The organism is Tepidanaerobacter acetatoxydans Re1 (genome assembly GCF_000328765.2).
GTDB lineage: Bacteria > Bacillota > Thermosediminibacteria > Thermosediminibacterales > Tepidanaerobacteraceae > Tepidanaerobacter > Tepidanaerobacter acetatoxydans.
The window spans coordinates 1288231-1749603 of the sequence record NC_019954.2 but is presented as its reverse complement, the minus strand read 5'-3'; the positions used below and the strand labels follow the sequence as shown (position 1 = coordinate 1749603).

Annotated in this window: 446 protein-coding genes, 9 tRNA genes, 1 other RNA gene, 3 pseudogenes, 2 riboswitches and 3 other annotated features (2 of these 464 cut by a window edge); of the genes and pseudogenes, 324 read left to right on the top strand and 135 right to left on the bottom strand. The window is 35.6% G+C overall.

What is annotated here, in order from left to right; genetic code table 11:
• Together TEPIRE1_RS08455 and TEPIRE1_RS08450 are read left to right on the top strand one after the other, a co-directional pair.
• Positions 1-1077, top strand: the 3' portion of a protein-coding gene (locus tag TEPIRE1_RS08455; RefSeq protein ID WP_013778750.1) for a DgaE family pyridoxal phosphate-dependent ammonia lyase. Its footprint begins 27 nt before the window's first position; the window shows 1077 of its 1104 coding nt (coding positions 28-1104); its start codon lies beyond the left edge, outside the window; it ends in the stop codon at positions 1075-1077.
• 399 nt (positions 1078-1476) lie between these two features.
• The gene (locus TEPIRE1_RS08450) at positions 1477-3180 is read left to right on the top strand and encodes a sensor domain-containing diguanylate cyclase (RefSeq protein WP_013778749.1); all 1704 of its coding nucleotides are present in this window, start codon (positions 1477-1479) and stop codon (positions 3178-3180) included.
• Here the strand turns inward: TEPIRE1_RS08450 and TEPIRE1_RS08445 are convergent.
• Positions 3177-4874 carry a glycosyl hydrolase family 18 protein gene (locus TEPIRE1_RS08445; RefSeq protein WP_013778748.1) on the bottom strand — a complete coding sequence of 566 codons (1698 nt, stop codon included), beginning with the start codon at positions 4872-4874 and terminating at the stop codon, positions 3177-3179. The genes TEPIRE1_RS08450 and TEPIRE1_RS08445 overlap by 4 nt on opposite strands.
• 236 nt (positions 4875-5110) lie before the next feature.
• On the opposite strand from TEPIRE1_RS08445, the gene recD2 reads away from it, so the two are divergent.
• The 6 genes from recD2 to TEPIRE1_RS08415 all read left to right on the top strand — a co-directional run bounded on the left by recD2 (position 5111) and on the right by TEPIRE1_RS08415 (position 12930).
• Complete coding sequence (gene recD2 / locus TEPIRE1_RS08440) at positions 5111-7312, top strand: SF1B family DNA helicase RecD2 (RefSeq protein WP_013778747.1); 2202 nt, start codon at positions 5111-5113, stop codon at positions 7310-7312.
• A gap of 60 nt (positions 7313-7372) precedes the next feature.
• On the top strand, positions 7373-8206 hold the full coding sequence (larE, locus tag TEPIRE1_RS08435) for an ATP-dependent sacrificial sulfur transferase LarE (protein WP_013778746.1): 834 nt from the start codon (positions 7373-7375) through the stop codon (positions 8204-8206).
• Positions 8194-8949 carry a nickel pincer cofactor biosynthesis protein LarB gene (larB, locus tag TEPIRE1_RS08430; protein WP_013778745.1) on the top strand — a complete coding sequence of 252 codons (756 nt, stop codon included), beginning with the start codon at positions 8194-8196 and terminating at the stop codon, positions 8947-8949. Before larE ends, larB begins: the two co-directional genes overlap by 13 nt.
• 54 nt (positions 8950-9003) lie before the next feature.
• Positions 9004-10206, top strand: a complete 1203-nt coding sequence (gene larC / locus TEPIRE1_RS08425; protein ID WP_013778744.1) for a nickel pincer cofactor biosynthesis protein LarC — start codon at positions 9004-9006, stop codon at positions 10204-10206.
• Between the two features lie 132 nt (positions 10207-10338).
• On the top strand, positions 10339-11814 hold the full coding sequence (gltX, locus tag TEPIRE1_RS08420; protein ID WP_013778743.1) for a glutamate--tRNA ligase: 1476 nt from the start codon (positions 10339-10341) through the stop codon (positions 11812-11814).
• A gap of 315 nt (positions 11815-12129) precedes the next feature.
• On the top strand, positions 12130-12930 hold the full coding sequence (locus tag TEPIRE1_RS08415) for a L,D-transpeptidase (protein WP_013778742.1): 801 nt from the start codon (positions 12130-12132) through the stop codon (positions 12928-12930).
• Here TEPIRE1_RS08415 and TEPIRE1_RS08410 read toward each other — a convergent pair.
• Both TEPIRE1_RS08410 and fba read right to left on the bottom strand, forming a co-directional pair.
• On the bottom strand, positions 12920-14437 hold the full coding sequence (locus TEPIRE1_RS08410; RefSeq protein ID WP_013778741.1) for a M1 family metallopeptidase: 1518 nt from the start codon (positions 14435-14437) through the stop codon (positions 12920-12922). The two genes, TEPIRE1_RS08415 and TEPIRE1_RS08410, sit on opposite strands and share 11 nt — an antisense overlap.
• Before the next feature lie 424 nt (positions 14438-14861).
• Complete coding sequence (gene fba / locus TEPIRE1_RS08405) at positions 14862-15791, bottom strand: class II fructose-1,6-bisphosphate aldolase (protein WP_013778740.1); 930 nt, start codon at positions 15789-15791, stop codon at positions 14862-14864.
• 468 nt (positions 15792-16259) lie between these two features.
• Here fba and TEPIRE1_RS08400 point away from each other — a divergent pair, with 468 nt between their 5' ends.
• The 13 genes from TEPIRE1_RS08400 to TEPIRE1_RS08335 all read left to right on the top strand — a co-directional run bounded on the left by TEPIRE1_RS08400 (position 16260) and on the right by TEPIRE1_RS08335 (position 29603).
• Positions 16260-17021 (top strand): glucosamine-6-phosphate deaminase, encoded by a 762-nt coding sequence (locus TEPIRE1_RS08400; protein WP_013778739.1) that lies wholly within the window; start codon positions 16260-16262, stop codon positions 17019-17021.
• An 84-nt stretch (positions 17022-17105) separates the two neighbouring features.
• A riboswitch (cobalamin riboswitch) is annotated at positions 17106-17311 on the top strand.
• 96 nt (positions 17312-17407) lie between these two features.
• Positions 17408-17938: a cob(I)yrinic acid a,c-diamide adenosyltransferase gene (gene cobO / locus TEPIRE1_RS08390; RefSeq protein ID WP_013778738.1), complete on the top strand. Its 531-nt coding sequence runs from the start codon at positions 17408-17410 to the stop codon at positions 17936-17938.
• Between the two features lie 125 nt (positions 17939-18063).
• Positions 18064-19734, top strand: a complete 1671-nt coding sequence (ubiB, locus tag TEPIRE1_RS08385) for a 2-polyprenylphenol 6-hydroxylase (RefSeq protein ID WP_013778737.1) — start codon at positions 18064-18066, stop codon at positions 19732-19734.
• A 47-nt stretch (positions 19735-19781) separates the two neighbouring features.
• Entirely contained in the window at positions 19782-20237 is a 456-nt protein-coding gene (locus tag TEPIRE1_RS08380) for a hypothetical protein (protein ID WP_013778736.1), read from the top strand.
• 68 nt (positions 20238-20305) lie between these two features.
• Positions 20306-21451 (top strand): glycosyltransferase family 4 protein, encoded by a 1146-nt coding sequence (locus TEPIRE1_RS08375; protein WP_013778735.1) that lies wholly within the window; start codon positions 20306-20308, stop codon positions 21449-21451.
• A complete protein-coding gene (locus TEPIRE1_RS08370; RefSeq protein WP_013778734.1) occupies positions 21435-21917 on the top strand; it encodes a DUF4330 domain-containing protein in 483 nt (160 codons plus the stop codon). Before TEPIRE1_RS08375 ends, TEPIRE1_RS08370 begins: the two co-directional genes overlap by 17 nt.
• A gap of 58 nt (positions 21918-21975) precedes the next feature.
• Positions 21976-23883, top strand: a complete 1908-nt coding sequence (locus TEPIRE1_RS08365) for an O-antigen ligase family protein (RefSeq protein ID WP_013778733.1) — start codon at positions 21976-21978, stop codon at positions 23881-23883.
• Positions 23880-24974, top strand: a complete 1095-nt coding sequence (locus tag TEPIRE1_RS08360) for a glycosyltransferase family 4 protein (RefSeq protein WP_013778732.1) — start codon at positions 23880-23882, stop codon at positions 24972-24974. The genes TEPIRE1_RS08365 and TEPIRE1_RS08360 overlap by 4 nt, the downstream gene beginning before the upstream one ends.
• A gap of 100 nt (positions 24975-25074) precedes the next feature.
• Entirely contained in the window at positions 25075-26196 is a 1122-nt protein-coding gene (gene csaB, locus TEPIRE1_RS08355) for a polysaccharide pyruvyl transferase CsaB (protein ID WP_013778731.1), read from the top strand.
• A complete protein-coding gene (locus TEPIRE1_RS08350) occupies positions 26193-26954 on the top strand; it encodes a WecB/TagA/CpsF family glycosyltransferase (RefSeq protein ID WP_013778730.1) in 762 nt (253 codons plus the stop codon). Before csaB ends, TEPIRE1_RS08350 begins: the two co-directional genes overlap by 4 nt.
• On the top strand, positions 26951-27796 hold the full coding sequence (locus tag TEPIRE1_RS08345) for a YitT family protein (protein WP_013778729.1): 846 nt from the start codon (positions 26951-26953) through the stop codon (positions 27794-27796). Before TEPIRE1_RS08350 ends, TEPIRE1_RS08345 begins: the two co-directional genes overlap by 4 nt.
• 32 nt (positions 27797-27828) lie before the next feature.
• Positions 27829-28650 (top strand): transketolase, encoded by an 822-nt coding sequence (locus TEPIRE1_RS08340; RefSeq protein WP_013778728.1) that lies wholly within the window; start codon positions 27829-27831, stop codon positions 28648-28650.
• Between the two features lie 26 nt (positions 28651-28676).
• Positions 28677-29603, top strand: coding sequence for a transketolase family protein (locus TEPIRE1_RS08335; RefSeq protein WP_013778727.1), 927 nt, complete (start codon positions 28677-28679; stop codon positions 29601-29603).
• Between the two features lie 226 nt (positions 29604-29829).
• Here the strand turns inward: TEPIRE1_RS08335 and TEPIRE1_RS08330 are convergent, their stop codons facing one another.
• From TEPIRE1_RS08330 to TEPIRE1_RS08315, 4 genes are all read right to left on the bottom strand, one after another.
• Positions 29830-30915: a hypothetical protein gene (locus TEPIRE1_RS08330; protein ID WP_013778726.1), complete on the bottom strand. Its 1086-nt coding sequence runs from the start codon at positions 30913-30915 to the stop codon at positions 29830-29832.
• Positions 30916-31053: 138 nt separating this feature from the next.
• A complete protein-coding gene (locus TEPIRE1_RS08325; protein WP_013778725.1) occupies positions 31054-32262 on the bottom strand; it encodes an amidohydrolase family protein in 1209 nt (402 codons plus the stop codon).
• Between the two features lie 15 nt (positions 32263-32277).
• Complete coding sequence (locus tag TEPIRE1_RS08320; protein ID WP_013778724.1) at positions 32278-33288, bottom strand: Nif3-like dinuclear metal center hexameric protein; 1011 nt, start codon at positions 33286-33288, stop codon at positions 32278-32280.
• 554 nt (positions 33289-33842) lie between these two features.
• A complete protein-coding gene (locus TEPIRE1_RS08315; RefSeq protein WP_013778723.1) occupies positions 33843-34220 on the bottom strand; it encodes a Na-translocating system protein MpsC family protein in 378 nt (125 codons plus the stop codon).
• Between the two features lie 199 nt (positions 34221-34419).
• Here TEPIRE1_RS08315 and TEPIRE1_RS08310 point away from each other — a divergent pair, with 199 nt between their 5' ends.
• The 4 genes from TEPIRE1_RS08310 (at position 34420) to TEPIRE1_RS08295 (ending at position 40820) form a co-directional block, all read left to right on the top strand.
• On the top strand, positions 34420-34896 hold the full coding sequence (locus tag TEPIRE1_RS08310; protein WP_013778722.1) for a hypothetical protein: 477 nt from the start codon (positions 34420-34422) through the stop codon (positions 34894-34896).
• Between the two features lie 200 nt (positions 34897-35096).
• Positions 35097-36248, top strand: coding sequence for a glycosyltransferase family 4 protein (locus TEPIRE1_RS08305; RefSeq protein ID WP_013778721.1), 1152 nt, complete (start codon positions 35097-35099; stop codon positions 36246-36248).
• A 1-nt stretch (position 36249) separates the two neighbouring features.
• Entirely contained in the window at positions 36250-37272 is a 1023-nt protein-coding gene (locus TEPIRE1_RS08300) for a hypothetical protein (protein WP_013778720.1), read from the top strand.
• A gap of 8 nt (positions 37273-37280) precedes the next feature.
• The gene (locus TEPIRE1_RS08295) at positions 37281-40820 is read left to right on the top strand and encodes a glycoside hydrolase family 130 protein (protein WP_015295561.1); all 3540 of its coding nucleotides are present in this window, start codon (positions 37281-37283) and stop codon (positions 40818-40820) included.
• Positions 40821-40985: 165 nt separating this feature from the next.
• Here the strand turns inward: TEPIRE1_RS08295 and TEPIRE1_RS08290 are convergent, their stop codons facing one another.
• The gene (locus TEPIRE1_RS08290) at positions 40986-42344 is read right to left on the bottom strand and encodes a sodium-dependent transporter (RefSeq protein WP_013778718.1); all 1359 of its coding nucleotides are present in this window, start codon (positions 42342-42344) and stop codon (positions 40986-40988) included.
• Between the two features lie 665 nt (positions 42345-43009).
• On the opposite strand from TEPIRE1_RS08290, the gene ftsE reads away from it, so the two are divergent.
• The 5 genes from ftsE to TEPIRE1_RS08265 are packed head-to-tail and all read left to right on the top strand — an operon-like array spanning position 43010 to position 48280.
• Positions 43010-43696, top strand: a complete 687-nt coding sequence (gene ftsE / locus TEPIRE1_RS08285; protein ID WP_013778717.1) for a cell division ATP-binding protein FtsE — start codon at positions 43010-43012, stop codon at positions 43694-43696.
• Entirely contained in the window at positions 43686-44558 is an 873-nt protein-coding gene (gene ftsX, locus TEPIRE1_RS08280) for a permease-like cell division protein FtsX (RefSeq protein WP_013778716.1), read from the top strand. The genes ftsE and ftsX overlap by 11 nt, the downstream gene beginning before the upstream one ends.
• A gap of 26 nt (positions 44559-44584) precedes the next feature.
• The gene (locus TEPIRE1_RS08275; protein ID WP_013778715.1) at positions 44585-45727 is read left to right on the top strand and encodes a murein hydrolase activator EnvC family protein; all 1143 of its coding nucleotides are present in this window, start codon (positions 44585-44587) and stop codon (positions 45725-45727) included.
• Between the two features lie 46 nt (positions 45728-45773).
• Complete coding sequence (locus TEPIRE1_RS08270; protein ID WP_013778714.1) at positions 45774-47027, top strand: S41 family peptidase; 1254 nt, start codon at positions 45774-45776, stop codon at positions 47025-47027.
• Between the two features lie 2 nt (positions 47028-47029).
• Positions 47030-48280, top strand: coding sequence for a PDZ domain-containing protein (locus tag TEPIRE1_RS08265; protein WP_013778713.1), 1251 nt, complete (start codon positions 47030-47032; stop codon positions 48278-48280).
• A gap of 47 nt (positions 48281-48327) precedes the next feature.
• On the opposite strand, the gene TEPIRE1_RS08260 is transcribed toward TEPIRE1_RS08265, so the two are convergent.
• Complete coding sequence (locus tag TEPIRE1_RS08260) at positions 48328-48999, bottom strand: aspartate/glutamate racemase family protein (RefSeq protein ID WP_013778712.1); 672 nt, start codon at positions 48997-48999, stop codon at positions 48328-48330.
• Between the two features lie 334 nt (positions 49000-49333).
• Here TEPIRE1_RS08260 and TEPIRE1_RS08255 point away from each other — a divergent pair, with 334 nt between their 5' ends.
• The 5 genes from TEPIRE1_RS08255 to TEPIRE1_RS08230 all read left to right on the top strand — a co-directional run bounded on the left by TEPIRE1_RS08255 (position 49334) and on the right by TEPIRE1_RS08230 (position 56565).
• Complete coding sequence (locus TEPIRE1_RS08255) at positions 49334-49531, top strand: hypothetical protein (protein WP_013778711.1); 198 nt, start codon at positions 49334-49336, stop codon at positions 49529-49531.
• A gap of 183 nt (positions 49532-49714) precedes the next feature.
• Complete coding sequence (uvrB, locus tag TEPIRE1_RS08250; protein ID WP_013778710.1) at positions 49715-51712, top strand: excinuclease ABC subunit UvrB; 1998 nt, start codon at positions 49715-49717, stop codon at positions 51710-51712.
• Between the two features lie 29 nt (positions 51713-51741).
• On the top strand, positions 51742-54597 hold the full coding sequence (gene uvrA / locus TEPIRE1_RS08245) for an excinuclease ABC subunit UvrA (RefSeq protein WP_013778709.1): 2856 nt from the start codon (positions 51742-51744) through the stop codon (positions 54595-54597).
• A gap of 264 nt (positions 54598-54861) precedes the next feature.
• Positions 54862-56196 carry a transposase gene (locus tag TEPIRE1_RS08240; protein WP_013778708.1) on the top strand — a complete coding sequence of 445 codons (1335 nt, stop codon included), beginning with the start codon at positions 54862-54864 and terminating at the stop codon, positions 56194-56196.
• 282 nt (positions 56197-56478) lie between these two features.
• Positions 56479-56565 (top strand) — tRNA-Leu (locus TEPIRE1_RS08230).
• A 171-nt stretch (positions 56566-56736) separates the two neighbouring features.
• Here the strand turns inward: TEPIRE1_RS08230 and TEPIRE1_RS08225 are convergent.
• Positions 56737-57636 carry a cation diffusion facilitator family transporter gene (locus tag TEPIRE1_RS08225; protein ID WP_013778707.1) on the bottom strand — a complete coding sequence of 300 codons (900 nt, stop codon included), beginning with the start codon at positions 57634-57636 and terminating at the stop codon, positions 56737-56739.
• 264 nt (positions 57637-57900) lie between these two features.
• Between TEPIRE1_RS08225 and TEPIRE1_RS08220 the strand changes: the two genes are divergently transcribed.
• Positions 57901-58554: an HAD family hydrolase gene (locus TEPIRE1_RS08220; RefSeq protein ID WP_013778706.1), complete on the top strand. Its 654-nt coding sequence runs from the start codon at positions 57901-57903 to the stop codon at positions 58552-58554.
• Positions 58555-58557: 3 nt separating this feature from the next.
• On the opposite strand, the gene TEPIRE1_RS08215 is transcribed toward TEPIRE1_RS08220, so the two are convergent.
• Entirely contained in the window at positions 58558-59481 is a 924-nt protein-coding gene (locus TEPIRE1_RS08215; RefSeq protein ID WP_013778705.1) for a L,D-transpeptidase family protein, read from the bottom strand.
• Positions 59482-59717: 236 nt separating this feature from the next.
• Between TEPIRE1_RS08215 and TEPIRE1_RS08210 the strand changes: the two genes are divergently transcribed.
• The 3 genes from TEPIRE1_RS08210 (at position 59718) to TEPIRE1_RS08200 (ending at position 65071) form a co-directional block, all read left to right on the top strand.
• Positions 59718-61715 (top strand): methyl-accepting chemotaxis protein, encoded by a 1998-nt coding sequence (locus TEPIRE1_RS08210; RefSeq protein WP_013778704.1) that lies wholly within the window; start codon positions 59718-59720, stop codon positions 61713-61715.
• Positions 61716-61926: 211 nt separating this feature from the next.
• Positions 61927-64626, top strand: coding sequence for a sigma 54-interacting transcriptional regulator (locus TEPIRE1_RS08205; protein ID WP_013778703.1), 2700 nt, complete (start codon positions 61927-61929; stop codon positions 64624-64626).
• Positions 64627-64741: 115 nt separating this feature from the next.
• Positions 64742-65071, top strand: a complete 330-nt coding sequence (locus tag TEPIRE1_RS08200) for a PTS lactose/cellobiose transporter subunit IIA (protein WP_013778702.1) — start codon at positions 64742-64744, stop codon at positions 65069-65071.
• Positions 65072-65541: 470 nt separating this feature from the next.
• Here TEPIRE1_RS08200 and TEPIRE1_RS14250 read toward each other — a convergent pair.
• A pseudogene (locus TEPIRE1_RS14250) lies at positions 65542-66560 on the bottom strand (IS6 family transposase).
• A 120-nt stretch (positions 66561-66680) separates the two neighbouring features.
• Here TEPIRE1_RS14250 and TEPIRE1_RS08190 point away from each other — a divergent pair.
• The 19 genes from TEPIRE1_RS08190 (at position 66681) to TEPIRE1_RS08110 (ending at position 87599) form a co-directional block, all read left to right on the top strand.
• A complete protein-coding gene (locus tag TEPIRE1_RS08190; RefSeq protein WP_013778701.1) occupies positions 66681-67997 on the top strand; it encodes a PTS sugar transporter subunit IIC in 1317 nt (438 codons plus the stop codon).
• Positions 67998-68630: 633 nt separating this feature from the next.
• Positions 68631-69590: a sulfatase gene (locus TEPIRE1_RS08185; RefSeq protein ID WP_015295545.1), complete on the top strand. Its 960-nt coding sequence runs from the start codon at positions 68631-68633 to the stop codon at positions 69588-69590.
• A gap of 66 nt (positions 69591-69656) precedes the next feature.
• Positions 69657-70103 carry a hypothetical protein gene (locus tag TEPIRE1_RS14115; RefSeq protein WP_222927362.1) on the top strand — a complete coding sequence of 149 codons (447 nt, stop codon included), beginning with the start codon at positions 69657-69659 and terminating at the stop codon, positions 70101-70103.
• Between the two features lie 740 nt (positions 70104-70843).
• Positions 70844-72703 carry an IS1634 family transposase gene (locus tag TEPIRE1_RS08180; protein WP_231848282.1) on the top strand — a complete coding sequence of 620 codons (1860 nt, stop codon included), beginning with the start codon at positions 70844-70846 and terminating at the stop codon, positions 72701-72703.
• A 332-nt stretch (positions 72704-73035) separates the two neighbouring features.
• Complete coding sequence (locus TEPIRE1_RS08175; protein ID WP_013778699.1) at positions 73036-73365, top strand: PTS lactose/cellobiose transporter subunit IIA; 330 nt, start codon at positions 73036-73038, stop codon at positions 73363-73365.
• 52 nt (positions 73366-73417) lie between these two features.
• Positions 73418-73717, top strand: a complete 300-nt coding sequence (locus TEPIRE1_RS08170; RefSeq protein ID WP_013778698.1) for a PTS sugar transporter subunit IIB — start codon at positions 73418-73420, stop codon at positions 73715-73717.
• A gap of 139 nt (positions 73718-73856) precedes the next feature.
• Complete coding sequence (locus tag TEPIRE1_RS08165; protein ID WP_013778697.1) at positions 73857-75212, top strand: PTS sugar transporter subunit IIC; 1356 nt, start codon at positions 73857-73859, stop codon at positions 75210-75212.
• A 92-nt stretch (positions 75213-75304) separates the two neighbouring features.
• The gene (locus tag TEPIRE1_RS08160; protein ID WP_013778696.1) at positions 75305-76765 is read left to right on the top strand and encodes a sulfatase-like hydrolase/transferase; all 1461 of its coding nucleotides are present in this window, start codon (positions 75305-75307) and stop codon (positions 76763-76765) included.
• Positions 76766-76867: 102 nt separating this feature from the next.
• Positions 76868-77998, top strand: coding sequence for an anaerobic sulfatase maturase (locus tag TEPIRE1_RS08155; RefSeq protein ID WP_013778695.1), 1131 nt, complete (start codon positions 76868-76870; stop codon positions 77996-77998).
• Between the two features lie 274 nt (positions 77999-78272).
• A complete protein-coding gene (locus TEPIRE1_RS08150) occupies positions 78273-79505 on the top strand; it encodes an ROK family transcriptional regulator (RefSeq protein WP_013778694.1) in 1233 nt (410 codons plus the stop codon).
• Positions 79506-80099 (top strand): chromate transporter, encoded by a 594-nt coding sequence (locus TEPIRE1_RS08145; protein ID WP_013778693.1) that lies wholly within the window; start codon positions 79506-79508, stop codon positions 80097-80099.
• Entirely contained in the window at positions 80096-80671 is a 576-nt protein-coding gene (locus tag TEPIRE1_RS08140) for a chromate transporter (protein WP_013778692.1), read from the top strand. Before TEPIRE1_RS08145 ends, TEPIRE1_RS08140 begins: the two co-directional genes overlap by 4 nt.
• Positions 80672-80801: 130 nt before the next feature.
• Positions 80802-82211, top strand: a complete 1410-nt coding sequence (locus TEPIRE1_RS08135) for a glycoside hydrolase family 1 protein (protein ID WP_013778691.1) — start codon at positions 80802-80804, stop codon at positions 82209-82211.
• A 107-nt stretch (positions 82212-82318) separates the two neighbouring features.
• A complete protein-coding gene (locus TEPIRE1_RS14510) occupies positions 82319-82588 on the top strand; it encodes a methyl-accepting chemotaxis protein (RefSeq protein WP_081460139.1) in 270 nt (89 codons plus the stop codon).
• 549 nt (positions 82589-83137) lie between these two features.
• On the top strand, positions 83138-84616 hold the full coding sequence (trpE, locus tag TEPIRE1_RS08130; RefSeq protein ID WP_013778689.1) for an anthranilate synthase component I: 1479 nt from the start codon (positions 83138-83140) through the stop codon (positions 84614-84616).
• The gene (locus TEPIRE1_RS08125; RefSeq protein ID WP_013778688.1) at positions 84613-85197 is read left to right on the top strand and encodes an anthranilate synthase component II; all 585 of its coding nucleotides are present in this window, start codon (positions 84613-84615) and stop codon (positions 85195-85197) included. Before trpE ends, TEPIRE1_RS08125 begins: the two co-directional genes overlap by 4 nt.
• The gene (trpD, locus tag TEPIRE1_RS08120) at positions 85194-86201 is read left to right on the top strand and encodes an anthranilate phosphoribosyltransferase (RefSeq protein ID WP_013778687.1); all 1008 of its coding nucleotides are present in this window, start codon (positions 85194-85196) and stop codon (positions 86199-86201) included. Before TEPIRE1_RS08125 ends, trpD begins: the two co-directional genes overlap by 4 nt.
• A 10-nt stretch (positions 86202-86211) precedes the next feature.
• Positions 86212-86994, top strand: a complete 783-nt coding sequence (gene trpC / locus TEPIRE1_RS08115; RefSeq protein WP_013778686.1) for an indole-3-glycerol phosphate synthase TrpC — start codon at positions 86212-86214, stop codon at positions 86992-86994.
• Positions 86991-87599, top strand: coding sequence for a phosphoribosylanthranilate isomerase (locus tag TEPIRE1_RS08110; RefSeq protein ID WP_013778685.1), 609 nt, complete (start codon positions 86991-86993; stop codon positions 87597-87599). Before trpC ends, TEPIRE1_RS08110 begins: the two co-directional genes overlap by 4 nt.
• Before the next feature lie 299 nt (positions 87600-87898).
• Here TEPIRE1_RS08110 and TEPIRE1_RS08105 read toward each other — a convergent pair whose 3' ends face one another.
• Positions 87899-89077: an IS110 family RNA-guided transposase gene (locus TEPIRE1_RS08105; protein WP_013777234.1), complete on the bottom strand. Its 1179-nt coding sequence runs from the start codon at positions 89075-89077 to the stop codon at positions 87899-87901.
• Positions 89078-89347: 270 nt separating this feature from the next.
• Here TEPIRE1_RS08105 and trpB point away from each other — a divergent pair, with 270 nt between their 5' ends.
• The 18 genes from trpB (at position 89348) to TEPIRE1_RS13840 (ending at position 106751) form a co-directional block, all read left to right on the top strand.
• Positions 89348-90532, top strand: a complete 1185-nt coding sequence (gene trpB, locus TEPIRE1_RS08100) for a tryptophan synthase subunit beta (protein ID WP_013778684.1) — start codon at positions 89348-89350, stop codon at positions 90530-90532.
• The gene (trpA, locus tag TEPIRE1_RS08095) at positions 90529-91299 is read left to right on the top strand and encodes a tryptophan synthase subunit alpha (protein WP_013778683.1); all 771 of its coding nucleotides are present in this window, start codon (positions 90529-90531) and stop codon (positions 91297-91299) included. Before trpB ends, trpA begins: the two co-directional genes overlap by 4 nt.
• A gap of 145 nt (positions 91300-91444) precedes the next feature.
• On the top strand, positions 91445-92224 hold the full coding sequence (gene zupT, locus TEPIRE1_RS08090) for a zinc transporter ZupT (RefSeq protein ID WP_013778682.1): 780 nt from the start codon (positions 91445-91447) through the stop codon (positions 92222-92224).
• 121 nt (positions 92225-92345) lie between these two features.
• A tRNA-Leu gene (locus tag TEPIRE1_RS08085) sits at positions 92346-92432 on the top strand.
• Between the two features lie 363 nt (positions 92433-92795).
• Positions 92796-93986 (top strand): ABC transporter substrate-binding protein, encoded by a 1191-nt coding sequence (locus tag TEPIRE1_RS08080; RefSeq protein WP_013778681.1) that lies wholly within the window; start codon positions 92796-92798, stop codon positions 93984-93986.
• A 105-nt stretch (positions 93987-94091) separates the two neighbouring features.
• The gene (locus TEPIRE1_RS08075; protein ID WP_013778680.1) at positions 94092-94985 is read left to right on the top strand and encodes a branched-chain amino acid ABC transporter permease; all 894 of its coding nucleotides are present in this window, start codon (positions 94092-94094) and stop codon (positions 94983-94985) included.
• A gap of 9 nt (positions 94986-94994) precedes the next feature.
• Complete coding sequence (locus TEPIRE1_RS08070) at positions 94995-96050, top strand: branched-chain amino acid ABC transporter permease (RefSeq protein WP_048894739.1); 1056 nt, start codon at positions 94995-94997, stop codon at positions 96048-96050.
• On the top strand, positions 96028-96798 hold the full coding sequence (locus TEPIRE1_RS08065; protein WP_013778678.1) for an ABC transporter ATP-binding protein: 771 nt from the start codon (positions 96028-96030) through the stop codon (positions 96796-96798). Before TEPIRE1_RS08070 ends, TEPIRE1_RS08065 begins: the two co-directional genes overlap by 23 nt.
• On the top strand, positions 96791-97495 hold the full coding sequence (locus TEPIRE1_RS08060; RefSeq protein ID WP_013778677.1) for an ABC transporter ATP-binding protein: 705 nt from the start codon (positions 96791-96793) through the stop codon (positions 97493-97495). Before TEPIRE1_RS08065 ends, TEPIRE1_RS08060 begins: the two co-directional genes overlap by 8 nt.
• A 155-nt stretch (positions 97496-97650) precedes the next feature.
• The gene (locus TEPIRE1_RS08055; protein WP_013778676.1) at positions 97651-98220 is read left to right on the top strand and encodes an RNA polymerase sigma factor; all 570 of its coding nucleotides are present in this window, start codon (positions 97651-97653) and stop codon (positions 98218-98220) included.
• Positions 98221-98252: 32 nt separating this feature from the next.
• Complete coding sequence (locus TEPIRE1_RS08050; RefSeq protein WP_013778675.1) at positions 98253-99518, top strand: DUF4349 domain-containing protein; 1266 nt, start codon at positions 98253-98255, stop codon at positions 99516-99518.
• Between the two features lie 96 nt (positions 99519-99614).
• Positions 99615-102209: a DNA polymerase I gene (polA, locus tag TEPIRE1_RS08045; protein WP_013778674.1), complete on the top strand. Its 2595-nt coding sequence runs from the start codon at positions 99615-99617 to the stop codon at positions 102207-102209.
• A gap of 14 nt (positions 102210-102223) precedes the next feature.
• Entirely contained in the window at positions 102224-102820 is a 597-nt protein-coding gene (gene coaE, locus TEPIRE1_RS08040) for a dephospho-CoA kinase (RefSeq protein WP_013778673.1), read from the top strand.
• A gap of 2 nt (positions 102821-102822) precedes the next feature.
• Positions 102823-103368 (top strand): lytic transglycosylase domain-containing protein, encoded by a 546-nt coding sequence (locus tag TEPIRE1_RS08035; RefSeq protein ID WP_013778672.1) that lies wholly within the window; start codon positions 102823-102825, stop codon positions 103366-103368.
• Positions 103369-103381: 13 nt separating this feature from the next.
• Positions 103382-103828 (top strand): DUF441 domain-containing protein, encoded by a 447-nt coding sequence (locus tag TEPIRE1_RS08030; protein ID WP_013778671.1) that lies wholly within the window; start codon positions 103382-103384, stop codon positions 103826-103828.
• 19 nt (positions 103829-103847) lie between these two features.
• Positions 103848-104882 (top strand): nicotinate phosphoribosyltransferase, encoded by a 1035-nt coding sequence (locus tag TEPIRE1_RS08025; protein ID WP_013778670.1) that lies wholly within the window; start codon positions 103848-103850, stop codon positions 104880-104882.
• Positions 104883-104979: 97 nt separating this feature from the next.
• On the top strand, positions 104980-106608 hold the full coding sequence (locus TEPIRE1_RS08020; RefSeq protein ID WP_041591437.1) for an ABC transporter substrate-binding protein: 1629 nt from the start codon (positions 104980-104982) through the stop codon (positions 106606-106608).
• Entirely contained in the window at positions 106605-106751 is a 147-nt protein-coding gene (locus tag TEPIRE1_RS13840) for a hypothetical protein (RefSeq protein ID WP_013778668.1), read from the top strand. Before TEPIRE1_RS08020 ends, TEPIRE1_RS13840 begins: the two co-directional genes overlap by 4 nt.
• Positions 106752-106904: 153 nt before the next feature.
• On the opposite strand, the gene TEPIRE1_RS08015 is transcribed toward TEPIRE1_RS13840, so the two are convergent.
• The 3 genes from TEPIRE1_RS08015 to TEPIRE1_RS08005 form a co-directional block, all read right to left on the bottom strand.
• Positions 106905-106989, bottom strand: a tRNA-Leu gene (locus TEPIRE1_RS08015).
• Positions 106990-107253: 264 nt separating this feature from the next.
• Entirely contained in the window at positions 107254-107580 is a 327-nt protein-coding gene (locus tag TEPIRE1_RS08010; protein WP_013778667.1) for an AzlD domain-containing protein, read from the bottom strand.
• Complete coding sequence (locus tag TEPIRE1_RS08005) at positions 107570-108256, bottom strand: AzlC family ABC transporter permease (protein WP_013778666.1); 687 nt, start codon at positions 108254-108256, stop codon at positions 107570-107572. Before TEPIRE1_RS08005 ends, TEPIRE1_RS08010 begins: the two co-directional genes overlap by 11 nt.
• 303 nt (positions 108257-108559) lie before the next feature.
• Between TEPIRE1_RS08005 and TEPIRE1_RS08000 the strand changes: the two genes are divergently transcribed.
• The gene (locus TEPIRE1_RS08000; RefSeq protein WP_013778665.1) at positions 108560-109075 is read left to right on the top strand and encodes a cysteine hydrolase family protein; all 516 of its coding nucleotides are present in this window, start codon (positions 108560-108562) and stop codon (positions 109073-109075) included.
• Here the strand turns inward: TEPIRE1_RS08000 and TEPIRE1_RS07995 are convergent.
• Entirely contained in the window at positions 109072-109326 is a 255-nt protein-coding gene (locus TEPIRE1_RS07995; RefSeq protein ID WP_013778664.1) for a DUF896 domain-containing protein, read from the bottom strand. The genes TEPIRE1_RS08000 and TEPIRE1_RS07995 overlap by 4 nt on opposite strands.
• 98 nt (positions 109327-109424) lie before the next feature.
• Between TEPIRE1_RS07995 and queG the strand changes: the two genes are divergently transcribed.
• A complete protein-coding gene (gene queG / locus TEPIRE1_RS07990; protein ID WP_013778663.1) occupies positions 109425-110459 on the top strand; it encodes a tRNA epoxyqueuosine(34) reductase QueG in 1035 nt (344 codons plus the stop codon).
• Positions 110460-110570: 111 nt separating this feature from the next.
• Here queG and TEPIRE1_RS13925 read toward each other — a convergent pair whose 3' ends face one another.
• Positions 110571-110801 (bottom strand): spore coat protein, encoded by a 231-nt coding sequence (locus TEPIRE1_RS13925; protein WP_015295521.1) that lies wholly within the window; start codon positions 110799-110801, stop codon positions 110571-110573.
• Between the two features lie 24 nt (positions 110802-110825).
• Positions 110826-111032 (bottom strand): ferritin family protein, encoded by a 207-nt coding sequence (locus TEPIRE1_RS13920; protein ID WP_414929838.1) that lies wholly within the window; start codon positions 111030-111032, stop codon positions 110826-110828.
• A gap of 480 nt (positions 111033-111512) precedes the next feature.
• Between TEPIRE1_RS13920 and TEPIRE1_RS07975 the strand changes: the two genes are divergently transcribed.
• From TEPIRE1_RS07975 to TEPIRE1_RS07885, 19 genes are all read left to right on the top strand, one after another.
• The gene (locus tag TEPIRE1_RS07975) at positions 111513-112673 is read left to right on the top strand and encodes a cysteine desulfurase family protein (RefSeq protein WP_013778662.1); all 1161 of its coding nucleotides are present in this window, start codon (positions 111513-111515) and stop codon (positions 112671-112673) included.
• A 2-nt stretch (positions 112674-112675) separates the two neighbouring features.
• Positions 112676-113839, top strand: coding sequence for a tRNA uracil 4-sulfurtransferase ThiI (gene thiI, locus TEPIRE1_RS07970; RefSeq protein WP_013778661.1), 1164 nt, complete (start codon positions 112676-112678; stop codon positions 113837-113839).
• 399 nt (positions 113840-114238) lie between these two features.
• Positions 114239-114556: a (2Fe-2S)-binding protein gene (locus TEPIRE1_RS07965; protein WP_013778659.1), complete on the top strand. Its 318-nt coding sequence runs from the start codon at positions 114239-114241 to the stop codon at positions 114554-114556.
• A complete protein-coding gene (locus TEPIRE1_RS07960) occupies positions 114553-115647 on the top strand; it encodes an NAD(P)/FAD-dependent oxidoreductase (protein ID WP_013778658.1) in 1095 nt (364 codons plus the stop codon). The genes TEPIRE1_RS07965 and TEPIRE1_RS07960 overlap by 4 nt, the downstream gene beginning before the upstream one ends.
• The gene (locus TEPIRE1_RS07955) at positions 115644-116156 is read left to right on the top strand and encodes a 4Fe-4S dicluster domain-containing protein (RefSeq protein ID WP_013778657.1); all 513 of its coding nucleotides are present in this window, start codon (positions 115644-115646) and stop codon (positions 116154-116156) included. Before TEPIRE1_RS07960 ends, TEPIRE1_RS07955 begins: the two co-directional genes overlap by 4 nt.
• Before the next feature lie 2 nt (positions 116157-116158).
• Entirely contained in the window at positions 116159-116422 is a 264-nt protein-coding gene (locus TEPIRE1_RS07950; RefSeq protein ID WP_013778656.1) for a (2Fe-2S)-binding protein, read from the top strand.
• Positions 116419-117612, top strand: coding sequence for an NAD(P)/FAD-dependent oxidoreductase (locus TEPIRE1_RS07945; protein WP_013778655.1), 1194 nt, complete (start codon positions 116419-116421; stop codon positions 117610-117612). The genes TEPIRE1_RS07950 and TEPIRE1_RS07945 overlap by 4 nt, the downstream gene beginning before the upstream one ends.
• Before the next feature lie 53 nt (positions 117613-117665).
• Positions 117666-118394, top strand: coding sequence for an aspartate/glutamate racemase family protein (locus TEPIRE1_RS07940; protein ID WP_013778654.1), 729 nt, complete (start codon positions 117666-117668; stop codon positions 118392-118394).
• 218 nt (positions 118395-118612) lie between these two features.
• Positions 118613-119680: a Gfo/Idh/MocA family protein gene (locus TEPIRE1_RS07935; RefSeq protein WP_013778653.1), complete on the top strand. Its 1068-nt coding sequence runs from the start codon at positions 118613-118615 to the stop codon at positions 119678-119680.
• A 188-nt stretch (positions 119681-119868) separates the two neighbouring features.
• A complete protein-coding gene (locus TEPIRE1_RS07930; protein ID WP_013778652.1) occupies positions 119869-121128 on the top strand; it encodes an ROK family transcriptional regulator in 1260 nt (419 codons plus the stop codon).
• A gap of 107 nt (positions 121129-121235) precedes the next feature.
• Positions 121236-122276, top strand: coding sequence for a TRAP transporter substrate-binding protein (locus TEPIRE1_RS07925; protein ID WP_013778651.1), 1041 nt, complete (start codon positions 121236-121238; stop codon positions 122274-122276).
• 72 nt (positions 122277-122348) lie between these two features.
• Positions 122349-122825: a TRAP transporter small permease gene (locus TEPIRE1_RS07920; RefSeq protein ID WP_048894711.1), complete on the top strand. Its 477-nt coding sequence runs from the start codon at positions 122349-122351 to the stop codon at positions 122823-122825.
• A 4-nt stretch (positions 122826-122829) separates the two neighbouring features.
• On the top strand, positions 122830-124119 hold the full coding sequence (locus tag TEPIRE1_RS07915) for a TRAP transporter large permease (protein WP_013778649.1): 1290 nt from the start codon (positions 122830-122832) through the stop codon (positions 124117-124119).
• Between the two features lie 175 nt (positions 124120-124294).
• A complete protein-coding gene (locus TEPIRE1_RS07910) occupies positions 124295-125380 on the top strand; it encodes a M24 family metallopeptidase (RefSeq protein ID WP_013778648.1) in 1086 nt (361 codons plus the stop codon).
• A 44-nt stretch (positions 125381-125424) separates the two neighbouring features.
• On the top strand, positions 125425-126243 hold the full coding sequence (iolB, locus tag TEPIRE1_RS07905) for a 5-deoxy-glucuronate isomerase (protein WP_013778647.1): 819 nt from the start codon (positions 125425-125427) through the stop codon (positions 126241-126243).
• Between the two features lie 28 nt (positions 126244-126271).
• Positions 126272-127792, top strand: coding sequence for a tagaturonate reductase (locus TEPIRE1_RS07900; RefSeq protein ID WP_013778646.1), 1521 nt, complete (start codon positions 126272-126274; stop codon positions 127790-127792).
• 136 nt (positions 127793-127928) lie between these two features.
• Positions 127929-129416 (top strand): UxaA family hydrolase, encoded by a 1488-nt coding sequence (locus TEPIRE1_RS07895; RefSeq protein ID WP_013778645.1) that lies wholly within the window; start codon positions 127929-127931, stop codon positions 129414-129416.
• Positions 129417-129442: 26 nt separating this feature from the next.
• Positions 129443-130984 carry a tagaturonate epimerase family protein gene (locus TEPIRE1_RS07890; RefSeq protein WP_013778644.1) on the top strand — a complete coding sequence of 514 codons (1542 nt, stop codon included), beginning with the start codon at positions 129443-129445 and terminating at the stop codon, positions 130982-130984.
• Positions 130985-131143: 159 nt separating this feature from the next.
• Positions 131144-132832 (top strand): B12-binding domain-containing radical SAM protein, encoded by a 1689-nt coding sequence (locus TEPIRE1_RS07885; protein WP_013778643.1) that lies wholly within the window; start codon positions 131144-131146, stop codon positions 132830-132832.
• Here TEPIRE1_RS07885 and TEPIRE1_RS07880 read toward each other — a convergent pair.
• From TEPIRE1_RS07880 to TEPIRE1_RS07840, 9 genes are all read right to left on the bottom strand, one after another.
• Complete coding sequence (locus TEPIRE1_RS07880) at positions 132829-133623, bottom strand: ABC transporter ATP-binding protein (RefSeq protein WP_013778642.1); 795 nt, start codon at positions 133621-133623, stop codon at positions 132829-132831. The genes TEPIRE1_RS07885 and TEPIRE1_RS07880 overlap by 4 nt on opposite strands.
• The gene (locus TEPIRE1_RS07875) at positions 133610-134533 is read right to left on the bottom strand and encodes an ABC transporter permease (protein ID WP_013778641.1); all 924 of its coding nucleotides are present in this window, start codon (positions 134531-134533) and stop codon (positions 133610-133612) included. The genes TEPIRE1_RS07880 and TEPIRE1_RS07875 overlap by 14 nt, the downstream gene beginning before the upstream one ends.
• Before the next feature lie 16 nt (positions 134534-134549).
• Positions 134550-135575, bottom strand: coding sequence for an ABC transporter substrate-binding protein (locus TEPIRE1_RS07870; protein ID WP_013778640.1), 1026 nt, complete (start codon positions 135573-135575; stop codon positions 134550-134552).
• Positions 135576-135784: 209 nt separating this feature from the next.
• Positions 135785-136204, bottom strand: a complete 420-nt coding sequence (locus tag TEPIRE1_RS07865) for a HutP family protein (protein WP_013778639.1) — start codon at positions 136202-136204, stop codon at positions 135785-135787.
• An 80-nt stretch (positions 136205-136284) separates the two neighbouring features.
• Positions 136285-136986 (bottom strand): ZIP family metal transporter, encoded by a 702-nt coding sequence (locus TEPIRE1_RS07860; RefSeq protein WP_013778638.1) that lies wholly within the window; start codon positions 136984-136986, stop codon positions 136285-136287.
• Positions 136987-137421: 435 nt separating this feature from the next.
• Complete coding sequence (locus tag TEPIRE1_RS07855; protein ID WP_013778637.1) at positions 137422-139047, bottom strand: Na/Pi cotransporter family protein; 1626 nt, start codon at positions 139045-139047, stop codon at positions 137422-137424.
• Between the two features lie 124 nt (positions 139048-139171).
• Positions 139172-140794 (bottom strand): Na/Pi cotransporter family protein, encoded by a 1623-nt coding sequence (locus tag TEPIRE1_RS07850; protein WP_013778636.1) that lies wholly within the window; start codon positions 140792-140794, stop codon positions 139172-139174.
• A gap of 265 nt (positions 140795-141059) precedes the next feature.
• Positions 141060-141335 (bottom strand): TMEM165/GDT1 family protein, encoded by a 276-nt coding sequence (locus tag TEPIRE1_RS07845; protein ID WP_013778635.1) that lies wholly within the window; start codon positions 141333-141335, stop codon positions 141060-141062.
• Positions 141336-141337: 2 nt separating this feature from the next.
• Complete coding sequence (locus TEPIRE1_RS07840; RefSeq protein ID WP_013778634.1) at positions 141338-141637, bottom strand: hypothetical protein; 300 nt, start codon at positions 141635-141637, stop codon at positions 141338-141340.
• A gap of 139 nt (positions 141638-141776) precedes the next feature.
• Here TEPIRE1_RS07840 and TEPIRE1_RS07835 point away from each other — a divergent pair, with 139 nt between their 5' ends.
• The 4 genes from TEPIRE1_RS07835 (at position 141777) to TEPIRE1_RS07820 (ending at position 146577) form a co-directional block, all read left to right on the top strand.
• Entirely contained in the window at positions 141777-142562 is a 786-nt protein-coding gene (locus TEPIRE1_RS07835; RefSeq protein ID WP_013778633.1) for a polysaccharide deacetylase family protein, read from the top strand.
• Between the two features lie 209 nt (positions 142563-142771).
• Positions 142772-143464: a response regulator transcription factor gene (locus TEPIRE1_RS07830; RefSeq protein ID WP_013778632.1), complete on the top strand. Its 693-nt coding sequence runs from the start codon at positions 142772-142774 to the stop codon at positions 143462-143464.
• A complete protein-coding gene (locus TEPIRE1_RS07825) occupies positions 143461-145179 on the top strand; it encodes an ATP-binding protein (RefSeq protein ID WP_013778631.1) in 1719 nt (572 codons plus the stop codon). The genes TEPIRE1_RS07830 and TEPIRE1_RS07825 overlap by 4 nt, the downstream gene beginning before the upstream one ends.
• A gap of 87 nt (positions 145180-145266) precedes the next feature.
• Positions 145267-146577, top strand: coding sequence for a hexokinase family protein (locus tag TEPIRE1_RS07820; RefSeq protein ID WP_013778630.1), 1311 nt, complete (start codon positions 145267-145269; stop codon positions 146575-146577).
• 85 nt (positions 146578-146662) lie between these two features.
• On the opposite strand, the gene ald is transcribed toward TEPIRE1_RS07820, so the two are convergent.
• Positions 146663-147787 (bottom strand): alanine dehydrogenase, encoded by a 1125-nt coding sequence (gene ald, locus TEPIRE1_RS07815; RefSeq protein ID WP_013778629.1) that lies wholly within the window; start codon positions 147785-147787, stop codon positions 146663-146665.
• 306 nt (positions 147788-148093) lie between these two features.
• Between ald and TEPIRE1_RS07810 the strand changes: the two genes are divergently transcribed.
• From TEPIRE1_RS07810 to TEPIRE1_RS07795, 4 genes are all read left to right on the top strand, one after another.
• Entirely contained in the window at positions 148094-148468 is a 375-nt protein-coding gene (locus TEPIRE1_RS07810) for an ArsR/SmtB family transcription factor (protein WP_013778628.1), read from the top strand.
• A 47-nt stretch (positions 148469-148515) separates the two neighbouring features.
• Positions 148516-150345: an excinuclease ABC subunit UvrC gene (gene uvrC / locus TEPIRE1_RS07805; protein WP_013778627.1), complete on the top strand. Its 1830-nt coding sequence runs from the start codon at positions 148516-148518 to the stop codon at positions 150343-150345.
• 154 nt (positions 150346-150499) lie between these two features.
• Positions 150500-151090 (top strand): nucleoside recognition domain-containing protein, encoded by a 591-nt coding sequence (locus TEPIRE1_RS07800; RefSeq protein WP_013778626.1) that lies wholly within the window; start codon positions 150500-150502, stop codon positions 151088-151090.
• A complete protein-coding gene (locus TEPIRE1_RS07795) occupies positions 151087-151623 on the top strand; it encodes a spore maturation protein (RefSeq protein ID WP_013778625.1) in 537 nt (178 codons plus the stop codon). The genes TEPIRE1_RS07800 and TEPIRE1_RS07795 overlap by 4 nt, the downstream gene beginning before the upstream one ends.
• A gap of 45 nt (positions 151624-151668) precedes the next feature.
• Here TEPIRE1_RS07795 and TEPIRE1_RS07790 read toward each other — a convergent pair whose 3' ends face one another.
• Entirely contained in the window at positions 151669-153216 is a 1548-nt protein-coding gene (locus TEPIRE1_RS07790) for a methyl-accepting chemotaxis protein (RefSeq protein WP_013778624.1), read from the bottom strand.
• A 31-nt stretch (positions 153217-153247) separates the two neighbouring features.
• Complete coding sequence (gene ltaE / locus TEPIRE1_RS07785) at positions 153248-154282, bottom strand: low-specificity L-threonine aldolase (protein WP_013778623.1); 1035 nt, start codon at positions 154280-154282, stop codon at positions 153248-153250.
• A gap of 198 nt (positions 154283-154480) precedes the next feature.
• Here ltaE and TEPIRE1_RS07780 point away from each other — a divergent pair, with 198 nt between their 5' ends.
• The 5 genes from TEPIRE1_RS07780 (at position 154481) to tdh (ending at position 160687) form a co-directional block, all read left to right on the top strand.
• Positions 154481-154876 carry an Asp23/Gls24 family envelope stress response protein gene (locus tag TEPIRE1_RS07780; RefSeq protein WP_013778622.1) on the top strand — a complete coding sequence of 132 codons (396 nt, stop codon included), beginning with the start codon at positions 154481-154483 and terminating at the stop codon, positions 154874-154876.
• A 62-nt stretch (positions 154877-154938) separates the two neighbouring features.
• Complete coding sequence (locus TEPIRE1_RS07775) at positions 154939-156846, top strand: sigma-54-dependent Fis family transcriptional regulator (protein WP_013778621.1); 1908 nt, start codon at positions 154939-154941, stop codon at positions 156844-156846.
• Between the two features lie 311 nt (positions 156847-157157).
• Positions 157158-158492 carry a four-carbon acid sugar kinase family protein gene (locus TEPIRE1_RS07770; protein ID WP_013778620.1) on the top strand — a complete coding sequence of 445 codons (1335 nt, stop codon included), beginning with the start codon at positions 157158-157160 and terminating at the stop codon, positions 158490-158492.
• 44 nt (positions 158493-158536) lie between these two features.
• Entirely contained in the window at positions 158537-159571 is a 1035-nt protein-coding gene (gene pdxA, locus TEPIRE1_RS07765) for a 4-hydroxythreonine-4-phosphate dehydrogenase PdxA (RefSeq protein WP_013778619.1), read from the top strand.
• Between the two features lie 72 nt (positions 159572-159643).
• Positions 159644-160687, top strand: a complete 1044-nt coding sequence (tdh, locus tag TEPIRE1_RS07760; protein ID WP_013778618.1) for an L-threonine 3-dehydrogenase — start codon at positions 159644-159646, stop codon at positions 160685-160687.
• Positions 160688-161015: 328 nt separating this feature from the next.
• Here tdh and TEPIRE1_RS07755 read toward each other — a convergent pair.
• Positions 161016-162297: pseudogene (locus TEPIRE1_RS07755) on the bottom strand (IS4 family transposase).
• A 166-nt stretch (positions 162298-162463) separates the two neighbouring features.
• Here TEPIRE1_RS07755 and TEPIRE1_RS07750 point away from each other — a divergent pair.
• The 5 genes from TEPIRE1_RS07750 (at position 162464) to TEPIRE1_RS07735 (ending at position 168470) form a co-directional block, all read left to right on the top strand.
• A complete protein-coding gene (locus TEPIRE1_RS07750; RefSeq protein ID WP_013778617.1) occupies positions 162464-163786 on the top strand; it encodes a GntP family permease in 1323 nt (440 codons plus the stop codon).
• Between the two features lie 473 nt (positions 163787-164259).
• Complete coding sequence (locus tag TEPIRE1_RS14505) at positions 164260-164559, top strand: transposase (protein ID WP_158505936.1); 300 nt, start codon at positions 164260-164262, stop codon at positions 164557-164559.
• A gap of 579 nt (positions 164560-165138) precedes the next feature.
• A complete protein-coding gene (locus TEPIRE1_RS07745) occupies positions 165139-165369 on the top strand; it encodes a hypothetical protein (protein WP_015295497.1) in 231 nt (76 codons plus the stop codon).
• A gap of 237 nt (positions 165370-165606) precedes the next feature.
• On the top strand, positions 165607-166596 hold the full coding sequence (locus TEPIRE1_RS07740; protein WP_013778616.1) for a zinc-dependent alcohol dehydrogenase: 990 nt from the start codon (positions 165607-165609) through the stop codon (positions 166594-166596).
• Positions 166597-167057: 461 nt separating this feature from the next.
• Positions 167058-168470, top strand: coding sequence for an NAD(P)H-dependent oxidoreductase (locus tag TEPIRE1_RS07735; RefSeq protein WP_013778615.1), 1413 nt, complete (start codon positions 167058-167060; stop codon positions 168468-168470).
• 833 nt (positions 168471-169303) lie between these two features.
• Here TEPIRE1_RS07735 and TEPIRE1_RS07730 read toward each other — a convergent pair.
• Together TEPIRE1_RS07730 and TEPIRE1_RS14245 are read right to left on the bottom strand one after the other, a co-directional pair.
• On the bottom strand, positions 169304-169762 hold the full coding sequence (locus tag TEPIRE1_RS07730; RefSeq protein ID WP_269450244.1) for an ISAs1 family transposase: 459 nt from the start codon (positions 169760-169762) through the stop codon (positions 169304-169306).
• A pseudogene (locus TEPIRE1_RS14245) lies at positions 169763-169903 on the bottom strand (transposase family protein); the annotation flags it as partial. It lies immediately after the preceding gene.
• 373 nt (positions 169904-170276) lie between these two features.
• Here TEPIRE1_RS14245 and TEPIRE1_RS14500 point away from each other — a divergent pair.
• Positions 170277-170510, top strand: coding sequence for an IS3 family transposase (locus TEPIRE1_RS14500; RefSeq protein WP_197537086.1), 234 nt, complete (start codon positions 170277-170279; stop codon positions 170508-170510).
• Positions 170511-171187: 677 nt separating this feature from the next.
• Here the strand turns inward: TEPIRE1_RS14500 and TEPIRE1_RS07720 are convergent.
• A complete protein-coding gene (locus TEPIRE1_RS07720; protein ID WP_013778614.1) occupies positions 171188-171961 on the bottom strand; it encodes a DUF4367 domain-containing protein in 774 nt (257 codons plus the stop codon).
• Positions 171958-172539 carry an RNA polymerase sigma factor gene (locus TEPIRE1_RS07715; RefSeq protein ID WP_013778613.1) on the bottom strand — a complete coding sequence of 194 codons (582 nt, stop codon included), beginning with the start codon at positions 172537-172539 and terminating at the stop codon, positions 171958-171960. The genes TEPIRE1_RS07720 and TEPIRE1_RS07715 overlap by 4 nt, the downstream gene beginning before the upstream one ends.
• Before the next feature lie 271 nt (positions 172540-172810).
• Between TEPIRE1_RS07715 and TEPIRE1_RS07710 the strand changes: the two genes are divergently transcribed.
• The 20 genes from TEPIRE1_RS07710 (at position 172811) to TEPIRE1_RS07620 (ending at position 191413) form a co-directional block, all read left to right on the top strand.
• Positions 172811-173197 (top strand): NusG domain II-containing protein, encoded by a 387-nt coding sequence (locus TEPIRE1_RS07710; RefSeq protein ID WP_013778612.1) that lies wholly within the window; start codon positions 172811-172813, stop codon positions 173195-173197.
• Positions 173198-173215: 18 nt separating this feature from the next.
• Positions 173216-173731, top strand: a complete 516-nt coding sequence (locus tag TEPIRE1_RS07705; protein WP_013778611.1) for a Gx transporter family protein — start codon at positions 173216-173218, stop codon at positions 173729-173731.
• 16 nt (positions 173732-173747) lie between these two features.
• The gene (locus TEPIRE1_RS07700) at positions 173748-173996 is read left to right on the top strand and encodes a DUF4321 domain-containing protein (protein ID WP_013778610.1); all 249 of its coding nucleotides are present in this window, start codon (positions 173748-173750) and stop codon (positions 173994-173996) included.
• Between the two features lie 16 nt (positions 173997-174012).
• A complete protein-coding gene (locus tag TEPIRE1_RS07695) occupies positions 174013-174591 on the top strand; it encodes a Maf family protein (protein WP_013778609.1) in 579 nt (192 codons plus the stop codon).
• Between the two features lie 18 nt (positions 174592-174609).
• Positions 174610-175305, top strand: coding sequence for a RadC family protein (gene radC, locus TEPIRE1_RS07690; RefSeq protein WP_013778608.1), 696 nt, complete (start codon positions 174610-174612; stop codon positions 175303-175305).
• 55 nt (positions 175306-175360) lie between these two features.
• A complete protein-coding gene (locus TEPIRE1_RS07685) occupies positions 175361-176392 on the top strand; it encodes a rod shape-determining protein (RefSeq protein WP_013778607.1) in 1032 nt (343 codons plus the stop codon).
• A gap of 5 nt (positions 176393-176397) precedes the next feature.
• The gene (gene mreC / locus TEPIRE1_RS07680; protein WP_013778606.1) at positions 176398-177249 is read left to right on the top strand and encodes a rod shape-determining protein MreC; all 852 of its coding nucleotides are present in this window, start codon (positions 176398-176400) and stop codon (positions 177247-177249) included.
• On the top strand, positions 177246-177749 hold the full coding sequence (mreD, locus tag TEPIRE1_RS07675) for a rod shape-determining protein MreD (protein WP_013778605.1): 504 nt from the start codon (positions 177246-177248) through the stop codon (positions 177747-177749). Before mreC ends, mreD begins: the two co-directional genes overlap by 4 nt.
• Positions 177750-177767: 18 nt before the next feature.
• On the top strand, positions 177768-179840 hold the full coding sequence (gene mrdA, locus TEPIRE1_RS07670; RefSeq protein ID WP_013778604.1) for a penicillin-binding protein 2: 2073 nt from the start codon (positions 177768-177770) through the stop codon (positions 179838-179840).
• Positions 179841-179944: 104 nt separating this feature from the next.
• The gene (minC, locus tag TEPIRE1_RS07665) at positions 179945-180544 is read left to right on the top strand and encodes a septum site-determining protein MinC (protein WP_013778603.1); all 600 of its coding nucleotides are present in this window, start codon (positions 179945-179947) and stop codon (positions 180542-180544) included.
• 39 nt (positions 180545-180583) lie between these two features.
• Entirely contained in the window at positions 180584-181396 is an 813-nt protein-coding gene (gene minD / locus TEPIRE1_RS07660) for a septum site-determining protein MinD (RefSeq protein WP_013778602.1), read from the top strand.
• Positions 181397-181414: 18 nt separating this feature from the next.
• A complete protein-coding gene (minE, locus tag TEPIRE1_RS07655) occupies positions 181415-181696 on the top strand; it encodes a cell division topological specificity factor MinE (protein WP_013778601.1) in 282 nt (93 codons plus the stop codon).
• 13 nt (positions 181697-181709) lie between these two features.
• Positions 181710-183479 carry a cell division protein FtsA gene (locus TEPIRE1_RS07650; RefSeq protein WP_013778600.1) on the top strand — a complete coding sequence of 590 codons (1770 nt, stop codon included), beginning with the start codon at positions 181710-181712 and terminating at the stop codon, positions 183477-183479.
• Positions 183480-183550: 71 nt separating this feature from the next.
• Positions 183551-184648, top strand: a complete 1098-nt coding sequence (gene rodA / locus TEPIRE1_RS07645) for a rod shape-determining protein RodA (protein ID WP_013778599.1) — start codon at positions 183551-183553, stop codon at positions 184646-184648.
• Between the two features lie 190 nt (positions 184649-184838).
• Complete coding sequence (locus TEPIRE1_RS14495) at positions 184839-185000, top strand: DUF5050 domain-containing protein (protein ID WP_081460138.1); 162 nt, start codon at positions 184839-184841, stop codon at positions 184998-185000.
• 558 nt (positions 185001-185558) lie between these two features.
• Positions 185559-186245, top strand: a complete 687-nt coding sequence (locus TEPIRE1_RS07640; RefSeq protein WP_013778598.1) for a M23 family metallopeptidase — start codon at positions 185559-185561, stop codon at positions 186243-186245.
• Positions 186226-187089, top strand: coding sequence for a site-2 protease family protein (locus TEPIRE1_RS07635; RefSeq protein WP_013778597.1), 864 nt, complete (start codon positions 186226-186228; stop codon positions 187087-187089). Before TEPIRE1_RS07640 ends, TEPIRE1_RS07635 begins: the two co-directional genes overlap by 20 nt.
• 104 nt (positions 187090-187193) lie before the next feature.
• Complete coding sequence (locus TEPIRE1_RS07630) at positions 187194-188990, top strand: TIGR03960 family B12-binding radical SAM protein (RefSeq protein WP_414929848.1); 1797 nt, start codon at positions 187194-187196, stop codon at positions 188988-188990.
• Entirely contained in the window at positions 188968-189642 is a 675-nt protein-coding gene (locus tag TEPIRE1_RS07625; RefSeq protein ID WP_013778595.1) for a TIGR03936 family radical SAM-associated protein, read from the top strand. Before TEPIRE1_RS07630 ends, TEPIRE1_RS07625 begins: the two co-directional genes overlap by 23 nt.
• Positions 189643-189721: 79 nt before the next feature.
• Positions 189722-191413: an Rne/Rng family ribonuclease gene (locus TEPIRE1_RS07620; protein WP_013778594.1), complete on the top strand. Its 1692-nt coding sequence runs from the start codon at positions 189722-189724 to the stop codon at positions 191411-191413.
• Positions 191414-191710: 297 nt separating this feature from the next.
• Here TEPIRE1_RS07620 and TEPIRE1_RS07615 read toward each other — a convergent pair whose 3' ends face one another.
• From TEPIRE1_RS07615 to TEPIRE1_RS07605, 3 genes are all read right to left on the bottom strand, one after another.
• Entirely contained in the window at positions 191711-192085 is a 375-nt protein-coding gene (locus TEPIRE1_RS07615; RefSeq protein ID WP_231848280.1) for a hypothetical protein, read from the bottom strand.
• 149 nt (positions 192086-192234) lie between these two features.
• On the bottom strand, positions 192235-192549 hold the full coding sequence (locus TEPIRE1_RS07610) for a hypothetical protein (protein WP_013778591.1): 315 nt from the start codon (positions 192547-192549) through the stop codon (positions 192235-192237).
• Positions 192550-192551: 2 nt separating this feature from the next.
• Positions 192552-192731 carry a hypothetical protein gene (locus TEPIRE1_RS07605; protein ID WP_013778590.1) on the bottom strand — a complete coding sequence of 60 codons (180 nt, stop codon included), beginning with the start codon at positions 192729-192731 and terminating at the stop codon, positions 192552-192554.
• A gap of 124 nt (positions 192732-192855) precedes the next feature.
• On the opposite strand from TEPIRE1_RS07605, the gene TEPIRE1_RS07600 reads away from it, so the two are divergent.
• The 22 genes from TEPIRE1_RS07600 to TEPIRE1_RS07495 all read left to right on the top strand — a co-directional run bounded on the left by TEPIRE1_RS07600 (position 192856) and on the right by TEPIRE1_RS07495 (position 215947).
• The gene (locus tag TEPIRE1_RS07600) at positions 192856-193332 is read left to right on the top strand and encodes a cell wall hydrolase (protein ID WP_013778589.1); all 477 of its coding nucleotides are present in this window, start codon (positions 192856-192858) and stop codon (positions 193330-193332) included.
• Positions 193333-193346: 14 nt separating this feature from the next.
• Complete coding sequence (ypeB, locus tag TEPIRE1_RS07595) at positions 193347-194696, top strand: germination protein YpeB (protein WP_013778588.1); 1350 nt, start codon at positions 193347-193349, stop codon at positions 194694-194696.
• Positions 194697-194932: 236 nt separating this feature from the next.
• Positions 194933-195409, top strand: coding sequence for a hypothetical protein (locus tag TEPIRE1_RS07590; RefSeq protein WP_013778587.1), 477 nt, complete (start codon positions 194933-194935; stop codon positions 195407-195409).
• A 144-nt stretch (positions 195410-195553) separates the two neighbouring features.
• A complete protein-coding gene (gene rplU, locus TEPIRE1_RS07585) occupies positions 195554-195865 on the top strand; it encodes a 50S ribosomal protein L21 (RefSeq protein WP_013778586.1) in 312 nt (103 codons plus the stop codon).
• Position 195866: 1 nt separating this feature from the next.
• Positions 195867-196202: a ribosomal-processing cysteine protease Prp gene (locus TEPIRE1_RS07580; RefSeq protein ID WP_013778585.1), complete on the top strand. Its 336-nt coding sequence runs from the start codon at positions 195867-195869 to the stop codon at positions 196200-196202.
• Between the two features lie 3 nt (positions 196203-196205).
• Complete coding sequence (rpmA, locus tag TEPIRE1_RS07575) at positions 196206-196478, top strand: 50S ribosomal protein L27 (RefSeq protein WP_013778584.1); 273 nt, start codon at positions 196206-196208, stop codon at positions 196476-196478.
• A 433-nt stretch (positions 196479-196911) separates the two neighbouring features.
• Entirely contained in the window at positions 196912-197571 is a 660-nt protein-coding gene (locus tag TEPIRE1_RS07570) for a Spo0B domain-containing protein (RefSeq protein WP_013778583.1), read from the top strand.
• Between the two features lie 48 nt (positions 197572-197619).
• Positions 197620-198888: a GTPase ObgE gene (obgE, locus tag TEPIRE1_RS07565; RefSeq protein WP_013778582.1), complete on the top strand. Its 1269-nt coding sequence runs from the start codon at positions 197620-197622 to the stop codon at positions 198886-198888.
• Between the two features lie 99 nt (positions 198889-198987).
• Positions 198988-199602, top strand: a complete 615-nt coding sequence (gene nadD, locus TEPIRE1_RS07560) for a nicotinate-nucleotide adenylyltransferase (protein WP_013778581.1) — start codon at positions 198988-198990, stop codon at positions 199600-199602.
• A gap of 2 nt (positions 199603-199604) precedes the next feature.
• Positions 199605-200186, top strand: a complete 582-nt coding sequence (gene yqeK / locus TEPIRE1_RS07555; RefSeq protein WP_013778580.1) for a bis(5'-nucleosyl)-tetraphosphatase (symmetrical) YqeK — start codon at positions 199605-199607, stop codon at positions 200184-200186.
• Complete coding sequence (locus TEPIRE1_RS07550) at positions 200183-201358, top strand: LCP family protein (protein ID WP_013778579.1); 1176 nt, start codon at positions 200183-200185, stop codon at positions 201356-201358. Before yqeK ends, TEPIRE1_RS07550 begins: the two co-directional genes overlap by 4 nt.
• Before the next feature lie 17 nt (positions 201359-201375).
• The gene (gene rsfS / locus TEPIRE1_RS07545; RefSeq protein ID WP_013778578.1) at positions 201376-201780 is read left to right on the top strand and encodes a ribosome silencing factor; all 405 of its coding nucleotides are present in this window, start codon (positions 201376-201378) and stop codon (positions 201778-201780) included.
• A 322-nt stretch (positions 201781-202102) separates the two neighbouring features.
• Positions 202103-204553 carry a leucine--tRNA ligase gene (leuS, locus tag TEPIRE1_RS07540; protein WP_013778577.1) on the top strand — a complete coding sequence of 817 codons (2451 nt, stop codon included), beginning with the start codon at positions 202103-202105 and terminating at the stop codon, positions 204551-204553.
• 371 nt (positions 204554-204924) lie between these two features.
• Positions 204925-205662 (top strand): ABC transporter ATP-binding protein, encoded by a 738-nt coding sequence (locus TEPIRE1_RS07535; protein WP_013778575.1) that lies wholly within the window; start codon positions 204925-204927, stop codon positions 205660-205662.
• Entirely contained in the window at positions 205643-206566 is a 924-nt protein-coding gene (locus tag TEPIRE1_RS07530) for a SufB/SufD family protein (RefSeq protein WP_013778574.1), read from the top strand. Before TEPIRE1_RS07535 ends, TEPIRE1_RS07530 begins: the two co-directional genes overlap by 20 nt.
• Positions 206563-208116, top strand: a complete 1554-nt coding sequence (locus TEPIRE1_RS07525) for a cobyric acid synthase (RefSeq protein WP_013778573.1) — start codon at positions 206563-206565, stop codon at positions 208114-208116. Before TEPIRE1_RS07530 ends, TEPIRE1_RS07525 begins: the two co-directional genes overlap by 4 nt.
• Before the next feature lie 19 nt (positions 208117-208135).
• Positions 208136-208765 (top strand): helix-hairpin-helix domain-containing protein, encoded by a 630-nt coding sequence (locus tag TEPIRE1_RS07520; RefSeq protein ID WP_015295468.1) that lies wholly within the window; start codon positions 208136-208138, stop codon positions 208763-208765.
• Positions 208766-208836: 71 nt separating this feature from the next.
• Positions 208837-210069, top strand: a complete 1233-nt coding sequence (locus TEPIRE1_RS07515; protein ID WP_013778571.1) for an MFS transporter — start codon at positions 208837-208839, stop codon at positions 210067-210069.
• A gap of 178 nt (positions 210070-210247) precedes the next feature.
• On the top strand, positions 210248-211054 hold the full coding sequence (locus TEPIRE1_RS07510; RefSeq protein ID WP_013778570.1) for an undecaprenyl-diphosphate phosphatase: 807 nt from the start codon (positions 210248-210250) through the stop codon (positions 211052-211054).
• 59 nt (positions 211055-211113) lie between these two features.
• Positions 211114-211324 (top strand) — a binding site (T-box leader).
• Positions 211325-211388: 64 nt separating this feature from the next.
• Positions 211389-214040: a valine--tRNA ligase gene (locus tag TEPIRE1_RS07505; RefSeq protein WP_013778569.1), complete on the top strand. Its 2652-nt coding sequence runs from the start codon at positions 211389-211391 to the stop codon at positions 214038-214040.
• Between the two features lie 40 nt (positions 214041-214080).
• Positions 214081-215463 carry a bifunctional folylpolyglutamate synthase/dihydrofolate synthase gene (locus TEPIRE1_RS07500; RefSeq protein ID WP_013778568.1) on the top strand — a complete coding sequence of 461 codons (1383 nt, stop codon included), beginning with the start codon at positions 214081-214083 and terminating at the stop codon, positions 215461-215463.
• Positions 215464-215698: 235 nt separating this feature from the next.
• Positions 215699-215947: a DUF2508 family protein gene (locus TEPIRE1_RS07495; RefSeq protein WP_013778567.1), complete on the top strand. Its 249-nt coding sequence runs from the start codon at positions 215699-215701 to the stop codon at positions 215945-215947.
• Between the two features lie 156 nt (positions 215948-216103).
• Here TEPIRE1_RS07495 and TEPIRE1_RS07490 read toward each other — a convergent pair whose 3' ends face one another.
• From TEPIRE1_RS07490 to TEPIRE1_RS07480, 3 genes are read right to left on the bottom strand one after another with little or no spacing between them, the layout of a single operon-like run.
• Positions 216104-217450, bottom strand: a complete 1347-nt coding sequence (locus TEPIRE1_RS07490; protein WP_013778566.1) for an ABC transporter permease — start codon at positions 217448-217450, stop codon at positions 216104-216106.
• Between the two features lie 12 nt (positions 217451-217462).
• A complete protein-coding gene (locus TEPIRE1_RS07485) occupies positions 217463-219187 on the bottom strand; it encodes an efflux RND transporter periplasmic adaptor subunit (protein WP_013778565.1) in 1725 nt (574 codons plus the stop codon).
• Positions 219188-219226: 39 nt separating this feature from the next.
• On the bottom strand, positions 219227-219922 hold the full coding sequence (locus TEPIRE1_RS07480) for an ABC transporter ATP-binding protein (protein ID WP_013778564.1): 696 nt from the start codon (positions 219920-219922) through the stop codon (positions 219227-219229).
• 323 nt (positions 219923-220245) lie between these two features.
• Between TEPIRE1_RS07480 and TEPIRE1_RS07475 the strand changes: the two genes are divergently transcribed.
• The 4 genes from TEPIRE1_RS07475 (at position 220246) to nth (ending at position 224710) form a co-directional block, all read left to right on the top strand.
• Positions 220246-221211 carry a polyprenyl synthetase family protein gene (locus TEPIRE1_RS07475; protein WP_158505935.1) on the top strand — a complete coding sequence of 322 codons (966 nt, stop codon included), beginning with the start codon at positions 220246-220248 and terminating at the stop codon, positions 221209-221211.
• Positions 221212-221326: 115 nt separating this feature from the next.
• The gene (locus TEPIRE1_RS07470) at positions 221327-222409 is read left to right on the top strand and encodes an NAD(P)H-dependent flavin oxidoreductase (protein WP_013778562.1); all 1083 of its coding nucleotides are present in this window, start codon (positions 221327-221329) and stop codon (positions 222407-222409) included.
• Positions 222410-222567: 158 nt separating this feature from the next.
• On the top strand, positions 222568-223989 hold the full coding sequence (locus tag TEPIRE1_RS07465) for a S41 family peptidase (RefSeq protein WP_013778561.1): 1422 nt from the start codon (positions 222568-222570) through the stop codon (positions 223987-223989).
• Positions 223990-224023: 34 nt separating this feature from the next.
• Positions 224024-224710, top strand: a complete 687-nt coding sequence (gene nth, locus TEPIRE1_RS07460; protein WP_013778560.1) for an endonuclease III — start codon at positions 224024-224026, stop codon at positions 224708-224710.
• Here the strand turns inward: nth and TEPIRE1_RS14490 are convergent.
• Positions 224648-225181, bottom strand: a complete 534-nt coding sequence (locus tag TEPIRE1_RS14490; protein WP_414929847.1) for a DUF1405 domain-containing protein — start codon at positions 225179-225181, stop codon at positions 224648-224650. The genes nth and TEPIRE1_RS14490 overlap by 63 nt on opposite strands.
• Before the next feature lie 245 nt (positions 225182-225426).
• Between TEPIRE1_RS14490 and TEPIRE1_RS07450 the strand changes: the two genes are divergently transcribed.
• The 15 genes from TEPIRE1_RS07450 to pyrR all read left to right on the top strand — a co-directional run bounded on the left by TEPIRE1_RS07450 (position 225427) and on the right by pyrR (position 236050).
• Positions 225427-225870: an ACT domain-containing protein gene (locus tag TEPIRE1_RS07450; RefSeq protein WP_013778558.1), complete on the top strand. Its 444-nt coding sequence runs from the start codon at positions 225427-225429 to the stop codon at positions 225868-225870.
• A 28-nt stretch (positions 225871-225898) separates the two neighbouring features.
• On the top strand, positions 225899-227167 hold the full coding sequence (locus TEPIRE1_RS07445; RefSeq protein ID WP_041591545.1) for a homoserine dehydrogenase: 1269 nt from the start codon (positions 225899-225901) through the stop codon (positions 227165-227167).
• Positions 227168-228229 carry a threonine synthase gene (thrC, locus tag TEPIRE1_RS07440; protein WP_013778556.1) on the top strand — a complete coding sequence of 354 codons (1062 nt, stop codon included), beginning with the start codon at positions 227168-227170 and terminating at the stop codon, positions 228227-228229.
• A 4-nt stretch (positions 228230-228233) separates the two neighbouring features.
• The gene (gene thrB, locus TEPIRE1_RS07435; protein WP_013778555.1) at positions 228234-229124 is read left to right on the top strand and encodes a homoserine kinase; all 891 of its coding nucleotides are present in this window, start codon (positions 228234-228236) and stop codon (positions 229122-229124) included.
• 149 nt (positions 229125-229273) lie between these two features.
• Positions 229274-229350: transfer RNA gene (locus TEPIRE1_RS07430), tRNA-Pro, on the top strand.
• Between the two features lie 299 nt (positions 229351-229649).
• Positions 229650-230837: an HlyD family efflux transporter periplasmic adaptor subunit gene (locus TEPIRE1_RS07425; RefSeq protein WP_013778554.1), complete on the top strand. Its 1188-nt coding sequence runs from the start codon at positions 229650-229652 to the stop codon at positions 230835-230837.
• Positions 230838-230848: 11 nt separating this feature from the next.
• The gene (locus tag TEPIRE1_RS07420; RefSeq protein WP_013778553.1) at positions 230849-231541 is read left to right on the top strand and encodes a YggS family pyridoxal phosphate-dependent enzyme; all 693 of its coding nucleotides are present in this window, start codon (positions 230849-230851) and stop codon (positions 231539-231541) included.
• An 18-nt stretch (positions 231542-231559) separates the two neighbouring features.
• Entirely contained in the window at positions 231560-231994 is a 435-nt protein-coding gene (locus tag TEPIRE1_RS07415) for a cell division protein SepF (RefSeq protein WP_013778552.1), read from the top strand.
• Between the two features lie 34 nt (positions 231995-232028).
• The gene (locus TEPIRE1_RS14485; RefSeq protein ID WP_041591544.1) at positions 232029-232286 is read left to right on the top strand and encodes a YggT family protein; all 258 of its coding nucleotides are present in this window, start codon (positions 232029-232031) and stop codon (positions 232284-232286) included.
• A 12-nt stretch (positions 232287-232298) separates the two neighbouring features.
• The gene (locus TEPIRE1_RS07405; RefSeq protein WP_013778550.1) at positions 232299-232922 is read left to right on the top strand and encodes a DivIVA domain-containing protein; all 624 of its coding nucleotides are present in this window, start codon (positions 232299-232301) and stop codon (positions 232920-232922) included.
• A 67-nt stretch (positions 232923-232989) separates the two neighbouring features.
• Positions 232990-233292: a DUF5665 domain-containing protein gene (locus tag TEPIRE1_RS07400; RefSeq protein ID WP_013778549.1), complete on the top strand. Its 303-nt coding sequence runs from the start codon at positions 232990-232992 to the stop codon at positions 233290-233292.
• Positions 233293-233316: 24 nt separating this feature from the next.
• On the top strand, positions 233317-233958 hold the full coding sequence (locus TEPIRE1_RS07395) for a TraR/DksA C4-type zinc finger protein (RefSeq protein ID WP_013778548.1): 642 nt from the start codon (positions 233317-233319) through the stop codon (positions 233956-233958).
• Positions 233959-234046: 88 nt separating this feature from the next.
• On the top strand, positions 234047-234508 hold the full coding sequence (lspA, locus tag TEPIRE1_RS07390; RefSeq protein WP_013778547.1) for a signal peptidase II: 462 nt from the start codon (positions 234047-234049) through the stop codon (positions 234506-234508).
• A gap of 3 nt (positions 234509-234511) precedes the next feature.
• Positions 234512-235438, top strand: a complete 927-nt coding sequence (locus tag TEPIRE1_RS07385) for an RluA family pseudouridine synthase (protein ID WP_013778546.1) — start codon at positions 234512-234514, stop codon at positions 235436-235438.
• 75 nt (positions 235439-235513) lie between these two features.
• Positions 235514-236050 carry a bifunctional pyr operon transcriptional regulator/uracil phosphoribosyltransferase PyrR gene (gene pyrR, locus TEPIRE1_RS07380; RefSeq protein WP_013778545.1) on the top strand — a complete coding sequence of 179 codons (537 nt, stop codon included), beginning with the start codon at positions 235514-235516 and terminating at the stop codon, positions 236048-236050.
• Here the strand turns inward: pyrR and TEPIRE1_RS07375 are convergent.
• Positions 236039-237805: an Rqc2 family fibronectin-binding protein gene (locus TEPIRE1_RS07375; RefSeq protein WP_013778544.1), complete on the bottom strand. Its 1767-nt coding sequence runs from the start codon at positions 237803-237805 to the stop codon at positions 236039-236041. The genes pyrR and TEPIRE1_RS07375 overlap by 12 nt on opposite strands.
• A 179-nt stretch (positions 237806-237984) precedes the next feature.
• Here TEPIRE1_RS07375 and TEPIRE1_RS07370 point away from each other — a divergent pair, with 179 nt between their 5' ends.
• From TEPIRE1_RS07370 to spoVM, 16 genes are all read left to right on the top strand, one after another.
• Entirely contained in the window at positions 237985-238857 is an 873-nt protein-coding gene (locus tag TEPIRE1_RS07370; protein WP_013778543.1) for a YicC/YloC family endoribonuclease, read from the top strand.
• A gap of 18 nt (positions 238858-238875) precedes the next feature.
• Positions 238876-239166, top strand: a complete 291-nt coding sequence (remA, locus tag TEPIRE1_RS07365) for an extracellular matrix/biofilm regulator RemA (protein WP_013778542.1) — start codon at positions 238876-238878, stop codon at positions 239164-239166.
• An 11-nt stretch (positions 239167-239177) separates the two neighbouring features.
• Positions 239178-239795 carry a guanylate kinase gene (gmk, locus tag TEPIRE1_RS07360; protein ID WP_013778541.1) on the top strand — a complete coding sequence of 206 codons (618 nt, stop codon included), beginning with the start codon at positions 239178-239180 and terminating at the stop codon, positions 239793-239795.
• On the top strand, positions 239792-240001 hold the full coding sequence (gene rpoZ / locus TEPIRE1_RS07355; protein ID WP_013778540.1) for a DNA-directed RNA polymerase subunit omega: 210 nt from the start codon (positions 239792-239794) through the stop codon (positions 239999-240001). The genes gmk and rpoZ overlap by 4 nt, the downstream gene beginning before the upstream one ends.
• Before the next feature lie 8 nt (positions 240002-240009).
• Positions 240010-241221, top strand: coding sequence for a bifunctional phosphopantothenoylcysteine decarboxylase/phosphopantothenate--cysteine ligase CoaBC (gene coaBC / locus TEPIRE1_RS07350; protein WP_013778539.1), 1212 nt, complete (start codon positions 240010-240012; stop codon positions 241219-241221).
• A gap of 23 nt (positions 241222-241244) precedes the next feature.
• Complete coding sequence (gene priA / locus TEPIRE1_RS07345; protein ID WP_013778538.1) at positions 241245-243440, top strand: replication restart helicase PriA; 2196 nt, start codon at positions 241245-241247, stop codon at positions 243438-243440.
• Between the two features lie 11 nt (positions 243441-243451).
• Positions 243452-243916: a peptide deformylase gene (gene def / locus TEPIRE1_RS07340; RefSeq protein WP_013778537.1), complete on the top strand. Its 465-nt coding sequence runs from the start codon at positions 243452-243454 to the stop codon at positions 243914-243916.
• Positions 243917-243918: 2 nt separating this feature from the next.
• A complete protein-coding gene (fmt, locus tag TEPIRE1_RS07335) occupies positions 243919-244857 on the top strand; it encodes a methionyl-tRNA formyltransferase (RefSeq protein ID WP_013778536.1) in 939 nt (312 codons plus the stop codon).
• On the top strand, positions 244850-245644 hold the full coding sequence (locus TEPIRE1_RS07330) for a DUF116 domain-containing protein (RefSeq protein WP_013778535.1): 795 nt from the start codon (positions 244850-244852) through the stop codon (positions 245642-245644). The genes fmt and TEPIRE1_RS07330 overlap by 8 nt, the downstream gene beginning before the upstream one ends.
• A complete protein-coding gene (gene rsmB / locus TEPIRE1_RS07325; RefSeq protein ID WP_013778534.1) occupies positions 245631-246977 on the top strand; it encodes a 16S rRNA (cytosine(967)-C(5))-methyltransferase RsmB in 1347 nt (448 codons plus the stop codon). Before TEPIRE1_RS07330 ends, rsmB begins: the two co-directional genes overlap by 14 nt.
• Positions 246978-246990: 13 nt before the next feature.
• Complete coding sequence (rlmN, locus tag TEPIRE1_RS07320; protein ID WP_013778533.1) at positions 246991-248022, top strand: dual-specificity RNA methyltransferase RlmN; 1032 nt, start codon at positions 246991-246993, stop codon at positions 248020-248022.
• A gap of 4 nt (positions 248023-248026) precedes the next feature.
• Positions 248027-248785 (top strand): Stp1/IreP family PP2C-type Ser/Thr phosphatase, encoded by a 759-nt coding sequence (locus TEPIRE1_RS07315; RefSeq protein ID WP_013778532.1) that lies wholly within the window; start codon positions 248027-248029, stop codon positions 248783-248785.
• Positions 248782-250644, top strand: a complete 1863-nt coding sequence (pknB, locus tag TEPIRE1_RS07310) for a Stk1 family PASTA domain-containing Ser/Thr kinase (RefSeq protein WP_013778531.1) — start codon at positions 248782-248784, stop codon at positions 250642-250644. Before TEPIRE1_RS07315 ends, pknB begins: the two co-directional genes overlap by 4 nt.
• A 94-nt stretch (positions 250645-250738) precedes the next feature.
• The gene (rpe, locus tag TEPIRE1_RS07305) at positions 250739-251389 is read left to right on the top strand and encodes a ribulose-phosphate 3-epimerase (RefSeq protein ID WP_013778530.1); all 651 of its coding nucleotides are present in this window, start codon (positions 250739-250741) and stop codon (positions 251387-251389) included.
• 79 nt (positions 251390-251468) lie between these two features.
• Entirely contained in the window at positions 251469-251624 is a 156-nt protein-coding gene (locus tag TEPIRE1_RS13835; RefSeq protein WP_013778529.1) for a hypothetical protein, read from the top strand.
• 21 nt (positions 251625-251645) lie between these two features.
• Entirely contained in the window at positions 251646-251729 is an 84-nt protein-coding gene (gene spoVM, locus TEPIRE1_RS14480; protein ID WP_144312827.1) for a stage V sporulation protein SpoVM, read from the top strand.
• A 28-nt stretch (positions 251730-251757) separates the two neighbouring features.
• Here the strand turns inward: spoVM and rpmB are convergent, their stop codons facing one another.
• Positions 251758-251946, bottom strand: coding sequence for a 50S ribosomal protein L28 (gene rpmB, locus TEPIRE1_RS07295; protein ID WP_013778528.1), 189 nt, complete (start codon positions 251944-251946; stop codon positions 251758-251760).
• Positions 251947-252153: 207 nt separating this feature from the next.
• Between rpmB and TEPIRE1_RS07290 the strand changes: the two genes are divergently transcribed.
• The 7 genes from TEPIRE1_RS07290 to TEPIRE1_RS07260 all read left to right on the top strand — a co-directional run bounded on the left by TEPIRE1_RS07290 (position 252154) and on the right by TEPIRE1_RS07260 (position 258484).
• Entirely contained in the window at positions 252154-252537 is a 384-nt protein-coding gene (locus TEPIRE1_RS07290) for an Asp23/Gls24 family envelope stress response protein (protein ID WP_013778527.1), read from the top strand.
• A gap of 27 nt (positions 252538-252564) precedes the next feature.
• Positions 252565-254226 carry a DAK2 domain-containing protein gene (locus TEPIRE1_RS07285; RefSeq protein ID WP_041591542.1) on the top strand — a complete coding sequence of 554 codons (1662 nt, stop codon included), beginning with the start codon at positions 252565-252567 and terminating at the stop codon, positions 254224-254226.
• A 13-nt stretch (positions 254227-254239) separates the two neighbouring features.
• Positions 254240-256261, top strand: coding sequence for an ATP-dependent DNA helicase RecG (gene recG, locus TEPIRE1_RS07280; protein WP_041591432.1), 2022 nt, complete (start codon positions 254240-254242; stop codon positions 256259-256261).
• A gap of 219 nt (positions 256262-256480) precedes the next feature.
• A complete protein-coding gene (locus tag TEPIRE1_RS07275; protein WP_013778524.1) occupies positions 256481-256705 on the top strand; it encodes an alpha/beta-type small acid-soluble spore protein in 225 nt (74 codons plus the stop codon).
• A gap of 275 nt (positions 256706-256980) precedes the next feature.
• Positions 256981-257520 carry a 16S rRNA (guanine(966)-N(2))-methyltransferase RsmD gene (gene rsmD / locus TEPIRE1_RS07270; protein WP_013778523.1) on the top strand — a complete coding sequence of 180 codons (540 nt, stop codon included), beginning with the start codon at positions 256981-256983 and terminating at the stop codon, positions 257518-257520.
• 6 nt (positions 257521-257526) lie between these two features.
• Positions 257527-258009 (top strand): pantetheine-phosphate adenylyltransferase, encoded by a 483-nt coding sequence (coaD, locus tag TEPIRE1_RS07265; RefSeq protein WP_013778522.1) that lies wholly within the window; start codon positions 257527-257529, stop codon positions 258007-258009.
• Between the two features lie 28 nt (positions 258010-258037).
• Positions 258038-258484, top strand: coding sequence for an ATPase (locus tag TEPIRE1_RS07260; protein WP_013778521.1), 447 nt, complete (start codon positions 258038-258040; stop codon positions 258482-258484).
• A 1-nt stretch (position 258485) separates the two neighbouring features.
• Here the strand turns inward: TEPIRE1_RS07260 and ylbJ are convergent, their stop codons facing one another.
• The gene (ylbJ, locus tag TEPIRE1_RS07255) at positions 258486-259748 is read right to left on the bottom strand and encodes a sporulation integral membrane protein YlbJ (RefSeq protein ID WP_013778520.1); all 1263 of its coding nucleotides are present in this window, start codon (positions 259746-259748) and stop codon (positions 258486-258488) included.
• A gap of 214 nt (positions 259749-259962) precedes the next feature.
• Here ylbJ and TEPIRE1_RS07250 point away from each other — a divergent pair, with 214 nt between their 5' ends.
• A complete protein-coding gene (locus TEPIRE1_RS07250) occupies positions 259963-260967 on the top strand; it encodes a YlbL family protein (protein ID WP_041591541.1) in 1005 nt (334 codons plus the stop codon).
• Here TEPIRE1_RS07250 and TEPIRE1_RS07245 read toward each other — a convergent pair.
• Positions 260946-262205: a nucleotidyltransferase gene (locus tag TEPIRE1_RS07245; protein ID WP_013778518.1), complete on the bottom strand. Its 1260-nt coding sequence runs from the start codon at positions 262203-262205 to the stop codon at positions 260946-260948. The two genes, TEPIRE1_RS07250 and TEPIRE1_RS07245, sit on opposite strands and share 22 nt — an antisense overlap.
• A gap of 281 nt (positions 262206-262486) precedes the next feature.
• Between TEPIRE1_RS07245 and pta the strand changes: the two genes are divergently transcribed.
• From pta to TEPIRE1_RS07185, 12 genes are all read left to right on the top strand, one after another.
• Entirely contained in the window at positions 262487-263473 is a 987-nt protein-coding gene (gene pta / locus TEPIRE1_RS07240; protein ID WP_013778517.1) for a phosphate acetyltransferase, read from the top strand.
• A 23-nt stretch (positions 263474-263496) separates the two neighbouring features.
• On the top strand, positions 263497-264696 hold the full coding sequence (locus tag TEPIRE1_RS07235; RefSeq protein ID WP_015295433.1) for an acetate/propionate family kinase: 1200 nt from the start codon (positions 263497-263499) through the stop codon (positions 264694-264696).
• Positions 264697-264744: 48 nt separating this feature from the next.
• On the top strand, positions 264745-265251 hold the full coding sequence (locus TEPIRE1_RS13255) for a YceD family protein (protein WP_013778515.1): 507 nt from the start codon (positions 264745-264747) through the stop codon (positions 265249-265251).
• 17 nt (positions 265252-265268) lie between these two features.
• Positions 265269-265457, top strand: coding sequence for a 50S ribosomal protein L32 (gene rpmF / locus TEPIRE1_RS07225; RefSeq protein WP_013778514.1), 189 nt, complete (start codon positions 265269-265271; stop codon positions 265455-265457).
• Positions 265458-265651: 194 nt separating this feature from the next.
• Positions 265652-266971, top strand: a complete 1320-nt coding sequence (locus TEPIRE1_RS07220) for a magnesium chelatase (RefSeq protein ID WP_013778513.1) — start codon at positions 265652-265654, stop codon at positions 266969-266971.
• Complete coding sequence (locus TEPIRE1_RS07215; RefSeq protein WP_013778512.1) at positions 266968-268611, top strand: vWA domain-containing protein; 1644 nt, start codon at positions 266968-266970, stop codon at positions 268609-268611. Before TEPIRE1_RS07220 ends, TEPIRE1_RS07215 begins: the two co-directional genes overlap by 4 nt.
• A 214-nt stretch (positions 268612-268825) precedes the next feature.
• Positions 268826-271411, top strand: coding sequence for a single-stranded-DNA-specific exonuclease RecJ (recJ, locus tag TEPIRE1_RS07210; protein ID WP_013778511.1), 2586 nt, complete (start codon positions 268826-268828; stop codon positions 271409-271411).
• Positions 271402-271914, top strand: a complete 513-nt coding sequence (locus TEPIRE1_RS07205) for an adenine phosphoribosyltransferase (protein WP_013778510.1) — start codon at positions 271402-271404, stop codon at positions 271912-271914. The genes recJ and TEPIRE1_RS07205 overlap by 10 nt, the downstream gene beginning before the upstream one ends.
• A gap of 22 nt (positions 271915-271936) precedes the next feature.
• Complete coding sequence (locus tag TEPIRE1_RS07200; RefSeq protein WP_013778509.1) at positions 271937-274102, top strand: RelA/SpoT family protein; 2166 nt, start codon at positions 271937-271939, stop codon at positions 274100-274102.
• Between the two features lie 10 nt (positions 274103-274112).
• On the top strand, positions 274113-274562 hold the full coding sequence (gene dtd / locus TEPIRE1_RS07195) for a D-aminoacyl-tRNA deacylase (RefSeq protein ID WP_013778508.1): 450 nt from the start codon (positions 274113-274115) through the stop codon (positions 274560-274562).
• A gap of 10 nt (positions 274563-274572) precedes the next feature.
• Positions 274573-275199, top strand: coding sequence for an MBL fold metallo-hydrolase (locus tag TEPIRE1_RS07190; RefSeq protein WP_013778507.1), 627 nt, complete (start codon positions 274573-274575; stop codon positions 275197-275199).
• 97 nt (positions 275200-275296) lie between these two features.
• On the top strand, positions 275297-275503 hold the full coding sequence (locus tag TEPIRE1_RS07185; RefSeq protein ID WP_013778506.1) for a hypothetical protein: 207 nt from the start codon (positions 275297-275299) through the stop codon (positions 275501-275503).
• Positions 275504-275549: 46 nt separating this feature from the next.
• Here the strand turns inward: TEPIRE1_RS07185 and TEPIRE1_RS07180 are convergent, their stop codons facing one another.
• Positions 275550-276722, bottom strand: a complete 1173-nt coding sequence (locus tag TEPIRE1_RS07180; RefSeq protein ID WP_013778505.1) for a S1C family serine protease — start codon at positions 276720-276722, stop codon at positions 275550-275552.
• A gap of 165 nt (positions 276723-276887) precedes the next feature.
• Positions 276888-277098: a binding site (T-box leader), on the top strand.
• A 173-nt stretch (positions 277099-277271) separates the two neighbouring features.
• Between TEPIRE1_RS07180 and aspS the strand changes: the two genes are divergently transcribed.
• The 11 genes from aspS (at position 277272) to TEPIRE1_RS07130 (ending at position 288238) form a co-directional block, all read left to right on the top strand.
• Positions 277272-279044: an aspartate--tRNA ligase gene (aspS, locus tag TEPIRE1_RS07175; RefSeq protein WP_013778504.1), complete on the top strand. Its 1773-nt coding sequence runs from the start codon at positions 277272-277274 to the stop codon at positions 279042-279044.
• A gap of 86 nt (positions 279045-279130) precedes the next feature.
• A non-coding RNA gene (gene ssrS, locus TEPIRE1_RS13465) (6S RNA) lies at positions 279131-279313 on the top strand.
• A 30-nt stretch (positions 279314-279343) separates the two neighbouring features.
• The gene (locus tag TEPIRE1_RS07170) at positions 279344-280030 is read left to right on the top strand and encodes a tRNA threonylcarbamoyladenosine dehydratase (RefSeq protein ID WP_013778503.1); all 687 of its coding nucleotides are present in this window, start codon (positions 279344-279346) and stop codon (positions 280028-280030) included.
• Between the two features lie 181 nt (positions 280031-280211).
• Positions 280212-280643: a SoxR reducing system RseC family protein gene (locus TEPIRE1_RS07165; protein WP_013778502.1), complete on the top strand. Its 432-nt coding sequence runs from the start codon at positions 280212-280214 to the stop codon at positions 280641-280643.
• Between the two features lie 91 nt (positions 280644-280734).
• The gene (alaS, locus tag TEPIRE1_RS07160) at positions 280735-283365 is read left to right on the top strand and encodes an alanine--tRNA ligase (RefSeq protein ID WP_013778501.1); all 2631 of its coding nucleotides are present in this window, start codon (positions 280735-280737) and stop codon (positions 283363-283365) included.
• A gap of 27 nt (positions 283366-283392) precedes the next feature.
• Positions 283393-283650 carry an IreB family regulatory phosphoprotein gene (locus TEPIRE1_RS07155; protein ID WP_013778500.1) on the top strand — a complete coding sequence of 86 codons (258 nt, stop codon included), beginning with the start codon at positions 283393-283395 and terminating at the stop codon, positions 283648-283650.
• 243 nt (positions 283651-283893) lie between these two features.
• Positions 283894-284841: an aldo/keto reductase gene (locus TEPIRE1_RS07150; RefSeq protein ID WP_013778499.1), complete on the top strand. Its 948-nt coding sequence runs from the start codon at positions 283894-283896 to the stop codon at positions 284839-284841.
• Positions 284842-284856: 15 nt separating this feature from the next.
• Entirely contained in the window at positions 284857-285288 is a 432-nt protein-coding gene (gene ruvX, locus TEPIRE1_RS07145; RefSeq protein ID WP_013778498.1) for a Holliday junction resolvase RuvX, read from the top strand.
• 51 nt (positions 285289-285339) lie between these two features.
• Entirely contained in the window at positions 285340-285648 is a 309-nt protein-coding gene (locus tag TEPIRE1_RS07140) for a DUF1292 domain-containing protein (RefSeq protein ID WP_013778497.1), read from the top strand.
• A 62-nt stretch (positions 285649-285710) separates the two neighbouring features.
• Positions 285711-285908 (top strand) — a binding site (T-box leader).
• A gap of 229 nt (positions 285909-286137) precedes the next feature.
• Positions 286138-287709, top strand: a complete 1572-nt coding sequence (serA, locus tag TEPIRE1_RS07135; protein ID WP_013778496.1) for a phosphoglycerate dehydrogenase — start codon at positions 286138-286140, stop codon at positions 287707-287709.
• Positions 287710-287809: 100 nt separating this feature from the next.
• The gene (locus TEPIRE1_RS07130) at positions 287810-288238 is read left to right on the top strand and encodes a Fur family transcriptional regulator (RefSeq protein ID WP_041591539.1); all 429 of its coding nucleotides are present in this window, start codon (positions 287810-287812) and stop codon (positions 288236-288238) included.
• 24 nt (positions 288239-288262) lie between these two features.
• On the opposite strand, the gene TEPIRE1_RS07125 is transcribed toward TEPIRE1_RS07130, so the two are convergent.
• Positions 288263-290959 carry a calcium-transporting P-type ATPase, PMR1-type gene (locus TEPIRE1_RS07125; RefSeq protein WP_013778494.1) on the bottom strand — a complete coding sequence of 899 codons (2697 nt, stop codon included), beginning with the start codon at positions 290957-290959 and terminating at the stop codon, positions 288263-288265.
• Between the two features lie 379 nt (positions 290960-291338).
• On the opposite strand from TEPIRE1_RS07125, the gene TEPIRE1_RS07120 reads away from it, so the two are divergent.
• The 99 genes from TEPIRE1_RS07120 (at position 291339) to lexA (ending at position 374603) form a co-directional block, all read left to right on the top strand.
• Positions 291339-291896 carry a QueT transporter family protein gene (locus TEPIRE1_RS07120; RefSeq protein WP_013778493.1) on the top strand — a complete coding sequence of 186 codons (558 nt, stop codon included), beginning with the start codon at positions 291339-291341 and terminating at the stop codon, positions 291894-291896.
• Positions 291897-291911: 15 nt separating this feature from the next.
• A complete protein-coding gene (mltG, locus tag TEPIRE1_RS07115) occupies positions 291912-292997 on the top strand; it encodes an endolytic transglycosylase MltG (RefSeq protein WP_013778492.1) in 1086 nt (361 codons plus the stop codon).
• 65 nt (positions 292998-293062) lie between these two features.
• Positions 293063-294646 (top strand): peptidoglycan D,D-transpeptidase FtsI family protein, encoded by a 1584-nt coding sequence (locus TEPIRE1_RS07110; protein ID WP_013778491.1) that lies wholly within the window; start codon positions 293063-293065, stop codon positions 294644-294646.
• A 72-nt stretch (positions 294647-294718) separates the two neighbouring features.
• Entirely contained in the window at positions 294719-295441 is a 723-nt protein-coding gene (gene sigK, locus TEPIRE1_RS07105) for an RNA polymerase sporulation sigma factor SigK (RefSeq protein ID WP_013778490.1), read from the top strand.
• 98 nt (positions 295442-295539) lie between these two features.
• On the top strand, positions 295540-296055 hold the full coding sequence (locus TEPIRE1_RS07100; protein WP_013778489.1) for a YqeG family HAD IIIA-type phosphatase: 516 nt from the start codon (positions 295540-295542) through the stop codon (positions 296053-296055).
• 183 nt (positions 296056-296238) lie between these two features.
• A complete protein-coding gene (locus tag TEPIRE1_RS07095; protein ID WP_013778488.1) occupies positions 296239-297894 on the top strand; it encodes a GspE/PulE family protein in 1656 nt (551 codons plus the stop codon).
• Positions 297895-297903: 9 nt separating this feature from the next.
• Positions 297904-299112, top strand: coding sequence for a type II secretion system F family protein (locus tag TEPIRE1_RS07090; RefSeq protein ID WP_013778487.1), 1209 nt, complete (start codon positions 297904-297906; stop codon positions 299110-299112).
• Positions 299113-299141: 29 nt separating this feature from the next.
• On the top strand, positions 299142-299633 hold the full coding sequence (locus tag TEPIRE1_RS07085; RefSeq protein ID WP_013778486.1) for a prepilin-type N-terminal cleavage/methylation domain-containing protein: 492 nt from the start codon (positions 299142-299144) through the stop codon (positions 299631-299633).
• 9 nt (positions 299634-299642) lie between these two features.
• Entirely contained in the window at positions 299643-299999 is a 357-nt protein-coding gene (locus TEPIRE1_RS07080) for a type IV pilus modification PilV family protein (RefSeq protein ID WP_013778485.1), read from the top strand.
• Positions 299974-300447 (top strand): PilW family protein, encoded by a 474-nt coding sequence (locus TEPIRE1_RS07075; RefSeq protein ID WP_013778484.1) that lies wholly within the window; start codon positions 299974-299976, stop codon positions 300445-300447. Before TEPIRE1_RS07080 ends, TEPIRE1_RS07075 begins: the two co-directional genes overlap by 26 nt.
• A 37-nt stretch (positions 300448-300484) precedes the next feature.
• Positions 300485-300775 carry a late competence development ComFB family protein gene (locus TEPIRE1_RS07070; protein ID WP_013778483.1) on the top strand — a complete coding sequence of 97 codons (291 nt, stop codon included), beginning with the start codon at positions 300485-300487 and terminating at the stop codon, positions 300773-300775.
• A gap of 1 nt (position 300776) precedes the next feature.
• Positions 300777-301751: a type IV pilus biogenesis protein PilM gene (gene pilM, locus TEPIRE1_RS07065; RefSeq protein ID WP_013778482.1), complete on the top strand. Its 975-nt coding sequence runs from the start codon at positions 300777-300779 to the stop codon at positions 301749-301751.
• A gap of 4 nt (positions 301752-301755) precedes the next feature.
• On the top strand, positions 301756-302304 hold the full coding sequence (locus TEPIRE1_RS07060; protein ID WP_013778481.1) for a PilN domain-containing protein: 549 nt from the start codon (positions 301756-301758) through the stop codon (positions 302302-302304).
• Between the two features lie 7 nt (positions 302305-302311).
• Entirely contained in the window at positions 302312-302902 is a 591-nt protein-coding gene (gene pilO, locus TEPIRE1_RS07055; RefSeq protein ID WP_013778480.1) for a type 4a pilus biogenesis protein PilO, read from the top strand.
• Positions 302903-303033: 131 nt separating this feature from the next.
• Positions 303034-304101: a M24 family metallopeptidase gene (locus TEPIRE1_RS07050; RefSeq protein ID WP_013778479.1), complete on the top strand. Its 1068-nt coding sequence runs from the start codon at positions 303034-303036 to the stop codon at positions 304099-304101.
• A gap of 22 nt (positions 304102-304123) precedes the next feature.
• Positions 304124-304681: an elongation factor P gene (efp, locus tag TEPIRE1_RS07045; RefSeq protein ID WP_013778478.1), complete on the top strand. Its 558-nt coding sequence runs from the start codon at positions 304124-304126 to the stop codon at positions 304679-304681.
• Between the two features lie 23 nt (positions 304682-304704).
• Positions 304705-305142 carry a CD1247 N-terminal domain-containing protein gene (locus TEPIRE1_RS07040; RefSeq protein ID WP_013778477.1) on the top strand — a complete coding sequence of 146 codons (438 nt, stop codon included), beginning with the start codon at positions 304705-304707 and terminating at the stop codon, positions 305140-305142.
• 108 nt (positions 305143-305250) lie between these two features.
• The gene (spoIIIAA, locus tag TEPIRE1_RS07035; RefSeq protein ID WP_013778476.1) at positions 305251-306273 is read left to right on the top strand and encodes a stage III sporulation protein AA; all 1023 of its coding nucleotides are present in this window, start codon (positions 305251-305253) and stop codon (positions 306271-306273) included.
• Positions 306274-306275: 2 nt separating this feature from the next.
• The gene (spoIIIAB, locus tag TEPIRE1_RS07030; protein ID WP_231848278.1) at positions 306276-306785 is read left to right on the top strand and encodes a stage III sporulation protein SpoIIIAB; all 510 of its coding nucleotides are present in this window, start codon (positions 306276-306278) and stop codon (positions 306783-306785) included.
• A 16-nt stretch (positions 306786-306801) separates the two neighbouring features.
• Positions 306802-306999, top strand: a complete 198-nt coding sequence (gene spoIIIAC, locus TEPIRE1_RS07025; protein ID WP_013778474.1) for a stage III sporulation protein AC — start codon at positions 306802-306804, stop codon at positions 306997-306999.
• 11 nt (positions 307000-307010) lie between these two features.
• Positions 307011-307397, top strand: a complete 387-nt coding sequence (spoIIIAD, locus tag TEPIRE1_RS07020; protein WP_013778473.1) for a stage III sporulation protein AD — start codon at positions 307011-307013, stop codon at positions 307395-307397.
• Positions 307394-308575 carry a stage III sporulation protein AE gene (spoIIIAE, locus tag TEPIRE1_RS07015; RefSeq protein WP_013778472.1) on the top strand — a complete coding sequence of 394 codons (1182 nt, stop codon included), beginning with the start codon at positions 307394-307396 and terminating at the stop codon, positions 308573-308575. The genes spoIIIAD and spoIIIAE overlap by 4 nt, the downstream gene beginning before the upstream one ends.
• 4 nt (positions 308576-308579) lie before the next feature.
• Positions 308580-309209 (top strand): stage III sporulation protein AF, encoded by a 630-nt coding sequence (spoIIIAF, locus tag TEPIRE1_RS07010; protein WP_013778471.1) that lies wholly within the window; start codon positions 308580-308582, stop codon positions 309207-309209.
• 4 nt (positions 309210-309213) lie between these two features.
• Positions 309214-309813 carry a stage III sporulation protein AG gene (locus TEPIRE1_RS07005; RefSeq protein ID WP_013778470.1) on the top strand — a complete coding sequence of 200 codons (600 nt, stop codon included), beginning with the start codon at positions 309214-309216 and terminating at the stop codon, positions 309811-309813.
• 116 nt (positions 309814-309929) lie between these two features.
• On the top strand, positions 309930-310478 hold the full coding sequence (locus TEPIRE1_RS07000; RefSeq protein WP_013778469.1) for a SpoIIIAH-like family protein: 549 nt from the start codon (positions 309930-309932) through the stop codon (positions 310476-310478).
• 96 nt (positions 310479-310574) lie between these two features.
• Positions 310575-310961, top strand: a complete 387-nt coding sequence (locus TEPIRE1_RS06995; RefSeq protein ID WP_013778468.1) for an Asp23/Gls24 family envelope stress response protein — start codon at positions 310575-310577, stop codon at positions 310959-310961.
• Positions 310962-311024: 63 nt separating this feature from the next.
• Complete coding sequence (amaP, locus tag TEPIRE1_RS06990; RefSeq protein WP_231848276.1) at positions 311025-311561, top strand: alkaline shock response membrane anchor protein AmaP; 537 nt, start codon at positions 311025-311027, stop codon at positions 311559-311561.
• A 13-nt stretch (positions 311562-311574) separates the two neighbouring features.
• Positions 311575-311793, top strand: coding sequence for a DUF2273 domain-containing protein (locus TEPIRE1_RS06985; protein ID WP_013778466.1), 219 nt, complete (start codon positions 311575-311577; stop codon positions 311791-311793).
• 3 nt (positions 311794-311796) lie between these two features.
• Positions 311797-312213, top strand: coding sequence for a transcription antitermination factor NusB (gene nusB / locus TEPIRE1_RS06980; protein ID WP_414929837.1), 417 nt, complete (start codon positions 311797-311799; stop codon positions 312211-312213).
• Positions 312214-312344: 131 nt separating this feature from the next.
• The gene (gene xseA, locus TEPIRE1_RS06975) at positions 312345-313562 is read left to right on the top strand and encodes an exodeoxyribonuclease VII large subunit (protein WP_013778464.1); all 1218 of its coding nucleotides are present in this window, start codon (positions 312345-312347) and stop codon (positions 313560-313562) included.
• Complete coding sequence (locus TEPIRE1_RS06970; protein WP_013778463.1) at positions 313559-313801, top strand: exodeoxyribonuclease VII small subunit; 243 nt, start codon at positions 313559-313561, stop codon at positions 313799-313801. The genes xseA and TEPIRE1_RS06970 overlap by 4 nt, the downstream gene beginning before the upstream one ends.
• Entirely contained in the window at positions 313794-314684 is an 891-nt protein-coding gene (locus TEPIRE1_RS06965) for a polyprenyl synthetase family protein (protein WP_013778462.1), read from the top strand. Before TEPIRE1_RS06970 ends, TEPIRE1_RS06965 begins: the two co-directional genes overlap by 8 nt.
• Before the next feature lie 686 nt (positions 314685-315370).
• Positions 315371-315985 (top strand): hypothetical protein, encoded by a 615-nt coding sequence (locus tag TEPIRE1_RS06960; RefSeq protein WP_013778461.1) that lies wholly within the window; start codon positions 315371-315373, stop codon positions 315983-315985.
• Positions 315986-315987: 2 nt separating this feature from the next.
• Entirely contained in the window at positions 315988-316791 is an 804-nt protein-coding gene (locus TEPIRE1_RS06955; protein WP_013778460.1) for a TlyA family RNA methyltransferase, read from the top strand.
• A gap of 95 nt (positions 316792-316886) precedes the next feature.
• The gene (locus TEPIRE1_RS06950) at positions 316887-317408 is read left to right on the top strand and encodes a hypothetical protein (RefSeq protein WP_013778459.1); all 522 of its coding nucleotides are present in this window, start codon (positions 316887-316889) and stop codon (positions 317406-317408) included.
• A 1-nt stretch (position 317409) separates the two neighbouring features.
• Positions 317410-318258: an NAD(+)/NADH kinase gene (locus tag TEPIRE1_RS06945; RefSeq protein ID WP_013778458.1), complete on the top strand. Its 849-nt coding sequence runs from the start codon at positions 317410-317412 to the stop codon at positions 318256-318258.
• 32 nt (positions 318259-318290) lie between these two features.
• Positions 318291-318737 (top strand): arginine repressor, encoded by a 447-nt coding sequence (locus TEPIRE1_RS06940; RefSeq protein ID WP_013778457.1) that lies wholly within the window; start codon positions 318291-318293, stop codon positions 318735-318737.
• Between the two features lie 12 nt (positions 318738-318749).
• Positions 318750-320474 carry a DNA repair protein RecN gene (gene recN / locus TEPIRE1_RS06935; protein ID WP_013778456.1) on the top strand — a complete coding sequence of 575 codons (1725 nt, stop codon included), beginning with the start codon at positions 318750-318752 and terminating at the stop codon, positions 320472-320474.
• Between the two features lie 245 nt (positions 320475-320719).
• On the top strand, positions 320720-322015 hold the full coding sequence (gene spoIVB / locus TEPIRE1_RS06930; RefSeq protein ID WP_414929836.1) for a SpoIVB peptidase: 1296 nt from the start codon (positions 320720-320722) through the stop codon (positions 322013-322015).
• Between the two features lie 92 nt (positions 322016-322107).
• Positions 322108-322899 carry a sporulation transcription factor Spo0A gene (gene spo0A, locus TEPIRE1_RS06925; RefSeq protein ID WP_013778454.1) on the top strand — a complete coding sequence of 264 codons (792 nt, stop codon included), beginning with the start codon at positions 322108-322110 and terminating at the stop codon, positions 322897-322899.
• A 434-nt stretch (positions 322900-323333) separates the two neighbouring features.
• Positions 323334-323876, top strand: coding sequence for an NUDIX domain-containing protein (locus tag TEPIRE1_RS06920; protein WP_013778453.1), 543 nt, complete (start codon positions 323334-323336; stop codon positions 323874-323876).
• Positions 323877-325055: an endonuclease Q family protein gene (locus tag TEPIRE1_RS06915; protein ID WP_013778452.1), complete on the top strand. Its 1179-nt coding sequence runs from the start codon at positions 323877-323879 to the stop codon at positions 325053-325055.
• 58 nt (positions 325056-325113) lie between these two features.
• A complete protein-coding gene (gene spoIIM, locus TEPIRE1_RS06910; protein ID WP_013778451.1) occupies positions 325114-325746 on the top strand; it encodes a stage II sporulation protein M in 633 nt (210 codons plus the stop codon).
• 112 nt (positions 325747-325858) lie between these two features.
• Positions 325859-326746, top strand: a complete 888-nt coding sequence (xerD, locus tag TEPIRE1_RS06905) for a site-specific tyrosine recombinase XerD (RefSeq protein ID WP_013778450.1) — start codon at positions 325859-325861, stop codon at positions 326744-326746.
• Positions 326747-326802: 56 nt separating this feature from the next.
• Positions 326803-327969 carry a D-alanyl-D-alanine carboxypeptidase family protein gene (locus TEPIRE1_RS06900; protein WP_013778449.1) on the top strand — a complete coding sequence of 389 codons (1167 nt, stop codon included), beginning with the start codon at positions 326803-326805 and terminating at the stop codon, positions 327967-327969.
• Positions 327970-328245: 276 nt separating this feature from the next.
• A complete protein-coding gene (spoIIAA, locus tag TEPIRE1_RS06895; RefSeq protein WP_013778448.1) occupies positions 328246-328581 on the top strand; it encodes an anti-sigma F factor antagonist in 336 nt (111 codons plus the stop codon).
• Positions 328578-329039 (top strand): anti-sigma F factor, encoded by a 462-nt coding sequence (gene spoIIAB, locus TEPIRE1_RS06890; protein WP_023211499.1) that lies wholly within the window; start codon positions 328578-328580, stop codon positions 329037-329039. Before spoIIAA ends, spoIIAB begins: the two co-directional genes overlap by 4 nt.
• Positions 329036-329758: an RNA polymerase sporulation sigma factor SigF gene (gene sigF / locus TEPIRE1_RS06885; protein WP_013778446.1), complete on the top strand. Its 723-nt coding sequence runs from the start codon at positions 329036-329038 to the stop codon at positions 329756-329758. The genes spoIIAB and sigF overlap by 4 nt, the downstream gene beginning before the upstream one ends.
• 278 nt (positions 329759-330036) lie before the next feature.
• The gene (locus TEPIRE1_RS06880) at positions 330037-330249 is read left to right on the top strand and encodes a dodecin family protein (RefSeq protein WP_013778444.1); all 213 of its coding nucleotides are present in this window, start codon (positions 330037-330039) and stop codon (positions 330247-330249) included.
• 69 nt (positions 330250-330318) lie between these two features.
• On the top strand, positions 330319-330768 hold the full coding sequence (spoVAC, locus tag TEPIRE1_RS06875) for a stage V sporulation protein AC (RefSeq protein WP_013778443.1): 450 nt from the start codon (positions 330319-330321) through the stop codon (positions 330766-330768).
• A 13-nt stretch (positions 330769-330781) separates the two neighbouring features.
• Positions 330782-331792, top strand: coding sequence for a stage V sporulation protein AD (gene spoVAD, locus TEPIRE1_RS06870; protein WP_013778442.1), 1011 nt, complete (start codon positions 330782-330784; stop codon positions 331790-331792).
• An 18-nt stretch (positions 331793-331810) separates the two neighbouring features.
• A complete protein-coding gene (spoVAE, locus tag TEPIRE1_RS06865; RefSeq protein WP_013778441.1) occupies positions 331811-332164 on the top strand; it encodes a stage V sporulation protein AE in 354 nt (117 codons plus the stop codon).
• Positions 332165-332173: 9 nt separating this feature from the next.
• Complete coding sequence (locus tag TEPIRE1_RS06860) at positions 332174-332542, top strand: hypothetical protein (RefSeq protein WP_013778440.1); 369 nt, start codon at positions 332174-332176, stop codon at positions 332540-332542.
• A 117-nt stretch (positions 332543-332659) separates the two neighbouring features.
• Positions 332660-333661 (top strand): acyl-CoA dehydratase activase-related protein, encoded by a 1002-nt coding sequence (locus tag TEPIRE1_RS06855; RefSeq protein WP_041591431.1) that lies wholly within the window; start codon positions 332660-332662, stop codon positions 333659-333661.
• Positions 333633-334748 carry an acyl-CoA dehydratase activase-related protein gene (locus tag TEPIRE1_RS06850; protein ID WP_013778438.1) on the top strand — a complete coding sequence of 372 codons (1116 nt, stop codon included), beginning with the start codon at positions 333633-333635 and terminating at the stop codon, positions 334746-334748. The genes TEPIRE1_RS06855 and TEPIRE1_RS06850 overlap by 29 nt, the downstream gene beginning before the upstream one ends.
• Positions 334723-335688, top strand: coding sequence for an acyl-CoA dehydratase activase (locus TEPIRE1_RS06845; protein WP_013778437.1), 966 nt, complete (start codon positions 334723-334725; stop codon positions 335686-335688). Before TEPIRE1_RS06850 ends, TEPIRE1_RS06845 begins: the two co-directional genes overlap by 26 nt.
• 112 nt (positions 335689-335800) lie before the next feature.
• Positions 335801-335980, top strand: a riboswitch (Lysine riboswitch).
• A gap of 85 nt (positions 335981-336065) precedes the next feature.
• Complete coding sequence (lysA, locus tag TEPIRE1_RS06840; RefSeq protein WP_013778436.1) at positions 336066-337400, top strand: diaminopimelate decarboxylase; 1335 nt, start codon at positions 336066-336068, stop codon at positions 337398-337400.
• A 155-nt stretch (positions 337401-337555) separates the two neighbouring features.
• Positions 337556-338179 (top strand): site-2 protease family protein, encoded by a 624-nt coding sequence (locus TEPIRE1_RS06835; protein ID WP_013778435.1) that lies wholly within the window; start codon positions 337556-337558, stop codon positions 338177-338179.
• A 32-nt stretch (positions 338180-338211) separates the two neighbouring features.
• Complete coding sequence (gene trpS / locus TEPIRE1_RS06830) at positions 338212-339195, top strand: tryptophan--tRNA ligase (RefSeq protein WP_013778434.1); 984 nt, start codon at positions 338212-338214, stop codon at positions 339193-339195.
• A 16-nt stretch (positions 339196-339211) separates the two neighbouring features.
• Complete coding sequence (locus TEPIRE1_RS06825) at positions 339212-339949, top strand: segregation and condensation protein A (RefSeq protein ID WP_013778433.1); 738 nt, start codon at positions 339212-339214, stop codon at positions 339947-339949.
• Between the two features lie 7 nt (positions 339950-339956).
• Positions 339957-340463: an SMC-Scp complex subunit ScpB gene (gene scpB, locus TEPIRE1_RS06820; RefSeq protein ID WP_013778432.1), complete on the top strand. Its 507-nt coding sequence runs from the start codon at positions 339957-339959 to the stop codon at positions 340461-340463.
• Between the two features lie 59 nt (positions 340464-340522).
• Positions 340523-341143 (top strand): DUF2953 domain-containing protein, encoded by a 621-nt coding sequence (locus tag TEPIRE1_RS06815; protein WP_013778431.1) that lies wholly within the window; start codon positions 340523-340525, stop codon positions 341141-341143.
• A gap of 67 nt (positions 341144-341210) precedes the next feature.
• Entirely contained in the window at positions 341211-341624 is a 414-nt protein-coding gene (gene ytfJ / locus TEPIRE1_RS06810) for a GerW family sporulation protein (RefSeq protein ID WP_013778430.1), read from the top strand.
• A gap of 495 nt (positions 341625-342119) precedes the next feature.
• Entirely contained in the window at positions 342120-342542 is a 423-nt protein-coding gene (locus TEPIRE1_RS06805; RefSeq protein WP_013778429.1) for a DUF6917 domain-containing protein, read from the top strand.
• 44 nt (positions 342543-342586) lie between these two features.
• A complete protein-coding gene (locus TEPIRE1_RS06800) occupies positions 342587-343045 on the top strand; it encodes a RidA family protein (RefSeq protein WP_013778428.1) in 459 nt (152 codons plus the stop codon).
• A 15-nt stretch (positions 343046-343060) separates the two neighbouring features.
• Positions 343061-344527, top strand: coding sequence for a hypothetical protein (locus TEPIRE1_RS06795; protein ID WP_013778427.1), 1467 nt, complete (start codon positions 343061-343063; stop codon positions 344525-344527).
• Positions 344528-344640: 113 nt separating this feature from the next.
• On the top strand, positions 344641-345924 hold the full coding sequence (locus TEPIRE1_RS06790) for an FAD-dependent oxidoreductase (RefSeq protein WP_013778426.1): 1284 nt from the start codon (positions 344641-344643) through the stop codon (positions 345922-345924).
• Between the two features lie 341 nt (positions 345925-346265).
• Entirely contained in the window at positions 346266-347024 is a 759-nt protein-coding gene (locus tag TEPIRE1_RS06785; protein WP_013778425.1) for an FCD domain-containing protein, read from the top strand.
• Positions 347025-347086: 62 nt separating this feature from the next.
• Complete coding sequence (locus TEPIRE1_RS06780) at positions 347087-347311, top strand: hypothetical protein (protein WP_013778424.1); 225 nt, start codon at positions 347087-347089, stop codon at positions 347309-347311.
• 23 nt (positions 347312-347334) lie between these two features.
• On the top strand, positions 347335-349155 hold the full coding sequence (locus tag TEPIRE1_RS06775) for a cobalamin B12-binding domain-containing protein (protein ID WP_013778423.1): 1821 nt from the start codon (positions 347335-347337) through the stop codon (positions 349153-349155).
• Between the two features lie 37 nt (positions 349156-349192).
• On the top strand, positions 349193-350278 hold the full coding sequence (kamB, locus tag TEPIRE1_RS06770) for a lysine 5,6-aminomutase reactivase subunit KamB (protein WP_013778422.1): 1086 nt from the start codon (positions 349193-349195) through the stop codon (positions 350276-350278).
• Between the two features lie 30 nt (positions 350279-350308).
• A complete protein-coding gene (locus TEPIRE1_RS06765; protein ID WP_013778421.1) occupies positions 350309-350980 on the top strand; it encodes an NAD(P)-binding domain-containing protein in 672 nt (223 codons plus the stop codon).
• 139 nt (positions 350981-351119) lie between these two features.
• Entirely contained in the window at positions 351120-351827 is a 708-nt protein-coding gene (locus tag TEPIRE1_RS06760) for a pseudouridine synthase (RefSeq protein WP_041591536.1), read from the top strand.
• Between the two features lie 19 nt (positions 351828-351846).
• On the top strand, positions 351847-352311 hold the full coding sequence (locus TEPIRE1_RS06755; RefSeq protein ID WP_013778419.1) for a GNAT family N-acetyltransferase: 465 nt from the start codon (positions 351847-351849) through the stop codon (positions 352309-352311).
• Positions 352312-352453: 142 nt separating this feature from the next.
• A complete protein-coding gene (speE, locus tag TEPIRE1_RS06750; RefSeq protein ID WP_013778418.1) occupies positions 352454-353278 on the top strand; it encodes a polyamine aminopropyltransferase in 825 nt (274 codons plus the stop codon).
• A gap of 12 nt (positions 353279-353290) precedes the next feature.
• Positions 353291-354154, top strand: coding sequence for an agmatinase (gene speB / locus TEPIRE1_RS06745; protein ID WP_013778417.1), 864 nt, complete (start codon positions 353291-353293; stop codon positions 354152-354154).
• A gap of 17 nt (positions 354155-354171) precedes the next feature.
• Positions 354172-355419, top strand: coding sequence for an ABC transporter ATP-binding protein (locus tag TEPIRE1_RS06740; protein WP_013778416.1), 1248 nt, complete (start codon positions 354172-354174; stop codon positions 355417-355419).
• 16 nt (positions 355420-355435) lie between these two features.
• Positions 355436-355897 (top strand): hypothetical protein, encoded by a 462-nt coding sequence (locus TEPIRE1_RS06735; protein ID WP_013778415.1) that lies wholly within the window; start codon positions 355436-355438, stop codon positions 355895-355897.
• Between the two features lie 12 nt (positions 355898-355909).
• Entirely contained in the window at positions 355910-357148 is a 1239-nt protein-coding gene (locus TEPIRE1_RS06730; RefSeq protein ID WP_013778414.1) for a BaiN/RdsA family NAD(P)/FAD-dependent oxidoreductase, read from the top strand.
• A 12-nt stretch (positions 357149-357160) separates the two neighbouring features.
• Positions 357161-357820, top strand: coding sequence for a (d)CMP kinase (gene cmk / locus TEPIRE1_RS06725; RefSeq protein WP_013778413.1), 660 nt, complete (start codon positions 357161-357163; stop codon positions 357818-357820).
• Positions 357810-358406: a lysophospholipid acyltransferase family protein gene (locus TEPIRE1_RS06720; RefSeq protein ID WP_013778412.1), complete on the top strand. Its 597-nt coding sequence runs from the start codon at positions 357810-357812 to the stop codon at positions 358404-358406. Before cmk ends, TEPIRE1_RS06720 begins: the two co-directional genes overlap by 11 nt.
• 133 nt (positions 358407-358539) lie before the next feature.
• Positions 358540-360537: a bifunctional 4-hydroxy-3-methylbut-2-enyl diphosphate reductase/30S ribosomal protein S1 gene (locus TEPIRE1_RS06715; RefSeq protein ID WP_231848379.1), complete on the top strand. Its 1998-nt coding sequence runs from the start codon at positions 358540-358542 to the stop codon at positions 360535-360537.
• Between the two features lie 60 nt (positions 360538-360597).
• Positions 360598-361644 carry a type 2 isopentenyl-diphosphate Delta-isomerase gene (fni, locus tag TEPIRE1_RS06710; protein WP_013778410.1) on the top strand — a complete coding sequence of 349 codons (1047 nt, stop codon included), beginning with the start codon at positions 360598-360600 and terminating at the stop codon, positions 361642-361644.
• Between the two features lie 127 nt (positions 361645-361771).
• Positions 361772-362146 carry an adenosylmethionine decarboxylase gene (speD, locus tag TEPIRE1_RS06705; protein ID WP_013778409.1) on the top strand — a complete coding sequence of 125 codons (375 nt, stop codon included), beginning with the start codon at positions 361772-361774 and terminating at the stop codon, positions 362144-362146.
• 246 nt (positions 362147-362392) lie between these two features.
• Positions 362393-363175, top strand: coding sequence for a CheR family methyltransferase (locus TEPIRE1_RS06700; RefSeq protein WP_013778408.1), 783 nt, complete (start codon positions 362393-362395; stop codon positions 363173-363175).
• A gap of 290 nt (positions 363176-363465) precedes the next feature.
• Positions 363466-363542, top strand: a tRNA-Ile gene (locus TEPIRE1_RS06695).
• Positions 363543-363547: 5 nt separating this feature from the next.
• A tRNA-Thr gene (locus TEPIRE1_RS06690) sits at positions 363548-363623 on the top strand.
• An 11-nt stretch (positions 363624-363634) separates the two neighbouring features.
• Positions 363635-363720 (top strand) — tRNA-Tyr (locus TEPIRE1_RS06685).
• Between the two features lie 28 nt (positions 363721-363748).
• Positions 363749-363824, top strand: a tRNA-Lys gene (locus tag TEPIRE1_RS06680).
• A 365-nt stretch (positions 363825-364189) separates the two neighbouring features.
• Positions 364190-365239, top strand: coding sequence for a M42 family metallopeptidase (locus TEPIRE1_RS06675; protein ID WP_013778407.1), 1050 nt, complete (start codon positions 364190-364192; stop codon positions 365237-365239).
• On the top strand, positions 365230-366243 hold the full coding sequence (locus tag TEPIRE1_RS06670; RefSeq protein ID WP_013778406.1) for a M42 family metallopeptidase: 1014 nt from the start codon (positions 365230-365232) through the stop codon (positions 366241-366243). Before TEPIRE1_RS06675 ends, TEPIRE1_RS06670 begins: the two co-directional genes overlap by 10 nt.
• A 1-nt stretch (position 366244) precedes the next feature.
• Positions 366245-367225, top strand: a complete 981-nt coding sequence (locus tag TEPIRE1_RS06665; protein ID WP_013778405.1) for a M42 family metallopeptidase — start codon at positions 366245-366247, stop codon at positions 367223-367225.
• 680 nt (positions 367226-367905) lie between these two features.
• Complete coding sequence (locus TEPIRE1_RS06655; RefSeq protein ID WP_013778403.1) at positions 367906-369120, top strand: tetratricopeptide repeat protein; 1215 nt, start codon at positions 367906-367908, stop codon at positions 369118-369120.
• Between the two features lie 11 nt (positions 369121-369131).
• Positions 369132-369902 (top strand): 5'/3'-nucleotidase SurE, encoded by a 771-nt coding sequence (surE, locus tag TEPIRE1_RS06650; RefSeq protein ID WP_013778402.1) that lies wholly within the window; start codon positions 369132-369134, stop codon positions 369900-369902.
• A 23-nt stretch (positions 369903-369925) separates the two neighbouring features.
• Entirely contained in the window at positions 369926-370093 is a 168-nt protein-coding gene (locus TEPIRE1_RS13460) for a YpmA family protein (protein ID WP_013778401.1), read from the top strand.
• 69 nt (positions 370094-370162) lie between these two features.
• A complete protein-coding gene (locus TEPIRE1_RS06645) occupies positions 370163-371269 on the top strand; it encodes an ATPase AAA (RefSeq protein WP_013778400.1) in 1107 nt (368 codons plus the stop codon).
• 117 nt (positions 371270-371386) lie between these two features.
• Positions 371387-372589 (top strand): pyridoxal phosphate-dependent aminotransferase, encoded by a 1203-nt coding sequence (locus TEPIRE1_RS06640; protein ID WP_013778399.1) that lies wholly within the window; start codon positions 371387-371389, stop codon positions 372587-372589.
• 141 nt (positions 372590-372730) lie between these two features.
• A tRNA-Trp gene (locus tag TEPIRE1_RS06635) sits at positions 372731-372806 on the top strand.
• Between the two features lie 1188 nt (positions 372807-373994).
• Positions 373995-374603 (top strand): transcriptional repressor LexA, encoded by a 609-nt coding sequence (gene lexA / locus TEPIRE1_RS06630; protein WP_013778398.1) that lies wholly within the window; start codon positions 373995-373997, stop codon positions 374601-374603.
• A gap of 8 nt (positions 374604-374611) precedes the next feature.
• Here lexA and TEPIRE1_RS06625 read toward each other — a convergent pair whose 3' ends face one another.
• The 12 genes from TEPIRE1_RS06625 to TEPIRE1_RS06570 all read right to left on the bottom strand — a co-directional run bounded on the left by TEPIRE1_RS06625 (position 374612) and on the right by TEPIRE1_RS06570 (position 386795).
• Positions 374612-375922 (bottom strand): methionine gamma-lyase family protein, encoded by a 1311-nt coding sequence (locus TEPIRE1_RS06625; RefSeq protein WP_013778397.1) that lies wholly within the window; start codon positions 375920-375922, stop codon positions 374612-374614.
• Between the two features lie 18 nt (positions 375923-375940).
• Positions 375941-376168, bottom strand: a complete 228-nt coding sequence (locus TEPIRE1_RS06620) for a hypothetical protein (RefSeq protein WP_013778396.1) — start codon at positions 376166-376168, stop codon at positions 375941-375943.
• Positions 376169-376197: 29 nt separating this feature from the next.
• Positions 376198-376728 carry a hypothetical protein gene (locus TEPIRE1_RS06615; RefSeq protein WP_231848337.1) on the bottom strand — a complete coding sequence of 177 codons (531 nt, stop codon included), beginning with the start codon at positions 376726-376728 and terminating at the stop codon, positions 376198-376200.
• Between the two features lie 58 nt (positions 376729-376786).
• The gene (locus tag TEPIRE1_RS06610) at positions 376787-377395 is read right to left on the bottom strand and encodes a GTPase (RefSeq protein ID WP_013778394.1); all 609 of its coding nucleotides are present in this window, start codon (positions 377393-377395) and stop codon (positions 376787-376789) included.
• Entirely contained in the window at positions 377396-378403 is a 1008-nt protein-coding gene (locus TEPIRE1_RS06605; RefSeq protein ID WP_013778393.1) for an AAA family ATPase, read from the bottom strand. It lies immediately after the preceding gene.
• A 205-nt stretch (positions 378404-378608) separates the two neighbouring features.
• The gene (gene hfq, locus TEPIRE1_RS06600) at positions 378609-378866 is read right to left on the bottom strand and encodes an RNA chaperone Hfq (RefSeq protein WP_013778392.1); all 258 of its coding nucleotides are present in this window, start codon (positions 378864-378866) and stop codon (positions 378609-378611) included.
• A gap of 37 nt (positions 378867-378903) precedes the next feature.
• Complete coding sequence (gene miaA / locus TEPIRE1_RS06595; protein WP_013778391.1) at positions 378904-379848, bottom strand: tRNA (adenosine(37)-N6)-dimethylallyltransferase MiaA; 945 nt, start codon at positions 379846-379848, stop codon at positions 378904-378906.
• A gap of 4 nt (positions 379849-379852) precedes the next feature.
• On the bottom strand, positions 379853-381694 hold the full coding sequence (gene mutL / locus TEPIRE1_RS06590) for a DNA mismatch repair endonuclease MutL (RefSeq protein WP_013778390.1): 1842 nt from the start codon (positions 381692-381694) through the stop codon (positions 379853-379855).
• Between the two features lie 12 nt (positions 381695-381706).
• Positions 381707-384316 carry a DNA mismatch repair protein MutS gene (gene mutS / locus TEPIRE1_RS06585; protein WP_013778389.1) on the bottom strand — a complete coding sequence of 870 codons (2610 nt, stop codon included), beginning with the start codon at positions 384314-384316 and terminating at the stop codon, positions 381707-381709.
• A 23-nt stretch (positions 384317-384339) separates the two neighbouring features.
• Positions 384340-385653, bottom strand: coding sequence for a tRNA (N6-isopentenyl adenosine(37)-C2)-methylthiotransferase MiaB (miaB, locus tag TEPIRE1_RS06580; protein WP_013778388.1), 1314 nt, complete (start codon positions 385651-385653; stop codon positions 384340-384342).
• Positions 385654-385676: 23 nt separating this feature from the next.
• Positions 385677-386438, bottom strand: coding sequence for a uracil-DNA glycosylase (locus tag TEPIRE1_RS06575; RefSeq protein WP_013778387.1), 762 nt, complete (start codon positions 386436-386438; stop codon positions 385677-385679).
• A gap of 141 nt (positions 386439-386579) precedes the next feature.
• Positions 386580-386795: a hypothetical protein gene (locus TEPIRE1_RS06570; protein WP_013778386.1), complete on the bottom strand. Its 216-nt coding sequence runs from the start codon at positions 386793-386795 to the stop codon at positions 386580-386582.
• 94 nt (positions 386796-386889) lie between these two features.
• Here TEPIRE1_RS06570 and TEPIRE1_RS06565 point away from each other — a divergent pair, with 94 nt between their 5' ends.
• A complete protein-coding gene (locus TEPIRE1_RS06565; RefSeq protein ID WP_013778385.1) occupies positions 386890-388638 on the top strand; it encodes an IS1634 family transposase in 1749 nt (582 codons plus the stop codon).
• A 184-nt stretch (positions 388639-388822) separates the two neighbouring features.
• Here TEPIRE1_RS06565 and TEPIRE1_RS06560 read toward each other — a convergent pair whose 3' ends face one another.
• The 74 genes from TEPIRE1_RS06560 to flhF form a co-directional block, all read right to left on the bottom strand.
• Complete coding sequence (locus TEPIRE1_RS06560; RefSeq protein WP_414929842.1) at positions 388823-390199, bottom strand: VanW family protein; 1377 nt, start codon at positions 390197-390199, stop codon at positions 388823-388825.
• A gap of 112 nt (positions 390200-390311) precedes the next feature.
• Positions 390312-390500, bottom strand: coding sequence for a hypothetical protein (locus TEPIRE1_RS06555; protein ID WP_013778383.1), 189 nt, complete (start codon positions 390498-390500; stop codon positions 390312-390314).
• 131 nt (positions 390501-390631) lie between these two features.
• A complete protein-coding gene (locus tag TEPIRE1_RS06550; RefSeq protein WP_048894707.1) occupies positions 390632-392059 on the bottom strand; it encodes an oxaloacetate decarboxylase subunit alpha in 1428 nt (475 codons plus the stop codon).
• Positions 392060-392119: 60 nt separating this feature from the next.
• The gene (locus TEPIRE1_RS06545; RefSeq protein WP_013778381.1) at positions 392120-393235 is read right to left on the bottom strand and encodes a sodium ion-translocating decarboxylase subunit beta; all 1116 of its coding nucleotides are present in this window, start codon (positions 393233-393235) and stop codon (positions 392120-392122) included.
• Between the two features lie 35 nt (positions 393236-393270).
• On the bottom strand, positions 393271-393657 hold the full coding sequence (locus TEPIRE1_RS06540) for a biotin/lipoyl-containing protein (protein ID WP_013778380.1): 387 nt from the start codon (positions 393655-393657) through the stop codon (positions 393271-393273).
• A gap of 38 nt (positions 393658-393695) precedes the next feature.
• A complete protein-coding gene (locus tag TEPIRE1_RS06535; protein ID WP_013778379.1) occupies positions 393696-394052 on the bottom strand; it encodes an OadG family protein in 357 nt (118 codons plus the stop codon).
• Between the two features lie 17 nt (positions 394053-394069).
• Positions 394070-395566 carry an acyl-CoA carboxylase subunit beta gene (locus tag TEPIRE1_RS06530; RefSeq protein WP_048894737.1) on the bottom strand — a complete coding sequence of 499 codons (1497 nt, stop codon included), beginning with the start codon at positions 395564-395566 and terminating at the stop codon, positions 394070-394072.
• A 69-nt stretch (positions 395567-395635) separates the two neighbouring features.
• The gene (gene mce / locus TEPIRE1_RS06525; protein ID WP_013778377.1) at positions 395636-396034 is read right to left on the bottom strand and encodes a methylmalonyl-CoA epimerase; all 399 of its coding nucleotides are present in this window, start codon (positions 396032-396034) and stop codon (positions 395636-395638) included.
• Positions 396018-396971 (bottom strand): methylmalonyl Co-A mutase-associated GTPase MeaB, encoded by a 954-nt coding sequence (gene meaB, locus TEPIRE1_RS06520; protein ID WP_013778376.1) that lies wholly within the window; start codon positions 396969-396971, stop codon positions 396018-396020. The genes mce and meaB overlap by 17 nt, the downstream gene beginning before the upstream one ends.
• Before the next feature lie 24 nt (positions 396972-396995).
• On the bottom strand, positions 396996-397415 hold the full coding sequence (locus tag TEPIRE1_RS06515) for a cobalamin B12-binding domain-containing protein (RefSeq protein ID WP_013778375.1): 420 nt from the start codon (positions 397413-397415) through the stop codon (positions 396996-396998).
• Positions 397416-397426: 11 nt separating this feature from the next.
• Complete coding sequence (locus TEPIRE1_RS06510) at positions 397427-399106, bottom strand: acyl-CoA mutase large subunit family protein (protein ID WP_013778374.1); 1680 nt, start codon at positions 399104-399106, stop codon at positions 397427-397429.
• 160 nt (positions 399107-399266) lie between these two features.
• Positions 399267-400532, bottom strand: coding sequence for a Glu/Leu/Phe/Val family dehydrogenase (locus TEPIRE1_RS06505; RefSeq protein ID WP_013778373.1), 1266 nt, complete (start codon positions 400530-400532; stop codon positions 399267-399269).
• Positions 400533-400562: 30 nt separating this feature from the next.
• Positions 400563-401096: a 2-oxoacid:acceptor oxidoreductase family protein gene (locus tag TEPIRE1_RS06500; protein WP_013778372.1), complete on the bottom strand. Its 534-nt coding sequence runs from the start codon at positions 401094-401096 to the stop codon at positions 400563-400565.
• Positions 401089-401916 (bottom strand): 2-oxoacid:ferredoxin oxidoreductase subunit beta, encoded by an 828-nt coding sequence (locus TEPIRE1_RS06495; protein WP_013778371.1) that lies wholly within the window; start codon positions 401914-401916, stop codon positions 401089-401091. Before TEPIRE1_RS06495 ends, TEPIRE1_RS06500 begins: the two co-directional genes overlap by 8 nt.
• Entirely contained in the window at positions 401909-403060 is a 1152-nt protein-coding gene (locus tag TEPIRE1_RS06490) for a 2-oxoacid:acceptor oxidoreductase subunit alpha (RefSeq protein ID WP_013778370.1), read from the bottom strand. Before TEPIRE1_RS06490 ends, TEPIRE1_RS06495 begins: the two co-directional genes overlap by 8 nt.
• Positions 403050-403256, bottom strand: a complete 207-nt coding sequence (locus tag TEPIRE1_RS06485) for a 4Fe-4S dicluster domain-containing protein (RefSeq protein WP_013778369.1) — start codon at positions 403254-403256, stop codon at positions 403050-403052. Before TEPIRE1_RS06485 ends, TEPIRE1_RS06490 begins: the two co-directional genes overlap by 11 nt.
• Positions 403257-403388: 132 nt before the next feature.
• The gene (locus tag TEPIRE1_RS06480; protein WP_013778368.1) at positions 403389-404213 is read right to left on the bottom strand and encodes a PHP domain-containing protein; all 825 of its coding nucleotides are present in this window, start codon (positions 404211-404213) and stop codon (positions 403389-403391) included.
• 232 nt (positions 404214-404445) lie between these two features.
• Positions 404446-404706 (bottom strand): stage V sporulation protein S, encoded by a 261-nt coding sequence (locus TEPIRE1_RS06475; RefSeq protein WP_013778367.1) that lies wholly within the window; start codon positions 404704-404706, stop codon positions 404446-404448.
• Between the two features lie 100 nt (positions 404707-404806).
• Complete coding sequence (locus TEPIRE1_RS06470; protein ID WP_173391432.1) at positions 404807-405571, bottom strand: TIGR00282 family metallophosphoesterase; 765 nt, start codon at positions 405569-405571, stop codon at positions 404807-404809.
• Positions 405572-405662: 91 nt separating this feature from the next.
• Positions 405663-407177: a ribonuclease Y gene (rny, locus tag TEPIRE1_RS06465; RefSeq protein ID WP_041591429.1), complete on the bottom strand. Its 1515-nt coding sequence runs from the start codon at positions 407175-407177 to the stop codon at positions 405663-405665.
• Positions 407178-407427: 250 nt separating this feature from the next.
• The gene (locus TEPIRE1_RS06460; RefSeq protein ID WP_013778364.1) at positions 407428-408102 is read right to left on the bottom strand and encodes an AAA family ATPase; all 675 of its coding nucleotides are present in this window, start codon (positions 408100-408102) and stop codon (positions 407428-407430) included.
• A 2-nt stretch (positions 408103-408104) separates the two neighbouring features.
• A complete protein-coding gene (locus TEPIRE1_RS06455) occupies positions 408105-408347 on the bottom strand; it encodes a hypothetical protein (RefSeq protein ID WP_013778363.1) in 243 nt (80 codons plus the stop codon).
• Positions 408348-408375: 28 nt separating this feature from the next.
• Entirely contained in the window at positions 408376-409818 is a 1443-nt protein-coding gene (locus TEPIRE1_RS06450) for an AAA family ATPase (RefSeq protein ID WP_013778362.1), read from the bottom strand.
• Between the two features lies 1 nt (position 409819).
• Positions 409820-410815, bottom strand: a complete 996-nt coding sequence (locus tag TEPIRE1_RS06445) for a metallophosphoesterase family protein (protein ID WP_013778361.1) — start codon at positions 410813-410815, stop codon at positions 409820-409822.
• A gap of 1 nt (position 410816) precedes the next feature.
• Complete coding sequence (gene recA, locus TEPIRE1_RS06440) at positions 410817-411854, bottom strand: recombinase RecA (RefSeq protein ID WP_013778360.1); 1038 nt, start codon at positions 411852-411854, stop codon at positions 410817-410819.
• 71 nt (positions 411855-411925) lie between these two features.
• Entirely contained in the window at positions 411926-412480 is a 555-nt protein-coding gene (gene thpR / locus TEPIRE1_RS06435; protein WP_231848335.1) for an RNA 2',3'-cyclic phosphodiesterase, read from the bottom strand.
• Positions 412481-412528: 48 nt separating this feature from the next.
• Positions 412529-413773 (bottom strand): competence/damage-inducible protein A, encoded by a 1245-nt coding sequence (locus TEPIRE1_RS06430; protein ID WP_013778358.1) that lies wholly within the window; start codon positions 413771-413773, stop codon positions 412529-412531.
• Positions 413774-414032: 259 nt separating this feature from the next.
• Positions 414033-415508: an AAA family ATPase gene (locus TEPIRE1_RS06425; RefSeq protein WP_013778357.1), complete on the bottom strand. Its 1476-nt coding sequence runs from the start codon at positions 415506-415508 to the stop codon at positions 414033-414035.
• 22 nt (positions 415509-415530) lie between these two features.
• Positions 415531-416067 (bottom strand): hypothetical protein, encoded by a 537-nt coding sequence (locus TEPIRE1_RS06420; protein ID WP_013778356.1) that lies wholly within the window; start codon positions 416065-416067, stop codon positions 415531-415533.
• Between the two features lie 171 nt (positions 416068-416238).
• Entirely contained in the window at positions 416239-417564 is a 1326-nt protein-coding gene (gene rimO, locus TEPIRE1_RS06415) for a 30S ribosomal protein S12 methylthiotransferase RimO (RefSeq protein WP_013778355.1), read from the bottom strand.
• Positions 417565-417721: 157 nt separating this feature from the next.
• Positions 417722-418585: a helix-turn-helix domain-containing protein gene (locus tag TEPIRE1_RS06410; RefSeq protein ID WP_269450243.1), complete on the bottom strand. Its 864-nt coding sequence runs from the start codon at positions 418583-418585 to the stop codon at positions 417722-417724.
• Positions 418586-418699: 114 nt separating this feature from the next.
• Positions 418700-420880 (bottom strand): FtsK/SpoIIIE family DNA translocase, encoded by a 2181-nt coding sequence (locus tag TEPIRE1_RS06405; protein WP_013778353.1) that lies wholly within the window; start codon positions 420878-420880, stop codon positions 418700-418702.
• Positions 420881-420960: 80 nt separating this feature from the next.
• Positions 420961-421185, bottom strand: coding sequence for a YlzJ-like family protein (locus TEPIRE1_RS06400; protein ID WP_231848333.1), 225 nt, complete (start codon positions 421183-421185; stop codon positions 420961-420963).
• A gap of 11 nt (positions 421186-421196) precedes the next feature.
• Positions 421197-421919 (bottom strand): ClpP family protease, encoded by a 723-nt coding sequence (locus TEPIRE1_RS06395; RefSeq protein WP_013778351.1) that lies wholly within the window; start codon positions 421917-421919, stop codon positions 421197-421199.
• Between the two features lie 81 nt (positions 421920-422000).
• Positions 422001-423674 (bottom strand): ribonuclease J, encoded by a 1674-nt coding sequence (locus TEPIRE1_RS06390; RefSeq protein WP_013778350.1) that lies wholly within the window; start codon positions 423672-423674, stop codon positions 422001-422003.
• Between the two features lie 21 nt (positions 423675-423695).
• Positions 423696-423989 carry a YlmC/YmxH family sporulation protein gene (locus tag TEPIRE1_RS06385; protein WP_013778349.1) on the bottom strand — a complete coding sequence of 98 codons (294 nt, stop codon included), beginning with the start codon at positions 423987-423989 and terminating at the stop codon, positions 423696-423698.
• A gap of 66 nt (positions 423990-424055) precedes the next feature.
• A complete protein-coding gene (gene dut, locus TEPIRE1_RS06380; RefSeq protein ID WP_013778348.1) occupies positions 424056-424508 on the bottom strand; it encodes a dUTP diphosphatase in 453 nt (150 codons plus the stop codon).
• Complete coding sequence (gene alr / locus TEPIRE1_RS06375) at positions 424501-425706, bottom strand: alanine racemase (protein WP_013778347.1); 1206 nt, start codon at positions 425704-425706, stop codon at positions 424501-424503. Before alr ends, dut begins: the two co-directional genes overlap by 8 nt.
• An 84-nt stretch (positions 425707-425790) precedes the next feature.
• A complete protein-coding gene (locus TEPIRE1_RS06370) occupies positions 425791-426504 on the bottom strand; it encodes a polysaccharide deacetylase family protein (RefSeq protein WP_013778346.1) in 714 nt (237 codons plus the stop codon).
• Between the two features lie 97 nt (positions 426505-426601).
• The gene (locus TEPIRE1_RS06365; protein WP_013778345.1) at positions 426602-428704 is read right to left on the bottom strand and encodes a polyribonucleotide nucleotidyltransferase; all 2103 of its coding nucleotides are present in this window, start codon (positions 428702-428704) and stop codon (positions 426602-426604) included.
• A gap of 156 nt (positions 428705-428860) precedes the next feature.
• Positions 428861-429130, bottom strand: coding sequence for a 30S ribosomal protein S15 (gene rpsO / locus TEPIRE1_RS06360; protein ID WP_013778344.1), 270 nt, complete (start codon positions 429128-429130; stop codon positions 428861-428863).
• Positions 429131-429256: 126 nt separating this feature from the next.
• The gene (locus TEPIRE1_RS06355) at positions 429257-430183 is read right to left on the bottom strand and encodes a bifunctional riboflavin kinase/FAD synthetase (RefSeq protein ID WP_013778343.1); all 927 of its coding nucleotides are present in this window, start codon (positions 430181-430183) and stop codon (positions 429257-429259) included.
• Positions 430184-430192: 9 nt separating this feature from the next.
• Positions 430193-431095 carry a tRNA pseudouridine(55) synthase TruB gene (gene truB, locus TEPIRE1_RS06350; RefSeq protein WP_013778342.1) on the bottom strand — a complete coding sequence of 301 codons (903 nt, stop codon included), beginning with the start codon at positions 431093-431095 and terminating at the stop codon, positions 430193-430195.
• A complete protein-coding gene (locus tag TEPIRE1_RS06345; RefSeq protein ID WP_013778341.1) occupies positions 431079-432062 on the bottom strand; it encodes a DHH family phosphoesterase in 984 nt (327 codons plus the stop codon). The genes truB and TEPIRE1_RS06345 overlap by 17 nt, the downstream gene beginning before the upstream one ends.
• Before the next feature lies 1 nt (position 432063).
• Complete coding sequence (gene rbfA / locus TEPIRE1_RS06340) at positions 432064-432435, bottom strand: 30S ribosome-binding factor RbfA (RefSeq protein WP_013778340.1); 372 nt, start codon at positions 432433-432435, stop codon at positions 432064-432066.
• Positions 432436-432459: 24 nt separating this feature from the next.
• Positions 432460-434457: a translation initiation factor IF-2 gene (infB, locus tag TEPIRE1_RS06335; protein ID WP_013778339.1), complete on the bottom strand. Its 1998-nt coding sequence runs from the start codon at positions 434455-434457 to the stop codon at positions 432460-432462.
• On the bottom strand, positions 434450-434779 hold the full coding sequence (locus TEPIRE1_RS06330) for a L7Ae/L30e/S12e/Gadd45 family ribosomal protein (RefSeq protein ID WP_013778338.1): 330 nt from the start codon (positions 434777-434779) through the stop codon (positions 434450-434452). Before TEPIRE1_RS06330 ends, infB begins: the two co-directional genes overlap by 8 nt.
• Positions 434776-435042: an RNase P modulator RnpM gene (rnpM, locus tag TEPIRE1_RS06325; protein WP_013778337.1), complete on the bottom strand. Its 267-nt coding sequence runs from the start codon at positions 435040-435042 to the stop codon at positions 434776-434778. Before rnpM ends, TEPIRE1_RS06330 begins: the two co-directional genes overlap by 4 nt.
• Positions 435032-436105 (bottom strand): transcription termination factor NusA, encoded by a 1074-nt coding sequence (gene nusA, locus TEPIRE1_RS06320; RefSeq protein WP_013778336.1) that lies wholly within the window; start codon positions 436103-436105, stop codon positions 435032-435034. The genes rnpM and nusA overlap by 11 nt, the downstream gene beginning before the upstream one ends.
• On the bottom strand, positions 436102-436575 hold the full coding sequence (locus tag TEPIRE1_RS06315) for a ribosome maturation factor RimP (protein ID WP_013778335.1): 474 nt from the start codon (positions 436573-436575) through the stop codon (positions 436102-436104). Before TEPIRE1_RS06315 ends, nusA begins: the two co-directional genes overlap by 4 nt.
• Positions 436576-436782: 207 nt before the next feature.
• On the bottom strand, positions 436783-441051 hold the full coding sequence (locus TEPIRE1_RS06310; RefSeq protein WP_013778334.1) for a PolC-type DNA polymerase III: 4269 nt from the start codon (positions 441049-441051) through the stop codon (positions 436783-436785).
• Positions 441052-441088: 37 nt separating this feature from the next.
• Positions 441089-441727 (bottom strand): glycosyltransferase family 2 protein, encoded by a 639-nt coding sequence (locus TEPIRE1_RS06305; RefSeq protein ID WP_013778333.1) that lies wholly within the window; start codon positions 441725-441727, stop codon positions 441089-441091.
• Positions 441728-441874: 147 nt separating this feature from the next.
• Positions 441875-443311: a proline--tRNA ligase gene (gene proS / locus TEPIRE1_RS06300; protein WP_013778332.1), complete on the bottom strand. Its 1437-nt coding sequence runs from the start codon at positions 443309-443311 to the stop codon at positions 441875-441877.
• 50 nt (positions 443312-443361) lie between these two features.
• Positions 443362-444438, bottom strand: coding sequence for a flavodoxin-dependent (E)-4-hydroxy-3-methylbut-2-enyl-diphosphate synthase (ispG, locus tag TEPIRE1_RS06295; protein WP_013778331.1), 1077 nt, complete (start codon positions 444436-444438; stop codon positions 443362-443364).
• A 64-nt stretch (positions 444439-444502) separates the two neighbouring features.
• On the bottom strand, positions 444503-445549 hold the full coding sequence (gene rseP, locus TEPIRE1_RS06290) for an RIP metalloprotease RseP (protein ID WP_231848332.1): 1047 nt from the start codon (positions 445547-445549) through the stop codon (positions 444503-444505).
• Between the two features lie 11 nt (positions 445550-445560).
• Positions 445561-446640 carry a sporulation integral membrane protein YtvI gene (gene ytvI, locus TEPIRE1_RS06285; RefSeq protein WP_013778329.1) on the bottom strand — a complete coding sequence of 360 codons (1080 nt, stop codon included), beginning with the start codon at positions 446638-446640 and terminating at the stop codon, positions 445561-445563.
• Entirely contained in the window at positions 446637-447449 is an 813-nt protein-coding gene (locus TEPIRE1_RS06280; RefSeq protein ID WP_013778328.1) for a phosphatidate cytidylyltransferase, read from the bottom strand. Before TEPIRE1_RS06280 ends, ytvI begins: the two co-directional genes overlap by 4 nt.
• Positions 447450-447453: 4 nt before the next feature.
• On the bottom strand, positions 447454-448212 hold the full coding sequence (locus TEPIRE1_RS06275) for an isoprenyl transferase (RefSeq protein WP_013778327.1): 759 nt from the start codon (positions 448210-448212) through the stop codon (positions 447454-447456).
• A 157-nt stretch (positions 448213-448369) separates the two neighbouring features.
• Entirely contained in the window at positions 448370-448903 is a 534-nt protein-coding gene (gene frr, locus TEPIRE1_RS06270; protein WP_041591531.1) for a ribosome recycling factor, read from the bottom strand.
• Between the two features lie 30 nt (positions 448904-448933).
• Positions 448934-449647, bottom strand: a complete 714-nt coding sequence (pyrH, locus tag TEPIRE1_RS06265; protein ID WP_013778325.1) for a UMP kinase — start codon at positions 449645-449647, stop codon at positions 448934-448936.
• A gap of 97 nt (positions 449648-449744) precedes the next feature.
• Positions 449745-450362 carry a translation elongation factor Ts gene (tsf, locus tag TEPIRE1_RS06260; protein WP_013778324.1) on the bottom strand — a complete coding sequence of 206 codons (618 nt, stop codon included), beginning with the start codon at positions 450360-450362 and terminating at the stop codon, positions 449745-449747.
• Positions 450363-450430: 68 nt separating this feature from the next.
• Positions 450431-451132: a 30S ribosomal protein S2 gene (gene rpsB / locus TEPIRE1_RS06255; protein ID WP_013778323.1), complete on the bottom strand. Its 702-nt coding sequence runs from the start codon at positions 451130-451132 to the stop codon at positions 450431-450433.
• A 215-nt stretch (positions 451133-451347) separates the two neighbouring features.
• Entirely contained in the window at positions 451348-452340 is a 993-nt protein-coding gene (locus TEPIRE1_RS06250) for an AI-2E family transporter (RefSeq protein WP_013778322.1), read from the bottom strand.
• Positions 452341-452374: 34 nt separating this feature from the next.
• Entirely contained in the window at positions 452375-452584 is a 210-nt protein-coding gene (locus tag TEPIRE1_RS06245) for a hypothetical protein (RefSeq protein WP_231848376.1), read from the bottom strand.
• 291 nt (positions 452585-452875) lie between these two features.
• Positions 452876-453181 (bottom strand): hypothetical protein, encoded by a 306-nt coding sequence (locus tag TEPIRE1_RS06240; RefSeq protein ID WP_013778320.1) that lies wholly within the window; start codon positions 453179-453181, stop codon positions 452876-452878.
• A 9-nt stretch (positions 453182-453190) separates the two neighbouring features.
• On the bottom strand, positions 453191-454714 hold the full coding sequence (locus tag TEPIRE1_RS06235) for a DUF342 domain-containing protein (protein WP_013778319.1): 1524 nt from the start codon (positions 454712-454714) through the stop codon (positions 453191-453193).
• Positions 454715-454732: 18 nt separating this feature from the next.
• A complete protein-coding gene (locus TEPIRE1_RS06230; RefSeq protein ID WP_013778318.1) occupies positions 454733-455473 on the bottom strand; it encodes a FliA/WhiG family RNA polymerase sigma factor in 741 nt (246 codons plus the stop codon).
• A 14-nt stretch (positions 455474-455487) separates the two neighbouring features.
• The gene (locus TEPIRE1_RS06225; protein ID WP_041591428.1) at positions 455488-455952 is read right to left on the bottom strand and encodes a chemotaxis protein CheD; all 465 of its coding nucleotides are present in this window, start codon (positions 455950-455952) and stop codon (positions 455488-455490) included.
• Positions 455939-456577: a chemotaxis protein CheC gene (locus TEPIRE1_RS06220; protein ID WP_013778316.1), complete on the bottom strand. Its 639-nt coding sequence runs from the start codon at positions 456575-456577 to the stop codon at positions 455939-455941. The genes TEPIRE1_RS06225 and TEPIRE1_RS06220 overlap by 14 nt, the downstream gene beginning before the upstream one ends.
• Positions 456578-456588: 11 nt before the next feature.
• Positions 456589-457044 (bottom strand): chemotaxis protein CheW, encoded by a 456-nt coding sequence (locus tag TEPIRE1_RS06215; RefSeq protein WP_013778315.1) that lies wholly within the window; start codon positions 457042-457044, stop codon positions 456589-456591.
• A gap of 85 nt (positions 457045-457129) precedes the next feature.
• Positions 457130-459136: a chemotaxis protein CheA gene (locus TEPIRE1_RS06210; RefSeq protein WP_013778314.1), complete on the bottom strand. Its 2007-nt coding sequence runs from the start codon at positions 459134-459136 to the stop codon at positions 457130-457132.
• Positions 459137-459174: 38 nt separating this feature from the next.
• The gene (locus tag TEPIRE1_RS06205; protein ID WP_013778313.1) at positions 459175-459819 is read right to left on the bottom strand and encodes a flagellar brake protein; all 645 of its coding nucleotides are present in this window, start codon (positions 459817-459819) and stop codon (positions 459175-459177) included.
• Positions 459820-460707: a MinD/ParA family protein gene (locus TEPIRE1_RS06200; protein ID WP_013778312.1), complete on the bottom strand. Its 888-nt coding sequence runs from the start codon at positions 460705-460707 to the stop codon at positions 459820-459822. It abuts the gene before it with no gap.
• Positions 460700-461373, bottom strand: the 3' portion of a protein-coding gene (gene flhF, locus TEPIRE1_RS06195) for a flagellar biosynthesis protein FlhF (protein ID WP_013778311.1). Its footprint extends 478 nt past the window's final position; the window shows 674 of its 1152 coding nt (coding positions 479-1152); its start codon lies off the right edge, out of view; its stop codon occupies positions 460700-460702. The genes TEPIRE1_RS06200 and flhF overlap by 8 nt, the downstream gene beginning before the upstream one ends.

The following is a 461373-nucleotide window of genomic DNA, read 5'->3' as shown; positions in this document are numbered from 1 at the left end:
AAACAGATAATAAATGCAAGCGGGAAAATGACAGCTTTAGGCGGCAGTGCTCTTAACTCGATGGTAGCACGTGCTATGTTTGAAGCTGCTCAAGATTATGTTGATATGCAAGAATTAACAATAAAAGCAGGTAAAATTATTGCAGAAATGACGACGGCTGAAGATGGATGTCCAACAGTAGGGGCGGCTGCTGGTATTGCGATTTCGACAGCGGCTTTAATAGCTGGAAAGAATTTAACTTTGATTGAACGATTACCATATAGTGAAGGACTGAGCAACGAGATAATTATTCAAAAGGGGCATTTAATTAATTTTGGAGCATCAATAGCTCAGATGATCAGATTGGGAGGTGGTAGAGTAGTTGAGGTAGGACAAGTAAACCATGTTAAAAAAGATCACATTTTAGAGTCAATTTCAGAAAAAACTGCCGCGATTTTTTACGTTAAGTCTCACCATGCTGCTAAAAAAGGGATGCTATCAACCTCTGAGATAATTGAAATTGGTAGAGAAAAAAATATACCAGTTATCATAGATGCAGCCGCAGAAGAGGATATAAAAAAATATATTCAAAATGGGGCGAATCTTGTAATATACAGCGGAGGAAAAGCCATAGGTGGGCCAACTTCAGGCTTTATTTGCGGTGAAAAAGAATTAGTTGAAGCTTGCCGACTACAATACTTGGGTGTTGGTCGAGCAATGAAAGTAGGTAAGGAACAGATTATGGGCTTAATTGCAGCATTGGAAATTTACTATGACAGAGTTGAAACCAAGCAAGAAGAATTGCAAAAAGCTAAATGGATAGTTGAACAGTTTAAAAATATTCAAGGAATAACTGCTTCTATTATACAGGATGAAGCAGGAAGAGAAATTTATCGTGCACAGTTAAAGTTTGATGAAAAGAAACTAAAAATTTCAACCGATGAAATTATTAATAAATTAGAAAGGGGCGAACCTTCAATCTTTATTAGAAATTATTACGCAAATTTAGGTATAATAAGCATTGATCCGCGCACTTTGCTTTCTGGTCAAGAAAAAATAATTGTTAACAGAATAAAAGAAATTTTAAACATACAATAATATTATATCTGCAAGTAGCTGCTGGATGTTTAAACGATTTTTATTAGCCTTTGTTTTTATGGATAAGATTTGCGTTATTAATAAGATAGGAAAGCTAATTTTCACTCAAAGTGCAAAAAAAATGTCATAATAGGTCTAAAATACTAGTAAAATAGGACAAGTGGGATATACCAAATTTTACTAGTTTGTCATATAATTAACTTTGTAAAAGCCCTATTTCTTCTTAAATGATTTACCCCTTAGTTCTTTTTTAAGCCCCCCTTTCTTTCGTGGTTAGACCCTGAAAGCAAGGGTCTTTTTTTATTTTTAGATATAAAAGGAAATACAGCTTTAATGTAGAATAATATACAGAATATATAAATATTATATAAAAGTTAATATTATATGGGGGCTTAACTGATGTTGCCACATAAAAAGTACGCATATCTCATAGGGGCTTTGGGCTTTGCGCTTTTAGGGGTGTTAGTTGCCGTATTTGGTTTTAAGGAAAATCTAAACATAAATTACATAATATTTTTACTATTTATGACTATGTCAGAGCTGCAAACTTTGAAAGTAAATAATAGTTATTTAAGCGTTGGATTTGGCTTTTTATATTCTGCGGCGTTTATTTTTGGTCCTGCATCAGCGGCTATAATGAAGATTTTAAGCACATTAATCTGTCAGATATATTATAAAGTGAAAAATGGCTTAGACGATAGCATTGAGAAAACCGTATTCAATGCGGGTCAGTATATGATAAGTTTTTTCTGTGCTACACAGTTATATTTGTTAAATAAAAAGAGTTTTATAAATAACAATCTTACATATGAGGTAGTTATGCAGAGCACGCCTATACTTATTTATTTTTTACTGAACAATCTATTGGTAGAATACTACATAGTTTTAAAGCACCAGAAACCAATGCCTAAGCTGATTCCAAAATCTTTGCTGATGGATTTGTCAACATATCTGATAGCAGTACCTGCAGGGATGGCAATAGTAAGTGTACATAATAAGCACGGCTTTTTCGAAACTGTGTTAGTCTTGGTTATTTATCTGGCTGTAGTTTATGTATATATTTTGTATCATAATCTAATCAAGACAAACAACGAATTGACAGCTCTTTATGATATGGTTACGAGTATTGCATCGACTCTTGATATTGAAACAGTAATGGATATAGTGCTGAGTTATGCACAGAGTATAGCACCTTGGGATACGGTATGCTTATATGTATATCAGAACGGATATTTAGTACCGGCAATTTATGAAGGCTTTGAAAATGAAGAATTTAAATATCACAAATTAAAACCCGATGAACAAATATTGGGGCGTAATATTTTTACGAGTAAAGGAGAAATAATTAATAATTGTCATAAGAAAAGCAAGGAGTTAAAAGACATATCGATCGGTCAAGATGGCACAAAATCCATATTAGCAGTACAGCTAACAACGAATAAAAAGCTTATAGGAGGTATTGTCCTTACCAGCAAAAAAAATAATATATACACAAAAAAACATTTAACACTGATGAATATCCTGGCAAGTCAAGCTGCTGTTGCATTGACAAATGCACAACTTTTCGATGAAACTTCCCAAATGGCAATTACTGACGGACTTACCGGTTTGTATAATCATACCTACATATACTCGGAGATGGAACGGCAAATGAGAGGTATAAACAATGCCGGCGGTATTTTTAGTCTTATTATCATCGATGTTGATCATTTTAAAGTATATAATGACATGTATGGTCATATTGTAGGAGATATCATATTAAAGAATTTAGCCGAGGTTTTAAAGAAAAATGTAAGGGATAAGGATATTATAGGCAGATATGGAGGCGAAGAATTTGCTATAATATTGCCTGGCATTCCATCGCTTGAAGCAATGATTATTGCAGAGCGCATACGGAAAATTGTTGAAAAAACTGCACTTGCTACAGTAGAAAATGAAAATATATATATTACTATAAGCGCCGGCATTGCGGCATATCCGACTAATGCAGCTTCGGTAGAAGACTTGGTTGACAAGGCCGACCAAGCCATGCTTTTTGGAGCTAAAAAAGAAGGCCGGAACAGGGTTGTAATATTTCGGCAGAATATAAGTATGGAAACTTAAATTTTTGATGGTAATTTTAAGCTGCTATAAAGCACATCCCAAATCTCTGGTTCTTCAAACCCCTTTCTCCACGCTGCGGCTCCTGCAAGGCCGTATTTTTCTATAAGAGCAGCTTTTAGCTTAATGGATTTTTCATCTTCCAGCCATATTTTAAAAACCGAATCTCCTTTTTTGTAGTAGGCAAAATTCTGTCCGGCTTTTTCATCCCAACTCATCTTAGCCTCATTTTTTTCTAGTATTTCTTTTGCTTGAGCCATGGAAAGAGCTGTAGATTTTACTGTTGTGTTGCCTCCGTCATCGGATGCTTCTTCCCACTGGCGCGTATAAAAAGGTAAACCAAGTATAACCTTTTCCGGAGATACATCTTCTAAAAGAGTTGTGATACCATTTTCAACCCAGCCTATGGAAGCGACGGAACCGCTGGTAGGGCTTGTTGCCCAATGCTCATCATACGCCATTAAAATTACATAATCCACGACTTTACCTAATTCCTTCCTGTCATAGCACATGGACCAATTGGGACTTGTAGATTTGGCAGTAACGTCCATAGATACGACAATGCCCGCTTCATGAAGGATAGGGACAAGTTCTCGAACAAATTGAACTAAAAGTCCTTTGTCTTCAAGATATACATTCTCAAAATCAAGGTTAATGCCATCTAGACGGAAAAGTTCTGCATACATCAGAATTTGCCGGATAACCTTATCACGAGTTTCGGAACTTGATAAAAACTCATGTGTGATATCCGGGTCGAAGTTATTATTTATTAGTGGCCAAACTGCCAGATTATTTTTATGTGCCCATTCTATATAAGAAATGTCAGCTTTGCTATCAGTGGTTCCTTGACCATCGATAATTGAAAACCAGGTGGGAGATATTATATCAAGGCCTAATGGAACAGATTCCATACTCTTATCAGGTGTAACTTTGTAAATATAGTCCCATACCATGTTGAGCCTACCTCTACCGGGACTATATCGCCGATAATCAGGTTTATGCTCGGTCATTTCCGGCATTTCAGATACCTCCAGATTATTTTTTAGGATGTAACCAATTAAGCCGTTTTCAGTTCTGACTTGAAACCACCCGCCTTCGAGAGAATATACAGTAAGATTATCGAATTTTTTAATTTTGGCTACACTTGCGGAAAGCCATGTAGGCGAAAGTTTCATAATAGTTTCATCAGATATTATTTTACCTGTCTTACGGGTATTAAGGTTTTTATCAATAATTACGCGGTTTTTATCTTGAATTACTTTAACTTTTATGCCATACAAATCCTCCAAAAGCCGAATGGGTATGTATGGCTGCTGTTGATCTGCTAGGATTTTTGCAGGGAAGGATATTTCTGTGGGCTTTGTATTTATCATTGCGGTTAGACTTTCTGTTGCAAGGCGAACGGTTTTATCAAATGTTGTAATAGTAATCTTATTTTCCGCTGAGTCCCAGAAAATATAAGGGTCTAGATATTCTTTTATAATATTATATGATAAAAGCACATGATTGTTCTCGATTATGAAGGGAGTTTCTTCTGACAATACCATGTTTTCAATAACCAATATCGGCTTATTATCAGGCAGTGGCGAAACTGTGTAAATATCTGTAAAACAGAAAATACTGAAAAACAGTAACATCATTAAAAAAAGAGCGGCAAAAGCAATTGAGTTTGATTGGGTAGCAGGTTTTACGCTCATTATTTCCTCCGTAATAAAAATAATTTATTTGACAATTAAAGAATAATTAATTGATATAATTCGACAAAAAACTTTTAGTTCCTCTATTTTTGACGGAATTAAAATATGCCAGTAACTTCATAGATACTAGAAAGTTAGGCAGTTGCACGTATATTCAAAAAATGTTAGAATAAACCGAACAGGTCTATTATTACAAGGCTAAAACTGTGTTTTAGCACATCTATGGAGTGCTTTATATGATTGAGCTGGAAGGTGTTGTAGAGAGAATTACATATTATAATGAGGAAAATGGTTTTACTGTTGCAAAAATTACAGTAAAAGATAACGATGATTTGATTACGGCTATAGGGTATTTTCACTGTCTTGAAGTCGGGGAAGTATTAAAACTCAGGGGAAATTGGACTATACATAAAGATTACGGGCATCAGTTCAAGGTCGAGTTTTATGAGACGATTATGCCGGCGACTGTCAGGGGCATAGAAAACTATTTGGCATCAGGGGTAATTCGCGGCATAGGTCCTACAATGGCAAAGAAAATCGTGAAAGAATTTGGAGAAAAAACTTTGGAGGTCTTAAGTAACTCACCTGAAAAGCTTTTAAGTGTTCCCGGTATTGGAGAGAAAAAACTTAAAATGATAACTGAATCCTATAGCCAGCAACAGGAAACTCGCGATATCATGTTGTTTCTTCAAGAATATGGAATTGGTCCTAATGTGGCGGTAAAAATATATAAAAACTATAAAGAAAAATCAATTCAAATACTGAAGCAAAACCCTTATCGCTTAGCAGACGAAGTGTATGGAATCGGATTTAAAACGGCCGACTACATTGCTCAAAAAATGGGTATGGAACGCGACTCTATGGAACGCCTATGTGCCGGCTTGAAATATGCTGTAGTAAAGGCTGCGGATGAAGGCCATGTTTTTATGCCGCTTGAGGAATTGCTGTATAAAGCTTCGGAACTTTTATCCGTAGAAAAAGAGCCTTTAAATCAAGCTTTTTTAGCGCTTGAGGAAAAGAAAGATATTGTTGTAGAGAGGGCATGGGGCAGGGAAGATGTGTATTTGGCCGCTTTTTACTATTCGGAAAAGGCCGTTGCTCGCAGGCTTTTTTTATTGGCTGCTATGATAGATGAGCCGTTGGAAATTACCGATGAAACTATAAATGAGATAGAAAAGTGCTGCAATATAAGGCTGGCTAAGCGTCAAAGGGAAGCTATTGAAAAAGCGGCACAGCATGGTGTGTTGGTAATTACGGGGGGTCCGGGCACCGGTAAAACCACAACAATTCAGAGCTTATTGGAATTTTTCAAAAAACAAGAATTAAAGGTGGCACTTGCAGCGCCAACGGGTCGAGCTGCAAAACGGATGGTAGAAACCACAGGAGTTGAAGCAAAAACAATACACAGATTGTTAGAATATAATGCATATGAGCAAGGAGGCATGGCTTTTGGCAAGAATCAGGACGATCCTTTAGATGAAGATGTTATTATTGTCGATGAAATGTCCATGGTTGATATAATTCTCATGCATCATCTGCTGTCTGCGGTAAGACCGGGTGCTCGACTTATTTTAGTAGGAGATAAAGACCAGCTTCCGTCGGTAGGACCGGGCAGTGTCTTGAGAGAAATCATTGAAAGCGATAAAATTCCAGTAGTGGTTCTTGATGAGATATTTCGGCAAGCACAGGAAAGCATGATTATTGTCAATGCACATAGGATAAATAAAGGTTATTTTCCATATATAAATGTGAAAGATAAGGACTTTTTTTTCGAGCAGGTTCTTCTGCCTGAGGATATATTGGAAACTATCTTGGAAATGACTAAAAACCGTTTGCCTAATTATGGAGATTTTGATCCGCTAGAGGATATCCAGGTAATTACACCGATGAAAAAAGGGTTAGTAGGTGTTGCTAATCTAAACGACAAATTGCAGTTTCTTTTAAATCCGCCAAGCAGGCGCAAGAAGGAATATCATTATCGTGCATGTGTGTTTCGTGAAGGTGACAAAGTCATGCAGATTAAAAACAATTACGATAAAGAAGTATTTAATGGCGACTTAGGCCGAATCGTTAGAATTGATGATGAAGATGTAGTCATCGTGAGTTTTGCAGATGCATGGCAAGAAAGGGAAGTGGCTTATCAAGGTCAAGAAATAGAAGAATTGAGTCTTGCTTATGCTCTCTCCGTTCATAAGAGCCAAGGCAGCGAATTTCCGGTAGTTATTATGCCTATCACAACCTCGCACTACGTGATGCTGCAGAGGAACCTTTTATATACTGCCGTTACGAGGGCTAAGAAACTAATAGTGCTTGTGGGTACAAAACAGGCACTAACAATAGCCATACAAAACAACAGGTCATTGAGACGCTATGGCCATCTAAGTGACAGGATAATCGACGAATTTTCCCAAGCAATTTTTAGGGACGGTTCCATTTAATTCACCTTTGATTCAGTGATTCAGTGTAGATATTTTACTTAGTTGAGAGGTGGAAATGATATGTTAGAACAGAAACTCTCCAATCTAAAGCAAAGAATTCAGGCACTCAAACAGGTGGTGGTAGCTTTTTCAGGGGGTGTTGACAGCACTTTCCTATTAAAGGTATGTATGGATGCTTTGGGTAGGGACCATGTCTTGGCAGTAACCGCCAGGTCTGGGGCCTTCTCTGAAAAAGAGTTTATAGAATCTCAAGGCTTGGCAAACCTCTTAAATGCCAGGCAAATAATAATAGAATTAGATGAGTTGAATATCCCTGGTATCCTAGACAACCCTCCCGAAAGGTGTTACTTTTGCAAGCGGTATTTATTTAATAAGTTTATCGACATTGCCAGAGAACAAGGCTATGATTTTGTAGTGGAGGGTTCGAACTTTAGCGATACTGAAGATTTCAGGCCAGGAATGGTTGCCATACAGGAACTGGGTATTATAAGCCCATTGAAAGAAGTAGGCTTGACCAAGGATGAAATACGAAAAGCCTCAAAAGAAATGGGACTTCCTACATGGAATAAACCTTCATATGCATGTTTTTTTTCTAGATTTCCATATGGAGAAAAAATTACTCGGGAAAAACTTAAAAGGGTGTCCGAGGCCGAGGATTTATTGAGAGGCCTCGGGTTTTATCAATTTCGCGTCCGCAGCCATGAGGACCTTGCACGAATTGAAGTTTTGCCGGAGGAAATAAACAGGTTTTTTGAGCAAAGCTTTCGTGATAAAATAACAAATGAGTTTAAAAAACTAGGTTTCACATATATTACCTTGGATTTGACAGGATATAGGACAGGCAGCATGAATGAGGAGCTAAAAGAGGGGGACAGAGCAGCTTGGAAAAATTAAGAGGATTACTTGAAAAATTGCAGGCAGGAGATGTAACAGTTGATGATGTTTTAAAAGAACTAAAAAATTTGCCTTATGAAAATCTTGAATTTGCTCGGATTGACAATCATCGAAGCCTTAGGCGAGGAGTGCCGGAAGTAATCTACTGCCAAGGCAAGACAACGACTCAGGTGGTGGAAATAACCCGGCACATGCTGAAAAGCGGCAACAATGTTATGGGAACTCGAGCGGATTTAAAGACATTTCACGAAGTGCAGCTTATTGCCCCGGATGCAAAATACTATGAACCTGCAAGGATTTTTGCAGTTCAGCAAGAAGAAGTCTTGAAAAACGAGGGTATTATTGCGGTTGTAACTGCTGGGACATCAGATATACCTGTGGCCGAGGAAGCTGCTGTAACTGCAGAGCTGTTCGGCAATCCGGTAGAGAGGCTGTATGATGTGGGAGTGGCAGGTATCCATCGGCTGTTGATGAATATGAAAGTAATTCAATCAGCCAGAGTAATAATAGTTGTGGCCGGTATGGAAGGAGCGTTGGCCAGTGTAGTCGGGGGATTAGTGGACAAACCCGTGGTGGCGGTTCCCACAAGCATAGGATACGGAGCCAACTTTCACGGCCTTTCTGCCTTGCTTGCAATGCTAAACAGCTGTGCCGGCGGTGTATCGGTAGTCAACATCGATAACGGCTTTGGTGCGGCATATGTTGCCCATCAAATTAATCGGCTGGGAGAGAAAGGTGAATAGGATAAATAAATTATGTAAATCAACTACGAATTAAGATATGAGGGAGTGAGCGCTGTGAAAAACGGTAACAGCAAAACCATCTTATACCTGGATTGCTTTTCCGGCATAAGTGGAGATATGTTCCTTGGTGCCATGCTGGATTTGGGGTTAGACAAGGAAGAATTTTTAAGTGAACTTACAAAACTTCCTTTACATGATTATGAAGTGGAAATAAAAAAGGCGTTGAAGGGCGGCATTACAGGCACAGATGTTATGGTGAAAACTCATGAACATCATCCGCATCGGGGTTTAAAGCAAATATATGAGATAATTGACAACAGCAAACTAAAATCAGATGTAAAACAAAAAAGCAAAGAAGCTTTCTATAAGTTAGCTGAAGCGGAAGGTAAGGTTCACGGCAAGCCTCCGGAAGAAATCCATTTTCATGAGGTTGGGGCGGTGGATTCCATTGTGGATATCGTAGGTTCATGTATTCTTATGGACATGCTAAATCCTGCTGCTGTTTATGCCTCGCCGGTCAACGTCGGCTCCGGAACGGTAAACTGCGCCCACGGAATCCTGCCGGTACCGGCTCCTGCTACCATAGAACTTCTAAAAGGAGTTCCCGTATATGCGGCAGAGGAATCAGGAGAGTTTACAACGCCAACGGGAGCACTTCTTTTAACCATATTTGTTGACGAATTCGGGTCTATGCCCTTGGGAATTCCTGAAAAATCCGGTTATGGATTGGGTAAGGCCGAGAGAAAGTCTCCAAATGTTTTAAGGGCGGTCCTGCTTAAAGAATACTGCAATACCGGCGACATACATACAAACGATTTGGAAAAGGATAAAATAGCAATCCTTGAAGCAAATATAGATGATATGAATCCCGAGCTATATGAGGAAGCCATTGAAAGCCTTTTTCAAAAAGGAGCATTAGATGTGTTTCTTACACCAATAATCATGAAAAAGACCCGACCCGGGATAAAGATTACCTGTCTTTGTCCGCCGGATAAAAAGCAGCATTTGGCGGAAGCTATGCTTAGGGAAACCGCTACTTTGGGTGTAAGGGAATTGGTGTCGGATCGTATAAAGCTTTTTAGAGAGATAGAAGAAATAAATACACCTTTAGGGAATCTAAGGGTCAAGATAGCTAAAATAGGCGACGAAATCATCAGAACAACCCCTGAATATGAAGATATGAAATGCTTGGCTAAAAACAACAAGATGCCTTTACTAAAGGCTTATGAAATTGTAAATCAGTTTTTAGCAAGATGATCGGTTGATTCTTGTAAAGCAAAGTTCATAGTGCTATACTAAATTTATGTAAGCAAGCATTATCTTGCAATAATACTGTAATACTGTTTTTTAAGAATAATATTTGAATAGCTTTGATAGGAGTGTTTTTTTATGTCAGAAAATGTAAGAGTCAGATTTGCACCCAGCCCTACCGGCAGTCTGCATATAGGTGGAGCGAGGACGGCACTTTTTAACCTGCTTTTTGCAAGACACAATAACGGAACATTTGTGTTAAGGATAGAAGATACTGATACCGAAAGGTCCACCGAAGAATCTACGCAGCAGATTCTTCGATCCCTAAAATGGCTTGGCCTTGACTGGGATGAAGGGCCGGAAAAGGGCGGAAATTTTGGCCCGTATTTTCAATCACAACGATTGGAACTTTATAAAAAAGAAGTAGACAGGCTTTTAGCCGAAGGGAAAGCCTATTATTGTTACTGCAGTCCTGAAGAGCTTTCTGAGCGGCGTGAAGCAGCTCTTAAAGCCGGTAAACCGCCTAAATATGATGGCCGCTGCCGCAACCTTACGCCAGAACAAAGAAAAAAGTTTGAAGATGAGGGAAGACCATATACCATAAGGTTAAAAATGCCTGAAGAGGGTCAAACTGTAGTAGAAGACCTTATTCGTGGGACGGTAGTATTTGATAACTCTGTCTTAGATGATTTAATTATAGTAAAATCTAACGGTATTCCCACCTATAATTTTGCGTGTGTTGTTGATGACAATGCTATGAAAATGACTCATATTATAAGAGCTGAAGAACATCTTTCCAATACTCCTAAACAGATTCAGACATACTTGGCTTTAGGCTATGAAATACCGAAGTTTGCTCATGTGCCGATGATATTAGCACCGGATCGCAGTAAACTTAGTAAACGGCATGGAGCAACCTCTGTGGAAGAATTTAGAGATCAAGGTTATCTTGCGGAATCTATAATAAACTATCTAACACTACTTGGGTGGTCGCCTGAGGGAACTGAAGAAATCTTTGACATGGATAAGGCTATAAGAGAATTCACTTTGGAAAGAGTTAACAAAACAGCAGCCATCTATGACGTAAAGAAACTAACATGGATAAATGGTCACTATATGCGTGAGTTAGATTTGGAGTATATAACAGAGCAGACTATACCATTTATGATTAAGAAGGGTATTGTTACTGAAGAAGAGGCCCGGGATAATTTTGATTATATCAAAAAGGTAGTTGAAATTTCCAGAGACAGAGCAAAAACCCTGGATGAGCTGGCGGATACCATAGCCTTTTTCTTTAAAGATGTGACGGAATATGAAGAAAAAGGTGTTAAAAAACATTTTTCCAAGGAAAATGCCGCAAAGCTTTTGACACTGGGTGCCGAAGCCTTAGAAAAATTGGAAGATTTTACCCATGACAAAACCGAAGAAACATTTAGAAATATTACGGCCGATATGGGGCTAAAAGCGGCTGAAATTATTCATCCCACCCGGCTTGCTATCACCGGCAGGACTGTTGGCCCCGGCCTTTTTGACATTATCGTGCTTTTAGGCAGGGAAAAGACCGTGGAACGCATGAGAAAAGCTGCACAATGGATTAGTAATAAGAGCAATTAGCTTAGTTTTTCATTTGAATTAAATGATTAAAAAGAGGCTCTTGCATAATGCATAAAAGCCCCGAATAAAATCCAAAGCCATGCATTAATGTAGCGACAAAACTATCTTATATGCATGGCCTTTTTTATTTATGAGAAGCCATAACCGCAAGTTTTGCAAGCAGCCGCTTTTAAATACTAAGTTGTGCTGCTTTTTGTCTGCAGCGGCATCATAAATAGATTAAAATATGATGATATTTGTGGACAAGTGTGATATTATGTAATGTAGTGTAATAATAGAAATTTATTAAGGCTTGGGAACAAGGAGGATATAGACTTGAAACCTATCAAAGTAATTACTTTTTTGATTGTGCTGACCTCAGCTGTAATGATACCATGGGTAACCGGAGAAAAAACTGAGTTTGCTCCACTTTCGACAGAAGGTGCAGAATCAGAGAGTATCATATTGGAAAAACCGGAGATTGATGTCTTGCAAGAGATTAAACCAAAACCATTAAGCAAGTTTCCAAGCAAGATAACCGTCTTAAAAGCCAATGAAATAACAGCCGTGAATATCAGGGAGCTGCCGTCTTCAGATTCCAAAAGCTTAGGTGTGGTTTATGGAGATTTGGTAAATGTAGAAGTTATAAAGAATTTAGATAATGGCTATACAGAAGTGAGCTGCAAGGACTATAGAACGATGAAACCAATTTGCGGTTTTGTTCCCACAGAATACATACAAGAAGTTGATTTGAATGAAAAATTTGGGGTAATAGTTGACTTAAGTGAACAGAAGGTAGATATTTACGAAAATGGTAACATTATTAAAACTTTTTTATGTTCCACAGGCCTAGATGAAAATGGCTGTGGTACCCCCGACGGTCTGTACCGCATAGGTGAAAGAGGGGACTCTTTTTACAGTCCTAAGTATAAACAAGGTGGCTACTATTGGGTAAGATTTAATAACAACTATCTTTTCCATAGCGTGCCCTTTGACGAAAATAAAAAGATTATTGAAGAAGAAGCGGAAAAACTGGGTCAAAAGTCATCTCACGGGTGCATACGTCTTTCCTTAGATGATGCCCTATGGTTTTATAAAAACATACCACAGGGCACTCCGGTCGTAATCAAGGATTAAGCCATTTGTCGTAGAAGCTCTCATCAAGAGCTTCATATTTTTTGCCTCTCAAGAATTCTTCAAACTCTTTTAGGCTGACATTTTTATACTTGAACGTTTCCAGATATGACCGCAAAAAGTCTAATAAGTTTTCTTCACCGATTTGATTTCGCAGGTCTTCATAAAATAATACACCGGATGTATAAACAGTTGGAAAATATTCTTGTTGATTTTTAAAAAGCGGAAGAGGGTCCAGCATATGTATATGATTTTTCATGACAAAATCTACACAGGTATTCACATATCTTTCGAAATATGAATCTCTGCCGGGCTGCCCATAGCGCTTTTCAAAGTAATAGGCAGTGGAAAACTCAGTTATTCCTTCATCCAGCCATGGCTCGTTTATTTGGTCGCTTCCAACTAAACCATACCACCATTGATGTGCGACTTCATGGGCGGTAGACCTTTCCAGAGAAGTGCTTGATATATGTGGTTCTGTATATTTGGTGGTATCCATCATTATAAAAGTAGGAAATTCCATGCCTCCCGGATAATAATTAGCCTCGGCAATCCTGAGCTCCGGGTATGGGTATTTTCCAAACGCATCATTAAAAATACCAAGGGCATATTTTGCAATATTTAGTGCCATAAAACCACCCCTCTTATCCTCCGGGTGAAAATAAGACACTATTTTTATACCATCAACTATGTCTGTTGAAGTTTGATAATTATTGCTTATAGCTGCGGCGAATTCTCGTATACTGTCAATGGAATAAATAAAAATCGCCTTATTATCTTTTGTGTAGCCTTCCTCTAAAATCCCTGATGCAGCAACTGTAAAGTCTTCCGGCACTGTAAAACTTACAGTGTAATCTGATATATCGCTGTAAGTGCAGTCGCCTATAGCATAATGCTTATCAATACTCCACTTATCATCCTTGCATACTGCTAGGATAGGATACCAATTACCCAGCGACAAGGTTATTTTACCATCTCCAAATGTCTGGTATCCCAGACGAAATTTGGCCTGTGGAATGGTGAGCTCAAATTGTATATTTAGAATTGATACATTACCGGGTTCTACCGGATGGTTTAATATTAATTTAAGTATCTCGCCGTCTTCGATTAAAGACCAGGCAACATCTTTACCATCTTGCTCAACTTGCTGTATGTTTATTCCCCCGGGGCTAAAGCCTTTAGGAAATGCACGATAAAAGTCTTCCTTAAAAAAAGGCACACTGGCAGAGCTTGAAAACATATTGGGATAAAGATGAAAATAGAGTTCTTTAAAAATGTCCTCAGTATTATTTACATATGTTAAATTCATTACGGCTTTTATCTTATTTATTCCGTCATATTCGACCTTAATGTCGTAAACATTCCTCTCAGGTGGCAGATAAACAATATGATTTTCTTCGGGCTGTTGTGCCTCAGTCTTTACTATAGGATGTAAAAATACGGTTTTTAAAATAAAAAACATCAAAAATATAAGTAATACAGCAGCAACAAGTGTAACAACTTTTTTCAAAACAAATCCTCCTAAATAAATGAAAAACAAGCTAATATTTTCCCATATATTGTATATTATATTTATTTCTATGTAAAAGCATTAAATCCTTCTAAACTCTAAAAAAGAAAAATAAAGTTTAATTTTGCAGTAAAAAGTCGATTTTAAGCTAAAAATGTCAATATATTCTTGCCGATTTAAAATGAACAGACAATGAATAAAAAATGTTTTTACAGTACAAGCAAATTTAGATTAACAGTCTTGCTATTTTTTGATTTCAAATTTATCTTTAAACAGGCCTTTTCAAACCATCTGGCGTTAGGATTATATCAATTATATTTAAAAGATATGTTTACCGGAGAAAATTTATATAAAAAAGCTCTGCTAGTTAGATTTAGCAGAGCTTTTTTATATTCGTAAACGCTATTAAATTGTTTAATCGTTTTTAAGCTTTTCCGCTGCATCCCAAAACATTTCTCATTTTATGTATGACCATTTGCTTGATGGCATCCCGGCCTGGTCCAAGATACTGACGCGGGTCAAAATGCGACGGGTTTTCTGCAAGATATTTTCTAACAGATGCGGTCATTGCAAGGCGTAAGTCGGTATCTATATTAATTTTGCAAACACCCATTTCTGCAGCTTTTCTAAGCATACTCTCTGGAACACCTTGCGCCCCTGGAATCTGGCCACCATACTTATTACAAAGTTCTACGAATTCGCTAGGTACAGAAGATGCACCGTGCAGCACTATAGGAAAGCCCGGCAGCATATTTGAAATCTTTTCCAGACGTTCAAAATCAAGCTTAGGTTCGCCTTTGAATTTGTAGGCACCATGACTAGTTCCAATTGCGATAGCAAGTGAGTCCACTCCTGTTCGCTCTACAAACTCAACTGCTTCATCCGGGTCAGTGAAAAGGGCATCCTGCTCAGATACTTTTACCGCATCCTCAATTCCTGCAAGCCGGCCAAGTTCTGCTTCCACTACAACGCCTCTCTCGTGTGCATAATCCACTACCCTTTTTGTTAATTCTATATTTTCTTCAAAAGGATATTTTGAACCATCAATCATAACCGATGTAAAGCCGTCATCAATACATGATTTACATATTTCAAAGCTTTCGCCGTGGTCTAAGTGAAGAACTATTGGAAGACCGCTATCGTGAACTGCTGCTTCAACTAATTTTTTCAAATATAACGGTTTTGCATATTTTCTAGCGCCGGCAGATACCTGCAGTATGAGAGGAGCCTTTTCCTCCTGAGCTGCTTCTACAATGCCCTGAATTATTTCCATATTATTAACATTAAAAGCACCTATGGCATACTTACCCTCATACGCCTTCTTAAACATTTCCTTTGAAGTTACTAACGGCATAAGTAAACCTCCCATATTATTTATTAACATAAGTATATTACAAAAATTGATAAATTGGAAGGTTTAAGTAAAGGCAGTAATTTTATATATCTTTCTAGACAGCAAGATGTTTATGCAATTGTTAGAAAAAGATATAAATATTGTTGCGTTTGACCTCGAAAATTAAACTAACTTACTTTATATTTTTTATTAATCGATTGCTATAGAAAGTACATAGAAAAATACTATAAAAACTGCTATATTAATAATAAGAGTTATTAACTTAAATAGTTTCTGGAATGAAAGAGTCGTTTGTCAAAAATTCAGGTATTACATTGTTATAATTACATACAAATATTTTTATAAATTCTATAATATCTAATGTCTATTAGAAAAGGTGGCACGTATAAGATATTACGTAGACAGGATAAGGCAGATTTAATACTTTAGTTACCAATAAAACTTTTATTTACAGAAAGGATGATTTTTATGAAAATCGTAGTATGCAAAAATCCTGTAGAGTTGGGAGAAAAGTCAGCTGATGCGGCAGCACTTGTATTAGAAAAAGCAATTTCTGAACAAGGTTCAGCGAGAATATTGTTATCGACAGGAGCATCACAATTTGAAACAATAAAGGCTCTGCGAAAAAAAGATATTGATTGGAGCAAGGTTGAGATGTTCCACTTGGATGAGTACATTAATTTGCCTGAAACACATCCTGCAAGCTTCCGAAGATATCTAAAAGAGAGGTTTGTGAATCATGTAAATTTGAAAAAAGCCTATTTTGTAAATGGAGAAGGCAACATCAAGAAAAACATTCAAGCATTAACAGATGCTTTAAGAAAGCAGCCGATTGATCTCGGCATAATAGGAATTGGAGAGAATGCCCATATTGCTTTTAACGATCCACCGGCAGATTTTGATACTAAAGAAGCATATATTGTTGTAAACTTAGACGACAAATGTAAAAGACAACAAGTTCGTGAAGGCTGGTTTGATAGCATAGAAGATGTACCTAGCCAAGCCATTACAATGACTCCGCACCAAATTATGCAGTGCAAGACTATTATTTCTCCTGTTCCCTTTAAAGTAAAAGCTGAAGCAATAAAACTTACTTTGGAAAATGAATTAACCAACGAGATACCCGCAACACTGCTAAAGCAACATAATGATTGGACTCTTTATCTTGATGAAGATTCATCATCAATGGTTGATAATAGGACGATAGAAAAGTATTTATGTGTTATGTAAAGGCTATTCTTGAAGCCATAAGAGCACATAATTTAAGGAGTATTGACTTAAATAGTGCATAAAGGTAAAATAAGATTGTGTAATTAAATACAAGAATTTTGTGGTCCGAAAGGTTAAAAGGGAAGGCGGTGAAAATCCGCTGCAGCCCCCGCTACTGTAAGCGAGGATAGAGCCCTGATATACCACTGTTTGATACCTGGTTTAATTAAAAACCTGCTAGGTATTGAACGGGAAGGTAGGGCAGTTGATGAATCGCAAGCCAGGAGACCTGCCATAAGATTTACAGAGTTTACCTTCGGAGGGAAGGGAAAACAGAAAAGCGTATCAAATACAACCCCTTTTATTTCGAAGAAGGGGTTATTATTTTTTTAAAGGAGAGATTATTATTGGAAAAAGGATATGTGCAGGTGTATACGGGAAATGGAAAAGGAAAAACAACAGCAGCACTGGGACTTGCTTTTAGAGCTGCCGGCAGAGGTATGAAGGTAATAATGTTTCAGTTTTTAAAGGGAATGGATACCGGTGAGCTTAAAGCAGCGGAATTGCTTAAACCTAATTTTGAAATACGCCGATTTGCCGAATCAAAAAAGTTTACATGGAATCTTACGAAAGAAGAATTCGACAATTTAAAACAAAATGTAAAAGATGAGTACAATCAGCTTGCTGCCGTAATAAAAAGCAAAAATTACGATATTGTTATTTTAGATGAGGTTATGGCAGCCATGCACGGAGGTCTTCTTACGGTGCAAGAGGTAGAAAGACTTATTGAAGAAAAACCCGAAACCGTTGAATTAATTTTAACAGGAAGAGATGTACCACAGGAGATTATTGAGAAAGCCGATTTAGTTACTGAAATGAGGGAAGTAAAACATTACTTTAAAATAGGAGTGCCTGCAAGAGTCGGGATTGAAATGTAGATTGCAGTAATCACGAAAGGAAAAGCAAATAATTGGCGATTAACCATTTCAATAAACCTTCCCAAGATTAGATAATTAGTCCACAGTGTGGTAAAATATAATTATCATTGCAGGGAGGGTTTTTCTTGTTTATAATTCAATTAAGTTCCACTTATCATCACGCCAAAAGATATAGGCAAATAATGAATGTGTTAATTAAATACGGATTCGGATACATTGTTGAGAAAGCCGGTATAATCCTGCCTAAAGGAATTACGCGAGAAAATGTGGACCCAACCGGTAAAATGACAACAGCGCAAAAGGTTGTTATGATGCTCCAAGAATTAGGGCCTACCTTTGTAAAGTTGGGGCAGGTTTTAAGTACCAGGCCGGATTTGATTCCAAAGGATTACATAGAGGAACTTAAAAAGCTTCAAGATAATGTAGCCCCTTTCAGCTTTAAAGAAGCGAAAGACCAGATGGAAGAGGATTTGGGGGATAAGACCGACCATATTTTTTTATCCATCGAAGAAAAACCTTTAGCTGCCGCATCTATAGGACAAGTACATCGTGCGGTCTTAAAGAATGGTCAGGATGTTGTGGTTAAAGTCCGCAGGCCGGGTATAGATAAAATAATAACTGCCGATTTGGAAATCATGCTTAACCTTGCACGACTGATTGAAAAACACATACCGGAAGTGCGAATATATGACCCAATTGGTAAAATTGAGGAATTTGCCGATGCAATGCATAAGGAATTAGATTTTACCAGAGAAGGTTTTAATATAGATAAATTCAGGCAAAATTTTGAGGGGGACGAAACCATATATGTTCCCAAGGTATTCTGGGAAGCTACTGCTCAGAAGGTATTAACCATAGAATATATCAAGGGATACAAGGTTACAGAGTTAGATGAAATAATCAATAATGACTTAGATAGGAAACAAATTGCAGTAAACGGTGCCAAAGCCATGATGAAACAGATATTTATACATGGTTTTTTTCATGCAGACCCGCATCCAGGCAATATTATAATAAGGCCTGACGGGAAGATCGTATTTATAGATTTTGGCATAGTTGGTCGTATTGATAAATATACCAAAAATAAACTTGCAGACCTTATCGTAAGCATTATAAACAAGGATACCAAGAAAATTATAGGTGTGTTGTTAGAGTTGAGCCAAGCTGAGCAAGAATTGAACATATCTGAAATTGAACTGGATGTAGAAGATTTATTGGATCGATATTATGGTAAAGACCTTAAAAACATTGACATGTCTAAACTCCTAAGCGAAGTCTTTACTATTGTAGCTAAGTATAAGATTATTTTACCTTCGAATTTTACCCTTTTATTAAAAAGCCTTATAACTATAGAAGGTGTCGGGCTTGAACTTGATCCGGATTTTAATATTTTTGAAACAGCCAAACCCTTTGTTAATAAGATGCTTCGCGAACGCTATAATCCTCAACATCTTTTGAAAACTGCGGTATCAACATTGCAAGAATTTAACAAATCAGTAATGCTTATTCCAAAGCTTTTAAATGGTTTATATCAACGCACAAAAATCGATAGTATGAAAATAGATTTTGATACAAGGGGCACATCAAAAGTAATTTCGGAATTAAATAAAATGGTTAATCGCCTGGTTTTTAGCCTTATTGTGGCATCTTTAATAATCGGTTCTTCCTTAATAATACAGGCTGATGTCGAGCCGTTTCTTTTACACTATCCGCTGCTTGGTGTTGCAGGTTTTGTGACCGCCGGTTTACTGGGTGTTTGGCTGATAGCATCTATAATTCGAACCGGAAGAATGTAAAATACAGATATATGTTTAATTATATGATTTTGGGAGTGTGAAAAAACATGAATAAATTATTGAGATTTTTTATGGTTATAGTGGCAGTTGTAGTTTTTTCCATATTTGCTCTAAGTGTTCAAGCCGATGTGACGGAACCGGGCTCTGAAAGTGATCCGCTTGTTACTAAAAGTTATGTTGATAAGGTTTTATCGAATTTAAAACAATATGTTGATTCAAAACCCGGTAGTTCGTCTGGTTGGGAGATAGTATATATGGAACAAGGTCAGAGCCTGATTGGAGATAAGGGAACAGAAATAATTTTAAGAAGCGGAATTGCTACTGTTGTGGATGAAGGTAATGGAGGCCTTGCCGATATAACCGAAGGAAAAGACATAATCAACGGAGAAAATGTGATGCAAAACCATTTACTAATTGTACCTCGGGATGATGGAAGGGGCGTAAAGGCCGAGAACAATAACGTGATATTACTTATTAAAGGGAGCTATACAATAATCAAATAAACTTTACTTTATTTTCGTATGATGATATACTTTTTTTAGCAAATTCCTCGGAGAGAGAGGCTTTTTTAATGGAAAGACTTACGGTGTTATTGGCTTTGATGGCTCTTGATGCCGGCGGAGCTGAAACTCATGTTGTTTCTCTTGCCAAACAACTGAAAAAACGAGGGGTCGAAGTTATTGTGGCATCACATGGCGGAAAATTAACTAAAGCCCTGGAAACCAGTGGCATTAAGCATTATACTTTACCGCTTGACAGAAAATCGCCATTGAATTTAATATATTCTGTAAATGGTCTTGCGAATATTGTTAAAGAGCATGAAGTAAATGTAATTCATGCACATGCTCGCATTCCGGCATGGGTGTCGCAATGGGTTAGTTTCATGACCGGTTGTCCTTACATAACTACGTCCCACGGAATTTATTCTACAGGCTGGGGAATGGGGCTTATTACCACATGGGGCCGAAAGGTTATTGCCGTTAGTGAGGATGTAAAGAAACATCTGATAAATGGTTTTAAGGTAAACCCAGATAAAATTTTCGTAATTCCCAACGGAATAGACCTTGAACGATTTAATCCCAATATTGATTCTTCTCAGGTGGAAAGACAATTAGGACTAATGCATGAAGATTTAAAAATTGTATATGTCAGCCGCCTTATGGGTGCACGAGGAGAAATCGCTTTGAGGTTAATAGAAGCCCTGCCTCAGATAGAAAAAACTTTTCCAAATGTTAAATTAATAGTTGTCGGCGAGGGAGATAAATACGAATCTATAGCTCGAATGGCAGCCGAATACAATTCAAAAACCTCTGAGAATAATGTGGTTGTTACAGGTGCTCGCTTAGATACACCTCTAATTATGAATATGGCAGATGTTGCAGTTGGCGTGGGGCGGGTAGCTTTAGAAGCGATGGCCATGGAAAAACCTGTGATTATAGCGGGTGAAGCAGGATTTATGGGGATTTTAAATCCGGATAACTTTGAAATAGCAAAGAAACATAATTTTAGCGGCCGAGGCTCAGATATGAGAACTGATGCAGACAATATAGCTAAATCCATAAAAGAGCTATTAAGTGATATTGAATTGCGGAAGAAATTAGGGGCTTTTGGCAGGCAAAAAGTTGCAAGATATTTTTCTATTGAAACTATGACCGATGAAGTATTAAATGTATATCATCAGGTAATCGAGGAGGGCAAAAATGAGCTTAATAGATAACAAAGGCAGGATTTTCGGTTTAATAAATATTATAGACCTGTTGGTTATATTGTTGATTATTGCAGTTGTAGGAAGGTTTGGTACTAAGGCTCATCAAAAGTCGGCAGGAGCAGTAACAAAGAATATCGAAGTGGTATTGCATGTAAAAGAGGTAAGAGATGCCACCGCAAATGTGGTTAAAGTTGGAGATGTTGTAAAAGAAACAAAGACAAACGCAGTTTTAGGTAAAGTGACAAATGTTGAAGTGGAGCCATCAGAAACATTAGTAGAAACTGCAGACGGTCGTGTGGTGGTATATCCTAATCCGGTATATAAGGATATGCTTATTACGCTGATGGGGTCAGGTTCCGCAGGAGATAATGCTATAGTTCTCGGCAGCAATGAGATTCGTGTTGGCACATCACTGCAGCTGAAAACCAATCTTTACTCGGTAACATCAACTGTAATGAGTATAAATGTACAATAGTCAAAACTACTTCAGCATCAATCGGTGAGTTGTTCCGGTGAGCATAAGGAGATTTGTAATGGAAAATGTAACCATATGGATGCAAAACAGTTTATTTATTAATATAATTAAATTTTTTTCAAGACCTGCAATCTACCAAAGCAGTGTTTTGTATAGAGGTATTTGCGTTTTAAGTGACTTTATTTCAAAAGCTTTTAGAGGTAGTTTATTTAGAGCTTTTTTTACCAATAAAAGCTGGGAAAATAACGCAATTAAAGAAAGTAGATTTATGTCCGTGGTTTTGAAGCTTAATAAGCCAATAAAAAAAGTTTTGGACATCTTGACTAATATTGTAGAAGACAGTTTTCCCATTAATTTTGTGTCAAAAGCGGTCAAACTTTTTATTCAAGTTCCGCTTGCAACAGCAGCTCATATTTTATTGCCGTCGGCAGCTTCAGTTTTAATTTTAAAGGCTGTTTTTGAAAGCTATACGCCTAAAGCACTTATATATCATATAATTTTATTAATCATGTTATTTTTTGCATTATCGATAAAAGTATCTTTAAATTCGCTTTTATCTTCCAGCATAGCATACAAATCATGTAAATGGTTTTTAGATGGACAAGATTCGAACAGTTTTACGCTTAAGCATAGCCAAACAGGTGATTTATCGCGTCAAGATAAGTCGCATTTAGCGGTAATTGGAGTTTTAGCAGGTATTTTGTATTATTATCTCCATAAACTTACGTTTATTAAATTATGCGGCCTTATTTTGATGCCTGCACTCATATATTTATGGCCATGGTTGGGCCTGGCCTTGACTGCGCTAATATTACCACTGGCTCCTACCACATATAGTGTTGGTATTATAGGGTTAACTTTTTTATCTGTTTTACTAAAGAATGACAAGTTTAAAAAAAGTTTACCTGCAGCTATTATACCATCAATACTGTTTATGATATCTGCAGGCATTGCGGCAGCGTTTTCCGTTGCACGAGCTGAAAGTTTGAAAGCTCTTCCTCTTTACGTGGCATATTTTATGATATTTTATTGTGCTTCAGTTTTATTTTGCGACTCTAAGACAATAAAGGCAGTGCTTGCTTTTTTGGTTATATCGGTTATGATGATTTCACTGCTAGGTATTTACCAGTATTTTTTTGTCAAGGTACCTACGGCTGAAGCTTGGGTGGATGTAAAACAGTTTCCGGAACTTGCAACTCGTGTATATGCAACTTTGGAAAATCCAAATGTACTGGGAGAGTATTTAGGCCTTGCAATACCGCTGCTTTTAGGACTATTTTGGGCATCCGGCAAATTCAGACAAAAATGTCTTTTAACTATAGTTTTGGGAATATCAACACTTTGTCTTGTTTTAACATTTTCCAGAGGTGCTTGGCTTGGCTTAGCTGTAGCTGTTTTGGCTTTTGCATTGATTAAAGAACCTAAACTTTTGATTTTATTGTTAATACTGGCTATTTTGGCCCCGATGTTTTTACCATCTGTTGTTACTAATCGTATTGCAAGCATCGGCAGCCTTGAGGACAGTTCTAATGCATACAGGATAACAATATGGATTGCAGCTTTGAGGATGATGAAGAACTACTGGTTAAATGGCGTAGGCTTGGGTTCAACAGCATTTGCCAGGGCCTACAGAGATTATATGATAGCAGGAGCTTCAGCCATTCATGCACACAACTTATATCTTGAAGTAGGACTTGAGATGGGAATTTTGGGGCTTTTTGCACTACTTTGGATGGCTTTTAGAGGGTTTTCGGAGGCGTTAATTTACGTGGAGAGTAATTCCAAGATGTCATTTGTGCTTGCAGGAATTGTCGCAGGTCTCGTTGGGCATTTGTTTCATGGGCTATTTGATTATGTATGGTACAGTCCGCGCATTGTCATGGCATTTTGGATGTATTTTGGAATGATGTCAGCCATAGCTTCCGGCAATCTTACCGATGATATGACAGGAGAGAAAGCAGCATGATAAAGATCCTTCATGTACTTTCCGATACTAATATAGGAGGCGCCGGCAGATACCTTTTTAATCTTTTGTCAAGTCAAGATAGTAATCGCTTTGAGGCAGTTGTTGCTTGCCCGGGTGGTGGTGAACTCGAAAGGCAGTTAAAGGCGAAAGATATAAAGGTATATACTTTAGAAGGCGGAGAAAGTTCTGCGAACTTGAGTCAGATAAAAAGCCTCAGGCAAATTATTTCCTGGGAAAAGGTAGATATTGTGCATACACATGCAAGCTTTGCCGGCCGCATAGCCGGAAAAATTTCAGGATGTAAAGTAGTGATGACTCGTCACGGCTTGGGCGGCAGTGGAGGCGGTTTTCTTAAAAGGACAACCACCAGACTGGTTTCGCGAATATTTACCGATCGCATTATTGCTATATCCCGTGCTGTGAAAATCAGTCTTATAGAGAGCGGAGTCCCCGCTGATATGATAACGATTATATATAATGGGATTGATTTATCACAATTTGATAGAATTGAAGGGAGCCTGCGTAAAGAGCTGGGCATTGCTCCTAATACGCCTATAATCGGTATGGTTGCTCGATTGGTACCTGAAAAGGGTTATGAATATGCAATCAATGCCTTTTATCATGTATTAAAGGTATATCCGTCAGCCCAACTTGTCATTGTGGGCGACGGACCGCTGGAAAAATCCTTGAAAAACCTGTGCACCCAATTAGGCATAGATGATCATGTGGTTTTTATGGGTTATAGGCAGAATGTCGAAAGCATAATAGCTGATTTTGATGTTTTCGTGCTTTCTTCCGTAAGCGAAGGATTAGGTTTAGCCTTACTTGAAGCCATGGCCCTGGGGAAACCTGCGGTAGCTACGGCGACAGGAGGAATACCTGAAGTTATAAAGCATAATGTAAATGGTTTTTTGGTACCTTCAGGAAGTGATAATTATTTAGCTGAGAGTATAATCAAGGCTATATCCGATAAGGAGTTAGCAAAAGCGCTCGGCACAGAGGCCCGAAAGACGGTTAATGAAAAATTTTCTTCAAAAACTATGATTGAAAAAACTAATAAGGTTTACATGGAGATTCTCCAAAGAGTCTAATGTGCAAACTGAGAATCTTATAAGATTACATCTGCTGTCCGAAAGCTTAAGTGCATTTAGTAGATGCTGGGAGTTCTCACAATTAGGGGGATTTATCTCTATGAAAAAAGGAGAAATATCGATGCGAAGAGTATTGGTTTCTGGTTATTACGGTTTTGGTAATGCCGGAGATGAAGCTATACTCATGGCTATTGTAAACTCACTAAAAAAACTGAAAAGCGATATTGAAATCACGGCTCTTTCCGCAGACCCTTTAAAGACCAGGGAATATTATGGCATAAATGCAGTACAAAGAACCAGTCCATTTGCCATAATAAGAGAAATATCCAGGGCTGATTTGGTGATTAGCGGAGGAGGAGGCCTTCTTCAAGATGTTACCAGTAATCGGTCGATTCCCTACTACCTTTTTATTTTGTATTTAGCTAAAAAGCTTAATAAAAAGGTCATGTTTTATGCCAATGGAGTAGGCCCGGTCTTTAGGGAAATAAATAAGAGCATGATTAAACTTGTGGGAAACATGGTGGATCTCATAACAGTAAGAGATGAACAATCCCGGAAAGAGCTGGAAAATCTCGGCGTCTCCAAGCCCCCTATTATAGTTACAGCAGATCCAGCATTTGTACTAGAGCCTATTGATGATAAAGCAGGATATGAACTGCTCGGAAAGCTGGATATCAGTTTTAATGAACAGCACCCTAAAATCGGTGTATCTGTAAGACCATGGAATCTAAATAAAAGTCGCGATATAATAGCTAAAGCCTGTGATTACTTAGTAAAAAGTCATGACGCAGATATCATATTTTTACCGATGCAATATCCCAAGGACTATAATGAGTCTTTGGAGATAATTAAACTGATGAAGGAAAATGCCACAGTTGTTCCTGAATCTATTGGTCCTCGCGAAATACTGTGGCTGTGCGGGAAAATGGATCTCATATTTGGCATGCGGCTTCACGCCTTAATTTTCGGGGCGATGATGCAAGTGCCGTTGGTAGGGTTGGTATATGATCCGAAAGTGGAGCATTTTCTAAGCAGGATAGACCAACCATCGGCAGGGAAGCCAGGGGATTTAGATTTAGTTGCACTCTGCAATTTATTAGAGGAAGCTTTGGTTAATATGCCGCAAAGTCAAAAACAACTCCAGGAGAAGAAAGAAGAGCTGACAGTTTTGGCCAATAAAAATGCGAAGTTGGCGATAAATCTGCTGGAGGAAGATAAATGAATGTAAAAGATAGAGAGCGTATAAATGTGCTCGATGTTTTACTTGATTGTGTCGATTACGAAGATGCTTGTCAGAGAGTAGCAGCATTTTTAAACTCTTATAGTAATAAAGTAATTGTTACCCCAAATGCAGAAATTATCATGGCCGCCCAAAAAGACCATGAATTAAAAGCTGTGCTTAATGCAGCTGATATTTGCCTTCCTGATGGCATAGGTGTTGTAATAGCTTCAAAAATTTTAGGTAAGCCTCTTGTCGAAAGGACTACAGGCTTTGACTTTATGATGAAAGTATTGGGTATGGCAGATAAGGAATCGCTGAGGTTATTTTTGCTTGGCGGCAAACCCGGAATAGCAGAAAAAGCTGGAGAAAAAATAACATCAATGTTTCCAAATATACAAATTGTTGGGTCATACCACGGATATTTCAATGAGGATGATACTCAAAAAGTAGTTAGTATAATTAATAATTCAAAACCTGATATTTTATTGGTGGCTATGGGATGCCCCAAGCAGGAAATGTTCATGCTGCACAACAAAGATAAGCTGAAGTTTAAAGTAGCTATGGGTGTTGGTGGCAGTTTTGATGTACTGTCCGGTAATGTGAACAGGGCCCCGATATTTATGCAAAAGGTCGGTTTGGAGTGGCTGTACAGGCTTTTAACTCAACCGACAAGATTTAAGAGAATGAGTGCATTACCGTTATTTTTGTTAAAAGTTACGGCATGCAGGCTGACAAAAAATAAAGAAGTGAGTGTATGAAATATAAGGAACTGTTTTTGGAATACTTACAAATAGTTTTAGGGTCTTTTATTGGTGCTTTAAGCCTTACAATGTTTCTTATTCCGAACAAAGTAGCCGCAGGCGGAGTCAGCGGTCTTGCGACAGTCTTATATTATCTCTTTAAGCTGCCGGTAGGCTGGATGATGCTGCTGTTTAATATCCCACTTTTCTTATCAGGGATAATTTTCCTGGGCAAAAGTGTTGGTATAAAAACCCTGGTAGGCAGTCTCCTGTTTTCTGTTTTTACAGAGCTAACTGTTAATTTTCCTGTAGTAACCAGAGATTTAATGCTTTCTGCCGTATATGGAGGCATAATCTTGGGAATAGGCTTGGGCATTGTTTTTAGGGTAAGGGGCTCAACCGGCGGAACTGATTTGGCAGCTATGATTTTAAATCACTTTGTGCCGTCAATAAGTGTGGGACAGGGCATACTAATAATAGATTTTTTTGTTATAATCTTAAGCGGAGTAGCCTTCAATTGGGAACTTGCTATGTATGCATGGATTGCTTTGTTTGTGAGCAGTAAGGTGATTGATTTAATTCAAGAAGGTTTTAACTATGCAAAAGCCGTATACATAATATCAAACGAAACAGAAGAAATATCACAAAAAATACTTACAGAGATGGAGCGAGGTCTCACTTTTATTAAAGCAGAAGGCGGATTTACCAGACAGGACAAAAATGTGTTACTTTGCGTGATAACCCGCTTAGAAGTATCTAGGCTGAAAAATATAGTTCATCAAACAGATCCCCGGGCTTTTGTAATTATCCATGATGTGCATGAAGTTTTAGGTGAAGGTTTTAGCTACAAAAATGACTAAAAAAGATTATTTTCTAAGGAGTGATTTTCAAGATGAGTATATCTTGTGAAACTATCAATGAACTTAACTCTAAAGCACGTATTATTCGCCGCCATATTGTCGAAATGATTGCTGAAGCGGGTTCGGGTCATCCCGGTGGGTCATTATCAAGTGCAGATATTGTTACTGCACTGTACTTTCATGTAATGAATGTAGACCCTCAAAATCCTCATTGGCCGGAAAGAGATAGGTTTGTCTTATCTAAAGGCCATGCGGCTCCGCTTCTATATGCAGTCTTGGCAGAAAAGGGATTTTTCCCAAAAGAAGAACTACTAACCCTCAGAAAGACAGGTTCCATGCTTCAAGGGCATCCTGACATGAAATCAACTCCGGGCCTAGACATGACTACAGGCTCTTTAGGTCAAGGCTTATCAGCTGCAAACGGTATGGCACTTGCGGCAAAATTGGATAAAAAATCCTATAGGGTATATGTAGTTATGGGCGATGGTGAGCTTGAAGAAGGTCAGATTTGGGAAGCAGCCATGACTTCAGCACATTACAAATTAGATAATTTGACGGCTTTTGTGGACCATAACGGTTTACAAATAGATGGTCCTATTCAAAAAGTAATGTCGCCGGAAAACATACATGAGAAGTTTAAAGCTTTTGGTTGGAATGTAATCGATATAGACGGGCATGATATGAAGCAGATTCTTGAGGCTGTTGAGGAAGCTAAGACCGTAAAAAGCAGACCGACTGTCGTAGTTGCGAAAACAGTAAAAGGTAAGGGCGTGCCTTTTATGGAAAATCAGGTAGGTTGGCACGGGAAAGCTCCCTCTCCTGAACAGGTAAAAGAGGCTTTGAATTCTATATAAATATATTTATGGAGGAGAGATATCAAATGACCAAGATTGCAACTCGAGAAGCCTATGGAGAGGCCTTGGCCGAGATAGGCGAAGAGATAAAAGATATTGTAGTCTTAGATGCTGACCTTTCGGGTTCTACTAAGACAGCCGTTTTTGCAAAAAAATATCCGGAGCGATTTTTTAATATAGGTATAGCAGAACAAGATTTAATGGGTACTGCAGCAGGGCTTGCAACTTGCGGCAAAATACCGTTTGCCAGCACTTTTGCAATATTTGCTACCGGAAGAGCATTTGAGCAGGTTAGAAATTCAATATGTTATCCAAAGCTAAATGTAAAAATTGCAGCGACACATGCCGGTCTAACTGTGGGCGAAGATGGAGCTACACATCAGTCTATCGAAGATTTAGCTCTTATGCGGACATTGCCGAATATGACAGTAATAAATCCGGCCGATGCTGTTGAAGCAAAAAAAGCAGTGAGAGCTGCGGCTGTTCATGAAGGTCCGGTTTATCTCCGCTTTGGCAGATTGGCAGTAGAAACTATATTTGAAGAGGATTCTGAGTTTGAAATAGGTAAGGGCAAAATCCTCAGAGAAGGAAATGATGTAGCCATAATAGCTACGGGGATAATGGTGGGAGAAGCTTTAAAGGCTGCAGAAATTCTTGAAAACAGCGGCTTAAAAGCAATGGTAATAAATATTCATACATTAAAACCAATTGATGAAGAAATAATTTTAAAGGCTGCAGAATGCGGTGCGATTATCACTGCTGAGGAACATACCATTATCGGTGGGCTAGGCAGTGCGGTAGCCGAAGTCCTAGCCGAGAAAAAGCCAACACCCATAAAAAGAATAGGAATAAAAGATAAATTCGGCCAGTCAGGCAAGCCTGAAGAATTGTTAAAACTGTATAACCTGACGGCAGAAGATATAGTAAAAGCCGCAAAAGAAATAAAAAGATAAAAGCAAAAATACCCTGGCCCACAAAACAGCATCTGACATTGCGGGTAAAGGTATAGCCAGCGAAAAAAGTCTTGTCAAAGCTATCAAGCTTGCTGCAATCATTTCACAAAACAGGTAAAATAAAAAGGTATAGATCTTAAAACGAAAAAAACGGCACTGCATAGGATATTTGCAGTGCCGTTTTGTAATCACACCCCAGAGTTTGAGAATTTACTCCAATTATGAATCATACCATCGGTGTCAATATCCAAGCTAAAGCAAATGCACTTAATACACGGATTACCAATCCTACAAGGGCTGCTTGCATGGCTTCACTACCGGAAAGGTCGGAGCTTTGTGACCATACAGCAGGAATCTGAGCAAAAGGTATCTGCAAAGGCAGGCCTGATGCAGCAAGGATAAATGAACCTATGGCAAAACGTGTTGGCATAGTTCCAATTGTTTCTACCAGTGTATTCATTGCAAGTGTTGGTGCAACCAAGATTGATTGCATACCGGTTACAGGATCAATGGATAACGCACTAAGGAACGCAGACATTGCTGATTCGATAGGTGCCCATATTCCCATATATTCAAGTAATCCTATTATGGCAAAAACAACAACGACAGCAGGAATTAGCAATAAGAACATTAATTCGGCACCTTCTCGAGCCCCGTTAATTAGAGTAGTAAACAAGGGCGTGCCAGGTGTAAAGCTTGGCATTTCACTGATATCTTTATATTGAACATCTCTGTATAAGGTTTTGCTGAGAATAAAGGGTACTATGACAACAGGAAGCAGTATTCCGATTATTACAATAGGGAATGCCCAAATCCCCTTGGATGCAAAAGCTACCAAGCCCAGCATAAAAGTTGAGAAAGATTGCTGTGATTGAAACATGGTGGCAACGGCTATTTTCTGTTCATCTTTTGTAGCTCCTGCTTTCTTTAGTGCAGGTCCGGTTATTCTTCCGGATGCGTTAATATCTCCGAGTATATTATAAATAGCCGGAACGATAATTAACGGAGTGATTTTCATAACTTTTGCAAGTGGAGTAAAAATACGCACCAAGGCATCGGTAAAACCGAGACGTTCCAAGATACGACCGGTCATAACGCTCAATATGATGGCAGTACCCAGGGTGCCTGTAAGATATACATCAACCACCGGTCCAACAGCTTTTTTCAACATTGCATCAAAACTGCCGCCGATAATTTCGGGTTTAACAAAGAGAATAATAAGGGTAAGGGCAATAAGAGACATACCCACATACTCAATATTCGATATTGGACGAGTCTTACCTTTAGTTGCCTCATTTTCCTTAACAGCCATTGAAGAGACCTCCTTGTATAAATTTTTAGTAATTAATAAAAGTAATGATAGAAAGTAATATGATAATTAATTATAGTACGTTCAATATTTTGAAAATAATCACCTCCGGAAGTTAATAATTATGTTTATAAGCCTTAATCAACATCTATTAAACTCTATTAAACCATCCTTAATAACTGTGGTGATAGATTCCGTGTCTGTGAAGTCAAAAACTGGCAATCCTTTACAAAGGATGATATCAGCTCTTTTGAGTTTCGTAATTGAACCTATTTCCGCTTCCAAACCCATAATTTGAGCAGCATTCATAGTTATCATTTTTAGGCAGTCAGCCTTTGCAACACCGTGCTTATTTAAATATTCAAAAGTAGGTTTGCAAATGTTTAAAAAGTCTTTAGGCCCGACCATTTTTATATCATCTAAGCCAACAGCTTTGGCATGTACCGGCAAATATGAGTCTGTGGCTATAGCTGTTGTTACCCCGGCGTTTAAGGCATTGTAGATATCCTCCGGTGTATTTGGAGAACTACTTGTCCCGCCATGCGGCGTAGCAACAAGGAAAATATTCTTTCGTGCCATTTCATCAAATTGCCCGTTATTGGCACCATGACCGTGGTGAACCACATCACCGCCTGCATCTATAAACAACTGGATATTCTCAGCACCTTCGATATGTGCTCCTATTTTTTTACCCAGCAAGTGAAATATATTAACAATTTTGAAAATATCTTCACTATCAAAAATACGTTTTCCGCCATTAGGTACAAGATGGCATGGCAGATTAGCCACTGTAGCGGTTATAAATATATTTTCTCCTGGGAATTCACTTTCAACTGCCAGTCTGGCAAAGTGTGAGTTATCTAAATCATCAAGGGTCAAATTACCTCCCGGCCGAAGTGACGAAGTATAAGCCAAGGGTTCAGTGCCTAAGCAGCACATACCGGCAGCAAATTTAATATTTAAAACCGTATTTTGAGCTGTATCTTTTAGCAACTCTAAAGGAGCCGCTAGGACAGGGTGACCCAGGTGATGATCACCTATTGTGGTAATACCGCTTTTCAAGCAATCGAGGTAATTTGATATAGCGGCTATTGTTTGGGATTTACCCCTGATGTGATGAACTCCTTCGGTGGCGTATTCGCATAAATGTGTATGGCAATCTATCAGTGCCGGCATTACAACTAAGCCGGTAGCGTCTATTACTTCACGGGCATCAAGGGTTTCAGCCGTTTCATTATCAACAATATCTGAAATAATTCCATTTTTAATCAATACAGATTTATACTGCTCCCGAGGGGAATCCATAGTTAGTATATGACCATTCTTAATAACTAAGTCCCACAACAGCATCACCCCAAATAAATTTTATTTTTTGTCGTGTATAAGGTAGTTTTCAGTAATAAACTTGGCATAATCTTTAATCGTCGCAGAGCCAAAATCTTTAAGCGGAGTGGAACATATCCTCTCCCGGAAAATCACAATCTCAACATCTTCCGGCAGATAATGTCTTAAAGCATATGCAAGAGGTAGTCCATTTTCAAAGATTTCCAAAGCATGGGAATTACCGCAAATAAAGTTCAAGCCTAGTTCTTTAGCTTTATTGACTAAGTCACTGTCCATTTTGACACGGCTTATTGTAGCTAAGACAGTATCGATTTCAGGATGTTCACTCTTTGCTTTTTCCAGATGTTCGGCAGTAAATCCGGTGTGTGGGAAAATATGCAAAATTGTATTTACCGGAGTGTCTTTTGTGCCCAACAATATTTCTCCCTGAACAGCAGTAGCGGAGTCCTTAATTTCACTGCAGTTAAAGTGGATTCGCTCTGTCCCCATTACTTGATGTTCTTTATCCATGTCCATCATTTTATTTAGGCGATTTAGTATATCGCCCAAGGTTTTTATTTCATCCAATGCTTTACCGACATACATAATATTTCCGGGTATACCCGCATATCTTATATCAGTATAAAAAGGCTTATGACCATGAATATAAGATATGCCGGGATGTAAACCGTGAAAAGCTTCATGAAGTTCAAACACTGAAATATTGTAAAGGTCTAAATAGCAGCTTAGAGTTACTCCGCCTGAATTTGCCGCATCAGCAATTGGGTGATGAGCTACAATGACATCTACTCCTGTTGCACCGGCAAGCTCAATATTTCCTTCGGTGAGTGTCATCGTTACGGCAACTTTTTTAATTTCTGCTTCAGGGTTCCCATAAACAAGACCCGGAGTTTCCATTACTGCCTTTCCGGGGATATTCGACGATTTCATAACAACGAACGGGTTCTTACCTGTAAATACGTCGTTTAAATCCTTGACTACCCTCCCTCCTGTTATATTGTCCAGTACTTTGATTAGCTCCTTTACTTTCATCTAATGTTCCTCCTTTTTTAAATACAGCATTTAAAGTTCTGGCAAAGCCCAAAATCTATCGAAGAATTAAAAGGTTTGATCTTGTTTTATAGATAGGATGTGTTACAACATGTTTATTTATTCCCTCATCACTGATGAGCTCCACATATTATAATACGACATTTAAATCAAAAGTCCTCCCTATAATTTTATTTTATTGCAAAAATATAAAACATTTTTACAGAATATATCTTGTAAAAACTCTAAATATTCTATTTATAAATAAATATCGCACTACAACAGATAACCGATTACATAATTTTTTCTGCAAGGCTAAATAAACTCTGGAATTTGTTTTCCGATACTTAACTTGGACATAAATAGAGGCCGCCAAATAAATACCTCTTTAAAGGAAAATTACACTACCAGTCTCTTAATGAAAATAGCATAACAGTTCCATTAAAGGTATTTATTTGACGGCCTCGAACCATCTTTTTTAAGATCTTTCTTATCCAGTCAATTATTAAATTTTTCACAAAAACCTACATTCAAGCTATCAAATAAATTTAAGTTTGTCAAGTGGTTTTTGAAAAAATTTTTTCAAAAAATTCTTCTACGGGCTCAACGGTAATTATTATCATACCGGCTAATTGATTTACAGGGTCGTAATCTTTTAAGATTGTGCGTACCTTTAATTGAAATTTATCTTCAAAATATGTTTTAATTCTGATTTTAAATTCATTTAATAATGCCAAATCCATCAATCTTGCGGTAAATGCGTCTTTTTCATCTATATGCCTTAGCACTGAAATTCTTCGATTTAGAGCTAAGATAATAATTTTATCTCCAATTATATCTATTTTCTGCCAATCTAAACCTCGGCCATACATTTCCTCATTTACTTGATTATTTATTTTAATAAGTTCCTGTTTAAAATCGCCAATATTCTTCAAAATTTCATCTCCTTTGCGTTATATTATAATAAGGTCTAATATAAGTATACACTTTGGTACCAAAACTATATTCTACGAAATAATAATTTTTTCCTGCCATGTAAAGAAATAAATATTTACATAAAAATGTAGCAACTAATAAGCCTTATGAATATCATGGAATGAAGCGGTAAATTTTTTAGGAAGGGGGCATGCTAAAATGCAGGTAGCAATTGAACTGTATCTTCAAAGAGGTTTGAGCGTTACGGATAACAGTTTTGTAAATTTAAAGGTTATGTACAATGGTAAAATAATTGAAGAAAGCTGTTCTGAGGATGTTTATGAATTTTTTGGAATGATTCTCGGAGGGAAAAGACTAGCTGCTTTAGGAAGAAAAAGACATTATGACAGTAATTATTTAATGGGAAGAATTTTTGAGGCAGATCCGGCTTTGCCTATGAATTTTTTGTTTATAGATCCGGAGGATGATATTAAACTCATTATAGAAACTAATATTTGGCTTGATCCGGGAATCATGGTTCAAGATGTTTTGCTAAAAATATTTTCTGACAAAAAAGAACTAAATATCCCATTAAACAGACCCGATGTTAAAACAGATTGGTCAGGCAGAGGAACTTTTACTATTGATATAGGCGAGTTTATAAAAGAATTGAATGCTGAAAGAGTAAAACTGTAAAAAGTATGCCCTGTAGTAAAACAGGGCATACTTTATGCAAAAAAAATAACTATGGATAATATAATGGCAAATTTACAATAATATTAGTGTATAACAGGCGTATGATGGATATACTATTTTACCGAAGCGTTTTTAATAAAATCGAAACAAAGTCATGATATAAATTTACGATTATATAAATATATTAAGGAGAAATGTACATGAATATTGCTATATTATCCACCTACTTTCCGAGAGAGTGCGGAATAGCCTCTTTTGCAAAGGACCTTAGAAACAATCTCATGCTATGTGGTGAGCAAGTGTCAATTCTTGCCATTAGTGACAAAAATGGTTATTATAATTATCCGCCGGAAGTAGTTTTTGACTTAGAAGAGGATAATAGGGATCAGTATGTGATTGCAGCCGAATTTGTCAATACTGCAAAGATAGACTTGGTCTTTGTAGAACATGAATATGGAATTTTTGGCGGCAATAACGGTGCTTTTGTATTGGATTTTATCGAAAACCTGGAAAAACCATTTATCCTAAATACTCATACAGTTCTGCCGTCACCGGACTTTCATAAGCGAAGAATACTATCAACATTGGGACAAAAATCAATGGCCGTTATATGCATGACCCACCGTTCTTCAGAACTGCTAAACAAAGTATATAATATACCTCTTAATAAACTTTATATGGTCCATCATGGAGTACCGATATTTGAAGAAAAACCAAGAGATGAAACTAAAAGAATATATGGGGTCGAGGATCGTCCTTTAGTAGTTACTTTCGGTTTTTTAGGTCCCGGTAAAGGTATTGAATTGGGAATTAAAGCTATTTCTTTCTTAAAAGAAAAATATCCCGATATTATTTATTTGGTAGCGGGAGAAACACATCCAAATCTAAGAAAAAAGATGGGAGAAGCTTATAGAGATTCTCTTGTTGAGTTAATACAAGCCTTGGAAGTTGATAATAACATAAGATTTATCAATAAATACCTCAGCATTAAAGAACTGGGAGAAGTACTCTATATGGCTGATGTTTATCTCACCCCTTATCCGCATCGTAATCAGGCTGTAAGCGGAACCCTTTCCTATGCTGTAGGCTGTGGTAGGGCTATAGTTTCCACTCCATATGATTATGCTCTGGAAGTTCTTGCGGACGGTAGAGGCCTTATAGCTAATGATGCCAATCCGGAAGAATTGGCATCATTGATAGATAAAATCTTATCCGACCATCAATTAAAAGAAAATCTGGAAGAAAAGGCTGGTAAATTGGGTAAAACCATGACATGGCCTCAAGTAGGCAAAAGATATGTAAGTATAATAGAAAATATCATGCAGACAGAGGTTGAAAGGAAGGTGTTTTAAAATGTATAAGCATTTTAAACACATGACCGACTCAACAGGGATTATTCAGTTTTCCGATATATCAAATCCATTAGCCGAAAGCGGTTATACAGTAGATGATAATGCTCGGGCACTGGTAGTGGCAATAGGGATGGAGGAACTGGAGCGCAAAAGACTCATAAAAACTTTTATAAGTTTTTTACAAGAAGCTCAAATGCCGGACGGCACATGGCAAAATTTAAAAGTTCACGGAAAATATTATACATCGATTAATTCAGAAGATAGTATAGGTCGAGGTATACTTGCGGCAAGTTTTGCAGCGGACTGCGATATACCCGAAACAAAGGACACTGCCTGTAAGATGTTAAAAAAGGTGCTGCCAAAAGCCATAGACACCAATTCTCCAAGAGCCATGTCTTATACATTGTTAGGCATGGCGAAACTTATAGATTCATTAGAAAGGATAAGCCTCTTGCCATATGCAAAGTATATTGCATATAAACTCATAAAACTTTACGATGCAAATCGCTGTAAAGATTGGCATTGGTTTGAGGACAGACTTACGTACTGCAATGCACTGCTGCCCCATGCATTATTTGGCTTTTATGTAGTGAGCAAAGATGTAAAGGCTTTAAAAGTAGCTAAGATTACACTGAATTTCCTTACAGATTCTTTATTTAAGAAAGGATATCTGAATATTGTTGGTAATCAGGGGTGGTGGATTAGAAAAAGTCAAATACCGCCTTATGACCAACAACCGGTAGATGCGGCGTCTATAGCTCTTGCTTGTCTACAGGCGTTTGTGGTTACGGGTGAAAGAGAATATATAGAAATGGCTCAACTAGCATATGATTGGTACTGGGGAAAAAATCTCAATAACCTTCCCTTATACAATGAGAAAACCCAAGGCTGTCATGATGCTCTTGTTCCACATGGAGTTAACTTGAATCAAGGTGCAGAGGCTGTCATCTCATTTTTAATGGCACACCAAGTTTTACAGAACATCAAAGAAAAAAAACAAAGGATATTAATTCCAGCAGTATAGGAGGGGCTTTGTTGGGGCACATTGAAATACTTTTTAAAGAAACTGTTGACCGGGCAAAAGCAGAACTTAAATCAGTAAAAAATATTGACATTATAATAGGTATCCCTTTTAATGATGAAAAAGATGCCTTGGGAAATATTATAACAGTTGCCAAGAACAGTTTAAAAACAAAAGGTCAAAAGCTGATTGTTTGTGTCGGTGGTCCAACAGACGTCGAAACGATAAAAAATATCAGGGAAAGATTCGGAAACGAAATAGCAGGTTTTTCACTGCCGTCGGGTGTCAATGGCCGAGGTTTTGGTATAAGGCTCATTTTGGAGATTGCTCGTCTTTTTAAGTCAGATGTGATACTTCTGGAAACAGACTTAAAAAGTCAAAGCGAGCAAGAGCTAAAGCACGATTGGGTGGATTGTGCGGCAGATCCTATCTTTGGAGATTATGATATATCGGTTGCCTGCTTTAGACGATATACGCTTGAAAATATTATTGACAAGATATTAGTTTTACCGCTTATGACAGCTCTTTATAAAACTAAATTTAGCGATCCTTTCAGCGGAGTTGCCGCTATTACGCACGATCTCGTTGAAGAGTTCTGCTCTGAATTCGATCAAAACAGAGAATATCTAGGCGGATATGGTATTAACCCATGGCTTATTACAACAGCATTAAAATGGAGTAAAAGGATATGTGAGGTAAATCTTTGGACAAAAATTTCCTTAATTTCCTCTGACAAAAAATATATCGCTGCAAAAGAAATGCTTAAATCACTGTTTGAATGTATAATACGGGATGAGGATATTTGGTTGGAAGATTTTCAAATTATAAAAACTCCTGATATGTACGGCAGTGAATTTAAGGATGTACCACTAAAAATTGTTTATAACCATGAGGAGCTTTTAGACTCTTTTATTAAAGGAACTTGTTGTTATGGTAATCTATTGCAAAAAATACTAAGTAAAAAGGTGCTTAGTTATATTGAATTCATGACGATATCGAAAGACAATGTAATTTACTCACCAGAAATCTGGTCACAAGCAGTTTATGAGTTTATAGTTGCTTATAATTTTAATTCGGAAATACCGCAGGAAGACCTTTTGGAAGCTCTGATAGCTATATATAAAGGAATGCTGGCAGCGCTGATACTAGAAATCATGAACGCAAACGAAGGTTTAAGTGATTTGAATGTGGATATCGATACTGTTGTTTTAGCTCAGACTGAAGCAATTTATAAAAATACCGTAAATGCTTTCATGAATAACAAATCTCAATTTTCGGATAATTGGCGTCAAAAGTTAGAGGAAACAAGTCCAGTGCTTACTCCACTGGATTACCTCGAGTTTATTCCAGGGGTTCCAATTGTGTTGCCTAAAAAACTTATAGGAAAGAATCGTTGCGAAGCTATTACCAGTAAAGTTTTTAAAAGACTTCAGAAAAAATATAATAATGCCTTTACATCCTTTCTAGAGACTTTAAGTATCCATAATAATGCGTCTTCTGAAGATATTTGCCGGTGCTTAACCGATTTCATGGCAGATTTGGAAAACACTATCGATAGCTTGTGCCCGGGAAATTTATACAGCTTGGAAGGTACCAATGACGTAGTAAAAAGCATATTTAATATTATTCCACATAGCAAAGTCATAGCGGTAAAATGGGAAATACTGAGGAAATTATTATATGAATATCCTCCAGGGAATTTAATTTTAAGAATGGGCTTTAGAAACTTGAGAGAACTCCTTGACAATATGAATGAACGAAAGATTCTCACATTGGCTTCGTTTACTGAGGACAAGGATTATTTTGATCGAATATTTTACTGGCTTAAGGACAATTTAAGACCCGATAGTTTTGAAGAAGTAGAAATACTTCCAATGGTGGTAAATCGTAATGATTTTCATGGTTCCAGTGAACTGCGTGAAATATCTGATTTAAATCGTTTGACAGCATATATACCTGTTATGAACTTAGGCAAGGGAATGGGTGGCAACTATCCTAAGTTGTGGTATTTTACACGCATAGCAAAGAGTATAGTTGAAGCCGAGCATTTTTCAGACCTATGGAAGACCTATACAAGGGAACGGAAGGAAGTGGGTAGAAAATTTGTTAATTCTATTCTAGGCCATTATGGAAAGGCTGTATTTTCTGCACATCATATTTTTGAAAACTGGCATCATAGGGTGTTGGTTTCAAAATTACAAGTAATTGCGGATAATCTTCGCAAGGAGAATAATGAAACAGATGCAAAAAATATTGATATTATGGTCAAAGGGTATGGCCTCAGCATGGTATTAAACGATGGGACGTTTATACCATGTTCCGCATGGACTTGGGCCAGTTTCAGCTTTAAAGGTGGAGATGGCATACCTACACCGCTTTTCCTACATGTGGAAAGGGATTGGTTCAATCACGATTTGCTTGAAGAAATATATAAGGAAATGGGATATGATTCTGAAGAAATCTTACAGCAAGTATTTCAATATATAAGTCAAGGCCGTGAAAGCATAGATTTAGCAAAGGCGTTATTAGGAGTAAAACAACATCGGGAACAAGTAATAATTCAAGAATTGGATTATTGGCCTAAGGCAGAGGTTTTAAAGCGTTATAGCGAAGTGCCGATACTTAAGCCTATAAATGAGCACTGGTGGGAAAATCGTTTTGTGCTCAATACGGCGTCACTAAGGATAAAAGATAAGGTATACCTGCTATATAGAGCATTTGGTGAAGATGAGATTTCGCGAATTGGTCTTGCTATTTCTGATGGTTATAGAATAATTGAAAGACTAAAAGAACCTATATTTTCTCCGGAGATGGAAGAAGAGAAAAAAGGTTGCGAAGATCCAAGAACCGTCATAATTGATGATGAAATTTTCATGCTTTATACCGCATATGACGGTGTGGTAGCTCAGATAGCAGCGGCATCAATTACCATAGATGATTTTCTCAACAGAAAATATAACTGCTGGAAAAGAAGAGGGCTGGCTTTTCCCGGACTATGGGATAAAGATGCCATATTGTTTCCTGAAAAAATCAATGGCAAGTATGTCATATATCATCGTATTGAACCAAGCATATGGATTGCATATTCCCCGAAACTGTCCTTTCCGTGGCCTCGTGACGGTCACAAGATAATAATGGGACCGCGGTCCGGCATGATGTGGGACTCTCTGAAAATAGGAGCCGGTGCACAACCTATAAAAACACGTTATGGTTGGCTGCTTATATACCACGGTGTGGATAAGGACATGGTGTATAGGTTGGGAGTGATGTTGGCTGACCTAAAAGACCCCGGCCGACTTCTATACAGGTCGCCCAACCCCACACTATCGCCTGAAACCAAGTGTGAGGTAGGGGAAAAAGATAAGTGTTGGGTGCCGAATGTGGTGTTTACTTGCGGTGCCGTTGCAGCCGAAGATAAAGAAATTCTTGACATAGATGATGAAATTTTAGTATATTACGGTGCTGCAGATACTTATATTTGCCTTGCCACAGGTACTGTCGGCGACATGATTCCAGCACAAGTAAGAGAAAGAATAGATAATCGCAGATGAATATTAACCCCCACCTCTTTTATTGATGCTATATAGTGGAGGTGGGGGTTGTTGTTAAAATATATTATGGAATTAAGTCATCTTCACTTGATGGAGGTTCAAGCTGATAATCATTTTACCATATTTAGGGTATTTTATCTAGAGGTATTGCTGCCGTTTATGCCATCAATTAAGCAGAGCAATTATAAAATCCTTATAGGAATTAAATAATATAATAAATACGCCTACCGGAACCACATACTTTACTAAGAAGCTCCAGACGGGGGCTAACTTAAAGCGGATTCCTGAAAGCTCTATTTCTTTCACGGCTTCTTTGGTGGTAAGTATCCAAGCCACGAAAATGGAAAGCAAAAATGCACCGGTGGTTAGGAGTATATTGGAAGACAGTTTGTCATATATATCAAAAAAGCTCAAACTTCCTATATAGAAACTGCTGCCTTGAACCAGGGAAAGGGAAGCGGGTATTCCCATTAGAAATATTACAATCCCTACTGCCAATGTAGATTTTTTCCTGTCCTTTTTCAGTTCATCCACAAAATAAGAAACGCTGATTTCCAACATAGACATTGAAGAAGTCAATGCTGCAAAAGTAACCATCAGAAAAAAGGCAATGCAAAAGATTTGCCCTAAAGGCATCGATGCAAAAACTGCAGGCAGTGTGATAAACATAAGTCCGGGCCCTTCTCCAACTTCAAAGCCTAAGGCAAAAACCGCCGGGATAGTGGCAAATCCGGCTATCAACGCAGCCAATGTGTCCAAAGCGGGGATCGACACCGCTGTGCTTAGCAAATTAACTTCCTTATCCAAATAACTTCCGTAGGTTATCATGACCCCCATGCCTATGCTGAGAGAGAAGAACACTTGCGCCATGGCGTTTTTAGCTACTTCAAGGGTAATCTTAGAGAAATCAGGAACCAGCAAGAATTTAATTCCCTCCATACTTCCCTCCAATGTTACACTCCTAATAGCTATAATTATAAGAAGTATAAAGAGACCGGGCATCATTACTTTAGAAGTGACTTCAATTCCTTTTTTAATGCCGTTTATTACTATAAGCATAGTAAGTGCCATAAAGATTAACTGGTAAACTATTAAGGTTGCAGGAGAGTTCATCATATTGGAAAAAATACCGGCAAGAACTTGGGGATCTTTTGTATTAAGATTTCCCGTAACAGCGTTTTTAAAGTAATACAAAACCCAACCGCCAACGGAAGAATAAAAGGCCAGTATGACAAAACCGCAAATTACAGCGAGAAAGCCCACAAATGACCAACGCTTATCTATGCTTTTATATGCACCGAAAACCGAAAGCTGGGTCTTCCTGCCAAGAGTGATGGCAGCCAGCATAAGGGGAGTTCCGATGAGCACTAAAAACAAAAGGTATACTGCAACATATGCTCCGCCACCGTTAGTACCCACACTATAAGGGAATTTCCATATATTACCCAAACCTATGGCCGAACCTGCAGCAGCTAGAATGAAACCGGCTTTTGAGGACCAATTTTCTCTTGTCTTAGTTTCCATAAGATATACAACCTCCAAAATAATTTTAAATTAGGCAAATATCAATTGCTCACATAAAAAAAGCTCCGCCTCATTTTAGAGGTGGAGCTTTGCTCACGGTACCACTCTTATCCCGAATATAAAAAATATCCGGGATAACTCATTTCTAGTCTGCGATATGCTAAACTATAGTCCTTTGTAAGGGAGGACAACCCTTTGCCCCTACTCGTTTCCTTTTAGGGCAAAGACTCTAGAGTGAATATGCACTTCGTCTTGTAACACCGGCTCTCATCAAACCCAGCTTTCTGTATTTACAGTGTCGAAGCTTATCTTCTCTGTCATTGTCTGTAAAGCTGTAATTCTTTTTAATACTATATGCATAAATTTGTAAAATGTCAACCCCTTAATTCTTAATTTTATAACACAATTCATTTTTTCCGTTATGTGGGAAGTATATCGTTTTTTATGAAAAAGGAGAAAAATTGATTGCTTAAACCTCTTATGCCGCCCTAACTTGTCTGAAAATGATATATAAATGTTGAGAATGATAATATTTAATGATATATTTGATAATGTCGACGAAGTTTAGGAAATTACATATTTTTAAATGTATTTAATGAAGGATTTTCGGTATTGATGTCGAAGTTAAAAATATATGTAACTAAATGGAATTTGGAGTGAGCAGTTTGATTGAAATGTATGGGGTTACTAAGATTTATCCGGGCGGTCAAGTCGCCCTTAAAGATATTAGTCTAAAGATATTAAAGGGAGAGTTTGTATTTATTGTCGGACCCAGCGGGGCAGGAAAATCGACATTGATTAAGCTTTTATTCAGAGAAGAACTTCCGACAAGGGGACAGATATTTTTCGCCGGAAAAAACATTACCAGATTAAGGCCGAAAGAAATACCTTACCTAAGGCGGCGTATTGGTATTGTTTTTCAAGATTTTAGACTGCTGCCGGAAAAAACCGTTTATGAGAATATAGCTTTTGCAATGGAAGTGGTGGAAGCCCCCGGCAGAGATATAAGGAAAAGAGTGCCATATGTTCTTGAAAGAGTAGGCTTAGCTCACAAAGCCAAGGCAAAACCTTCAGAACTTTCCGGAGGTGAACAACAACGAGTCGCACTTGCTCGTGCTCTGGTAAATAATCCCGATGTCCTCGTAGCCGATGAACCTACCGGTAACCTTGACCCGGATACATCTAGGGATATCATGAATTTGCTAGATGATATCAATAAGCGGGGGACTACATTGGTTGTTGCCTCGCATGCCCGAGAATTGGTAGATTCTATGAAAAAAAGAGTAATTCAGCTCGAAAAAGGCAGTCTAGTAAGAGACGAGGAGAGAGGGGTATACAGTAATGAGACTTAGGACCATCAAATATTTTTTCAAAGAATCCTTCACCAGTCTTGTAAGAAACAGATGGATGAGTCTCGCATCCATTGGAGCGGTAGCATCTGCACTCATCATTCTAGGCTCTTTTTTATTACTTTCGGTAAATTTTGATCATGTTTTAAAAGATGTGGAATCACAAGTAGAGATTACGGCTTACCTTGAAGACTCCTTGGGACAAGAAAGGATATCTCAACTAAAAAAGGATTTTGCTGCTATTTCCGGGATAAAAGAAGTAGAATTTATTTCAAAGGAAATGGCTCTGGAAGAATTCAAAGAGCAAGTAGGAGAAGATTTATTGGAGGGTATTGAAAACCCACTTCCCAATTCCTTCCGGATTAAGGTAAACGACCCTCATGAAGTGGCTTTGGTTGCTGAAAAAATTGAAAAATTTTCCGGTGTTGATGAAGTCAAATACGGCAAAGGCATTGTTGAAAAACTGTTCAACATAATTTATTGGGTTCGGATTATTGGCTTGGCGATAATGGTAGTTTTTGCCGCAGTTTCAATTTTTATTATCTCTAATACCATCAGACTTACGGTTTTTGCACGGCGGCGGGAGATAAATATTATGAAATATATTGGTGCCACTGACTGGTTTGTACGCTGGCCGTTTTTGATAGAAGGTATGGTATTGGGATTAATCGGTTCTTCGCTGGCTGTAGCAATTTTGGGAATAGCTTACAAATATCTTTATGTAACGGTGAAGCTAAATATTCCTATGATTTCTTTGCTGCCGATAGAACAGTTTTATAACTATGCCTTTGGATTTTTAGGTATTGGTATGTTCATCGGGGCATTTGGCAGTAGCTTTTCCATAAAGAGATTTTTAAATGTTTAGCATTATATAAGGAGTGAAAAAAGGTGATGAGTTGGAAAAAACACAAAGTAATTACAAGCATCTTGCTGTTGGCTATTATTTTAACGGCAACTGCTCCGGCGGCATTAGGCGGTATCGATGATTTAAAAAAGCAGCAGCAAGATTTAAGCAATCAAATAAAAAATTTAAGAAACAATATAAATAAAGTTGAAGCGAATAAGAAGGATATAAGTGAAGAATTGGCAGAGCTTGAAGAAAAATTGAACTTGGCGCAAAAAGAACTGGCTGAAACAGAAGCCAAGCTCAGAGAAAATCAGACGAAATTAGTAAATACTATAGAAGAGCTTAAACAAGCCGAACAACAGGTAGAAGAACAAAAAGATGATCTAAATGTCCGCATGCGAACTCTTTACAAAACTGGGCCGGTAGATTACATAGAGGTAATTTTGGCGTCTTCCAGTTTTTCAGATTTCTTGACAAGACTTGATTTAGTTAAACGTATCATTGAGTCTGATAAAAATCTCCTTATGGAATTTAAAGCAAGACAGGAAGAAGTAGCAAAGAAAAAAGCAGAATTGGAAGAACAACAAAGGATCATAGCTCAGCAGCGCGATGATATAGATGCTCGTCGAGCCAGCATAGTTTCATATCGCGGAGATCGCCAAAGACTCATGGCAGAGCTGGAAAAACAGAAAAAAGAGTATGAGCGTCAAGAGGATAAGCTGCAAAAAGATTCGGAGAATCTACGCCGGCAAATTCTTGAATGGGAAATGAAGAACCAAAAAGGCTTTTTTGGAACAGGGGAATTCCTTTGGCCGACGCCAAGTTCAACATATATTACTTCAGAGTTTGGATGGAGGACGCATCCTATCTTTAAAACACGGCGGTTTCATGAAGGCATAGATATAGGTGCTTCTATGGGAGCTGATGTGCTGGCAGCAGATGATGGTGAGGTAATTTTTTCAGGCTCTTATGGAGGTTATGGCAATACAATCATTGTTAGCCATGGTGGAGGTATTTCTACGCAGTATTCTCATCTTTCGAAACTGCTTGTAGCAGAAGGCAAAAAAGTACTCAAGGGTGATAAAATTGGCTTGGTTGGCAGTACCGGATGGTCTACGGGACCACACCTTCATTTTGGAGTAATCAAAGATGGAGAAGTAGTCAACCCTTGGAATTGGCTAAAATAAATGATATAATGGTAAAGACTAAAAACTTTACCGGGTGGGGATACATATGCAAAACAAGAATGTAAAACATATGTTTAAAGTAGCGGTATTGTGTATAGCAATATCGCTGCTTTCGTTTTTTGCGGGAGCTGCGGCGGTAAGCAAACCATTCTATGCAATAAGTAAGGGCGATGATAAAAATGCTGCTGCTGTAGTTGATGGACAGACAGATTTACAGCACTTAAAGCCGGTTGTCGATGTGATAAAACTCATAGAAGACAAATACGTAAAGGATGTGGAAACTGAAAAATTAATTGAGGGAGCTATTAAGGGAGTGGTGGAATCTCTTGGCGATCCATATTCAGTTTATATGAATGAAACGGAATTTCAAGATTTTATTGCGTCTATTAATGGTTCCTTCAGCGGTGTAGGAATGGTACTCAGTGCTGATGAGAGTACCGGCGATATTATAGTGGTATCCCCTATCGAAGGAACTCCTGCCCAGAAAGCCGGAATTCTTCCAAAAGACATAATAGTTAAAGTCGATGATATCGAGCTTGCCGGAAAAAGCCTTGATGAAGCGGTAAAACTTCTAAGAGGTGAAAAGGGCACAAAGGTTGTTGTATATATAAAAAGACAGGATAACGAAGATTTGTTGGAATTTGAATTGATGCGGGATGATATTCGAGTTACAACAATAAAACATGAAATTATTGACGATGATGTAGGCTATATAAAAATTACCTCTTTTGATTCACAGACTTATGATGAATTTAAAGCTGCGGTAGACAGCTTGCAAAAGCAAGGCATAAAAGGTTTAATACTGGATTTGCGAAATAATCCAGGTGGTTCTCTTTATGAATCAGTGAGGATAGCCGATGAAATACTTGGAAAAGGAATGATAGTTTATACCGAAGACAGGAATAAAAATAAACTGGAAGAATATTATTCTGATAATAACAGAATTTCATTACCGCTTGTAGTGCTTATAAATGAAAACAGTGCCAGTGCTTCGGAAATAGTAGCTGGAGCTATTCAAGACCACAAAGCAGGTGTGCTTGTAGGCACAAAAACTTTTGGCAAAGGTTCCGTTCAGGAAATTGAACCTTTTCAAGACGGAACAGGAATAAAATTGACTATTGCCCGATATTATTTGCCGAGCGGACGAAGCATTGACGGCATAGGTGTAGAGCCTGATATTAAGGTTGAACTTAGCAAGGATATAAGTCCTTTTGACATTCCCAGAGAAAAAGATTCTCAATTATTAAAGGCTCTTGATATAGTTAAATCTCCGACTTACATGCAAAGACAGGAGAGATGAACGTGTTTCCTCTTGGGAAAATTATAATCCTAATATTGCAAGGTATCCCATCGGCCGTTTTAAATCCATTTTTCTGGCTGGTAATTTTCATTGTGTGGAAACAATATAAGAAAACTGCGACTTTAGAAAAAACCCTGTTCGGAACTGCAAAAATTAATCCGCACAATAAATTACTCTATGCAATATTTTATGGATTCCTTGGTGGAATCATTGGCAGCTTTATAGTTATGCTGCTTGGCATAAGTATTACCGAAGCCGGTTTAGTATATGTATGGCCGTTAGCTTTAATTCTTGCCCTTGTCCATCCGCACCTAATGTGTTTTTCATATGCAGGTGGCTTAGTAGCATTATTTTCATTGGTAACAGGACTTTTACAAATAGATGTGGCCGGCCTTATGGGTCTTGTAGCAGTGCTGCATTTTGTAGAAAGTCTCTTAATATATTTTGCAGGGCATATAAATGCAACACCGGTGTTTGTTAAAGATGACAGATATGGTATCGTAGGAGGATTTTCACTGCAGGAATTTTGGCCTGTCCCCATTATGCTATTAACGATTCTTATAGGGGATTTCCCGTCAATGGATGTAATTCAAATGCCTGATTGGTGGCCGCTGATAAGACCACCTGTACATGTATTGGAAAATCCTCAGGCTATATACTTGATGCTGCCGGTAGTAGCAGCATTGGGTTATGGGGATATAGCTCTTACAAAGACACCAAAGGACAGATGTAAATCATCAGCGGTAAATTTATTTGCCTTTAGTTTTATACTTCTGCTATTATCGGTTTTGGCATCAAGGTATTTGCCTTTTGCCTATATGGCGGCAATCTTTGCACCTGCCGGACATGAATTTCTAATAATTACCGGAAAGAAAAGCGAACAGGCGAACAAGCCTCTGTTTGTTCCACCAAAACAAGGTGAGATGATTCTTGACGTAATAAAAAACTCACCTGCGGAAAAGTCGGGTCTAAATTCCGGTGATATAATCATGTCAATAAACGGCCAAGACCTGGATGAACCTGGAAAACTGCAAGAAGTGCTATCGGAATATCCTACATTTATATGGATGACAGTAAAGACCTCTGAAGGAAAGATAAAAAATGTTGAAATAAGTGCATTTCCGAACGGTTTAAATAACATAGGAGCTATCTTTGTTCCAAAGGTTTTTTCAGGGACATATGTAGTTATGGATGATGATAATATAATGAAAAGGATAAAAAGGTTTTTTAAAAAGAGGGATGAGAACGCATAAGTAAAAAATGAGAGTCTTAGAGCTAAATGATTAAAAAAGCAATAAAACTAAGAATCCAAAACCAATATTTTTAACATTTCTTCCGTAGGGTCAATAATAGGAATACTGATTTTTTTAGAAAGTTCCGATTGCAAATAAGGCAGATGAGTGCAGCCCAGAATCAAGCTGTTGGGGGCGAATCTTTCAACACATAGAGAAACAAGATCGTATTGGTCAATAATCGATGCTGCTGATTGATCTTCTTCAATAGCTTTGACTATAGGCAGCATGGAAATTCCAATAATATCAATTGAAGGATTTTGCTCATAAAATATATGTTCGATTGCTGAAAGACATTGACCATTAGCAGCCCATAGGGCTATTTTTTTGTACCTTGCAGCAAGATTTCTGTAAATATCCAATGGCGTTATTACCAAGGATCGGGTCTGCGTATTTCGTATATATCCAATATCTATTGCGGCTGATAAAGAATTGCAGTAAATCATAGTTCGAAATATATCATGGTTTTCGAAATCTTGAATAATCCTTAATACTTTTTTTGTTAAAGTATCAGGGTTTAAAAACTGAAGAAGATTTTGTTCTTCGGGGTTTGCAGCAGTAGGACATCCTATGGCTTCGAACCCCTTTTTTAATATAAAATCAACTCCCATTTGAGTGTCTACCGGGGTGCCAGCGATAACACCGATTTTTATAATATTATTTGCAACATTTGCAGTCAATGTTTATCACCTCAATTTTATTATATGTCTATCATATAAGAGTATCAAGTAATTTAAGATAAAAATAATTTGTGGTTAATTGTTTAGTTTCATTCTAATTCTTTTTACTACTTATTGAATAATTCAACAGAAATGGGAGAAAATATACTATAGCATAGGAAAATGAATAAAACAAAAGAGTTTTTAGAAAATAGATGACATTTCAAACTATATATACTTGATAGAAATTTTCATATATGATATAATGCTTGTGAAAGAAATAACGCTCTCAATTATAATTGCACTCATATATTTACTAGTTTCTATGCAAAATACATAAAAAGGAGGAATTTCGATGACTAGAGAAGAATATCTTAATCGCGAGAGAGATATGCTGCTTAAAGCCTATACTACTGCATCAGAAGAAGAAAAGCGGGATATCATGTTGAAAATAGTAAACATAGATACCCAATCTCAAGATGGAGATACTTATGGCACTAAATCAAGCGGCTTTTTCACTCGCCGAAGAAACAAGATTATATATATGAACTGAGCCGGGAAATAAAAAACCCGGTTTTTTTTATTTAAAATAGCGAACAAAGTTTCGTTTTTATCTTTCATCACTTTTTATTATATGATATAATACATCTTGCACATGAAATTATATTACAGGGTAAGTCAAATAAAATCCTTGTAAGAAATAAATTTTTTCAATTTCATTTGGAAGGTGTAAAAAATGGGGAAATTTGAGGTTGTTTCAGAGTATATTCCGCGCGGTGATCAGCCACAAGCAATACAAAGATTAGCTGAAGGAATAAATAAGGGCTACAAATTTCAAACGCTGCTAGGTGCAACAGGTACCGGCAAGACTTTTACTATAGCCCATCTTATACAGCAGGTGCAAAGGCCGACGCTGGTCATAGCTCATAACAAGACTTTAGCCGGGCAGCTCTACAGTGAACTCAAAGAGTTTTTCCCAAACAATGCGGTAGAATATTTTGTAAGTTACTATGATTATTACCAACCAGAGGCATATATTGCTCAAACGGATACTTATATAGAAAAAGATGCTTCAATAAATGATGAGATTGATAAATTGCGGCACTCTGCAACGGCTGCACTTTTTGAACGCCGTGATGTAGTCATAGTTGCCAGCGTGTCATGCATTTATAGTTTAGGTTCACCAATAGATTATGAAAACCAGGTTGTATCACTTCGCTCGGGCATGGAAATAGATAGGGACGAAGTGGTTCGAAAGCTTGTGGAAATACAATTTAATCGCAATGAAATAGACTTTCACAGAGGGACTTTTCGGCTCCGCGGAGATATATTGGAGATATTCCCGGCTTCTTTTACTGAAAAGGCTGTTCGAGTAGAATTTTTTGGAGATATTATTGATCGCATCCTTGAATTCGATACTTTAACCGGTGAAATAATAGGTGAACGAAATCACGTATCGATATTTCCGGCTTCACACTATGCCACACCAAAAGATAAAATAGAAGTTGCTATAAAATCAATTGAAATGGAGCTTGAGCAGCGATTAGCGGAACTGAAAGACCAAGGTAAAGTGTTGGAGGCAGCTAGGCTCGAGCAAAGGACCAAATATGATATAGAAATGCTTCGAGAAATGGGCTATTGTAAGGGTATTGAAAATTACTCAAGGCATCTTTCCGGCAGGAAGGCCGGTGAGGCACCGTTTACACTGCTTGATTATTTTCCGAAAGATTATTTAATAATAATCGACGAGTCCCACGTGACTTTGCCTCAGATTCATGCTATGTGGGCTGGAGACCGTTCTAGGAAGGAATCGCTCATAGAGCACGGCTTTAGGCTTCCTTCGGCTTTTGATAATCGCCCTCTGGTCTTTGAAGAATTCGAAGAACGTGTAAATCAGTTAATTTTTTTATCAGCTACACCGGCATCTTATGAACTTAAAAAAAGTGCTCAAGTCGTAGAACAAATCATCCGGCCCACTGGCTTGGTAGATCCGGAAGTAGAAGTTCGTCCGGTCAAAGGGCAAATCGATGATTTGATATGGGAAATCAAGCTCCGAGCGAAAAAGAACCAAAGAGTTTTAGTCACTACCCTTACCAAGAGAATGGCGGAGGATCTTACCGACTACCTAAAGGAAGCAGGTATTCGCGTCAGATACCTACATTCGGAGATTCATACATTGGAACGGCTTCAGATAATTCGAGATTTAAGACTCGGTAAATTTGACTGTCTTGTAGGCATTAATCTGCTAAGAGAAGGTTTAGACTTGCCGGAGGTATCCCTTGTGGCTATTCTGGATGCAGATAAAGAGGGATTCTTACGTTCTGAAACCTCACTCATTCAGACTATAGGCCGTGCTGCACGTAATGTAGACGGAAGGGTTATTATGTATGCGGATACCATAACTCAATCTATGGCTAGGGCGATTAGTGAAACCAATCGCAGGCGCAAAATTCAATTAGATTATAATAAAAAGCATGGTATAGTACCTACAACGGTTAAAAAGTCGGTAAGGGATTTAATAGAGGCTACTAAAGTTGCCGAGGAAAAAACTGATTACCTACCTGAAAAAGATATAACAAAAATGAGTAAAAAAGAACTTAAAACCTTTGTTGAAAATCTTGAAAGACAGATGAATGACGCAGCAAAGAAACTTGAATTTGAAAAAGCTGCCGAACTTAGGGATCTTATTTTTGAGATAAAGGCTGAAGCGTTTAGCGTAATTAAGACTAAATAAACACAGTACAGTGAGTGTGATGTGAATAAATGGATAAGATTATAGTTAAAGGTGCTCGAGAACATAACTTAAAAAACATAGATATTACAATCCCGAGAGATAAATTAGTAGTAATTACAGGCCTTTCAGGGTCAGGGAAATCTACTTTGGCCTTTGACACCATATATGCCGAAGGGCAAAGGCGCTATGTTGAATCACTTTCTGCCTATGCCCGACAGTTTTTGGGGCAAATGGATAAACCTGATGTCGATTATATCGAGGGGCTGTCACCTGCCATATCCATAGACCAGAAGACTACAAGTAAAAATCCTCGTTCAACAGTTGGAACCGTTACTGAAATTTATGATTACTTAAGACTGCTTTATGCCCGTATAGGCAAACCGCATTGCCCCAAGTGCGGAAAGGAGATATCTCAACAAACAGTTGACCAAATGGTTGATGCAATAATGGAGTCACCTGAAGGAACAAGGATTCAAATTTTGGCTCCGGTAGTGCGCGGAAGGAAAGGTGAATTCCAGAAACTGCTGGAAAAAATCAAAAAGAATGGTTTTGTGCGGATAAGAGTCGATGGTCAAATGCGAGAAACCAGCGAGGAAATTAAGCTGGAAAAAAACAAGAAGCATAATATCGAAATTATTATAGATAGACTTATTATAAAACCTGGAATTGAATCTCGGCTGGCAGATTCTATTGAAATAGCACTGGCTCAATCCGAAGGTTTGGTGATTGCGGATGTTATCGGCGGGCAAGAAATACTATTTTCTCAGAATTTTGCATGTGCAGAGTGTAATATAAGTTTGGAGGAACTTACACCTCGAATGTTTTCTTTCAACAGTCCTTATGGAGCTTGCCCGGTTTGCAGCGGCTTAGGGATAAATATGGAAATAGACCCGGAGTTAATTATACCGGATAAAGAAAAATCCATAGCGGATGGAGCCGTGGAACCTTGGAGCAGCACACCTGACGGATACTACTATCAAATGCTTCAAGCTGTGCTGAAGCATTATGGTGTAAGTGCAGAAACCCCTGTTAGAGAATTACCTGAAAGTGTTGTAGATACGATTCTGTTTGGTTCTGATGATACTATCGAGTTTTATTATAAGAGCAGGTTTAGCAAGAATACTAGACGCTACAGGGGGCAATTTGAAGGTGTTGTAAATAATCTGAAACGACGTTATCGAGAAACAGGCTCCGGATATTCTCGAGAAGAAATAGAGGAATACATGAGTACAAAACCCTGCCCAGCATGTAACGGTGCAAGACTTAAACCCGAAAGCCTGGCAGTGACTATTGGAGATAAGTCTATAGCTGAAGTGACATCATTGTCGATTCGAGAGGCTATTGCTTTTTTTGAAAGCCTTTCACTTACAAAAAGGGAAGCAATGATTGCACATCAAATTCTCAAAGAAATACGAAACCGTTTACAATTTTTAGTTGATGTAGGCCTTGACTATCTTACATTGGACCGTGCATCAGGAACTTTATCGGGTGGTGAATCCCAGAGAATACGTTTAGCCACCCAGATTGGTTCGAGGCTGGTAGGTGTATTATATATACTCGATGAACCAAGTATTGGGCTGCATCAGAGAGATAATGAAAAGCTACTTAAAACCTTGAAGGATTTACGAGATTTAGGTAATACAGTGCTTGTTGTAGAACATGACGAGGACACTATGAGAGCTGCCGACTATATAATAGATATTGGTCCGGGCGCAGGGGAACACGGCGGGAGAGTAGTTGCCTGCGGTCCTTTAGAAGATATACAAAAAAGTGAGGAATCTATTACCGGACAGTACTTAAGCGGGAAAAAACAAATTCCTGTTCCCGTTATTAGGCGAAAGCCAAAGAAGTCATGGCTAGAGCTTAAAGGCTGCAGAGAACACAATTTAAAAAATATCAATGTCAAATTTCCATTAGGGCTATTTACCTGTGTGACCGGTGTATCCGGCTCAGGCAAGAGTACCTTAGTCAATGAGATTTTATATAAATCACTAAAAGAGAAACTTTATAAATCCAGAAGCTTACCGGGAGATTTTGACGAGATGCTTGGCATCGAACAAATAGAAAAGGTTATAAATATTGACCAGTCGCCCATAGGAAGGACACCACGCTCTAATCCGGCTACTTATACTAATGTATTCAATGATATCCGTGAAGTTTTTTCCATGACGCCAGAATCGCGAATGCGCGGATATAAACCGGGAAGATTCAGCTTTAATGTCCGCGGAGGCCGATGCGAAGCCTGTAAAGGTGATGGTATAATAAAAATCGAAATGCATTTTTTAGCGGACATCTACGTACCCTGTGAAGTATGTAAAGGGAAACGCTATAATCGAGAAACTCTAGAAGTAAAATATAAAGGGAAAAATATAGCTGATGTGTTAGATATGACGGTAGATGAAGCTTTAGAGTTTTTTGACAGTATACCTAAAATAAAACGCAAGCTTGAAACATTAAGAGATGTAGGTCTAGGATATATAAAATTGGGACAGCCTTCAACCACATTGTCAGGTGGCGAAGCTCAAAGAGTTAAACTTTCTACCGAACTTTCTAAAAAAAGTAATGGTAATACCATATATATTTTGGATGAGCCTACTACAGGCCTTCATTCGGACGATATACAAAAACTATTGAATGTACTCCAGAGATTGGTAGATGGCGGCAGCACTGTCATAGTCATAGAGCACAACTTAGATGTAATAAAAACAGCAGATTATATAATTGATTTAGGTCCCGAAGGCGGTGACCGCGGCGGTGAAGTAGTTGCCACAGGGACTCCCGAACAAGTGTCAAAAAATCCGCATTCATATACGGGAAAATTTCTCAAAAAAGTACTGCAGCCTAAAAGCAGCCATTATGAAAAAAAGATGATAGCAATGGAATAAAAAGTAAAATAAAAAACAATTAATAATTAGAGTTAATTGCTTTGTTCCAAGGCCCAGACTATATAATGGTTTGATGGCATGCAAAAAATAATTTTACCCCATAAAAAAACAATAAAATGGGCAATTCACAAAACAAAACATATGAGATATCAAAAATCACACCCATACAAAAAAATACCAAAAAACAGGTGAAACCCCAGTCTTTATGGTGTATAATGGAATTGGACAAAAAAACCAAATACATCATAGAGAGGAGTTTCACCAATGTCCATTATACCACAACAAACATTATTTGTATGGGATGATGAAATAGAAAATTTAGGAGATCTTGAAAGACTACGTCTTGTCATAGAATATATACCCGACGAAGAACTAATGCAGATGCTAGAAAAACAAAGAGGGAAAGGAAGAGACGACTATCCCGTAAGAGCAATGTGGAACTCAATACTTGCAGGCGTAGTATACCAGCATCCATCCATAGAAAGCTTAAGAAGAGAACTAGCAAGAAATGGTCAATTAAGACTAATGTGTGGATTTTACCAAAAACTAGTTCCACCCGCATGGGTATACACGAGATTTTTAAAAAAACTTTTTGAGCATGAAGAAGAAATAGAAAAGATATTTAAAAAGCTAGTAGAAGAGCTATATAAATTACTACCGGACTTCGGAAAAGACCTGGCCATTGATAGTAAAGCCATAAGCTCTCTGGCTACAGGCATAAATAAAAACCAAAAAACAGACGGCCGCAGAGATAAAGATGCCGCTTGGGGCAAAAAGGAATATCGAGGCATCAGAGAAGACAAAAGCGTCTGGGAAAAGATTATTAAATGGTTTGGATATAAGCTTCACCTGATCGTAGATGCGAATTATGAACTTCCTGTAGCTTACAGTGTAACTAAAGCTTCAGAGTCGGATATCAGCCAAGCTCACCAAATGATTGACAAACTTGAGAAAGAACGGCCACAGATTCTTAAACACTGTAACACAATAGAAGCAGACCGGGGCTATGATGATACCAAACTAATCCAAAAACTTTATGACCAGCATAAAATCAAACCTGTGATAGACATCAGGAACATGTGGAAAGATCCGGACAAGACCCGGTCATTACCGGGGTATGAAAATGTGATATACAACTACAAAGGTAATGTATACTGCTGCTGTCAGGAAACCGGTAAACAGAAAGAAATGGCTGCAGGAGGATTTGAAGAAGACAGAAAAACACTTAAAAAACTATGCCCTGCAAAGCAGTATGGATTAGACTGCAAATGCATAGATACATGTCCTATAAAACATGGAATAAGAATAAAAATAGATATAGACAGAAGAATATTTACCCCTATAGACCGGGCTAGCTACAAATGGAAAAGATATTACAACAAAAGGACAGCAGTAGAAAGAGTAAACAGCAGACTGGATGAATCCTTTGGATTTGAGAAGCATTACATAAGAGGGCAAAAGAAAATGAGCATAAAATGCGGTGTAGCATTATGCGTAATGCTGGCAATGGCGCTAGGAAGAATAAAAGAAAAACAGGCAGAACAAATGCGAAGTCTTGTAAAACCTGTTCAAAAAGAAAAGGTCCAAACCGCCGCATAATGAAAACATTAATTGATATTAAATTATAAAAAGCCACAAAAACAGTGGTGTGTTAAGTATTGCCTTTTTTAATTAGAAACCCATTTAAAACAAAAATAAAACTAAATTTTGACCTAATAAAAACCTTTTTTGAGCGTATTAAATGGAGAAAATATAGCTGTAAAATTATGGTTGAGAATAAAAAAGGTCACAAAGCAAAAAGCTCAATTAATCGTGCTATTGAATTATTGTATATGATATGGTAATATTAATAATGCATTTGGCTAATCACAAATGCATTATGCCGAAGTGGTGGAATTGGCAGACGCGCTAGATTCAGGGTCTAGTGTCCGCAAGGATGTGCGGGTTCGAATCCCGCCTTCGGCACCAGTATGAAAGTAAGACGTAGAGCGAGATGCATCATTCTACGTCTTTTTGTTTTGTTAGCAGTTCTGGTTTTTTTGCTAACAAATATGGATATACGGCAATTTTTCGCAAAAAAATATCGGATTTATCAGCATTTTTTAAGTGCAGAATCAATATACCCACGGATTAGAGCTTTTAATGACTTGTTGAAATTTCTTTAATTTTAAGTGGTTCTATATGGATATTAATATAATGGACTCCTGAAAAGTGTTTTCTGATTTCTTTTTCAATTACATGATGCAGCTTATGGGACTCTTCGACTGACATCGAGGGGTCCACAAGAATATGTAAATCCAAAGAAAAATCATCTTCTCTGCCGCGAGAGCGAACTTGGTGACAATTTAAAACTCCGTTGATGCCGGATACTACTTCCACAACTTTTTTCGAATCAACTACTGCTGCATCACATAATACTTTGCTGGAATTTGCCAGTATGTTGATACCTGCTTTTATAATCATAATTGATATAATAAAAGAAATAATAGGGTCAAGAATAAGGTATCCCAGTTTAACAGCAATTAAACTCAGTATGACTGACAATGAAACATAAACATCACTTTTGGTATGGATAGCATCAGAAACAAGAATATCGCTATTGAGTTTTTTGCCCTCTCGTGTTTCATAAATTATGACAAAAATATTTATTGCCATAGTGATAATCATCACCACAAAACTATAAACGTCAACTTGAGGTATAATCGGGCTGGTTAATTTAGCTATTCCACTTTTTATAATATTAATACTGACTATGAACAGCAGAAAACTTATTCCTATTGCAGTAAAGGTTTCGAATTTTTTATGTCCGTAAGGATGGGATTCGTCAGCAGGTCTTGAAGCCAAAGCGGTTCCGACCAAGCCAACTATATTTGAACTGCCATCTGAGAAAGAATGAAAACCGTCAGCTACCATGCTGGATGATGATATAGTATAACCAACGATAAGTTTCATTATAGAAACTGCGAAATTAAGAGCAAGAATAATCCAAAGCACCTTGTTGATTTCCCTAATCCTATTGGAGTTTTCTTTGATACCCATAACTATTGCCTCCGTTACTATGCTATGCTACTATGCTATGACTAAAAAAACAATTTTGATACAAAAGTAATTTGGATATAAAAAAACTGTGGGATTGGTCCCACGAGCCCCAGAAACTTTTTACAATAAAAGTTTTTATCATATTGAAGTATCCATTCTCACTAAAATGATAACACACTTTAATTATTTTAGTCAAGCAAAAAATAAATATAAATTAAATCAGTTATAAAAAAATAATTACAATTAAAACAAGGAGTGTTTTATATGAAATATAAGGCGATTATTTTTGACCTTGACGGGACTTTGCTGGATACGCTGGAGGATTTGGCAAATTCAATGAACCAAGTGCTTAAAAGTCAGGGGTTACCTATTCATGAAATAGAAAAATATAAGCAGTTTGTCGGAAGCGGGATGTACAACCTTGCATTGAGAGCTCTCCCTTTAGATAAGAGGGACGAATCTTTTATAAAACACTGCCAAAATTTAATGCAAGAGGAATATAAAAAAAGATGGGCTGATACTACAAAACCGTATGAAGGTATTCCCGAGCTGCTTGACAGGCTTACAACCTTAGGCTGCAAAAAAGCAGTACTTTCAAACAAACCCCATGAATTTACACAATTAATTGTAAAAAAACTACTTGAACGTTGGAGTTTTGATGCGGTATTTGGAGAACGGCCGGGTGTTCCAAGAAAGCCCAACCCGGCGGGAGCTCTGGAAATAGCAAAACTTTTAGATATTCCTCCTAAAGAGTTCATATACTTGGGTGACAGTGGTATTGACATGAATACCGCTAAATCTGCAGGCATGTATGCAGTTGGAGTGCTTTGGGGTTTTAGAGATGCAGATGAACTAATGGAAAATGGTGCTGATTTAATAATAAAAACACCGATTGAACTTTTTAGCGTTATAGAATAATTTTTATTCAAATAGTAATATTCCCAGCTCTTTATAGGTGGCTGCGTCCACCTTTCCGGACGGGTAAAGCCCTTTAGCTTTTTGAAAGGCCAGAACGGCTTTTTGGGTTTCATGTTCATAGATTCCGTCATAATCACCGTTATAAAAGCCATAACCGGCAAGACGCTTTTGCACTTCCAGCACATCAGAACCCCTAGAGCCCTGCGATAAAGTATTTAAACCGAAGGTAAAGGGTCCATCTACACCCCCGACCATAAATACTTTTGTACCGATTTTGACCCATTCGTAGACCTGTTCAACATGCGTATTATACATTCGGATACAACCGCTGGATTCAAAAGTGCCTATGCTCCAAGGCTTATTAGTACCATGTATTCCGTATATTCCCCAAGGAACGCTTAACCTCATCCAACGCGAACCAAACTCTCCGCTCCAAATATCTTTTTGAGTTATGGTAAAGATGCCTATAGGTGTCGGTGTGTTAAATTTTCCTACTGCTACTGGGAATTGTTTAAAAGGTTTGCCGTCATCTAAAACAATGAGCTGCCGTTCTAAAGTAAATATAACCAGACTAACTTCACCTTTAGGTTTTTCCGGTTCCAGATGTGCGACAGGTTGTTCAAATAGCTCGGCAATTTTATCAAGTGTCCTTGAACCTAAAATGCCATCGACTTCTAAGCCCATATCTTGCTGAAAGGCTTTAACGGCTTTTGAAGTAATATTATCGTACACGCCGCTTATGGGGTCATTATAGTACCCCATATTTTTTAATTGAGTTTGTATTTCCCTTACATCGTGGCCATACATAGGTGGATTCTGTAACTTTAAGTATCGGCTGTTGCCACATGAGCAAAAAGGAGCTGCATTTATACAGATTGGAAAAATAAGTATGGCTATGACAAAAGGTATAAACTTTGCTGTTTTCATATCATCGCCTCATGATAGTATTTTTTGCCGGTTTATTTATTTTAATTCATAGTAAAATAAATTCTGACAGCATAAAAGCAAAAAAACCGAAAGAGATTGGCTTGACTATATATTTAATAAAATATAAGATTTCAATAATATATTAAATAATTTGTCGAATTTAATATATATCATCCTTCGACAAATATCACATAATGAAACTATTACTTAATAAAAATTTAAAAGGAGGGTCAAGATTGAAAATAAGAGATAAAATTGCTACAGCAATGGTTGCTATTTGTGTTTGTGCAATATTGTCAGTGACATTGGTAAACTATAATCTGTCAATAAAGGGATTAAAGCAAGAAACAAACGACAAAATTCAAGGCATTGCAGCTATTACAGCTAAAGGACTTGACGAATGGATGGCTATTCAAAAAACATCTCTAAAAGAGATAGCCAGCAGTTTGATTTATAATAGTAATTATGATTATGACTATGTACACGATTATTTAGAGAGACGGATGCAAGAAAATGACGGAAACACATATTACATATGCTTAAATGATGGAACATTTATAGATGGCTCAGGTTGGATCCCGGGAGATGATTTTGTACCCACTGAAAGAGGATGGTATAAAGCGGCAGTTAGTGAAGATGAGCTTTGTATATCTGATGCATATGTAGATGCCAGAACAGGAGATATTGTTATTACTATGTCAATGCCCTTAAAAAAAGACGGTGCTTTTCTGGGGGTATTAGCTTCAGATATATATATCGATTATTTAATTGATGTAATTTCCAAAGTTAAAGTAGGAGAAGACTCTTATGCATTTTTAGCGGATAATAATGGTAATATTTTAACCCACGCTAATAAAGAATATAATCCGTCTGCCGAGGGTTTTAATAATATAGGTAATATTATAGACGGGAAATTAGCCAACATACTGGCACAAGATAAACCAGTATTAGAAAGCAGGGAAGTTACTGATTTTGATGGTATTAATCGACTTTTTTATTTTGATGATATGGAAGAATCGGGTTGGAAGGTCGGATTGGCAATATCTGCTAAAGAAACTTTAAAAACAGTAAACAATGTGGCCAAATTAACCCTTATAATTTCTATAGTGATAATTACGTTAGCATTATTTATATCCATATATATAGCCAATTCAACTTCAAAACCGATAAAGGAACTTGCAATGATTGCCGAGGATATAGGAAACTTGAATTTAACTAAGGATATTGATGTGAAGAATATTAAAAGAAAAGATGAAATAGGCGATATAATGAGAGTCTATCAAACGATGATTGAAAGACTCAGGTCCTTTATGAACAATATAAAAGATGTTATATTAAACTCGGAGAATATATCCCAGATGATAGCTTCTTCGGCCCAACAAGTGGCTGCGGCAAGTGAAGAAATATCTGCTACTATACAGCAAGTAGCCGGTGGTGCCGCTGAACAGGCAGAGGAAGCAGCAGAAGTTGTAAACATAGCACATACTTTAGAAGAAAAATTGCAGGACATGGTAGAAGTATATAAAAAAACACATGAGAGTACCAAAGATATGAAACGCAAAAATGAAACAGGAATTAACACAGTTTTACAAATAAAAGAGAAGTTCAAGGAAAATGTTAAAGCTTCGACGGCTGTGGAAGAAAGTATAGAAGCAATATCAGAGAAATCAGAGTCAATTAGTAAAATAGTAGAAACAATAAATTCTATTGCAGACCAAACCAATCTACTTGCACTAAATGCGGCTATCGAGGCTGCGAGAGCCGGAGATGCGGGCAGGGGTTTTGCTGTTGTAGCCGAAGAAATAAGAAAGCTGGCAGAAGAATCAGGAGATGCCACCAAAGATATAGGAGAAACCATTAAAGATATCTTAACAGTCATATCAAAAGCTCATGAAACCATTGCGAGTGCCGGCGAATTAGTGGAAGAAATCAATTTATCCGTAGAGGAAACAGTCGGTGTATTCGACACTATTAAAGCATCATCTGATGAAACAATAGTACAGATTGAGGCTCTAAATAAAGATATTTTAGAACTTGAGGATGCAGAGAGAAATGTCTTAAGTGCCGCTGAAAATATTTCGGCCATAACACAGGAATCCGCAGCAGGATTGCAAGAAGTAAGTGCTTCCACTGAAGAGCAGACATCATCAATAGAGGAAGTAACTGCATCTATTCAAGAACTGGACGATACTATTAAAAGACTTGCTGAATCAATTAAGGTATTTAAAGTTTAAACAAGCCTAAAGTAAAATAATACTAATTAGATAAAATACAAAGCATGAAATATATCGCCGTAAAGTCAGTATAATAACCAAATTACGGAGAATATTCACCAAAACACATTTTATATTAGAGTCTAGTTAATGTATAATAGAAGAGAATAGCTGCAAATAGTTTGATTTTAAGTTAGGTTATTGTTATATTGAAGTTATTGGGGTGGTAATTTTGAAACGAATTGATGCTGTCTATCAGAAGTTAAAAGAACTGGATAAAAGGACAGGCGTAAGTGCTTCAGAGATAGCCGACTCGCTTGGACTGAGCAGAGCTAATGCTAGCAATGATTTAAATAAACTTTGCAAGGAAGGAAAAGCGGTAAAAGTCGGTAAAAAACCGGTTCTTTTTAAACTTGTTGAGGATATTTCAGAGGACGACAAGAAGCCATCTCTTGATAAATTTTTAGAGAAAAATCCAAGTCTATTTTCCGCAGTAGAGCAAGCCAAAGCAGCTATATTGTATCCTCCCCACGGAATGCACATGTTAATCTTAGGGGAAACCGGCGTCGGAAAGTCTATGTTTGCAGAGTTAATACATGGGTATGCGATCGAAATAGGAAGAATGAGTGAAGATTCTCCTTTTATAGTCTTTAACTGCGCAGATTATGCCAATAATCCTCAGCTTCTTGTGAGTCAGTTATTCGGCTGTCAAAAAGGTGCTTACACAGGAGCGGATTGTGATAAAGCTGGACTTATAGAAAAGGCTGACGGAGGAATATTTTTTCTTGACGAGATTCACAGACTTCCGCCAGAAGGCCAGGAAATGTTGTTTACACTTATGGATAAAGGAACATTTAGGAGACTTGGTGAGTCAGACATTGATAGAAAATCAAATGCATTGATAATTTCCGCTACTACTGAGAATCCAAATTCTATTCTTCTTAACACGTTTATGAGAAGAATCCCAATGATCATACGCCTGCCAAATCTTAAAGAGAGAAGTATGGAGGAGAGATTCAACCTTATTTGTCATTTTATAAGAGAAGAATCAAGTAAACTTAGCAGGCAGATTATTGTTTCTGTAAATTCAATGAAGGCTTTTCTAAGCTATAATTGCCCGAACAATATCGGCCAATTAAAAACAGATATTCAGCTTGCATGTGCAAAAGCCTATGCAGATTTTATTTTAAATAAAAAAGAAGAAATCAAGATAAGCAGTATCGATTTGCCACAGCACATAAGAAACGGACTTTATATGGAAACAGAACACCGACAGCTTTGGAATAAGTTTTTAGAGATAAACAAAAGATATTATGTGTTTGATAAAAATGAAGAAAGTATCTTGCTAGAGGGAGACGAAAGCAAAGATAATATCTACGAAATAATAGATTTGAAAATGCGTGAGCTTAAAAGCAAAGGTCTTACGGGTAAAGAACTCGATAGGGAAATGGAGAAAGACATAAGAGATTACTTTAAGAAGTATTTCTATAAAGTCAATAAGATGATCGATGTTTCTGATATCGAAAATATAGTTGGCGTTGAAATTATCAAAACAGTAGAAGAGATTATAAAATTTGCTGAAAAGCAGATGAAAAAAGAATCAAGCAAAGAACTTTATTGCGGTATGGCACTCCATATATATAATGCAGTAGAGCGAATTAAACGAAATAGAAAAATCATAAATCCACAGCTAAATAAGATAAGGACTGAACACAGCAAAGAGTTTAATATAGCGCTTGATTGTCTGAAAATCATTGAACGAACATTGGATATATCTATGCCTATCGATGAAGCGGGCTTCCTTACAATGCTTTTTGTTTATGATGGCAAAGAAGTAAAAGATCAGGAAAATGAAAATGTAAAAGTAATCGTTATTGCGCATGGTAATGCAACAGCTACTTCCATGGCAGAAACTGCCAATAGCCTTTTAGGAACAAAATATGCAATAGGCATTAATGCTCCGTTAGATGAGAAACCACAGCAAGTAATTTCACGGCTGAAAACATATCTCAAAAATACTAATCTAAAATCAGATATTTTATTTTTAGTGGACATGGGTTCTCTTGCAACTTTTGGGGAAGAAATTGAAAAAGAATTTGGAATACGGACTAAAACGATTCCTCTTGTGAGTACATTGCATGTCATAGAGGCTACAAGAAAAGCAATGATGGGTAATTCTCTAGATGAAGTATATGACGAAACGTTAAAAGTCAATGCATTCATAGAATCTGATCGGCAGTCCGAAGATATGAGCAGCCAGGTTAGAGGTAAAATGTTGATTGCAACCATATGTACAACGGGAGAAGGCAGTGCGGTTGCAATAAAAAATATCCTGGAGCAGCATCTTGATTATGATGATAATATCTTCGAAATAGTTCCTATAAATCTTGTAGGAGCAGAAAATGTTTATTCAAAGCTAAGGAATATTGAGAAAGAAAACAAAGTTTTATGCATAGTAAGCTCATTTAAAATAGATACAAGCATACCTCAGTATGGACTGCATGAAGTGTTAAGCCTGGAGGCCATAAAATCCATACAGAAACTTATAGATGTTGAAAATACCTACTTAAAGATGGGAGACACTTTAAGCAATCAACTAAAAAATATTAACAGTAAAGAGGCTTTAAAAGATATAAGAAAGTTTATCAGTTCTATTGAAAATGAATTGAATATGAAAGTTGATTCAAATGCTTTGATTGGGATAGCCTTGCATATAGCTTGCATGATAGACAAATTAAGAGGCGGTGATTCTGTTGATGAATTTTTTAACAGAGAAGAATATATTTTGCAAAATTATGAACTTTATTATATAGTTAAAAAATCTTGTGAGAGTTTAAATACGAAATATGACATAAGTATTTTGGATGATGAAATATGTTATATCATGACATTTTTCAACTACAAAACAATATTAAGTAATACCTTAAATTGATACGGCCGATAGCCGTTTTTTTTATGCAATGTGTTTTGGCACGATATTTGCGTTATATATTCAGTATATTAATTTAAAACACATTGCATACTCAATACAAGAAAGGACGTTGCAAATGGAATATGAAGAAATTGTAATGAAAATTATAGTAAATGGAGGCAATGCCAGGTCACATGCCATGACCGCTATTCAGCTTGCAAAATCTGGCAATATTGAGGAAGCAAGAAGAGAAATTGATATGGCAGCGGAAGAACTAGACAAAGCTCATGATGTTCAAACAAGACTCATTCAGGATGAAGCAGGCGGAAATGCAAGAGAGGTTACACTTCTCATGGTACACGCTCAAGACCACCTTATGAATGCACTGACCGTAAAAGATTTAGCACAGGAGTTTATTGATATGTATGAAAGGCAGTTAAAACTTGAACGTGTTTTGGCACAATAGTTGCATTATATAACAAGTAAAACACATTATTTTAAAATGAGGAAGGTGAAAAAAACACAATATTAAATGTAAGACGGAGGAAGGAGGTAGTCTTATATACATCGAATCGATAAAATTCAATAGTTTTAAATTAAGTTTATTATAATAGTTGGTTAGACAATGATATTTTACAGCACTATTAGAATTAATACTATGTCAAATATTTCTTTTACCAGATAAAAATGCTAAGTATGTTTATTCCAAAAGTTCAAATATGAAGGAATGTGCAGAAGTAGTAAGACAAATGGTGGCGTCATGGCTAGTAAATGAGTTTTACCATTAACATTGTAGAATTGCTTTAAATTTCACCCTGAATAATTGTAAAAGTTCGCTGCAAGATTGCAAAGGGTAAAATGAACGCACTAAAGTGCGCCCTTGACAATCTCAAAAACGTACATTTGAAAAATATTTAGGCAAAGCAAAAGCAAAACTTATGCTACAAGAAGATACTTTTTCTTTTCTGTCTTACTTGGATTAAACCCAGCAACTTGAGCTGGAGTTAAGCCGCGAAGATGAATGAGGCCTTACCAAGTTGTAGAAAAATACAAACATGCTGATTGGATTATTTGCTGACTCAAAAGAGTTAAAACCTTGCTTAGTCTTGTACCAAGCTTTAAATTGATGATGAAAAGATTCTATTAGATTATTGGAAATCTCATCCTTAAATCTTTCAACTCGAATATGTTTAACAGAACTGCCCAGTACAGATTTAACCGGTATCTTGTGAGCGCTATACGACGCTCTATGGCATCGGTGCTACCCAGATCTTTAACGGAATTGAGAAAGTAAAAGCTTGGCAAGAATCCCTATAAGGCGATAAATGAAAACCTAAGACAAAGCGAGTTTGAATCTACGATAAACCAGACATAATATTTTTGGCCATTGATTTTTACAACCGTTTCGTCAGCATGCCACTTGCCTGAATTAAAATCTAACATAGGCATAAGCTCTAAAGACAGGTTATGAAAAAGCGGTGCAAATTTCTTACACCAATTGCTGATGGTAGTATGAGAAACCTTGACATTATAGGCTACCTTAAGTATTAAAGCAATATTTCTAAAAGAATCCTTGCCAAGGTAGAACATAGATAAAGCGCTAATAATATGTACCGGGTAACGCATGCCTTTAAAATCACTCTTGCCTGTAAGCTTAGACATAGATGAAGGCGGTATATTGCCCACCTTAGGAACAAACATAGAATGGTTGCATTTCTTATCACAGCACCTGTAATTAGAGTAGTATTCGTAATCATGATGAAGAAAGGTTGCTTTACCGCAAACAGGACAGCGAGGATATCCTGACGCACTTTTAGATGCCGGTCTATCAGGGACAAATTGGTGATTGCACCTTCGGCAAAGATACTTTTGATAGCCATCCTTATCTTTGCCGTAGCGGTAAAAAGAATCTTTATTGTCGCATTTGGACATTTTATTGGTACAATTTTTTGCATGAGGACTTCATCCTTTCCGGAGGTATTGTTTTCTTGCAAAAAACATTGCACCACAGAGGATTGAAGTCCTCAATTTTCATTTAAGTTTACAGAGCGGGATAAAGAATATGGAGGTATTGAATGATGAAAACAAAAAACTTTTTTGACAAATTTCAAGCAGTACTTGCTCGACTTGCTGAAAAATTGGATAAAAACAGATATATCAGTGCCATGAAAAATGGACTAACATTAGTTGTTCCTGCTACTATCGTCGGTGGTCTGTTTCTTATTCTGGCCCAGCCACCCGTTGATCCTGAAATCATAGCCCCTTCCAATTTCTTCTTCCAATTATTATTAGCATGGAAAACATGGTCGGTAAAGAATGCAGCCATCTTAATCTTGCCATATAACTTGACTATGGGTCTTTTAGGCGTATATGCCGCCTTAGGAATTGCGTATGTCTTGGCGAAAGAGTATGAAATGGATCCTATAAATTCAGCGTTGTCCAGTGTAATCATTTTTTTGGTTGCATCTGCTTCTTTTGATAAAAGTGGAAATCTTATCATTGAAAATCTTAGCGCAGCGGGATTATTTACCGCGATTATTATTGGTTTAGTATCAGTAGAAGTTGCACGCCTTATGGAAGAAAAAAACATGACAATTAAGCTTCCGGAACAGGTTCCTCCCATGGTAGCTGCCCCATTTAAAAGTTTGATTCCATTAATCGTTAATATTCTGTTGTTTATGGGAATTAACGGATTGTTGGGGCTAGTCGGAACCAGTCTTCCCAATTTAGTTTCCTCAATTTTAAAACCTATTTTAAGGGCTTCGGATTCACTTGGAATCGTTTTGTTTTTTTGCTTTTTGTCACGGCTTATGTGGTTCTTTGGAATTCATGGAGACAATGTTTTGAATGCTGTTTTAATTCCAATCACAACACTTAATCTTACACAGAATGCTGCATTGGTTGCAGCCGGCAAGCAGCCCACGGCAATTTTGTCTGGCAATTTTATTACCCTGTTTGGCGCCTGGTGCATGCTGCCCGCCTTGACACTGGTTCTGTTAACAATTCCCAAATCTGCACACCTGAAAGCTATAGGTAAAGTAGCAGTTATTCCTGATATTTTTAATATTAATGAGCCAATTACGTTTGGACTACCGGTTGTTGCTAATGTTTCTATCGTGATTCCTTACATTGGCATTCCTATGATAAATGTTCTAATTGCCTATATTGCATCTACAGCTGGCTTGATAGGGAGAGTATACTTAAGCCTTCCGTTTACAACTCCTGCAATTCTGCAAGCGTTTCTGTCGACAATGGACTGGAGAGCTTCTGTACTCTATGTAATTCTGTTAGCTTTAGATATTATTATTTGGATTCCTTTTATTAAGGGGTATGATAAGATGCTTCTAAAAGAAGAGCAGAAGAAATTGACTGAGAATAGCACAGAAAAATGAAACTAGTCTATATCTGCCGGAAGCCAGAATCTACTCAATAGTTTGATATTACAAACAATGCGAGAAATTTTTGTCCAGCATTATAGCAAGTAATTTTAAAAACAGTTAATAATTCTATATAAAATAAAAATTAACAAAGCCAACGATAACACCATGATTTCTTGTCAAAAGATGGCAAATTATGAAATATCTTCGGCTAATAAGATTTATGAATTTTAAACTTTTAGTTGCAAAGCTTTTACCAAAACCTCAGCTCAGATATTAAATGAATTACTTAGAGCAGATTTAATTTAAAATATTAAGAAGATAATTTGTAACAACAATAGAATAAAACAAATAATAACTCTTGCAGTTTTTTACATGGTTCAACTTTGCAGTCATTCTCAACATATTTAGTAAAAAGCATTAAGTCATTGCAAATCTAAGTATGTGACCAAAGAAAAAAGAATTTAGATAACAGCAAATAGAAGCATTACGAAACAATTTAAAGGCCACAGTCTTTTAGGATAATCGAAAGTCGTGAGATCTATTTAAAAGTTTAGAAAAACTACTTCAGGAAAAGAGTGAAGTGATAAATGATTAAATGGTTGCAACAACAAATTTCACAAAAGAAAGCGAGGCAACAAAATAAATATGCGTGCTGTTATAGTAATATTTGATACACTTAATAGATGTTATCTCCCCAACTATGGAAACACTTGGGTATATGCACCAAATTTTAAACGTTTAGCTAATCAATGTGCCACTTTTGAAAACTTCTATGCTGGAAGCATGCCATGCATGCCAGCAAGAAGAGAACTGCACACGGGGAGATACAATTTTCCTTTTCGTGGCTGGGGACCACTAGAACCATTCGATTTTTCCGTATTTGAAGAGCTAAAAACAAATGGTGTTTATACACACCTTATCACGGATCATGATCACTATTTCGAGGACGGAGGGGCTACGTACCACAATAGGTACACGACTTGGGAAGCTTTCCGCGGGCAAGAAGGGGATCGATGGGTTCCCCAAGATCTTGCAATACCAAATTTATACCTACATCCTTTGAATAAAAAAGGCATTTCAGTAAAACAGCATTTTGCAAATCGGACACGAATGCAGACGGAAGACATGATGTCGACCGTCAGAACGATTAATGCTGGTGTAGATTACCTGAAAGCACATAAGGATACTGACCAGTTTTGCCTTCAAATCGAATGTTTCGATCCACATGAACCATTTTATGCCCCTCAAAAATATCGTAACATCTACCGTTGTTTAGATGAAGATGGAATCTTTAACTGGCCTGCCTATCAGAGGATTAACGTCAAAGAGAATTGTGATGAAATTGTAAAAGTACAGAAAGAATATGCTGCACTACTTTCCATGTGCGACATGCAACTTGGCAAAATCTTAGACGTTATAGATGAACAGGACATGTGGAAGGATACTTTGCTGATTGTTACTACCGACCATGGTTTTTTGTTAGGTGAACATGGTTTTATCGGAAAGAACATTTTTCCTCCGTACGAAGAGCTTGTACACATTCCTTTTTTTATCCACGATCCACGGCATTCTTGGGATGGAAAGCGGTATAATGCATTGGCTTAAACAATTGATATTGCACCAACGTTGCTTGAATTTTTTGGTATCGTACCGCCGGCGAGTATGGACGGAATGCCGATTTCTAGCATTTTGCTAGGAAATAAGGAAAATCAGAGAGTTTTACTTTTCGGAGTTTTTGGTGGTCAAATCGGTCTTTACGATGGTAGATATACTTATATAAGAGGATGCGCAAAACCGGATAATAATCCTCTCTTTTCTTATACACTGATGCCTACCAATATGCGGGGGTTTTTTCCTCAGGAAAGTTTAGAACAGATGCAGATTGCACCTGGGATGAGGTTCACTAATGGCATTCCTTGTCTAAAAATCCCAACCGAGATATGTATAAATCCATTTTATTGTGGCAGCTTGCTATTTGATATTGCAAACGATCCGCACCAAGAAAATAATATTATTAGATTGCCAATTGAAGCAGAGATGGTCGAAAAATTAAAGTCTGTGCTACGTCGTATTGATGCACCTTCTGACGTATTTGAGCGGCTAGGGTTAGAGGGGTAGAGATTAAAATATAGCAGGATTTAAAAGATTTTCTGGGGGTATGTGCACTTTGGTGTGTAAGTTAAGGTATCTGTAATGAAGAACATTTCCGTAAAGCAGATTACTGTTGCATTCATCCAATCATTTATCGCTTCACTCTTTCCCTGAAGTAGTTTTTTTAAACTTTTAAATATCAAAACAGCTTTTCCTTGAGATCATTTACAATTTTATTTTATAGCGGCTTAGATCCTTTACCGTTTTTAATCCTTAACTAGGCAAATATCATAATCTGCAAAAGCAAGTTCTTATCTTCGCAATTGCCAGTTGGTAAACCGTAAATTTGCAAATTAATATTGAGGCGGTATTTTCCTATGCACATGCAGGACCGTCATAGTCACCCCTTTGCCCTAATAATCAGTCTCCATGTCACAGTAAAATGTTTGTGTAAATAGCAAGTATTTCTGAGACTTACTCTGGGGAACAATTTTGTCATGATAGTAATTAATTAAAGGACATTGAAAAAAGAAAATTTCAAAAGTTATAAGAAAATTGATTAATCTTACATCTTGCTAATCTACTAGATTTTATATTGTAGCAATATGAGAAGGATCCGGGAGTTTGACAGTTGCGCATGAATAAAAACCTTACAAAGGCCGATATCACAACATTTTTGTTGTCAAATTTTTAATATATTTTGTTGTATGGTGTTGTATATTAATCTTATCCATGATATAGTAAGCTTAGCAGAGGATGGTGAATATATGAAACTATATTATGATAAGAAGTCTAAGGATCCTACATATTTTATCCAGATGGGGTTTCGCAACGGTAAAAAGACAACAACTAAAAATGTAAAGAGAATCGGCAAACATTCCGAGCTTCTTAAAATATCTTCTGATCCCCTTGCTTATGCTAAGGAACAGGTGCGTAAGTATAATGAGGAATACAAAAAAGGTAAAGCTGATATGGACATAAAACTTGATTTTAGTGAGAAGCTGACGGCTGCTAATTACATTGCATCAAAGTCAACTCTCGTAAATATCGGCTACTTTATTCTACAGAAAATCTATCATGATCTTAAGATCGCTGATTTTTTTAAACAGATTCAGACAGATAGTAAGGTTACATTTAGCTGTAATGACATAAACAGATTTTTTACCTTTGCAAGGATACTTGACCCTAAATCCAAATGGGGGACATTTGATAAGCTGGATACATATTTTGAGCAACCATCCTTTGAGTATCAGCACATATTGCGTTTTATGGACATATTAGAAGAGAATTATGATAATTATCTGGAACATCTTTTCTTAAACAGTGAAAATATCATGCCCAGGAACACCTCTGTATGTTATTTTGATTGTACAAATTATTATTTTGAAATTGAGCAAGAAGATGATGATTTTGTAGATGAGGTAACAAGTGAGGTATTGAGGGGATTTCGTAAGTATGGCCCTTCAAAGCAGCACCAGCCCAGCCCTCTTGTGCAAATGGGGCTTTTCATGGACGGTAACGGCATCCCTATATCAATGTGCATCAATCCCGGCTCTGACAATGAGCAAAAATCCGCCATCCCTTTAGAAAAGAAAATCACAAAGATGTTTAAGGGAAAGCCGTTCATCTACTGTGCAGATTCAGGCCTTGGCTCTCTTGATATAAGGCAGTACAATTCATTCGGGAGAAGGGCTTTCATTGTAACGCAATCAGTAAAGAAACTGTCCAAACCTCTAAAGGATGCAATGTTTAACGATTTCGGCTACAGGCTTCTTTCAGATGACTCTCCTGTTACGATTTTCCATATGAAGGAGTTTGACAGATTCAATAAAGAAAACCTTTCTTTGTACAACGATGTCGCCTATAAGGTAATAGATGTGTCAAAGGCGGTAGATGTCGGCCTGTATGAGGAAAAGACGTTTAAGAATGGCACTAGCAAGAATGTAAAGTCCAAGGCTGCTTTAAAGCAGCGCATCATCGTCACATTTTCAAGGAAAATGATGGAATACCAGCGAAGTATAAGGAATAGGCAGATTGAAAGAGCAAAGGACATCATAAAGCATAATGCCGTAGAGGATGTAAAAAAAGGGCCGCATGATGTGACCCGTTTCATAAGGAAGATATCCGTCGGAAAAAGTGGGGAAAAAGCCTCTGATTGTTATGAACTCGATAAAGCCGCAATTGAAAGAGAGGAAAAATATGACGGCTACTATGCAGTTGCGACAAATCTGGAAGATAGCGCAAAATCAATACTTGAGATAAATTCAAGGCGCTATAAGATTGAAGACTGTTTTCGGGTACTAAAGACCAACTTTCGCGCAAGGCCAATCTACCACAGAAACAAGGAAAGGATAATAGCGCACTTTATGATTTGCTACACCGCACTCCTGATTTACAGGTTATTGGAGTATAAACTGGATCAATACGGCAAACACTTTACAACGGAAAATATTCTAGAGACGTTAAAGAACATGAATGTTGCAAACATGAATGATATGTGCTATATGGCAACATACACGGCAAGTAAGGTGTGTACCGCTTTAAACGGCATATATGTCTTGGGGCTTGATAAGAAATACTACAAGCCGAAGGAGCTAAATAAAATCATTAAAAAAATCTCTAAGTAAAATTCCCATACAACATTTTAAAAAACCTAAGAATTAATGGAATCCACTATTATAGCGGATTCCATTAATTATGCATTTTTGCAAGTGTCGAAAACGGGAATATGAGAAGGATAGTTAGCTGATAAAATTTTACTAGGGAAGAATAGATTTTACAGAATCACGTAATTTATGTGTATGGCTATATGATGACATGTATATTTTGTGACATTTTTCAATTGCAGAATAATGTGATGTTTTGTGTAATGTGTTTTGGCATGATATTTGCACTATAAATTTAAAGATATTTCATATAAAATACATTGCGCACTTAAATACAAGAAAGGACGTTGCAAATGGAATATGAAGAAATTGTAATGAAAATTATAGTAAATGGAGGCAATGCCAGGTCACATGCCATGACTGCTATTCAGCTTGCAAAGTCCGGCAATATTGAGGAAGCAAGAAGAGAAATTGACATGGCAGCAGAAGAATTAGACAAAGCTCATGATGTTCAAACAAGACTAATTCAGGATGAAGCAAGCGGAAAGGCAAGAGAGGTTACACTTCTCATGATACACGCTCAAGACCATCTTATGAATGCAATGACTGTAAAAGATTTGGCGCAGGAGTTTATCGATGTGTATGAAAGGCAGCTAAAACTTGAACGTGTTTTGGCACGATAGTTGCATTATATAATAAGTAAAACACATTATTTTGAAAGTGGGGAGTGGTGAGATGAAAAAAATAACATTGATTTGTGCCGCCGGAATGTCAACAAGCTTAATGGTGACTAAAATGAAAGAGGAGGCAAAAAAACTAGGAGTTGATGTGGAAATAAGAGCAACATCAGAAAGCAAATTTAAACAATATGCTGATGATACTGATATTTTGCTTCTGGGACCCCAGGTGGGCTTTTTACTGAATAAGTACAAACAAACCTATGAACCAAAGGGAATGAAAGTAGAGGTGATAGATAGTATAGACTATGGAATGATGAATGGAGAAAAGGTATTAAAGAAGGTATTGGGATTATAAGTTTTAAAAAATAAAAAGTAAATAATTAAAAACAAGATCTTATCTAATCATATTATACTTGAGAGACTCCGCTCAATAGTAAAACAATACTCCAGCTACTAATAAAAAATATTTAGGATAAAAGGAGGAGTTTACTGTTATGCCAGACTCTAAAAAGCATCTTCAAAAAATTCAAGATATTCTTCAAGCTAAGGTAGCTCCTATCGCAGGTGCTATCAGCAGCCAAAGACATATATCGGCTGTAAAAGATGGCCTTATGTTTACAGTGCCGTTAACTATTCTTGGAGGCTTTGCTTTGATTTTAGCTCAACCCCCAGTTGATCCTAACATAATCAAGCCCGTCAACTTTTTTTATAAATTTTTATTAGGATGGAAAGAATGGGCCACGGTAAATGCTCAAACATTGATGATACCTTATAATATGACAATAGGCTTATTAGGATTATTTGCAGTTGTTGCGATAGCTTATAATTTAGCCTCAAGTTACGAAATGAATCCATTATCAGAAAGCATCTCTGCTTTGTTAACATTTCTTGCTGTCGTCGCGCCAGCGACAATTGTAGATACAAATAGACCATCTGCATTGTTTATAAGCACTGATTATTTAGGTGCAAAAGGTATTTTTACAGCTATTATTATAGCACTTTTAACAGTAGAAATATCAAGATTTTTAATAAATAAAAATATTAAAATAAAAATGCCTTCGAATGTACCACCTATGGTATCAGCTCCATTTGAATCTTTAATTCCCGTAGTAACGAATATCATTTTATTTTTAACAATTAATCAAGCTATAATTAATACAACAGGCATGAATATACCTCAAGCTATTATGACGTTGCTTTCACCTGCAATAAAGGCAATCGATAGTTTAGGAGCTATAATTTTAACATCTGTCTTAACAAATTTTTTATGGTTTTTTGGTATACATGGAGGAGCAGTTGTTCAAAGCGTTATTCAACCATTTACTGCCTTGAACTTTGCTGAAAATGCTCAAGCTTTGGCCGTTGGTGAATCTATGCCTCACATATTTGCTGGTGGTTTTTTTAATACTTTTATTAATATAGGAGGTTCAGGAGCGGCATTAGGACTAGCATTAGCTATTCTGATAGTGGCAAAATCTGCACAATTAAAATCTGTATTTAAAGTCGCCATAATTCCTGTAATCTTTGGTATAAGCGAACCTTTGGTTTTTGGAGTACCCATTATCATGAATCCTTATCTCTTTATCCCGATTGTATGTGCACCTATTGTAAATTCTGTTATAACTTATTTTGTTATGAGCCTAAATTTAGTTGGAAAGATATATATAAGTTTTCCATTTACAACTCCAGGACCAATTGCGGCTTTCCTTGGCACGATGGATTGGAAGGCAGTTATTTTGTGGTGCATTTTAGTAATAATAGACACTATTATATATATCCCATTTGTAAAGCTCTATGATATTGACTTACAAAAGAGAGAGGCAAGAATAGAGACAGAAATGCATATTTAACCTAAAATGTTTAAAAAAACAGAATTTAAAGATTTACAAGAAGGAGTTTTACATAAATCTAAAAAAAAGAAACAAAAGCGAGGAGCTATAATATGAATAAAAAGCCGAATTTAGTTATTTTTGTTGCAGACGAGATGCGTGCAGATTCTTTGAGACATCTGGGCAATAAAGCTTCTATAACTCCTAATTTAGACAATATGGTAGAGGATGGGGTGTCTTTCAGGAATGCATATTGTCAGAATCCAGTATGTGTACCTAGTAGATGTAGTTTTCTAACAGGATGGTATCCACATACAAAAGGACATAGGACTATGCATTACTTATTAGAAGAAGACGATCCAATGCTATTAAAAACATTAAAGGAAAATGGATATCATGTAATGTGGATTGGCAGAAATGATGTTATTCCAGCTGATAAAGATTTAAGTAAATATTGTCATGAATATTACCCAGGAGAATCAGAGTTAACCAACGAAAGTATGTTAAGATATGCAGAATGGGAAAAATCGTGGAGAGGCAAACCCGGAAGTGACAATTATTACTCTTTTTATGCGGGCAAGACTAAACGAGAGAATGTAATTACTGATTGGAATTGCATAGATGAAGCCATTGAATATATTCATAATTTACCACAGAATAATATACAACCATTTTGTTTGTATATATCGCTCGTTTTTCCGCATCCGCCATATGCTTGTGAAGATCCTTGGTATAGCATGATTGATCGCAGTAAAATAGATGATATACGTCCAGTTCCTAAAGATTGGTCAAATAAAGCAAGTATGCTGGAAAAAATATATGAAAAACAAAACTTAATAAATTGGAAACTTGATAAATTCAAGGAATTAAGAGCTACTTATCTTGCTATGGTTTCACGTGTGGACTATCAGTTTGGCTTAATTATAAACGCTCTAAAAGAAAGAAATTTATATGATGATACTTCCATTATTATGTTTAGCGATCATGGAGATTATGCGGGAGACTATGGTATTGTCGAAAAAACTCAAAATACGTTTGAAGATCCCAGTTGCCGCGTTCCTTTAATTATTAAGCCTCACAAAGACATTAAAGTAAAGCCGAGAATTAGCAATGCATTAGCAGAATTAGTAGATTTACCAGCCACTATAGCTGATATGGCAAATATAAAGTTAGCATACACTCAATTCGGGAAATCCTTGCTCCACGTGCTCGAAGGTGGTGAAGAGCATAAGGATGCAGTTTTCTGTGAAGGAGGACGACTACGCGGTGAAACCCAAGCAATGGAGCAAGGCCATGGTCCTGAGTCTCTTTATTGGCCGAGACTTAGCACCCAATGTGAAGAAGGACCGGCTCATACGAAAGCAGTTATGATTAGAGTAGGTAATTTTAAATACATTGAGAGGCTTTATGAACGAAACGAATTATACGATATTAAAAATGATCCTCAAGAGTTAAATAATCTAATTGATCAAGAAAGATACAAGAATTTAGTAAATAAAATGAAAGATAGGTTATTAAGATTTTATATAGAAACTGCTGATTTTGTACCCATTAGAAAAGACAGACGGTATTAAGTATATAATTACTAAGGAAGAAGAAAAAATTAAGAGATTTATAAATTAGACTCGGTAAACACTTTACCTTAAGTAATTGTTCAGCTAAAGAAGGTGAATGTTGTGACTGAAAATATTAGTATTATGATTAAACCGGCATCTAGTAAATGTAATCTCAAATGTAGTTATTGCTTCTATCATTCAGTTGCTGAAAAAAGAAGAGTTAGTGACTATGGTTTCATGAAATATGAAACCTTGGAAGAAATAGTAAAAAAGGCTATTAATTTTTCAAATGGAGGAAGGTGCAGCATTAATTTTCAGGGTGGAGAACCTACGTTGATAGGACTAGATTTCTATAAAAAGTTAATAGATTACGCAAATAACTATAATGTAAATGGAACTAAAATATCTTATGCCATCCAGACCAACGGCACAATTATTAACGATGAGTGGGCACAGTTCTTCAAAAAAAATAATTTTTTAGTAGGAGTATCTTTAGACGGTACAAAGGAAGTCCATAACTCGTATAGAATTAGTAATGATGGAAGAAGTACATTCAACAAGGTAATGAAATCGATTTCTATTTTAAAAAAATATGAAGTACCTTTTAATATATTGACTGTTGTTACTCCTTCACTATGCAGGAGAATAACAAGTGTTTACAATTTTTTTAAAAAAAATCAATTATCATACTTACAATTCATTCCTTGTATAGAACCTTTAAATGAAACATGGGGAAAACGTCAATATTCATTAAAACCTGAAGAATTTGGAGAGTTTCTGAAACGTTTGTTTGATTTATGGTATGAGGATATAATGTCAAATGAGTTTATTAGCATTAGATACTTTGATAATATTTTGGGATTATTTTTAAAATATGAATATGAAGCTTGCGACATGAAAGGAGTATGTTCATGCCAAAATATTATAGAAGCAGATGGAAGTGTATATCCATGCGATTTTTACACATATGATGAGTATAAGATCGGCAATATATACAAAAATACTTTCGATGAAATATATAACAGCTCTAAAACAGAAGCATTTGTGAGGAGCTCTCTTAATATTGATACTGAGTGTTTAAATTGTAAGTATAGAAATATATGCCGTGGAGGATGTAAGAGATACAGAGCAGAAAATAATCTTAATTATTTTTGTAGTGCATATAAAGAATTTTTTGATGATAAACTAGAAAAATTTCAGGATATTATATTTTATTTAAACAAGAAAGAGAATCGAAAGTTTGGTAAATAGCTATAGCGAATCATTACTAAACAAAAAAATAATTTTTTAAAAACTTATTGCCAAAATGGTAAAAAGATATTATTATATATATATAAATAAAGCTCCTACTGTAAAAACTTCGTTTATTAAATTCGTTGCAAAACAATAATGTCATATTCATCATAGGAATTAACTTAGTGCTAACATCTGAGTAGAGAAATTAACTTTTTGCCGCAAAGAAAAACGATATTTGTTATTGTTATTTGCATTTATTCTTTATACCTTGTTTTGGGGGTATCTTTTTATGGTAAATGTCTATGATAAACTAATGAATATGAAAGACCAAAGTAAGCTGCTTCTTGGTCTCATTCAAAAAAATGGACCGGTTACCAGAAATCAGATTATGGATGCTACCGGCATGAAGTTAACTACTTTAAAACGGTTCATGCAGCCGCTTTTGGATGAAGGATTTATCATTGAGGTAGGTATTGATAAATCTACTGGTGGCAGACCTCCCACCTTATATGATGTAAACCCAAAAGGCTCTTATGTAATCGGTATCGATATTTCGCGAACTTATACCGAGACTGTCATAACAAATCTAAAGATGGGTATTATCGATTTGCATCGTTTTGAACCGCCGCATGATCCGACAGATACTGTCAATCAAATATCTTTATATGTCAAAGATGCATTGAGCAGATTGGGTATAGCAAAATCCTTGGTGCTAGGAGCAGGAATAGGCACGGTAGGACCTCTTGATCGTAAGAAAGGTGTTATACTTAACCCGGCAAATTTTCCATCAAATTCTTGGATTAATGTGCCTATCAGAGATATGTTCAAGGAAAAATTGAGCCTTCCAATCGTAATCGATAATGGTGCAAATGCTGCGGTTTTAGCCGAGCATTTATTCGGGATAGGCAAGGGTATAGATAACATATCATATTTTCACTGTGGTGTCGGCATTCGGACAGGTGCTATTTCTTCAGGGAATATCGTAAGGGCTATCAATGAATATGAAGATGCTTTTGGGCATATGGTTGTAGATATTAAAGGTGAACCATGTTACTGCAAAAATCGCGGCTGTATTGAAACAATGTGCTCAATACCTTCTATTACTAAGAAATTTAAAAAGCTGCTAGAGCAAAGATATTCTTCATCTGATGATGAAAGCAAGTCTTTGGATAGAATTGATTATTTGTATATCTGCAATGCTGCAGAGCAGGGCGATAAGCTCGCCGAGGAAGTAATTTTAAATGCTGCCACAATTTTCGGCATAGGTCTTGCCAATTATATTAATTTAATAAACCCCCAGTTAGTCATTCTAAGCGGTCCTTTGGTAAAAAATTCATCGTTATTTTATGATACATGTGTTGCAATTGCATTACAACGAAAATATATCAAAAACCATAAGATTTCCTTTAGTAGAGAAGGGTATTTTAAGGAACATGCTATATCAATAGGTGCAGCTGCACTGTTAGTTGAGGAAATTTTAAGTATGCCAAAATACATAAGCGGAATAAATATGGAGGTTTAAATGAAAAACAAGAATAGAATTAAACTACTTATAGAACTTTTTGCGACATTTTTTAAAATAGGGAGCTTTACCTTTGGGGGCGGCTATGCCATGATACCGCTCATAGAACGTGAAGTGGTTGAAAATAAGAAATGGGTTACGTCCGACGAGGTCATCGATGTATTTGCCGTAGCGCAATCAATGCCGGGCGCCATTGCCATCAATTCATCAACATTTATAGGATACAAGATAGCCGGTAAACGAGGAGCAATAATTGCTACTGCCGGTGTTATACTGCCTTCACTTTTAATTATAACTGTAATTGCGATGTTTTTTTCAAAGGTTCAAGACAGTCCTATAGTAAAGGCAGTATTTTCCGGAATCAGGCCGGCTATAGTTGCATTAATATTAACAGCAGCGATAAAGGTTTCAAAGACATCAATTGTTGATAAAATTGGTTTAGTTCTTTCGGTTTTAGCGGTTATTTTGGTTGTCGTATTTGACGTGCAGGCAATAGTTGTGATATTAGGCGGGGCTGCAGTAGGGCTAGGCATCTATTATCTGTTTCCATTAAAAGCGGCAAGAATTCTAAACAGCGGAGGCCATAAAGATTGATTTATTTACAGTTGTTTTTATCATTTATGAAAATCGGATTATTTAGTTTCGGCGGCGGCTATGCCATGATACCGCTTATACAAAGGGAAATTGAAAACCATGGGTGGCTTTCTGCCTCAGAATTTATCGATATTATAGCGATAGCCGAAATGACTCCCGGACCGATTGCAGTAAATTCTGCTACTTTTGTGGGATATAAGGCAGCGGGTATATTAGGCGGAATTGTTGCAACTTTTGGCGTTGCGCTGCCGTCTTTAGTGTTGATTTTAATAGTTTCGAGGTATTTTTTTAAATTTCAAGATCACCCTTTAAATAAGATGCTCTTTTACGGTATAAGACCGGTTATTGTCGGGCTCATCTTTTCCGCTGCGGTGTTTGTTGCTCAAACTGCATTTTTTAAAGAAGATATTGTATTTAATTTAAGTTATATATTGAAAAATTTCCTGTGTGTAATTAATTTCAAAAGTATGCTTATATTCGCTGTCTCATTGATATGTCTTGTTAAATTTAAAATAAATCCGATTTTGATGATCGTAATTTCCGGGATTTTAGGGGTTGTCTTTGCTTTTTAGCTTTACTAGCAAACGCATCTCATTTGCCGGCAATCTGCTTATCTATTTTGGCGATTGCACTTTTCACATAATGAGTTTTGGCACAATAATTGCAATAATATTAAAATAAAACACACTGGAGGAACTTTATATGAATTACAAAAACTTAAAGCCATTTCCAAAGGACTTCTTATGGGGAGCATCAACTTCGGCATATCAAGTGGAAGGTGCATGGAATGAGGATGGAAAAGGACCGTCTGTCATTGATATGGGAAGATACCCCGAAGGCACATCTGATTTTAAGGTAGCTAGTGATCACTATCATCGATATAAAGAGGATGTAGCTCTATTTGCAGAAATGGGGCTTAAAGCTTATCGGTTTTCTATAGCATGGACACGCATTTATCCAAACGGAGTAGGAGAACTCAATCAAAAAGGCATAGAATTTTACAATAATCTAATCAATGAACTTTTATCATATAATATTGAACCCATTGTAACAATGTATCACTTTGATCTACCTTATGCCATACAGCAAAAAGGCGGCTGGACCAATAAAGAGACAATTGATGCATTTGAGAATTACGCGAAGACTTTATTTGAGCATTTTGGCGATCGTGTAAAATATTGGCTTACAATCAATGAACAGAATATGATGATTTTACATGGAGAGGCAATCGGCGTTGTAAGTTCAGATATAAAGAATGCACAAAAAGAGCTGTATCAGCAAAACCATCATATGCTGCTTGCTCAAGCAAAAGCAATGAAACTGTGCCACAAGATGTGTCCAGACGCTATGATTGGACCGGCGCCAAACATAGCATCTGTTTATCCTGCTAGCTGCAACCCTGAAGATGTATTGGCTGCATCGAATCTTTCATCAATCCGCAACTGGCTGTATTTGGATGCGGCTGTTTTCGGACGCTATAATAGCGTAGCGTGGAGCTATATGGAAGAAAAAGGTTACACACCTATTGTTTATGAAAATGATATGGATATTTTAAAAGCAGGAAAACCTGATTTTATCGCATTTAACTACTATTCTACACTAACTGCAGCTAAGTACAAAGACGAATCGCAAAGTGACAATTCAGCTTCAGATCAGCAGATGGAAATGTCCGAACCCGGAGTATATCAAGGAGTGCCAAATCCTTATTTGCAAAAGACAGAGTTCGGGTGGGAAATGGATCCGGTAGGTTTTAGGAATACACTTCGAGAAATATATGAAAGGTACAACTTACCCCTTCTTGTAACTGAAAATGGTCTTGGAGCTTATGACAAACTGGAAGAAGGAGAAGTAATAAACGATGATTACCGCATCGATTTTTTAAGGAAACATATCGAGCAAGCAAGACTTGCAATTACCGACGGAGTAAATCTTATCGGCTATTGTCCCTGGTCTGCTATTGACCTTGTAAGCACACACCAAGGCATTAGCAAACGTTATGGTTTTATCTATGTAAATAGAGATGAATTTGATTTAAAGGATTTAAGAAGAATAAGGAAGAAGAGTTTTTACTGGTACAAAGATGTTATAAAATCAAACGGAGAGAAGTTATAAGTTTATTTAGCAGATTTTATTGATTAGGGAAGCCGATTTTTTGGCTTAAAAATGTTAGTACTTAGATAATTTCCGGTACTAACATTTTTATTTTGATATTATGAAAAATCAAAAATCGGACCGAAATTAAAATATTATACCAAAAACAAAATACGAACCTAAATATAATTAATATAAATATAAATCATCGAGGATTTGCAGTAATAGCTACGGAGGTTAGAAAATTAGCTGAGCAATCAAAAGAAACCGCAGCAGAAACTAATAAAATTAATAGAGCAATTTATAAAAAGATAGGTTCGGTTAATACCTTTATAAATGAAGTCAGAAACTCTTTCGAAGAAATAGCTTCAAGAATAGAAAATGTGCTAGGAAAGTAGTCGAAGAAGAATTAAAAAAGTGCGTATAGTTAATGAAAGCAAAAAAACTTCTCCCCTAGGGGAGAAGAACATAGACTGATGTAGAAGAGTTTATAAAGTATGAAAACAACACATATTAACAGAGATAAAAAGTGTTTCATTTTAACTTGCATTTAGCCAACAGTTATTTGTGTAAAAAAAAAGATTGACAAAAACTTATATTTGAGATATTCTATATAAAATTTATATTCTAAACCGTTGAGGCGGAGATAACGATGATCATGCTCTTACAGAGAGCTCGCGGCGCTGGAAAGCGAGTAGAAAACAAGTCATCAAATGGACCGTTGAGGGTGCAGTCAAAGGCGAAAGCTGAGTATTCTGCAACGTGTGGGCATACGTAAGTTGCCGGGGATATGTTAGTATCCTGCTGAGTGCACGGTTGTAATATGCCGTGAATCAAGGTGGCACCACGAGTGTAAAGCCCGTCCTTGACTTAAATGTCAGGGATGGGCTTTTTTGCTTGTCCCTGATTCCAAGCTCAAACTATTTAAAGAAAGGTGTGTTCATAATATGTTACAACCGAGCCTCTTGGAAGCGCAAAAAATTGCTGAAACAGGAGCCTATAAAGTAATCCCTGTCAGCTGTGAATTCTGCTTTGATGGCAGCAGTCCGGTTGAGGTATTGCGCAGGCTAAAAAATGTCAGTAAACGCTGCTATATACTGGAGTCTGCTGAGGGTAGTCAGAAATTAGGTAGATATACGTTTCTTGGATTTGACCCTGTGCTGGAATTAACCTGCACTGATAAAAAAGTGACAATTCATACAGGTTCTTTTGTTATGTCAGAGTCAACAGTACATCCAGCGCAGGTTATTCGCAAGATACTGGAAGATAATCACAGCCCGCGTTTCGATTATCTTCCTCCTTTTACCGGTGGGTTTGTAGGCTACTTTTCTTATGATTACATCAGATATATCGAACCATCTCTTGTTTTAGATGCTAAAGACGAGGAGCACTTCAGAGACGTGGACCTGATGCTTTTTGATAAGGTGATTGTTTTTGATAATTTCCGTCAAAAAATAATTCTAATCGTAAATGTAGGGTGTGATGATATTGAAACAGAATATGAGCGGGGTAAGATGGAATTAGAAAATCTTCGCGAACTTATTTTGCGCGGTTCGCCTCTATATGAATTGCCAGGCAGGATGATGTCGCCAATCTGTGGGCTGTTTAATAAAGCGAAGTACTGCAAGATGGTGGCAAGGGCAAAAGAATATATATATAACGGGGATGTGTTTCAAGTAGTAATATCAAATCGATTTGATGCAGATTTTGATGGAAGTCTCCTGGATACTTACGGCGTTCTTCGCAAGACGAATCCATCACCATATATGTTTTATATTTCCGGCGATGATGTTGAGATTGTCGGTGCTTCGCCGGAGACACTTGTAACATTAGAAAACGGTGCTTTACACACTTTTCCACTGGCCGGAACCCGACCACGCGGTAAAACGGATAGAGCGGATAAACAACTTGAAGCCGAGCTTTTGGCAGATGAAAAAGAACGCGCCGAACACAATATGCTGGTCGACCTTGGGCGAAATGACATAGGAAAGATAAGTGAGTTTGGCAGCGTAAAGGTTAAAAAATATATGAGCATAGAACGTTTTTCTCATGTTATGCATATAGGTTCCGATATTTGCGGAATTATTAGAAAAGATCGAGATGCAATAGATGCGATTGAAGCGGTGCTTCCTGCCGGAACACTTTGCGGTACTCCAAAAATCAATGCATGCAAAATTATTAATGAATTGGAAAATATTAAACGCGGTATATATGGTGGTGCCATTGGGTATATAGATTTTACAGGTAACATGGATGTCTGCATTGCGATTCGTATTGCCGTTAAAAAAAATGATAAAGTATTCATTCAATCAGGTGCGGGTATTGTAGCAGACAGCATACCGGAAAACGAATACCAAGAATGTATCAATAAGGCCAAAGCGGTTGTAGAGGCACTTGAAACCGCACAGGAGGGAATCAGTTTATGATATTAATAATTGATAACCACGACAGTTTTTCTTATAACCTTTATCAACTGGTCGGAACGATAAACAAAGGGACTAGAGTCGCCTGCAAGGATGAGTTAACCATTGATGAGATTAAAAGCTTGCGACCTTCACATATTATTATCTCGTCAGGTCCGGGCTATCCAAAAGATGCAGGTATATGTAATGATGTTGTGGCAGAGCTCGGAAGAGAAATCCCGCTGTTAGGAGTAGGTCTCGGGCATCAGATTATCTGCAGGGTATTTGGTGCAACGATTTCTCATGCGAAACGGCTGATGCATGGCAAACAGTCTGAAGTAGTCATAGATAATACTTGCTTGCTCTTTCAAAATGTGCCGTATCGAATTAAAGTAGCTCTATATAATTCTCTAACAGCGGTGCAAGATAACTTTCCAGAAAGCCTAAAAGTTATATCCGAAACCGATGATGGCGAAATCATGGCTGTTAAGCACGATAAATATCCCATTTATGGCGTCCAATTTCATCCGGAATCTATTTTGACACCGGACGGGAAACACATCATTCAAAATTTTCTCAGTATGACGAAAGGAGCCTTGCTATGATTAAGGAAGCAACAGTAAAATTAATTGATAATGAAAACCTGACTTATGAAGAAGCTATGGCTGTCATGGGAGAAATCATGAACGGCGAGACTTCTCAGGTCCAGATGGCAGCATTTCTTGCTGCCCTGTCCGCTAAGGGGGAGACAATTGAAGAAATTACTGCATGTGCTGCAGGAATGCGTGCATATGCCATGCCGGTTTCATGTGATTTTGATTTACTTGATATTGTTGGAACAGGAGGTGATGATGCAAAATCCTTCAATATTTCGACAACGGCAGCCATTGTCATAGCATCCGGTGATGTGAAGGTGGCTAAACATGGCAATCGTGCGGCATCTTCAAAAAGTGGAGCGGCAGACTGCCTTGAAGCACTGGGCGTAAAAATATGCCTTTCACCTGAAAAATGTGTGGAACTGTTGGAAACTATTGGTATTTGTTTCTTTTTTGCACAGAGTTACCATACTTCTATGAAATATGTGGGACCGGTACGAAAAGAGCTGGGTATACGCACTATATTCAATATTCTTGGACCGCTTACAAACCCTGCTTCAGCTAATATGCAGGTACTTGGTGTGTATAATGAATCACTGGTTGAACCACTTGCTCATGTGCTGTCAAACCTTGGTGTAAAGCGAGGTATGGTAGTTTATGGTCAAGATAAGCTAGATGAAATTTCTATATCGGCACCGACAACTGTCTGTGAATTTACCGAAAAAAATTTTAACAAATATGTTATCGAACCAGAGGATTTTGGTTTTAAACGTAGCAATAAGAATGAGTTGACAGGCGGAATGCCGAGAGAAAACGCTAAAATCACACTTGAAATTTTAAGTGGTGCCAAAGGACCCAAACGGGAAGCAGTGCTTTTAAATGCCGGCGCGGGCCTATATATTGCAGGGAAAACGGATTCACATGCAAAAGGCGTAATTCTTGCTGAAGAACTTATCGAAAGCGGAAAGGCAAAGGCAAAGCTTGATCAATTTATTGAACAATCAAATAGATAGGAGTGTCGACGTGATTTTAGATGAGCTTGCAGCGTATGCCAAAAAACGAGTGAAGCGAGCAAAAGAAACAGTCTGTTTAGAGGAAATGCGCGAAAAAGCGATGAGCTTACCAAGAGGGGACTTTTACTTTCGGCATGTTTTGGAAAGTCCAGGTATGTCTTTTATTTGTGAAATAAAAAAAGCATCTCCTAGTAAAGGAATCATTTCGGAGGATTTTCCTTACCGCAAGATTGTCAAGGAATACGAGGCGGCAGGTGCGGATTGTATTTCATGTCTTACAGAACCTAAATGGTTTATGGGCTCGGACGAAATATTTTGCCAGATACGTTCTGATACTTACCTCCCTATGCTTCGCAAAGACTTTACCATAGATGAGTATCAACTATATGAGGCAAAGTGCATGGGTGCAGATGCGATTCTTCTAATTTGTGCACTGCTGAATACGTCAGCAATGGCGAATTTTCTTGATATATGCGAGGAAATGGGAATTTGCGCCCTGGTGGAAGCACATGATGAGAAGGAAATTGAGTCAGCGGTTTCGGCAGGCGCCCGTTTAATTGGTGTTAATAATAGAAATCTGAAAGATTTTACTGTGGATTTGAATAATGCTGCAAGACTGCGAGATAAAGTACCGCCTGAAGCTATATTTGTTGCAGAATCCGGTGTACATTCATCTGCAGATATAGTATTCCTTAAAGCAATAGGTGCTGATGCGGTACTGATTGGCGAGTCTTTGATGAAAGCCAGCGATAAGAAGTCAGTGCTTGAGTCTTTTAGGAGAGCGGCACAATGAGTGACACAAAGATTAAGATATGCGGTCTTTTTCGGTTGTGTGATGCAGAGTATGTCAACTGTGCTATGCCTGATTATGCAGGGTTTGTGTTTTACCCTCAAAGCCGCAGAAATATATCGTTAAAACTGGCATTGGAGCTGCGCAAGGCATTGCACCCGGCAATAGCTACTGTTGGGGTATTTGTAAATGCATCTTACACAGAGATTGTTGAATTATGCTGCCAAAATATTATAAATGTAGTTCAACTGCATGGCAGCGAAAGTAATGAATTTATATCCGGCCTCCGATGCATTCTTCCGGAAAATAAGATTTGGAAGGCATACAGAATTCGCTCGGCAAAGGATTTAGAGGTTGCTAAAACAAGTGCGGCAGACATGGTGCTTTTGGACAACGGGCATGGTTCTGGAAAACGTTTTGACTGGTCACTGATAATGGATTTTTGTCGCCCGTTTATTCTTGCCGGAGGTCTGACACCGGAAAATATTCCGGATGCAATTAAACAATTTAATCCCTACGCACTGGATATTAGTTCAGGAGTAGAATCAGACGGCGTAAAAGATAAAACAAAAATTTATGCGGCAGTTGCTGCAGCTAGGAGAGGTTAAGAGTATGACATTAAATAGTATATGATTGTATCGGTTATCAGCAGATTATCTATCATATATCATAAACTGTAATTTATTAACAAAACATTTATTAAAACAAGACCAGCTATTAAAAGTCAAGAGATAATTTAATTTATTTTGCCTTTGTGATTATAAAATTTCTGTCAGAACCCGTCAAGGGAAAAAGCATCCCTTGACAGAACCTGCCATAAATACTTATGTAAAATTAGGCAAAACAAATAAACCTAAATATAGAATAAAAAATTTAGGTTGTAAAAGCAGGTTAGTTTTTACCAATCCTATTTAATATCAGGCACATAGGGTTTGTTATCACGAAGGACTGCAAAGATAATATTACACATCTTTCTAGCGACAGCCCCAATGGCAGTTAAATGATGTTTCCCTCTTGCCCTAAGTGATTGATAATAGACTGACAGAGCTGGGTCTTTGAAGGCTGCAACAGTAGCAGCTAACCAAATTGCCCTACGAAGATATGGAGAACCACGTTTAGAAATTTTAGTCTGTGTCCCCACAAAATCACCAGATTGTTTTACGGCTACATCAAGACCTGCATAGGCAACAAGTTGGGGTGCAGCTTCAAAACGGGAAATATCACCAATTTCTCCGATAATAATAGCACCAAGAACATCACCAATACCTGTAATAGTAGTAATAACTGAATTGGTTTGGTGAAGGAGTGTAGAAATTTCAGTTTCAAGTTCTTTTAGCTGTTCTTCGATAAAATTAATTTGGGCAATAATTTGCTTAATTTGAAATGCAAATGCATCTTTTGCAAAGTTAATACCAAAAGTATTAGTAGCAGACTCTTGAATTTCAGAAGCTTTTGAAATACCAAAACGTCCTCTACTAGCTTCGGATAGAAGTTTGGAAAGAGTCCCTGTATCTATGGATAACATATCCTCTGGAGTAGGATATTTAGAGAGCAGCTCCCTAGAAGTTACTCCAAAGGTATCAGAAAAAAGCTTAGAGTATTCAGGGAAAACTTGATCCAAAAGAGCAATACACTTGCGTTTCCAATCAGAGCATTCATCTACTAAAGCGAGACGGTATCTGGATAATTGGCGTAAGGCCATAACATCTTCATCAGCTAAAGAAGTAGTGGAAAATTCACCGAAACGCATAATTTGAGCAATGATAAAGGAATCCTTAGAGTCGTTCTTAGTTTGCCTAATATACATCTTTCTAAATGCATCTGATTGAATAGGGTTAATAACATTTACAGTAAACCCTAGATCAATTAGATATGAATAAAGGCTAACCCAATAATGACCAGTAGCTTCCATACCAATAACAGTGTTGGAAGTATCAGCTTCAAATCTTTCAAGCAAGGCAATTAATTTATTGCAACCTACTTGAGAATTTGAAAAGGATATACTTTTATCAAGAAGCTTACCATTAGAATCAATAATAGAAGCTTCGTGGTTTTGTTTAGCAATATCAATACCAACATAAAACATAAAATCACCAGCTTTTAATATATTTACAGATAAAGTCTAGGACCTCTCTACTTTACATGATGCAACCTCGTTAGATATTCAGTAACTTTTGTACTATCCAGCTCATTCGCATATGGATGTAAAGAAGAGGCGTAACCCTTGAAAAGGAAGACTAGGCTTCAAGGAGGAAAACTACGACCTCTATCTGTACAATTATTATCTCACAAGAATAGTGAGATAGAAAAGAAATATAGTTTTTAAACTATGACTTTATTATACGAGGAGGAAACTATGTCAAAAGGGAGATTTGGAAGTCATGGCGGGCAGTATATACCGGAAACATTAATGAATGCCGTAATTGAACTGGAAGAAGCATACAATTACTATAAAGATGATTCGCAATTTAATGCTGAACTTGCGGATTTATTTAAAGACTATGCCGGAAGGCCATCCCTGCTTTATTTTGCTGGGAAGATGACGGAGGACTTAGGTGGTGCAAAAGTCTATCTTAAGCGTGAAGACTTGAATCATACCGGTGCGCATAAAATAAATAATGTGTTGGGCCAGGCGCTTTTAGCAAAAAAAATGGGAAAGACTCGTGTGATTGCTGAAACCGGAGCCGGCCAACATGGAGTTGCAACTGCTACAGCAGCAGCGCTTATGGGTATGGAATGTGAAATTTTTATGGGAAAAGAAGATACTAGGCGCCAAGCTCTAAACGTCTACAAGATGAGACTTCTCGGCGCGAAGGTACATCCGGTTACCTCAGGTACCGCTACGTTAAAGGACGCAGTGTCGGAAACAATGCGTGAATGGACGAACCGCATTGCCGATACACATTATATCTTAGGTTCAGTTATGGGTCCTCATCCATTTCCAACTATTGTTAGGGATTTCCAATCAGTAATATCAAAAGAGATTAAAGGACAGTTGTTGGAAAAAGAAGGCCGTCTTCCGGATGCGGTTCTTGCATGTGTAGGCGGCGGTTCTAATGCAATTGGTGCATTCTATCATTTTATTAATGACAAATCGGTAGAGCTGATCGGCTGTGAGGCAGCCGGCAGAGGTGTTGATACTTTTGAAACGGCGGCAACCATTGCCACTGGAAAACCGGGAATCTTTCATGGCATGAAATCATACTTTTGTCAAGACCAATATGGGCAAATTGCACCGGTTTACTCTATTTCCGCCGGTCTTGATTATCCTGGAATCGGGCCGGAGCATGCTTATCTATATGATTCCGGCAGGGCACATTATGTAGCAATAACTGATGAGGAGGCGGTTGATGCCTTTGAATATCTTTCACGCACAGAAGGCATTATTCCGGCGATTGAGAGTGCTCATGCCGTGGCATATGGTATGAAGCTGGCACCTAAGATGGGTAAAGACAAAATTATAGTAATTAACATCTCCGGGCGGGGCGACAAAGACTGTGCTGCTATTGCCCGCTACAGAGGGGAGAATTTATCAGAATGAGTAATATAAAAAGTGCATTTGACCACGGGAAGGCGTTTGTTGCATTTTTAACCTGTGGTGATCCGGATTTAGATACCACAGAAAAGCTAGTAAGAGCCATTGCCGATGCCGGCGCGGATCTTATTGAACTTGGGATTCCATTTTCCGATCCAACGGCCGAAGGACCAATCATTCAAGCTGCAAACCTGCGAGCGCTTACCGGTGGCGTAACGACAGATGATATATTTGAGATGGTTTATAAAGTCAGAAAAACTGTTAAAATCCCTATGGTGTTTATGACATATGCCAATGTGGTATTTTCATATGGAACGGAGCGCTTTATGAGAACGGCTGCCGAGGCTGGTATGGACGGATTGATACTTCCCGATGTGCCCTTCGAGGAGAAAGAGGATTTTGCACCTGCCTGTAGAATGTATGGATTAGAGCTTATTTCCCTTATCGCACCTACGTCAAACCAACGCATTTTGATGATTGCAAAAGAAGCGGAAGGCTTTGTTTACTGTATATCCTCTTTGGGAGTTACAGGAATAAGAAATGAGATTAATTCTGATGTAGATAATATGGTAAAACTTGTCCGAGAGTCCACTAATATCCCTACAGCAATTGGGTTCGGAATCTCAACTCCTGCTCAAGCAACGAAAATGGCTCAAATAGCTGATGGTATAATTGTAGGTTCAGCTATTGTCAAGATTATAGGAGAGTATGGGAGGGATGCCGTAATCCCGGTCTCGGATTATGTAAAGGCAATGAAAGAAGCGATAAGCTGATTCGATTATTAATTGATCAGAATTTGCAGGTATGACATTTGTATTTATGAACACAACATACTTGATTAGTATGTTAGGGTAAAATGTAAGAAATGAGGTTTGCCTAAAAAGCCCTTTACAAATTTAAAGATTAGAGGTGAACTGTTTGGACCAACGTACTTTTACAGCATTAATAATTTCTATTGCAGCTGGTATGTCAACATTATTAGGGGCGATTTTAATATTTTTTACAAAATCTAAAAGTGAAAAGATAGTATCGTGTTCATTAGGATTTGCGGCGGGAGTGATGATATCAGTATCATTTTCCGATTTACTGCCGCAAGCTCAGCAGGCTATCGGGATTTATACCGGAGAAAACCGAGCAATAATCTTTTCAGTTATATTTATGGCATTAGGCCTATCAGCGGCTTTGGTAATTGATTATTTTGTGCCACATGAAGAATTTGATACTGAAAAAAATGATAAGCCACATCAAAATCTTTATCGAGTTGGTTTTGTATCAATGCTGGCAATGATGCTGCATAATTTCCCCGAGGGAATAGCAACTTTTATGGCTGGCTATAATGATCCTACTTTGGGAGCATCAATAGGTTTTGCAATTGCCTTTCACAATATACCTGAGGGTATCTCGGTAGCTATGCCGATATATTTTGCAACACAGAGCAAAATAACTGCTTTAAAATACACCTTTTTATCAGGTGTTGCAGAGCCTATTGGTGCAATTTTAGCCTTTCTTGTGTTAAGACCGTTTATTAATGAGTTTTTGCTAGGAGCAATATTTGCGGCAGTAGCAGGTATCATGATTTATATAAGTTTCGAGGAGCTTATTCCAACATCTCGGCAGTATGGTTACAGCAGACTGGCTCTTTTATCATCTTTTGCAGGTATTTGCATAATGCCCTTAAGTGGTGCTATTTTTATATAAATTTAACTTTGATTTCAGCGCAGAAACCTTCATTTTAACTTGCATTTAGCGGCGCTTGCCATTTTGCAACAATCCTCTTGAAATCTTTTAAAAGATATGCTAAGATAATAAGCACATGCAAGCCGAAGTGGTGGAACTGGCAGACGCGCTGGACTCAAAATCCAGTGGTAGCAATACCATGCGGGTTCGATTCCCGCCTTCGGCACCAGATATGACAATGATTACAGAGTTTTGGAATGAAAATCCAAAGCTCTGTTTTTTTAGTTTTGACCATCAAAAACATATTATATATAAAAACCCAGATATCATTTTTCGATATATTATCCAATATTTTTGCTGCTATAGTATCTGTATATTTAGTTATTTATTAATAAATGTTATGCTCTCGATGAAGGCTGTTTTTCATAAAAAACTTCTTGATTTTTGTATTAAACGATGGTACTCTATATATCATAGACATGCATTCGCAAGACGCGTACAAGAGGGGAGGTTAGATTAGCTGTAAAAACAGTATTCTTTGCTTGAATATGAATGCTATTATAAAGGGGGAAGGTAATTGAGGTTAAAACGAATGGGGAAACTATTTGTTGTGTCTGTAATTCTTTTGTTAACGATGTCACTTGTGTTGTCGGGCTGTGGCAGTAAACCTGCTGAAACGGAAAAGAAAGCTGAGGATGCTGAACAAAAAGCCGCAGACGAAGATGTTATCAGAATTGGCGTTTATGAACCCATGACAGGGGCTAGTGCTGCTGGTGGCCAGATGACAGTAGAAGGTATTGAGTTGGCAAAGGAAATGTATCCAGAAGTGCTTGGTAAAGAAATCAAGCTGTTTATTGTAGATAACAAGACAGATAAAACTGAATCTGCTAATGCCGTTGCGCGCTTGATTGAAAAAGATAAAGTCTGTGTAATAATCGGTTCCTACGGCAGTTCAAATTCAATGGCTGGAGGACAAGTTGCTAAAGAGAAAAAAGTCCCGGCAATTGGATGTTCACCAACAAATCCTCTTGTTACCCTTGACAATGACTATTATTTTAGGGTGTGTTTCATAGATCCATTTCAGGGTAAAGTAATGGCAAAATACGCATTCAATACACTAAAAGCCAAAAAGGCCGCCATAATAATGGACATGGCAAATGATTACTCGGTAGGTCTTTCTAATTTCTTCAGAGAGGCTTTTATAGAGCTAACCGGAGATAAAGATGCCATTGTTGCTGAAACGAAATATAAGACAAATGACCAGGATTTCTCGGCACAGCTGACTGCAATAAAAGATTTAAAACCTGATGTAATTTTTGCTCCTGGTAATTATGGTGAATCCGCTTTGCTTATAAAACAGGCAAGAGACTTGGGAATTACTGCACCATTTCTTGGCGGAGATACCTATGAAGCACCGGAATTTATAGATATAGGCGGCAAAGAAGTTGAGGGAGTATCGTTTAGTACCCACTATACAGCTGAAGCTCCAGTTACCGAGGTTTCAAAAGAATTTTTAGATGCCTTTGAGAAAAAATATGGTCAACCTCCCAGTGCTTTTGCAGCTTTAGGTTTTGATGCCTATCTCGTAGCCAGAGAAGCAATTGAAAAGGCCGGTTCTGCAGATCCGCAGGCTATAAGGGATGAAATTGCTAAAATTCAAAACTTTGAAGGTGCAACCGGTATAATTTCCCTTGATGAAAATGGAGATGCCAATAAAAGCGCAGTGATAAAACAGGTAAAAGATGGTAAGTTTGTTTACATTGAAACAGTTCAGCCCGATTAAACGTAAGATTTTTTAAAATCAAACTCGGCAAACCTTTATACAATAAAATAAAATAGCTCTGCCCGGGATATCCCGGGCAGATTCATGAAACTGGAGGTTTTTCATATGACAGCGGGACTTTTTTTCCAGCATCTTGTCAATGGTATTTCTCTTGGAAGCCTCTACGCCCTTATCGCCATAGGATATACTATGGTATATGGAATTGTAAGACTTATAAACTTCGCTCATGGTGATATAATCATGCTGGCGGCATATTTTGTATTTTTTGGCGTAGGGATGTTTTCACTTCCGTGGTGGCTTGCAGTCATAGTTTCTATTGCACTTACAGTATTGGTCGGCATAGTCATAGAAAAGGCCGCGTATAAGCCATTAAGAGAGGCACCGAGAATTTCTGTATTAATTTCAGCTATCGGGGTTTCGTTTTTTTTAGAAAACATGGGTTTGGTAGTGTTTGGAGGCCGCGCAAAAGCATTTTACGTACCACCTATTTTTAAAGGTGTTATCAACATATCAGGTGTTTCAATCACAAGTCTTGGCATAATTATACCTATAATTTCTGCAATCTTATTGTTCGGTATGGTGTATATTGTCAACCATACCGTAACCGGAATGGCAATGAGAGCATGTTCCAAAGACATGGATACTGCCAAGCTCATGGGCATAGATGTGGATGCAATAATATCATTCACGTTTGGAATCGGTTCTGCCTTGGCAGCGGTAGGCGGCATCATGTGGGCGTTAAAATATCCTCAGATTCATCCGCTCATAGGTATTATGCCCGGACTCAAGTGCTTCATTGCTGCAGTTGTAGGCGGTATCGGAAATATTCCGGGAGCTATGCTTGGGGGATTCCTTTTGGGTCTTGGAGAAATCTTGCTTGTAGCTTTTTTGCCTGGTCTTTCGGGATATAGGGATGCATTTGCATTCATTATTTTGATAGTAATTCTGCTGTTTAAGCCCACCGGTATCTTGGGTGAGAAAGTGGCAGAGAAGGTGTAGGTGAAAAATATGGCTAAAAAATATCGAAATGCTATTTTAACCACTGTTCTGATAGCAGCTTTTTTTATTTTTTTATCTTGGACTAAAACCCATTTGGATGCCTATGTGATGAGAATATTTAATCTTTGTGCGATAAATAGCATTCTTGCACTGAGTTTAAATCTAACTAATGGATTTACAGGCCTTTTCTCTTTAGGTACAGCCGGATTTATGGCTATCGGGGCATATACCAGTGCTCTTTTGACAATGCCTCCGGGTATAAAAACCATGAATTTTTTCATGCAGCCTATAAACCCAATGCTGTTAAATATCAATGTCCACTTTTTCTTTGCGCTGCTCATAGCCGGTATTTTGTCGGCCTTAGTTGGGTTTCTGATTGGTGCACCGGTATTAAAGCTGAAGGGTGATTATCTGGCTATTGCGACATTGGGTTTTGGAGAAATAATCTCAGTTGTATTTACAAATACCCAGACGATTACTAATGGTGCCCTGGGTTTAAAAGGAATACCTCAATATACCGACCAATATTGGAGTTGGGGTGTAGCTATTGTAATTATTTTAGGATTAAAATCATTAGTAAATTCCAGCTATGGTAGAGCCTTTAAAGCCATACGTGAAGATGAAATAGCTGCACAGGCTATGGGTATTAATCTTTTTAATCATAAGACACTATCATTTACTATAAGCGCATTTATAGCAGGTATTGGCGGCGCTCTCCTTGCAAATCTGAATTCCACAATAGATCCTACCATGTTTAGATTTTTCTTCACATATCAGATTTTATTGATGGTTGTTCTTGGCGGTATGGGGAGTATTACGGGATCAGTTATTTCGGCATGCATAATAACGGTTCTGATGGAATTGCTTCGAGTAGTAGAATCACCCATGGATTTAGGATTTATAAGCTTACCCGGAATTTCCGGAATGAGGATGGTGGTTTTTGCTATTCTTTTGATTCTGGTAGTATTGTTTCTGAGGCATGGGATCATGGGTGAGAATGAAATATCATGGGATATGCTGCTGGGAAAGGAGAGCGGTCATCGTGGCAATTTTGGAAGTCAATAAAATAACCATTAAATTCGGAGGTTTAACCGCAGTTTCTAATTTTTCATTAAATCTAAAAGAGGGTGAAATAGTAGGCTTAATTGGTCCAAACGGTGCAGGCAAGACTACCGCCTTCAACGCCATAACCGGAATATATGTTCCTACATCCGGAAGTATAATGTTTCAAGGAAACGATATTACTAGACTTTTACCGGATAAAATAACAAAACTCGGAGTGGCAAGGACGTTTCAAAATATACGACTTTTTGAAAACATGTCTGTTTTTGAAAATGTTCTGGTAGGCCATCATCTTAGAATAAAATCGAGTTTTATTGATGCAACCTTTCGAACACCTAAATATAATAGAGAAGAAAAAATGATGAGAGATCAGACACTTGAACTGCTGGAAAAAGTAAATCTCACGGAATACCTTAATGAAAAGGCAAGTTCGTTGCCATATGGTCAACAAAGACATTTGGAAATAGCACGGGCTCTTGCAACCCGCCCCAAACTTCTTTTGCTGGATGAACCGGCTGCCGGAATGAATCCCAAGGAATCGGAAGAGTTAATGGAGTTTTTGAAACAAATCCGGGATAAATTTAACTTGACAATTTTGCTTATTGAACATCATATGCAAGTAGTTATGGGGATTTGTGAAAGAATTCTAGTACTTGATCATGGAATAACCATAGCTGAAGGCACGCCTGATGAAGTTCAAAACAATCAGAAGGTTATAGAAGCATATCTGGGGGTGGAGTTGGATGCTTGAAGTAAAAAATCTGAATGTAAGATACGGTGGTATTCATGCGGTAAGAGGCATCGATTTTAATGTTCCTGAAGGAAGTATCGTAACACTTATAGGTGCAAATGGTGCCGGTAAGAGCTCCTCTCTTAGAGCAATATGCAATCTAGTTAAGAAAACCGGCAATGTAGCATTTATGGGTCAAGACATTTCCAAAATACCTACAAAAGATATTGTAAAGATGGGAATAACCATGGTTCCCGAAGGCAGAAGGGTATTTAGTGATTTGACAATATATGAAAATCTGATTTTGGGTGCTTATACAAGAAAAGATAAAGAAAACGTAAAAAAAGACATGGAATGGGTCTATTCAATTTTCCCGCGGCTCAAAGAAAGGGAAACTCAGATGGCAGGTACACTTTCAGGTGGTGAGCAGCAGATGCTGGCCTTGGGCAGGGCTTTAATGTCAAGGCCAAAGCTTTTAATGTTGGATGAACCGTCATTGGGGCTTGCACCAATACTTGTAAAGGATGTTTTTTCAGTAATAAAAAAGATTCATGATGATGGGGTAACCATTCTTTTAATCGAACAAAATGCCCGTATGGCTTTAAAAATAGCAGATTATGCTTATGTCCTTGAAACCGGAACAATAACACTTACCGGAACCGGAGAAGAACTTCTTCAAAATGACAAGGTATTGAAGGCTTATTTAGGTGGGGTTTAATTACCGAAAAATTCAAGATTTACCTGAATCGAGAGATTAGGAAGAATTCTAAATAATTTTCTCGTAAGCTGTGACAATATAAATTCTTTGAAGGAATTTTAAATACTAGAGTCGAATATCTAGAAGAATAAAGTGAGGGGAGGGCATATTACAAATTGAGTGCAGAAAAAGACCTCGTACGCCGGGCTAAGAGAGGCGATATTTCAGCTTTTGAAGACCTAATTTCCGGGTATGAGAAGAAGGTATACAATACTGCTTATCGATTTTTTAATAACGCAGAAGATGCTATGGATGTAAGTCAGGAGATTTTCATAAAAATATTTACCTCCCTTCGTAGATTCAGGGAAGATTCAAGTTTCTCAACATGGCTGTATCGTATTGCGGTAAATACGTGCATAGATTTTTTAAGGAAAAAGAGAGAGGATGTTTTTCCTATAAAAGAGGAAATAGCCATGGATGATAAAATAAAGTTAGGATTTCAAACTGAATTGCCGGAAGAATTTGTGGAAAAGCAAGAGACTAAGCAAGCCATTATGAAAGCAATAAGCACCTTACCGGAAGAACAGCGAATATGTATTATATTAAGGGATGTCCAAGGCTTCAGCTATACTGAAATCAGCGATATACTATCATGCTCCCTCGGTACAGTAAAATCAAGATTATTCAGGGGCCGCCGGGCTTTAAAAGAAAACCTTAAAGATCCGGAACTTTTTTTTAGCAAATGACGTCTAAATTTTATAAAAAGGGGGGAAGCAACGTGGCATGCAAAATTTACGAAGATTTGATTGATAAATATGTAGAAGGCCTGGTAACTGCTGAAGAAAAGAATATTTTAGAAGAACATATAAAAGTCTGCTCTGATTGCCGGCAAGAAGTAAAAGAACTTCAACAAATAATAAAAGCAGCCGGTTCTTTGGAACAAGTTGAGTTGCCACCAAATTTTGCACCCAACCTAATGGAAAAAATTAACAGCATTGCTTCCGAGCAAAGACCGGTTGATAAATCATCGCGTTTTATACGATTTTTAAGAAGTATTCCCGCATTTATATCAAATTCATATTATTATAACAAGAAGGCATTTACTGCGGTGATGAGCGTACTTATCATCGGTGTATTTGTGGTTACTTTATCCAAAATGGGAATTCTTAGTATGAATTATACTAAAAACAGTATAAAGGATGAAGCACCGCAGATTTCAGCACCTGCTGCCGAACCTTATGAGATGAGGAGCGGTGAGGCTCAGGTCGAAAATGAAAGTTTTGATGGAGCCCAAGATGTGAACACATCAGGGCGGAGTTTGAAGACATTTGCCGCTAAGGAAAGAGAACAAAAAATCATTAAAAATGCCGACATATCTATATATGTAGAGAATTTTGATGAAAAAGTCGATAAAATTATAAATTTTGTCGATGAATTAGGAGGCTATATAGAAAGCAGCCAAATAGACGGTTCAGTATCCGCCGACTCATCCCGGAGAGCTTATATTACTATAAGAATACCTCAAGCGGAACTAACAAAAGCTTTAGATATGTTCAAAGCTATGGGAAAAGTCAGCAGCCAGCACATAGGCGGAGAGAACATTACCGAGGCATATTATGATACAGCCGCAAGAGTTCGTAATCTTGAGCAGCAAGAACAAAGGCTTCTTGAAATATTGCAAATGGCAAAAAGTGTCGACGAAGTATTAAAAATAGAAAATGAACTCAATCGTGTAAGAACAGATATTGATACACTGACGGGTCAACTTGTTGCGTGGGATAAGATGGTGGAAATGTCTCTTGTAAATTTAAATTTAATTGAACAGGAACCTTCGAAAGAAAAACTTGGCACATTAAATTTACAGGAATTGTTTCGAAGAGCGAAGCAAGGTTTTATCATAGCGATAAACTTTTTATTAAATATATTGGTATCTTTAGCGGAAGTTGTTGGGGCCTTGCTGCCCATAGCAATTGCAGCAGGTGTTTTGTTTAAATGCATTTACTCGATTATTAAAAGATTTACTAGTCGAAAAAAGAAAGGCTAGCCTTAAATCCCTAAAGATATAGGGATTTTTTTGTTTCCTTGCAGGTTTTTAATAATTTTTGGTGAAATAATAGTAGTAAAATAGGAGTTGAGTAGTATGAAGAAAATGCTATTGATTGACGGAAATAGTTTACTTCACAGAGCTTTTCATGCACTACCGCCCCTGAGAACGTCCAAGGGTGTGCATACTAATGCGGTATATGGTTTTCTTAATATGTTATTTAGAATCTTACAAGAAGAAAATCCGGATTATGTAACGGTAGCTTTTGATAAAAAAGGTCCAACATTCAGACATGACGAATATGCGGCTTATAAAGCTACAAGGCCTAAGACTCCTGATGAGTTAATAGGGCAGTTTGACATTTTGAAAGAAATACTAAAAGCACTTAACATTAATTTTATTGAAGCAGATGGTTTCGAGGCAGATGATATATTGGGGACAATTTCAAAAAAAGGAGAGCAGGAAGGTATTTTTTCCATAATTGTAACTGGCGATAAGGATGCTTTGCAGTTAGTTTCTTCAAATACCAATGTTCTACTTACGAAAAAAGGCATTTCCGAAATGGAAACCTATGACACGGAAAAGGTAAAATCAAGGTATGGCATACGCCCGGAAGCTGTAGCCGATATGAAGGGTTTGATGGGAGATAAATCCGACAATATACCTGGAGTGCCGGGAGTAGGTGAAAAAACTGCTGCAAAGTTGATTCAGGAATTTAAAACATTAGATAATGTTTTAAAGAATACTGATAAGCTAAAAGGTAAGGTCAGAGAAAATTTAGAAAAATATGCCGAACAAGCTGAAGCGAGTAAATACCTAGCTACAATTGTTAGAGATGTCCCTTTGGAATTCAACCCTGACGATATTGTTTACTGTGAACCGGATTATGATAAATTGATAAACTTATTTAGGGATCTGGAGTTTTACAGTTTAATTGACAGGGTCAAAATACCTGCAAATTCTATAGATACGAAAGAGTTTGATACTGAGACGACGCAAAATATTGAAGACAATAATGCACTGCAGAAATTAGTGAAAAAAATTAACTCCTCAAAAAATATTGCGGTTCTTGTCGATGCTGAAAAAAAAGACTTGGTATCATATGCAACAGATGGTATATATATTTCAGTGGAAAATAAGTGTTATTTCATTAGTCATAAATTATTGAAAGAAAATAGCAGTATTTCATTTTTAAAGCAAATTTTAGAAGATACTGCTATATATAAAATCACTCATGACGGTAAATTTACAAGAAATGTTTTGAGACAGTTAGGCATAGATTTCAGGTGCCAGTTTGACACTATGTTAGCTGCCTACCTTTTGGAATCATCAAAACCTCGTTATGATATACCGATACTTGTTATGGAATATTTAGGAAAGACGATGTCGGATATTCCCAGTTTTGATGAAAAGACATCATATCTTTTTGAACTCAAGAAAATCATGGATGAGAAAATAAAGGATTGTTTAATGGATAAACTCTTTTATGAGGTTGAAATGCCATTTAGCGTTGTTTTAGCAGATATGGAACATGCAGGAATAAAGGTGGATTTTGCCAAGCTGCAAGAGCTGTCTGAAAGATTTGGCAAAAAACTTGCTGCTTTGACCGAAGAGATATATGATTTAGCTGGTACAGAATTTAATATAAATTCACCTAAACAGCTTGGTGAAATATTATTCGAAAAACTTTCATTGCCTGTTATCAAAAGAACTAAGACAGGCTACTCTACCGATGCTGAAGTTTTAGAAAAATTAAGACCGTCCCATCCTATAATAGAAAAGATTTTAGAATACCGTTTTTTAATGAAGATGAAATCTACTTATGCTGATGGGCTTTCTGCTTTGGTGGATAAAAAGACAGGCAGGATTTATACAAGCTTTAATCAAACGGTGACATCTACAGGGCGTATCAGCAGCACAGAACCAAATCTTCAAAACATACCTGTAAAAACCGAAGAAGGCAAGCATATTCGCGGAGTTTTTACGTCTGACGGGCCCGGTCATGTGCTTTTATCCGGAGATTACTCCCAGATTGAGCTTAGAGTTTTGGCACATATGTCACAAGACCCCGGTTTGATTGAAGCTTTTGTTAGCGGTGAGGACATCCATAGGCGTACAGCCAGTGAGGTTTTTGGCGTGCCACCGGAAGAAGTAACTCCATTGCTAAGAGATAAGGCAAAGGCAGTAAACTTTGGAATAATTTATGGAATAAGTGATTATGGTCTGGCTCAAAACTTAGGAATATCGAACCAAGAAGCAAAGGAATATATAGATGCGTATTTTGCAAGATATCCGGGAGTGAGAGACTATATAAGGGAAACCATAAGGTCGGCCAAAGCCTTAGGATATGTTACCACACTGCTTAATCGCCGCCGCTATATTCCTGACATCAATAGTCGAAATTATCACCTGCGATCCTTTGCAGAACGGACGGCTGTAAATACACCCATTCAAGGCAGTGCTGCCGATATAATCAAAATAGCCATGGTCAAAGTACATGATAATTTAAGACAGAACAATTTAAAGGCCAAGATTCTTTTACAGGTGCATGATGAACTTATTTTAGATGTGCCCGAAGAAGAGCTTACTGCTGTTAAAGAGATACTAAAGCAGCATATGGAAAATGCTATTCCTTTAAGGGTACCACTTGTAGTGGATTTTAAACAGGGTTATAATTGGGAAGAACTGTAGAAGGAGGGATGGCTTTGACCGTGGTAGGTCTTACCGGTGGCATAGCCAGTGGGAAAAGTACAGTATCGTCATTGCTTAAGGACAAAGGTGCTGCTATAATAGATGCAGATGAAATAGCAAAAGAAATAATGTCAAAGGGTAAGCCTGTATGGATTAATGTAGTAAATCATTTTGGAGAACAGATATTAAATGATGATAAAAGCGATATAGATAGAAAAAAACTTGCCGATATTGTATTTTCAGATAGAATCCAGCTAGAGGCTCTGAACAGTCTTACACATCCGGAAATTTTAAAAGAAATAAAAAAACAACTGGAAAACTATAAAAAAGCTGGAAGAAAAGTAATAGTTATTGATGCGGCGCTGCTTTTGGAGTCGGGTTTAGATGCCTTGGTAGATGAAGTGTGGCTGGTGGCTGTTGATGAAAAAACCCAGATAAAAAGATTAATAATGCGAGAAAAGGATATGGCTCATGCTCAAGCTTTAAATAGGATAAAGTCTCAGATGCCATTAAAAGAAAAATTAAAATATGCAAATAGGGTGATAGACAATAATGCCGGCATAGAAGAAACGAGGGAACAGATAGATGAAATTTGGAGGGAAATTTCATAGTTGTGTCTAAAAAAGCTGCAGCAATATTGATAATAATTATTGGTATTTTTACCTTATACAATAATATATATTGGTTCATGAAGTACATTTATCCACTTAAATATGAAGAATCCATTGTTCGGTATGCGACAGAATACAACGTTGATCCATATCTTGTGGCATCAGTAATAAAAGTCGAAAGCAATTTTTCGCCTAAAGCCGTATCAACACAGGGTGCCATAGGTCTTATGCAGTTAATGCCCGAAACTGCTCTTTGGGCTGCAGAAAAAATGGGAATACAAAATATTGATATATCAGATATTGACAACCCGGATCTTAATATAAGAATTGGAACATGGTATCTTGCCTCGCTGCTTAATGAATTTGATGATGATATTATTTTAACTTTGGCTGCATATAACGGTGGTCGAGGTAATGTAGCCGATTGGCAAGCACAAGGTAGTTTTGAAGAAAAAACAATAGACGAGATTCCGTTTTCGGAAACCAGAAATTTTGTTGCAAAGGTAATAAAGTCCTATAAGTGGTACAAGCGACTTTATAAGCTGTGAGGTGAACATTTTTATGGATCAAGGAGTATTAATAATTTTAGTAATACTTATTTTAGGGGTACTTTCAAAAAACAATTCGCTTGCTTTAGCTGCTACTGTAATTCTTGGCTTAAAACTTATTAATTTAAAGCAAGTATTAATTTTTATTGACAAAAATGCATTAAAATGGGGTATAATCATTTTAACCATGGGAATTATTGCTCCTTTTGCAACAGGTAAAATCACCATAAAAGATGTGAATGGAGCTTTAAAAAACCCTTCAGCTCTTGCAGCACTATTAGCAGGAGCTCTTACGGTAATTCTTTCCGGTAAAGGGACCAATTTAATAGCGGAAAGTCCTCAGGTGGTTGTGGGTATTATACTTGGTTCTCTCATAGGTATAGCATTTTTCAAAGGTGTTCCCGTTGGCCCGCTTACAGCTGCGGGCATAGTTGCAGTAATTATGAAATACATAAAATAATAAGAGAGAGGTTTGCTTTATGGAAGAAATCAAATCATTAAATGATGTCAAAAACATTAAAATTGATTCAAAAAGGCGATTGTTCTCAGCCAATCACGACGAGATACTTGCCGGAATGACAACAGATATATATTTTATTAAAACCATGGAAATTTTGCGGCATATGAATATTTCAACAAAAGAAGTGGTGGCTGAAGTGTTCCCCAGAAAATCTGGCGTTATGTGCGGCGTTGAAGAGGTTTTAAGTCTTTTACAGAACAAAAACATTGAAATATATGCCCTTCCGGAAGGTGAGACCTTCGAGCCAAAAGACACGGTTATGAGAATAAGAGGTTCTTATGAAGAGTTTGGCATATATGAAACGGTTCTTCTTGGGATGATGGCACATCCTAGTGGATGGGCGACAGCAGCACGCAGTTGCCGTGAAGCTGCAGGAGATAAGACTTGCATATGTTTTGGTGCAAGACATGTCCATCCGGCTGTTGCACCGGTTATGGAGAGAGCGGCAGTAGTAGGTGGTGCTGATAATGCCAGCTGCATTTTAGCAGCGAAACTTCTGGGCAGAGAACCCTCCGGGACTATTCCCCATGCGGCTATAATAATGGCAGGAGATACTGTTAAAGTAGCAAAAGCCTATGATGAGATTATGCCGCCAGATTCTCCGAGAATAATTCTTGTAGATACCTTTAAAGATGAAGCTGAGGAAGCATTAAATGTAGCTATGGCTTTAGGAAAGGACTTGGAAGGTGTAAGGCTGGATACTCCAAGTGAACGCGGGGGTGTCACACCGGAGCTTATATATGAAATTAGAAAGCGATTAGACCAAAAGGGCTATGATTATGTAAAAATATTTGTATCAGGAGGTCTTAGCCCTGAAAGAATAAAGATTCTTATTGAAGCCGGAGCAGATGCTTTTGGCGTTGGCAGCTATATATCCGGTGCTACACCTATAGATATGACATTGGATCTAAAAATGGTAGATGGCACACCTGTTGCCAAACGAGGTCGAATTCCCGGATTAAAGGATAATCCTAAACTTAAAAGAATGAAGTGATCCAATATATATATAATATAATAAACATGAAAACCGAAGCATTATTGAGGCATTATTTAAATTGCAATTTAGAAATGATTTTATTGGGGTGCCGTCCATGAAAAGAAAACTGATAGCAATATTAATATTTATAACGGTATTTTTTAGCACAGCTTGTTCCGATACAGAGCATTTAAGCCCTATTGAGCCAAAGGAACCGGAGAAACAAGAAGTGGCTGAATCCCCTCAAAGCGGCGGAACGGTTAGTCTTGCCACAACTTCGAATTTAAACATGGACCCTTTAATGGCAAATGATGAGGAAACAAAGGCAATTTTAAGCCTTATTTACGAAGGCCTTGTGAGAATCGATGGTCAAGGTATGCTACAACCTGCTCTTGCTGAAAGTTGGCAAATTGATGAGGATGGTAAAATATACACTATCAATCTAAGAACTGATGTAAAATGGCATAATGGGGAAACATTTTCATCAGCAGATGTCAAAGCTACCTTTGATAGAATAAAAGAATTAAAAAAATCTGTAAAAAAAGTTGAAAGACCGGATTTTGCTGAATTTGACAATATTCAAAGCTACGAAGCGTTGGATAAAAATACTTTTATTATTTCTTTATATAAACCTGATGCTGATTTTTTATACGGCATGACTAGAGGCATCCTTTCAGCATCATTTATTGAAACATTAAAAACAAGTAAAGGTACAGAAAAAACAGCGTCTGAATATATCGGTACAGGGCCTTTTAAAGTAGTTAGTAGGTCAAGCGACTCAGTAAGCTTAAGGAGAAATGATGACTATTTTGGTGAAAAACCATATATAGAAGGAATGAATATCAAAATTTTCCCGGATAATACTGCTATCAAGGAAGCATTTAACAAGCGGGCAGTTGATATGATTAATATTGAACCGGAGGATTGGAATGTATTCCATGAAATGGAAGATGTTTATCTGCTTCAATATCCCTCAAGATATTTTGAATTTATCGCAGTAAACTTAACCAATCCCATATTAAGTGATGTTAATGTGCGCCAAGCTATGCTTATGGGAATTGATCGAAACAGAATTCTCCAGGATACAACTTTAGGACGGGGTTTAGTGATTGACGGTCCAATTTTACCTTATTCGTGGGCTTTTAATTCTAATATGCAACAGATAATGTATAACAAGAGAACGGCAGCACAAAAACTTAAAGAAGCAGGTTGGGAAGACAAAGATGATGATGGAATTTTAGAGAAAACCATTGGTAAAAAGAAATATAAACTCGAATTCGAGTTATTGGTTAATACTTCAAACGGAGCTCGATATCAAACGGCATCCCATATAGAAAAGGATTTAAAAGACTTAGGTATTTCTGTTAAACTTACAAATGTCACATGGGATGAATTAAAAAGCAAGGTTATGAGCAAAAAATACGATACTGCTGTTATGGGGTGGAAACTTGCGCCTAATCCGGATTTGCAGTTTATGTTCGCCAGCAGTGAAATAAAGAACGGGTATAACTTTGTATCATATTCAAATCCCGAACTTGATGATATTTTGATTCAAGCTAAGACAGATTATGAAAGCAAAAAGGAACTTTTGTATGAGGCTCAAGAAATTATAAACCGTGATTTACCATATCTGTTTCTTTACAGTCCTAATGAAATTTTAGCTTTAAACAAAAGGTTAAAAGGAGTCGAGCCTGACCCCATAAACCTGTTCAATAATATAAATGAGTGGTGGATTAAACAATGAATTCACCTAAAAAACCCAATTTAGATGCAAAAGATATCTTAGCAATGATAATAGCAGCATTTGAGTTGCTGCTGCCCCCAGTGCTTATTATATTTGGTGCCGTTATAGCGATATATTATGTGCTCAAGTTTTTGACAACTTAAAATTCCGGGCCATTTTATTTTAGCATATAAAAGTATTTTGCTGGCAACAGACTATAAGCATTTTGAAATTACGGGCATAGCTAGCAGGCTTTAAAATAAGTACACTTAAAAAGCGAGCAATATAGCTCGCTTGAAATTTACTTAGTATGATTATGGTGCGGAGAGCGGGAATTGAACCCGCACGGGATAACCCATACGCCCCTCAAACGTACGCGTCTGCCAGTTCCGCCATCCCCGCATATGACAATAAACATTATACCTTCTTATCGTTTTTATGTCAATACATCCCAAAGCGATTTTTTCAAACCGCATCGTCTCATTATATAGGCTGAAAATATTGCCAATCCTGCCATGAACATGCCATATCCTATATGCATGAATCAGGGTATTTCAAATTATTCTCAGGGAACCATCAGAAGCTTATGTTTTCATAAGTGTTCATCCGGCGCTTGACGGAAAAAATCCTCATATCCGTAGAAACAACTTCGTAAACAAAATATTTTTATATAATGTAATTGAATAATATAACAAAACCCATTCCTGACAGCACAGTTGCAAACATGTTTCTTGTTTTGTAAGCGATGGGAAAGGTCAGCAAAGAAGCTAATAACAGGGGGTTAGAGAAAGTAATATTCAATTTATTTTCTGCCATAATTACACCGGGGAAAAACAGCGCAGAAAGCACTGCCGCAGGAACAAATCTCAAGAACTTTATAAAAAATTCTGGGATTTTTCTGTTTGACAGCAAAGTCGCAGGCAACATTCTCGGAAGATAAGTTACGATTCCCATTGCAATGACAAGATATATGTAACCCAAGTCAATCTTCATTGTCTATAAACACCCCTACTATTGCAGCAATTACGGTAGCCAAAATAACGTTCCAGTTTCCCGGTATTAGATATATGAATAATATAGAAAGCAAGCCTGATATCAATGAAACCAAGACATATCTAGTGTTTTTAAGCTGCATACATAATAAAACGAGAAACATTCCTGGCAGAGCAAAATCAAAACCAAGGGCTTTTGTATCCGGTATAAAACTGCCCAATTTTGTACCTAAAACAGTGCTGAAAATCCAGCTTAAGTAAGCGGTGATATAAAGACCTAAATAATAAGTGTGAGAAAGTGGACCTTGTTCTGCGTCGGTAATGCTTACAGCAAAACTTTCATCAGTGATAAAGAAAGAAATAAAGGTAATGAGTTTTTGCTTTATTCCCTGAAAATGCGGTGCCAGTGAAGCACTGAACAATAGATGCCTCGAATTTACTAAACATGTAGTTATTATTATAGCGATGGTATTTGCAGCTGCACCCAGCATATTTACAGCTATAAATTGAGCCGAACCAGCGTAAACAAATGCAGACATTAAACCCATTTCCAGAGGGTTTAGGCCTATATCGGCAGCCATTACTCCGAGAGCAAAGCCAACAGGGATATATCCAAATACAATCGGTGCAGCTCGCTTTATTCCAAAAATGAAGTCACTTTCTTTGCTTGAGTGCATGATTATCCCTCATAACGTATAATAATTAAATTTTATGATAGCAGATAAATTCGATTCATGTCAATATAGAAAATGAAATGCTTATCATCAAAGCACCGAGCTTTGTAATCTGTGGCCACGGATTTTAGTCCGTTAAACTTGCTGTACATTATCAACCTGCTTAATATCGCTGCGGATTTTTTGATACAGTGAATTCAAGTATTTTTATAATATTTACAAAAACATGCTATAATGTAATTAATGCAACTGAGAATAAACAAAATGTATTTTTTTTAGGTTTAAAAAAGAAGGGAGAGTTTAAAAGTGAAAGCCTTACTTGTTATCGATATGCTGAAAGATTTTATCTATGAAGGCGGTGCTTTGAGTGTGGGGCCGCAAGGTAAAGCCATTATAGGGTTTATAAAGGAAAAAATAAACAATTTCAGGGAGCATGACTATCCGGTTATATTTATTTGTGATAACCATGAAAAAAACGATAAAGAGTTTGAGATGTTTGCTCCTCACTGTATTGCCGGAACTTGCGGTGCGAAAATAATCGAAGATTTGGATGTAAAAGATGATGATAAAATAATAGTAAAAAGACGTTACAGTGCCTTTTTTGGAACTGATTTAGATCTATATTTAAGGGAAAATAAAGTTGATGAAATATTTCTAGCGGGTGTTTGTACAAATATTTGTGTGCTTTATACCGCTGCTGATGCTAGAAATTTGGCGTATAAAGTGAATATTTACAAAGATGGAGTAGCTTCTTTTGATGAAGAGGCACATGATTTTGCATTAAAAGAGGCAAAAAATACATTAGGCTGTTTGATTATTTAATGGTTTTTGCAGCTGCATCCCTTGCGATGTCCCGAATGACCGCAGTTTTTATCCTCGTGTTGATGATTACAGTAGTTTGAAGGCTCTACAATTTTTATGCTGTCTAACTGTGATTTGAGATTTGACTTCATAGAATCAATATAAAGCCGGCGTAGGTATGCCTGCTCTTTTTTTTCTTCTTCGGAAAGACCGCCATTTTTTTGTTTTTTATAAAGTTCGTTGATGCGAGCGATTTGTTCCTTCGATATCATAGAAAATCATCCTTTTCAAGTTGTTTGAAGTAAATTCTCATTATAAGGTATAATATAATTATAAATATTTTCGTGAAAAATTCAAATCGGAGAGAAATATGGATATAAAGCAAGATATAATTTATTTTTCAAAGGAAATAGGCTTGGATAAAGTCGGTTTTACAACAGCTAAGCCATTTTTGCAGGAAAAGGAAGTTTTATTAGAAAGGAAGGCAAAAAATTTAATATCCCCTTTCGAAGAACAGGATATTGAAATCAGATGTGATCCGGAAAAATCCTTACCGGGTGCTAAAACCATTATATGTTTTGCCATGGGTTATCTTATATATTCGCAAAGCTCATTAGAGGCTGTTTCATCTCACATAGAAAGTAGGTCTGAGGGAAAAATTTCCAGGTATGCCCAAGTTAAGGATTACCACGTCATACTAAGTGAAAAATTAAGACATGTTGTTGATTTTATTTCAAAAAAACGTCCCGGCAGATTTAAGATTATAGTTGATACAGGTAGCCTCATTGAAAAAGCTGCTGCCAGACGAGCAGGTTTAGGATGGATTGGCGAAAATACATGCTTTTTTACACCAGAATTAGGCTCGTGGATATTTTTAGGGGAGATTCTAACAGATATTGAAATCGAACCGGACAGCCATATTGAAAGTAACTGCAACGGATGCGGCAGCTGCGTAAGTGCGTGCCCTACGGGGGCACTGATGGCACCTTTTCAAATAAATCCGTACAGATGTCTTTCTTATATTACCCAGATCAGGGGGCATATTCCGGAAGAATTCAGAAAAGCTCTTGGTGATAGGGTTTTTGGATGTGATACATGTCAGGAGGTTTGTCCTTGTAATCAGAAAGTAAAAATTCCCAATCATAAAGAGTTTATACCCGATATTCCGGCAGAAAGAGATTTGGAAAAGCTTGCAATATTGAGCAAGCAAGATTTTAATATGATGTTTAATAATATAGCTGCCGGCTGGCGTGGAAGAAACGTCATTCGCCGAAATGCCGTATGTGCATTGGGAAACCTGAGAAGTGAAAATACTAGAAATTTACTTAAGGTACTAACTAAGGATCCATCGGAAATTGTAAGAGAACAAGCTCGTTGGTCATTACAGAATTATTTGTGCCGTTAAGAGGGGTCATGCTTGGTTAAAATTGGAACAGTTATTGTTTACAAAATACTCAGACATGGAATTTATAAAGAGAGGCGGCAAGAGAAATACCTCTTGCCGCCTGTTGATTGATTACTGTGGCGTGTACCAGCCGCGCTGATTCATAGCGTCAAAGATCATCTTTGCATGCTGCTGTTCTTCATCTTGAATCTGTCGAAGTGTATCCCTTACAGTTTCGTTAGCTGCCTCCATTACGGCTGTTTCGTAAGTTCCGGAAACATATTTTTCTGTCATAAGCATATCGTTTAGGATATCCTTATCAATATTAGTTCCGGCTATGTTTTTGTTTTGTGTCTGATTCATCAAAATACCTCCCTATACAATAAATTATTGACTTTGATTCTGTTGTAAAAGCCGGTTAATAGTGTCAATGTGCTGCTGTTCACGATTTGCAAGGGTTTTAAACATAGAGGAAAGCTCTGTGTCCTGCATTTGATTTGCATAATTATTATACTTTAGCACACAAATCTGTTCATGACTTAAGGCATCCTGCAGCAGCATGGTTTCTTTTTGAGTTAATGGCAACTGATTCACCTCCAATAACTTTCATTCAACAGTCTTATTTTATCCCGTAATTTAAGTTACTATGCCTTAATTATATTTTTTAAAACGAGTATATGCTTTACAAATTATGGTAATAGAATTTTTCGCGAAATATAATTAAAAAAAATTTAAAGATGAATACTAATATCAGCAATAACGGGAAGGATGTTTTTAAAAATGCCAAAAAACATTAAGGAATTTGCTTTGCATTAGGTTACTGTTAGAGTTTGTTGGAGTAAGGAAGAATTAAAGTTTTTTCTGTTAATAAGTAGGGCAAAAGTTGATGACACAGTATAAACTTGTGATATAATAAAAATGTTAAACCTTTGGATCTGTGTATAAATGGTAAAACCTGTGGGACGGTAATGCTTATCCATTCGAAAAAAAACTTATGCGGCATTACAGAAGATTTAAAACAGGTAAAGCTTTATTTTAAATAAATATCCGAGGATAATACAAGTATAGCGGGTGATGAATTTGAGGCAGGTATATCTTGATAACAGTTCGACAACTAAGGTTTTGGATGAAGCAGCACAAACTGTTTTTGATGTAATGACAGTGTATTTTGGTAATCCTTCTTCTCTGCACGGAAAGGGAATTGAAGCCGAGAAAATAATGAAGCAGGCACGCGAGAAAGTAGCGCAAGTATTAGGTGTAGACCCTGGCGAAATATATTTTACCTCAGGTGGAACAGAATCTAATAATTGGGCTATTAAGGGAGCTGCTCACAACCTTCGACGGCAGGGCAATCATATTATAACCACATATATTGAACACCCATCGGTTTTAGAGGTATTTAAGGCTCTTGAAAACGAGGGCTTTAAAACTACGTATCTTAAAGTGAATAAGGAAGGTTTTATAGACATAAGTGAATTAAAAAATGCATTAACACCGGAAACCATTCTTGCAAGTGTTATGTATGTAAACAATGAAGTAGGGTCGATTCAGCCCATAGAGGATATAGCCGAAATTATTAAAACACATAACAAAAATATACTTTTTCACGTTGATGCGGTACAGGCTTTTGGGAAAATGCCTCTTGTTCCTAATTTGAAAGGTATTGATTTATTGTCTTTGAGTGGTCATAAAATATATGGTCCTAAAGGGATTGGTGCTCTTTTTGTAAGAGATAAAGTGCGCATAGAACCCCTTTTACATGGCGGTGGTCAGGAATCAGGCCTTCGTTCGGGAACGGAAAATATGCCAGGAATTGCTGGATTGGGTGTGGCAGCCGAAGCTTGCTTTAATAATATGATAAATTGGCAAAGTAAAATGGAGGAGCTTAAAAAACACTTAAAAGATGGTATACTAAAAGGAATACCGGACACAGTTTTAAATGGTCCTGATATAGGAGCTCCACATATTCTAAATATTTCTTTCCTTGGTACAAAGGGAGAAATACTTTTACATGCGCTTGAGGCAAAAGGTATATATGTATCTACAGGTTCGGCTTGTTCCTCACACAAGAGTGGAACAAGTCATGTGTTAAGAGCCTTAGGTAAGAGTCCTGAAGAACAGGATAGTGCTTTAAGGTTTAGCCTATCACCTTTTCTTTCATCAGATGATATGGATTATACCATACGAGTCCTTACCGAAGAAGTAAATGAAATAAGAAAGTTTGTAAGGAGGTAAAAATGGAGAGTCTTTACTTGATAAGTTTTGGCGAAATTGCCTTAAAAGGTGGAAACAGACCTTTTTTTGAGAGAATTCTGATGCAGCGAATTAAACAAGCATTGAGACCTTATGATGAAAACGTCCGTCTTCAAAAAACTCATGGACGAATTTATTGTTTTACAAAAGCACCGCGGGAAAAAGTTATAAATGCCTTAAAAAAAGTTTTCGGTATAGTTTACATAAGCCCTGTGCTAAGCTGTGAAAATGATTTAGAGCAAATAAAAAGAGCTGCTCTTGAAGTAGTCAAGGGCCAAAAATTTGAAGGTAAAACTTTTAAAGTAGAAACCAGACGACCTAATAAATCTTTTCCGCTTAAATCTCCTGAAGTAAGTAGAGAAGTAGGGGCATATATTTTAAGTAATCTTGGGAATTTAAAAGTCGATGTTCATAATCCTCAAATAAGAGTTGATATCGAAATTCGGGAAAAGGCTTTCGTTTATTGTGAAAGAGTTCCCGGACCGGGAGGGCTGCCACTGGGGTGTAATGGAAAGGCTGTATTATTGCTTTCCGGAGGTATTGACAGTCCGGTAGCTGCTTATATGCTGATGAAGCGAGGAGTTGAAATAGAACCTGTATACTTTCACAGCTTTCCTTTTACAAGTGATAGGGCAAAAGAAAAGGTGATAGAGCTTTGTAGAGTTTTAGCAGGGTATTCGGGTCAAATGCGATTGCACGTGGTAAATTTCACGGAAGTTTTAAAGCAAATTAGTAAAAATACTCCTGATGAATTTTTAACTATAATTATGCGGCGAATGATGATACGAATAGCTCAAGAAATTGCTGAGAATGTAGGTGCAAAAGCGCTGGTAACGGGAGAGAGCTTGGGGCAAGTAGCAAGTCAAACAATGGAAGCCCTAGTTGCAACCAATGAAGTTGCTACAATGCCGATATTTCGCCCGCTTATCGGTTGTGATAAAATAGAGATTATGGATATCGCAAAGAAAATAGGAACATATGACATTTCCATAGAGCCGTATGCGGATTGTTGTACGGTTTTCGTACCTCAGCATCCTAAAACGCGTCCAAATCTTTTAAGTGTTCAAAAAGCCGAGAGTGGGGTTGATATAAAAAAATTGACAGAAATAGGTCTTACGGATATTGAAATCATAGATGTGCAACCATAGCTTTAACTGTAAGATATTCTAATTATTATAAAATAATTTCTAGGAATTATAAATGTATCAAATGACGGTCAAAAAACCGTCTTTGCTTTTATGGGAAATAATTTTGGAGGAAAAATTATTGACTGGTAATAAGGCAATTTTTTATAATATTTCTAAAAGCTATAAACATGTATTAAAATGATAATTTTTTCAGCACAGAACTTTTTGTCAAAAATGCTTCCTAAAGTATATTTGACAAAGGTTTTCCCTAAATAGTAAGCGTAAAACACTTAAGAGAATATAAAAAAATATTAAAGGCATATTTCTTGCATTATTTTAACACGTAAGACAGATAGAATGGTCAGATATTCTAAACTAGCAGCTAAATGCTATTTGAAACAAGAATTGGAGGGAGATTAATTGCGCGTAATGCACCATCCCATTCTAGGGGATGAAACAAGACAATTTAATGCTACGATTACCGTGGATGGGAAAAAAATACAAGCTATTGAAGGAGAGCCGATCGCCGCTGCCCTTCTTGCCGCGGGCATAAAAAAATTTAGAGAAACTCAAAAATATCATAAACCCAGAGGAATATTTTGTGCAATTGGCCGTTGTACTGATTGCGTAATGACAGTTGACGGTATTCCCAATGTCAGAACATGTGTTACACCGGTTAGAGACGGAATGATTATAAACACTCAGAAAGGTCTTGGGGAGTGGGGTGACAGATTATGAAAACAACGGATATCGCCGTAATAGGTGCCGGTCCTGCTGGTCTTTCGTGTGCCGTGGAAGCTGCAAAAGCCGGAGCAAAGGTAACGGTGCTGGATGAAAATTTAAAGCCCGGAGGACAACTCTTTAAGCAAATCCACAAGTTTTTCGGCTCAAGGGAACATAGAGCTGGAACCAGAGGATTTCGTATAGGTCGGCAGCTTTTGGAAGAAACCGAGAGACTTGGTGTAGAAGTGTTGCTCGATGCTGCTGTTTATGGAATTTATGAGGACCGCCTTATAGCTTTTATTACCAATGGTAAAGACCACACTTTAAAAGCCGAAAAGATAGTGATGGCAACCGGTGCCTCAGAAAATGCATTGGCTTTTCCGGGATGCACACTGCCCGGAGTTATGGGTGCAGGTGCGGCACAGACCATGATTAATGTAAATCGGGTTTTGCCGGGACAAAAAATTGTAATGGTAGGGTCTGGCAATGTTGGTCTCATAGTTTCATATCAATTGATGCAGGCAGGAGCCGGTGTAGTTGCATTGATAGAGGCAGCTCCCAAAATAGGCGGATATGGAGTTCATGCCTCAAAGATTCGAAGGGCTGGTGTTCCGATATACATCTCTACCACAATTAAAGAAGTAGTAGGAAAAGAAAAGGTAGAGGAAGTTATCACTGTAGAACTTGATGAGAAGTGGCAACAGGTTAAAGGAACTGAAAAGCAATTTAATGCTGATACTGTTTGCCTTGCTGTTGGACTTTCGCCTTTAACAGAACTTGCTTGGATGGCAGGTTGTGAGTTTACCTTTATACCTGCATTAGGAGGTCATGTCCCTATTCATGACAGAAATATGGAAACAACATTAAAGGGTATATATGTAGCCGGTGATATCACAGGCGTTGAAGAAGCATCTTCTGCTATGGAAGAAGGGAGACTGGCCGGTGTAGCTTGTGCCGAAAGTTTAGGATACTATGATGAAAAACAGGCTCTAGAACTGAAAAATCAAATTTGGGGCCGATTGGATGCATTGCGTACAGGGCCGTTTGGTGAAGGAAGATTTACAGCTAAGCTTAAGCAGATAAATGCGAGGAGGCAACTGGCATGACACAAAAATCAGGAGTAATTTATCAAGGGTTTCCTTCGGAAGAGGAGCTTTCTAAAATTCCGGGAGTTCCATCCAAGGACCGCATTCAAAAGGGGCCAGTAGCTTGCATAGAATGTGTCCAAGAGATACCGTGCAATCCATGTGAGGAGGCATGCCCCTATGGTGCCATTACTGTAGGTAAACCAATTACTAATTTGCCAACACTTGATGAAGATAAGTGTATTGGCTGCGGGACATGTATAGCCGCATGTCCGGGACTTGCAATATTTCTATTAAACGTTTCGGGGAAAAAAGCTGAAGTCAGTTTTCCGTTTGAATATTATCCACTACCTAATAAGGGCGATGAAGTTGATTGTGTTGACCGAGAAGGCAGTGCAGTGGTTAAGGGCAAAGTATTAAGAATAATCAAATCTCCAAAATACGATGCTACTGCCGTTATAACGGTTGAAGTACCTGCTGAATATATAAATATCGTTCGGAGTATAAAACGCCTAGGGAGGTCTGAATAATAATGAATGAAGAATATATTTGTCGTTGTGAAGAAGTCACGAGGAAAGAAATTCAAGAGGCTATTGATGATGGAGCTACAACTTTAGCCGGAGTTAAGCGCAGAACTCGTGCCGGTATGGGTCTGTGTCAGGGTAGAACTTGCCAGCGCTTGGTTACTCAAATGCTGGCAAAGGTTGAGGATCCGGCTGAAATAAAACCCCCCACCTCCAGACCTCCGGTACGTGCTATAAAAATCGGAGAAATCGCGGAGGAGGAAGATGAGTGAAGAAAAACGCTGATGCAGTAGTTGCAGGCGGTGGTGTAATAGGCACTTCTATAGCATACTACCTATCAAAGAAGGGTATGGAAATAATTCTTCTTGAAAAAGACGACTTGGCATCAGGTTCTTCAGGAGCTTGTGATATAGATATAATTTTGCAATCTAAAAACCCGGGTATCCACTTACAGCTTGCTATGGAAAGCGCAAAAATGTATAAAACTTTAGCAGATGAACTGGACTTTGATATAGAATACAAAGCTACCGGTGGTATGATTTTAATCGAAAATGAAGACCAACTAAAAGTTATGAAGGATTTTGTAAGACGGCAAAAAGAGATCGGTCTTGAAGTTAAACTTCTAAGCCTTAAGGAAGCATCGAAGATTCAACCCGGGCTTTCACCGCATTTAGTGGGAGCTACATATAGCTTGCTGGATGCTCATGTAAACCCAATGCGGCTCTGTTTCGCATTTTCTCGAGCTGCAAAGAGATTAGGTGCAAAAGTATATCTTGGCACTTCGGTTTTAGACATAAGAGCAGAAAATAGTAAAGTAAAGTCAGTTATTACTAATAGAGGAGAAATAAAAACAAATATAATTATAAATGCAGCTGGGGTTTATGCTCCATTCATCGGCGAAATGGTGGGCCTTTCACTTCCCATAAAACCCAGAAGGGGTCAGATAATTGTGACGGAGTCTGTACCGAAACTGGTTATGGCGGATGTGCTTTGCGCAAAATACATAGCAGCAAAATATAATCCAAATATACTAAAAGAATCGGATAATCCAGAAACCCGGCTTGGAGTAGGTCTTTCACTGAGTCAGACACGTGATGGACAGATATTAATAGGTTCTACCCGTGAGTTTGTAGGTTATAATAAAAATACTACTCATGAAGCACTTCATGCCATTGTGAACAATGCTGTGCGTTTAGTACCTGCCTTAAGAAATATTCATGCTATCAGGTCTTTTGCAGGTCTTAGACCTTATACTCCTGACGGACTGCCGCTATTAGGACCTGTTGAAAATGTACAAGGCTTTATAATGGCTGCTGGGCATGAGGGCGACGGGATAGCACTTTCTCCGGTTACAGGAAAGATTATTTCTGACTTGATTACAGAAGGCAAAACATTTATGGATGTAAGCGAATTAAGCCCTTCAAGGTTTGGGCCTTTGCTAGGTAATGAAAATGCAGTGTAAATAAAGACTATCAGGTATAATAAATAGATACAAATCGATAAAGGAGAAATGACATGTTTGACATGATTGTCAATGGCGGCAGAACCAACTACGGTGAAATCATTGGCATACTCATGCTTGATACGAAATTTCCTCGGATTTGCGGAGATATAGGCAATGCAGGTACTTTTTGTTTTCCGGTCAGATATAAAAAGGTAGTTGGTGCTACTTCTCAAAAAGTAGTAAAAGATGCCGACTTATCGCTAGTTCAACCATTTATTGAAGCTGCAAAAGAACTAGAACGAGAGGGCGTATCCGCTATTACTACAAGCTGCGGTTTTTTGGCTATTTTCCAAGAATATCTAGCCGATGCAGTAAATATTCCGGTATTTAGTTCCAGTCTTCTTCAAGTTTCCATGGTTTACCGGATGCTGAGAAAGGGTCAGAGTGTTGGGATAATGACTGCCAGTAAGCCTCATCTTACGAAACTGCATTTTAAAGGAGCAGGAGCTGCCGATGTTCCTACAGTGGTTTACGGTATGGAAAAAGAGGAGGAATTCCCTGCTGTTTTTCTAAACCAGAAAACAACTCTTAACATTTCAAAAGCTGAACAAGAAATGATTAAGGTTGCACAAACCATGGTAAGTGAGAATCCCGATATAGGTGCAATAGTTTTTGAATGTACGAACATGCCGCCGTTTAGAAATGCCGTACAAGAAGCGGTGCAGTTACCGGTCTTTGATATCATCACCCTGACAAATTATGTTTATAACTCACTTAGATTAACAGCTAATTTTTTTTAAAAATAATGTTGATTATACTGTAGGCGGCTAATAAAAGTAAAACTGTTTATATAAGGAGAGCATGCCAAAAAAAGTTTTGGTGCTCTTTTTTTATGATTAAACGGTTTCATTTCTCCAAATTAAGTAACTGATGACATTAATAAAGGAATTTTCGATATTTTATAGAATATATACTTATTAAAGTCATTTAATTATCCAAGCACAAGGAGGTCTATCGAATGGAGAAAATACGATTTGCAATAGCAGGTTGCGGTGCTATAGCAGATACGCATGCACTTGCCATATCCCACATAGAAGATGCAAAATTAGTTGCTGTTTCATCGAGGAGTGTTGGCAGAGCCAAGGAGTTTGCCGCTAAATATGGATGTGATTTCTATACGGATTTTAGCAAGATGTTAAAAAGGCCAGATATTGATGTAATAAATATTTGCACTCCCAGCGGTCTTCACGCAGATATGGCAGTTGAAGCGGCTAGAAGCGGTAAGCATGTTATTGTTGAAAAACCAATGGATGTCACTCTGGAAAAAGCTGATGAAATGATAAAAACTTTTGAAAAGAATAAATTAAAATTATGTGTAGTTTTTCAGCGAAGATATGAAAAAGACATGCTAACAGCTAAAAGAATAGTTAATGAAGGAAAATTAGGCAATATTTGTTTCGGGGGCTGTTATATAAAATGGTACAGAAGTCAACAATATTATGACAGTGCCGATTGGCGAGGAACATGGAAATTGGATGGAGGGGGTGTCCTGATGAATCAAGCCATCCATTATATCGATCTTTTACAACATTTTCTAGGTCCAGTACAGGAAGTTTTTGCAAATTGCGGCACATTTAATCACAAAATTGAAGTAGAAGATTTAGCAGTAGCAAACTTAAAATTTGCCAATGGTGTTTTTGGAATTATTGAAGCTACTACTAATGCATATCCAGGTTTAATGTCCAGAATAGATATATACGGCTCTAATGGGACTATGGTTATAGAAAACGATGCTATAACAGGTCTTCACATAATAGGCGGTGAAGATATAGCCGGTAAAACAGAAAAACAGGGAACTGGTGCGAACAGTCCCGCTGTTTTATTTGAAAACCATAAGAGGCAATTTGAAGAAATGGTTGAGGCAATCCGAACCGGGTCGGATATAGGAGTAGACGGCAAAGAGGGCAGAAAATCCTTAGAGATAATCTTGGCAATATACAAATCATCTCTTTCCGGTAAGCCTGTCAAACTGCCTTTACCGGACAGTTTGTTTTTAAACGAAGGTATCAGGAATGGATTTAATTAGAATTTCTAAATAGAAAAACCGCAAAAACCTTTAAAAGCAAAGAAAATGCCAGTGGTGAAATACTTATCATAAAATAAATACTAAAAAAGTTTTTCAGAAAAGAGGATTTTATAATTTTACGGCGAATATATTATAAAAAGATAGTTAATTAATTTAAATAAGTATGATTTTAAGATGCAGAGATAAGGGTGATATATTTGGCAAAAGAACCAGGTAATAGTAAATATGTAAAAAAACTGAATAGAATGTCAGTTATAAATACAATAAAAAAACATGAACCTATATCACGCCAGCAGCTTGCAAAAGTTACAGGCCTGACCCCTCCGACTATAACAGGTATAGTTCGTGAATTACTGGATATGGGAATTGTAAAGGAGGTGGGTCTTGACAAATCCAGAGGAGGTCGGCGACCGGTTAAGCTGCGTTTTAATCCTGATGCAGGATACGTTATGGGCGTTGAAGTTACAAGGTTTGAGTCTTTTACAGGTACAGCGGATTTAAAAAACCCTCCCACAGATTTTAGAACGTTAAACATCGATATGACTGAGCCTGAAATAGGCATAAAGCAGTTGTCAGCTGAAATAAAAAAGATTATGGATGAAGAAAGATATATTAAGAAAACTTTTCTCGGAGTTGGGGTGGCTTTTCCTGGTCTGCTGAATATTTGCGAAGGCAGTGTTAAACGTTCAATCAACTTAGGTTCAAGCTGGAATAATTTCCCGGTAAAGGAGATTTTAGAAAACGAGCTTGAACTACCGGTTTTTATAGAAAACAATTCCAATGCATCGGCTCTGGCCGAACGATGGTTTGGAGGAGGAGCTGATTGTAAGGATTTAGTGTATATTAATTTAGGTGAAGGCATAAGCGCAGGGATTGTGATTAATGATCGAGTACTGCAAGGGGCTCAAGGTCATGCGGGCGAAATCGGTCATATGTCAATACAGGAAGATGGTCCTCTGTGCAATTGCGGAAACCGAGGATGCCTGGAAAGCATATGCGGCATCCCGGCATTGGTAAGGCAAGCCAAGTCGGAGTTGCCTGTAATACCTGATGATGATGCATTAAAAAAGGCTTGGTTGGCTAATAATGAAATATCTATAGAAGATATAATAAAGTCTGCATGTATTAAAGATTCATATTCTTGGGAACTTTTAAGGCAAATGTCTGTATATGTAGGTAAAGCGATAGCCAATGTTATAAACTTTTATAATCCCAAAATAGTTTTTATCGGTGGGAAAATGTCAGTAGTAGCAGACTATTTCATGGATGTTATAAAGCAAAACATTGATACTCATGCATTTCCTGAAATAGTGCTTTCTACAGATATAGAAATTTCAACGCTTAAAGATAAATCCGGAGTAATGGGAGCGTGCGCCTTAGTGTTAAAGCATTTATTTAAATCGAATTCAGATATGCTTGAAGATGTACAACAAGCTTCATATGAATAGAAATAAATTAAGTAAATTATTTAAGTAAAGGGGTGAGCCTATAGCTTAGTCACAGGAATCTGTTATAGAGTAGCTTGTCTTAAAATTAAAAAAATGGAGGGTGTATTATGTCGTTGTTTCGCTCGAAAAAGTTTGTTTTACTGACTGTGTGTTTGATAGTATTAGTTTTATCGCTTAGCGGCTGCGGCCAAAATGGGTCCGAGACCGACCAAAATAGCGATAAACAGGGAGAAGTTGCCCAAGAACCTATAGTGCTAAAACTTGCAGAGAATCAGCCGGAGGATTATCCTACAACTATCGGCGATAAGGAAATGGCAAGAATTGTTGAAGAGAAGACAAATGGCAGAATCAAGATTGAAGTTTATGCAGGAGGCCAGCTTGGAGATGAAAAAAGTGTAATCGAAGCTATCCAAATGGGTGGCTTAGATTTTGCAAGAGTCAATGCCCAGCCGTTATCCGACTTTGCAAAGACACTTAGGGTGCTATCACTTCCGTATCTATTTGAAAATGAAGACCATCTATGGAAAGTGCTTAACGGACCTATTGGTGAAGAAATACTTGATACCTTGGAAGAGTCTGATATGATCGGCTTAACATATTATGACTCTGGAACCAGAAATTTTTACAACAGTAAGAGAGAGGTAAAAACCCCTGAAGATATGAAAGGCTTAAAAATTCGTGTTCAGCAATCAGAGTTAATGGTAGGTTTGGTTGAAGCTGTCGGAGCCTCAGCAACTCCTATGCCATACGGCGAAGTATACAGTGCCATTCAGACCGGTGTTATACATGGTGCCGAAAACAATTGGCCCAGCTATGATTCCAGTTCACACTATGAAGTTGCCAAATATTTTACTATGGACCAACATACAATGACTCCGGAAGTTGTTGTTGCTTCTAAAGCTACATGGGATAAACTGAGCGATGAAGATAAGGCCATTATTAAAGAAGCAGCTAGGGCATCTCAAGATGTTCAAAGAAAAGCATGGAAAGAATATGAAGAAAAATCCATAGCAAAAGTTAAAGCAAACGGCAACATCATAACTGAAGTTGAAGATTTTAAACCTTGGCAAGATGCTGTTGCACCGCTTTATGAGAAGTTTGGTGCCGACTACAAAGATCTGATAGAAGAGATTAAGGCAGCAAAATAAATAGGCTCCGATAACATGCATAAGTTGCCGCCGATCTTAAATCGGCGGCAAAATAATAGGAGAGTGGAGGACTTGTTTAAAAAAATTGATGAGTATTTTAATAAATTCGTAGAATATTTCGGCATGGTCTTATTGGTATTAATGACAATCATTGTTTCCTGGGTTGTTTTTACCCGCTACTTTTTAGGTAAGACTCCGGCTTGGGGTGAAGAAAGTGCTTTACTTTGTATGGTATGGTTTGGTTTTTTAAGCATAGCTCTAGGTGTAAGAGATGATACGCATATTGCTATCCAGGTCATTGATAAGTTCCTAACCCCTGCTCAAGAGCGTTTTCTAGTCATATTAAAAAGAATTCTGATTTTTGCATTTTCAGTTTTCATGATTGTAGAAGGCTTTAACATGAGCAAGGTAGCAACAAAAAATTATATGCCAGGATTAAAGTTAAATTCTTCTTTTCTATATATCCCAGTTACGCTGGGTGGGATAGCAATGGTTTATTATACTATAACTTCTTTTATTAAAGATAAAACGAGGGAGGAGACCATATAAAATCATGGATATTCCAGCAATTACTTTACTTTTAGGTAGTTTCATCACATTAATGTTACTCAAAATACCTATAGCTTTTGCTTTGGGGATTTCTTCGGTTGCCACTGCCTATTATGTAGGTGTACCTGTGGCTATGATGGCACAAGCTCTAGTAAGGGGGATAAATTCCTTCTCACTACTGAGTATCCCTTTTTTCATTTTAGCAGGAGAAATCATGGGTCAAGGCGGCATATCAAAACAACTTATTAAGTTTGCAGATGTTCTTGTTGGACGTGTAAGGGGAGGATTAGCTATGGTAAATGTGTTAGATAGCACATTTTTTGGCGGGATATCTGGTTCTGCCGTAGCTGACATTTCTTCTCTTGGCTCCATTATGATTCCGATGATGCGTGAAAAAGGTTACGACAACGATTACTCAGTTGCGATAACTGTTGCTACTTCGGCTCAAGCAGTCTTAATTCCTCCAAGCCATAATATGATTATTTATTCGTTGGCAGCCGGAGGCGTATCGGTAGGCAAACTTTTTTTAGGAGGTATAGTGCCAGGTCTAACATTGAGCGTTGCCTTACTGATATATACTTATATAGTTGCGGTAAAAAGAGGCTACCCTGCAGAAAGACCGGTTCCGTTCAGAGAAGCTCTTATAATAACAAGAGATGCATTTTTAGGTCTTGTTACTGCTCTAATAATAGTTGTAGGTGTAGTAACAGGTCTGTACACCGCTACAGAATCTGCAGCTATAGCAGCAGTTTATGCTTTTATAGTAACTTTTCTCGTATATAAAGTACCCATAAAAGTTTTCAAAAACGTTTTAATTGATAGCTTACAGACTTTAGCTATTGTAATAGCGCTTATAGCTTCTTCCAGCGCTTTCGGCTGGATGCTTGCATATTTGAAGGTTCCTGCTCTTGCTACTGAGGTTTTATTATCTCTGTCTTCTAATAAATATGTGATTTTACTAATAATTAACCTATTACTTCTCTTTTTAGGTATGATTATGGATATGGCACCGCTGATTTTAATTGCTACACCTATATTACTGCCTGTAGTAACAAATGTAGGTATAGATCCGATTCATTTTGGAATTTTAATGATGCTAAACCTTGCCATTGGTTTAATGACACCTCCTGTAGGGAGCGCTCTTTTTGTTGGGTGTGCTGTCGGCGATATTAGCGTCGAAGAACTTACTAAAGCCTTAATTCCATTCTATGTAGTTATGATTGCTGTTTTACTCCTGGTAACTTATGTTCCGGCTATAACTATGTTTCTTCCGAATTTAATGATGGGGAATTAATTGAACAAGTTTATATAAATTAAAAAGGATGTGGTTGCATTAAAGCTACCCCTTTTACAAAATCTCAACCATATCGGTCCGATGTTATATATAAGGCCTGCTTTTGGTATGTAAAAATCTAACAATTAGGTAGATAGTTAAAGAAAACTTAAAGATTATAGAGGGAGGCAAATTATTGAGTTGGTCAATGGCAGAATTTGAGATAAAAGTTCAGAGGGTCCGTGCTCTCATGAACGAAGTTGGAACATCAAATCTATTAATCAGTGAACCGATAAATTTTTTATGGTTAACAGGCGGCAGGCCTTACGTAAATATTACATCACCTAAATCCTGTGCCGATTTATTGGTAACTTATGATAAAATATATCTACTTTCAAGTAATATCGAGGCTCAGAGATTAAAAAACGAGGAGCTGGATGGCCTTCCAATAGAAGTTGCAGAATATCCTTGGTGGGAACCCGGATCATATGATGATACCTTGAAGGAAATAATTGGGAGTAGCAGCATTTATACCGATTCTCAAATAGGCGATAAATTTTCCGAATTGAGATGGGAACTACTTCCAGAGGAACAAGAAAGGTATCTGGAGACCGGAAAATGTGCTTCGAAAATTTTGGAGCAGGTAGCCTTTAGTATAAAACCGGGCGATACTGAATTAGAAGTAGCAAGCATGATAAAGAAGGTCTCGGCAGGGAATGATTTTTATCCTTTCGTAAATCTTGTGGGTGCGGATGAACGGGCTTATAATTGCCGACATCCCCTGCCTACAAAAAAGCCTATTGAAAAGTACGTATTGCTTGCGATCTCCGGTCATAAATATGGCCTCATGGCATCTATTACTCGTCTAGTGCATTTTGGAAAAGTATCCGAAGATTTAAGAAAGCGACATCAAGCAGTGCTGTGTGTTGATACGGCATTTATAACAGCGACAAAGCCGGGTGTCAAAGTTAGGGACATATTCGAAATAGGAAAAACTGCCTACGAGCAGGTAGGATTTGCAAATGAATGGCATTATCATCATCAAGGTGGCATGGCAGGGTACAATTCAAGAGAGTTTAGGGCAACTTCCTATTGCGAGGTAACAGTCGCCTTAAATCAAGCGTATGCATGGAATCCCAGCATAGCGGGAACAAAATCGGAGGATACAATCTTAGTTACTGAAGATGGCCCCATAGTATTAACTGAAGTTATAGACTATCCCGTTACAGAAGTCGAATATAAAGGAGAGTCGATGTATAGGCCGGATATTTTAATTAGGTAGTTAGGTGTTTAGATAATAATAAAACTTAAATGGAGGTTTTTGATATGGAATATCTTTATCCTAGCAAGGAAGTAGCAGGCTACAGCCAAGTTGTAAAAGCAGGCAAAGACCTTGAATTTTGCGGATTGGGCTTGCTGAAATTGGGCGCAAATGAGGTATGCAACCTAAAGACAGATGATGAAGAAGCAGTATTGGTTATTTTATCAGGCAAGTGCAATGTAGTCGTAAATGGGAAGGAATTTAACGATCTTGGTGAAAGGAAAGATGTATTCTCCGGTAACCCCGCATCAGTTTATATACCGATTCAAAGTTCATTTAAAGTGGAAGAAGCACAAGGGTTTGCCCTGGAAGCTGCAGTGGTTTCTGCCAAAGCTGAAAAAAAATTCGAGCCTTTTGTGGTAAGGCCGGAGGAAGTGGTCTGCAATCATCGTGGTATTTTAAACTATCAGCGGGATGTCAGAGATATTATCGTGGCAAATGGCGAAGGCAAGGTTCATCGCATAGTAGTTGGTGAGACTATATCCTGCCCCGGACAGTGGTCCAGCTATCCATCTCATAAACATGACGATTATAATCCTCCCTATGAGGCTAAAATGGAAGAAGTGTACTATTTTAAGATAAAGCCTGAAGATGGATTTGGAATTCAAGTAATGTATAATGATGATTTGTCACTAAGAAAGGCATATATGCTAAAAGATGGAGATACAGTTATCATTCCGGAAGGTTATCATCCTGTAGCAGCAGCTCCTGGATTTCAGGTGTATTATCTGTGGGTAATGGCAGGAGATTACGGAAGGGAGCTTGTCCCAAAAGATGATCCTAAATTAGCTTGGCTTAACAATGTAGCTCCATTACTGAAATAAAATTAATCCTTAAGGGAGGTCAGGTTTTATGGTAAAACTAAATAAAGAATTATTAAAAAGTGATTTTAAATTTCCAAAAGACCTTATGGTGCAGCCTTTTCCTGATGATTTACCTGAACGGGTTATCCAGTTTGGTGAAGGCAATTTTCTAAGAGCTTTTGTTGACTGGATGTTTCATCAGATGAACAAGCAGAACTTATTTAACGGCCGTGTGGTAGTTGTTCAGCCGATTGCCCAGGGTTTGGTCGACAGGTTAAATGAGCAAGACGGCTTGTATACTCTAATTTTAAGAGGTCTAAAAGATGGAAAGCCTACTGAGCTAAAGGAAATTATAAGTTCGATAAGTCGCGGGATAAATCCTTATACTCAATGGGATGAATATCTTAAATGCGCGGAAAATCCTGATATTGAATTCGTGATTTCCAACACTACTGAAGCCGGTATTTCATATGATAAAAATGATAGTCTTGATAAAAAACCGCCCATTTCCTATCCGGGAAAACTTACAGCATACCTATACCACAGATTTAACCACTTTAAGGGCGATCCAACAAAAGGCATGGTTATTATACCCTGTGAACTTATTGATAGAAATGGCGATAATTTGAAAAAAATTATTTTGCAGCTATCCGATGATTGGAGCTTGCCTGAAGAATTTAAAAAATGGATAAAGGATAATAATATTTTCCTTAACACACTCGTAGATAGAGTAGTAACCGGCTATCCGAAAGATGAGATAGAGGATATCTTAAATTACCTAGGATATGAAGATGGCTTGGTAGACACTGGAGAACTTTTCCATTTATGGGTTATTGAAGGTCCTAAAGAGCTTTCTGAAAGACTTCCCTTTACCAAGGCAGGGCTTAATGTATTGTGGACTGATGACATGGCACCATATAGAACAAGGAAAGTCAGAATATTAAACGGTGCTCATACATCCTCGGTGCCTGCAGCATTCCTATATGGTCTAGAAACTGTTGGTGAGATGATGGATCATGAAGTTCTAGGTAAATTTGCACGGCAGGTTATATATGATGAGATAATTCCTTCTATAAATTTAGACAAAAACATGCTGACTGAATTTGCAGATTCTGTTGTTGAGCGATTCCAAAATCCATATATTAAACATTATCTAATAAGCATACTGCTTAACTCATCATCGAAATTTAAAACAAGGGTATTGCCGTCAATTATCGAATATCAGCAATTGTACAGCAAGCTTCCGGAAAAACTTACATTTTCTTTGGCAGCCTTGATTTCGGTATACAAAGATGGCAAGGTCGAAGGCAGTGAAATGAAAGCACGCCGGAATAAAGGCGAATTTATCATGAAAGATGATTTGTGGGCTCTGGAATTCTTTGAGAAAACATGGAGTGAATTTGATGGTAGTAAAGAAGCTGCTAAAAAAGTAGCCGAAACGGTAATTGCTAACAGCAAGATGTGGGATCAAGACCTTAATAATATTGATGGTCTAACAGACAAAGTGGCCGATTATCTGTATCAAATTACCAATGATGGTATAAAAGCTACTGTTGAACGATTGGTTTAAACATGTGAACATAGATATAGACAGATAAAAGAAGCGCATCAATAAAGGAAAGCAGTTCCTATGCTTGCCGAAAAAGCTTAAGGCAACGGCAAGCTTGCTTTTATCTTTGCACTCATGCGAAAGGATTGAAAGTTTTATGACGGTACTTAGAATACATGAAAAGGACAATGTGGCAGTAGCCATCGACAAGATAGACAAGGGCGAAGTTGTAAGAGTAGATTCATTTTCGATTACAGCCCTAGATAATATAGACCAAGGTCATAAAATCGCTCTTTGTGATATAGAGCAAGGCGAAAATGTTATAAAGTATGGATTCCCAATAGGCCATGCTACGACCCATATAAAGGCGGGTGAGTGGATTCATAGCCATAACTTGAAAACGAATTTAGGTGAAATATCAAACTATGAATATAACCCTCATCTTTCTAATATGGATATCATCGAAACTAGTCGCACTTTCCGCGGTTTTGTTCGTGAAGGCGGCAAGGTAGGTATAAGAAATGAGATATGGATTATTCCCACAGTAAGTTGTGTAAACCGGAATGCTACTCTTATAGCCCAAATAGCTGCCAGAAAATTTGCAGACGTTAAAAACATAGAGGGTATTTACGAATTTACTCATCCTTACGGCTGCTCGCAGCTGGGTCAAGACCATTTAAGCACTCAAACAATTCTGGCAAATCTGGTCAAACATCCTAATGCAGGCGGAGTTTTAGTGTTAGGTCTTGGCTGTGAAAACAATAATATCGATGAATTTAAAAAAGTACTGGGACCATACAACCCTGATAGAGTAAAGTTCTTAGTAGCTCAAGAAGTAGAGGATGAAATCCAGGCAGGAGTAGAGCTTATAGGAGAATTAGTCGAATATGCATCACATTTCGAGAGACAGGCTTGTCCAATATCAGAGCTGGTAGTGGGACTTAAATGTGGTGGTTCTGACGGATTTTCAGGTATAACTGCAAATCCGTTAGTGGGTTCTTTTTCAGATAAGTTGATTTCTTATGGTGGGAGTACGATTTTAACTGAAGTACCGGAAATGTTTGGCGCTGAAACCATCCTTATGAACCGAGCTATAAATCAGGATGTATTTGAAGATATAGTAAAAATGATAAATAATTTTAAAGAGTATTTCATGAGTTATAACCAGCCAATTTATGAGAATCCATCACCAGGCAACAAAAAGGGTGGTATTACAACTTTAGAGGAGAAATCTTTAGGCTGTATACAAAAGGGCGGAACAAGTGATGTAGTAGATGTGTTGGATTATGGCGATGTGGTAAAAAAGAAGGGTCTTAGTTTGCTCAATGGTCCCGGTAATGATATGGTAGCATCAACGGTGCTTGCTGCTGCAGGATGCCATTTAATTCTGTTTACAACAGGAAGAGGAACACCTTTGGGAACTGCAGTGCCTACCATAAAAATATCTACTAATAGTGACCTTTATAATCGGAAATCAAATTGGATGGATTTTGATGCAGGCAGGCTTCTATCCGGTGAAACTATGGAAAAACTAACTTCAGAACTTATAGACTACGTTACAGATATTGCTTCAGGACAAAAAAATAAAGCTGAGGAGATGGGATTTAGGGAGATTGCCATTTTTAAAAATGGAGTTACATTGTAACTTGTACGCTTACAGGAGGAGATAAATTGACAACAGTTGTTGAGAAATTTTGTAGCAAGGTTATATCGAATGGGTTGAATATAGAAGAGGCAAAAGCCGAGGCAGTTGATAATTTTGACGATATTTATCCCGATTCCATTCATGAAATTGATGCAAACATGATTTTTTTAGCTAGAATTGAAGGATGTAAGAAATTAGTTCTCATTGAGAATAAATCGCCAGCTTTGACTGATGAGTTTCAAACTGAGAGTAAAATAAACCTTAAGGATAAAAAGATAAAATTTGCATCTTTAAGTCATAAGAATGCTGACGCTTTGCGCAAACTCCTGCCTTTTACTTCACCGGTAACTTTTGGTAAAAACGGAATGAGTATGGGATTGGGCGACAGACTGGGATTAGCCTCACCGGGTCATCTGAGACTTATTAAAAATACTGCTGTAAAGCCTGTTCTTGCCCAACAATCCATAAGAGAGCTTGATTTGACAGAACGGACTTATGAAGAAGTAATGGATGCTGCCTCTTGGGCGGTTTTGCAGGAGGGATACCATAGCGGCTTTGGCGCAGATGGTGACCACTTAAAAACTGAAGATGAAGTTAAAATGGCACTTAATCTTGGCTTTACCATGATAACGCTTGATTGCTCAGAAAAAATAAACAATGATGTACCTTTAATGAACGATGATGAAGTAGTAAAAGCATATGACGAACTTAAGTCAGATTATAGGAAAAGAATTGAAAAAGATTATCTTGATAACGAGTTTGTTATTGACCAGTATAAGATAAAGTTTGATGATAAAAACCTTCAAAGATTAGCTTTAATATATGGAAAAGCCTTGGATTTTATTGCACATATTTTCTTTGATATAGTTAAGCCTATAGGAAAAACGATTGATTTTGAGGTTTCTATAGATGAAACCCAAACTCCTACCACTCCGGAGGCACACTTTTTTGTTGCATCAGAGCTTGAAAAGATGAAAGTTGAGGTTACTAGTATTGCCCCTCGATTTTGTGGTGAATTTCAGAAGGGAATTGACTATATAGGAGATTTAGACCAGTTCGAGAAAGAGTTTAAAGTTCATGCAAAGATTGCAGAGCACTTTGATTATAAATTAAGCATCCATTCCGGCAGCGATAAATTCAAAGTTTTTCCTATAATTGGTTATTACACTAAAGGAAGGGTTCATGTTAAAACTGCCGGCACCAATTGGCTTGAAGCCTTAAAGGTTATAGCTGTAAATAGCCCCAGCCTTTTTAGAAGAATATATGCATTTGCATTGGAACATTTTAAGGAAGCCACAAAATACTACCATGTAACTACAGATTTAAGTAAAGTTCCGGACATAACAAAGTTATGTGACGAGGAATTAGATAAGGTATTGAACCAGAATGATGCACGGCAGATGCTTCACATAACTTATGGCTTGATTCTAACTGCAAGAGATGCGAACGGCAAATTTCTTTTTAGGGATGAACTTTACGAAACCTTAAATCTCCATGAGGATGATTACTATAAAGCTTTAGAAAAACACATAGGCAAACATATTGAACTGTTGAATTCTAACAGATAAAAAGCCATGGATATATGCTAAGTTCCGGTATGTATACTTATACTGCCGGAGCTTTTTTAACTTTTACATCAAAACCATGATATAATGATGTTGATTATAGTGGGTTTTTACTGGAACACTTTTATATGCCAATTTTAAAATATAAACCGAGGGGTAGAAATGAAAACATTACTGGTAGGAATAAATGCAAAATACATTCATACAAATCTTGCTATACGGGACATTGCTGCCTATTGCAGAGATGAAGATATTAGTGTCTACGAGGCAACAATAAATGACAATTTTGATGATATTCTAGAAGATATCATGTCTTACAATGCTGACCTAATTGGGTTTTCCTGCTATTTATGGAATATTGAAGACGTGTTGTACATCGCTGAAAATATAAAAAAAATAAAGAGTGAGACTGTGATTGTTCTTGGCGGGCCGGAAGTTTCGTATGAAACAGAAGAATTATTAAAAAGAGTTCCGCATGTAGACTATGTAATATTAAGTGAGGGAGAGAAGCGCTTTTGCGAATTACTTCAAGCTTTTAATGGGAAGATGCCTGTAGAAAGCATTGATGGTTTAGCATATCGAATCAATGATAATATATTGGTAAACATTCCAAAGGAGTATGTGGATTTAAATGACATTCCCTTTCCCTACATCGATGAAGACCTGGAACATAAATTAGTGTATTATGAAACGTCTCGAGGATGCCCTTTTAAATGCGCATTTTGTATTTCTTCACTGGAAACCCACGTCAGAACAGCGGATCTGGAAAAAGTTAAAAATGACTTATTAAAATTTACCCAGATGGGAGTAAAGGTAGTAAAATTAGTAGACCGTTCGTTTAACTGCAATTTAGACAGAGCACTGGATTTGTTGGATATCATTCGTCAGTTTCCTGGTAATACAGTATTTCATTGTGAAATAAATCCAGAACTGGTAAATGACCGTTTTATAAAAGCTTTGTCAGGCATTGAAAAGCAGTTGCAGTTTGAAGTGGGAATCCAAAGTACCAATCCAGAAACTCTAAAAGAAATATCAAGGACACCAAATGTAAAAAGGACAATTGAAGGAATTAAGCTGCTTAAGACAACCGGTATAAAGCTTCATGTGGATTTGATAGCAGGTCTGCCCCATGAGAGCTTTGAAAGGTTTGGTTATTCCTTTGATGAGGTATACAATCTTCATCCTGCTGAGATTCAGTTGGGATTTTTAAAGCTGTTAAAAGGTACCGGGCTGAGAAAATATGCCCATAAATACGGCATTGTCTATCGCACAAGACCTCCTTACGAAATTCTTTATAACAATGATATAAGCTATCAAGAGCTCTGCATACTTAAGGGAATAGCTCTTTTAGTGGATAAGTATTATAACACTGGTCGATTCAGATACTCGATGACTTATCTTAATACAAAATTTGAACGGCCATTTGCACTTTTTATGTCTCTTTACAATTATTGTAAAGAAAGAAACCTTTTTAGAACCAGACATTCTTTAAAAAGTCAATATGATATACTATATTCCTTTGCAGAAAATGTTGGCATTGATACGGATGTTTTCAAGGATATAATTAAATTTGATTTTATGCTAACTAGCGGTAAAGCAGCTTTGCCAGAGTGTATTGAACCTATTGAAACTCGAGAATTTTTAAATAAGGCCAAAGAATACGCGTACAATAAAAAATGGCTTGAAACAAATTTGTTTCAAGCTGTGGGTTTATCAAATCATAAATTATCACAAAAACTGAGTTACGGCCTTTTCAGGCATGATGTTCCAAACAATACCAATAAAAAAACGAAGGGTATAGTTTTTTTACAGAAAGATGGAGAAAACTACTATGCTGAGTTTGACATCTAAGCCAGCATAACTCTATCCTCAGCAAATTTTTCGCCTTGCAGCTGTTCGAACTTGTTGAGCAAGCGGGGGATGGTCATAGTAGATTTTTCTTCACCACTTAAATCCATGACAATTTGCCCTTTATGCATCATAATGAGCCGATTGCCCATTTTTATAGCGTGTTCTAAATTGTGAGTTACCATGATTGTAGTGATATTATTCTTTTGAACGATTTCCTCTGTAAGACTATTTACCATTTGTGCTGTTTTGGGATCTAAAGCAGCTGTATGCTCATCCAGGAGCAGAAGTTTTGGTTTTTTCATAGTAGCCATGATTAGAGTTAAAGCCTGTCGCTGACCGCCTGAAAGTAATTTCACTTTAGTTGAAAGTCGATTTTCAAGCCCGAGAGGAATGTTCTTCAGATAATCTTTAAATATTTTCCTACGCTGAAAATCTAAACCCCAGCGAAGTGTCATATTATTTGGTCGTGCGTAAGCCATGGACAGGTTTTCTTCAATTGTCATTGAAGGGGAAGTACCGAGCATGGGGTCCTGAAAAACTCGTCCAATAAAAGCTGCTCGCCTAAATTCCGGAAGATGGGTAATATCTATGCCGTCTAGAACAATGCTGCCACTGTCAACAGGGTGTACCCCAGCGACAACATTTAGCATGGTAGATTTACCTGCACCGTTACTGCCGATTACGGTAATAAAATCCCCATCTTCAACTTTAAGCGATAAATTGTTTAAAACTTGATTTTCGTTAGGAGTATTCCGATAAAAAATTTTTTGTATATGGTCAAGAATTACCATAAGAATCACATCCTTTTATACGAAGTTTCAAGGCCTGTTTAATCTGGGGTGCTGTTAAAGCAATAACTACAACGATAGCAGTAAAAAGTTTTAAATCCGAGGCTTGAGCCAAACGGAAAGAAAGAACTAACGAAATACTAAAGCGGTACAGGAAAGAGCCAAACAGCACTCCCAATGTGCTAATAAATACAGTTCTTCCACCTAAAAGGGTATCACCGATTATTACTGAAGCAAGGCCTGCTACTATAGTGCCAACTCCCATTCCGGCATCTGCGAATCCAAGATACTGTGCCACTAAGGCGCCGGACAAAGCTACCAAGCTATTAGAAATAACTAAGCCGATTATCTTTGCAAGATCGGTATTTACACCTTGACTTCGTATCATTTGAGGATTATCACCCGTAGCTCTAAGTGCAAATCCTATTTGAGTTTTTAAAAAAGCATCAACTATAAACTTAATTAATAAGGCAAATATTATAAAAAATATCAAATAAACATGCTTTGACGGAAATGCCGGCCAAATCCCTTTTACAAAAGTATCTATTACTGAATAAATTGTCGGCTGATTTAACAGTGGTGTATTTGGCCGACCCATTATACGAAGATTTATTGAATATAGTGATGTCATGGTTAGAATCCCGGATAAGAGGTCGCTGATACCGGCCTTAGTATTTAAGATTCCGGTTATACATCCTGCCAATGCTCCAGCAAGAAGTGCCGCCAGGGTAGCGAAAAAAGGATGATAACCTCCTACTATAAGGGCAGCAGCTATTGCGGCTCCTAAAGGGAAACTTCCATCTACGGTAAGGTCGGAAAACTTCAGTATCTTAAAAGTTATATATACTCCCATAGCCATTATACCGTATACCATACCCTGCTCCAAAGAATTCAAGAGTAAGTTTTGCAACATGTGGGAAACACTCCTATTATTTTTCTATAATTTCATCTGCCCTGGATAGTACCTGTTCAGGAACGCTTAAACCTAATATATCGGCGGATTTTTTGTTTATTATAAGTTTTAAATCCTTTGAGCCCTCAACGGGTATATCTGCAGGAGCTTCACCATTTAAAACTCTGGCAGCTACCATACCTGTCTGCTTTCCTAAGAGATAATAATCTATTCCTAATGTGGCTAAGGCTCCACCATCTACATGGCCCCGCTCAGCGCCTATAACAGGGATTTTTGCGTCGTTTGCAACTTTTACAATATTACTTATGGCTGAAGCCACAGTATTATCAGTCGGAGTATATATAACATCGACTTTTCTGATTAAAGATTGAATCGCCTGGTTTACTTCACTGGTATTAGCTACGGTAGCTTCAAGTATTTCAAGTCCCAATTGTTTAGCCGATTCTTTAGCAATATTGACTTGAATAACTGAATTAGGCTCAGCAGCATTATAGACTATACCTACTTTTTTTGCTTCGGGAAGGATTTCTTTTAACAATTCTAACTGTTCATAAACAGGATTTAAGTCAGTGGTACCGGTAACATTTGTTTCCGGTTTTTCCAAACTCTTGACAAGACCTGCATCCACTGGATCGGTAACAGCAGTTACTAAAATCGGTATATCTTTGGTCGCATTTGCTGCTGCTTGAGCCGATGAAGTGGCAATGGCCAAAATAAGATCTACTTTTTCTGCTATAAGCTTACTGGCTATGGCTTGAGTAGTCGGAAAATCCGCCTGAGCATTTTCTATTAAAATATTTAGATTTTTACCTTCTTCAAAGCCGGCTTCTTTTAATCCGTCAATAAAGCCTTTGCAAGCTGCATCCAATGCCGGATGTTCGACAAATTGAGATATGCCTATTTTGAATACCTTGTCGGCAGTGGAAGGTTCAGGAGAAGATTTATCAGAATTTAAACTGCTGCTATCTTGACTGCCGCACCCAACTAATATAAATGATAAAGCAATGATGAGGATTAATGTTGTTACGAAAATTTTCTTCAATTAAAAAAGCCCCCTTATCTTAGTTAGCAGTATGGGGGGGATATGGACAAATAAAGAGTACACAAAAAAACACCCAGTAAGAGTGTTTTCGTACAAACAAAACCCATCTCCTACCATACTACCGTTCTACAAGTTATTTTGCATAAATCATATAACTATAATCAGAATTTGTCAATAGCAATTTTAATCTTGAAACTATTTGGGTTTGATTAGTAGTCATTGCCAGGTAAGGACCTGTGTCCTAAACCGATAACCACTTCATTAAAACTCAAAAAGCCTACGCCAAAAAACATAGCTACACTTATATGTTCTCCCCAGCGGGCAATTCCGATTTTGCCACCCACATTAAAGCCAACAGCTTTTTGCAAGACTTGTGAAAGAGCTTCTCTGGTGGCACCGATGAGAGCACCTTCCAATACGTGAACATTCTCCTTTATAACCCCTTCCCGCTTTGCGGCAACCAATGCCCTTTCAATAATTTTTTCAATGGAATTTACTAAATTACCTCCAAAATCTACGGCACAAACCTTTACATCCATATTTCGAAAAACCTGTTTTAGCTCAGCTTCTTCAGACCGTGTAGAAAGAGCCATTTTTATAGCCGCTTTTGCTACATCAGTACTCTCCAAAAAGAAAACCTCCCTACCCAAAGTATATTGTCCTTTAACTGCATATTTTTTATTATTATATCATAGAATAAACCACCTTACTACATTAATCTGCTTATTAGAAAAGCAGCTAAAAATCCGAATAGTAACCCTGCATTTTCTAAATGCGTTCCTAAACTGTGAGCTTTAGGTATAAGAGATGTACCTGTCATAAACAGTATGGAGCCGCCCGAGAAAGCCATTATCATGCCTAACCAAATATCGCTTAAATTTTTTAGCAAATAATACCCGGTTAAAGCGGCTAACGGATCCAAAAGTGCTATAGTTATGGCCAATACCATGGCTGATTTTGCTGTAAGCCCAACTTTATCCATAAGATCACCTGTAGAAGATATGCCTTCGGGAATATTATGCAGTAGAACTGACAGAGCTATTACGACTCCCAACTTACCTTCATCAGTAGCAAATCCGATTCCCATGCTCAGAGCTTCGGGTAAATCATCCAGAGCTGTACCGAGTATTGCACCGGTACCTGGCGCCACAAATTTAGCCAGTAGGCTTTCTACAATATAAAAAAAGGCACCTCCGATTAGAAAAGCCAAGGAAGTAAAAAATGGCCCTGACAGTTGGTAAGCTTCATGCATCAGAGAATATGAAAGCACCGATAATAAAACTCCTGATCCAAAGGCCAAAATAAAAGCAAGGATCTTGTCCGGAATATTTTTTGTTCCGAGATAACCGCCTAAAACTACAGCCAAACCCGAAATAGAACTAAAAAATAATATTTTAAAAAATGTGTGCATTTACTTATACCACCTAAAAATTTTTAATATCAAAGCAGGATTTATAAAAAAATTAGTGAATTATACAAATAAGCGGAGCGGATATTTCAGGGTAATCATTTAAGTGGGGGGGTTATATTGCCGTATATCATATGCCCACATTGCAACAAACGCTCATATTCTGCAGCGAATTTGGACGTTTGGACTTGCCCGTATTGCAATAAAGATATAAAAAAAGAAGAAGAAAAGGGGAACACAAAGAAAGAACAGGGAAAATAGCCCTGTTCTTTCTTTGCATATGCTAGGGGCTATTGCAATCTATTATAATAATGCCCAAAACTTAAAAAAAAATTTCCGACACCATATAATAAATAATGCCGGAAAGACCTTTAATCGTAATAGTTTTTCAAAATTATAGCAATAAAATATCATTAATTGAATATAATCACCAAGAATTTAAGATAGTTTTTTATAGTTTTTATCGATGTCTAAAACATATGTAGCTATGTTAAATGAGTGATCTCCCACACGTTCAAAATTGCTTAACATATCAAGGAAAATAACACCTGAGCTTGGATTGCATGTTCCCTCGTTAAGCCTTTTTATATGATTGTTGCGCAGTATTTTTTCCATGCTGTCGATTTCTTCTTCATTTGCAAGAATTTTTTTAGCAGATTCTTCATCCCAATGCAAAAAAGAATAAATAGCCAAATCAAATGTTTCTTGAACCTTTACGGCTATTTCAAGTAACTCATTAATAGCATCTTGACTGAATGGCAACCTGTGTTCATTTCGGAACTCCGCTAATTCTAAGATGTTCATAGCATGATCTCCTACACGTTCCATATCATTTACCGCGCTTATTAAATATGTTATAGAGTTATATTCATCAAGTGGTAAAGAGGTTCGTGAAAGCAAGGCTAAATAACGGGTAGTCGCTCGAGCAAGCTCATTAACAACTGTTTCTTTTTCCCTGGCAAGTTTATCTTTTTTCTCATCATATTTGAGAAATGTATCTATTGAATCTTTAAGAGTTTCTAAAGCTAAACTGCCCATTCTGGCAATTTCTTTTTTTACTTGGACTAAAGCAAGAGAAGGTGTTTCAAGTAGCCTGTCGTCAATGTATTTTAAACCTCGCTCAATGACTTCAGGTTCTCCCGGAATAATATAAGTGATTAGCTTTACAAGCAAAAATGCAAAAGGAAATTGAATGACAGTATTTACTACATTGAAAAAAGTATGAGCATTGGCGATTTGCCTCACGGGGTCAGAAGAAGTTAAGACAACAGTCATCTGAACTAGCGGAAGTATTAGCAAAAAAATTATCGTTCCGATAATATTGAATAAAAGATGGAATAAGGCGGCTCGCCTAGCATTTATATTGGTTCCGATGCTTGACAGCAGTGCAGTGACACATGAACCAATATTATCTCCGAATAAAATTGGCAGTGCTATTGATAAATTTACCAGACCTTGACTGGCCAGTGCTTGGAGTACGCCAATGGTTGCACTGCTGCTTTGGATAAGACCGGTGAGCATAAAACCTGCCAATACACCCAGAATCGGTGTTTTACTAAAATTTGTCATAAAGCCAATGAACTGTGGTAGTTCAGCAAGAGGTTTGAAGGCTGTTTCCATGGTCTGCATGCCGAAAAATAAAAGGCCAAATCCTAATATAACTTGTCCTATAAATTTGCGAGTCTTATTTTTACTAAATAAAAATACCCCGGTTCCGATACCAATTGCCGGTAAAGCAATACTGGAAAGTTTAAAGGCGATGAGTTGAGCTGTCATAGTAGTTCCGATATTTGCACCCATGATAACACCGACTGCTTGGGAAAGATCCATAATTCCTGCATTGAGCAGACCTACTACGATGACAGTAGTAGCACCACTGCTTTGAATTATAGCGGTAACCAAGGCACCTACAAAAACGCCCATTAGTCGATTTGTCGTTAAAATTTCTACCAAGTTTTTAAGTTGGTCGCCGGCAGCTCTTTCTAAACCCTCACCCATCAATCTCATGCCATATATAAAAAGTCCCAAACCGCCAAACATTGTAAAAAATGAATTCCAAGACAACAGATAACCCCCCCTTCTAAACTAAAAAGATGAATCGATTTAATAGCATTAAAAACTTTATGGTTTTACTGTGCCTGTTATTTACACCCAAAAAAAGCTACTAATATGATTTTATTTATTGTTTTTACAGTCTTTTGTAGTTCTTATCTATTTTCAAAACGTATGATGCAATATTAAAAGAGTGATCCCCTACACGCTCAAGGTTGGTTAAAAGATCAAGGAATATAACGCCTGAACTAGGATCGCATAATCCGCCACTAAGTCGTTTTATATGGTTAAGACGCAATTTGTTTTCCATATTATCAATTTCTTCTTCGTTTTTCACAATTTTTTGAGCCGAGGGCTTATCCCAATGCAAAAATGTATAAACTGCCAGATCGAAGGTTTCCGTGACCTTGGAAGACATTTCAACTAATTCCTGAATGGCTTCATTGCTAAAAGGCAATCGATGTTCATTGCGAAACTCAGCAAGTTCCAGTATATTCATGGCATGGTCTCCAACACGCTCCATGTCATTTACTGTGCTTACTAAGTCGGTTATAGAAACATGTTCATCATCAGGTAATGATGTGCGTGAAAGTAAGGCGAGATAACGCGTGATTTCTCTGGCTAAATCATTGATAACAGTTTCTTTTTCTTTTGCAATTTTATTTTTTTGTTCGTCGTAATAAAGAAATGTATTTATAGAATCTCTTAAAGTTTCTAAGGCTAGGTTACCCATTCTTGCAATTTCTTTCTTAACTTGAGCTAAAGCAATAGAAGGTGTTTCAAGCAGTCTGTCATCAATGTATTTCAAACCTCGTTCTATTATTTCCGGTTCCCCCGGAACAAGATGAATGACAAGCTTCATAATCAAAAAGGCAAAAGGAAGTTGAATAATGGTGTTTGCCACATTAAAAATAGTATGGGCATTTGCAATTTGCCTTACCGGATCAGGGGAAGTTAAAGCTACAGCCGTTTGAACCAGAGGCAAAAGCAGCATGAAGATTATGGTTCCGACTATATTAAAGATAAGATGAAATAGGGCAGTCCGCCGAGCCGTAATATTGGTGCCGATGCTGGAAAGCAAGGCTGTAACACATGTCCCAATATTATCTCCAAATAAAATAGGCAATGCTGAAGATATATTAACAATACCCTGACCGGCTAATGCTTGCAGAATACCTATAGTAGCACTACTGCTTTGGACTATGCCTGTGGTTAAAAACCCTGCTAAAACTCCTAGAAACGGGTTTTTACTAAAGCTTGCTATGAATTTAGTAAACTCCGGTATTTGAGCAAGAGGTTTTAAGGCTATTTCCATGGTCTGCATGCCAAAAAATAAAAGTCCAAATCCTAATATAACTTGTCCAAGATATTTTTGACTCTTATTCCTGCCGAAAAGGAATATTCCAGTTCCAATGCCTATGGCAGGTAGAGCAAGATTAGTCAGTTTAAATGCGATGAGTTGAGCCGTCATTGTAGTACCTATATTAGCACCCATTATAATGCCTATGGCTTGAGAAAAATCCATAATCCCTGCATTTACCAAACCAACTACCATAACAGTAGTGGCACTGCTGCTTTGAATTATTGCAGTAACCAGAGTACCTACCAAAACTCCTAATAAGCGGTTTCGAGTAAGAAGCTCCAGTAAACCTTTCAATCGTTCGCCGGCAGCCATTTCAAGCCCATCACCCATAAGTCGCATGCCATATATGAAAAGGCCCAAACCCCCTAATAATGTAAAGAATGAATTTAGTGACAAAGTATCCTCCCCTTGTAAAAAATGATGCGTCGATTTAATTATATCAAAATCTTAACAACTTAAATATGTATTATTAATGAAGATTTTGATGCGACTTGGTCTAATCAAAATCTTATAATTTAAATATGTATTAATGCCTACTAATTCTACCATGATTCTAAGATAAAACGCAATTGATGCTAAAATATTTTTTATTAAGTTATAGTCTTTGATATCGGTATTCCTGAAAACAAGTATGATTAATGTGACATTTTGAAATGGATCTTTAGAACTTCTGAGTAATGAGTAGTATACCTATAATTATAAAAGCCATACCTGCCCCTAAATGGATATAATGCATAGGCAGTGATTTTGATATGACTGAGCCTAAATACACGCCTATAATAGTATTTAAGATAAGAGCCAAAGCTGCTCCGAGAAAGACACTTAGATATGATTCGTTGTGAGCGGCTAAAAGCATTGTGGACAGCTGAGTTTTATCACCCAGTTCTGCTAAAAAAACCAAGGTAAAAGTTGTCACAAATGTTTTCCATATAAGCAAAATCACAGCCCCCTTCGAGAAAGTTTTTTCCCCTTTGCTTGGAATAGCCCAATAATTTTAACACTGTTAGTAAAAAAGTCCAATAGGCTTGCTGTAAAAAAACCAATACCAGCTCCCAATAGAATACTGAAAACGAAAGCATCGCCGCGATTTAAAGCCAGCTCAAGGTTAAGCCCCAGCGCTGCCGGTATTCCAACATAACCTCTGATTGTACTGAGGTATTCGGTATAAAAAGGTATCCATGAAATAAAGCTCCAGATTATTCCTAGGACAACTCCTTTTCGCTGTCTCGTGGTAATCATTCAAATCCACCTCCCGATTTATTAGTAAATAGTATTCGAAACTTTTAACTTATATTCGATGCAATGATATTTTTGCTTAATATTCATATCAGGCTTTTATTATGAATAAAATAAAGAAGTTTGAAGTATTAAGAGGGAGGTGGGAAAAATCAAACGGTTATATTTTAGCAGGATTAGTATAACTAGGCTTATATGTTTTTTAACCTTGGCAGTTGTGATATTCGCTAACTATTATACATTTTTCCCCAAAGCTATTGCTGTTTTTGCCGGAACTGATCGGCTTGTGCCTATATACCGGGTAGAAACACAGGAAAAAAAGGTGGCTATATCTTTTGATGCTGCTTGGGGTTCGGATATTACGCCGAAATTATTGGAGATATTAAAGAAAAATAACATAAAAACCACTTTTTTTCTCGTTAAATTTTGGATGGACAAATATCCGGATATGACCCGGCGTATAGCCGCAGAAGGTCATGAGATAGGAAATCACTCAGCAACCCATCCTAATATGGGGAGCCTTTCGAAAGATGAAATCGTGAAAGAAATAACTGAAACACATAATAAAATCAAAGAACTTACAGGTCAAAATGCCACTTTATTTCGACCGCCTTTTGGAGATTATAGCAACACGCTTATAGCTACTTGTAACGAGTTAGGATATTACGCTATACAGTGGGATGTAGATTCTCTGGATTGGAAGGATTTGAGCGCTAATGCAATTTATGAAAGAGTAATAAATCAAGTAAAACCAGGTTCCATAGTGCTTTTTCATAATAACGGAAAACATACGAAAGATGCCTTAGAGTCAATTATAAAGGAGCTGAACAATCAGGGATATAAAATTGTACCTATATCAGAGCTTTTGATAAAAGGAGATTACTACATAGATAAGTCCAGTGGAGAGATGAAAAGGGGGCATATGTAATTACCCTTATACATTGATGACTAAAGCAATCTTTTTAAATTTTTGAAATAACTTTAAACATTCATATATTGACTGGCGTACCGGTTAAATCTATAATATTGTTAGGGAATGGAATATAAAGATTTGGCTTTAAAAAGACCTGCTAGACTCAAAATAAGAATTTGAGCAGTAGATTTAAAGGCCTTGTTCTAACTAGGGAGGGGCTAGATGTGCAAGGAAACGCAAGAATACTTGTAGTTGATGATGAAAAACGTATTGTAGATTTGGTGAGATTGTATTTGGAAAGGGAAGGATTTATTGTCGATGAGGCTTTTGAAGGCCAACAGGCTCTAGACATGATATCAAGTGTATCCTATGATTTGATTATTTTGGATCTGATGCTTCCGGTTATTGACGGTTGGACTGTTTGTAAAAAAATCAGAGAAAAATATGATACGCCTGTGATAATGCTGACAGCTCGAGGCGAAGAATTTGACAAGGTTTTGGGGTTTGAATTAGGAGCAGATGATTATGTAGTAAAACCTTTCAGTCCCAGAGAACTTACGGCTAGAGTTAAAGCATTATTGAGGCGTATGGCATCTAAGCAAGATTATGAAGCTGAAGCCTTGATTTTTCCGGAATTGTTAATTGATCCTGCAGCTAGAGTTGTTAAAGTTGATGGAAAAGAAGTTGCACTTACACCTAAGGAATTTGACCTATTATATTTTTTAGCTAAAAATAAAGGGAAAGCATTTAATAGAGAAAAGCTGCTAAAAGAAGTTTGGGGTTATGATTTTTACGGTAGTTTGCGAACTGTGGACACGCACATAAAACAACTTAGGGAAAAACTTGGCCGCAGCAAAGCTGCCTCATATATAAATACTGTTTGGGGTATTGGCTATAAATTTGAGGTGGAAAAGTGAATCCGAAGAAAAGTATCGTAACAAAGTTATGGCTTTATATGACGGTTTTAGCTATTGTTGCTCTTCTGTTCTCAGGTCTGGTGCTTTCCAGTGTGTTTGAGGACTTTTATTTTAACCTGCGAAAAAATGAGATGATAAACGAAGGTCAGCAGCTTATATCCTTAATTTTAGGGGGAGCAAATCCGTCGGAACTGCTTGATGTAAGTAAGTTTATCAATGCTTATGCCGTGTTGATAGACCGGCAAGGTTTGATTCAAGCCAGCTCAAATGTGATAAAATTCAACGGCATTGCTATTGGGCCAAAAGAGTTGTCAGAGGTCTTAAAAGGTAATATTGTTGTGCATAAAGGTCATACGCCTCAGTTTAATGCTTCTATGCTTACTGTGGCTTTACCTATAAGAACTGAGGCAGGGGTAGCCGGTGGCCTTATTTTGTTTTCTCCTATGTCGTCAATTGAAGACACAGTATGGCAGATACGACGTTTGATTTTGTCTGCGGCGGTTATAGCAGTATTGATTTCTACAGGCTTGAGCTTTGTATTATCAAAGACTGTATCTAAACCACTGGTTCAAATGAAGAAAGCGGCAGAGGAAATGGCAAGGGGTGAATTCAAAAGCAAAGTTGATGTGGATTCTGAGGACGAAATTGGGACTTTGGCCAAAACTATAAATTATTTATCAGATGTACTAAATGAAAATATTAATGCACTAGACCAAGAAAAAAAACAGCTTCAAAATGTACTTCTGAGCATGACTGACGGTGTTGTAACATTTGATACTGCAAATCAGATTATAATGGCTAATCCTCAAGCTCTTGAGATTATGCCAACTATAAAAGAACATGATAACAGTTACCTTAATATCCTAGAGCCTCTGTTAAAACACGTTAAAGACAGCGGAGAATATATTAGTGAAGAATTGAGAATTAATGGAAGAATTATCAGTACAAGGTTGACGCCGCTTTTTAACGAAAACCAGCAGCTGTGGGGAATCCTTGTAGTGCTAAAGGATGTTACTAGAGAAAGAAAACTGGAAGACTTAAGGAAAGAATTTTTAGGTGATATTTCTCATGAATTAAGGACACCTCTAACATATTTACAAGGTTATACCGAGGCTCTGCTGGATGGTTTAGTCGAAAATCGCGAAGAACATGACAGATACCTTAATGTTATTCTTGAAGAAACACTGCGACTTCGCAGGCTAGTGGACGAACTATTACAACTTTCGCATATTGAGGCAGGGCATTTAAATATAAAAAAAGACCGTGTATCAATTAAAGACTTAATTGAAAGGGTTTCTAAAAAGGTTTTACCTATTTGTGATGATAAAAACATAGAGCTTAAAATAGAAATAGAGGACATTCCATCAATTACAGCTGATGAAGACCGTATTGAGCAGGTAATGATAAATCTTATAGATAATGCTGTAAGATATTCTTCCAATGACAGCAAAATAATAATAAAAGCACAGTCTTGCAAAGAAGGTATCATTATCTCCGTAAAAGACAGCGGAAGCGGTATACCGGAGGATGAACTTCCTTTTATTTGGGAAAGGTTTTACAAGGTAGACAAATCCAGAACACGGCAAAAAAGTGGTACAGGTTTGGGACTGGCTATTGTAAAAAAAATTGTTGAACTGCATGGCGGTAGAGTTTGGGCAAAAAATTGTCCGGAAGGAGGGGCAGAATTTTCCTTTCTTATGCCTTGGGGTGCATGAGTTTGCTTATTAATATATAAATAAGGGTGTGTTCTCTTTTTCTAATCAATTATTTATAGAAAACTAAATTTAAAAAGGGTGGTATAAATGCCAAAACAAAAACAACTTGTTAAAGATTTCTTAAAAAGGTATCATATGGATTATGAAAATATAGATATAGAAGAAAATTGCAAAATATTTATTGATGAGATGAAAAATGGTCTTGAAGGTAAGCCTAGCTCTCTTCAAATGATACCTACATACATAACTGTAGATAGGGAAATACCTCTTGAAGAACCTATTATAGTGCTGGATGCCGGCGGTACAAACTTTCGAGTGGCCACCTGCTATTTTGACCGAGAGGAAAAACCAATTATTGAAAATTATAAATCATATCGCATGCCTGGAACCTACGGAGAGATATCAAAAAAAGAGTTTTTTGAAACAATGGCCAACTACATTAAGCCGGTTTTGCAGTATAGCAAGAAAATAGGGTTTTGTTTTTCATATCCGACAGAAGTTCTTCCGAATAAAGACGGACGACTGCTTCAATTTAGCAAAGAGGTAAGAGTTAAAGATTTGATAGGCGAGGTCATTGGTGAGAATTTGTTAAAAACTTTAAGGGATATGGGATTAGATGGTAATAAGGATATAGTAATCTTGAATGATACTGTTGCAACACTACTTGGAGGTAAGGTCAAATATCCGGATAGAATATTTTCCAGCTATGTAGGTTTTATCCTGGGAACGGGAACAAATACATGTTATATTGAGCAAAACTGTAATATAAAAAAAGCTAAAGCTCTTGTGGAAAAATCGGGTTTCACAATTATTAACGTAGAATCAGGGGGGTATTCCAAGGCACCAAGGGGTTTAATCGATGAGGAATATGACCTTCAAACAGTTAATCCGGGTGAATATGCTTTTGAAAAAATGCTTTCAGGCAAATATCAAGGCGGTTTAATAGCCACTGCCATAAAAAAAGCTGCAGCAGAAGGCTTGCTTTCTGAAGCATTTTCTAAGAAATTTGATAAAATAAGTGAACTCACTGCTAAGGATATAAATGATTTTCTCTATTACCCTTATTCAAAGAGTATTCTTTCAACTTGCTGTTCGGAGGAAGGTGATGATGCTATAATCTTATATCACATTATTGACTGCATAATAGAAAGAGCTGCAAAACTTGTAGCAATAAATCTTTCGGCTATATTACTCAAAATTGGTGAAGGTATAAATCCTTGTAAACCTGTATGTATAACCGCCGAAGGTTCAACTTTTTATAAATCCAAACTGTTTAAAGATAAACTTGATTATTATATAAAGGATTATCTTAATGATAAAAAGGATTTTTACTGTGAATTTGTTCAGGCAGAAAATGCAACATTAATAGGAGCAGCTATTGCGGGATTGCTAAACTAAAATATGGCTTTTTATGATTATATGGTGTAATAAAAAACTCTACTCTGTAAAGTCAGAATTTCTTCACAGAGTAGAGTTTTTAAAGTTAAATTTCATTTATTACTTCTTCCACAGGATAATATGGAAGATTATGAGCTTCAGCTACCGCTTGATTTGTAATTTTATTGTTCATGATGTTTATACCTTTTGCTAATGCTTGATCATCTAAAGCAGCTTGTTTCCATCCCTTTTTGGCTAGTTCGACTAAATATGGTAAAGTAGCATTTGTCAAGGCAAGAGTAGATGTGCGGGGTACCGCTCCGGGGATGTTAGAAACGGCATAATGTATAACACCATGCTTTACAAATACAGGATCAGCATGCGTTGTGGGCTGTTTAATAGTTTCAACACAACCGCCTTGATCGATAGCTACATCAACAATAACGCTGCCGGGCTGCATTTTTTTAACCATTTCTTCGGTAATTACCTTGGGCGTTTTTGCACCGGGGATTAGGACTGCACCTACTACTAAATCTGCATATTTTGTAGCTTTGGAAAGGTTAAAACGGTTAGAATACAGTGTTTCAATTCTGCCCATGAAAATATCTTCCAGATACCTGAGCCTGTCAACATTTATATCTATAACGGTTACACGAGCGCCTAATCCCATCGCCCTCCTTATAGCTCCTCTCCCGACAGTGCCGGCTCCAACAACTACTACAGATGCAGGAGTTACGCCAGGCACACCTTCTAATAATATACCTTTACCTCCGCGGGTTTTTTCAAGGTATATTGCACCTTCTTGAATAGCCATACGCCCTGCTACTTCACTCATAGGGGTTAAGAGCGGAAGGCTCCTATCATGGCGTTGAACTGTTTCATAGGCTATTGCGGTAATACCTGAATCCATAAGAGTTTTAGTTAAGCTCGGATCGGCTGCCAAGTGCAGATAGCCAAAAAAGACTAAACCTGGTCTTAAATACTTATATTCTGATTCATGGGGCTCCTTGACCTTTACTATCAGTTCACTGTTTTTCCACACGTCAGAGGCACTGTTTATTATATCTGCTCCTGCGGCTGCGTAACTTTCGTCAGAAAAGCCAGATCCTATACCGGCACCTTTTTCAATCAAAACCTTATTGCCGCAAGCTGTTAGGGTATCTACACCGGCAGGTGTAATTGCCACGCGATTTTCCTGTTCTTTTAATTCTTTAACAATACCAATAATCATTTTTTTGCCTCCTCAAAAAGATTGCGAGCGTTAATAAAAAATAATATATTTTAAAGTATATCAAAAAAGCAATAATTAAACCAGTAAAATTAAAAAAAAAAGCAGGATGAACCTGCCAAAGAGGGGCTTTAAACAAATTATAAAGGGGGATTTAAATAAATTCTTATACAATCTTAATTTTAACAATGAATTTTGGTAAAAATTTGTGTGAAATGTGATGTTTTTGTGATACTATATTATTAGTGGAAAAATTTTGGCCATTTTGGTATAATTTTATTAAATACATTATAAGGGAAGAAAAATAAAGTGGATGATAATGTAAGTGAAGAAAAAGATGTTTGTGAAGTATTCTGCATTGAAGAAGATAAAGTAAGGCGATTGGCAAATACTATTCCGGATATGTTGGGTTTGGCAGATCTATTCAAAGTTCTTGCTGATGAAACACGGGTGAAGATTGTTTACATATTGTCCAAGGAAGAATTATGTGTATGCGATATTGCGGCTCTCTTAAATTCTACGGTTTCCAACATATCGCATCATCTTAGGGTACTTCGAACTGCCCACCTTGTTAAATTTCGCAGAGAGGGCAAGCAAGTATACTATACTTTGGATGATGAGCATGTAGTCCATATCATAAAAGAAGGATTTGAACATGTAAATCATATTCATCAGGAAAAGTGACAATCTTTCCTTCTGCTGATATAATAATATTGGTGGGAGGAATTTTTATGTTTAACCCGGATAAAATAGCTGATTTCCCAGAAAAACCCGGTGTTTATATAATGAAAGACAAGCGAAATAGAATAATATACGTAGGTAAGGCCGTATCTCTAAAAAACAGAGTAAGGTCTTATTTTCAGTCCCCGAAAAACCTTCCGATAAAAGTTGCTTCAATGATTTCAAAAGTCGAAAATATTGAATATATAGTTACGGATTCAGAAGTTGAAGCACTTATACTAGAGTGTAATTTAATAAAGTTTAATAGACCTAAATACAATATTTTACTCCGCGATGATAAGCAGTATCCTTATATCAGAATTACACTGAACCAACCCTTTCCACGTCTAGAGGTTGTCAGAAGGGTAAAACAAGATAAAGCTCGCTACTTCGGACCTTATGCTGATGTAGGGGCTATGAGGGAAGCTATTGATGTAATAAATAAGATTTTTCCAATTCGTAGCTGTAGAAAGGATTTAAGCCAAATTCCGCTAAAAGAAAGACCATGTCTTAATTACCACATAAAGCGCTGTCTTGCTCCATGCCAAGGTTTTATTGAAGCAGAGGAGTATGATGAAATTATTAAAAACATTATAATGTTTTTAGAAGGAAAACAGGAAACCCTAGTTAAACAACTAAAGGAGAAAATGCAAGAGGCTGCTGATAATTTGAATTTCGAAAAAGCTGCTGCGCTAAGGGATCAGATTGCGGCATTGGAGAAGGTATTAGAAGAACAAAAGATAGTATCTACAGATATGATAGATCAAGATATTATTGCTATGGCAAGAGGCATTGACATGGTGTGTATACAGGTATTTTTTGTAAGAGAAGGGAAAGTTGTTGGGCGGGAACCCTTTATTTTGAGCAATACAAATGGTGCAGAACGGAGAGAAATCCTTACGGCTTTTGTAAAACAGTTTTATAACAATGCTAATTTTATACCTGATGAAATTATCATCGATGAAGACATCGATGATAAATCTACAATAGAAGAATGGCTTAAACACAAAAAAGGGTCTAAAGTTTATGTAATAATACCAAAGCGCGGAGAAAAGAAGAAACTTGCGGAAATGGTTGCTGAAAATGCACGAATCTATTTGGATCAAGTTGATAGTAAGGACGAGCGTGAAAAACTAAGAAACCTTCAAGCACTTGAAGAGTTGAAGCAATATCTAAATCTAGAGGATATACCCAGGCGCATCGAAGCATTCGATATTTCAAATACGCAAGGTGCTGAATCGGTGGCGTCCATGGTAGTTTTTGAGGAGGCTCAGCCTAAAAAGGAAGATTATCGGAAATTTAAAATAAGGACTGTTAAAGGGCCAAATGACTTTGAAAGTATGAAAGAAGTTGTTTTTAGACGGTTTAAGCGGGCACTTTCAGGTGATAAGAAATTTAACAATTTACCTGACCTTCTTCTAATCGATGGAGGTAAAGGCCAACTCAAGTATGCGCGCCAGGCTTTAAAGGAATTAGGGTTATCTTTTATACCCACGATTGCTTTAGCAGAGGAGTTTGAGCATATTTTTACGGAAGGAAATGACGAACCTATCATACTGCCGGAAAACTCTGAGGCACTTTATTTGGTTCAAAGGATAAGAGATGAAGCACACCGCTTTGCACTGAGCTTTCATCGAAGCCTTCGAACCAAGAGAAATCTAAAATCTGTATTGGAAGACATTCCCGGTATAGGAAAAGCTCGCCGGCTGGCACTTCTTAAGACATTCGGCGGTCTTGAAGGTATTAAGCAGGCTTCCTTAGAAGAACTTGCGAGCGCACCGGGCATGAATAAGAAAGCAGCACAGGCAGTATATGAATATTTTCACTGCATCTTAAAATAAAAAGATATGCAGATAATCTTATTATACTACTATCTTTAAACCGCAATATCAAAGGGCATTTCAACACAACAAAAGCAAGTTCAATACTAATGTTTATAAAAAACAGGAAAGTTCCTGTTTTTTTTTCATAGATATTTAAGGGAGGGAATAGATAATGAATCATATTTTTTCTTTTTTTATTTTAGGAGGTATTGCTGCGGCGGCTGTTAGCGGGAAAATTGATATTGTTACAACTGCTGCTATGACAGCAGCAGGCAGTGCGGTTCAAAGAGCCATAGCTCTTATTGGTATTGTCGGTTTATGGATGGGTATAGCAAGAGTAGCAGAAAAATCCGGTCTTATAGATAGACTCAGTCATGTAATAGCACCGCTTTTTAGCTGGCTTTTTCCGTCTATACCTAAAAACCATCCGGCATTAGGCTGTATTTTAATGAATTTAAGTGCCAATATACTGGGATTTGGAAATGCGGCAACCCCCTTCGGTCTAAAAGCTATGCAAGAACTACAAAAACTCAATAATGACCCTGATACCGCATCTGAGGCTATGTGCACATTTTTGGCAATCAATACTTCAAGCGTTACTTTAATTCCTACAACATTAATAGCATTAAGGGCATCGGCCGGGTCTAAAAATCCATCGGAAATAGTAGGGACTGTTCTGTTTGCCACTACTTGTTCTACTATTACGGCTATTATAAGTGATATGATAATTCGAAATCTATACCGGAGGAGGAAATATAATTGACCTCTGAAATGTTGGGAGAAAGTTTTTCATGGTTTATACCGGGCTTGATTTTTATAGTGGTTTTATATGGGCACATAAAAGGAGTCAGAATATTTGAAGTTTTTATCGAAGGAGCTCAAGAAGGATTTATAATGGCTGTAAAACTTATACCTTACCTTATTGGGATATATGTTTCCGTAGGAATCTTTAGAGAGTCGGGGGCTGTTGATATCCTTGTAAAACTCTTATCGCCCATTTTAAAAGTAATAAAGGCCCCGACAGATGCTCTGCTTTTATCTATAATTCGCAGTCTTTCGGGGCCTGCAGCACTAAGCATGACGATGGAAATCTTTGATACACACGGTCCTGATTCGTTTATTGGAAGATTAGCATCAACAATGCTTGGTTCGAGTGATACCACATTTTATATAATAGCAGTATACTTTGGTTCAGTAGGTATACGAAAAACAAGATATTCGGTTTTATTAGGTTTGCTTGCTGATTTTGCAAGTTTTGTGGCTTCGGTTTACATAGTTAGAAAAGTTTTTTTGTAAAGAATTTATTTTGCTGAAAAATCAATATTAATAGCCATTCTACTCTTACTTTAGGCATATACCGGCACTAACAGCTCCGATAAAGCGGCCTTCTTTGAAAATTGGAGTCGCTACGGTAACCGTAGGTTTTCCGGTAAGAGCCGAAATATACATTTGTGATGTAAAATCATCTCCTTCTTTTGCAGCCTTAAACCAATCTCGAAAAGAAAAATCGGTTACTTCCGAAGGATTAGAATTTGCTACGCTCTTTCCGTAAGCATCAACAGTAATTATACCTGTAAGGTTTGGGAATTCTCTTTTTAATTCATTAAAGATTTTAAGATGGTTTTCTTTTTGCATAGAGAGTATTTCGTTTGACTTGACATGATTTTTAAGCGCATCTAGTACTTTTGATTTGATTTCTGCAGATACGTCGTAATTCCGATTTTGTAGAACTTTCTCCACGTAACCCGATATTTCTGAAGATACTTTTACAAGACTTTCTGTAGTGTTGTTTATATTACTCATTACAGCGGCCTGCTCTTCAGAAACGGCAGCGGTTTCCTGAAAAGCAGCAGATATATTCTCGGTCAGTGATGAAAAATCAACAATTAAATTTTTGATGTTTTCGGTAGCCGAAGCCTCATCTTTTGTAAGTTCATTTATGTGGTCCATAGACTTGAGCGTGTTTTCAATTATTTCAGAAGTAGCCTGCAGTGATTCTTTTGTAGTATTTGCATGTTCTGCCTCTTTTTTTATTTTATTAAAACTTGATACAATTTCTTCTGATAATTTCAATATCCTGTCACTAATATTTTTTATGTTATTTTTAATTTCTCCTGCAGCAGACTGAGCATTTATTGAAAGCTTTCGTATTTCATCGGCGACAACAGCAAATTGCTTTCCGGCATTGCCGGCTCTAGCAGCTTCAATTGCTGCATTTAATGAGAGAAGATTTGTCTGTTGGGCGATGCTTTCGACAGAAGTTATTATCCCGCCGATTTTATCGGTTTCCTGTTTTAAACCCTGAACCCTTTCGGCGGTAACGCTGTTTTCCCGTGAGGTCATTTCAACTGAATGGACAAGATTTTCAATCATTTTAAAGGTTTCGCTTAACGATTTTTGCACCTCAATATTTCCCGAAACAACACTTGCAGTTTCTGAAGCTATGCGGTTGGAAAGGTTGCTGAGATTTTCAACTTCATTGACGGCATTGCTGCATGCTTTTACCTGCTCTTCGGCTCTATGAGCTATATGACTTATGGTTTCGGCAACCTCTTGAGAGGCCTTAGCCGATGTGTCGGTTTCTGAAGAGAATTTCTTGCATAGTTCTTGCAACTGCTCAGACGCTATAGAAAGTTCGCCTACGAGATGCCTCGTGTTTTGGGTCATAGCACTAATTTCTTGGCAAAGTTCGCCTAATTTACCGCCTTTAATGTCATCGAAATTTTGCCATAAAAGCCCGTCGTTAAATTGCTGGAGTCGTTCTATTACTTTGCCAATCTTATCTTTTTCTTTTTTGCTTTTTATAAAGTGTATTATGGCGAAAAGAATAACGACTGCCAAAAGAGTAGCCGTAATATAATTTTCATTTACCATGTTAAAAAACTTCAACAGTAAATCCTCCCTTCAAAAATATCGCACTTTATTTAATAGCAATAGCTTTTACGGCTTCCAAAACTGTATTTATATCTTCTTTTGTAATCCAATAATGGGTTACAAACCTTACAGTTGCTGTACTTCCGCCATTTACCCTTATACCCTTTTCATAAAGTTTAGCTGAAAATTCATTAGCGGACATTTTAAGACCGCTGATATCACATAAGATTATGTTGGTTTGAACAGTTTCCATATCTATATTAACACCCGGGATATTATTAAGTCCTTCGGCTAAAATCCTAGCGTTATTATGGTCTTCGCTTAATCGAGAAGTCATTTTTTCCAACGCAACAATACCTGCAGCTGCTAAAAAACCAGCCTGCCGCATTCCGCCGCCTAACATTTTTCTAAATTTACGAGCCTTTAAAATAAAATCTTTACTTCCGACAACTATAGATCCTACAGGGGCACACAGTCCTTTTGAAAGACAAAACATTACTGAGTCAGCGTAGCTTGCGATTTCCTTTACCGAAACCTTTAAATATGAGGCTGCATTAAAAATTCTGGCTCCATCCATATGTATAGGAATATTATGCTTTTTTGCCACTTCATAAGTGCCTTTAAGCACATCTATAGGAATTACAGTACCACCAGCCCGATTATGAGTATTCTCAAGACATATAAGGCTGGTTTTCGGTTGATGAATATCGTCTTCACGTATAGCTGCCTCGATATCCGAAGGGTCCATAATACCCTTTTTGCCTCGAAGAAGTCTGCCTTGAACTCCTGCAAGTCGAGCTATGCCGCCAACCTCATAGGTTATTATGTGACATTTTTTTTCAAGAATAATTTCATCACCTGGTCGTGTATGTGACATTACACATATCTGATTACCCTGGGTCCCGCTGGTTACAAACATAGCTGCTTCTTTACCGAAAATATCGGCTGCCATTTCTTCCAACCGATTGATGGTGGGGTCTTCACCGTATACATCATCTCCTACTGAAGCATGACAAATTGAATCCCGCATTTCTTGTGTTGGCAAGGTTACTGTATCGCTTCTCAAATCAATATATTTCATAGTGCATCTCCTCATAATTCTAATAAAATCTGTTTTTTAGTTTAGCATATTAATTCTACATTAAAATGGGAAATCCTTTCTGAAAAAAATACACAATGTCATAAAATAAAAAATAAAAAATAAAGAGGTTATTTGCGGTTTATAACGAATATATAATTTAGATGATAATAAATTATATAACAAAGGAGGGCTAATTTTATGAGTGGCAAAACCTTTATAAGTGATTCGGTTTTTATTGAGATAGCAAAAGAGGCTATGCGTAAAGTTGAGGAAGTTTATAAGCAGGATAAAAAGGGAGGCCTTGCAGGTTTCACCAGAATGTTTGTAGATAGGTTTACACCACAGATTTCAGTAAAGAAAACCGATCCGACGGAGTTTGAGGAATCGGAAGGCACTGTGTCTTTTGAGGTAAAAGTTACCGTTTTATATGGTGTTAAGATTCCTGAAGTAGCCGAAAAGGCAAGAGAAAAGATTATCAGTGAAGTAGAAACCCTTACAGGATATACAGTAGAAAAAGTTGATCTTGTTGTTGAAAGAATTATAAAGCCTGAAGATATTCAGGAAGAAAAGCCTGAAGAAAAAGTTGAAGAATAATGGGAACCGCAAGGTTCCCATCTGTGTTTTATTAAACGTTTTTTAAAGAGGTGAAAAGAATCATGCCATATAAAATAGCCATTGTAGCACCATATGTGGAGTTATCGGATGTGGCTCGACACACATGTGATGAACTTGAAGTTGCAGCAAAAATTGTAGTAGGTGATTTAGAAGAAGGTGTTAAAGCTGCAAAAAAGCTTATCGATGAGGGTGCGGAAGTAATAATTAGTCGGGGAGGTACTGCAACGGCTATAACCCGGCAACTAGATGAGCCGGTAGTGGAAATTATAGTAAGCCCTTATGATATTATAAGAGCCGTAGCCAGTGCTAAAAGATGCGGCGATCATATAGGTGTGGTAGGGTTTAGAAATATAATATACGGCAGTAAGAGTCTAGAGGAAGTATTGGATGTAAAAATTGAGGAACTGGAGATAAAAACTGAAGCTGATGCACTGAGTGTTATTAAAAAGGCTAAGCAAGACGGCATACAGGTAATAGTGGGAGATGCGGTATCTGTTCGATACAGCAAAAAAATGGGCTTAGAGTCTGTGCTTGTAACTTCCGGTAAAGAGTCGATAAGTATGGCATTAAGAGAAGCTCAAGAGTTAGTTGCCGTGCGCCGAAGGGAAAAAGCTAAAGCTGAGCAGTTTAAAGCAATACTGGATTTTACATATGAAGGAATTATCGCTACAGATGCAGAAGGCAAAATTTCCTTGGTGAACCCTGCAGCAGAGAAGATATTAGGTAAATCAAAAGTTTCACTTTTAAACCAGCCTGCGGGAAACGTGCTGCCGAGCCTGGCACTAAAAAGAGTTCAAGAACAGGGCAAACCTCTCTTGGGAGAACTTCATCGTATCGGAAGCTCTATGATAGTTCATAATTTAGTCCCGGTAATAACAAACAACGAAACAAACGGAATCGTAATAACATTTCAAGATGCCGGCCATCTGCAGGCTGTTGAAAATAAAGTACGACGGGAACTTTATTTAAAAGGGCATGTTGCACAACATACTTTTGAAGATATTATAACTTGCTCACCGATGATGAAAAAGGTTATCAATCAGGCAAAACAATTTGCACAAGCTGAGGCAGCAGTGGTAGTTACTGGGGAAACTGGTACAGGCAAGGAAATGCTTGTGCAGAGCATACATAATGCGAGCCTCCGAAAAGACGGCCCTTTTGTTGCCGTTAACTGTGCGGCGGTCCCCGAGAATCTGTTGGAAAGCGAGCTGTTCGGCTATGAAGAAGGAGCCTTCACCGGTGCTCGCCGCGGAGGCAAAAAAGGATTATTTGAATTAGCTCACAATGGTACTATATTCTTGGATGAGATTGGAGAACTTCCGCTAAAATTACAAGCCCGCCTTCTTCGAGTTCTTCAGGAAAAAGCCATTATACGAGTAGGCGGTGACAGAGTTATCCCGGTTAATGTTCGCATTATCGCGGCAACTCACAGAAATTTAGAAGAAGATGTTGAAAAAGGCACCTTTCGTCAAGATTTATATTATAGGTTAAATGTGCTTAGATTATTGCTGCCCCCTTTACGAGAACGAAAAGATGACATTCCCTTGCTAATAGACCGCTTACTTGAAAAGATTTGCAGTAAAACTAACAAGGCACGGCCTATAATTACTGATGAAGTATTGCAGATATTTAATGCCTATCATTGGCCGGGAAATGTGAGAGAGTTGGAAAATATGCTTGAACGATTAGTAGTGCTTAAGGGAGGACTACAAATTACTCTGGAAGATATAGATGGAATAAAAGGGATATCTGAAGATAAAATGAATAATAAAGAAACATGCGGCAGTGTTCACATAGAACTAAAAGGTAGCATGGAAGATATGGAAAAGGAAATAGTACGTAAAACCTTAGAGCTTACGGGCTACAATAAAGAGAAAACCTGTAAAAAACTCGGAATAAGCCAGACTACATTGTGGCGGAAATTAAAAAAATGGGATATTGCAAAATGAGATATTTATTTCAAATTGAAAAAAATACATTGTTCTGTTACTACTCAAGTGGAATAGGCTGTTTATCAAGACAGCCTATTTTTCATTTTGAAAAAATCGAATTAAAATAAAGAGAATATTTTAGCTATAAAATTAAAACAGCAAGTTCTTTAAACTCTTGCTATTACTAAGATATAGCTGCTTTTAAAATTATTTATCAACTTTTATTTTAACACTGGCACAGATATTGCAAGCTATTAAATAATGAAAATAGAAATACATTTGACATTCGCTGCACTTTAAAAAGCAAAGCTATCGGAAGGAGTAAATCTATGGGGTACATATCAATAATAGCAGATGATCTTACCGGTGCCAGTGATACAGGCATTCAATTTCGAAAATATGGATTAAAGACCAAAGTTGTAGTAAATTATGATACATTAGGTGAGTTTTTAGATTGTGATGAGATTTTAGCAATTAATTCAAATACCCGACCATTAAATGACGAAAAAGCCTACAAAAGAGTTTTTGATATATGCAATATGCTAAAAAATGCTGGTTTTAGCCGTATATACAAAAAGGTAGATTCAACATTTAGAGGAAATCCGGGAGCTGAACTTGAGGCTGTGATGGATGCGCTTGGTTCAGACTTAGCAATATTAGTCCCGTCTTATCCGGATAATGGACGCTATATGGTAAATGGATATTTAAAAGTTACATCAGTGCCTATTTATAATGATAATAGTGTTGAAAACCTATGCTCATCCAATAAAATGGAACAAGAATTATGCCATGTTCCAACGATTATTCAAAAACAAGTAGGAAGAAAAGTGGGCAACATAGACTTGAAAACTGTTCGTCAAGGTAGTTTTGCAATATTAGGTGCAGTAGATGATTTCCAGAAAAATGGATACCAAATAATAGCAATTGATGCTGTCACGAAAGATGATTTTAACAATATTGCACTTGCTTGCAAGTCCCTGCCGGAAGAAACAGTAATGGCAGGTGCAGCAGGATTTGCCGCATATTTACCTAAGGTGATAGGTCTATCATCTGATAAACTTGCAAGGCTGCCGTCAAAGGAAGGAATTATACTAGTGGTAGCCGGAACATGCAATCAGACAACTCGCCGGCAGATAGAAGAAGTATTAAAAAACATAAATGCTGATTTTACAAAAATCAATACAGAAAAAATAATTAAAGGTATGGCAGCTGAAGAAATACAAGATGTTGTGCAAAAGATTCAAATAAATATTGAAACTCAAAAAACAGCATCTAAGCCATTCATAATAGCGGTGGATACGCTTTTTAAGCCAATAAACGAAAAAGACTCCTCAATAAATAAACAGGGAAAGATTATAGCATCTGCTATCGGTGAAATTGTAGTTAAGCTGGTTGATGAAAAAGTAGTTCAAAGCCTTGTAATAACCGGTGGCGATACGGCTCTTCATGTATTAAGCGCATTAAAAGCGAAGGGTATAGAGTTGAAAGATGAAATCCTAGCCGGTATTCCATTGGGACGATTAATCGGAGGTAAAGCCCATGATATTCCCATTGTGACTAAAGCCGGAGGTTTTGGAACACCGACGGCAATTTTGGAGGTAATTAAACATCTGCAAAATAATATCGAAGCAGAAAAAACATTAAATTTTTTAGAAGAAGTGTAATAATCTATAATACTTAAATTTGTTGCCAAGGAGGTCAATAAATAATGTCTAGTAAAAAGCCCATAGTAGCTATCACAGTAGGTGATCCCTGCGGTATCGGCCCTGAGATAACGGCTAAAGCCTTAAGTAATGCTGAAATATATGATAAATGCAACCCTGTTGTAATAAGTGATGCCGAGGTCATGAAACAAGCGATAAAAATTGCAAAAGTAAATATGCAAATAAACCCTGTGACTAATGTCGAAGACTGTAAATACGAGTATGGGACAATCGATGTATTTGATTTAAAAAATGTAGATGTCGAGAGAATTGAATTTGGTAAAGTAACAAAACTAGGAGGTGAGTCAAGCTTTCAGTATATAGTAAAAGGTATCGAGCTGGCATTGGAAGGCAAGGTGGATGCGGTTACAACAGGTCCGATACACAAACAGGCCATAAATCTTGCAGGACATAAGTATTCGGGCCACACGGAGATATTTGCCGATTATACTAATACCAAAGACTACTGCATGATGCTTGTGGACAAAGATTTTCGAGTTTCACATGTTACAACACATGTGGCCTTTAGGCAAGTGCCGGATTTAGTTACGAAGGACAGAGTTCTTAAGGTAATCCAGCTTACGAATGAAGCAGTAACAAAAATGGGCATAGAAAATCCTCGCACAGCTGTAGCGGGTCTTAATCCACATTCCGGTGAAGACGGCCTTTTCGGACGAGAGGAAATAGAAGAAATTGAGCCTGCGATAAAAGAAGCATCTTCAATGGGAATACAGGTAGAAGGTCCCATACCGCCTGATACCGTATTTGTCAAACTTAGAGGAGGCCAATATGATGCGGTAGTAGCTATGTACCACGACCAAGGCCATATCCCCATAAAACTTGTTGGCTTTAAATACGATGACAAGTTAGGAAAATGGGGCTCCCTCTCCGGCGTCAATACAACTTTAGGATTGCCAATAATTCGGACATCGGTAGACCATGGTGTGGCTTTCGGCAAAGCCGGTAAAGGCACAGCAAACCCCGAAAGCATGATTGACGCCATAAATCTTGCAGCTGTGATGGCTGGTGGGAAGGAATAGGTAAAAAAATTTAAGAATAACACATGTATTTTATATATAATTTTGAAATATTAAAATTGGAGGTTATTAGCCTTGATTGGAGTTATGAAAGGGATTATCAAAGAAAAACCAGAAGTAGGTGCTGCTTATCGTGATAATTTACCAGTACCCGAAGTTAGGGATAATGAGATGCTTGTAAGAGTTAAAGCTACAGCTATATGTGGTACAGATATGCATATATACAATTGGGAAAAATATGCGCAAGAGCGGCTTAAGTTACCCATGGTTTTTGGTCATGAATTTGCTGGTGATGTCGTGAAAGTCGGCTCAATGGTTAAGAATTTTAAGATAGGCGATAGAGTAGCAGGAGAGACGCATATTCCTTGTAATATTTGCTATCAATGTCAAACCGGTAATAAACATATATGTGAGGATATGAAGATAATTGGAGTACACACTCCAGGATCTTTTGCAGAATATATATCTATACCTGAAGATTGTGCATGGAGATTAGACGATAGTCTAAGTTATGAAACTGGGTCTATTCTTGAACCAATGGGGGTTGCTGTACATGGTGTGTTATCTGGCGAAATTGGTGGGAAAACCATAGCTATATATGGTTGCGGCCCGATTGGATTAATGGCAGTCGGTACAGCAGCAGCCTGTGGAGCATCTCAAATTTTTGCGATGGATGTTTTCGAGAAGAAACTGGAAGTAGCAAAGAAAATGAGAGCAGATGTTGTGCTAAAATCTGGTCAAGATGATGTTGTGAAAACTGTGCTCGATGCTACTTATGGACGAGGAGTAGATGTTGTGTTAGATTACTCAGGAAATGCCAAGGCAATCCAAGAGGGATTTAAAATTCTTCAAAAGGGTGGACGTTTTACCATGGTAGGTTTACCTAATAGTCCAGTAGAATTAGACTTAAGCGAAAGCATTATTTATAAAGAAGCTCATGTTAATGGTTCTACTGGGCGTTTGATGTATGAAACTTGGTGGCAGTGCAGTGAATTATTAAAATCAGGCAAACTTGATATTAAACCTGTTATCGGAGGAATTTATCCAATTAAAGATTATGAAAAAGCATTTGAAGCCTTAAAAAACGGAGCTCCAGGCAAAATGATTTTTATTCCTTAGTAAAAAACGTATGTTTATTAGTATTCCTGACTTAACTATGGAATCAGATCAAGATAGTAGACACAAAAAGTTTAACTATTCACAGAGTTGATGCTATGCCTTCATAACATCTTTGCTCTTTAAATTCTTCTGAAATCTTGACCAGTTTTAGACGTCGTTTAACACTACCTTTCATCCTATTTATTTTATCGTGTTAAACTTTCAGTGTCCACAACTATATACTAATATCAATATAAAAAGTTAAATACTTAAACTTCGCACATAAATATTGTCTATGTACCTTGAGAATTCAATATTTGGGATTAAAACAGTATCCCGATTTTTGGCCTTATGCGCATAATTGTAGCCTTTTCTTTAGTTCTTTTGGGAGCGCAGCCATAAATGTTTCCATCAGTTGATCTAACTGTTCAGAAGTTAAGAATAACTTATCCGTAACTGTATCCACGAACACCTGCATCAGTAAGTGAAAAGCCTGAATCCATGTAATATCGGACATCTCATCCGATATATAGTAAAATAGTTCTACAATGTTCGCAGGTCAGATTGTTGACGATTCTCTACAGCCAGTAGCATATACCTAGTAAATACGATAGCCACATGCGCTGTCATTGCATCGTAAGATAAGGAGTTACACCCCTTGCCTAGCTTTAAATACGATTTGCATACTTTAAAAAATACCTCGATATCCCAGCGCTTCCTACATATACGGATAACTTCATCCTCACTGATGTTCATATCGGTTGTGATAATCGCTAGATAATCCTTACGCTTATTTCTATTGCGGACATATACAATCCGAGCAGGGATTGAGTAGTCATCCTTTTTAATAGTGACTTCAACGGAAAGAAGATACCTAGATCTACCTCTACGCTTTTTGTTTTTCTTGTATATCTCTGTTAGTGGTTGCATTTTTCCATCATAGAGATAATGGATTTTTGGTGTTTTCTTTGCCATTGCAATGATATCATAACCCATTTCCTTGATGGAAATCAAAGAAGATGGTGAACAGAACCAAGTATCAAACAGTACATGGGATGCAGGAATCATAGCCATTTTAGCAGCTTTTATCAATTCAAGGGCGACAGTAGTTGCCTTTGTCTGGGCTAAGTTACGCCGAGTATAGCCAGCAGTCCGCTTATCAACGATAGCAGCCTCGTTAATACGATTTTTCTTGTTTTCGGTAGACAACAGGCAACCATTAACCGGGAGAAAAGTATTTTCATCCGACCACCCTAATGTAAGAAGTCTAAAGCCATACTTGTATGTTCTCTTTACATGATCGAATGCTTTGGCTAATAATTCTACTTTCTTAGCACCTGCTCGTTCAAATAGTGTATCGTCCAGTATTAGAACATTCACTCGCTTTTCATCTGTGAGCTTGGTAAGGGTTTCGGATGCAATTTGCGTACTAAGCAAAGTGGTAAACCTAATCCAGTTTATATTGATAGAATTTATAAATCTGTAAACCGTATCTTTTCCAAAATCAGCATAAACAGGTATCGGAAAATGGCTATTACAGAAATGCCTTTGCTTTTGTAGGCATTAGATTCTTTCAATGCGTTCGAAATCCTATATTCTTTGAAAAAACTTTTTATAGATGACGAAACCATCTTATCATTTTGGTTTGTTGGTTTGTCAACTTAATTATACCAAAAATGGTAGGTTCATGCTATATTTATGCCGAATAATGTTGATTTTTCAAGGTTTATAGGCACTTTTACAAGTGCGAAGTTTTAGTTAAATAAATAATCATTAAATTAGCAAAGGAGAGATTTTATGTCCACAGCTTATGTTCTGTCAATTTTTACTATTGTTATCATTGGTATGATCTTATTGATAACAAAACTCAAATTGCATGCAGCAATAAGTATCTTGATTGCCTCTATCGGCTTAGGTATCGGACTTGGAACACCATGGGAGGAATTAGAGGGAACTATTAATAGTGGCTTTGCAGGAACGATAAAGAGCATTGCCATTGTCATTGTACTTGGATGTATATTAGGAAAAGTTCTAGAAGAAACAGGAGCTGCATATCAAATAACAAATTATGCTTTAAAACTCTTTGGAGAGAAAAGAGTTATTTGGGCAATTGGATTTAGTTCACTGATATTAGGTATCCCAATTTGGGCAGACACAGTAGTTATTTTATTAATCCCAATTGTATCATTGCTAGCTGCCAAGACAGGCAAATCAATGATGGCATATGGAACTGCCTTATATTTAGGAGCTCTTGTAACAGCCTCTTTAGTTCCACCAACTCCAGGTCCTATTGCTGCAGCTGGATTACTAGGCGTATCATTGGCTGATGCAATTATTTGGGGTCTAATAGTTGCTATACCAAGTGTATTTATGGCGGTATTGTATTGCAACACTCTTGATGAAAAAGTTTTGCCTAAGGAAGAATATCTCACACAGACATATTTTTTAAATAAAAAATTACCAAGTTTAGCCTCTTCTATATCCCCCATAATTTTACCATTAGTTCTTATTATACTAAATAATATTGTTAATGCTCTCCTTCCTGGAACTAAAGTAGCAAATTTATTTGCGTTTATAGGGTCACCTCTTGCAGCACTACTAACGGGTTGCATCTTTTCCTTAGCACTAACTGGAGAAGAGTGGAAATCTAAAAAAGTACTAAATGATTGGGTTGAAGATAGCTTAAGATCAGCTGCAATGCCAATTGTTGTTACGGGTATGGGCGGAGTTTTGGCAACTTTCATTAAAAACTCCGGAGTTGCTGAAGAAATAGCTGAATTAGTAGTGAGTTTTAATATTCCAGGTATTATTATACCTATTTTAATAGCAGCCCTTATTCATGTAATAACCGGTTCAAATGCCTTAGGGGTTATGACAGCAGCAGCTCTTGTCCAGCCCATGCTAGATTCTTTAAACATCTCTCCGCTTGCTGCATTTCTTTGTTGCGCTACTGGGGCTTTAATGTTCAAACATACTAATTCAAGCGGATTTTGGGTTACAGTAACTATGTCAAATATGGATGCTAGGCAGGGACTGAAAAGTGTTGGAATTGCGTCTACTATTGCTGGATTTACAGGAGCGATTATAACAATAATACTTTATGCAGCTGGCATTATTTAAACAACTATTCGAGTCTTTAATTATACAAGAAATAATAAATACGAATGATGAAAATTCATCAAATATAAAATATTTCGTAAGATAACCTTTAGTTTTTGCTAACGTGGTTAATTGCCAAAACTTTTATTTTAAACTTAATATAAATACTCAACTTTCCCACCCATAAAATGGGCTTGAACCTTGAAAAATTCATATAGAAACGCACTTTAAAACAACAAGAAACCTCCAAAGAATGGTATAATTGAAGTAGACCAAACCCAATAATACCAGTCGCTAAGGAGGTTTCCCATGACCAGATGCTTGATTCTAGAATTGATTATTTCTTTAAGAAGCTTAACATTTCAAAAATGTTGCTTAAATCTAATTTCTACAAGGAATCAGGGGTTTGCTGCGTTGTCATCTTAAAAACATTGTTCTCTCTAGCTTTTCAAGGCAAAAATCTTTATCGAACCTTAGTCCTATAAAGTAAAGATTTGCCTTTTAGGAAAAATACCGCTTATCGCTTCCTTAATGATGGGTGCTTTAACTGGGAAAAGCTACTTCAATTGATAATGACACGTCTGGTTTTATTCATTGACGGTCTAACCGGGGAAAACCGGCAGTCAGTACTGATTTTTGACGACTTGCTTTTTAGCCGTAACCGCAGTAAGAAAGTAGAACTTTTAGCCAAGGTGTTTGATCATACTAGCCATAAATTTTGCAAAGGTTTCCAAATGCTAACTATGGGATGGTCTCGCAAAACACCTTTATGCCTATTTCCTTCTGCTTGTTAAGTTCCCATAATGATAAAAATGTGCTCTGCAAAGCCAAGACGACGGATAAAAGGACCCTTGCTTACAAGCACCGACAATTGGCCAAACAGGAAACTCCCGATGTCGTGTTAACCATGCTTCGCAGTGCAAAGGATATCCCCGCTAAATTTGTGTTGTTTGATAGTTGGTTTACAATGCCTAAGACCGTAATTCGGGTAAAAAGAGAAAATCGTGAAGTTATAGGTATGATCCCGTATTACAGAAAAGATCCATTATCAATACCAAGGTAAATGGCAAAATGTCAAAAGTATCTACCAAAGGATTAAAAAGTCCTCCGATACTAAGGGTATCCTCGGGTCAGCATGTGTCAAACTTAGAGAGGATAATGCCACCACTACTGATAAATTTATTGATGCTAAAATTGTTTTTGTAAAAGACCGTAGTTCGAATAATTGGCCTCTCCTTCTTTGCACTGATATTTCCGTAAGTGATGAAGAAGTCGCTCGGGTCTACGGGAAACGCTGGGATATAGAGGTTTTCTTCAAGGTTTGCAAGTCATATCTAGCCTTGGCTAAAGAGTATCAGGGACGTAGCTATGACATGCAAGTTGCGGCAACAACGATCGTTTTCCTTAGATATGCTATGTTATCTATGGAAGCTAGAAATGCTACCGATGATAGAACTATAGGTGATCTATTTTTCTACCTCAAAGAAGAACTGCAAGACAAAAAGCTTTCTCAGTCGCTGATGCTTTTGATCGATACCCTTCGTCAGACTCTAAGCAAATTGCCTTTGCTCAGTCAGGAAATGGCTAAGATGATACATTTTTGAATACTATACCGCATCCTTTGAGGCAAAAATTATTGTTGTGTGCGTGACTATATAGATTTTTTAAGGTTCAAGCTGCAATTAGCAGGTGGGAAAGTTGAGTATATTAAAACTAAAAACATGAAGGCAGGCTTAGGGGGTAAAGGCTTAAATACTTGCGTAAGCGAGTTATATAAAGCATTGAAGGTCAAGAGTACATCAGTAATTTTACACTACTAAATAATATCAGGGGGAGAACTTATGAAAAAATTTAAAACACTAGCTGCACGCCTAAATGGTCCACGGGATATCGAACTTATCGAAAAAGAGCTAATATGTGACGAAGATGACATAATAGTTAAAAATCATCTTATAGGTATGTGTGGATCGGATAAAAATTTTTATCTAGGGCATTTACCTAAAAAAACGTCTGAATTCCGTCAAGAGCCCAAATTTCCATTTTATTTAGGCCACGAAAGCGGAGGGACTGTAGTTGCAGTTGGCCCAAGAGTTAATGATTATAAAATAGGAGATAAAGTAATTTCTTTCGGATGGAATAATAATTATGCAGAATATTTTAAGGCTAAAGCATTTCAGTTGCAACCAGCTCCCCAAAATTTAGACATAGACCTTGTTTCGTTAGGTGAACCTATTGCATGTGCAATGCATTCTGGCATGAATAGTCAAATTCAGCTTGGAGATATTGTGGTAATTATGGGAGCAGGATTTGCCGGCCAAATTATTGCTCAATGTGCCAAAATAAAAGGTGCTTATAAGGTGATAATAGTTGACGTAATGGATGGCAAACTAGAAATAGCCAACAAACTGGGTTGTGATTATACTATAAATTCAAAAAAAGTTAATGTAAAAGAATTTATTAATGATCTCACCGACGGAACAGGAGCTGATGTCGTAGTAGAAGCTGCAGGCACAGCTGATTCCTATAATACTGCTACAGAAATATTAAAGCACAATGGTAAATTTGTATTTTATAGCTGGGTTACAGAACCTGTAACTTTAAATATTAGCAGATGGCACGATGATGGATTTAGATTTATTAATACTTGTCTTGTACATCATACATGGCAGGAAAGATTTGTTTGGACTTTTGAAGCATTAAAACCTGTAACTCAAGGGTTAATACAAATCAAACAATTAATAACTCATAAATTACCTTTAACAAAATTAAAAGAGGGATTTGACATAGCCGAGAAAGATGAATCAGCTATAAAGATTGTTTTTAGACCATGAGATCAATTATAATTATCAAATCTTAAAAATCTAAAAATCTATATGAGTCTAAAAATATTTCGATAATATAAATCTAAATATGTGATTATTGCATTTTGAAATATTTAAGCTGTAGATGAACAAGAATAAGATATTTAATACTATTTTCGCATTCAAAGGTTGTTATTAACAGGGAAGCTATATTCAAAACTATAATCAAGTCGTAGATAAACGAATATATTTTATAATCATGAATGATGTAGTTGTTTAAATAATTAAATGATGGAAAAGGAGTCACCGGCTACAAAATTTACTTAGATTAAATAAGTCATTACATAAAATTATAAAAATTCATTATACTAATTAATTTTTACTTAATTCGCTATGTAGTGGTAATAAAACTAATAATAAATATCAATTATAAAAATTTAGTAAAAAATTTCAAACGAACTTCAATTTCAATTAAAAAGGAGAGACTTATTTTGACAATTTTTCGATGCATTGACAAATTTAAGAGTAAGGATAATGTTTGTGCCGCTGTTATAGGAGCAGGACATTTTGGAACAGCTATAGTGACTCAACAAAAATATGTTAAAGATTTAATTGTTCCAATTGTAGCAGACCTAAATTTAGATAATGCTAAAAATGCCCTTGTAAAAGCGGGTATACCAGAAAATAAAATAAAATATGTGTGTAACACAAAACAGGCGGAGACAGAAATATCTATAGGAAACTACCTATATACTGATAAAGTAGATATAATATTTAATCTAAAAGCTATAGATATTATTTGTGAAGCCACTGGTGTCCCAGAGGTTGGTTCAAAGCATTGCAAAACTGCAATTGAACAGGGCAAGCATATTGCTCTTATCAGCAAAGAATTAGATTCTGTGATTGGTCCAATACTAAATAAAATGGCAAATGAAAAGGGATTGGTTTTTACCCCAGTTGATGGAGATCAGCATGGGTTATTAATAAATATGTATGAATGGGCTAAAGGTATTGGCTTACATGTTATTTCTGGTGGAAAGGCACGGGATGCAGAATTTGTCTTTGATGAAAAATCTAAGATTGTTTCCGTCAAAGCAGATGGCATTACAGTACATGAAAATGCTGAAGTAAAAGTTCCAGATACCTATATGAAATACTTTGAAATGATACCGAAAGGAAGAACCGAAGAATATCTTAAAAAACGGAAAGAAATTTTAAAATCCCTACCAAATGCTGGAGCTTTCGACTTATGCGAGCTTACTATTGCTGCCAACGCTACTGGCTTAAAACCTTATACTCCCGATTTGACTCAAGGAACTTTAAGAATTACAGAATTGCCTATCGCTTATTGTTCTAAGCAAAATAATGGCATATATGAAGATCAAGAGGGAATTATTGATGTTGCAACTATACTCAGACGCAATGATGAAGCTGGAATGGGTGGCGGGGTATTTTTAATTGTTAAATGTGATAACTCTTATTCAAATTACATATTAACAACGAAAGGCCAAATTTCAAATTATGATTTAAATGCTGCAATTATTTATCGCCCTTATCATTTATGTGGAGTTGAAGTTACAACCTCAATAAAACAAGCCGTTCAATTAGGTATAAGCACAGTCTCCGATGATTACATTCCAAGATACGACTTAGTCAAGAAGGCCAAACGAGATATTAAGGCAGGTGAAGTATTTGGAAATGATCATGATCCAAAATTAGAAGCCATTATAGTTCCAACAACTAAGAGAGCAAGCAATAGTTCCGTGCCTGGCCATATGCTTGATGGGAATAAAGCTAAAAGAGATATCCCCAAAGATACAGTTATAACCTATTCTATGGTAGAGCAGCCAAATAATTCATTATTATGGAATTTAAGGCTCCAGCAAGAAGAAATATTTGATTGATTATAGTTACACTTTTTACAAATACATGTTTGCAGCTCAGTGTTAGTGAGTCAAGTCCAAATTAGCGTGTAATTTCCTCGGTCATCGGTTAACCCCTTAACTCACCCCTAAATATTAGAGTTACAATTATTATTAAGATTCCAAACGTCTAAAGCGTTTTTTAGGGTCACAAAAGAAGCAGATACTAAAGTCATCTGTAAGCGTTTATGCCGCGAAAGGTTGTTTACAGTGAGTGACCCAGTATGGTAGACTAGTGTGCCATGCATCATACTTTTTTTAAATGGTGATGCCGTTGATGCTCTAATCCATGCCAAGCAGAGGCTTGCTGTAAACAACATCGTGGAATAAATGCGATGGTTACAACCTTGAAAATGCAATTTACGCTGCTGTATTACTTCTTGAAGCCTTGTTATTAGTAGCTTGGTAGCATATGTCCATATCAAAGTATTTACGCTGATTGCTTCCTATAGCCCCCACGGCAAACGCATGAAAAATTATTCTCACACAACAATCCTAAAAGGATTTTTAAAAAAATGCCATTGCGGCAAAAAATATGAGAGATGCAGTATATTTGTGGTGCTCCAAACTCAATTGATGTGTCTAAAACCATGTTCGGAGCTTTTATATATTGGAATTATTTGATCTAAAAACCAAGCAGTCCTTAAATAAGGATATGCCCAGTAATTTAATCAGCACTTATACAAGATAATACTTTTTCAAGGTAACTTAAACTCCCTGATGCTTTAAAACGTTTAGCCTTCAAGCTTCTTCTCTTTTTTGACTTTTCCAGTTTGAGAATGTTTACTGCAAATTTATGTAACACTGAAAGGTTTTCAGGTGCATTGTCTTTTCTTACTCTTGTTGAATCTTCGTTGAATGTAACATCTAAGGACCAGTGCATACTTTCTATGCCCCAATGTTTTTTCTGCATTTGCAAATTTTGTGGCATCAGGTTCTATGTTACATAGGTAATATCTTGTTTCACATGTTTTTTTACCGTTTTGTTCGCTGTAATATTTGACCATACCTATGGAGGTGAGTTTCTTCCATTCTTTTCTTGCATCCAGCCAGCAAATATTGGATGCGATGTAGTAAGTTCTTCGTTCTATACGGCCATGACCTTTATCATAATTTTGATATGTATTTATACCATATTTCTTTTGATATTTTTTGTCTTCAGCTTCCTTGGAAAATTCTTCGATTTCTTTATGAAGTAATGGGTGGTTACCTTTTAAGGCTAGCACATAATCGCCTTTGTTTATTATGTTTGCTATTAGCTGTGTCCATTCCATGAAGCACTTCATGAATATTTTGGAGTTTATTTGTTTGAATACCCGCTCAATTGTATCATGGGAAGGTACGCCATTGGTTAATGGTATATATTTTTTAAACCACTCTATATGGTCTTCGGCAAATATTTGCATGCATTCCCAATCGTCTGCACCTTAAGCGGTTGCTACTATGGCTATAAATATGATGTCAATCAGTGAATGTAGTAATTTACTTTGCTGGCGTATATCGGGTATGCGATTTAGTATTTTTATTAGTTTTGTTGAGTTGTTTTCCATCTTCTTTACCTTGTTTCCCTTATTGTATGAAGTGAATTTTCTAATACTATAATACACTAGTTTAAGGAAAAGTACAAGGTATTTTTTACTAATTTGAAGGTTTTTTTTGTAAATTTTTTATTGATATTTTTTCTTGGTTAATATTTTACCATTTTATGTCTTCATGCGTTTGCCGTGTTCCTTTCCCTTAGTCGAGTAAGCAAGCCATACATTCGAGAATTATTTATCTTCCAAGGGTATTGTTCATTCCTTTAGTAGAAAAAGCAACACTTATGACAATGCCTGCATTGTATTCTTCCATTCAGTATTAAAAAAGGAAAAAATTAACAATTATAAATACTATGATTTCAATGCTACCCAGAAAGCAATCTTCGAATATATCGAATCTTGGTACAATAGAAAAAGGATTTACAGTGCCATCAATTACATGACTCCACAGGCAGTATATAAGGCTGTGCTTGCGACGGTATAAATAATTAAACTATTTTGTATCTATCCTATTGACACGGGTCTAATTGTAAGACCTTACTTGTATCCTTTTTAAAAAGACAGATTCTTATAAAATAGAAGCAGATTTCCATGAAGAAGTTTATAAATTAGTATTGTTTTCGAATATTTTATTTAAACGGAAAACCCATCAAATTCAACAGTGATTTACAAATAATGTATTGCCTTTTTTGGCATGCAAACGAAATAGATGTAAACTGTGAAATAAATAATAGTCATGGACCAGTTGATTTTAAAACACCCGGAGGTCCCGTGAATATTACTCTTGTTGAATTCAAGCTGGAATGTAATAGCAAGTTTAAAAATAACCTTGCAAAACAGTGCAAAACAGATTGATATCTATGAGAAAGCAAGCTGCACTGAGCGTACTATCAAGGTAATTCTGTTCTTTATAGATTCTGAATATATCAAGGTATTGGCTATACTTAACGAATTGGGTTTACGAGGGTTTGACGATATTGTTTTAAGTAGATGCAAAAGGTAACAAGCCATCTGTATTGAAAGTAACCAAAGAGAAAAAGGCCGGTCGTATACAAGCTTTATGCCTATATGCGACTGGTCTTCTCTTTTGCCACACTTGAACCGATTGCTTTAGTTATTTCCTCAAATTCCTAATTGAAAACTGCTTACGGTTCCCTTTTTTTATTTTATAGATCGAGCTACTTTTAGGGCGTCTTTTTCGCTCAAATCGGTTTTGAGGTTGAATTCAATATCATCTATGCACCATAATATGTGGATTTGATTTTGGCCCGTATAAGGGTTATTTTGTGTTATTAGCGTTGCTTCGGTACCATTTATATTCACTTTTTTTACTTTAGAAGATGAAAAATAATAACTTGATGCAAACCCTCCTGAAAAATAATGCTGTTCTATTACAAGTCTGTTTTTATCTGAGCGGTAGTATTGATTAACTCTAAATTCATTTAAAACCGTAATAATATCGAGGCTTACACCTTTTGGCAGGTAAGAAGGCATTATAAAATTGAATGCGGCCTCAGAGCGAGCCTGTTCTAATGTCACTACTTTTTCTCCGGTATCTAGCGGCCAATCCGGAGGTGGCAAAGGTGCATCAGAGTCAGGTAAAGTATTTTTGCTTATTGAAACATTGACCGAACCGGTTGTTTCCGGTGACGAAAAAAAGTCAACCACAGTTTTTAAGATGTTGCTGTTTATAGCGATTGCTGGTTGGTTAGATATAAAAAGCCCAATAAACAATACAGAAATTACAAAGCAAGCAATCGCTTTTGAAGTAGAAAATCTTTGATGTAAACTGCTTCTTCTAATAGTTTTTGCCGTTTGTCGGTCTGAAGATATTTTTTCCCATATGTGTTGCGGAGGAGGAACAATGACATTTTCTGCATCCTCCTGAAATATTTCTTGTATTAAACTTTCAAGATTCAGTTCGTTAGGTTTCATTGTAAGCTTTCCTCCTTGCCAAGACTATTATTTTCATCTTGCAGGGAAATCTTCAATTGATTTAATGCCCTAAACAGCCTGGATTTAACGGTGCCCACAGGCAAGTCGAGTGCATCTGCAATTTCTTGACTGGTAAGATTTAAAAAGTATTTCATTACTATTACCTGCCGGTAGATGGGGTTTAAATCATAAATAGCTCTCTTTATACAGGATTTAAGCTCATTCTTTTCTAATTCATTTTCCGGTAATAATTGAGGTAGGGAGTTTACATAATTATCCTGGGAGAATTGAGCAAAATCTTCTACTACGGTGAAATGCTGTCTTTTACGCATAATATCGATGGCACAGCGAGCTGCGATGGTTTTTATCCAAGAGCCGAACTTATTGAATTCCCTCAAAGTGTCAAGTTTTTGAAAGGCTTTGCAAAAAGCTTCTTGAGTTGCATCTTCAGCAAGAGAAAAATCTTGTGTGATAAAATATGAGGTTTTATATACATCCGAATAAAACAATTCAAATAATACTTGAAAAGCATTGCTGTCTTTATTTTTTGACCGTTTAATCGCAGTAAGAAGCTTCATTTGTCATAAAGTCCTTTCAAAAGAAATGACGTAATTAATAATGAAAAGGTTTCATCTCATACATATTAGTATACTATAAAAAACTAGATTATGGCAGAAAAAATATTTAATTGGTTTGTTACTTGAATTTTGGCTGAGCCAAGCAGAATTCTATTTTTTAACATAATTTAGCTCGCCTCTCAATTGCTTTTATAGCCAATTTTTCCACTTGTTTTGGATGGAATAAAATGTTACACTAAACATATATGAATTCAAGCAAGCAGGGATTAGTTTGATTACAAAAGGTGATAAATTACTAATTATTTTTGTATTGATGCTGGCATTTATAATCTTTACAGGTTTTCAGATATATGGTTTTACTGATGATAAAACTTATGTTTTAATCGAAATTGACGGGAAACTATATCAAAAGATTTCTTTAGGAGAAAATGGTCCAAACCTTAGATTAACTATCCCGGTAGCTCATGGTAAAAGCATAGTGGAAATTAACCGGAATAAAGTCCGGATGCAGTATTCAGATTGCCCCGACAGAGATTGCGTGAGGCAGGGCTGGATAAGTCGCCCGGGGCAGATGATTGTATGTCTTCCTAATAAGTTAGTCTTAAAAATAGAAGGCAGTAAACCGGCTAAAGATGAAGTCGATGCAGTAAGCTTTTAGGCTAAAGGATGAATCAACATGCAAAAACACAGTAAGATGTCATTTCTCTCACTTCTTGTAGCTTTTGGTATTATAATACACATTATTGAAGATATGCTACCAGTACCTTTCCCGATACCAGGGGCAAAGTTAGGTCTTGCTAATATAATATCACTTTTAACCATCATATTTTATGGGTTAAAGGAAGGGCTTATTGTTTGTGTACTGCGGTGCATTATTGCAGCATTGTTGGCAGGATCTCTTTCAAGCTTGCTTTATAGTCTGTCCGGAGCAATTTTAAGCACCATGGTTATGGCGTTTACCTACCATCATTTTAAGGATACATTTAGTCTGGTAGGAATAAGCATTTTAGGGGCAGTTACCCACAATTTTGTCCAAGTGACCATGGCGAGCATTGTTCTTTCTACTTTTGGACTTTATGTTTACTTGCCATACTTGATGGTAATAGGCCTTTGCACCGGTCTGTTCACAGGCTTGACTTCTCATTTCGCAAAGCAAAATCTTTTTACATTCTTTACCAAAACTAATTTTTAGGAGAGGACAAATAAAAATGAGACGAAATTACCATAGTCCTGCAATATTGGTTATAATACTAATAGTGGGTTTGTTAGTTGGAGGTGCTTTAGGCCAAGCCTTAGGCGGTTTTGCTCCAATTTTAAGCAAGGGTATGAATATAGGTTTAGCTACGACTAAGCTGAACTTAGGCATTATAAGTGTTACATTTGGTATTGATATAAGTTTTAATTTGGCTGCTGCCTTAGGACTTATTATAGCTATTCTTTTGTATCAGCGTATGTAGTGGAGGAATGTAGACTATGCATGAAAGCATAATTTTAGCTTCAGCCTCTCCGCGAAGACAACAACTTTTAACACAGATAGGTTTGGATTTTTTTGTTGAGCCGAGCTGCATAGACGAAAATCTTAATTGTAAAATTGATTTTGGTCATTCAGTAGCTGAGATGGCTTTTCAGAAAGCCGCAGCTGTTGCAGAAAAACATGAAAAAGGTCTGGTGCTTGGCGCTGATACTATAGTAGTTTTGGGCAGGGAAGTCCTTGGTAAACCAGCTACTTTACAGGAAGCAGAGGAGATGCTGGGACGTTTAAGCGGCTGCTGGCATCGAGTTTTTACTGGCCTTGCATTGATAGATGCAGCTACAAACCATTGCTTAAAAGAATTTGAAGAAAGTCAAGTTAAATTTAAAAACCTAAGCAGCTCAGAGATACAAAACTATGTAGAAACCGGTGAACCGTTGGATAAGGCAGGAGCTTATGCAATACAAGGAAAAGGTGCATTGCTTGTTGAAAAAATTGATGGTGATTATTATAATATCGTAGGATTGCCGCTATTTAAATTAAACGCAATGCTTATCCGTTTTGGCATAAAAATACTCTGATTTAGGGGGTTGCGACTGTTGGGTAGCGACATCTTGATAAAGGATTTGCCGATTGAAGAACGCCCACGAGAACGCCTGCAAAAATATGGAGCTCAAGCTTTAAGTGATGCGGAGCTTCTAGCGGTATTGATAAGGACCGGAACCAGGTCAGAATCTGCACTGGTTCTTGCTCAGCGCATACTAAAAGGTGATATAGGCAAGAGCGGGCTTGCTTACGTGGTGGATTCAAGTGTAGAAGAACTTTCAAAGATAAAAGGCATAGGCACAGCTAAGGCTGTACAAATAAAAGCAGCTGTGGAGCTTGGTAGGAGGATAGCTTCGTATAACCAGCGTAAGCAAGTTATCATAAAAAGCCCTCTGGATGTAAAGGATCTTCTTATGGAAGAAATGAGATTTCTAGAGAAGGAATATTTTAAAACAATTTTACTAAATGTAAAAAATCATGTTATTTCCATCGAAGATATTTCGATAGGAAGTTTAAATTCTTCCATAGTTCACCCGCGAGAGGTTTTTAAACCGGCTATTAGGAGAAGTAGTGCTTCTATACTGTTGGTTCATAACCATCCAAGCGGGGATACGACACCAAGCAGAGAGGATATTGAAGTTACCGAAAGGTTGGTTGAAGCAGGTAAAATTTTAGGCATAAATGTTTTGGACCATATTATAATTGGTAGTGACTCAATTATAAGTCTTAAAGAAAAAAATCTTATGTAAAAATCTATGACTATAATTCGGCAAAAAAGCTGATGCACTAGAAAGGGGAAAATTAATGAGATTTTTTAATATATTTTCAAATGACTTAGGAATTGATTTAGGTTCGGCTAATACTTTGGTGCATGTTAAAGGAAAGGGTATTGTTCTTAAAGAACCTTCTGTTGTTGCGGTTCAGCGAGATAATGGATCTATTTTAGCTGTTGGCGAAGAAGCCAAGCTGATGATAGGGCGTACTCCGGGCAACATAGTGGCAATAAGACCTATGAGAGATGGTGTCATAGCTGATTTTGACGTGACTGAAAACATGCTAAAGTACTTTATATCAAGGGCGTTAAAGAGCAAACATTTTATTAAACCCAGAGTTGTTGTGGGAGTTCCTTCGGGAGTGACTGAAGTTGAAAAAAGAGCGGTAATCGATGCTACTCTTCAGGCAGGAGCAAGAGAGGCCTATTTAATTGAAGAACCAATGGCAGCAGCTATAGGAGCAGGTCTTGAAGTTTATGAACCGGCTGGAAATATGGTGGTGGATATAGGAGGCGGTACTACCGAAGTTGCGATTATTTCACTGGGGGGTATTGTTACCAGCAAATCAATTCGTGTTGGCGGCGATGAGATGGATGAAGCCATTGTCTATTATATCAAGAAAGAATATAACCTTATGATCGGCGAGCGTACTGCAGAACAAATAAAGATTACGATTGGTTCTGCAGCACTAGATATAGATATCGAATCTATGGATATACGGGGTCGTGATTTGGTTACCGGTTTACCGAAGACTATTTCTGTAACCGCCGAAGAGATTAACAGTGCTCTGGCAGAACCGGTAAATAATATTGTAGATGCGATTAAGGTAACACTCGAGAAGACGCCGCCGGAGTTAGCGGCCGATATTATGGACAGAGGTATCGTTATGACCGGTGGAGGTTCGCTGCTAACGGGTTTAGATAGTAGAGTAAACAGTGAAACAGGAATGCCGGTGCATATTGCTGAAGAGCCAATGAATTGTGTAGCAATGGGAACAGGTAAGGTTTTAGAGGAATTAGATATTTTAAAGCGTGTATTAATTTCACCTAAAAAAGTAGGCTGAAGGTTGTGGTGTTATTGCAGCGCCTTTTAAAAAACCGAAAATGGTTAATTCTGGTTTTGCTTTTAATTATCTCAATAATGATTGTGGATATAACATCGAATAGAGAAACTGTCTTTAAAAATTTTGAAATTCCGGTGATAACTGCCTTAAGTCCTGCACAAAAAATCTTGTCAAAAATAGGTTTCGATATAAAAGACAAGTTGAATACCATACCACAGATTTTTTATCTTAAAGAAGAGAATGAGGCTCTAAAACAACAGGTGGCAGAACTTTTACAGTATAAGCAAAATCTTTTGGAATATCAGCGAGAAAACACAGATTTGCGCAATCTTTTAGGATTGAAAGATAAAAATCTGCAATATGATCTTGAGGCAGCGGAAGTTATAGCAAGAGATACGGGTAATTGGTTTAATGTTATTTTAATTGATAAGGGTGAGAAACAAGGCTTAAAAAAAGATATGGCTGTTATTACCAATGAAGGTCTGGTTGGCAGTATAATAAGCACTACTGCCAATACATCCAAGGTAATGTTAATTACCGATGAGCGTAGTTCTGTTAGTGCAATGCTACAAAGGACCAGAGATAACGGAATCATTAAAGGAAGCATTGATACAGCACCTAGGGGTTACCTAAAAATGGACTTTTTATCTCAGGATGCCAACTTAGTAAAGGGAGATATAGTTATTTCTTCGGGCTTGGGAGGTTTGGTGCCTAAGGGTATTGTTATAGGGGAAGTTGTGGAAACCGAAAAAGAATCTTATGAATTAATGCAATATGCTATAGTTAAACCCGCTGTAGATTTTCTCAAACTTGAGCGAGTTTTTGTGATTAAGGGTGAAAAGGAGGCCGATCAATGAGGACTATTGTATATGTTTTAGTATTAGGTGTTCTCGTATTGGTTCAGACAACCCTTTCAAATTTTATTGGAATTTTCGGAGTGAAACCAGACCTGCCGCTGGTTTTTGCTTTGTGTATGGCGATGGTCAAGAATGAAAAAGCGGGAGCACTGACGGGATTAATGAACGGTTTTTTAGATGATATTCTCTTTGGAAGATTTTTAGGTCTTAATACTATAGCAAAGTCTATTGCAGGATATGTTGTTGGGCTTGGTTCGCGAAATCTTTACAAGGGTAGAGTCGTTATTACTATGGTACTTGTATTCACCGGCTCTGTGATATTTAATTTTGTTTTTATGACAATTGCTTTTTTGACAGGCGAGCTCATTCATCCGTGGCGAAATTTTTTGCCTATCACGGTAGCATCGTCATTAATAAACATGTTTGTATCACCTTTGATTTATATTGGAACTTATAGGATGGAACGATTCTTTGATTATTATTTCGATATAAAATATTAATAGCCTTGAGGGATTTGTATGGATGTAAAAAAACTCCAAAAACGATTGAATGTCCTATTAGGGATTGTAGTTTTAATTTTTGTTGTATTAACAATAAGCTTATTAACTCTGCAAATAGTCAAAGGAAATGAATATGAAAAACTTGCGGAGGAGAACAGGATAAGGCTTATTCCTATAACAGCACCAAGGGGAGTTTTTAAGGATCGATATGGTAGAGAATTAGTTAATAACCGACCTAGTTTTACAGTGTCATATATGAGCGTAAAAACGGAAGAGTCTGAACAGGAAGAAGTGTTCGAAATTCTCAGAAACATCCTAGAAATTCCTCATTATACAGAAATCTCAAATCAAACCTATACTGTAGACAAGGATAAAAAAATTATTTTGAGTAAATTGCCGATAGCCGATAGGAATGGGAACGGCGAAGTCGATATTGCTGATATATCTATTACAGATAGCAGTACAGGCAAGCAGGTTTTGCCAAGTAAAGTAGATTTTGCTACAGGCACTGTTACGATTAACCAGCCGCCGAATACACAGGTAATGGTTTCATATAATTATGATACGTTAAAGAATAAGCTGCAAAGTCAAGATTATAAACCGGTTAGACTTAAGACTGATGTGGATTTTCAGACAGTAGCAGAAATTGAAGAACGTCGTCTTCCCGGCGTTGTTATAGAGGTAGAACCTTTGCGAAATTATATTTATGGGAGCATGGGCTCGCATGTTTTTGGTTATGTGGGAGAAATAAGTCAAGAAGAGCTAGATACTGCAAAGGATAACGGGTATCGTCCGGGAGACCTTATAGGTAAAATGGGATTGGAAAAGGTATTAGAATCTTATTTAAAAGGTACTGACGGCGGCCAGCAGGTGGAGGTTACTGCTTCCGGAAAGCTTATAAAAGTATTAGGTCAAAAGGAGCCGATTCCCGGCAATTCGATAAATCTAACACTAGATATAAAACTTCAGCAAATTGCTGAAAATAAGTTAAGAGAGCAATTAATAAAATTACAGACTGATAAGTACAAGCCTTTTCCCAATGCAAAAAGAGGTGCTGTAGTTGCTATTAACATAAAAACCGGTGAAGTCTTGGCGATGGCAAGTGTCCCGGATTTCGATCCGAATATGTTTGCCCGTGGGATAACTCAAAAAGAATGGGAGGAAATATCAAAAAATCCGCTCAATCCGATGGTCAATCTTGCCATTAGCGGGACGTTTCCGCCGGGGTCAATTTTTAAGATGGTTACAGCAACTGCTGCACTAGAAGAAAAAGTAACTAACGAGCGTGAGCTTATTAGAGATACCGGGGTTTATTGGACTATTTTGCCGAAAAAGTGTTGGAAAGCAGGAGGCCATGGCTTAGTAAACATTGAAAAGGCCATTGCTGAATCGTGCAATATTTATTTTTATGAAATGGGGCGTCGATTGGGCATAGATAATATTGAAAAATATGCAAAAATGTATGGGCTTGGAGACATTACAGGAATCGAGTTGCCCAATGAGAAAGCTGGAACTGTAGCAAGCCGTGAATATAAGAAGAATACTTTTAGCAGTTCCCAAGATAAAATATGGTATCCTGCCGAAACACTAGATGCAGCCATAGGGCAAGGTTATCATAGTTTTACACCGATACAAATTGCAGATTATATTGCAGCTATTGCAAATGAAGGAATATGGATGAAGCCTCATTTAATAAAGTCAATAGTTGATGCTGATGGTAATGTTGTTCTTGAAAAAAACCCGGAAATTGGTGGCAGACTAGATATTTCCGACAAGACATATGAAATAATAAAAAATGGTATGAAAGGTGCTACATTGTCTGGTGGTACAGCCTACGGAGTTTTTGCGGATTTTCCAATTTCTGTAGCGGGGAAAACCGGAACCGCCGAGTGGGATGTGAGTAAAGACCCGCATGGATGGTTTGTGGCATTTGCTCCTTATGAGGATCCGGAAATTGCAGTAGCAGTGTTTATAGAGCAAGCCGGTTCAGGTGGAACTACGGGAGGACCTGTTGCAAGAGCTATTTTTGAAGAATATTTTCATCTAACCAATGAAAACGATAACAGCGAAGATTATCTTGTTCAACCTTAACCGGAATCTTTACAGATTCTGGTTTTTTTATCATCAAAAGAAGGATTTACTTGATTTATGAAGAATAAAATACTTTGTAGTGGTGCTGCTTGGAGGGAGTTAGTATGACGAACGAGTCTGTAATAATTAAAGGTACAAAGGAAGGTATAACTATCATACTCGATGAAATTTCGAGCTTTGAAGATGTGAAAAAAGCTATTTACGAGAAACTTCAACGTAGTCGGAACTTTTTTTCAGGAGGCAAGGTTAGTATAAAAATTAAAAACGGCTTTTTAAGTAAAGATGAATATGATAAGTTACAGCATATCTTTACAGATTTTGGGATGAGCTTGCAGGAGGCAAGTTCTCCGAAAACCCTGATATTTCCAAAACCAAACAGGAATAGAGTATTACTGCTTAAAAAAACTGTGCGATCGGGGCAAAAAATTACTTATAAGGGAACTATAGTCATCTTGGGCGATGCCAATCCAGGCAGTGAGATAGTTGCCGCCGGCGATATTCTGGTTATGGGGACTCTTCGCGGGATGGCTCATGCTGGGGCACAGGGAGATACTACTGCTATAGTAGCTGCATTTGCCTTAAAACCGACTCAATTAAGAATTGCTGAAGTTATTTCAAGACCTCCGGAAGAGAAGGAAAATCTACCATCGTTTCCGGAAATAGCACGCTTAAAAGATAATGTAATAGTAATAGAACCCTTATAATGCCCCAAGATAATTACAAAAGCAAACAGGAGGGATAATATGGGCGAAGTAATAGTAATCACATCCGGCAAAGGCGGAGTGGGAAAAACCACAACAACTGCAAATATTGGAACCGGTCTTGCTTTATACAAGCAAAAAAAGGTAGTAATGTTAGATGCCGATATAGGTTTAAGAAATCTTGACGTGGTAATGGGCCTGGAAAACCGTATAGTTTACGACCTTGTAGATGTAGCAAACGGTATGTGCCGTTTGAAGCAAGCACTTATAAAGGATAAGCGCTTTGAAAACCTATATCTTATGCCGGCAGCTCAAACCAAAGATAAGACAGCTATAACGCCGACTCAGATGAAAAAATTATGTGAAGAGTTAAAACGCGATTACGACTATATATTAATCGACTGCCCCGCAGGTATAGAACAGGGATTTAAGAATGCCATCGCCGGAGCCGATAGAGCACTCATTGTCACTACGCCTGAAGTTTCTGCCGTAAGAGATGCTGATAGAATAGTAGGCCTTTTAGAGGCTGCCGGCTTTGAAGAGCCTAAACTAATCATTAATAGACTAAGGCCGGATATGGTAAAACGCGGAGATATGATGGATATTGATGATATGATAGATGTTTTGGCTATTGAGCTACTTGGAGTTATACCGGAAGATGAGAAAATTGTAATATCTACCAACAGAGGTGAACCGGCAGTTGTTGATGAATCATCAAAAGCAGGCCAAGCCTACAGAAATATGATTCGACGTTTAGAGGGTGAGGAAATCCCTTTGATGAAAATAGAAAACGTAGAGCCCAACTTTATGGATAAATTACGTGTGTTTTTCGGGTTAAAAGCTCGGGCAAAATAAAAAAGGGAGGAGAATTTAGTGGATTTTTTAAAAATTTTCGGCAGAGAGGATGTTTCGAGTAAGGATATAGCCAAAGAACGATTAAGGTTAATCCTTGTGCACGATCGTGCTAATGTATCACCGAAATTTCTTGAGATGATAAAGAGCCAACTTATAGATATGATTTCAGATTATATGGAAATTGATGAAAGTGGTCTCGAGGTAAAATTAACTCGTATGGAAAAAGATGAAGATGTAACAGTTCCGGCATTAGTAGCAAATATTCCTATAAAGAAAGTGAAGCACTTGGCCAAGATTTAAAGGAGGAAGTTGTTTGAATAAAGTCGGACAGGAAGTTTTCGCTTTGGACATCGGCACCAGAACTGTAGCAGGTTTGGTTGTAAGCAAGCAAGGCAAAACTTATAAAATCCTTGCACATAAAGTTCTTGAACATGAAAGCCGTGTTATGTATGATGGCCAAATCCATGACATTGAAGCTGTAGCCAAAAGCGTAAGGTCGATTAAGGAAGATATTGAAAAAAAACTTAATAAAAAATTAGAGAAAGCCGCAGTTGCTGCAGCGGGCAGAGCGCTTTATACGGTTGAAGCCGAAACTGAAAGAAAGATTTCTCCTTTTATGGAAGTAACCGAAGAAGATATTCGAAGTTTAGAAACAGAAGCTCTGTCAAAAGCGATTAAATCTTTAGCCGAAAAAAATAAACAAGGAGATTTTGACAATTATTACTGTGTGGGTTTTAGTCCTATCAAATGGTTTTTAGAGGATGAATCTTTAGAAAATTTACTGGGCCAAAAGGGCAGTAGCATATCGGTTAAGATTGTAGCTACTTTTCTTCCTCGTACTGTTGTTGAAAGCTTACTTACGGTTCTTAACAGATGCGATTTAGGTCTTGAAAGCTTAACTTTAGAGCCTATTGCTGCAGGTGATATTGTGGTTCTTCCCGGTATGCGTAAACTTAATATTGCACTGGTAGATATAGGTGCAGGAACGTCAGATATTGCTATATCTCGTGATGGCAGTATATTTGCTTATGGAATGGTTCCTATGGCCGGTGATGAAATTACGGAAAAAATCTGTGAAGAGTTTTTATTAAACTTTGATGAGGGCGAAAGAGTAAAACGTGAGTTGTCTTTACATGAAACTGTGAAATTTATGGATATTCTTGGGAATACAGAGGAATTTCGCACTAAAAAAATAACAGAAACCATAGGTCCAATCATAAACGAACTTTCGACCAAGATAGCACGGAAAATATTAGAACTCAATGGTAAAACACCTGCTGCTGTTTTAATGATCGGCGGTGGCAGCCTTATGCCGGGTTTACCGGAGTCTTTAGCTGCGCACCTAGAAATACCTAAAGAACGGGTTGGAGTCAAAGGTCGTGAAGGGTTAACTGATATACAGGGCTGCGAAGATTTTACAGGCCCTTTTTCAGTAACTCCTATAGGTATAGCCATAAACTCACTCAAAGGCGCTCACTTGTCCTCCTACAAGGTGTATATAAATGAAAAGCCAATAAATATTTTAGCACAAGACAATCCTACGGTTTTGAATGCATTACTTTATGCAGGGAAATCATCTGCAGAAATTTTTGGGCGACCGGGGCTTGCCAAGACTTTTAAACTAAATGGAAAGCTTAAAATAGTAAAAGGTGAGATGGCAAAGCCTGCTATTGTTACAATGAATGGCAAAAATGTTGATTTAAACGAACCGATTAAAGATGGTGCGGTTATAAGCTTTCTAGCTGCGAAGGACGGAAAGGCAGGGTCTTCTAAGATAAAGGAGTATATATCTGAAGAAGACAAAATTTCTCTAAAAATAAACGGACGCAATTTTATCATAGATCCTGTTATAAAAGTTTCCGGGCGTACAATGTCGCCTGAAGAGGAAATACCCGATGACGCCTTAATAACCATAGAACCGAGAGATATGATTTTAAGTGATGTTTTTAGTATTATATCATTTAAGCCCGAAGGTATGGCAGGTAAGCTGGTTATGAAAATAAACGGCATTGATGCCGGCTTTGCCGATCCAATAAAACATAATGATGAAATAGAAATTTATTGGGAAAACTTAACAAGATGATTTTATAAAAGAGTTTTTATGGATGTGAGGTTTTATGATATAATGGTTAACGGGTGTAGGGGGCCATCAACATGGATCGAAAATTGTTAAAAAATATAGAGTATCCTATTTTAATTGCCATTATTTTACTAACCATAATAAGTGTTTTAATGATAAGCAGTGCAACGCATGCCATGAGCTCCGGAGGTAGTTTCAGTACAGCTCGTAAGCAGCTTATTTGGTTTGGCATCGGATTAGCAGCTATGGTATTTGTCATTTCAATAGATTATCATTCTTTCGCTAATTGGGCTAATATTATATATATTATTAATTTTCTACTATTAATTTTTGTATTATTTATTGGGGAAGAAGGCGGAGGAGCTCAGCGATGGCTTGATATTGGCTCTTTTAGATTGCAACCTTCGGAATTTGCCAAATTAGCCGTTATAATTACTCTGGCGAAGCATCTTGAAAAAAAGAAGTCTTTAAGCAGCTTGCAAGATTTATTGTCAGTAGGACTGCATATGATACCCGTAATGCTGCTTATAGCGAAACAGCCGGATTTAGGGACATCATTGGTTCTATTGGCAATGGTTCTAGGCATGCTGTTTATCGCGGGCCTTAGCTATAAACTTTTGGCCGGTATTATGACAGCAGGCATTTTTTCCTTACCTATAGTTTGGTTGTTTTTAAAACCTTACCAAAAAGACCGAATTTTAGTTTTTATAAATCCATATCTAGATCCCTTGGGAAAAGGATACCATGTTATACAATCTAAAATTGCAATTGGTTCAGGCAAGTTATTTGGGAAGGGCCTTTATCAGGGAACCCAGAATCAACTGAATTTTCTTCCGGTAAAACATACGGATTTTATTTTTGCCGTTTTAGGTGAAGAGTTAGGTTTTATAGGTGGTATAACGCTTTTCATATTATATTTTATACTGCTTTACTATTCGTTAAGGGTAGCATTTAAGGCTCGAGATCTTTTAGGAACTTATATAGTTGTAGGCGTAGTTTCAATGTGGGCATTTCAGATCTTAATCAACATTGGCATGAACATGGGTATAATGCCGGTAACCGGTATACCGCTGCCATTTATGAGCTATGGAGGAAGTTCTTTTTTAATGAATATGATTGCCGCCGGACTTGTAATCAATGTTGGAATGCGCCGGCAGAAAATCCTATTTTAAAGTTGCAGTAGAGGTGATAAGAGAAGGTTTCCTGTCACCTCATTTTGCAATAAAAAACTAATTAATCTCAGGAACAAATCTTAAAATATCAGGTGAAGTGTTCAGATAACAATAAGTCATATCAATACAATATAAGAAAGAAAGAAAATACGCAAACTTGAAACCGATTTAAATCTCAACAGATTAAACAATTTACAAAATACGCACGGATGGCAGTAGTATAACAAAGATATGTGATGATTATCCGTGGTTTATTAATGTTGTTGACAATTGGATATATTATTTAAATATGAATGAATATAAATCTTATAGAATTCACACTGACGGTAGTAAGAGACAACTTGTGGACTAGTTGAGAAAGAAAATTTAATAGTATAAGGAGTTCTTTAATAACAGTATTGCAGAAGAAGTAAGCGTTAAAGCTACTATCGACTTTTGCACTGTCAAAATGGTAATAAAGCCTTCTAAGTCATTGATACAAATGACTTAGAAGGCTTTATGTGTTTATGGATGTATAACTACGCTATAATTCGTCTCATTTTTCAACCATATGAGTGCTTCTTGTGCTTTTTTAATAATTGCGTAGTCATTGTTGAATTCTCTTTAGGCTGTATTCATCCGATCTTCTTCATCTAAGCCTTAAATGTAGATTTTGACTAAATCAAGGTCTGTAACTTCTCTATTGATTTCTTGCGGTTATGTTTATCCTTTTCGTCTTATCCACAGACCGAATGAAAAGCATGTTGTCATCTAAGACGATTTTTTTGTAATAAATGAGCTTTACGGAAAATAGATATATATAACAAGACCTCTATAAAGAACATTAAAATCACAAAACCGTTTGCTATTCATATTTAAGAGAAAATGCAAACTTTACCATAAAAAATGGGAGAATAAGGGGGTGCCTTTTATGTACTACTATGAACAGCCTTCCGAAAAAAAATGGCTGGGGCCTGAAAATCTAAAAAAAATTGCAATCTGCATTTTAATTGTAATATTAGTGTTATGTATGAAGAAAATAAATATTCCAGTAACCAAAACGGCTCTTGCAAAAATAGGGTATTTTATTTCGGATTATTCATATGAGTTTAAGGATTTAGCGGAAGTCGCAAATAATATTTCCCAGGTATCAAAAAGTATTCCGGTAATAGGGCAAAAGAAACAAGAACTGTTACCGATGCCGGTGGATGGAGAAGTATCTTCGGAATATGGCATGCGACTTCACCCGATATTAAAAGAGCAGCGCATGCATAATGGCATAGACATAGTTCAAAAAGAGGGAATCCCTGTAAAATCAGTGCTCGATGGTGTGGTTTTTTCGGTAGGTCAAGACAAAGAGATGGGAAATATGGTTAGAATACGTCACGACAATAATTTGGTAACGGTTTATGCTCATTTAAAGGATGTCTATGTAAAGGAACAGGAAGAAGTAAAACAGGGATTTATTATAGGAACTGTTGGCAAGACGGGCCTTGCAGAGACTCCTCACCTGCATTTTGAAATCTGGCATAATGACAAAGCTGAAGATCCAAAAAAATGGCTAAATATGTTAGATGAAGATGCTCAGGAGGAGTTAAATGAATTTAAGAGTCTCTAATTTAAGAATAAGTATAAGCTTTTTTTTTATTATAATTGTTGTCCTTGCCGTGTTAGCAGGCTTGTATACTGAAGTATTGGCTGCGTTACTGGCTTTGGGAATACATGAATATGCACATATATTTGTAGGATGCAGGCTTGGTATTGTAATTCATGAAATTGAAATATTGCCATTTGGCGGTCGCATAAGGTCAAGCTTAGACGAGGCTACCTTGGAGAAGGAAATGCTTATGGTTATGGCTGGCCCGCTTGCAAACTTTACAATGGCAGGTTTAATTCTTTTTTTATTAACTCAAGCTTTTATAACGCCAAACACAGCTCGACAATTTATACATTATCAATTAATGCTGGGAATGTTTAATATGCTTCCCGCTCTTCCCCTCGACGGTGGAAGAATTTTTGCATTATGGCTTAGACAGCGCTTTGCCTTTACATTATCAATACGTATTGCTTCAAGAGCGGGAAAAATACTTGCGTATTCGATGTTGATCTTAGCTTTAATAGGTCTTGCTTTTAAAAGGTTATTTTTAAGCTTTTTTGTTGCAGGGATTTTTTTATTACAACAGACTTCAAAAGAAGAAAAAAATGCACACTTTATTTTTATGAAGCACTTAGCAGGAAAAAAGGAGAAGATTAGTAAGAACAAATATATGCCCGGAGAAATTATGGTGGTTAATGAAGATACTCCGGCAAAAAAGATACTATATTCATTTGCGCCACAAAAGTACTTTGTTGTATATGTACTGGATGAGAATATGAAGATTAAAAAAAGTTTAACAGAAACAGAAATATTTGATAAAGTAGTCGAAAAAGGATTAGACTTAATGATGAAAGACCTGATATAATAAATAAGTGGAGTTTTACACCATCAAGCATAGGAGGCACTTCATTGACCATAGAGAAACTATTGGAAAAACTTTTACCACAGGTTTCAAAACCAACTCGCTATATGGGAAACGAATATAATAGTATAAAAAAAGATAAAGATAATATAAAAGTTCATGTGGCATTGGCATTTCCCGATGTCTACGAAGTGGGTATGTCGCACTTAGGTATAAAAATTTTATATCATCTTCTTAATCAATATCCTGACATTTATGCTGAAAGGGTTTTTGCTCCTTGGGTTGATTTTGAGGGTTTAATGCGAAAAGAAGGTATTTTGCTGTTCAGTCTGGAAAGCAAAACTGCAGTTGCTGAATTTGATTTTTTAGGCTTTACCCTGCAGTATGAAATGAGTTACACAAATATATTAAATATGCTGGAACTGTCAGGAATACCTATTTTTTCAAATGAAAGAAGGGAAGGTCATCCTTTTGTAATAGCTGGCGGACCTTGCACTTATAATCCAGAACCATTATCGGATATCGTGGATTTTTTTGTTATAGGAGAAGCTGAGGAAGTTATTGTAGAGATTATGGATTTATATAAAAGCTTTAAAGAAAGAGGTGAAAGCAGACAGCGGTTTTTAGAAGAGGTTGCCAGAATTTCCGGAGTGTATGTGCCATCTTTATATCATGTATCATATAATGATGATGGAACCATGAAAAGCATCTTACCAAAGCAAGCAGATATTCCTAGAAGGATACAAAAGCGGCTGATAAAAGATCTGGACAATGTTTATTACCCCACAAATTTTGTGGTGCCTTATATGGATATCGTGCACGACCGAGCTGTACTGGAGATTTTCCGTGGTTGTACCAGAGGATGCCGTTTCTGTCAAGCCGGAATGATTTATAGGCCGGTAAGGGAAAAGTCAGTAGTTCGCCTAGAGAAACTAGCAAAAGACATCATTGCATCAACGGGCTATGGAGAATTATCCTTAGCATCACTGAGCACCAGTGACTATTCTAAATTAAAACAGCTTACTGAAATATTGACTGATGAATTTCGCCAAAGTCGAGTAAGCTTATCCCTGCCTTCGCTTAGAATTGATGCTTTTTCACTTGAACTTGCTAAGAAGGTCCAAGAAATCAAAAAATCCGGTCTTACATTTGCACCGGAAGCCGGAACGCAAAGGCTTAGGGATGTAATAAATAAAGGTGTTACAGCACAAGACCTTCTGACATCAGTTAAAGATGCTTTTTCTTCAGGTTGGAAAACGGTTAAGCTATATTTTATGATTGGCCTTCCTACTGAAACTTATGAAGATATAGAAGGAATAGCAAATCTTGCTTTTGCTGTTGTGGATGTATACAAAAAAGTCTATGGCAATACAAGAGGTTTGAAAGTTAATGTCAGTACATCTACTTTTGTTCCTAAACCATTTACGCCATTTCAGTGGGAATCACAGATAACACTTTCGGAAATCGAGGAAAGGCAAAGGCTACTAAGGAGTATGCTCAGGAAAAACAAAAATATATCCTATAGTTGGCATGATGGCAAGTTGAGTTTCCTTGAGGCTGTTTTTTCAAGGGGAGATCGTAGATTGGGCCAAGTTTTAAAAATCGCCCATGATAAAGGATGTAAATTCGATGGATGGAATGATATGTTTTCGTTTGAAAAATGGATGTCTGCCTTTAATGAATCAGGGATATGTCCGGAATTTTATGCTTATCGCAAAAGGTCTAAGGATGAACTTTGCCCGTGGGATATTATAGACCCCGGTATTGATAAGAAGTTTTTATTGAGAGAATTAGAAAAATCCCAAAAAGCAGAAATTACACCTGACTGTAGGATAAGATGTCATGCTTGCGGGGTAAGTAAGCTGAAAGCCGGTGGTTTTTGTGAAACTAAGAATGAAATTTAATAAGGGTCGTCCTGTAATGTTCATATCTCATTTGGATATGATAAGGACTTTCGAACGAAGCTTCAGACGTGCTGATTTGCCTTTGGCATTTACGCAAGGGTTCAATCCAAGGCCTAGAATATCTTTTACTCCGGCTTTGTCTGTGGGTATTACCAGCAGCAGTGAATATATGGATGTGGAGTTTGAGGAAACCGTTTCACCTGAAGATGCGGTTACCCGACTAAATGCGGTCTTGCCAGAAGGCATTCAAATAATAAAAGCTGAAACCGCCGATAATAAAATACCTCTTTCCGTAGTAAATGCTGCCACATACATGGTCAAGACGGCTTTAGATGAGGAAAATCCGGATGAACTAGAAAAAGCTATCAACAACCTTTTAAACAGAGAAGAGATTATTATTGAAAAATCCACTAAATCTGGTGCCAAATCGGTGAATATTGCTCCATTTATCTATAATATGAAATTATTAAGCAATACTAATGGCACTGCAGATATTTGCATGGAAGTTTCGATTGGTCAGCAAGGCAGTGCGTCACCAAAACTGATAATCTTTGAATTAGAAAAACTTCTTGCAAAAAAACTTGAAATAGTAAGCACTCACAGGGAGGAAATTTTTTACTTAAATGAGAATAATAAGATTCTTCCACTTTGATTTAGCGGAATATCTGAGCCTCCAGATCTTTGATAAGTCCGCTTTAATTTTGGAGGAGATTTGAGGAGCTGAAGATTTTATGTCAAAAGAGATTTTGGCAGATGTTGCTCGGGACCAAATTCGAATTGGGGTTTTAGAAGACCGACAACTAGTAGAATATTATGTAGAAAAGACTTATGATGAAAGGATAACAGGAAATATCTATAAAGGTAAGGTAGCAAATGTACTCCCGGGTATGCAAGCTGCCTTTGTGGATATAGGTTTAGGCAAAAATGCATTTTTATATGTAGGTGATTTGAATTCTTATAATCTTGGCTTTGAAGATGCGGATGCAATTGGTGATTTAAAAAAAGCACCGATAAAAGATATATTACATGTTGGCCAAGAGGTTTTAGTTCAGGTTGTAAAAGAGCCTATCGGCACTAAAGGAGCCAGGGTATCTACCAATATAACACTGCCTGGCAGATACCTGGTCCTTATGCCGACCGTTGATTATATAGGGATTTCTCGAAGAATTGAGAATGAAGAAGAACGCCAACGCTTAAAATCCCTAGCAGAGGAAATACAGCCACATAATATGGGAATAATTGTAAGAACGGCGGCGGAAGGTGAAGATATAGAGAATCTAAAATCCGATATGGAGTATTTAAAACGCCTTTGGAATAATATACAAATGAAACAGAAGAATGGGAAGGTTCCTCGGCTGATATATAAAGATATGGATCTGCTTACTCGCATGGTAAGGGATGTATTTACACCGGAAGTAAATAAGTTTTATGTAAATACATCATATGGATATGAGAAAGTATTAGAAGCTGCTTCATTGATATCACATTCCCTGAAAGATCGTGTAAGTCTGTATATGGGTCAGGAAGATATTTTTGAGTATTTTAACATAGAATCAGAGGTCGAAAGGGCCTTGGAAAGAAAGGTTTGGCTGAAATCCGGCGGTTATATCGTTATAGATCATACAGAGGCTCTAACTGCTATAGACGTAAATACGGGCAAATTTGTCGGCAGTATAAACTTGGAAGATACAGTAGTTAAAACCAATTTAGAAGCAGCAAAAGAGATTGCAAAACAGCTAAGATTGCGGGATATAGGTGGAATAATAATTATAGATTTTATCGATATGGACTCACAAGAACATCAAAAGATGGTTATAGATGCTTTGGAAATTGAGTTAAAAAAGGATAGAACTAAAGCACATGTATTAGGGATTACAAATTTAGGTTTGGTAGAAATGACGCGGAAAAAAGTTCGTCAAAGTTTGCACGAAGTCCTAGAAAAAGTGTGCCCTTATTGTGACGGTAGAGGCAGGATATTATCTGAGGAAACAATGGCTAAAAAAGTCGAACAAGAAATATCTAGAATATTCAGAACTCGAAAAGGTGAGGCGATTCTTATAGAAGTACACCCATCAGTGGCAGCGGTAGTTATAGGTGCTGGCGGAACAAGACTAAGTCAATTAGAGCAGCGTTACGGGAAATATATTTTCATTAAAGGCAAGGATGATCTACATCCTGAAGAAATCCGAATTAAGGCAGTTGGAAGCAGGGTTAAACTGGAGAATTTTGCTATGCCTGTAAGAGAAGGTCAGATAATAGATGTGATTATAGAAGATAGGCATATAACCAATCACAATGATGGCATAGCCAGAGTAGACGGCTATGTAATCAATGTGGAGGAAGGTGCTGCTCTTTTAGGTGCAAAAGCAAAAGTTCAAATAAATAAGACTTACAGAACTTATGCAAAGGCGAGGCTGATATAAAAAACCTTAGCAAAACAGGTGACAGGAGAAACATTTCCTCTCACCTGTTTTTTGTAACCTTAAAACCGTATTTTGCATATATTATAGCAGGTAATGAGAAGCAGATTTAAAAACAAAATACCGGATGTAAGAGAAAGATATGTTTTGTGTAGCTTATAAAAAGGAGGGAATTGTAATGACAGATTCTCTAGGTACTGGTTATCACAAAGACAGATGGGCATTTGCCTTGTTTCTGATATTACTCCTTCTGCTTTTTGCAGATAACTAAAAGATTAGGTCGTGCTCTTTGAGCACGACCTAATCTTTTTTGATCTCATCAGATTTAGCTAAGTTTTTTGAATTATTTGCGCTGCCGTCTGATGTTGAAAAGGTTTTCATTAAATTAATGAGCGCGGCTGGATTAATTTTTTTATCACCGGTTCCTCCCATTGAGTCTAGCAGGTCAGCAGCCATTTCCTTTAATTCAGATACCTCGGATTTCGATGAGAAACCTCTTGTATCAGATTTGGAGTCTTGCGCATTCAAAAAACTAATGATTCCCAATAAATTACTTAGAGCTAGCAGACTTATTAATTCGTTGGCACTTTGGTCGTTCGGACCGTTGATTACTTTTAAGACTGTTTCAAGCAAGTCATTTCCAAAACCTCGGTCATCATTTTCTTCCAAACTCACCACTCCCTTATGTTTTAAAACAACCAGGTATCAAATGTGCTATATAAAATATATTCTTTTATTTATCTAAAAATGATCATTTTTAGATAAATAAAAGATGGCATAATAAGCCATCATATTTGGAAGTTTTTTTAAACCACTAATGAATATTACACATTATTTTCTGGTTCGGCTAAAGTATTTAATAAATTTTCTATATTCTCAGCTTGCTTAGCTAAAACATCTTTTTTGCATTCATCTATCTCTATTATTTGAGTATTTTTTTTTGACTGCCTAGATTCATGAATCATTGTTAAAAGAGTATTCAAGGCTTCAAAATTCATTTTATGATTTGGCTGTTCCGGCCTAAACACATTAATAGTTGTAATTAGAAAATCAAGCAGTTCCTGGCTTTTTGAACTCATAAAAGGTCGTATAGCTTTTAAAAGCTGCACATCGTTATCACTTATTGAAAAGGTCTTCATCTTTATTCCTCCGCTTCCTTTAGTAAAAAACTTCTTATAATTTTTATCATGCGATCAAGTGCCCCAAATGAAATAATAAGCAATAAGAGTATGAGAAAAAGCGTGTATGGATTTGAAATGGGTACAAAATTATTGTCGGAATTCTCAAGACCGGTGTTTTGATTTGTATTCATAGGATTCATTAATTTTCACTCCTTACTATGAACTTCTTTAAGTTATTATATGAATAAAGTGTATAAAAAGGTACCGGAATAAGTGCTAAAAAAATAAGCAAACTAAAGATAGCAATTAAAATGGGGTGATAAAATGTTCAAAACTAAGAAGTTAATTATTTCGGTGATTGTTTTATCTGTTGCGGTTTTGATAGGCTTTTTAAGCATAAATTGCAAGGCTCAGACAAAATCAGAAAATTATGCCGTTTCATCATGGGAAGGCGATTACACTCTTTTAGCTCGGCTTGTAGCCGGTGAAGCAGAAGGAGAACCGTATCTTGGTCAAGTAGGTGTTGCAGCCGTTATCATTAACCGAACGAAGCATCCTAAATTTCCGACGACGATAGCCGATGTAATCTACCAACCGGGGGCATTTGAATCGGTCAGCAATGGTTTGATATGGTCAAGATACCCATCTAGAAATAATTTTGACGCTGCTCGTCAAGCTATGAGCGGATGGGATCCGACCTATGGCAGTGTATTCTTCTGGAATCCTTATAAATCAGTTAGCCCGTGGATATGGTCGCGTTCAATAGTAACCAGAATAGGGCGACATGTGTTTGCCAAATAGAAACGGAGGGTCTGATGTTGAAAAAAAAATATATTTGGATAATTAATCTGCTAGTATTAGGAGGCCTTGTATTTGGCTACTGGTCGGTGTCCACCAGAGCATTTTCGGCGGAAAACGCTTTAGAGGCTTCTTATCAGCGAGGATTTTATAATCTACTGGAGCAAGTAAACAATCTAAATATCTTAATTTCAAAGAGTGAAGTTACGTCATCAAACGAACAGAGGATTATGATGCTGACTACGATTTGGCACCAGGCTGAAGGAGCAAGAACCAGCCTGGCAACTATGCCGTTGGGTGACAGAGATATGACAAATATGCAAAAATTTTTTGCACAGTTAGGTGATTTTTCTTATAATATTGCCGACAAATTAGTAAAAAAGGAAGAAATATCCGATGCTGAATGGGAGAAGATGAGGCAATTCAGAAAAAACGTTCAAAACTTAAATAAAGATCTTCGGCGTTTACAAGATGATGTAACTGCTGGCAAAATAAGATGGGAAGATAAACCAGATAGCTTGATAGCTATAAAGAAAGTTCAAGGTATGGCAGATAATTTTGAAGCCATTGATGAAAAGCTTAAAAAGGAAGTACCTACCATTACTTATGATGGGCCTTTTTCCGATCATGTCGAACAAGTGACTGCAAAAGCCTTAACAGGTAAGCCCATAAGTGAGAGCGAAGCTGCTGCAATTGCTCAACAAGCTGTAAATAAAGTAGCAAAAGGGGATTTTAGAGCTGATGTAGTTGGGAGAACAAAGGGGAATATTCCTGCATACACTATCGAATTTACAAAAAAGGGAAATACGACCCCTAATATTATTATGGATGTAAGTGAAATTGGAGGTCATGTGATATGGTTTTTAAATACCAGGGAAATAGATGGCTCTAAAATACCTATAAAGCGAGCACTAGATAAAGCAAAAACCTATATAGAATCTATAAATTACAAAAATATGGAGCCTACCGGTTCTATCAGGGAAAACAATACTGTAACAATATCATTCGTTCCAAAAGAAAATGATGTGCTATTATATCCTGATTTTATAAAAGTTGAGGTGGCTTTAGACACTGGCGAAGTTGTAGGGTTTAATACCCTGGCTTATTTAACCTCGCATAATAAGCGTAAGTTGCCTGAACCTGAAATTACCGAACAAGAGGTAAAAGATAAATTAAGTCCAAATTTAAGTATCAGAAGAATCCGACTGGCTTTGATTCCTGATGAAGCGTTAAGAGAAAAGCTTTGCTATGAGGTGGATGCAGAGCTAAATTCTGACCGCTATTTTATTTATATAAATGCTGAAAATGGTAATGAAGAACAAATTTTAAAAGTTGTAGAAACGGACAAGGGTACAATGACTATGTAAAAAACAGAAGTTGAATAATGGTATAAAAGCCCCCTATAAAACCAAAAGCCATGCATTAATATAAGCTGGACAACCATCTTATACGCATGGTTTTTATTTATAGGAATAGTAAATATAAATTCTTCAATAGCTCTAATCTTTCAAAGATAAATTTTTGTGGCGAATAAAATTTTGACAACATAATATAGATATAAGGTAATAAATAAGAGAATTGATGTAAGGGGAGAGGATATAATATGGGTGACGTGAAGAATTTTTCTCCTGGTTATGAAGATGAAATTACTACGCCGGTAATTTACCTATTGCTTATGGCCAATGTTTTAGGACTGGTGGTTTTTCTTGATGACAAGATGAGCAAACATACTTCTATTAAAAAAAACGGATATAAGAATTACCCCAGAAATCACCCAATGAAGCAAATTGTAAAACCGGTACCAACTATAAGTGATAAAAGTGTCATGTCAGAGCTGAACATCGAGAATAAATCAACTTCAGATGATAACATAAAGGAGATTTCAGATAAAAAAGATAAAGATAAAAATAAAAATAAATATATGGCGTTAGAGCAAATTGAACAAACAGTTAAGCAAACCGACAAAGAAATACCTAAGCACAGAGATAACATCATTAGATTTAAAGAAACTACAGATCATAATAAACAAATGGTTAAGCGGCCACTGGAACCATTAATTTGGCATTTTCCAACTAAATAATATAATAAGATATTAAATTGCATTGACATGTAAGGTTTTCATGTGCTAAAATATCGTAGGTGGTTGTATTATGCCTTCCACCGCACGGAACGGGTTTTAAAACAAGTTACCTGGATTCCGGCGAGAATAAGGAGGAGATTAATTATGTACGCAGTTATTGAAACTGGTGGAAAACAGTATCGTGTATCGGAAGGTGATATAATTCAAGTTGAAAAACTTCCGGCAGATGTAGGAGAATCAATTGAAATCGACAAAGTTATGGCATTATCTGAGGATAATGGTCTTAAGGTAGGGAAACCATGGCTTGAGAATGCGAAAGTGACAGCTAAAGTGCTGCGTCACGGCAAAAGCGATAAGATTATCGTCTTTAAGTACAAGCCTAAGAAGAATTATCGTAAGAGGCAAGGCCACCGCCAGCCATTTACGGAAATTCAAATTGAAAAAATAGAAGGATAGTATGATAAGGGTAAGAATAAAGTCCCATCCTTTTGGCGGTTATAAATCAATAGAAATATCAGGCCATGCAGAGTATGCCGATTATGGCAAAGATATAGTTTGTGCTGGAGTTTCAGCCTTGGCAGAAACCGCAGTTTTGGGGCTAAAGAATGTCGCTGGCATAAAACCTGTGGTTGATAAAAAACCAGGTTGTTTCATGCTAAAACTTCCTGATGATATGACAGCAGAAGAGTTTAAAAAAGCGACAATTATTCTTGAGACCATATTTTTAGGAATTCGAGATATTGCAGAATCATATCCGTCGAATATTCAGACTGAACTTATAGAGGAGGTGTAGCTGATGAATTTACAGCTTTTTGCTCAGAAAAAAGGCGGAGGAAGTTCGAAAAACGGTCGAGACAGTCAGGCTAAGCGCTTAGGGGTCAAGAGGTATGACGGGCAGTTTGTAAGTGCCGGGAGCATACTGGTTCGCCAAAGAGGCACGAGGATATATCCAGGACAAAATGTAGGTATGGGTGTAGATCATACACTTTTTGCTAAAGCTGATGGTTATGTTAAGTTTGAACAAAAGGGAAAAGATAAGAAACTCGTAAGCATATATGCAGCAAACTAAGCTCCTATAAATAGGAGCTGCTTTTTTAAGGTAACTATGGAAAAAGTTACCTTTGTTTTTTATTACCAAGCAAAGATTGATGCTGCTTTATAAAGTTAATTTAGACATAGAATGTCAGCAAATTGTTCTTAATTATAATAAGACATGCTGCATATTGACAATAAGTTTACGAAGATAGGATTTTTACATTAGAATCAAGACTGCTAATGTGTCAACAACATCAGATAGAATGGAAATACGGTTTTTGAGTATAAATTTAAATATCTGAAAGACCAGTGTTCTATTTTCGATAGAAGGATTTTGAGATAACAAAATAGAATACAAATAAAATACATAAAAAGTAAAAATACTAATATCAAATTTTATACCGTTAAACTTAATTATAGAAGTATATGAAACTGTTAGCGAAATTAAGTGTGAAAGGGGAATGGGTTTGTTAGACAAGAAGAGTTTTCCGTTTATAATTACAGTAAGTCAAATGCTTTCTACTATGGCAGCAATTGCCTTACTTAATCTAGAATTTGACGAGAAAATACAGATTATTTTGATATGTCTTTTTTTCCATGTAGCAGGTTTTGCGATGATTGACTTTTTTCATGGTCAAAGACAAATTTCAGGTGCCGCAAAAAGCCTTTTTCGAGTTTTTCGATTAACAAGACATGATTTTCAAAATCACTTACAAGTTTTATATAGTATGATTCAGTTGAAAAAATATGAAGATGCTTTAAAATATATAGATAGTATAAAAAACAAAGATAAAGAAGTTAGTTATATTTGCAACAATTTAACCAATGTTTCAATGATAACTTGCTTATTGGAAATGCTATATACCATGAAACAAAAAAATATAAACATGAGTGTAGAGGTAATTGATAAAGAACCTTATGTTCCACAATTATCAAAGCTAAAAGAAGAATTACAGAGATATAGTTTACAACTTGATAAGTTTCAGGGTGAAAAAGATATAAAGGTTATTTTAGGAAAGTCAAAGCTAGAGATATTCTCTAAGACTACAGGAGAACGGGTAATATTTAACACTAAACACATCCATTTAAGCGATAGCAAAACACCCGTGTTTAGTCGGTTTAATTAGAAGGTTTCCAATTATTACAGTAAAAACTGATTGATAGGTGTGATATAAATGTTTGTAGATCATGCAAAAATCTATGTAAAAGCTGGAGACGGAGGCAATGGAGTTGTGGCCTTCAGAAGAGAAAAATATGTGCCGCGCGGAGGGCCCAGCGGAGGCGACGGAGGTCGAGGCGGAGATGTAATTCTAATGGTAGATCCCGGCTTGTCAACTCTTATGGATTTTAAGTACAAAATTCATTATAAAGCAAAAAGAGGTGAACATGGTCAAGGGTCTAACAAATTTGGCCGAAGTGCCGAAGACCTTGTTATCAATGTGCCACCGGGAACTCTTGTAAAGGATGCCGAGACCGGCGAAATACTTGCAGATTTGGTAGAAAACGGAGAAAGTTTTGTTGTAGCTAAAGGAGGTCGGGGAGGTCGCGGTAACGCACGATTTACTTCCTCGGTTCACAGGGCACCGGATTTTGCCGAGAAAGGTGAGCCGGGTGAAGAACGTTGGATTGTGTTAGAATTAAAACTAATAGCCGATGTGGGTCTTATAGGTTTTCCCAATGCCGGAAAATCCACACTGCTTTCCCGAATGACATCGGCAAAACCTAAAATTGCCGACTATCCCTTTACTACACTATCTCCTAACTTAGGAGTTGTAGACCCGGGGCTGGGCAAAGGAAGCAGCTTTGTGCTGGCTGATATTCCAGGCCTCATCGAAGGAGCTCATGAAGGGCAGGGCTTGGGTTATGAGTTTTTACGACATGTGGAAAGAACCCGTCTGCTTGTTCATGTGTTGGACATGTCAGGCATAGAAAGAGATCCTCTTAAGGGTTTCTATGCGATTAATCAAGAACTTGTAAAGTACAGCAAAGAGCTTTCAGAAAAGCCTCAGGTGGTTGTGGCCAACAAAATGGATTTGCCAAAAGCACAGGAAAATTACAAAATAATCAAACCGATAATTGAAAAGTCCGGTTATACCATAATGCCTGTATCAGGAGCAACAGGCCATGGGATAAAGCAACTTTTGCAGTATATTGGAGAGATGCTTTCAAAAATACCAAAGCAAGAACCGGTAGAACATATTAAGCAATATAGAATAATAGAGGAAGAACCTTTTAAAATCAGTAAGGGCGGTCAGGTGTTTTATATTTCAGGTAAGGCGGTCGAACGATTGGTAGCAATGACCGACCTTGAGAATGAGTCGGCAGTCAAACGACTTCAGCGCACTTTCAAGAGAATGGGTATTGATGATGAATTAAAAGCCCAAGGGATTAAGAAAGGTGATACGGTAAAAATCGGTAATATAGAATTCTATTACATGGAATAAGGATAACTATATACTAAACCAAAAAACTTTTATATTGAAAGATTGGAGTTAAGCATGGTATAATCTTGATGATTTAAAGCTGTAAAGGGAGGATTTGTATTGTCAAACAACGAAAAGGTGGGTATAATGGGAGGAACATTTGACCCCATTCATTATGGCCATCTTGTCACAGCAGAAACGGCTAGAACCAACTTTAAATTAGACAGGGTTATTTTTACACCTGCCGGAAGGCCACCTCACAAAAAAGGTTATGCGGTTACATCTTCTGAAGACAGATATCTTATGACAATGCTTGCTATCAACAACAATCCTTTTTTTGAAATTTCAAGAATGGAGATTGAAAGACCGGGCTTAACTTATACCGTTGATACTTTAGAGCAGTTTTACAATGATTTGGGCAAGAATGTAAAACTTTATTTTATCAGTGGAGCAGATGCAGTTTTTGATATACTGACCTGGAAAGATGTGGACAAAGTTTTAAGTTACTGCACTTTTATTGCTGCAACTAGACCCGGCTATCCAATGGAACAGCTAAATCAGAAACTGATGCAAATTAGGCAAATATATGGCCATCAAGTTGTTCCCATGAAAGTTACAAGCCTTGACATTTCCTCGACTGAAATACGCAGGAGGGTTAAAGAAGGCCTTTCCATCAAATATCTCCTTCCTGAGAGTGTAGAAACATATATACGGAAAAGTGGTCTTTACAGGTGAAAATGACGCTGGAGGAAATGAAACGAAAATTAAGAAAAAGCATGAATGATAAGAGATTCTTACATTCATTGGGTGTTATGCAAACTGCAGAAAAATTGGCAGGTCGTTACGGAGAAGATATTGAGAAAGCCAAAGTAGCGGGCCTGCTTCATGATTGTGCCAAAGGGCTGGATATGGAGTGCCAGTTGAAACTGGTAAAATATTTTGGTATACTTTTAGATGATATTGAAAGACGAGAAAAAGTTCTGATACACGGACCTTTAGGGGCCGCGATAGCCAAAGTTGAATATGGTATTAATGACGAACTGATACTTACAGCTATAAAAGTTCATACTACTGGTGATGCAGATATGAGCCTGCTTGATAGGATAATATTTCTTTCGGATTTCATTGAACCGAACAGGTGTTTTCCTGGCGTTGAAGAGTTAAGAGTAAAGGCCTTTCAAGACCTTGACGATGCAATTATTGGTGCTTTTGATTCTACAATAAGGTATGTTTTAAGCAAAAAAAGCTTATTACATCCAAGGACAATTTTAGGCAGGAATTTTATTCTTATGCAAAGGGAGAGCGAGGGGAGAGTATGAAAAGGCCTTTAAAAATAGCTTTATCAATTCTTTTATTTATAGTACTTTCGCTGGGAAGCGGATTCTATTATACGCTTAGGAGTTTGAATGCACCATTGGAAGCCGGCAGCGATCCTAATACTTCAAATACCGATGAACTAGTGGAAGGCGGCAGACAAAATATATTACTTTTGGGCATGGATGCAGGTACCTTAGGAGCTAAAGAAGAACATAACCGGCATCGTTCAGATACTATTTTAGTAGTAAGTTTGGACAAAAAAAATAAAGATGTCAAAATTTTATCAATCCCGAGAGATACGAGAATAAGGCTTGGAGAATACGGAATTCAAAAGATAAATGCTGCAACAGCGTTTGGCGGAGCAGATTTAGCGGTAAAAACCGTAAAGAATTTTTTAGGTGTGCCTATTCACAATTATGTGGTAGTTAAGCTTTCAAGCTTTAAAAATATAGTAGAGGCCTTGGGCGGTGTAGACATAGATATTAAAGAACGAATGAAATACAGTGACCCTGCAGGTGGTATATATATAGATTTATACCCCGGGCAGCAAACTCTTGATGGAGATAAGGCGGAACAATTTGTAAGATATAGGGGTTATGCAGATGCCGATATTGGCCGCGTTAAAGCTCAGCAGCAATTCGTGGAGGCTCTGATAAAAAAAGCCCTTAAACCTGCTACTCTTTTAAAGCTTCCTAAAATCATAGATATAATTCAAGAAAATGTAGAAACCGATATACAACCTTTAGAGATGGCAAGTCTGGCTAATTTTGCAAGGCAGGTAAAGCAAGAAGATATAAAAATGTATATAGTACCGGGTGAGGGCAAATACATTTCGGGGACAAGCTATTTTATACCTTTTCAGAATCAGCTTGACGAGATGATAGATGAGATATTTTTTGATGATGGTAACATTAAAGTTGCCGTGCTAAACGGTAATGGCGCTAAAGGTGTTGCTTCTAAAGTGGCAAGTAAGCTCGAATCCCAAGGCTTTAAGGTAGTTACTGTGGCAAATGCCGATAATTTCGATTACGAAACTACCACTATAATATATCCGAAGGATAAAAAGAGTGAAGCGGAGGAAATTGCTAAAGTGCTTACGCAGGCACGGCTTGAAGAAGAAGCAGATGACAGTATTGTTCTTCCTACGATAATAGTTGGGAAGGATGCAAATTAATATATGGAGGGAAATGGATGATAATAGACCCTAAAACCTGTGCCATTGAAGCGGCCGGTATTTTAAAGGATAAAAAGGGTCAGGATATTTTAGTGCTGGATATAAGTTCTATAGCGGTATTTTCTGATTACTTTGTAATAGCTACCGGCATATCACCGATTCATGTTCAAGCACTGGCCGACGAAGTTGAACAAAGGCTTGTTGCAAAAGGATATAGATTTAAAAGCAAAGAAGGCTATAAAGACGGCAGATGGGTGCTTATAGATTTTTATGATGTAATTGTTCATATTTTTACTCGTTCTGAAAGAGAATACTACATGTTGGAGCGACTCTGGGCAGATGCAAAAACGATTGATTTACCGTCGGATAGCATTGACACTAAAAAAGACTTGCAATATAATAATAAGGAAAATCTAATATAATTATTTATTCTATCGAATCATTACTTAATTTAAAAGATACTAGAAGGAGTAGTAAGAGGTAGTTACTCTAAGCAGAGACTCGGAATACTGGTGAAATCCGGGAGAGTAAACCTCCGAACTCACCTTCGGCTAAGCCGACAGGCGTTAAAATGTTTAAGTTGGGCATTAAGGCCAATTAGGGTGGTACCGCGAGGAAGAGTTTCTCGTCCCTAACAAGGGATAAGAAACTTTTTTTAATTTAATGCATTAAAATATAAGCTTTTGTTAATATAATATAAACCTAGCTGCTTTTTGAATATTATTTACGAAGGAGGCAATTAAGTTGAAATACGATTTTAAACTTATCGAGAGTAAGTGGCAGAAAAAATGGGAAGAAAATAAGATATACAAAACCTCAGAAGATTATAATAAACCTAAATATTACTGTCTTGAAATGTTTCCATATCCTTCAGGGAATCTGCATATGGGCCATGTTCGCAATTATTCAATAGGTGACGTAGTTGCACGATTTAAAAGAATGAACGGTTTTAATGTACTCTATCCCATGGGGTGGGATGCATTTGGTCTTCCGGCTGAAAATGCTGCCATAAAGCATGGCATACATCCGTCTAAATGGACATGGAGTAATATCGATAATATGAGAACACAGTTAAAGCAATTAGGATTAAGCTATGACTGGGATAGAGAAGTTGCTACATGTCACCCTAATTACTATAAATGGACTCAGTGGTTTTTTTTATTGTTATATAAAAGAGGTCTTGCGTATCGCAAAAAGGCTTTTGTGAATTGGTGCCCATCATGTTCAACAGTTTTGGCAAACGAACAGGTGGTAGATGGAATATGTGACCGCTGCAAAACTGAGGTTGTTAAAAAAGAACTTGAACAATGGTTTTTTAAGATAACTGATTATGCGGACGAACTGTTAAATGATTTGGAAAAACTTCATGGATGGCCGGATAAAGTCAAAACCATGCAGCAAAATTGGATTGGACGAAGTGAAGGTGTGGAGTTCTCATTTAATGCTGAGAAAACGGGTGATAAAATTTCAGTATTTACCACACGACCTGATACGGTCTATGGGGTTTCATATGTAGTCTTAGCACCTGAACATCCGTTGGTAGAAACCCTTTCTTCTGGAACAGAGTATGAAGTTTCTGTTAAAGAATTTAAAAAGAAAATGGAAAAATACAACGAAATAGTCAGGACTTCTACTGAAACTGAAAAAGAGGGTGTGTTTACAGGAGCATATGCTATAAATCCCATGAACGGCGAAAAAGTGCCTATTTGGATAGCAAATTATGTGCTATTGGGTTATGGCACTGGGGCTGTTATGGGGGTTCCGGCCCATGACCAGCGTGACTTTGAATTTGCGAAAAAGTATAACTTGCCTATAAAGGTAGTTATTTCTCCGCAAGATAAAACCTTACATCCTGATGAAATGAATGAGGCTTTTGTAGATGACGGCATCCTGGTGAACTCCGATAGATTTAACGGTATGAGTAATATTGAGGCCATCAAAGCCATAGGTCGATATATGGAAGATATAGGAATTGGAAAGTTTGAAGTAAACTTTAAACTTAGAGACTGGCTGATTTCACGTCAGAGATACTGGGGTGCACCTATACCCATAATTTACTGTGATAAATGCGGTGTAGTCCCTGTGCGCGAAGAGGACTTACCGGTATTGCTGCCGGAAGATATACAATTTAATGGTCGAAGCACTTCCCCACTGCAAGAATGTGATAAGTTTTTAAATACAACTTGTCCAAAATGCCATGGACTGGCTCGCAGAGAAACCGATACGATGGATACCTTTGTATGTTCTTCTTGGTATTTTTACAGATATACCGATGCCAGAAACGAAGAAGAACCATTTGCTCGAGAAAAGGTTAATTATTGGATGCCAGTGGATCAATATATAGGCGGTGTAGAACATGCCATACTGCATTTGATGTATTCAAGGTTTTTTAATAAGGTAATTCGTGATGCCGGCCTGGTAACCGTTGATGAGCCTTTTGAGAATTTGCTCACACAGGGTATGGTGTTAAGAGACGGTGTCAAGATGTCAAAATCTATTGGGAACACTGTAAGTCCTGAAGAAATTATAGAAAAATATGGAGCCGATACTGCAAGGCTGTTCATACTTTTTGCTGCTCCACCGGAAAGGGATTTGGAGTGGAGTGACCAAGGTGTGGAAGGATGTTTTAGATTTCTTCAGAGGGTCTTTCGACTGGTAGAAGAATTATCCAATAAATTAAGTAATGCAGGGAACTTTGGAGAATATGATAAGGATGTACGCCGTATTACTCACAAAACTATCAAGAAAGTAACTGAAGATGTCAGTGAAAGGTTTAACTTTAATACTGCTATAAGTGCTATAATGGAAATGGTAAACGGATTAAATGCCCACAAAGATACTAACATTTCAAAAACCGTATTAAAAGAAGCTTTAGATAATCTCCTTTTGCTGCTAGCTCCTTTTGCCCCTCATATAACGGAGGAGTTGTGGCATACTTTAGGCCATAAAGAGAGTGTTCATCTAATGCCTTGGCCTAAATATGATGCTAATGCCATAGTGGAAGATGAAATAGAAATTGTTATACAGATTAATGGAAAAGTGCGAGATAAAATGAAAATTTCTGTTGAAGCCTCAGAAGATGAAATGAGAGAAGCAGCATTAAAACAAGAAAAACTTTTACCTTTATTAGAAGATAAAAAAATAGTAAAGGTTATTACTGTACCTAAAAAGCTTGTAAATATAGTGGTAAAGTAATTTATTTTAAGAATTTTATATAATTAGCTGTCCACGAGTAAAATAGACGGTGAAATAATATAACATTTTGTGTGGAGCACCAACGGAAATGATTGGTGCTCTTTTTGTGTTGCAAAACTTGAAAGATAAATTAAGATATTTTGATATGCATGCCGTAATTATTTTGATTTTACCCTATATCACCTTAATATTCCATATAATGGTTTTGAGTTATTTAAGAACGGCTATTTATCAAAGGGCAACTATTGTATGAAAGAGTAAAGTGAGGTAAAATATTAACAGGTTAACAATTACCCGTAAATAGCTGTTGAATAAATTTTTGTTTAGCTTTATGCAATATATATAATACGGAAGGAAAGAGGTTGAGAATTATGTTAAAACTCGAATCTGTTTACCTGCACTTGAAAAACGGTCATGAGGACTTTTCTATATTAGAAGATATAAATTTAGAGTTGGAGAATAATAAGTTTTATGCCTTGACCGGTCCAAATGGCGGCGGGAAAACGTCACTAGCCAAAGTCATTATGGGTATTTATAAAAATGATAAAGGCCGACTGATTTTTGATGGCGAGGATATAACAAATCTAAGCATAACCGAACGTGCCAAGGTCGGCATCAGTTATGCGTTTCAAAATCCTCCCAGATTTAAGGGTATGAAGATCAAAGACCTGCTTAAAATATCTGCAGACGAAAGCTCGTTAAGGGCTATGCTTCGAGCAGTAGGTTTATGCCCTCAGGATTATCTTGACAGAGAATGCGATGCAAGCCTTTCAGGCGGCGAGATGAAGAGGATTGAGTTAGCCACTGTTCTTGCAAGACCATCAAAATTAGTAATCTACGATGAACCGGAAGCAGGTGTTGACCTTTGGAGCTTTGAAAACCTACTGCAACTAATTAGAAACTACCATAAAAAAGGCAATGTAACAAGTGTGGTTATTACGCACCATGAAAGAGTCTTATCACTGGCGGATGAAATAATTCTTTTGGCCGACGGCAAGATAGCCGAAAGAGGTTCGAAGGATAAAATATTGCCACTGATACAAAAGGATTCAAGATGCTGCTGGCAGGCAAATTGTGGAGGTAATGATAATGAAATTGAATGCTATTGAAAATGAGCTTTTGAAAAATATTGCAGATTTGCATAAAATACCATCAGGAGCTGTTAATATCAGAAAGAATGGAGAGGGAATCATACGTCATTCTTCTGCCAATATTGAGGTTCGCCCAAAAACTGACAAGCCCGGCATCGATGTCATAATTGCGCCAGGCACTAAAAATGAGGCGGTACACATTCCTGTTTTGATAACCATGTCCGGAGTGGTGGATGTCGTATATAATACAATCATCATAGGTGAAGGTGCTGATGTAACTGTAGTCGCCGGCTGTGGAATTCATAATCCTGGCTCTAAAAAATCCCAGCATGACGGTATTCATGAAATAATTGTTAAAAAGGGTGCAAAAATGCGGTATTTAGAAAAACACTACGGTGAAGGCGAAGGAAGCGGTGAAAGGGTTTTAAACCCACAAACACTTGTCATGATGGAGCAAGACTCTATGGCGGAAATGGAACTTGTGCAAATAAAAGGTGTTGATAGCACTGTCCGCGATACAAAAGCTAAATTAGCCGAAGGGGCAAGCCTGATTATAACCGAACGTCTTTTGACCCACCAAAATCAGGAAGCGGTATCTGATATGACAATAGAGCTTAATGGTCGGGGTTCCAATGCAAAAGTTGTATCTCGCTCGGTTGCAAAAGATAATTCCAAGCAGGTATTTCGGCCAATAGTTATCGCCAGGGCCAGCAGTAAGGGACATGTTGAATGTGATTCTATCATAATGGATCAAGGCAAAATAAGCTCAACGCCTGCTATTACCGCAGAGCATCCAGATGCTCAATTGACTCACGAGGCTGCTATTGGTAGAATAGCCGAAGAACAGCTTCTAAAATTAATGACTCTGGGTCTTTCTGAAGAAGAAGCTGAGGATGTCATACTACGAGGTTTTCTGCAATGACAGCTAAATGCATAATGATTCAAGGAACTGGCTCTTCCGTAGGAAAAAGTCGATTAGTTACCGGACTTTGCAGGTTATTTAAGCAAGATGGATTTAAAGTTGCGCCATTCAAATCCCAAAATATGGCATTAAATTCATATATAACCCGGGATGGCTTAGAGATGGGCAGAGCTCAAGCTACCCAAGCTGAAGCATGCGGTATAGAACCTTCAGTCATAATGAATCCAATACTGTTAAAACCGCGTTCGGACAAAAATAGTCAGGTAATAGTCAAAGGCAAACCTTTTGGCAACTTTTCAGCGATGGACTACCATGAATACAAACCAAAACTGATGCAACTGATAAAAGAAAGCTATGATGAGTTGGCTCGGGATAATGACATAATTGTTATAGAGGGGGCTGGAAGTCCTGCGGAAATAAATCTTCGCGAAAGAGATATCGTCAATATGGGTATGGCCGAATTAGTTAATGCCCCAGTAGTTATTGTAGGAGATATTGACAGAGGTGGGGTTTTTGCATCATTGGCAGGAACAATGCTTTTATTGAATGATAATGAAAAAGCCATGGTAAAAGCCGTTATAATAAACAAATTTCGGGGAGATTTAAAGCTGCTTGAACCAGGTCTTGAAATGCTGGAGGATATAATAAAACGGCCGGTTTTAGGAGTTGTACCTTATGCCGATATCTATATAGATGAGGAGGATTCTCCTCAATCGGAAAAAGAACGGTTGATGCAAAAGTATGATAGAAGCGACAATGCCGATATGGATAAAGAAAGCCAATTAAAGGTAAAAGTCTTAAGTCTGCCTCGAATTACAAATTTTACTGACTTTGCGCCATTAGGTGAATTTCCGGGAATCCAGCTATCATATGTATACAATGGTCCCATTGACGATGCGGATATGGTTTTAATTCCGGGATCAGAAAATCCCAAAGAGAGCATGGAATTTATTCAATCAAGAGGTTGGGATAAAGAAATTCAGGAGCTTTCTAAAACGGGTGTGGTAATTTTGGGTATGGGCAGCAGTTATCCTTTGTTGGGAAAAACCCTGAGTTTTTCTTCGGACTTTGGAATAAAGGAAAACATAAAAGGATTAGGCTTGCTTGATGTGCACATAGAACTACAGCAACAGGATTCTATACGTGTGTTAGGGAAAATTTCAGATAATCTTCCGGCTCCAGCAGATGTTTTAAGCGGATCAGAAATAGAAGGTTATCGCATATATTCTGGAAATATTATACAACAAGGCAAAGAAATTAATTTTATAAAAACCTATAACTGCTCTGATAATTCATTAGACGGCCTTATATCAGCAACGGGTCGTACCCTTGGAACCTTTATTCACGGAATATTTGACAATCATGATTTTACCATGAGATTCGTAAACTTTTTAAAAAATATTAAACATGATGAAAGTGTTATCACAAACAATGCCAAATCTTTTGATTTTAATAAATTTAAAGAGGCTGAATATGATCGCTGGGCGGATATAATCAGGGCTAATATCGATATTAAAAAGTTATATGAGATAATAGGTATAGAAATATAGGGAAATTGATGGGGGTAAGGTGATAAAAGTGTTTGATTTTAGCAGGAGAGAAAAAATGCTTTTAGGTATACTGCTGATATTAATTGTTTCCCTAGGTTCTGTTACATATTATGTATTTTTCAGGAAGCCTCCGGAGATAGCATTTAAACTTCAGGAGGAACCTGCAATCCCTGTTACAGCCCCGGCTGCAGGAAAGGAGAAAATAGTGGTTTATGTTACCGGAGCGGTAAAAAACCCCGGCGTATATACTTTGGAAGAAGGGAATAGAGTAAAAGATGCTATAGAAATAGCAGGAGGTCACCTCCACGATGCTGATCTTTTACGGTTAAATCTGGCTCAAAAGGTGCATGATGAAGATAAATTATATGTTCCCCAAATTGGGGAAACACCGGAACAATCAGAATTCGAAGATACTACTTATGAGGCTACGGTAGGTGTAAGTTCTAAAAATGACGGCAAAATTAATATCAATACCGCAGGCGAAGCAGAACTTATTCAATTACCCGGCATTGGCCCTGTGACCGCTCAGAAAATTATGGATTACAGAAAAACTAACGGCTTGTTTAAGACTATAGACGATATAAAGAATGTTTCGGGAATAGGAGATAAGAAGTTTGAACAAATAAAGGACAAAATCAAAGTTAAATAAGGGTAGATATAATGTCTAAATTAATTTAATAGCAAACTACGTATAAATTTGCGAAAAATGAGGTGCGTAGGGTGGTGAACAGCGAATCCAAGGAACAGCTTAACTCAGTCATTGCTGTTATAACTATATTTGGCGTTATTAGTTTACTAGGCGATATGGTCTATGAAAGTGCCCGTAGCGCAAATAGTCAGTACTTCAATTTACTTGGCATTAATGCTGCACAAGTTGGATTGATTTTTGGTATAGGAGAATTTTTAGGATATTTTTTACGGCTAATAGCTGGTATTCTGTCAGATAAGAGCGGAAAACACTGGCTTTTTATTTTTACAGGCTATGGCATGTTAATAGCTGTGCCTTTAATGGGCCTCACAATGAATTGGAATATTCTTATTATACTTATTCTTGCAGAGCGCATAGGAAAATCTCTGCGCAATCCTGCAAAAGATACAATATTGTCTGCAGTTGCTGAAAATCAGGTTGGAACTGGATTTGCTTTTGGCCTTCAGGAAGCACTGGATCAAATCGGCGCATTTACCGGCCCTCTAATTTTTACTTTAGTTTTTTATTTTACCGCTGAAAATAGGGTTGTCCAGTACCAATTAGGTTATAAATTACTCTTGATACCGTTTATTGCTCTAATGTTTTTTGTAACCTTTGCATATTTTAAGACTGAAAGAGAAAAATTAATCCGCTCTATTAAGCAAAGAGAATTTTATACTGAAAATCTAAGACCGACATTCTGGATATATACTGCTTTTACATTCTTTTGCACTTTGGGATTTGTTAATTTCAGTGTCATCGGCTATCATTTAAAAGCAAATAATTTGCTATCCGATGGAAATATAACTCTCTTATATTCATGTGCTATGATTGTAGATGCAATAACAGCACTTGTTATCGGCAGAGCATATGACCAAATGAAAAAGAAAGCAAAAACAAAAACAGGAGGTCTATTAGTACTTATTGCCGTACCATTTATCACACTCTTAATTCCATTTTTGACATTTAGCACATCTTCGACAATGATTATTATTGGTATGATAATTTTCGGGATTGTCATAGGAACCCATGAGACGATTATGCGTTCGGCTATTGCGGATATTACACCATTTAACAAGCGAGGCACAAGCTACGGAGTGTTTAATGCATGCTATGGTTTGGCACTCCTAGGTGGATCGGCTTTGGTGGGGTTTTTATATGACCTTAATAAACTGGGGATTATTAAGATGTTTACTTGTATCACGGAAATGATTGCAATTTTACTGTATTTCAAAATGAGCCAAATGATTAAGTCTGGCCAATAAAAAGTAAATAAAATATTTAATCTAATTATTTTTATTGTAATTTCTGCTAAGAGCTAAATTTGACCAAAAAGCCATTCATTGACCTTGCAGAGCAAGAAAGATATAATAAAGAAGATATAATAAAAGCAAAATACTAAGTAGCAACTTCGCAAGTGACTTGCAAAAAGGGAGGAGAAATATGAGCTTATTGTTTAAAGCTGCAGTAATGGGAATAGTTGAAGGCATTACGGAATTTTTACCGATATCTTCTACAGGTCACATGATTATTGTGGGAGATTTTATAGATTTTAAGGGCAACAGCTTTCATACGATGTTTGAAATTGTTATTCAGCTAGGTGCTATCCTTGCGGTAGTTTATTATTATCGATATAAAATCATTGATTCTATCAAGCATATCAGACCTGGTGAGAAGGGTTTTGAATTATGGTTTAAAATTTTCATCGCTTTTTTACCGGCAGCAGTTATAGGCCTTTTAATAAATGATGTCATAGAAAAGTATCTGTTTTCATCATTTACTGTCGCTATAGCTCTTGTAGTCGGGGGCTTTTTAATGATATTGGCGGAAAATTATTTTGGCCGCAGCGGTTTAAATGATATGGATAAAACCGATTTAGGACAGGCTTTTATCATTGGCATAGGCCAATGCCTTGCATTAATACCAGGTATGTCAAGATCGGCTTCAACTATTATGGGTGGCATGGCTGCGGGACTTTCAGTAAAGGCAGCTGCGGAGTTTTCTTTTTTTCTTGCTATTCCGACTATGGTAGCTGCAACCGGGTTTTCTTTGTTTAAAGGATATTCCGGTACAAGTCCTCTGGAACTGCAAGCATTAGTCGTAGGTTTTGTAGTATCTTTTATCGTTGCACTGCTGGCAGTTGATAGGTTCCTTTCATATTTAAAACAGCATTCTCTCAAGCCTTTTGCTTATTATCGGATTGTTGTAGGTATTATTATGATTTTATTGATTACTACTGGTATATTGTAATTGATTGATGATGTGTGCAAGTATTGACAAAGGCTTGTAACATAAGTAGAATAAAGGAAAAGAATGTTTTGATAGGGAGGAGTAGAAGTAATCTTCCAGAAAGAGAGGAAGGTCAAGGCTGAAAGCCTTCCGGGAGTAGCTTTGAAGGTCGCCCTGGAGCAGCTTCGGTGAATAAAATTAAGTAGCCGAAGACGGTTATGCCCGTTAAAGCTTAAAGTGCCGGTATAGGAATTAAGGTGGTACCGCGAAAGCGAGTCTTTCGTCCTTTAGAGGGTGAAAGGCTTTTTGATTTTACGATAGTAATTTAAAGTAGCAAAGTATAGGAGTGTGTGATATGCAAAAAAATTTACCTTCTGTTTACGATCCCAAAGAGGTAGAGGATAAATGGTATGAGTTTTGGGAAAAAGAAAATCTTTTTCATGCTGAAATAGATTCAAAAAAGCGACCTTTTACAATTGTTATTCCACCACCTAATGTGACCGGCCAACTCCATATGGGTCATGCATTAAATAATACACTGCAGGATATCTTGATCAGGACTAAGCGGATGCAAGGCTATTCGGCACTGTGGCTGCCTGGCACTGATCATGCAGGGATAGCTACTGAAGCGAAAGTAAAAGAGCAGTTAGCTGATGAAGGTTTATCCAAATATGATTTAGGAAGAGAAAAATTTCTGGAAAGAGTGTGGGAATGGAAGGAAAAATATGGTGACACGATTATTAATCAATTGAAAAAGCTTGGTTCTTCGTGTGATTGGTCAAGACTCAGGTTTACTATGGATGAAGGTTTAAGTAAGGCTGTTAGGGAAGTCTTTGTTCGTTTATATGAAAAGGGCCTTATATATCGCGGCCACTATATTGTCAACTGGTGTCCAACTTGTAAGACAACACTTTCAGATATTGAAGTAGAGCATGAAGATCGCAATGATAAGCTGTATTATGTAAAGTATCCATATAAAGATGGTTCGGGTTATCTAACGGTTGCTACCACCCGACCTGAAACAATTTTGGGAGATACGGCAGTGGCTGTAAATCCTAATGATGAACGTTACAAGGGCATAATTGGCAAAACTGTAATTCTACCAATAGTAGAAAAAGAAATCCCCGTTATTGGTGACTCTTACGTAGATACGGAATTTGGTACAGGAGCTGTGAAGGTGACACCCGGCCATGATCCAAATGATTTTGAAATGGGTCTTCGCCACAGCCTTCCGATAATTATTGTTATAGATGATAATGGCATAATGAATGATAATGCAGGGAAATTCAAAGGCATGGATAGATTTGATTGCAGGAAAGCCATAGTGGAAGAATTGCAGCAAGAAGGTTTTTTTGAAAAAATGGAAGATTTAAATCATAGTGTAGGCCATTGTTATCGCTGTCATACCATTGTAGAACCGGTAGTTTCTAAGCAATGGTTTGTAAAAATGGAACCTCTTGCAAAACCAGCAATTGATGTTGTAAAACAAGGGGAAGTAAAGTTTGTTCCGGAAAGATTTGCAAAAATATACCTGAATTGGCTTGAGAATATCAGAGATTGGTGTATATCACGACAGCTTTGGTGGGGGCACAGGATTCCGGCGTGGTACTGCCAAGAATGTGGTGAAACAATGGTATCTAGGGATGATGTAAAAGTATGCACAAAATGTGGCAGCAGCAATATTGAGCAGGACCCTGATGTACTTGACACATGGTTTAGTTCAGCACTATGGCCATTTTCAACCTTGGGCTGGCCGGAAGATACGCCTGATTTAAAGTATTTTTATCCTACTTCGGTGTTAGTTACGGCATATGATATCATATTTTTTTGGGTTGCCAGGATGATTTTTTCAGCTATGGAATTTATGAAAAAACCTCCCTTTGAGTATGTGGTAATAACAGGGCTTGTGAGAGATGCCCAAGGCAGGAAGATGAGTAAATCCTTAGGAAACGGCATCGATCCTCTGGAGGTTATTGATAAGTACGGAGCAGATACTTTAAGATTTACCTTATGCACTGGCAATGCACCCGGCAATGATATGCGGTTCTACTGGGAAAAAGTCGAATCAAGTCGTAATTTTGCAAATAAAATTTGGAATGCCTCTCGATTTATAATGATGAATCTTGAGGATTTTACGCCGGGCGAAATTGATTTGAGTAAATTAGCTTTAAAGGATCGTTGGATATTAAAGCGAATTAATGACGTGACACGTGATGTCACAGATTCCCTGGAAAAATTTGAAATAGGTATGGCTGCTCAGAAGATTTATGACTTTTTCTGGAATGAATTTTGTGATTGGTATATAGAAATGGCTAAAATAGATTTATATGGCAAAAATAGTGGGGCTAGGAGAATTACCCAGTTAGTTTTGGTTAATGTGGTAGAACAGGCCTTAAAATTGCTGCATCCCTTTATGCCGTTTATTACTGAAGAAATTTGGCAGCATATTTCCCGTGAAGGGCTTAGCATAATGGTATCTTCATGGCCTGAATATAAACCTGAGTGGGAGTTCGAGGATGTCGACCAGATGGAACTGGTAATGGATGCAGTAAGGGGTATAAGGAACATCCGAGCAGAAATGAATGTCCCGCCGAGCAAACAAGCATCGGCTTTAGTCAGGGTGAGCAGTTCTTCGGTTAAGGATATACTAAGAGGCAATCTTGACATAATTTATAGTCTTGCCAAGGTATCTAAAATGGAATTTGGAGAAGAAGACTTACAAATTCCGCATAAAGCTGTATCTTGTGTGATTAAGGGCGCGGAAATATTCATTCCGATGGAGGGTCTGGTAGATTTAGATACTGAAATTGCAAGACTTGAAAAGGAAAAGTCAAATCTGAAGAACGAAATTGAAAGGGTAAATAAAAAGTTAAGCAATCAAGGATTTTTGGAAAAGGCTCCTCAAGATATAGTTGAAAAAGAGCAACAAAAGCAAAAAGATTATCAAGAAATGCTGCAGAAAGTAGAACAAAGGTTAAAAATGATGGCAGATCTGTCTTCAAAATAAGGCTTAAATTATTTTATTTTTTATGGAAGGGAAAGAATATATGCTAAGCTATAACCAGGCGCTAGACTTTATTCATGGTCTCAATAGATTCGGTACAAAACTCGGTCTTCAAAATATCACAAAACTTTTAGAGATTCTAGGCAATCCGCATAAAGGAATTAAAATAATACATGTTGCCGGTACTAACGGAAAGGGTTCTACATGTGCGATGATTGATTCAATTTTAAGGTCTGCAGGCTTTAAGGTAGGTCTGTATACATCGCCATACCTTGAGGTTTTTAATGAGCGGATGCGGGTAAATGGTGAAAATATTTCTGATGATGATTTAGCAAGGCTTGCGGACAAGGTATATGCAGCGGTAATGTATATGCGTGAAAATAATCTTGGCTCTCCAACAGAATTTGAGGTTGTTACAGCTATAGGATTCCTATACTTCAAAGAACAGGCAGTAGATTTTCTTGTGCTGGAGGTGGGCATGGGAGGAAGGCTTGATGCAACAAATGTTGTTACACCAATGGTAAGCGTAATCACTCCAATTAGCCTCGATCATCAACAATATCTCGGTAATACGCTGGAGGATATTGCCCGGGAAAAATGCGGTATAATAAAGCCCGGCATTCCGGTTGTAACAAGTCCGCAAGAATATGAAGCTATGAGAGCAATTAAAGAAGTCAGTAATTCACTGAATTGCAAGCTAATAAAGGTGAGCAATGAACAAGCTCGAGAATCATGTGAAACAGTATACTATCATCTGATAAGTGATGACGAAAAAGGATTAGTTTTTGATTTAAAAACTCCAGAAAATACTTTTACAGGCCTTAAAATTCAGCTAATCGGCAGACACCAGTTAGATAATGCTGCTACAGCTGTTGCCGCAATTGAAGTATTAAATATGCAGGGAATTAAGATAAAAAGTGATGCGATATATTCCGGCCTTAGAAATGCAAGGTGGCCGGGAAGGCTTGAGTTAATATCTGAAAATCCGACTATTCTAATTGATGGTGCTCATAATATAGCTGGAATAAAAACACTAAAAGAAGCGTTAAATCAATATTACAGCAACAGAAAAAAAATCTTGGTAACAGGTATTTTGGCGGATAAAGACTATAAAGAGATGCTGCGTGATATAGTTCCTGTGGCAGACATTATTATTACCACGGCACCGAATAACCCGCGAGCCTTAACTGCATGCGAATTGGCTGATATTATAGCCGAATTATTTGGTGATAGTGTTGTTCAGATGAATGTTAAAGATTTGGATATTGAAAAAAAGATAAGTAACAATACTGCGATTCAAGTGTATGCTGAAGAAAAGATAGAAGATGCTGTAAAGCTTGCTAAAACTTTAGCTAATTCGGAAGATATGATTGTTTTTGCAGGCTCATTGTACATGATAGGTTATGTCAGGACTTTACTAAGATAAAAATGACAAAAGAGATATTAAATTTAAATCAAAAGCAGATACTTGCCCGAACAAAAAGTTACAAAAGAATAGAATAAGGACGACAATATTTATGAATTAAGGATTGCTTTAATTATCATCGAAAATATAAGTTAAGCAGCTGTTATTTTTTAATCTAAAAATACAGCTGCTTTTTTGCAAATATATCCTCTTTCTCGCATATATATATTATAAACTTATCAGAGGAGAGGGTATTATGACTCAAACTTCTGACACTAATCATGAAAATTTGGAGGCTCTAATAGCTGAAATTGAAAAAGCCTGTCTGGAAATGTATCTATCAGAAAGAGCCTTTCAATGGGCTCAAAATGATCCTGAGGCGGTAGATCTAGCTATTATAAGAAAGCAAGCAGCAGTTGAGCATTTTGACTTTCTAATAAAGCAGGCAAAAAAAACAGGCCTGAAATTAGATAAGAACCAGCTAATTAATAAAATATTAAAATGAGCTTTAGGTTATATGGCAGGATGATGTTTTACTTATGCTGAATATAAATTAAAGCATCATCCCGTTTCTGTTTTCTTGCTGTAACTATAAAATGTATGAATGTAAAAGCCTATTTTTTGCAAAAGAAACTTTTAACTACAAATCCGCAACATAACCCTACTGCCGTCTTAAGGCTTCAATAGGCGGAACTGAAGATGCCGAAACAGCAGGATAAATTCCAAATAAAAGCCCTGATACCAATGCCACAACAACAGCTATTTTTATGGCTTCAAAACTGATAGCTGTTTCAAACCCATGTCGGGCAAAAACATTTAGCCCCCATATACCAGCCACTGTGCCGGCTATTGCACCTATGCCGCTCACGTAAAGTGCTTCTAATAAAAATTGTACTAATAAATCAGTCTGCTTTGCTCCAAGCGCCCGGCGAACTCCTATCTCCTGTGTGCGCTCTGTAACTGCCACGAGCATAATATTCATTATTCCCAAACCGCCTACTAAAAGTGAAACTGCTGCAATACCGCCAAGTAAAAGAGTCATTACACGATTGGCTTGGTCAGCTTCTTGCACTAACTGATTTAAGTTAGTGATGGTAATTAAATCTTCACCGCCTGGAATTATGGGATTGCTGTCTGCTGAATCTGAAGATGATTCCATAGCAATTTCCATATCGGCCGAGCTGCTTTGTGCAACTGTTTCATCGGTTGCTTCACCTTTGCTGTCATTGCCGGATAAAGTAGTTGGAGCACTTTGATCTAGGCCCAATTTTCTTTTAAAAATTCTGCCGAGCTGAACAACAGCAAGGTCTGCTTTTAGTGGGGTTTCAGCTTTGCCCCATATTTCAGCAACCGTTTTTTTATCCGCAATTTTTAAAGCAGTTGTATAAGGTATGACTATTTTGTCATCAATGTCATCTGCCTTGCCGGGACCTTTTGGAGCTAATACGCCGACGATCCTAAAAGTCCTGCCGTTTAAACTAATAACTTGACCGACAGGATTGCGGCCTCCCATTAAACCGAAACCCATATTGTAGCCTAAAACAACAACCGGAGATCGCTGAGATACATGTAATTTAGTAAAAAAGTGACCCGATAGCAGCTCATTATCTCTAATACTTGGGAATTCGCTGTTTACTCCGATTATGTCGACTGTGCCGCGAGCACGTCGCCAACGCATTACTGCTTTTGTATAAACCACAGGTGTGGCCATGTCCATTCCATCGACTCGTTCTACTAAGTCTTGCACATCATCGGGATCAAATTCTACCGAAGGATCGTTTGCCTTAATAGCAATTACATTAGAACCAAGACTTTCAAATTGAGCTACAACAGCTTGCCTTGCACCCTCACCTATTCCCATAAGGCTTACAACAGAAGTTACACCAATAGTTACACCTAATATTGTAAGTGCCGAGCGCATAGGATGTGCCAATATACCATGAGCTGCCATTCGAGCGGCAAACCAAAATCGAGTAAGTGCAGGTAATATCCGTAGCGATTTAAACATTTTATTCACTCCTTAATTGGATGCCGGTGTTTTTTCCCCGCCATTGCCTTCCTTGTCTTTATCTTTATCTTTATTTTTGTCATTGTCATCATTTGAAGGAACTATAGAATCTTTGTTTCCAATATGTTGACTTGGCAGCAGGTCAGCACTGCTTCCGGTTATTACCAATTGACCTTCTTTTAGACCGCTTTTAACTTCGGCCAAACGGTCATTCATTAAACCGAGCTTTACTGGTACAGCTTTTGTAGTTCCGTCCGGATTTAGGATTTCAACTTTTTGAACGCCATCTTCTTCGAATACTCCCTCCAACGGTACCAACAGTACATCTTTGGCACTGCCTGCATCAATATAAGCTCTGGCCTGCATACCAGGTCGTAGATTAGGTCCTCCTTTTACTTCAATGTCCACGGCAAATTTTGTAATTCCCTTCATGTCTTGACCCATAGTATCTACATGCATTACTTCACCTTCAAAGGTTTCGCCTGGAAGTGCATCTACGGTGACTTTTACCGGAGAACCTTGTTTTATAAGTAAAACATCAATATCGTCAACTTCGACCCACATTCCCATATCACTGGTATTAAAAACATAACCCATCCATTCTCCCGAGCGAACCTGAGCTCCAAGTTGTGTATCCCAACTGGCTATAATGCCATCCATAGGTGCCCTGACTTCCATTTGCCCAACTTTTGAATAGAGCTGAGACAACTCAAATTCCTTTTCGCGAATTTTATCGAGCTTTTCCTGAATTGTTTTCTGAACATCTGAGCCGGATAGAGAGACAATAGGGTCACCCTTTTTAACAGTTTCCATTTCTTTGACATGGACTTGCGTCGCAACTGCTTCTACTGTTGATAAAACTCTTTCTTCATCAACGAAACCTGTAACGGTGGAAGGACTTGAAAACCATGACACTTTTGTGGAGTTATTTTTATCTAATGGTATACCCACATGAACTTCAAGGCCGGATTTTACTAGTCCGGGATTGCTGCCTTCGATGGTTATCCAGTGTACAAAGCCCTTTGCGGGTTCATCTTCATCGCCATCGGGAACCGGATTTGGGTTTATATCTGTTATCGTTCCATAATATATACCATCAAATATAGAAAATCTCAAAGCAAGTTCATCACCTAATTTTATATTACTAAACTCATCTGGGTATAATTTAGCATCAATCTTAAAACGAGAGTCATCAACAATTCTAGCAACAATATGTCCTTGCTTGATTTCTTGACTTTCAGCGACTGAAAGGCCGGAAACCCTTCCGTCAATAGGTGCCCTCAAGATAACGCCCTGAGATGGATTTACCTCATATAGTCTCTCTGAAGGCAGACCTGTTAAATCTGATAGAAATTTTTTTTCACTTTCCAATTCATCCTGAGCATTTTTAATTTGAGTTTGAAGTTCCGGTGCTGCCAGCCTTGCAATAACTTGTCCCATTTTAACTTCGGTGCCCTCTTCGGCTAAAATTTCGACTAAAGTATATTGAATATCCTCGGCAGACATTTCGTAATAATTTCTTCCGCCGGGAGCTTGTATACTGCCGCTTCGTGAGGGGTTTAAAGGCCCCGTAACGTCTATCCCAACGGTGATATCTCCACGAACTACGGGTTTTGTTGAATATACCGGACCTTGAGCCTCTTGCTCTGGCGGTGGTAAAAGTTCCTTATAAGCATAAAATCCTCCGCCGATTACGACTACTATAATTAAGGCGATCATTAAAATACGCTGCATCATTTTCTATTACCTCCAAAAATTAAATAAGATAATTAAACGTTATTTTTGTTTGATTACATTTTCAACATGCTCTATTTTACCGTCTCGCAAATGAAATATTGTATGACCATATTCAGCTACACTTTTCTCATGGGTCACCTGAACAATGGTTATACCTCTTTGATTATTTAGCTCTTGGAAAATTTCCATTATGCTTTCACTGGTTTTTGAATCTAAAGCACCTGTTGGTTCATCCGCAAGTAATACTTTAGGATCTCCTACAATAGCTCTTGCGATTGCTACTCGCTGTTGCTCACCACCCGAAAGCTGTGATGGTCGATGATGAATACGCTGCTCTAGACCTACGGACTTAAGTGCTTTAACAGACCGCTTATAACGTTCGCTACCGCTTAAACCGCGATAAATTAACGGTAATTCAACATTCTCTAAAGCATTTAAATCAGGCAGCAGGTGAAAGCTTTGAAATACAAAGCCTAGAAGCTGATTGCGTATATCTGCCAGTTCACTGTCGCCCATCTTCTCAACTCGCCTGCCTGCGATTTCATATGTACCCGAGGTAGGCCTATCTAAACAGCCTAAAATGTTAAGCATGGTAGATTTGCCTGAACCCGAAGGCCCCATAATTGAAATAAAGTCACCCTCATTAATACTTAAATTAATATTTTCAAGAGCATTTATAAAGACTTGACCATTTCTGTAACTGCGTGATATATTCTTCAATTCTATTACGGGCAAACTATTACCTCCTCCTTGCTGTTATATAGTTAGATATAGGGTATAAATCTATCTATCATGTTAGACGGTTTTGACATACAAAAGGTTTCATGCTTTAGCAAGAAAATAAATAGTAATGTAATTATTTATCACGACTGTTATTACCTGCTTTATATCAGTTCTCAATAACATAATTCTTTACAAATATAAAAACTCCTTTTTATTAAGAAATAAAATAATGCTTAAAATTGGTGTATAGACATTTACAAATAAAATACTTATACTAAACATGCAGTATAAGATTTTATTTCATTTCAATGAGATTTTTCATGTGTGGTGATATGATGTTCAAACAAATTGTGGGTGAAATAGAAGAAGAGTTGCTGATTTTGGAAGATGATTTAATACGAGCTGTAAGCACTAAAAGAAAATTAATAGAAAAACCGTTAATGAATATGATAAGTTCCGGTGGGAAGCGACTTAGACCGGCAATGCTTTTAGCAGCCGCAAGGTTTGGCGAATATGATTTTGAAATAGTAAGACCTTTAGCACTTTCAGTAGAACTTATACATACAGCTACAATAATTCACGATGACATTGTAGATGATTCACCTATAAGACGAGGAGTTTTGAGTATTCAATCTCAGTTGGGTAAGGATGTGGCTGTTTATGCCGGCGATTACATCTTCTGCAAGGTTTTTGAAATCTTGGCTGCTTCAACTTATTCCAATATATTGGAACAAGTTTCTAAGGCTATGTCTCAGATTTGTGAAGGTGAGTTAAAACAAAGAGAAGATCTTTTTGATACTGATTTAACATTTAAAGACTACCTTTACCGAATACAGAAGAAGACAGCGATTTTATTTGCTTTAAGTGCACAGATGGGAGCAGATGTTTCAAAAGCTCCGGATAAAATTATAAAAGCCTTATATAGTTATGGTATAAACATAGGCATGGCTTTTCAAATAATTGACGATTTGTTGGATTTTACGGGTGATTATAAGAAGCTTGGTAAACCTACTGGTTCAGATATAAGAGAAGGCATAATAACACTGCCGGTTATTTATGCATTAAAACACTCCGATGACAGGGAACGCTTACAAGAAATTTTAAAAAACAAGAATACAAACGAAGATGAAATGAGTATAGCTGTTGAAATAATACAAAAATCCGGTGGGTTAAAATATACTGAACATATGGCTGAAAGATATGTACAAAAAGCGAAGCGCTCTATTGTAATACTTCCGAATACCCCAATGAAAAAACTTTTAGAGGATGCTCCGGAGGTTATTGCAAGAAAATGTAAATAGAAAGCAAATGTCTATGTATTTTTTACTTCTTCCCTTTTTCAAAAATAAGTTATATACTATAAGAAAGTATTAATAGTAAGTATTAGTAGTTGCTAACATATTAAGGAGGTTGCATATGAATTTACCTGAGCTTAGAATAGATAATCTTGTTGCTAGAGTCCCTATTGTGCAAGGCGGTATGGGAGTAGGAATTTCCCTTTCTTCTTTAGCCGGTAATGTGGCATTAAACGGTGGCATTGGTGTTATCTCCGGGGTTGAGCCTGGGTTTAATGAACCGGATTATCTCAAAAATAAGAAAGAAGCAAATCTTAGGGCTTTGCGAATGCACATACAAAAAGCCAGAGATATATGCAAGGATGGAATCTTAGGTGTAAATATTATGGTTGTACTAAATAACTTTGAAGAAATGGTTGCAGAAGCTGTAAAGCAAAAGATTGATATCATATTTTCCGGTGCCGGCCTTCCTTTAAAATTACCGCAATTTACAATGGGTTCTGATACAAAAAATGTCCCAATAGTTTCTTCCGGGCGGGCTGCAGCTGTGATTTGCAAAAGCTGGCATAAGCACTATGGTGTTGTGCCAGATGCCATAGTGGTTGAAGGACCTTTGGCCGGAGGTCATCTTGGATTTTCTGAAGAGGAAATCAAGCACCCGTCATTTCAGCTTATCGACCTTTTAAAAAGTGTCTTGGATACAATAAAACCTTATGAGGAGCTTTATAGAAAAAAAATCCCGGTTATTGCCGCAGGCGGAGTCTTTAATGGCCAAGATATTGCTAACCTTATACAGGCAGGAGCTTCCGGAGTCCAAATGGGCACTCGCTTTGTAGCAACACATGAATGTGATGCGTCTGATGAATTTAAAAAAGTATATCTGGAGGCAACTCCTGATGATGTACAACTAATCCACAGTCCGGTAGGTATGATAGGAAGGGCTATTAGAAACAAATTTTTAATTGAGGTTGAAGCAGGCAAGAAAAAACCTATTCGCTGCCTGTGCAACTGCTTAAAACCGTGTAATCCCGCCAAAGCACCGTACTGTATAGCAGATGCATTGATTAATGCTCAAAGAGGAAATTTTGATAACGGATTTGCGTTTGCAGGCACAAATGTTTATAGAATCAAAGAAATTGTTTCGGTAAAACAGCTTATGGATGAATTGGTATCCGAAACCAAATACCATTTACAGTTTATTTAAAAATAAACCGAAAAGAAATTAATAATTGTTTAATGCCAATTTAATAAAAGCCTTATTTAGGCTTTTATTTTTTAGAAAGGTTTTTAAAATTATTATACAATCCGTACAATTTTATGTTAAAATATAGACACTATGATTATCCGGAGGAAGGTATAAATATGAAAAAACGCTCTAGGTGGTTCAAATGCATCATAATAATAGCTATGATATCTTTTCTTTCTATAACTCCTGTTACATATGATAAAGTTATAGCGGCAGAAGAAAAGATTCCGGATGAAATATACTTTTTGATGCAGATGGAGAATTTTTTAAAAACGAATTATGTTGAAGATGTAGCGGATTTGGATTTATTAAGAGGAGCTATTAAAGGGATGATTGAGTCATTAGACGATCCATATTCCGAGTATTTTACTCCTGAGGAATTTAAAGAATTTAATGAAGAAACAAGCGGGAATTTTGAAGGCATAGGTGTTGTAATTACTTTAAAGGATAAATATATAACCGTTGTTTCGGTTTTAGAGGGTAGCCCTGCCGAAAAAGCGGGAATAAAACCGGGTGACAGATTTATAGAAATTGACGGCAGTAATGTAACCGGCCTACCTCTTTCGGATATATTAAACCGGTTAAAAGGTGATAAAGGCTCAAAGGTAAATATAGGCGTTATCAGGGGAGATGACAGGCAGGTACTAAGATTTGAAGTAGAACGAGGTGTTATCAAAACAAATCCCATTAGCTCCAAGATATTAGGGCAGGGTATCGGCTATATAAAAATAAGTGAGTTTAATGAAAATACGGTGGAAAATTTAGATAAAGCCCTTAATGATTTTAAAAAAGGCGGAGTTCTTGGTATAGTTTTAGACCTTCGCAATAACCCGGGAGGTTATCTTGATCAAGCTGTAGAAGTGGCTACTCGATTTGTACCCAAAGGTCCTATAGTAAACATAGTTTCAAAAGATGGTAATATCCAATCATATACATCAAAATCTGAGATGTCATCCAATAAATTGGTTGTACTTGTAAATGGAGGTTCTGCAAGTGCATCGGAAATATTGGCCGGAGCCATTAAAGATAGGAAAGTCGGTATTTTGGTTGGCGAAAAGACTTTTGGGAAAGGTATGGTGCAAAGGACTCTTAGTTTAGGAACATTAGGCGGAATTAAATTAACTATTGCACACTATACGACACCAAACGGTACAAATATTAATAAAACAGGAATAATCCCTGATATAGTCGTCGAAACAGATAAAACAAATCCATTTAAAGATTTTAGTCCGTTAAACAGCCAAAAAACATTAAAATATGGAAATATCGGCTTAGAAGTGCTAGGCATTCAACAAAGATTGCGGTTCTTGAACTTGTTTAACACCACTCCGGATGGAGTTTTCGGGCCAAGGACACAACAGGCGGTAAAAGCTTTGCAGCAGAAAGCTGGCTTGCCTTCGACCGGCGTTGTCGATGCAAATTTCTATAAAGCTTTAGATGATGCTATATATAAAAAGCTTTCTTTGGCGGAGGATATTCAATTAAGGAAGGCCATTGATGTTCTAAAGGAAATGATAAAAAAAAGTAAAGCAGCTTGAAACCAGATAATATTTGGAATTGCAAGGAAAGATTATGATGAAAAAGGACAAGATTACATCTGAAGAAAAAGAGCGGGAACGTATAACTGCTATAATTTCAAAATTAAGCAAGTTATATCCTGAGGCAACGACTGCCTTGAATCACAGCAGCCCATTTGAGCTGTTAATTGCTACGATCCTATCGGCTCAGTGTACTGATAAGCGAGTAAACAAAGTGACGGAAAGACTTTTTAAAAAATATAAAGGTCCTAAAGATTTTGCTGAAGCAAACAAGTCTGAACTGGAACAGGATATTAAAGAATGTGGCATATTTAAAAATAAAAGCAAGAATATAATAGAAACTTCAAAGATACTCTTTGAAAAATATAATGGGCAAGTGCCGTCTAACTTTGATGAATTGATAGAGCTTCCGGGAGTTGGACGTAAGACTGCCAATGTTGTTTTGGCAAATGCCTTTGGCAAGCCCGCATTTGCTGTGGATACTCATGTATATAGGCTTGCTCATCGCTTGGGTTTTTCCGATAAAAAGAATTTAATTGAAGTTGAAAGGGATTTAAGGGAGAAAATCCCCGAAAATTTATGGATAAAGGCTCATCATTGGCTAATTTACCATGGTCGCAATATTTGCCGCGCACGAAAACCCCTATGCGATGAGTGCTTACTTAGTGATTTGTGTCTTAAGTTTCAAAAAGCAATAAATGCTGATAAAAATTGTCAGTAAGACAGCTGAAAAAACAGCTGTTTTTAACTGACCTTGTGCGAAAAGCCAAGGATATATTCCTAAACTGTAGTCTATGGCATCGCTTGCTATCATAAGGAAGGTTAAAACAATCATATCTTTTTTGCTGAAATGACATTTGTTTATAAATAAAAAACCTTCAATAGCCATACCCAGGTGTGACAAAGTAAGGTGAAAATTCGTGAAGGTATAATTACCGCCTATTAAAAAAAAGTGGGTATTAATTATTACTGCCCAGAGTCCATATTTAATGAGCCATGCGCAGGCGATTAATGTTACAAACGGTCTGGGTTTTTTTATTATTATGAGCAAAAGTGCAATAGAAAAAAGTAGGGAAGCTGTTGGACTATCAGGCACGAAAACTTTTAAAAGTGTCGGGGTTGTTGATAGTTGTTGTCGATACCAATAAAAACCGTAAACAGAGCCAATGAAATTTATGCAAAATAGTATCAATAATAATGAAAGCTTTATATCTTTTTTATGCAATTATATTCCCCCTGAAAACCTTGTGAACTTTATTATAACACAAATTATTTTACTAAATAAAAGCAGAATGCGGCTACCAAACAAATATCTTATAAAATTGTAAAATTACATGAATATATGGCATTGTTTTTTATTTAAGGTTGTGCTATAATGTCTTTCATCTATGTATATATGTTTACTACATACGCACAATTGATTAAGGAGGAACGGAGTTGGTCGAAAAAGGCGGTTTTTATATCATAAAGGAAGAAATAATGCCGGAGATTTTGAAGAAAACTGTTAAAGCAAAAGAACTTTTAAAGAGCGGAAAAGCCAAAACTATTAATGAAGCAACTGAAACTGTCGGAATGAGCAGAAGTGCTTTTTATAAGTATAAAGATTATATTTTCCCTTTTTATGAGGCTAGCATGGGTAAGATAATAACGGTTTCTTTGTTGTTAGAGCACATACCTGGTGTTTTATCTGCAATTTTGGATGAGATTGCAAGAGCACATGGTAATGTATTAACTATTAATCAAAATATACCTATCCAGAATATGGCAAGTGTTACTATTTCTTTTGAAACAGGTAATATGACTAAAAATGTTGAAGATTTATTGGCAATCATACAAAATACGGATGGCGTTCAAAAAGTCGACATAGTAGCCCAGGGATGAAAAAACGACAGGAGATGGTTAAACAATGATACAAGTTGGCATTTTAGGTTTAGGCACTGTTGGTACAGGAGTCGTAGAATTAATAGAAAAAAATAATGATATAATAGAAAAAAGAATTGGAGATCGAATAAATATAAAAAAAGTTCTTGTAAAAAATATAAATAAACGAAGGTCAAGCCTAGTAGAGGGGAAAATAACAGATAAATTTGAAGATATTTTAGAAGATGAGGATATTTCGGTGGTTGCTGAAGTTATGGGTGGTGAAGAGCCCGCTCTCACTTATATCAGAGAATTATTAAGCAGAGGAAAGCATGTAGTAACCGCCAATAAAGAGGTGATTTCAGAACACGGAAATGAACTCTTAAAAATTTCGGCAGAAAAAGATGTGAATTTGTTGTTTGAAGCCAGCGTGGGTGGCGGGATACCAATAATTATGCCAATGAAACAATGCTTATCTGCTAATGATATTGTTAAGGTAATGGGAATATTAAATGGTACTACTAACTACATTTTAAGTCAGATGACTGAGAAAAGCGAAAGCTTTAGTGAAGCCCTAGAAAAGGCTCAACTCGAAGGGTGTGCAGAGAGCGATCCTACAAATGATGTAAAAGGCTTTGATGCCGCAAGAAAGCTGGCCATACTATCTTCTATCGCATTCAACACTCGCATTACTCCAGAGCAGGTTTATACAGAAGGTATAGACAACATAAGTCATTTGGATATTGAGTATGCACGTGAATTAGGAGCGGTTATAAAACTCATCGCTCTTGGCAAAAAAAATGAAAATAATATAGAAGTTTCGGTAACACCGGTGCTGTTAAAAAAAGATCATCCTTTAGCCAGTGTATCCGGAACATTTAACGCAATAATGGTTGAAGGTGATGCTGTGGGACCTGTTATGTTTTATGGGTTAGGAGCAGGTAAAATGCCTACTGCAAGTGCTGTAGTTGCAGATATTATGGAAGCCGTTAGAAATAAAAACGGGAGTAAACTCCACTGCACATGCTACAATCGCCTAAATGTAATGGATTCGGGAGAAAGTGTAACGAGTTTTTATTTGCGATTGAGAGTTTTCGATAGGCCGGGGGTGCTTTCAAAAATTGCGGGAGCTTTTGGAGAAAATCAAATTAGTTTATCAAAAGTATTTCAAAAGAACACGATAAATGGCACCGCTGAAATCGTCATGGTTACGTATGATGTTCCGTTTAAAAATCTTCAAGAAGCCTTAGATGAAATCAGGGCGTATAAACAGGTAGTTGAAATATCTACAGTTATTAGAGTTGAGGGGGAATGTTAAATGAGGCAAAAAACAGGAATAATTAATAATTATTTTTCATATCTTCCTGTTAAAGACAAAAAGAATATAGTTACACTTTGTGAAGGTAGTACACCCTTACTTCGAGCAAAGAATCTGGAAGAGTACTTGGATACAGAAGTGCATATTTATTTAAAATACGAGGGTTTGAATCCAACAGGATCTTTTAAAGACAGGGGAATGACTGTTGCCGTTTCTAAGGCTGTTGAAGATGATGCAAGTGCTGTCATATGTGCTTCTACAGGCAATACGTCTGCTTCTGCGGCTGCTTATGCGGCAAAAGCTCGCTTGAAATGCATTGTCTTGATTCCAAATGGTGCTATTGCTATGGGAAAATTGGCTCAGGCAATTGCTTATGGAGCAAAAGTAATTGCTGTAAACGGCAATTTTGATGATGCCTTAAAGATGGTAAGAGAAATATCTTCCAAGAAGCCAATAACTCTTGTTAATTCAATAAATCCATACAGGATCGAAGGCCAAAAGACTGCTGCTTTTGAAATTTGTGATGAGCTTGAAGAGGCACCGGATTATCTTGCTATTCCGGTGGGAAATGCAGGAAATATAACGGCTTATTGGAAGGGGTTTAAGGAATACTACTCACTTAAAAAAAGTAAGAAGTTGCCTAAAATGATGGGTTTCCAAGCTGCTGGTGCAGCACCAATTGTTGAAAATAGAGTTATCGAGAACCCTGAAACCATCGCTACGGCTATTCGAATAGGCAATCCTGCAAGCTGGAAGTACGCCGTAGAAGCTGCTGAAAATTCTGGAGGCAGGATACAAAAAGTAACAGATGATGAAATTTTGCAAGCATATAAAATTCTGGCAAAAAAAGAAGGTGTTTTTGTTGAGCCGGCTTCGGCTGCTTCGGTAGCAGGCATTATAAAAATGTGTAAGGATAAGGTCTTGAAAAAAGGAGAGAAGATCGTGGCAGTATTAACTGGTCATGGTTTAAAAGATCCCGACACAGCTATTCAGAACGGAGTGAAGCCGACTGTTATTGAGGCAAGAATGGAGTTGCTAGAAAAAGAAATATATGGGGAGTGAAAGCATGGTAAGAGTTAAGATTCCGGCTACGACAGCAAATTTTGGTCCGGGTTTTGACTGCCTCGGCGCATCACTTGGACTATATAACTATATTGATATGGAATTTTCAGATGCTCCCAAAGTCTATGTAAAAGGAGAAGGAGTTGAAGAAATCCCATTAGATAAAACCAACTTAGTTTATCAGGCGGCAGCTAAAGTTCTAAAACGTGCAAATGTAAACAAGGATTTAAAAATAGTTTTAGAAAACCATATTCCTCTAGCAAGAGGTCTGGGAAGCAGTGCTGCTTGCATAGTTGGGGGGTTAATGGCGGCTAATCACCTGATAGGAGATATTTTTGAGAACAGTGAACTACTAAAAATTGCAACCGAAATGGAAGGACACCCTGATAACGTAGTGCCTGCAGCATTCGGGGGTTTTTGTCTATCCATGATATATGAAAATAAGATTATTTATAAAACCTTTCCTATGCCATTTTGGTTGAAATTTGTGGTTTGTATACCGGATTTTGAGCTAAAAACAGAGGATGCGAGGAAGATCCTTCCTGAAGAGATAAACTTTAAAGATGCCGTATTTAACATTAGTCGCACGGCAATGCTTGTGGCTGCAATGGCCCAAGGCGACTTATCCAATATGGATATTTTTTGTCAGGACAGGTTGCACCAACCATTTAGGAGCCAATTAATTCCCGGCATGGAAAAGATACTTGCGACAGTAAGGGAAAAGGGTGCTTTTGCCGGTTTTTTAAGCGGATCCGGCCCTACAGTTGTATGCCTAACTTTAAGGGAGAGGGCTGACGCATTAGGTGAACATATGGTAGACATCTTTTCAAGAGCAGGTATAAAATCTTGCTATAAAGTACTATCATCAGATTCGGAAGGGGTAAAATTTTTATAAATAGTTGGGTATAGCTTCTTTATTATTCATACGAAGCAATCATTTAGTGACCCGGCAAAGTAAATCATCTTGAAAAACCATAAAATTATTTAAAGGACTTGAAATTACCAAGTCTATGCTTTATAATAATATATGCTATTTGAAAGAATCTGGGTGTGGCGCAGTTTGGTAGCGCGCTAGAATGGGGTTCTAGAGGCCGGGGGTTCAAGTCCCCCCACTCAGACCAGTTTCTTTAATTATTAAGGATTATAGAAGTTATCTATAGACTAAGATCTTATGATTGAGAAAGTGCTATTTTTAAGTGCAAGGATAGTTTTAATAGAAATTTAGTGTAAGCCGTTTACCTCGTTTCCGGTAAGCGGCTTTTTAACGTTAAATTTTTGCTTTATTTTTTTAACTGCAGTAATCTTAAAAAGAGGATTATGCCTATTTTTGGAGAACATATAAAATAATAGCTTAGTTTACTGTAAAGCGCATACTTAATAAAGTCTGCTTGGTATTTTGCCCAAAAAGGTGATTTGAAAGATGCATCAGAATTCTAATAAAAAGGTGATATATTTAAAGCCTAAAAAATCGTTTTTTTTAAGAGTGCGTTCTATCCTGATTTTATTTTTTATTGGAATCATAATTTTTGCTGCCTATCATTTTTTACATATAAAAACATATGTAGTGTCAAAAGGAACGATTGATAAAGGTTTTTTTTCTGATGCTGTTATTATAAAAAATGAAAAAGTGCTTTTATCGCCGACAAATGGCAAATTGGAATTGCTAGTAGATTCGGGCGAAAGAGTTAGGGTAGGTGCGCCGGTTTTTAGAGTTACTACAGATGCCAGAAAAAAAGAGATTTATCTGCAAGAAATAACTGAAATTGAAGATAAAATAAAATCCTTAAAAGATAGTGAGGATACTTCATCGATATCTTTAAATCTAATTAACAAATCCATCGAAGATATTACCCAAAAACTAAAAGATGCCACAGATATTAGTGATTCCGGCAAGGCGAAATTACTGGAAGATGAGCTGACCAGACTAAGAGAAGAAAAACAGGAAAAAATTGATTCCAATAAAGCTAATATAGATGTCTTACAAGAACAATTGGAGAAGTTAAAAAATGTATTAAATGAATCTGACACGGTAGTTTATGCTCCCATTGCAGGGATAGTAAGCCTAAATATAGATGGTTTTGAAGACTTGCTGGTTGCTGATACGCTTGGAGAACTTACCTATTCTCAATTGCAAGCTGTAAGCGATGATTCAAGTGATAGGGATTTATCAGCAATCATCAAAACAAACCAAGCCGTAGTCAAAATAATAGATAATTTCACTTGGTATTTAGCACTTAAGCTAGAACATCAAATGGAGGAAGGAAGAAGTTACTATATAAAATTGCTCGATGGTAATGATGGCAATGAAAAAATAAAAGCAAAGCTGATAAATATTAGCGAAGACGGGTCTATAGGCTTTTTTTTAGTTAATACAGGCTTAGATAGTCTTCTAGACTCGAGGAAAATAAAAGTATTTGTTGTTACCGGAACTTATACGGGTAACATAATACCTTCAACTGGTTTGTTTTTTAATGAAGGAAAGGAAGGGGTATATATAATAGAACAAGGTAAAAAACAATTTAAACCTATAGAAATCACAGCTCGCAATGAAAATAATATAATTATAAATGGATTAAAACCAGGAGATAAAATTTTACTAAAAAAATAAGAGGGGATAGCATGTCTTTATTAGAAGAAAATATTGCAAACATCAAATCAAGAATAAAATTTGCTGCAGAGCGAGCGGGTAGAAACCCTGAAAATATTGATATAGTAGCAGTTACAAAAACAATTCCACCTGAAATTATTCAAAAAGCGGTTGACAGCGGTCTTGTTTTATTAGGTGAAAACAGAGTTCAGGAAGCCCGCGATAAAAAGGAATTGGTAAATGGAAATGTTCAATGGCATTTAATAGGTCATTTACAAAGAAATAAAGTGAAGATGGCGCTTGGCTTATTTTCTATGATTCAGTCAATCGATAGTTTGCCACTGGCTGAAGAAATACAAAAAAGAGCCGAGCAGATACAACAAACAGTCGATGTCCTGGTTCAAGTAAATATTGGCAGAGAAAAAACAAAGTATGGAGTAGATCCGGATAATACTAAAAGCTTTATAGAAAAGATTGCCTTATTTCCAAATTTAAGGGTTAGAGGTTTAATGGCAATAGCTCCTTTTAAGCAAAATCCAGAAGATGTAAGGCCGTATTTTCGGCAATTAAGAGAAATTTTTAAAAATATAAAGCAAACACATATTGATAATGTAAATATGGAATATTTATCTATGGGAATGAGCAATGATTTTGAAGTGGCTGTTGAAGAAGGGGCAAATATGGTTAGGATTGGGACCGGTATTTTTGGGGTTAGGGAAAAATAACTTTAAGAGGTGATAAAAATGAACACAAAAACGTTTTTTGAAAAAGTGTTGTATTTTTTGGGCATCCAAGATGAAATGCCTGAAGAACCGGAAAAAGAAAATTATGAGCCTTATATTGTAAGGCCTGAGCAAAAACCTGCAAGTCGAGTCATTAATATTCATCAAACAAGTAAGAATAAAATGGTAATATTTAAACCCAGTTCATTTGAAGAAGTTCGTGAAATAACTGACGAAGTAAAGAATCGAAGAGCAGCTATAGTGAATTTAGAAAAACTAGATAAGGAAAACGCAAAGCGAATATTGGATTTTATGGCGGGTAGTATTTACGCACTAAACGGAACTGCGAGGAAAATAGGCTCAGGAATATTTGTTTTTGCACCAGACAATATAGATGTTTCCGGAGTTGATATGGAAGAATACAACTTGGAAAAATCATCTCTAATTTCAAAATGAGAGGTGTGAGATTTTGCTATTAAAGATAGTTAATATGTTCTTTCAGTTTCTCTATTTTATGATTACGATACGGATTGTTTTATCATTTTTCCCAAATCCGATTAATTCAAATATTTATAGAGTTATTTATCAAATTACGGAGCCTATTCTGTTTCCGTTCAGATCTTTTTTAGAAAAATTTATACCTAGGGGTCCTGGCTACTATCTAGATTTTTCGCCTATATTAGCCTTGCTTTTTCTGGATGTTTTACGAGGAATTATCATCAGATTATTGTTAGCGATTCTTTGGTAAGGAGATGACATAGTGGATATTTCACCGTTGGAAATTCAAAAAAAAGAATTCAGTAAATCTATGAGAGGCTATAACAAGGAAGAAGTGGACGAGTTTCTAGAAAGGTTAACAGAGAATTACGAGAAAATATATAAGGAAAATAAAGATTTAAAAGAACAAATTGAATTTTTAGAGGGAAAAATACAAAGCTATAAAGAAATTGAAGCTACATTAAAAAACACCCTTGTTTTAGCCGAAAAAACTGCTGAAGAGGTTAAGATAAATGCACAGAAAGAAAGGGAAATAATATTAAAGCAGGCATCTATGCAAGCGGATAAAATATTACGGCGTGCTGAGGAAAAAACTAATCAAATAAATAATCAAAACGAAGAATTAATAAGGCAGTTTTATTTATACAAAACGAGATTTAAGAATTTTCTCCAATCTCAATTGGATTACCTAGACTGCCTGAAGCTGGATATATTTAGTAATAATGTTTCGGATTTGAGGGTATCTATCTCGGACGCTGCGGCTGCTGATGACAAGGGCGATGAGCAAGCATTTACTGCAGAAGTATCAGCTGAAGAAACATTAAGCGAAGAAACACCTGATGAGAGAAGTAATATAGGTGAGATAAGCCTTTTAAAAGAAGAATAGTCTATAAAAACTAAAATTCTGGAATAAAAAAACCTTGTTTGGATAAATTATTTTAGAGGGAACCCTTATGAGTGATAAGAATGAAAAGATTTTTGAGGATTTAAGTCAAAAAATCGATGAGCTTTCAATAAGAATAGAAAAACTCAACTTGGCGGAATATTTGGAAATTTTAAGAGATCCAAAAAAAGTGCTCTACGTTAATTTCTTAGGTGGTATTGCTAGGGGTTTCGGCATGGCCGTAGGATTCACCCTTTTGGGTGCTTTTGTTATCTATATACTTCAACGCATGGTAATTTTGAAATTACCAATTATAGGAACATTTATTGCAGATATAGTAGAGATTGTCCAGAAACAAATTTCTATACGATAACATTAAAAATAAGGAGGTCAATGCTTGCGCCTAAACTATTTTAAGAGCGAACTCGAAAAGCTTAAAAACGAACTAGAGAAACAAATAGACAACTTGACAAAGTACAGCAATGAGTCATTAAAAGAGTCTGTAGGTGAACTTTCAGGGTATGATAATCATCCTGCAGATTTAGGTGCCGAAACATTTGAACGGGAAAAAGATCAAGGTTTAAAAGGAAATGCAAAGCTCTTATTAATGAAGGTCAATCATGCATTGGATAGAATTAGTAACGGAACTTATGGGAGATGCGAAAGATGCGGAAAAATAATTGAAGAAGAGAGGTTAAAAGCCTTACCTTATACGACCTTTTGCGTAGACTGTAAAAAGTCGGAAGAAAAGCCTGGTGACCATAGTAAACGACCTATTGAAGAAGAAGTACTCAATTTTCCTTTCGTCAGAAGTTTTCTTGATGGCACCGGTGAAATAGAGTATGATGGTGAAGATGCATGGCAAGATGTAGCAAGATATGGTACATCTGATGGCCCTCAAGATGTACCTAACGAGGCGGCTTACTATAATGAAACATATGTTGATAGCGATGAAAAGAGAGGTATAGTAGAGAGGATCGATAGTATTATAGATGAAGAAGACCCTGATGAAGATGATAAAAATGAATTTGGGAAATAGATGCCCTTATATGGGCATTTTTTGCATTGAAGTTTAAAACAGTGTATTATATAATTGAAAAAAACGCAAGCTGTGGAGGGTAGCAGTTTTGTATATTATTTTGAGTATAGTTATTTTGGCAGCTGATATGGTAACGAAATATTTTGTACAACGAAAAATGGAACCATATGATTCAATTCCTGTTATAAAAAATATTTTCCACATAACTTATGTACAAAATACAGGTGCAGCTTTTAGTATTTTAAAAGGCAAGATATTTTTCTTTGCTGCGGTTTCAGTTATTATTACATTAATAATTATATTTATAATGATTAAATATCCAATCAAAGAAAAAATTCTCGGAATAGCTATGGCTATGGTTCTTGGCGGAGCTGTAGGGAATCTCATCGACAGGTTAAGATATGGTTACGTAGTTGATTTTTTAGATTTTAGGATTTGGCCGGTTTTTAATATAGCAGATTGTGCTATAGTTGTAGGTACTTTAATTTTGGCATATCTTATAACTTTTCGTGCAGAGCCGGGAAGCTTGCAGAGCAAAAATAGGAGGTAAGTCTTGGATAATAAATATGCATTTACAGTAACGAGAGATGACGAAAAAAAACGACTAGACATTTTTTTAGCTGATAAACTGCAAGATTCCCGAAGCTTTTTAAAAAAGGGTATAGTTGAAGGTTGGATAAAGGTAAATGGCTCTATTGTAAAACCTAATTATAGGTTAAGGCAAGAAGACCAAATAATTGTTACTGTTCCTCAAGCTTTGCAGCCTTTGATAGACCCAGAGGATATACCATTGGACATTATTTTTGAGGATAGGGATATTGTTGTTATAAATAAACCCAGAGGTATGGTAGTTTACCCGGCTCCGGGAAACTATTCAGGCACACTCATTAATGCTCTTCTTAATCATACCAAGGATTTGTCTGCCCGTGGAGGCACAATGCGGCCGGGAATAGTACACAGGTTGGATAAAGATACTTCCGGAGTAATCGTTGTGGCAAAAAATGATACTGCGCATATAAATCTTTCGAAACAACTCAAGAGTCGAGAAGTTAAAAAGGTTTATCAAACTTTAGTGTGGGGCAAGGTTCAGGAAGATAAAGCTACAATAAATGCTCCGATCGGAAGACACCCTATAAAACGAAAAGAAATGGCAGTTACTACAAAAAATTCAAAAGAAGCTATTACGCATTTTAAAGTGTTAGAGAGATTTGATGAATTTACTTTTCTTGAAGTAGCTATTGAAACCGGTCGGACGCACCAAATAAGGGTTCATATGAAATTTATCGGTCATCCGATTGTCGGTGACCCTATTTATTCAAGGAAAAAAGTCCCCTTTGAAATAAAGGGGCAAGCACTTCATGCGTATAAACTTGGCTTTTGCCATCCCAGCAATAATCAGTATATGGAATTTGAAGCACCACTGCCAGATGATATGAGTCTTATATTGAATATATTAAGAAACAGGAAAGTAAATAAATAGATCTTAAGGAAATTTATTATAATTTTTGCCATAGCTTTTTGCTATATGAACATTTAGAAGGGAATGATATTAAAAATGGAAGAAAAGGCACGCATAATGGATGAACAAGCTGTAAATCGTGCTTTAGTTAGAATTAGCCATGAGATTATAGAAAAAAATAAGGGTGTAGAAAATTTGGCAATAGTAGGTATCAGGCGAAGAGGAGTTCCGCTGGCCAAGAGACTGGCAGACTATATTTCTTCCATTGAGGGAGTAAATGTTCCCGTAGGTATTTTGGATATAACTCTTTATCGTGATGATTTATCAAGTTTGACTTCTCAGCCCGTAGTACATAAAACTGAAATACCTTTCAATATAACCAACAAAGATATAGTTTTAGTAGATGATGTAGTTTACACCGGCAGAACTGTAAGAGCTGCTCTTGATGCCTTAGCAGATTTAGGCCGTGCAAAAACAATACAATTAGCTGTACTCATAGACAGAGGTCACCGAGAATTACCGATAAGGCCTGACTTTGTCGGAAAAAATGTTCCCACATCAAGGGAAGAGATAGTAGAAGTTAGATTAGAAGAAGTAGATGGAGAAAACAATGTTGTAATATTAAAACGATAATTTTGAGATAATATTCGCATCAGGTGTTACATAGATAGTTTTTTGATGATAGTATATGACAAAACCAGGTTTTGCTCCCGAAGGTTTCTTTACATGTCGAACTAGTGTATAATCTACTGGAACATTGCTGCTGTTTCGAGCTTTGCTAAAATAAGCAGCTAAAATAGCAGCTTCCACTAAAGTAGTTTCGCTTAGTTCATTTCCATGGCTTTCAATAACTACATGAGAGCCCGGAGTATCTTTAGCATGAAACCATAAATCATCAGGTCTTGCTTTCTTAAAAGTCAGATTATCATTTTGCCTATTGTTTTTTCCTACATAAATTATAAGACCATCTGAAGATTTAAATCGCAACGGCTCTGATGCCGCATTTTTTTGTTGTTTTTTCTTAAGTATCTTAATATAATTTTGAGATTCTAGTTCTTGCCGGATTTCTGACAAGTCTGCCATATTCTGGCTGTAATCTAGATTTACGAGGATACTGTCCAAATACTCAATTTCCTTTAACGTACCAGTTATTCTTTCTTCAAGAATTTTTTTCGTTGATTGCAATTTTTTGTACTTATTAAAATATATTTGAGCATTATGAGCAGGCGATAGTTTCTCATTTAGAGGAATTATAACATCTTCATCCTGGTTATAAAAGTTAGGCAGTTTAACTTGATTTTGGCCGGGTTTTATATGGTATAAATTAGCAGATAAAATCTCACCCCATAATTTATACTTTTGAAAGTCAAAAGTCTTATTTTTTCTTTCTTTTAAATAAGCCAAGTTTTGTTTTAATTTTTTCATGCGCTTTAATACTACTGATTTAATCTGATTTTTTGCAGCATTTAAGACTGTAAGCTCTTTTTTTCGTAAAAAGAAAGAGTCAATGGCATTATTTACCGTAAGATTAGAAAGTGCATGCTCTTCTTGATACACAGTCATAGGAAATATCCAAAAATCTATAGGCTGACCACTACTCCGATCTAAATACAAATGAGGATTAAAGCGGTGCAATATCAAATCTTTCTGTAGATTTACCAGAACTTTTACAATGCCTTTTATTTCATCATCACGAAGCTTAAAAACAGGGGTTTTATGATTTATATTTGCCCTTAAAGCAATCTCTTGAGATGAAATTCCTGAAAAACCTGCAAAATTATCAAGAAGCCATCTGCTCAAAGTTTTTTGACTTTTCAACATAGATGCTTTTTTGATGAAAGAAATAATATAGTTATCATCGACTGATAACAAGTCTGTTTTTTGTTCTAACGGGGGTTGCGTGTACTCTTTTCCGGGAAGAATTTCCCTATATCGATTAACTTCAAAACTTATCCGCTTTATCGAATCTATAATTGTATCAGTATTTAAATCCAATAATATAATATTGCTATGTTTCCCCATAATTTCAATAATGAGCTTATATTCTGCAGGCTGCATGAATTCATCTGTATTTTGTATTATTATTTCAATAATACGCTCTAAACCTTTTTGGGATATTTTTTCTATTTTACCTCCTAAAAGATATTTCCTCATTAACATACAAAACATGGGAGGAGAAGGTGGATTTTTAGCCGATTCATCGGTTAAATGTATTCTGCAGTTTATAGAATCAGCTGACAAAAGTAGTTTATATTCTTGTCTATTGCTTCGAATGGTAAAAATAAGTTCATTTTTATCCGGCTGTGAGATTTTAGCTATTCTGCTTCCGGTTACTGCTTCTTTTAACTCATATATTGTTCCGAATAATGCTATTCCATCAAATGGCATAGAAAAACCTCCTTATCGTGTTTAAGTATAACACTAAAATAAGGCTTTTTGAAGGCGGGTATATTATTGTTTAAAACAAAATTAAATGATATAATAATTTGGACGATTACTGAGTAAACCAGGGTTAACCCTGGTTTAATAGGTTTATTATCTATCACAAATAATAAAAGGGGTTTAAAATGATTAAAAGCATGACTGGCTATGGTCGAGGTGAAAATATTGGCAAATATCACTGGATTGTAGAAATTCGTTCAGTGAATCATAGATTTTTAGATATATTTGTCAGACTACCAAAACCTTGGCTTTTTCTGGAGGAGAAGATAAAAAATTATATTAAGGGGAAAATAGTTCGAGGCAGGGTCGATGTATTTATTAACTTGTATAACGAGAACGTTCCGGTGAATATAAAAATTGACAAAATACTTGTTAACAATTACTATAAAAAATTGATAGAGTTAAAAGATGAAATTGGTTTTGAAGGTCCGATTTCATTGTCACTACTTTCTCTGATGCCAAATATTTTTAATGTGGAAGAAGAACTTCCTACAGAACAAGAGCTTTGGGGTACTTTAGTGCCGTCCATAGATGATGCACTGGAAAACTTATTTAAAATGCGGGAAAAGGAAGGTGAAAACCTCTGGAAGGATTTATATAAGAGACTTGAAATTATTAAGAATAGGACAAAATCAATAGAAGAACTGGCAAAAGTCGCTCCTGCCGAATACAGAAAAAAACTTATGTTCAATCTGGAGCAGCTTTGTAGTGACATTTCACTTGATCAGCAAAGGATTGAGATGGAAGTAGCATTATTTGCTGAAAAAGCTTGCATAACCGAGGAAATAGTTCGATTAAATAGTCATCTAGATCAAATGAAAGAGTTGGTAAATTCTAAGGAAGCAGTAGGTAGAAAAATGGATTTTATTGCCCAGGAGATGTTTCGAGAAGTAAATACAATAGCTGCCAAGTCATTGGATTGCAGCATTTCCAAAGAAGTTATTGACATAAAGAGCGAACTTGAGAAAATACGAGAACAAATTCAAAATATCGAGTAAAAATCAGGAGGTATTAGTGTGGACATTAAACTTGTTAACATCGGATTTGGGAATATAGTATCGGCTAATAGAATAATAGCCATAGTGAGCCCAGAATCAGCTCCTATAAAACGAATAATACAAGAGGCTCGTGACCGCGGTATGCTTATAGATGCCACGTACGGCCGGAGAACCCGTGCGGTTATAATAACAGACAGTGATCATGTAGTTTTATCTGCTATCCAACCCGAAACCGTAGCTCATAGATTGGGTAGCAATAAAAACTTGATAGAAGATGAAGTTGAAGAAGAAGAAACTAATTTCGAATAGAGGGGTTTTCGATGAGGGAACAGGGTATGTTAATTGTGGTATCAGGTCCTTCAGGAGTTGGCAAAGGAACATTGTGTAATATACTTGTAAGTAAAGTTGAAGATGTATTTCTTTCTACATCTGCTACTACAAGGTTACCCAGGCCTGGTGAGTTAGACGGTGTTAATTATATTTTTATGAGTCATGAAAACTTTGAAGATAAAATAAAAAAAGGACAGTTTTTAGAATGGGCTAAGGTATATACTAACTATTATGGCACACCAAAAGATGTTGTTATTAAAAAGCTTAGCGAAGGCAAGGACGTTATTCTCGAAATTGATATACAGGGTGCGGCTCAAGTTAAAAAAAACTATCCTGAAGGGATTTTCATATTTATAGCGCCTCCAAGTATTGAAGAATTAGAAAAACGCATCATAAAAAGAGGCAGTGATACTAAAGATTCTGTTGATTTAAGGCTCAAGTGCGCAAAAGAGGAAATTCAGGCAGCCTTTGACTATGATTATGTTATAATAAACGAAGATTTGGATACAGCAGCTTTAATGCTTCAATCTATAGTCCTGGCCGAAAGATGTAGGGTGTCAAGAAATAAAAAGAAACTTTTGGAGATCAAGGGAGGAAGCCAATTATGATGTATCCATCTATAGATTCTCTTACAACTAAATATGACAGTAAGTATATTATTGCTGTAGCAGCGGCTAAAAGAGCTCGCCAACTGGTAGAAGGTGCAAAAGAACTTGTAGAGGTAAACACGAAAAAACCTGTTTCAATAGCATTATTTGAACTTGATGCAGGAAAAATCCTTATAGAACGGGTTAAACCCGGGGCAAAACAATGAGGTGAACCATGCTTAAAGATAAGTTTGTGGTAATAGGAGTTACCGGCAGTATAGCAATTTATAAAGCGGTAGAACTTGTGAGATTATTTAAAAAAGCCGGTGCTAATGTCCAAGTTGTAATGACAAAATCCGCATGCGAATTTGTCAAACCATTAACTTTTCAAGTTGTGTCACAGAATCCGGTTATTACTGACATGTTTGCAGAACCTTCTTCATGGGAAGTTGAACATGTAGCATTGGCCGATAAAGCCGATATTTTCTTGGTAGCGCCGGCAACTGCAAATATTATTGCTAAGTTGGCCGCAGGAATAGCCGATGATATGCTGACTTCAACGGCACTTGCCACTAATGCAAAAAAGATAATTGTACCTGCTATGAACGTAAATATGTATGAAAATCCTGTAACACAGAAAAATATTGAATTTTTAAGAGCAACCGGTGCTATTATCATGGAACCGGAAGAAGGTGAATTAGCATGCGGATATACTGGGAAGGGTAGGTTTCCCAAACCACAAAATATCATAACTCAAGTTAAGATTATTTTGGGAAAAGATGGTGATTTAAAAGATAAGAAGTTTTTAATAACCGCTGGTCCAACCAGAGAACCTATTGACCCAGTAAGATTTATCACGAACCATTCTTCCGGGAAAATGGGTTATGCTTTGGCCGAAAGAGCAATTCATCGCGGCGGAGAAGTTATATTGATTTCAGGGCCAACGAATCTTGATCCGCCACTGGGACTTTATAAATACATACAGGTCGAAACAGCCCAGGAAATGTTTAAAGCAGTAATGCAACATTATCCGGAGGTTGATGTTGTTATTAAAGCGGCGGCTGTTGCGGATTTTTCACCCAAACATTTTGAAGCGGAGAAGATAAAAAAACATGGCTTTAATATGATTATAGAACTTAAGAAAAATCCTGACATTTTACAAGAATTGGGAAACAAAAAACAGCATCAGATATTGGTCGGATTTGCCGCTGAAACAACTAATGCAGCAGCTAATGCTCAAGATAAATTAATAAGAAAAAATCTTGATTTTATTATCTTAAATGACCTTACACAAGAGGGAGCCGGATTTGCCAAAGATACAAATATAGTAAAAATATTATACAGAGATGGTCGAATTGAAGAACTGCCTAAGATGCTAAAAAAAGATTTAGCTGATGAGATTTTAGATAGAGTATTTTTATATATGGAGCAATATCAAAAACTTTAAGGGTTTTTCGGAGGGGAGGTTTTTTGATTAAAACTTGTTTGGTGGCTGTAGATGTAAGACACCCAAAAGCCAAAAGGGAATATACTTACCTAGTTCCCGAGGATATAGCCTCCTCAATCAATATAGGTGATTTAGTATGTGTTCCTTTCAACAATATAAAAGTAACAGGTGTAGTTACAGAGCTTTTTGATTTTATAGAAAAAACGACGGATTACGAACTTAAAGCAGTCATAAGTAAAGAAGCCATCTCGCTTCCTATGGAATTAGTAGATTTATCCAAGTTATTAGCTGAATATTATGGAACTCCAATTGTCGATTTTTTGAAGCTTATGCTGCCCCCGAAAGTCAGTTCAAAAACAGAATCGGTTTATTCAGTATGTTCTACTGACAAGGTTATATCAAGCAGAGCTTTTAATCAAAAGAGAGTACTAGAATATTTAAAAAATGTAGAAACAGCTACAGTTCATGACATATCAGAAAATCTAAAAATGCCTATTGCATCAGTAAGGTCAGCCCTGACAGCTTTAACTGAAAAAGGAGTAATTAAGAGAGATTATAGAGTAGTCAGAAGGCGGCCTATGGTTATTACGACCAATAATATCTGTGAGCATATTAACTTAACTATTGAACAGCAAAATGCATTAACAACAATAATTAAAAATTTCAATGATTCAAAAAGAACTACCCTTATTTACGGGGTGACCGGTAGTGGTAAAACCGAAGTTTATATTAGAGCAATAGAAAATGTATTAAAAGCTGGGAAAAAGGTTATTATGCTTGTTCCTGAAATTTCTTTAACTCCGCAGATGCTTTCGATATTTCGTAGCCGCTTTCCCGGGAAAACTGCTGTTTTGCATAGCAAACTTTCACAAGGAGAAAGATTTGATGAATGGCAGAGGATATATTCTGGTGAAGCGTTAGTAGTTTTAGGTGCAAGATCGGCCATATTTGCACCTATAAAAGATTTGGGCATGATTATTATAGATGAAGAACATGAATCCTCTTATAAAAATGGGGAACATCCCTATTATGATGCTAGGACGGTTGCCGAATTCAGGGCGAAAAAACAAAATGCCAGCTTAGTTTTAGGCAGTGCCACACCTTCAGTTGAGTCTTTCTATAAAGCTGCTAAGCAAGAATATTCCCTGGCTAAGCTGACGAAAAGAGTTTCAGGAAGATCTTTGCCAAAACTGGAAATAATAGATATGAGGGAAGAACTAAAATCAGGCAATCGACATATTTTTAGTCGGAAATTATTATCCGGCATGAAAGAAACCCTAGAAAAGCACAAACAGATAATACTTTTTTTAAATCGCAGAGGGCATTCGACTTTTGTGATTTGTCGTGATTGTGGGTTTGTATTAAAGTGCAAATACTGTGATATTGCATTGACATATCACTTTGAAGATAAAAGCGGGAAATGCCATTATTGTGGGTACAGCATAAAAGCTCCGGACATTTGTCCAAAGTGTAAAAGTAGGAATATACGATACTTTGGGGCAGGAACGGAAAAGGTGGAACAAGAAGTAAAGAGGTTTTTCCCAAAATGCAGAACTATTAGAATTGATTCAGATTCTACTTCTCGAAAAGGTTCTTTGGAAAAGATGTTATTGAACTTTAAAAGAGGCGGAGCCCAAATACTAATAGGAACTCAAACTGTAGCCAAGGGTCTTAATTTCCCAGATGTGGCACTGGTCGGAATTATCAGCGCGGATACTGCGCTTAACATGCCGGATTTTAGGTCTGGTGAGCGAACTTTTCAGTTGATAACTCAAGTAGCAGGAAGATCCGGCAGAGGAGATACTCCGGGCATGGTATATGTTCAAACATACACACCTGAATCGTTTGCTATAAGGGCTGCCTGTAATTTTGATATAAGCGGTTTTTATCAAGAGGAACTCAAGATTCGCCGTGAAGCTCTTTATCCCCCGTTTTGTCATATGTTAAATATCGTATTTAAAAGTCGTTATGAAGACTTAATAAAAAAAGAAGCTGAAGAAGTAAGACAAATATTATATCAGAAATATAATAACGATATAGAAATCTATGGTCCTGTGCCGGCACCCAGATCAAAGATTAAAGACAATTATAGATACAATATTTTACTAAAAAGTAAGCAAATTCAAACCTTAGTAAATATATGCAACCATATGCAGATCTTAAATAATAATAGAAAAGTCGATATGTCATGGGATATGGAACCACTGGATTTATTATAGGAGGAATGACGATGGCTTTAAGGAATATTAGAGAATATGGCGATGAGGTGCTGAGAAAAAAATCCAGAAATGTAACGGTATTTGATAAGCGCCTGCATACCCTTATATTAGATATGCTGGAAACCATGATGAATGCTAATGGCGTAGGGCTTGCAGCACCACAGGTTGGCATACTAAAAAGAGTAGTAGTTATTGATGTGGGTGAAGGACCGATCGTGCTGGTAAATCCTGAAATAGTTGAAAGCAAAGGAGAAGTAATCGAACCAGAAGGATGCTTGAGTATACCCGGTATATTAGGCGAAGTACCTCGGCCGAGTAGAGTTAAAGTGAAGGCGCAGGACAAGTGGGGAAAATATATTGAAATAGAGGGAGAAGATTTATTAGCAAGGGCTTTATGCCATGAGATAGACCATCTGGAAGGTAAGCTTTTTGTAGATAAAGCCATAAAATTTATTGAACCTGATAGTGAGGAATGAAAATGAAAGTTATATTTATGGGAACCCCTGAGTTTGCCGTTGTACCATTAGAAATGTTAATTAAAGAGAATATAAATGTAGTGGCAGTAGTTACTCAGCCTGACCGCCCGGTGGGTAGGAAAAGGGTAATTACTCCACCGCCGATTAAAAAATTGGCAGTTCAATATGACATTCCGGTCTATCAGCCTGAAAAAGTCAAAGAAGAACATTTTATTGACACACTTATTGCTTTGGAACCTGATATAATAACTGTTGTTGCCTTCGGGCAAATTTTGCCCCAAAGGGTGCTTAAGATACCTAAGATAGGCTGCATCAATGTTCATGCTTCACTGCTGCCCAAATACAGAGGTGCAGCTCCAATACAATGGTCTATTATAAATGGCGAATCAATAACAGGTGTAACGACTATGTGGATGGATGAAGGCTTGGATACTGGAGATATTTTTTTACAGGAGCAAATAGCCATCAAAAATGATTGGACATCAGAGGATCTTTCCAGAGAATTATCATATTTGGGCGGAAATCTTTTATTAAAAACACTTTCATGCATAAAATCAGGTAATTTAATTCGAAAGTCCCAGAATCACGAAGAATCAACATATGCTCCCCTGCTAAAAAAAGAAGATGGCAAAATAAATTGGTTAAAAAACACTAATGAGATTTATAATTTAATAAGAGGAACATATCCTTGGCCAGGATCGTATACCATAAGGAACGGCCGCGAAATTAAGATATGGAAGGCAAAACCATATTCAGCCGGAATAAAATCTCATCCGGGTAGGTTTATGGGTCTGGTAAAAAATGAGGGCTTTCTTGTAGGAACAGGTGACGGTAGTATTCTCATACTTGAGCTGCAAGAAGCTGGCAAAAAGCGGCTAAAGGCAACTGAATACCTAGTCGGCCATGATATAAAAGAGGGAGAATTTTTTGCTGATGTATAAACAAAATGGAGAAACTGTAAAAAAGAGAGTCTTTATTGGCTTGCTTTCTTTCAGCGTACTGCTTATTATTGGAATGATTTTTTCGGGAGTTCTTATTTACTACAATAGATTTGGCAATTGGTATCGCTATATATTGCTTGCAGTAATAATTCTTTTAAGTTTATTCATTTTAATAGTCAGCATAGGCTTGGCTGGAGTTGTTATGACACTCTGGCATGTCAAAACTTTTTTTGGTCTTGAAAAGTTAATGAATACTTCATTAAACATCTTATTTCCTTTAGCCTTGGCCTTAGGGAAAGCCTTTCACATACCTAAGGATATTATTAAAAGTTCGTATATAGAAGTAAACAATAAGTTGCTTCAAAGTCGTAACTACGACCTAACTCCGAATGATATTCTTATTCTTGCACCTCACTGTTTGCAAAAATGGGACTGCCCTTATAAGGTCACAACTGATGTATCTAATTGCAGACATTGTGGACGATGTGATATAGATAAACTTTTAAAGATAAGCAGCGACTATGGTGTGAACCTGACAGTAGTAACAGGTGGTACTTTGGCAAGAAAGAAGGTAATGGATATTAAACCTAAGGCAGTTGTGGCCATTGCATGTGAGAGGGATTTAACCGAAGGAATTCTGGATACAAATCCCTTGCCGGTAATGGGAGTTTTAAATATAAGACCTGAAGGGCCGTGTAAGAATACAAAGGTCGATTTAGAAAAGGTAGCCAAAGCAATTGAATTTTTTTTAAATGGGAAGGAGCAATACAAAAATGTCCAATCCTAGAGAATTGGCCATTTGCATGCTAATAAAAATACAAGAAGGGTCTTATGGGAATTTACTTTTAAATCAACACCTAACTTCGGATATGTCGCTAAAAGACAGAGCATTAGTTACTGAATTAGTTAATGGAGTTGTACAAAACCTTCTGCGAATAGATTATATAATATCACAATTTTCCAAAATAGACTTGTCTAAAATATCGCCATTTGTTAAAAATGCTATTAGGGTGGGAATATACCAAACATTTTTCTTAGACAGGGTGCCGGATTTTGCGGCAGTCAATGAATCAGTAAGTCTTGTTAAAAAATATGAAGGGAAAAGGGCGGCTAATTTTACTAATGCTATTTTAAGGAATGTGCTTAGGAAAAGAGATAAGATAGTATATCCAAACAAGAATATAAATATAGAAAAATACTTATCTATCTATTATTCTTTTCCCTCTTGGCTTATTCAAAGATGGATAGAATTATTTGATAAAAATTTTACCGAAGAATTATGTATGGCCTTGAATGAAAGACCTAAGCCGTGCATTCGGGTAAACACCTTGGTTGCCGATAGAGAAGAATTAGAAAAACAATTATCAGCCGAAGGAGCACGTGTAGCACCTGGTTTGTTTACTGAAGAAACTTTATATATCTTAGATTCACCTCCTATTGCCCAACTGGAAAGTTTTAATAAAGGACTTTTTGCTCCTCAAGATGAAAGTTCTATTATAGCATCATTGGCGGCCGGAGTAAAAAGTAATGACAAAGTGTTGGATGTAGCCGCCGCACCAGGCGGTAAAACTGCTCATATGGCTGCTATTATGCAAAATAAGGGTGAAATAATTGCATGGGATATTCATCCTCATAGAGTCAGACTAATAGAACAAAACTGCCGCCGATTAAAAGCAACTATTGTTGTGCCGGAGGTAAGAAATGCCAAAATACCTGATAAAAATATGTTCAGAAAGTTTGATAAGGTTATAATTGATGCTCCATGTTCTGGGCTTGGTGTTATTCGCAGGAAACCTGATATCAAGTGGTCAAAAAAACCTGAAGATATAACAGCTTTAAAATCTGAACAGAAGGAGATTCTTGAAGTATGTTCAAAATATGTAAAACCGGGAGGTTTTTTAATTTATAGCACATGCAGCATAGAACCTGAAGAAAATGAAAAAAATGTAGATGAATTTCTTGCAAAAAATGATTCTTTTATTTATGATGACTTAAGGCCGTATCTTCCGGAAAAGCTGCATAACAGCCTTAAACAATCCTACGGTTATATCACATTATACCCAAACATACATGGGACTGACGGTTTTTTTATAGCACGTTTAAAAAGGATAAAGGCTTGAAGGAGATATTTTAATGGAGAAAACCAACTTGAAAAGTTTAACACTAACTCAGATGGAAGAATTTATAAAGCAGCTTGGTGAGCCGGTATATAGGGCAAAGCAGATTTTTAAATGGATATATAAAGGGCAAACTGAATTTGAAAAAATGACGGATCTGTCAAAGGACTTAATAGCTAGATTGAAGGATTGTGCTTATGTAGGCAAGATAGATATATACAAAAAATATGAATCAGAAATTGATGAAACGACTAAGTATGTTTTTGCTTTGGAAGATGGACAAATGGTCGAAAGTGTAAAAATGAAGTACTCTTTTGGGACTACTGCTTGCATCTCTAGCCAGGTGGGTTGTTCCATGGGGTGTGCTTTTTGTGCCTCAACAGAAGGTGGAATGGTGAGAAATTTAGCTTGGTGGGAAATGGCGGACGAGGTAATAGCAATAGAAAAAGATTCCAACGTAAAGATAAGCCGAGTGGTTGTAATGGGAAGTGGCGAACCGCTTTTAAACTATGATGAATTAATACAATTTCTAAGGATTTTGAATTCACCCCTAGCTTTTAATATAAGCTATAGAAGACTGACCGTTTCTACATGCGGGATAGTTCCAAAGATTATCCGTCTAGCGGAAGAGGGTTTACCGATTACCCTTGCAGTGTCTTTACATGCACCCAATGATGATATACGAAGCAGTTTAATGCCAATAAACGAGCGTTATCCAATTTTACAATTGTTAGATGCATGTAAATATTATATAATGAAAACAAAAAGGCGCATTACTTTTGAATATATATTGATTTCTGATATAAATGATACTGAACAATGTGCTTGCGAACTTTCAAACTTGTTAAAGGACTTGTTATGCCATGTAAATTTAATACCCCTTAACCCTGTGGAAGGTAAAAAATTTAAAAAGAGTGATGACTCCCGAATAAGAAAGTTTGAACAAATACTTTTAAATAATGGCATTTCAGCAACTGTTCGAAGGGAAATGGGGAGCGATATAAACGCAGCCTGCGGACAGCTTCGGCGAAGTTTACTAGTGAGGTGAAATTATGATTGGTATAATAAAAAGTGATGTTGGGAAGGCAAGATTAAATAATGAAGATATGTTTTATTTTCCCCAAAAGGGGAGCAAGCTTCCGCAGCTTTTTATAGTAGCTGATGGAATGGGAGGCCATCAGGGAGGTGAGATTGCCAGCAAAATTGCTGTTGAAGAAGTATCTACATATGTAAATAGTCATTTGTTAGAGGATTGCAGTGCTCAGGAAGTTAAAGAAATTCTCAAATCTTCTATATCTAAAGCAAATAACAAAGTATTTTCACTATCTTTAAAAAATGATGAGTTGTTAGGAATGGGAACCACAATAACAATAGCACTTTTTCATGGAAGGCATCTGTATATAGGTCATGTAGGTGATAGCCGAGCATACCTAATCAGAGAAAATCATATAAAACAGTTAACCAGGGATCATTCTCTTGTATGGGAATTGGCTGAAGATGGGCGCATAACTATGGAAGAAACTAAAACTCATCCGATGAAAAACATAATTACAAAGGCACTAGGCACAGATGAGTTGTTAGAGCCGGATATTCTCGAATTTGATTTAAAAGATAATGATATAATAGTTCTGTGCAGTGATGGCCTGACAAATATGTTGGAAAATGACAGTATTAAAAATATTGTATTAAGTTCAGGAGGACCTGAACAAGCCGCTCAAAAGCTTATTGATGAAGCGAATTTAAGAGGTGGAGAAGACAATATTACTGTAGGTATAATTAAAGCGGATAAAGTGGGATGTGAAAAAACATGATAGGAAAAACTTTGGGAAATCGATATATAATTTTAGAGGAAATCAGCGGTGGTGGAATGGCCGTAGTTTATAAAGCAAGATGCAATCTACTTAATAGAGTTGTAGCCATAAAGGTATTAAAGCAGGATTTTGCCGAAGATGAAGATTTTGTAAGACGATTTAGAAGAGAGGCTCAAGCTGCTGCCAGCTTATCTCATCCAAATATAGTAGGAATTTATGATGTTGGTGAAGAGGATGGGCTATATTATATAGTCATGGAATATGTAGAAGGCATCACATTAAAACAATTTATAAAACAAAATGCCCCTATACCTCCTGCAGAGGTAGTAGAAATGGGCATACAAATATGTGATGCTTTAGAATGTGCACACAGAAATAAAATAATTCACAGGGATATTAAATCTCAAAATATCATGATAACATCTGATGGCAGGATAAAGGTTACAGATTTTGGCATTGCCCGTGCTGCAGATGGAGCAACCATAACCAATAGCGATAATGTTTTTGGGTCGGTTCAGTACTTTTCGCCGGAGCAAGCCAAAAGTGATATAGTGGATGAAAGATCAGATTTATATTCATTAGGGATAGTATTGTATGAAGCATTTACCGGTCAATTACCTTTTAATGGTCAGACACCGGTAGCCATAGCTTTAAAGCAAATTCAGGAAAGACCGGCATTAATTTCTGATACGATTCCCGGCTTTCCCGAAGAACTTGAAATGATTGTCCAAAAGTGTTTAGCTAAGTCGCCGGGGGACCGATATCAAAATGCCAAAATATTAAAGAATGATTTAATGAGGGCTTTAACAGACGAAGAAGTAATTAATTTCAAGCATAGTGATAATATAGAGCATACAATGGTGATGAATAATTTCAAAAATAACTTATCGACTTCTAACTCCAAGCCTATAAGAAAAAAACCAAAGAATATTGCAAAAGGTTTAGCCATTGCTGTTTCACTTGTAGTATTATTCGGGGTTTTTTCATATCTCGGAGCGGCTTTAGCGAGAAAATATATTGATGTGCCTGAAGTTATAGTCCCAAATGTAATAGGCTGGCAGGAGGAGGACGCTGTAAAAGAGCTTGAAAAATTAAACTTAAAACCTAATATTGCCGAGAGGGTTTTTGATAAGGCTCCCGCAGGGCAAGTTATAGATCAAGACCCCAAGGGTGATCAAAAAGTAAAAACAACCCATCCTTCTATAGACTTGGTAGTAAGCAAAGGCCCTAAAGCTGCTACAGTTCCAAACATAGTCGGTAAAACTGAGGCCGAAGGCATTGCTTTGTTAAACAGCTATGGATTAGAACCTGGCCGAATAATTCCCGAAAACTCTCCTGATGTACCTGAGGGCATTATCATAGACCAAAATCCCAGAGAAGGCTTTACCCTTTCAGAAGGTGAGTCGGTTAATTTTACTGTCAGCATAGGACCTGAAACAATAAATGCACCAAATTTGGTGGGTAAAACATTGGATGAGGCACAAGCATTATTAAAAGAGAAAAATATCATGGTCAGCAGTGTTTCGAAAAAACCCGATCAAGCACCGGAAAATACGGTAATTGAGCAAAACCCAAAACCAAATGAGGCTATGGAGCTAAATGGTTCTATCAGTATTGTAATAAGCAGCGGACCTGTTCAATTAAAAGAAATATCAGTTGGGCCAATCCTACTTTCTTCCGAATCCGCAGAGACTACCGTAAAGATAGTAGTGTCAGATGATTTGGGTAAGAATCGTACTGTTTATCTTAAAAACCATACTCCCGAAGATAGCCCCTTGAATGTGTCAATAGAAGGAGCCGGAGAGATGGAAATAGAAGTCTGGTTAGATGATGTGCTTTATTTTAAAGGGGAACGATAAATCTAAGGCGGGTATAAACCCGCCGGTATCTTTTTTAAACAATGTGGTTATATTTTAATTTTCTATAAATAATATTTAGAAAGAGGTTTGATTCATGGTTAAAGTTGCACCTTCTATTTTATCAGCGGATTTTTGTTGCTTATCAGAAGAAATTAAAAAAGTTGAAAATGGCGGAGCTGATCTCTTACATATAGATGTCATGGACGGGCATTTTGTGCCGAATATTACCCTTGGTCCCCCGGTTATATCAAGCTTAAAAGGAAAAACATATCTTCCGTTTGATGTCCATCTGATGATTGAAAATCCTGAAAAACATATTGATGATTTTATTAAAGCCGGAGCGGATATTATTACTGTTCACGTGGAATCTACGGTACATTTGAACAGACTAGTAAACTATATTAAAAACAAAGGTATAAAACCAGGTGTCGCATTAAACCCTTCGACACCTTTGTCCAGTCTTCAATACATACTTGATGATATATACATGATTCTTATAATGAGTGTGAATCCTGGATTTGGTGGGCAGAAATTTATTCCTAAGATGCTAGAAAAAATCAGGGATTTAAAGAGGGTTATTCTACAAGAGAATCCCGAAATTTTAATTGAGGTAGATGGAGGTATTAATGAGGAGAATGCACCAGATATAATTAAAGCCGGAGCTGATATACTGGTTGCAGGTTCTGCGATTTATCTATCTTCTAATCCGGGGGATGTAATTGAAAAATTAAAGACAGCTCATTAATGGAATTTAGTATCACTGATATGGTATGCGGAATATAATAAAATAACGGAGAATTATTTGTGAGTAGGGGGTCGGTTAAATGTGGGGATATTGTGATATAAAGAAAATCCTGGGTTTAGCGGCAGCAATAGCTGGAATAGTTATACTAATTGTAAGCCTGCCTCCTTGGTTGTGGATGCTGGCTATGGGAGGTTTTTTAATTTGGTTTGGGTGGATTTTGTATAACACTAAATGAAATGGTGAAAGGGGTGGGTTAATGCGGATATATGTATTAAAACTCCCAAGAACCCTCAGCAAGTTTGTTAAAGCTGTTCTAGGTTTGTTTGGCCAGGAAAAATAAAAAAGCGTGCTAACCGGCACGCTGATTTTTATTTGGCTCTTTTTACTTTTCCGGAACGCAAGCAGCTGGTGCATACATTGATTCTTTTTGTACGACCATTTAAATCAGCTTTTACCCGGCGAATATTTGGAGCCCATGTACGTTTTGATTTTCTATGGGAATGGCTAAGTTGTATGCCTTTCCTGGGAAGCTTACCACAAACCTCACACTTTGCCATTATTGCACCTCCTTGTACAATACAATATAGTTAGTTTTCCGATGTACTGAAAAAATCAACTTTAAGCTCTTTGACAACCACATAGGAATTCTCTTTAATATGCCAAAAGTATTTTATCATATAAACGGGAGCACTGCAATAAGGAAAGCCTACCTTAAACAACTTTTAATTATGAAAAAAACAAAAAATATATTATAATGGATGTAAATGAATGGTGAATTGAAGGGAGGCAGCCAGTTGAAGAATATAATTAAAAATTCCTTAGGAGAAATAGAGATATCCAGGGAAGTGATAGCTGTACTTGCCGGTAATGCAGCTATGGAGTGCTATGGATTGGTTGGAATGGTATCGAGAAAAATGAGTGATGGTTTAACCGAGCTTCTCGGAAAGGAAAACCTTCACAAAGGTGTAGAAGTAAAAATTGATGAAGATATGCTTACTGTAGATTTGCATATTATAGTTCAGTATGGTACAAAAATTCATGAGGTTGCTAATAATGTGATTGAAAAAGTAAATTTTATCTTAGAGAATATATTGGGATTTAGACCTGACCGAACCAATGTAATAATTCATGGAGTCAGAACAAAGTAAGAGATGAGGAGGTTTTCGGGATTGGTTATGGAGAAAATTGATGGTAGCGTGTTAAAAAAAGCCATAATTAATGCTGCTTTTATTTTAAGGCAAAATAAAAAAATTGTAGATGCTTTAAATGTATTTCCAGTTCCAGATGGAGATACCGGAACAAATATGTCATTAACTATGGATCAAGCTGTAAAGGAACTAGAAAAAATATCATCGAATAACTTAAAAAAAATTGCTGATGCTGCAGCTTGGGGTTCTTTAATGGGTGCGAGAGGAAACTCCGGGGTTATATTATCTCAACTTTTTAGAGGCTTTGCCCAAGGCATACCGATACATAAATACAGTATTACACCAATGGAGCTTGCAGCTGCCTATAAAAGTGGGGTCGATGCAGCTTATCGAGCCGTAATGAGACCGGTAGAAGGAACGATATTGACGGTAGCCAGGGAAACTGCCGATAGAATGATTTTTGAAGCAAAGCGTAATAATAATTTCGAAACAATACTTCAAAACACGTTGATATATGGGGAAAAAGTGTTAGAAAAGACTCCGGAGATGCTTAAAGCACTAAAAGAGGCAAAAGTTGTAGATGCAGGAGGAAAAGGACTTTTGTTTTTATTAAAAGGTTTTTATGAAGCAATAAAAAATCCAAACATTGATCTTGATTTTTCCTCATCAGAACAAAATTTGCAGACCATTAATGAAGAGATGCACCATAATAAAGAACTAGGTCAAGAAATAAAATATATGTATTGTACTGAACTTTTTATTACCGGAAAAGAAATTGATATAGAATCGATAAAAAGTGAATTGTCTAATTTAGGAGATTCAATGATAGTGATAGGTATGGATGAATTGGTTAAAATTCATATTCATACAAATAACCCCGATAAAGTTTTGAGTTGCTCTTTGAAGTGGGGAGAACTTTCAAAAATAAAAATCGATAACATGAAAATACAGCATCGGGAAATTATAAACGGTTCAAATGAAGATGATAGGGAAAATTATATTGAACATCTGGAAGATTTCAAGATAAGTAAGAAAAATATAGGTGTAATTGCAGTATCTCAAGGTAAAGGCTTAAATGAAATTTTTAAAAGCATGGGTGCGGATATCATCGAAGGTGGTCAATCGATGAATCCCAGTACTGAAGATATCCTATCAACAGTAGAAAAAAACTCCTCTGATAATATTATTATACTGCCGAATAACAAAAATATAATACTAACTGCCGAACAAACAAAGAGTTTATCTAATAAGAATATTTATGTAATCCCGACAAAATCGATTCCACAAGGTATTTCAGCTTTACTTGCCTTTAATCCGGAGCTTTCAGTAGAAGAAAATATTTTAAACATGAAGCGAAATATTAAAAATGTAGTTTCCGGAGAGGTGACTTATGCGGTTAGGGATACTGAGTGGAACGGTAATAAAATTAAAAAAGGAGATATTCTAGGAATAAAGGATGGCGATTTGTTAATAACCGGAAAAGAAAAAGAGGAAGTAATTTTCAAATTGGTAGCTCTTATGACCGAAGGTAGACAGGATGGGATAATTACAATCTACTATGGAGCCGATATAGATGATTATTCAATACAAAAGACGGTAGAAATCTTAGCAAAAAAATATAAGGATTTCGATATAGAATATTATTTTGGAGGGCAAAACTTATATTATTACATTGTTTCAGTAGAGTAAGGGTGTGATGTTTATGGATGTATCATCTGATGTAAAAAATATTAAAGGCATTGGCCCGGCAAGAGCCAAACAGCTCTCCAAATTAGGGATATACACTATTAGAGATGTTTTGTTTTATTTTCCAAGAGATTACCAGGATATGTCACCTTTGACATTTAAGCAAGGAACAGAGGACGAAACTGGAGTTTTTCCATGTATTGTTACAGGTTCTGCTGTGAGCAGGAAAACGCGAACAGGTATCTATATAACAAAGCTTCCGATTACTGACGGTCAAAATAAAGGTTATGCCGTATTTTTTAATCAACCATTTGTAGAAAAAAGTTTTTATCCCAATCAAAGGCTTTTATTAATAGGGAAAATTAAAAAGAACTTTGGTGTTTACGAAATTTCTAGCCCTGAATGGATAAAATTTGAAAAGGTCAGTAATATTAAGATTGAAAGAATTCGGCCAATTTATCCGCTATCTAAAGGTATTTCTCAAAATTTCATCAGAAATACAGTTAAAAATGCCATAGAAAAATTTTCCGGTTTAGAAGAAACACTACCGAATGATATATTAAGCAGGTATAATTTACTATCGCTGGAAGAAGCAATAAAAAATATTCATTTTCCGCAAAACTTTAGAATGTTGGAAAAAGCAAGAGAAAGGTTTATATTTGAAGAATTATTATTATTTCAATTAGGTGTAAATTTATCTAGATATTATTCAAAATCTGAAAAACGTAAAAACGTATATAATACTATTGATCTAGAACCTTTTTTATCAGGAATCCCTTTTACTCTTACTTCCGGCCAGGAAAAGGTTTTAAAAGATATTATAAAAGACCTTAAAAGTGAGTATATTATGAGTAGACTTATCCAAGGTGATGTTGGTTCAGGTAAAACTGTAATAGCGTGTGCTGCATTATATCTGTCGGTAAAAAATGGTTTTCAAGGTGTTATGATGGCTCCTACGGAAATTTTAGCAGAACAACACTATAATACACTGAAACGATTTCTCAGTCCATTTGATATAAATGTAGACATGCTAAAAGGAGGGCTTGCCGAAAAAGAACGAAAAAAACTTCTCTTAAAACTGAAAAATGGGACTGTAGATGTTTTAGTGGGGACACATGCAATTATACAAGAAGATGTAGAGTTTAAAAAACTGGGAATGGTTATTACTGATGAACAGCATCGATTTGGAGTAAAACAACGAGAAAATCTGGTAAAAAAAGGTCATTGTCCAGATGTTATAGTAATGAGTGCTACTCCTATACCCAGAACGATTGCTATGGCACTATACAGCGATTTAGATATTTCTGTTATTGATACATTGCCGGCAGGCAGGCAGAAGGTGGATACTTATGTAGTAAACGATTCTATGAGAAAAAGAATATATGATTTTATGGCTTCAGAAGTCAAAAAGGGTCATTTGGTTTATGTGGTATGTCCGGCAGTTGAGGAAAATGAATTAGAAATAATTAATGTTGAACAACACACAGCATACTTAAGACAAGAGTATCCATACTTACAAATCGGAATGTTGCATGGTAAAATGAAGCAGGATGAAAAGGATAAGATGCTAAATCGATTTTTATTAAAAAAAATCCAAGTTCTTGTAGCAACTACAGTTGTGGAAGTTGGTGTTGATGTTCCACTTGCTACTTTGATGATAGTTGAAAATGCCGAAAGATTTGGGCTTGCTCAACTTCATCAATTACGAGGCAGGGTTGGCAGAAGTTCTTTAAAGTCTTACTGTATTTTAATATCAGGTTCTAATCAAGGAACTGCAAGGGAAAGATTGAATTATCTAATGAACTGCTATGATGGCTTTAAAATATCGCAAAAGGATTTGGAGCTTAGAGGCCCCGGAGAATTTTTAGGGGTTAAGCAGCATGGATTTTTTGAATTTAAATTTGCCAGTTTTATTGATAACATAGAAATTCTTAAAACCACACAAAAGTTAGCAAATCAAATTTTAGAAAAAAAATATCTTCTGTTGCCTGAGTATAAAAATCTAAAAAAGTCATTGGAAACAAAAATCTGCATATAGTTTTTATCCATTAAACTTAATTATTGTTAAGAAATAAAAAATAATTTATTACATAAAATAAACGACTTAAGTATATTGAGTTTTGAAAGATGCTGTAGTCGTTTATTTTTTTATAAAAATTTTATGAATCGATTGGATTTCAAGGCAGATTATTCTAGTATATAGACTTTTTCTTAGGTTATATTAACAGTACGATGATGAAGGAGGTGAAATCAGATTATGGCATTGGGACAAAAAAGAAATAAGCTTGTAGTTCCTGAAGCGTATAAGGCTATGGAACAGTTTAAAAATGAAGTTGCTAAAGAAGTTGGAATTCAAGCCCCTGCAGATGGATATTGGGGAAATTATTCTTCGAGAGATTGTGGTGCTGTCGGTGGCCATATGGTAAGAAAAATGATTGAGGATTATCAAAGACGTGCAAGTGGCGGAACGACAACTCAATAAATAAATCAAAAAAAGGCAGGCTCGTTTTGAGCCTGCCTTTTTTTATACAAAGTAAATTAAACAAATAGTAATGCCGGCATAAATGCCGGCATTGGGAGAGGAGAAACCGGAGGAAGAGCTTATGGGGAAAGTTTATTACAGTTATAGTATAAGCCGACCTAAAGAAAAGTATTCAATACCTTTAAATAAAATATCGTTAAAATACAATTATTTGTTTTAAACTTGTCGCTAATATGTTAGAATATTGCTTGAAAGGAGTTTAATGTGTTTGGCTTATGAGAATTATTGGCGGTTTTCACAGAGGTAGAAAAATTAAATCGATAAACGGTATGAACACCCGCCCAACATCAGATTTTGTAAGAGAAGCATTATTTAATATAATTGGCAGTGATGTTGTGGGAAGTTGTTTTTTGGATTTGTTTGCAGGAACGGGAGCAGTAGGTATTGAAGCACTGAGCCGAGGTGCCCAAAATGCTATTTTTATAGAAAAGAATCCAATAGCGTGTTCAATAATCAAACAAAATCTTTTAGATTTGAAATTAATCGGTAAAGGAAGAGTTATTCAAAGTGATGTTATATCTGCTTTGAAAAAATTAATTTTAGAGGGCAATAATTTTGATATAATCTTTATGGATCCTCCTTATTTCAAAAATAATATAGGAGCAACATTAGATGTTTTAAAAGATTTTAATGTAGCAGAATCAATTATTATAATTCAACATCCAAAAGATGAGCTGCTCAAGTTTGATGGTTTTGCATGCTGTAAACACAAACAATATGGCAGAACCGCATTAACATTTTTAACAAAGGAGTGACCAATTTTGAATATAGGGATATATCCGGGGAGTTTTGATCCTATTACTTATGGGCACCTGGATATTATACAAAGGAGTTCGAAACTGTTCGACAGGTTAATTGTAGCCGTTTTATCCAATCCTCGAAAAAAACCGCTCTTTACTGTGGAAGAAAGAATCGAAATGATACGTGATTCCGTACATGATATTCCAAACGTTGAAATTGATAGTTTTTCGGGCTTGTTAGTGGATTTTGCCAAATTAAAAAAGGCCCGTGTTATTGTAAAAGGCTTAAGAGCTGTATCAGACTTTGAGTACGAGCTTCAAATGGCTCTTATGAACAAAAAATTGGATGAGCGTATTGAAACTATTTTCATAATGACAAATAGCAAGTACTCATATCTAAGTTCCAGCGTAGTAAAAGAAGTATCAAGCCTTGGGGGGTGTGTTGCAACTGTCGTTCCACCTTTGGTGGAAAAACGCTTAAAACAGAAATTTAAAATCAATTAAAAATAAAAACCTTGAAGGAGGTTTTTGAATGAATTGTTTTCAAATTATAGAACAACTTCAAACATTAATAATCAATAGCCCTAAAATACCGCTTTCGAACAAAGTGGTAATCAATCAAGACCAAATTTTAAACCTTATCGATGAACTTTTAAGAGAGATTCCTGAAGATATGAAAGATGCTAAAAAGATTATTGAAGACAGACAGCGCATTTTAATTGAAGCGCAACAGCAAGGAGAATTAATAGTTAAAGAGGCACAGGATACAATTGAGAAGATGATAAACCAGGATGAAATTACTAAAATGGCTAAAGAAAAATCGGATCAAATATTGACTTTTGCTAAGCAAACAGCCCGCGATTTACGTACGGGAGCAAATGCCTATGCCGATGAGGTCTTAGAAGATGCACAAAAGCATCTTGAAAGGCTGCTGGAAACCTTAAAAAAGAGCAGAGAAGAGCTTAATAAAACAAGGTGATTTATTTTTTCTTTACAACCTTAAAACCGATAATGTTTAAATTTTTCATCAAGTGAGTAATAATTGATGTAAGGAGTATTAAAATAAATAATAATACAAAAACCTCCGTAGAAGTTTTAAATATGTTGAACCAACTTTCGGATGTGGTTTGTGGTGACATGGCAAATGCGGGTATTACTAATGATTCAAAACCATAGATAGGTGTTATCATTAATACATATGCTACAAATCCTGCAAGAAAAGCATGCAATAGTCTTGCAAAAATGTAAGGGGCAATCTTTATTTTTGTATCACTTACCATGCTAATAACTTGAAAATGCACAGAAAGACCACTCCATGCGATTATACTGCTTACAATAATTACTCGCTGCATTAAAGGAGCACTAGCAGTACTTGCTAATTGTGTTCCCAGAGTTATTTCAAAAAATCCGCTTAAAATAGCTGGAGCTAAGCTGATATCAAAACCAAATGCTTTCAAAATCGTTTCTATTACTGGAATCAGAATATCTATAAAACCGGCGACTGTTATGGTCCTGATTATGACTGAAAATAGTACGATAAATCCAAGTACCATAAGCAATGAGTTTACAGAGTCTTTTATGCAATCTCCCAATAACTGACCAAATGGCCTTCCATCTTCTTTACGAGCTCTTAAAAGTTCATGCGTAGCCCTTAAAAAAACACCACCTTGTTTTTTAAAAGTTGATGCTAATGGCGTAATTTCTTTATTTTTGGCATAAAAACGCATAATAAGCCCCAAAATAATTGCTGATATGTAGTGTGACAGAGCAATTATTATGCCCAATCTTGCATCTTTGAACATTCCTACTGCAACAGCTCCAATCATAAATAAGGGATCAGCTGTATTTGTAAAAGACATAAGCCGTTCTGCTTCCCAGGTATTGCATAATTCATTTTTGACCAATTTACCTGTAAGCATAGAACCAACAGGATATCCACTGGCAAGACCCATTGCCATGACAAAAGATCCTGCACCGGGTACATTAAATAAAGGACGCATAAAAGGTTCCAATAATACGCCCATAAAGTGAACGACTCCTAACCCCATTAGAAGTTGTGAACCTATAAAAAAGGGAAGCAGTGCCGGCAGAACTATTGCAAACCATGTATTAAGTCCTTCTAAAGCTGCATTGAAGGCCTCATCAGGGAAACAGACAATAGATACCGTAATAATTACTGCTAATATAGGCAAAAATAGCTGATAAGCTTTGAACATATAAGAATGTAAATTTTTAATTTTCATTTTTGAGCCTCCCAAGTGTGTAATTTCGTTCATTTTAATATATATATATTTCTTTGGCAGTTTTAATATGCTTAGATAGGTTGTTGGAATATATAGTTGTTATTGAGAATAACTTCTATATAAATGCTTCAAAAACAAGGACTATTTTATGCACATTATCAAAAATGGCAGGCAAATGATTTTACCCGAAAAAAGTATAGAAAAGAGGATAATAATGGTAAGCAAGCAAAGAAAAAGGTCTTTACAAGTTATAACAATAATAATACTATTATTAGGTTTAAATTACTATTTGGGTCAAACGTATACTATAGTAGCTCCGGGCATAACTGTTGATCTTAAGGAAATTGTAACAGTTGAAAACGGGTCTAAGCATAAAGAAGGCTCTTTTTTTTTAACGACAGTATCAAGCCGAACACTTAATATCCCCTTACTGTTTTATGCTGCTGTAGACCCTTATGTAAATATTGAGAGAAAAGAGCAAATGATACCTACCGGCTGGGATATGCAGCAGTATATGGATTACATGAGAAGATGGATGGAGGAGAGTCAGAAAATAGCAGAGGTAGTAGCATTGAGAAAAGCAGGATATAACACCCAGATTTTAGGTGATGGTGCACAAGTGGTAGAGATTATGCCGGAAAGTACTGCAAAAGGAAAGCTCCTTCCTGGTGACATAATAAAAAAGGTTGATAAGGAAAAAGTAAATCTTGCAGAAGAAGTAGTAAAAAAGGTTTCAAATCACAATATAGGTGAGATGGTAGAACTAGAAGTAGAAAGGCAAAATAAAACTATAACAGTCTTTATACCTACTATGGAAAGCAAGACTGAAAAGGGAAAGTCTGTAATAGGTATATATATAACAACATTAAATTGGAAACCTATCCTGCCTCTGAAGATAGATATTGACACAGGAGATATTGGCGGCCCTTCAGCAGGGAGCATGTTAACTATGGAAATTTTAAATCAACTTTCTTCTGAAAATTTAACCAAAGGGCATAAGATTGCAGGAACTGGGACTATAAGCCTAGATGAGCAGATAGGTGAAATCGGTGGTGTCCAACAAAAAGTTAAAGCTGCTTATAGAGATGGAGCTGAAATATTTTTTGTTCCTGAGAGAAATGCAAATGATGCAGTAAAAGCTGCAGAAGGTTTAAATATAGAAATAATTTCAGTAACTAAACTTGATGATATATTAGATTACTTAGAAGAATTAAAGTAGATAACACTTCTTCTAAAATCTACTCCGCCATTTCTAAGTGCTGCATTTTTATATACAAGTGAGTAAACATCCGATGAAAGTAAATCCTTTTCGAACATTATTTTTGCACTTTGATTTAGGTTTTTGTATTCCGAAGCTCGGGTTATTACAGGAACAGTGGCTTTACTATTCATTTTTTTTAGAATAAGAGCACCTTTTTGTGTAAATCCCAAAACTCTTAAATACTGTGGTGACCTTATTTCAACTATCTCCTTAGGTACATTGAGCAATATATGCATTAATATCCTCTGAATTCTGGTTACCGGATATCTTTTTGATTTTATTTGTGAAATGAGCTGCTCAAGAGTTCCAGAAGCTTGTGCAGCTTTTTTAATTCGATTTTCAAGTCCTTCTGCCACATCAAAGTAAGTTTTAAGTTCATATACCGGCATACGACGCAAAGCATATAAAAGGATAGTTTCAAAATCTTGTAAAAAAACGGGAGTACGGCCATCTTCTATCTCTTTTTTAATAATTCGAAGAGTTGAATCAGGTAGATTATTAATAAGTTCATTGCTAAAATCTTGTTGGTGATAAAACAATTCTTGTCTTATAGCAGATGCACTTGCATATTGCTGCGTAAGTTCTTTATCATGGTAATCATGACCTTGCCTGAGAACGGGAAAAATCGAAAAGCCTGCTTCCAGTTTATTTATAGCTTTTATATATTCAACAGCTAAAATATAATTTGGTTTTTTTAGCAAATCAGATATCAATTGTCTGTCTAAATTAATGTTTTTTACCATCATATATTTAATCACAGCTTTTTCCCTGGCAGCGGGAAATGATAACCCTTTTTTCAGATAGCTATTCATGAAATGTTTAAATAAATCTGGTTCTTCGGATAATAGTTTGCCTAAATAAAATAATTCTTTTTGGCAATATCTTTCTATGCCAAAACTTATGGTATTGACAACCTGAGATTGCAATAGCAATTTTACGGCACTTTCTGCAAATATTTCAGCTGTAGCCGTAGAAAAACAAACAGGCAGTTCTATAACCAAATCAGCCCCTTCACAAAGTGCCATTTCAGCTCTAGCCCACTTGCTAAAAACTGCCGGTTCACCACGCTGGACAAAGTTTCCGCTCATAATGACTATTATTCCGTCAGGCTTTAAATTTTTTCTAACAGTGCATAATTGATACAGATGGCCATTGTGAAAAGGATTATATTCAGCAATAATGCCAACGATATTCAAAACACCACCACCTAAAGGCTTTTGACTATTATATAACAAAAATAAAAAAATATTAAGAAGGATTTTTTTAATTTAGCATAGAACATCTATTACGATTATATAACAATAAACGACAGAATTAGCTTTGATTTACTGACTACAGTCATATAATTATAGTTTATTAAACTTTTTATAAATATTGTGGTATAATTAACAATGTCTTGTATGCAAAATAATTAGTGTGTATTAATGAAAAATGAAATTAAAATATTTTATGTAGCATAAAGGAAGGAGTAATAAAAATGGATTTTATCAAAAAAATAAGAGAGCGTGCAACGACATCACCCAAAACGATAGTTCTTCCCGAGGGAAGTGATGAAAGAGTCGTTAAAGCCGCAGAAATCATTACAAAGGAAAAAATTGCAAGAGTAGTGTTATTGGGAAATGTAGATAACCTTAAAAACGCATCGAAAGAATTTGAACTTTCAGGTGTGGAAATTATCGATCCGGAGTTATCACCAAAAGCTGAAGAGTATGCAACTTTGTTATACGAAGTTCGTAAAAACAAGGGTATGACTATGGAGAAAGCCAGAGAATTGGTAAAAAATCCAATATGGTATGGTACTTTGATGGTAAAAAATAACGATGTCGATGGAATGGTGGCTGGTGCAGTTACAGCGACCGGAGATGTATTCCGGCCAGCGTTCCAAATAGTTAAAACGGCACCGGGTATAGGCGTTGTATCCAGTGCTTTTATGATGATTGTACCTAATTGTGAATTTGGGTCTAATGGGCATATACTCTTTGCAGATTGCGCCATAAATCCGAATCCGGATGCTAAGCAGCTTGCTGAGATTGCAGTTTCTACTGCAAAAACATGGGAGTCTTTAATGGACGATGAGCCGAGGGTGGCAATGCTATCCTTTTCCACTAAGGGCAGTGCTCAAAATGAAATGGTAGATAAAGTGGTTGAAGCCACTAAAATACTTAAGCAGCAGGCACCCAATCTCTTGTCGGATGGTGAATTGCAGGCTGATGCCGCTTTGGTTCCTAAGGTGGCTAGTTCTAAGGCACCAGGCAGCCCAGTTGCGGGACGAGCCAATATACTGGTATTTCCAGATCTTAATGCAGGCAATATTGGTTATAAACTAGTGCAAAGGCTTGCAAAAGCAGAGGCAGTTGGTCCCATAAGTCAAGGCTTGGCTGCACCTATAAATGATCTTTCAAGAGGATGTAGCGTAGAAGACATCGTAAATGTGGTTGCAATTACATCTCTGCAAGCAAATTAATAAAAATTTAGGAGGTTTTTTTGTTGAAGGTTCTTGTTATCAATTGCGGCAGTTCGTCTTTGAAATATCAGCTCTTCAATATGAAAGATCAATCAGTTTTGGCTAAGGGTTTAGTGGAAAGAATAGGTCTTGAAGTTGGAATGCTCAAGCATATGCCTTACTGTAAAGATAAGATAGAAGTATCGGACAATATTCCAAACCATAAGGTAGCCGTAAAAATGATGCTTGATGCTCTTTTAGATAAAAATCACGGTGTTCTAAAAGATATTTCGGAAATATCAGCAGTAGGTCATCGCGTAGTACATGGTGCAGAAAAATTTTCCGGCTCTGTAAAAATAACGGATGAAGTCATGGATGTGTTAAAAGAATGTGTAGCCATTGCTCCATTACATAATCCGCCTAACATTGTAGGTATTGAAGCAGCTCGGGAGATGTTACCGGACGTTCCGATGGTTGGAGTGTTCGATACGGCATTTCATCAAACTATGCCTCAATATGCTTATATGTATGGGTTACCTTATGAATTATATGAAAAATATGCCGTAAGAAGATACGGCTTTCATGGTACTTCTCATTGCTTTGTATCAGCTGAGGCTGCAAAAATGTTAAACAGGCCTATTGAAGAATTAAAAATGATTACATTGCACTTGGGCAATGGTTCAAGTATAACAGCGATCAAAAACGGTAAATCTATTGAAAACAGCATGGGATTTACGCCGCTGGAAGGTATTATAATGGGAACACGCTGTGGCAATATAGATCCGGCAATAGTGCCATTTATAATGGAAAAAGAAGGAATATCACCGGATAAAATGAACGAGTACCTGAATAAAAAATGCGGAGTCTATGGAATTTCCGGAGTTAGCAGTGATTTCAGAGACTTAGAAGAAGCGGCAAAAAACGGTAATAAACGTGCCGACTTAGCCTTAAAGATGTTTTCTTATCAAGCTAAAAAATTCATCGGTTCCTATGCTGCGATCATGAATGGGCTTGATGCTATTGTGTTTACCGGCGGTATTGGAGAAAATTCTGCTACAATGAGGCAGATGATTTGTAAGGATATGGAATATTTAGGAATAAAGATTGATGAAGCTAAAAACCAAGTCAGAGGAAAGCAGGCAGATATTTCTTTTGAAGAGGCTAAAGCAAAAGCGCTTGTTATTCCAACAAATGAAGAACTAATGATAGCCTTAGATACGATGTCTCTTGTTAAAACTGCTTGACACTGGTTTTATGTAAATATATAATAAAGTGTAATTTCTTCGGGGTGAATGATTGTGAAACTGAGTCTGGCAGGAATGAAACATGTAGTAGGAAGCACGGCTGAATTTGACTTTACACAACCAACCATGAATTTAGATTTAAAACGTGAGGGCATCAGTAGCGTAGGACCGGTAAGGGTAAAAGGCAAAATAGAAAATCTGGGAGACAGAATATTTCAAGCAGATGGGCAGATTGAAGTTACTGCTACCGGGTTATGTTCAAGATGTCTTACACAAACTAAGGTCCGGTTTGCTATGGATTTTTCGCTGAAATTTAGTGATATTTTGGCACAATCTGAAGAACTAATAAAATTCGATGGTGAGGAAATTGAACTGTATCCTCAAGTCGTAAACGAAATTATTTTAAACTGTCCTAGTCAAATTTTATGTAAAACTGATTGCAAGGGATTATGTCCTAAGTGCGGAGCCAACTTAAACACAAGTATTTGTAAGTGCGAAACAGAAAATTTGGATCCCCGATTTGCAGTATTGAAAAAATTATTAAAGAGCGAATAGTTAGAGGAGGTGTTGTAATGGCCAATCCTAAACATAGAACATCTAAATCCAAAAAAGGTTCTCGTAGAAGCCACTGGAAATTAACATTGCCTTCGATTTCAGAATGTCCCCAGTGCCGTGAACCAAAACTGTCCCACAGGGCATGTCCCAACTGTGGATACTACAAAAATCGCGAAGTTATAAAAGTGGAAGCTAAAAAAAGCTAAAAATTTTTACAAAAATACCTTCTTAATGAGGGTATTTTTTCGTTTATCCGATATATTTGCCGGTAATGGGTTATAAAAAAAGTCTTTTCGGAAAAAATATTTAATAGATAAAACTGGGCTATGGTGATGCTGAATAAACAATGAAAAAAATAGTGGTATCACACAAATAATGAAAAAATCGTGAGGGATATATTATGAAGAACTATTCCCAGATAATAAGACATTCCGGTAATGCTTCACTTTTTGATATATTAGATGTGTCGGTAACCGGATCTTTGACAGGTACGCCTATTCATATTCACGCCGAAGGGTTAAGGGGTACAGGAAAAACAACCATCATAAGAGCATATAAAGAAGTTTTACCTAAAATTAACAGAATAAAGGGGTGTTTGTATAATTGTGATCCATCCAATCCCCATTGTCCTGAGCATTATAATCTGACTAGTGAGGAAATCGAAAAAATCGGTGTAGAAAGAATTAATATGCCGTTTTTAGAAATTTCGCCTTCTGCAAAAAAAGGATCTGTTGTAGGTAGTATCGATTTAAAAAAAATATCTTCGAAAGAAAGTCCGGAAGCTGCACTTTTATTAGGAACTATTCCAAAGGCACATCGGGGAATAGTTTTTATAGACGAAATAAATCGTATCGCTGATACTTCGCCTGAAATTGTTGATCTGCTGCTCGATGCAATGGGAACAAAACCTGGGAGAATACAAATCGAGGAAGCGGGGCTGCCTGTTACAGAAATACCGGTTCAAGTCAGTATTTGGGCTGCCTCAAATCCGGATGAAGATCCTGGCCCGTTAGAGAATATTCGGCGCCAACTCTCAGATCGATTTGATTTTACTGTAAACGTTGAAAGGCCTCTTGATACTTGCGTAATTAACAGAATTTTTAGTGATGAAGTATTAAACGTTGTTAATACAGCAACAATACAAAAAACAAAAGAATTTTTAGAAGCAAAAAAAAATATAAATAGATTCAAACCTACCCAAGAAATAAGAGATCTTTTGGCATCATTATATGTCAATTATGGCATAGAAAGCCTTCGATATGTAGAGGCCGCTTTACTTGGAACAAAAATAAGAGGTGCCCTATTAAAGCGAAATCCAAATATAGAAGATGTTATTTTTATTACACGCTATGCTTTACGACATAGAGTAGAAATGAAAGACTTAAATAATATATTGCAGAACTTAGAAGAAAAAAAGAGCCTAATAAAAAAAGACTCGATTAGTGTTGAAACTTCTATTCAGAATGAAAATAAATTACCTGATTCTACTAAAGTCTCGGAAATTAATGAGAATAAAAACAAAAACTCTAAAACTTTTAGCTTCGATTTTTTAAAAAAACTTTTACAACGATTTGTCCCAAATGCTGAATCAGCAAAAAGTTCAAACACAAGCAGCACAGCACCTAATCCTAGTATAAAAGCGCCGCCGCAAAAAGCATTACCAATGGATAAATTAAAGATAACAGAATATGTAAAGACCGAAGAGGATTTGATAAAATGAGTTCTATAGAGAAACTGCAGATGGAGTTAAATAATGGTAAGGGTGTTAGAGTAGGTCAAGCAGCTGTTGTTAGTCGAAAAGTCCATACAATCAATTACGATACTCCGCAAAATGTGAACATAATCATTAATGCTGATGCCGGTCAAGCCTTTTATTATCGTTTTGTTGAAAACGAGATAATTCATGTAGATTTGTTTCATGAAATAAAGATATTTAATTTGATGCAAATGGCTGACTTTCTTAAAAAAAGTCTCGTAGAAAATTCATTGGATTATTTAATTGACAATATTGATATTCAGACAGGATCGGGAGGAGGCCGGCTGACAGGGAGTCTAAGTTATGGGATAACCGAAAATCTTAAGAAAAACCACTTAAATCATGTCCATATAACAGCATTTATGACTAATGAAGAATTAGAAAACATATTTTTAATAGTTGCCGAGACGGAAAAGGCTCTTCAAGAGCAGGGTGTTGAACTTAGAAAAATTGAGAGAATAAAACATGAAACTGGCAATACTCCCATAGATATGTCACCATATACCACCGACTCTGATTCATATTTAAAGCAAAATGGCGGTTGTTCTAAAAAGGATAGCCTTTTTAGTGAAACCACAGCGATGATTGAGTATTTTGGGAGCTTAAAAGAGGTAGAAGATGCAATTAAAAATTTTGAATTTGAGAGTGATATATCAGGAAGAGCATTGCATATAACAGAAAAAAATGATGACTTTAACGATATAATAAAATATTTCGAGCAAACAAATATTTTAAGCAAACATCAAAATAAGTACCGTTTAACCAGTAAAGGGAAAGAATTAAAAGAATTTTTAAGGATATACAAGAGAGAATTAGAGTTTGTGCTAAAAAGAACCATAAAGAATCCGCAGAGGATTAATAACTATAAAGGTTTTGCAATCAACCATTTATCTAGCAGAGAAACAGGATATCGAAGCGGACCAAGTATTTGCAAACCTTATGTTTCTGAAGAATGGCCTGAGGAATTGGATATATCGGAAACTGTTAGAAAATCGCTGGTAAGAAGCTATATCGAGAATAAAAAATTCAGTATTGAACAGGAAGACATAGTTGCTATCAAGCGAACTCCAAAATTACAGCAAGACATTTGCTTGATAATAGATGCCAGTGCTAGTATGGCTGGTTTTAGGCTTAGAAATGCTAAATATTTGGCAAGATATCTTGTCTTAAAGCCAAATACTCAAGTAAGTATTATGGCTTTCCAAGAAAAAGAAGTTAATGTCTGTGTTCCTTTTACAAGAAACTATGACATAATGGAAGAAGGTATAAATAAGATAGTGGCAACTGGTTTAACACCATTGGCATTAGCCTTAGACAAAGGCATCTGCCATATTAATAAAAAAAATTTAAAAAATCCACTGATTATGCTTATAACCGATGGGATACCTACAGTATCTTTATGGACAAGTGACCCAATTAATGATGCTGTTTCGGCGGCCGATAAAATTGCAAAAAATAAAATTAATTTCTGTTGTATTGGCCTCCAACCTAATAAAGATTGTCTAATCAAGATTACTGATGCTGCAAGAGGAAAGTTATACATCTTAGATGAGCTGAATCGCGAAGGATTAGTTGAAGTTGCTAAAAAGAGCAGTCAGTGGTAGCCAAAAAATATAAGGTATCAGAAGGCCTGTTAAAAATCTTTAACTTTGTAAATAAAAGAGAGCATTATAAAACTAGTTTTTAAGCAGTTTTACAATGCTCTCTTTTGTTTTCGTTGATATAAAAATGGGATTAGTTTATAATTATATATATTGTATAATTGGTATGGACAGATAAAATTTATTCAAATTTTTTGCTACAAAACTGGAGGATATAATGATTAATGGCAACTATATATGGCAAGTAGGGTCAACACAAGAAGTTGATGATAATTATGACGAATTTCACCATGTAATCCTGCAATTGCTCAAAAAAAGAGGTATAGTTACACCTGAGCAGATTCATGGATATATATATCCTAAACTGGATAACTTATATGACCCTATGCTGCTGAAAGATATGGACAAAGCTGTTGTACGCATTAAAGAAGCCCTATCAAAAAAACAAAAAGTTACAATTTATGGTGATTATGATGCTGACGGAATAACCAGCTGTGCTGTTCTTATGAAGTTATTAAAAAATTTAGGCGGAACGGTTAACTATTATATACCTTCAAGACTAGATGAAGGCTATGGTCTCAATAAAGATGCTATAGATATGATACATAAGCAAGGAACAAAGCTAATTATAACTGTAGATAATGGCATTAGTTCATGTGAAGAGGTACAATATGCTTCTAGCTTAGGCTTGGATGTTATCATTACTGACCATCATGAGCCTCAGCAAAAAATGCCTCAGGCTGCTATTGCAATAGTTGATCCCAAAAGAGAAGATTGCAGTTATCCTTTCAAAGAATTAGCAGGTGTTGGTGTGGCGTTGAAACTTGCATGTGCTCTGAAGGGTAAAGATTTAAAGTTTGGAAAAGAGCTACTTGAATTGGCAGCTATTGGTACCGTGGCAGATATTGTTCCACTGTTAGATGAAAACCGAATAATTGTCAAAAATGGGCTTGATGACTTAGGAAATACAAAAAATTTAGGTCTTAAAGCGATGATGAATCTGTTAAACTTAAATGATATTTCAATAGAGCCGGGAAAGATTAGCTATTTATTGGCACCAAGATTAAATGCTGCCGGGAGGATAGCAAATCCCGAAATTGCTGTAGAGCTTTTGCTATGTGAAGATGCAAAACGAGCTTTTGAACTTGCTACAACTCTTGAAAGAATTAATCAGGAAAGGCAGACTCTCGAAGCTAAAATATTAGACGAAGCAAAAACAGTAATAGAACAGGAAATTGACTTAGATATAGAAAATATAATAGTAATTTCCAGTGCCAACTGGCACCCTGGAGTTACCGGAACAGTAGCTTCAAAACTGGTAGAAATCTATAGCAGGCCGTGTATTATAATCTCAGAAAAAGGTGATGAAGGCCGGGGCTCTGGAAGAAGTATTTCGGGATTTAATCTCTTTAATGCATTAAGTAAGTTATCTCATCTCCTTATAAGGTTTGGAGGTCATGAACAGGCTGCTGGTTTAAGTATCAAAGTAGAAAATATTGGTACATTTCGAAGGGAATTAAATCAACTTTTCGTGCAGGATACTGTGCAAAAAGATGCAAGTCCTAAGCTTGACATAGATTTGGAATTAAACCAGAGCGATATTAATTTGAAACTGGCAGAGCAGCTGGAGCTTATGAAACCATTTGGATACGGGAATCCTAAGCCGGTATTTATGTGTAGAAACTTGCATATTCAGAACTTAAGGACGGTGGGCAGCGGAGATAAACACTTAAAATTAAATCTAAAAAGTCATGAAAATAATATTGATGCTATAGGATTTAACTTTGGCCTTTATAAGGAAGATTTAGACATGGCAACAATAATGGATGCAGCTTTTTATTTAGAAGTAAATCGGTGGAAAGGATCCATCGAACCACAGTTGAATATAAAAGATTTAAGAGTTCCTTTTTTTAGAGATGAATTGCTGCTTGATGTTGAAAATAATTATTATCGATATTTTTACTCCTACTTAAATGTCTTAAATGGAAAAAGCATTAGGACGTCAAGTGAGGATAAATTAATAAATGAAGATAATATGCTTATTTTAAAAAATAAGAGAATTCAAGCGAAGATAGGATATATAAATTCACTTTTAAAAGCAAAAAGCAAAGTAATGATAGCAATAAATACACCGTATAAAGCATGGCAGCTATTGACGTATCTAAGAGAAGATGATGATTTAAGGAACAGAGCCAAAGTGTCTTATTGCTTAGATTTACCTGCTCAGAGTCATGACTATAATGTTATTGCAGTAAACCCATTAGCTATATGCAATAATAAAAATTTTGAGGATATAGTATTTTATGATACACCTTTTAGTGTTGATATTTTAAAAAAACAATTAGCCGAAGTACCACCAAATTCAAAGACGCATATACTTTTTGAACGAGAAGATTTACGCTATAATTACTTGGTGTGTCAGCAAATTTTACCAAGTATTAATGAATTAAAAGTTGTGTACCAAATGATTGGAAAATTAACTTTGGGAACTTTTGAAGGTTCTCTAAACATAAATGAATTTAGAAATTTGTTACAGAAACAGTCAGGGATAGATATGCACCTGTGTAGATTGATAAATGTTTTTAAAATATTTCAGGAAATAGGCATTATTAAACTTAATATAGAAGATGGTTTTTTTCATATATTAGGTCATGAAAAGCACAATAATAAGTTTCAGCTGGAACGTTCCAAAACATATTTACATCTTTATCTACTTAAAAGGAATGTAGTAGAATTTTATAATAAGTTTCAAATTTTACAATCAGATATATTTATGAATGTGGAGGAAATTGAATGGACTTGAAAGAGAAAATCAGGGTAATTGAAGATTTCCCACAAAAAGGAATAAGTTTTAAGGATATCACGACTCTAATAAAAGATGGAAAAGCTTTCAGACGGGTAATAAAATCAATGGCAGATCTTGTTCGACATAAAGAAGCTGACTTAGTAGTTGCTCCGGAAGCTCGTGGATTTATTATTGGGGCGCCGATTGCATATGAATTAGGTGCCGGATTTGTACCAATAAGGAAAAATGGCAAGCTGCCGGGGGAAACAATAAGGGTTGAGTATAAATTAGAATACGGTATAGATATTATTGAGATGCATAAAGATGCAATAAAACCGGGCCAAAAAGTTATTGTAGCAGATGATCTGTTGGCAACTGGCGGAACAATTTTTTCCACCATAGAACTTGTGGAAAGACTTGGAGGGGAAATTTCGGCAGCAATTTTCCTAATTGAATTAACCGATATAAACGGAAGAGAGAATTTAAGCGAGTATGATGTCTTTTCACTTATAAAATATTGAAACAGGCAGGGGGGAGCAAGATTTGGATTTTGATTCATTGGAAAAGCAAATTTTATCTTATAGCCCATCGGCTGACCTTGACTTAATAAGAAAGGCTTATATGTTTGCAAAGGAAGCACACAGTGGACAGCACAGGGTTTCCGGTGAACTATTTATATCTCACCCCCTGGGTGTAGCTATGATCTTAGCTGATTTAGAATTAGATATTCCTACCATTGCTGCCGGTCTGTTACATGATGTGGTAGAGGATACTGACTATACTATAGAAGATATTGAAAAAATTTTTGGCTCTGAAATTGCCATCTTAGTGGATGGTGTAACAAAATTAGGCAAACTTGAGTTTAAGACAAAAGAAGAACAGCAAGCTGAAAATCTTAGAAAAATGTTTTTTGCCATGGCAAAAGACATCCGTATTATTTTGATAAAATTAGCAGATAGGCTGCACAATATGAGAACTTTAAAATCTATGCCTGAAGAAAAACAGCGTGAAAAGGCTATGGAAACCATTGATATTTTTGCACCTCTTGCTCACCGCTTAGGGATATCTAAAATAAAGTGGGAACTAGAGGATTTAGCATTTAGGTATTTAGAACCAGAGCATTATTATGACCTAGTTGAAAAAGTTGCAAAAAAGAGACAGGAAAGAGAAAATCACATTAATAAAATGATTGATATTCTTAATGAGCGGTTATTAGCTACAGGAATTAATGCTGAGATACAAGGAAGGCCCAAGCATTTTTACAGCATATATAAAAAAATGAAGGACCAAAATAAAACATTTGAACAAATTTATGATTTAACAGCTGTTAGAGTAATCGTAAATACTGTTAAAGACTGCTATGGTGCTCTGGGTGTTGTCCATACTTTATGGAAGCCCATCCCCGGCAGATTTAAGGATTATATTGCTATGCCTAAGCCGAATATGTATCAATCGCTTCACACAACGGTAATTGATTCCTCCGGAGATCCTCTGGAAATACAAATAAGAACATATGAAATGCATAAAACTGCAGAGTATGGAATTGCCGCTCATTGGAGATACAAAGAAGGTGACAAAAATAGTAATGAATTTGAACAAAAGCTTTCATGGTTAAGAGAGATTCTCGATTGGCAGCGAGAACTGCGTGATGCGAAAGACTTCATGGAGAATTTAAAAATTGATCTTTTTACTGATGAAGTTTATGTATTTACACCTAAAGGTGATGTAATAGATTTGCCGATGGGGTCTTGCCCTGTTGATTTTGCGTATAGAATTCATACAGATGTTGGAAATAGATGCATTGGAGCCAAGGTGAACGGCAAAATGGTTCCTTTGGATTATAAACTGGCTAATGGTGATATAGTAGAAATTGTAACTTCAGGTCACAGTAACGGACCGAGCCGTGACTGGTTAAATATAGTAAAATCACCTCAAGCAAAGAATAAAATTCGGCAATGGTTTAAGAAGGAACGACGCGATGAAAATATAGCTCGTGGAAAAGAAATGCTAGAAAAAGAAGCCCATAGACAGGGCTATGATATTTACCAGCTCATTAAATTTGACTTTATGAACAATTTACTAAAACGCATGAGCTTTGCAAATATTGATGATATGTTTGCTGCTATTGGCTATGGAGCCGTTACGACAAAACAAATACTTCAAAAGATTCTTGACGAATACAAGAAAAGCGTTAAACTAAATAAGCCGGAAATATTAATAGAGAAATCCAATAACAAACTTAAGACAAAAAAGAAAATTGATCATGGTATAAAAATAGATGGCATAGATAATCTTTTAGTAAAATTTTCTCGATGCTGTAATCCGGTTCCGGGTGATAAAATTGTTGGATATATTACCCGAGGTCGTGGCGTATCAATTCATAGACAGGACTGTAAAAACGTCAGCAGCGGTGTTTTTGACAAGGAAAGACTTGTAGATGTTAAATGGGAAGGATTTGAAGAAACCTCATACCCTGTTGAGATACAAGCTTCAGCTTATGACAGGCCTGGTATACTTTCCGAGGTAATAAATTTAGTTGGTGATATGAAAACTAATATTGATGCTATTAATGCCCGTACTACCAAAGATGGTGTTGCTATTATAGATTTAATTTTAGAGATTAATAATAAACAGCATTTAGAAAATGTAATGCAAAAGATAAAAAAGATTAACGGAATATATAATATACGAAGGGTCATGAACCAATAAGGAGGATTTTATGAGAGCAGTAGTTCAAAGAGTAAAGAAGGCTTCTGTTTCTGTACAGGGAAAAGATATTTCAAAAATTGATAATGGCATTGTGGTTTTTTTAGGTGTTGCTGAGGGCGATACTATGGAAGATGTTGATTATTTAGCGGAAAAAATCGTTGGGCTGAGAATTTTTGAAGATGAAGAAGGGAAAATGAATAAATCTGTTCAAGATATTGATGCTGCAATACTCATCGTATCTCAATTTACCCTTTTAGGAGATGTCAGAAAAGGGCGCAGGCCAAGTTTTTCTAAGGCAGCACATCCAAAAGAAGCTCAAAAACTCTATAAAGCTTTAATTGAAGCTTGTAAAAAAAAGGTTAAAGCAGTGGAAGAGGGTCAATTTCAAGCAGAAATGCTGGTAAATGTGCTAAATGATGGTCCTGTTACGATATTGATTGATAGCGATAAACAGTTTTAGGAGGTATGCTATGTTTTTAAAACGCTTACAGGTTGGAGATTTAGCTGCTAACTGTTATATTATTGCCGATGAAAAAAATGCAAATGCGGCTATTATTGATCCGGGCGCAGATGCTGATAAGATTATAGAGACAATAACAAAAGAACATCTTATTGTGAAATATATTTTCTTAACTCATGGTCATAGTGATCATATCTCTGCATTAAAAGAAGTAAAAAATGCAACTGATGCAAAAATAGCAATTCACGAGCAAGATGCTCCAATGCTTCTTTCGCCGAAAGACAATCTTTCTATATATTTTGGTGAGGGTTTCATACAACCTCCGCCAGATATAATGCTAAAAGGTAATGAAAAGTTTGCGGTTGGAGATTTGGTTTTAGAAATAATCCATACCCCCGGTCATACTCCTGGAGGTATATCGATAAAGGTTGGTAATATTGTATTTACCGGAGATACTTTATTTGCAGGTTCAGTTGGAAGAACGGATTTTCCGGGAGGTTCGTATGATGAACTTATAAACTCGATAAGAGATAAATTATTACCATTAGGTGATAACATATCAATATTGCCAGGTCATGGAGAACCTTCAACTCTTAGTATTGAGAAAAAAATAAATCCCTTTCTGTGCAATATCTGAAATTTTATTGTATTTCAGATACATTATATGATTATTTTGCCTAAACATATTTTAATGCATACAGGGAAAACTAAGAGTAGATATAGGGAGGGATTGTATGTCAAAGAAGAAAATACGGAATGCTAATAAAGTGTTCAATTTTAGCGAAAACTATGCTGATATACTCGACCTTTTTAGCCAAGATGATATAACAGATGAAGATATAGCCCAATATGTAAATGCTGACTTAGATACAGTAAGAAGTATCAAACACACATGGATTAATGAAGAAAGCTTTAATACGTTAAAAAACCCCGGCTCATAATACTTGTATTAAAGCCGGGGTTTAAAAATATACAAAGTAACAATTATTATTCTGGCCGTTTTTCAACTACAACGGTAACAAATTTAGTTTGACCGTTTCGCAATATGAGCATTACCAATTTTTCATTTATTTTAGCTTCGCTTACTATTGCACTAACATCATTAGAATTTTTTATTGTAGTATCATTTATTTTTAAAATAACATCGCCACGCATAAGACCGGCTTTTGCCGCAGGACTGTTAGAAATGACATCGGCAATGATAGCACCATTTGGCTCCTCAAGCTTAAAATATTCTGCCAAATCTTTTGTCATATCCTGAAGTGCCACTCCAATATAAGGCCGAGTGATTGATCCGTTTTTTATCAGTTCGTCCAAGACCTCTTTAACGCTATTTATAGGTATTGCAAAGCCTATACCTTGAGCCTGAGCATTAACTGCGGTATTTATTCCTATAACTTTTCCGTCAAGTGATATAAGCGGGCCACCGCTGTTACCAGGGTTTATGGCTGCATCTGTTTGTATCAAGTTATTGTAAACCCTAGTATTACCTGTACTTTGATCCGCAATAGTAATAGGTCTTTCTTTAGCGCTAATTACTCCAACGGTTACCGTGTGGTCAAGTCGATATGGATTTCCTATTGCAATAACCCATTCCCCTACCCGTGCGCTGTCAGAATCTCCTAATTCTATATAAGGTAATTTTTCCGAAGAATTAATCTTTACTACTGCTAAATCCATGTTAGAATCCTTTCCTACGACAGTTGCTGTAAAGGGTTCCTGAAATCCTTTTACGGTTACGGTGATTTCTTTAGCTCCGCTTATAACATGTTCGTTAGTAAGAATATATCCCTCGGAGTTGATAATAAAACCACTACCTAAACCCTTACTGACTTTTGGGGTTGTGCGAAAACTGAAGCTGTCTCCGAAAAAATATCTAAAAAATGGGTCATTAAAAAATGGGTCTGAATTATCTTGACTTTCTACTGTTGTTTCAATATATACTACTGCATCACTGACTTTTTCAACAATTTCGGGTATGTTTGCAGGTAAGGCAGTAGAAGTTAAATTTGCCTGAGTGTTTCCATCTATATCGGCATGAGCCGAAGACCCCGGATAAATGGAGTTATAAGCTAAAATACCTCCGGTTACTAAGGCGACTCCTACGGCAAGGCCTATTAATACTGCAACAAAATATTTCTTTTTATTGAGATTCATCATAACCGACCTCCATTCTTAATCATTTTGTACTCTATTATAATTATATACATTTAATTTATTAATTTCATGTGAAATTTGTTATGAATTTGTGAATTTTAAGCCGCGATAGCATTGACATACAACAGTAATTTATTTATAATTGTTAAAAAAGATATAAATATATAAATAAAAGCAAAGATGGGGAAATGGCATGTATAATACTCAACAGGGAGAAAGGGCCAAGATTGAGAGCTCTTTTGGATAAGTATATGTCTACCAATATAACACCCCGGAGCTTAAATCTCGAATATAAGTAGGGATTTACGTTTTATGCGTTAAAATTTTAAGTGGGATTTTCCAAACAGGGTGGCACCGCGGGAAGACTCTCGTCCCTGATATTATTTATTATTATCAGTGATGAGAGTTTTTTTATCAGCAAAAATTGTAATGCTGTTTTATGGTAAATGATTTAAACAATAAAGAAGGCCTTTGCCTTGAAAATTTTATATGAACTCTTATGAAATAATTTAAACTGATTTAAAAGTCAATAACTAAAAGGGGTTGTTCATTGTGAAAAAAAAGATTAAAAGAAATTATTATTGCGGTGATTTGACTAAGGAGCATGAAGGCGAGGAAGTATGCCTTTCAGGCTGGGTTCAAACTCGTCGCGACTTAGGCGGTTTAATTTTTGTGGATTTAAGAGATCGCAGCGGTATTGTTCAGGTTGTATTTAATCCTGAGCGTAAAGAAGCTTTTAAGAAAGCCGATGAAATCAGGAGTGAATATGTTATAGCTGTAAAGGGCAAAGTTTGCAGGCGGCCTGCGGAAAATGTAAATGCGAAAATTTCTACTGGATACATTGAAGTAATTGGAGAAGAATTAGATATTTTGAGTAAGGCCAAAACTCCGCCTTTTCCCATAGAAGACAATATAAAGGTCGATGAAATTGTGAGGCTCAAATATCGATATCTTGATTTAAGAAGACCCAGTATGCAATATAATATGATTTTTCGCAGCAAGATTAATAAGGCTATAAGAGATTTTTTGGATGAAAACGGATTTGTAGAGGTGGAGACACCTGTTCTTACAAAAAGCACTCCGGAGGGTGCACGCGATTATTTAGTTCCCAGCCGCTTAAATCCTGGTAAATTTTATGCACTGCCTCAGTCACCTCAGTTATTTAAGCAAATACTGATGGTAGCCGGTATGGACAGATATTATCAAATTGCACGATGCTTTAGGGACGAAGATTTGAGAGCAGACAGGCAGCCGGAGTTTACACAGCTTGATATAGAAATGTCTTTTGTAGATGTTGACGATATAATTTCTTTAAATGAAAAATTAATAAAATATGTGGTAGAAAAAGTTACTGGAATAAAAGTTGAAATACCTTTCGCTAGAATGACTTATGAACAAGCCATGGAAAAATATGGTTCAGATAAGCCTGATACCAGATTTGGTATGGAGATGGTTGATATATCTAATATAGTCGGTAGCAGTAGTTTTAAAGTGTTTAGTGATGTAGTTAAAGATGGTGGAAGAGTCAAAGGCATAAATATTAAAAATGGAGGAAAGGCTTTTAGCCGCAGACAAATTGACGAGCTTGTAGAGAAGGCAAAAGAATTTGGAGCAAAAGGCCTTGCATGGATGAATGTTACATCAGAAGGTATAAAGTCTCCTATAACTAAATTTTTTGACGAACAAACTATAAAAGAAATTAAAGACAAATTTGATTGTGAAGTAGGCGATTTAATAGTATTTATAGCTGACAGCAATGCCGAGCTCGTAATGACTTCTTTGGGTAGCCTTAGGATTTACTTAGCGAAGGCATTAAACTTAATAGATAAAAATAAGCTTAACTTCTTATGGATTACTGAGTTTCCTCTACTAGAATATAATGAGGAAGAAAAAAGGTTTGTAGCAAAGCATCACCCATTTACTTCACCAATGGAAGAAGATATTCCTTTACTTGACAAAGAACCTTCGCGAGTTAGGGCAAAAGCTTACGACATTGTTTTAAATGGCACTGAACTTGGAGGCGGAAGTATAAGAATACATGATGCAGCCCTTCAGGAAAAAATGTTTGAAACCCTTGGTTTCTCTAAAGAAAGAGCATGGAATAATTTTGGATTTCTGCTCAAGGCTTTTGAGTATGGGACACCACCACACGGTGGTATAGCTTATGGGCTTGATCGTATGATTATGCTACTTTTGGGTCTTGACAGCATAAGGGATTGCATAGCTTTTCCCAAGACACAAAACGCCTCTTGCCCGATGACTGATGCACCAAGTGAGGTTGATGCAAAACAGTTAAAAGAGCTACACATTCAGGTAAAAATATAACATATCAACATAAATTGGCATGACTTAATTAGGGCGAAACCTTGATAAATAGTAAGTTTTGTGATAATATAGCTTTAGAAAATAAATATACCCTGCTGTGTGCGTGTAAACTGGCTTAGTAAAGAGCCAACACTCTAATATAGGGAGTCCGGTCTCTGTTTGCTGCATATATGCCCTTTATAAGGGAAATATAATGCATTCAGGAGGACACCCACCTGGGAAGCCGGGTCTCTATTTACGGTCAGCAAACACGGCATGGTGGGGTTTGTTTTTATCTGTTTAATTTTGGAGCGATTTTAGTGAAAGAGAATTTGTTTTCTAGGACGGAAATACTCGTAGGTAAGGATGGTATAGAAAAATTAAAGAATGCCAAAGTTGCCGTACTAGGCCTTGGCGGAGTTGGTTCTTTTGCGGCAGAAGCTCTTGCGAGAGCAGGAATAGGTGAACTCATTCTCGTTGACCATGATATAATTTCTCCTTCTAACATAAATCGTCAAATTCATGCCAGCTGCTCTACCGTTGGTTTACATAAAGCTGATGTTATGAAAAATAGGATTTTGGATATCAACCCTTGTGCAAAGGTAATTGGAATAAGAGAGTACTATTCTGAAAACACCGCTCCAGATATTTTAAGCGGTAATTTTGATTATGTAGTGGATGCTATAGATAGCTTGAGATCTAAAATAAATCTTATTGTAAATTGTATAGAACTAGGCGTTCCGATTATTTCAGCTATGGGAGCAGGAAACAAATTAGACCCTACTAAGTTTAAAGTGGCAGACATATCCGAAACTTATGTTTGTCCTATGGCCAGAAAGGTTAGGAAAGAACTCCGAAAGCTTGGTATAAAAAAAGGATTACAAGTTGTATTTTCTACAGAAACTCCTTTAAAACAACATTATCCACCAGGCAGTGTTTCATTTGTTCCTTCAGTAATGGGATTAATAATTGCCGGTGAAGTAATACGCAGGTTGATAAGAAATTGACCGAGCTGCAGCAATATTATATAATAGGTTCATACTACCATAAGACATATTAGGTAATTCTATGGGCATGAACGTGATGATTGCTCGTATTTCGGAAACAAGACCAGTTTATTCAAATGTTTCCTAAAATAGAAAGTAATAAATTGAACTCTTAAATTTTTTATTGTTTACGGAGGGGAAAATGAGGGAAAAAGCTATTGTAGTGGCAAATAAAAAGGAGCACGCACAAATAGAAATTAGACCCAATTCTTCTTGCAAGGGTTGCAGGGGTTGTTCCGCAGGTAAAGAAGGAAAACCAATAAGAGTTTGGGCTAAAAATTGCGTTAATGCAAAAGTGGGTCAAGTTGTTGAGGTAGAGCTCGGTGCATCAACATTTTTGTCAGCTACCTTAATAGTATATGCAATCCCTCTTTTATCATTTTTAGCAGGCATAGGTTTAGGATATAAAATATCAGGCTTATTAAACATAAATTCAACTGAACCTTTTGCAATTCTGATTGGCTTAGTGTTAATGATTATTAGCTTTGCCAGCATACATTTTTTTACTAGACGCAGGGAAATTGAAAACAAGTATTCTCCTCGCATTATAAGAATTTCAAATGATAATAGGTAAATATTGACAATGGACTATATCTTTTATATAATCCCAGCAGTAATGGAAATTGGAGAAATAAAGATTTTGTTTGACGTCGGAGGGTGTTAAAATGATGACCAGTCATGAAATTAGAGAAAAATTTTTAAGTTACTTTGAAAGCAAAGGTCATACAAGGGTTGACAGCTCTTCTTTGATACCGCAAAATGATCCTACGCTTTTATTTACTAATGCCGGCATGAATCAGTTTAAAGATGTTTTTCTGGGTCTTAAGAGCCTTCCTTATTCTCGAGCGGTTACTTGTCAAAAATGTGTTAGGGCAGGAGGCAAGCATAACGATTTGGAAAGTGTAGGGAAAACGGCTCGACATCATACATTCTTTGAGATGCTAGGTAATTTTTCTTTTGGTGATTATTTTAAAAAAGAAGCAATAGAATATGCATGGGAATTTCTAACTGATGTGTTAAAACTGCCGAAAGAACAGCTATGGGTCAGTGTTTTTGAGGAAGATGAAGAAGCTTTTGAATTGTGGCAAGCTTATATTCCGGCAGATAGAATTGTCCGACTGGGTGAAAAGGATAATTTTTGGAGTATGGGAGATACGGGACCATGTGGTCCTTGCAGCGAAATATACATTGATCGCGGCGAAGAGCACAGCTGTAATGCAAAGGAATGTGCACTAGGCAAATGCGATTGTGATAGATGGCGTGAATTATGGAATCTGGTTTTTATGCAGTACAGCAGAGATGAGAACGGAACTATGACACCTTTGCCTAAACCCAGTATAGATACTGGAATGGGTCTTGAACGTATTGCTACCGTAATGCAAGATGTATATAGTAACTATGATACAGATCTTTTAAGGCCCATAATAACTTTTTTAGAAAGCATGACTGGCAAGAAATATAAAGGAGGCGAAGAAGGCTTTCCTTTCAGAGTTATTGCCGATCATTCTAGAGCCATTACCTTTTTGATTTCTGATGGCGTACTGCCTGGAAATGAAGGAAGAAATTATGTTTTAAGGCGAATCATACGAAGAGCAGCTCGTTATGGGAAAGAGCTGAACCTAAATGAACCTTTTTTATACAAAATAGTTCCACAAGTTGTTTCGCTAATGAAAGATGCTTATCCTGAACTTGAAAAGAATATAACATATATACAAAAAATAGTAAAGTCTGAGGAGGAAAGATTTCTCGAAACACTAAGTGATGGTCTCAAGATTTTATATGAAAATATTGAAAGATTATCAAAGGAAAATAAAAGGGAAATACCCGGCCGCACGGCTTTTATGCTTTATGACACCTATGGTTTTCCGATCGACTTAACTTGTGATATAGCTGAAGAAAATGGTATGTCAGTGGACATTAAGACTTTTGAACAACTTATGACTAAACAGCGGGAAAAGGCTAAAGCTGCACGTAAAGAAATGTATGAAGTTGATGAATTCTTTAAAATCATAGCACATCTTCCTTCTTCGGTTTTTGTAGGGTATGATACTTTTGAATCAAGTAGTAGTGTACAATTTATTTTATCAGGTAATGAACCGGTAAAAGCCTGCAATAATAAAGTGAAGGACATTATATTAGTGCTTGACAAAACTCCATTTTATGCTGAATCAGGCGGGCAAGTAGGAGATACGGGTATAATTGAAGGAAAAGATTTTTTATTTAGAGTAACTGAAACTCATAAGACGCCTGATGGGAAAATTTATCACATAGGTAAAATAGAAAAGGGCAATATTAATGTTGGTGATACAGTCTTAGCTAGAATTAATGTGGAAAGGCGGCAAAGCATTTCCAGAAATCATAGTGCTACACACCTTTTACATAGAGCACTAAAAGAAGTTTTAGGGGAACATGTTAATCAAGCTGGTTCATTAGTTGATGAACATAGATTAAGATTTGATTTTTCGCATTTCTCAGGCCTTACGCCTGATGAAATATTACAAGTAGAAATGAAGGTAAATAACGCTATATTGAAAAATCTTCCAGCGAATATACATTGGACAACTCTTCATGAGGCTCAAGAACAAGGGGCTGTAGCACTATTTGGTGAGAAATATCAGGAACGTGTCCGCATGGTGTGCTTTGGAGATTATAGCAAAGAACTGTGTGGCGGGACTCATGTAAAGTCCTCATCAGAAATAGGACTTTTTAAAATTGTTTCTGAAAATAGCATTGGCTCTGGTCTTAGACGAATTGAAGCAGTGTGCGGCTTTAATTTAATGCAGTATTTATATGATAACCTGGAAATTTTAAATGAAACAGCACAGCTGCTTAAGGCTTACCCAAATGAAATTACTCAAAAGATTCAAGAGCTGCAAGAAAAAATCAGGTCGCAGGCAAGAGAAATAGACTCATTAAAACAGCAGGTTATAAATTCTGAGGTTGTAGAAATATTAAAAAACGCAAAATGCGTAAACAATATTAATGTAATTTCTGCTAAAACAGAGTCTAAAGATATCGATGATCTTCGGAAAATGTGTGACATGTTAAAGCAAAAAATTAAAACGGGTATTGTGGCTTTAGGAAGCTGCAATGATGATAAAGTATCATTTGTAGTTGCTGTAACAGATGATTTAACTAAAAAAGGTTATCATGCCGGAAAGATAATAAAAAATATAGCTCAAATAGCAGGCGGAAGCGGCGGCGGCAGGCCGGATTTTGCTCAGGCAGGCGGTAAAATCCCAGCAAAAATTGATGAAGCTTTGTCATCTGTTTCAGAAATTATAATGAATATTTAGTACAAAAGCAAATGGAGGGAGATTTAAATGGGGCAAAAAATGGATGAAACTGTTAAATTTAAAGTAGACAAGGAAATCGACATTGATGTTCGAACAATTCTAAAAGAGGTTTGTACAGCACTAGAAGAAAAAGGATATAATCCAATAAACCAAATTGTGGGCTACCTTTTATCTGGCGATCCAGCATATATTACCAGTCATAATAATGCCAGAAACCTTATTAGGAAACTTGAACGGGATGAATTGCTAGAAGAATTATTAAAAAGCTATATTGAAACTAAATAACTGTTTTAAACTTTAAAATCGACAGGTAGTGCAGTTTTGATGCGATTTGGGCATTGCCTGCCGATATTTTCTTCAAAAAAAATATCAAAGCTAACTGACTCGAAAAGATGCTCTTGAAAACTCTAACAATTTAAGCTTATGATTGGTATTTGATTTTTTATACTTCGTATTAGCAGTATAAAAGTCCATATAGAATATAAATGAGATTATGTTATTTTATCTTTGTAAAGAGGTTCGAGAAACATGGAATATGTAAATCTGGGATATACAGATTTAAAAGTATCTCGCTTGTGTTTTGGCAGTTTGACAATAAGCCCTCTTCAAGCTGGTTTACCAGTTGACGATGGGGCAGATATTATACTTTCGGCGATGAATATGGGCGTTAATTTTATAGATACAGCCGAATTTTATCAAAACTATTGTTACATAAATAAAGCACTTACAAGGTCGAAAAAAGATTTTATTATATCTACGAAGTCTTATGCCTATACCTATGAAGGGATGAAGAAAAGTGTAGAAAAAGCCAGAAAGGAAACAGGCAAAGATGTTATAGACATATTCATGCTTCATGAGCAAGAAACAAGGCTAACACTAAAAGGCCATAGAGAGGCTTTGGAATATTTGGTGGATGCTCGGGCAAAGGGATTAATAAAGGCGATTGGTGTTTCAACACATACGGTAGAAGTGGTTAATGTTGCATCCGATATGGAAGAAATCGAAGTCATTCATCCAATAATAAATTTCCGGGGAATAGGCATAAAAGACGGAAGTTTGCAAGACATGGAAAAGGCCATAGAAAGAGCATATAAGAATGGGAAAGGTATCTATGCAATGAAAGCCTTAGGTGGGGGAAATTTAATAAGCGATAAAAAGCGAGCATTTTCCTATATACTTTCATTTCCGTATTTACATTCTGTAGCAGTTGGTATGAAATCTAATGATGAAGTTGTTGCAAATATTAGTATTTTTGATGGCAAAACTGTAGATTCACATATAGAGGAAAGATTGAGCAGTGAGAAGAGAAAACTGTTGATTGAAGATTGGTGCGTAGGTTGTGGAGAATGTGTAAAGCATTGCCTTTATAATGCGCTGCATGTTGTCAATGGCCATTCTACGGTTAATCCTGATGCCTGCATACTATGCGGTTATTGTTCGGGATATTGTCCTGAGTTTTGTATAAAAATCCTTTAAAAGGGGCAAACTTTAATGCGTATTTTAGGTTTGGATGTTGGTGAAAAAAGAGTAGGTGTCGCTATATCTGATGAACTTGGTTTAACTGCTCAAGGGATAGATGTAATAGAAAGAAAGAATGATGGTAAAAATAAGGACATAGATAGAATATGCCGGATTATTTCGGATTATAATGTTACAAAGGTTATAGTTGGGCTGCCCAAAAATATGAACGGTACACTAGGGCCTAGCAGTGAAGCGGTTGAGAATTATACGAAGAAGCTACAAAAAGCTATAAGCATTGATTTGGAGTTTTGGGATGAAAGGTTGACTACTGCGGCAGCGGAAAGAATTTTGATTGAAGCAGATGTTTCACGTCAAAAAAGGAAAGGAGTTATTGATAAACTAGCAGCTGTATTAATACTTCAAAGTTATTTGGACTCTAAATATGGAGTTGACACTAGATAAAAATTACTATAAAATAATTTTAATTCAAAGTGAATTGGAGTTGAAAAACATATGGATGAGTTAGAAACTATAACATTATTGGATGAAAATGGTGAGGAAGCCGTATTTGAGGTATTAGGAGTTGTTAATGTTGAGGATACTGACTATGCGATTTTAATTCCCATTAGTGAAGAAGATGAAGATGAAGAGGAAGAGGAAGCATATATCTTTCGAGTTGATACTGATGAAAATGGTGAGGAAGTTCTTTCAGAAGTTGAAGATGACGGGGAATTTGAAATGGTGAAGGATGCATGGGAAACGTTATGTGTGGATGAGTTTGAACTGGATGATGAAGATGATTTTGATGAATATGATGAATAAGTACTGTTAAAAAACTTGACAGGATGGCTAACCTGCTTTATAATAATTTATAATTTAATCAGTTAAAGACTATGAAAAGGAAAGTTAAAGATATTTTTTTAAAGAGAGCCGATGGGTGGTGTAAATCGGTAAAAATGCTTTATTTCCGCCTTGGAGTCGTTGACGAAGAGTCAAACGGTTTTAACCGTTAAATTTTCTAAAGGGTTGCATATTTTGGGAAACTGAAATAGGGTGGCAACGCGGTAAATTCCGCCCCTTGCATTGGGCGGTTTTTTTATTATATTTTTAACTACATATTTTGTACGTATTTGGGAGAGTGGTAAAATGATCCGGCACTGGTCTTAGTTGATGCGATAAGGATAAGTTGTTTAGGAGCAGTGGATCTTCAGTGGATCTTAAAACTGATTGGAAATGGCAATAAATGATGAACACTTATTTGGGCTGGTATAAGTGCAGCCGAAAAGATTTTTGCAAAAGGAGAAGGTAAAAATGCGGATTTTAGTAAGTGATGATCTTGCACATGAAGGTATTGACATTTTAAAGCAGGAATTTGATGTTGATGTTAAGACAAGCTTAAGTGAAGAACAACTTATGGAAATAATTCAGGATTATGATGCACTTGTTGTTCGAAGTGCGACAAAAGTTACGAAAAACATCATAGATAAAAGCAATTTAAAGGTTATTGGCAGAGCAGGTGTTGGCGTTGATAACATCGATGTTGATTCTGCAACCAGAAAAGGTATTTTAGTAGTAAATGCCCCGGAAGGAAATACTATAGCAGCAAGTGAACATACCGTAGCATTACTAATGGCTGCAGCCAGAAATATACCGGCAGCAGTAGCAAGCCTAAAAAGTAAAAAATGGGATAGAAAGAGTTTTGTAGGTGTAGAGCTTCGAGGGAAAACTCTTGGCGTTGTGGGTTTAGGACGAATTGGTAAAGACGTAGCATATAAGGCAATCGGCTTAGGAATGAATGTTTTGGCATATGATCCATATGTGATAAAAGATCATGTGGAAAATATTCATATAAAAGTAGCTGATTTGGAAACAGTAATTAAAGAAGCTGATTTTATAACATTTCACGTTCCTCTTACAAAGACAACTTATCATATGATTGATAAAGAGCGTATTTCCATGATGAAAGATAAAGTTATAATCATTAATTGTGCTCGTGGAGGTATAATTGATGAAACTGCTCTTTATGATGCACTTGTCTCAGGTAAAGTAGCTGCTTGTGCTCTCGATGTATTTGAGCATGAACCGCCGCTGGAAAGTCCGCTTATTGATTTGCCAAATGTAATTGCAACACCGCATCTTGGTGCTTCGACGGCAGAAGCTCAGGTTAACGTGGCAGTGGATGTAGCAAAGGATATAATCAGAGCATTAAAAGGAGAGATGGTCAAAAATCCTGTAAATATGATAACTGTTAGGCCTGAAGAATACAACGAGATAAAGCCTTTTATAGAATTAGCTGAAAAAATGGGCTCACTTTATACTCAGCTAAAAAATGGCCGCATTAGTGAAGTTGAAATGATATATACCGGTAAGATTACGAGATTTGACGTAAAACCAATTACTACAGCAGGCATAAAAGGCATTTTAACAAATATCTTAGAAATTCCAGCCAACTTGGTCAATGCTTATTTTTTAGCTAAGGAACGTGGCATTAAGATTATAGAAAAGAAGATAAGCAAAGATCAGGATGCACCGGGTAATGTGATTTTAAAAATTACCACAGATAAGGGAGTAGGCAGTGTATCGGGAACGGTTTTTGAAAAAAATGAGCAGAGGATAATTGCTGTTGACGATTATAAAATAGACCTCATTCCGAAAGGCTATGCGTTAATGTCATTTCATCGAGATAGACCTGGCATAGTAGGTGAAGTGGGAAATCTTTTAGGACGTAATGATATCAATATTGCTTATATGCAATTGGGGCGTAAATCGTTTAGAGGCGAAGCCTTGATGGTATTAGGGACTGATGAAGAAATTCCGGAAAATGTATTGGACGAAATAAAAAAAATAAAAGATGTTTCTGATGCTGTATTTATAAAATTTTAAATTCTTGACAATGAATATTATTTGCAATATACTTATATAAAAAAACGCATAGATGCCAGGAGTGGTATTTTTGTTAACAGATGAAGAAAAAAAATACAAAATGAGGTTCATTGAAGAGAAACTAAAAGAGAAAGAGTGTAGGCTTACACCCCAAAGAAGAGCTACACTTGATGTGCTTATTGAGAATCAGTCGAAACATCTTAGTACGGAAGATATTTATGAATTGGTAAAGAATAAATTTCCCGATGTAGGTCTTGCTACTATATATAGAACCTTACAATTATTTGATGACTTTAATATTATTAAAAAATTGGATTTTAATGATGGATGTTATAGGTATGAATTAAGTGAAGACCAGAGACATCAGCATCACCATTTGATTTGTATTAAGTGCGGAAATGTTTATGAGTTTGATGATGATTTATTAGATGAATTAGAGGGAAAAATCTATAAAAGCAACGATTTCACAGTTTTAGATCATATGGTGAAATTCTTCGGATATTGTAAGAATTGCAAAGAAACAAAATAAAGATGAGCCCATTCGGGCTCATCTTTATTTTGACTTCAAAAACATTTTACCTATTTCTGCAGCTAAGAAGGGCATTATACCAAAGAGCACTATAATATCCCAATCATAAATTGAAAGTTTTACCGTATCAAATATATATCTTAATGCCGGTACATATAGTACAACTAGCAGTAGCAAGAAAGATACTAGAGTTCCTCCTACCATAAATTTATTACTGAAAAAGCCTATTTTAAATACTGATAAAGTTTCCGAACGAGATGTATAAGCCCTTAAAAGTTCACTGAAAATTAAAGTAGCAAAGGCATAGGTCCGTGCAATTTCTAAATTTGAAGTATTGTTCAAAGAAAACACAAAGACGCCTAGAACTGCAATAGTCATAAAAGTACTTTGAATAGCAATTTGCCAGTTCATTTGTCTATCTAATATTGGTTCATCCGGATTTCTGGGTGGCCTTTTCATAATATTAGGCTCTTTAGCTTCCATTCCTAAAGCCAAAGCGGGAAATGCATCAGTTAATAAATTGAGCCATAGAAGCTGAATTGGTTTAAGTGGCACTGGTAAACCAAACAACATGGCTACAAAGATGATTAGTATCTCAGCAATATTACACGACAGGAGGAAAAATATAAACTTACGTATATTTGAGTAAATAACTCTACCTTCTTCTACAGCAGAAACAATGCTCGCAAAGTTATCGTCTGTTAGAATCATATCAGCAGCTTCTTTTGCGACATCAGTTCCTGTAATTCCCATTGCAATACCGATATCAGCTTTTTTAAGAGCAGGAGCATCATTTACACCATCACCGGTCATCGCAACAATATGACCATTTTGCTTTATTGCATCTACAATCCTTAGCTTGTGGATAGGTGAAACTCGGGCATAGACCGAAACTTCTTTGGCGGCAGCAGCCAATTGCTGCTCATCCATCATATCAAGCTCTGTTCCGGTAAGAGCCTTGGAATTTTCATCAATCATACCTAACTCCCGAGCGATAGCCTCAGCGGTATCTTTATAATCACCGGTTATCATTACAGGTCTAATACCAGCCTCTTTACATATTCTTATGGCGTCTTTTGCCTCGGGTCTTGCAGGATCAATCATACCGATGAGACCGACAAAAACCATGTCTTTTTCAATCTCAACAGGGTCGGGCTTTTTAGGGATATCATTTATTGGTTTAAATGCAAAAGCCAAGACTCGTAATGCCTGAGAAGCCATATTATGATTAACCTCTAAAATTTGTTTGCGATCTTCATCATTAATATCGAAAATCTTGCCATTTTTCAATATTTTGCTTGATAAATTAAGCATAATATCAGGTGCGCCTTTTGTAAATGCTACATATTTTTGTTCATATGAATGAAAAGTAGTCATACGTTTGCGCTCTGAATCAAATGGTATTTCTTGAAGTCGAGGCATGCGATTACATAATTCATCAGTGTCTAAACCTGCTTTTGTTGCTGCAACCACCAGACATCCTTCGGTTGGATCTCCTATTATACGCCATGTCTTTTCGTCGCCGTAACTACTTTCTTCTAATTTTGCATCATTACACAACAATCCAATAGTTAGAAGCATTTTTAAATCAGTATCTGCTAAAGGTTCACATTTTGAGTCGCCAATTGAAAAATCACCATGAGGTTTATAGCCTTCTCCAGAAATAGAATATACTTTATTGCTGACAAATACTTTTCTGGCTGTCATTTCATTTTGAGTTAAGGTACCTGTTTTATCCGAGCAAATGACGGTAGTGCTTCCAAGTGTCTCAACTGCGTGCAGCTTTTTTATAATTGCATGTTTTTGGACCATTCGCTGCATACCAAGTGCTAACACTATGGTTACTATAGCCGGAAGACCTTCAGGTATAGCTGCAACTGCAAGGCTGACTGATGTCATAAACATTTCCAAAATCGGAATTCCTCGAAAAATGCCTAATAAGAAAACGATACCGCAGATGGCTAAACTTGCAATTCCGAGAATTTTCCCCAATTCATCTAGTTTTTTCTGGAGAGGTGTTTCCCCTTCTTCGTAAGACTCAAGCATTTCAGCGATTAAACCTATTTCGGTGTTCATCCCTGTAGCAACAACTATTCCCTTACCTCTGCCATAGGTTACTACCGTACCCATAAAAGCTGAGTTGCTTCGATCGCCTAAAGGTACTTCTCCGCCTAATACCACTTCGGCATTTTTTTCTGCAGGGACTGATTCACCTGTAAGAGATGCTTCTTCAATTTTTAAGTTTACACTTTCAACAAGCCTAATATCTGCAGGAACATAATTTCCTGCTTCTAAAAGCACAAGGTCACCAGGGACTAATTCACGAGACGGAATTTCTATTATCTTACCGTCTCTTATGACTTTTGCTTCAGGTGCCGCCATTTCCTTTAGAGCTTCCAAAGCTTTATTAGCTCTAAACTCTTGCATAACTCCTAAAACCGCATTTAAAATTACTATAAGTATTATTACAACTGCATCAGTTACCTCTCCGATAATTGCTGAAACAAAACTTGCACCTATGAGGATTAAGACAAGAAAATCTTTAAATTGTTCCAATAACATTTGCCAAATAGTTACACCTTTTTTGCCGACTAGTTCGTTGTAACCAATTGATTCCAAACGCTTTTCGACCAAATCAGAAGGAAGCCCATTTTTTAAATCTGTATTTAATTTTCCGGATATATCCTCTTTTTCCAGGGAGTACCAGTTAATTTTTTCCAATAAATATCCTCCTTCGAAATTATGTAATTATTATATGAAGAAAAAAAATTATTATTAAAAACCAACCACCACCTTTTATATAGTCGTTGTTACAAACACAAAAAGACCTTTAACATAATCAACATGATTATGTTAAAGGTCTTGTCTTTCAGATAAACTGAACGATAAAGCCAGGCAAAAGCCGTGCTGGTGACTTTATCATATATGACTACTCCCCCTTAACGGGTAATCTAATAATGAGCATATTTAATAAACACTTTATTCACAAATAATCTTATAGTAAAATTTGCAAACTGTCAACTGCGAAATATTGACTAGTGCTAATAGTAGGGTTAAACTAAGGCAAGAGGGTAAAAAAATTATGTAGGAAGGTGTTTGAATGCTGTGGATTGCAATACTTGTCTTGATAATTGGTTTATTGACGGGCTATATATTAAGTAAAATGAAGAAAGATGAAATTAATAATCGGTCTGCTTATATAGCAAGAGCGGCGGTTATAGCTGCCATTTATGCCTTAACTACCTACATTTTTAAACCTATAAGTTATGGTCCGATTCAGGTCAGAGTATCTGAAGCATTGACATTATTACCTCTTCTGGAATCTTCTGCTGTTCCTGGCCTTTTTATAGGTTGTTTGTTAGCTAACATATTGGGTGGCTTAGGCTTATGGGATATTTGCTTAGGAAGTTTGATAACACTAATAGCAGCATATATAACAGGTAAAATGCCCGGCCCGATCTTAGGTGCTTTTCCTCCGATTATTTTGAATGCTTTTGGTGTTGCATATTATTTATCAAAAATCTATAGTGTTCCCTATTGGATGACTGCTTTATATATCGGGTTTGGTGAATTAATATCCGTAGCAGGATTTGGAATTCCCTTATTTTATTTAATACAGAGGACAAGCTTGAAGGATTTTTTTAGAAGGAATAAATAAAAGGGGTGCTGTTTTTTGAATATAAAAAACCTCTACTATAGATTTAATGAAAGCAATGTATTAAGATACATAAAAAGTAAGAAAAAAATAATATTAATTACTTTAATTTTAATGATATTAGTTATGGCTTTTACAGCAATATGGTTTAAAGCTATGCTGCATCCTAAAAATGCTGCAGATAAAGCTTTTGTGGAAGTCGAAGTAAGCAGCGGAACCACTGCAGACCAGCTAGCGGTACAAATGCAGAAGATAGGCATAATTAAAAATCATAAAGTTTTTAGACTATATGCAAAGATGAAAGGGAAAGATATAAAAATAAAATCTGGTAAATATTATTTAAGTCCCTCAATGACAGTAGAGCAAATTCTCGATAAACTGGTGCAAGGGGATACTATTGATAATGACATTAAGGTGACAATACCTGAGGGGAGCACGTTGAAAAACATAGCTAGAATCTTAAATGAAAAAGGTGTGGTTAATGATATAGAGGAATTTGCAAATTGTGCTATGGTAGAAAAATTCAAAGAAAAATATTTTTTCCTGAAAGATTTTCCTTCAAATGCTAGTTTAGAAGGAGTCCTCTTCCCTGATACATATTTTCTACCGCCCGGTAAAAATACAGAGCTTTATATTGATATATTTTTAAAGCGATTTGAAGATATTTATTTCAATAAAGTAGATCCGATTGTAAGAGAAAACGAAATTGATTTTAATATATACCAAATTGTAACCATGGCTTCCATTGTAGAAGGTGAGGCAAAACTGGAAAGTGAAAGACCAATAATTGCAGGCGTCTTCTATAATCGACTAAAAAAAGGGATGCCTTTGCAGTCCTGTGCAACAATAGAGTTTATTTTGGATGAACACAAAGAATGGTTATCCCTTGATGATTTAGAGATAGATTCCCCATATAACACATACAAAAACGAAGGCTTGCCACCCGGACCGATTGGAGCGCCAGGACTTTCATCCCTGTTGGCGGCGGCCGATCCGGCAAAAGTAGATTATCTTTATTTTGTAGCTAAGGGAGATGGTTCTCATGTGTTTAGCAGAACTTATGCCGAACATTTGAAAGCCAAAAACAGAGTTCAATACAAGTAATAGATGATTTATTTTTGAGCATAAAAAGCTATCGTATGGGCATCATACTTTTGGGTGAATTTTAAATGAAAAAAAACAATAGGATATTAATTTTGTTTTTTTCAGTTGCTGTTATGTGTATGATGCTAATTTTTAGACTTTTTTATATTCAAATTGTGAGAGGTCCTTTTTTAACTCATGAGTCCTTTTTGCAAAAAACCTCAGGTATAGGAGAAAAAGTTAGAGGACAAATTTTTGATAGAAATGGTAAACCCCTAACAGGAACTTATTCTTCAAGCTATGCTATTATATCCCCAAACTGGCTGACACTATCGGAAAAACAACTGTTGATAAAAGAAAATATTTTGAATTCTATTGACGATGATGACGTCAAAAACATTAGCGTTACTCCTGAAAATCAGGACGTGCTGTATGACCTAAAAGATAAAACACCTGGTATATTTATTTATGATAAAAATACCCGATATGGACCAACGGCTTTAGCTACTCATGTGGTAGGCTTTGAAGGTGAAACCGGAATTGAAAAAACCTTTGACAGTTTTTTAAGCAGTGATATAGAAAGCGGGTATGTATATAACGATGGTTTAGGCCAGCCTATTGCTGGCCTTACTTTAAACGAGCAAATGTCTGAAACTTGGGGTGTGAAATTAACTATAGACAGAGATTTTCAAAAAATCGTTGAAGATGTTATGGATAAAAGTATAGAAAGTGGAGCAGTTGTAGTAATTGAACCAAAGTCAGGAGAAATTCTGGCTATGGCAAGTAGGCCTAATTATAAGCAGTTTCAATTAGAACAGTATTTAAATCAAGAAAATGCACCATTGATTAATCGAGCAGTTGAAAGCTATGCCCCTGGTTCAATTTTTAAAATAGTAATTTTGTCTGCTGCTCTGGAGGAAAAAATAACACAATTAGATGAGATCTTTTACTGCTCTGGATTTGAAAAAGTTGGAGAAAATATTTTTAAATGTTCAAGTTATGAACGTAGCGGTCATGGAGAAATAACCTTAAAAGATGCCTTAGCTTTTTCATGTAATTCGGTTTTTATCCAATTAGGTATTAGACTGGGAAAAGATAAGATTCTCGAATATGCAAGCTTATTTGGCTTGGGCGAAAAAACTCTTATTGGTTTGCCGGAAGAAAAAGGAGGTAGTTTACCATCTAAAGATGAAGTCTTTTATCAAGACTTGGGAAATTTATCCATTGGCCAAGGAGCGATTGGCATTACACCAATTCAAGCGGCACAAATTATTTTAACAATTGTCAATGACGGTGTTACTAAAAAACCAATTTTGATAAAAGAGATAATAGACCAAGACGGGGACACGCCAGTATTTAATGTTGCAGATGCAAAACCAGAAAGAATACTGTCTCCAGAAACAGCTAAAAAGGTAAGGGAAGCTTTGGAGGCGGCTGCTGAATACGGTACGGGAGAAAGTGCTAATCCGCGAAACAATCGTCGGATAGGTGGAAAAACAGGAACAGCTGAAATTGAAAGTCAAGCTTCACATGCATGGTTTGTTGGATATTACCCGGCTGATGCACCGGAATTAGTGATGTCTGTATTTGTTGAACATGGCGGCTCAGGTTCAGCTATAGCTGCACCAATTTTCAAAGAAATAATTGAAAGAATATCAGTAATTAGGTAATTAAAAACATGCACGTTTTAGCATCTGAAGTCATATACTATAGGTACCGCCACAGGGGAGGTGCTTTAAAAGATGGGAGATGCCCTGTCAGTTTTAGTGACTTTGGGTGTTTTGTTTTTTAAGGAAATATTAGCTTGGCTGGCGTTTATAACAGGTTCTACGACATTTCCACAGCCTCTTACTCCTGAAGAAGAAAAAAAATATATACTTTTATACAGCAAAGGAGACGAAGAAGCGAGAAATATACTTATCGAGCATAACTTAAGGTTGGTTGCGCATATTGTAAAAAAATTTGCAAGTACCGGCGAAGATATGGATGATTTAATTTCCATCGGTACCATAGGTCTTATAAAGGCTATTTCAACCTTTAACTATAGCAAAGGCAGCCGACTTGCCACATATGCAGCTCGCTGCATAGAAAATGAGATACTTATGAATTTAAGATCTACCAAAAAAATAAAGTCCGAAGTTTATCTACAGGAACCCATTGGCGTAGATAAGGAAGGAAATGAAATTTCACTAATCGATGTGTTAGGCACCGAAGTTGACGCAGTTACGGATGAAATAACAAAAAAGTTTCAAAACGAAAAACTATATGAAAAAATTAGCACATCTTTGAAAAGTCAGGAACGCAAAGTAATTGAGCTTCGCTATGGACTTTTTAACGGGGTAACTAAAACGCAAAGAGAAATTGCTAAAATATTGGGGATTTCAAGATCCTATGTATCAAGAATAGAAAAGCGAGCTATAAAAAAGCTTTCTAAAGAATTAAATGATAGTTTCAAACCACTTTGACTTATCATCGATAAAAAATCAATTGTTGCGATCGGACAGTTGCAAATAAGTAATAGATTATATAATATATATTTAAAATATATTACAGAGGAAGGATTATGCTGAAATTATTCTGTCCGGATATTTACATCGAAAATATTTATAAATTAGATTTACAGTATATCAAGAGAAAAAATATAAAAGGAATATTGATAGACCTTGACAATACTTTGCTTCCATGGGATTCAGTCTATATTGAAGATAGATTGATGGGCTGGATTAATCAATGCCAGGAAGAAGGTATTTCTCTATGCATTATATCTAACAATAAATACGGTCGCATAAAGCATTGTGCAGAACAGCTTGGCATTCCCGCAGTGTTTGGCTCATTTAAACCGTTTAAAAAAGTCTTTAAGCGTGGCCTAGACATATTAGGAACTCAAGCAGAGCAAACTGCGGTTCTTGGAGACCAAATATTTACCGATATTTTAGGAGCAAAGCGGATGGGATTGTTTGCAATTTTAGTAAAACCGATAAATGATCAAGAGTTTTATTGGACAAAAATTATGAGGAAGTTAGAAAACCTTCTATTAAAAATAATGGAAAGTAAAAAGCTAATATCATTAAACCGATAAACTAAATGTATTTTAATTGTCAGGTCTAAAAATACTTAAAAATGTATTGTATTAAAAAAGCCACTAAAGTTAGGCTTTTATTTTTTGTCCGATTGCATCGAAACAAGAAGGAATTTTAAATAAATTGTTGAATAATAGTAGAATAGCATATACAACGTATTGATTAGGAGCGAGCCTGCACCGATGGATAGGAAAAATCTGGAAGATTACTTATTAGAAGAGAACTACATGACAGAAACGGATCTGAAAAGGGTTAAAGAAATACAGATTGCAAGTGATAAAAAATTATATGAGATAATTATTGATGAAGGTTTTATTTCCGAGGGAGAATTGACAGAAATATTAGCTCTTAGTACGGGTTTCCCGCGCGTTAACTTAAGTAAACTATATATTAATCCCAATGTAATTAATTTAGTGCCGGAGTATCTGGCGAGAAAACATATAGTTCTGCCAATAAAAAAGGATGGCAATTCATTGATATTAGCAATAAGTAACCCTTATGATATTTTTGCTGTTGATGATATTAAGATTGCCAGTGGTTATGATATCCAACTTGTTCTTGCTACAAAAAAGGAAATACAGAAAGCTATAGAAGCTTATTATAAGCCATATGCAGATATGGTTGTAAACAAAACTAATAATGTAAATGAAGAATTAGAGGAGGCTGAAAAAGCACCTGTAATAAAACTGGTCGATACTTTAGTGCACCAGGCAGTAAAGAAAAATGCCAGTGATATTCATATTGAACCTCAAGAAAAAAATGTTCGTGTTAGATATAGGTTAGATGGTGAGTTAACACAAATAATGCTTTTTGATAAGGCATTACTTCAAGCGGTTATAGCACGTATCAAAGTAATGGCGAATTTAGATATTACTAAAAAGAGAGTTCCTCAGGATGGGAGCTTTAAACTTACAGTTGAAAATCACATAATAGATATCCGCGTGTCAACGATTCCTACCATTAATGGTGAAAAGGCTGTGCTGCGGGTATTAAACCGTGATAGGTTTTTGCTTAGCATAGATCAGCTGGGATTTAATAAAAAACAAAAAAGTTGCATATATAAAATGCTTGAATTACCTTACGGTATGATTCTGGTATGCGGTCCTACCGGTTGTGGCAAAACTACCACGCTTTACTCAATGATAAATCATATAAACAAATCTAATAAAAATATTGTAACACTGGAAGATCCAGTCGAATACGCACTTTGCGGCATTAATCAGATGCAGATTAATCCCAAAAGTGGCATTACTTTTGCTAATGGACTTCGTGCTATTTTGAGGCAAGACCCTAATATTATTATGGTTGGGGAAATAAGAGATAGGGAAACTGCTGATATTGCTATTAGAGCAGCGCTTACAGGTCATTTAGTTTTTTCGACTTTACATACTAATAGTGCATCAGGAGCAATTGCGCGTCTTTTAGACATGGGAGTTGAACCTTATCTTTTGGCTTCATGTCTGGCAGGAATTATCTCGCAAAGGTTAGTACGAAAAACTTGTATTATGTGCAAGGAAGAATACCTGGCATCAGAAAACGAAAAAGCCTATATGAATGTGAGGGATGAAAATAAAGGTCTTAGACTTTTTAAAGGCAAAGGGTGCAATTCCTGCAATTTTACAGGTTATAGCGGTCGCACAGTAGTTGGTGAAGTAATTAATGTTCATTCAGCACACCGTAAATTAATCTCAAGGCAAGCAAACTTACAAGAAATCGATAAAGTCTCCCGCACTTTTGGTTATGAACATATAAAAGATAATGCTCTTAAATTGGTTCAAAGTGGAATTACTACATTTGAAGAAGCACTGCAAGTCATTTTTCAGGAAAGTCTCGAGTAAGGATTGATAATGTTGACGCTGTTTTATTATGAAGGAAAAAATTTTATTGGTGAAAAAATTAATGGCGTTATAGAGTCTAAAAATGAATCTTTGGTTGCAAAAAAAATAAAAAATCAAGGTTATATCCCGGTTAGAATAAAAAAAATTAATACTAATAGTTTTACATATACAGTAACTGCCTTTTTTAATAAGATTAGTTTCTCTGATTTATCTGTATTTTGCCGGCAACTTGCAGTTATGCTTGATGCCGGAGTAAATATTTTAGAAAGTCTTACTTCAATTGCAAAACAAACAGAAAATAAGCGGTTACGTGAAATCATATTTAATCTAAATTTGCATATAAGGCGTGGGGATTCCTTGGCTGAGGCCTGCAAAAATCAACCCTATGTATTTTCGGAAATTTTTATTTGTCTGATTGAAGCAGGAGAATTATCGGGAAACTTAAGTGATATTTTAAAAATGTTATCTGCTTATTATTCCGATATGGCAAAACAAAATGAGAAAATTAAAAGTTCTATGGTATATCCCAGTATATTAAGTATTATATCTTTGTTCGTAGTTGTTTTTCTGACCACAAAAGTTTTACCTGTTTACGCGAATATATTTTCTTCAGCCGGAGTACAGTTGCCCAAAATTACCCAAATATTTCTGTTGCTGGGTTCGAATATGATAAATTTGTTTATCATAGTTTTATTGTTATTTGTTTTCTTATTCGTAGGAACGATAAAATTTAAAGAATCAGAAAAAATCATGTATCAGATTGACAAATTAAAGCTTTCAATTCCATTTATGGGCCAATTAATAAAAAAATCTATTTCATCTCAGATAGCTAAACTATTATTTATCTTATCATCTAGTGGAATTCCTATGTTGAAAGCTCTGGAAGTTTCCTGTAATACTGTTAAAAACCGGGTTATAAAAATGGAGCTTATAAAAGTTCACGAGGGCCTAAAGCAGGGCAAGAACTTATCAGAGCTTATGTCTGAGAAAATTTTTTCTCCTATAATGGTAGAAATTATAGCTATAGGTGAAGAATCCGGTGCTTTGGAAGAAATGCTTGATAAAGCCGCTTCATTTAATGAAAACGAAGCGAAAATCCTCGAAGATAGACTGATTTTGTTTATTGAACCGGTCATAATAATAGTGCTAACACTTATAATATCCTTTATTGTAATTTCTGTAGTTATTCCAATGTTTGACATTTACAATTTATTTTAGTAAGGAGAATAAACTAGTATTAAAATATTATGAGAAATTTCAACTCAAAGGTGAACATACAAAAAAACATAAATCGCAATGGTTATACCCTTATTGAAGTTATCATGGTAATAGCATTGTTAGGTTTATTATCTACAATAGCACTTCCTGATTTTAAAAAGACTATGACAAAGTATAAATTAGAGGTGGCTGCTTATGAACTTGCCCAGAATATACGTTTGACTCAGCAAAAATCTATCTCAGAGGGTATTACTTATAAAATAGTATTCGATTTGAACCAGAAAAATAGTTATCAAATGCTTTCTTTTGGGCGTGGCAAGCTTATAAAATTACCTTCTGGCGTATTTTTTGATTGGACAACTTATTCTGAGGTTAATAAGACTTTGTCGTTTAGTCCCTCGGGAGCCCCAAATCAAGGAGGCACTATAGCAATTGTAAATGGTGATGATAATACACTATATGTGATTGTTTCAGTAGCGACTGGCCGGGTAAGAGTTTCAAAAGTACCTCCGAAGAGGTGATGACATACTATGTCTGAAAAGGGTTCAACTCTTATTGAAATTATTATTGCTGTAACCATATTAGCTTTAATTACAGTTCCTATATGTGCTCTTTTATCTGAGAGCGTATATTCAAATTTAAATGTCAAAGAAATGATGGCTGCTACTGCCTTGGCCCAAGATACAATTGAAGAGCTAAAGGGCGATTCGTTTAACAAAATAATGGCTAAGCTTGGAGAACAAGAAGATCGAATAGAATTTAATAATCATCACTTCCAACGGAGTGTAAAAGTGCAAATAAAAAAAGAAAATCTGTTAAAAATTACTGTTAAAGTTAAAGGAAAAAACGGAGAGATTAATCTTGCTACATATCGAGGTAAATACTAAACATACAAATGGGTTTACACTCATTGAATTGATCCTTGCATTAGGACTTTTAAGCTTAATTATGACTACATCATTTACTATTTACAGTGCCGGACAAAAAACTTATGAATATGAGAATAGTAAGATTTTTGTTCAGCAAAATGCAAGACAAGCTTTTCTATGGCTTTCCACTTCCATCAAGCAGGCTAGAAGCGTTGAGGTGATGTCTGAAAATAGCATAAAAACTGTAGCCGGTGATGGTGAAACGATTATATACTATTTTAAAAATGGGGTGCTTTACAGGGAAAAAAACAATGGTATAAATCCAATAGCCGAATTAAGTCAGTTAAAATTTAAGCAGCCTAAAGATAAACAGTATATAGAAATCTTCTTAGCCGCACAGGGAAAAGAAGGCGATGATATTATAATAAAAACAAAAGCAACACCTTTTGGATTGTGGGTAAATTAAAAGAAATATAACGATTTTTGGAATGAGGGGTATAGGAATGAAGAAAGATGAATTGAAACTGAAAAACTATATGGAAGATGTAGTGGCTTTATTACTAGATGAACTTACAAGAGATAGGGATGTGTGTAAATGCGAACTTTGTCGTTTAGACATGATGGCCATCGCTTTAAATAATCTGCCTCCAAAATACATTGTAACAAGAAAAGGTGAAGTTTATGCAAAAACTGATCTTTTAAGCAGGCAATATCGAACAGATGTTATTATCCAATTACTAAAGGCTATGGAAATTGTTTCAAAAAATCCACACCATAGTATATTTGAGGACTAAAATGCTGTTTGAACCATTATGTATAGGCATTGATTTAGGTGTAGATAGTATTAAAGTGGCACATTTAGCAAAGAAAAGAAATACAAAAACTATAAAAAGTCTATATAAAATAGAAAATCCTATAGGTAAGATAGCATTTGACAGACCGGAAGAAAAAGATGCAATATGTCAATGCTTTGCAAAAATAAATAAGATTTTTCCTTCTAAGAGTGCAGTAATTGGAATTTCTAGCAAGCATTTAATATTCAGGAATGTACGGTTTCCCCTATTAAAAGGAAGGGAACTATATGAAGCCATTTTTTGGGAAATTCAGGAATTTTCTGCGATGTTTAATGGCGAATTTATAAGCGACTATGAGTTGCTTGATAATCGAAATAACACATATCATATTCTATTAGCTGCGGCGTCTAAAGACATAGCTATGGATTATGCAAAAATTGCCGTCGATGCAGGGCTCCCCTTAAAAGCATTAGATGTATATCCTCTTGCTAATGCACGTGTTTTAGAAACTCAAAAAAAACATGGCGTAACAGCAATTATAGACTTGAATTCAAGCCATAGTGAAATAACCATGGTAGACAATGGTAAAATTGTTTTCAACAGATGCCTAGATTTTTTCGATATCAATAAAATTGATGATGAACTATGCAAAATTATTAAAACTGATAGTAGCTGGTTTAATAACATCAAAACAGGTTTTGATTTTTTACCATTGCCATATCAAAACATTATTTTAGAGATTTCAAGAACATTTGAATTTTATTCTTTGCAAAGCAAAGGTTGCCGAATAAATGAAATTATGTTAATAGGGAAGGCTGGAGAATCGCATTACTGTAAAGATATTTTTAGAAGTTATTTTCATATCGAAGTTTATACCGGTAGAGAAATTAAGCTTGATTTTGTAAATGAAAATATTAAGTCAAATGGCGACTATGTTGATTATATTAGTGCCATTGGATTTGCATTAAGAGGTTAAGAACGTGCATAAGTTAAATCTTCTTCCAACAGAAGTATTGATTAGTCAAGCAAAAAAGAAACATCATCTATTTTTAATCTTGATTGTAATTATTTTTTTAGTATCATTAATCTGTATTCTGATGTTCATAAATAGTTCTAAGATTTTTCTCAAAAACGAAATTGAAACTACCCACCAAGATATAGTTGACATAAGAACCCATATGCAGGCTTGGGATAGCTTTGAATTAATGTTGGATGATTGTGAGAAAAGACAAAATATATACGAGACTTTGGTGAGAAACAGAATTAATTACTCACAAATCTTAAGTAAAGTGATATCTTTGATGCCAAAGGAAATAACTATAATTTCTTTTAAAATAGATGATTGTAATTGCTTAATAATAAATGGTTATGCTCCCTACAATAAATATGTGGCTGAAATTTTGGAAGACATAAAGAGTATTGATAATATATTCGATGTGTCACTGGGATTTGTTCTGTATAAAGAAGATGAAAATAAATCTGGTCATAGTTATTATTTTGAAATAGTAGCGGAACTAACAGAGGATTGATGAAGAATTGAAAGTACGACGGTCAATTTTAAATAGACCTCTTACAAAACGAGAACATAAATTAGTAATTGCTTTTATTGTTTGTTTAATATTCTACGGTTTGTATTTTATATTTTATCCTAGAGTAATTGAGCTTAGTAATTTAAGGAAACAATTACTGGAAGTATCAAATGCTAAAATAACTTATAAACGGCTTTACGAAAACCATAATAATTACAAAGCAACAGCGGTTAAGTCTAATGATATTATCCAAAAAGTACCAAAAGACAAAGATGTATCGGGATTTTTAGTAGATATGGAGAATTGGGCTGATGATAAAGGAAGTACCATAGTTTCAATTTATTCTCAGAGCACAATGACAGAAAATATTGCAGAAACTACTGTTAATTTTATTCCTTTTGAAATCATCATCAAAGGCAATTATGATTCACTTTTGAGTTTTATTGGCCAGATGGAAAACTATTCGAGGATTTTAAAGATTGAAGGATTAAAATTAAATACATCAACTGATTCATCGGTCAAATCGCAATTTCCATGGGAACTTACGATTAAAGTTAATCTTTATTACCTACCGTCCCAAATTAAATATGAGCACTAAAACCTATTCAAAAAAAAGGAAATATGATAATATGAATAAGAGAATAATTGTAAACTTCGGGGGAAATACTCAAAGTAGCATCTTCGATGGAATTATAAATGATTTTTATTAAAAAGGGGGGGATATGTGTTTTGACTCGCGTTAAAAAGTTAGCAGAAAAACTCATAAAAAACAATATAGATGGATTTATTGTAAGCAAGCCAGAAAATCAATATTACTTAAGTGGTTTTAGTGGTGAAGGTTTAACAATAATTACCGGAAACAAAAATTATGTTATTACAGATTCCAGATATACCGAGCAAGCAAAGGATGAAGCTTCAGGTTTTGAAATTATTGAAACAAAAGCCGGTTTTTCGCCTTTTTCAATTTCTTTTAAAATAATAAAAGAATTGGGCTTGCGAATGATAGGTGTTGAAAGCCATTCACTCACTGTTAAGGAATATGATGAACTGACTGAGAGTTTTAAAGATATAAACCTGATAAAAACAGAAGGACTGATTGAGCAGCTGAGAGCTATAAAAGATATGCATGAAATTAGTCTTATAAAATCGGCTCAGAAAATAACCGACAAAGCTTTTGAATATATTTTGGATTTTATAAAACCAGGTGTAAGTGAGTTGGAGTTAGCTGCTGAGTTGGAATATTTTATGAAGAAAAGCGGCTCCCAAGGCACAGCTTTTCATACAATATTGGTTTCAGGGTCAAGGACTTCATTGCCACACGGAATTCCGTCAAAACGTGTGTTGCAGGCAGGAGATTTGGTGACTATAGATTTTGGAGCCCGTTTTTCCGGATATTGTTCCGATATGACCAGAACTGTAATTATCGGTAAGCCTTCAGAAAAGCAGCTTTCTATTTATAATACGGTTCTTGGTGCTCAAGTCAAGGCTATTGAGCATGTCAAACCTGGTTTAACTGGCAAAGATATAGATGGAGTAGCTCGAAAATTTATTCAAGAGGAGGGCTTTGGCGATTACTTTGGTCATGGTTTAGGACATGGTGTAGGTTTAGAGATTCATGAAGTGCCAAAATTGTCGCCAAAAGGCGAAAATAAACTTTTACCTGGAATGATAGTAACCATCGAACCCGGAATTTACATAGAGAACTTTGGCGGAGTGAGAATAGAAGACATGCTTGTCATAACTGAAAATGGATTTGAAAACTTGACAAAAAGTGAAAAACAATTAATATGTTTATAGTTTATAGTTGGAGGTGCTTTTTTTGATATCAACTAATGATTTGAGGACTGGTGTAACTGTAGAAATTGATGGCGATGTTTATATGGTAGTTGATTTTCAGCATGTAAAACCTGGAAAAGGTGCTGCTTTTGTAAGGACTAAAATAAAAAATGTGAAAACTGGGCAAGTATTTGAGAGAACCTTTCGAGCAGGAGAAAAACTTAATCGAGCTATAATAGAAAGAAAAAACATGCAATTTTTGTATTCGGAAGGCGATGTATTCTATTTTATGGATACGCAGACTTTTGAACAAATACCCCTTACTAAGGAACAAATTGGAGATTCAATTAATTACTTAAAGGAAAATATGGAAGTTATGGTAATGTTTTACGAAGGTATTTCGATAGGTATAGAAATGCCAACTTTTGTTGAACTGGAAGTGGTGCAAACTGAACCAGGATTTAAGGGCGATACAGCAACCGGTGGGTCAAAGCCTGCAACCCTTGAAACTGGAGCGATAGTTCAGGTTCCATTATTTATAAATATAGGGGATATTATAAGAGTGGATACAAGAACAGGAGAGTATTTAAGTAGAGTATAAAACATATTAGGGAGGAATTAAGAATGTATGATGTCAGATTAAAAGTATCTTATGTAAAAGGTCTCGTAGAAGGTCTAGAAATTGAGGACAATAAGATCAAAAAACTAATGTCTGAGATAGTAAATGTTTTAGATGAAATGGCTGAAGCTATTAATGATTTAACAATAACGGTGGAAGATACTCAAGAGTATGTCGAAAGTATTGATGAAGATCTAGGTGAATTAGAAGAGGAATTCTATAATGATGATTACGAAGACTATGAAGATTATGAGGACGATTTTGATTACGACGATGATGATGATGAGTTTGATTTTAATTATGAAGATTTTATAGAAATTGATTGTCCAAACTGCCATGAAACCGTGTACATCGACGAAGATTTTATTGATGATGGCAAAGCCGAATGTCCTAACTGCAAAGCAGTTATTGAGTTAAATGAAATTCAAAATAGTAATGATTAAAGGAATTAAAATTATTAATAATTAAGAGGGTTTAAACCCTCTTTTTTTTTATCTCAGTCATAATAAACAAAATCCATAAATATAAATTATAAAAAGGAGGACAAGGCAATGGAAGATACATATAATAAAAAAACTATAAAAAGAATCTTAGATTTTGAAATATTACCATTGTTACCACTTAACATAGTCGAACTGATAAAAAAGGTACCAATTAACCAGCTCATAAATTTAGAAGAAATTAGATTAAGACCAACTAAGCCTTTGATGCTAGTAATAAATAATGAGGATTTCATGATTAATGATGACGGAAGAATAACAAATGAATCCAGCAAGGCTTATCACACAACAAAGGATGATATTTATAAAACATTTCATTTTATAAGTCAGTATTCAGTCTATTCTTTTGAAGAAGAGTTAAGAAATGGCTATATAACGTTATCTGGTGGTCATAGAGTCGGCTTTTCCGGTCGTGTTTTGTTGGAAAATGAGAATATTAAAACTATTAAATACATCTCAGGTTTCAACATTAGAATTGCAAGAGAAGTTATTGGAGCTGCGGATAAGGTTTTGCCTTTTATAATAAATGGCGGTAAGGCACTAAATACTCTTATTATTTCTCCGCCGAAAGCCGGTAAAACTACGCTTTTAAGGGATATTATAAGGCAACTTAGTTCTGGAGTTGATGAATTTGGAATAAAGGGCTTTAATATAGGCCTTGTGGATGAACGATCAGAAATTGCTTGCTGCTATGAAGGTATACCTCAAAATGATGTTGGTATAAGGACTGATGTTCTTGATAGTTGTCCTAAAGCTAAAGGTATTATGCTGCTTCTTAGATCTATGTCACCGGATATAATAGCTACTGATGAAATAGGGAGAAATGAAGATGTCATAGCAATTGAAGAAGCAATAAATACTGGGGTTACAATTATTACAACGGCACATGGCTCGGACCTTGATGATATAAGGAGGCGACCCACGATTAGAAAACTAATAAACAAAGGTTTTTTTGACAGGTACATAATCCTCGGTACAAGCTCCGGTGTGGGCAGTATTGAGGCTATACTGAAAGGCAACAATTTTGAGAATATATATAAATGTAAGAAAGGAAAGAAAATACAATGTGGTTGAAGATGATAGGTGGTGCAACAGTTGTTATTTCTTGCAGTATTATAGGATTTATTATTGCTGATAATTTTAAGTACAGACCCAAGACTTTAAGGGATTTGCAAGTAGCTCTTTCTATGCTTGAAACTGAAATAAATTACGGCCATTCAACACTGCCTGAGGCTCTTAGAAGTATAAGTAGGAAATGTGAAAAAGATGTTGCCGAACTTTTTGTTCTAACTACAAATAACTTAGCTTTACGCAATGGATTTACTGCATGTGAGGCCTGGGAAAAAGCATTAAATAAATTTTATAGCAATTCATATATTACGAAAAACGATTATGAAATATTAATTGCTTTTGGTAAATATTTAGGTTTTACAGATAAGAAGGATCAAATTAAAAATATTAAACTTACTGTAGATAATTTAAAACAACAAGAAATTTTGGCACTTGAAGAGAAACAAAAAAATGAAAAGTTATGGAAATATTTAGGAATACTATCAGGCCTTATGATATTTTTACTATTATATTAGTAAGAGGGGTGTTAGAGTGGATGTAGATATTTTGTTCAAAATTGCTGCTATTGGTATAGTTATTTCAATCTTAAGTAAAGTATTAGATGAAGCAGGCAGAAAGGAACAAGCACAGCTGACAACTCTTGCCGGTGTAGTGATTGTTCTCATGATGGTAATACAACTAGTAAATCAGCTTTTTTCTAGTGTAAAAACCTTGTTTCAGCTTTACTAGGAGGTTGTTTGATGGAAATTATACAAATCGTGGCATTAAGTCTTATAGCTAGTATACTTATTGTGCTGGTACGTGAAGATAGGCCGGAAATAGCCCTCCAAATGACCTTAGTTGCAGGGATAATAATTTTTTTAAGGATAATGAATCAAATTTTTGCTGTAATAGAGTTTTTAAAGGATTTATCTCAAAAGGCAAATATTGATAATTTGTATATTTCTACTATTTTTAAAATTATTGGCATTTCTTATATTGCTGAGTTTGGGTCACAGATTTGTAAAGACGCAGGCTCATCATCGATAGCATCAAAAATAGAATTTGCCGCAAAAATATTTATTTTAGTCTTATCTTTGCCAATTCTGATGGCTGTTATGAACTTAATACTAAAAATTCTTCCGTGAAAGGAGATGTTATTATTTTAAAAAAAACATCAGTAATTCTTATCATGTTATTTACTGTATTTTACCCAATAAATACAATAGCTATTGCTGATGATGAAATTATAGAACAACAGTTTGAAATGATTGATAAATCCGAATTTGATACCTTTGTAAACCGGTTAAATGATGACTATAAAGATTATATGCCTCAGTACAGTCTTAATGAGTTGATTAAGGTTATTAGAGGAGAAAAATCTTATGATTTCAATAGTTTATTAAAAGGTATAACAGAGTATTTTTTTCGCGAAATATCAATAAATCTTCATTTATTAGGTGAACTCATTATTTTATCGATGATTTGCGCTATTCTGAAAAATATTCAAAGCGCTTTTGAAAACGATAATATAGAAAAAGTAACATATGGATTTGTATTTCTGGTATTAAGTACAATTGCCATTCAAAGTTTTAATTTAGCACTAAATATTGGCAAAAATGCTATCGATCAAATGGTTAGCATTATTCAAGCATTGATGCCAATAATTTTAACGCTTTTAGCTTCTGTTGGAGGAATGACTTCTGTAGCAGTTTTTAATCCATTAATTTTTATAGGTGTCACTATATCTAGTATGTGGATTAGAAATATTCTTTTGCCAATAATATATTTTGTAGCAGTATTAGGATTAATAAGCAATTTTTCAAAGCATTTACATGTATCTGCACTATCTACATTATTGAAACAAATTTGTGTTTTCTTATTAGGACTTTTCCTTAGCACATTCTTAGGTATATTAGTTGTTCAAGGAGCTGCGGCATCAGTGGTAGATGGAATATCAATACGAACAGCTAAATTTGCCTCAAAAAATTTTATTCCTATTGTTGGCGGTATTTTTTCAGACACAGTAGATACGATTGTAAGTTGTTCTTTAATTTTAAAAAATACCATTGGATTTGCCGGTTTAGTAATAATACTATTAACTATTTTGTTTCCGGTAATAAGAATTTTGACGATCGTATTTATTTACAAATTAGCCGGTGCCATCATACAGCCACTTGGAGAAGAAACAATGGTTAAGTGTCTGAATAACATGGCAAGCCATGTAACATTTATTGCAATTACGGTGGGCTCTGTAGCATTGATGTTTTTTGTAGCAATTACAGTGATAATCGCTTCTGGAAATATAACTGTAATGATGAGGTGAGTTCATGATTGATGCCATTAGTCTGTGGATAAAACAGATTGTTCTAGTAGTTATGTTTACAACTTTTATCGGATTTCTAATACCAGAGAACAAATTTTTGAAATATATCAAAGTATTTCTAGGCCTTTTAGTTATGTTAGCAATAATAAACCCACTGCTACAAATTTTTAAAAAAGATATACATTTGACTGAAATCCCACTTGTTTTTGAAGACTTTGTCGATAAGAATACCATAAAGTATAACGCAAATATTTTAAATAAAAAAAATAACGAGTTAGCTATTAACGAGTATAAATATCAAGTTGAAAAGTATTTGACTCAAGAGATAAAAAATATTGCCCCTTATGATGTAAAAAATGTAAAAATTACAATAGATGAAAATTATTCAGACGAAAGCTTTGGAAAAATAACTCAACTTTCAGTAACGTTAGGGAAAGAGCCGGCTCAAAAAAATGAATCAAAAAAAGAAAAAATTACAGTTGAAACAATTAAAATTGGATACAATCAAAGCGAAAAAGAAGATATTGATATTGAGTGCGACCAAAAAAATAATGAAGTTGAAAACATCAAGGAATATTTACACATAACATTTGGTATCCCAAAGGAAAATATTCATATGAGTTTGGAGGAATGAACATATGATACCAAACCTAAATATAAGTTTGTTGACGGACTGGATTAAAAATCCTAAGAACAAAGCAGTATCGAAACTTGTTTTTGTATTTATTTTGGGATTATTAATGTTATCTTTAAGCAAACTTTTGACCGCAAATAACAATTCATATGATAATATGTCATCCGAAAAAATAGGTAATAGCGCAGAGCAAGACTTGATCATAAAAGAGCTCTCCTATGAAGCAAAACTGGAAAAACAGCTTTCTGAATTACTACACCAGGTTAAAGACGTTGGAAATGTAGAAATAATGATTACATTAGAAGATGAAAGCTCAATAGAACCTGCGTTCAATATTGTTAGCACTGAGAAAAATTCCGAAGAGAAAGACAATGAAGGAGGTGTGAGAACAATCACAGAAAAACAAACAAACACTCAATTAGTACTGCTTAAAAAAAGCGGAGAGGAGCAGCCTTTGATTTTAAAGAAAACAACACCTAAGATAAAAGGAATACTTATTATTGCCGATGGAGCTTTTTCATCGAAGGTTAGAGATAAAATTATTAAATCAACAGCCACATTATTCGATATCCCAATTTATAAAATAAGTGTATTGGAAAAATAATTGCAAAAAATAAAATTATAAATAACACAATTAATTAACATAACTTTATTACAATTTGACATTTTATCTATTTATCTATGTTTTGTAAAAATAATTTCTTACGGGAGGGAAAGAAAATGGCATTCATGGTGAGAAAAAGAACTGTTCTAATGATTTTATTTGCTTTAGTATTAGTATTATCAATTTGTATGATGTTCTTAGGTAACTCTCCTAAAGTAACATATAACAAACAGCTTAATCCTTCAGACTTAGAAAAGACATCAACAACTCAAGCAAACACTGATGATGTTAAGATGCAAAGTATCAAAAATCTCGAGAGTGATTTTTTTATAGACTATAAACTTGAAAGAGATCGCTTGAGGAGTCAAGAGGCTGATTATTTGCGTGAGCTAATAAACAATCCTAATGTAAGTAATGAGTCTAAAGAAAAAGCACAACAAGATTTGATTACATTGTCTCAAAAAATCGAGAAAGAAATGATTACAGAGAACTTAATAAAAGCAAAGGGATTTGAGAATGCAGTAGTCTTCTTCTCTGATGAATTTATCAATATAGTGGTTAAAGCTGACGGACTTTTGCCTAAAGATGTTGCACAAATTACAGATGTGGCCACAAAAACATCTGGTGTTACAGTAGATAAAATTACTATCATAGAAAGAAAATAGGAGGTTTCATTACAGTAATTCAATTGCAATTGTAATACTTCAATTATTTTGCTATAATAACCTTAGGTTTTGATACTTTGCGAAAGGAGAAAAGATATGAGTAATAATAAAGATGAGAATAATGAAAAAGGTTCTATAAAAATTGCTGATGATGTTGTTGGAGTGATAGCCGGCCTTGCTGCTACAGAAGTTGCAGGAATAGCAGGTATGAGCGGAGGAATCGTTGGTGGAATTACGGAAATGCTGGGACGTAAAAATTTGGCCAAAGGTGTTAAGGTTGAAGTAAACGAAAAAGAGGCTGTTGTTGATTTATATGTTATTGTAGACTATGGGGTGAGAATACCTGAAGTAGCATGGAATGTGCAAGAAAATGTCAAAAAAGCTATTGAAAATATGACGGGTTTATCCGTTGTTGAAGTAAATATTCATGTTCAAGGCGTAAATTTCGATTCTCCAACAGTAAAGGAAGAAGAGAATAAATAAAATCTAATAATGCCCCCTGATAGCAATTCAGGGGGCTGATTCAGCTTGAAAGGGGTTTTAAATATGAATCTTTTCGATAGAATTATGTTAGCTGTTTATGCACTATTTTTCTCCTTGCTAGCTATTGTCCTCATTCTATTTTCCGTTAAAATAGTTAGTTTCCAATATGTTATTACAAGCTTATCAATTTTGTATGGTAGATGGGAAACGGGTGTTATAGGCATAGTCTTATTACTTATAAGCTTGAGGTTTTTATTCTACGGCCTAAAGTCTGAAAGTGTTCCTGAAACCACTGTAAAAGACGGTGAGTTAGGAAGGGTATGTATAACCTTAGCTGCTATAGAAAACCTTGCTTTGAAAGTAATAAGAGATATTGAAAATATAAAAGATTCGAAGATAAAAGTTAAAAAGCAGGAAAATGGAATTTCAATACTACTAAAACTTACGGTTAATTATGATGTAATAATCCCAGAGATGACTTCAGAACTGCAAAAAACTATTAAGGATTATATAGAAACTACTGCAGGGATTTCAGTTAATGATATACAAATAAGCATAGATAACGTTTCAAATCAGCTCAAGCAAAAAGTTGCAAAATGAGAGGTGAGAGCAATTGGACTTCTTACATGAGTTATGGGTTGAGCATCGAGGAAAAATACTTGGGGGAATCTTAGGGCTCCTAATTGGTATAATAATAATTGCAATAGGTTTTTTAAAAGCTTTATTTGTTATTCTATGTGCTTTGGTGGGATACTATATAGGTAAATCCATAGATAACAAAGAGGATATTCGTGATATTTTAGATAAAATCTTACCTCCGGGTAGCAGATGAGGAGTGCCTTTTTTGAGTAGGAAAATTGCTAGGGAACAAGCATTTAAAATACTTTTTGCTATTGATGTAGGCAATAATACAGTTGAAGAAGCATCAGAGATCGTGATTGAATTTTTAAAAGACGAAAACCAAAAATCATTTATTTTAAATGAAGTTAGAGGTGTTCTTAAGAATTTATCGAATATAGATATAATTATAAATAAATACTCCGACGACTGGTCAATAGATCGCATGGCTGCAACAGATAGGAATATACTAAGACTTGCTGTATATGAGCTTATTTATTCTCAAGACATACCAATAAGTGTTTCTATAAATGAAGCTGTTGAAATTGCGAAGAAGTATGGCGATGAGCATTCTTATAAATTTATCAACGGTCTATTGGGGTCTATTGCCGAAGATCATGCGTCAAAGCAATAACATCGCCATTATCTTGCTTTATGTTTTTTTAAATTATCGAACTGTGTAATAAAATTGAAATATATTGTAATAATAAAGAGTATTTTCATAGCATTATTTTACTAATCGCCGTAAATTTAGGGAGGCTTACCTTGAAACCAGTTTTAACTGTAAGTGAAGTCACCAATATTATAAAATATCTTTTTGACAACAATGAGATTTTAAGGCATGTGTATATCAAGGGAGAAATTTCTAACTTTAAGCATCATATATCTGGGCATATGTATTTCACCTTAAAGGATGAAAAATCTCAAATTCGATGTGTCATGTTCAGAAACAATAATATATTACTTCCTTTTATGCCAGAAAACGGAATGAGAGTGGTAGCGCTTGGTTTTATAAGTATTTTTGCTAAAAGTGGTGAGTATCAGCTATATATAGAGGATTTACAGCCAGATGGCATTGGAGCATTACATATTGCTTTTGAAAAGCTGAAGGAACGATTGGATAAAGAAGGCCTTTTTGAATTGCAGCGAAAGCAACCGATACCTTTTTTGCCCAAAAAGATTGGCATAATAACATCTTTGACAGGAGCTGCAATAAGAGATTTATTAACTGTAATAAAAAGGAGATTTTCCAATGTTGATATTATAATTGCTCCGGTGCTGGTTCAAGGTAGGGATGCGGCTGAAGAGATTTGTTCTGCTATACTTGAGCTTAATAGGTTAAAGAATATTGATGTAATTATAGTAGGTAGAGGCGGCGGCTCTATTGAGGAATTATGGGCATTTAATGAAGAGAAAGTTGCCAGGGCAATTGCAAATTCACTAATTCCGGTTATATCTGCCGTGGGTCATGAAACCGATTACACAATAAGTGATTTTGTGGCTGATAAAAGAGCACCAACTCCATCGGCTGCAGGTGAAATTGCTGTACCTGAAAAACGAGTGCTACAAAATGAAATTCGATACATAAGTCTAAGGTTAATTAATGGCATATTAAGTTACATAGGTGCCAGAAGGCAAAAGCTTGAATATCTAAAAAGAGCACCTATTTTTAAAAGGCCGGAAACATATATTATTAATTGTAGCCTTATAATAGACCAGACTTCAAAAAGATTGCAAAAGGATATTGACCTTTACATATCGAAAAATAAATCAATTTTAAATCATTACATTGCCAGACTTGAAGCTTTAAACCCCCTATCAATACTAAAGAGAGGCTACAGCATATGTATGAGTGCTGATACGAACAAAATTATAAAACATCCGGAGGATGTTAAAAAAGGCGATTCCGTTGTTATACTATTGTCTGGTGGACGCCTTTTATGTAGTGTGGAAGATAGCAAAAGAAAGGGTGATGATGATTGAATTCTGCCTACAAATATGAGGATGGTATAGAACGATTAGAATATATTGCAGAGCAACTAGAAAAAGGTGATTTAACATTAGAAGAAGCCCTTACTTTTTTTGAGGAAGGAATCAACCTTATCAAGACATGTTCAAAAATATTGGATGAAGCAGAAGGCAAAATACAAGTTTTAACAAAAGATTTAAATGGAGATTTAATTATAAAAGATTTTAACGGAGGTTCTGAAGTAATTGAATAAATTCGAAGGTGAAATGAAATATATGGCACAAGTTGTGGAACAAGAGTTGTCTCGCTATCTTCCTCGAAAAGATGAATTCCCATCAAAGCTTCACGAAGCAATGCATTACAGTACTCTTTCAGGCGGCAAAAGACTCCGACCTATTATAGTTATGAAGGCTGCAGAACTTTTTGGAATATCTTATGAAAAAGTAATTCCTACAGCATGTGGTATTGAGATGATACATACATATTCTTTAATACATGACGATTTACCTGTTATGGACAATGACGATTTCCGTAGAGGAAAGCCAACATGTCATAAGATATATGGAGATGCAGTAGCACTGCTGGCAGGTGATGCACTTTTGACACATGCTTTTGCAACAATAGCTAAAAATTCCAAAATTAGCGGTATAAATCCTGACGCAGTCGTGGATGTTATTGAGAAAGTGTCCCTAGCAGCTGGAGGATATGGTATGATCGGAGGACAAACCGTCGATATTATTACATCAGGAAAAGACGTTAGCCGTGACACCCTTTTTTATATAAGTACACATAAAACAGGATGCTTGATGAGCGTCTCTTTTTGGTCTGGCGCTAGGCTTGCGGGAGCATCAAAAGAAGATTTGGAAACAATTAAATGCTTTGGAGAAAAACTGGGGTTGATTTTTCAAATCGTCGATGATATTTTAGATATCAAAGGTAGCGAAGCAGTTTTAGGTAAGCCAGTAGGAAGCGATATGAAAAATAAAAAGAATACTTTTGTCAATTTATTTGGCTTTAATAAATCAGTAGAAATAGTTAACAATTTATCATTAGAGGCAAAACAACTAATATCAAATTATAATAATAATGATTTCTTTATACAATTAACTGATTTTATTTCAAAACGAGATTATTAAAATGTAAGGCGACAATTATTGAAATCATCTATTTTTTGTGATATAATATTTTCTAAGTAAGAAAAACAGGTGGTACAGTATTCTAGTCAAAATCGCTCCTCTGAAGGCGGGGCTAAAAATCCGTCAAGGGCATATCGATGAAGTTCTTAGTGCTGGCTGCCGACGCCCAGTTGGGGGCTGGTGCTGGGAGTAAGGAGGATGGGGCGATCTGCAAAGGCATGTAGGCGTTGACCCTACCTCCGCGGAGACCTAAGTGCGTGGTTTGAGAGAGATTCTCAATTACTATGGCTTAGGGTGTGAACCTGCATTCGATAAAATGTTGGGTGCAGTGTAGCCTGCCTTGAGTGAGATGGGCGGAAAAAGGCTTATCGGTTGATTTGTAATTTGGCCAAATTGCAAATCAATTTTTTACCTTTGAAATCCATCTTGCAAAAGAGGCTAGGAGGAGAGTGATTTTGGTGAGGAAATCTCCTAGACTGTCCTTTTGGGAAATGGACTGGGGATTACAGTGTGGACTAAGTGGTAATCTAGCCCTGTTTATGGTGACATAGCAGTAGCAGACTTAAAGGGGAACCGTCTTTTCGGCAACGATTAGATGTCTGCTGGGGAAATCCTGCTAGACCTAAGCCACAAAATTTACCCTGTCCATTACCGCCTGTTCTTGTTAAAAAAACGGAGGTAGTTTGTTGAATTCTGATTTAGAAAATAAAAAGTTTAAAAAAAATAACGGAAATTCAAAAACCAAATGGGTGTATAGAGCATGCGTTTTGGCTTTTGGACTTTCCGTTTTTTTTAGTTTGATTTCAGAAGTGCTATTAAAGAGTGTAAATGTTATTGTATCATTAGTCATTTTGCTTATAATAATTGCTATAGGAGTTATTTTTGATATAATTGGTATAGCTGTTACTTCGGCAAACGAGGCGCCTTTTCATGCTATGGCCGCAGATAAGATTCCCGGTGGAAAAGAAGCAGTAAAGCTGATCAGAAATGCTGACATAGTATCGAATTTTTGTAATGACGTCGTTGGTGATATATGCGGGATTATAAGTGGAGCTGCTGGAGCGGCTATAATACTTAAGATAGCCTATGATAAAAATGATATAATTCTCAGTATATTATTGACTGGGATTATTTCAACACTGACCATTGGAGGAAAAGCAATGGGAAAGGGCATAGCTATAAAAAATTCCAAAACGGTAGTGCATAATGTAGCTTTATTTTTATATATGTTAAACAATAAGTTGCATATTGATATTTTACCGAGAAATGGCGTAACTAAGGGGAAAATTAGGAGAGAATAACAATGAGTCAAAACAAACAAAGGTTAGATGTATTATTAGTAAATAAAGGCATGGTTGATAGCAGAGAAAAAGCAAAGGCAGAAATAATGTGTGGAAATGTAATAGTAAATGCTCAAATTATTGATAAGCCTGGAACCTTAATTGATGTAGAAAGTAATATTACAATTAAAAAAAAATCGCTTCCATATGTAAGCAGAGGGGGACTTAAGCTAGAAAAAGCTCTTGAATTATTTAATATAAAGGTTAAAGACAAGATCGTGTTAGATGCAGGTGCTTCTACTGGAGGTTTTACCGACTGTATGTTAAAAAAAGGTGCAAAGAAAGTTTACGCGGTAGATGTCGGATATGGTCAGCTAGCGTATAGTCTTAGGGAAGATGTAAGAGTTGTGGTCTTAGAAAGAAAAAATGTTAGGTATTTGAGCTTTGAAGATATTGGTGAAAAAGTGGATATCATCACTGCGGATCTATCATTTATATCTTTATCTAAGGTGTTTGAGCCTTTTTACAAATTACTTAATGAAAATGGAGATTTAATCACACTAATAAAGCCTCAGTTTGAAGTTGGCAGAGAAGATGTTGGCAAAAAAGGTGTTGTTAAAGATTTCAATCTTCATGTAAAAGCAATTAACAAGATAATTTCTAATGCTGCTGAACATAATTTCTTTGTAATTGGTCTTACCTTTTCTCCAATAAAAGGTCCAAAGGGCAATATAGAATATCTTGCTCATTTCAGAAAGGATTTAAAAGTTGGTAATTCCGTTGATATAGAAGATGTAGTTAAAAAGTCGCATCTTGAATTGTTATAAAGATGAAAGGAATTTTTCTATTCTTGTAGAATTGAATATAGAGTGATAAGGGTATACCGGCTGTTTCTGCTAACTTGCTCATGAAAGGTATGAAAATGGATATTAGTTCTTACATAATATTTGGCGTGATAATCGGGGCTGTTTTAACTGTTAATATCTTAAAATATTTAAGAAGATATAATCTAAAAAAGAGAATGCAAAAGGCAAAAAAAAGTGAATATAAGGCTATAGAGTTTATGCAGAATAAGGGCTATCAAATATTAGATTTACAAAAAGAAGGATCCTATACATTATTTATTGATGATAAGCCACATAAAATAACGGTGAGAGCCGATATGATAGTTAAGAAGGACAATAGGTTTTATGTTGCGGAAGTAAAAACCGGTGAAAAAGTAACTTCACCTAAATATACTGATACACGCCGCCAGTTATTGGAGTATTACATGGTATTTAAACCCAATGGTCTAATTTTAGTTGATATGGAAAGGCAAAAAATCAGGACTGTGGAATACTCTATCTTGGAATATGATAAAATGATATATATAAAATATTTGACACGGATTTTCATTTTAATTGCCATTGGATTTATCATTGGTTTTTTAACCAGAGGAGGATGAAATGTTCACAGTAGGTCTGTATCCAAATGTATATAAAAAAAATTTGATGAAAATAGCCGGAGGTTTAATCAACTGGTTTGAGAACCGAGATTATTCAGTAATGCTGCCACAAGAAGTTGCTGATTCACTTTATTTATCTCATCTTTCGGCTGATAAAGATGAACTTGTAAAAAAAATAGATGTTGCTGTAACTTTAGGCGGTGATGGTACACTCTTAAGTGTTGCCAGACAAGTAGCCCCTTATGAAATACCTATATTAGGTATAAATTTAGGACATGTTGGATTTTTGACGGAAATAGAAATATCTGATTTATATACTGATTTAGAGCGCTTCAACCGAAAGGATTACAGCATTGATATTCGAATGATGTTAGAGGCAGAAGTGGTTCGCAATGGTGAGGTTTTGGAAAGTTTTTTAGCTCTAAATGATGTGGTTGTGACTAAAGGGCCTTTTGCAAGATTAATACGCCTCAAAACTTACGCTAATGAAGACTATGTAGATACTTATCATGCTGATGGGCTAATTATTGCTACGCCCACTGGCTCTACTGCTTATTCTTTATCAGCAGGAGGACCAATAATAAATCCTGACATGGACTTATTGTTATTGACCCCAATATGTCCTCATACACTGCGAAGTCGTTCTATTGTCGTATCAAAGGATGATATTATTAAGGTAAAACTTTTGGCTGAACATCCTGAAATTATGTTGACTGTAGATGGGCAACAAGGATATGAATTGCTGCCCGGAGATCAAATCATAGTCAGGAAGTCTTCTTTTTCAACTCGTTTGATACGTATTAAAAAAAGGAGCTTTTATGATGTGCTGAGGAAAAAACTAAGTGAATGAGCGAAATTATAACAATATGAGGAGGCGCATCTGTGAAACAAAAAAGACACTTCAAAATTCGTGAAATAATAAGAGAAAAACCAATAGAAACTCAAGAAGAATTGGCAGTTGAACTTAGAAAAGAAGGATTTAATGTAACTCAAGCAACAGTATCCAGAGATATTAAAGAATTAAAGCTCATAAAAGTTTTAAGAGACAATGAACATTATTGCTATGCAGAGCCTGAAAAAACCTCAATATCCTCAGACAGATTGCTCAAAATGTTTAAAGAATCTATTATAAGTTTTGATACAGCAGAAAATCTTATTGTGATTAAAACGTCATCAGGAACTGCATCGGCTGTAGGTGAAGCTATTGACGGGCTTAATTGGTCTGATATAGTAGGAACTGTAGCAGGTGATAACACTATTTTAGTTATTGCTAAATCTAAGAAAGTCGTAAATGATATCTTAAAAAAATTTGAAGAAATCATGAGATAAGGAGGCAGACTTATGCTCCTTAACCTCTGCATTAAAGATTATGCGTTAATTGATAATTTATCAATTGCTTTTGGTCCCGGGCTGAACATTCTCACCGGCGAGACTGGAGCAGGAAAATCAATAATAATAGACGCAATTAATCTTATTATTGGGGAAAGGGCTTATACCGATTTTATTCGTACAGGAAAACAAAATGCTAGCGTAGAGGCAGCTTTTGCCTATAAAGATGCAGCCATAGACGATATTCTGGCAGAATATGGTATAGAACCAGAAGATAATACATTGATCATAAGTAGGGAAATAAATGCACAAGGTCGCAGTTTTTCTCGTTTGAATGGCAAAATGGTTCCTGCCTCTGCACTAAAAAAAATAGGGAAATTATTAATTGATATTCATGGTCAGCATCAACATCAATCATTGTTGGATAGCAAAAATCATATTCGTATATTGGATTTACTCGGTCATGAAAGTATATCAGAATCAAAACATGAGGTTAGTTCTCTTTATAGAAAATACTGTCGGGTACAGGATAATATTAAAGTTTTAGAAAAAGAATATGCGGATTTTTATAGGCGACAAGACAGATTAAAATATGAAGTAGAAGAATTAGAAGCTGCTCAATTAGAGCCTGAAGAGGACGTCGTGTTAGAAGAAAATAGAAAAGTTATAGAGAATGCCGAGAAGATATTCAGTGCTCTGGAATTCGCATATAGTATTTTGTATCAAGGTTATGAAACTTCTTCGGTAATTGATAATCTAAGTAAAATTGTCGATAATTTCGAATCCATAATGGATTTTTATAAACCAATTGATAATATTACAGAATCTTTAAAAAGTATTTTATATGAATTAGAAGATATTTCATTTACAATAAGAAATCTTCGAGATTCAGTAGATTTTGATGCAGAAAAGCTCAATACCATCAATTTAAGATTAGAATTGCTGAACAGACTCAAGTTAAAATATGGTAAAAATATACCTGAGCTGTTAAGCTATAAGGCTCAAGCTGCTGCTGAATTAGATAAAGCACTTAATATAAATGAAGAAATCAGTGAGTTAAAAGCTGAGCAGGAAAAAATAAAATTGGCTTTAAGTCAAAAAGCTTTAGAATTACATGAAAAACGAAAGTATACAGCAAATAAATTAGAACAAAGTATATCAAAAGAATTAAAAGATCTAGGTATGAAAAATGTTAAATTTAGAGTAAATATAACTTTAAAGGAAGATTTAAATGGTATTGAAATTGATGGTAAAAAAGTTCATATATCCGAAGAAGGTATTGATAATATAGAATTTTTAATCTCTACAAACCCCGGAGAGCCACTAAAGCCATTGGCTAAAATTGTTTCAGGTGGAGAATCTTCTCGCATTATGTTGGCGTTGAAGAGTATTGTAGCTCAAGTTGACAATATTTCCTGTCTGATTTTTGATGAAATCGATGCCGGAATAGGTGGAAGGACTGCACAAACAGTTGGAGAAAAGCTTTCAAGAATCAGCAACAAGCATCAAATTCTCTGTGTTACTCATTCACCACAAATTGCAAGCCTTGGTGATGTTCATTTTTTGATAAAAAAGGAAAATATAAATGGGCAGACATTTACCACAGTTTGTAATCTTGAAGGTCGAGAACGTATAAATGAGCTAGCAAGGATGTTGGGAGGAGCTGAAATTACTGAAAATACAATAATTCATGCTCAGGAAATGTTGAATTTGGCAAAAAAAATAAAGGGATGTTGAATCATTGTATTCAGCAGATACTCTTTTAACCCAACTCTTGTAATATAAAATATAAATATAAAGATTTGAAAGCCTTTTAAATTAGATAAGGCTTTTTATTTTTTACAAAAATTAACTCCCTGATATATCGATATATCGGCGTATAAAAAAGATTTTTTAAGGTTATCTTATAACCCATAGGAAAGTTTAATAGCTTGTTGCCATGCTATTACTATTATAGAATTATACGCATTCTTCCGCAGGGAGTGAAAGACTTGCAAAAAAGTAAATCGAAAAAATTAGTTATGCTTTTATTAGTAGTATTGATTTTAATTACATCAATCTTGAATATCTTTCTTGTAACTTTGCCGGAGGAAATAAAAATAATTGAAGGCAAAGAACAAAAACTAGAATTCAAGTTTCCAATGACTTTGCAATTATGTTGCAAAGAGCCTTTTTTTGTTAATGGCAGTTATTTAAACGAAAATTTAATAATAAATTTAAAAGAACCCCTGATTTTAAAATCTTCTGTTAAAGGAACCTATGATTTCGAGTTTAGATTATTAGGATTTATACCATTAAAAAAAATTAAGGTTCATGTATTGCCTGAAACTCGTGTAGTGCCCGGAGGACATTCTCTTGGAGTTAAACTTCGTCCCAATGGTGTTATAGTTGTAGGATTTGCATCTGTTACAGACGAAAAGGGTCTGAAGCATCAACCGGCTCAGGAAGCAGGTATACAGATTGGCGACATAATTGTTATGGTAAATAACCAAAAGATATTTCAAGCAGAGGAACTGTCCCAAATTATTGATAATCAACAATCAGTTATTTTAACCGTTAAAAGAAATGATAAAATATTTGATGTGAACTTGACCCCTGTGAAAAATAATTTTGGTCTTTCTCAGATAGGATTATGGGTTAGAGATATAACGGCTGGAGTTGGCACTCTTACTTTTTATGATCCCCAAACCGGATTTTATGGTGCATTAGGTCATATAATTTCTGATGCAGACACAGGTAAAATTATTGAAGTGGGCGAGGGTGAAATAATTCGTGCAAGGGTTTCATCCATATCTCCAGGCAAAAAAAATCAGCCGGGAGAAAAAAGAGGTGTTTTTATAGATGAAGAAAAGATTATTGGAAACATAATTGCGAATACACCATATGGGATTTTTGGGAAAGCATATCAATCATTTGAGAATCCATATTATACCTCACTTCCAGTAGCAACTGTAAGCCAAGTTCACGAAGGTCGTGCAACAATTCTAACAGTAGTAGAGGATGAAAAAATTCAAGAATATGATATTGAGATACAAAAAATAATAAAACAATCATCTCCCAACGGGAAAGGAATGATAATAAAAATTACCGATGAGGAATTAATTGCCAAAACCGGAGGCATTGTTCAGGGTATGAGCGGTAGCCCGATTATCCAAGACGGTTATATAGTGGGAGCTGTAACTCATGTATTTGTAAATGATCCGACAAAAGGCTATGGTATTTTTATCGAATGGATGCTAAATGAAGTAAATAATTTAAATTTTCGCGAAAAAATTTAAAAAATGAAACAAAATATGGAATACAAGGAGGAATATTCCAGAGATTGTCGAATTACTTAATTATTACAAATAATTTTTTTGGGGGGTTTTTCATGTCAGAGAAACAAGAAATAAGGTTACTAATCGCAGATGACAACAAGGAGTTTTGTAATTTAGTTGTGGAATTTTTTGAGAATGAAGAAGATATTGAAATTGTAGGGGTAGCTTATGATGGCTTGGAAGTTTTGGAAAAAACGGAAAAGCTCGAACCTGAAGTTCTAATCCTAGATTTAATTATGCCCAATCTTGATGGTTTAGGTGTAATTGAAAGACTATCAAATAAACCTAAAAAACCTAAAATTATAGTTCTTTCTGCTGTTGGGCAGGACAAAATTACACAAAAAGCAATAAACCTTGGTGCGGATTATTATATTGTAAAACCTTTCGACTTAAATATTCTTGTAGATCGCGTAAGACAAATGGTAGATAGTAATTTTCCTTCACAGTATCAAATGCAGAAAAAAGATACAGGATTTTCAATCGATAAAAAGAATAATTTAGAATTATTGATTACCAATATTATTCATGAGATAGGTATACCTGCACATATCAAAGGATATTTTTATGTTCGTGAAGCCATATATATGGTAATCAACAATGTTGATTTGCTTTCTGCAGTAACCAAAGAGCTCTATCCTAATATAGCAAATAAATATAATACTACTCCCAGTCGTGTAGAAAGAGCTATAAGGCATGCTATTGAGGTGGCTTGGAATAGAGGATGCGTAGAAACGCTTAATAATCTTTTTGGATATACCACTACAAAAGATAGAGGAAAACCTACCAACTCAGAATTTATTGCCATGATTTCGGACAAATTAAGAATGGAGCTTGAAGCAAGTTAATGCGATTATATCAAGGGTTATATCTTTTAATTAAGCAGACAAGTTACTTAAATCAGTATTACCACAATACTATAAAGTCTTAAATTTGCAACTATGAATATATCTAGTTTATTGGTAAATATTTACTAATAAATCCGTATCAGTAAATCGTTATTATTTTTCATACTATTTTCAGATAAAGCATATAAGATTACTGAAGTTAAAAAAATCAATTGTGTACATAAAACATATGAGGCAATATTTAAGAAAAAGAGAAAAACATATAAATAATAAAATTAACTTAAGCACCTTTATTTATTCAAATGTATTAAAATAAATAAAGGTGCTTAAGTTATTCAAAACTATATTTGGTCTTTACCTCTTTCAAAACTTGTCTTAAAATATTATGTGTATGAAAAATCAAAATCATATTTAATAATTGGGAGATGAAGAAAATGAATTTTAATGAAACTACACTAAGTTCTAAGAATATTTTTTCTGGTCGTATTATAAAACTTCGATTAGACGAAGTTTTGCTACCGAATGGCAGAAAGTCTACCAGAGAAATCGTCGAACATCCAGGTGCTGTTGCTATAGTAGCTTTAGATGAGAAAAATAATATATTAATGGTAAGGCAGTATAGAAAACCAATAGAAAAAGAACTTTTGGAAATTCCTGCAGGAAAATTAGAAAAAGGTGAATCTAAAGAAATTTGTGTTAGAAGAGAATTGATGGAAGAAACAGGGTATTATCCTAATGAAATACAGCATATAATAAGTTTTTACACTTCTCCAGGTTTTTCTAATGAAATAATACACTTATTTTTAGCAAAGAATTTAGAAAAAAAGGATGCGAAAGCTGACTTCGATGAATATTTACAATTAGAAATTATGCCATTTAAGGATGCCATTAAAAAAATTTCCAGCGGACAAATCGTTGATGGTAAAACAATTACTGGACTTCTTTTAACACATTCTTTTATTATGGGTGATGTGTAAATGGAATATTTTGCAGATTTACATATTCACATCGGTCAAGCCAAAAAACGACCTATAAAGATTACTGCTTCAAGAAATTTAACTCTTGATAATATCTATGAATGCTGCCTTAATAGAAAAGGCATTGATATTATTGGTATTGTAGATTGTGCTTCGCCATACGTTCTTGAAGAGATAGCAGAGCAGTTAAAAACTGGAGTAGTAAGTCCTTTAGATGGAGGAGGTCTTAGGTATAAAGACAAGCTTACAATTATTCTCGGAGCTGAGATTGAAACTACAGAAGAAAAAGGCGTAGCTCATAGTATTGCTTTTTTTCCTTATTATGAACAAATCAAAGAATTTTCTACAATTGTTTCCGCGTATATAACAAATATTACTTTAAGTTCTCAAAAGGCGCGCCTTTCCGCAAAAGATTTATTTAAAATAGTATGGGATTTAGGTGGCGAACTGGTACCCGCTCATGTTTTCACTCCATTTAAAAGTTTTTATGGTAGCTGTTATGATAGGCTTTCACTAGCTTTTGAAGATAAAATTGACTACATTACAGCCATTGAATTAGGTCTAAGCGCTGATACAGATTTCGCTGATACTATAGTTGAACTGTCTGACAAGGCATTTTTAAGCAACTCAGATGCTCATTCACTAGAAAAAATAGCAAGAGAATATAACAAAATGAATTTAAAATTTCCGGATTTTAATAATGTTTTTTTTGCATTAAGGCATTTAGATAATAATTGCATAATAGCTAATTATGGTTTAAACCCCAAACTTGGTAAATATCATAGAACTTTTTGCCCAGTTTGCAGCAACATTTCAAAAGGAACTCCACCAGTAACAAAATGCCTTAACTGCAACAATGAAACAGTAACGCTTGGTGTACTTGATAGAATAACTCTTATAGCTGATTATAAGATGCCGATTCATCCGAAACATAGACCTTCGTATAATTATCAGATTCCTTTGGAATTTATTCCGGGAATCGGTAAAAAAACTATTGAAAAACTACTTTTAAATTTTGGCACAGAAATGGATGTAATTCATAATACTGATATAAAGGAATTGTCAGAAGTAATTGGAGAGCAAAAAGCTAAAAATATTGTATTGGCAAGAGAAGGAAAACTAAATCTACAAGTAGGTGGTGGGGGTTTTTACGGTAAGGTTATAAATAGAAATGAATAATCTCGTCCCTTCCTGCATAATATCTTCTATGGAAATGTAAGGAAGGGGGATTATTTTAATGAGCCATTTCCCCAGAATTTTTTTAGAATATTTAAGAAAAAATATAATACAGTATGTGCTTTTGAGCATTATATTAATAGCTGGTATCATAGTAGGCAGTTTTACGGTAAACATGATATCAGATATTCAGAGAGAAAGCATATTAAGTCTCATTAGCGGTTTTTTAGCCAATATCAGCAATATTTCAATTAATAATTCTTCTGTTTTTTATTTATCATTGTCTAACAATTTTAAAACTGCTATTGCATTAATATTATTTGGTCTTTCCGTTGTAGGTTTACCGTTTATTTTAGTATTAATTTTTTTCAGAGGATTTGTATTAGGCTTTACTGTAGGCTTTCTAATTGAACAATTAGGTCCTAAAGGTATAGTTTTATCAGCATTATCAATTCTTCCACAAAATATAATCATATTACCGTGTATATTATCAATAGGCGTAACAAGTTTAACATTCGCTGCAGCAGTAATTAAAAATAAAATCAAAAACCATCATGAAGTTTACTCACAAATGGTAGTAGGGTATTTGTTACTAAATCTTTTTTTTAGCTTTTTACTTATTATATCTGGTTTAATTGAAGGTTATATTTCTCCTGTATTTATTAAATTTTACTCTAAGCATTTAAATTTTTAACATAATTTGTCTAAAATTTAGGCTGCTTTTTATGTTTTTTTATTGATAAGACAGGAATTGTAGACATTATATTGAATATAAAATATGGGCAAGCTTAGAGAGGATGAGTAATATGAGAGATCTTTTAGAGAATTTTCTTCAATATTTATCAGTTGAAAAGGGACTTGCAAAAAATACTATTGACGCTTATAGACGGGATTTAAAAAGTTACATATACTATTTAAAAACAAAAAAAATAACAAATATCAACAGCACTAATCGATCAACTATTGCATCTTATTTGTTATTAATGCAAAAGAATGGTAAAGCAAGCAGCAGCATCTCTAGAGCATGTGCTGCCATAAAATCTTTTTATCAATTTCTATTTATGGAACATATAATTAGTGAAGATCCAACAGTGAATTTAGATGCTCCTAAACTGGAACAGCGATTGCCTAAAGTGCTGAGTGTGGAAGAAATTGAAAAATTGTTATGTCAGCCCGATATGGCAAATCCTTTAGGTATAAGAGATCGAAGTATGCTTGAATTATTATATGCTACAGGTATGAGAGTTTCAGAGCTAATTTCAATAAGTGTTGAAGATGTAAACTTGGAAATGGGATTTTTACGTTGTGTAGGAAAAGGTTCAAAAGAAAGGATTGTTCCCATCGGTTCCATTGCTGTAAAGTATTTAAAGCTTTATACCCTTGATGCCAGGAATAAAATTTTAAATGGAAAGAAATCAAAAATTTTATTCCTTAATCGGCAAGGCAGTGCAATGACGCGTCAAGGTTTTTGGAAAATAATTAAAAAATACTCTCAGCAAGCCGGTATTAATAAAAAAATAACTCCTCACACATTCAGGCATTCTTTTGCTACACATCTATTAGAAAATGGTGCGGATTTAAGAGTTGTCCAGGAAATATTAGGTCATTCCGATATATCTACAACACAAATATATACTCATATAACGCGAAATAAAATAAAAGAAGTATATGATAATACTCATCCTAGAGCATAAGAGTGTATAACATTCCTTCCTTATGGAAAACTATTATAAGAAGGGAGGAACGATAAATGGTTTATTATAATAAAAAGATATCCTGTATTCTGCTTATTACACTTCTTATGCTTTTTATCATTATAAGTCCTGTTGCAGCTGCACCACAACTTGATATCAAATCTCCATCGGCTATTTTGATGGATGCCGGTACGGGAACAATTCTATTTGAAAAAAACTCCCATGAAAAAATGGAACCTGCTAGTATTACAAAGATAATGACCATGATCATTGCTTTTGAAGCTCTTGAATCGGGCAAAGTCAGTTTGTCGGATATTGTCAGGATAAGTGAAAGAGCATGGGGAACAGGAGGCAGTCAAGTCTTTCTGGCGCCCGGAGAAGAGCAGACACTTGAAACACTTTTAAAGTGTATTGTTATTGCTTCAGCTAATGATGCATCGATGGCTGTAGCTGAGCATATTGGCGGCAGCGTTGAAGGATTTGTTAAGCTTATGAATGATAAAGCGAAACAGCTGGGGATGAGCAATACAAATTTCGTAAATCCGCATGGCTTATCATCACCTGAACATTATACTACTGCACATGATATTGCATTGATGTCAAGGGAATTAGTCAAATATCCTTTATTTTTTAATTGGTCGACCATATGGATAGACTATCTTGAACATACTGATAAAAAACGTGATGCGACAATGCTTGCTAACACAAATAAGCTACTTGGGAAATATGAAGGATTAGACGGTTTAAAAACCGGCTTTCATAATAAAGCTGGACATTGTTTTGCAGGTACCGCAAGAAGGGGAGATTTTCGGTTAATATCAGTAGTATTAAATGCAGATACTAGCAGTCAGAGATTTGAAGATACAGTAAAATTACTGGATTATGGCTTTGGACATTTTGATTCAATTAAAGTAGTGGAAAAGGGCTCAATACAAAAAATTCTCCCTGTCGAAAAGGGGCATTTGGAAAATGTAAATGTAATTGTTCCGGAAGATGTAAGTCTTTTAATAGAAAAGGGCAAAGAAGGAGAAATTAACACAAAAGTTGATGTGCCTGATAAATTATGCGCACCTTTAAAGAAAGATCATGCGGTAGGAACTCTTTTAATTGAGCAAGGTGGTAAAATTGTAAAAAAAGTAAATCTTGTCATATCTGAAAATGTAATGAAAGCAAATATTATCGAGATGTTTAAAAAGATATTTAACAAATGGTTTACTTTTTAAATATATGTTTCTTTCTTTTACTTGATTACTGTATTTCCACTGCATTCTGGAAATATAGCAATGTAAACAATAGCAATTGAAAATTTGGAGGGATATTTTCAGTTTCTGTTAAATATCCGGTTACTAATACGTGAATTTTAATGATTTAAGACTTCCTTATAAAATTGAAGGAAGTCTTAAATCATTAAAGAGAAATATATGTAAATCATGTAATTTTATAGAAGGAAATTAATAAAATTCATCGAATTATTTTAATAGAATAAAGGGGGGTGGAGTATGGGTGAGATAGTAAAAGTAAAGGATGATATGCTAAAAATTAACCTAAAGGGAGAAATAGATCATCATATAGCATCGATTATTAAAGATGAAATAGACCGATACATTGAAAAACACAAAATAAAAAACATCTTATTTAATTTTAAAGATGTTTCCTTTATGGATAGTTCTGGTGTAGGTATGATTATAGGGCGTTATAAAAAACTCCAAAAAACGGGAGGGAAGATAGGGGTTATTTATTTAACTCCTCAAGTCAAAAAAATTTTTGATATATCAGGACTTTTGAATATTGTAAATTGTTTTAGAGATGAAAGAGAGGCCATAGAAAAATTATGAGGGGTGATTTTGTGACTGCATTAAATGAAATGCAATTGGATTTTTTAAGCAAATCTCAAAACGAATCTTTTGCACGAGTTGTTGTAGCAGCTTTTGCATCACAGTTGGATCCGACTTTGGACGAGCTTGCAGATATAAAAACAGCAGTTTCAGAGGCCGTAACAAATTGTATAATTCATGGCTATGAGAATACCGTAGGAGTTATAAGAATAAAATCAAAACTTTATACTGATAAAATAATTATATCTGTTCAAGACTGGGGAAAAGGTATTGAAGATATACAGAAGGCAAGACAGCCTTTATGGACTTCCAAACCTGAGTTAGAAAGATCCGGTATGGGATTTACAATAATGGAAGATTTTATGGATAAGTTGGAGATTGAATCTACCCCGGGTGAGGGAACAATTATTACAATGGTTAAAATTTTAAGAGATAGTTCAGAGAGGAATAATTCATGAGTTCTGAAATTATTATGGAACTTCTAAAAGAAGCTAAAAGAGGTGAAAAAAAGGCTAGAGATGAGCTTGTGTCCCTTAACCTGGGTTTGGTATGGAGCATAGTAAAGAGATTTAATAATAGAGGCTATGAGCCTGAAGATTTATTTCAAATTGGGAGTATTGGCCTATTAAAAGCAATAGAAAAATTTGATTTTTCATACGATGTTAAATTTTCAACATATGCTGTTCCTATGATAATGGGTGAAATCCGAAGATACATACGTGATGATAAACCCATAAAGGTATCTCGTTCGTTGAAAGAATTAGGCTACAAAATTCAAAAAACTCAGGAAGAACTTACAAATACTTTAGATAGAGAACCAACAATTAACGAAATTTCTGACGAAATGGAAGTACCCGTAGAAGAAATTGTAATGGCAATGGAAGCTTCTCAATCTTTAGTTTCGTTAAATGATGTGGTTTACCAAGATGATGGCTCTCCTATTTATTTAATAGATCAACTCAATGAAAATGAATATCAAGAAAACTTATTGCATGACAAAATAGCTTTGAAAGAAGCACTCTCAAAGCTTGATAGGGATGAGCGACAAATTATTACTCTTAGATATTTTAAGGATATGACGCAAATAGATGTTGCAAAAAAATTAAATATGACTCAAGTTCAAGTATCACGATTAGAAAGAAAGGTTCTGACAAAAGTAAAAAATTTATTATCTTAAGCCTAAGTTAGTTTAGGCTTTTTTTGTATAAAAAAAACTTAATCATACATAATAAAAGATAAGGAGGAAATCCGAATGACAGGTATAAACAAAAGGCTTGTTATAATAATATGTTTATTATTATTTTTAATAGCTGGGTCGTTTATTTTTAAAATTTTTGACAATAGTAGAATACCTAAAAGTGCAAAATTAGTTTTTTTGTTAAGAGAATAACTGCTCAGTGATTGGGCAAACTATAAAAGAATAATTAAGGTAATAAAACAAGGAGGACTTTTTGCATGACAGTTAAGGTCTTAGAATTGGTAGGTGAATCCAAAAATAGCTGGCAGGAAGCAGTACAAAATGCAGTAGAGGATGCTAATAAGACAATTAGAAATATTACAGGAGTAGAGGTTTTAAATAATACTGCAAATGTACAGAACGGAAAAATAGTGGAATATAAATCTAACGTACAAATAGCCTTTAAAGTAGACGGAACAACAGAAAGCTAAGAAAACGGGCACTAAAAGTGCTCGTTTTTAAACGGATTTTTATATTTAGAGATTGATTAAGGTGATTGCATGTCTGTTTTTACAAAAGAACAAAAAGATTATCAAAACTTTGTAAAGCAAAAACGGCCAAAACCTCCTATACTTAAAAATGTAATTGCAGCATTTGCTGTAGGAGGAACCATATGTGCTATTGGTCAAGTAATCTTGAATTTCTTTGTTTCTCGAGGTATGACTCCTGAACAAGCCGGTGCTCCTACTTCCATTAGCATGATTTTTTTAGGAGCTCTTTTAACGGGTTTAGGAGTCTATGATAAAATTGGTAAATTTGCTGGAGCTGGTTCAGTGGTTCCAATAACCGGTTTTGCTAATTCCATTGTTTCTCCTGCTATGGAGTTTAAAAGAGAAGGTTATGTATTTGGAGTTGCGGCTAAAATGTTCGCCGTAGCTGGGCCGGTACTGGTATATGGTATAAATTCTGCAACTATTATAGGTTTAATTTATTATTTAATTAGACTTTAGGAGGAAAGATTTTTTGTCTATAAAAAAACTGGGCAGTCAAACTATTAGATTCGAAAATCCTCCTTCTATAATCGGGGCCGCATCAATTGTCGGTCCCAAAGAAGGTCAAGGCCGATTTAAAGATTATTATGATTTGATTTTAAGTGATAACATTTATGCCGAAAGCAGTTGGGAAAAAGCAGAAAAAAAAATATTAAAAGAAACCATTGAAATTGCTATAAAAAACGCTAATCTTACTACTACAAAAATAGAGTATCTTATTGCCGGTGACTTATTGAACCAAATTATATCTGCAGGTTTTGCTGCGCGTGAATTGGAAATACCATTTTTAGGAATATATGGTGCGTGTTCTACTTTAGCTGAAGGGGTTACACTAGGTTCTATTATAGTGGATGGTGGTTTTGCTGAAAACGTGGTAGCAGCAGTTTCGAGTCATTTTTGTACTGCTGAACGACAATTTAGATTCCCTTTGGAATTAGGGAACCAAAGAACTCCTACATCTCAATGGACAGTAACAGGTGCAGGGGCAATGGTGCTATCTTCAAAACAGCAAAACCCCAGAGTAACTTTTGCAACTACCGGAAAAGTAATTGATATGGGGGAGTCAGATTCTAACGATATGGGAGCAGCTATGGCGCCTGCTGCCATAGATACTATCATAAGACATTTCCAAGATACAGGAAAGACTCCTGATGATTATGACTTAATTATAACTGGTGATTTAGGAAGTATTGGGAAAGAAATAACTGAAGAACTCTTAAAACAAAAAGGTTATAATATGTCAAATAAATATGCTGATTGTGGGGTTTTGATATATTATCCAGAACAAGATGTTCATGCTGGAGGTAGTGGATGTGCATGTTCTGCAGTTGTTACTTGCGGTTATATTTTTAAAGAAATGTTAAAAGGGCAATATAATAAAGTGCTGCTGATAGCTACCGGAGCATTATTGAGCACTACAAGCAGCCAACAAGGAGAAACTATACCTTGTATTGCTCATGCAATTTCTTTAGAAAATTTATGACAATAGGGAGAGAAGCAAATGGATGTTATAAGTGCTTTTATTGTTGGGGGCTTAATATGCGTAATAGGACAAATACTCATGGATGCAACAAAATTGACACCAGCACATGTTTTAGTTTTTTTTGTAACATCAGGTGCAGTTCTTAGCGGAATAGGTCTTTATCAACCGTTAGTAGATATCGGAAAGGCCGGTGCAACTATACCGCTTACAGGATTTGGTCATAACCTTGTAACCGGAGTTATTCAAGATGTAGATGAATATGGCCTTTTGGGTGTATTTACCGGAGGTCTAAGAGCTGCTGCTGGTGGGATAACAGCTGCTATTGTTTTCGGCTATTTTATGGCTGTTATTTTTAATCCAAGGTCTAAATAGGAAACGATTATGTTTATAGATGTTGTCGGAATACTACTTACTGTTATAATTATAAGCCCCAGATATTGCTTTATTGTTTTACTACTATGTTTTATGGAATCTGTTTTCACTATTTTAATTTCAATGGTTTTAGAGTCAAACATAACAGAAGTAATTGCTGGAGGTATTTTTACTACAGTGGCCGGTCCGAATAATAAAGATTTTTTTCTTATACTAAGTCCTCTTTTCTTTTTTATGTTGGGCTTGGGACTTCATAAAGATAAAAAAATACCATGGATAGATTTGATTAATCCAATTGCAGATTTTAAAAGCCCTTTGCCTGCATTAATGATAAAGACCTCATTATTTAGAATTATGGTTATATATTTAATAAACTAGACTGCAATGAAAAATGATTCCACTTATAATAAGATACACTATGCTTTGAACGTAAGTTTAGAAAAAGAAAGTTCATATAATAGAATCAAAATTAAATTACTTAGGAGAGTAAGAGCCTTGTATATTGGAATACCTAGAGCGTTATTTTATTACAAATATTATCCTTTTTGGAAAAATTTCTTTGAATTATTGGGTTATAAGGTAGTTTTGTCTTCACCTACAAATAAAGAAATAGTAAAAAAAGGCATTGAACTTTGCGTCGATGATGCATGCCTTCCTATTAAAGTTTTCCATGGCCATGTGGCCGACTTAATAGGTAAAGCTGATGCAATTTATATACCCAGGATAATAAGCATAGAACCAAAGGAGTACATTTGTCCAAAATTTTTAGGATTACCTGACATGATTAGAAATAGTATACCTAATCTTCCATATATTATTGAACCTGAGCTAAATTTATATAGAGGTAAAAATAAGATTTTGAATCATATTTTACAAATAAGTGAATTTCTAAATGTAAGTAAGAGAAAGGCTTTCATAGCTTATAATAAATCGCTCAGGATTCAACGGCAGTTTGATTCTCGGTTAATTGAAAAACAGATAATTCCTCAAGATGCTCTATGTAATAATCAGGAATCTTCTTCTAATAACTCTCATATAAAAAACTCTAATAATTTAAAAGTTCTGTTATTAGGTCATAATTATAATATATATGATGATTTTATAAGCATGGGTCTTGTTAGAAAACTACAGAAACAAAATATTAATTTTATAACTAGTGAAATGGTAACAGAAAAAATCATTCTTGAAGGAACCAAAAAATTAGAAAAAAATATGTTCTGGACTTTAGGCAAACAAACTATTGGTACAGCATATTATTTTTTAGATAGAAAGAAGGTAGATGGGATAATTCATGTAGCGTCTTTTGGATGTGGTCCGGATTCACTTGTAGGCGAACTTATTGAAAAAAGAACTAAGCGTGATTATGACATTCCATTTTTATATTTAAATTTGGATGAACATGCTGCAGAAATTGGATTTAATACAAGACTAGAAGCATTTTTAGATGTATTGGAAGGAAGGAAATATTTTGAAGATAACATTTCCACATATGGGTAATATATATATTCCATTAAAAACCTTGTTTGAAAACCTTGGCTTTGAGGTTATTCCACCACCTCCTTGCACAAAAAGAACTCTTGAATTGGGTGTTGCAAATTCACCTGAATTTGCATGTCTACCGCTTAAAATCAATGTTGGTAATTTCATAGAAGCATTCGAAAAAGGAGCTGATACTATAGTAATGGCTGGTGGTATAGGCCCATGCAGGTTTGGATATTATGGACAAGTGCAAAAAGAGATTTTGAAAGACTTGGGATTTGATTTTAACATGATTATTCTCGAGCCACCACAAGGTCACTTTCTTGAATTACTTAAAAAAATTAATTTCATTACAAATAAAAAAAATAATTCTTTAAAAGACATTATAAAAGCAGTAACATTGGCATGGAAAAAGGCAGTTCTTTTAGACAAATTAGATGTAGAAATTTGTAAACTAAGGGCTATTGAAATAACAAAAGGACAAAGTGACAAATTATATAATTATAATTTACAACGCATAATTGAAATTAACGATGCAAACGAAATGAATGCATATGAAGTTGAAATGACAAAAAATTTTTCATCTATACCAATCAATAATGATAAAAAGACTATAAAAATTGGCATAGTGGGAGAAATATATACTATTCTTGAACCGTTTGTGAATTTAGATATTGAAAAGCAATTAGGAGAACTAGGAACTGAAGTACATAGAAATATATATATTACTGATTGGGTACGTGAAAATCTCTTACCATCGTTTTTGAAGCCCAAAGATTACAAAAAAATGCTAGACTTATCTAGGCCTTTTATTAATTGTTTTATAGGAGGACATGGCCAAGAATCAATAGCTCAGATTGTCAATTTTTCCAAGATGGGTTTTGATGGCGTTATTCATCTTCTTCCTTTTACTTGCATGCCTGAAATAGTAGCTAAAAGCGCTATACCAAAAGTAAGTCAGGAGTATTCCATTCCGGTAATGACAATCGTATTAGACGAGCACTCGGCTGAAACGGGTTTTAGAACTCGATTGGAAGCTTTTATAGATATGATATATCATAACAAGGAGGGTAAAGATTTTGCAAGAGTATGCACTCGGAATTGATGTAGGGTCTGTAAGCACTAATCTAGTTTTACTTGATGAAAAAAAACGTCTTGTTAAAAAGCTGTATTTAAGTACTGCAGGTAATCCTATAGCAACTATTAAAAATGGTTTTTCCATTTTGCAAGAGCAATTGAAGGATGCAAAGATTTATGCTGTAGGGACTACTGGAAGTGGAAGGCAACTGGCTTCTATATTAGTCGGAGCCGATATTACAAAAAATGAAATTACAGCTCATGCAACTGCTGCACTTAGTTATTATCCCGATACACAAACAATTCTGGAAATAGGTGGCCAAGATTCAAAAATAATAATACTTCGAAACAAAACTGTCGTAGATTTTGCCATGAATACAGTATGTGCCGCTGGTACCGGATCTTTTTTGGATAGACAAGCCCAGCGATTGCAAATTCCTATAAATCAATTTGGCGAAATAGCTCTAAGATCAAAAAATCCAACAAGAATTGCTGGACGATGTGCGGTTTTTGCTGAGTCGGACATGATACATAAACAGCAAATGGGTCACGCCATTGAGGATATTTTAAAAGGGCTTTGTGAAGCTTTGGTAAGAAATTTCCTTTCAAATGTAGGTAAAGGAAAGGACATAAGACCACAAATATTATTCCAAGGTGGTGTAGCAGCAAATATAGGCATTAAGGAAGCCTTTGAAGAACAACTTAAGTATAATGTTGCAGTTCCTGAGAATTATGATGTTATGGGTGCAATAGGAGCTGCAATACTAGCTTCAGACTATATCATTTCCCATAAAAAAACTACTCGCTTTTTTGGAATGGATATAGCCGTTCAAGATTATAAAGTTAAAAGCTTTGAATGCATGGGTTGTCCCAATAATTGTGAAATAATACAACTCTTTTCAGATAAAGAACTTAAGGCACGATGGGGCGACAGATGCGGCAAATGGTCATCTACAGCAGCAGTTTAAGTTTACAAATAATAAATAAATAAAAAATCGATTATTAAAAAAATTGCTTGACAATTTGAAGCTAAATGTGATATAGTATACAAAATTAAATATTATACCTCATCTCGATAAGAGTTGGGGTAGAGGCGCGATATATCATGAGTAGATTTGTGGAGATACGGGAAGTCTATGAAGCAAATTAAAAGGGATTATCGCCGAAGTATGGTTTTCCCCCAAGAAATCATACTGGGCTTATATCGAATAGGTATAAGACTGTCACTGAAAGTTTATTCAGTGAAGCGCTACTTCATTTATGAGAGAGGTATTTGCCTTTGAACTAAACAGCCGGCAAATATCCCGGTTGTTTTTTTATATGTAAACGAAAGGAGAAAAATTATATGTTTTGCGGGACTGGTAGAATTAACAAGTTCAACCATTTGGAAATTGGTGGATGCGATGCGGTAGAACTTGCAAAAGAATTTGGCACGCCTTTATATGTAATGGATGAGAATCATATTCGTGAAAATTGCCGTTTATATAGAGATAGTTTGAATAATTTGCATGAAAATAGTGAAGTGATTTATGCAGGGAAGGCTTTTTTAACTATGGAAATGTGCAAATTAATAGAAGAAGAGGGTCTCAGTCTTGATGTAGTATCCGGAGGGGAGCTTTATACAGCTATAAAATCCGGCTTTCCTTCAAAAAGGATATATTTTCATGGTAACAATAAGTCGTATGCCGAATTAGAAATGGCAGCAGAATATGGTGTTGGACGTATTGTGGTAGATAATTTTTATGAGCTTGAATTGTTAAGAGATGTTGCTAAAAAATATCAAGGTAAAAAAATAAAAATCTTATTACGTTTAACTCCCGGCATTGAAGCTCATACGCATGACTATATAAAAACCGGTCAACTTGATTCTAAATTTGGCTTTGGAATGGAAAATGGACATGCATTTATGGCCGTAGAAAATGCTTTAAGTATAAAAGGCTTGAAACTAATGGGTTTTCACTGTCATATTGGTTCTCAAATATTTGAAGATGAGCCTTTTAAGGATGCAGCAAAAATAATGATTCAATTTGCTAAAATTGTAAATGAACGATACGATTTCAGAACCAGAGAAATTGATTTTGGCGGAGGCTTTGGTATTAGATATACAGAGAAAGACAAGCCTTTGGCTGTAAAAAATTACATTGAAGTTTTAGTCGAATCAGTTAAGGAAGCTTGTAAAAAACATAATATGCCTATTCCTAAAATATTGATAGAACCAGGAAGAGCTATTGTAGGTGAAGCAGGTACCACCTTATATACAATTGGTTCCATAAAAAATATCCCTGGCGTTAGAAAATATGTCAGTGTTGACGGCGGAATGAGTGATAATATAAGACCAGCATTGTATGGAGCAGAATACTCAGCTGTTATTGCCAATAAAGCTGGGTGTCCGAGGGAAGAAATAGTTTCTATAGCCGGAAAGTGTTGTGAATCTGGAGACATGTTAATCTGGGACATAAATTTACCTAAAATCATGCCGGGTGATATTTTAGCTGTTTTTACCACAGGAGCATACCATTATTCTATGGCTAGCAACTATAATATGATGCCAAAACCGGCAGTAGTATTTGTAAAAAATAAAACAGCTCGACTTGTTGTTCGCCGCCAAACATATGAAGACTTGCTAAGCAATGAAGTGTTTATGCCAAATTCTAAAAATATTTCTTTGGCAAGCTTATAATTTTGTTGTGGATCAGTTTATTCGACTTTAGATTTTTGGTTCAATTTTTGATTATTTATTTAAAAGTGTGCTTAAGCACACTTTTTTCGTTTTGATATAAATGGTATAATGCATTATGCGGGAACAAAAAATATATAGGAAGGATGACAGCTTACATGCCATATTTTTTAGGTCCGGAAATGCTATTAAGAATACCGGCTTTGTTATTGGCAATTACCTTTCACGAATATGCTCACGCTAAGGTTTCATATTCATTAGGTGACCCAACACCTAAATGGCGAGGTAGATTGTCACTAAATCCGTTAGCTCATTTAGACCCTGTAGGATTACTAATGTTATGGCTTTTTAAATTTGGATGGGCCAAACCTGTTGAAATAAATCCAAATTATTATAAAGAACCTAAGAAGGGTATAGTGTTGGTTTCTTTAGCAGGTCCTATTGCTAACTTAATATTAGCGTTATTAACAATGGTTATTTTGAAACTAGATATCTTTCATAATGGTATTCTGGATAATTTTATTTACATTTTATTTCTATATAATTTAACCCTAGCTGTTTTTAATATGATTCCAATTCCACCATTGGATGGTTCTAAGATACTTATGGGACTATTACCTGCAAGATATTCCTATGAGTTTTCACAGTTAGAAACTTATGGCCCCTTTATATTAGTGTTATTAGTGTATTTCGGCCTATTAAATGTTATTTTAAACCCTTTGATCGTATTTGTACACTCGGGATTAAATACTTTATCTGATTTGCTATTATTAAGATTTTAGCATCTTAGTAGTTAATTATGGGAGGAATTTTCATGAAAAATGATGTAGTTATGAGCGGGATGAGACCTACCGGTCGCCTGCATATGGGGAATATGATGGGAGCATTAACAAACTGGGTTAAATTGCAAGATGATTACGATTGTTTTTTTGTAGTAGTGGATTGGCATGCGCTTACTACCGGGTATCAAAATACCGAAGATTTAAAAGAGAATATCCGTCAAATGGTTATCGATTGGATAAGTGTTGGACTTGATCCGAAAAAATGCAACATTTTTGTACAATCTCATGTAAAACAGCATGCCGAGTTGCATCTTTTACTTTCAATGATAACACCGTTATCATGGCTGGAAAGATGTCCTACTTACAAAGAACAATTAAAACAACTGGAAAGTCGCGAAATTAATACCTATGGCTTCCTTGGTTATCCAGTTCTTATGGCAACAGACATACTTATTTATAAAGCAAATAAAGTTCCTGTAGGTAAGGACCAAGAAGCCCATATTGAACTATCACGGGAGATTTCTAGAAGATTCAACTATATTTATAAACCGGTTTTTCCGGAGCCTGAGGCACTTTATACAGAATTTAAGGTACTGCCCGGAATTGACGGAAGAAAAATGAGCAAAAGTTATGATAATTATATCGAAATATCTGCAGGCCCTGAAGTAATAAAACAAAAAGTTAAAATGATGATTACAGATCCTGCAAGAATCAGAAAAAATGATCCTGGTCATCCTGACATTTGCAATGTATATGCGTTCTATACTGCCTTTGATGAACAAAATAATATTCAAGAATTAAAAGAGGCTTGTGAAAAAGGTCAAATTGGATGTGTAGAATGTAAAAAAAAGTTAGCTAATTTAATAATTAATAAAATGCAACCAATACATCAGAAAAGAAAAGAGCTAGAACAAAATCCAAAAACTATAGATGATATTCTTGATAATGGAGCTAAGCGAGCACGTTTGGTTGCAGAGAAAACCTTGGAAGAAGTTAGAAATGCAATGAAAATTTAGATAAAGGTGAAGAAACGTGACATTAAATATTAAAATCGATGCTTTTGAAGGGCCTTTCGACCTTTTGTTTCACCTAATTGAAAAAAATCAAATAGACATATATGATATACCAATAGCGGATTTGACTGAGCAATATCTGAGCTTTATTGAAGAAATTAGAGAAAATAAGTTAGATTTAGCTAGTGAATTTCTAGTTATGGCTGCTACTCTGCTAAGTATCAAATCAAAATTACTGTTACCTTCGAATCAAAATCAAGAAGTGCAATCAGAGTTAGCAGCAATGGAAGATGATGATCCTAGAGATGACTTAGTAAATAAACTACTGGAATATAAAAAATTTAAAGAGATTTCTCTTGCATTAAAAGCTAAAGAAGAAGAACAAAAGTTAATCTTAAAAAAACCTCCTGAAGATTTATCTTATGTGTGGGCAACTGATTTTTCCATATCTAAAATATCTTTGGAGGACTTAAAATCTTCATTTATATCGGTCATGAATAAAAAGAAACCGGAAGAAAAAATCTCTAAAATAACCAAGGATTCCATGCCGCTATCGCATAAAATAACAGAAGTTTACAAGACATTAAAACGTCTAAAATCGCAGGTGCGGTTTAGCAAATTGTTTAGTTATGATGCATCAAAGACTGAGATAATAATGACATTTTTAGCGATATTAGAATTGATAAAAATGAATAGAATTTTAGCAGCCCAAGAAAAACAATTTGGAGAAATTGTTTTAACTTGCAGGGAGGCTTAGTTACCAGATGGATATACAAAAAGCCATGGGTATCATCGAAGGAATATTATTTATTTCAGGTGAGCCAGTGAATATAGGTGAAATTGCAAAGGTATTAGGCATATCAAATGAACAGGTTATGGAATGTGTTGAGCAATTACAGCATTATTACGATAAACCATATCATGGTTTAATGGTCTCAAAAGTTGGCGAGAGCTTAAGACTCACAACAAAACCTAATATATTTCCATACATAGAAGCCATTTTTAAACCTAAGATAAAATCACAACTTTCTAAAGCTGCTCTAGAAACATTGGCAATCATAATGTTTAAGCAACCCATAACCCGGAATGAAATTGAGGCTATAAGAGGTGTAAATTCAGAAAAAGCAATTAGTACACTTCAGGAGAAAAATCTTGTTTTTGAAATGGGACGTTTAGATATTCCTGGCAGGCCGATACTTTATGGTATAACGGAACAATGCATGGACTATTTTGGATTAGAGAACATCGAAGATATTGTTACTGACAAATAGTAGTGAATTATTAGCATTTTTTTGCTGCAAACTAAGAGAAAAGGTTTAAGGAGATTACTATGAAATACTTGCTGATTATCCTAACTTTTTCTCTCTTTCTTTTATTACCGGTAAAAATTTGTATCCAAGTATTTAAAAAAAAATCCGATAACTACATTCGGATTAAAATGGTTTTTTTTGAAATATCAAAAGTAGTTTTTGAAATATCTGAGATAAAATTTATAATAGAAAATTTTATTCCCATATTAAGTTTAAAATACAATCTTAATATCCGGAACGATGAGATTTCTAAATCAAAAAAAATTATTGTTTCCCCTCTTAAGGTGAAATATAAAATAATAACAAAGAGACTTGAGTATATTTATAAATATCCTGATAATTTTAAAAAAACAATCATTAGATGTTTATCTAAGTTTATTGTCCTTTCGGATTTTATTTTTAATATTACCTTTGGCAGTGAAAATGCGGCTTTTACAGGAATTTTAGCTGGTCAGATATGGTGTGCTGCTTATATATTATTAAGAATATTTTCCACTTATACTAACCTTGATTACAGTAATGTAAAAGTAAATATAAATCCGGTTTTTGCAAGTCAAGAACCTCTAGAAATTGAAATGAATTGTATATTTCAAGCAAGGGTTGGTCATATTATTATTGCAAGTTTAATCCTTGTTTGGTAATGGATATTATCGAAAAAAAATTCTATTATCTATAGCCATATTGGCAATAAAAAGGAGCGATAAGACCATGGATGAACATCCTATTCAGAGTTTAATAAAAACTTCAATGGAGAGTATTAAGGAAATGGTCGATGTAAATACAATAGTTGGGGATGCCGTTGAGACTCAAGACGGGAGCGTAATAATCCCGGTTTCATGTGTCTGCTTTGGCTTTGCAGCAGGAGGAAGCGAATTTGATGCAAAAGGTTCAAAAGAAAATGATAAGAAAGATAAGCCGGAGTTTCCTTTCGGTGGCGGTAGCGGTGCCGGGGTTACAGTAAAGCCGGTAGCTTTTTTAGTTGTTGGCAAAGAACAAGTAAGACTTCTGTCAATTAGCCAAAATACCACAGTAGAAAGAATAATAGATGTCGCACCTCAAATAATCGACCAAGTAAACAGTATATTTAAAAAAAGTAAAGTTGATTCTACCGTAGAAAGTTAATTTTAGCCAAGAAATGTCAATATATTGTCTTAGATTTAATAAAAACGCTATATGTTGACCATCAATTTGAGAAAACAGGATTTTTACATTATAATCAACGTTTAATTCTGATGTAAAAACTTTAAGCTTAAGTTTTTGGTTAACATACGATCTGCGTCATATAATAATTTTTTTGAGAAAATTTTCCAAAAGTTATAAGAATTTAAATATTATTATAAAAAAGTAGGCGGAAGGTGCTTTTTAAACAAAAATATTAGATAATGACTACTTCGATTGACGTTTATTTTTTTTACCTGATATTGAAAGAGACTTGTTTGTTGTTTCATTTATTGTAAGGGATAGTTTGGAAATTTAAAATACTCATTATAGTACTTTTGAAATTTTGGATAATAACTATAAAAATCTATTAAAAAGTTAAATTATGAGAAGGATTTTCGTTATTTATGTCGAACTAATATAATAGAATAGCTCATCAGTGATGAGGAGGTAATACAGATGAATGATCCTTATAAAAAAGGAATGTTTAAAGCTAATCCATATGCTAAAAAAAAGCCATTGAAAGGCAATCTTGTAGTAGTTCTAGACGGTAAGTATGATGAACGTGGTTTGCAGCTTATTCCACAACCATCAAGATGTCTAGTTGCTGATGAAGTACATGAGATTATTTTAACAGATGAAGACAAGAAACCTGGAGATACTGTAAATAAAATAGCCTATATAGGTTTTTTTACAGTAAAGGAAAGTACAGTAATTATAGTAGGAGATGAGGTAAAAATAAATGGGCAAGTAATTGGGAAAATTGCAGGATTTGATGAAACCCATATGCCCAATCACTATAATATTGTAATATATGGCAATGATCGTATTTCAGGAAATGAAAGAAGCCTTAATCTTAATGACGAAGTTATCATTGGTTGATTGTTTTAGTTTTAAATGGTTTTATTTGAAAGGAGGTGTATCAAATGTCTTTTGAGAAAAAAATACAGGAGATGGGAATTACATTACCTGAGCCACCAAAGCCGGTAGCAGCATATGTTCCTGGCGTTAAAGTTGAAAAATATATCTATACCGCCGGGCAAATTCCTTTTGAAAATGGTGAATTAAAGTATAAAGGTAAAGTAGGTAAGGAAGTTTCTGTAGAAGAAGCTTATCAGGCGGCAAAAACATGTGCATTAAATTGTCTGAGTATAGTTAAGTCTTTGGCTGGTAGCCTAGATAATGTAGAGAAAATTGTCAAAGTGGTTGGATTCGTTAACAGTGCCGATGGGTTTAATCAGCAGCCTAAAGTTATAAACGGAGCATCAGAATTACTAGGTGAGATTTTTGGTGAAGCAGGTGCACATGCTCGTTCGGCTGTTGGTGTTAATCAACTTCCTATGGATGCTACTTGCGAAGTAGAAATTATAGTAAAGCTAAAATAATAAGGAGGAATAAAAATGGCTAAATTTACAAAAAAATTTGAGATGTACAAAGCTTTGCAGGCAAATATTTCAAATATTTATGCCGATGCGCGAAAAGCAGCTGATGAAATAGGTATTCCTGCAGAATTGCGAGGCAAATTCGGACTTACAGGGGCTGTTTCAGGCTGCCCAGGTCCATTGAACAAAAAAGTAAGGGCAGCTATAGAGAGAGGTACTACTGAAGTTATACCTTTAGCTAAGCTAGTAGATGAAATCAGATCTATAGTTAAAGACGTTTATGGGGATGATTACGATGCAGCTCCCGTAAACACTTGTGAGGCCGGATTATGGGTTACATTTGATTCTCTATTTACACCACCTATGCAGGGTCGCGGTGAAAGTTACCAGGCTCGTTATATTATGCCTTATGAAAAACATTTACATCACCATGGTGGCTACGGCAGGCCATTCCCTGGAAGGTTTAAAGATATTATTGCTGACAGAGGATCTACCGCTGGTGAATTAGGATTTTATGGTAAAAGGCAAAACAATTTAAGTGTTTATATTGCACCTTTAGTTGGTGCTGATTATTCAGTTCATGGTATTAAATATCATCCTGCAATTCAGCTAACTAAAGTCGATCCAGAGGCTTCAGCTAAAAAGATTAAAGCCATAGCTGAGCGACAGGCTTCAATGCTTACAGGTATTACTTCACTTGCTTATGATACACCTGGATATGGTTACGGAGTAAAAGACAGCGATGGTGTGCCTGTGCTCCAGAAACGTTTAGCAGAAATAGCAAAGGAATTTAATGTACCTTATGTTTTAGATAATGCATGGGGAGTTCCTTTTGTAGGTCACGATATTTCCAAGAGCGGTGCTGATGTTATTATATATAGTATGGATAAAGCCAGTGAATCTCCAACATCAGGTCTGATAATAGGTAAAGAGGAATGTATGGTGCCTATTCGTAGAGCCCTTGGAATGCATGGTGACAGGTATGGAACTACAGCATCTTATGGGAAAGCTGCTTATGTTACAAATGACCCCGGTAAAGAAGCTATGCTTGGTATGATTGCAGCATTAAAAGAGCTAAAAGATAATCCAGATAATCTCAAGAAGCCAGTTGATGATATGTATAAAATTGTTAAAGAGGAATTTGACCAAATACATCCTAAGATAAGGAAAGGATTAATTATATCCAAGTCATATAACTCAAGAGCAATAGAAGTAAATTATGAAAATACATGGAATAATGAAGAACTTGGTTTCCCCATTTTCTCAATTGAAGACATGTATGCTGGAACTCAGTTACTGCAAACAGGTCTTTCCCAAATGGGTGTAATCCCGACAGTAGCATACGATGGTAACATAATGATTTCACCTGGCCTTGGCACTACCGATGATGATGGTCAGATTATCGAGAGCAACTTTAGATATGCCGTAAAGGCTCAAGTCAAACTTATGGAAATTGTTGCTAAATACAGTGGGTATATTGATTAATATCACAGAATGTTTATTGGTGACGCTAAAAGATAGTCTTTTGCGTCACCTTAAAGAATAAAAAATATAAAACTATAATAATTTATAATATATGATAAAGGGAGGTTATGCGAATGCCCAAGGTAGTTATTATAGGTGGCGGATGGTCTGGTTGTGGAGCTGCAATATCAGCGAAAAAAGCCGGTGCTGATGTAGTGCTATTAGAAAGAACTGATATGCTATTAGGAACAGGTCTTGTTGGCGGCATCATGAGAAATAATGGAAGATACACTGCTACCGAGGAAATGATTGCTATGGGTGGTGGTGAACTGTTTCAAGTCACAGACCGTGTGGCAAGACATACTAACATCGATTTTCCCGGTCATAAACATGCTTCGCTATATGATGTAGCTTTAGTAGAGCCTGCAGTTAAGAAAGTGTTACTAGATGCAGGTATTGAGGTGCATACCGAAAGCAGGATAACAGATGTTGTAGCTGAAGAAAATAAAATCTTAGCTGTTATTACTAGTGATGGTCAAAAATATGAAGGCGATGTTTTCGTAGAATGTACCGGAACTGCTGGACCTCAAGGAAATTGCACTAAGTATGGAAATGGCTGTGCTATGTGTATTTACAGATGTCCCAGTTATGGACCGCGAGTGAGCATTGCAGCTAAAATGGGAGTTAAAGAAATGATGGCTAAGAAAGCTGATGGCACTTATGGAGCTATGAGCGGATCTTGTAAACTTTTCAAAGAATCTCTTTCAAAAGATATTGTCGACAAATTGAATTCTACTGGTGTTGCGGTAATACCTGTACCGGAACATGCCAAAGAGGACTCGGAAATTCTTACTAAAAAAGCTTGTCAGCAATATGCACTAAATGAATATGTTGAAAATGTAATACTATTAGATACCGGACATGCAAAATTAATGACACCCTTCTTCCCGTTAAATAATTTAAGACAAATTCCTGGTTTTGAAAATGCACGATATGAAGATCCATATGCAGGGAACTTAGGAAACTCAATGAGATACCTAGCAATTTCACCAAGAGATAACTATTTAAAAACAGAAGGGGTAGAGAATCTATTTTGCGGTGGCGAAAAAGCGGGACCCTTAGTCGGCCATACCGAAGCTATATGCACAGGAACCTTAGCGGGTGCGAATGCTGTGCGCTGGGCAGTAGGTAAAGAACTCGTTCAAATTCCTACAGAACTTGCAATCGGAGATGCTATAGCCTATGTTAAGGAGCAGATGAAAACTGAAGAAGGCATATCGAAAAAATACACTTTTTCTGGTTCTTTTTATTTTGAGAGAATGAAAAAACTAGATTTATACACTATAGATATAAATGAAATAAAAGACCGTGTTGATAAAGCAGGAATGTTAAATATATTCAACAAGAAAATTGTATAAAAATTATATACAGGTCGCAATATATAAAGGGGTCATTTATATGACTCCTTTTATTTTAAATTATTTCATGAGCCTCCTTTAATATTAAGATAGTAAGTATAATAATAGTAGCTGCCTTTTTTAAATATAAAGTTAAAATCGTAATATTTTCTCTATTACCTATCTGGAAATTTAGCTATAATAATGGTATGCTAATCTTGTACGTTTATTATAACTTAGCAAAGTGTATGCATGTGAGTTAAACAGTTTATTTTTAAGTTTGTGTTAAGCATTTGGTTAATTAGTATAGGCTTAAAGTCCTATAAATAAATAGTTATTAAGATGTCAAATGGAGGTTTAAAATGTTACAAGAAAAGCAGCGACTATTGTTTTTTATTTTAAAGGCCATTGATAATTCTAAAGCAGTACCGGTTGGTTCCGGTTTCATACGTAACACTCTGCAAATGCAAGGGTTTGATGTTAGTGAAGCAACTGTTGGTAGAATGTTAAGGCAAATGGATATTAAGGGATATACTGAAAAAATAGGATTTAAGGGGAGAAATTTAACTCCTCTTGGCAAAAAAAAATTAGAAGAACTTGAACGTGAAAACACAATAAACCATTATGGAAAAGAATTGTTAAATGTAATAAGAGTAACCGGTAAGCAGGAACTTCTTGATGCATTAATTGCACGAAAAGCTATTGAAAGTCAACTTGCAAAACTTGCAGCTATGTATATAACTGATGAAGAAATTTCCCAAATGAAAAAAGTTATTGAAAGACAAGAGATGCATGTTGATGAAGGTATTTCAATAGCAGAGGATGATGTAGAGTTTCATAAAATTATAGCCAAGGCTGCGAGAAATAGAATTTTAGATGCAGCTATGGATTTAATAAGGCAACATGGACAGCTTTCACCCATGCTAGAATATATAAGAAAAGAAGTAAAAAGTTCAGTTCTTTTAGATCATGAAAATATCTATAAAGCCATTGCCGCCAAAAAACCAGAATTAGCTGAAGAGGCAATGATACGCCATATAGAAAAGCTTGAAAATGATGTAAAAAAGTATTGGGAAATTTTCTATGGAGAAGATAATAATATTCATGTAGTAAAAAATTAAAGCAATAGTTGCTCGTGTAATTAAAACCACTCATCCCTGATGAGTAAATAGGAGGGTATGTAATGTCAGACGTTCTTGAAAAAATCATGGATGCTATCGATATAGAAACTTATATAGTATGTAAAAACGAAGATGAAGCAGAGAAGTTTGCAATGGAATTAATGGAAAAATTGGGCTTTAAAGATACATCAATAGTCTTTATTCAGCATCGCGGACCGGGCGCAAGAGTTAGGGCTAGAGGATATATATATAAACCGGGTGACCGTTATGGTTGGCTTTTTAATTAAAGTTGCTAAGGAGGGAGAATAACTTGACAGATAAAAAGAAAGTATTGTTAGCGCCGCTTGATCCGGTTCATGATATAGGTCTAAAAATGATAAAGAGGGGATTGGAATATAAAGGCCATGAAACCATACTTATACCTCCGGATTACTCGCCAGAAGAAATAATTAAATCCATTATTGATAATGATGTCGACGTAGTTCTAGTTAGTCGCACTCTTGGTTATGGTGTTGCAGAAGTGCTAGGGAAATTTATTGACTTAGCTGAAGCAGCTGGCATAAGAGATAAGGTAAAAATAGGCATAGGCGGAATGGCAGTACGGCCCGAACTTGCTGCAGAATTAGGGTTTGATGCCGGCTTCGGGCCCGGAACATCAGTCGATGAAGCAGTGGCTTTTGTAGAAGGCAGAGAATATATTCCATCAGAAGGTAGGAGTAAAAAAAATAAGAAAGACATAACTGAAGGGTATGACTATTTATTTCATAATAAAAAGATTGAAAAATTATTGGATTCTATAGTTGATGGAATCCTTGATTATGTAAGTGATAAAACAACTACTGCTATCCAGAGAGCACAGATAAGGAGACAAATATTAGAAAGTGACAGTGAATCTGAAAAACAAAAACTTAGAAGGGATTATTCAAAATTATGTGATGATGTAATTAAGTCTTTCTATGAGTCAGGTAAATATCGAGAAAAAACCCGCCCAATGACTAATGACGAGGTGGATGCACTTAATCAATATGTGAATGCAGTGAATTCGCGCATGAATCCTCTATATTTACAACATGTAGATAAAAATCCTGTAGTTTTTATTCAATACGGAACAGGCTGCCCTTTTATGGATATTGCTCATATAAAATCATGTGAGGCTTGGGGTGCCGATGGTGCAGTACACTTCGATCCTTCCTGGGGTGCTCGAACAGAAGGATTTTTAGAGGGTTATATAACTCATGAGGAAGATGGTTCAGTCATAACTTATGAGAACCTTAAAAGTATTAAGAAGTCCTTATTGCCTAACACTTTATGGCAAGTTAGAGCTCATCGCGGATTAAATACCCCTGAAACTGTATTACTTGCAGGAAAAATTGGGGCAGATTTAACAAAAATAAATATCGCTTACGGCTCTTTAGGCGGTGGTACTGACCCTGAAAGATTAACCGTAGATGCAGTAGAAGCTATTAAGTATGCGTCTGAATTTAATATGCCGTTTGATGTGGTAACTAATGAGGAGCTTTGCGGTGTTCCTGCGTATAAAGCTTTTGCAGGTATGCTGATAGTTTCAAAACTCGGTTTGAGGCTTGGAGCAAGGCCAATTCTTCAACCCTTGTTTTGCTACTCACCGGAAGTTATGATAAGTGGTCAGATGGAAGATAACTATGTTGATTTTAATTCAGCAAAGATTTATTGTCTCAGAAATATTGTCAATGCTCCGATATGGTGCGGTGCTCCCATTGGCTTTTTAACCCAAACAGAGGATAGAGTACAGTCATCATTGATGACGGCGCTTCATGCATCTCTTGCTTCTTCTTTAGGTGTTGACGGAATTTCTATAGCTTCATCAGATGAGGCTTTTTCTGGAGGCCCTATAACTATTCCTGCTAGAATTGATACCTTAAGGGCAACCCAGTCATCCTTTAGATTTTTTGGACAATCCAACATTGTTCCAACTGATAATGCTTACAAATGGGCCAAGGAAATAGAGGAAGGTATAGAAGCTGTATTAGAGCTTGTAGTAAAAAATGGAAACTTCGTCAATGCTCTATACCAAGGAATACTCGGAAGCAAAGAAGATGGTGCTTATCCTGGGAGAGCAGGTAGGGGCTCAGTAATTAAAAAGATTTACTAAACCAGAAGCGCTTTAATACAAGGGGGTTAGGGTAATAATGGGCATAGCAATCGGCATAGCCGGAACGGCAAAAAATACCGGGAAAACAACAACAACATCAGCCATACTTGATGAACTTTATAAACATGAAATACAGGTGGCTTTGACAAGTATAGGATACGATGGAGAAGAAATAGACAATATTACTGGATTGCCAAAGCCTCGCTTGTTTGTTAAAAAAAATACTATTTTAGCTACAGCCCAAAAATGTCTCGAGGCGGGAAATGCTGACTGTGATATATTAGAGACTACTGATATTTCAACTCCATTAGGTAAGGTATGCATTGTAAAAGTTATTAAAGAAGGCCTGGCAGTTGTTGCCGGGCCTAACAAAGGCAGTCAACTGAACTATATTAAAAGTAGAATGTTTAATGATTTAAATTGTAAAGTCATTTTAGTTGATGGTGCGTTAAATAGACTTGCACCTATGATAGAAACAGACGGTATTATTATTGCAACCGGTGCATCAAGAAATACCGATATTGATGTTTTGGTTGAGGAAACTAAAGCCTTATATGAATTACTTAATCTACCGATGACATCTAAAGATGATATACAGTTTCTTTCAGATATTAGCAAAATAGCTCTTGTTCCTAAAGATTCAAATGCTAAAACTGTTTTTTTAAAGTATGGCTCATTAATAGATAATGAAATAGTAAATGAAATTGCTGATATAATTAAAGAGATAGATATTCAGGTAATCTTTATACCTGCATTAATATCAGAATTTGCACTTAAAATGCTTAATGATAGTGTAGGTAACTCATGGGCAAACAAAGATTTAATTATTAGCGATCCAATAAAATTAATTATTGGAGGCAATCCTGAAACTATGCTAAAGGAGGTAAATAGGATAAAATGTAATGACGGAAATATAAAAGCTTTGAAAAATATTCCGTTGTTAGCTATTACAGTGAATCCATTTTATCCTAAATATCGCTTTGATAAGTCGAGTTACGAGCCGGGTTATACTAATAAGAAAAAATTATTAAATAAAATGAGAGCTTCAATAAAAGTTCCTGTAATCGACATTAAGCAAGAAGGTCCGTCGCGTTTGTTGGAAAGTATTTTAAGTCGTATTTAATTGTTAACAAAGAGAGGAGTAAAAACCGCAATGGAAACTGTAGCTATTATCGGTGCAGGCCGTATGGGAAGTTTCATAGCTCGAAAGATATCTCCTAATTATAATATAATTTTGGTAGATAAAAATTTAAGGCAATGTGGATCGCTGGCAAAAGAAATAAAAGGTTTGGCTACTTCAGAATACTCAATGTTATCATTTTCAAACTATATAATCGTAGCCCTACCGGCTAATGTGATTCCTGAAATTTTAAAAGAAATAAAACCTTTTATAACAAAAGAGCAAATACTTATTAATATTTCAACAGATACGGAAAAATCGGTTTTTGAACCTATCAAAAGCTTATGCAAATTAGCCTCGGCAAAAATAATTGGACATGCTCAACACATGGCTGCTACCGGTGAATTACCGCTAATATTAATAGATGTGGATGATTTTGATACATGTAATAAAGTAGCAGAAATTTTTTCTAAAATCGGTTGTATATGTTATGGTGATGAAAGTATAGTTAAAAAGATAAATAATATAGCCAGTGAAGAAGGAATAAAGGCTGCCTTAAATATCAAAAAAAGACTTGAAGAAATAAATGTGCCATTGGAATATTTAAGTTTTGCTATTCGAAATGTGGCATGTGGCACTATGAATGCATATGCAATAGGCGACATGGGTTCTTTTGCGCAAAAAATAATTGAAAACTTAGAATAACGGAAAGAACTGATTCGTGTTAGAATCAGTTCTTTTGACATTATCTACTTGATTGTTATATGATAAAACCTGATAAAAAGCAGGAAAAGTAAACATATATGTATAATATATGGATTTAAAAGAGGTGTTGTTTTTGCAAATGCGATTGCAAAAATATTTGTCACAAGCAGGAGTAGATTCGCGCCGCGCCTGTGAAGACATAATTCTTCAAGGCAAAGTTAGTGTAAATGGAAAAACCATCAAAAAGCTAGGAACAAAAGTTAATCCTGAAACGGATATAATCAAGGTAAACGGAAAAGTATGCAGCCTTAAATATGACTTTATATATATACTTATAAATAAGCCAAAAGGAATCCTCACTACTGTCAAAGACCCATTAGGGAGGCCCACTGTGCTCGATTTACTGCCAGAATTTTGTGAAAGGGTTTTTCCTGTAGGTCGTTTGGATAAGGAAACAGAAGGGCTTTTAATACTAACAAATGATGGAGAAGTGACCTATAAGCTTACACATCCAAAGTACAAGGTGATTAAAACCTATGTTGCTCATGTCAGAGGTATTGTTGGCAATAATAAGATAAAATCATTAGAAAAAGGAATTATCCTTGAAGATGGTGTAACAGCTCCAGCTAAAGCAAATATTCTAAAAGTTTTAAGAAACTCTACTATAATCAAACTTGAGATTCATGAAGGTAGGAAACGCCAAGTGAGGCGAATGTGTGATTCTATAGGACATCCTATAATTGAGTTAAAGAGAACACAAATAGGAGATATATCCATAAAAGGTTTAAAACCCGGTGAGTGGAGGCTCTTGAGCCAAAGAGAAATAGATTATATCAAAGGACTTTAGATTATGGGGGTTGTGATAATTGATTTTGATCAGAAAAGCTCTTCCTGATGAAAGAGATGAAATTAAAAGAATACTGCTCGAATTCGATATTAAAGCATCCAGTTCTGATATCACCGATGGCGCAAAAGATGCTATGATTGTCGAGCTGGATGATTTAATTGTAGGATATGGCAGTCTAGATATTTATGGTGATATAGCTATTTTAAAACTTGTATGTGTTCTTCCCAAATACCAAAATCAAGGTTTTGGAGACGGCCTTGTCAGAGCATTGATAAACTATGCTGACCGCAGGAATGTCAAAAAAATGTATATTGTTCATAAAGAAAAGGTTGAATATTTTAAACGGTTTGGTTTTAAATATGTAACCTTAGAAGAACTTGACAACCGAATTCATAAAATACATAATCATGGTAAAAATAAGAGTGATTTTATCATGGAACTTGATGTTGATGATTTTTTTAATAAGCAGCAATGTCACTTTTAGGTAATTTAAAGCTATAATTTTGGTTATTTTAGCGGCTGACATATACGCATGTCAACAAAGAAATCATTTGAGTATTTAGTATATATCTGATATAATTTTCCCAAAATGTATAGATTGTATAAAGATTTAAGGAGTGAAGAATTTGGAGCTTTGGTTTTCGGAATATCAAACAAAAAATGTTAAACTATCATTTAGAGTAACCGATGTTATTTATACAAAGCAAAGCGAGTACCAATACATATCTGTTTTTGATACAGAAGACTTTGGAAGGGTTTTAGCATTAGACGATACAGTGATGCTTACAACAAAAGATGAATTCATCTATCATGAAATGATTTCTCATATTCCTTTATTGACTCACGGTAACGCAGCAAAGGTGCTTGTTATAGGTGGCGGAGATGGTGGAACAGTAAGAGAAATTTTAAAGCATCCAGTAAAAGAAATAAATCTGGTAGAAATTGATCATGAAGTTATTGAAACATCAAAAAAATATTTTCCTGCTGTAAGTTGTGGTTTATCAGATCCGCGAGTAAAAATATTCTGTGAAGACGGAATTGAATTTGTAAAAAAACACAGCGGATATGATGTTATTATAATAGATTCTACTGATCCTATCGGGCCTGCCGTAGGGTTATTTTCAAGCCAATTCTATAAAAATGTTTTTGAAGCTCTAAATGATGATGGAATAATGGTTGCTCAAACGGAAACACCAATTCTTTTTGGAGATTTGATTAAAAGAATTTATACTGATATGTCGGCAACGTTCCCTTATACAAACTTATATTCAGCTGTTATTCCTACATATCCCGGTGCTTTTTGGACTTTTACCATGGGGTCTAAAAGCATAAATCCAATTTCACAGGAAATTAGTGATATACCTTTTCTAGAAACTAAATATTATAGTCGAGAACTGCATAAAAGCTACTTTGTTTTGCCACCCTTTGTAAAAGATATTATTTCTAAATAGAGGTGAATCATCTTGGAATATTTTGATTATGTGCGATACCAAGACAGATTTTTGGAAGCTAAAGATGATTACAATAATGCTAAAATTATAATTATAGGTGCACCTATGGACTTTACAGTGAGCTTCCGACCAGGTACTCGATTCGGACCTAAAAAAATACGCGAGGTTTCATATGGATTAGAAAGTTATAGTGTTTACACTGATGATTCACTTGAAGATAAAAAGTTTTTTGATGCTGGAGATGCAGATATTCCTTTTGGTAATGTAGAAAAAAGTCTTGATATATTAGAGAATATTACAGAAAAAATTTTGGAAGATGAAAAAATTCCTCTTTATTTAGGGGGAGAACACCTTATAAGTTATCCTATAATAAAAAAAGTTACAGAGAAGTATCCTGATCTTGTCGTGCTCCATTTTGATGCCCATGCAGATTTAAGAGATACTTATTTTGGAGAAAAGTTGTCCCATGCCACCGTCTTGCGCAGGATATCAGAACATATAAAGGATAAACATATTTTTCATTTCGGCATAAGGTCTGGAGTTAGGGAAGAGTTTTTGTATGCACAGCAACACACACATATGCATCCTATCGAAGTAAAAACGCCTTTTTTAAATGTACTTCAAGACTTAAAGAACCGGCCAATATATATAACACTAGATATTGATGTTGTAGATCCGGCTTTTGCTCCGGGCACAGGAACTCCTGAACCGGGCGGGTGTAATTCGCAGGAGATACTTGAAGTTGTATCACATTTTAAGAGCTTAAACGTTGTGGGATTTGATTTGGTAGAAGTTTCTCCAGCTAATGATCTATCTGATAGAACTTCACTTTTAGCGGCTAAAATATTACGTGAATTATTAATTGGGCTGGGATAAATAGAGGAATGATAAATATGCCAGGAGAAATACTGAAGGTTGAAAAGCTCTGCTTTAAATATAATGATGCAGATGTACTTAAGGATATAAATTTTACTTTAGAAGTTGGAGATTTTGTAGGCATTTTAGGACCTAATGGTTGTGGTAAAACCACATTATTGAAAAACATTAATCGCTGGCTACAACCTCATCAGGGGAATATACACATTGATGGGTCAAACATTTTAAAAATCAGCGTTAAGGATTTAGCAAAACAAGTTGCCACAGTACCTCAAGATACTTATCTGGATATAGCTTTTACAGCAGAACAGATAGTGGCAATGGGAAGAAATCCTCACCTTAAAAACTTTGAATCCGAGCAATCAAAAGACCGTGCTATAATAGAGGATTCTATGAAGGTTATGGATATCTTACATTTAAAAGACAAGCCTGCTTATCAACTGAGCGGCGGAGAAAGGCAACGAGTTTTAATAGCTAGGGCTTTAGCACAGCAGCCCCGCTTACTTCTCTTAGATGAGCCAACTTCACATCTTGATATTAATTATCAATGGGAATTGCTTGAGCTTTTAAAAAAATTATGTGTTGAAAAATCCTTAACCATTTTAATTGTAATTCATGATATCAATTTAGCATCTATGTTTTGCAATAAAGTTATCCTTTTAAAAGAGCATAGAATATTTAAGATGGGTAACTTGACTGAAGTGCTGAATGAACAAAATATAAGAGAAGTTTTTTGTATGGATGTTCAGGTAACCTTTCCAAAAGATAGTCTGCGGCCTGTTGCTATTTTTTTAAGTCCTACGGATAAAAATGTTTTACCTAAACCTTTTAAGAGTCTCCATGTTATATGCGGAGGCGGAGAAGGCGAAAAATTATTATATTATTTAAGTCAAAGAGGATATAAAGTTTCTGTAGGGGTTTTAAACAAAGGCGATACTGATTGGAAAGTAGCTCATTTATTAGGCTTTACTGTTATTGAAGAAGTTCCGTTTTCGCCAATTACTGAGGAGAAGATTTTGGAAAATATATCACATATAAACAGATCTGACGCAGTAATTTTAGCAAATATTCCCTTTGGTTTAGGTAACCTAAAAAATCTTGCCTGCCTGAAACAATTGGTAGCTAGAAAAAGAGTTTTTATTTTAGAAGAAAAAGATATTGGTGAAAGAGATTATACTAACGGCAAAGCTACCCAAATGTACAATGAAATTAAGGAAAGAGCAACCGTTTTAAAGTCAATGCAGGAGTTAAAGAAGATAATATGATATTGGAGGCCTGCACATGGTCAAGGTAAAATTAGGTGATGATGTAATTCAAAGCAAAATAAGATTTAAAGTTAGGTTTGATTTTAAGGGGGAATATAAGCCCGGAAGATTCTTATTTGGCGGAAAATCTGTTGAGCAGGCAGCCCAAGATTCACGAGAGGAACAAATAGCATTGCTTAAGAATATTCCGGTTCAAGGGGTTTCTTTTATAGACTATGACATTTCATTGGAACCTTATGTAGTTTATGATGATGCTATAGGTGAAAGAGTAGCTTATGCTCCGGCAGAAATTACTTTAAATGCAGACTCAGTTGAAGACATGATTCGTTTTGTCATGAGAGAGGAATTCCGAAAGTTGGAAATCCTGGAACCGTCTCAAATGCTTATTACGAACAATGACTTGGAAAAAATATTGTTTAAAATGAATGAAGAATTAAAAAATCAACTTTTGATTTTGTCAAGAAAAATAAAGCGATAATGGGATGATTTGATGACAAAAAAAGTTGCAGTTATTGGCGGTGGTGCCGCAGGGCTCATGGCATCTTATCAAGCCTCTGTTCGTGGAGCAAGTGTTTATCTCTTTGAGAGGAATCCAAATCTAGGAAGAAAAATACTTATTTCAGGTAAGGGACGGTGCAATTTAACTAATTTAAAGAGACTAGATGAGTTTATCGAATATTTTCCAGGCAATGGGAAATTTCTTTTTAGCTCACTTTCAACATTTTCTAATAGAGATTTAATAGCCTTTTTTGAAAAACTAGGAGTTAAAACAAAGGTTGAGCGTGGTGGTAGAGTATTCCCTGTATCTGATAATTCCCTTGATGTTGTAAAAGCACTCCAAAAGGCTGTTACGAATGCTGGTGTTCATATTAAATATAAAAGCCGTATAACGGGTTTGATTGTTGAAAAGCAACATATTAAGGGTGTTATTGTCGGTAACGACCATGAAAGATTTGATTGTGATAGCGTAGTAATAGCAACTGGGGGTCTTTCATACCCTGCTACAGGCTCTACCGGAGACGGGTATGAACTTGCTCGCCAGGTAGGACATACAATTACGGTGCTTAAGCCCTCGCTAGTTCCTTTGATATCTAAAGAGAAATGGATTAAAGAACTTCAAGGCCTTACTTTAAGAAACGTCGAAGCAACAGCATATATTAAACAAAAAAAATTAGCATCCGAATTTGGAGAAATGATATTTACACATTATGGTATCTCCGGGCCCATAATTTTAACCTTGAGCAGACACATAATAGATTATTTAGAAGAATATCCATTAGTGTCAATTAATTTAAAGCCGGCTTTGACTGAACAGGAGCTAGATAAAAGATTAATTAGAGATTTCCATCTTTACAAAAATAAAATTTTTAAAAATGCGATGAATGATTTATTACCCAAGAAAATGATTCCAGTTTTTATAAATTATACCGAAATTGATCCCGAAAAGCCAGTTAATCAAATTTCTCAGGATGATAGAAAAAAGATAAGAGATTGCCTTAGAAACTTTCAGATAACAATATCTGGGTGCAAAGAAAAAGAAGCTATTGTTACAAGGGGAGGAGTATCAGTTAAGGAAATAAATCCTAAAACTATGGAGTCAAAAATAGTCAATGGACTATTTTTTGCCGGCGAAGTAATAGATGTAGATGGGGTAACAGGAGGGTATAATTTACAATCAGCATTTTCTACCGGCTTTGTTGCAGGATGCAATTCAGCTTCCGCTAAATAAGGGGGGATCTATTTGAATTTCAACATCGCAATTGATGGTCCGGCAGGCGCAGGGAAGAGTACAGTAGCTAAAATAATAGCAGATAAAATGAATATGACTTATATTGATACTGGAGCTATGTATCGAGCTATTACCCTACTATCAATTCAAAATGGTAAAACAGATGTTAATGATATCATAGAATTAGCCAAACAGGCAAAAATATGTATAAATGGAAAGCGTGTTTATGTAAATGGTAAAGATGTAACCGATGATATAAGAAATATCGAGGTGACAAACCATGTATCTAAAATAGCTAAAATACCTGAAATAAGGATTCTGATGACAAAAATTCAGCAGCAAATAGCGAAAAATAAAGGTATTGTAATGGATGGCAGAGATATCGGAACCACTGTTTTACCTGATGCAAAGTATAAGTTCTACCTAACCGCAGATCTTAAGGAAAGGGCTGATAGAAGGTATAAAGAACTTATAAGAGAGGGGCGTAAGGTTACTTTACAACAAATAGAAAAAGATATAATTCAGAGAGACTATCAAGATAAACATAGAGCTGTTTCGCCTTTGACAGTAGCCAAAGATGCAGTCGTTATTGATACTACAGCAAAAACTATAATCGAAGTCGTAAATGAAATATTAGATTACATAAAAAAGGGGGAGGGCTTTGTTTTATAATATTGTAAAATTTATCTGCAATATAGTTCTTCACATATTGTTTAAAATTCGATTATACGGTATTGATGATTTTCCTCAGGAAGGAGCAGTAATTGTATATTCTAATCATAAAAGCATGTGGGATCCTGTGATTATAGGTTGCCTTTTACGAAGACCAATTTTTTTTATGGCAAAAGAAGAATTATTTAAGAACCCTATTGTGGGTTTTGTTATTAAAAACTTAAATGCATTTCCTGTAAAACGCGGAATGCCAGATAGAAAAGCTATTAAAAAAGCTCTTGAGGTTTTGAATAAAAAACAAGTGCTAGGTATCTTTCCTGAAGGTACTCGAAGTAAAGACGGAAGACTGCAAGATCCGGAACCAGGAGTTGCTTTGTTAGCTGCCAAAAGTGAAGATGTAGCTTTGGTACCTGTTGCAATAAAGGATAACTATAAGTGGTTTTCGACTATTGATGTAATATTTGGCAAACCAACAAAATTTGATGCATATCATAAAAAAGGCGAAAAAATGAATTCACAAGAACTAAAAGAGATTAGCACTGCTATTTTTGCTGAAGTGTCAAAACTGATGTCTATGTCATTATAATTTTTGTTAAAGAGCAGGAATTATAAGCATCTTTATCGAATTGAACTAATAATGCTGGTTATTTACCCGAGAATCCAGCATATTTGGATTTTAATAATATTTTATAACTAGGAAGTGAAACAACTTGGAGATAATGATTGCCGACTACTCGGGATTTTGTTTCGGTGTTAAAAGAGCCATGGAAATAGTTGAAAATTTAATCAGAAAAAAAGAGAAGGCCTTTACGCTCGGTCCTCTAATTCATAATCCTCAGGTAGTAGAAAGATTAAAATGCTCAGGAATAATAGCCGCAGATTTATCAGATATTAAAGAAGGTAATGTAATAATAAGAACTCACGGCGTAGAACCCGATTTGACGAAACAATTGGAGTCAAGGCCAGTGAATATAATTGATTGTACATGTCCTCATGTAAAGCGAGTCCATAACTTAGCTCAGGATATTTCTAACAGAGGGTATCTCACTGTTATTATAGGTGATCATAATCATCCAGAAGTTGAAGGTATTAAAGGTTATTGTAATGGTGATGTAAAAGTAATAGAAAATGCTGAAGAAGCAAAAAATTTTTATACAACTAAAAAAGTAGGGATAATTGTTCAGACTACACAAACAAAGGAAAATATAGAAGAAATAATGAGTGTATTACGCTCAAAGCTAGATATTGAAATTTTTAATAATACAAGATGTAAAGCCACTCAGCAAAGGCAAGAAGCCGCTGCTGATTTAGCCCGTAACGTTGATATAATGCTGGTAATTGGAGGTAAAAATAGCTCTAATACTAAAAAATTAGCTCAAGTTTGTCAGAATGTAGGAGCGAGTGTTTATCATATTGAAACGGCGGAAGAACTTAAAAAGAGCTGGTTCAAATATAGTGATAAAGTTGGTATTACTGCAGGAGCTTCTACACCTGATTGGATTATAAAGGAGGTTATTTCTAAGATGGATGAATTCAACAAAGAAATGAACAATCAAGAAACAGTAAAAAAAGAGGAAGAAGGTGAACTGAATTACGAAAATACTTTCACCGATTTAAAAGAAGATACCATTGTAGAAGGGACTGTAGTTAAAGTTGATAACAATGAAGTTTTAGTAAACATAGGATACAAATCTGACGGTATAATTCCAATAAATGAGCTTTCAGATATAGCTTTTGAATCTCCGGAAGACATTATAAAAGTTGGAGACAAAATACAGGTTTACATTATGAAATTAGAAGACGAGGATGGGAATGTTGTTCTTTCAAAGAAAAAAGCAGATATAATTAATACATGGAATTATATAGAAGATATTTACAATCATCAAGGCGATTTAGAAGGAATTGTAACTGAAGTTGTCAAAGGCGGTGTTCTGGTAGATATCAATGGCATTAAGGGATTTATTCCTGCTTCACACCTGGATTTAAGATATGTTCCTGATTTGAATGTATTTGTAGGTAAAAAATTAAAATTACATATTCTTGAATTGGATCGTAACAAAAATCGTATAGTATTATCTCGTAAATATGTACTTGAAAGAGAGAGAGAAGAGTTAAAAGAGAAAACCTGGGCAAGTATTGAAGAAGGTCAAACTGTTAAAGGTGTAGTAAAAAGATTAACTGGTTTTGGTGCTTTTGTAGATATTGGTGGTGTTGATGGGCTAATACATATTTCGGATTTGGCATGGCAGAAAATTAAGCATCCTTCTGAAATAGTAAAAGAAGAACAAGAAGTGGAAGTTTTAGTTCTAAAAGTTGATAAGGAGCGTGAGCGCATTTCTCTCGGTTTAAAACAAATAATGCCTAATCCATGGGACGAATTAGATGAAAAATATACAATTGGTTCTATTATTGAAGGCAAGGTTGTTAAATTGGTAAATTTCGGCGCTTTTGTAGAGGTAGCACCTGGAGTAGAAGGCCTTGTTCACATTTCACAAATATCTCAAGAACATATAGCTAACCCTGAAGATGTTTTAAAGGAAGGGGATAGTGTAAAAGTAAAGATTTTAGATGTAGATACAAAGGGAAAACGAATGAGCCTCAGTATAAAGGAAGCGCAATATAAGGAAAGCCAGGAGAATATCAAGATGTATGAAAAGCCCAAAGAAAATGGCATAACAATCGGTGAAATGGTTGGAGATCTTTTTGATGAAAAATAAAATCTTTTATTTATTTGGGGCGGAACCGCCCTAAATTTTATGTACAAGGAGTTTGATTGCATGAGCGAAATAAAAAGAAAATTAAGGAAGAAAGAACATATTAAATATAGTATGCTTCTGGAAAAAAATTTAAAAAGAAATGCCTTTGATGATATTAAAATATTGCACAATTGTTTATCTGAAATAAATATAAATGATATCGACCTTTCGACAAATTTGCAAAGCATCAAGCTTACAAGTCCAATAATTATAAATGCTATGACAGGCGGTATAAAAGAAGGTAGAACTATTAATCGAGAACTTGCTAAAATTGCAAAAAAGTTAGGCTTAGCTATGGCTGTGGGGTCCCAAACAATAGCATTAAAGAATCCAAATAGTATTGCCAGCTTTCAAATAACAAGAGAAATAAACCCAGATGGTATAATCTTTGCAAATTTGAGTGCAGATTCTACTTTAAAAGAAGCAAATCAGGCTATTGAAATGATAAATGCCGATGCTCTTCAAATACACTTGAATGTTCCACAAGAGGTTATGATGAAAGAAGGACGCAAGAACTTTACAGGTATTGTCGATAATATTGCAGAAATTGTCGATAATATTAACATTCCCGTTATAGTTAAAGAAGTTGGATTTGGAATTGCAAAAGAAGAAGCCATTATCCTTGCTAAGAACGGTGTAAAAATAATAGATATAGGTGGCAGTGGTGGCACTAATTTTATTGCAATAGAAAATGCCAGAAGTAAGTCAAAGGCTTTTAGACATCTACAAGATTGGGGTATACCTACCCCGATAAGTTTGATAGAAGTTATTGATGCTGTTGGCGATAAAGTTGACACTATTTCATCCGGAGGACTTAAAAATGGTCTTGATGCAGCAAAGTCGCTAGCACTTGGAGCGAAGGCAACAGCTTTTGCCGGATACTTTCTATACATATTACTTAAAAAGGGGCCATCAGCTCTTGAAAAATACATATTACAAATTGAAAAGGAAATTAAATATGTTATGGCAATGGTTGGTACTAAGAATTTTGAAGAACTACAGCAAAGGCCTGTAATTATACAAGGGAAAACATATCATTGGGCGAAATATCGAGAAATAAATATATAAACAGTGATAAATCTATGCCTTGCGTATTAGTTAAGGTTTTTTAAGGATTCTATTGACAAACTTTGATAATCTGCTACAATTTAATTTGATTGAAATTAAATTATGGTGAGGGGGTATTGATGGACAAATGAAAAATTTAGGCCGTCATATATTGGCGGAAATCTATGATTGTGATCCGACTATTTTGAACAACAGCGGATTAATCGAAGAAATTTTAGTTAAAGCAGCTTTAGAAGCAGGAGCTGAGGTAAGAGAGGTTGCGTTTCATAAATTTAGTCCTCAAGGAGTAAGCGGCGTAGTAATAATTTCTGAATCGCATCTCACCATCCATACCTGGCCTGAACTTGGGTATGCCGCTGTTGACGTTTTTACTTGCGGCGACAGAGTAAATCCATGGGATGCCTGTAACTATATTTCGAAAGGACTTTGTGCAAAGCACATGGATGCAACGGAGGTTAAAAGAGGTTTGTTTGATATGCCGGTTAAGGCGATAAATTTTTAAAGGTAGGAGATATTTTGAGTATTAAAAAATTCTTTAATTTTGATTTCGAATATGTATAGCAGAAAAAATGCGTGAAACCTAGTCGCGCATTTTTTCTATTTTGCATAAAAAGAGTATTTGTGGTTATATTATAATATCGAAGACCCCCTTTACATTTAGCCCCCATGATACATTTAATAATGTATCATGGATTTTTTTGTTTAATTTAGGTATAATTTATTTAAAATGTGCAAGGGGGTTTCAAGCTTGAATTATGATGAGTTTACAGTAGAAATAAAAAAGTTATGTGATATAGATCTATCCAATTACAAAGAAAAGCAGATGAAAAGAAGGATTGACTCTCTTATTAAAAGGAATGGCCATGAAAGTTATGATTCGTACTTAACACAATTAAAAAAAAGTGAACAACATTTAAAAGAGTTTCTTGGTTATATTACAATTAATGTATCGGAATTTTTCAGAAATCCTGCTCAATGGCAAATTTTAGAACAAGAACTTATTCCAGAGTTGATATCAAGAAAAAACACGTTAAAAATATGGAGTTCGGCATGTTCGACAGGTGAAGAGCCATATTCTTTAGTCATGCTACTAGATAAAATGGGGCTTATCAACAGGGCCAGTATTATTGCAAGTGATATAGACGAAGAAGCCCTTGAACAAGCAAGGATTGGTATTTATACATCAAAGGGAATTGCTAACGTTCCAGAGGAAATGGTAAAAGCCAACTTTATTAAAGAAAATGATAATTATGTAATAAAAGATAAGATAAAAAAAGCAGTAGATTTTAAAATTATAAATCTACTCGAGGATCCTTTCCCAAGCAATTGCGATTTAATATTGTGCAGAAATGTAATGATATATTTTACAGAAAAAGCAAAAGAAAAGCTCTATAAAAAATTTTATAATGCATTATCTGATAATGGGATCTTTTTTGTGGGTAGCACGGAGCAAATCATGATGCCGCAAAAATACGGATTCATTAGCCGCAAGCATTTTTTTTATCAAAAGATAGTTGGTGGTAATAAATAAATAAAAATTTCCTGGGACATAGCAAAATTCGATAAGTGCATTGACATTTTAATGTATTATTAAGGTATAATTTACATTTTACGGCAAAAGATTGAGACTTTTTAAAAACACATATTTTTTTGCTTTGATATGATTCCGTTTAAAAAGTTTTTACTAAAATCATTACAAGTTAATTTATGCAAGCTGATAGAAGTAAGTAAAATTACTTAAAATAGAACTACATCTTAAAAAAAGTTAGATTTATGGCCTTGACGACCAAAAAAAAATATTGTATACTATTAATTGCGTCTGGGCCCATAGCTCAGTTGGTTAGAGCAGCCGGCTCATAACCGGCCGGTCCTAGGTTCGAGTCCTAGTGGGCCCACCATTTTTGCCGACGTAGCTCAGCTGGTAGAGCAGCTGATTTGTAATCAGCAGGTCGCGGGTTCGAGTCCCATCGTCGGCTCCATAAAATATTTTGGAGAGGTTCCCGAGTTGGCCAAAGGGGGCAGACTGTAAATCTGCTGGCAGCGCCTTCGGTGGTTCGAATCCACCCCTCTCCACCATATTATAATAGATTTCATTGTGATGTATGGGCCATTAGCTCAGTTGGTAGAGCACCTGACTCTTAATCAGGGCGTCCCGGGTTCGAGTCCCTGATGGCCCACCATATTAAAGATTACAACCCTCTTGCGCTTGAGGGTTTTTATTTTTTTATGATAACGTCCAATAATATAAAATGATAGCAAAAGATGATAAGAAAAGCAGGTTTTTAGGCCTGCTTTTTATGTCCAGTTTTTTGTCTGTAGCATTTAAGAATAATACTCGACTTTTTTGTTTTATGGATATAAACAATTAATTAAGAGAGTGTCAATATTTGAATTTTATTGGCTGCTCTCATGTTTAGCATGGGGTTATACTTGTCTTATAATAAAGCGTTTAAAATAAAATTAATTTATGATAATAATGAATAGATAATAGAGGAAACTTATATAAAGTGTAGAAATATATTCTTAAGCAGAAAGGAGGATAATCTTGGATTTAAGCGAAGTCTTAGTACGTCTTATAGAACCTGCAATCCCATCAGGAAGTGAATTTCAAAACAATGAATTAATAAAGGAGGTTTTTTCAAATTATTGCGATGAAGTAAAATGCGATAAATTTGGGAACATAATTAGTTTGAAAAGAGGGTTTTCGCCAGAATATAAAATAATGCTTGCTGCTCATATGGATGAAATCGGTTTAATGGTAAAACACATTGATGATAAAGGGTTTGTGCATTTTGCATTTATAGGAGGTGTAGACCAGCGAATACTGCCAGCTCAAGAAGTAATTATCCATGGACGTAAAAATATACTAGGAATTATCGGCAGTAAACCACCACATATCCAAGAAACGGATGAACGCAAAAAGGCGGTTAAAGCTGAAAATATGTTTATCGATACAGGACTTACACCACAAGATGTTCAAAGATATATCACCATCGGAGATTTTATAACTTTTAAGAGGAAACCAGTTGAGCTGCTTAATAATTGCTTTTCATCGAATGCTTTAGATGATAGAGCTGGTATTGCCGTAATGTTAGTTGCATTAGAGGAATTATCTAAACTCAAGCACGCTGTAAGTGTATATGCAGTAGCTACAGCACAAGAGGAGGTTGGCTTAAGAGGTGCAATAGTCAGTAGCTATGGTATCTGCCCAGATATCGGAATAGCTATCGATGTTTGCCATGGGAATATGCCAGATACACCCGAATACAATACACAGAAACTGGGATTAGGGCCAGCTTTGGCTCTAGGGCCCAATATCCATCCGAAACTTTATAATCGATTAAAGCAGATAGCTGAAGACTATAAAATACCTTATCAGCTTGACCCTCAGCCGTCTGCAACCGGTACCGATGCCTGGGCTATTCAAATTACCAAAGAGGGTATCCCTACAGCTCTTGTGTCAATACCTCTGAAATATATGCATACTACTGTAGAAACTCTATGCTTAGATGATATAAAAATGTCAGGTCGCCTTCTTGCTCTTTTTATAGCATCATTATGTAAGGATTTTATGGAGGGATTGGCATGTTATTAAAGCAACTTTCTAATGCTTTTGGCGTTTCAGGTGCTGAAGGCGAAGTCAGAGATATTATAAGACAGAATTTATGTAATGTAGGAAAATCCAAAACAGATGCTTTAGGAAATCTATTTATTGAAAAAACTTCAAAATGTAATAAGCCCAGCTTAATGTTATGTGCTCATATGGATGAAGTGGGTTTCATGATAAAATATATTGAAAACAATGGTTTGCTAAGGTTTGATACAGTCGGAGGTATCGATGAGAGAATCCTTGTATCAAAAAACGTAGTTGTAGGATCGAATAAGATTAAAGGAGTCATAGGAGCAAAAGCAATACATTTACAAGATCCAAATGAAAGGGAAATACCACTAAAATCTAAGAATCTATATATAGATATTGGTGCAAAAGACAAAGAAGATGCAGAAACAAAAGTGAAAATTGGAGACTATGCAGTTTTTGATACAGAATTCAGCTCGGTGGATAATATAATTATCGGGAAGGCCTTAGATGATAGAATTGGGTGTTATATTATATCAGAAATATTAAAGAAAACTTATAATGTACCTATCACAGGAGTATTTACAGTTCAGGAGGAAATCGGTCTTCGAGGTTCTGCAGTAGCGGCTTATACTGTTAATCCTGACTTTGCTATTGTAGTAGAAGGAACTTTTGCATCTGATGTACCTGATACAAAAGAAGAAGAATATTGCACAACTTTAGGAAAAGGTCCGGCTATAACTTTTATGGACAGAACTTATATTGCAGAAAAAAACTTAATAAACTGGATTATAGAAGTCGCAGATAATCATAATATACCCTATCAGTATAAGAGGACTACTTTTGGCGGTACTGATGGTGGTAGAATTTATACAACTTATCAAGGTATTCCAACCGTAATTTTTTCTGTACCATGTAGATACATACATTCTCCTATAGCTATAGCCAATTTCAAAGACATAGAACATACAATTTCTTTAATTGATGTTATAATCCATTATGTGCAGGAAAGGGGAATTTAAAATGAAAGTTTTAATAAAGGAACTGACTGAAGTATTTGGTCCTTCGGGAAGCGAAGAGAAAATTAGAAGGAAAATTATTGATGAAATTAAGCCTTATGCCGATTCAATCACTGTTGACAGGTTGGGAAACATTATTGCCTCAAAAGCAGGACCTGGAGAAAGATTGATGTTAGCAGCTCATATGGATGAAATAGGTATAATTATAACAAATATAGATGAAAAAGGTTTTTTGAGATTTTCGAATATAGGTGGGATATCTCCATTTACATTAATAGGACAAAGAGTTGTTTTTGCTAATGGAACTTTAGGGGTTATTGGAATGGAAAAAATGGATGATATTAAGAATTTGAAAATTAATAAAATGTTTATTGACATTGGAGTAAAATCGAAAGAGGACGCATTTAAAAGAGTTAATATAGGTGATACCGGAGTATATGATAAGGAATGTAGCATTATAGGAGATCATATTATATCTAATTCATTGGATGACAGGGTAGGATGTGCTATTTTGATAGAAGTTCTTAAAAGGTTGAAAAATCCTAATTATAATTTATTTGTAGTTTTTACCGTCCAAGAAGAAGTAGGCTTAAGAGGTGCAAAGACTTCTGCTTACGGAGTCAATCCTGATTTTGCCATAGCTGTAGATGTTACAGACACAGGTGATACTCCTGAATCAGAAAAAATGGCTGTAGAGTTAGGAAAAGGACCCGCAATAAAAGTAAAAGATAGTTCTGTTATATGCCATCCTGAAGTCAAAAAAGCACTAATAGATGCTGCCGAAAGGAAAAGCACACCTTTTCAGTTAGAAGTTCTTGAAAAAGGTGGTACTGATACTGGAGCAATACATTTAACACGCTCAGGCGTACCATCAGGGGCTTTATCTATTCCTACCAGATACATACACACTCCTACAGAAATGGTGAATTTTAACGATATTGTTCAGAGCGTAGAACTGCTTATTGAGCTAATTGAGGGAAAATGATAGAAATAAATAGAAAAAATAAATGCTTACGCTGAATCAACGAGCAGAAATTTAATAATTTATGCACTTTATTTATATGCTTCTCATATTTTATGAACAAAGGCTTTTGGATAGATAGAAGATAATTTAACTGTTTTTCATAACTAAAAAAATAACTATAGAACTACTATAAAACTTATATCCATAAAAAATGGGAGGCATTGTCAAATTGAATAAATACTGCCGGTATCTAACAAAACATAAAGATTATAAATCTCTGGATTCCTCCGGAAGTATTTATAAATGCATTCTTGCAAATGCTCTGCTGACTCCAAAAGATATAGAACAAAGTTGGGCTTGCGGAAGATGCATCATTCCGTGTATTATGAACGATAAACCTTGTAAATATATTAAACCTCATAAGTATTTCCCCATTCGAGGTTCAAGCTATACTTGGTTCAGTTGCGAATTATTAAGTATTACTATGGATTCGCCTGCTGAGTTTTGTAATACTAATTGTAAAATAAAAATAAAAAATATGTGAACAAAATTTACATTGTAAGTTGTAATATTATTAATAGCTATATCGCAGATAAAAATAAATGGAAGGACTAGTCTTTCCATTTATTTTTATAACATAAGAAGGAAAAAACGGCAAAAAATAGAATATTATGTTAAAGAAGTAATGGGGGGATTTTAAAATGACTAAAAAAGAGGTTTATGATGTTCTACTTAATCTAAAAAATGCTGAAAACAATAAAAATAACAAGAAGAAGCAGTATAACATACAGTTCATTTGGATGAGTTTCTTATTTTGGATAGGGAAATATAGCAAGGCTCTATGTTATATTAATAAGTTATCAAAAGAAAATAACACTGTCAAAATATACTGTTGGAAAGGAGTGATGTATTATTTCCTAAAAGATTATAGCAATGCTCTTCTTTTTTTAGAAAAAGCAGAAATAATTGATCCTAAAAATATAGACATCAAATGTTTATCAGCAGAAATATTTTTTGCAACAGCTCAATTAGAAAAGGCAGAGGTAAGGTATCGATCTTTGATTGGTAGTGATTCAAAATATCAAATTTTAGGGTTATATGGCATAGGCCGCTGTTTGCTAAAAACAAACCGTTACGATGAAGCTCTTGGATTTTTTAATAAAGCATTGTTATGCATAAAGCAGGAAGATCAACATAATTTAGTTAAAATATTAAATAAAAAAGGTTTATGCTTAATTGAACTTAACAAAATGGAAGAAGCAAGATTGTGTTTTGAAGAATGTTTAAGAAATTCACCAGATGATTATAATGTGCAATTAAATCTAGCATTAACTTTAAGTAAATTAAAGAAATTCGAAGAAGCTGCCGAGATTTATAAAAAAATACTAAGCAAGACGCCACATAATATTATTGCTATTAATAACTGTGCATCATGCTTAGCCGAATGTGATAAAAATTACGAAGCTTTAGAATACTACAACATAGGTTTGAACATAGATCCAAATAACCCTGATCTACTCATAAATAAGGGTTATTGTCTGTATAAACTTGGGCAATATAATATTGCATTAGAGTGTTTGAATGAGGCTGAAAAAATCGTAAAAAATGATATAATATTATATAATAATAAAGCCTTATGCTTAGTAGCCCTAGGAAAATATGATGAGGCTTTAAAACTTTTCAACAAATTATTAGATTCAAATAAGTGTCATTCAGATGATTTACTATTTAATAAGGCATATTGTTTAGTAAAAAAAGGTATGTATAGTGAAGCTCTTACTTGTCTAGCTAATATTAAAAACAAAAGTAGTCATAATTTTGATTTTTATATCTTGAAAGGAATATGTTTTGAACAACTCGGTAATCATGAAGCTGCAGTAAAAAACTTCAATAAATCACTAATTATTGCCAGATAGGAGTGTAGTATTTGAACATACTTATTACAAATGATGATGGCATATATTCTGAAGGCTTAACTGCTCTAGTTCAAGAGATGTCTGAAGTTGCTAATATTACAGTTGTTGCTCCGGACCGCGAACGCAGTGCTACAGCTCACGCAATAACTATGCATAAACCATTGAGAACTGAAAAAATACATATTCCAAATAGCAAAGCCTCGGGTTGGAAAGTAAATGGCACTCCTTCTGATTGTGTAAAATTAGCACTTGAAGCCTTGCTGGATTTTACTCCTGACCTAGTCTTATCTGGAATTAATCGCGGGCCTAACTTGGGAACTGATGTAATTTATTCCGGGACTGTATCAGCAGCAATAGAGGCTGCTCTTTCAGGAATTCCGGCAATAGCATTATCTATAATTAGCCACAATCATAATTATGAAAATGTTAGTTTTAATAGTGCTGCTCAGATTGTAAAAAAGTTATGTATGCAAATCCTAGAAAGAGTTTTTCCTGAAGATTCACTGTTAAATATAAATATACCATCTGTTGAGCAAGATGAGATTGTTGGTGTTGCTATAACTCACCTGGGTACCATAAAATATAAAAATAGTTTTGATCGTCGTATGGACCCTCGAGGTAAAATTTACTATTGGCTGGCCGGTGAAGCAATTGATAATGACGAAATTGGTTCTGATGTTTGGGCTGTAAAAAACAAATATATTTCAATTACACCGCTGCTTTTTGATTTAACGAAATACGAAGTTATTGAAACACTCAAAAAGTGGGATTTACAAATATAAAAACATGCAGGAAGGTAATAAAGATGGGTGCGAATAGTAAGCTTGAACTTATTGCAAAAAAAGAAATAACCTATAATGATGAGCTGTATAAACTTGTAGATTTCTTAAATAAAAATTTAAAAAATAAGCAAATCATAATTGGTATTTCAAAAAAAAATAATAAAGCTATTATATCAATATATGAAACTTAAAACTTGCACCATTAGAGTTCTCTCCACGTATACTATATTAATATTTAGTTTTTAGGAGGGAACCATATTATGGGTGAAGGATGTATTACAAGATATTTTCCTGGTAATAATACTCCTGACGGGTACTGTTCTTTCTTTGATTATATTTTATCATGGAAGCAATCACGGAGAATAATAATACTCAAAGGCGGACCAGGTGTAGGAAAATCAACTATGATAAGAAAAATATCTAATGAATTAGTTCAAAAAGGTTTAGACATTGAACTGCTACACTGTACGGCTGATAGCGACTCCTTAGATGGCTTGATAGTTAAGGATTATAATATTGCTTTAGTTGATGGGACCTCACCTCATATAATAGATCCGAAATTTCCCGGTTGTATAGATGAAATAATCAATTTCGGCGAATATTGGAATGAAGCTAACCTTTTTGAAAATAAAGATATTATTTTTGATTTGCAGGAAAAGGTGAGTAATCTTTACAAAAGGGTTTATAAGTATTTAAAAACTTCTAAAATGATTTTAGATGATCTTGAAAACATATATAGTAATGCTGTAATTAATAAATTAAGGGAAGCAAAAATCGAAGAAATAGTAAATCAAGTTTTTAAAAAAGATGTTAAAGTGAATAATAACAAAATATCTTTCCAAAGACATATGTTTGCAAGCGGAATAACCCCAGAAGGTTCTATACACTTTTTAGATGAGTTATTTGGGAATGTTCATCAACGCTTTATATTATCCGGTAATCCGGGCACAGGAAAGTCTGACCTATTAAAGAAGATCTTAGACCATGCTACTAGCGAAGGCTTTGATGCAGATGTATTTCACTGTCCGATAGATCCAAAGAAAATTGAACATATTATAATCAAAGAACTAGATGTTGGTTTTGTAACTTCTGTTAAACCTCACATATTGTCAAGCATAAGGCAGAATGATGAAATCATAAATATGGATTTTGTGCTAGACTATTCAAAACTAAAAGGCTTGGAAGAATACATTGAATATGATAAATCAGTTTCACGTGAATTATTTGAAAAGGCTATCGAAACGTTAGGAAATATAAAAAAAGTACGTAATGAACTTGAAAAGATTTATGCTTCTAACATGGACTTTGAGGCAATTAAAACAGTAGACGAACAGATACTTTCAAAAATTTTAAGATACATTAAATAAAAATTTTAAAGGTTTTTTTCTTTTTTTATTTATAAGGAAGCAGGAAATTTTAATTTTATGAAGAATATAAGAGAAATACTTTATTTGTTTAAAACGCTGAGGGAGGTAATCTAAGAATTGTTTATTTCAGAAAAAGCTCGGAATATAAGCCCATCTCCAACCCTAGCTGTTGATGCTAAAGCAAAGCGAATGAAGAAAGAAGGCCATAATATAATAGGTTTCGGAGCAGGAGAGCCTGATTTTGATACTCCTGAGTATATTAAATTGGCAGCTATATCTGCCATTAATCAGGGCTTTACAAAATACACGCCGGTTGGAGGAATTGAAGAACTTAAGATAGCTGTATCAAATTATTTTGAAGAAGAAATTGGTGTTAAATATGCTTCAAATCAGATAATAATATCAAATGGTGCTAAACAATGCCTTTATAACGCATTATACTGTCTTATAAATGAGGGTGATAAAGTTTTAATTCCTAGCCCCTATTGGGTAAGCTATCCGGAGATGGTTAAACTTTGCGGAGGAATTTCAGTTTTTGTACCAACAACCGAAAATAATAACTTTATGCTAAAGGCAGAAACATTAGAAAAATATATAGATGAGAAAACTAAAGTAATCATAATTAATAGCCCTAATAATCCATGTGGTAGCGTATATCCTAAACAGGATTTAGAGCAAATCGCGGAATTAGCAGTAAAAAACAATCTTTTTGTTATATCGGATGAAATATATGACAAATTAATTTATGATGGTTTAAAACATGTTAGCATTGCTACAACATATGAAAACATACTTGAAAGAACTTTACTGATAAATGGTATGTCAAAATCATTTGCAATGACAGGCTGGAGAATTGGCTTTGCAGCAGGGCCAAAACAGCTTATAGAAGCTATGGAAAATTTCCAGAGTCATTCAACATCCAATCCTAACTCTATAGCTCAAAAAGCAAGCATAGAAGCCTTGACCAATTTAGCTAAAAAACAAGATACTATTTCAAAAATGGTTGAAGAATTTTCAAAGCGCAGAACATATATGGCAAAAAGGATTAATGAAATGAAAAATCTTTCATGTAATTTACCCAAGGGAGCTTTCTATGTGTTTATGAATATATCAGAAACCTTTAACAAGCAGTATGATGGTAGAATAATTAAGAATTCAACAGATTTTGCTGAAGTTCTTTTAGAAAAGCATAATGTCGCAGTAGTCCCAGGAATAGCATTTGGTGCTGATGATTATATAAGACTATCATATGCAACTTCAATGGAGAATATCAAAAGAGGCCTTGATCGAATTGAAGAGTTTGTTAATGCATTGAAATAAAGCACGGGATAAATTTAATTATAAAACATAAGCCACTAATCACAGATATAGGTGAAAAGATCATACTTAAGCGTTATTGCTAATTTATTAACCAAAAATCTTTGACACCGCAAAATAAATATTGTATAATAATAAACGTGTAGGGGAGTAGCTCAATTGGTAGAGTAGCGGTCTCCAAAACCGTTGGTTGCGGGTTCGAGTCCTGTCTCCCCTGCCATTATTAGATTATTACTAGGTTGAAGAATAAATAAGCCTCAATTTCTTGAGGCTTATTTTTATATTAAAAAAACTACTGTATTATGAGAAGGTAATACAATAATATATAATCTATGAATCAGATGTTTTGAATTAGACAGCCGTAATTAATTACGAATATACATTTTGGTTTACATAAGATTTGAATTATCGGACTGGACTAAAAATTGTAAAAATTTCTGTAATTTAATCTAGTCAAAGGTTTCAGAAGTTATTTTTTGATGGCATGGAAAATGCATTATTATTAACATCTCATTTTACAATCTTAATGTTCGTGTTTTTGCTTCAAGTAAAGAGACAAGTCTCAAAAAAAAGAGGCATGTTTTAGAATCAGATATAGCTTTAAACGCTCAAAATTGCCCTTAAAATAGTTTTTATATGTAAATAGGTATCAAGATATATAAGACACATAAAACATCCCAAAAAAGGCAAATATGGAAGTCGAATTTTGAGAAGGCATATAGGCAAAATCTCGTTGCCTTGCACATCGGAGGGTGTTTACCGCAGGGGAGCCCTCCGGTGGGCAAGGTAGTTTTTGCCTCTTGCTATATTCAAAGGGGGGATATTCTATACTGGCAATAGACAACTGCCCGCTGTGGTGGGGGGAATTCGGCTCTGACTTTCTTGAGAAATTGTTTGTGGCGTGTTCGATAGTGTCAGTGGCTGAATTGAAGGCTTTTGCAAGTCAGAATTCCCTCCCGATTTCCGACTTTCTTACTTAACTTGATTGTAGCGATTAATTATCAGATTTAGATTGAATTGATTGATGGATGTGTATTTTAATTGATTGATGGATGTGTATTTTATGTGATTGTAGCAATTAATTATCAGATTTAGAAAAGATGAATTATAGATTTAGAAAATACGAATTATAGATATAAAAACAAAATAAATGTTCGTAAAAGATAAACTGAAATTGGTTTACATAAGATATATTATCGGACGTTAAAATTTTTGTATAAAATTATACTTGCTGCTCTCGTATTTATTTTTGTCAATTTCAATAACTAATAATGACTAATATAATTGTAATCATTCATTGCTTTTGTTTTAAACTCTTTCTTATAAATAAAAATTAACAAACGTATGTTTAAAATAATATTATCTTATGATATAATAAATAAAAATTCCCAGGGGTGACAAATATACCATGTATGAAAATTTAACGCATAGGCAAAAACAAATACTTGATTATATACATAATTATTTCAAAACTAAGGGTTACCCTCCATCGGTTAGAGAAATTTGCGTAGCTACTAATTTAAAGTCCACTGCAACCGTTCATAGCTATTTAGTTCAATTAGAAGAAAAAGGATATATAAAACGCGATCCACAGAAGCCAAGAGCTATTGAAATTATGGATACTGGGATTGTTATTGACAAAGATGTAATCCAAATACCTCTTGTCGGAAAAGTAACTGCCGGAGAACCGATTTTAGCACAGGAAAATATTGAAAACGTATTTGCTTTCCCTAAAGAAATGTTGCCTGATGCTAATATTTTCATGTTGGCGGTAAAAGGCGATAGCATGATAGAAGCCGGCATTTTAAACGGTGATTATGTTATGGTTCAATCTACAAATACTGCAAAAAATGGTGATATAGTTGTAGCCCTTCTGGAAGATGAAGCAACTATAAAAAGATTTTATAAAGAGACAGACCATATTAGACTTCAGCCAGAGAATCGTTTCATGGAACCAATTATAGTAAAAGATCTTAAAATACTCGGAAAAGTAGTTGGGCTTTATAGAAGATTCTAATTAAATATTTACTTTATATCGAGATTACCACTGTCTATTAATGTTTGAATTCCGCTTAGTATTCCGAGTTTTACATGATAAAAACTTAATCCTCCTTGAATGTATGCTGCATAAGGCTCTCTTATTGGAGCATCGGCGCTAAATTCTATAGAAGAACCCTGTATAAAACTACCTCCTGCCATGATTACTTGATGATCATATCCAGGCATGGCCCAAGGTTCAGGTTGTACATGCGAATCGATGGGCCCTACTTTTTGTATACCTCTACAAAAATTAATTAAGGTATCTTTGTTCCTTAATATAACTGCAGTTACTATGTCGCTACGCCTTTCGTTATACCTTGGGTATACTTCAAAGCCTAATTCCTCCATAATTTTAGCAGTAAAGATAGCACCTTTTAAGGCTTCCCCCACTATATTTGGTGCATAAAAGAGACCTTGAGCTATTAAGCGATTCGAGAAAATTGATGGACCGCAATTTTTATCCAAGCCAGGAGCAGTAAGTCTATAAAAACATTTTTTTACCAATTCACTTTTTCCTGCTATATATCCACCAGTAGGTGCTATACCGCCTCCTGGGTTTTTTATTAAAGAACCTGCACAAAGATCCGCACCAACTTCTATAGGTTCTTTTGTTTCAACAAATTCTCCATAGCAATTATCAACAAAACAGATTACATCATTTTTTAAGCTTTTTATGTATTTAATAAGTTTTTGTATATCTGTAATACTTAAGGATGGTCTTAGGCTGTAACCTCTTGAACGCTGAATAAGAACCATTTTAGTATTATTATTTATATTCTCTTTAATTGCCTTAAAATCCGGTTTACCATCAAGCAAACTTGCCTCACGATACTTAATATCATAATCTTTTAATGAACCGCAGTTATCTCCCCATATAACGCTTTTTAAAGTATCATATGGTGTTCCGGTTGCACTTAAAAGCTCATCACCTGGCTTTAGCACACCTAAAAGGCACAAGGTTATAGAATGTGTTCCAGATACTATTTGAGGCCTTACAAGTGCATCTTCAGCTTTAAAAACATTTTTATATACTTCTTCTATTGTTTCTCTCCCCGTATCGTTGTATCCATATCCTGTAGAATCCATGAGATGATAATCACTTAAACATGACTGTTTCATTGCAGTTAAAATCTTTACCTGGTTGAATTCGACAACGTTTTCGATATACTTTAAAATAGATTGAATTTCTTCCATTACTTTTCTGGATTTATTTATAATATCTAGGCTAATTCCATAATCCGTAATAGCAATCCTGTCAATATCTTCATCAAATACATTTGCTCTTACTTTTTTCACTTATTATCCTCTTTTCAATTATAATTCTCGATTATGTACATTATCATAATTTACTTTTATATTCAACTCTTGATTGCATAACGGGCATATCGAAGTTTCAAATAATTGTTTTCGCCAATCAAGCGGTACAAGACTCATTCCTTCAATAACACCTTCTTTTTTACCCATCCTTCTACCTAATACATATCCAAATAAAAAAATCGATATTTCGAATGCTGTAAATAAAATTTTATTAAAATAAGGCATATATATACCTTCCCTCCCGTCTTTCCGACTCAAATAGTTTCACTTGTGGCTTTTTCGTTTTTTATTAATATTAATCTTATTATATATGTAATCAAGTATGTCGAAATTATTGATGAAACCGCTTTTATAGAATCTAAATAAAATGATAAAAGAAAACAAATAACTGCTAATAAAGAACATTCTACTTTACCTAGCAGGAAAGCTAAATTTTTTTTATTAATTTTATTTCGTTTATAATCTTTAACATCATCCCATAATTGAATAACAGCAATAATAAGCATAGATGATAGCATATTAATTTTCAAAGACATAAAACCTAATAGCAGCACTATAAAGCTTTCTTGATATCCATATAATCCCGAAGGCATTTTTGCAGTCAGATTTCCTCCCATTCCTAAAGCAAAACTTGCTAAAAATAAGCTTAGTGCTGTAACCAAATCAAGAAAAAATGCTAAGGATAACAGTAAAAGTGCATAAGGCAATCCGCCCAATTCCAAAATTGTAAACAGATTTGGCTCATCTTCAAGAACATCAATATCTTGATCTAAATAATCATCCATTAGCTTTATTACACAGCCGGTTAAAAAAATACTAAGGATTTTTCTTAATATAAACAACTTAGATATTGTGCATAACAAAAATTTTCACCTCTTTAAAACCCGTTTTATGCAGTGCTGAAATAGGAAATATTAAATTTCCGGAAAATTCTTGTTTTATTTTTTCGAAACCTTCATTTGCTCCTGGAAGATCCATTTTATTAGCTAAAATTGCATAACTTTTCTTTAATTGTGCAAATTGAGCAATCTGGTAATCCACTTCGCCCATGGAACTTGGCAGGTCTTTATTTTTAACAGCAGAAGCATCAATAATATGAAGAATAATATCTGAATCACGTACTGTTGTTAAAGTTTGGGAGATAGCTTTTCGAATTTCTATATTCGGATGTATACCATCTATAAACCCAGATGTATCAACAATTTTAATTTTTTTCTTGCCTTTACCTACAGGAACATTTATTATTATCGATTGAAGGCAACGAGTTTTATGTGGGTTTTTATCCACAAGATATGAAACGGCAGTTTGGGGAATAATTTTTTCGGAGGTTTTAGAGCCTGTATTATTAACAAATTCTATATTAAAAGATTTAACACCAAGGTATTCTGCAAAATTTATTAAAAACAACGTTTTCCCCACATTAGTTTTTCCTATGATAGCACATCTCTTCAACTAATGCCCACCTCCGAACTCTGAAATATCTACAGGAATATCCTCTGGTTCTATTTGAAGCAAATCTTCTCGAGAAATTCGAGAAATCTTACTTTGACTAACTAAACGAAGTGCTTGCCGACGTATGGCTTTTTCAATCATATTACGCACAAGCCGAGCATTACCTAATTTATTATAAAACATATTATCCATGCTACTTTGAAGGATATCCTCAAATTGTAAAAGTGCTTCTGGGCTAAAGCGATATTGCCTTTTTTCTGCCATCATTTTTGCAATTTGCATCAATTCATCAACACTGTAGTCGTTAAATTCAATTTGTATTGGAAACCTAGAACGAAGTCCCGGGTTTATCTGTAAAAACCAATCCATTTCGTCTTTATATCCTGCTAAAATGACAATAAGATCATCTTTGTAATCCTCCATGGCTTTTACTAAAGTATCTATAGCTTCCTTGCCAAAATCTTTCTCCCCTCCTCTTGCTAAAGAATATGCTTCATCTATAAATAATATCCCACCGCGTGCTCGCTTAATTTGATCACGAGTTTTCTGTGCAGTATGACCTATATATTCTCCTACAATATCTGCTCTCTCAACTTCTACAGTATGTCCCTTCTCAAGGATTCCGATGTGTTTAAAAATCTTGCCTAATAGTCTAGCCACTGTCGTCTTTCCTGTCCCTGGATTCCCTTTAAAAATCATGTGAAGGACCTGCGGTTCTGCTAAAAGCTTTTCCTCTGCTCTCTTCCTTTGAATTTCCGAAAAAGCTTGTATTTCTTTAACCAAATTCTTTACTTTTGAAAGGCCTATCAGTTCATCAAGCTCTTTCATTATGTCTTCTAATTTTTCCTCTTCATCAGAAACCTTTTCAAATGTTATTTTATGGCTATCTAAGTCAGTCATCATAATTAATGCATCTGCAGTCGTGATTAATCCACTAATTAACATATCATGAATCTTAGCATGATCGTTTAGCTCATTTTTCATTTTATTGTCTATCTTATCAATCATAAAATCCTCCATTCTGCAAATCTGCAAATTTTTCTGGCAGTATATTACCAAAATATACCTCTTGATGCCTGCTTGTAATTGTTATAGGATTTTAAAAATAGTATATCAATTTATTTTATGCATCAGGATAATCATTGGTTACAAAAAAATAAGCATCGTAAAACTGTAAAGTAGTTTTACGATGCTTATTTTTTTGAGGCATAATTTAATCTTCATCTGTTTTCCGTTGGTCTATCATACCCTGATTTAAATTAATCGTTCTTAAAGGTGCTATGGTAGAAACTGCATGCTTATATACTAACTGTTGTTTGCCGTCAGAATCAAGAACAATTGTAAAATTATCAAAACCCCGTACCATACCTTTTAACTGAAACCCATTAACAAGATATATTGTCACAGGGATATTGTCCTTCCTGATCTGATTCAAAAAACTATCCTGAAGATTAATTTGTACTTTTGTCATTCTGTGTCCCCCTCATAGTGTTGTTTAATTTAATATTCTAGGTATTTATCATTTTTCCTTCAATACTTCTAATAATATTTGTTATAATTTTTTCCTTCCCTTCCTTTGAAATGTCAAGCCAAAGAATATTTTTATCACGCAAAAACCATGTATATTGACGTTTTGCATAGTGTCTGGTATCTCTTGCGATTAAGCGAATAGCCTCTTCTAGAGTTACGTTACCGTCAAGGTAATCTATAATCTGGCGATAGCCTAAACCTTGCATGGAATTTAAATTTTTACTATATCCCATTTTCAAAAGTTGTTGTACCTCATCCACCAGACCATTTTCGATCATTGAAAATACTCGTCTGTTAATACGCTGGTATAATTCTTCTCTAGGCATTGTTAAGCCAAACATAAGTAAATCATAAGCACTTTGCTGCTTTTTAGTCTTTTCCTCATAGTAGGAAAATGGAATTCCGGTTTTTAAACATACCTCTAATGCTCGAATCACCCTACGCAAATTGTTAGGATGTATTTTTTTTGCTGCTTTTGGATCTAGTCTTGTAAGTTCTTCGTAGAGGTACTCATTACCTCGTTTTTGAGCCTCATTTTGTAATTGCCTTCTTAATGCAGTATCTTTTCCCACCTGAGAAAATGTGTAATCGTAGCATACGGAATTTATATAGAATCCAGTTCCTCCTGTAAGCAATGGTATTTTATGTCGTTGATAGATATCCTGAATATGTCGTTTTGTCTCAACCTGAAAGTCAACTGCACTAAATTCTTCGTCAGGATCCACAATATCAATCATATGGTGTGGTATTCTCTTTCGTTCTTCTAATGAAGGCTTGTCTGTTCCAATATCCATATAGCGGTATATTTGCATTGAGTCAGCAGAAATTATTTCCGCATCAATTTTTTGAGCTACTTCTATAGCAATCTCGGTTTTTCCTACTGCCGTAGGTCCCACAATAACAACTAGAAACTTTTTATGCATATTCTTATATCCTTTTAAACTTCTTTTGCAATTCATTTAAAGTTATATCAATTATTGTGGGCCTACCATGCGGGCAAGTATAAGGAACTTCAGTTTTTTTCAATTGATCAAGTAATTCTTGAATTTCTATCGGTGACAAAACATCCCCTGCTTTTATGGCAGCATGACACGACATCGAAATTATCAACCTCTCTTTAGACGGATATCTAGCGTATTCGTTACTACTTAATTGATCAAGAGCATCACGAAGTGTTATAGGATCGACCGGTTTATTAAATATATACGGAACTGAACGAATTAAAATAGAATCAGAGCCAAAAATCGAAAAATCAAAACCAATTTTCAAGATATCTTCTTTATAGTTATCTAAAAGCATCATTTCTTGAGCAGAAAGATATAAAACATATGGTGCAGCTAAAGTTTGAGAATTTGATAGTTGTTTAGCATATTTTTTAGAATAGTACTCATATAATATTCGCTCATGAGCTGCATGTTGGTCTATTAAATAAAACCTATTTTTACTTTCTACAACAATATATGTGTTAAATAGCTGACCAAGAATCTTTTGAAATTCATATTTTTTTATAATTTGCATTGTTTCATCTGATTCTATTGGTATATAGGAGTCGTTTTGTAGATGTTCTTTATTTTTTATAGCATCTACATCTATAACAGTATAAGCTTCTCTTACAAACTCTTTTGTAGCTGCGGTTTGGTTATTTATATTGCTGCTATCACTGACATCGTATTCATTATCCGGCAATCCATCGCTGGTTAATTCTACTTGCGTTTCAATACTTATCTGCTGCTGTGACTGTTTAACTGGTGATATACTAAGGGTTTCTTTTGGAATTAACACATGATTCTTAAGAGTTTCATTTATAGCATGAAACAGTGCATGATGAACCTGATTTTCATTTTGAAATTTTATTTCCATCTTAGATGGATGTACATTGACATCAACTAGCGAATTGTCAATATCTATGAAAATAATTGCTATCGGAAAGCGCCTTATAGGTATCATCGTCTTATATGCCCTTTCTAGGCAAAAGGTCAATCCCAAATCCTTGACAAAACGATTATTCACAAAAAATGTCTGACCGGTACGATTTCCGCGATTAAAGCTTGGTTTTGATATATAACCCCATATTTTACCATTATCAAAAGCCTTTTCTATATATAAAATCTGTTTTGCTAAGTCCATGCCATACACTTTTGCAATAACTTCTCTATAATCACCATTACCGCTACTGTAAAATAGTTCTTTTTTATCAATTATAAGCCTAAAGGATATATTTATGTTACCCATGGCAAATCTTGTAATTAAATCAGTAATTCGAGAATTCTCATGTGTGTCACTGCTTAAAAACTTAAGTCGGGCGGGAGTGTTAAAGAATAAGTTTTTAACTTCAATCAGACAACCATTTTTAGAAGCTGTTTCACTAACATCTTCAATTACACCGGCACTTATTTTGCATATAGTGCCTATTGGTTCATTTCTGGTCTTTGTTGTAACTGAAAGATTCGAAACTGCGGCAATACTAGCCAGTGCTTCGCCTCTAAATCCAAGGGTATTTATGTGGAATATATCTTCAATTACATTTATTTTACTAGTAGCATGACGCTCAAAAGCTAATCTTATATCATCTCTGGATATACCTTCACCATCATCAATGACTCGTATGCTTTTTTTACCGCCTTTTTCAATTTCAACAATAATATTCTTACTCCCTGCGTCAATAGAGTTTTCTACCAATTCTTTGACAACTGAAACCGGTCTTTCTATAATTTCACCGGCTGCTATCTGAGAAGCAATATCCTGTTCTAAAATATTAATTTTCCCCATTTTATATTCTCCTTAGACCAACTGCTTTTTGATTGAAAACAAAAAATTCAAAGCCTCCAAAGGAGTGATAGTGTCTATATTTACGGATTTAATTTGTTCTATTATTTCCTCATTTTTCAAGGCACTTAAATTTAACTGGTATTCATTGGTGCTTTGTGAACTTTTATCACTGCAGGCAGCAATATGCGATATTGCCAGTTCACCTTGGGTTTGGGTTTGGTTTTGCTCTAAATCAACCAAGATTTTTCTAGCTCTGTTAATTACAGCATTAGGAACTCCTGCTAATTTAGCTACTTGTATTCCGTAACTTTTATCTGCTTCTCCTGGAACAATTTTTCTTAAAAATATAACATCATCACCCTTTTCCTTAACAGTAATTTTATAGTTTTTGACACCTTTTAGTTTTTTTAAAGCTGTTAATTCATGATAATGAGTAGCAAAAAGGGTTTTAGCTTTCAAGTTTTTCTGTATATATTCAATAACCGCCCAGGCTATAGATAAGCCATCAAAAGTACTGGTCCCTCGTCCCACTTCATCTAATATCAATAAGCTTTTATTAGTAGCATTATTAAGAATGTCAGCTACTTCTGTCATTTCTACCATAAAAGTACTTTGCCCCAACGCTAAATTATCTGATGCTCCTATACGTGTAAAAATGCGATCGACGATGCCAATTTTGGCTTTTTTTGCGGGTATAAAACAACCTATTTGAGCCATTAATACAATTAATGCTACTTGCCTCATGTAAGTGGATTTACCAGCCATATTAGGTCCGGTTATAACTGAGATTAAGTTATCACTGCAATCTATTTGTGTATCATTAGGTATAAACAATTCTTCTTTTTGAGTAAGTTCAACAACGGGGTGCCGACCATCTATTATGTTTATTTCATCACTTAAATTTACTTCGGGTTTTATGTAATTATTACTATACGAAACTTCAGCCAATGATAATAGAACATCTAATAGAGATAAATTATAAGCACTTTGTTTAAGTCTGGGAATTTCTTTAATCAGTTGATCTCTTATTTCACAAAACAAGTTATATTCCAATTCCTGAAGTTTCTCATTTGCATTGAGTATAAGCGATTCATATTCTTTTAATTCTTCCGTAATATAACGTTCAGCATTAGCTAATGTTTGTTTTCTAATGTAATTTTCCGGAACCATTGAGAGGTTAGATTTAGTTACTTCAATATAGTAGCCGAAGACCTTATTAAAACCAATTTTTAATGATTTTATCCCTGTGCTTTCTCGCTCCTTTCTTTCTAGGTCAGCTATCCATGCTTTACCTTCTCTAGATGCTTTTCTGAGCATATCTATTTCCGAATTATATCCATCCTTAATAACATTTGCTTCCTTGATTGTTAGCGGAGGATCTTCAAAGATAGATTTCTCCAATAACAAACATATATCTTCTAACGGGTCAAGTTGTTCATATATTTGATGCAAAAGCTTAGAATTGCATCGAGTAAGAATATGCTTTATTTGAGGCAATGACTTTATAGTATTTTTTATTGCTAATAGATCTCTAGCATTAGCATTTCCGCAGACTAATTTTCCACTTAATCGCTCTATATCGTAAATATTTTTTAACTGCTCTTTCAAATCTGAGCGTAAGAAAAAATCATTAAATAATTCTTCTATTGCATCCTGCCTTTGCTTAATCTTTAAGATATCGAGCAAAGGTTGTTCAAGCCATTTCCTGAGCAGCCGTGCTCCCATAGCTGTAGAAGTTTTATCCATTACCCATAAAAGACTCCCGGTTTTTTTTCTATCTCGCAAGTTTTCGGTAATTTCGAGGTTTTTGCTACAAATAAAATCCAAAACCATAAAGTCGTGATTTTCATAAAACGAAATAGAATTAATATGAGATAAGTTTAGCTTTTGCGTTTCATTTAGGTATCTTAAGCAAGCTCCGGCAGCTATCAAAGCCGGCTTCCTATTTTCTAATTTTTTAATTTTTTCTTCACCAAACTGTGACATTAATAAAATTAAAGCTGATTGTTCATCAAAATATGTCGCATCTCTAAAAGTAAAACATAATTTTAGATTTTCTTTTAATTTTCTATTTAAGGATTTTTCCTGGGACAATTCATGATTCGCTAAACACTCTCGAGGGCTAAATCGACTAACTTCATTTATTATTTCATGATATGGATAAGATGATTTTAAATTCGTTATATCAAATTCTCCAGTCATCAGATCTACAAAAGCAAGACCGAATTCATGTTTATTCTTAAAAACACATCCAAGATAGTTATTTTTATTTTCCTCGAGAGCATTTAAATCAGTGATTGTTCCCGGAGTTACAATTTTAACTACTTCTCGCTTGACAATACCTTTTGCAAGTTTTGGATCTTCAACTTGTTCACATATGACAACTTTGTAACCTTTAGCAACGAGTTTAGCTATATACTGATCAGCAGCATGGTATGGAACTCCGGCCATAGGTACTTTATTGTCAGAATCTCTGGATGTAAGAGTAATTTCCAGTTCTTTTGAGCAAATATAAGCATCGTCGAAAAACATCTCATAAAAATCGCCAAGACGAAAAAAAACTATATAATCACGATATTTGTCTTTAATCTCTTTATATTGTTGTATCATCGGAGTATCCATATAAAAAAAGCCCCCTGAAAACCTCATTCTACAATTTCGCCAAGCAAAGACCATGTATGCGGCTCAATAATCTTTACATTTACAAGTTTGCCTATTAATTTTTCCGAACCATCAAAATTTACCAACTTGTTGGTTCGGCTTCGGCCAGATAACCTGTTAATATTACCTTTGCTGACTCCTTCAACTAATACTTCCTGTATAGTTCCTTTTAATCTATTATTTTTACTTTCTGTAATGGCATCCTGTAATTGCATCAATCTATTAAGTCGATCTTTTTTTATATCATTATCAATTTGATCCGCCATTTTCGCCGCGGGAGTTCCTTTACGTTTAGAATACATGAAAGTAAAGGCTGAGTCAAACTCTACTGCTTTTACTAATTCAAGCGTATCAAGAAAATCTTTTTCCGTTTCTCCTGGAAAGCCTACAATTATATCAGTGGTAATAGCAATATTAGGAATAGCATCTCGTAGCTTATATATCAATTCTATATAATGCTCCCTGGTATATTTTCGGTTCATCTTAGATAAAATTTGATTACTTCCAGACTGAACCGGCAGGTGAATATGTTCGCAAACTTTTTTACAATCCCTCATTGCCAATATAAGTTCATTCGATAAATCTTTCGGATGAGAAGTTATAAATCTTATGCGCTTAATACCATCAACATCATTTACCCTCCTTAAAAGCTCAGGAAAAGTCACAGGTATATTCAGATCCTTGCCATAAGAATTTACATTTTGACCCAATAGATTAATTTCAATAAAACCATTATTAGCAAGGGTTTCAATCTCTCTTAAAATATCATCAGGTCTCCGACTTACCTCCTTGCCTCTTACGTATGGAACAATACAATAGCTGCAATAATTATTACATCCATAAGTAATTGTTACCCAGGCTTTCGCATCATTTGTATGCTTAATTGGTAGATTTTCATCAATCATAGAATCTCCAGATATATCTATTACCGGTAAGTTTGTTTGTCTTGTACTTTCAATAAGTTCAGGTAACTTATGAACGTTTTTTATACCAAATAAGATATCCACATAGGGTAATTTTTCTGATATATATTCAACTACATGTGGTTGTTGCACCATACAACCAGAAACCGCAAGAATCAAATTGGGGTTTTTTGATTTGAATTGCTTTAACTGTGCTATTCGTCCATATACCTTTCTCTCGGCATTTTCCCTAACACAGCAAGTATTCAATATGATTACATCAGATTCTTGGAGTGTATCTGCTGGGCAGTATCCCATCTTTTGCATGACACCTGAAATAATTTCACTATCATGAATATTCATCTGGCAGCCCCAAGTTAATATTTTATATTTCATAGTTTCACTTCCTTCTTCTATACCTAACTACTAAAATCATATTCTGGACACATTTCTTTTGCCTTTGCTACAGCTTCATTAAAATCTTGCCATACTAACCACTTAACCTTATTTAGTGTTTTCCCATGCTGACGCAAAATATATGCAGGATGAAATGTTGGCATAATCCAGTAATCTCTGGAATTTATCCATTGTCCTCGTTCCCTCATAATGCTGCTACCAGACTTGAAATAGTTCAACGGAACGGCACCAAGAGCAATTATAACTTTAGGTTGAATAAGAGAAAGCTCAAGTTCTAAATTTTTAGAGCAGGCTTTAATCTCTTTTTGCAATGGTGTTCTATTCTGCGGCGGTCGGCATTTTATTACATTAGTTATGTAAACCTTTTCTCGCCGAATATCCATTTTATTTAATATAGTTGTAAGTAATTGCCCTGCTCGTCCAACAAAAGGACGACCCTGCTTATCTTCATCAAAGCCAGGGCCCTCGCCAATTAAAACCAATGGCGAGTTTAAAGCCCCTTCACCTGCTACCTTATGAGTATGGTTTTCCTGCGCATAGAGAAGACAGCTCTGACATGTATTTATGTGTTCTTTTATCCTGTTGTATAAATAATCTCTTTGTTTTTTAGATTTTTCATTATCAAGCTTTACAGCTTTAACTATAGTATCGACATCTGAATTTTGTATATTAAATTCATCTTTTAAATCTAACAGTAGTTTTATAATATCGGGTAGACTGATTTCTACTGTTGTAAAAGATTCTTTAATTTTGCTTTCAAGCACATGAAATCCCTCTTTTATTATATTCTATGCTATATTATAACATAAACTCAGTTAAAGATTAAATGATCTATCAGTATCAAAACTTTAAAAAAGCTAAAAAACATACTCTTTCGGTCCATAACAAATTACTTTTTCAATTTGTTATGGAATTATTGTTGCGTTTATATTTTTATCGTCTGTAATTTCTTTAACTTTCTCGCCTACATACAGTAATGTGGGTGTTGGGTTATAAGTATCACTAGAAATTAGAACTTTGTGTTCGTTTTTTTCATTAGCATATCTTTTCCAGAGATTAACTACATAACCTGCATTCCCGGGTCTTTGACAGTTGAATAATAAAATAATCTCTAAAGCCATTGAAAAGGCTTTATTTTTTTGTCAATTTTTAAAAATATTTATTGAGTAATATTGAGTAATATGTTATAATTAAAGGGAAGGAGGAAAATTCATAATGAGATTATCTATTTCAAAATCTAAAAATTCTACATCACTTTATGTAATAGAGTCAATTTACGAAAATGGTAAACATTCAACTAGAGTTGTAGAAAAACTTGGTACTGTTAAAGAGTTAGAAGAAAAATTAAATGGTCAGGATCCTATTGAATGGGCTAAAGAATATATCAAAGAATTGAACAAAAAAGAAAAAGAACAAAAAAGAGACGTGATTGTAAAGTATAGCCAGTCAAAGAGAATCGAAAAAGGTGTTCAAAGGTCCTTCAATGGTGGATATCTATTCTTACAGCAAATATATCATCAGTTGGGATTACATAAAATTTGCAAAGATATTTCTACTAAGTATAAATTTACTTACAATCTTGATTCCATTCTTTCTAGGTTAATTTACGGTAGAATTCTTTTTCCATCCTCAAAACTTAACACCTATCAAGAATCAAAGTGCTTGATTGAACAACCTGATTTCGAATTGCAACATGTTTATAGGGCATTAGAGGTAATCGCTAAAGAAACTGATTTTATTCAATCAGAGCTCTACAAAAATAGTTTATCTATTTTTAAGAGAAATGACCATGTTCTTTACTATGACTGTACTAATTACTTTTTTGAAATAGAGCAAGAGGATGGTTTTAAACAATATGGTCCTAGTAAAGAGAATAAACCTAATCCTATTGTGGGAATGGGACTATTCATGGATGGAGATGGTATTCCTCTCGCATTTAACATTCATAGTGGTAACACAAATGAACAAATTACACTAAAGCCTTTAGAAGAAAAGATACTTAAAGATTTTGAACTATCAAAATTTATTGTTTGTACAGATGCTGGACTATCTTCAATAGAAAATCGTAGATTTAATGATAAAAAGGATAGAGCTTTTATTACAACCCAATCAGTTAAAAAATTAAAGAGATATTTAAAGCAGTGGGCTCTTGACCCTACGGGCTGGCATCTTCCTGGTGTAAATAAATTATATGATATCAGTCTACTTGATAAAGATGAGGACAACTATGAAGAATATAAATCAAAGACTTTTTACAAGGAACGTTGGATTAAAGAGGATGGGTTAGAACAGAAACTCATTGTCACATATTCTCTTAAATACAGAGATTATCAAAGGCAGATTAGGAATAGACAGTTAGAACGTGCCTCTAAATTAATTGAAGAAAGACCAAAGAGTGTTAATAAGAAAAATCAAAATGATTTTAAACGATTCATATCATCCACTAATGTTACAAAGGATGGTGAAATAGCTGATAAAGTAATCTATAGTATAAATCAAGATGCAATAGCAAAAGAAGAAATGTATGATGGGTTTTATGCTGTATGTACCAACTTAGATGAAGATGCCAGTATTATTACAAAGATTAATCATAGACGTTGGGAAATAGAGGAATGTTTTAGAATTATGAAAAGCGAATTCAAAGCTAGACCTGTTTATTTAAGTCGTGATGATAGAATACAAGCACATTTTACTACATGTTTTCTTGCAATAGTTATATATAGATATCTTGAAAAATATCTAAGCGAAGAATTTACAAGCTCTGAGATAATTCATAGCTTAAGGAATATGGATTTCAATTACATTCCTACTGAAGGGTATATTCCAACATACACAAGGACTGACTTAACAGATATCTTACATGAAGTATTTGGATTTAGAACAGATACTGAAATAGTCAGTTTAAGGGAAATGAAAAAAATATTAAAAGATACGAAAAAGAAAAAGATATTACGCAAAATTTAAAAAATCAAGAAACTCTGAAATGCCTTATTTGCAAGGCGTTCCAGAGTTTTGTTGTCTCGCAACTGTCAAAGATGAGATTATAACATAAACTCAGTTAAAGATTAAATGATCTATCAGTATCAAAACTTTAAAAAAGCTAAAAAACATACTCTTTCGGTCCATAACAAATTACTTTTTCAATTTGTTATGGAATTATTGTTGCGTTTATATTTTTATCGTCTGTAATTTCTTTAACTTTCTCGCCTACATACAGTAATGTGGGTGTTGGGTTATAAGTATCACTAGAAATTAGAACTTTGTGTTCGTTTTTTTCATTAGCATATCTTTTCCAGAGATTAACTACATAACCTGCATTCCCTTGTTCTATCCTGATTTCGCCTTTTTCTAAATTGAAATCTTTTTTAATGATGATAGGCGATGGAATAGTTTTTATCGTTTCAGAAAATAATTCTACATATTTATCGATCTTTTTATTACCAAAAAATTTTACAATTAGCTTATCATTCGTAATCTCCGACGTTAACAAGAGATATCCACCCGTATTATTTTTGAATTTTAAATCTATAGTACCATAACTAACTGTAGCATCCCTCCCTAAAGGAACGTAGCCTACCGGTAGAGAATGGTTCATTCTTTCGACTATTTCAAGGTCTGTCAATAAAGCAAGATTATATAAGGTGCTAGAAACCTGACAGATACCGCCTCCTATGTCGTAAATAACCTCATTATTAATAAAGGCAGGTGCTTTTTTATATCCCTTATCACTAGTGCGTTCACCTACAACCTTATTAAAGGAAAATGTCTCTCCGGGTGAAATTATACAGCCATTAAGCATTTCACTTGCGACTTTTATATTTTCCGTTCTATTTTTTAATGTTTTATCAAACTCAGTTGAATACTCTGCTATTTTTACCCTAATCCCCATCTTTTCTAAATCTTCTTTTGTCATTTCTGCATTCCATACTTTTACTGGAATTACTAATGTCTGATTTTTAGTCCATATAGCCTCTTTGATTTTCTCTTTTAACATATCTTCATCTAAAATTTGTCCTTTAACATCAGTAATTATGTGCACTATATCATTATCGGTTTTAAATACAGCATTTATAGGTTTAACCATTATAACTTTGTTAATTTCATCAAAAAGCTGTGCCAATTTATCTTGTTTATATTTAATAATTGGCTCTATACGCAAAGGAGACTTTTTTAGCCGTTGGCGATAAATAAATCCTTTTATTACACCTTTTTTTTTAATATTTTTTACATAGGATGCCATATTCTCTATACTCTCATCCGCATCTATTTCAACATATTCAGATATTTTCAAAATCCACTGCTTATCATAAAAAGTAAGAATTATAGAGTTATTTATTTTTTCTTCAGTTAATTTATGAAATATATTTCTAGCTTCATCATTTGTTAAACCTCCTATATCTATATCAGCAATATATAGGCCAGAAGGAATTAGTGGATTATTATAATCATGTAATATAATAATTATTATTACACATAAAAATAAAAGAAAAAAAACAAGGATAATTTTTTTCCACAAAATAATCACCTTATTATCTAAATCTTTTACTTCTTATGTATAATATATAAGCAGCAAAATTAAAAAATACTATCTTTTATAAAAAACGTGAGTAAGATGTCATATTCAAACTATTAATCAATCAATGACGTTTTTTGATAATTCGATTTAATCTTTTGATTTCTAATTTTAGTTTCTGGATTTCATAATTTTTTATATTCTCCTGTTCAATCAATAGATCCATAAGAATCCTACGCCCAAGACAAAGAGAGGCTATTTTACTTTCGAGTTTTTCGACTTTTGAATTTAAATTTTGTATACTTTCATCCAAACTAGTTGCCTCCAATTTTGTTGATTATAAAAAAAATACCCTGTTTTATAGGGTATTTTTAGGGTATTATGTGGTAGATGTATCAAGTATATGCTAAATATATAAATAATATACTTTCGAACAAATCGTTATTATGCAGGATAGACGTCAAACTGATCTTTATTTACCAAGTTGCTGTCAATTTTATATTTTTTTGCTTGACGCTCTTGAAAAAACTTCAGGGCTATCTGAGGGAAAAGAGCATATGTTAAAACATCTTCTTCTTGTTCTATATAATAAGAGATTTCCTTAAAATATTTTTCCAGCTCGGGTTCAAGCAGATCAGCAGGGCGGCATTCAATTACTTCTTCATCTCCTATTATTTTTTGTTTTATTTCTTCTTTAATAGGAGCGGGTGATTTGCCATATAGCCCTTTAACATAATTTTTTACCTCATTTATAATCATCTTATATCGTTCTCCGGTAAGCACATTAACTACCGCTTGAGTGCCTACTATTTGGCTTGTAGGTGTAACTAAAGGCGGATACCCAAGATCTTCTCTTACTCTTGGAACTTCTTTTAACACTTCTGGAAGCTTGTCAAGAGCATTTTGCTGTTTTAGTTGACTGGTAAGATTGGATAGCATACCACCAGGTATTTGATAATTAAGCACCATAGTATCAACCATTGTAATAATACTATCAATTTTATAGTTTCCCCTCACTTGTTTAAAGTAGTCGGATATACTCGAAATGAATTCCAGATCTAGCTTTGTGTCATAAGGGGTATTCCTCAATACGGCTACCATAGTTTCTGTAGGGGGTTGCGACGTTCCTAAGGCAAAAGGCGATAAGGCCGTATCTATAACATCTACTCCAGCTTCAATCGCTTTTAGATAGGTCATTGAAGCCATACCACTTGTATAATGACTGTGAAGCTGTATTGGTATTTTGATTTCTTTTTTTAATCGAGAAATCAGTTCATAAGCATCATATGGTGCTAAAAGACCTGCCATATCTTTTATACAGAGGGAATCAATTCCCATTTCTTCTAATTGTTTAGCCATATTTACATAGTAGTCATTATTATGAACAGGGCTTATAGTATATACTACTGTTCCCTGAGCATGTGCCCCGGTTTCTTTTGTTACCTCAATAGCCTTTTTTAGGTTCCTAATATCATTTAGTGCATCAAAGATTCGTATAATATCAATGCCATTTTCTACAGATTTCTTTACAAACATTTCTACTACATCATCAGGATAGTGATGATACCCTAAAAGGTTCTGTCCCCTCAAAAGCATTTGCAAGGGAGTTTTTTTAACTATTTGTTTTATTTTACGAAGTCTTTCCCATGGATCTTCGTTTAAAAAACGGATACAGCTATCAAATGTAGCTCCGCCCCACATTTCTAAAGAATAGTAGCCTACCTGATCAAGCTTTTCAGCGATTGGCAGCATTTCATCTGTTTTCATCCTTGTAGCTATAAGTGATTGATGTGCATCTCTTAAAATAGTATCGGTTATTCCAACTTTTCCTTCTTTTTTTTGCTGCAATTTTAATCTCCTTTCTAAAATCATTTATCATTACATCTGAAAGATAATCATAAATATCCAGTGAACAACACTATTTAAACAATTTTAACCACCATACATTGAAAGCAACATACCTGCAACTATAGCTGAACCAATAACACCTGCTACATTAGGGCCCATAGCATGCATCAGAATAAAGTTGCCGGGTTTTTCTTCCTGTGCCACTACCTGAGATACTCTTGCTGCCATAGGAACTGCAGATACACCAGCAGAACCTATAAGTGGGTTTACTTTTCCTCCTGATAAAACATACATGAGTTTACCAAAGAGTACTCCTGAGGCTGTTCCTACTGAAAAGGCTGCAAGACCTAGCAAAAGTATTTTAATAGTTCCCCACTGCAGAAAATTTTCTGCACTGGCAGTAGCTCCAACAGTGGTACCAAGAAATATGGTAATGATATTTATAAGTTCGTTTTGAGTTGTTTTAGATAGTCTATCGACTACACCACATTCTCTAAACAAATTGCCCAACATCAGACAACCTACTAAAGCCGTGGCATCTGGAACTAAAAAACTTGCTAATATAGTTACTATTATTGGAAATATGATTTTTTCTGTTTTAGATACGGGTCTTAGCTGCTCCATAGTTACTTGGCGCTCTTTTTTTGTAGTAAGCGCCCGCATTATAGGCGGCTGTATGATGGGGACTAATGCCATATATGAATAAGCAGCTACTGCTACCGCTCCTAATAGATGTGGAGCAAGCTGACTTGTAAGGAATATGGCTGTCGGTCCGTCTGCCCCGCCTATTATTCCTATAGAAGCAGATTCTTTGAAGTTAAATCCAAGAAGGCCTGCGCCTAAAAAACTAGTAAAAATTCCGAACTGAGCAGCAGCTCCCAGCAACAAGCTTTTTGGATTGGCTATAAGTGGACCAAAGTCGGTCATGGCTCCTACTCCCATGAATATGAGAGGTGGATATATATTGAGTTTTACTCCTTGATATATCCAATATAGAAAGTTGCCTTTAGCCATAAGGTTTGCCTGAGGTATATTAGCAAGCAACATGCCAAAACTAATAGGTACCAGCAGCAATGGTTCATATTTTTTTACTATAGCAAGATACATCAGGAAACAGGCTATCAATATCATGATAGCTTGTTCTAAAGTTATGTTTGCATAACCAGTTTTCATGAAAAATTTTATTATTTGTTCGAGCACGATTTCTCTCCTCCGTTGATTTATTCAAATGGGATTTATTCAAATGTTGCAAGAATATCGCCTGTATTTACTGAGGCTCCTTCGCTTGTATCAATGGAGGTTATAACGCCATCTTCTGGGGCGATGATTTCATTTTCCATTTTCATGGCTTCAAGTATCATTATTACATCACCTTTTTGTATTTTACCCCCAGGTTTTTTGTTAATTGACATAATCGTGCCTGGCATAGGTGAAGTAATTTTTTGTTTACCGACAGTGCCTGAGTTTTTTTGCTTAGGTTGCGGTTGAGGCTTAGGTTGTTGTGTCACTTCCGGTGATGTAGGAGCATTTGCTGTTTGGGTAGGTATAAAGTTCTGAGCACCTATTTCTTCTACCTCTACTTCATAAGTTTTTCCATTTACGGTTATTTTGTATTTTTTCATTTTTTTGTACTTCTCCTTCCTTTTATTTTATTCTCTATCTAAAATTTATTGTTGATGTTGTATATTCTGGATTCAATACCCCATATGGGAGTTTTTTCATGGATTTGACGTATGGCACTAATTTTTAAAGTTGATACAGGGGTTTGTAGGTATTCTGCAATAGCTGCAGCGATAACTGCGATGAGTTCAGTATCGTCTGTTGTATCGACAGTTTGTATTTGTTCTGATGTTTGATCTTTTAAAGCTGTTTCATTTTTTTTTACGTTTGTCTTAGATTCAAATACTAATCTCATGAGCTCTAAAATGAGAGATAGTATATATAATGTTCCTAAGACAAGGCACATGCCAAAGACAGATGTTTTAAGTGATTCCTGAAAGACTTGTATAGTTGTCATAATTTCAAATTTCCTCCTTATACAGGAATATTGCCGTGTTTTTTAGCCGGTCTTTTTTCGCTTTTTGACATCAGCATTTCAAGCGCTGATGTAAGTTTTGCCCTTGTTGTGGATGGCACTATTATATCATCAATATAACCTCGAGCGGCTGCTTGGTAAGGGTTAGCAAGGTTATCCCGATATTCTTCGATTTTTTGTTTTCTTGTATTTATTGGGTCTTCAGATGCTTCTATTTCTTTTTTGAAGATAATATTAGCTGCTCCATCAGGACCCATAACGGCTATTTCGGCTGTAGGCCATGCAAAAACTTGGTCTGCTCCTAAGTGTCTTGAACACATGGCTATGTAAGCGCCTCCATATGCTTTCCTCGTTATGACGGTGAGTTTTGGCACTGTAGCTTCGGAATATGCGTACAGTAGTTTTGCACCATGCCGTATTATACCTCCATGTTCTTGGTTTACTCCGGGCAGATATCCGGGAGTATCGGTAAACGTTACAAGTGGTATATTAAATGCATCGCAGAATCGTATAAATCGGGCAGCTTTGTCAGAAGCGTTTATGTCTAAGCAGCCAGCAAGATGTTTTGGCTGGTTTGCCAGGATTCCTACGCTGTGACCTGAAAGTCTTGCAAAACCTATTATGAGATTTGGTGCATAGAGTGGTTGTACTTCAAAGAAGTCACCATCATCTACTATGTGGTTTATGACGTCTTTTATGTCATATGGCTTGTTTGGATCCGCTGGAACTATGCTATCAAGTTCCGGTACTGTTCTTGTCGGGTTATCGGTAGTTGGTTTATATGGTGGATCTTCTAGATTGTTTGAAGGTATATATGATAGAAGTTTTTTTATTTGGTCAAAACATTCTTGTTCATTTTGACTGATAAAGTGTGCTACTCCGCTTTTTTGGTTGTGGGCAGCAGCTCCACCAAGTTCTTCATCACTGACTTCTTCACCTGTCACGGCTTTTATTACTTGAGGACCAGTAATGAACATTTTGCTTATACCGGATACCATAAACACGAAGTCGGTTAAGGCTGGAGAGTATACGGCTCCTCCGGCGCATGGCCCCAGTATTACTGATAGTTGCGGTATTACTCCAGAGGATAGGGTGTTTCTGTAGAATATGTCGCCAAAACCTTTTAGTGCATCAACACCTTCCTGAATTCTTGCTCCACCAGAGTCGTTAAGGCCAATAAAAGGGGCACCCATTTTTGCTGCCATATCCATAACCTTGCAAATTTTTGCGGCATGCATTTCTCCCAGGGATCCGCCTATTGTTGTAAAATCTTGGGCGAATATGAAGACTAATCTGCCATCGATTGTTCCATAGCCTGTGATTACACCTTCGCTGGGAACTTTGGTTTCTTGCATGCCAAATTGAATTGAGCGGTGCTCTACAAATGCATCAATTTCTATAAAGCTATCCTTATCTAAAAGTTTTTCTATTCTTTCTCGTGCAGTAAGTTTGCCGCTTTCGTGCTGCTTTTGTATGCGCTTTTCTCCACCGCCCATTTCTATTGTCTTGCGTTTTTGCTCTAAGATTTTAATTTTTGTTTCAATAGTTTCCAATTTTATTCCTCCTTATCTTTCGCATAATTCTATTAAGACTCCTTTTGTATCTTTGGGATGAATAAATGCTATTTTTGCACCACCTGCTCCCATTCTTGGTTTTTCGTCGATAAGCCTTACATCCTTCCGTTTGAGTTCTGAGAGTTTTCGGTCAATATTATCCACTTTTAAAGCTATGTGTTGAACACCCTCTCCATGTTTTTCTATGAATTTTGCTATTGGGCCATCATCTGCTGTTGATTCTAATAATTCTATTTCGCTTTCACCTATAGGAATGAAAGCGGTTTTAACTTTTTGTTCCTCAATTGTTTCAATCTCTGTAATTTCAAGACCTAGAATTTCTGTATATACTTTCATTGATTCTTGGATACTTTTAACAGCAATCCCTATATGATCAATCTTTTCTATCATTCTTATTTTTTCCCTCCTTCTTAAGGATTGCATTAGCCGCAGAGTAAGGATCGATTTCCTTTTTTAATATTTTTTCAGTATATGCTATGATTTCAGTAGGAAACAAGGAATTAATTCTTTTCAAATACAGGTCCTTAATCAGTTCTTGCAATTCTTGCTGTACATGTTGCTTTCTCTTATTAATAAGGATATCATTACTAACTAACTCTTGATAAACACGAATAATAGTTTCATCAAGTGTTTCTATACCTTCGCCAGTTGTTGCAACAGTTTTTATTATAGGCGGTTTAAAGGAACTTTTTTTTGGATTTAATTCCAAGTTCATTCTTATCTCATTTACTAGTCGATCGGAGCCATCCATATCAGATTTGTTGACAACAAAAATGTCTCCGATTTCCATGACACCAGCTTTGATAGCCTGTACATCATCACCCATACCTGGAACCAAAACTAATACTACAATATCTGCTAACTTAATTATATCAACTTCTGATTGACCCACACCAACAGTTTCAATTATTATATAATCCATTCCGGCAGCATCGAGAACCTTGACAGCATCATAGGATGCTTGCGAAAGTCCCCCGAGTTTACCTCGGCTTCCCATACTACGTATATATACACCTTCATCTAAAGTCAAATCTTGCATCCTAATTCTGTCTCCCAAAAGAGTTCCGCCAGTAAAAGGGCTAGTTGGGTCTATAGCAATAATCCCTACCCTTTTATTTTTATTTCGGAATTTTTTAGCTAGTTGATTTATAATACTACTCTTGCCGGCACCGGGCGGCCCTGTTATGCCTATAGTTATAGCATTGCCTGTAAATTTAAATAATTTTTTGAGAATCTCATTAGCTCTAGGAGATCTTTCTTCAATAAGTGTAATAAGTTTTGCAATGCTCCTCTTATCACCATTTAAAACTCCTTGTGTAATATCCATAAAAATATGCCTTTCCAAATATTATTAATCTTTATCATCGACATTGTTTTTAACATTATTTTTTATAAAATTTACAATGTCCGATGTAGGAGTGCCGGGAGTAAATATTTCTCTAATACCTACATCCTTCAGCAATGGAATATCTTCATCGGGAATAACCCCTCCAGCTATTACTAAAATATCTTGAACGTTTTTTTCATTTAATAATTCCATTATTTTAGGAAAAAGAAAATTATGAGCGCCGGAAAGAATAGAAAGCCCTATCACTTGAACATCTTCCTCGATAGCAGTTTCAACTATCTGCTCAGGAGTCTGCCTAAGGCCAGTATAAATAACTTCCATACCAGAATCTCTTAAAGCTCTTGCTATAACTTTGGCTCCTCTATCATGACCGTCAAGCCCTGGCTTAGCTATTAATACCCTTATAGGTTTAGCATCTGTCATGGAATCACTCCTCATATATTCATAGAAGCTTTATATTCACCGAAAACATCACGTAGAATATTGCATATTTCTCCTAAAGTGCAATATGCTTTAACACATTTGATTATTACAGGCATAAGATTTTTTTCTGTTTTTGCACAATCGGTAAGTTCTTTCAATGTTGCCTCTACTGCTAAGTTATCTCTTGATGCTTTCAATTCGTCAATTCTTGCTTCCTGTAATTTGCCAACAGCAGGATTTACCCTAAGTAAGCCTTTAACCGGCTCTTCTTCAACCTGGAATTTATTTACGCCTACAACAATTTTTCTGCCTGATTCAATTGCCATTTGATAATCATAAGCACTATTCTGAATCTCTTGCTGCATAAATCCTTTTTCAATAGCTTTAGGTGCACCACCAAGCTTATCTATTTTTTCGATATACTCTTGAGCTTTTTGTTCTATGGTATTTGTCAAGTATTCTATATAATAAGAGCCTGCTAATGGATCAATAGTTTCAGTAACTCCACTTTCGTAAGCAATTATTTGTTGCGTCCTGAGAGCTATTCTCACAGAATCTTCCGCAGGTAATGCTAAAGCTTCATCTCTTGAGTTGGTATGAAGTGATTGAGTACCTCCTAAGACAGAGGCTAATGCTTGTATAGCCACCCTAACAATATTATTATCCGGTTGTTGAGCCGTCAAAGCAGAACCTGCAGTTTGGGTATGAAATCTGAGCATCATTGACTTTGGATTTTGTGCTTTGAATCGCTGTTTCATAATTTTAGCCCATAACCTTCTTGCTGCTCGGAATTTAGCTACTTCCTCAAATAAATCATTATGTGCATTAAAGAAAAATGAAAGTCTTGGCGCAAAATCATCAATTGAAAGACCTGCCTTTAAGGCAGCTTCAACATAGGCTATACCATCAGAAAGCGTAAAAGCTACTTCTTGGATGGCCGTTGCTCCAGCTTCGCGTATGTGATATCCACTAATGCTAATAGTGTTCCATTTGGGCATATGTATTGAGCAAAATTCGAAAATGTTTGTAATAAGTCGCATTGATGGTTCAGGCGGGAAAATGTATGTACCTCTTGCTACATACTCCTTTAATATGTCATTTTGAATAGTACCAGAAAGCTTATCAGGTGCTATACCTTGTTTTTCCCCAAGAGATATATACATGGCCAGTAGTATAGCAGCCGGTGCATTGATTGTCATTGAAGTGCTCACTTTATCTAAAGGAATTCCTTCAAAAAGAATTTCCATATCCTTTAATGAATCAATTGCTACGCCAACTTTTCCAACTTCACCTCTTGATAATGGATGGTCTGAGTCATATCCCATCTGCGTTGGCAGGTCAAAAGCTACACTTAGGCCAGTTTGACCTTGTGATAGTAAAAATTTATACCTTTTATTAGATTCTTCGGCAGTTCCAAAACCCGCATATTGACGCATAGTCCATAGTCGGCCTCTATACATAGTGGGATATATTCCGCGAGTATAAGGATAATCACCCGGAAAACCTAAATCCCTTAAATAATCTAATTCTTGTATATCTAATTCTGTATACAATCTTTCAACTTCAATATCTGATCCGGTTAAGAACTCTTCATATCTTTCATGTCCTTTGTCTAAAACTTTGTTCAGTATTTTCTCTTCCCATTCTTTTTTATGCTTAGCAAGATTGCCGAGGGACTCTTTATCTGCCATAATACTGCCCTCCCGTATTTTCTTAAACTTCTCTAAATATAGTATAGTACTTTCTAGAAAAAGGCAATAGAATAAATAATGTTTAAAATATAGCACTAAGTCTATTATGCAAGATTAATCTGTAATATCCCCGCTTTGAACAGCGGGGATAAATAATTTATTATATTCGACCCCTCATTTTCATATTATCTGCGATGCGTTTAATTGCCACTAAGTAAGCTGCTTGCCTCAAACTTACATTATTATGTTTATGCATATTATAAACATCATCAAAGGCGTTTATTAAAATAGGCTCTAATTTACTATTAACCTCTTCTTCAGTCCAATAAAAGCTCATTAAATTTTGGACCCATTCGAAATATGATGCAGTAACACCGCCAGCATTGCAAAGAATATCAGGGAATATAGGAATTCCTTTTTTGGCAAGGATCTTATCAGCCTCAGGTGTAGTAGGACCATTAGCTGCTTCAACTATAATTTTAGCTTTTATTTTTGGTGCATTATTTTCATTTATTGCATTTTCAAGAGCTGCCGGGATAAGTATATCAATATTTTCCAAAGCCCAAAAATCGTTAAGGCTTATCCTTTTTGCATCGGGGAAGTTTACAATAGTACCATTTTCAGCTTTATAATCGAATAGTTTCTCTATATCAAGACCATTTTCATTATAAAGTGCATATGTTCCTATTGTTTTATCCCATTCTCCTATAGAAACAATTTTTGCTCCATTTTTACTGCAGTACAAAGATGTATAACTACCTACGTTGCCAAAGCCCTGGATAGCTATCTTAGCATTAGTCATATCCATATTCATTGCGTCACATGCTTTTTTGACGGCCACTGTTACACCGAATCCGGTTGCTTGAGTTCTTCCTTGAGAACCGCCTAATGAAATTGGTTTTCCCGTAACTACGCCAGGAACATTATAACCCTTTAACATGCTGAATTCATCCATGAACCAAGCCATGATTTGAGCATTTGTATTTACATCTGGTGCTGGAATGTCTTTTTCTGGTCCTACTACTGTATTGATTGCCCTTAAATAGCCGCGAGTTAGTCTTTCAAGTTCCCCTTTTGATAAATCGGCAGGATTGCAACAAACTCCTCCTTTAGCTCCACCATAAGGGATTCCAACAACAGCACATTTGAATGTCATCCACATGGATAAACCTTTTACTTCATCTAAACATACATCTGGATGGTATCTAAATCCGCCTTTCGCTGGTCCCATAATAGTACAATGCTGCGCTCGATATCCCGTAAAGGTTTTTATTGTACCATCATCCATTTTTACGGGAATTTGGACTATAAGCACTCTTTCAGGTTCTTTTAGTAGTTCATAGAAGGAATCCTCTAGCCCAAGCTTTTCACATGCAAATTTAATTTCTTTTTGAACTGATTCAACTGGATTTATAGTTTTAGACATTTATAAAACTCCTTTCTTTTTTTTAAATATTTATTTAGACTTCCCCAATTCAAACCCCTTATATAAAGCCATTTTATTTAATTCTTCAGTGCCTTGTGGAACTCTGTCTAATACAGCTTTTTCTATGGATTTTTTTGAAACCACCTCAGTAGCTTGTATTAATACTCCTAAAGCAACTATATTAGCAACAATGACCTTACCAATTTTTTCTTGGGCAGTCTTTAATATTGGAATGCTAAGAATCTTATAAGAATCCTTTGGTTTTTTCATGCTAACATCTATAATAAGCAGCCCATTTTCTTTTAGATCGTTTTTATATTTATTCATCGCTTCTTCGGTTAATGCAAGAAAGACATCCGGTTTAGACACTTTCGGATAATCAATACTCGTATTGCTTATTATAACTTCTGATCTGCTAGCTCCTCCACGGGCTTCCGGACCGTAAGATTGTGATTGCACGGCATTTTTACCGTCAAGAATAGCAGCTTCAGCCAATATAATACCTGCCAAAATCAATCCTTGTCCTCCAGAGCCCCCTAATCTTATTTCTATTCTTTCATTCATTTTGTCTTCCCCCTTGAGCCTTTTTTATGACTCTTGCGTATTCTTCTGTATATTCGGGAGCTTGTTCTTCATAAAATTCTCCAATAACAATTTTTTCGGAAAGCTCTTCAGGTGACAATTTTGCCGCAGTTCTTGCCGTGATTGACATATCATGAATTTTTTCCATCATAACTACGGGCGACCCCATTTTGTTTCTACGGCCAAAATATGTTGGACATATATCTACTGCATCTATTAGCGAAAAGCCTTTATGTTTCAGAGCTTTTTCAATCAATCTTATTAGTTGCGGAACATGGTAAACCGTTCCTCTTGCTACATAAGTAGCTCCAGCAGCCTGAGCCAATTTGCATAAATCAAAGTTTCTATCTATATTTCCGTATGGTGCCGTAGTTGCAAATGCTCCCTTAGGTGTCATAGGGGAATATTGTCCGCTAGTCATGCCATAAATACTGTTGTTAAAAACTACTGTAGTAATATCAATATTTCTTCGAGCTGCATGAATAAAATGATTACCGCCTATCGCCGAACAGTCCCCATCACCTGTAAGCACAACAATCTTTAGTTCAGGATTTGCCATTTTAATACCGGTAGCAAAAGCTAGAGCACGGCCATGAGTTGTATGCAAAGTATTGAAATTTAAATATCCTGGAGCTCTAGAAGAACAACCAATTCCAGATACTATACATATTTTATTCTGCTCTAGTTTTAGATTATCGATAGCACGAACAACGGCTCCGGTTATGATACCATGCCCACAACCGGGACACCATATATGTGGAAGTTTATCTTTTCTAAAATACTTTTCTAATTCTTTACGCATATTCAGCCACCTCCCGGACTTTATCTATAACCTCTTGTGGCGTAATCAGCTCTCCATTATATTTATTCAAACCATATATTCTAAAAGCTCCTTCAGCGGATGCTTTAACCGTTTCCAACAACTGACCATAGTTCATCTCAGCCACTATTAGGGTATTAGCGGATGATTGCATCAATTCTTCAATAGCTATATGCGCAAAAGGCCATATGGTTTTCAATCTTAGCATTCCAATTTTAAATCCCTCTTGCCTTAAAATTCTTATTGCACTTAACACTGAACGTGCCGTAGAACCAAAAGTCACTATAACAGTTTTGGCATCTTCCACATACAGCTTTTCATATTCAATAATATCACCGATATTATTATTAATCTTGTTCATCAATCTGTTTAGCAAATCCTCAGTAACTTTTGGATTAGTAGATGGAAATCCGGAAATATCATGAATTAGTCCTGTAACATGAAAAGGTGTTCCGTCTCCGAAATTTGCCATAGGTGGAATTCCATCACCATCATAATCCATATATGGTTTATAGTCAGATAAAGTTGATTTAACCTTCTTTCGATTTATTATATTGATACATGATTCCTCTGGTAATTCTACTCTTTCTCTCATATGTGCCACAACTTCGTCCATGAGTAAGATACAAGGAACTCTATACTTCTCCGATAAGTTAAAAGCCCTTATTGTCATATCATATACTTCTCTTACTGAAGATGGAGATATAACTATAATCGGATGATCGCCATGTGTTCCCCATCTGGTTTGCATAACATCACCTTGAGCCGGTAATGTTGGCAGGCCCGTGCTCGGCCCTCCTCTTTGGACATTTACTACAACACAAGGCACTTCAGTAAGACAAGCAAATCCAATATTTTCTTGCTTCAATGAAAAACCTGGTCCGCTTGTTGCAGTCATAGCCTTCAGGCCTGCAAGTGATGCTCCTACTACTGCTCCCATGCTAGCTAATTCATCTTCCATTTGTATAAATTTCCCTCCTACCTTCGGAAGCTTTTCAGCTGCAATTTCGGCGATTTCAGTGGAAGGCGTTATCGGGTACCCTGCAAAAAAACGCATACCTGCTGCTAAAGCCCCTTCAACACAAGCTTCGTTACCTTGCATGAGCATGATTTTTCTAGTCAACATTTTCACCTCCGACTATTATAGCATAGTCAGGACATCTTAATTCACATAATTTGCAATTATTGCAAGCGTTTTGATTGACTATTATTGGCTTTCCGCCTTCAGAAAGATAGACTTTCATAGGACAAAATGCTATACATAAACCGCATTTTTTGCAAGCCTTTTCATCAATTGAAATTCTTATACTCTTCTCAGCCAAGCTGTCTCACTCCTGTGTAATTCTATTTTTGTAATTGTCTAAATTAATATAATATCTATCGGATAGTTACTCTTTGTTTTGATTTAATAATAATTCGACACAAGTATTAATAATCCTGCATAAATACATATATTACTCATATTGTAGAAATTTTTTTATTGCTTTTAATTTATAGAAATAATTCAAGGGGACATCGAAACTTCCTAAGAGAAGGGGGGTTTCTCCGTGAGAGTCCGAACCTCCGGTCAATAATAAATTATTGTCAAGAGCTAACCGAGTGTAGTAATCTACTTGAGCCTTGTTATGGTTTTTATGAATCACCTCAATACCCATAATTCCATAGGAAATCAATTCATTAATAATACTGTCGTCTTCCAGTAGCCCCGGATGAGCAAGGACTGGGATACCGCTGCTTTGCTTTATTATATCAATAGCACTAAAAGGAGTTAACTTTTCTTTTGGCACATATGCAGGTTTTCCCTTGCTTAGGTAATCCTTAAATGCCTCTTGAACTGAGCAGACATAACCTTTTTCTACTAACACTAAAGCAATATGAGGCCTTCCTAAAGAAGATCCCTTTGATTTAGCGCATACATCCTCAATAGATATATCAATGCCCATATTTTTAAGCCTTGCAATAATTTTATCAACCCTTTTCATTCTCTTTTGTTGGAAACTTAAGAGAACTGTCTTTAAGTTCGAATCATTATAATCAATATAATATCCTAAAATATGTACTTCTTCACTATTCCAATCTGTGCTCAATTCAACGCCCGGAACAATTTCAAATTCTGTATAGTTCTTTGCCTTATTTAATGCTGGCCTTATGCCATCAACAGTATCATGATCTGTAATTGCTATGGCTTTTAAATTAAGCTTTATAGCCTTGTTAACAACTTGTTCAGGTGTAAGTAACCCATCTGAAAAAGTTGTATGAATATGAAGATCTATGCACATGTATAAGCCTCCGCATTTGTAAAGAAAAACTAATATTTTTTAAAATAAATATAGGCGGCATTCAAGCTTAATAAAGCTAAATGCCGCTGGTACCTGTAAAAATTATATTAATAAACACAATCTTTATAAAAGCTGTCAAACTAAAAACTCATTGTTCTTATTATTTATTGAATAAATAAATTTATAATTTTTTGTAAGCTGTCAAGTTAAACCTTGAACTAAATCATCCGAACTAACGAGGTTCAACAATCAGTTTTATTGCTGTCCTTTCTTGACCGTCAATTTCAATGTCAGTAAAAGCTGGAATGCAAATCAAATCTACACCGCTAGGGGCAACAAATCCTCTCGCAATAGCTACGGCTTTTACAGCTTGATTTAATGCTCCCGCACCAACCGCTTGAATTTCGGCTCCCCCTCTTTCCCGTAGGACACCTGCCAGTGCTCCTGCTACCGAATTTGGATTGGATTTAGCTGATACCTTTAACACTTCCATTGTTTAATTCCTCCCTGCATAATTTGCTTTTAATATTCTATTCTATATTTTAATGAAAAATCCTTGTTTTTTGAAAAAGTTTTAAGGGAATATTTTAATTTCATGTTGATTCCCTAATTCTTTGAATTTTCAAAGCTCTTCCTGTTGATTCATCTATATCTACAATTATTCCATTTATTTCAGCAGGTCCTTTGGCAACTTCAAATCTCACCGGCATTTGAGATATAAATTTGTTTATGATTCTTTCTTTCTCTATGCCTAGAACTGAATTGCACGGACCTGTCATTCCAATATCAGTTATATAGGCTGTTCCATTAGTAAGTATCCTTTCATCAGCAGTTTGTACATGGGTGTGAGTTCCAGCAACTAAAGAAACTCGGCCATCAAGATACCATCCCATAGCTATTTTCTCCGAAGTAGCCTCCGCATGGAAATCCACTACAATTACCTTTGTCATGTTTTTCATCTCTTGTATTATTAGATCGGCTGTTTTAAATGGGCAGTCAAGAGGAGGCATAAACGTTCTGCCCGAAATATTTAAAATACCGATTTTCGTGCCTGCCCCAATTTGAACTATCTGATAACCTTTTCCTGGACTATTCGGATAATTGGCTGGTCTTATTATCCTATTTTCCGTATCTATAAAATTAAAAATATCTTTATTATCCCAGACATGATTGCCTGTGGTTATAAAATCAACGCCACTTATAAAAAGCTCTTGAGCAATTTTTTCTGTTATACCGTTTCCTCCTGCGGCATTTTCACCATTTGCAATAATAAAATTTACTTCGTATTTCTTTCTTAAAAATAATAGCTTTTCTCTAATTATGGTTCTTCCTGGTCTGCCTACTATATCTCCAATCATAAATATCCTTAGTACCTTCAATTATTTCAGCTCCTGCATTTATTTTAATACTCCCTTATGAGTTTTAAAAAAGTGCGCAAAGCTGCGCACTTTATTTTGCATATTCTGTAGCCCGAGTTTCTCTTATGACATTTACTTTAATCTGCCCGGGATATTCTAATTCATCTTCTACTTTTTTAGCAATGTTTCTAGCTATTTCTAAAACACCTAGATCATCAACGTCCTCGGGTTTTACCATAATTCGAATTTCACGTCCTGCTTGTATTGCATAGGACTTTTCTACGCCGGAAAATGAATTAGCTATTTCTTCAAGTTTTTCTAAGCGTTTTATATATGCTTCCAAAGTTTCTCTTCTGGCACCAGGTCTTGCAGCCGATACTGCATCCGCTGCCTGAACTAATATTGCTTCTACAGTCTGAGGTTCAACATCATTATGATGAGATGCTATAGCATTTACTACCTCGAAAGATTCACCATATTTTTTTGCCAATTCAGCTCCTAATAACGCATGGGGACCCTCTGTCTCTTGATCAACACTTTTTCCTATGTCATGCAATAAACCGGCCCTTTTTGTAAGTTTAACATCTACTCCCAGTTCCGCTGCCATAGCCCCGGCTAAGTGTGCAACCTCTATAGAGTGATGCAATACATTTTGGCCATAACTTGTCCTATAATATAATTTTCCAAGATATTTTATGAGATCACCGTGGAGACCATGAATGCCGGTATCAAATGTTGCTTTTTCGCCCTCATCTCTAATTATGCTCTCAACCTCTTTCTGAGCTTTTTCAACCATTTCTTCAATCCTTGCGGGGTGGATTCTTCCATCTAAAATAAGTTTTTCCAAAGCAATCTTAGCTACTTGACGCCTTACTGGATCAAATCCAGAAAGAATAACCGCTTCTGGGGTATCATCAATAATAAGATCTACTCCAGTAAGGGTTTCTAATGCTCTAATATTTCGGCCTTCTCTTCCGATAATACGTCCTTTCATCTCATCATTGGGCAGAGCTACAACTGAAACAGTAGTTTCTGCAACTTGATCTACAGCACATTTTTGAATTGCATATGAAATAATTTCTTTTGCCCTTTTTTGTGCTTCTTCCTTTGCTTGTGTTTCAATTTCTTTAATCATTATAGCTGCATCGTGACGTATCTCGTCCTTAACTTTATTTAGTAAGAATTCTTTAGCTTCCTCAGTAGTTAATGATGAAATTCGCTCAAGTTCTGCAATCTGCTGAGAATATAATTCATTAACTTTTTCATGAATTTGACTGATTTCATTTTGCTTTTTAGTTATTGCTTCTTCTTTTTTTTCAATAGCCTCAATTTTTTTATCAATTCCTTCTTCTTTCTGAATCAATCTTCTCTCAGAACGTTGCAGTTCATTTCGTCTCTCGCGCAGCTCTTTTTCAGCTTCGTTCTTAAGTTTTAGTATTTCTTCCTTTGCTTCCACAAGAGCTTCTCGTTTAATGGATTCGGCTTTGTTTTCAGCATCTTCCACAATTTTTTTTGCTGATTCTTCTGCCGAATTTATTTTAGCTTCAGCAATGTATTTTCGAATAAAATATCCTACAGCCAAAGCTATTAATCCAGTAGCTAGAATAGCTATTATATTTACACCGTCGATACTATTTCACCTCCTGTAACATATAACAATTAACATAAAACAATAAAAACCGAGGGGAACTCGGCTTTTATTAATTAAATAGAGATAATGTTTGCTCTAATTTAATTTACAATCGCGCCCCCAAACCAATCCGACTGAAGTAGAATAAGGTTTCATTACATGTTAATTTTATACTTTTTTGATAACCATGTCAAGAAAAACAAACAGTATACACTGTTAGCAGAATCTACTGTTCTAATCTATTGTATACCACAACCTCGCTAACTCCATTTTTTAATTCTACTTTATATGCAAGATCAGCTATTTCACTTAAGTACTGATTATGAGTTACCATAATTACCTGGCGGTGAAAAATATCGCTTATTTGTTTCAATAATTGTGCCACATTGCCTATATATTCATTGCTGACATGTTTAGCAGGTTCATCCAAAATCAGAGGTCCTTCTTTATATGCATTAGTACTTTGAATAACTGCTATCCTAAGTGCTAACGATATAACATCAACAATTCCGCCCCCCCTCGCATCTTGGGGTTTCGTTTTAATTTTTACATCATCGTAAGTTGATATAACATAAAATTCGGCATTCGCTTTACCACGTACCTCATTCAGTTCAATTTCAAATTCAAGATTTGGGCCAAAAACGAATTGCAAACAGTGAGTAACTAACATTTCGATTTGTTGTTTTATTTGTTCTCGGGCATATTCGGATGTTCGCTGCAGAAGAAATCTAACCTGCTCTAATATATCAATTAGATTTGTTGCTTGTTCAAGCTCGTTTTGTTTAATAGTTAACTCATTTTCAAGCTTTTCTTTAATGCTTTTTTTTACACTATATTCTATAATTAGTTGCTGAGTATATTTTTCAATAGTAGCTATAATCCCATCTAGATCCTCAATCATATTTACACCTCTAAGTTTTCAGGAAGTAACTCTTTTGTCTTTTTTAATAAATCTTTGATTTCGTTGCTAATTTTTTCGATCTCCATATCTAAATTTTCAGGTTTTACATTTAGCTTATTTAGTTCATCAAGAATAAGTTGCCTTTGTTTTTGCAGTTCTTCCAAACGTGCTTCTGCTTTGTATCTCATAGCCTTGGCCTTATCTATTTTTTGTTTTAATTCATGAATTTCTTTTTCCGGATCCATCTTCCTCACCTCTTACCTCTTAAATAAATCAATTTAGTATATCTAAAACTATTTTTTGAGTTGTTTTTTCATCTATAGGTTTTAAGCATGTAGGACATATCGCAAATTTTTCTAATATTTTACTATACTCTTTTGCCATTTTATTTAGGCTGTTTAAAACTTTTTGTAAATAATCATTACCCTTTTTTATTGATAATTCCAGATTTATCATTGACTTCTTTGTATCTTGTAACAAAAATAGCTCAGACAATTTTTGGGTTAAACTATTTAAATACTGTTCAGTTTTTTCTAGTTGACCATATTTACCAACTACTTTCTTTTGAAAATCAAGTTGTTGGTTTACTAGTTCCCATTGATTATATATTAATAAATATTTTTTTGCTATTTCCATCAATTTTTGTGATTCTAATAATTTTTTTTCTGCATTAAAAACATCCTGAGTTTTGCCTAAGATTATGTTTACATGTTTTAAGCTTTTGTCATTATCTTTAAAATTATTATTAAAACTTATCAATTGACTTAATGTTTTATTTAACTCTAAAATAGTGAAATAAGAATTCTCTATTAATGCAAGACTTTGTGTAACACTTATAATATCTTGTTCAATTTTTTCAGAATCGATGACTTGCTTTAATTTCCTTGTTAACCCAAATAAATATTGATGCTTAACATATAATGCATCGATTAACGTAACATTAGTTTCCATTCTGTCTATAAAATCAAGTTTAAGCAATATACTTTTATTTTTTTCAATTTCACAATCCACCGATTCAAGCTCTTGGCGCATCTGTATTAATTTTGCCAAACTAATTTTGTTTTGTTTCAATTTTTTCAAAGCATCATTAAGATTAGATATTTTTTCTGCTATTGTATCAATATCTTGATATGATAGAAGTTCATTATTTAAGTTCTCTATATTCTTGTATAGCACTTTGCGCCGTTGTTCAGCATCAAATATATCTTTTAGAGTAGTTCTCTGTGCAGCATCAATAATATGAATTCCAACAAGTCTGCCTAATGCTTTAGCCCTATTACTTCCGCTTTCTGATATAAGAAAGGGAGCTTCAAGTTGTTCTGCAAGATTTGCCGCTGAAGTAGCGTCTCTGTCAATATTTATCTTTGGTATGCCATGAGCGCTTGTTATCTCCAAAGGAACACTATTGCCAAATCCCTCAAAAACCTGCTCTTGCCCATTTTGTACTAATATATATCGATTTCGTTGACCATCTCGTTCCCGCATTATTATTGAACCATCTTCCATCTCTAAGGTAACTTGACAAAATTTAGAACCTGCTGTTATAAAATCCGTTCCTCGCGGTTCGTTGTATAAAACCCACTTCAGAGCTCTTATAATAGCACTTTTACCTTGGTCCGTCTGACCTAATATTACCGTAAGGCCCTCATCAAAATCAATTTGGCTTTCTTTATGTGATTGAAAATTTTTCAGTTTAAGGCTTTTTATTAACCCCAAATCAATTCACCTCTAGGTTACTTTCACTCCCTAATAGCTCTTGAGCTCTGCCGATTCTCTTCAAGGCTTCTTGGACTACTTCATCTTTTAAGTTTTCTTGTTTTGAAATCTGTTCTATAATGCGATTAATATCAAAAGTATCATACTGACCCGTTGAATAAACACTTTGTATAAACTCTGAAAGTTTTTTATCTCTGAAGGCCAATGCTTCAACTTTCGACCGATCCAGCACATCTTCACCCGGCATCGCACTCTTAAGATAGACTTCTTGTACTTTTATTTCATCTTCAATATCCAAAATTATCACTTTAGGAATTCTCAAAAGCTCATTTAAACTATTATTGATTCTCACTAAGCTTCCCGGATTTATGAAGTATTTTTCATTAATACATTTGGTGCCAAAACCAGTATGGTAATGACCGCTCAAAGTTATATCAGCTTCAGTTTCAAGTATGTTATCAATTAACGTATATGCCATACCTTCAAAAAATGGTTTTTCTAAAAGCATTCCATGAACCATATGTATAGCAATATCAGAACCTGGATCTTTTTTTATTATATAACCTTTTTTTTCATCATCAGCATCAATGCCATAATAATAATGCTGACCTGTGAGTTGTATTTTTTTATCGTCTGCCATGAAATATAGTTTTTCGCCAGGTTTTATTAACTTAACAACATCAGCTCCGTCTAACAGACCTAACATAGTTCGGTTTAAAGTGAGCGGATTCTGTCCATATATATCATGATTACCTGCTACGGCGTAAACAGGTAAAGAATATTTATTTATCAAAAGCACAAATTCCCGAGCTAAGGAAGGTGCAATATCTGGCCGATCAAAAATATCTCCACCATGCAACAGCACATCAACGTTATTTTTTTGAGCAATATCAAAAACTTCTCTTATTTTTTGATACAAAGTCTCCAAAAAGTTATCTGTCCTGTTTTGTGGATTAGTGCCGCGGATGTGGGTGTCGGTAAAAAAAAGGATTCTCATATTAAGCTCCTTCTTTAGATTTAGCATCCTTTTCATTAGTTGATTCAGATTTAATCAAATTATGTTTTTGTTTTACTTGCAACTCTACATCTTGTAAAATTTCCGGATGCTCTCTTAAATATTGTTTGGCATTTTCCCGACCTTGACCAATTTTTTCTTTTCCATACGAGTACCATGCACCGCTTTTTTGAATAAGGCCTTCTTCTACAGCAAAATCTAACACGCATCCTTCTCTTGATATTCCTTCGCCATAAATTATATCAAACTCTGCCTGTTTAAACGGAGGAGCAACTTTATTTTTTACTACCTTAACCCTCGTCCTATTTCCGAGCATTTCCTCGCCTTGTTTTAGTGTTTCAATTCTTCTTACATCTAAACGCACTGAAGAATAAAATTTTAGAGCTCTGCCTCCCGGAGTAGTTTCAGGATTTCCAAACATTATACCTACCTTTTCCCTGAGCTGATTTATAAAGATAGCTACCGTATTAGATTTACTGATTGCCCCTGACAGTTTCCTTAAGGCTTGAGACATAAGTCTTGCTTGCAAGCCCACGTGTGCATCTCCCATTTCGCCCTCTATTTCAGCCTTTGGAACAAGAGCTGCCACCGAATCAATAACTACAACATCAACAGCTCCACTTCGGACAAGAGTTTCTGCTATTTCCAATGCTTGCTCACCTGTGTCGGGCTGAGATATTAATAAATCATCCGTATTCACTCCTAGATTTTTTGCATAAGTGGGATCAAGTGCGTGTTCAGCATCAATAAATGCGGCCGTGCCTCCGCCCTTCTGTGCTTCGGCAATTATATGCAGTGCTACAGTAGTTTTCCCTGAAGATTCAGGACCAAATATTTCTATCACCCTACCTCTAGGAACTCCACCTACACCTAAAGCAATATCCAAAGGTAGAGCGCCGGTAGAAATAGCTTCTATATTAAATCTTGCTGCAGCTTCTCCTAATTTCATTATCGAACCTTTGCCAAATTGCCTTTCAATTTGAGTAATAGCCATTTCTAAAGCTTTTTCTTTTTCAGCCATTTATAAACCTCCAAACATATGTTCTTTAATATATTATATTAATATAAATGAATCAAGTCAAGAAAGTTATTTCAGCCAAGTTTCACATTATATAAGTTAGTATAGTTTGCTCCAGTAGGAGATAAATCGCTTTTCATTAGATATATTTCTGTGACTAAAAAGGAACCTTTAAATTCCAGTTCTGCTACAGCCTTGGGTTCGATTTTTAAAGTATCCCTTATTCTTCCTATAGTTAAATGAGGTGAAAATGGCTTCTTGTCATAAGAGATGTCAAAAACATCTAGTTTCTTATCTATGTCATCTTTCAGTTTCAAAAGATTCAATTGCTCTTTAATACCAATCCATAACACCCTAGGGTGTTTAAGATTAGGGAAAAAACCTAAGCCTGATAATTCGATATAAAACGGCATATGATTTTGTGCTATTTCTGTTAATATCTTCTTTACATCCGAAATTTCATCTGCGGAAATATCACCTAAAAATGCAAGAGTAATATGGAGATTGTCAGGTTTTGTCCATCTTATACCGCTAAAAATTTTCTTTAAATTATTTTGTAAGATAAAATCGTTTATGTTGTTCTTAATTGAAGATTCTAACTCAATAGATATAAAGCATCTCACTTTCATATCCTCCTGAAAAAAGGAAAATTCTCTATACCTAAAGCTTCGCTTTATTTAATCGCTTATTAAGCCTTGTATCATTTTCCTTACTAAATGTAATGCACTGCTAGCAGAACGTTCCTTAATATTTATCCTACTTCCATTAAAAAAGTGTTGTTCAACATATGTAGTTTTAGAATCAGAATAGCCGATATATACTAATCCAACGGGTTTTTCATGAGTGCCACCATCAGGACCGGCTATACCCGTTATTGATACTCCAATATCACAGCCAGAAGAAAGCCTTACGCCTTTAGCCATCTCCTTAGCTGTTTGTTCACTTACAGCACCATATTTTCTGATAGTATCCAGCTTAACTTGAAGCAATTCATGTTTTGCTCTATTACTATAAGAAACAATACCTCTGTCAAACCGTTGTGATATTCCATGTATATTAGTAAGTTTATGAGCCGTTAAACCACCTGTACATGATTCTGCTATAGAAATAGTTTTATTGAAGTTAAATAATAATTGTGCTACTATTTTTTCTATTGAATCATCATCAAATCCATATAAAAAGCTACCAATTCTTTTTATTATTTCATCTTCCACAGGCTTTATAATTTCCTGTGCTTCAATCCTATTTTTGGCTTTTGCCGTCAATCTTACAGTAACCTCACCCATTTTTGCTAAAGGAGCAATGGTTGGATTAGTTTGCTGAGCTATTAAATCTTGCAGCTTTTCTTCAAGGTCTGATTCTCCAATACCATAAAATTTTAAGACTCTTGAAAAAATAGTAGCATTGCACATTTTTGAAAGATATGGAATAACAACTTCTTTAAGCATGGGTTCCATTTCTGCAGGTGGGCCTGGCAGCATAACAATTATTTTTCCGTTATTGTTAAGCAATACTCCGGGAGCAGTTCCGTTTTTATTTTCTATAGCAGAAGCTCCTTCAGGAATTAGGGTCTGTTTATAATTATTTTCAGCAATAGGTTTTCCTCTATGAGCAAAAAAGCTCTTTATTTTATCTAGGGAATGCTCATCCGCTTTAAGTGGGAGATTTAAAAAATTGGATACAGTTTCTTTAGTTAAATCATCCTTGGTAGGACCTAATCCTCCGGTTAAAATGATAATATCCGAGCGAGCAAAACTTGTTTTGAAAACATCACTCAATCTATCCTGATTATCTCCAACGCACGTATGGTAATAAACATCTATGCCAATTTCTTGCAAAGCTTTAGATATAATTTGAGCATTTACATTAGGTATTTGTCCCAAAAGAAGTTCAGTACCCACAGCTATTATTTCAGCTTTCAAATAATGTCACCTCAAATAAAAATAGTTTATTTATTGTCGATTTGATTTTATTGTAAAAAGTCAAATTCAGCCTAAGACATCAACATACTGCTATGATGTTAATACACTATGTGCTGACACAAATTAAAAAAGAAGGTTTCTGCGGTAGATTTAAATTAAATAGTAAAATAAAAACTATATCAAATACATTATTCTAGTTTTTTACATGATTTCCTTTTTTAATCCGCAGAAAAAGAATAAATATTTTTTTGAAATAATTTTATGCTACTTGAGATTTTAGCAGTAGTTTTCTAAAATTGTTACCATCTATTTTTTCATTTTCCATTAGATAATCAACAATTAATTTTAAAACATCTTGTTTTTCTTCTATGATATTTTCAACTATTGATTTTTGTTGCAGTAATATGTTTGAAATGACTTTATGAAGTTTTTCCGAAGGTAGTGAATCCTTATCTACTACACTTAATTCAGACATGCCAGAAAATATTATCTTTTTCGCTAAATCTACAGCCTGTTCAAAATCATTGGATGCTCCTGTACTGCTGTCTCCTAACAATTTTTCTTCGGCTACCGCTCCAGCTAAGGCTACCGCTATCTGTGATTCTAAATACTGTTTTGTGTAAAGATATATATCATCTTCTGGTGTTTGCCTTATATATCCAAGAGCCTGACCTCTGGAAGTAATAGTTATAGTTGAAACTGAATTAGGATTAAAATGTTCACTAACTAAGGCATGGCCGCTCTCATGAATTGCAATTCGTTTACGTTCATCTTCAGTTGGCTTTCTATTAAGTTTTTCACCCATGATAACCTTGTCAATTGCCTCTATGAAATTTTTTTGACTAATCTTTTTATTTTGTTCTCTCATTGCAAAAATAGCTGCTTCATTGCAAAGATTTTCCAAATGAGCCCCAGAAAATCCAAATGTTTCTTTTGCTATTTGTTCTAAATCCACATCAATATCGAGTGGTTTATCTTTAGTATGCAATTTCAGTATTTCAAGCCTTCCATCTTTATCTGGAAGATCCACTTTTACAATACGGTCAAACCTGCCCGGTCTCATCAGTGCAGGATCAATGATATCTGGCCGATTTGTTGCAGCGATAACGAGTAAATTTATATCATCATGAGAAGAAATGCCGTCCATTTCAACTAATAATTGGTTTAATGTTTGATCATATTCTAGATGACTGGCATTTCTGCCTCGTGTACCCGCTATGACTTCAATTTCATCTATAAAAACAACACCGTGTTTTTTAGATGCTTTCTTAGCCATATTACGTGCTACTTCAAATAATTGTCTAACCCGCTGTGCACCGACACCGGCATACATCTCTATAAATTCGCTTCCTGAGGCAGAAACAAAAATTGAATCTATATATGATGTAGCAGCTTTTGCCATGAGAGTTTTACCTGTACCGGGAGCTCCTACTAACATTATTCCTCTAAGAGGGCGAATCCCCATTTTTTTTGCTTCATCAAAGTTCTTAATAAAGTCTAGCGCTTCCAACAGCTCATTTTTAGCTACTTCTTGCCCGCCAATTTTGTCAAAGGTTATGTCTTGAGTATTAGAAATAATTCTTGCCGGATTTTTCATTAAATTTCCTCTGTCTAAAATGTTAAATAGCATATATGCAAAACCTATCATGATAATTATCGGCAGCACATTTATACCATTTATTAAAAGAAATGCCAAAAAGGCTATTCCTAAGCCAATTCCAAATTCAAGCAGCAATTCTCTTCTCCTCCTATTCCCCTTATGCTTCTCGACTAATTACCTTATAAAAACTAGACTCGTTAACTTTTATCTGTAAATAAAGATTATCTAAATCTATAAACACTTTAATTTCTACTGGCTCTAATGTTGTGTTTTTTGTTTTGGCATATTGTATCTCATCAAGCCTAGCTTTCATCTCAGTAAACTTTCCAGTTTGCAAAGCTTCATATATGATAAACTGTACCTCATTATTATATAAGTCACTTATCACTTTATTAGCTTGATTAACAATTTCTAATTCAAACGGTCGACCTTTTAACTGGTGTTCCATTATACCGTGTATTGTACTGTAAGCCTCCATTAAATTATCCACATTTTTAAAAGTAACATCTACAGTAATTTTTTCTTTCCCTTCTTTTATTTTGATATTACTTACATACCTATTTTGAAGTAATTCCTTTTCTAAAGTTTTTGTCATGACATTTTTAGTATAATACCATTGAAATGCTAACATTAATAGCAAGAAGATGATAGAAATAACTATTATTCGAAAAATCTTGTATCTATCATGACTCAATAAACGTTCACCTCACAATTGTTTACATAATATTATTATAGCATACCATTTTTTAATTGTCCTTTGAAAAAAAGGCATCTTTTAGCAATGCCTTCTAGTTTTTATTTTAAATGGACAATCTGAACTTTTTTTACAAAGATATTAAGCCAATAACGCGGTAACTTAGATTCCCTACTGCAATTTTCCTAATAAATCATATTCATAAGTTTCTAGAATCTTTACTGGATATATTTGACCTAATTCACAGTTGCCGTTACCGCATAAAACTTTAACTATTCCATCAACAAAAGGAGCATCATTTTCAGAACGACCAATAAATATTTGATTTGCCTGATCATAGCCTTCGATCAATACATTAAGAATCTTTCCTTTGAATCTTTGATTTTTTATTTTTGAAATAGAGTTTTGAACCTTCATTAGTTTGTTATATCTTTTCTGCTTAATTTTCTCAGATATCTGTGGCATAAGTGCAGCTGCAACAGTATCCTCTTCTTGAGAATACTTAAAAACTCCTACCTTATCAAATTTATATTCCCTTATAAAGTCAAGCAGTTGCTCATATTCAGCTTCTGTTTCAGTAGGAAAGCCAACTATAAAAGTTGTTCTTAAAGTTATTTCAGGCAACCTGCTTCTTATATTATCTATGAGTGTAATTATGGATTGGCTATTAGTAGGTCTGCCCATAAGTCGTAAAATCCTATCATTAAAATGCTGTAAAGGTATATCTAGATAATTCGCTATTTTTTTACTGCTCAGCATTACATCTAATAGTTCCTTATTAATATTTGTTGGATATGCATATAAAATCCTTATCAAGTATTCTCCATCTATTTTTATAAGTTCTTGCAATAATTCAGGAAGTGACGGTCGTCCATAAATATCAACTCCATAGTTTGTGGTGTCCTGAGCCACAAGATTTATTTCTTTAACTCCTTGAGCAACAAGAATTTTAACTTCTTCTTTGATAGCTTCAATCTTTCTGCTTCGATATGAGCCCCTTATAAATGGAATCGCACAATATGAGCAATAATTATCGCATCCCTCGGCTATCTTTACAAAAGAAGTATAAGGATAAATTCTTACACGACTATGAACATCATAATCAATGAAACTATAATTATTGGTAAGGTTAATTTTATTTGAATCTAGTTGTTGAATTACTTCACATATTTTATCAAAATCACCCGTGCCTATAACTGCATCAAGCTCAGGTATTTCTGTCAATAACTCGCTTTTATACCGCTGAGCAAGGCACCCTGTAGCTATAAGCAATCTACATTTACCGAGTTTTTTAAGTTGAGCCATTTCTAGAATCGTATCTATAGACTCTTGTTTAGCCTCTTTAATAAAACCACAAGTATTAATTATTATGATTTGTGCTTCATTTTCATTATTTGTGATGGTGTAATTATGTTTTTTAAGTATACCCAGCATATATTCCGAATCAACAAGATTTTTATCGCAGCCTAATGATATGAAACCTATTTTTATCGCCAATTTTCTCCTCCTGATAATACAGCAAAATTATACATTAATAGTATACTTATTTTACAACTATGTGTAAAGATATATAAGTTCACTAATTTTTTATTCACTTATAATCCCGTATTGGAACTAAAAGTGAAATATAAAATAAAATCAAGAGAAGAACTTTTTAAGTTCTTCTCTTGAAAATAAAGTTTCGGGTTTCTCCCGTAGGCCTTCCAAAGTCTTTACCGTTAATCACTAAATTAATCACAGGAGGGTTGCCTATTCTTATACTAATATCTTTTTCTGCTCTCCATGTTTTCGTTTCTCCTGTATTTAAAGTTCCTTCAAAGTCGGCAATACCGTCTTTTATAACAGAAATCCAGCATCTGCCGTCTGTAACATTCATGGTTACTTCGACAAAATCATCATCAACAACATATACTGTTTGCTGCTTTGAATCTTCTGTTACCTCTACTATTACTTCTGCATCCTTTGTATCCTCTACATCATTTAAGTCTTCTATACTATGTGTAGTATCTTCAACATCTGGTTTGTTGGTTTCATCTTCAGGTAAGCTTTGAGACATAGGTGGTTTTGTTTCATGCTGAGAATGCTTTGGCTTAAATGCTTTTATAAATGTCACTGCTAATATCAAAAATATTACTAATAGGACAGCAATGCTAACGATTTTATGCTTTGGTTTACCGGATAAATCGTCCACCTTTGCCGAATCTTGTGTTAATGAAGCAGTCGAGTCTGTTTCATCATTTTCATTTTCATTTTCATTTTCATTTTCATTTTCTTTACCAGTTACCTTTTTATAAAGTTCAATAACTACACTGGAATCAAGGCCTATGGTATCAGCATAATTTTTTAGAAAGCCTTTAACATAAACATCACCACCTGGTATCACGGAAAAATCACCATTTTCAATAGCCGTTAAGTATTTTGTTCTTATTTTTGTTTCTTTTTGTATTTGTTCCATAGATATATTTGCTTGTTCTCTAGCGCTTTTTAAATACGTACCAAGTTCTGTTGGAGTTTTGATGTTATTAATGTCATAGCTCAGTTTTTCCGCCCCCTCCTGTTCTGATCTTTTTCAAATTTAAATTTAAGATAAAATGACACTTTGATTTAATATATTTGGCCCTTCTTAGAAAATTTATTGGTTATTAATGTATTCATCGAAATATTCTTTGGTAATTAAGATTTCCCTAGGTTTAGTACCTTCATATCCGCCTATAAATCCGCATTCCTCCATTTCATCGATAAGTCTTGCCGCACGGGCATATCCTATTCTTAACCTCCGTTGCAACATAGAAATAGAAGCCTGACCGCTATCCAACACCAATGATACAGCCTCATGGAATAACTCATCAGATTCTTCATGCCTTTTATTATCAACCTCTATTTCATTAAAGTCGGAAAGATTTTTTTCGTATTTAGGTTCTCTTTGTTTCTTGCTAAAATCTACCAAATTTTCAACTTCTTCTTCTGATATATAAGCCCCTTGAATTCTAGTTGGCTTAGATGCCCCAACTGGAAAGAAAAGCATATCTCCTTTACCAAGTAGTTTCTCGGCACCGGATATATCAAGTATGGTTCTAGAATCTATTTGTGAAGAGACAGCAAAGGAAATTCTAGATGGAATATTAGCCTTAATCAGACCTGTTATTATGTCTACAGAGGGTCTCTGAGTAGCCACCACCAAATGTATACCGGCAGCTCTTGCCATCTGAGCAAGCCGGCATATGCTATCTTCGACTTCCCGTGGAGAAACCATCATTAAATCAGCTAATTCATCAATTATTACCAATATTTTAGGCATTGGCTTTTCATTGTTTACTTCATTATACCTTGCTATTTCTCGGACACCTTCTTTCGCAAAGGCTTGGTACCTTCTTTCCATTTCTGTTACCATCCAATTTAGTGCCACAGCAGCCTTTTTAGCATCTGTGACTACAGGAGTTAATAAATGTGGTATACCATCATATACTGCCAATTCGACAACCTTTGGATCTATCATCATAAACTTTACCTCATTAGGGTAAGCTTTGTATAAAATGCTGGAAATAATTGAATTTATACAAACACTTTTGCCTGAACCGGTTGCTCCTGCAATTAGAAGATGAGGCATCTCTGACAAATCTGTAACCATAGGATTTCCACCTATGTCCTTACCCAACGCTATAGTCAATTTGGATATGGATGTACGAAATTCTGTCGATTCTAGTACGTCTCGTAAATATACAGGAGATTTAGCTTTGTTTGGAACTTCTATACCAATTGCTGCTTTTCCGGGAATAGGAGCTTCTATCCTAACATCAGAGGCAGCCAAGCTTAAAGCTATATCATCTGCTAAGTTAACAATTCGGCTAACTTTTGTGCCTGGAGACGGCTGCACTTCAAACCTCGTAATAGTTGGGCCGCAATTAACCTGTATTACCTTCGCCTGTAAGCCAAAACTTTCTAATGTGTTTTCGAGTGTTTGTGCACTGTTTAATAATTCTTTTTCACTGAAACCACCTTGTTTGATAGTATTTTTATGCAGCAAAGATACGGGAGGTAGTTTGTATTTTTTTTCCTCGTCATTGTCGCCATTTATAATAATTGGTTCTTCCTTAACTTCTCTATCTTTTTCCAACTTTTTAGTTTGATTTTCTTCCCGGTTTTTTAAAATGGCATCTTCTTCTATTCCCCTATTATCGTTTTCGCAAACAGAAGATTCATCAATCATATTAGTTATAACTTTTATATTTTTATTTTGAGATGGTGGGTTTATTGGAATGTTCTTATTTTTAATAGATGGCTTTATTTTTTGTATTAAACCCGTTAGCGGCTTTCCGGTAATCAAGATAATACCTATAATTACAAAAGTAATCATCAGTATCGTAGATCCGGTAGTGCCAAAAATACTTATTAGGAATGACAAACCTATTTCGCCTAAAATCCCACCACCAACTCCTTCAACGCCTATATCAGCACTTGTTCTCAATCGATTTATAAAATTCTTTTCGATCATGTTTGCATGAGGTTTTAAATGGATCAATAAGACCGTTACTGTAAAAATAATAAGAAGTCCAATTGTTCGGAAGGATATATTTGGTTTTTTCTTATAATATAAGCAGTACACTCCTGCAAGAATTACTAGTATAGGGATTAATACAGCAGCTTGACCTGCAAATCCCTTGAAGTTTTTACTTATAAAGTTTCCTACTGCGCCAACGGCATTGGTATATATTGAAAAAATCCCAAGCACTCCAAATGAAATTAAAAGAAGTCCGTTAATTTCCCACTGAATATCGCTTTTTGTATTTTTAATATTTTGTGTTGATTTTGCCATTTCGTTACACCTCAGTAATTTTATTATTCTCCATATCTTCAAAAAATCCTTTCTTGTTATATAAAAAAAGACCATAAGGTCTATTGAAGAGAAAATGTTATTATTTTCCCTGGAAAAAAGTTTGGATTTAAAAAATCCTGAGGGTTGCTACTGATAAGCCTTACTATCTTACCTTGATTTATCCCTATACATTCTACAATCAATTTTACTCCATTAGTATCAATCTCTTTATATTCATGCTCTTTATATATTCCATCAAGAACGATTTCTAAAGGCATTGTTGTATATAACAGCAATAAAATCACCTCATAAACATTTAATTGTTAACTAGTTTAATTATTTCTTCTAATTTTTTTATGGCAGCACCAATTCCTCCAACCTCATCAATTAATCCACATTTTACGGCATCTGAACCTACTAACACAGTTCCTATATCTCGAGCAAGTTTACCTGTGCTAAACATCAACTCTCTAAAGGATTCTTCACCAATTTTAGAATGTTCAACAATAAATTTTATGACTCGGTCCTGCATTTTATCCAAATATTCATATGTTTGTGGGACGCCTATCACAAGCCCTGTAAGCCGTATAGGATGAATAGTCATAGTAGCAGTTTCGGCTATGAAAGAGTAATCACTAGCCACCGCTATAGGTACACCAATGCTATGCCCTCCGCCTAAAACTAAAGATACTGTGGGTTTTGTCATACCTACAATCATTTCTGCAATAGCAAGCCCTGCCTCAACATCACCACCTACAGTGTTTAGTATAACTAATAAGCCTTTAATCTTCGGATTTTGTTCTATAGCTATCAATTGTGGAATAATATGCTCATATTTAGTAGTTTTATTCTGCGGCGGTAGCACTATATGGCCTTCAATTTGTCCTACTATAGTAATTGAATAGAAGTTACTTTCCATCTTCGGTATTTCAAGCTGGCCCAATTGCTGTAGTGTTTCAGTTGCAGTATCTTCAGATGTCTGCATGTTTTGATTTTTAGCAGAAATCTCATTACAGGAAAAAACATCATATTGTAACATTAAATCATCCTTCCTAAATGTTTATTTTATTCTTTGAATCTTTTACAATAAATATGCAAAAGAAGTATGACAAAGGATTTGTCATACTTCCATAATAATAGGTAATATCATGGGCCTTCTGCGAGTCTGTTCAAACAAGAGCTTGCCTAAATGTTCCCTTACTTGAGACTTTATTGTAGACCATTCACTAATATTTTCTTCCTGACATTTTCTTAAAGCTTGTTTAACTTTTTCGCGAGCTTGTTCCATAAGTTCTTCAGACTCTCTTACATATACAAAACCTCTTGAGATTATATCCGGACCTGAAACAACTTCACCTGTTTCCTTGTCTATGGCTACTACAACAATCAAAATACCATCTTGTGAAAGTTGTTTGCGGTCCCTTAATACTATATTTCCTACATCCCCTACACCTAAACCGTCAACAAGAACCTTACCGGCAGTAACCCTCCCTGCCATTTTGCATGAATCCTTAGTAAATTCTAAAATTCTACCGTTCTCAACGATGAAAATATTTTCTGAAGGAATGCCAACTTCCATAGCTAAATGCGAATGATGGACAAGATGCCTATATTCTCCATGAACAGGTATGAAAAATTTGGGTCTTACAAGGTTCAGCATTAGTTTTAATTCTTCTTGACTTGCATGACCTGAAACATGAACACCGGATATTGCTTCGTATATAACATTTGCACCCTTTTTAAATAAATGGTCTATCGTTCTAGCTATGAATTTTTCATTTCCCGGAATGGGACTTGCAGAAATAAGCACTGTGTCTTCAGGCATTATCTCAACTTTTTTATGCTCAGACATGGCCATTCGAGTTAATGCAGACATAGGTTCACCCTGACTCCCTGTGGTAATTATTACGACTTTTTCTTTTGGCAAACGGTTTAGTTCATCTAAATCCATCAATAAAGATTTGGGTATGGTAAGATAACCTAAGTCCAGCGCAATATTCACCACATTCACCATACTTCTGCCTACTACGGCCACTTTCCTATCGTTCTTATATGCGGCATCAAAAATCTGCTGAATTCGATGTATATTTGACGCAAAAGTCGCTACTATAATTCGACCTGTAACTGTTTTAAATATATCTTCAATGGTATGACCTACTACCTTCTCTGACATAGTATATCCTTCGCGCTCTGCATTAGTGCTGTCGGACAAAAGTGCAAGTACACCCTTTGAACCTAATTCTGCAAATTTATGAAGATCTGCTTTTTCGCCATTTACAGGAGTTTGATCTAATTTAAAATCCCCCGTATGACAAATTATGCCAACAGGTGTATGAATTGCAAATCCAACTGCATCTGGGATACTATGATTTACCCTGATGAAATCCACAGCAAAACTGCCTATATTGATAGTAGTTGGCGGCTTTACTACGTTCATCGATATATTTTTTTTATTAAGCCTTGTTTCCTTTAACTTGCCTTCAACCAAACCTAAAGTCAATTTTGTTCCATATAGTGGGGCATTTATCTGTTGAAGTACATAAGGGAGTGCTCCAATATGGTCTTCATGTCCATGTGTTATTAGAATACCCTTTATATACTCTTTATTTTCAATAAGATATGTTATATCCGGAATTACTATGTCTATTCCAAGCATTTCCTCTTCGGGAAACATTAAACCCGAATCGATTAGCAAAATCTCTTTACCATACTGAATAACTGTCATATTTTTACCTATCTCACCCATCCCACCCAAGGGAATGATAAGTAATTTGTCTTGTTCATTTTTTGACAATAACAAAACACCTCCAACAACTTAAGTGTAATTTTTGCTTTTTCTTAAATCATCATATTTTTTATGATTGTAGTCTTCCACATCAATAATAACAATATCCGGCCCTATTTTTTTAATCGAATCCCATACTACTTCAGTATAGCTCCGATCTCTCAAGGTAAAAGTAAAAAACCACGAATTTTTTTTAGGTATCAGTAAATAAATTATTTTACCGGAAACTTCGTCTAAAACCAAATCTGAATTCCCAAGTATTCCAAGTCTTGCTCCACTGTAAAGATTGATTATTTCCTTTCCGCTCAATTCACTTAGTTTCATTTTTTTACCTCCCAACCATATTTTATGACCTGAGAAGTAAAAAAATGCAAACTTACTACATACTCACTACATACCAGTGTGCCCGAATCCACCGTTCCCTCTTTCCGTTTCACACAGATTGCGGCCTTGGCAGATTTCAGCTTCTACTACTTTGGCAATTACGAGCTGAGCTATTCTGTCACCTCTCTTTATTGCGAATTTTTGTTTGCCGTGGTTAATCAAAATAACTTTTACTTCTCCTCTATAGTCACAGTCAATAGTTCCCGGACTATTGAGCACTGTAATGCCATGATTTACGGCTAAGCCGCTCCTGGGGCGGATTTGAGCTTCAAATCCAGTCGGAATTTCGATTTTTATTCCGCAAGGGATAACTTTAAATTCTCCTGCCTCCAAATATGTAATTTCGGAAACATTAGCTGCCAAATCCATTCCTGCAGCTCCAGAAGTCATATACTGAGGCAAAGGAATATCTTCTGCCCCTTCAACTTTACATACTATTATCTTTATTTTGTTACACAATTGATGTTTCGCTCCTTTGTCCGGTTCCGTGTGATAAATTTACTTCATCCTCATCCGAAACAGCCTTGTCTACTAAAAAAATATTATCCGCTTTATGATAAACCCTAGCAATACTATGCGATAAGTTTATTCGTCTGGCACTAAGTTCTACAACATCACCGATAAACACTTTATCTTTTATATCTGTGACATCGACTATACAACTTTGCATACTTATTTTGCCTAATATATTGCATTGAATACCATTCACCTTTACGGTTCTATTGGCAGTGATTACCCCAAAACTTGCTAAAATCTGTTTGATAAGATTTTTAAGACTGTCCCAAATCCCATTAGGCTGAGAGATAAAAAGCTCAAGACCGTCATAATAGCCGAAAGGCACTATAGCCACTGTAGTATGCCTTCGAGTTTTAAATCTATTGCCATAGCCGACATAATGCCCTTTAGGCAAGGTTTTTAAAAAGATTATTTTGGAATAGATTTTTGAAGGATTACTTATTTTTAGATTTTTTGAGGGGCATAACCCATATACTAAGTTCCCCACTCTGACCATATCCAAATGCATCTCGGCATAATTTAACATTGCAGTGCTATTACATACATGCTTTAAGGGTATTTTATAGCCTTGATGCTCTAATTCTTTTATAATTGATAAAAATATGTTAAATTGTTTACGGGTAATACTTTCGTTTGTTGCCAAGGAAAAATGTGTATAAATTCCCTCAATGTAAATGTTCTTGAAATTAGCTGTTATTATATGAACCATTTCAACAGCATGTTCAGGTAATACGCCAAATCTTCCTAACCCTGTATCAATCTTCACATGTACGAAAGCTTTTTTATTCATTTTTGCGGCTGCATCATTAAGGGCTTGTACAGTATCAAAAGAACAAACAGTAACTGTTAAGTCATAATTCAATGCATCTTCAGCTTGTTCGGGCAGTATAGTATTAAAAACAAGCACTGGTTCCTTTATCCCGCTTTTTCGCAAAAAAATACCTTCTTCTAAAGAAGATACACCCAAATAATCGGCTCCACTCTCTACGGCACATGCGGCAACAGGATACATCCCGTGCCCATAAGCATTAGCCTTAACTACTACCAATAATCGAGTTGCGCCAATATAATTTTTTATAGTTTTAATATTCTCTGATATTGTATTCAAATCTACGTATAGCCAAGAAGTCGGATTTGCCATGATTATTACCCTTCTATTGTTTTATCAAGTAAAGTATACATGAAATATAGTTAGATTTCAACTTTTATTCTTATCTTACTATAGTTATTCTTCCGACAACAATTCACCAACCGTAGTAATTTTAAATCCCTGTTGATGTAGATTTTCAATAATTGTTGGCATTGCTCTGACAGTCTCTTCGGTAGGATGCATCAGTACAATTTTGCCATTACCAGCATTATCCAGAACCTTATTAATTATATAATCTACTCCTGGCTTTTTCCAATCGATGGTATCAATGGTCCACATTATCATGTGGTAGTTCATTGCATTAGCTGCTTTCTCGGTTAAATCTGAAAACTCTCCATATGGAGGTGCAAAAAGGGTTGTCTTTTTACCTGTTATTTCTTGAATAATTGATTCAGCTTTTTTTATTTCATTCAGATTTTCTTCGTAGGAGAGCTGTTTATGATGAGCATGACTGTATCCATGATTCCCAATTTCATGTCCCTTATTATGGATCAGTCTTAATAGATCGGGATAATTTTCAGCCCACCTGCCTTCTATGAAAAATGTGGCTTTTATATCATTGTCACTAAAAACTTCTAGTAATGGTGGTATATATTCATTGCCCCATGCAATATTACATGTAAAGGCTATTATCTTTTTATCATTTCTTCCTTCATAAATAGGCTCATACTTGCCAAGGGTTTGAATATCTGAAGATGGTATTTTTAATAAAGTCCATGCTAATGTAAGAATAAAAAAAGAAATGATGCCAAAAGTTTTTCTTGGTAACTTAAATATATAAAACTTCATAAAATATCCTTCCTCTCTACTTTTATGTTTCTACATAAATAGTATTTTGAAAAAGATATTTTATGACATAAAAAAACATAAACCGATATTATTCGGTTTATGCTTCGATGCTTTTTTTAGTTTGTGTTTCATTAAGAGCATCTTTGTGCGATAAGTTAATCCTACCTTGTTTATCAATATCAGTTACTTTTACTAGGATCTCATCACCAACTTTTACTACATCTTCTACCCGTTTTACTCTCTCTTTGGATAACTTCGAAATGTGAATTAGGCCTTCCTTCCCTGGCAATATCTCCGCAAAAGCTCCAAAATTAGTCGTACGCATTATTTTACCCATATATATTCGACCCACTTCAACATCCTGTGTAATCTTATCAATTATTTCCATTGCTTTAATTCCCGCTGACTCTTCAGGTGCAGATATATAGACCTTCCCATCGTCTTCGATATCAATTTTTGTATTTGTTTCTGCAATTATCTTGTTAATAGTTTTCCCTCCCGGACCTATAATGTCTCGGATTTTATCCGGGTCTACAGTAATCGTAAATATTCTTGGAGCATAGGCAGATAATTCTTTTCTAGGTTCAGGGATTACCGACAGCATCTTGTCCATAATGAATAGACGGCCTTCCCTTGCTTGCTGCAAGGCACTTTTCAGTATATCTTCATCAATTCCCTTTATTTTAATATCCATCTGAATTGCAGTAATACCATTTTTTGTTCCTGCAACTTTAAAATCCATGTCGCCTAAAAAATCTTCCATACCCTGTATATCGGTCAAAATTGTAACTTTATCCCCTTGCTTAATTAAGCCCATAGCTACACCTGAAACAGGTGCTTTTATAGGTACACCGGCATCCATTAATGCAAGTGTTGAACCGCATACGCTTGCCATCGAACTGGAACCGTTAGAGCTTAAAACTTCTGAAACTAATCTTATGGTATATGGAAAATCTTCCTCTGAGGGAATCATTGGCTCAAGAGCTCTTTCGGCCAAGGCACCATGACCTATTTCTCTTCGCCCCGGTCCTCTAATAACTTTTGTTTCACCTGTGCTATATGGCGGAAAATTATAATGATGCATATATCTTTTTGACTCTTCAATACCTAGACCATCCAAAATCTGAACATCACCTAAAGCTCCGAGAGTTGCTACTGTAAGAACCTGTGTTTGTCCGCGCGTAAATAAGCCTGAGCCATGAGTCCTAGGTAAAATCCCTACTTCACAAGAAATCGGCCTTATTTGATTGGGTGTTCTGCCGTCGGGTCTAATGCCTTCATATGAAATCATCTTTCTTACTTCTTCTTTTAGGATATCATATAATACATCAGTTATTTGTTTTTCCGTATCCGGATAAATGTCTTGAAAATGCAGCAAAGTATCTTCGTTTATCTTATCAATATAAGCTTCTCGCTCTTGCTTATCATAAATTCTAATGGCTTTTAATATATCTTCAGTTGCAAATTCGCGAACCGATTTTTCTAACTCATCATCAATTTCTTCCGCAGTTATTTCCATTTTAGTTTTACCGATTTCATTAATTATTTCTTCTTGAAAAGCTATAATCTTTTTAATTTCCTCATGGCCATAGAGGATGGCACTTAACATTTCATTTTCGGATACTTCATCGGCACCAGCTTCAACCATAAGTACTGCTTCTTTAGTTCCGGCTACTACCAGTCTGAGACGACTTTTTTCAGCTTCAGACACTGTAGGGTTTATTACATATTTGCCATCAATTAAGCCTACTGATACTGCTCCGACAGGACCTTCAAATGGTATATCCGAGATACACAATGCACATGATGCACCATTAATAGCAACAATATCAGGAGTATTGTCTTGGTCTACTGATAAAACGGTAGCAATTACCTGTACATCATTTCTAAAATCTTTGGGAAATAAAGGTCTCAACGGCCTATCAATTAAGCGTGCCGAAAGGATGGCCTTTTCACTGGGTTTTCCCTCCCTTTTAATAAAACCTCCGGGAATCTTACCTACGGCATATAATTTCTCTTCATAATCGATAGTAAGCGGCAAAAAGTCTACACCTTCTCGGGGCTTTTTAGAAGCTGTAGCCGTCACTAATAACACAGTATCTTCATATCTAATCATAACTGAACCATTGGCTTGCTGAGCCACTTTGCCTGTTTCTATGATTAATTTACGACCACCTATTTCTGTTTTAAATTCTGGCAAGAAATAATCCTCCTTTATTTGATTTTTTTAACTTTTTAATAATGATTTTATTCGACACTAAAATTAGTATTTCCTTCTTTTAAAATAAAAAGGCAATTTAAACTTCATAATTGAGTTTTAATAAAAAAAATAAAATTTAAGCGGGGAAACCCCGCTTTATTTCCTTAACTCTAATTTTTCAATAAGATTTTTATAACGTTCCAAGTCATTCTCTTTTAAATAATTAAGCAAAGCACGTCTCTTACCGACCATTTTAAGCAAGCCTCTGCGAGAATGATGATCTTTTTTGTGCTGCTTTAAATGTTCGGTTAATTGGTTTATTCTGTGTGTTAACATAGCAATTTGAACTTCCGGAGAACCAGTGTCGGTTTCGTGAATTTTGTATTCATTTATTATTGCCTGTTTAGTTTCCTTGACCAATGCCATATTGCATTCACCTCCTTATTCTATAAAATCCCCGATTGCCCAGTAAATCGTTGGAGACCTCAATTAACCGAGCAAGGGTTCATATATCGCAAATAGATTTTATCATAACATGCAAGAAAAGTAAATTTAAATTAATTTTAAAATTTCCATAGCCCTTATAAAGTCATTTTGTATTTGCATTGCGAGAGCTTCGGCTGTATTAAATTTAATTTCCCGACGCAAATTGTCAATAAACATAACCTCGAGTTTTTCACCATATAATTTTTTGCTAAAATTAAATAAATGCGTCTCAAGCCATATACTATCGCCATTAAAGGTTGGCTTTATACCTAGATTTGCCACTCCTTTATATATATTATCTTTCCAACGTACAAGAACTGCATATACTCCTCTGGGAGGCAGTATGAGTTCTTGTTCTGGTAAAATATTTGCAGTAGGAAAACCTAGCTTTTTACCTATACCGTTTCCATGTTGCACAAAACCTTCAACGGTAAACGGACGCCCTAAAAATTCAGCAGCGCTTTTCATATCGCCTTTTTCTATTAGGTTTCGAATAAAAGTACTGCTAATAATTTGCCCTTTATATTTTACAGGTGGAATGATAATTGTATCAATGCCTTCTTTATGGCATATCTCTTTTAAGGTATGAGCCGTACCCTCACTCTTGTATCCAAATCTATAATTATAACCGACAACTATGACCTTTGCGTTACATTTATTGATTAATATATCGTATATAAAATCCTTATAATTTATCCTGGAAAATTCCAAAGTGAAAGGCGCCAAAATGAAGTGGTCTATTCCATAGGATTTCATTATTTGCTGTTTTTGATTTGGTGTCATTATAAATTTTACATTGTTATCCGAAGATAAGACTTTTGATGGGTGTGGTTCAAAAGTAAAAATTAAGGAATCGATATTCCTTAATTGAGAAGATCGTAATAATTCTTTAATTAATTTTTGATGGCCTTTATGTATACCGTCAAAGTTTCCAATGCCGCAAGCTGTGCAATTCGCTATTTGTAAAGATGACAATTCATGGTATATTTTCATATGCTTCTCTCAATCCTGCTTTAAAGATTTAAATACTTGTAGTGCAATTCGGTTTTTGATTTCTTTCACAACTGCAATGCCTAAAAATTCTTTAAAGTTATAAACACGAATAAATTTATCTAGATACACTCTTAGATAATCGAAATCGCCATATAACACTTTACCTTTTATAAAAAAAATATTATCTTCTCGATTTAATATGACCATGGGCATATTTTGCAAACACTGATCTATTGGGATTAAAACCTTTTCAAATGTATTATTTATAAGATTTTGTTGAATCTCTTCAAGAGTTAATGAATCTTCTATTTTAAAAGACCCAGATCGTGTCCTAATCAAATCTGAAAGGCATGCTCCACAGCCAAGTTTATTGCCGATATCCTCACAAAGAGTTCTTATATATGTGCCCTTTGAACAAGCCACATTAATAATAGCAGATTTTTCGTCAAATTCAAGTAAATCTATGGAATATATATATATTTTTCTAGGTCTTCGTTCTACCGTTATTCCTTGACGTGCCAATTCATATAATTTTTTTCCTTTATAATGCACGGCTGAATACATAGGTGGTATTTGCATAATTTCTCCAGTAAATTCTTTAAGAACTTCTTCAAATTTAATTTTTCCAATGTTAAAAGGACCATTATAAATCTTTATAATATTTCCTTGAAAATCGCCAGTATCCGTAGTAACTCCCAAACGCATTTCAGATATATATTCTTTGTCATCTTCCATAAAAAATTCTATAGCCTTTGTTGCCTTACCGATAAAAACAGGTAGCACTCCGGTGGCAGCAGGGTCTAAAGTTCCACTATGACCTATTTTTTTAATCTTTAACAATCTTCTTAAATGATTTATAACATCATGAGATGTCATTCCCGCAGGTTTTAATACATTAATTACACCTTTCACCAAACCCCTCCATTATATACATCCTTACTGTGTTTAAAACAATTTTACGGGCTTTTTCTAAAGGAACTTTCATAATACAACCTGCGGCTCTTAAATGGCCACCTCCGTTAAATTTTTCCGCTATCTTACTTACATCCATCCACTCGTTTGACCTAAATCCAACTTTTGTAAGTGATTCCTCTTTTTCTCTAAAAAGTACAGCTACTTCCACACCTTCAATTTCTCTAGCATAATTAATGATACCATCTATATCTTCCTCTAAGGCTCCGGTAATTTCAAGCATTTCTTTTGTAATATAGATACTTGCTACTTTATTATCAGCCGATAATTCAAGAGTATCTAATGCTAGTTTCAGTAAATTGATAGAACTGATACTTCTTTTTTCAAAAACTTGGCGACTCACATAATTCGGTTTTACGCCTTTATCTACTAAATCTGCTAAAATCCTTAATGACAAAGATGTAGTATTAGAATATCTCATAGAACCAGTATCGGTAACAATAGATGTGAAAATATTAAGAGCAATATCATAATCTATTTCAATTTCGCCATCTAATAACCCATATATAATTTCTCCAGCTGAAGAAGCATTGCTATCAACTATGTTTAAGTTGCCAAAGTTAGTATTGCTTTTATGGTGGTCTATATTTATTATGACATTTGCATATCTATCTAAGCCTTCTCTAAAACCAAGTCGTTCAACATCGCTACTATCTACAGCAACTAACGCGTCATAATTACCTGAAATTCTCTTTGTAATTAAATTACTTCCCGACAAAAACTCATATTTTTTAGGGATATCATCATTGATTACCGGCACTGCCTTTTTATCTTTTTTCAATAAAGCAAGAGTCAATGCAAGTACAGAACCTATACTATCTCCATCTGGATCAATATGTGAGGTGATTATAAAACTGTTATTGTTTTTAATAGCCTCATAAAAGGCAGTAACATCAACAATATCCATGTTATTTATCCTCTTTTTCTTCTTGTTTCTGTTTTTTAATTTCTTCTAGTAATTTATTAATATGAATCCCGTATTCAATAGACTCATCTATTCTAAAGGATAACTCAGGCATATACTTTATTCTGATTTTACTTGCTAATTCATGCCTTATAAAATTTTTTGCATTCTGAATTACATCAAAAGTAGTATCTCTTTTTGTTTTATCGCCATAAAAACTAATAAACACTGTAGCGTGCCCAAGATCCTTTGTTACCTTAACTTTAGTAACAGATATCAACCCTTCAATGCGCGGATCTTTTAAATCACTATTTATTATTTCACTAATACCTTTTTTAATTTCTTCTGCAATTCTTTCGTTCCTAGAAAAGTCCACTTTAGTATTCACCTCATACTAATATTAGCTCTTAACCGGTTTGATTACAAAAGCCTCAAGAACATCCTGCTCTTTTATATCATTGAATTTTTCAAGACCGATACCACACTCATATCCGCTCATAACTTCTCTTACATCATCCTTAAATCGCTTTAAGGAAGCTATCTTACCTTCGTGAATTACAATTCCTTGACGTATTACACGGATTTGTGAATTTCTGGTAATTTTTCCTTCTGTAACAAAACACCCAGCTACCACACCAATTGTAGGAACTTTAAATAATGCTCTAACTTCTGCTCTGCCCATTACTACTTCCTCGTATTCCGGTTCAAGCATTCCCTTCATGGCTAGCTGAATATCGTCTAAAACATCATAAATGATTCTATAAGTTCTTATATCGATTTGTTCTTTTTCTGCCATCTTTTTTGCATTAGAATCAGGTCGCACATTAAAACCAATAATTATTGCATCCGAAGCTGATGCAAGCATTACATCACTTTCAGTAATTGTCCCCACACCACCATGAATTATCTTAACTTGAACTTGATCGCTCGAGCACTTTTCTAAAGCTTGTTTAATCGCCTCAATCGAACCTTGTACATCAGCTTTTATTATCAAATTCAAATCTTTTACTTCGCCTTTTTGAAGCTTTTCAAATAGTCGGTTCAATGATATTTTTTTAGGTGTATTATATTCTGGTTCTTTTTGAAGATTCTTTTGCTCTTCAGCAATTGACTTAGCTTCTTTTTCGCTTGATACGGCTATTAAAATATCGCCAGCAGTTGGCACTTCAGACAATCCCAGCACTTCCACAGGCATTGAAGGCCCTGCTGCTTTTATTCTTTTACCGCGAGAGTTAAACAATGCCCTTACCTTCCCATAAGATGTACCTGCAACTATTCCGTCACCAACTCTTAAGGTTCCTCTTTGAACCAGAACGGTAGCAATAGGGCCACGACCTTTATCCAGCTTGGCTTCTATTATAACCCCACGAGCTTTACAGTTGTAGTTAGCCTTTAATTCAGACATTTCAGCCACTAATAGAACCATTTCTAAAAGTTGGTCTATCCCTGTTTTTGCTTTTGCGGAAACATTTACAAAAATTGTATCTCCACCCCATTCTTCAGGAATTAAACCATAATCCGCTAACTGTTGTTTTATTCTGTCCGGATTTGCTGCAGGTTTATCAATCTTATTTATTGCAACAATAATGGGAACACCTGCTGCTTTAGCATGATTTACAGCCTCAACAGTTTGCGGCATTACACCATCATCCGCTGCTACTACTAATATTGCTATATCAGTTACTTTTGCACCTCTGGCTCGCATAGCTGTAAAAGCTTCATGCCCTGGGGTATCTAAAAATACAATCTTTTTTCCATTAACTTCAACTTCTGAAGCACCTATATGTTGAGTAATACCGCCTGCTTCTTGCTTTGTAACACTCGTTTGCCTTATAGCATCCAGTAGAGATGTTTTGCCGTGATCAACATGACCCATTACCGTTACAACTGGGGGACGAGGTTTTAAGTCTTTAGGATCATCACTTTCCTCTTTTATTAATAGATCTTGACCATCTTCTTTTTCTTCAGTAACGTCAAATTCAAACTCACTGGCAAGTTTCTTTGCTGATTCAAAATCTATTTCTGCATTAATGTTTACCATCAAACCGTAATCCATGAGTTTCTTTATTATTTTAACTGGTTCAATTCCCATAAGAACGCCTAAGTCCTTAACACTTATTTTTCTGGGAATAGTTATTACTTTTCGTTCGTTTTTATTATTATCCTCAGTTTTCGTACTGGTAATCTCGCTTTTTTTAGTATCATATGATTGAGCAGATTTCTTCTTACCTTTTCCTGATTCTTCTTCAATTAGTTCAATAACTAGTTTTGCTGTATCTTCGTCAATTGTGCTCATATGATTTTTTACAGTTACATCTAAATCTTCTAAAATCGTAATGAGTTTTTTACTGGAAATTCCTAATTGCTTGGCTAATTCATATACACGTAGTTTAGTCAATATCCCCCACCCCCGTTAAAAGATTAATACGCCTAGATATTTCTTTTGCTATACCTTTATCAGTAATCCCAATCACCTTTCTTTTTTTCTTGCCGATTGCTCTACCTAATTCATCAGAAATTCCCCACGAAATCATAGCTATATTTTTGCGGGTGCTTAATTCCTTGATTTTTTTTTGGGTGTTTTCCGATATATCCTTGGATATAATTATCAAAAAAACTTTATTGGCATTAACGCTTCTTTCCACACAATCCAGGCCTGATATTAACTTGCCTGCCTTTTGGGTAATGCCTAATATAGAAAAGACTTCATCGGATTTCATGAATTTAATAATTCCTCCTTGATGTTTAAAACCATTTCTTTTGTTACGCGAAAATCCAAGGCTTTAGAAAGTTGGTTCTCCCTCATCGATGCTTCAATGCATTTATCATTTTTGCAAAGATAGGCTCCACGGCCAGATTTTTTACCTGTAGGATCTATTTCAATTTTACCATCAGTAGTACGAACTATTCTTATTAATTCGTTTTTTGGTTTCATTTCCTTGCACCCAATGCACATACGCATCGGAACCTTCTTACGTTTCACTTTCGTCACCTCTCAAATCATCACTGGCATTAAAATTGCCATCCTTGCTCTTTATATCTATTTTCCAACCGGTTAACCTTGCAGCAAGTCTTGCATTTTGGCCTTCTTTTCCAATAGCTAATGATAACTGACTTTCTGATACAGTGACTCTTGCTGTTTTAGTATTCTCTTCTACAATAACATTCAACACTTTTGCGGGACTTAAGGCATTTGAAATAAATTCAGCCACATCTTTATCCCATTTAATTATATCTATTTTCTCCCCATTAAGTTCATCCACAATTGACTGGACTCTTGATCCTTTGGGACCGACACAAGCACCTACCGGATCAATGTTTTCATTTTTTGAGTATACGGCTATTTTTGTTCTAGAACCAGCTTCTCGAGCTATTCCCTTAATTTCTACAATACCTTCATAAATCTCGGGCACTTCTAATTCAAACAACCTTTTTACAAGTCCGGGATGAGATCGTGAAACAGTTATCTGAGGGCCTTTGGTAGTCTTCTTAACTTCAAGTATATAAACTTTTATTCTATTACCTTGAACATACTCCTCAGAGCTTATTTGCTCTCCAGTAGGAAGAATAGCTTCAGTTTTACCTAAATCAATTATAACATTTTTTTTGTCAAATCTTTGAACTATACCTGTAACTATATCGGTTTCTCTCCCAGAGTATTCTTCAAATATTAAGTCCCTTTCAGCTTCTCGTATTCTTTGCATTACAACCTGTTTTGCTGTTTGTGCAGCTATTCGGCCAAATTTTTTTGGAGTTACTTCTATGGAAATAACATCACCGATTTTTGCAGTTGGGTTAAATGTGTATGCTTCATTAATATCAATTTCAAGGAGTGTATCTTTTACTTCGTCCGTAACTACCTTTTTAGAAAATACTTTTACTTCCCCCGTATCTCTATCGATACTGACAGATACATTTTGAGAAGAACCATAATTCTTTTTGTAAGCAGATATTAATGATGCTTCAAGTGCATCTAATAGAATGTCTTTTGATATGCCTTTTTCTTTTTCTATTTGTGCCAATGCTTCGATAAATTCTATATTCATTTTCGATCCCCGTCCCATTTGAATTTTAACTTAGCTGATGATATCTTTTCTTTCGGAATTAAATAACATTCTCCATTCTTAACAGTAACAGTATTGTTTGAATAATCCTCTAAAATCCCCGTGAAAACCTTCTTATCACCAATCTTTTCAAAGGTTTTAATTTCTACAAATGAACCGATGTATCTTAAAAAATCCTTGTCCGTTTTTATCGGTCTTTCTAACCCTGGAGAAGATACCTCTAAAATATAACTGCATGGTATTAGATCAGCAATATCAAGAAGTCTGCCAACTTCTACACTCACAGTCTGACAATCATCAATGGTTATCCCACCAGGCTTATCAATATAATATCTTAAATACCAATTTCCAGATTCCTTTACAAATTCCATATCGATTAATTCAAACCCTGCTGCTTCAACGGCTTTATAACCCAAATTCCATAGTTTCTTCATAGATTCATCTTTCAGCATAGTATAATCACTCCTGTAAAACCAAAAGTTTTATTTAGTTTGGCATAAATTAAAATGACATTAGTAATAGAAAAACATTCTTATAAAATGAAGAATTAGTCTTATAATATTAAAGAGTGGGAATTTACCCACTCCAAGTTTCACCTCAATAAATAATGTCCGTTTACTACCCTTTAAATTATAACACAGCAACTTGTCGAATGCAACTCAAAACAAACTTATTTGATCAGTTTCCTGAAGGCCGTTTAATATGCTATTTTGCTTCAAAATCTGGACAACAGTTTTAGTTATCTTTGTCCTTTGTTGTAAATCATCAATTGAAGTAAATCTTCCTTTGTTTCTTTCCTTTTTTATGTTCTGAGCCGCTGTAATCCCTAAGCCTTGCAATGCCGATAAAGGTGGCAATATACCGTCTTTTGTTATTTTAAATCTTTTCACATCTGACTTATATAAATCTATGGGAACAAATTGGATACCTCTCATATACATCTCATGAGCTACTTCTAACAGTGTAAAAATATTTTTTTCTTTAGCGGTGGCCTCTTTTTCTTTCTTTTCAATTTCATTCATTGTTTCCATAATTTTTTTAGGGCCCTGTAAAATTAGTTCAGCATCAAAATCGTCTGCCTTAACAGTAAAATAAGTTGCATAAAAGGCTTCTGGAAAATGCACTTTAAAATATGCAATTCTAAAAGCCATCACTACATAGGCTACGGCATGAGCCTTTGGAAAAAGATATTTAATTTTCTTGCATGATTCAATAAACCATGAATCTATATTACTATTTTCCATTAATAGTTTTTCGTATTCCGGTTTCAGGCATCTACCTTTTCTTACGTCTTCCATAATGTTAAAGGCTGTTTTAGAATTAATTCCCTTGTTTATTAAATATATCATTATGTCATCCCTGGTAGCAATTACATCTTTTAATGTTGCAATATTATTTTTTATAATGTTTTGTGCATTATTAAGCCATACATCCGTGCCATGTGATAAACCGCTTATTCTAACCAGTTCTGAGAATGAAGTCGGACGCGTATCTTCGAGCATTTGCCTAACAAACCTGGTCCCAAATTCGGGAACTCCCAGTGTTCCCACTGATGTTCCTAAAACCTTTGGATCCAAGTTTAATGGTGTAAGAGATGAAAAGATTTTCATAGTTTCTGCATCATCTAAAGGTATTTCTTGCACGTTTATACCTGTTTCTTCCTCTAACATTTTAATGACTGTAGGATCATCATGACCTAATAAATCTAGTTTTAGCAGTCGATCGCTGATAGAATGATATTCAAAATGAGTTGTAATAACCCCTGAACCCTTGTCGTCGGCGGGATGTTGTATTGGTGTAAATTCAAAGATTTCTTTATCCTTTGGAACTATTATTAGGCCTCCGGGGTGTTGACCTGTCGTCCGTTTAACGCCCGTAATCCCAGCAGAAAGACGGGTTAACTCGATATTGGGTAGCTGCATACGTTTTTCTTCTAAGTATGCCTTAACAAAGCCAAAAGCTGTTTTTTGTGCTATGGTTGAAACAGTCCCAGCTCTAAATACATGATGCTCTCCAAATAATTCTTCAGTATACTTGTGAGCTTTTGACTGATATTCTCCTGAAAAGTTTAAGTCAATATCAGGGATTTTATCTCCCTCAAAACCCATAAATACCTCAAAAGGGATATTAAAACCTTCTTTTTTCATACGACTTCCACATTTGGGGCAATTTTTATCAGGTAAATCCGGACCCACTATTTCTTGCTTATCTTCTTCAAATATAGACGTTTGGCATATCGGACATAAATAATGAGCCGGCAATGGATTAACTTCCGTAATTTGGCACATGGTAGCAACCAGAGAAGAACCTACTGACCCTCTGGATCCAACAAGATACCCATCTTCCATAGATTTTTTTACTAGCTTATGTGCTATAAGATATATTACAGCATAGCCATTATTAACAATAGAATTTAATTCATGTTTTATCCTTTTTTCAACAATAGGAGGTAATTTTTCGCCGTAAAGTTTCTTAGCTTGCCGATAAGTCATGTCAATGATTTCTTGTTCAGCGCCTGCAATTTTAGGCGGATATAGTCCGTCTGGAAACGGTACAATCCCGTCATTTACTTCATCTGCTATAATATTTGGATTTTTTATAACTACTTCATTTGCTATTTCTGTTCCAAGATATTTGCATTCGTTTAACATTTCATCAGTAGTTTTAAAATATAATCTCGATTCTTTGTCAGCATCTTGGAATCCCTGAGCATTTAGAAGAATTTTTCTAAGTATTTCATCTTCGGGATTAGCAAAGTGCACATCACCAGTCATTACTACAGGCTTTCCTGAATTTTTCCCTATATCATATATTTTACGATTCAGTTCCTCGAGTCTTTGCATTCCGCTTGCATACCCGCCATCGATTAAAAAGGCATTATTGTGTAGTGGTTGAATCTCCAAAAAGTCATAAAACCCTGATATTTCTTTGACTTTTTCATAGCTACAAAAATGGAGCAAGCTCTGAAACAGCTCACCTGCTTGGCATCCGCTTCCAATTAATAAACCTTTTCTATAAGTTCTAAGTAAAGATTTTGGTATACGAGGATGCCTATAGAAAAAATCTAAATGTGATACAGATACAAGTTTATATAAATTCTTTAAACCAATATTGTCTTTTACAAGAATCGTAGCATGATAAGAACTTAGGTTTGTTGCGCCCTTTTTTAATTTATAAATATCATTTATTTGAGAAAGATTATTTATACCTGCTTCATTTACCTTTATGAGGAGCTCCTGCAATATAAGCGCTGCAGTCTTTGCATCATCAATAGCTCTATGGTGAGATCCCATTTTTATATTTAATTCTTTTGCCAAAGTATCTAATCGGTGGTTTTTTAACTTGGAAAAAATTATTCGGGCTAAAGCTAAAGTATCCAGTATATTATTTTTGAAGGGAATTCCGAGCTTAGATGCTTCCCTTCTTATGAATCCAGAATCAAATTCTGCGTTATGAGCCACAAATACTCCATCACCTAAGAATTCCATAAAGGATGGAAGAACCTTTTCAATAGGCCTTGCGGTTTTTAGCATATCATTTGTTATTCCTGTGAGATTTATAATATTAGTCGGGATGAGTCTTTGGGGTTTTATAAAGGAACTAAACCTATCAATAATCTCATTATTAAGTATCTTTACAGCACCTATTTCTATAATCTCATCATTATCAAAACAAAGTCCGGTTGTTTCTATATCAACAACTACAAATGTCACATCTTTGATTGGTTTATCCGGAGGCGATATTATAACAGGATTCTCATCATCGAATATATATGCTTCAACCCCATAAATCGGCTTTATGCCGATTTTTTTTGAAGCCTCATATATTTCGGGGAAAGATTGCAATACACCGTGATCAGTAAAGGCAACTGCCTTATGTCCCCACTTTTTAGCCATTTTAATAACCTCTGTCGGTGAACATAAGGCATCCATAGAACTATATCGTGTATGTAAGTGTAATTCAACCCTTTTTTCAGGTTTTGTATCCATCCTTTCAGGCTTTTTGTCAATATTAACATCAAACGGAATCAATTCATACTCCTGACTGTACTTACTCTTTTCTATTTTCCCGCGAACTTTTAACCAAAGGCCTTCTTTAAATCTAAATTCTAAGGATTTTTGTTCACCTGAAAGAAATATTTTTACTAAAATTGAACCAGTATAGTCAGTTAAACCAAATGTAAGCATTATTGTCTTATTTTTTAATTCACGTTTTTCAATATTAAAGACCTCGCCAGAAAAGATAATATCGTTAGTTTCACTAATAAAATCACCTATAGGAGTTGAATTGCCTGAAATTATTCTTCCAATTATATTTGGAGATAAGTTATCATCATCAATTCCATTACCTTTAAATTCATTTTCTTTGAGGATAGACTCTATTATTTCTTTTTCCTCTTCATAAATGTCATATGTGTTTTCTTTTATACTTTCCTCAGTCTTTTCTTTAAAAACAACTTTTAAAGGATACCCTAAACCTGTGAAAAAATTTTCTATAATAGGGCATACCTTACGTTCTTTTAAAAACTCTATTCCGCTAGGTTCAACATAAATATTCAGATGTTTTTCATTTAATTCCCAATAGCTGTTAAGCATCCACATTTGTGATGCCGGAGCTTCAGTAAATATGTGTTCTAAAAGGTCTTTCCATACTTTTGTAACTAGCGCTTGAGCTTTATTTTTATTATCTACTTTGACGCAATGAAACAAAATATTATTAGTATGCGGCAAATGAGACAATAATATATTTTTTATTTTAATTAATATTTGTTCGGTTAAAACGTGTTCTGAAAGTAAAAAAATATCTAAGTCTTTCTTTTCCCTTGAAACAACTATGTTCTCTAATATAATATTTGTTAACAATCTCTTTTCTTCAGCTTCAAATATTTTTAAATCCTCTTCTTTAAATATATTTTTAAGGTTGATCATACTATAATCCCTCTACATCAAAAAAGAAAAAATTATTTTAATTAAATTTGAATTTTATAGCACTAGATATTATATCCACATACATTTTTATTCTGGATATAAAGCCTAAAAAAGCACCTCTTTTTTCTTCTTTCATTACATGAGTTAAATTAGGAAGATAAACTCGCTGAACCCTTACTTTTTCTTTCTCGGCCATTAAAGTAAGTGCCATTTCAATACCATAATCTTTTACATTGTGTTTTTCAAGTTTATAAAAAACTGATCTTGATATAGCTCTCTGACCCGAAAGAAATGGTGCGATTTTTTGGGCTAAATCAGTAGCTCCTCTCCCGGATTTAAATATCCCTATAGTCATATCAGCTTTTTTATCAATAATAGGCTGTAAAAGGCTCGTAATATGTTCATCCTTCAAGCCTATTAAGTCTGCATCTAGCATTAGGATTATATCCGCATCCGTATTTTTAACGCCTATTAAGACAGCATTTGTTTTTCCTTGATTTTTCTCAAGCTCAATTACGCAAGCCTTATAAGATTTGGCTATTTTTGCAGTATTATCACTCGAGCCGTCACTTATAACAATAATTTCATCTATTAGTTTGTGGGTTGACAAGGGTTTTAAAACATTACCTATGGTTTTTTCTTCATTGTATGCAGGTATTACCACAGCAATTTTCATAGGTGTAAATCACCCTTTGCAATTTAATTTGTCTGGCAAACACAAATTTACTAACTAAGATTTTAAAAAGCTTTAACAAAATAATTAAATATTTCTAGTTTTATTTACTCATAAAGTTAAATAGGGAATTTTTTATAATGCTATTTTTTAATAGGATTTTGCAAAATAAGCAATAATATTCGATTCTTTATTACATACTATGCATCGTCCTAAAGTTGATTGTTCAGAAAAAGGGATACACCTGAGAGTGGCTCCGGTTTCTTCCTTTACATATTTTTCACATCCTGGATTTCCGCACCAATGTGTTTTTATAAAACCTCTTTTCGTATCTATTATTTGTTTAAACTCATCAAAATTATCAACTTTCCTGATGTTTTCCCGCATGAATCTTTTAGCTTGATTAAACATGTTTTCTTGTATTTCATCCAATAGGGTTTTTAAGCGGGGCAGTAACTCAGATTCACTTACAGTAAATTTTTCTCCTGTGTCTCTTCTCACAAGAACCACCTGCTGTCTTTGAATATCTTTTGGACCTATCTCAATACGAACCGGAACTCCCCGCATTTCCCATTCATTAAATTTCCATCCTGGCGTATATTCATCGCGATCATCAAGCTCAATTCTTACTTCACTTTTAAGTTTAGTAAAAATTTCATTGGTTTTATTTAACACTAATTCAGTTTGTCTGCCAAAAATCGGTACAATAACTGCTTGTATAGGTGCTATAGTTGGAGGAATTTTTAAACCACGGTCATCGCCATGGACCATAACAATGGCACCAATTAATCGAGTAGTAATACCCCATGATGTCTGCCAAACATACTTAAGCTGGCCGTCCTGATCTAAAAAAGTAATATCATAAGCTTTAGCAAAATGCTGGCCTAAATTATGAGATGTTCCCGCTTGAAGAGCTCTTCCGTCACTCATCAATGCTTCTATAGTATATGTCTTAGAAGCACCGGCAAATTTTTCATTATCTGACTTTTCACCTTTTATTACGGGTAGTGCCAAATCTGTTTCTACGAAATCTCTATAAACTTCAAGCATCCTTAAAGCTTCTTCTTCGGCATCTTCTTTAGTCCTGTGTGCTGTATGCCCCTCTTGCCACAAAAATTCAGCAGTACGTAAAAATGGCTTCGTGCTTTTTTCCCATCTAACTACATTACACCATTGATTTATTAGAACTGGCAGGTCTCGCCAGGATTTTATCCATTTAGAATACATATTACATATTATAGTTTCGGAAGTAGGTCTTACCGCCAAACGTTCGGCTAGCTTTTCGTTTCCTCCGTGAGTAACCCAAGCCACTTCCGGAGCAAAACCTTCTACATGTTCGGCTTCTTTTTGAAGAAGAGATTCTGGAATGAAGAGAGGAAAATACGCGTTTTTATGGCCAGTAGCTTTAAAACGATCATCTAATAACTGCTGTATATTTTCCCACAAGGCATAGCCATAAGGCCTTATAACCATACAACCTCTAACAGGTGAGTAATCTGCCAGTTCGGCTTTAAGTATCACATCAACATACCACTGTGAAAAATCTTCAGTTTTTGGTGTTATTTCCTTTACAAAGTCATTTTCCATAGTTCAAGTATTACCTCCTTCAACTTTCCCTTAAAATATAATAACATATTTTAGATGTTCACTATCTCATTTATTTCTCGAATAAGCTCTGAAACAGCATCTTCTTCAGATACAGTCTTTATTATCTCACCCTTTTTAAATATTGCAACCTTTTTTTTGCCGCCTGCAATACCGATATCTGCTTCTTTGGCTTCACCCGGGCCGTTTACTATGCACCCCATAACTGCTACCTTCAGTGGCTTTTTCACATTGGCAAGCTTTTCTTCAATTTCTTTTGCTATACTGATTAAATCAACTTCAGTTCTACCACATGTTGGACATGAAATCAAATTTATTCCGCCTTCTCTTAAATTTAAGCTTTTTAATATTTCAATGCCCACTTTTACCTCATCTGACGGTTCCCCTGTCAAAGATACTCGAATTGTGTCACCAATTCCTTCATACAATAAAATCCCTAAACCTACTGAAGACTTTACTGTACCGTTTATTAATGTTCCGGCTTCTGTTATACCCAAGTGCAAAGGGTAATCTACTTTCAGAGCCATCATTTTGTATGCCAATATATTTGAAAGCACGTCAGAAGACTTAAGTGAAACTACTATATCGCTAAAATTCATGTTCTCTAAAATTTCAATATGTCTTAACGCACTTTCGACCATTGCTTCAGGTGTGGGTTTGCCATACTTGTGAAGTAAATCCTTTTCAATGGACCCTGAATTGACACCTATTCTGATAGGTATTTGATAAGCTTTGGCTAGCTGAACAATCTCCCTGACCCTTTCGGCATCACCGATGTTTCCTGGATTTATTCTGATAGCATCGGCACCCTGCCTAATGGATTCAATCGCCAAACGATAATCAAACTGGATATCTGCCACTAAGGGTATATGAATTTGCCTTTTTATCTTGGATATAGCTTCAGCACTTTCTTGATCCGGGACAGCTACCCTGATAATATCACAGCCATATTCTTCTAAAGCATGTATCTGTTGTATGGTACTTTTTACATCATATGTCTTTGTATTTGTCATGGACTGAACGCTGATGGAGCTGTCCCCTCCAATACCGACATTACTAACCATAATTTTTTTAGACTTACGTCTATCTTTTATACCGTAATTATTCATCATAGCTCCTCCAGTTAATTACCAAATAAATCTGAGCTTAAAATATATGTTCAGTAAATTTTTATTATTGCATTTTTAACCAAAACTGTTTCATCAAATTTATCAAATCCAGTTCCTTTATATCTTTGAATAAAACTACTATCATTAAAAACATCAATAAAGCAAATCCAATAAAATGTATTAAGCCTTCTTTTTCTTGATCAATTGATTTGCCTCTTAAAAGCTCTAATAACAAGAAAATGGCTCGACCGCCATCTAGGGCAGGAATAGGAAAAAGATTAAATAATCCTAAATTTATACTTATTAGAGCTGCGATATATAAAAGTTGAAAAATACCTACCTTAGCTGCTTCACCTACTATTTGAAACATTCCTACAGGGCCTACCACATCGACTTTTGCGTTACCAGTTATCATTTGAGATAGACCTACCAATATCATTTTTGAAATCCAAAAAGTCTTTTCGACTCCAAACCCAAGACTCTTACTCAAAGAATGTTTGACTACAACAGTTTTAATGCCTATAATTCCTCGCTGTGTCTGTGGCTCTGCCGCTGTATTTACTTTATATGAAATAAAATCGCCATTTCTAAGCACCGTTATGTTTATTTCTTCATACGGTTTATTACTAATTATATCTACTATTTCATCCCAGGAGTTAACCTTTTCATTATTTATAGCATATATTTGATCTCCATTGCGGATTCCAGCTTGTTCAGCCGGTTCCCCAGGGATAACTGTAACGCTTGTTGTAGCAATCCCTGAAGAAAAACTAATAATTGCCAGTAAAAGTACAGCTAGAAGAAAATTCATTATAGGCCCCGCTAATACAACACCCATTCTTACTAATGCTGGTTTATTGTTAAAAGCTCTGGGATCAGTAGTTTTAGAATCTTCTCCCTCCATTTTTACGTAACCGCCAAAAGGAAGTGCCCGTATGAAATACTCAGTTTCTTTCAGCTTTATTTTTAATATTTGTGGTCCAAAACCTAGGCTGAATTCATTAACCTTTATATCAGATAATTTTGCAAAAATGAAGTGACCGAATTCATGAAAAAAAACAAGCATACCAAAAACTATTATCGAAGTAACTAAGGTTAGCAATATTTCCACCTTCCGTAATTTTATACTTTCTTTGTAGTTTTAGTCAATGGAGGTATTATTCCTGAATGAATCAGAGCTCTAACTACGACAACTACCAAAGGTCCTATAAATAATCCTTTCCAACCCAGCATTTCTATCCCCAGATAGATGGAGATTAAAGTTAACAAGGGATCTACGTCAAGATTCTGACCGATTACTTTGGCTTGCAAAATCTGTCTGCTTCCAATAATTATAACATATAATAGCAACAAACCCACAGCGAAATTTATATTATGAACAATAATCGAATAAATAATCCACGGTATGAATATTAAGCTGGGCCCAAACAAAGGCATTATATCCAATAGCCCGCAAATTATCCCTAAAATTAGCGCATAATCTACTCTTAAAATATAAAAGCCGATAACGGTTATAACTGCAGAAATAATAACTAAAATTATTTGTGCTTTTATCAATCTAAAAAAGGAGAATATAATTTCGACTTGGAGTAATTTTACCTGCTCCTGAAACTGCTCTGGAAATAAGTTCTTTATAGCTTCTATGATTTTATCCTTGTCCTTGGTCAAAAAATAAGTAAATAAAAACACAAATACTATTATGGCAAAGGCGCTAACAAATAAATTAGGAACCATCCATATCTTATTAACTAAAAGACTATAAAAATCCGATATCGAACCTGTAATTGTTGACAATATTTGATTTAAGTTTGCTTTTACATATGTCAATATTTCTTCGGGAATCCTTGAAAAAAAGCTATTTATAAATAGAAAAACCTTATCTAAAATAGTGTTAAAATAATCGCGCTGGTAAGGTATAAGATTTATAAGCCTTGCTAGTTCAAAAGTAAAGCGTGCGATTATAAGAAAAAAAACATAGCCTAATCCACAGAATATCGCAGTAAGGACTATCGCAGTAATTACACCTCTGGTAAAGCCTGTTTTTCTTTCAATGAAACTTACTATGGGATCAATCAATATGGCTAAAATTATCCCTATAACTAACGGCAGTAAATGTTTTAAGGCTAAAACAATGATTAGTGAAGTGAAAATTATAGCAAGGATTAGAAAAACGATCGGGGTATAAGTGGTTTTTATTTTCATTGGAGACCACCTTTTTGAAGTAATAATATAATATAAATATATGCCACAGGAAAAGAGAAAAGAGCACTGTCTAATCTGTCAAGAATTCCTCCATGACCGGGAATGATATTTGAAAAATCCTTAATCTTGCAATACCGTTTAATTAAAGAAGCCGATAAATCACCTGCTTGAGAAGCAAATGCGATTAAAAAACCTAATATCACAGCATATAGATTGCTTATTTCCGGCAGAAAATATATTTTGAAAATAGTGCATACTATTACACTTAATAAAATACCGCCTAAGCTTCCTTCTAAAGTTTTTTTCGGACTAATATTTGGCGCTAGAGGTATTCTGCCCCACCAAATACCGGCAAAAAAAGCTCCTGTATCACAAGCCCAAATTGTAACAAATATCCACCAAGTTAAGTTCGTTCCGTTAGGAAGATTCCTGGCTAGTATAATGCTCATAAATAAGAGTGCGGTATATACAAATGAAAATACACTAAAAACAGCATCACTTAAACGGCTGTGAAAATTATTTATTAAACTAAATAAAAATGTCAATATGAGTATTAATACTATAGAAAAATAAACTAAGATAAAATCGAATTTATAAGAAAAATTAACAAAATATAATAGCACAACTGCAAAAACTGAATTTAAAATGAAATTTATATGTATATCTGCTTTTTGTAAGGCATTATAAAGTTCATAAATAGCACATAAGTTTAGAACAGTTATCCCTATATAAAAGAACCAACCACCAGTATTTATACCATATCCCAATATCAGCATACCGATAATAGCACTTATAGTTCTTATAAGCATCAATTCACCTGCTTTGTTTTTTTAGCCCTCCAAATCTTCGTTCGCGTGCTTGATAATCATATATAGCTTTTAACAGATCCTCCGGTTTAAACTCGGGCCAAAATATTTCCGTAAACCATAATTCAGTATAAGCAATTTGCCAGAGTAAAAAATTGCTTATCCGTAACTCACCACTGGGTCTTATCAATAAATCCGGATCCGGTAAATCATGAGTATATAAATACTTATTAAATCGCTCTTCATCGATTTTATCAATAATCAGATCGCCTTTTAAAACATCACTGCATATATTCTTGCAAGCCAATAATATTTCTTTACGAGCACCATAATTCAATGCAATATTCAAAACAAGTCCGGAATTATTCTGTGTTATTATTATGCTTTTTTTAATTTGTTTAGCAACTTTATCAGGTAACTCTTCCCAATCACCAGTTACAATAATTCTTATATTATTTCGGTGTAATTCTTCAACCTCTTTTTTTAGATAATACAATAAAAGATTCATTAATGAATTTACTTCTTCAGCAGGCCTTTTCCAGTTCTCAGACGAAAATGCAAATACGGTTAAAATTTGGATTTTTAATTTTGAACAAGTGCTTACAATATTCTTAAGCGTTTCGGCTCCTGCCCAATGGCCAGCTATTCTGGGAAGGCTCTTACTTTCTGCCCACCGTCCGTTGCCGTCCATTATTATAGCAATATGTTTTGGCATATTATGCATTTTTAATTTCTCTAACATAGGTTTAGAATCATTCATAGACATTCTATCTCATATTCCTCCTACACAATTTACGCAAAAGAATCCCCTCCACCGAGGGGATTCTTACCCTTAGTCAACTGCCTCGACTGGATAAATCTTTGCACTCAGTAATTTTAAAAAAATAAAATGGTCTATGTGGTAAATAAAAATATAATTGAGTTTATACTTCCATTATGTCTTTTTCCTTATTAGCTAATATCTTTTCAACTTCATCTATGTATTTATCGGTTATTTTTTGAATTTCTTCCTGTGAACGCTTTAAATCATCCTCGGAAATTTCTCTGTTTTTTTCCATCTTCTTTAAAACATCATTATATTCTCTGCGAATATTTCTAATGGATACTTTGGCCTCTTCGGCTTTTTTCTTAGATAATTTTACAAGTTCCTGTCTTCTTTCAGCGGTCAGTTCCGGTAGAATCAGTCTTATAACCTTACCATCGTTATTTGGCGTAAGGCCAAGATCTGACTTTAAAATAGCCTTCTCTATGACCCCAAGCATTTTTAAGTCCCACGGCTGTATTAGAATCATTTTAGGTTCCGGGACACTGACAGAAGCAACTTGATTTACAGGAGTGGGCGAACCGTAATAATCTACATATATTTTATCAAGAAGTGCTGCAGATGCCCTACCGGCTCTTATAGTGGTAAACTCCGACTTTAAATTTACCAATACCTCATTCATTTGGTTTTCCATCTCAGTATAAATCTTCTTGTCCAAATTTAATCAACTCCCCCTTACTAATGTGCCTATATTTTCGCCTAGTATCACTCTTTTTATGTTACCAGGCGTATTTATGCCAAAAACAATGATTGGGATATTATTATCCATGCACAAAGAAGTTGCCGTTGAATCCATTACACCTAAACCCTTATTTAGTACATCAATATAATCGAGAGAATCATATTTTTGCGCCGCAGTATTTAGTAGAGGATCAGAATCATAAACTCCATCAACTTTTTTCGCCAACAGTATTACTTCCGCCTCTATCTCAGCAGCCCTTAGGGCAGCAGTGGTATCCGTTGAAAAGAACGGGTTGCCGGTTCCCGCAGCAAAAATAACCACTCTTCCTTTTTCAAGATGTCTTATGGCTCTTCTTCTGATATATGGCTCTGCTACCTCTCTCATTTCTATAGCAGTTTGAACTCTTGTTTGAACTCCTCTGTTTTCTAAAACATCTTGCAAGGCAAGTGCATTAATTACAGTAGCTAACATCCCCATATAATCTGCCGTTGCTCTATCCATTTGCTCTGAATCTCTGCCTCTCCATATGTTACCACCGCCTACAACTATCGCTACCTCAACGCCAAGATTATGGACTTCTTTAATTTGATCCGCTATTGAATTCAGTATTTGTTGATCGATACCAAAACCTTTGCTGCCAGCTAATGCTTCACCGCTGATTTTTAAAATGATTCTTTTATAAACTGGTTTTTGCATCCGGAACCCTCTCTTTGCTAAATGAATTCTATATTTTATTACAAAATCCTCCTTTTTAAAAAAGAGACACTGGAAATGGTGTCTCTTTTTTAACTGTTCAAACGCTAGAAGTATTGTCTTTTATAACTTCGCCCCGCTCGAATCTCGCAAAACGACTAATAGTTATATTTTCACCGATAATAGCTATTTTCTCCATTATCAGTTGAGAAATATTCTTATCAGGATCTTTTATAAAAGGTTGCTCTAAAAGGCAATTTTCTTCATAAAATTTTTCAATTCGCCCGTCAACAATCTTTTCAACAATCTTTTCAGGTTTACCCTCGTTTATAGCCTGTGTTTTTAGAATTTCTCTTTCTTTTTCTACCACCTCACGAGGAACATCCTCTCGCGATAAATATCTAGGATTTGAAGCGGCTATTTGCATAGCAATATCCTTAGCAAAGCTTCGAAATTCCTCATTTCGAGCAACAAAGTCGGTCTCACAATTAACCTCTACCAATACGCCTATCCTGCCATCTCCGTGTATGTAGGATTCTATTATTCCCTCAGATGCCAAACGGTTTTGCTTCTTAGCTGCTTTAGCCAATCCTTTTTCACGCAATACTATAACAGCCTTCTCAATGTCGCCATCTGCTTCGACTAAGGCTTTTTTGCAATCCATTATTCCTGCACCCGTTTGCTCACGCAACTCCTTAACTTGTTCTGGAGTGATCATAAATAAAACCTCCCCTGTTTTTGAAATAAAAGGTAAGGGTAGTATATAGTCCCTTACCTAAAATATGCTTATTCGGCTTCCATCTGCTCGCCTTGTCTACCCTCAATTACAGCATCAGCAATTTTTTCGGTTAATAGTTTAACCGCCCTTATAGCATCATCATTCCCTGGTATTATATAATCTACTTCATCTGGATCACAATTCGTATCAACAATTGCTATTATTGGAATTTGCAGCTTTCGAGCTTCTTGAATAGCTATCCTTTCCTTCCTTGGATCGACAATAAACACTGCTTGTGGGAGTTCTGTCATGTCTTTTATACCGCCTAGATTTTTTTCTAAACGTTCTTTCTCATGCAGTAAATTAAGTACTTCTTTTTTAGGCAGTATTTCGAAAAGACCATCTTCCTCCATTTTTTCTAATTCATGAAGTCTGTCTATTCTTTTTCTAATAGTCTTAAAGTTGGTAAGCATCCCACCGAGCCATCGTTGGTTAACATAAAACATACCGCATCTTTGAGCTTCCTCTTGAATAGATTCCTGAGCCTGCTTTTTTGTCCCGACAAAAAGAATGCTACCGCCTTCTGCAGAAATATTTTTAACAAATTCATATGCTTCTTCGATTTTTTTTACAGTTTTCTGAAGATCGATAATGTAAATCCCGTTTCTTTCAGTAAAAATATAATCTTTCATCTTGGGATTCCATCTTCTTGTCTGGTGACCAAAATGCACCCCGGCTTCTAATAATTGTTTCATTGAAATAATTGACATTCTTTCACCTCCTGGTTTTATAACCTCCGCCGACTTCATTTATCAAAGGAACCTCATAGGCACCCCGCTTTGAAAATCCATCGGTGTGTGTATTTTACCGCTTGTTAGTATATCATAAAAATTATTGAGGTGCAATAACTTTGTAACAAACTTTATTATAATTTCTTTTCTGGATAAGCAGACAAAACTACATTTACTTCGTCAGCTCACCATTTCTAATCTTTTTTATTTTGCTGCAAAGTAATTTTTATCAAAGCGGCAACAGGAACCGCAAGAATAAGACCTGTTATACCAAAAAAGGTTCCCCCAATTAGAAGGGAAAAAATTACTGTTACAGGATAAATACCTACATGTTCTCCAACAATATGGGGTGAGATTATACCGCTTTCTAATTGATGAATTATTAACATTGAAATAATTATCCATGGTATTTTTTCAGGATAGCGCAATATCGCAATTATGATTGCAGGTAATGCTCCGATTACAGGGCCAAAATATGGTATTATATTGGTTATACCGGCTAAAGCTCCAATCACCAATGCAAAATCAATGCCTAATATTAGCATTGAAAAAGTCGTTAAAAAACCTATGATTAAACTAACTATTAATTGGCTTCTAATGTATCTGCCTAATGTTTTGCTGATTTTTTCGCTCCATTCGATTACTGTATCTTTATACGGTATTGACATATAAAGAATTATGTTTTCTTTTATGCTTGGCAGGTCTTTTAAAAAATAGAATCCTAAAACAGGACCTAAAATTATACTAAAAAAGTTTGAAAAAATACTTATTATTGCATCAACAGCATTTTGAAGAAACCCTAGAAGCAATTCTTGTAATCTATCCATATTTCTATTTATAATTTCTTGAAAGCTAATCGGTAATGATGCCAAGTAATTTTTTCTAATTTTTGCTATAATTTCTTGACTTTCACGTGTATAAAGCGGTATTGTTTCTATTAAATTATTAAGTTCAAAAAGTAAAATCGGAATTATATATACCAGAGCAATAACTATTGATGCTATTAATATAAAATAAATTAATGCTACCGCTACAGTTCTATCAATTTTTTTCTGGGTTAATAATTCAACTAAAGGATTTAAAAGATAGGTAATAAAAATTCCAAAAATAAAGGGTAAAATTATTGTAGCTATCTTTTCTTTATTATAAAAAACAAAGATTAAAATAAATAAAATAAGTACAAGCAAAAAAAACCGGTTTGTAACGATTTTAATGGCTATTTCACCTCTTTAAATTACCAATAGTCGTTAACAACTCATTATGTTCCTTATCATAAACCAATAAAGTGCCATCATCACAAACCTCATATATTATAACTTTATCTTCTTTAATTGAAAATTCTACATAACATTCCCAGCAATAATACTGATTGTTTCCAACTTTACCTATAGAACCTTTTTGACATAACGGACATACTATCAATAACCTCACCTCTGCAAATGCTGTCTGTCTTTTTATAATTTTTCCCAAAAAAAGCAAATAAATACGCTTTTGCGTATTTATTTCAGATTATATATTTTCTTCATTTCATAATATTGTCACCAGCAACAACGTTTTTGTATAAGATATCTTCTTAAGATTTTTTACTACATCTCCTGCTGCAATTTCATAAGATTTTTGCATAATACAGGTATTTATTTCTATAATTCCGAGTATTTCGGTCTTGTTTATGATTATAATAAATATATAAATCAAATTCAGTTACTATTTTCAACTAGCAGACTAGACCTTAACGTCTATATGACCCATATGTTTTTTATTTTGTTGAAGTTTTTTTCGATTTTGTTTTTTGCTGTATTTTCTGTTCTCATTACCTTGTTTTGACTTGCTCCGGTCTTTTTCAATTTTGACATTTTCACTTTTTGAACGTTTATTCACTCTTTGCTTAGAAGTCTGTAATTGCTCTTGAAATCCCGCAGCAAGTATACTATTTTGTGCATCGGAATTTTCCTTTAACGTGCTTTGAATTTTTGATATTTCAGTAGCTTTTGGTAATATCGTCCGCATGTCAACAGGTCTTATTGTCATCAAAAACACCTAACCTTCATAAGGACCAAATTTTATCTGGCCTTCATAGTTATAAAAGGTAACATGGTCGATTCTATCTCTGACCTTAAAACTGGCATTACCGATTATTATATTAACACCTGAGTAACATACGTTGGAAGCAGAGATACTTGCTTTACTTGATTGAGAAATCATTAAGTCAAGTCTTTCTTTTTCCCCCATTAGTTCTTGCTGTTGTTCCTTTAGAGTTTCCTTTGTAAAAATAAGTTTTTCAAGCAAAGCCTGTTTATCTGAAGTTAACAAATCTTTTTCCTTTAATTTTTCTAACACAATTAGAGCTTGACCTATTTTATGTAAATCAGTTTCGATTGTTTTTAATTTGTTGCAAATGTTTTGGTAATTCATTTTTAATGACGGGTCAATTCCAACTTCCAATTCCGTATAGGTAGACATAGGAGAACCAATAGTCTTTGCAATGATTTTTTCTCCGGCTCTAGCCGTTCCACCAACAATTAATCCTTTTTTTCCTTCCAGTCTTATGTTCTTTCCTGCTAAAAGACAGCTATGCATAGCAGCATCTGTAATATTTATATTCTCACCGGCCTCAACCGTTGCATTTTCGATATATCGAGCTGCAAAAGATTTCTTTGTTCTAAGTATACCTTTGCCTTGCCCCTGAACTCCCCTTTTGATTATTATATTCCCATCAGTTTCGATTTCTGCCGCTTCGACAATTCCGTTAACTTCTATATCTCCATTGGCTTTAATAGTAAATCCAGTCTTCACATTTCCCAAAACCACAACACTGCCTAAAAAATCAATATTCCCAGTAGCCGGCCCAACATCCCCTTTAATTTCTAAAATTGGTAAAACGCTCAGTTTATTGTTAATTATAACAGGTTGACCATCGATCCCTGCAAACAACTCATTTCCATCTTTCGAAATAATCACATTTTTACCGGCATGTATTTTCGCATGCTTACCGTTTTTTGCAGGTATAATTTTACCTGTTACGGTTTTGCCAGGAATTCCCTGAGTGGGAGGGATAATTTCTGCAAGTAATTCTCCTTTTTTTACATTAATCACTAAACCTAAATTATGATAATCAGCGGTTCCATCTTCTAATACCTTAGGTTTTATATCTCTGTTAAAATCGAAATGATATTTTATATAACCATCTTTACCATTGATAGGCGGTGATCCTGATGCAATATAAATTGGTTTGTTAAATAACTGTTTTGCAAGCATTTCTTTAATTTTATTATTATCAACACCATGTTTTACGTTTTTTGCTGTAAGTTCTTCTATAATCTCTTCAAATGTGAGCATCCTACCGCCTTTTGGAGGGATTATGCATAAAGTAGCATCCATTTCATTTTTACTTATTTCAATTTCCAACTTTGCATCTTCAACAAGGTTTTCGTTCTCGCTATAGTCAGACTTTGAAGCAGAAGTTATATCTTGTTCCGATTTTTCTCGATTCTCTTCAATTTTCGCCCTCTCTATCGCCCACTTTATTATTCTCTCAGCTTTTTTATCATTATTAGCTTCCACCTTTTTTACACTCCCTTATCACAAACTTACCTTTTTTCTACTTAAATGTCCCCGTAACCTTAAGATAGCTTTGGTATGAATTTGAGAGATTCTTCCTTGAGATAATTCCAAAACTTCAGCTATTTCTTTGAAATTTAAACCTTCGTAATAATATAGTGTTATTACAAGTTTTTCTTGTGGCGGAAGTTGATTAATTGCATTTCCGAGAATTTCCTTAACTTCTTCTTTTTCAGCTTGGATATCTGGTTGCCCAGAGGCTTGCCCAACATCTTCATACTCAATTAACTCATCAAAAGATAAAACTCCATAGGCAGCAGATATTTCTTTATAAATTTTGTAAAGATCTTTTTTTGAAATACCAAGATAGTTGCTAATATCATCATCATTTGCCGAATGTCCTAAAATTTGTTCCATTTCTGAAAAAGCATTCTGGAGCATTTTTATTTTTTTCCTAATATCCTGCGGTATCATATCTGTTTTTCTAAGTTCATCAATTATAGAACCTTTTATTCTGGTGTAAGCATACGTTTCAAATTTTATTCCCTTTTTGGTGTCATATCTTTCTATTGCCTGCATTAAACCAAAAACACCATAACTTATTAAATCTTCATATTCTAAGTAAGGTGGGAGATTTATATTCATTCGATTTACTATATGTTTGATCAGAGGAACATATTTTTCAACAAGCTGCCCTTTAACGTATTTATCTTTAGTATTATTATAATTCATCCAAAGCTTCTCAGTATTTTCACTTTGCATCCTTACACCCCAAATTATAAAATCCTAGTACCATGTCCAATAGTTTTAACTGTAAGTTCTCCGCTTTCACAAAAAAATTCTATGGTCCTGCCGTAGTTGCCTTCCACATCTTCTGCAACTATTTTTATATTTAATTTACTTAATTTAGTTCTAACAGCTTCAACATTTCGTTTTCCAATCTGCATAATATTATTTTCAGATTTTATTTGAAACATTTGCGCTCCACCAGCTATTTTGCTAATAATACGTCTTTCGTTAGCACCAAGCTTTGACATTTCTTGCATTAATGCATCAATGGCCGTATCTGCAAATTTGCCCGGATTATAATCTTTTTTACTGCTGAGATTGCTATCCGGAAGCATTACATGAGCTAACCCCCCAATTTTTGCAAAGTTGTCATATAATACAACTCCTACACATGAACCTAAACCTAAAGTTATTAAGGTAGCCGGAGATTTTGCAGCTTTATATTCCGCCATTCCCACTCGGATTGATATGCTCAATAGTATTCACTCCAATAGCCTTTAAAAGTAGCTTTAATGATTCATCATCAGGAATTAAGAAATAGTGCAGCTTAGTACCATCTAAACCTTCTGTAAACTCAGTATCAATTAGAAAAGCCGTATCACCCATATATCCATATAAGCTCAGTGGAAAACTTATAATTGCTCCGGCCATATCAAATGCGAGACTTGGAACCGAAACTTTTAGCGAAAGTTTGGTTAAGTCCGAAAGAGCTACGACATAAGAACTTCCAACGATATTTCCTAATTCTAACAATGCAGACTTTTCCATATCTGAAAAATCTACATTTCTATCCTTTTGTTTGCTTAACAATGTTTCCGTTAGATTATATGCATCCCTTTCGGGTATGATTATTAAAATATTCCCATCAACATCTCCGGTAATGCGCATAAAAATTCCAACTACTAATTTTTCCGGTCCGCCTACTGATTTTGAGACTTCATCAAATGGAATGATCTTTATTTGGGGCACCTTAATTATTATTTTTTTTGAAAGCAGTGTAGACAATGCTGTAGCTGCATTGCCGGCACCAATATTCCCAATCTCTTTTAATGCATCAATCTCTAAATCAGTATACACTTAGTTCACCTTCATATTTGAGCCAGTTGATTTATTTCTTGAGGTTTCAAAAGCTTTGCTACATTAAGCAGTATCAATAATCTGCCGTCAATCTTTCCCACCCCATCAAGATAATTAGCATCTATACTTCCCGTAATCGGCGGTGCCGGTTCAATATCATCCTGAGATAATTGGATTACTTCCGTAGCTGAATCTACAATCATACCGACTGTTATATCATCAATTGACACTATTACTATTCTGGTGCTGTCCGTAGTTTCACTCAAGGGTAAATCAAATCTCTTTTTTAAATCTATTACCGGTACTATCTCTCCTCTGAGATTTATCACCCCTTCAACAAATGGAGGTGCCTTAGGGACTCGAGTTATAGGCATCATTCTTTCAATAGTCTTAACCTGCAAAATATCTATTCCATAATCTTCATCACCTAATTTAAATTCTACAAACTGACGAATATTTTCAGCCATTTTGATTCCTCCTTGTACAATATTGTTAGTTTTCCGACGCACTGAAAGTCATTTTCAAGCTCTTTGACAACCACACAGGAATTCTTTAAACTAATTTATTTATATCCAAGATTAAAGCTACCTCGCCATCACCAAGTATTGTAGCCCCTGCAATAAATTTAATATCTTTTAAAAAGCTTCCAAGCGTTTTTATTACTATTTCCTGTTGGCCTATCAGCTCATCTACAACCAGGCCAACATCTTTTTCTCCCTTTTTGACAACCACCAAAGTTAGCTCATCATTATCTTCTTCTTTTTTTTCAATGTCTAAAATTTCATTAAGCCTGATTACCGGGATCACATCACCTCTCAGTACGGTAACTTCACTTTTTTGAACTTTTTTTATTTCTTTCTCGGGTATAATAACAGTTTCTTTAATAGAGCTAAGCGGAATTGCATATTTTTCTTCTCCGACCATAACCATTAACGCTTGTATTATTGCTAGCGTAAGTGGCAATCTAATTAGAAATGTTGTTCCCATATCTTTTTTATTATTAATTTCAATGGAGCCACCAAGAGATTCGATTTTAGTTTTAACTACATCAAGACCAACTCCTCTTCCAGAAACATCAGTAACCGAACTTTTTGTGCTAAAACCCGGCTCGAATAAAAATGAGGTTATTTCATATTCCTTTAAGTTTTTGGATTGTTCCTTATCAATTAGACCTTTTTCAACAGCTTTTTTGATCACAGAATTTAAGTCAATTCCTTTACCGTCATCGGATACTTCAATTACTACGTTGTTTCCATCATGATATGCCTTCAGTCTGATTGTTCCACGCTCCGGCTTGCCTTTACTCACTCTTTCTTGCGGGCTTTCTATACCATGATCGGCTGCGTTGCGAATTAGATGTATTAAAGGATCCCCTATTTCATCTATTATTGTTCTATCCAGTTCTGTTTCAGCACCTTCTATCAGTAAATCCATTTCTTTTGAGAGTTCACGCGACAAGTCATGTACGACTCTGGGGAATCTATTGAATACATTTTCTATTGGAACCATTCTAGCTTTCATTACCGCATCATGGAGATTAGAAGTAATACGTTCCAGATACTCAATTGCTTCACGCTGCTTAGCTTGATAATCTTTATCGCCGTTGATATCATCTAATCTAGTCTTTATTATAATTAATTCGCTGACCAGATTCATCAGAATATCCAATCTCTCAATATCTACTCTCAAGGTTTTACCGGTTTTTTTGAAGGTATTTACTGTTCTTGTTGGTATATCCGTAGTAGCAGAGGTCAGTTTCTCTGATTTATCAACATCAATTTGATAATTATTTTGATTAGTTTGTTGGATAAGTATTGAATCCTGTTCAACAGGTTGTACACATACACTCTCTAATTCCGATACAGTACTTAGTGACTTAGATATTTCGTCTTTATTTTGCGATGTAACCAGATATATCGTGAATTCATTATCAAATTTTTCATCTTCTATATCTTGGACTATAGGTTCGGTTTTTATTATTTCTCCAAATGTCTCTAATGTCTTAAAAACTAAAAATGCTCTGGCGGATTTTAAAAGACACTCATCGACTAATTTCACAACTACCTTCCATACATAAAGACCCTTCTCTAAGGCTTGAATAACTAATCGATTTTCATATTCGTTAAAACTGAAAATCTCATCTTTTTTCTTATTCTCGGTTATTGTTTCTGCATTGCTCAATAAAAAACTATTTCTTTCCTTCAGTCTACTTATAACCTTCTGAATATCTCTTTGCTTCTCATCGCCCTGCTCTTCAACATCATTAATCAATTCTTCCAAAATGTCTACACATTGTAAAAGTGTATCAATTATTTGGGGGTTAACACTAATTTGGTGACTCCTTATCTCCTGTAATAAATTCTCCATCTCATGTGTTAATTCCGAAAGTTGGCTATAACCCATGGTGCCCGACATACCTTTTAAAGTATGAGCTGAACGAAATATTTCATCAATAACTTCTTGGCTCGCATTATTTTCTAACTCCAAAAGATATGTATTAAGATTATCTATATGCTCTCTAGCTTCTTCCAGAAATACATCTAAATACTGATTATTCATTCTATTCACCTCTATCATTAATTGCTATATCCAGCAAATTATAAATCATCAACGCCTTTTTCCATAAATTCTCTCTGTTTTGCAAATATAAATTTAACGATCTTATCACATATAGATTCATCAATTTCTATAAACTCAACTGCTACATCATATGTATTTATATGTCTGTCGCGGTTTTTTTCGGTTCTCAATACCCTTGACGTCAATGACATTTCAGGTAAAATGTCAGGAAAAGCAACTTCAATAATGCTCCCTTCTTTTATCAAAGAAGGATAGGAAAATTTAGCCCCACCTGCACTTATATCACGAGTATAAACTTTAATCCACTCATCGAAATCAGACGATTTTACATACGTTTTTAGGGAAATTTTCAGCCTAAAGTAACTTCGCTTTTGTTTTTTATACGGCAAACATATAGGATATATTGTAATCACCGGAATAGGGTCATATTTTTTATCCTCTATTAAACCCTCTAAGCAATAAAACGAACCTTTTTGGGGAAAATAAACATTTATCTTCTCATCAAGACCTACAAAGAATGTCCTGCCTTCTTTTATAGGCATACCTAAAACAATACGGTCTGATATTATATCTTCAACTTTTGAAGGAAAAAAACATTCTGCATTTTCTCTCTGTATGCCTAACGTCACCTTCGTCCCTATTTCCAGAAAACTATCGCTCAACTACATAACCCCCACGTTTGCCTTAATAAAAGATACGAGTTTCGAAAACCAGCCGTCAAGGGTCGAATTTGATTTTGATAATGATTGTTCACCATATATTAGTCTTCTGCTAATATTTATCAAACATTTTGATGCCAGGCTATCCGGATAATTTATAAAAAATGGTGTCTGGTTCATATTTGCTTTGTAAACCACCTTATCTTCCAAAACCAAGCCAAGATAGTTAATATGTATGTTTAAAAATTTTTTTGTTGATTTTGACAGCTTATCCATAGTATATTCGGCTTCTTTATAATTGTCAGCTTTATTTACTATCACATGAATTTTATCGCAATAGTTACGCGAAATCTTGATCATAGCATAAGCATCTGTTACTGCACTTGGTTCCGGAGTCGTTACTACAATTGTTTCATCGGAAGACTGAATAAAACTTATTACATTCTTTGAAATGCCTGCACCTGTATCAATTATTATTATATCAAAATTATCGGCTATCATCTTGAAACTGTCAATAAATAATTCAAGTTCTGCATAACTCACGTTTGCAAGATTATATATACCTGATGCTCCCGGCAATATGGAAATTCCCAGCGGCCCTTCCAAGATTATATCTTGGATTGTTTTTCCAACAGATAAAATATGTGAAAGATTGTATTTCGGATATAACCCTAATACTACATCTATATTGGCAAGACCTAAATCAGCATCGATTAATAGCACCTTTTTCCCCAAACTTTGTATGGCTAATCCCAGATTAACTGACAGATTGGTCTTTCCTACTCCGCCTTTTCCGCTTGTAACACAATAAACCTTTACACTTTTAGAAGGGTTACTTATGCGATTTTTTTCTTCCATGATTTTTTTTAATTTGAAAGCCTGTTCATACATTTTCGCTTTCCCCCAGAATCATATCAGCAATCTTGTCCGCCGAGGCTATTTCAATATCATCCGGAACATTTTGTCCCATTGTTAAATAAGATAATTTACAGCCATTTGATATACTTATAGCATTTAATAGCATACCATAGCACTTTGTTTCATCAAGTTTTGTAACTACAATTTTTTTATATTGAAGTTCTTTATAATTGTTTAATATGTCAACTAAATCCTGATTTTTTGTGGCCGCGCTTATTACTATATGAATCTCATTGGGATTTATATAATCTAATAATCCTTTTATTTTTTTTATCTGCATACGATTATTGGGACTAAATCCCATTGTATCAATTAATAAGATATCATAATCGTTAGTATCTGCCAATATAGTTTTAACATCTTCAAAACTGTATACAACAAATACCGGTATTTCTAAAAGATCACCATATAATCTTAGCTGTTCGATGGCACCAACCCTAAAAGTATCTGCTGTTATCATAGCTACTTTTTTATTTTTATACAAAGAGAAATGTGCAGCAAGCTTGGCAATCGTTGTTGTTTTACCTACCCCTGTAGGGCCTACAAATGCAATGATATTTTTCTCTTTTGATAATTCGATGGGCTCAATTATATCTATGAGTGAAACAATCTCATTTTTGACCATTTTATACAATTCTG

Excerpts from the sequence above, each read along its gene's own strand:
- TEPIRE1_RS08450 (WP_013778749.1), top strand. The coding sequence starts at position 1,477 with ATGTTGCCACATAAAAAGTACGCATATCTCATAGGGGCTTTGGGCTTT.
- TEPIRE1_RS08445 (WP_013778748.1), bottom strand. The coding sequence starts at position 4,874 with ATGAGCGTAAAACCTGCTACCCAATCAAACTCAATTGCTTTTGCCGCT.
- recD2 (WP_013778747.1), top strand. The coding sequence starts at position 5,111 with ATGATTGAGCTGGAAGGTGTTGTAGAGAGAATTACATATTATAATGAG.
- larE (WP_013778746.1), top strand. The coding sequence starts at position 7,373 with ATGTTAGAACAGAAACTCTCCAATCTAAAGCAAAGAATTCAGGCACTC.
- gltX (WP_013778743.1), top strand. The coding sequence starts at position 10,339 with ATGTCAGAAAATGTAAGAGTCAGATTTGCACCCAGCCCTACCGGCAGT.
- fba (WP_013778740.1), bottom strand. The coding sequence starts at position 15,791 with ATGCCGTTAGTAACTTCAAAGGAAATGTTTAAGAAGGCGTATGAGGGT.
- TEPIRE1_RS08400 (WP_013778739.1), top strand. The coding sequence starts at position 16,260 with ATGAAAATCGTAGTATGCAAAAATCCTGTAGAGTTGGGAGAAAAGTCA.
- TEPIRE1_RS08380 (WP_013778736.1), top strand. The coding sequence starts at position 19,782 with ATGAATAAATTATTGAGATTTTTTATGGTTATAGTGGCAGTTGTAGTT.
- TEPIRE1_RS08375 (WP_013778735.1), top strand. The coding sequence starts at position 20,306 with ATGGAAAGACTTACGGTGTTATTGGCTTTGATGGCTCTTGATGCCGGC.
- TEPIRE1_RS08370 (WP_013778734.1), top strand. The coding sequence starts at position 21,435 with ATGAGCTTAATAGATAACAAAGGCAGGATTTTCGGTTTAATAAATATT.
- TEPIRE1_RS08365 (WP_013778733.1), top strand. The coding sequence starts at position 21,976 with ATGGAAAATGTAACCATATGGATGCAAAACAGTTTATTTATTAATATA.
- TEPIRE1_RS08360 (WP_013778732.1), top strand. The coding sequence starts at position 23,880 with ATGATAAAGATCCTTCATGTACTTTCCGATACTAATATAGGAGGCGCC.
- csaB (WP_013778731.1), top strand. The coding sequence starts at position 25,075 with ATGAAAAAAGGAGAAATATCGATGCGAAGAGTATTGGTTTCTGGTTAT.
- TEPIRE1_RS08350 (WP_013778730.1), top strand. The coding sequence starts at position 26,193 with ATGAATGTAAAAGATAGAGAGCGTATAAATGTGCTCGATGTTTTACTT.
- TEPIRE1_RS08345 (WP_013778729.1), top strand. The coding sequence starts at position 26,951 with ATGAAATATAAGGAACTGTTTTTGGAATACTTACAAATAGTTTTAGGG.
- TEPIRE1_RS08340 (WP_013778728.1), top strand. The coding sequence starts at position 27,829 with ATGAGTATATCTTGTGAAACTATCAATGAACTTAACTCTAAAGCACGT.
- TEPIRE1_RS08335 (WP_013778727.1), top strand. The coding sequence starts at position 28,677 with ATGACCAAGATTGCAACTCGAGAAGCCTATGGAGAGGCCTTGGCCGAG.
- TEPIRE1_RS08330 (WP_013778726.1), bottom strand. The coding sequence starts at position 30,915 with ATGGCTGTTAAGGAAAATGAGGCAACTAAAGGTAAGACTCGTCCAATA.
- TEPIRE1_RS08325 (WP_013778725.1), bottom strand. The coding sequence starts at position 32,262 with ATGCTGTTGTGGGACTTAGTTATTAAGAATGGTCATATACTAACTATG.
- TEPIRE1_RS08320 (WP_013778724.1), bottom strand. The coding sequence starts at position 33,288 with ATGAAAGTAAAGGAGCTAATCAAAGTACTGGACAATATAACAGGAGGG.
- TEPIRE1_RS08310 (WP_013778722.1), top strand. The coding sequence starts at position 34,420 with ATGCAGGTAGCAATTGAACTGTATCTTCAAAGAGGTTTGAGCGTTACG.
- TEPIRE1_RS08305 (WP_013778721.1), top strand. The coding sequence starts at position 35,097 with ATGAATATTGCTATATTATCCACCTACTTTCCGAGAGAGTGCGGAATA.
- TEPIRE1_RS08300 (WP_013778720.1), top strand. The coding sequence starts at position 36,250 with ATGTATAAGCATTTTAAACACATGACCGACTCAACAGGGATTATTCAG.
- TEPIRE1_RS08290 (WP_013778718.1), bottom strand. The coding sequence starts at position 42,344 with ATGGAAACTAAGACAAGAGAAAATTGGTCCTCAAAAGCCGGTTTCATT.
- ftsX (WP_013778716.1), top strand. The coding sequence starts at position 43,686 with ATGAGACTTAGGACCATCAAATATTTTTTCAAAGAATCCTTCACCAGT.
- TEPIRE1_RS08275 (WP_013778715.1), top strand. The coding sequence starts at position 44,585 with ATGAGTTGGAAAAAACACAAAGTAATTACAAGCATCTTGCTGTTGGCT.
- TEPIRE1_RS08270 (WP_013778714.1), top strand. The coding sequence starts at position 45,774 with ATGCAAAACAAGAATGTAAAACATATGTTTAAAGTAGCGGTATTGTGT.
- TEPIRE1_RS08255 (WP_013778711.1), top strand. The coding sequence starts at position 49,334 with ATGACTAGAGAAGAATATCTTAATCGCGAGAGAGATATGCTGCTTAAA.
- uvrB (WP_013778710.1), top strand. The coding sequence starts at position 49,715 with ATGGGGAAATTTGAGGTTGTTTCAGAGTATATTCCGCGCGGTGATCAG.
- uvrA (WP_013778709.1), top strand. The coding sequence starts at position 51,742 with ATGGATAAGATTATAGTTAAAGGTGCTCGAGAACATAACTTAAAAAAC.
- TEPIRE1_RS08240 (WP_013778708.1), top strand. The coding sequence starts at position 54,862 with ATGTCCATTATACCACAACAAACATTATTTGTATGGGATGATGAAATA.
- TEPIRE1_RS08225 (WP_013778707.1), bottom strand. The coding sequence starts at position 57,636 with ATGGGTATCAAAGAAAACTCCAATAGGATTAGGGAAATCAACAAGGTG.
- TEPIRE1_RS08220 (WP_013778706.1), top strand. The coding sequence starts at position 57,901 with ATGAAATATAAGGCGATTATTTTTGACCTTGACGGGACTTTGCTGGAT.
- TEPIRE1_RS08215 (WP_013778705.1), bottom strand. The coding sequence starts at position 59,481 with ATGAAAACAGCAAAGTTTATACCTTTTGTCATAGCCATACTTATTTTT.
- TEPIRE1_RS08200 (WP_013778702.1), top strand. The coding sequence starts at position 64,742 with ATGGAATATGAAGAAATTGTAATGAAAATTATAGTAAATGGAGGCAAT.
- TEPIRE1_RS08190 (WP_013778701.1), top strand. The coding sequence starts at position 66,681 with ATGATGAAAACAAAAAACTTTTTTGACAAATTTCAAGCAGTACTTGCT.
- TEPIRE1_RS08185 (WP_015295545.1), top strand. The coding sequence starts at position 68,631 with ATGCGTGCTGTTATAGTAATATTTGATACACTTAATAGATGTTATCTC.
- TEPIRE1_RS14115 (WP_222927362.1), top strand. The coding sequence starts at position 69,657 with ATGCCGATTTCTAGCATTTTGCTAGGAAATAAGGAAAATCAGAGAGTT.
- TEPIRE1_RS08180 (WP_231848282.1), top strand. The coding sequence starts at position 70,844 with ATGAAACTATATTATGATAAGAAGTCTAAGGATCCTACATATTTTATC.
- TEPIRE1_RS08175 (WP_013778699.1), top strand. The coding sequence starts at position 73,036 with ATGGAATATGAAGAAATTGTAATGAAAATTATAGTAAATGGAGGCAAT.
- TEPIRE1_RS08170 (WP_013778698.1), top strand. The coding sequence starts at position 73,418 with ATGAAAAAAATAACATTGATTTGTGCCGCCGGAATGTCAACAAGCTTA.
- TEPIRE1_RS08165 (WP_013778697.1), top strand. The coding sequence starts at position 73,857 with ATGCCAGACTCTAAAAAGCATCTTCAAAAAATTCAAGATATTCTTCAA.
- TEPIRE1_RS08160 (WP_013778696.1), top strand. The coding sequence starts at position 75,305 with ATGAATAAAAAGCCGAATTTAGTTATTTTTGTTGCAGACGAGATGCGT.
- TEPIRE1_RS08150 (WP_013778694.1), top strand. The coding sequence starts at position 78,273 with ATGGTAAATGTCTATGATAAACTAATGAATATGAAAGACCAAAGTAAG.
- TEPIRE1_RS08145 (WP_013778693.1), top strand. The coding sequence starts at position 79,506 with ATGAAAAACAAGAATAGAATTAAACTACTTATAGAACTTTTTGCGACA.
- TEPIRE1_RS08135 (WP_013778691.1), top strand. The coding sequence starts at position 80,802 with ATGAATTACAAAAACTTAAAGCCATTTCCAAAGGACTTCTTATGGGGA.
- trpE (WP_013778689.1), top strand. The coding sequence starts at position 83,138 with ATGTTACAACCGAGCCTCTTGGAAGCGCAAAAAATTGCTGAAACAGGA.
- TEPIRE1_RS08125 (WP_013778688.1), top strand. The coding sequence starts at position 84,613 with ATGATATTAATAATTGATAACCACGACAGTTTTTCTTATAACCTTTAT.
- trpD (WP_013778687.1), top strand. The coding sequence starts at position 85,194 with ATGATTAAGGAAGCAACAGTAAAATTAATTGATAATGAAAACCTGACT.
- TEPIRE1_RS08110 (WP_013778685.1), top strand. The coding sequence starts at position 86,991 with ATGAGTGACACAAAGATTAAGATATGCGGTCTTTTTCGGTTGTGTGAT.
- TEPIRE1_RS08105 (WP_013777234.1), bottom strand. The coding sequence starts at position 89,077 with ATGTTTTATGTTGGTATTGATATTGCTAAACAAAACCACGAAGCTTCT.
- trpB (WP_013778684.1), top strand. The coding sequence starts at position 89,348 with ATGTCAAAAGGGAGATTTGGAAGTCATGGCGGGCAGTATATACCGGAA.
- trpA (WP_013778683.1), top strand. The coding sequence starts at position 90,529 with ATGAGTAATATAAAAAGTGCATTTGACCACGGGAAGGCGTTTGTTGCA.
- TEPIRE1_RS08080 (WP_013778681.1), top strand. The coding sequence starts at position 92,796 with ATGGGGAAACTATTTGTTGTGTCTGTAATTCTTTTGTTAACGATGTCA.
- TEPIRE1_RS08075 (WP_013778680.1), top strand. The coding sequence starts at position 94,092 with ATGACAGCGGGACTTTTTTTCCAGCATCTTGTCAATGGTATTTCTCTT.
- TEPIRE1_RS08070 (WP_048894739.1), top strand. The coding sequence starts at position 94,995 with ATGGCTAAAAAATATCGAAATGCTATTTTAACCACTGTTCTGATAGCA.
- TEPIRE1_RS08060 (WP_013778677.1), top strand. The coding sequence starts at position 96,791 with ATGCTTGAAGTAAAAAATCTGAATGTAAGATACGGTGGTATTCATGCG.
- polA (WP_013778674.1), top strand. The coding sequence starts at position 99,615 with ATGAAGAAAATGCTATTGATTGACGGAAATAGTTTACTTCACAGAGCT.
- TEPIRE1_RS08030 (WP_013778671.1), top strand. The coding sequence starts at position 103,382 with ATGGATCAAGGAGTATTAATAATTTTAGTAATACTTATTTTAGGGGTA.
- TEPIRE1_RS08025 (WP_013778670.1), top strand. The coding sequence starts at position 103,848 with ATGGAAGAAATCAAATCATTAAATGATGTCAAAAACATTAAAATTGAT.
- TEPIRE1_RS08020 (WP_041591437.1), top strand. The coding sequence starts at position 104,980 with ATGAAAAGAAAACTGATAGCAATATTAATATTTATAACGGTATTTTTT.
- TEPIRE1_RS13840 (WP_013778668.1), top strand. The coding sequence starts at position 106,605 with ATGAATTCACCTAAAAAACCCAATTTAGATGCAAAAGATATCTTAGCA.
- TEPIRE1_RS08010 (WP_013778667.1), bottom strand. The coding sequence starts at position 107,580 with ATGAAGATTGACTTGGGTTACATATATCTTGTCATTGCAATGGGAATC.
- TEPIRE1_RS08005 (WP_013778666.1), bottom strand. The coding sequence starts at position 108,256 with ATGCACTCAAGCAAAGAAAGTGACTTCATTTTTGGAATAAAGCGAGCT.
- TEPIRE1_RS07995 (WP_013778664.1), bottom strand. The coding sequence starts at position 109,326 with ATGATATCGAAGGAACAAATCGCTCGCATCAACGAACTTTATAAAAAA.
- queG (WP_013778663.1), top strand. The coding sequence starts at position 109,425 with ATGGATATAAAGCAAGATATAATTTATTTTTCAAAGGAAATAGGCTTG.
- TEPIRE1_RS13925 (WP_015295521.1), bottom strand. The coding sequence starts at position 110,801 with ATGAATCAGACACAAAACAAAAACATAGCCGGAACTAATATTGATAAG.
- TEPIRE1_RS07975 (WP_013778662.1), top strand. The coding sequence starts at position 111,513 with ATGAATTTGAGGCAGGTATATCTTGATAACAGTTCGACAACTAAGGTT.
- thiI (WP_013778661.1), top strand. The coding sequence starts at position 112,676 with ATGGAGAGTCTTTACTTGATAAGTTTTGGCGAAATTGCCTTAAAAGGT.
- TEPIRE1_RS07960 (WP_013778658.1), top strand. The coding sequence starts at position 114,553 with ATGAAAACAACGGATATCGCCGTAATAGGTGCCGGTCCTGCTGGTCTT.
- TEPIRE1_RS07955 (WP_013778657.1), top strand. The coding sequence starts at position 115,644 with ATGACACAAAAATCAGGAGTAATTTATCAAGGGTTTCCTTCGGAAGAG.
- TEPIRE1_RS07950 (WP_013778656.1), top strand. The coding sequence starts at position 116,159 with ATGAATGAAGAATATATTTGTCGTTGTGAAGAAGTCACGAGGAAAGAA.
- TEPIRE1_RS07940 (WP_013778654.1), top strand. The coding sequence starts at position 117,666 with ATGTTTGACATGATTGTCAATGGCGGCAGAACCAACTACGGTGAAATC.
- TEPIRE1_RS07935 (WP_013778653.1), top strand. The coding sequence starts at position 118,613 with ATGGAGAAAATACGATTTGCAATAGCAGGTTGCGGTGCTATAGCAGAT.
- TEPIRE1_RS07925 (WP_013778651.1), top strand. The coding sequence starts at position 121,236 with ATGTCGTTGTTTCGCTCGAAAAAGTTTGTTTTACTGACTGTGTGTTTG.
- TEPIRE1_RS07915 (WP_013778649.1), top strand. The coding sequence starts at position 122,830 with ATGGATATTCCAGCAATTACTTTACTTTTAGGTAGTTTCATCACATTA.
- iolB (WP_013778647.1), top strand. The coding sequence starts at position 125,425 with ATGGAATATCTTTATCCTAGCAAGGAAGTAGCAGGCTACAGCCAAGTT.
- TEPIRE1_RS07900 (WP_013778646.1), top strand. The coding sequence starts at position 126,272 with ATGGTAAAACTAAATAAAGAATTATTAAAAAGTGATTTTAAATTTCCA.
- TEPIRE1_RS07895 (WP_013778645.1), top strand. The coding sequence starts at position 127,929 with ATGACGGTACTTAGAATACATGAAAAGGACAATGTGGCAGTAGCCATC.
- TEPIRE1_RS07885 (WP_013778643.1), top strand. The coding sequence starts at position 131,144 with ATGAAAACATTACTGGTAGGAATAAATGCAAAATACATTCATACAAAT.
- TEPIRE1_RS07880 (WP_013778642.1), bottom strand. The coding sequence starts at position 133,623 with ATGGTAATTCTTGACCATATACAAAAAATTTTTTATCGGAATACTCCT.
- TEPIRE1_RS07875 (WP_013778641.1), bottom strand. The coding sequence starts at position 134,533 with ATGTTGCAAAACTTACTCTTGAATTCTTTGGAGCAGGGTATGGTATAC.
- TEPIRE1_RS07860 (WP_013778638.1), bottom strand. The coding sequence starts at position 136,986 with ATGCACACATTTTTTAAAATATTATTTTTTAGTTCTATTTCGGGTTTG.
- TEPIRE1_RS07840 (WP_013778634.1), bottom strand. The coding sequence starts at position 141,637 with ATGATTACCACGAGACAGCGAAAAGGAGTTGTCCTAGGAATAATCTGG.
- TEPIRE1_RS07820 (WP_013778630.1), top strand. The coding sequence starts at position 145,267 with ATGCCAAAACAAAAACAACTTGTTAAAGATTTCTTAAAAAGGTATCAT.
- ald (WP_013778629.1), bottom strand. The coding sequence starts at position 147,787 with ATGATTATTGGTATTGTTAAAGAATTAAAAGAACAGGAAAATCGCGTG.
- uvrC (WP_013778627.1), top strand. The coding sequence starts at position 148,516 with ATGTTTAACCCGGATAAAATAGCTGATTTCCCAGAAAAACCCGGTGTT.
- TEPIRE1_RS07800 (WP_013778626.1), top strand. The coding sequence starts at position 150,500 with ATGAATCATATTTTTTCTTTTTTTATTTTAGGAGGTATTGCTGCGGCG.
- ltaE (WP_013778623.1), bottom strand. The coding sequence starts at position 154,282 with ATGAAATATATTGATTTGAGAAGCGATACAGTAACCTTGCCAACACAA.
- TEPIRE1_RS07780 (WP_013778622.1), top strand. The coding sequence starts at position 154,481 with ATGAGTGGCAAAACCTTTATAAGTGATTCGGTTTTTATTGAGATAGCA.
- TEPIRE1_RS07775 (WP_013778621.1), top strand. The coding sequence starts at position 154,939 with ATGCCATATAAAATAGCCATTGTAGCACCATATGTGGAGTTATCGGAT.
- TEPIRE1_RS07770 (WP_013778620.1), top strand. The coding sequence starts at position 157,158 with ATGGGGTACATATCAATAATAGCAGATGATCTTACCGGTGCCAGTGAT.
- pdxA (WP_013778619.1), top strand. The coding sequence starts at position 158,537 with ATGTCTAGTAAAAAGCCCATAGTAGCTATCACAGTAGGTGATCCCTGC.
- TEPIRE1_RS07750 (WP_013778617.1), top strand. The coding sequence starts at position 162,464 with ATGTCCACAGCTTATGTTCTGTCAATTTTTACTATTGTTATCATTGGT.
- TEPIRE1_RS07745 (WP_015295497.1), top strand. The coding sequence starts at position 165,139 with ATGCAAGTTGCGGCAACAACGATCGTTTTCCTTAGATATGCTATGTTA.
- TEPIRE1_RS07740 (WP_013778616.1), top strand. The coding sequence starts at position 165,607 with ATGAAAAAATTTAAAACACTAGCTGCACGCCTAAATGGTCCACGGGAT.
- TEPIRE1_RS07730 (WP_269450244.1), bottom strand. The coding sequence starts at position 169,762 with ATGGAATGGACACAGCTAATAGCAAACATAATAAACAAAGGCGATTAT.
- TEPIRE1_RS07720 (WP_013778614.1), bottom strand. The coding sequence starts at position 171,961 with ATGAAACCTAACGAACTGAATCTTGAAAGTTTAATACAAGAAATATTT.
- TEPIRE1_RS07715 (WP_013778613.1), bottom strand. The coding sequence starts at position 172,539 with ATGAAGCTTCTTACTGCGATTAAACGGTCAAAAAATAAAGACAGCAAT.
- TEPIRE1_RS07705 (WP_013778611.1), top strand. The coding sequence starts at position 173,216 with ATGCAAAAACACAGTAAGATGTCATTTCTCTCACTTCTTGTAGCTTTT.
- TEPIRE1_RS07700 (WP_013778610.1), top strand. The coding sequence starts at position 173,748 with ATGAGACGAAATTACCATAGTCCTGCAATATTGGTTATAATACTAATA.
- TEPIRE1_RS07695 (WP_013778609.1), top strand. The coding sequence starts at position 174,013 with ATGCATGAAAGCATAATTTTAGCTTCAGCCTCTCCGCGAAGACAACAA.
- TEPIRE1_RS07685 (WP_013778607.1), top strand. The coding sequence starts at position 175,361 with ATGAGATTTTTTAATATATTTTCAAATGACTTAGGAATTGATTTAGGT.
- mreD (WP_013778605.1), top strand. The coding sequence starts at position 177,246 with ATGAGGACTATTGTATATGTTTTAGTATTAGGTGTTCTCGTATTGGTT.
- mrdA (WP_013778604.1), top strand. The coding sequence starts at position 177,768 with ATGGATGTAAAAAAACTCCAAAAACGATTGAATGTCCTATTAGGGATT.
- minC (WP_013778603.1), top strand. The coding sequence starts at position 179,945 with ATGACGAACGAGTCTGTAATAATTAAAGGTACAAAGGAAGGTATAACT.
- minD (WP_013778602.1), top strand. The coding sequence starts at position 180,584 with ATGGGCGAAGTAATAGTAATCACATCCGGCAAAGGCGGAGTGGGAAAA.
- rodA (WP_013778599.1), top strand. The coding sequence starts at position 183,551 with ATGGATCGAAAATTGTTAAAAAATATAGAGTATCCTATTTTAATTGCC.
- TEPIRE1_RS07640 (WP_013778598.1), top strand. The coding sequence starts at position 185,559 with ATGTACTACTATGAACAGCCTTCCGAAAAAAAATGGCTGGGGCCTGAA.
- TEPIRE1_RS07635 (WP_013778597.1), top strand. The coding sequence starts at position 186,226 with ATGAATTTAAGAGTCTCTAATTTAAGAATAAGTATAAGCTTTTTTTTT.
- TEPIRE1_RS07630 (WP_414929848.1), top strand. The coding sequence starts at position 187,194 with ATGGGAAACGAATATAATAGTATAAAAAAAGATAAAGATAATATAAAA.
- TEPIRE1_RS07620 (WP_013778594.1), top strand. The coding sequence starts at position 189,722 with ATGTCAAAAGAGATTTTGGCAGATGTTGCTCGGGACCAAATTCGAATT.
- TEPIRE1_RS07610 (WP_013778591.1), bottom strand. The coding sequence starts at position 192,549 with ATGAAGACCTTTTCAATAAGTGATAACGATGTGCAGCTTTTAAAAGCT.
- TEPIRE1_RS07605 (WP_013778590.1), bottom strand. The coding sequence starts at position 192,731 with ATGAATCCTATGAATACAAATCAAAACACCGGTCTTGAGAATTCCGAC.
- TEPIRE1_RS07600 (WP_013778589.1), top strand. The coding sequence starts at position 192,856 with ATGTTCAAAACTAAGAAGTTAATTATTTCGGTGATTGTTTTATCTGTT.
- ypeB (WP_013778588.1), top strand. The coding sequence starts at position 193,347 with ATGTTGAAAAAAAAATATATTTGGATAATTAATCTGCTAGTATTAGGA.
- TEPIRE1_RS07590 (WP_013778587.1), top strand. The coding sequence starts at position 194,933 with ATGGGTGACGTGAAGAATTTTTCTCCTGGTTATGAAGATGAAATTACT.
- rplU (WP_013778586.1), top strand. The coding sequence starts at position 195,554 with ATGTACGCAGTTATTGAAACTGGTGGAAAACAGTATCGTGTATCGGAA.
- TEPIRE1_RS07580 (WP_013778585.1), top strand. The coding sequence starts at position 195,867 with ATGATAAGGGTAAGAATAAAGTCCCATCCTTTTGGCGGTTATAAATCA.
- rpmA (WP_013778584.1), top strand. The coding sequence starts at position 196,206 with ATGAATTTACAGCTTTTTGCTCAGAAAAAAGGCGGAGGAAGTTCGAAA.
- obgE (WP_013778582.1), top strand. The coding sequence starts at position 197,620 with ATGTTTGTAGATCATGCAAAAATCTATGTAAAAGCTGGAGACGGAGGC.
- yqeK (WP_013778580.1), top strand. The coding sequence starts at position 199,605 with ATGACGCTGGAGGAAATGAAACGAAAATTAAGAAAAAGCATGAATGAT.
- TEPIRE1_RS07550 (WP_013778579.1), top strand. The coding sequence starts at position 200,183 with ATGAAAAGGCCTTTAAAAATAGCTTTATCAATTCTTTTATTTATAGTA.
- rsfS (WP_013778578.1), top strand. The coding sequence starts at position 201,376 with ATGATAATAGACCCTAAAACCTGTGCCATTGAAGCGGCCGGTATTTTA.
- TEPIRE1_RS07535 (WP_013778575.1), top strand. The coding sequence starts at position 204,925 with ATGTTAAAACTCGAATCTGTTTACCTGCACTTGAAAAACGGTCATGAG.
- TEPIRE1_RS07530 (WP_013778574.1), top strand. The coding sequence starts at position 205,643 with ATGAAATTGAATGCTATTGAAAATGAGCTTTTGAAAAATATTGCAGAT.
- TEPIRE1_RS07525 (WP_013778573.1), top strand. The coding sequence starts at position 206,563 with ATGACAGCTAAATGCATAATGATTCAAGGAACTGGCTCTTCCGTAGGA.
- TEPIRE1_RS07510 (WP_013778570.1), top strand. The coding sequence starts at position 210,248 with ATGAGCTTATTGTTTAAAGCTGCAGTAATGGGAATAGTTGAAGGCATT.
- TEPIRE1_RS07505 (WP_013778569.1), top strand. The coding sequence starts at position 211,389 with ATGCAAAAAAATTTACCTTCTGTTTACGATCCCAAAGAGGTAGAGGAT.
- TEPIRE1_RS07500 (WP_013778568.1), top strand. The coding sequence starts at position 214,081 with ATGCTAAGCTATAACCAGGCGCTAGACTTTATTCATGGTCTCAATAGA.
- TEPIRE1_RS07495 (WP_013778567.1), top strand. The coding sequence starts at position 215,699 with ATGACTCAAACTTCTGACACTAATCATGAAAATTTGGAGGCTCTAATA.
- TEPIRE1_RS07490 (WP_013778566.1), bottom strand. The coding sequence starts at position 217,450 with ATGTTTAAATCGCTACGGATATTACCTGCACTTACTCGATTTTGGTTT.
- TEPIRE1_RS07485 (WP_013778565.1), bottom strand. The coding sequence starts at position 219,187 with ATGATGCAGCGTATTTTAATGATCGCCTTAATTATAGTAGTCGTAATC.
- TEPIRE1_RS07475 (WP_158505935.1), top strand. The coding sequence starts at position 220,246 with ATGTTCAAACAAATTGTGGGTGAAATAGAAGAAGAGTTGCTGATTTTG.
- TEPIRE1_RS07470 (WP_013778562.1), top strand. The coding sequence starts at position 221,327 with ATGAATTTACCTGAGCTTAGAATAGATAATCTTGTTGCTAGAGTCCCT.
- TEPIRE1_RS07465 (WP_013778561.1), top strand. The coding sequence starts at position 222,568 with ATGAAAAAACGCTCTAGGTGGTTCAAATGCATCATAATAATAGCTATG.
- nth (WP_013778560.1), top strand. The coding sequence starts at position 224,024 with ATGATGAAAAAGGACAAGATTACATCTGAAGAAAAAGAGCGGGAACGT.
- thrC (WP_013778556.1), top strand. The coding sequence starts at position 227,168 with ATGAGGCAAAAAACAGGAATAATTAATAATTATTTTTCATATCTTCCT.
- thrB (WP_013778555.1), top strand. The coding sequence starts at position 228,234 with ATGGTAAGAGTTAAGATTCCGGCTACGACAGCAAATTTTGGTCCGGGT.
- TEPIRE1_RS07425 (WP_013778554.1), top strand. The coding sequence starts at position 229,650 with ATGCATCAGAATTCTAATAAAAAGGTGATATATTTAAAGCCTAAAAAA.
- TEPIRE1_RS07420 (WP_013778553.1), top strand. The coding sequence starts at position 230,849 with ATGTCTTTATTAGAAGAAAATATTGCAAACATCAAATCAAGAATAAAA.
- TEPIRE1_RS07415 (WP_013778552.1), top strand. The coding sequence starts at position 231,560 with ATGAACACAAAAACGTTTTTTGAAAAAGTGTTGTATTTTTTGGGCATC.
- TEPIRE1_RS14485 (WP_041591544.1), top strand. The coding sequence starts at position 232,029 with ATGTTCTTTCAGTTTCTCTATTTTATGATTACGATACGGATTGTTTTA.
- TEPIRE1_RS07400 (WP_013778549.1), top strand. The coding sequence starts at position 232,990 with ATGAGTGATAAGAATGAAAAGATTTTTGAGGATTTAAGTCAAAAAATC.
- pyrR (WP_013778545.1), top strand. The coding sequence starts at position 235,514 with ATGGAAGAAAAGGCACGCATAATGGATGAACAAGCTGTAAATCGTGCT.
- TEPIRE1_RS07375 (WP_013778544.1), bottom strand. The coding sequence starts at position 237,805 with ATGCCATTTGATGGAATAGCATTATTCGGAACAATATATGAGTTAAAA.
- TEPIRE1_RS07370 (WP_013778543.1), top strand. The coding sequence starts at position 237,985 with ATGATTAAAAGCATGACTGGCTATGGTCGAGGTGAAAATATTGGCAAA.
- gmk (WP_013778541.1), top strand. The coding sequence starts at position 239,178 with ATGAGGGAACAGGGTATGTTAATTGTGGTATCAGGTCCTTCAGGAGTT.
- rpoZ (WP_013778540.1), top strand. The coding sequence starts at position 239,792 with ATGATGTATCCATCTATAGATTCTCTTACAACTAAATATGACAGTAAG.
- coaBC (WP_013778539.1), top strand. The coding sequence starts at position 240,010 with ATGCTTAAAGATAAGTTTGTGGTAATAGGAGTTACCGGCAGTATAGCA.
- def (WP_013778537.1), top strand. The coding sequence starts at position 243,452 with ATGGCTTTAAGGAATATTAGAGAATATGGCGATGAGGTGCTGAGAAAA.
- fmt (WP_013778536.1), top strand. The coding sequence starts at position 243,919 with ATGAAAGTTATATTTATGGGAACCCCTGAGTTTGCCGTTGTACCATTA.
- TEPIRE1_RS07330 (WP_013778535.1), top strand. The coding sequence starts at position 244,850 with ATGTATAAACAAAATGGAGAAACTGTAAAAAAGAGAGTCTTTATTGGC.
- rsmB (WP_013778534.1), top strand. The coding sequence starts at position 245,631 with ATGTCCAATCCTAGAGAATTGGCCATTTGCATGCTAATAAAAATACAA.
- rlmN (WP_013778533.1), top strand. The coding sequence starts at position 246,991 with ATGGAGAAAACCAACTTGAAAAGTTTAACACTAACTCAGATGGAAGAA.
- TEPIRE1_RS07315 (WP_013778532.1), top strand. The coding sequence starts at position 248,027 with ATGATTGGTATAATAAAAAGTGATGTTGGGAAGGCAAGATTAAATAAT.
- pknB (WP_013778531.1), top strand. The coding sequence starts at position 248,782 with ATGATAGGAAAAACTTTGGGAAATCGATATATAATTTTAGAGGAAATC.
- rpe (WP_013778530.1), top strand. The coding sequence starts at position 250,739 with ATGGTTAAAGTTGCACCTTCTATTTTATCAGCGGATTTTTGTTGCTTA.
- TEPIRE1_RS13835 (WP_013778529.1), top strand. The coding sequence starts at position 251,469 with ATGTGGGGATATTGTGATATAAAGAAAATCCTGGGTTTAGCGGCAGCA.
- spoVM (WP_144312827.1), top strand. The coding sequence starts at position 251,646 with ATGCGGATATATGTATTAAAACTCCCAAGAACCCTCAGCAAGTTTGTT.
- rpmB (WP_013778528.1), bottom strand. The coding sequence starts at position 251,946 with ATGGCAAAGTGTGAGGTTTGTGGTAAGCTTCCCAGGAAAGGCATACAA.
- TEPIRE1_RS07290 (WP_013778527.1), top strand. The coding sequence starts at position 252,154 with ATGAATGGTGAATTGAAGGGAGGCAGCCAGTTGAAGAATATAATTAAA.
- TEPIRE1_RS07285 (WP_041591542.1), top strand. The coding sequence starts at position 252,565 with ATGGAGAAAATTGATGGTAGCGTGTTAAAAAAAGCCATAATTAATGCT.
- recG (WP_041591432.1), top strand. The coding sequence starts at position 254,240 with ATGGATGTATCATCTGATGTAAAAAATATTAAAGGCATTGGCCCGGCA.
- TEPIRE1_RS07275 (WP_013778524.1), top strand. The coding sequence starts at position 256,481 with ATGGCATTGGGACAAAAAAGAAATAAGCTTGTAGTTCCTGAAGCGTAT.
- rsmD (WP_013778523.1), top strand. The coding sequence starts at position 256,981 with ATGAGAATTATTGGCGGTTTTCACAGAGGTAGAAAAATTAAATCGATA.
- TEPIRE1_RS07260 (WP_013778521.1), top strand. The coding sequence starts at position 258,038 with ATGAATTGTTTTCAAATTATAGAACAACTTCAAACATTAATAATCAAT.
- ylbJ (WP_013778520.1), bottom strand. The coding sequence starts at position 259,748 with ATGAAAATTAAAAATTTACATTCTTATATGTTCAAAGCTTATCAGCTA.
- TEPIRE1_RS07250 (WP_041591541.1), top strand. The coding sequence starts at position 259,963 with ATGGTAAGCAAGCAAAGAAAAAGGTCTTTACAAGTTATAACAATAATA.
- pta (WP_013778517.1), top strand. The coding sequence starts at position 262,487 with ATGGATTTTATCAAAAAAATAAGAGAGCGTGCAACGACATCACCCAAA.
- TEPIRE1_RS13255 (WP_013778515.1), top strand. The coding sequence starts at position 264,745 with ATGATTGTGAAACTGAGTCTGGCAGGAATGAAACATGTAGTAGGAAGC.
- rpmF (WP_013778514.1), top strand. The coding sequence starts at position 265,269 with ATGGCCAATCCTAAACATAGAACATCTAAATCCAAAAAAGGTTCTCGT.
- TEPIRE1_RS07220 (WP_013778513.1), top strand. The coding sequence starts at position 265,652 with ATGAAGAACTATTCCCAGATAATAAGACATTCCGGTAATGCTTCACTT.
- TEPIRE1_RS07215 (WP_013778512.1), top strand. The coding sequence starts at position 266,968 with ATGAGTTCTATAGAGAAACTGCAGATGGAGTTAAATAATGGTAAGGGT.
- recJ (WP_013778511.1), top strand. The coding sequence starts at position 268,826 with ATGATTAATGGCAACTATATATGGCAAGTAGGGTCAACACAAGAAGTT.
- TEPIRE1_RS07205 (WP_013778510.1), top strand. The coding sequence starts at position 271,402 with ATGGACTTGAAAGAGAAAATCAGGGTAATTGAAGATTTCCCACAAAAA.
- dtd (WP_013778508.1), top strand. The coding sequence starts at position 274,113 with ATGAGAGCAGTAGTTCAAAGAGTAAAGAAGGCTTCTGTTTCTGTACAG.
- TEPIRE1_RS07190 (WP_013778507.1), top strand. The coding sequence starts at position 274,573 with ATGTTTTTAAAACGCTTACAGGTTGGAGATTTAGCTGCTAACTGTTAT.
- TEPIRE1_RS07185 (WP_013778506.1), top strand. The coding sequence starts at position 275,297 with ATGTCAAAGAAGAAAATACGGAATGCTAATAAAGTGTTCAATTTTAGC.
- TEPIRE1_RS07180 (WP_013778505.1), bottom strand. The coding sequence starts at position 276,722 with ATGATGAATCTCAATAAAAAGAAATATTTTGTTGCAGTATTAATAGGC.
- TEPIRE1_RS07165 (WP_013778502.1), top strand. The coding sequence starts at position 280,212 with ATGAGGGAAAAAGCTATTGTAGTGGCAAATAAAAAGGAGCACGCACAA.
- alaS (WP_013778501.1), top strand. The coding sequence starts at position 280,735 with ATGATGACCAGTCATGAAATTAGAGAAAAATTTTTAAGTTACTTTGAA.
- TEPIRE1_RS07155 (WP_013778500.1), top strand. The coding sequence starts at position 283,393 with ATGGGGCAAAAAATGGATGAAACTGTTAAATTTAAAGTAGACAAGGAA.
- TEPIRE1_RS07150 (WP_013778499.1), top strand. The coding sequence starts at position 283,894 with ATGGAATATGTAAATCTGGGATATACAGATTTAAAAGTATCTCGCTTG.
- ruvX (WP_013778498.1), top strand. The coding sequence starts at position 284,857 with ATGCGTATTTTAGGTTTGGATGTTGGTGAAAAAAGAGTAGGTGTCGCT.
- TEPIRE1_RS07140 (WP_013778497.1), top strand. The coding sequence starts at position 285,340 with ATGGATGAGTTAGAAACTATAACATTATTGGATGAAAATGGTGAGGAA.
- serA (WP_013778496.1), top strand. The coding sequence starts at position 286,138 with ATGCGGATTTTAGTAAGTGATGATCTTGCACATGAAGGTATTGACATT.
- TEPIRE1_RS07130 (WP_041591539.1), top strand. The coding sequence starts at position 287,810 with ATGAGGTTCATTGAAGAGAAACTAAAAGAGAAAGAGTGTAGGCTTACA.
- TEPIRE1_RS07120 (WP_013778493.1), top strand. The coding sequence starts at position 291,339 with ATGCTGTGGATTGCAATACTTGTCTTGATAATTGGTTTATTGACGGGC.
- TEPIRE1_RS07110 (WP_013778491.1), top strand. The coding sequence starts at position 293,063 with ATGAAAAAAAACAATAGGATATTAATTTTGTTTTTTTCAGTTGCTGTT.
- sigK (WP_013778490.1), top strand. The coding sequence starts at position 294,719 with ATGGGAGATGCCCTGTCAGTTTTAGTGACTTTGGGTGTTTTGTTTTTT.
- TEPIRE1_RS07100 (WP_013778489.1), top strand. The coding sequence starts at position 295,540 with ATGCTGAAATTATTCTGTCCGGATATTTACATCGAAAATATTTATAAA.
- TEPIRE1_RS07095 (WP_013778488.1), top strand. The coding sequence starts at position 296,239 with ATGGATAGGAAAAATCTGGAAGATTACTTATTAGAAGAGAACTACATG.
- TEPIRE1_RS07090 (WP_013778487.1), top strand. The coding sequence starts at position 297,904 with ATGTTGACGCTGTTTTATTATGAAGGAAAAAATTTTATTGGTGAAAAA.
- TEPIRE1_RS07085 (WP_013778486.1), top strand. The coding sequence starts at position 299,142 with ATGAGAAATTTCAACTCAAAGGTGAACATACAAAAAAACATAAATCGC.
- TEPIRE1_RS07080 (WP_013778485.1), top strand. The coding sequence starts at position 299,643 with ATGTCTGAAAAGGGTTCAACTCTTATTGAAATTATTATTGCTGTAACC.
- TEPIRE1_RS07070 (WP_013778483.1), top strand. The coding sequence starts at position 300,485 with ATGAAGAAAGATGAATTGAAACTGAAAAACTATATGGAAGATGTAGTG.
- pilM (WP_013778482.1), top strand. The coding sequence starts at position 300,777 with ATGCTGTTTGAACCATTATGTATAGGCATTGATTTAGGTGTAGATAGT.
- TEPIRE1_RS07040 (WP_013778477.1), top strand. The coding sequence starts at position 304,705 with ATGTATGATGTCAGATTAAAAGTATCTTATGTAAAAGGTCTCGTAGAA.
- spoIIIAA (WP_013778476.1), top strand. The coding sequence starts at position 305,251 with ATGGAAGATACATATAATAAAAAAACTATAAAAAGAATCTTAGATTTT.
- spoIIIAB (WP_231848278.1), top strand. The coding sequence starts at position 306,276 with ATGATAGGTGGTGCAACAGTTGTTATTTCTTGCAGTATTATAGGATTT.
- spoIIIAD (WP_013778473.1), top strand. The coding sequence starts at position 307,011 with ATGGAAATTATACAAATCGTGGCATTAAGTCTTATAGCTAGTATACTT.
- spoIIIAF (WP_013778471.1), top strand. The coding sequence starts at position 308,580 with ATGATTGATGCCATTAGTCTGTGGATAAAACAGATTGTTCTAGTAGTT.
- TEPIRE1_RS07005 (WP_013778470.1), top strand. The coding sequence starts at position 309,214 with ATGATACCAAACCTAAATATAAGTTTGTTGACGGACTGGATTAAAAAT.
- TEPIRE1_RS07000 (WP_013778469.1), top strand. The coding sequence starts at position 309,930 with ATGGCATTCATGGTGAGAAAAAGAACTGTTCTAATGATTTTATTTGCT.
- TEPIRE1_RS06995 (WP_013778468.1), top strand. The coding sequence starts at position 310,575 with ATGAGTAATAATAAAGATGAGAATAATGAAAAAGGTTCTATAAAAATT.
- amaP (WP_231848276.1), top strand. The coding sequence starts at position 311,025 with ATGAATCTTTTCGATAGAATTATGTTAGCTGTTTATGCACTATTTTTC.
- TEPIRE1_RS06955 (WP_013778460.1), top strand. The coding sequence starts at position 315,988 with ATGAGTCAAAACAAACAAAGGTTAGATGTATTATTAGTAAATAAAGGC.
- TEPIRE1_RS06950 (WP_013778459.1), top strand. The coding sequence starts at position 316,887 with ATGGATATTAGTTCTTACATAATATTTGGCGTGATAATCGGGGCTGTT.
- TEPIRE1_RS06945 (WP_013778458.1), top strand. The coding sequence starts at position 317,410 with ATGTTCACAGTAGGTCTGTATCCAAATGTATATAAAAAAAATTTGATG.
- recN (WP_013778456.1), top strand. The coding sequence starts at position 318,750 with ATGCTCCTTAACCTCTGCATTAAAGATTATGCGTTAATTGATAATTTA.
- spo0A (WP_013778454.1), top strand. The coding sequence starts at position 322,108 with ATGTCAGAGAAACAAGAAATAAGGTTACTAATCGCAGATGACAACAAG.
- TEPIRE1_RS06920 (WP_013778453.1), top strand. The coding sequence starts at position 323,334 with ATGAATTTTAATGAAACTACACTAAGTTCTAAGAATATTTTTTCTGGT.
- TEPIRE1_RS06915 (WP_013778452.1), top strand. The coding sequence starts at position 323,877 with ATGGAATATTTTGCAGATTTACATATTCACATCGGTCAAGCCAAAAAA.
- spoIIM (WP_013778451.1), top strand. The coding sequence starts at position 325,114 with ATGAGCCATTTCCCCAGAATTTTTTTAGAATATTTAAGAAAAAATATA.
- xerD (WP_013778450.1), top strand. The coding sequence starts at position 325,859 with ATGAGAGATCTTTTAGAGAATTTTCTTCAATATTTATCAGTTGAAAAG.
- TEPIRE1_RS06900 (WP_013778449.1), top strand. The coding sequence starts at position 326,803 with ATGGTTTATTATAATAAAAAGATATCCTGTATTCTGCTTATTACACTT.
- spoIIAA (WP_013778448.1), top strand. The coding sequence starts at position 328,246 with ATGGGTGAGATAGTAAAAGTAAAGGATGATATGCTAAAAATTAACCTA.
- spoIIAB (WP_023211499.1), top strand. The coding sequence starts at position 328,578 with ATGAGGGGTGATTTTGTGACTGCATTAAATGAAATGCAATTGGATTTT.
- sigF (WP_013778446.1), top strand. The coding sequence starts at position 329,036 with ATGAGTTCTGAAATTATTATGGAACTTCTAAAAGAAGCTAAAAGAGGT.
- TEPIRE1_RS06880 (WP_013778444.1), top strand. The coding sequence starts at position 330,037 with ATGACAGTTAAGGTCTTAGAATTGGTAGGTGAATCCAAAAATAGCTGG.
- spoVAC (WP_013778443.1), top strand. The coding sequence starts at position 330,319 with ATGTCTGTTTTTACAAAAGAACAAAAAGATTATCAAAACTTTGTAAAG.
- spoVAE (WP_013778441.1), top strand. The coding sequence starts at position 331,811 with ATGGATGTTATAAGTGCTTTTATTGTTGGGGGCTTAATATGCGTAATA.
- TEPIRE1_RS06860 (WP_013778440.1), top strand. The coding sequence starts at position 332,174 with ATGTTTATAGATGTTGTCGGAATACTACTTACTGTTATAATTATAAGC.
- lysA (WP_013778436.1), top strand. The coding sequence starts at position 336,066 with ATGTTTTGCGGGACTGGTAGAATTAACAAGTTCAACCATTTGGAAATT.
- TEPIRE1_RS06835 (WP_013778435.1), top strand. The coding sequence starts at position 337,556 with ATGCCATATTTTTTAGGTCCGGAAATGCTATTAAGAATACCGGCTTTG.
- trpS (WP_013778434.1), top strand. The coding sequence starts at position 338,212 with ATGAAAAATGATGTAGTTATGAGCGGGATGAGACCTACCGGTCGCCTG.
- scpB (WP_013778432.1), top strand. The coding sequence starts at position 339,957 with ATGGATATACAAAAAGCCATGGGTATCATCGAAGGAATATTATTTATT.
- TEPIRE1_RS06815 (WP_013778431.1), top strand. The coding sequence starts at position 340,523 with ATGAAATACTTGCTGATTATCCTAACTTTTTCTCTCTTTCTTTTATTA.
- ytfJ (WP_013778430.1), top strand. The coding sequence starts at position 341,211 with ATGGATGAACATCCTATTCAGAGTTTAATAAAAACTTCAATGGAGAGT.
- TEPIRE1_RS06805 (WP_013778429.1), top strand. The coding sequence starts at position 342,120 with ATGAATGATCCTTATAAAAAAGGAATGTTTAAAGCTAATCCATATGCT.
- TEPIRE1_RS06800 (WP_013778428.1), top strand. The coding sequence starts at position 342,587 with ATGTCTTTTGAGAAAAAAATACAGGAGATGGGAATTACATTACCTGAG.
- TEPIRE1_RS06795 (WP_013778427.1), top strand. The coding sequence starts at position 343,061 with ATGGCTAAATTTACAAAAAAATTTGAGATGTACAAAGCTTTGCAGGCA.
- TEPIRE1_RS06790 (WP_013778426.1), top strand. The coding sequence starts at position 344,641 with ATGCCCAAGGTAGTTATTATAGGTGGCGGATGGTCTGGTTGTGGAGCT.
- TEPIRE1_RS06785 (WP_013778425.1), top strand. The coding sequence starts at position 346,266 with ATGTTACAAGAAAAGCAGCGACTATTGTTTTTTATTTTAAAGGCCATT.
- TEPIRE1_RS06780 (WP_013778424.1), top strand. The coding sequence starts at position 347,087 with ATGTCAGACGTTCTTGAAAAAATCATGGATGCTATCGATATAGAAACT.
- kamB (WP_013778422.1), top strand. The coding sequence starts at position 349,193 with ATGGGCATAGCAATCGGCATAGCCGGAACGGCAAAAAATACCGGGAAA.
- TEPIRE1_RS06765 (WP_013778421.1), top strand. The coding sequence starts at position 350,309 with ATGGAAACTGTAGCTATTATCGGTGCAGGCCGTATGGGAAGTTTCATA.
- TEPIRE1_RS06760 (WP_041591536.1), top strand. The coding sequence starts at position 351,120 with ATGCGATTGCAAAAATATTTGTCACAAGCAGGAGTAGATTCGCGCCGC.
- TEPIRE1_RS06740 (WP_013778416.1), top strand. The coding sequence starts at position 354,172 with ATGCCAGGAGAAATACTGAAGGTTGAAAAGCTCTGCTTTAAATATAAT.
- TEPIRE1_RS06735 (WP_013778415.1), top strand. The coding sequence starts at position 355,436 with ATGGTCAAGGTAAAATTAGGTGATGATGTAATTCAAAGCAAAATAAGA.
- TEPIRE1_RS06730 (WP_013778414.1), top strand. The coding sequence starts at position 355,910 with ATGACAAAAAAAGTTGCAGTTATTGGCGGTGGTGCCGCAGGGCTCATG.
- TEPIRE1_RS06715 (WP_231848379.1), top strand. The coding sequence starts at position 358,540 with ATGATTGCCGACTACTCGGGATTTTGTTTCGGTGTTAAAAGAGCCATG.
- fni (WP_013778410.1), top strand. The coding sequence starts at position 360,598 with ATGAGCGAAATAAAAAGAAAATTAAGGAAGAAAGAACATATTAAATAT.
- speD (WP_013778409.1), top strand. The coding sequence starts at position 361,772 with ATGAAAAATTTAGGCCGTCATATATTGGCGGAAATCTATGATTGTGAT.
- TEPIRE1_RS06670 (WP_013778406.1), top strand. The coding sequence starts at position 365,230 with ATGTTATTAAAGCAACTTTCTAATGCTTTTGGCGTTTCAGGTGCTGAA.
- TEPIRE1_RS06665 (WP_013778405.1), top strand. The coding sequence starts at position 366,245 with ATGAAAGTTTTAATAAAGGAACTGACTGAAGTATTTGGTCCTTCGGGA.
- TEPIRE1_RS06655 (WP_013778403.1), top strand. The coding sequence starts at position 367,906 with ATGACTAAAAAAGAGGTTTATGATGTTCTACTTAATCTAAAAAATGCT.
- TEPIRE1_RS13460 (WP_013778401.1), top strand. The coding sequence starts at position 369,926 with ATGGGTGCGAATAGTAAGCTTGAACTTATTGCAAAAAAAGAAATAACC.
- TEPIRE1_RS06645 (WP_013778400.1), top strand. The coding sequence starts at position 370,163 with ATGGGTGAAGGATGTATTACAAGATATTTTCCTGGTAATAATACTCCT.
- lexA (WP_013778398.1), top strand. The coding sequence starts at position 373,995 with ATGTATGAAAATTTAACGCATAGGCAAAAACAAATACTTGATTATATA.
- TEPIRE1_RS06620 (WP_013778396.1), bottom strand. The coding sequence starts at position 376,168 with ATGCCTTATTTTAATAAAATTTTATTTACAGCATTCGAAATATCGATT.
- TEPIRE1_RS06615 (WP_231848337.1), bottom strand. The coding sequence starts at position 376,728 with ATGGATGATTATTTAGATCAAGATATTGATGTTCTTGAAGATGAGCCA.
- TEPIRE1_RS06605 (WP_013778393.1), bottom strand. The coding sequence starts at position 378,403 with ATGATTGATAAGATAGACAATAAAATGAAAAATGAGCTAAACGATCAT.
- hfq (WP_013778392.1), bottom strand. The coding sequence starts at position 378,866 with ATGACAAAAGTACAAATTAATCTTCAGGATAGTTTTTTGAATCAGATC.
- miaA (WP_013778391.1), bottom strand. The coding sequence starts at position 379,848 with ATGCATAAAAAGTTTCTAGTTGTTATTGTGGGACCTACGGCAGTAGGA.
- mutL (WP_013778390.1), bottom strand. The coding sequence starts at position 381,694 with ATGGGGAAAATTAATATTTTAGAACAGGATATTGCTTCTCAGATAGCA.
- mutS (WP_013778389.1), bottom strand. The coding sequence starts at position 384,316 with ATGGATACTCCGATGATACAACAATATAAAGAGATTAAAGACAAATAT.
- miaB (WP_013778388.1), bottom strand. The coding sequence starts at position 385,653 with ATGAAATATAAAATATTAACTTGGGGCTGCCAGATGAATATTCATGAT.
- TEPIRE1_RS06570 (WP_013778386.1), bottom strand. The coding sequence starts at position 386,795 with ATGGCTTTAGAGATTATTTTATTATTCAACTGTCAAAGACCCGGGAAT.
- TEPIRE1_RS06565 (WP_013778385.1), top strand. The coding sequence starts at position 386,890 with ATGAGATTATCTATTTCAAAATCTAAAAATTCTACATCACTTTATGTA.
- TEPIRE1_RS06550 (WP_048894707.1), bottom strand. The coding sequence starts at position 392,059 with ATGATTTTAGAAAGGAGATTAAAATTGCAGCAAAAAAAAGAAGGAAAA.
- TEPIRE1_RS06540 (WP_013778380.1), bottom strand. The coding sequence starts at position 393,657 with ATGAAAAAATACAAAATAACCGTAAATGGAAAAACTTATGAAGTAGAG.
- TEPIRE1_RS06535 (WP_013778379.1), bottom strand. The coding sequence starts at position 394,052 with ATGACAACTATACAAGTCTTTCAGGAATCACTTAAAACATCTGTCTTT.
- TEPIRE1_RS06530 (WP_048894737.1), bottom strand. The coding sequence starts at position 395,566 with ATGGGCGGTGGAGAAAAGCGCATACAAAAGCAGCACGAAAGCGGCAAA.
- mce (WP_013778377.1), bottom strand. The coding sequence starts at position 396,034 with ATGATAGAAAAGATTGATCATATAGGGATTGCTGTTAAAAGTATCCAA.
- meaB (WP_013778376.1), bottom strand. The coding sequence starts at position 396,971 with ATGGATATTACACAAGGAGTTTTAAATGGTGATAAGAGGAGCATTGCA.
- TEPIRE1_RS06515 (WP_013778375.1), bottom strand. The coding sequence starts at position 397,415 with ATGACAGATGCTAAACCTATAAGGGTATTAATAGCTAAGCCAGGGCTT.
- TEPIRE1_RS06510 (WP_013778374.1), bottom strand. The coding sequence starts at position 399,106 with ATGGCAGATAAAGAGTCCCTCGGCAATCTTGCTAAGCATAAAAAAGAA.
- TEPIRE1_RS06505 (WP_013778373.1), bottom strand. The coding sequence starts at position 400,532 with ATGTCTAAAACTATAAATCCAGTTGAATCAGTTCAAAAAGAAATTAAA.
- TEPIRE1_RS06500 (WP_013778372.1), bottom strand. The coding sequence starts at position 401,096 with ATGAATGAAAGAATAGAAATAAGATTAGGGGGCTCTGGAGGACAAGGA.
- TEPIRE1_RS06495 (WP_013778371.1), bottom strand. The coding sequence starts at position 401,916 with ATGCGTAAAGAATTAGAAAAGTATTTTAGAAAAGATAAACTTCCACAT.
- TEPIRE1_RS06490 (WP_013778370.1), bottom strand. The coding sequence starts at position 403,060 with ATGTTGACTAGAAAAATCATGCTCATGCAAGGTAACGAAGCTTGTGTT.
- TEPIRE1_RS06480 (WP_013778368.1), bottom strand. The coding sequence starts at position 404,213 with ATGTGCATAGATCTTCATATTCATACAACTTTTTCAGATGGGTTACTT.
- TEPIRE1_RS06475 (WP_013778367.1), bottom strand. The coding sequence starts at position 404,706 with ATGGAAGTGTTAAAGGTATCAGCTAAATCCAATCCAAATTCGGTAGCA.
- TEPIRE1_RS06470 (WP_173391432.1), bottom strand. The coding sequence starts at position 405,571 with ATGATTGGAGATATAGTAGGCAGACCAGGAAGAACCATAATTAGAGAA.
- TEPIRE1_RS06460 (WP_013778364.1), bottom strand. The coding sequence starts at position 408,102 with ATGATTGAGGATCTAGATGGGATTATAGCTACTATTGAAAAATATACT.
- TEPIRE1_RS06455 (WP_013778363.1), bottom strand. The coding sequence starts at position 408,347 with ATGGATCCGGAAAAAGAAATTCATGAATTAAAACAAAAAATAGATAAG.
- TEPIRE1_RS06445 (WP_013778361.1), bottom strand. The coding sequence starts at position 410,815 with ATGAGAATCCTTTTTTTTACCGACACCCACATCCGCGGCACTAATCCA.
- recA (WP_013778360.1), bottom strand. The coding sequence starts at position 411,854 with ATGGCTGAAAAAGAAAAAGCTTTAGAAATGGCTATTACTCAAATTGAA.
- thpR (WP_231848335.1), bottom strand. The coding sequence starts at position 412,480 with ATGAAAGTGAGATGCTTTATATCTATTGAGTTAGAATCTTCAATTAAG.
- TEPIRE1_RS06405 (WP_013778353.1), bottom strand. The coding sequence starts at position 420,880 with ATGGCAAAATCAACACAAAATATTAAAAATACAAAAAGCGATATTCAG.
- TEPIRE1_RS06395 (WP_013778351.1), bottom strand. The coding sequence starts at position 421,919 with ATGTTACAATATGATGTTTTTTCCTGTAATGAGATTTCTGCTAAAAAT.
- TEPIRE1_RS06385 (WP_013778349.1), bottom strand. The coding sequence starts at position 423,989 with ATGAAACTAAGTGAATTGAGCGGAAAGGAAATAATCAATCTTTACAGT.
- alr (WP_013778347.1), bottom strand. The coding sequence starts at position 425,706 with ATGGCAAATCCGACTTCTTGGCTATACGTAGATTTGAATACAATATCA.
- TEPIRE1_RS06370 (WP_013778346.1), bottom strand. The coding sequence starts at position 426,504 with ATGAAGTTTTATATATTTAAGTTACCAAGAAAAACTTTTGGCATCATT.
- rpsO (WP_013778344.1), bottom strand. The coding sequence starts at position 429,130 with ATGGCATTGGTCAAGGAAACTAAACAGGCAATAATAAATGAATACAAA.
- TEPIRE1_RS06355 (WP_013778343.1), bottom strand. The coding sequence starts at position 430,183 with ATGAAAATATACCATGAATTGTCATCTTTACAAATAGCGAATTGCACA.
- TEPIRE1_RS06345 (WP_013778341.1), bottom strand. The coding sequence starts at position 432,062 with ATGGATATTGTTGATGTTACTGCCTTTTATGAGGCTATTAAAAACAAT.
- TEPIRE1_RS06330 (WP_013778338.1), bottom strand. The coding sequence starts at position 434,779 with ATGAAATCCGATGAAGTCTTTTCTATATTAGGCATTACCCAAAAGGCA.
- nusA (WP_013778336.1), bottom strand. The coding sequence starts at position 436,105 with ATGAATATAGAATTTATCGAAGCATTGGCACAAATAGAAAAAGAAAAA.
- TEPIRE1_RS06315 (WP_013778335.1), bottom strand. The coding sequence starts at position 436,575 with ATGCTGAAAGATGAATCTATGAAGAAACTATGGAATTTGGGTTATAAA.
- TEPIRE1_RS06310 (WP_013778334.1), bottom strand. The coding sequence starts at position 441,051 with ATGATCAACCTTAAAAATATATTTAAAGAAGAGGATTTAAAAATATTT.
- TEPIRE1_RS06305 (WP_013778333.1), bottom strand. The coding sequence starts at position 441,727 with ATGAAAATTGCTGTGGTAATACCTGCATACAATGAAGAAAAAACCATA.
- proS (WP_013778332.1), bottom strand. The coding sequence starts at position 443,311 with ATGGAAAATGACTTTGTAAAGGAAATAACACCAAAAACTGAAGATTTT.
- ispG (WP_013778331.1), bottom strand. The coding sequence starts at position 444,438 with ATGAATAATTACGGTATAAAAGATAGACGTAAGTCTAAAAAAATTATG.
- ytvI (WP_013778329.1), bottom strand. The coding sequence starts at position 446,640 with ATGAAAATAAAAACCACTTATACCCCGATCGTTTTTCTAATCCTTGCT.
- TEPIRE1_RS06280 (WP_013778328.1), bottom strand. The coding sequence starts at position 447,449 with ATGCTTATAAGAACTATAAGTGCTATTATCGGTATGCTGATATTGGGA.
- TEPIRE1_RS06275 (WP_013778327.1), bottom strand. The coding sequence starts at position 448,212 with ATGTCTATGAATGATTCTAAACCTATGTTAGAGAAATTAAAAATGCAT.
- frr (WP_041591531.1), bottom strand. The coding sequence starts at position 448,903 with ATGGAAAACCAAATGAATGAGGTATTGGTAAATTTAAAGTCGGAGTTT.
- pyrH (WP_013778325.1), bottom strand. The coding sequence starts at position 449,647 with ATGCAAAAACCAGTTTATAAAAGAATCATTTTAAAAATCAGCGGTGAA.
- tsf (WP_013778324.1), bottom strand. The coding sequence starts at position 450,362 with ATGATCACTCCAGAACAAGTTAAGGAGTTGCGTGAGCAAACGGGTGCA.
- rpsB (WP_013778323.1), bottom strand. The coding sequence starts at position 451,132 with ATGTCAATTATTTCAATGAAACAATTATTAGAAGCCGGGGTGCATTTT.
- TEPIRE1_RS06240 (WP_013778320.1), bottom strand. The coding sequence starts at position 453,181 with ATGACAATAAGACCTGTTGACATGCGGACGATATTACCAAAAGCTACT.
- TEPIRE1_RS06230 (WP_013778318.1), bottom strand. The coding sequence starts at position 455,473 with ATGCAAAGTGAAAATACTGAGAAGCTTTGGATGAATTATAATAATACT.
- TEPIRE1_RS06225 (WP_041591428.1), bottom strand. The coding sequence starts at position 455,952 with ATGGCGGAATATAAAGCTGCAAAATCTCCGGCTACCTTAATAACTTTA.
- TEPIRE1_RS06215 (WP_013778315.1), bottom strand. The coding sequence starts at position 457,044 with ATGGCTGAAAATATTCGTCAGTTTGTAGAATTTAAATTAGGTGATGAA.
- TEPIRE1_RS06210 (WP_013778314.1), bottom strand. The coding sequence starts at position 459,136 with ATGAATAATCAGTATTTAGATGTATTTCTGGAAGAAGCTAGAGAGCAT.
- TEPIRE1_RS06200 (WP_013778312.1), bottom strand. The coding sequence starts at position 460,707 with ATGTATGAACAGGCTTTCAAATTAAAAAAAATCATGGAAGAAAAAAAT.